General features: G+C 46.1%; 423 protein-coding genes, 1 pseudogene, 3 CRISPR repeat arrays and 1 riboswitch (1 of these 428 running past the window's edge). Of the genes and pseudogenes, 81 read left to right on the forward strand and 343 right to left on the reverse strand.

Features of this window, described 5'->3' with window-relative positions; translation table 11 throughout:
• Window positions 1–52: 52 nt before the first annotated feature.
• The 6 genes from NOM90_RS01820 to pdhA form a co-directional block, all read right to left on the reverse strand.
• Window positions 53–547, reverse strand: a complete 495-nt coding sequence (locus NOM90_RS01820; protein ID WP_255939547.1) for a dihydrofolate reductase — start codon at window positions 545–547, stop codon at window positions 53–55.
• A 9-nt stretch (window positions 548–556) separates the two neighbouring features.
• Window positions 557–1351 carry a thymidylate synthase gene (gene thyA / locus NOM90_RS01825; RefSeq protein WP_255939548.1) on the reverse strand — a complete coding sequence of 265 codons (795 nt, stop codon included), beginning with the start codon at window positions 1349–1351 and terminating at the stop codon, window positions 557–559.
• A gap of 197 nt (window positions 1352–1548) precedes the next feature.
• A complete protein-coding gene (gene lpdA / locus NOM90_RS01830) occupies window positions 1549–2973 on the reverse strand; it encodes a dihydrolipoyl dehydrogenase (RefSeq protein WP_255939549.1) in 1425 nt (474 codons plus the stop codon).
• A 3-nt stretch (window positions 2974–2976) separates the two neighbouring features.
• Window positions 2977–4656 carry a 2-oxo acid dehydrogenase subunit E2 gene (locus tag NOM90_RS01835; protein WP_255939550.1) on the reverse strand — a complete coding sequence of 560 codons (1680 nt, stop codon included), beginning with the start codon at window positions 4654–4656 and terminating at the stop codon, window positions 2977–2979.
• Between the two features lie 30 nt (window positions 4657–4686).
• Window positions 4687–5664: an alpha-ketoacid dehydrogenase subunit beta gene (locus NOM90_RS01840; protein WP_255939551.1), complete on the reverse strand. Its 978-nt coding sequence runs from the start codon at window positions 5662–5664 to the stop codon at window positions 4687–4689.
• 119 nt (window positions 5665–5783) lie between these two features.
• A complete protein-coding gene (pdhA, locus tag NOM90_RS01845; RefSeq protein WP_255939552.1) occupies window positions 5784–6851 on the reverse strand; it encodes a pyruvate dehydrogenase (acetyl-transferring) E1 component subunit alpha in 1068 nt (355 codons plus the stop codon).
• A gap of 277 nt (window positions 6852–7128) precedes the next feature.
• Between pdhA and NOM90_RS01850 the strand changes: the two genes are divergently transcribed.
• The 3 genes from NOM90_RS01850 (at window position 7129) to NOM90_RS01860 (ending at window position 9083) form a co-directional block, all read left to right on the forward strand.
• A complete protein-coding gene (locus NOM90_RS01850; RefSeq protein ID WP_255939554.1) occupies window positions 7129–7854 on the forward strand; it encodes an alpha/beta hydrolase in 726 nt (241 codons plus the stop codon).
• Window positions 7855–7894: 40 nt separating this feature from the next.
• Window positions 7895–8536 carry a thiamine diphosphokinase gene (locus NOM90_RS01855; protein WP_255939556.1) on the forward strand — a complete coding sequence of 214 codons (642 nt, stop codon included), beginning with the start codon at window positions 7895–7897 and terminating at the stop codon, window positions 8534–8536.
• Window positions 8537–8762: 226 nt separating this feature from the next.
• On the forward strand, window positions 8763–9083 hold the full coding sequence (locus NOM90_RS01860; protein WP_255939557.1) for a helix-turn-helix domain-containing protein: 321 nt from the start codon (window positions 8763–8765) through the stop codon (window positions 9081–9083).
• Window positions 9084–9123: 40 nt separating this feature from the next.
• Here the strand turns inward: NOM90_RS01860 and NOM90_RS01865 are convergent, their stop codons facing one another.
• From NOM90_RS01865 to NOM90_RS01960, 20 genes are all read right to left on the reverse strand, one after another.
• A complete protein-coding gene (locus NOM90_RS01865; protein ID WP_255939559.1) occupies window positions 9124–10104 on the reverse strand; it encodes a hypothetical protein in 981 nt (326 codons plus the stop codon).
• The gene (locus NOM90_RS01870; protein WP_255939560.1) at window positions 10091–10642 is read right to left on the reverse strand and encodes a hypothetical protein; all 552 of its coding nucleotides are present in this window, start codon (window positions 10640–10642) and stop codon (window positions 10091–10093) included. Before NOM90_RS01870 ends, NOM90_RS01865 begins: the two co-directional genes overlap by 14 nt.
• Before the next feature lie 3 nt (window positions 10643–10645).
• Window positions 10646–11026 carry a hypothetical protein gene (locus NOM90_RS01875; protein WP_255939561.1) on the reverse strand — a complete coding sequence of 127 codons (381 nt, stop codon included), beginning with the start codon at window positions 11024–11026 and terminating at the stop codon, window positions 10646–10648.
• A 63-nt stretch (window positions 11027–11089) separates the two neighbouring features.
• Window positions 11090–11554, reverse strand: a complete 465-nt coding sequence (locus NOM90_RS01880) for an ABC transporter permease (RefSeq protein WP_255939562.1) — start codon at window positions 11552–11554, stop codon at window positions 11090–11092.
• Window positions 11555–11590: 36 nt separating this feature from the next.
• The gene (locus NOM90_RS01885) at window positions 11591–13669 is read right to left on the reverse strand and encodes a hypothetical protein (protein WP_255939563.1); all 2079 of its coding nucleotides are present in this window, start codon (window positions 13667–13669) and stop codon (window positions 11591–11593) included.
• A complete protein-coding gene (locus tag NOM90_RS01890; protein ID WP_255939565.1) occupies window positions 13666–15558 on the reverse strand; it encodes a P-loop NTPase family protein in 1893 nt (630 codons plus the stop codon). The genes NOM90_RS01885 and NOM90_RS01890 overlap by 4 nt, the downstream gene beginning before the upstream one ends.
• A gap of 3 nt (window positions 15559–15561) precedes the next feature.
• Complete coding sequence (locus tag NOM90_RS01895; RefSeq protein ID WP_255939567.1) at window positions 15562–16407, reverse strand: hypothetical protein; 846 nt, start codon at window positions 16405–16407, stop codon at window positions 15562–15564.
• Window positions 16408–16411: 4 nt separating this feature from the next.
• Window positions 16412–17080, reverse strand: coding sequence for a hypothetical protein (locus NOM90_RS01900; RefSeq protein ID WP_255939569.1), 669 nt, complete (start codon window positions 17078–17080; stop codon window positions 16412–16414).
• 4 nt (window positions 17081–17084) lie between these two features.
• Window positions 17085–18017: an SAF domain-containing protein gene (locus tag NOM90_RS01905; protein WP_255939571.1), complete on the reverse strand. Its 933-nt coding sequence runs from the start codon at window positions 18015–18017 to the stop codon at window positions 17085–17087.
• 36 nt (window positions 18018–18053) lie between these two features.
• Window positions 18054–19514, reverse strand: coding sequence for a serine/threonine protein kinase (locus NOM90_RS01910; protein WP_255939573.1), 1461 nt, complete (start codon window positions 19512–19514; stop codon window positions 18054–18056).
• A 149-nt stretch (window positions 19515–19663) separates the two neighbouring features.
• The gene (locus NOM90_RS01915; RefSeq protein WP_370866550.1) at window positions 19664–20746 is read right to left on the reverse strand and encodes an SAM-dependent methyltransferase; all 1083 of its coding nucleotides are present in this window, start codon (window positions 20744–20746) and stop codon (window positions 19664–19666) included.
• A gap of 88 nt (window positions 20747–20834) precedes the next feature.
• Window positions 20835–21149, reverse strand: a complete 315-nt coding sequence (locus NOM90_RS01920; protein WP_255939575.1) for a thioredoxin family protein — start codon at window positions 21147–21149, stop codon at window positions 20835–20837.
• Window positions 21146–21511, reverse strand: coding sequence for a cyclic-phosphate processing receiver domain-containing protein (locus NOM90_RS01925; protein ID WP_255939577.1), 366 nt, complete (start codon window positions 21509–21511; stop codon window positions 21146–21148). Before NOM90_RS01925 ends, NOM90_RS01920 begins: the two co-directional genes overlap by 4 nt.
• Before the next feature lie 33 nt (window positions 21512–21544).
• Window positions 21545–22372: an Fpg/Nei family DNA glycosylase gene (locus NOM90_RS01930; RefSeq protein WP_255939578.1), complete on the reverse strand. Its 828-nt coding sequence runs from the start codon at window positions 22370–22372 to the stop codon at window positions 21545–21547.
• Between the two features lie 21 nt (window positions 22373–22393).
• The gene (locus tag NOM90_RS01935; RefSeq protein ID WP_255939580.1) at window positions 22394–23200 is read right to left on the reverse strand and encodes an HAD-IIA family hydrolase; all 807 of its coding nucleotides are present in this window, start codon (window positions 23198–23200) and stop codon (window positions 22394–22396) included.
• An 18-nt stretch (window positions 23201–23218) separates the two neighbouring features.
• Entirely contained in the window at window positions 23219–24154 is a 936-nt protein-coding gene (gene rnz, locus NOM90_RS01940) for a ribonuclease Z (protein ID WP_255939582.1), read from the reverse strand.
• Between the two features lie 164 nt (window positions 24155–24318).
• Window positions 24319–25128: an HAD family hydrolase gene (locus NOM90_RS01945; protein ID WP_255939583.1), complete on the reverse strand. Its 810-nt coding sequence runs from the start codon at window positions 25126–25128 to the stop codon at window positions 24319–24321.
• A gap of 47 nt (window positions 25129–25175) precedes the next feature.
• Complete coding sequence (locus tag NOM90_RS01950; RefSeq protein WP_255939585.1) at window positions 25176–25706, reverse strand: hypothetical protein; 531 nt, start codon at window positions 25704–25706, stop codon at window positions 25176–25178.
• 141 nt (window positions 25707–25847) lie between these two features.
• Window positions 25848–26048: a DUF896 domain-containing protein gene (locus NOM90_RS01955; RefSeq protein ID WP_255939586.1), complete on the reverse strand. Its 201-nt coding sequence runs from the start codon at window positions 26046–26048 to the stop codon at window positions 25848–25850.
• 110 nt (window positions 26049–26158) lie between these two features.
• Window positions 26159–26560, reverse strand: coding sequence for a LysM peptidoglycan-binding domain-containing protein (locus NOM90_RS01960; RefSeq protein WP_255939588.1), 402 nt, complete (start codon window positions 26558–26560; stop codon window positions 26159–26161).
• Window positions 26561–26831: 271 nt separating this feature from the next.
• Between NOM90_RS01960 and lexA the strand changes: the two genes are divergently transcribed.
• Window positions 26832–27458: a transcriptional repressor LexA gene (lexA, locus tag NOM90_RS01965; protein ID WP_255939589.1), complete on the forward strand. Its 627-nt coding sequence runs from the start codon at window positions 26832–26834 to the stop codon at window positions 27456–27458.
• A 90-nt stretch (window positions 27459–27548) separates the two neighbouring features.
• Here the strand turns inward: lexA and NOM90_RS01970 are convergent, their stop codons facing one another.
• The 4 genes from NOM90_RS01970 to NOM90_RS01985 all read right to left on the reverse strand — a co-directional run bounded on the left by NOM90_RS01970 (window position 27549) and on the right by NOM90_RS01985 (window position 30425).
• On the reverse strand, window positions 27549–27926 hold the full coding sequence (locus NOM90_RS01970) for a hypothetical protein (protein ID WP_255939590.1): 378 nt from the start codon (window positions 27924–27926) through the stop codon (window positions 27549–27551).
• Window positions 27927–27997: 71 nt separating this feature from the next.
• Window positions 27998–28954 (reverse strand): D-alanyl-D-alanine carboxypeptidase family protein, encoded by a 957-nt coding sequence (locus NOM90_RS01975; RefSeq protein ID WP_255939591.1) that lies wholly within the window; start codon window positions 28952–28954, stop codon window positions 27998–28000.
• Window positions 28955–28984: 30 nt separating this feature from the next.
• Window positions 28985–29908 (reverse strand): type I pantothenate kinase, encoded by a 924-nt coding sequence (gene coaA, locus NOM90_RS01980; RefSeq protein ID WP_255939593.1) that lies wholly within the window; start codon window positions 29906–29908, stop codon window positions 28985–28987.
• 157 nt (window positions 29909–30065) lie between these two features.
• Window positions 30066–30425, reverse strand: coding sequence for a MerR family transcriptional regulator (locus NOM90_RS01985; RefSeq protein ID WP_255939595.1), 360 nt, complete (start codon window positions 30423–30425; stop codon window positions 30066–30068).
• Window positions 30426–30525: 100 nt separating this feature from the next.
• Between NOM90_RS01985 and NOM90_RS01990 the strand changes: the two genes are divergently transcribed.
• Window positions 30526–31236 (forward strand): SDR family NAD(P)-dependent oxidoreductase, encoded by a 711-nt coding sequence (locus NOM90_RS01990; protein WP_255939597.1) that lies wholly within the window; start codon window positions 30526–30528, stop codon window positions 31234–31236.
• 67 nt (window positions 31237–31303) lie between these two features.
• Here NOM90_RS01990 and NOM90_RS01995 read toward each other — a convergent pair whose 3' ends face one another.
• Both NOM90_RS01995 and NOM90_RS02000 read right to left on the reverse strand, forming a co-directional pair.
• On the reverse strand, window positions 31304–31504 hold the full coding sequence (locus NOM90_RS01995) for a hypothetical protein (RefSeq protein ID WP_255939598.1): 201 nt from the start codon (window positions 31502–31504) through the stop codon (window positions 31304–31306).
• Window positions 31505–32032: 528 nt separating this feature from the next.
• Window positions 32033–32656 (reverse strand): hypothetical protein, encoded by a 624-nt coding sequence (locus NOM90_RS02000; RefSeq protein ID WP_255939600.1) that lies wholly within the window; start codon window positions 32654–32656, stop codon window positions 32033–32035.
• Window positions 32657–33116: 460 nt separating this feature from the next.
• Between NOM90_RS02000 and NOM90_RS02005 the strand changes: the two genes are divergently transcribed.
• Window positions 33117–33791: a stalk domain-containing protein gene (locus tag NOM90_RS02005; protein WP_255939601.1), complete on the forward strand. Its 675-nt coding sequence runs from the start codon at window positions 33117–33119 to the stop codon at window positions 33789–33791.
• Between the two features lie 59 nt (window positions 33792–33850).
• The gene (locus NOM90_RS02010) at window positions 33851–35098 is read left to right on the forward strand and encodes a Kelch repeat-containing protein (protein ID WP_255939603.1); all 1248 of its coding nucleotides are present in this window, start codon (window positions 33851–33853) and stop codon (window positions 35096–35098) included.
• A gap of 174 nt (window positions 35099–35272) precedes the next feature.
• On the opposite strand, the gene NOM90_RS02015 is transcribed toward NOM90_RS02010, so the two are convergent.
• The 15 genes from NOM90_RS02015 to NOM90_RS02085 form a co-directional block, all read right to left on the reverse strand.
• The gene (locus tag NOM90_RS02015; RefSeq protein ID WP_255939604.1) at window positions 35273–35704 is read right to left on the reverse strand and encodes a hypothetical protein; all 432 of its coding nucleotides are present in this window, start codon (window positions 35702–35704) and stop codon (window positions 35273–35275) included.
• Window positions 35705–36005: 301 nt separating this feature from the next.
• On the reverse strand, window positions 36006–37334 hold the full coding sequence (gene glnA, locus NOM90_RS02020; protein WP_255939606.1) for a type I glutamate--ammonia ligase: 1329 nt from the start codon (window positions 37332–37334) through the stop codon (window positions 36006–36008).
• A 212-nt stretch (window positions 37335–37546) separates the two neighbouring features.
• Window positions 37547–37960 (reverse strand): MerR family transcriptional regulator, encoded by a 414-nt coding sequence (locus NOM90_RS02025; protein ID WP_018977629.1) that lies wholly within the window; start codon window positions 37958–37960, stop codon window positions 37547–37549.
• A gap of 175 nt (window positions 37961–38135) precedes the next feature.
• Window positions 38136–39389, reverse strand: a complete 1254-nt coding sequence (locus NOM90_RS02030; RefSeq protein ID WP_255939611.1) for a methionine gamma-lyase family protein — start codon at window positions 39387–39389, stop codon at window positions 38136–38138.
• Window positions 39390–39516: 127 nt separating this feature from the next.
• A complete protein-coding gene (gene hflX, locus NOM90_RS02035; protein ID WP_255939613.1) occupies window positions 39517–40800 on the reverse strand; it encodes a GTPase HflX in 1284 nt (427 codons plus the stop codon).
• A 63-nt stretch (window positions 40801–40863) separates the two neighbouring features.
• Window positions 40864–41505 carry a YdcF family protein gene (locus tag NOM90_RS02040; RefSeq protein WP_255939614.1) on the reverse strand — a complete coding sequence of 214 codons (642 nt, stop codon included), beginning with the start codon at window positions 41503–41505 and terminating at the stop codon, window positions 40864–40866.
• 55 nt (window positions 41506–41560) lie between these two features.
• On the reverse strand, window positions 41561–42112 hold the full coding sequence (locus NOM90_RS02045) for a ribonuclease FAU-1 family protein (protein WP_255939615.1): 552 nt from the start codon (window positions 42110–42112) through the stop codon (window positions 41561–41563).
• Window positions 42113–42277: 165 nt separating this feature from the next.
• Complete coding sequence (locus NOM90_RS02050) at window positions 42278–45010, reverse strand: transglycosylase domain-containing protein (protein WP_255939616.1); 2733 nt, start codon at window positions 45008–45010, stop codon at window positions 42278–42280.
• 198 nt (window positions 45011–45208) lie between these two features.
• Entirely contained in the window at window positions 45209–45451 is a 243-nt protein-coding gene (hfq, locus tag NOM90_RS02055; RefSeq protein WP_037288808.1) for an RNA chaperone Hfq, read from the reverse strand.
• Between the two features lie 35 nt (window positions 45452–45486).
• The gene (gene miaA, locus NOM90_RS02060) at window positions 45487–46440 is read right to left on the reverse strand and encodes a tRNA (adenosine(37)-N6)-dimethylallyltransferase MiaA (protein ID WP_255939617.1); all 954 of its coding nucleotides are present in this window, start codon (window positions 46438–46440) and stop codon (window positions 45487–45489) included.
• The gene (locus NOM90_RS02065) at window positions 46430–47212 is read right to left on the reverse strand and encodes a class I SAM-dependent methyltransferase (RefSeq protein ID WP_370866551.1); all 783 of its coding nucleotides are present in this window, start codon (window positions 47210–47212) and stop codon (window positions 46430–46432) included. The genes miaA and NOM90_RS02065 overlap by 11 nt, the downstream gene beginning before the upstream one ends.
• Before the next feature lie 32 nt (window positions 47213–47244).
• Entirely contained in the window at window positions 47245–49371 is a 2127-nt protein-coding gene (gene mutL / locus NOM90_RS02070) for a DNA mismatch repair endonuclease MutL (protein ID WP_255939618.1), read from the reverse strand.
• A gap of 54 nt (window positions 49372–49425) precedes the next feature.
• Entirely contained in the window at window positions 49426–52200 is a 2775-nt protein-coding gene (gene mutS / locus NOM90_RS02075) for a DNA mismatch repair protein MutS (protein WP_255939619.1), read from the reverse strand.
• Between the two features lie 364 nt (window positions 52201–52564).
• The gene (locus tag NOM90_RS02080) at window positions 52565–53518 is read right to left on the reverse strand and encodes an aromatic acid exporter family protein (protein ID WP_255939620.1); all 954 of its coding nucleotides are present in this window, start codon (window positions 53516–53518) and stop codon (window positions 52565–52567) included.
• Window positions 53519–53687: 169 nt separating this feature from the next.
• Window positions 53688–55211 carry a carboxypeptidase M32 gene (locus NOM90_RS02085; RefSeq protein WP_255939621.1) on the reverse strand — a complete coding sequence of 508 codons (1524 nt, stop codon included), beginning with the start codon at window positions 55209–55211 and terminating at the stop codon, window positions 53688–53690.
• 146 nt (window positions 55212–55357) lie between these two features.
• Between NOM90_RS02085 and NOM90_RS02090 the strand changes: the two genes are divergently transcribed.
• From NOM90_RS02090 to NOM90_RS02110, 5 genes are all read left to right on the forward strand, one after another.
• Window positions 55358–55720, forward strand: coding sequence for an iron-sulfur cluster biosynthesis family protein (locus NOM90_RS02090; RefSeq protein WP_255939622.1), 363 nt, complete (start codon window positions 55358–55360; stop codon window positions 55718–55720).
• 102 nt (window positions 55721–55822) lie between these two features.
• On the forward strand, window positions 55823–56392 hold the full coding sequence (locus tag NOM90_RS02095; RefSeq protein WP_255939624.1) for a beta-class carbonic anhydrase: 570 nt from the start codon (window positions 55823–55825) through the stop codon (window positions 56390–56392).
• A gap of 232 nt (window positions 56393–56624) precedes the next feature.
• A complete protein-coding gene (locus NOM90_RS02100; protein WP_255939626.1) occupies window positions 56625–57164 on the forward strand; it encodes a PadR family transcriptional regulator in 540 nt (179 codons plus the stop codon).
• A gap of 105 nt (window positions 57165–57269) precedes the next feature.
• On the forward strand, window positions 57270–57728 hold the full coding sequence (locus NOM90_RS02105) for a hypothetical protein (protein WP_255939627.1): 459 nt from the start codon (window positions 57270–57272) through the stop codon (window positions 57726–57728).
• Between the two features lie 3 nt (window positions 57729–57731).
• Window positions 57732–58010 carry a DUF2653 family protein gene (locus tag NOM90_RS02110; protein ID WP_255939628.1) on the forward strand — a complete coding sequence of 93 codons (279 nt, stop codon included), beginning with the start codon at window positions 57732–57734 and terminating at the stop codon, window positions 58008–58010.
• 76 nt (window positions 58011–58086) lie between these two features.
• Here NOM90_RS02110 and NOM90_RS02115 read toward each other — a convergent pair whose 3' ends face one another.
• Together NOM90_RS02115 and NOM90_RS02120 are read right to left on the reverse strand one after the other, a co-directional pair.
• The gene (locus NOM90_RS02115) at window positions 58087–61248 is read right to left on the reverse strand and encodes an alpha-mannosidase (protein WP_255939630.1); all 3162 of its coding nucleotides are present in this window, start codon (window positions 61246–61248) and stop codon (window positions 58087–58089) included.
• A gap of 24 nt (window positions 61249–61272) precedes the next feature.
• Window positions 61273–62328, reverse strand: a complete 1056-nt coding sequence (locus tag NOM90_RS02120) for a LacI family DNA-binding transcriptional regulator (RefSeq protein ID WP_255939632.1) — start codon at window positions 62326–62328, stop codon at window positions 61273–61275.
• Between the two features lie 125 nt (window positions 62329–62453).
• On the opposite strand from NOM90_RS02120, the gene NOM90_RS02125 reads away from it, so the two are divergent.
• The 4 genes from NOM90_RS02125 (at window position 62454) to uxaC (ending at window position 67932) form a co-directional block, all read left to right on the forward strand.
• Complete coding sequence (locus tag NOM90_RS02125) at window positions 62454–63461, forward strand: LacI family DNA-binding transcriptional regulator (RefSeq protein ID WP_255939634.1); 1008 nt, start codon at window positions 62454–62456, stop codon at window positions 63459–63461.
• A gap of 113 nt (window positions 63462–63574) precedes the next feature.
• Entirely contained in the window at window positions 63575–64996 is a 1422-nt protein-coding gene (locus NOM90_RS02130; protein ID WP_255939635.1) for a tagaturonate reductase, read from the forward strand.
• A gap of 12 nt (window positions 64997–65008) precedes the next feature.
• Window positions 65009–66496: a UxaA family hydrolase gene (locus NOM90_RS02135; protein WP_255939636.1), complete on the forward strand. Its 1488-nt coding sequence runs from the start codon at window positions 65009–65011 to the stop codon at window positions 66494–66496.
• A complete protein-coding gene (gene uxaC / locus NOM90_RS02140; protein ID WP_255939637.1) occupies window positions 66493–67932 on the forward strand; it encodes a glucuronate isomerase in 1440 nt (479 codons plus the stop codon). Before NOM90_RS02135 ends, uxaC begins: the two co-directional genes overlap by 4 nt.
• 95 nt (window positions 67933–68027) lie before the next feature.
• Here the strand turns inward: uxaC and NOM90_RS02145 are convergent, their stop codons facing one another.
• From NOM90_RS02145 to NOM90_RS02160, 4 genes are all read right to left on the reverse strand, one after another.
• A complete protein-coding gene (locus NOM90_RS02145) occupies window positions 68028–69425 on the reverse strand; it encodes an allantoinase (protein ID WP_255939639.1) in 1398 nt (465 codons plus the stop codon).
• A 17-nt stretch (window positions 69426–69442) separates the two neighbouring features.
• Window positions 69443–70849 (reverse strand): NCS1 family transporter, encoded by a 1407-nt coding sequence (locus tag NOM90_RS02150; RefSeq protein WP_255939641.1) that lies wholly within the window; start codon window positions 70847–70849, stop codon window positions 69443–69445.
• A 222-nt stretch (window positions 70850–71071) separates the two neighbouring features.
• Window positions 71072–72403, reverse strand: a complete 1332-nt coding sequence (locus NOM90_RS02155) for a uracil/xanthine transporter (protein ID WP_255939643.1) — start codon at window positions 72401–72403, stop codon at window positions 71072–71074.
• A 115-nt stretch (window positions 72404–72518) separates the two neighbouring features.
• Window positions 72519–73769: a pyridoxal-phosphate-dependent aminotransferase family protein gene (locus NOM90_RS02160; RefSeq protein ID WP_255939645.1), complete on the reverse strand. Its 1251-nt coding sequence runs from the start codon at window positions 73767–73769 to the stop codon at window positions 72519–72521.
• A gap of 212 nt (window positions 73770–73981) precedes the next feature.
• Here NOM90_RS02160 and NOM90_RS02165 point away from each other — a divergent pair, with 212 nt between their 5' ends.
• Complete coding sequence (locus NOM90_RS02165; RefSeq protein ID WP_255939647.1) at window positions 73982–75616, forward strand: PucR family transcriptional regulator; 1635 nt, start codon at window positions 73982–73984, stop codon at window positions 75614–75616.
• A gap of 80 nt (window positions 75617–75696) precedes the next feature.
• Here NOM90_RS02165 and NOM90_RS02170 read toward each other — a convergent pair whose 3' ends face one another.
• Entirely contained in the window at window positions 75697–76167 is a 471-nt protein-coding gene (locus NOM90_RS02170; RefSeq protein ID WP_255939649.1) for an SMI1/KNR4 family protein, read from the reverse strand.
• 175 nt (window positions 76168–76342) lie between these two features.
• Here NOM90_RS02170 and NOM90_RS02175 point away from each other — a divergent pair, with 175 nt between their 5' ends.
• Window positions 76343–76747 carry a CBS domain-containing protein gene (locus NOM90_RS02175; protein WP_255939651.1) on the forward strand — a complete coding sequence of 135 codons (405 nt, stop codon included), beginning with the start codon at window positions 76343–76345 and terminating at the stop codon, window positions 76745–76747.
• An 89-nt stretch (window positions 76748–76836) separates the two neighbouring features.
• On the opposite strand, the gene NOM90_RS02180 is transcribed toward NOM90_RS02175, so the two are convergent.
• The 12 genes from NOM90_RS02180 to NOM90_RS02235 all read right to left on the reverse strand — a co-directional run bounded on the left by NOM90_RS02180 (window position 76837) and on the right by NOM90_RS02235 (window position 89352).
• Window positions 76837–78732, reverse strand: a complete 1896-nt coding sequence (locus tag NOM90_RS02180; protein WP_255939652.1) for a bifunctional homocysteine S-methyltransferase/methylenetetrahydrofolate reductase — start codon at window positions 78730–78732, stop codon at window positions 76837–76839.
• Entirely contained in the window at window positions 78732–81170 is a 2439-nt protein-coding gene (gene metE, locus NOM90_RS02185; protein ID WP_255939654.1) for a 5-methyltetrahydropteroyltriglutamate--homocysteine S-methyltransferase, read from the reverse strand. The genes NOM90_RS02180 and metE overlap by 1 nt, the downstream gene beginning before the upstream one ends.
• Before the next feature lie 440 nt (window positions 81171–81610).
• On the reverse strand, window positions 81611–82516 hold the full coding sequence (locus NOM90_RS02190; RefSeq protein ID WP_255939655.1) for a DUF6612 family protein: 906 nt from the start codon (window positions 82514–82516) through the stop codon (window positions 81611–81613).
• Between the two features lie 115 nt (window positions 82517–82631).
• The gene (locus NOM90_RS02195; RefSeq protein WP_255939656.1) at window positions 82632–83192 is read right to left on the reverse strand and encodes a hypothetical protein; all 561 of its coding nucleotides are present in this window, start codon (window positions 83190–83192) and stop codon (window positions 82632–82634) included.
• A gap of 149 nt (window positions 83193–83341) precedes the next feature.
• On the reverse strand, window positions 83342–83950 hold the full coding sequence (locus NOM90_RS02200; protein WP_255939657.1) for a DUF4241 domain-containing protein: 609 nt from the start codon (window positions 83948–83950) through the stop codon (window positions 83342–83344).
• Between the two features lie 77 nt (window positions 83951–84027).
• Window positions 84028–84915: a cytochrome c oxidase assembly protein gene (locus NOM90_RS02205; RefSeq protein WP_255939659.1), complete on the reverse strand. Its 888-nt coding sequence runs from the start codon at window positions 84913–84915 to the stop codon at window positions 84028–84030.
• Window positions 84908–85330 carry a DUF2243 domain-containing protein gene (locus tag NOM90_RS02210; RefSeq protein ID WP_370866569.1) on the reverse strand — a complete coding sequence of 141 codons (423 nt, stop codon included), beginning with the start codon at window positions 85328–85330 and terminating at the stop codon, window positions 84908–84910. Before NOM90_RS02210 ends, NOM90_RS02205 begins: the two co-directional genes overlap by 8 nt.
• A gap of 272 nt (window positions 85331–85602) precedes the next feature.
• Window positions 85603–86109, reverse strand: a complete 507-nt coding sequence (locus tag NOM90_RS02215) for a MarR family transcriptional regulator (RefSeq protein ID WP_255939660.1) — start codon at window positions 86107–86109, stop codon at window positions 85603–85605.
• 203 nt (window positions 86110–86312) lie between these two features.
• Window positions 86313–87338 (reverse strand): phosphotransferase enzyme family protein, encoded by a 1026-nt coding sequence (locus NOM90_RS02220; protein ID WP_255939661.1) that lies wholly within the window; start codon window positions 87336–87338, stop codon window positions 86313–86315.
• Between the two features lie 56 nt (window positions 87339–87394).
• Window positions 87395–87757, reverse strand: coding sequence for a YhjD family protein (locus tag NOM90_RS02225; RefSeq protein WP_255939662.1), 363 nt, complete (start codon window positions 87755–87757; stop codon window positions 87395–87397).
• A gap of 3 nt (window positions 87758–87760) precedes the next feature.
• The gene (locus NOM90_RS02230; protein WP_255939663.1) at window positions 87761–88108 is read right to left on the reverse strand and encodes a YolD-like family protein; all 348 of its coding nucleotides are present in this window, start codon (window positions 88106–88108) and stop codon (window positions 87761–87763) included.
• Window positions 88105–89352 carry a DNA polymerase IV gene (locus tag NOM90_RS02235; RefSeq protein ID WP_255939664.1) on the reverse strand — a complete coding sequence of 416 codons (1248 nt, stop codon included), beginning with the start codon at window positions 89350–89352 and terminating at the stop codon, window positions 88105–88107. Before NOM90_RS02235 ends, NOM90_RS02230 begins: the two co-directional genes overlap by 4 nt.
• Window positions 89353–89651: 299 nt before the next feature.
• On the opposite strand from NOM90_RS02235, the gene NOM90_RS02240 reads away from it, so the two are divergent.
• Window positions 89652–90452: an SDR family oxidoreductase gene (locus NOM90_RS02240; protein WP_255939665.1), complete on the forward strand. Its 801-nt coding sequence runs from the start codon at window positions 89652–89654 to the stop codon at window positions 90450–90452.
• 79 nt (window positions 90453–90531) lie between these two features.
• Here NOM90_RS02240 and NOM90_RS02245 read toward each other — a convergent pair whose 3' ends face one another.
• Together NOM90_RS02245 and NOM90_RS02250 are read right to left on the reverse strand one after the other, a co-directional pair.
• On the reverse strand, window positions 90532–90975 hold the full coding sequence (locus NOM90_RS02245; protein WP_255939666.1) for a DUF7878 domain-containing protein: 444 nt from the start codon (window positions 90973–90975) through the stop codon (window positions 90532–90534).
• A gap of 86 nt (window positions 90976–91061) precedes the next feature.
• A complete protein-coding gene (locus tag NOM90_RS02250) occupies window positions 91062–91373 on the reverse strand; it encodes a YtxH domain-containing protein (RefSeq protein ID WP_255939667.1) in 312 nt (103 codons plus the stop codon).
• A gap of 239 nt (window positions 91374–91612) precedes the next feature.
• Here NOM90_RS02250 and NOM90_RS02255 point away from each other — a divergent pair, with 239 nt between their 5' ends.
• The 3 genes from NOM90_RS02255 to msrB are packed head-to-tail and all read left to right on the forward strand — an operon-like array spanning window position 91613 to window position 94174.
• Window positions 91613–92326, forward strand: coding sequence for a cytochrome c biogenesis CcdA family protein (locus NOM90_RS02255; RefSeq protein ID WP_255939668.1), 714 nt, complete (start codon window positions 91613–91615; stop codon window positions 92324–92326).
• 31 nt (window positions 92327–92357) lie between these two features.
• On the forward strand, window positions 92358–92897 hold the full coding sequence (locus tag NOM90_RS02260; protein ID WP_370866552.1) for a redoxin family protein: 540 nt from the start codon (window positions 92358–92360) through the stop codon (window positions 92895–92897).
• Between the two features lie 44 nt (window positions 92898–92941).
• Window positions 92942–94174, forward strand: coding sequence for a peptide-methionine (R)-S-oxide reductase MsrB (msrB, locus tag NOM90_RS02265; protein ID WP_255939669.1), 1233 nt, complete (start codon window positions 92942–92944; stop codon window positions 94172–94174).
• 66 nt (window positions 94175–94240) lie between these two features.
• Here msrB and NOM90_RS02270 read toward each other — a convergent pair whose 3' ends face one another.
• Together NOM90_RS02270 and NOM90_RS02275 are read right to left on the reverse strand one after the other, a co-directional pair.
• Window positions 94241–94468: a YuzB family protein gene (locus tag NOM90_RS02270; protein ID WP_255939670.1), complete on the reverse strand. Its 228-nt coding sequence runs from the start codon at window positions 94466–94468 to the stop codon at window positions 94241–94243.
• Entirely contained in the window at window positions 94465–95820 is a 1356-nt protein-coding gene (locus NOM90_RS02275) for an SMI1/KNR4 family protein (RefSeq protein ID WP_255939671.1), read from the reverse strand. The genes NOM90_RS02270 and NOM90_RS02275 overlap by 4 nt, the downstream gene beginning before the upstream one ends.
• Before the next feature lie 133 nt (window positions 95821–95953).
• Between NOM90_RS02275 and NOM90_RS02280 the strand changes: the two genes are divergently transcribed.
• Window positions 95954–97510, forward strand: coding sequence for an ABC-F family ATP-binding cassette domain-containing protein (locus NOM90_RS02280; protein ID WP_255939672.1), 1557 nt, complete (start codon window positions 95954–95956; stop codon window positions 97508–97510).
• 414 nt (window positions 97511–97924) lie between these two features.
• Here NOM90_RS02280 and NOM90_RS02285 read toward each other — a convergent pair whose 3' ends face one another.
• Both NOM90_RS02285 and NOM90_RS02290 read right to left on the reverse strand, forming a co-directional pair.
• Window positions 97925–98812: a fumarylacetoacetate hydrolase family protein gene (locus NOM90_RS02285; RefSeq protein ID WP_255939673.1), complete on the reverse strand. Its 888-nt coding sequence runs from the start codon at window positions 98810–98812 to the stop codon at window positions 97925–97927.
• A 19-nt stretch (window positions 98813–98831) separates the two neighbouring features.
• Window positions 98832–99281, reverse strand: coding sequence for a MerR family transcriptional regulator (locus NOM90_RS02290; RefSeq protein WP_255939675.1), 450 nt, complete (start codon window positions 99279–99281; stop codon window positions 98832–98834).
• A 142-nt stretch (window positions 99282–99423) separates the two neighbouring features.
• Here NOM90_RS02290 and NOM90_RS02295 point away from each other — a divergent pair, with 142 nt between their 5' ends.
• Window positions 99424–100275 (forward strand): aldo/keto reductase, encoded by an 852-nt coding sequence (locus NOM90_RS02295; RefSeq protein ID WP_255939677.1) that lies wholly within the window; start codon window positions 99424–99426, stop codon window positions 100273–100275.
• 65 nt (window positions 100276–100340) lie between these two features.
• Here NOM90_RS02295 and NOM90_RS02300 read toward each other — a convergent pair whose 3' ends face one another.
• The 6 genes from NOM90_RS02300 to NOM90_RS02325 all read right to left on the reverse strand — a co-directional run bounded on the left by NOM90_RS02300 (window position 100341) and on the right by NOM90_RS02325 (window position 106506).
• Entirely contained in the window at window positions 100341–100640 is a 300-nt protein-coding gene (locus tag NOM90_RS02300; RefSeq protein WP_255939679.1) for a hypothetical protein, read from the reverse strand.
• Between the two features lie 185 nt (window positions 100641–100825).
• On the reverse strand, window positions 100826–101794 hold the full coding sequence (locus NOM90_RS02305) for an NAD(+)/NADH kinase (RefSeq protein WP_255940514.1): 969 nt from the start codon (window positions 101792–101794) through the stop codon (window positions 100826–100828).
• 38 nt (window positions 101795–101832) lie between these two features.
• Complete coding sequence (locus NOM90_RS02310) at window positions 101833–102870, reverse strand: SPFH domain-containing protein (RefSeq protein WP_255939680.1); 1038 nt, start codon at window positions 102868–102870, stop codon at window positions 101833–101835.
• 187 nt (window positions 102871–103057) lie between these two features.
• On the reverse strand, window positions 103058–103315 hold the full coding sequence (locus NOM90_RS02315) for a hypothetical protein (protein WP_255939681.1): 258 nt from the start codon (window positions 103313–103315) through the stop codon (window positions 103058–103060).
• Window positions 103316–103385: 70 nt separating this feature from the next.
• On the reverse strand, window positions 103386–104729 hold the full coding sequence (locus NOM90_RS02320; RefSeq protein ID WP_255939682.1) for a HEAT repeat domain-containing protein: 1344 nt from the start codon (window positions 104727–104729) through the stop codon (window positions 103386–103388).
• Window positions 104730–105003: 274 nt separating this feature from the next.
• Window positions 105004–106506: an MDR family MFS transporter gene (locus tag NOM90_RS02325; protein ID WP_255939684.1), complete on the reverse strand. Its 1503-nt coding sequence runs from the start codon at window positions 106504–106506 to the stop codon at window positions 105004–105006.
• Window positions 106507–106698: 192 nt separating this feature from the next.
• On the opposite strand from NOM90_RS02325, the gene NOM90_RS02330 reads away from it, so the two are divergent.
• Window positions 106699–107160, forward strand: coding sequence for a hypothetical protein (locus NOM90_RS02330; RefSeq protein ID WP_255939686.1), 462 nt, complete (start codon window positions 106699–106701; stop codon window positions 107158–107160).
• A 96-nt stretch (window positions 107161–107256) separates the two neighbouring features.
• Here NOM90_RS02330 and NOM90_RS02335 read toward each other — a convergent pair whose 3' ends face one another.
• The 4 genes from NOM90_RS02335 to NOM90_RS02350 all read right to left on the reverse strand — a co-directional run bounded on the left by NOM90_RS02335 (window position 107257) and on the right by NOM90_RS02350 (window position 111024).
• Complete coding sequence (locus tag NOM90_RS02335) at window positions 107257–108162, reverse strand: helix-turn-helix domain-containing protein (RefSeq protein ID WP_255939687.1); 906 nt, start codon at window positions 108160–108162, stop codon at window positions 107257–107259.
• Window position 108163: 1 nt separating this feature from the next.
• Window positions 108164–109063, reverse strand: coding sequence for an oxidoreductase (locus NOM90_RS02340; RefSeq protein WP_255939688.1), 900 nt, complete (start codon window positions 109061–109063; stop codon window positions 108164–108166).
• 224 nt (window positions 109064–109287) lie between these two features.
• The gene (locus NOM90_RS02345) at window positions 109288–110076 is read right to left on the reverse strand and encodes an SDR family oxidoreductase (protein WP_255939689.1); all 789 of its coding nucleotides are present in this window, start codon (window positions 110074–110076) and stop codon (window positions 109288–109290) included.
• 348 nt (window positions 110077–110424) lie between these two features.
• Complete coding sequence (locus tag NOM90_RS02350; protein ID WP_255939690.1) at window positions 110425–111024, reverse strand: DUF3238 domain-containing protein; 600 nt, start codon at window positions 111022–111024, stop codon at window positions 110425–110427.
• A 213-nt stretch (window positions 111025–111237) separates the two neighbouring features.
• On the opposite strand from NOM90_RS02350, the gene NOM90_RS02355 reads away from it, so the two are divergent.
• Window positions 111238–111654 (forward strand): hypothetical protein, encoded by a 417-nt coding sequence (locus NOM90_RS02355; RefSeq protein ID WP_255939691.1) that lies wholly within the window; start codon window positions 111238–111240, stop codon window positions 111652–111654.
• Window positions 111655–111681: 27 nt separating this feature from the next.
• Window positions 111682–112233: a helix-turn-helix domain-containing protein gene (locus NOM90_RS02360; protein WP_255939692.1), complete on the forward strand. Its 552-nt coding sequence runs from the start codon at window positions 111682–111684 to the stop codon at window positions 112231–112233.
• 97 nt (window positions 112234–112330) lie between these two features.
• Here NOM90_RS02360 and NOM90_RS02365 read toward each other — a convergent pair whose 3' ends face one another.
• From NOM90_RS02365 to NOM90_RS02385, 5 genes are all read right to left on the reverse strand, one after another.
• Complete coding sequence (locus tag NOM90_RS02365; protein ID WP_255939693.1) at window positions 112331–113527, reverse strand: DUF418 domain-containing protein; 1197 nt, start codon at window positions 113525–113527, stop codon at window positions 112331–112333.
• Window positions 113528–113918: 391 nt separating this feature from the next.
• Window positions 113919–114185: a hypothetical protein gene (locus NOM90_RS02370; protein ID WP_255939695.1), complete on the reverse strand. Its 267-nt coding sequence runs from the start codon at window positions 114183–114185 to the stop codon at window positions 113919–113921.
• Window positions 114186–114214: 29 nt separating this feature from the next.
• The gene (locus NOM90_RS02375) at window positions 114215–115648 is read right to left on the reverse strand and encodes an NAD-dependent succinate-semialdehyde dehydrogenase (RefSeq protein ID WP_255939697.1); all 1434 of its coding nucleotides are present in this window, start codon (window positions 115646–115648) and stop codon (window positions 114215–114217) included.
• A gap of 121 nt (window positions 115649–115769) precedes the next feature.
• A complete protein-coding gene (locus NOM90_RS02380; RefSeq protein ID WP_255939699.1) occupies window positions 115770–116948 on the reverse strand; it encodes an acetoin utilization protein AcuC in 1179 nt (392 codons plus the stop codon).
• Between the two features lie 27 nt (window positions 116949–116975).
• Window positions 116976–117608 carry a GNAT family N-acetyltransferase gene (locus NOM90_RS02385; protein WP_255939702.1) on the reverse strand — a complete coding sequence of 211 codons (633 nt, stop codon included), beginning with the start codon at window positions 117606–117608 and terminating at the stop codon, window positions 116976–116978.
• A 255-nt stretch (window positions 117609–117863) separates the two neighbouring features.
• Here NOM90_RS02385 and acsA point away from each other — a divergent pair, with 255 nt between their 5' ends.
• A complete protein-coding gene (gene acsA, locus NOM90_RS02390; protein WP_255939704.1) occupies window positions 117864–119645 on the forward strand; it encodes an acetate--CoA ligase in 1782 nt (593 codons plus the stop codon).
• A gap of 70 nt (window positions 119646–119715) precedes the next feature.
• Here acsA and NOM90_RS02395 read toward each other — a convergent pair whose 3' ends face one another.
• The 6 genes from NOM90_RS02395 to NOM90_RS02420 form a co-directional block, all read right to left on the reverse strand.
• Complete coding sequence (locus NOM90_RS02395; protein ID WP_255939706.1) at window positions 119716–120549, reverse strand: endonuclease/exonuclease/phosphatase family protein; 834 nt, start codon at window positions 120547–120549, stop codon at window positions 119716–119718.
• 136 nt (window positions 120550–120685) lie between these two features.
• Window positions 120686–121462: a sugar phosphate isomerase/epimerase family protein gene (locus tag NOM90_RS02400; protein WP_255939710.1), complete on the reverse strand. Its 777-nt coding sequence runs from the start codon at window positions 121460–121462 to the stop codon at window positions 120686–120688.
• A gap of 12 nt (window positions 121463–121474) precedes the next feature.
• Entirely contained in the window at window positions 121475–122305 is an 831-nt protein-coding gene (locus NOM90_RS02405) for an energy-coupling factor transporter transmembrane component T family protein (protein ID WP_255939712.1), read from the reverse strand.
• Entirely contained in the window at window positions 122305–124008 is a 1704-nt protein-coding gene (locus NOM90_RS02410; RefSeq protein ID WP_255939715.1) for an ABC transporter ATP-binding protein, read from the reverse strand. Before NOM90_RS02410 ends, NOM90_RS02405 begins: the two co-directional genes overlap by 1 nt.
• Before the next feature lie 116 nt (window positions 124009–124124).
• Window positions 124125–124712 (reverse strand): ECF-type riboflavin transporter substrate-binding protein, encoded by a 588-nt coding sequence (locus tag NOM90_RS02415; RefSeq protein WP_255939717.1) that lies wholly within the window; start codon window positions 124710–124712, stop codon window positions 124125–124127.
• 129 nt (window positions 124713–124841) lie between these two features.
• Window positions 124842–126269 (reverse strand): amino acid permease, encoded by a 1428-nt coding sequence (locus tag NOM90_RS02420; RefSeq protein ID WP_255939720.1) that lies wholly within the window; start codon window positions 126267–126269, stop codon window positions 124842–124844.
• 140 nt (window positions 126270–126409) lie between these two features.
• Here NOM90_RS02420 and NOM90_RS02425 point away from each other — a divergent pair, with 140 nt between their 5' ends.
• Complete coding sequence (locus NOM90_RS02425) at window positions 126410–126823, forward strand: PH domain-containing protein (RefSeq protein ID WP_255939722.1); 414 nt, start codon at window positions 126410–126412, stop codon at window positions 126821–126823.
• 81 nt (window positions 126824–126904) lie between these two features.
• Here the strand turns inward: NOM90_RS02425 and NOM90_RS02430 are convergent, their stop codons facing one another.
• The 5 genes from NOM90_RS02430 to NOM90_RS02450 form a co-directional block, all read right to left on the reverse strand.
• Window positions 126905–128053: a Gfo/Idh/MocA family protein gene (locus tag NOM90_RS02430; RefSeq protein WP_255940515.1), complete on the reverse strand. Its 1149-nt coding sequence runs from the start codon at window positions 128051–128053 to the stop codon at window positions 126905–126907.
• A gap of 188 nt (window positions 128054–128241) precedes the next feature.
• Complete coding sequence (locus tag NOM90_RS02435) at window positions 128242–129171, reverse strand: LysR family transcriptional regulator (protein WP_255939723.1); 930 nt, start codon at window positions 129169–129171, stop codon at window positions 128242–128244.
• A gap of 110 nt (window positions 129172–129281) precedes the next feature.
• Window positions 129282–129842: a flavin reductase family protein gene (locus NOM90_RS02440; protein WP_255939724.1), complete on the reverse strand. Its 561-nt coding sequence runs from the start codon at window positions 129840–129842 to the stop codon at window positions 129282–129284.
• A gap of 22 nt (window positions 129843–129864) precedes the next feature.
• Window positions 129865–130866, reverse strand: a complete 1002-nt coding sequence (gene uvsE, locus NOM90_RS02445) for a UV DNA damage repair endonuclease UvsE (RefSeq protein ID WP_255939725.1) — start codon at window positions 130864–130866, stop codon at window positions 129865–129867.
• Between the two features lie 171 nt (window positions 130867–131037).
• The gene (locus NOM90_RS02450) at window positions 131038–131739 is read right to left on the reverse strand and encodes a YceI family protein (RefSeq protein ID WP_255939726.1); all 702 of its coding nucleotides are present in this window, start codon (window positions 131737–131739) and stop codon (window positions 131038–131040) included.
• 233 nt (window positions 131740–131972) lie between these two features.
• Between NOM90_RS02450 and NOM90_RS02455 the strand changes: the two genes are divergently transcribed.
• From NOM90_RS02455 to NOM90_RS02465, 3 genes are all read left to right on the forward strand, one after another.
• Window positions 131973–132656 carry a response regulator transcription factor gene (locus tag NOM90_RS02455; protein ID WP_255939727.1) on the forward strand — a complete coding sequence of 228 codons (684 nt, stop codon included), beginning with the start codon at window positions 131973–131975 and terminating at the stop codon, window positions 132654–132656.
• On the forward strand, window positions 132641–134095 hold the full coding sequence (locus tag NOM90_RS02460) for a HAMP domain-containing sensor histidine kinase (RefSeq protein ID WP_255939728.1): 1455 nt from the start codon (window positions 132641–132643) through the stop codon (window positions 134093–134095). The genes NOM90_RS02455 and NOM90_RS02460 overlap by 16 nt, the downstream gene beginning before the upstream one ends.
• Window positions 134096–134408: 313 nt before the next feature.
• Window positions 134409–134726, forward strand: coding sequence for a hypothetical protein (locus NOM90_RS02465; RefSeq protein ID WP_255939729.1), 318 nt, complete (start codon window positions 134409–134411; stop codon window positions 134724–134726).
• A 113-nt stretch (window positions 134727–134839) separates the two neighbouring features.
• Here the strand turns inward: NOM90_RS02465 and NOM90_RS02470 are convergent, their stop codons facing one another.
• From NOM90_RS02470 to NOM90_RS02480, 3 genes are all read right to left on the reverse strand, one after another.
• A complete protein-coding gene (locus NOM90_RS02470) occupies window positions 134840–135895 on the reverse strand; it encodes an LLM class flavin-dependent oxidoreductase (protein ID WP_255939731.1) in 1056 nt (351 codons plus the stop codon).
• A 22-nt stretch (window positions 135896–135917) separates the two neighbouring features.
• Entirely contained in the window at window positions 135918–137267 is a 1350-nt protein-coding gene (locus NOM90_RS02475) for an LLM class flavin-dependent oxidoreductase (protein ID WP_255939733.1), read from the reverse strand.
• Window positions 137268–137540: 273 nt separating this feature from the next.
• Entirely contained in the window at window positions 137541–139385 is a 1845-nt protein-coding gene (locus tag NOM90_RS02480) for a UbiD family decarboxylase (RefSeq protein WP_255939735.1), read from the reverse strand.
• A gap of 208 nt (window positions 139386–139593) precedes the next feature.
• On the opposite strand from NOM90_RS02480, the gene NOM90_RS02485 reads away from it, so the two are divergent.
• Both NOM90_RS02485 and NOM90_RS02490 read left to right on the forward strand, forming a co-directional pair.
• Entirely contained in the window at window positions 139594–139941 is a 348-nt protein-coding gene (locus tag NOM90_RS02485) for a hypothetical protein (RefSeq protein WP_255939737.1), read from the forward strand.
• Window positions 139942–140060: 119 nt separating this feature from the next.
• Entirely contained in the window at window positions 140061–141047 is a 987-nt protein-coding gene (locus NOM90_RS02490) for a 3-oxoacyl-ACP synthase III family protein (RefSeq protein ID WP_255939740.1), read from the forward strand.
• A gap of 263 nt (window positions 141048–141310) precedes the next feature.
• Here NOM90_RS02490 and NOM90_RS02495 read toward each other — a convergent pair whose 3' ends face one another.
• The 3 genes from NOM90_RS02495 to NOM90_RS02505 all read right to left on the reverse strand — a co-directional run bounded on the left by NOM90_RS02495 (window position 141311) and on the right by NOM90_RS02505 (window position 144099).
• Window positions 141311–142768 (reverse strand): catalase, encoded by a 1458-nt coding sequence (locus tag NOM90_RS02495; protein WP_255939743.1) that lies wholly within the window; start codon window positions 142766–142768, stop codon window positions 141311–141313.
• 186 nt (window positions 142769–142954) lie between these two features.
• Window positions 142955–143728 (reverse strand): winged helix family transcriptional regulator, encoded by a 774-nt coding sequence (locus tag NOM90_RS02500; RefSeq protein ID WP_255939746.1) that lies wholly within the window; start codon window positions 143726–143728, stop codon window positions 142955–142957.
• Window positions 143704–144099, reverse strand: a complete 396-nt coding sequence (locus NOM90_RS02505) for a Fur family transcriptional regulator (RefSeq protein ID WP_255939749.1) — start codon at window positions 144097–144099, stop codon at window positions 143704–143706. The genes NOM90_RS02500 and NOM90_RS02505 overlap by 25 nt, the downstream gene beginning before the upstream one ends.
• Window positions 144100–144900: 801 nt before the next feature.
• Here NOM90_RS02505 and NOM90_RS02510 point away from each other — a divergent pair.
• Together NOM90_RS02510 and NOM90_RS02515 are read left to right on the forward strand one after the other, a co-directional pair.
• Window positions 144901–145077 (forward strand): YjfB family protein, encoded by a 177-nt coding sequence (locus NOM90_RS02510; RefSeq protein ID WP_255939752.1) that lies wholly within the window; start codon window positions 144901–144903, stop codon window positions 145075–145077.
• 128 nt (window positions 145078–145205) lie between these two features.
• Window positions 145206–146051: a GNAT family N-acetyltransferase gene (locus NOM90_RS02515; protein ID WP_255939755.1), complete on the forward strand. Its 846-nt coding sequence runs from the start codon at window positions 145206–145208 to the stop codon at window positions 146049–146051.
• Here the strand turns inward: NOM90_RS02515 and NOM90_RS02520 are convergent.
• Both NOM90_RS02520 and NOM90_RS02525 read right to left on the reverse strand, forming a co-directional pair.
• The gene (locus NOM90_RS02520) at window positions 146033–146737 is read right to left on the reverse strand and encodes a hypothetical protein (RefSeq protein WP_255939757.1); all 705 of its coding nucleotides are present in this window, start codon (window positions 146735–146737) and stop codon (window positions 146033–146035) included. The genes NOM90_RS02515 and NOM90_RS02520 overlap by 19 nt on opposite strands.
• Window positions 146734–147183, reverse strand: coding sequence for a flavodoxin (locus NOM90_RS02525; RefSeq protein ID WP_255939760.1), 450 nt, complete (start codon window positions 147181–147183; stop codon window positions 146734–146736). The genes NOM90_RS02520 and NOM90_RS02525 overlap by 4 nt, the downstream gene beginning before the upstream one ends.
• A gap of 214 nt (window positions 147184–147397) precedes the next feature.
• Between NOM90_RS02525 and NOM90_RS02530 the strand changes: the two genes are divergently transcribed.
• Both NOM90_RS02530 and NOM90_RS02535 read left to right on the forward strand, forming a co-directional pair.
• Window positions 147398–148267: a class I SAM-dependent methyltransferase gene (locus NOM90_RS02530; RefSeq protein WP_255939762.1), complete on the forward strand. Its 870-nt coding sequence runs from the start codon at window positions 147398–147400 to the stop codon at window positions 148265–148267.
• Window positions 148267–149019, forward strand: coding sequence for an RluA family pseudouridine synthase (locus NOM90_RS02535; RefSeq protein ID WP_255939764.1), 753 nt, complete (start codon window positions 148267–148269; stop codon window positions 149017–149019). Before NOM90_RS02530 ends, NOM90_RS02535 begins: the two co-directional genes overlap by 1 nt.
• A 157-nt stretch (window positions 149020–149176) precedes the next feature.
• Here the strand turns inward: NOM90_RS02535 and gyrA are convergent, their stop codons facing one another.
• The 14 genes from gyrA to NOM90_RS02605 all read right to left on the reverse strand — a co-directional run bounded on the left by gyrA (window position 149177) and on the right by NOM90_RS02605 (window position 167876).
• A complete protein-coding gene (gyrA, locus tag NOM90_RS02540; protein WP_255939766.1) occupies window positions 149177–151633 on the reverse strand; it encodes a DNA gyrase subunit A in 2457 nt (818 codons plus the stop codon).
• Between the two features lie 24 nt (window positions 151634–151657).
• Window positions 151658–153631 (reverse strand): DNA topoisomerase IV subunit B, encoded by a 1974-nt coding sequence (parE, locus tag NOM90_RS02545; protein WP_255939767.1) that lies wholly within the window; start codon window positions 153629–153631, stop codon window positions 151658–151660.
• A 114-nt stretch (window positions 153632–153745) separates the two neighbouring features.
• Complete coding sequence (locus NOM90_RS02550; RefSeq protein ID WP_370866553.1) at window positions 153746–154735, reverse strand: ABC transporter permease subunit; 990 nt, start codon at window positions 154733–154735, stop codon at window positions 153746–153748.
• On the reverse strand, window positions 154732–155703 hold the full coding sequence (locus NOM90_RS02555) for an ABC transporter ATP-binding protein (protein ID WP_255939768.1): 972 nt from the start codon (window positions 155701–155703) through the stop codon (window positions 154732–154734). Before NOM90_RS02555 ends, NOM90_RS02550 begins: the two co-directional genes overlap by 4 nt.
• A gap of 36 nt (window positions 155704–155739) precedes the next feature.
• Window positions 155740–156555: a GDSL-type esterase/lipase family protein gene (locus NOM90_RS02560; protein WP_255939770.1), complete on the reverse strand. Its 816-nt coding sequence runs from the start codon at window positions 156553–156555 to the stop codon at window positions 155740–155742.
• A 185-nt stretch (window positions 156556–156740) separates the two neighbouring features.
• The gene (locus NOM90_RS02565) at window positions 156741–157307 is read right to left on the reverse strand and encodes a CAP domain-containing protein (protein ID WP_370866554.1); all 567 of its coding nucleotides are present in this window, start codon (window positions 157305–157307) and stop codon (window positions 156741–156743) included.
• A 104-nt stretch (window positions 157308–157411) separates the two neighbouring features.
• Entirely contained in the window at window positions 157412–157873 is a 462-nt protein-coding gene (locus NOM90_RS02570) for a GNAT family N-acetyltransferase (protein ID WP_255939772.1), read from the reverse strand.
• A complete protein-coding gene (purT, locus tag NOM90_RS02575; protein WP_255939775.1) occupies window positions 157863–159053 on the reverse strand; it encodes a formate-dependent phosphoribosylglycinamide formyltransferase in 1191 nt (396 codons plus the stop codon). Before purT ends, NOM90_RS02570 begins: the two co-directional genes overlap by 11 nt.
• Before the next feature lie 182 nt (window positions 159054–159235).
• Complete coding sequence (locus NOM90_RS02580) at window positions 159236–161080, reverse strand: ABC transporter ATP-binding protein (RefSeq protein WP_370866555.1); 1845 nt, start codon at window positions 161078–161080, stop codon at window positions 159236–159238.
• Entirely contained in the window at window positions 161077–162849 is a 1773-nt protein-coding gene (locus NOM90_RS02585; RefSeq protein WP_255939778.1) for an ABC transporter ATP-binding protein, read from the reverse strand. Before NOM90_RS02585 ends, NOM90_RS02580 begins: the two co-directional genes overlap by 4 nt.
• A gap of 451 nt (window positions 162850–163300) precedes the next feature.
• Entirely contained in the window at window positions 163301–164260 is a 960-nt protein-coding gene (locus NOM90_RS02590) for a pectinesterase family protein (RefSeq protein WP_255940518.1), read from the reverse strand.
• A gap of 11 nt (window positions 164261–164271) precedes the next feature.
• Entirely contained in the window at window positions 164272–165408 is a 1137-nt protein-coding gene (locus NOM90_RS02595; RefSeq protein WP_255939780.1) for a glycoside hydrolase family 88/105 protein, read from the reverse strand.
• Window positions 165409–165423: 15 nt separating this feature from the next.
• Window positions 165424–166947, reverse strand: coding sequence for an extracellular solute-binding protein (locus NOM90_RS02600; protein WP_255939783.1), 1524 nt, complete (start codon window positions 166945–166947; stop codon window positions 165424–165426).
• Window positions 166948–167003: 56 nt separating this feature from the next.
• Window positions 167004–167876, reverse strand: a complete 873-nt coding sequence (locus tag NOM90_RS02605) for an ABC transporter permease (RefSeq protein WP_255940519.1) — start codon at window positions 167874–167876, stop codon at window positions 167004–167006.
• A 369-nt stretch (window positions 167877–168245) separates the two neighbouring features.
• On the opposite strand from NOM90_RS02605, the gene NOM90_RS02610 reads away from it, so the two are divergent.
• On the forward strand, window positions 168246–169136 hold the full coding sequence (locus NOM90_RS02610; RefSeq protein WP_255939786.1) for a carbohydrate ABC transporter permease: 891 nt from the start codon (window positions 168246–168248) through the stop codon (window positions 169134–169136).
• 70 nt (window positions 169137–169206) lie between these two features.
• Here the strand turns inward: NOM90_RS02610 and NOM90_RS02615 are convergent, their stop codons facing one another.
• The 11 genes from NOM90_RS02615 to leuC all read right to left on the reverse strand — a co-directional run bounded on the left by NOM90_RS02615 (window position 169207) and on the right by leuC (window position 187471).
• Entirely contained in the window at window positions 169207–171444 is a 2238-nt protein-coding gene (locus tag NOM90_RS02615; RefSeq protein WP_255939788.1) for an AraC family transcriptional regulator, read from the reverse strand.
• A gap of 126 nt (window positions 171445–171570) precedes the next feature.
• On the reverse strand, window positions 171571–172554 hold the full coding sequence (gene msrA, locus NOM90_RS02620) for a peptide-methionine (S)-S-oxide reductase MsrA (RefSeq protein ID WP_255939790.1): 984 nt from the start codon (window positions 172552–172554) through the stop codon (window positions 171571–171573).
• Between the two features lie 290 nt (window positions 172555–172844).
• Window positions 172845–175262 (reverse strand): putative bifunctional diguanylate cyclase/phosphodiesterase, encoded by a 2418-nt coding sequence (locus NOM90_RS02625; RefSeq protein ID WP_255939791.1) that lies wholly within the window; start codon window positions 175260–175262, stop codon window positions 172845–172847.
• Between the two features lie 196 nt (window positions 175263–175458).
• Entirely contained in the window at window positions 175459–179205 is a 3747-nt protein-coding gene (locus NOM90_RS02630) for a dynamin family protein (RefSeq protein ID WP_255939794.1), read from the reverse strand.
• 44 nt (window positions 179206–179249) lie between these two features.
• Window positions 179250–179507, reverse strand: coding sequence for an NAD/NADP transhydrogenase alpha subunit (locus NOM90_RS02635; RefSeq protein ID WP_255940520.1), 258 nt, complete (start codon window positions 179505–179507; stop codon window positions 179250–179252).
• Window positions 179508–179548: 41 nt separating this feature from the next.
• Window positions 179549–180220, reverse strand: coding sequence for an endonuclease III (gene nth / locus NOM90_RS02640; protein WP_255939798.1), 672 nt, complete (start codon window positions 180218–180220; stop codon window positions 179549–179551).
• A 137-nt stretch (window positions 180221–180357) separates the two neighbouring features.
• The gene (locus NOM90_RS02645) at window positions 180358–183081 is read right to left on the reverse strand and encodes an S-layer homology domain-containing protein (protein ID WP_255939801.1); all 2724 of its coding nucleotides are present in this window, start codon (window positions 183079–183081) and stop codon (window positions 180358–180360) included.
• Between the two features lie 134 nt (window positions 183082–183215).
• Window positions 183216–184718: an N-acetylmuramoyl-L-alanine amidase gene (locus tag NOM90_RS02650; protein ID WP_255939803.1), complete on the reverse strand. Its 1503-nt coding sequence runs from the start codon at window positions 184716–184718 to the stop codon at window positions 183216–183218.
• A 126-nt stretch (window positions 184719–184844) separates the two neighbouring features.
• A complete protein-coding gene (locus NOM90_RS02655; RefSeq protein WP_255939805.1) occupies window positions 184845–185255 on the reverse strand; it encodes a DUF6037 family protein in 411 nt (136 codons plus the stop codon).
• A gap of 157 nt (window positions 185256–185412) precedes the next feature.
• Window positions 185413–186015 carry a 3-isopropylmalate dehydratase small subunit gene (leuD, locus tag NOM90_RS02660; protein WP_255939808.1) on the reverse strand — a complete coding sequence of 201 codons (603 nt, stop codon included), beginning with the start codon at window positions 186013–186015 and terminating at the stop codon, window positions 185413–185415.
• Window positions 186016–186049: 34 nt separating this feature from the next.
• Window positions 186050–187471: a 3-isopropylmalate dehydratase large subunit gene (gene leuC, locus NOM90_RS02665; RefSeq protein ID WP_255939810.1), complete on the reverse strand. Its 1422-nt coding sequence runs from the start codon at window positions 187469–187471 to the stop codon at window positions 186050–186052.
• A 175-nt stretch (window positions 187472–187646) separates the two neighbouring features.
• On the opposite strand from leuC, the gene NOM90_RS02670 reads away from it, so the two are divergent.
• The 4 genes from NOM90_RS02670 (at window position 187647) to proC (ending at window position 192344) form a co-directional block, all read left to right on the forward strand.
• Complete coding sequence (locus tag NOM90_RS02670; protein WP_255939812.1) at window positions 187647–188564, forward strand: LysR family transcriptional regulator; 918 nt, start codon at window positions 187647–187649, stop codon at window positions 188562–188564.
• Window positions 188565–189022: 458 nt separating this feature from the next.
• Window positions 189023–190126 carry a glutamate 5-kinase gene (gene proB, locus NOM90_RS02675; protein WP_255939814.1) on the forward strand — a complete coding sequence of 368 codons (1104 nt, stop codon included), beginning with the start codon at window positions 189023–189025 and terminating at the stop codon, window positions 190124–190126.
• Window positions 190127–190168: 42 nt separating this feature from the next.
• The gene (locus tag NOM90_RS02680) at window positions 190169–191425 is read left to right on the forward strand and encodes a glutamate-5-semialdehyde dehydrogenase (RefSeq protein WP_255939816.1); all 1257 of its coding nucleotides are present in this window, start codon (window positions 190169–190171) and stop codon (window positions 191423–191425) included.
• Window positions 191426–191477: 52 nt separating this feature from the next.
• Window positions 191478–192344 (forward strand): pyrroline-5-carboxylate reductase, encoded by an 867-nt coding sequence (gene proC, locus NOM90_RS02685; RefSeq protein ID WP_255939817.1) that lies wholly within the window; start codon window positions 191478–191480, stop codon window positions 192342–192344.
• Between the two features lie 444 nt (window positions 192345–192788).
• On the opposite strand, the gene NOM90_RS02690 is transcribed toward proC, so the two are convergent.
• From NOM90_RS02690 to NOM90_RS02970, 57 genes are all read right to left on the reverse strand, one after another.
• Window positions 192789–193469 carry a DnaD domain protein gene (locus tag NOM90_RS02690; RefSeq protein ID WP_255939818.1) on the reverse strand — a complete coding sequence of 227 codons (681 nt, stop codon included), beginning with the start codon at window positions 193467–193469 and terminating at the stop codon, window positions 192789–192791.
• A 57-nt stretch (window positions 193470–193526) separates the two neighbouring features.
• Window positions 193527–194822, reverse strand: coding sequence for an asparagine--tRNA ligase (gene asnS / locus NOM90_RS02695; protein WP_255939820.1), 1296 nt, complete (start codon window positions 194820–194822; stop codon window positions 193527–193529).
• 24 nt (window positions 194823–194846) lie between these two features.
• Window positions 194847–196055, reverse strand: coding sequence for an acetate/propionate family kinase (locus NOM90_RS02700; protein WP_255939821.1), 1209 nt, complete (start codon window positions 196053–196055; stop codon window positions 194847–194849).
• Window positions 196052–196924 carry a 3-hydroxyacyl-CoA dehydrogenase family protein gene (locus tag NOM90_RS02705; protein ID WP_255939822.1) on the reverse strand — a complete coding sequence of 291 codons (873 nt, stop codon included), beginning with the start codon at window positions 196922–196924 and terminating at the stop codon, window positions 196052–196054. The genes NOM90_RS02700 and NOM90_RS02705 overlap by 4 nt, the downstream gene beginning before the upstream one ends.
• A gap of 296 nt (window positions 196925–197220) precedes the next feature.
• A complete protein-coding gene (locus NOM90_RS02710; protein WP_255939823.1) occupies window positions 197221–198723 on the reverse strand; it encodes an AAA family ATPase in 1503 nt (500 codons plus the stop codon).
• A complete protein-coding gene (locus NOM90_RS02715) occupies window positions 198716–199261 on the reverse strand; it encodes a hypothetical protein (RefSeq protein ID WP_255939824.1) in 546 nt (181 codons plus the stop codon). Before NOM90_RS02715 ends, NOM90_RS02710 begins: the two co-directional genes overlap by 8 nt.
• 351 nt (window positions 199262–199612) lie before the next feature.
• Window positions 199613–200131 carry a DUF5590 domain-containing protein gene (locus tag NOM90_RS02720; protein ID WP_255939825.1) on the reverse strand — a complete coding sequence of 173 codons (519 nt, stop codon included), beginning with the start codon at window positions 200129–200131 and terminating at the stop codon, window positions 199613–199615.
• A 25-nt stretch (window positions 200132–200156) separates the two neighbouring features.
• Entirely contained in the window at window positions 200157–201467 is a 1311-nt protein-coding gene (locus tag NOM90_RS02725) for an amidohydrolase (RefSeq protein ID WP_255939826.1), read from the reverse strand.
• Window positions 201454–202107: a redox-sensing transcriptional repressor Rex gene (locus tag NOM90_RS02730; RefSeq protein ID WP_255939827.1), complete on the reverse strand. Its 654-nt coding sequence runs from the start codon at window positions 202105–202107 to the stop codon at window positions 201454–201456. The genes NOM90_RS02725 and NOM90_RS02730 overlap by 14 nt, the downstream gene beginning before the upstream one ends.
• A 23-nt stretch (window positions 202108–202130) precedes the next feature.
• The gene (gene dinG / locus NOM90_RS02735) at window positions 202131–204995 is read right to left on the reverse strand and encodes an ATP-dependent DNA helicase DinG (protein ID WP_255939828.1); all 2865 of its coding nucleotides are present in this window, start codon (window positions 204993–204995) and stop codon (window positions 202131–202133) included.
• Between the two features lie 214 nt (window positions 204996–205209).
• On the reverse strand, window positions 205210–205593 hold the full coding sequence (gene panD / locus NOM90_RS02740) for an aspartate 1-decarboxylase (protein WP_255939830.1): 384 nt from the start codon (window positions 205591–205593) through the stop codon (window positions 205210–205212).
• Window positions 205586–206500 carry a pantoate--beta-alanine ligase gene (gene panC, locus NOM90_RS02745; protein WP_255939831.1) on the reverse strand — a complete coding sequence of 305 codons (915 nt, stop codon included), beginning with the start codon at window positions 206498–206500 and terminating at the stop codon, window positions 205586–205588. Before panC ends, panD begins: the two co-directional genes overlap by 8 nt.
• On the reverse strand, window positions 206497–207426 hold the full coding sequence (panB, locus tag NOM90_RS02750) for a 3-methyl-2-oxobutanoate hydroxymethyltransferase (RefSeq protein WP_255939833.1): 930 nt from the start codon (window positions 207424–207426) through the stop codon (window positions 206497–206499). Before panB ends, panC begins: the two co-directional genes overlap by 4 nt.
• Before the next feature lie 336 nt (window positions 207427–207762).
• Window positions 207763–208767, reverse strand: coding sequence for a biotin--[acetyl-CoA-carboxylase] ligase (locus NOM90_RS02755; protein WP_370866556.1), 1005 nt, complete (start codon window positions 208765–208767; stop codon window positions 207763–207765).
• 14 nt (window positions 208768–208781) lie between these two features.
• On the reverse strand, window positions 208782–210062 hold the full coding sequence (locus tag NOM90_RS02760) for a CCA tRNA nucleotidyltransferase (RefSeq protein ID WP_255939834.1): 1281 nt from the start codon (window positions 210060–210062) through the stop codon (window positions 208782–208784).
• 6 nt (window positions 210063–210068) lie between these two features.
• Window positions 210069–211202, reverse strand: coding sequence for an N-acetyl-alpha-D-glucosaminyl L-malate synthase BshA (bshA, locus tag NOM90_RS02765; protein ID WP_255939836.1), 1134 nt, complete (start codon window positions 211200–211202; stop codon window positions 210069–210071).
• Window positions 211203–211229: 27 nt separating this feature from the next.
• On the reverse strand, window positions 211230–211928 hold the full coding sequence (gene bshB1, locus NOM90_RS02770; protein WP_255939838.1) for a bacillithiol biosynthesis deacetylase BshB1: 699 nt from the start codon (window positions 211926–211928) through the stop codon (window positions 211230–211232).
• The gene (locus NOM90_RS02775; RefSeq protein WP_255939840.1) at window positions 211921–212346 is read right to left on the reverse strand and encodes a methylglyoxal synthase; all 426 of its coding nucleotides are present in this window, start codon (window positions 212344–212346) and stop codon (window positions 211921–211923) included. Before NOM90_RS02775 ends, bshB1 begins: the two co-directional genes overlap by 8 nt.
• Before the next feature lie 12 nt (window positions 212347–212358).
• Window positions 212359–213159 carry a 4-hydroxy-tetrahydrodipicolinate reductase gene (dapB, locus tag NOM90_RS02780; protein WP_255939841.1) on the reverse strand — a complete coding sequence of 267 codons (801 nt, stop codon included), beginning with the start codon at window positions 213157–213159 and terminating at the stop codon, window positions 212359–212361.
• The gene (locus NOM90_RS02785; RefSeq protein ID WP_255939842.1) at window positions 213156–213509 is read right to left on the reverse strand and encodes a nucleotide pyrophosphohydrolase; all 354 of its coding nucleotides are present in this window, start codon (window positions 213507–213509) and stop codon (window positions 213156–213158) included. The genes dapB and NOM90_RS02785 overlap by 4 nt, the downstream gene beginning before the upstream one ends.
• 87 nt (window positions 213510–213596) lie before the next feature.
• On the reverse strand, window positions 213597–214268 hold the full coding sequence (locus NOM90_RS02790; RefSeq protein WP_255939844.1) for a DUF1405 domain-containing protein: 672 nt from the start codon (window positions 214266–214268) through the stop codon (window positions 213597–213599).
• Between the two features lie 125 nt (window positions 214269–214393).
• Window positions 214394–214612, reverse strand: a complete 219-nt coding sequence (locus tag NOM90_RS02795; protein ID WP_255939845.1) for an IDEAL domain-containing protein — start codon at window positions 214610–214612, stop codon at window positions 214394–214396.
• Between the two features lie 261 nt (window positions 214613–214873).
• A complete protein-coding gene (locus NOM90_RS02800) occupies window positions 214874–215476 on the reverse strand; it encodes a histidine phosphatase family protein (RefSeq protein ID WP_255939847.1) in 603 nt (200 codons plus the stop codon).
• Window positions 215477–215511: 35 nt separating this feature from the next.
• Window positions 215512–216123 (reverse strand): hypothetical protein, encoded by a 612-nt coding sequence (locus NOM90_RS02805; RefSeq protein WP_255939849.1) that lies wholly within the window; start codon window positions 216121–216123, stop codon window positions 215512–215514.
• Window positions 216113–216718: an RNA polymerase sigma factor gene (locus tag NOM90_RS02810; protein WP_255939850.1), complete on the reverse strand. Its 606-nt coding sequence runs from the start codon at window positions 216716–216718 to the stop codon at window positions 216113–216115. Before NOM90_RS02810 ends, NOM90_RS02805 begins: the two co-directional genes overlap by 11 nt.
• 257 nt (window positions 216719–216975) lie before the next feature.
• Window positions 216976–217596: an immunity protein Imm33 domain-containing protein gene (locus tag NOM90_RS02815; protein ID WP_255939852.1), complete on the reverse strand. Its 621-nt coding sequence runs from the start codon at window positions 217594–217596 to the stop codon at window positions 216976–216978.
• Window positions 217597–217614: 18 nt separating this feature from the next.
• Window positions 217615–218058, reverse strand: a complete 444-nt coding sequence (locus NOM90_RS02820) for a hypothetical protein (RefSeq protein WP_255939853.1) — start codon at window positions 218056–218058, stop codon at window positions 217615–217617.
• A 36-nt stretch (window positions 218059–218094) separates the two neighbouring features.
• Window positions 218095–218811, reverse strand: a complete 717-nt coding sequence (locus tag NOM90_RS02825; protein WP_255939854.1) for a DUF4274 domain-containing protein — start codon at window positions 218809–218811, stop codon at window positions 218095–218097.
• A 331-nt stretch (window positions 218812–219142) separates the two neighbouring features.
• On the reverse strand, window positions 219143–220231 hold the full coding sequence (locus tag NOM90_RS02830; protein WP_255939855.1) for a prephenate dehydrogenase: 1089 nt from the start codon (window positions 220229–220231) through the stop codon (window positions 219143–219145).
• A gap of 101 nt (window positions 220232–220332) precedes the next feature.
• Complete coding sequence (gene hisC, locus NOM90_RS02835) at window positions 220333–221430, reverse strand: histidinol-phosphate transaminase (protein ID WP_255940523.1); 1098 nt, start codon at window positions 221428–221430, stop codon at window positions 220333–220335.
• Between the two features lie 162 nt (window positions 221431–221592).
• Window positions 221593–222399 carry a tryptophan synthase subunit alpha gene (gene trpA / locus NOM90_RS02840; protein ID WP_255940525.1) on the reverse strand — a complete coding sequence of 269 codons (807 nt, stop codon included), beginning with the start codon at window positions 222397–222399 and terminating at the stop codon, window positions 221593–221595.
• 11 nt (window positions 222400–222410) lie between these two features.
• Window positions 222411–223610, reverse strand: a complete 1200-nt coding sequence (trpB, locus tag NOM90_RS02845; protein WP_255940527.1) for a tryptophan synthase subunit beta — start codon at window positions 223608–223610, stop codon at window positions 222411–222413.
• Window positions 223611–223615: 5 nt separating this feature from the next.
• Entirely contained in the window at window positions 223616–224299 is a 684-nt protein-coding gene (locus tag NOM90_RS02850) for a phosphoribosylanthranilate isomerase (protein WP_255939856.1), read from the reverse strand.
• Window positions 224296–225087, reverse strand: coding sequence for an indole-3-glycerol phosphate synthase TrpC (trpC, locus tag NOM90_RS02855; protein WP_255939857.1), 792 nt, complete (start codon window positions 225085–225087; stop codon window positions 224296–224298). Before trpC ends, NOM90_RS02850 begins: the two co-directional genes overlap by 4 nt.
• Window positions 225077–226117 carry an anthranilate phosphoribosyltransferase gene (trpD, locus tag NOM90_RS02860; protein ID WP_255940529.1) on the reverse strand — a complete coding sequence of 347 codons (1041 nt, stop codon included), beginning with the start codon at window positions 226115–226117 and terminating at the stop codon, window positions 225077–225079. Before trpD ends, trpC begins: the two co-directional genes overlap by 11 nt.
• A gap of 468 nt (window positions 226118–226585) precedes the next feature.
• On the reverse strand, window positions 226586–226957 hold the full coding sequence (aroH, locus tag NOM90_RS02865; RefSeq protein ID WP_255939858.1) for a chorismate mutase: 372 nt from the start codon (window positions 226955–226957) through the stop codon (window positions 226586–226588).
• Entirely contained in the window at window positions 226957–228072 is a 1116-nt protein-coding gene (gene aroB / locus NOM90_RS02870; RefSeq protein WP_255939859.1) for a 3-dehydroquinate synthase, read from the reverse strand. The genes aroH and aroB overlap by 1 nt, the downstream gene beginning before the upstream one ends.
• Entirely contained in the window at window positions 228072–229241 is a 1170-nt protein-coding gene (aroC, locus tag NOM90_RS02875) for a chorismate synthase (protein ID WP_255939860.1), read from the reverse strand. The genes aroB and aroC overlap by 1 nt, the downstream gene beginning before the upstream one ends.
• 185 nt (window positions 229242–229426) lie before the next feature.
• Window positions 229427–230248, reverse strand: a complete 822-nt coding sequence (locus NOM90_RS02880; protein ID WP_370866557.1) for a CheR family methyltransferase — start codon at window positions 230246–230248, stop codon at window positions 229427–229429.
• Window positions 230239–230682, reverse strand: coding sequence for a nucleoside-diphosphate kinase (gene ndk / locus NOM90_RS02885; RefSeq protein WP_255939861.1), 444 nt, complete (start codon window positions 230680–230682; stop codon window positions 230239–230241). The genes NOM90_RS02880 and ndk overlap by 10 nt, the downstream gene beginning before the upstream one ends.
• Window positions 230683–230892: 210 nt before the next feature.
• Window positions 230893–231867 (reverse strand): polyprenyl synthetase family protein, encoded by a 975-nt coding sequence (locus tag NOM90_RS02890; protein WP_255939862.1) that lies wholly within the window; start codon window positions 231865–231867, stop codon window positions 230893–230895.
• Window positions 231864–232724, reverse strand: coding sequence for a menaquinone biosynthetic enzyme MqnA/MqnD family protein (locus NOM90_RS02895; protein ID WP_255939863.1), 861 nt, complete (start codon window positions 232722–232724; stop codon window positions 231864–231866). The genes NOM90_RS02890 and NOM90_RS02895 overlap by 4 nt, the downstream gene beginning before the upstream one ends.
• Window positions 232721–233338 (reverse strand): UbiX family flavin prenyltransferase, encoded by a 618-nt coding sequence (locus tag NOM90_RS02900; protein ID WP_255939864.1) that lies wholly within the window; start codon window positions 233336–233338, stop codon window positions 232721–232723. Before NOM90_RS02900 ends, NOM90_RS02895 begins: the two co-directional genes overlap by 4 nt.
• On the reverse strand, window positions 233332–234204 hold the full coding sequence (locus NOM90_RS02905) for a UbiA-like polyprenyltransferase (protein WP_255939865.1): 873 nt from the start codon (window positions 234202–234204) through the stop codon (window positions 233332–233334). Before NOM90_RS02905 ends, NOM90_RS02900 begins: the two co-directional genes overlap by 7 nt.
• A gap of 1 nt (window position 234205) precedes the next feature.
• Complete coding sequence (locus NOM90_RS02910) at window positions 234206–234922, reverse strand: demethylmenaquinone methyltransferase (RefSeq protein WP_255939866.1); 717 nt, start codon at window positions 234920–234922, stop codon at window positions 234206–234208.
• The gene (locus tag NOM90_RS02915) at window positions 234922–235713 is read right to left on the reverse strand and encodes a heptaprenyl diphosphate synthase component 1 (protein ID WP_255939867.1); all 792 of its coding nucleotides are present in this window, start codon (window positions 235711–235713) and stop codon (window positions 234922–234924) included. The genes NOM90_RS02910 and NOM90_RS02915 overlap by 1 nt, the downstream gene beginning before the upstream one ends.
• A 95-nt stretch (window positions 235714–235808) precedes the next feature.
• A complete protein-coding gene (gene mtrB, locus NOM90_RS02920; protein ID WP_255939868.1) occupies window positions 235809–236036 on the reverse strand; it encodes a trp RNA-binding attenuation protein MtrB in 228 nt (75 codons plus the stop codon).
• 138 nt (window positions 236037–236174) lie between these two features.
• Window positions 236175–236447 carry an HU family DNA-binding protein gene (locus NOM90_RS02925; RefSeq protein WP_037289272.1) on the reverse strand — a complete coding sequence of 91 codons (273 nt, stop codon included), beginning with the start codon at window positions 236445–236447 and terminating at the stop codon, window positions 236175–236177.
• A 108-nt stretch (window positions 236448–236555) separates the two neighbouring features.
• On the reverse strand, window positions 236556–236915 hold the full coding sequence (locus NOM90_RS02930) for a 2Fe-2S iron-sulfur cluster-binding protein (RefSeq protein WP_255939869.1): 360 nt from the start codon (window positions 236913–236915) through the stop codon (window positions 236556–236558).
• 58 nt (window positions 236916–236973) lie between these two features.
• Window positions 236974–238014 carry an NAD(P)H-dependent glycerol-3-phosphate dehydrogenase gene (locus NOM90_RS02935; RefSeq protein ID WP_255939870.1) on the reverse strand — a complete coding sequence of 347 codons (1041 nt, stop codon included), beginning with the start codon at window positions 238012–238014 and terminating at the stop codon, window positions 236974–236976.
• A complete protein-coding gene (gene plsY / locus NOM90_RS02940; RefSeq protein WP_255939871.1) occupies window positions 238007–238645 on the reverse strand; it encodes a glycerol-3-phosphate 1-O-acyltransferase PlsY in 639 nt (212 codons plus the stop codon). Before plsY ends, NOM90_RS02935 begins: the two co-directional genes overlap by 8 nt.
• A 63-nt stretch (window positions 238646–238708) precedes the next feature.
• Window positions 238709–240034 carry a ribosome biogenesis GTPase Der gene (gene der, locus NOM90_RS02945; protein WP_255939872.1) on the reverse strand — a complete coding sequence of 442 codons (1326 nt, stop codon included), beginning with the start codon at window positions 240032–240034 and terminating at the stop codon, window positions 238709–238711.
• Between the two features lie 206 nt (window positions 240035–240240).
• A complete protein-coding gene (gene rpsA, locus NOM90_RS02950) occupies window positions 240241–241506 on the reverse strand; it encodes a 30S ribosomal protein S1 (RefSeq protein ID WP_255939873.1) in 1266 nt (421 codons plus the stop codon).
• 94 nt (window positions 241507–241600) lie between these two features.
• Window positions 241601–242296: a (d)CMP kinase gene (gene cmk, locus NOM90_RS02955; RefSeq protein WP_255939874.1), complete on the reverse strand. Its 696-nt coding sequence runs from the start codon at window positions 242294–242296 to the stop codon at window positions 241601–241603.
• Window positions 242297–242480: 184 nt separating this feature from the next.
• Window positions 242481–243125 (reverse strand): flagellar brake protein, encoded by a 645-nt coding sequence (locus tag NOM90_RS02960; RefSeq protein ID WP_255939875.1) that lies wholly within the window; start codon window positions 243123–243125, stop codon window positions 242481–242483.
• Window positions 243126–243305: 180 nt separating this feature from the next.
• Window positions 243306–244046, reverse strand: a complete 741-nt coding sequence (prsW, locus tag NOM90_RS02965; protein WP_255939876.1) for a glutamic-type intramembrane protease PrsW — start codon at window positions 244044–244046, stop codon at window positions 243306–243308.
• 103 nt (window positions 244047–244149) lie between these two features.
• Entirely contained in the window at window positions 244150–244761 is a 612-nt protein-coding gene (locus NOM90_RS02970) for a genetic competence negative regulator (RefSeq protein ID WP_255939878.1), read from the reverse strand.
• Window positions 244762–245101: 340 nt separating this feature from the next.
• Between NOM90_RS02970 and NOM90_RS02975 the strand changes: the two genes are divergently transcribed.
• On the forward strand, window positions 245102–246070 hold the full coding sequence (locus NOM90_RS02975) for a polysaccharide deacetylase family protein (RefSeq protein ID WP_255939879.1): 969 nt from the start codon (window positions 245102–245104) through the stop codon (window positions 246068–246070).
• An 87-nt stretch (window positions 246071–246157) separates the two neighbouring features.
• Here NOM90_RS02975 and NOM90_RS02980 read toward each other — a convergent pair whose 3' ends face one another.
• Genes NOM90_RS02980 through NOM90_RS02990 form a run of 3 tightly spaced genes read right to left on the reverse strand, consistent with a single transcriptional unit; the run spans window position 246158 to window position 248033 of the window.
• The gene (locus NOM90_RS02980; RefSeq protein WP_255939880.1) at window positions 246158–247015 is read right to left on the reverse strand and encodes a metallophosphoesterase; all 858 of its coding nucleotides are present in this window, start codon (window positions 247013–247015) and stop codon (window positions 246158–246160) included.
• Entirely contained in the window at window positions 247006–247446 is a 441-nt protein-coding gene (locus NOM90_RS02985) for a hypothetical protein (RefSeq protein WP_255939881.1), read from the reverse strand. The genes NOM90_RS02980 and NOM90_RS02985 overlap by 10 nt, the downstream gene beginning before the upstream one ends.
• A complete protein-coding gene (locus NOM90_RS02990) occupies window positions 247443–248033 on the reverse strand; it encodes a type II CAAX endopeptidase family protein (RefSeq protein WP_255939883.1) in 591 nt (196 codons plus the stop codon). The genes NOM90_RS02985 and NOM90_RS02990 overlap by 4 nt, the downstream gene beginning before the upstream one ends.
• Window positions 248034–248355: 322 nt before the next feature.
• Between NOM90_RS02990 and NOM90_RS02995 the strand changes: the two genes are divergently transcribed.
• On the forward strand, window positions 248356–248544 hold the full coding sequence (locus tag NOM90_RS02995; protein ID WP_255939884.1) for a hypothetical protein: 189 nt from the start codon (window positions 248356–248358) through the stop codon (window positions 248542–248544).
• Window positions 248545–248806: 262 nt separating this feature from the next.
• Window positions 248807–250393, forward strand: a complete 1587-nt coding sequence (serA, locus tag NOM90_RS03000; protein WP_255939885.1) for a phosphoglycerate dehydrogenase — start codon at window positions 248807–248809, stop codon at window positions 250391–250393.
• Window positions 250394–250484: 91 nt separating this feature from the next.
• On the opposite strand, the gene glpK is transcribed toward serA, so the two are convergent.
• From glpK to NOM90_RS03085, 17 genes and pseudogenes are all read right to left on the reverse strand, one after another.
• On the reverse strand, window positions 250485–251987 hold the full coding sequence (glpK, locus tag NOM90_RS03005; RefSeq protein WP_255939886.1) for a glycerol kinase GlpK: 1503 nt from the start codon (window positions 251985–251987) through the stop codon (window positions 250485–250487).
• Window positions 251988–252069: 82 nt separating this feature from the next.
• On the reverse strand, window positions 252070–253545 hold the full coding sequence (locus tag NOM90_RS03010; protein WP_255939887.1) for a HAMP domain-containing sensor histidine kinase: 1476 nt from the start codon (window positions 253543–253545) through the stop codon (window positions 252070–252072).
• 1 nt (window position 253546) lies between these two features.
• Window positions 253547–254263: a response regulator transcription factor gene (locus tag NOM90_RS03015; RefSeq protein WP_255939889.1), complete on the reverse strand. Its 717-nt coding sequence runs from the start codon at window positions 254261–254263 to the stop codon at window positions 253547–253549.
• Between the two features lie 27 nt (window positions 254264–254290).
• A complete protein-coding gene (locus NOM90_RS03020) occupies window positions 254291–255022 on the reverse strand; it encodes a pseudouridine synthase (protein WP_255940533.1) in 732 nt (243 codons plus the stop codon).
• A 193-nt stretch (window positions 255023–255215) separates the two neighbouring features.
• Entirely contained in the window at window positions 255216–255866 is a 651-nt protein-coding gene (scpB, locus tag NOM90_RS03025) for an SMC-Scp complex subunit ScpB (protein WP_255939891.1), read from the reverse strand.
• A complete protein-coding gene (locus NOM90_RS03030; protein WP_255939893.1) occupies window positions 255835–256626 on the reverse strand; it encodes a segregation and condensation protein A in 792 nt (263 codons plus the stop codon). Before NOM90_RS03030 ends, scpB begins: the two co-directional genes overlap by 32 nt.
• A gap of 31 nt (window positions 256627–256657) precedes the next feature.
• Window positions 256658–257128, reverse strand: coding sequence for a 6,7-dimethyl-8-ribityllumazine synthase (ribH, locus tag NOM90_RS03035; RefSeq protein ID WP_255939895.1), 471 nt, complete (start codon window positions 257126–257128; stop codon window positions 256658–256660).
• A gap of 95 nt (window positions 257129–257223) precedes the next feature.
• Window positions 257224–257841, reverse strand: a pseudogene (gene ribB, locus NOM90_RS03040) (3,4-dihydroxy-2-butanone-4-phosphate synthase); the annotation flags it as partial.
• Between the two features lie 48 nt (window positions 257842–257889).
• Window positions 257890–258555, reverse strand: coding sequence for a riboflavin synthase (ribE, locus tag NOM90_RS03045; protein ID WP_255939897.1), 666 nt, complete (start codon window positions 258553–258555; stop codon window positions 257890–257892).
• 249 nt (window positions 258556–258804) lie between these two features.
• Window positions 258805–258977, reverse strand: a riboswitch (FMN riboswitch).
• A gap of 65 nt (window positions 258978–259042) precedes the next feature.
• Window positions 259043–259303, reverse strand: coding sequence for a hypothetical protein (locus NOM90_RS03050; RefSeq protein ID WP_255939898.1), 261 nt, complete (start codon window positions 259301–259303; stop codon window positions 259043–259045).
• A 117-nt stretch (window positions 259304–259420) separates the two neighbouring features.
• Window positions 259421–259747 (reverse strand): DUF3139 domain-containing protein, encoded by a 327-nt coding sequence (locus tag NOM90_RS03055; protein ID WP_255939900.1) that lies wholly within the window; start codon window positions 259745–259747, stop codon window positions 259421–259423.
• Between the two features lie 637 nt (window positions 259748–260384).
• A complete protein-coding gene (locus NOM90_RS03060; RefSeq protein WP_255940534.1) occupies window positions 260385–260819 on the reverse strand; it encodes a peptidylprolyl isomerase in 435 nt (144 codons plus the stop codon).
• A 184-nt stretch (window positions 260820–261003) separates the two neighbouring features.
• Window positions 261004–262338, reverse strand: coding sequence for a diaminopimelate decarboxylase (gene lysA, locus NOM90_RS03065; protein WP_255939901.1), 1335 nt, complete (start codon window positions 262336–262338; stop codon window positions 261004–261006).
• Window positions 262339–262433: 95 nt separating this feature from the next.
• Complete coding sequence (gene xerD / locus NOM90_RS03070; RefSeq protein WP_255939903.1) at window positions 262434–263318, reverse strand: site-specific tyrosine recombinase XerD; 885 nt, start codon at window positions 263316–263318, stop codon at window positions 262434–262436.
• A gap of 202 nt (window positions 263319–263520) precedes the next feature.
• The gene (fur, locus tag NOM90_RS03075; protein ID WP_255939904.1) at window positions 263521–263976 is read right to left on the reverse strand and encodes a ferric iron uptake transcriptional regulator; all 456 of its coding nucleotides are present in this window, start codon (window positions 263974–263976) and stop codon (window positions 263521–263523) included.
• 112 nt (window positions 263977–264088) lie between these two features.
• On the reverse strand, window positions 264089–264652 hold the full coding sequence (locus tag NOM90_RS03080; RefSeq protein ID WP_255939906.1) for an NUDIX domain-containing protein: 564 nt from the start codon (window positions 264650–264652) through the stop codon (window positions 264089–264091).
• Window positions 264653–264697: 45 nt separating this feature from the next.
• On the reverse strand, window positions 264698–265825 hold the full coding sequence (locus NOM90_RS03085) for a M20/M25/M40 family metallo-hydrolase (protein WP_255939907.1): 1128 nt from the start codon (window positions 265823–265825) through the stop codon (window positions 264698–264700).
• A 171-nt stretch (window positions 265826–265996) separates the two neighbouring features.
• Between NOM90_RS03085 and prli42 the strand changes: the two genes are divergently transcribed.
• On the forward strand, window positions 265997–266092 hold the full coding sequence (prli42, locus tag NOM90_RS03090) for a stressosome-associated protein Prli42 (protein ID WP_255939908.1): 96 nt from the start codon (window positions 265997–265999) through the stop codon (window positions 266090–266092).
• A gap of 233 nt (window positions 266093–266325) precedes the next feature.
• Here the strand turns inward: prli42 and NOM90_RS03095 are convergent, their stop codons facing one another.
• The 5 genes from NOM90_RS03095 to NOM90_RS03115 all read right to left on the reverse strand — a co-directional run bounded on the left by NOM90_RS03095 (window position 266326) and on the right by NOM90_RS03115 (window position 271758).
• Entirely contained in the window at window positions 266326–267705 is a 1380-nt protein-coding gene (locus tag NOM90_RS03095) for a dihydrolipoamide acetyltransferase family protein (RefSeq protein WP_255939909.1), read from the reverse strand.
• A 45-nt stretch (window positions 267706–267750) separates the two neighbouring features.
• The gene (locus NOM90_RS03100) at window positions 267751–268734 is read right to left on the reverse strand and encodes an alpha-ketoacid dehydrogenase subunit beta (RefSeq protein WP_255939911.1); all 984 of its coding nucleotides are present in this window, start codon (window positions 268732–268734) and stop codon (window positions 267751–267753) included.
• Between the two features lies 1 nt (window position 268735).
• On the reverse strand, window positions 268736–269773 hold the full coding sequence (locus NOM90_RS03105) for a thiamine pyrophosphate-dependent dehydrogenase E1 component subunit alpha (RefSeq protein WP_255939913.1): 1038 nt from the start codon (window positions 269771–269773) through the stop codon (window positions 268736–268738).
• Window positions 269774–270085: 312 nt separating this feature from the next.
• Complete coding sequence (lpdA, locus tag NOM90_RS03110; protein ID WP_255939915.1) at window positions 270086–271507, reverse strand: dihydrolipoyl dehydrogenase; 1422 nt, start codon at window positions 271505–271507, stop codon at window positions 270086–270088.
• A gap of 38 nt (window positions 271508–271545) precedes the next feature.
• Window positions 271546–271758 carry a Ni2+-binding GTPase gene (locus NOM90_RS03115; protein WP_255939917.1) on the reverse strand — a complete coding sequence of 71 codons (213 nt, stop codon included), beginning with the start codon at window positions 271756–271758 and terminating at the stop codon, window positions 271546–271548.
• Window positions 271759–271920: 162 nt separating this feature from the next.
• Here NOM90_RS03115 and NOM90_RS03120 point away from each other — a divergent pair, with 162 nt between their 5' ends.
• The 9 genes from NOM90_RS03120 to NOM90_RS03160 all read left to right on the forward strand — a co-directional run bounded on the left by NOM90_RS03120 (window position 271921) and on the right by NOM90_RS03160 (window position 280455).
• A complete protein-coding gene (locus NOM90_RS03120) occupies window positions 271921–272328 on the forward strand; it encodes a GntR family transcriptional regulator (RefSeq protein ID WP_255939919.1) in 408 nt (135 codons plus the stop codon).
• Window positions 272325–273425 carry a DUF1648 domain-containing protein gene (locus tag NOM90_RS03125; RefSeq protein ID WP_255939920.1) on the forward strand — a complete coding sequence of 367 codons (1101 nt, stop codon included), beginning with the start codon at window positions 272325–272327 and terminating at the stop codon, window positions 273423–273425. Before NOM90_RS03120 ends, NOM90_RS03125 begins: the two co-directional genes overlap by 4 nt.
• Window positions 273426–273591: 166 nt before the next feature.
• Window positions 273592–274443 (forward strand): STM4015 family protein, encoded by an 852-nt coding sequence (locus NOM90_RS03130; protein ID WP_255939922.1) that lies wholly within the window; start codon window positions 273592–273594, stop codon window positions 274441–274443.
• Window positions 274440–275717, forward strand: a complete 1278-nt coding sequence (locus NOM90_RS03135; protein WP_255939924.1) for an STM4014 family protein — start codon at window positions 274440–274442, stop codon at window positions 275715–275717. Before NOM90_RS03130 ends, NOM90_RS03135 begins: the two co-directional genes overlap by 4 nt.
• Window positions 275710–276513 carry an STM4013/SEN3800 family hydrolase gene (locus tag NOM90_RS03140; RefSeq protein WP_255939926.1) on the forward strand — a complete coding sequence of 268 codons (804 nt, stop codon included), beginning with the start codon at window positions 275710–275712 and terminating at the stop codon, window positions 276511–276513. The genes NOM90_RS03135 and NOM90_RS03140 overlap by 8 nt, the downstream gene beginning before the upstream one ends.
• Window positions 276514–276529: 16 nt before the next feature.
• A complete protein-coding gene (locus NOM90_RS03145; protein ID WP_255939927.1) occupies window positions 276530–277894 on the forward strand; it encodes an STM4012 family radical SAM protein in 1365 nt (454 codons plus the stop codon).
• Window positions 277891–278763 carry an STM4011 family radical SAM protein gene (locus NOM90_RS03150; protein ID WP_255939929.1) on the forward strand — a complete coding sequence of 291 codons (873 nt, stop codon included), beginning with the start codon at window positions 277891–277893 and terminating at the stop codon, window positions 278761–278763. Before NOM90_RS03145 ends, NOM90_RS03150 begins: the two co-directional genes overlap by 4 nt.
• Before the next feature lie 18 nt (window positions 278764–278781).
• Entirely contained in the window at window positions 278782–279315 is a 534-nt protein-coding gene (gene cysC / locus NOM90_RS03155; protein WP_255939931.1) for an adenylyl-sulfate kinase, read from the forward strand.
• Window positions 279316–279348: 33 nt separating this feature from the next.
• Window positions 279349–280455, forward strand: a complete 1107-nt coding sequence (locus tag NOM90_RS03160; protein ID WP_255939932.1) for a DNA alkylation repair protein — start codon at window positions 279349–279351, stop codon at window positions 280453–280455.
• 90 nt (window positions 280456–280545) lie between these two features.
• Here NOM90_RS03160 and NOM90_RS03165 read toward each other — a convergent pair whose 3' ends face one another.
• Together NOM90_RS03165 and NOM90_RS03170 are read right to left on the reverse strand one after the other, a co-directional pair.
• Window positions 280546–280686, reverse strand: a complete 141-nt coding sequence (locus NOM90_RS03165; protein ID WP_255939933.1) for a hypothetical protein — start codon at window positions 280684–280686, stop codon at window positions 280546–280548.
• 170 nt (window positions 280687–280856) lie between these two features.
• Complete coding sequence (locus tag NOM90_RS03170; protein ID WP_255939934.1) at window positions 280857–281777, reverse strand: hypothetical protein; 921 nt, start codon at window positions 281775–281777, stop codon at window positions 280857–280859.
• Window positions 281778–282013: 236 nt separating this feature from the next.
• Here NOM90_RS03170 and NOM90_RS03175 point away from each other — a divergent pair, with 236 nt between their 5' ends.
• Window positions 282014–283999: a copper amine oxidase N-terminal domain-containing protein gene (locus tag NOM90_RS03175; protein WP_255939935.1), complete on the forward strand. Its 1986-nt coding sequence runs from the start codon at window positions 282014–282016 to the stop codon at window positions 283997–283999.
• Window positions 284000–284060: 61 nt separating this feature from the next.
• Here NOM90_RS03175 and NOM90_RS03180 read toward each other — a convergent pair whose 3' ends face one another.
• From NOM90_RS03180 to NOM90_RS03195, 4 genes are all read right to left on the reverse strand, one after another.
• On the reverse strand, window positions 284061–284609 hold the full coding sequence (locus tag NOM90_RS03180; protein WP_255939936.1) for a GNAT family N-acetyltransferase: 549 nt from the start codon (window positions 284607–284609) through the stop codon (window positions 284061–284063).
• 138 nt (window positions 284610–284747) lie between these two features.
• Entirely contained in the window at window positions 284748–285812 is a 1065-nt protein-coding gene (locus NOM90_RS03185) for a GTPase (RefSeq protein WP_255939937.1), read from the reverse strand.
• A gap of 91 nt (window positions 285813–285903) precedes the next feature.
• Window positions 285904–286545 (reverse strand): SDR family oxidoreductase, encoded by a 642-nt coding sequence (locus NOM90_RS03190; protein WP_255939939.1) that lies wholly within the window; start codon window positions 286543–286545, stop codon window positions 285904–285906.
• Window positions 286546–286578: 33 nt separating this feature from the next.
• Window positions 286579–286827 carry a hypothetical protein gene (locus NOM90_RS03195; RefSeq protein WP_255939940.1) on the reverse strand — a complete coding sequence of 83 codons (249 nt, stop codon included), beginning with the start codon at window positions 286825–286827 and terminating at the stop codon, window positions 286579–286581.
• Window positions 286828–286992: 165 nt separating this feature from the next.
• On the opposite strand from NOM90_RS03195, the gene NOM90_RS03200 reads away from it, so the two are divergent.
• The 5 genes from NOM90_RS03200 to NOM90_RS03220 all read left to right on the forward strand — a co-directional run bounded on the left by NOM90_RS03200 (window position 286993) and on the right by NOM90_RS03220 (window position 292269).
• Complete coding sequence (locus tag NOM90_RS03200) at window positions 286993–287970, forward strand: copper amine oxidase N-terminal domain-containing protein (protein ID WP_255939942.1); 978 nt, start codon at window positions 286993–286995, stop codon at window positions 287968–287970.
• A gap of 541 nt (window positions 287971–288511) precedes the next feature.
• Window positions 288512–289558 (forward strand): hypothetical protein, encoded by a 1047-nt coding sequence (locus tag NOM90_RS03205; protein ID WP_255939943.1) that lies wholly within the window; start codon window positions 288512–288514, stop codon window positions 289556–289558.
• A gap of 492 nt (window positions 289559–290050) precedes the next feature.
• The gene (locus tag NOM90_RS03210; RefSeq protein ID WP_255939945.1) at window positions 290051–290722 is read left to right on the forward strand and encodes a nucleotidyl cyclase domain-containing protein; all 672 of its coding nucleotides are present in this window, start codon (window positions 290051–290053) and stop codon (window positions 290720–290722) included.
• Complete coding sequence (locus tag NOM90_RS03215) at window positions 290719–291237, forward strand: Pycsar system effector family protein (protein WP_255939947.1); 519 nt, start codon at window positions 290719–290721, stop codon at window positions 291235–291237. Before NOM90_RS03210 ends, NOM90_RS03215 begins: the two co-directional genes overlap by 4 nt.
• 141 nt (window positions 291238–291378) lie before the next feature.
• Window positions 291379–292269 (forward strand): hypothetical protein, encoded by an 891-nt coding sequence (locus NOM90_RS03220; protein ID WP_255939949.1) that lies wholly within the window; start codon window positions 291379–291381, stop codon window positions 292267–292269.
• 27 nt (window positions 292270–292296) lie between these two features.
• Here the strand turns inward: NOM90_RS03220 and NOM90_RS03225 are convergent, their stop codons facing one another.
• The 29 genes from NOM90_RS03225 to NOM90_RS03365 all read right to left on the reverse strand — a co-directional run bounded on the left by NOM90_RS03225 (window position 292297) and on the right by NOM90_RS03365 (window position 315791).
• Window positions 292297–292734: a hypothetical protein gene (locus NOM90_RS03225; protein ID WP_255939950.1), complete on the reverse strand. Its 438-nt coding sequence runs from the start codon at window positions 292732–292734 to the stop codon at window positions 292297–292299.
• A gap of 45 nt (window positions 292735–292779) precedes the next feature.
• On the reverse strand, window positions 292780–293244 hold the full coding sequence (locus tag NOM90_RS03230) for a hypothetical protein (RefSeq protein ID WP_255939951.1): 465 nt from the start codon (window positions 293242–293244) through the stop codon (window positions 292780–292782).
• 37 nt (window positions 293245–293281) lie between these two features.
• The gene (locus NOM90_RS03235; RefSeq protein WP_255939953.1) at window positions 293282–293794 is read right to left on the reverse strand and encodes a hypothetical protein; all 513 of its coding nucleotides are present in this window, start codon (window positions 293792–293794) and stop codon (window positions 293282–293284) included.
• Between the two features lie 296 nt (window positions 293795–294090).
• Entirely contained in the window at window positions 294091–294351 is a 261-nt protein-coding gene (locus NOM90_RS03240; protein ID WP_255939955.1) for a hypothetical protein, read from the reverse strand.
• Between the two features lie 33 nt (window positions 294352–294384).
• Window positions 294385–294567, reverse strand: coding sequence for a hypothetical protein (locus tag NOM90_RS03245; RefSeq protein ID WP_255939956.1), 183 nt, complete (start codon window positions 294565–294567; stop codon window positions 294385–294387).
• Between the two features lie 31 nt (window positions 294568–294598).
• The gene (locus tag NOM90_RS03250; protein ID WP_255939958.1) at window positions 294599–295054 is read right to left on the reverse strand and encodes a hypothetical protein; all 456 of its coding nucleotides are present in this window, start codon (window positions 295052–295054) and stop codon (window positions 294599–294601) included.
• Window positions 295055–295230: 176 nt separating this feature from the next.
• A complete protein-coding gene (locus tag NOM90_RS03255) occupies window positions 295231–295692 on the reverse strand; it encodes a hypothetical protein (RefSeq protein WP_255939959.1) in 462 nt (153 codons plus the stop codon).
• 36 nt (window positions 295693–295728) lie between these two features.
• Window positions 295729–295944 (reverse strand): hypothetical protein, encoded by a 216-nt coding sequence (locus tag NOM90_RS03260; protein ID WP_255939960.1) that lies wholly within the window; start codon window positions 295942–295944, stop codon window positions 295729–295731.
• Window positions 295945–295948: 4 nt separating this feature from the next.
• Window positions 295949–296368: a hypothetical protein gene (locus NOM90_RS03265; protein WP_255939961.1), complete on the reverse strand. Its 420-nt coding sequence runs from the start codon at window positions 296366–296368 to the stop codon at window positions 295949–295951.
• Between the two features lie 59 nt (window positions 296369–296427).
• Window positions 296428–296823 (reverse strand): hypothetical protein, encoded by a 396-nt coding sequence (locus NOM90_RS03270; RefSeq protein WP_255939962.1) that lies wholly within the window; start codon window positions 296821–296823, stop codon window positions 296428–296430.
• A 242-nt stretch (window positions 296824–297065) separates the two neighbouring features.
• Complete coding sequence (locus NOM90_RS03275) at window positions 297066–297548, reverse strand: stalk domain-containing protein (protein ID WP_255939963.1); 483 nt, start codon at window positions 297546–297548, stop codon at window positions 297066–297068.
• A gap of 194 nt (window positions 297549–297742) precedes the next feature.
• Window positions 297743–298720, reverse strand: a complete 978-nt coding sequence (locus tag NOM90_RS03280) for a tyrosine-type recombinase/integrase (RefSeq protein WP_255939964.1) — start codon at window positions 298718–298720, stop codon at window positions 297743–297745.
• A 160-nt stretch (window positions 298721–298880) separates the two neighbouring features.
• A complete protein-coding gene (spo0A, locus tag NOM90_RS03285; RefSeq protein WP_255939965.1) occupies window positions 298881–299687 on the reverse strand; it encodes a sporulation transcription factor Spo0A in 807 nt (268 codons plus the stop codon).
• 341 nt (window positions 299688–300028) lie between these two features.
• Window positions 300029–301759, reverse strand: a complete 1731-nt coding sequence (recN, locus tag NOM90_RS03290) for a DNA repair protein RecN (RefSeq protein WP_255939966.1) — start codon at window positions 301757–301759, stop codon at window positions 300029–300031.
• 153 nt (window positions 301760–301912) lie between these two features.
• Window positions 301913–302362, reverse strand: a complete 450-nt coding sequence (gene ahrC / locus NOM90_RS03295; protein ID WP_255939967.1) for a transcriptional regulator AhrC/ArgR — start codon at window positions 302360–302362, stop codon at window positions 301913–301915.
• Between the two features lie 66 nt (window positions 302363–302428).
• Window positions 302429–303292, reverse strand: a complete 864-nt coding sequence (locus NOM90_RS03300; RefSeq protein ID WP_255939969.1) for a TlyA family RNA methyltransferase — start codon at window positions 303290–303292, stop codon at window positions 302429–302431.
• A gap of 54 nt (window positions 303293–303346) precedes the next feature.
• Window positions 303347–305251, reverse strand: coding sequence for a 1-deoxy-D-xylulose-5-phosphate synthase (gene dxs, locus NOM90_RS03305; protein WP_255939970.1), 1905 nt, complete (start codon window positions 305249–305251; stop codon window positions 303347–303349).
• A 217-nt stretch (window positions 305252–305468) separates the two neighbouring features.
• Complete coding sequence (locus NOM90_RS03310) at window positions 305469–306344, reverse strand: polyprenyl synthetase family protein (RefSeq protein ID WP_255940536.1); 876 nt, start codon at window positions 306342–306344, stop codon at window positions 305469–305471.
• Between the two features lie 26 nt (window positions 306345–306370).
• Window positions 306371–306631 (reverse strand): exodeoxyribonuclease VII small subunit, encoded by a 261-nt coding sequence (gene xseB / locus NOM90_RS03315; RefSeq protein WP_255939971.1) that lies wholly within the window; start codon window positions 306629–306631, stop codon window positions 306371–306373.
• A complete protein-coding gene (gene xseA, locus NOM90_RS03320) occupies window positions 306621–307982 on the reverse strand; it encodes an exodeoxyribonuclease VII large subunit (RefSeq protein WP_255939973.1) in 1362 nt (453 codons plus the stop codon). Before xseA ends, xseB begins: the two co-directional genes overlap by 11 nt.
• A gap of 3 nt (window positions 307983–307985) precedes the next feature.
• Window positions 307986–308846, reverse strand: coding sequence for a bifunctional methylenetetrahydrofolate dehydrogenase/methenyltetrahydrofolate cyclohydrolase FolD (gene folD, locus NOM90_RS03325; protein ID WP_255939975.1), 861 nt, complete (start codon window positions 308844–308846; stop codon window positions 307986–307988).
• A 27-nt stretch (window positions 308847–308873) separates the two neighbouring features.
• Window positions 308874–309326: a transcription antitermination factor NusB gene (gene nusB, locus NOM90_RS03330; RefSeq protein WP_255939977.1), complete on the reverse strand. Its 453-nt coding sequence runs from the start codon at window positions 309324–309326 to the stop codon at window positions 308874–308876.
• 162 nt (window positions 309327–309488) lie between these two features.
• Entirely contained in the window at window positions 309489–310028 is a 540-nt protein-coding gene (amaP, locus tag NOM90_RS03335; RefSeq protein WP_255939979.1) for an alkaline shock response membrane anchor protein AmaP, read from the reverse strand.
• Window positions 310029–310095: 67 nt separating this feature from the next.
• Window positions 310096–310515: an Asp23/Gls24 family envelope stress response protein gene (locus NOM90_RS03340; protein WP_255939981.1), complete on the reverse strand. Its 420-nt coding sequence runs from the start codon at window positions 310513–310515 to the stop codon at window positions 310096–310098.
• Between the two features lie 83 nt (window positions 310516–310598).
• The gene (gene accC / locus NOM90_RS03345) at window positions 310599–311987 is read right to left on the reverse strand and encodes an acetyl-CoA carboxylase biotin carboxylase subunit (RefSeq protein ID WP_255939982.1); all 1389 of its coding nucleotides are present in this window, start codon (window positions 311985–311987) and stop codon (window positions 310599–310601) included.
• Window positions 311984–312457: an acetyl-CoA carboxylase biotin carboxyl carrier protein gene (gene accB, locus NOM90_RS03350; protein WP_255939984.1), complete on the reverse strand. Its 474-nt coding sequence runs from the start codon at window positions 312455–312457 to the stop codon at window positions 311984–311986. Before accB ends, accC begins: the two co-directional genes overlap by 4 nt.
• Window positions 312458–312635: 178 nt before the next feature.
• Window positions 312636–313889 (reverse strand): aspartate kinase, encoded by a 1254-nt coding sequence (locus NOM90_RS03355; RefSeq protein ID WP_255939985.1) that lies wholly within the window; start codon window positions 313887–313889, stop codon window positions 312636–312638.
• A 198-nt stretch (window positions 313890–314087) separates the two neighbouring features.
• Window positions 314088–314645 (reverse strand): elongation factor P, encoded by a 558-nt coding sequence (gene efp / locus NOM90_RS03360; protein WP_255939987.1) that lies wholly within the window; start codon window positions 314643–314645, stop codon window positions 314088–314090.
• 75 nt (window positions 314646–314720) lie between these two features.
• Window positions 314721–315791 (reverse strand): M24 family metallopeptidase, encoded by a 1071-nt coding sequence (locus NOM90_RS03365; protein ID WP_255939988.1) that lies wholly within the window; start codon window positions 315789–315791, stop codon window positions 314721–314723.
• 218 nt (window positions 315792–316009) lie between these two features.
• On the opposite strand from NOM90_RS03365, the gene NOM90_RS03370 reads away from it, so the two are divergent.
• Together NOM90_RS03370 and NOM90_RS03375 are read left to right on the forward strand one after the other, a co-directional pair.
• Window positions 316010–317011, forward strand: a complete 1002-nt coding sequence (locus NOM90_RS03370; protein ID WP_255939989.1) for a DUF1385 domain-containing protein — start codon at window positions 316010–316012, stop codon at window positions 317009–317011.
• Window positions 317012–317017: 6 nt separating this feature from the next.
• The gene (locus tag NOM90_RS03375; RefSeq protein WP_255939990.1) at window positions 317018–317404 is read left to right on the forward strand and encodes a hypothetical protein; all 387 of its coding nucleotides are present in this window, start codon (window positions 317018–317020) and stop codon (window positions 317402–317404) included.
• A 69-nt stretch (window positions 317405–317473) separates the two neighbouring features.
• Here the strand turns inward: NOM90_RS03375 and NOM90_RS03380 are convergent, their stop codons facing one another.
• From NOM90_RS03380 to adhE, 12 genes are all read right to left on the reverse strand, one after another.
• On the reverse strand, window positions 317474–319060 hold the full coding sequence (locus NOM90_RS03380) for a family 10 glycosylhydrolase (RefSeq protein ID WP_255939992.1): 1587 nt from the start codon (window positions 319058–319060) through the stop codon (window positions 317474–317476).
• Between the two features lie 181 nt (window positions 319061–319241).
• Window positions 319242–319667, reverse strand: coding sequence for a transcriptional regulator MntR (gene mntR, locus NOM90_RS03385; RefSeq protein ID WP_255939994.1), 426 nt, complete (start codon window positions 319665–319667; stop codon window positions 319242–319244).
• Window positions 319668–319894: 227 nt separating this feature from the next.
• Window positions 319895–320698, reverse strand: a complete 804-nt coding sequence (locus NOM90_RS03390) for a metal ABC transporter permease (protein ID WP_255939995.1) — start codon at window positions 320696–320698, stop codon at window positions 319895–319897.
• 12 nt (window positions 320699–320710) lie between these two features.
• Window positions 320711–321487 (reverse strand): metal ABC transporter ATP-binding protein, encoded by a 777-nt coding sequence (locus NOM90_RS03395; RefSeq protein ID WP_255939997.1) that lies wholly within the window; start codon window positions 321485–321487, stop codon window positions 320711–320713.
• A 79-nt stretch (window positions 321488–321566) separates the two neighbouring features.
• Window positions 321567–322598 carry a metal ABC transporter substrate-binding protein gene (locus tag NOM90_RS03400; protein WP_255939998.1) on the reverse strand — a complete coding sequence of 344 codons (1032 nt, stop codon included), beginning with the start codon at window positions 322596–322598 and terminating at the stop codon, window positions 321567–321569.
• A 178-nt stretch (window positions 322599–322776) separates the two neighbouring features.
• A complete protein-coding gene (gene metG / locus NOM90_RS03405; RefSeq protein WP_255940538.1) occupies window positions 322777–324813 on the reverse strand; it encodes a methionine--tRNA ligase in 2037 nt (678 codons plus the stop codon).
• A gap of 401 nt (window positions 324814–325214) precedes the next feature.
• Window positions 325215–325463: a membrane protein insertion efficiency factor YidD gene (gene yidD, locus NOM90_RS03410; protein ID WP_255939999.1), complete on the reverse strand. Its 249-nt coding sequence runs from the start codon at window positions 325461–325463 to the stop codon at window positions 325215–325217.
• Window positions 325463–325924, reverse strand: a complete 462-nt coding sequence (locus tag NOM90_RS03415) for a Fur family transcriptional regulator (RefSeq protein ID WP_255940000.1) — start codon at window positions 325922–325924, stop codon at window positions 325463–325465. The genes yidD and NOM90_RS03415 overlap by 1 nt, the downstream gene beginning before the upstream one ends.
• 177 nt (window positions 325925–326101) lie before the next feature.
• Window positions 326102–328474 (reverse strand): stalk domain-containing protein, encoded by a 2373-nt coding sequence (locus NOM90_RS03420; RefSeq protein WP_255940001.1) that lies wholly within the window; start codon window positions 328472–328474, stop codon window positions 326102–326104.
• Between the two features lie 152 nt (window positions 328475–328626).
• Window positions 328627–329367 (reverse strand): pyruvate formate-lyase-activating protein, encoded by a 741-nt coding sequence (pflA, locus tag NOM90_RS03425; protein ID WP_255940002.1) that lies wholly within the window; start codon window positions 329365–329367, stop codon window positions 328627–328629.
• Window positions 329368–329386: 19 nt separating this feature from the next.
• Window positions 329387–331651 carry a formate C-acetyltransferase gene (pflB, locus tag NOM90_RS03430; RefSeq protein ID WP_305120892.1) on the reverse strand — a complete coding sequence of 755 codons (2265 nt, stop codon included), beginning with the start codon at window positions 331649–331651 and terminating at the stop codon, window positions 329387–329389.
• 190 nt (window positions 331652–331841) lie between these two features.
• Window positions 331842–334454, reverse strand: coding sequence for a bifunctional acetaldehyde-CoA/alcohol dehydrogenase (gene adhE, locus NOM90_RS03435; RefSeq protein WP_255940004.1), 2613 nt, complete (start codon window positions 334452–334454; stop codon window positions 331842–331844).
• Between the two features lie 264 nt (window positions 334455–334718).
• Here adhE and NOM90_RS03440 point away from each other — a divergent pair, with 264 nt between their 5' ends.
• Window positions 334719–335435, forward strand: a complete 717-nt coding sequence (locus NOM90_RS03440) for a Crp/Fnr family transcriptional regulator (RefSeq protein WP_255940006.1) — start codon at window positions 334719–334721, stop codon at window positions 335433–335435.
• Between the two features lie 23 nt (window positions 335436–335458).
• On the opposite strand, the gene NOM90_RS03445 is transcribed toward NOM90_RS03440, so the two are convergent.
• The 8 genes from NOM90_RS03445 to NOM90_RS03480 form a co-directional block, all read right to left on the reverse strand.
• On the reverse strand, window positions 335459–336205 hold the full coding sequence (locus tag NOM90_RS03445; RefSeq protein ID WP_255940008.1) for a hypothetical protein: 747 nt from the start codon (window positions 336203–336205) through the stop codon (window positions 335459–335461).
• Window positions 336206–336366: 161 nt separating this feature from the next.
• Window positions 336367–336699: a winged helix-turn-helix transcriptional regulator gene (locus tag NOM90_RS03450; protein WP_255940010.1), complete on the reverse strand. Its 333-nt coding sequence runs from the start codon at window positions 336697–336699 to the stop codon at window positions 336367–336369.
• A 95-nt stretch (window positions 336700–336794) separates the two neighbouring features.
• Complete coding sequence (locus NOM90_RS03455) at window positions 336795–337478, reverse strand: uracil-DNA glycosylase (RefSeq protein ID WP_255940012.1); 684 nt, start codon at window positions 337476–337478, stop codon at window positions 336795–336797.
• A gap of 150 nt (window positions 337479–337628) precedes the next feature.
• Window positions 337629–338360, reverse strand: a complete 732-nt coding sequence (locus NOM90_RS03460) for a ThuA domain-containing protein (RefSeq protein WP_255940014.1) — start codon at window positions 338358–338360, stop codon at window positions 337629–337631.
• Window positions 338361–338407: 47 nt separating this feature from the next.
• On the reverse strand, window positions 338408–339376 hold the full coding sequence (locus tag NOM90_RS03465) for a sugar phosphate isomerase/epimerase family protein (protein WP_255940016.1): 969 nt from the start codon (window positions 339374–339376) through the stop codon (window positions 338408–338410).
• Between the two features lie 380 nt (window positions 339377–339756).
• Window positions 339757–340839, reverse strand: a complete 1083-nt coding sequence (locus NOM90_RS03470; protein WP_255940018.1) for a Gfo/Idh/MocA family protein — start codon at window positions 340837–340839, stop codon at window positions 339757–339759.
• Entirely contained in the window at window positions 340832–341602 is a 771-nt protein-coding gene (locus NOM90_RS03475) for a sugar phosphate isomerase/epimerase family protein (RefSeq protein WP_255940020.1), read from the reverse strand. The genes NOM90_RS03470 and NOM90_RS03475 overlap by 8 nt, the downstream gene beginning before the upstream one ends.
• A gap of 25 nt (window positions 341603–341627) precedes the next feature.
• Window positions 341628–342719, reverse strand: a complete 1092-nt coding sequence (locus NOM90_RS03480) for a Gfo/Idh/MocA family protein (RefSeq protein ID WP_255940021.1) — start codon at window positions 342717–342719, stop codon at window positions 341628–341630.
• Window positions 342720–342903: 184 nt separating this feature from the next.
• Between NOM90_RS03480 and NOM90_RS03485 the strand changes: the two genes are divergently transcribed.
• Window positions 342904–343728 (forward strand): AraC family transcriptional regulator, encoded by an 825-nt coding sequence (locus tag NOM90_RS03485; RefSeq protein ID WP_255940022.1) that lies wholly within the window; start codon window positions 342904–342906, stop codon window positions 343726–343728.
• Window positions 343729–343800: 72 nt separating this feature from the next.
• Here NOM90_RS03485 and NOM90_RS03490 read toward each other — a convergent pair whose 3' ends face one another.
• Window positions 343801–344064, reverse strand: coding sequence for a hypothetical protein (locus NOM90_RS03490; protein WP_255940542.1), 264 nt, complete (start codon window positions 344062–344064; stop codon window positions 343801–343803).
• A gap of 348 nt (window positions 344065–344412) precedes the next feature.
• Between NOM90_RS03490 and msrA (NOM90_RS03495) the strand changes: the two genes are divergently transcribed.
• Entirely contained in the window at window positions 344413–345387 is a 975-nt protein-coding gene (msrA, locus tag NOM90_RS03495; protein ID WP_255940023.1) for a peptide-methionine (S)-S-oxide reductase MsrA, read from the forward strand.
• A 57-nt stretch (window positions 345388–345444) separates the two neighbouring features.
• Here msrA (NOM90_RS03495) and NOM90_RS03500 read toward each other — a convergent pair whose 3' ends face one another.
• The gene (locus tag NOM90_RS03500; protein ID WP_255940024.1) at window positions 345445–345978 is read right to left on the reverse strand and encodes an NADPH-dependent FMN reductase; all 534 of its coding nucleotides are present in this window, start codon (window positions 345976–345978) and stop codon (window positions 345445–345447) included.
• 147 nt (window positions 345979–346125) lie between these two features.
• On the opposite strand from NOM90_RS03500, the gene NOM90_RS03505 reads away from it, so the two are divergent.
• Complete coding sequence (locus NOM90_RS03505) at window positions 346126–346299, forward strand: DUF2188 domain-containing protein (RefSeq protein ID WP_255940025.1); 174 nt, start codon at window positions 346126–346128, stop codon at window positions 346297–346299.
• Between the two features lie 118 nt (window positions 346300–346417).
• Here NOM90_RS03505 and NOM90_RS03510 read toward each other — a convergent pair whose 3' ends face one another.
• Both NOM90_RS03510 and NOM90_RS03515 read right to left on the reverse strand, forming a co-directional pair.
• The gene (locus NOM90_RS03510) at window positions 346418–347122 is read right to left on the reverse strand and encodes a YitT family protein (protein ID WP_255940026.1); all 705 of its coding nucleotides are present in this window, start codon (window positions 347120–347122) and stop codon (window positions 346418–346420) included.
• 386 nt (window positions 347123–347508) lie between these two features.
• Window positions 347509–348927, reverse strand: a complete 1419-nt coding sequence (locus NOM90_RS03515; protein ID WP_255940028.1) for a serine hydrolase — start codon at window positions 348925–348927, stop codon at window positions 347509–347511.
• Window positions 348928–349210: 283 nt separating this feature from the next.
• Between NOM90_RS03515 and NOM90_RS03520 the strand changes: the two genes are divergently transcribed.
• On the forward strand, window positions 349211–350257 hold the full coding sequence (locus NOM90_RS03520) for an LLM class flavin-dependent oxidoreductase (protein WP_255940030.1): 1047 nt from the start codon (window positions 349211–349213) through the stop codon (window positions 350255–350257).
• 54 nt (window positions 350258–350311) lie between these two features.
• Here NOM90_RS03520 and aspA read toward each other — a convergent pair whose 3' ends face one another.
• The 3 genes from aspA to ald all read right to left on the reverse strand — a co-directional run bounded on the left by aspA (window position 350312) and on the right by ald (window position 353487).
• Window positions 350312–351733: an aspartate ammonia-lyase gene (gene aspA, locus NOM90_RS03525; protein WP_255940032.1), complete on the reverse strand. Its 1422-nt coding sequence runs from the start codon at window positions 351731–351733 to the stop codon at window positions 350312–350314.
• A gap of 165 nt (window positions 351734–351898) precedes the next feature.
• On the reverse strand, window positions 351899–352354 hold the full coding sequence (locus NOM90_RS03530) for an OsmC family protein (protein ID WP_255940034.1): 456 nt from the start codon (window positions 352352–352354) through the stop codon (window positions 351899–351901).
• A gap of 17 nt (window positions 352355–352371) precedes the next feature.
• Window positions 352372–353487 (reverse strand): alanine dehydrogenase, encoded by a 1116-nt coding sequence (gene ald, locus NOM90_RS03535; protein WP_255940035.1) that lies wholly within the window; start codon window positions 353485–353487, stop codon window positions 352372–352374.
• Between the two features lie 270 nt (window positions 353488–353757).
• On the opposite strand from ald, the gene NOM90_RS03540 reads away from it, so the two are divergent.
• Window positions 353758–354837, forward strand: a complete 1080-nt coding sequence (locus tag NOM90_RS03540) for a bifunctional 3-deoxy-7-phosphoheptulonate synthase/chorismate mutase (protein ID WP_255940036.1) — start codon at window positions 353758–353760, stop codon at window positions 354835–354837.
• A gap of 93 nt (window positions 354838–354930) precedes the next feature.
• On the opposite strand, the gene NOM90_RS03545 is transcribed toward NOM90_RS03540, so the two are convergent.
• The 3 genes from NOM90_RS03545 to NOM90_RS03555 all read right to left on the reverse strand — a co-directional run bounded on the left by NOM90_RS03545 (window position 354931) and on the right by NOM90_RS03555 (window position 360739).
• Complete coding sequence (locus NOM90_RS03545; protein ID WP_255940038.1) at window positions 354931–356217, reverse strand: serpin family protein; 1287 nt, start codon at window positions 356215–356217, stop codon at window positions 354931–354933.
• Window positions 356218–356234: 17 nt separating this feature from the next.
• Window positions 356235–357476, reverse strand: coding sequence for a serpin family protein (locus NOM90_RS03550; RefSeq protein WP_255940040.1), 1242 nt, complete (start codon window positions 357474–357476; stop codon window positions 356235–356237).
• A gap of 143 nt (window positions 357477–357619) precedes the next feature.
• Window positions 357620–360739, reverse strand: a complete 3120-nt coding sequence (locus NOM90_RS03555) for a PAS domain S-box protein (RefSeq protein WP_255940041.1) — start codon at window positions 360737–360739, stop codon at window positions 357620–357622.
• A gap of 285 nt (window positions 360740–361024) precedes the next feature.
• On the opposite strand from NOM90_RS03555, the gene NOM90_RS03560 reads away from it, so the two are divergent.
• Window positions 361025–363136 (forward strand): hypothetical protein, encoded by a 2112-nt coding sequence (locus NOM90_RS03560; protein ID WP_255940043.1) that lies wholly within the window; start codon window positions 361025–361027, stop codon window positions 363134–363136.
• A gap of 67 nt (window positions 363137–363203) precedes the next feature.
• On the opposite strand, the gene NOM90_RS03565 is transcribed toward NOM90_RS03560, so the two are convergent.
• The 3 genes from NOM90_RS03565 to NOM90_RS03575 all read right to left on the reverse strand — a co-directional run bounded on the left by NOM90_RS03565 (window position 363204) and on the right by NOM90_RS03575 (window position 367543).
• The gene (locus tag NOM90_RS03565) at window positions 363204–364031 is read right to left on the reverse strand and encodes an AAA family ATPase (protein ID WP_255940044.1); all 828 of its coding nucleotides are present in this window, start codon (window positions 364029–364031) and stop codon (window positions 363204–363206) included.
• A gap of 166 nt (window positions 364032–364197) precedes the next feature.
• The gene (locus tag NOM90_RS03570) at window positions 364198–365817 is read right to left on the reverse strand and encodes an amidohydrolase (RefSeq protein WP_255940045.1); all 1620 of its coding nucleotides are present in this window, start codon (window positions 365815–365817) and stop codon (window positions 364198–364200) included.
• Between the two features lie 31 nt (window positions 365818–365848).
• Window positions 365849–367543, reverse strand: a complete 1695-nt coding sequence (locus NOM90_RS03575; protein WP_255940046.1) for a coiled-coil domain-containing protein — start codon at window positions 367541–367543, stop codon at window positions 365849–365851.
• A 487-nt stretch (window positions 367544–368030) separates the two neighbouring features.
• Here NOM90_RS03575 and thrS point away from each other — a divergent pair, with 487 nt between their 5' ends.
• Window positions 368031–369995, forward strand: coding sequence for a threonine--tRNA ligase (gene thrS / locus NOM90_RS03580; protein WP_255940047.1), 1965 nt, complete (start codon window positions 368031–368033; stop codon window positions 369993–369995).
• Between the two features lie 111 nt (window positions 369996–370106).
• Here the strand turns inward: thrS and NOM90_RS03585 are convergent, their stop codons facing one another.
• The 37 genes from NOM90_RS03585 to NOM90_RS03765 form a co-directional block, all read right to left on the reverse strand.
• Window positions 370107–371342 (reverse strand): hypothetical protein, encoded by a 1236-nt coding sequence (locus NOM90_RS03585; protein WP_255940048.1) that lies wholly within the window; start codon window positions 371340–371342, stop codon window positions 370107–370109.
• 158 nt (window positions 371343–371500) lie between these two features.
• A complete protein-coding gene (locus NOM90_RS03590) occupies window positions 371501–372019 on the reverse strand; it encodes a hypothetical protein (protein ID WP_255940049.1) in 519 nt (172 codons plus the stop codon).
• A gap of 25 nt (window positions 372020–372044) precedes the next feature.
• Window positions 372045–376466, reverse strand: coding sequence for a coiled-coil domain-containing protein (locus tag NOM90_RS03595; protein WP_255940050.1), 4422 nt, complete (start codon window positions 376464–376466; stop codon window positions 372045–372047).
• A complete protein-coding gene (locus NOM90_RS03600; protein ID WP_255940052.1) occupies window positions 376450–377208 on the reverse strand; it encodes a DUF6063 family protein in 759 nt (252 codons plus the stop codon). The genes NOM90_RS03595 and NOM90_RS03600 overlap by 17 nt, the downstream gene beginning before the upstream one ends.
• Entirely contained in the window at window positions 377198–378778 is a 1581-nt protein-coding gene (locus NOM90_RS03605) for a replicative DNA helicase (RefSeq protein ID WP_255940053.1), read from the reverse strand. The genes NOM90_RS03600 and NOM90_RS03605 overlap by 11 nt, the downstream gene beginning before the upstream one ends.
• Window positions 378763–379830, reverse strand: coding sequence for a Wadjet anti-phage system protein JetD domain-containing protein (locus NOM90_RS03610; protein ID WP_255940055.1), 1068 nt, complete (start codon window positions 379828–379830; stop codon window positions 378763–378765). Before NOM90_RS03610 ends, NOM90_RS03605 begins: the two co-directional genes overlap by 16 nt.
• A 382-nt stretch (window positions 379831–380212) precedes the next feature.
• Entirely contained in the window at window positions 380213–381073 is an 861-nt protein-coding gene (locus tag NOM90_RS03615) for a toll/interleukin-1 receptor domain-containing protein (RefSeq protein ID WP_255940056.1), read from the reverse strand.
• A gap of 27 nt (window positions 381074–381100) precedes the next feature.
• On the reverse strand, window positions 381101–381232 hold the full coding sequence (locus tag NOM90_RS03620) for a hypothetical protein (protein ID WP_255940057.1): 132 nt from the start codon (window positions 381230–381232) through the stop codon (window positions 381101–381103).
• 153 nt (window positions 381233–381385) lie between these two features.
• Window positions 381386–382792: a restriction endonuclease subunit S gene (locus NOM90_RS03625; protein ID WP_255940059.1), complete on the reverse strand. Its 1407-nt coding sequence runs from the start codon at window positions 382790–382792 to the stop codon at window positions 381386–381388.
• Window positions 382789–384294 (reverse strand): class I SAM-dependent DNA methyltransferase, encoded by a 1506-nt coding sequence (locus NOM90_RS03630; RefSeq protein ID WP_255940060.1) that lies wholly within the window; start codon window positions 384292–384294, stop codon window positions 382789–382791. The genes NOM90_RS03625 and NOM90_RS03630 overlap by 4 nt, the downstream gene beginning before the upstream one ends.
• Window positions 384295–387540: a type I restriction-modification system endonuclease gene (gene hsdR, locus NOM90_RS03635; RefSeq protein WP_255940062.1), complete on the reverse strand. Its 3246-nt coding sequence runs from the start codon at window positions 387538–387540 to the stop codon at window positions 384295–384297.
• A gap of 134 nt (window positions 387541–387674) precedes the next feature.
• Complete coding sequence (locus NOM90_RS03640) at window positions 387675–388856, reverse strand: DNA-processing protein DprA (RefSeq protein ID WP_255940064.1); 1182 nt, start codon at window positions 388854–388856, stop codon at window positions 387675–387677.
• A gap of 5 nt (window positions 388857–388861) precedes the next feature.
• Window positions 388862–390916 carry a RecQ family ATP-dependent DNA helicase gene (locus NOM90_RS03645; protein ID WP_255940065.1) on the reverse strand — a complete coding sequence of 685 codons (2055 nt, stop codon included), beginning with the start codon at window positions 390914–390916 and terminating at the stop codon, window positions 388862–388864.
• 28 nt (window positions 390917–390944) lie between these two features.
• Window positions 390945–391166, reverse strand: coding sequence for a hypothetical protein (locus tag NOM90_RS03650; RefSeq protein WP_255940066.1), 222 nt, complete (start codon window positions 391164–391166; stop codon window positions 390945–390947).
• A 166-nt stretch (window positions 391167–391332) separates the two neighbouring features.
• Window positions 391333–391773 (reverse strand): hypothetical protein, encoded by a 441-nt coding sequence (locus NOM90_RS03655; protein ID WP_255940068.1) that lies wholly within the window; start codon window positions 391771–391773, stop codon window positions 391333–391335.
• Window positions 391774–391776: 3 nt separating this feature from the next.
• Window positions 391777–391980 carry a helix-turn-helix transcriptional regulator gene (locus NOM90_RS03660; protein ID WP_255940070.1) on the reverse strand — a complete coding sequence of 68 codons (204 nt, stop codon included), beginning with the start codon at window positions 391978–391980 and terminating at the stop codon, window positions 391777–391779.
• A gap of 158 nt (window positions 391981–392138) precedes the next feature.
• The gene (locus NOM90_RS03665) at window positions 392139–392366 is read right to left on the reverse strand and encodes a hypothetical protein (protein WP_255940071.1); all 228 of its coding nucleotides are present in this window, start codon (window positions 392364–392366) and stop codon (window positions 392139–392141) included.
• 179 nt (window positions 392367–392545) lie between these two features.
• The gene (locus tag NOM90_RS03670) at window positions 392546–393931 is read right to left on the reverse strand and encodes a glycoside hydrolase family 30 protein (RefSeq protein WP_255940073.1); all 1386 of its coding nucleotides are present in this window, start codon (window positions 393929–393931) and stop codon (window positions 392546–392548) included.
• An 18-nt stretch (window positions 393932–393949) separates the two neighbouring features.
• Window positions 393950–395590, reverse strand: coding sequence for a type 2 periplasmic-binding domain-containing protein (locus NOM90_RS03675; protein ID WP_255940076.1), 1641 nt, complete (start codon window positions 395588–395590; stop codon window positions 393950–393952).
• Window positions 395591–395632: 42 nt separating this feature from the next.
• Window positions 395633–396535, reverse strand: a complete 903-nt coding sequence (locus NOM90_RS03680; RefSeq protein ID WP_255940078.1) for a carbohydrate ABC transporter permease — start codon at window positions 396533–396535, stop codon at window positions 395633–395635.
• A 13-nt stretch (window positions 396536–396548) separates the two neighbouring features.
• Window positions 396549–397526 (reverse strand): ABC transporter permease, encoded by a 978-nt coding sequence (locus tag NOM90_RS03685; RefSeq protein ID WP_255940079.1) that lies wholly within the window; start codon window positions 397524–397526, stop codon window positions 396549–396551.
• 226 nt (window positions 397527–397752) lie between these two features.
• Window positions 397753–398757, reverse strand: a complete 1005-nt coding sequence (locus NOM90_RS03690; protein WP_255940081.1) for a LacI family DNA-binding transcriptional regulator — start codon at window positions 398755–398757, stop codon at window positions 397753–397755.
• Window positions 398758–398916: 159 nt separating this feature from the next.
• Window positions 398917–400047: a serine hydrolase domain-containing protein gene (locus tag NOM90_RS03695; protein WP_255940083.1), complete on the reverse strand. Its 1131-nt coding sequence runs from the start codon at window positions 400045–400047 to the stop codon at window positions 398917–398919.
• Window positions 400048–400540: 493 nt separating this feature from the next.
• Window positions 400541–401567: direct repeats of the CRISPR family, unit length 32 nt; unit sequence GTCGCTCCCCGTGTGGGAGCGTGGATTGAAAC.
• A 137-nt stretch (window positions 401568–401704) separates the two neighbouring features.
• Entirely contained in the window at window positions 401705–401995 is a 291-nt protein-coding gene (cas2, locus tag NOM90_RS03700) for a CRISPR-associated endonuclease Cas2 (protein WP_255940085.1), read from the reverse strand.
• Window positions 401996–402030: 35 nt separating this feature from the next.
• Window positions 402031–403068 (reverse strand): type I-C CRISPR-associated endonuclease Cas1c, encoded by a 1038-nt coding sequence (gene cas1c, locus NOM90_RS03705; protein WP_255940086.1) that lies wholly within the window; start codon window positions 403066–403068, stop codon window positions 402031–402033.
• A gap of 16 nt (window positions 403069–403084) precedes the next feature.
• A complete protein-coding gene (cas4, locus tag NOM90_RS03710) occupies window positions 403085–403780 on the reverse strand; it encodes a CRISPR-associated protein Cas4 (protein WP_255940090.1) in 696 nt (231 codons plus the stop codon).
• Window positions 403777–404694, reverse strand: a complete 918-nt coding sequence (cas7c, locus tag NOM90_RS03715; protein WP_255940093.1) for a type I-C CRISPR-associated protein Cas7/Csd2 — start codon at window positions 404692–404694, stop codon at window positions 403777–403779. Before cas7c ends, cas4 begins: the two co-directional genes overlap by 4 nt.
• Window positions 404691–406655: a type I-C CRISPR-associated protein Cas8c/Csd1 gene (cas8c, locus tag NOM90_RS03720; protein WP_255940095.1), complete on the reverse strand. Its 1965-nt coding sequence runs from the start codon at window positions 406653–406655 to the stop codon at window positions 404691–404693. Before cas8c ends, cas7c begins: the two co-directional genes overlap by 4 nt.
• Entirely contained in the window at window positions 406652–407323 is a 672-nt protein-coding gene (cas5c, locus tag NOM90_RS03725; RefSeq protein WP_255940097.1) for a type I-C CRISPR-associated protein Cas5c, read from the reverse strand. The genes cas8c and cas5c overlap by 4 nt, the downstream gene beginning before the upstream one ends.
• Window positions 407324–407354: 31 nt before the next feature.
• A complete protein-coding gene (gene cas3 / locus NOM90_RS03730) occupies window positions 407355–409706 on the reverse strand; it encodes a CRISPR-associated helicase Cas3' (protein WP_255940098.1) in 2352 nt (783 codons plus the stop codon).
• Between the two features lie 489 nt (window positions 409707–410195).
• A CRISPR array of direct repeats spans window positions 410196–410489; the repeat unit is 32 nt; unit sequence GTCGCTCCCCGTGCGGGAGCGTGGATTGAAAC.
• A 184-nt stretch (window positions 410490–410673) separates the two neighbouring features.
• Window positions 410674–411564, reverse strand: a complete 891-nt coding sequence (locus NOM90_RS03735) for a DUF4261 domain-containing protein (RefSeq protein WP_255940099.1) — start codon at window positions 411562–411564, stop codon at window positions 410674–410676.
• 96 nt (window positions 411565–411660) lie between these two features.
• A complete protein-coding gene (locus tag NOM90_RS03740) occupies window positions 411661–412413 on the reverse strand; it encodes an esterase family protein (RefSeq protein WP_255940100.1) in 753 nt (250 codons plus the stop codon).
• Window positions 412414–412434: 21 nt separating this feature from the next.
• The gene (locus NOM90_RS03745) at window positions 412435–413604 is read right to left on the reverse strand and encodes an ATP-grasp domain-containing protein (RefSeq protein ID WP_255940101.1); all 1170 of its coding nucleotides are present in this window, start codon (window positions 413602–413604) and stop codon (window positions 412435–412437) included.
• A gap of 206 nt (window positions 413605–413810) precedes the next feature.
• Entirely contained in the window at window positions 413811–414662 is an 852-nt protein-coding gene (locus NOM90_RS03750) for a GNAT family N-acetyltransferase (protein WP_255940102.1), read from the reverse strand.
• A 95-nt stretch (window positions 414663–414757) separates the two neighbouring features.
• Complete coding sequence (locus NOM90_RS03755) at window positions 414758–417157, reverse strand: S-layer homology domain-containing protein (RefSeq protein ID WP_255940103.1); 2400 nt, start codon at window positions 417155–417157, stop codon at window positions 414758–414760.
• A gap of 362 nt (window positions 417158–417519) precedes the next feature.
• On the reverse strand, window positions 417520–419073 hold the full coding sequence (locus tag NOM90_RS03760) for a sensor histidine kinase (RefSeq protein WP_255940105.1): 1554 nt from the start codon (window positions 419071–419073) through the stop codon (window positions 417520–417522).
• Window positions 419070–419756, reverse strand: a complete 687-nt coding sequence (locus NOM90_RS03765) for a response regulator transcription factor (RefSeq protein WP_255940106.1) — start codon at window positions 419754–419756, stop codon at window positions 419070–419072. The genes NOM90_RS03760 and NOM90_RS03765 overlap by 4 nt, the downstream gene beginning before the upstream one ends.
• A 222-nt stretch (window positions 419757–419978) precedes the next feature.
• On the opposite strand from NOM90_RS03765, the gene NOM90_RS03770 reads away from it, so the two are divergent.
• From NOM90_RS03770 to NOM90_RS03805, 8 genes are all read left to right on the forward strand, one after another.
• Complete coding sequence (locus NOM90_RS03770; RefSeq protein ID WP_255940107.1) at window positions 419979–422177, forward strand: glycosyltransferase family 39 protein; 2199 nt, start codon at window positions 419979–419981, stop codon at window positions 422175–422177.
• Between the two features lie 40 nt (window positions 422178–422217).
• Window positions 422218–423489, forward strand: a complete 1272-nt coding sequence (locus NOM90_RS03775) for a glycosyltransferase family 2 protein (RefSeq protein ID WP_370866558.1) — start codon at window positions 422218–422220, stop codon at window positions 423487–423489.
• Window positions 423486–424397, forward strand: coding sequence for a UTP--glucose-1-phosphate uridylyltransferase GalU (gene galU / locus NOM90_RS03780; protein WP_255940108.1), 912 nt, complete (start codon window positions 423486–423488; stop codon window positions 424395–424397). Before NOM90_RS03775 ends, galU begins: the two co-directional genes overlap by 4 nt.
• A 283-nt stretch (window positions 424398–424680) precedes the next feature.
• Window positions 424681–425175: a CRISPR direct-repeat array (repeat unit 32 nt; unit sequence GTCGCTCCCCGTGCGGGAGCGTGGATTGAAAC).
• 206 nt (window positions 425176–425381) lie between these two features.
• Window positions 425382–426572, forward strand: a complete 1191-nt coding sequence (locus tag NOM90_RS03785; RefSeq protein ID WP_255940109.1) for an alanyl-tRNA editing protein — start codon at window positions 425382–425384, stop codon at window positions 426570–426572.
• Window positions 426573–426703: 131 nt separating this feature from the next.
• A complete protein-coding gene (locus tag NOM90_RS03790) occupies window positions 426704–428419 on the forward strand; it encodes an ABC transporter ATP-binding protein (protein ID WP_255940544.1) in 1716 nt (571 codons plus the stop codon).
• Between the two features lie 40 nt (window positions 428420–428459).
• On the forward strand, window positions 428460–428744 hold the full coding sequence (locus NOM90_RS03795) for a YtxH domain-containing protein (protein WP_255940110.1): 285 nt from the start codon (window positions 428460–428462) through the stop codon (window positions 428742–428744).
• Window positions 428745–428867: 123 nt separating this feature from the next.
• Window positions 428868–429485: a YtxH domain-containing protein gene (locus NOM90_RS03800; RefSeq protein ID WP_255940111.1), complete on the forward strand. Its 618-nt coding sequence runs from the start codon at window positions 428868–428870 to the stop codon at window positions 429483–429485.
• Between the two features lie 435 nt (window positions 429486–429920).
• Window positions 429921–430376, forward strand: coding sequence for a hypothetical protein (locus NOM90_RS03805; RefSeq protein WP_255940112.1), 456 nt, complete (start codon window positions 429921–429923; stop codon window positions 430374–430376).
• Window positions 430377–430456: 80 nt separating this feature from the next.
• Here the strand turns inward: NOM90_RS03805 and NOM90_RS03810 are convergent, their stop codons facing one another.
• The 15 genes from NOM90_RS03810 to NOM90_RS03880 form a co-directional block, all read right to left on the reverse strand.
• The gene (locus NOM90_RS03810; protein WP_255940113.1) at window positions 430457–432379 is read right to left on the reverse strand and encodes a PTS fructose transporter subunit IIABC; all 1923 of its coding nucleotides are present in this window, start codon (window positions 432377–432379) and stop codon (window positions 430457–430459) included.
• A gap of 81 nt (window positions 432380–432460) precedes the next feature.
• A complete protein-coding gene (gene pfkB / locus NOM90_RS03815; RefSeq protein WP_255940114.1) occupies window positions 432461–433372 on the reverse strand; it encodes a 1-phosphofructokinase in 912 nt (303 codons plus the stop codon).
• Window positions 433373–433375: 3 nt separating this feature from the next.
• Window positions 433376–434122, reverse strand: coding sequence for a DeoR/GlpR family DNA-binding transcription regulator (locus tag NOM90_RS03820; protein WP_255940115.1), 747 nt, complete (start codon window positions 434120–434122; stop codon window positions 433376–433378).
• A 339-nt stretch (window positions 434123–434461) separates the two neighbouring features.
• Complete coding sequence (locus NOM90_RS03825) at window positions 434462–435538, reverse strand: suppressor of fused domain protein (protein ID WP_255940117.1); 1077 nt, start codon at window positions 435536–435538, stop codon at window positions 434462–434464.
• Between the two features lie 134 nt (window positions 435539–435672).
• Entirely contained in the window at window positions 435673–437649 is a 1977-nt protein-coding gene (locus NOM90_RS03830; protein ID WP_255940118.1) for a methyl-accepting chemotaxis protein, read from the reverse strand.
• 52 nt (window positions 437650–437701) lie between these two features.
• A complete protein-coding gene (locus NOM90_RS03835; protein ID WP_255940120.1) occupies window positions 437702–439681 on the reverse strand; it encodes a methyl-accepting chemotaxis protein in 1980 nt (659 codons plus the stop codon).
• Window positions 439682–439978: 297 nt separating this feature from the next.
• Window positions 439979–440749: a hypothetical protein gene (locus NOM90_RS03840; protein WP_255940121.1), complete on the reverse strand. Its 771-nt coding sequence runs from the start codon at window positions 440747–440749 to the stop codon at window positions 439979–439981.
• Window positions 440742–441620 (reverse strand): ABC transporter ATP-binding protein, encoded by an 879-nt coding sequence (locus tag NOM90_RS03845; protein ID WP_255940123.1) that lies wholly within the window; start codon window positions 441618–441620, stop codon window positions 440742–440744. The genes NOM90_RS03840 and NOM90_RS03845 overlap by 8 nt, the downstream gene beginning before the upstream one ends.
• Window positions 441617–441994 carry a GntR family transcriptional regulator gene (locus tag NOM90_RS03850; protein ID WP_255940124.1) on the reverse strand — a complete coding sequence of 126 codons (378 nt, stop codon included), beginning with the start codon at window positions 441992–441994 and terminating at the stop codon, window positions 441617–441619. The genes NOM90_RS03845 and NOM90_RS03850 overlap by 4 nt, the downstream gene beginning before the upstream one ends.
• Before the next feature lie 126 nt (window positions 441995–442120).
• The gene (locus NOM90_RS03855; RefSeq protein WP_255940125.1) at window positions 442121–443428 is read right to left on the reverse strand and encodes an L-lactate MFS transporter; all 1308 of its coding nucleotides are present in this window, start codon (window positions 443426–443428) and stop codon (window positions 442121–442123) included.
• Window positions 443429–443583: 155 nt separating this feature from the next.
• Entirely contained in the window at window positions 443584–444375 is a 792-nt protein-coding gene (locus NOM90_RS03860; RefSeq protein ID WP_255940126.1) for a LytR/AlgR family response regulator transcription factor, read from the reverse strand.
• The gene (locus NOM90_RS03865) at window positions 444372–446051 is read right to left on the reverse strand and encodes a sensor histidine kinase (protein ID WP_255940127.1); all 1680 of its coding nucleotides are present in this window, start codon (window positions 446049–446051) and stop codon (window positions 444372–444374) included. Before NOM90_RS03865 ends, NOM90_RS03860 begins: the two co-directional genes overlap by 4 nt.
• Before the next feature lie 98 nt (window positions 446052–446149).
• The gene (recG, locus tag NOM90_RS03870; protein ID WP_255940128.1) at window positions 446150–448201 is read right to left on the reverse strand and encodes an ATP-dependent DNA helicase RecG; all 2052 of its coding nucleotides are present in this window, start codon (window positions 448199–448201) and stop codon (window positions 446150–446152) included.
• 11 nt (window positions 448202–448212) lie between these two features.
• Window positions 448213–449076, reverse strand: coding sequence for a DegV family protein (locus tag NOM90_RS03875; RefSeq protein ID WP_255940129.1), 864 nt, complete (start codon window positions 449074–449076; stop codon window positions 448213–448215).
• 46 nt (window positions 449077–449122) lie between these two features.
• Entirely contained in the window at window positions 449123–450886 is a 1764-nt protein-coding gene (locus NOM90_RS03880; protein WP_255940130.1) for a DAK2 domain-containing protein, read from the reverse strand.
• Between the two features lie 387 nt (window positions 450887–451273).
• Here NOM90_RS03880 and rpmB point away from each other — a divergent pair, with 387 nt between their 5' ends.
• The gene (gene rpmB, locus NOM90_RS03885) at window positions 451274–451462 is read left to right on the forward strand and encodes a 50S ribosomal protein L28 (RefSeq protein ID WP_255940131.1); all 189 of its coding nucleotides are present in this window, start codon (window positions 451274–451276) and stop codon (window positions 451460–451462) included.
• A 127-nt stretch (window positions 451463–451589) separates the two neighbouring features.
• Here the strand turns inward: rpmB and NOM90_RS03890 are convergent, their stop codons facing one another.
• The 10 genes from NOM90_RS03890 to priA all read right to left on the reverse strand — a co-directional run.
• Entirely contained in the window at window positions 451590–451844 is a 255-nt protein-coding gene (locus tag NOM90_RS03890; RefSeq protein ID WP_255940132.1) for a hypothetical protein, read from the reverse strand.
• Complete coding sequence (rpe, locus tag NOM90_RS03895; RefSeq protein WP_255940133.1) at window positions 451841–452506, reverse strand: ribulose-phosphate 3-epimerase; 666 nt, start codon at window positions 452504–452506, stop codon at window positions 451841–451843. Before rpe ends, NOM90_RS03890 begins: the two co-directional genes overlap by 4 nt.
• Window positions 452507–452508: 2 nt before the next feature.
• Window positions 452509–453417 (reverse strand): ribosome small subunit-dependent GTPase A, encoded by a 909-nt coding sequence (gene rsgA, locus NOM90_RS03900; protein WP_255940134.1) that lies wholly within the window; start codon window positions 453415–453417, stop codon window positions 452509–452511.
• A gap of 78 nt (window positions 453418–453495) precedes the next feature.
• On the reverse strand, window positions 453496–455742 hold the full coding sequence (gene pknB / locus NOM90_RS03905) for a Stk1 family PASTA domain-containing Ser/Thr kinase (RefSeq protein ID WP_255940135.1): 2247 nt from the start codon (window positions 455740–455742) through the stop codon (window positions 453496–453498).
• Window positions 455739–456518, reverse strand: coding sequence for a Stp1/IreP family PP2C-type Ser/Thr phosphatase (locus NOM90_RS03910; RefSeq protein WP_255940136.1), 780 nt, complete (start codon window positions 456516–456518; stop codon window positions 455739–455741). Before NOM90_RS03910 ends, pknB begins: the two co-directional genes overlap by 4 nt.
• A gap of 5 nt (window positions 456519–456523) precedes the next feature.
• The gene (gene rlmN / locus NOM90_RS03915) at window positions 456524–457582 is read right to left on the reverse strand and encodes a dual-specificity RNA methyltransferase RlmN (protein WP_255940137.1); all 1059 of its coding nucleotides are present in this window, start codon (window positions 457580–457582) and stop codon (window positions 456524–456526) included.
• A gap of 170 nt (window positions 457583–457752) precedes the next feature.
• Window positions 457753–459225 (reverse strand): 16S rRNA (cytosine(967)-C(5))-methyltransferase RsmB, encoded by a 1473-nt coding sequence (rsmB, locus tag NOM90_RS03920; protein ID WP_370866571.1) that lies wholly within the window; start codon window positions 459223–459225, stop codon window positions 457753–457755.
• Between the two features lie 422 nt (window positions 459226–459647).
• The gene (gene fmt / locus NOM90_RS03925; RefSeq protein WP_255940138.1) at window positions 459648–460589 is read right to left on the reverse strand and encodes a methionyl-tRNA formyltransferase; all 942 of its coding nucleotides are present in this window, start codon (window positions 460587–460589) and stop codon (window positions 459648–459650) included.
• A gap of 5 nt (window positions 460590–460594) precedes the next feature.
• The gene (gene def, locus NOM90_RS03930) at window positions 460595–461077 is read right to left on the reverse strand and encodes a peptide deformylase (protein WP_255940139.1); all 483 of its coding nucleotides are present in this window, start codon (window positions 461075–461077) and stop codon (window positions 460595–460597) included.
• A 54-nt stretch (window positions 461078–461131) separates the two neighbouring features.
• A protein-coding gene (priA, locus tag NOM90_RS03935) for a primosomal protein N' (RefSeq protein ID WP_255940140.1) crosses the window boundary here: on the reverse strand, window positions 461132–461373 show its end. 2332 nt of this gene lie beyond the right edge of the window; 242 of the gene's 2574 nt are visible here — the last part of the coding sequence; its start codon lies off the right edge, out of view; it ends in the stop codon at window positions 461132–461134.

Consider the following 461373-nt stretch of genomic DNA (forward strand, 5'->3'; position numbering starts at 1 on the left):
CTATGCGGAAATTAATTTGCATTTTGTGAATATTCATTCGCATTTTTTGCTTTTAATTCACAGAACGCTCGTAAACTTGAAACTCATGTTCATACTTATTTTTTTCGTCGACGATTCCTTTTTCCGAAGACACTAATTTCCAAGCCGACTTATCTAACGATGGGAAAAAGGTATCTCCTTCGAACGTACCTTGCACCTGAGTGACGCGCAATTGATCCGCGATCGGCAGGTAAAGAGCATAAATTTCGGCGCCGCCGATAATCATCACTTCTTCGCTCTCTGCCATCTGTAACGCCTCTTCGATCGAATGAACGACGGTAGCCCCTTCGGCTTGAAAAGCTTTATTTCGTGTAAGCACGATGTTTTGGCGATCTTTAAGCGGCTTGGAACCAAAAGACTCCCAAGTTTTACGCCCCATCACAATAGCTTTACCTACTGTTTGACTTTTAAAATAAGCAAGATCTGCCGGAAGCCGCCATGGCATTGTATTGTTTTTTCCAATCAATTCTTGTTCGTCTTGTGCCCAAATCAATGTAATTACAGACATGTGCTCCTCCTAAATCGCAATCGGAGCTTTGATGCCCGGTTGTGGATGATAATCAACAAATTCGAAATCTTCAAACTGGTAATCGAAAATCGAATCGGGTTTACGCAAAATTTTAAGCTGCGGCAGCTCGCCTGGCTCTCGCTGTAATTGCGTTTTGACTTGTTCGATATGGTTAGAGTAGATATGGACATCCCCGCCCGACCAGATGAATTCGCCCACTTCCAGATCACATTGCTGCGCAATCATATGGGTAAGCAGCGCGTAACTTGCGATATTGAAAGGCAATCCCAGGAACGTATCGACCGAACGCATCGTCAGCATGCAAGACAGCTTGCCGTTCGCGACATAAAATTGGAACAACAAATGACAAGGCGGCAGCTTCATCTGATCGATCTCTGCGACATTCCATGCGCTTACGATATGTCGGCGAGAATCGGGGTTTGTTTTGATCGAATGAATCAGTTGCGAGATTTGGTCGATTTTGCGACCATCCGGTGCTTCCCAAGCCCGCCACTGCGAACCGTATACCGGCCCTAACTCTCCGTTTTCGTCTGCCCATTCATTCCAGATCCGGACTCCGTTTTCTTGCAAATAGCCTACGTTCGTATCGCCTTTAAGGAACCATAACAGTTCATGCACAATTGATTTCAAATGCAGTTTTTTTGTAGTCAGTAATGGAAACCCTTCGTTCAAATCAAAATGCAATTGACGTCCAAATACCGAGACCGTTCCTGTACCCGTACGGTCCCCTCGCTCTGTACCATTATCCAAAACATCTTGCAATAAATCTAAATATTTACGCAAAGCTTCCACCTCTATCCCAAAATATCCAAAACCCTAAAAACAACTTTCAGTACAAAACGTACTTTCAACTTATCGTCTGTTTAGTCTACCATGTAATCTTGTTAACATACATATTTCAATATAGCTTTTTTATAGATTTTCGTAATAAAAAAAGCGGACGCCGCTAGGGCATCCGCTTTTGAAAAAGAACGTTTATTTTAGCGTTTTTTTGGAGCAATTGCGTGGATCGGGTTACCCAGAACCAACTCAGCTGCTTCCATCACGATTTCGCCCAATGTTGGGTGAGCGTGAATAGTCAGAGCCAGATCTTCAAGAGTTGCGCCCATTTCGACAGCAAGACCCATTTCAGCGATCATGTTTGTCGCTTCAAGACCTACGATTTGGCTACCCAAGACAACACCCGTGCTTTCTTCAGCAACGATTTTCACGAAGCCTTCTGGGTGGTTCAAGGATACAGCACGACCGTTACCGCCGTAGCTGAATTTACCTGCTACTACGTTGAAGCCTTTTTCTTTTGCTTCTTTTTCAGTCAGACCTACGCTAGAGCATTCTGGATCCGTGAAGACTACAGCAGGCATACATTTGTAATCGACAACGGACGAATGTCCTGCGATTGCTTCTGCTGCAACTTTACCTTCATACGAAGCTTTGTGCGCCAATGCCAGACCCGGAACGATATCGCCGATTGCGAAGATGTGTGGAATGTTTGTGCGACCTTGTTCGTCGACTTTGATCAGACCACGCTCGTCCAGTTCGATTTCGATCAGATCCAGACCCAGTTCGCCATCGGTATTTGGACGACGTCCAACCGTTACGAGCAAGTAGTCTGCTGTGATTTCTTTATCTTCTCCGCCAACGGAGAATTTCACAGTTACATCTTTATCGGTTTGTGTAGCACTTTCAGCTTTAGCATTTGCATGGATCTCAATGCCGTTTTTCTTCATAGTTTTCGAAACGAGGTTAGTCATGTCTTTGTCGAAGCCTGGAAGAACGGTATCCAGACCTTCGATAATCGTAACTTTCGTTCCGAATTTCGCGTACATTTGACCCAGCTCTGCACCGATATAACCGCCGCCGATTACAACGAGGCTTTTCGGAATTTCTGGCAAGTTCAGAGCTTCTGTCGAAGACAGAATGCGTCCGCCGAATGGGAAAGGCTTAAGTTCGATCGGACGGGAACCTGTAGCGATAATGCAGTTTTTGAAGCGGTAGCGTGGCGATTCGTGATCGTTGAATACGCGTGCTTCGTTTTGGTTGATGAACATGCACTCACCGTTGAAGACTTCAACGTTGTTGCCTTTCAACAATCCGCTTACGCCGTTTGTCATTTTTTTAACAACGCCGTTTTTGAATTCTTGAGTTTTAGCGAAATCAACTTTAACGTCAGTTGCCGTTACGCCGAAAGCATCGCCGTGCAACGCGTTTTCGTAGCTGTGTGCAGCCGAGATCAAAGCTTTAGAAGGGATACAACCACGGTTCAGGCAGACACCACCGAGTTCGGATTTGTCCACGATAAGAACCTTTTGTCCCAATTGAGAAGCGCGGATAGCGGCTACATAGCCACCAGGTCCCGCACCGATTACCAATGTGTCGATATCTAAGGAAGCGTCTCCTACTACCATTGTTTATACCTCCATTACCATCAGCTCGGGATTAGCGAGCAGGGATTTAAGATAGTTCATGCAATTTTGTGCAGTTGCGCCATCGATCAGACGGTGGTCGAAGCTGAGGGAAAGAGCCATCATTGGTGCAGCTACGATTTCGCCATTTCTGACAATCGCTTTTTCACTAATGCGACCTGTTCCGAGAATTGCAACTTCTGGATAGTTGATGATTGGTGTGAAGAACATACCGCCTGCGGAACCGATATTCGTAATAGAGATCGTGCTGCCTCTCATTTCGTTCGGAGCAAGCTTGCCTTCGCGGCCGCGTTTTGCCAAATCGCTGATCGATTCTGCGATCTTGAACACGCTTTTGCGGTCAGCATCTTTGATAACAGGTACGATCAGACCGTTTTCTGTGTCTGTTGCAATACCAATATCATAATGCTTTTTGTATACGATCTCGTTAGCTGCTTCGTCGATCGAAGCGTTCAGAGCTGGGAATTCACGAACCGCAGCAACCAAAGCTTTGACGATGAATGGCAGATACGTCACTTTAACTCCTTTTTTCTCAGCAAGTGGTTTCATACGCGTACGGAAAGCAACCAATTCTGTTACGTCTACTTCGTCCATGATCGTAACGTGCGGTGCTGTGTATGCGGATTTAACCATAGCGTTCGAAATCGCTTTGCGGATACCTTTGAATGGTACGCGCTCTTCGTCTGCTGCCGCAGGAATCGCTGTAGGAGCCGATGCTGCTTTTGCAGGAGCTTCTGTTTTCGCTGCCGGTGCTTCTGTAGGTGCAGCTGCAGGAGTCGAAGCAACAGCTGGTGCTTGACCGCCGTTTTTCTTGAAGTTCTCAACGTCTTCACGCGAGATTTTGCCGTTTTTGCCTGTGCCTTGAACTTGGCTCAAGTCTACGCTTTCTTCGCGAGCGAATTTGCGTACGCTTGGCGTAGCCAATACTTCGCGGCTTGGAGCGCCCGCAGTCGAAGCAGCCGCAGGAGCCGATACTGGAGCTTTTGCTTCAGCAGCAGGAGCGGAATCTTCAACCGTTTCCGAACCTTCTGGCAGTTCGCCTTCAACTTCGATGATTGCTACGATGTCGCCGACATGGTGGGTTTCACCGTCTGCTACACGCACTTCAAGTACTGTACCGTTTACCGGGCAAGGCACTTCAACAACAGCTTTATCATTTTGAACTTCCATGATAATATCGTCGTCTGTTACTTTGTCTCCAGCTTTGATATGCATTTTGACGATTTCGCCTTCATGCAGACCTTCGCCAAGTTCTGGGAACTTGTAAGCGAATTTGTTGCTGCCGGAAGCCGAACCTTGCGATGCCGAAGGATCAGCTGTTGCAGGAGAAGAAGCTGCGCTTGTATCTGCTCCGCCTACTGCTGCGTTTGCTTCTTGAGCTGCATCTGCTTCAGGAGCGCTTTCCGAACCTTCTGGCAGTTCGCCTTCTGCTTCGATAATTGCGATAACGTCGCCAACATGGTGAGTTTCACCGTCTGCTGCGCGAACTTCAAGTACTGTACCGTTTACTGGGCAAGGTACTTCAACAACGGCTTTATCGTTTTGAACTTCCATGATAATGTCGTCGTCTGTTACTTTGTCTCCAGCTTTGATGTGCATTTTGACGATTTCGCCTTCATGCAGACCTTCGCCGAGCTCTGGGAATTTATATTCAAATTTTGCCACGTTGCACTACCTCCTTCTGGTTATTGCAAATTAAAATTCAAGAACTTTTTTAACGCTCGTGATGATACGCTCCGGTGTAGGCAGCCATGCATCCTCGATTTGCGCGAACGCGTAAACCGTATCCGGAGGAGTAACACGCAGGACAGGAGCTTCAAGATGAAGAATTGCTTTTTCATTGATTTGCGCAATCACTTCAGCAGCTACGCCGGAAGTTTTTTGAGCTTCTTGAACCACGATTGCACGGTTCGTTTTTTTGATCGAAGTTACGATCGTGTCGATGTCGAGTGGGTTTAATGTGCGAAGATCGATAACTTCAGCTTGGATGCCGTCTTTTTCGAGTTGTTCAGCAGCTTTAACCGAAGTGTGTACGCACATGCCGTAAGTCAGGATCGTAACGTCCGAACCTTCACGAACTACATTAGCTTTACCCAATTCAACTGTATATTCACCTTCCGGAACTTCAGCGCGGAAAGCATGGTACAAGTTCAAGTGCTCCATGAAGAACACGGGATCGTTATCGCGGATTGCAGAGATCAGCAAGCCTTTTGCATCGTAAGGGTTCGAAGGAACCACAACTTTGATACCCGGGCTTTGTACGAGCAGACCTTCAAGTGCATCAGTGTGCAACTCAGCTGCTTTTACGCCGCCGCCGAAAGGTGTACGGAATACGATCGGCGAGTTGTAACGACCGCCAGAACGGTAACGCATACGTGCCGCTTGTACGATCATTTGGTCGAGAGCTTCGAAGATAAAGCCAACGAACTGAATTTCTGCGATTGGACGGAAGCCTTGTACGCCCAGACCAACAGCCATACCGCCGATTGCGGATTCAGCCAGTGGAGTATCGAATACGCGCTCTTCGCCGAATTCTTTTTGCAGCCCTTCTGTTACACGGAATACGCCACCCACGTTACCTACGTCTTCACCGAAGATCAGAACGTTAGAGTCACGGTTCAGTTCCACGCGCATTGCGTCGCGGATTGCTTCTTTCATATTCATTTGTGCCATTGCTACATTTCCTCCTTAACGTTACGTTCGATGGATAACACTCTATATCGTAAAAATAATATGCATGATTAAAAGGTTCGATTGAGCATCATTCAGATACTCAATCGGAACCGATTATTTTATTGGAAGTCTGCTTTTTGCTCTTCCAGATGTTTAGGTGTATGTTCGAACATCGAATCGATCAAGCCGGAAACAGTCATTTTCTCTGTTTTTTCAGCTTTTTTGATTTGTTCAGCTACAGTTTCTTTCGCTTCAGCGCGAACGCGTTCTGTGTCTTCTGCTGTCCAAAGACCTTTTTTCTCCAGGTATTTCGCAAGACGAGTGATTGGATCTTTCTCACTCCATTGTCCTTCTTCTTCTTTCGTACGATACTTGGAAGTATCATCGGAAAGGGAGTGTGGTTTGAAACGGTAAGTAACAGCTTCGATCAATGTTGCACCTTCGCCATTACGTCCGCGTTCAGCAGCATCTTGTACCGCTTTAATAACCGCGAGAACGTCCATACCGTCGATTTTAACGCCTTTGATTCCTGCTGCAACCGCTTTGTGAGCGATCGACAGAGCAGCGGTTTGCTTCGCGAACGGAGTCGTGATTGCATAACCGTTGTTTTGTACGAAGAAGATTACAGGCAATTTGTACACACCTGCATAGTTCAGACCTTCGTAGAAGTCGCCTTCGGACGAACCGCCGTCACCTGTGTAGGTAATCGCAACTTGTTTTTGTTTTTTCAGTTTGAAGCCCATTGCAATACCCATTGCGTGCAGGATTTGTGCACCGATGATGATTTGCGGCATCAATACGTTTACGCCTTCTGGAATTTGTCCACCATGTTGGTGTCCACGAGAATACAAGAAAGCTTGATACAATGGAAGACCGTGCCATACGAGTTGCGGAATATCGCGATAACCCGGGCAAACGAAATCTTCTTTTTGCAGTGCAAATTCACTACCGATCATCGTAGCTTCTTGACCGGATACCGGTGCGTAGAAACCAAGACGACCTTGACGACCCAAATTAATGGCTCTTTCATCCCAAGTACGGGTAAATACCATACGACGCATAACTTCTTTCAGTTGGTCGTCAGTCAATTCTGGCATTAATGCTTCGTTAACAATTTCGCCTTCTGGCGAAAGAACGGAAAGAGCTTCAACGTCTTCCGTATATACTTCGTAAGGAACCTTGCTCATTATTTTTCACCCCAATAAAAAATTTGAATATCATGTCCCTCTGTTATATCATTATTATACACCTGTTGCATAGCGTAGTCAAAGAAATTGAGCATATTTGTTCATCAATTTCTTATATTGTATATATAACAGGGTAATCATATTATTATAACAAGAAGGATAGTCCGAACATTTCTTGCCTGTTCATCCACAACGTTTTCATCTTACCGCATTCGCGCACGCCATGTAAAGCACGTGCAAAATGAAGCTTTAAAACATATAAAAGGAGAGAGTTCTGATGACCGATTCCCGCTACCTCAAACGCACGATTGTAAAAGAAGTGATTGCCAGTACTTTTTTAGATGAAGAAAGAAGTTTGCGAATCTACTTACCTCCCGGCTACAACGAAGTTTTAAGCTATCCCGTCGTATATTGCCAAGACGGTGAAGAATTTTTCAACTTTGGACGTATTGCTACAACCGCAAATCAACTGATTTTGGATGAAGGCGTAGAACCTTTCATTATAGTAGGAATCGAAGTTGACGTGAAAAAGCGGACGGCTGAATACGCTCCTTTCGGAAATCGCCATGAAGCTTATGTGCGTTGTATCATGGAAGAAATTATTCCTTTTGTTGAACAAAAATATCGCGCGCGTTCGGAAAATCGTTTGCTTGCAGGTGATTCGCTTGGCGGTTCGATGTCTTTGCACCTATCCCTGCTATACCCTGGCGAGTTCCCTCGGATCATCAGTCTTTCCGGCGCTTATTATGAAGAATCTCAAAATATTATTGCTCGCGAATCCGACTTAAGTTGGCTGGATATCTATATGATTGTCGGGCTTCAAGAAGATGCGTACGAGACCGATCACGGCACATTCGATTTTGTTGATTTGAATCAACGTACTCGGGATCTGTTACTACAAAAAGCAGCAACTGTACAATACGCAGAAAAAGACGGCAAACATCTGTGGGGATTTTGGCAAAAGGAACTTCCAGACGCACTCTTATACTTTTTAACCCGTTAACCCTGTTATAACGCTTAATTTGGAGAAAGGAGTGTGTGTCTTGGAAGAAAAACGTGTGGTTATTGTTTCTGGAGGAGATTGGACCGACGATTATTTGAAAGCTATTCAAAAAGACGATTTATTAATAGGAGCCGATCGGGGAGCTTTGCTCTTAATTGAGCATGGTTTACGCCCTCATATCGCAGTCGGCGATTTTGATTCTGTATCAGAAGAAGAAATTCAAAAAATTCGTGAATTTAGCGGTAGAGTCGATTCTTGCGATCCCGTCGATAAAAATTACACGGATACCGAACTGGCTTTTGAATTAGCGTTGCAAGAACGCCCTTCCGAAATTGTGATCCTGGGTGTAACAGGCGGCAGACTCGACCATACGCTTGCGAATATGCAATTATTGATTAAGGGTCTGCATCACCAAGTAGTCTGTAGTATTCAAGATCAGCGGAACCATATCCAACTTACCGGTAGTTCTTTAACTGTAAAAGATCACGGATTTACATATGTCTCTTTTTTGCCAGCTACAATGGAAGTTAGCGGTGTGACGTTAGAAGGATTTGCTTATCCCCTTGAGGATGCCACTCTTCGTCAAGGTCAGTCTCTTGCTGTAAGCAATCGTTTGCTCGGATCAAGTGGTCGTGTTTCAATCAATAGCGGGTTATTATTTGTTATTCAAAGTCGTGATTAAACTTAACAAAAGGCTCTCTTCATCTCATTGAAGAAAGCCTTTTTCGCATTTTATATTCAATTTTCACTTCAATCGCTACGCTTATTCTCTATTTGGAAAAAGAATACGTAGACCTTGCCTGCCTATTCGGTATATATTCTATTTGCGGGCAAGTGATCATCGATGTTACACAGCTTAGAGCAGCCTGTCTATACTTATTTATTTCTGTCAAAGAAAGGCGGACTTTATGGACATCGGAAGTAAACTGCGCTATTTACGCAAATCACGGCATCTCTCTTCGGTCGAACTCGCTCAAAGAGCCAACGTTTCACAATCTTCAATTAGCGATATTGAATGTAATCGCCGCTCACCCAGACTCAATACGCTAACTAGCCTCAGTCGAGCCCTTGGATTACCTCTTTCTGAACTACTACCTATCGATGATTTATTAGAACATCCACTAAAAAGCGAAGAACGCGAACTTCTTGATTTATTCAGTCATATGAACGAAGATCAACAAAAAAATCTGATCGAACTATTAAAAAGCTTCTCGACTTCAAAATTTTAATTGTATTTTTAACTAGCTAGGTAACTTCGCTTTTTTGGTTTTACCGACCTTGCGTAACAGGGAAATACCCGAATCTAGCAGCCTCTTTTTCATTTTCAAAACGTTCTTCGATTCGATAAGGTGCAGTTGGAGCTTCGCGCGAATAATATTTGATGCCGGTAGAGGGGTCTACATAACCGTAGATCGTTTTTTTCTTTTTCAACAATCCGCCTCCGAAAGCATAATGATTGTATTGCCGATCTCCAACTGGAATTCCTTGAATAAAAGCAATCATACCAATATCGTCAATACCATTGTCCCACTCTTCTTGCGAAATTTGCGGCAAAGTAAACACATAATCGACTCCGTAATGTGTAGCATAATGGTTATGACGCTGGATCACATAAGCTAAATCTTGTTGGAGATTTTGAATGATTGTAGAGCGCCTAACTTGTTCAAATGTAGCAGCGTCTTGTAGTAAAGGGATTTTTGTAGCAGCTTGAACTTCTTTACGTTGACCTTGTACCCAACTTGTAGACTGTCGATCATACGTTTTAACGAAATCATCCAGTGAAAACTGAATCATATTATTTTGATTGTCGGAATAAGAATACGGTTTTTTAGGCGACCATACCGGTCTAAGTTGTGTGTGGCCGCTAGCGTCTACAAACTCTTCTGTTGCATAAATGTAATATCCATCGTAATCGATCACAGCGATTGCAGGAATATATCCGGCAATATTTCCTATCGTGATCGCATCTTTGTTCAGATTAAAATTCAAAGTAAGTGTTCGATAAAACGCATCTACCGCTCTTTCTTTATTCGCTCGAAAAAACTTCTTCGATCCATAGCCGGTTTCATATTGCTGATCCACCGTTTCGTTCAACATAAACGCCGCATCTTGAATCGCTGTTTTGGTTAGAATATTATACCGATCCGTTAATTGTAAGGTCTGTTCTAACTGATTAAGATGCATCGATTGGATTTGGAAAAAAGGGTAAAAGATCATTGCAAAAATAATCGCTGCACTAATAATCTTCATACAAAACCATTCCTTCATAATTCATAATCACTGTCGAATTACCTTCTGTATTATCATTCATCAAAAAGTCCCATAATTGCGTAGCGGCTGTACGATTTTTATTTACGATTTCAATCCCGATATAATCCCCGACTTGCAGGGTATACCTTCGATTTGCATGATCTTTGGGCAATGTGATATTTGGAAATAGCACAGCCAAAATTTGTTCATTATAAAATTCCGAATAGTACGTCGTAAAACTATTTTGGAAAGTCGAAGTATTTGCCGGATCGCTGTAATCAGGGCTGGTTAGCTTGTGCATATGCTTGAGTTCAACATCATAGCTATAACCGGTCGCCGCCAGTTGAGCATTAAACTCTTCATACATCGTAGGCGTAATATAGCCTTTCGTACGTGTGCGATCAATAAAATGAGTCGCCGCGCCTTGAATCGTAATATTCGCGAGTTTGTCTTGACTTCTAGCTTGCTCATACAGTGGATACATAAATAACAACAGTACAGCTAGCAAAGCTGCAAATATACCGGTGATGTATTTCATTGTTTAGCCCCTAAATACAATTTTGATTAAAGATCCGGAAGCATCTCTTTGATAGATCGCATGATATGTTTTTTTTAAATCGATAACGCTCGGATCAAACTCTTCGTAATCTTGAGTCTTTGCATAAAGTACACCGTTCACTTCCACATCAACTTCGCTTTCTTTCATGCTTCGAATCGTATGTACGATATTCGCTCCCGTGTACGTTTCTTCCAAAATACCGGTATATACGGTTTTGACTTGTCGATCACGATCCGTATTCAAGTTATAGACAAGTTCAGTTCCGCTTTCGATCGATTCAATCACCGTTACGGTATAGGTACAAGCTCCAATAAATAAAAAGAGAATCGCTGCCAATTCTATAAAACTTCTCGTATTGTTCATCTTGAACTCCCAACCCGGACAGTAGCTCTCCGGATTTACCGAAGAGCTGCTGCACAATTTTGTTTATTTGGATTGAACAAATACAATACCGCGTACCATATTGTTAGCATCACGCACTACAGAAGATTTGAATTTACCCGATGGATTAATAAAGTTGTTGTCCGCTTCGTTAAGCGCAGGGGATAAGGCTGTATTATTCGTATCCCCTGTGATGATGCCAGTCGTTTGATTGAATTGACTGCCATAGTAAGTCGATCCGCCTTTGCCTGTTTGTACATATACGCCGAACTGAGCTTCGTTGTTGTATTGACGAACAGCGTTCATGACTTGGCTACCGGATAAGGTTGTGTTTTCATAAATATTAAAACGAGTTTGCGAGAGCTGCGTCTGAATCGTAGAAAATTGAGTTTGGCCTTCTTTAGCTGCGTCTTGCGAAGAAATAAAGATCACGACAACCGTTGTAATCAAAGCCAATGTTAGAAAAATACCTGCCGCTAATTTCAGACCCGAAGTTGCATTGCTTCCCATGATAAAAATCTCCTTTGTTATCCGTATCGGATATTTTTAAATTTGACCAAGCTGTGTGATTAAGTCTTTCATTTGCATAAATGAGACATACAAGAAAGGAACGATAATATAAGCCCCTAACATAAATATGACTGGAGCAAATCCGATATCACGACCCCAATTCGCTTTATTTTCGATCAGTCGATCCATCGTTTCTTTTTTCTGTTCCCGGTAGTACTCTTGCTCCACTTCCAGATCGTCAAACGCTTCTTGGATCGAAATTCGGTCTAACGCATTTTCCAATCGTTCAATGATGCGGACAAATGCCGGATAAGGCGCTTCGTTTTTCAACTGATGGAGCGCAGCAAGCGGACCTGCATCGTAATCCAACAAACATCGTTGCAGCGCGGGTCTGAATACAATTCCGAAGCGTTCCATCCATTCTAAAATGGTCTGTACGCTGATTCGGTCGAACTGGCTAAGGATCGAGATCAGCATACGGAATTGATCGACTTCGTTTTGCATTTCCATCCCGCGAATCCGGCGTTGAAAACGCATGATGCCAATCGGAACATGATACATACCTACGCTTACCGCAAGAGCTATTAGCAGTTCCCACCATTTTAAATATTCCTGATTGATACTGTTCAGTTTATCGACAATCCGCATCGACATTTCATTGCGCCGTTTATCGCCTGCCGATCCTTCTGCCGCTTGCTCAACCAAAGAACGGACTTGCTCTTCCCAGCCTGTTTGCGTGCGATCGATTTGCTGCATAATCTGCTTATCCAAAAGGGTACGATCTTGCGCGACTTGTCGATCCGCTTCATCTAAACGACCTAGCATCAGACCTCCTTTAAGAAAAGTCGGTGCGTTCCAAATCCGGTCAACTTGATTGATATGTGTCGAAATCAACATGCCGGATATACAAATCATCGTAAAAAGCGATAATAAAATACGGCGCAGCGTCAGCCATTCGATCATGAGCGGCGAATTGGATTCTTTAATCAGCCTTGATAACCGATGATAGGATTGCGTATGCTTTTGAGGAACTAGACGATCAACCACAAATCGCACAGCTTTATATCCGTATAATTTCTTTTCCCAACGAATTCCGCTTGATTTGGGAGTATAACGGGATTGCTCGGTTTCAGCTAATTTACGGATCAATACATAAGCGGTAATCGCAACTCCATACAGTAATAACTTGGCAACCAGACCTATTTTACTTTCATAAAATTCTCCCATGACCGGAAAATACTTTTCTGCCCAGCTCTGTAAAGGAAACGAGAACAAAATCGGTGCTAACGCAATAATCGTCAAACTGTTCAGATGATAATTCAAGCGATTTCGGCGTAATAGATCGAAGTTGATATCTTGTACAAACTTACTGATCGCATTGAGGTATAGAGAACCTTTTGCGGTCGTCTTATCCCCGTATTCCATGATCATGCAAGCGATACCCGTAAAGACTTTCAAGTATCGATTGGGTGCCACTTCGTAATAGGCAGCTAAGCTGCGTTCGGGATCTTTAGCGGTCAAGACTTCATGGATCCGTTCGCCGTGCAGCTTCATATCATGGTTCGATAATTGAGCGGCTTCGTAGATCGCTTCATCCGCCATCCGTACAGCTTGGAATTGATGCCGATTATCTTCCAAAAAATCTCGGAAATCACGAAGCAACCGATTTTCTACGCGATGCACGAACAAATCAATCAACATCCCGTTAAGCACCAAACAGACAACCATCCCCAGCAATAATACCGAAGCACTTTTTCCGATAATCGCGAGTGCTAACAACAACCCTATTACAATCAAAAATACGCTGAACGTAATTTTCATCGTTTCTTTACGAATCGTTAACTCATCGTAGGGACTGATTACAGCAAGACGTTGCCGAATCCGGTGCACTTGACCTCGGAAAATAGGAATTTGCGCCGAACGCACATAAGAACGTTGATAAAAACGATTCAGCTTTGGATTTTCTTGCTTGACGCCGGGTTGACGATTCATCCAATGAATAAAGGCTTGATCCGGTTGCCCATTTTTTTTACGTAGCCGCTTTAAAATAAACCAAATCACAATCGGAACTATATACAAAGATGCCGCTAAACCGATCAACAAAGGCAGGCTCATGCAGACTCACTTCCCCAATAACGATCTAAAAAGGCTCGGAAATCAGCAGCATCTTGTTTGGACATATTGCCTGCCATCGCTTCCACTTTTCGAGCCGTAGGGCGATGAACCGGAATATACATCCCGTCTCGAAACTCGATAATATTCCGCGCTTCGAATGTACGCCCTGTAGCTTGACGATATTGACTCAGTTGAATCCGAGCTAACAGTTGAATCGAAGTAGCCGAGTCCAAGTTTTCATCTAACTGCTGTGCAAGTTCAGCAAACGTGTCTTCGTCAGCATCAAGCGCAATACATTCGGTTACACGCTCAATGTACCGCGTTCCGTCTCGTTCTTTTTCCAGATGCACATCAAAAGCAATGACGCTCGCGACTTGTTCTTCGGCTATGCGTTCGTTTTGAAACGTTCCCGTTTTCAGCAAAGAATTGCGTAGCGACCAGATCAGATCTTTCATCGTTTTGGCATGATGGCTGAACACCGTAAATTTACTGGCAACCTGCGACATCTGAACTGCCCATGCTGCGACCGGGTCTGTTGCGACTTCACCCAGTATATTCACCGTACCGTCTGTCTTTTTTTGAAGATCCAAGCCTTCTTGACCGCTGATATGTTCCGTTTCGCGGAAAGCCAATGTATTGCGTTCTGGATATAACCTGCGTAGATGCAATTCGAATGCAAGTTCCTGGATCCGAAGGTTAAACGTTCCGTAGATCGACTTCACCATTGCCATAAGCAATGTTGTTTTACCTGAACCTTGTTCCCCCGTAACTGCTGTAACCTGTGCGCCTTTCATCAAGTAGTCCAACATTTTCATTGGCAGATCCGCATTTTGAACATGGTCTGCAGCCAGCAGTCTTTCCAGACTTAGATTAGGCAAATCGAATTTTCGAACGAAAAACGCCCAACTTTCCGCAAAAGGAGGTCGAACCACGACAACTCGTGAACCATCTTGCATCTCGTTAACCATGTAGGCTTTCGCTTCCGAAAGCTGCCCAGGGCTACCGAACTTATAAATATTTTGACACACGCGCTTCAGTTCCAACGAACTGCCAAACCCGAGAAAAGCCAGCCGGATCGATTTCCCTCGATAAAAAATCCATACGCTGTCGCAGCCTTTTGGAGCTTGATCCGGCATTGAGCGAACCCAATCCACTTCTTGTTCCATATCTTGCATATCAGCAGGAAGACCCGATACGCCGCCGGATACGCCATCAATCGTCTGATCGCGTAGTTCATCGATTACACCGAAACCTTTGTACTGCTGATAGATCCGCTGCACAACAATTTGAAGTTTGTCTTCAAAGGATAGACGCGGCGCTTCTTCTGCATAGATATGACGAATTTCTTCAGCTGTGATGATATACGATTCGGTTTCTCCATTTTCGATAATCGATTTTAGCTCGGCTAAACGATATTGTTCGATCAATTGCGTAAGCCCTTGCATGCCATGCTCTAAACGATAACAATGAAGCAAAATGTCGAAGCGATCTTGATCCGTCAGCGCATATTCATCTTCAAAAGGCAGGATGCGATCAATATTCCATTGATTCACGATCTCTCCTCGAAGAAGTAAATCCGCTATAAAAGATTTCACATACGTTTTGTCGCTTAAACTTCCGGAGTTGCACATTTTCAGCGAACTCTTAAGCTCTGTGACTACATTTCGTCTTCGCTCGAATTCTTCAGCAGACAAACCCAAATCAAGCAAGTTAGCATTGGTAAACTCATTGATCGACATTGTGACATAAGACTGAAGAGCTTCGATCGTTACCAAGTCTGATTCGGTCTGCTGCGTTTGATTTGCCGGATTTTTACGAAGTAGAAGCAATAACCACACCAGAACGCCGGCAAGGATAATTCCAATCAGCAAAACATTCATCCAGTGCATGCTTTAGGAAGCCCCTTTCGTCGCATCCACATGTTTGAGTCGTGTATTGATGCCGATTTCTTCAAGCAAAGTCTCCGCAGTTCGACGAACCTCTACCATGAATGGATAATTATCGTGACGGCGATGTAATACACGACTTCTGGAAATAAACCCTTTGATATCGCCGTCATTAATCGCATCTCGAAAATCAGAACTGTAAGGAATCGTCAATGGTGATTCGCGTCTGCCGTATTTACGCAAAATATTTGCCGCTTTGTATTTGGATCGAACATCGTAACCTGAAAATAAAAGCAATTGCTTTTTGCCTTCCAGTTCTTCCGGCAAGCCGTGTCGATCAAAATAACGTTCAAGAATATCAGCGTTTTGTGTCAAACAAACGACTACAAGGTCGGCATCGGCAAGCGCTTGAGCGGCAGCCGGGCTATCCATGCCTGATCGAATATCAAGCAAAATACAATCATAATATTGGCGAGCTTGAGCATAAATATTTCCGATGAGCCCTCCAGCATTTTCGAATTGCAATCGGTTCATTCGCTCCGACCCGCTAAGTAAATCCAATCGATCCCGTTCGATTAATAACGCATTGTTTTTGACCGTTTCTCGTTCTAACTTACCGCTGCGCGCAAGGCGCACCAGTGCATCCAGCCCTGTTCCTGCATCTGTTGTTAAATCGCGGCTGTATGTATTGATTGAACGAGCAAAACCGCGTTCCAACGTATTTTCTTCGCCTTGTGGCTGAGAAACCAAAGTTCGAATCCGGTATTCGCTACCAATAATCGAGGCGATCGCGGCAACCGAAGAGGTAACGCCTGTTCCATGTCCGACACTCCAAAAAGCAATTTGTCCCATGCGCTTAGCTCCTTTCAGCTTTTTTCCATAGTTTTTTTGTTTCTCGAAGATCTTGTTCCAAAAGAGTCGCAACGATACCTTGTACCGTTTTTTTTAGATCCGTCGATAGTTTTTTGAGTTTAAGTGTATTGGCGTATTGATTGTTGATTTTCACTGCGACATCCCGTTCATCCGGATAATAAACGAACGTTTCTTTCCAATCGATTGGAAAGACTTCGAATTGCTCCGATATATAATCTTCTCCGGGCTCTTGCGAACCTTCGATCCAAATTTTTCGAAACGCGTACAGTTCGGACATCGGACGTGTAGCGAAAAATTGATCCAACAAGCGAACGTTACGTCGAATCGAAGTTTGTTCGCATCCTACAACTAAAAATCGATAATCGACATCAGGAATCTTGTTAACCTGTTCCAAGTCATCCGTGTCGTATAAAACGACATCATAAGCCGTCAAAAGATCAGAATGACTATGTTCGCTCATTCTCCAAACATCGAATGTATCGTACTCATGCGGCTCGCCAGAAACTTCTAACGCCGGATAAGAAAATTCATAGGTCGACAATGTTGTAGCATCGACGATCAATACTTTCAAATTAGCTTGTGCTAACGTTTTGGCTGTATAAAAAAGCAGATCTGTTTTGTCGCGATCTCCTATAAAAATAGCTGTTTTCACCTTTTTATCCTCCTTCGTTTCCAGTCTGATTATCGAAATCGGATGGAGTATTGGATTCATTCGACGACTCGAATAACGGATTGTCTTGGTTACTCGGATTAATCGGGTTAAGGGTCGCTTTGTTATTCAAATACTTTTGAATATCTTCCGGTGTCAACAAATCGAGTCCGCTTTCGAGTTTGCTACGCATACGGCGTTCCAATTCTGTTTTGGCTTTTTCCACAATATTTGGATTGTTTTCGATCAAATCCAACACTGCGGTATTTGAAGGATAGGTGACTTTTGCCGCTTGTTGTAATCCCGGCTCTACATAAGACACGGCATAGATCGAAGCATCATTTAAGTAGGCATCGACGATCGAAGACGACATGGTCAAAATCTCACGTTCGTTCATCTGGATCCAAAGCGTCCCTGCCGATAAATTTTCAGTACGTTTTTTGGATAATACGATAAAGTCTTCTCCGGTCGGAAACTTCACTCGAATATCGACAAACTCTCCAATTTGCAAACGACTTGGCAACTCGATCAAACGAAATTCTTGGTTACGCAGATCGTTCGGTGTAACTTCGCCGTCATAAAGTAACGACTCGCTTACCGGCGTATTTTGAGGCAGATCCACTTTGGCATAACGACCGATTGCGTCTGTAGAAGAAAGCATATTATCGGGTACTGTGGCTTTGATCACTTGTACTTGGATCAAATCATCTTCTCCAATCTCTTCTCCAGCTTGAATGTTTCGCGTCAAAGCAAATACTGAAGTTCGCTCAGCATCCATATTCGCAATTTGTTGTTCGTAACCACTGCGATCGACCTCGTAGTTTTTTTCGATATGATAGATATAAGGAATTCCTGCTGCTGCGCACACCACTAAAGCTGCTACAGCTCCCGCCCCCGCAGTCAACAGACGCTGACGCTGACGAAATCTGATTCTAGACATGTTGCTTCTCCTTTCGGTTTCCATAATGCGATAGTCTTAACGAAATCCAAATTTCAAAAAAGAACGACGTTCTTTTCGTACGTACAATGAATGTAACAAGGGTTCCAATTCTTCACGTAAGTTTCCGTCAAAAGGTGAATCAAGCGGCGGAACCGCATAAACGTTTTTACTTCGTAATGTTCGGCGCATTTCTTTGACCGCTTCTTCGGTAGCAAAGGGAAGTAAATACGTCCATTTCGGACTGGAGCGCAGCGTCTCGCGATGAACGAACGATACCAATTCTTTGCTTCGCCATTCACTCCCCGAACCGACAATAATCGGAAGATCCGCTCGTAAAAATTCTTCGAAATCTCGGGATTCTTTGCATACGCCAAGATCAAGCACGATATACCGATAACCTTTGCCAAACAGATCATGCAATCGCTCTTTTTCGGTCGCACACCAGTAATCCACACCTTGGACCGTAAAACTACGTCGTCCATTAAGCGATTCGCCTTCCCATTCAAGGGCGATCTTTTCAAAAGTATGAGCCCGGCGGCCTAACTCAACGATTGCTGTTTTGCCTCCTTCGCGAGACAATGTATGAGCGACTGCGATCGCAGTATGTGTAGCTCCGCAGCCTGCAAAATTCCCCAGAATCGCAATGGTAGTCGTTCCTACGATAGAGGATGATGTAAATTGTTCATCGTTACGATGATCTGTACGATGTCTAGGTTGGATCTGTTCTTTTGCATCGGTGATGCTGGCATAACGATCTTGACGACGATGACTAAGCATTTTACGCATAACGGGTATACATCCAGCAGGAAGATCACTTCGAAGATGACGTTCCGCTTCGGATGTCCATTCGCTGAATCGTCCGCCAGTAGATAAGTAAAGCAGCAACCCGCCTAACGCGTACTGATCGCTGGAAGGGTCGCTCTGCCCTTCGTATTGTTCGGGTGCCGCAAATCCAATCGTTCCAAGCTTGACCGTGTCTGCATTTTTATCGGGGTTCATATCTCTTGCAATACCAAAATCGATCAACCTAATTTGATTGTCTTTGCCGATCATAATATTGCCGGGCTTCAAATCTCGAAAAACAATCGGCGGCTTCTGGGCATGTAAATACTCAAGGGTTTCGCAGATGGATATGAATAGTTCCAATACGAAAGGAATATCTAAATTCCCTCCACTACGGCGCATCACTTCTCCTAAATTTTCGCCTTCGATATATTCCATGACCAAAAATACGCGGCCTTCAGCATCGGGTGCAAAAAAATCAGCAACTTGCGGTAAGCTGGCATGTCTTAGTTTGATCAGCATCTTGGCTTCGTTTTCGATACGTTCGTAATCCGCAGTATGTGCAATCGTTTCTTTGACCGCCCACCATTTGCCGGGGAGTTTAGCATCGGATGTTAGATACACCCGACCCATTCCGCCGCTCCCGAGTACGCGCTCTACCCGATATCGATCTCCTATTATGGCTCCTCGCTCCAACTTTGGCGGGTACGACATGAATTCCACTCCTTTCCGAACAAAAAAAGAAAGCACCCCTCGAAAAATAGATCGTAAGACCTAGATTAGGAGGGATGCTTTCCCTGTCCGCGCATATGATTTTGAAATCATTATAAGCTTATTGCTTGCTAAGTGTAAAGACCTATTTTCTAATATTTAATCATATAAAGCGTAATTTCTTCTCGATTATGGAATAACTGTTTAGCCCGTTGTACTTGCAAACGCGAATTTTCGAACGAAGAAATTACGTCTTTGATCAACGCCATAGGCTTTTTGTGCATGAGTTTAATGGTAATAATTGCTGTACCGCCCGGGCTTAAAGCATGGAGCAAATCGGTAACCATCTGCACCATAAGTTTAGGGCTCCAACTCATATCGCATACCAGCAAATCGAACTCATTTTCACGGAATTTGACTTCATTTGCATTTTTGCGAACATAGGTCAAATTAGGCATCTTGAGTAAGGAAGGGTGTAATTTTGCAGGGTCTACTGCCGTTACTTTCAGACCACGCTCCAGCAAGAACGATGTCCAGCCTCCTGGCGCAGCTCCAATATCAACGGCGCTCCGGTACGCTGAAAAATCCAGACCGAATTCGCGTTCTGCTTCAAGCAACTTGAATTTGGCACGCGACAATTGGCCTTCTTCTCGGCGGAACCGAATTGCGCCGCCGCTCCAATCCGACAAATTGTCTTCTGGACGCGAAATTCCCGCATAAATATCAGTAGCAGTCACATATACAGAAACAATCCAATCGGAACCTGAGGCTACCCATTCCGCTTCCGAATCACGTAATGATTCTTCTAGCCATTCTTTTAACTGTGCTGCACTTTCACCACCGGCATCAGCACTTTTGCGAACTTGCAAAGCTACTTTAACACCGGCTCCGATCTGATTATTGCTTTGAATAAAAGAAGCTACTTCAGTCAGCGATTCGCCGATATTTTCACCTGAACGTTGAAATTGAACCGGTTGAATATGACGCAAAAAGATCGGACGACTCTCCGTAATCTTTTGTACGACTTGAGCTTGACCTTCATTCAGTGTAACTAACAAGACTTCGCGATCGCTTAATACACTGCTTTTGACCGAACCGAACAATCGACGTAATTCTTCTTGCGCATAAGCGGCAAAATCGTGATTGGCTGTGCAAATAAATAGACTTTCTTGTCCTTCAGGCGTTGATCCTTCTTCCGAATCTTGATGCTGGGTTGTCAATTCTTGCTCATTCAAAATACGTTAACCTCCACAGAACTTACGTTTCAAAAGATACTTGATCTTTACGTCCGTTCTTTTTTGTTCATTATACTTGCAAATCTACTTAATGTTGAGCGATAAAATCAAGCAGATACGGCACAGACTGAATCGCATATACCGTATTCGGATTTCCTTTGGAAGCAGGGTCGAAAATACTGAGCGAAGGCGTACTGCGAATCCGGTAGGTCTGAATAAATTCATGGGCGAAATTCAGATCCAGCGCATAAATTTCGATTTCATGATTCATCTGTTCGACCACATCCAGCATTCTGCGTGCCGCTTTGCAAGTTCCGCAAAAAGGCGTATGCCCAAAAACGATCACGCGTCGCTCTCCCGCTTCAATCCAACCGGCGAGTTCGCGTTGCGTTATTTCTCTCATCGGCTCGATTCATTCGCAACGCGTCTGCGAACCTCTTCCGGCATTGAACCTTGATGCAAAACGACATGATCCGGTTTGGATGCGTACAAAATTCCATACATGCTACGACGTCCATATTCACTGGAAGTATGCAAATAAATTTCGCGCGGGAACGTGCCATTCGCTACAATACGCGCCGCTACTTCACTCCCACTCAGTTCGCCGGGGCCCATCTCATGATCGAGCGACAAAATGCCGACTTCGCAAACTTTAAGCATTTCCAGACATTCTTCGCCTGTACGTGCCAACGCAAAACCTTCCGGGCAAGGACGCCAATCGTCCATATACAAATCGATTTTCGGTTTGCTTTCTATCGAATTCATAGGTTCACTCCTTCCGTATAGATAGATTTGGGTTCAGGAAAACACAGGAGTCTGTTCGTACTGGCACTGCGGGCAATAGTAAGCTTTTTTGCCGGACACATCCATCTTTTCGACTTTTGCTCCCTCTTCTGTACAAGCTTCGCCTTCACGCTCATAGACTTTACATTGCGACAAATATCCGCCTGTCACGGTATCGCCTGCATACAAAGGAGTTTGAAGCGAACCGCCTGCTTCGATCGCCGCGCCCAATACATTTTCGATCGCTTCATATAGACGAGCTGCACTTTCCCCGTTGAGGTCTTGCACTTTAACCGAAGGTAACAATCCTGCTTCAAAAGCAATCTCGTCTGCATAACGTGGACCGATTCCTGCCACTAATTTTTGTCCGGTCAACAAACTACGCAGCGCGCCGCGACGTTTTTTCAATTGCGTCACAAACAATTCTGGAGTGAGTTGACGTGAAAATGGATCAGGCCCAAGCGTTTTCACGACTTCGTCCAGACCGCGTACGGTCATTAGGCGAAGTACACTCGCTTTTCCCGCAATATATAACGTTTTTTCACCAAAACCAATCTCGGCTTGCGCGTTAAAAGGTGGTTGTTCCTCGCCGTCTCCGCAATAGAGCGCTCCGTCTTTCGCTAAAGCGATCAACAAACGATGACCGTTATCCAGATGGAAAATCAAAAAAGTACCTCGACGTTCTAAAAACAATAAGGTTCGTCCTTCTAAAGCTCCGGCAAATTCTTCAGGTGTTACATCGGTACTGCGCTCATTGACAAGAAGTACACGCTCAATCGGACGATCCAAAATCCATTCGCCCAGCTGTCTGCGATAGTGTTCGATTTCAGGTAATTCAGTCATTGGTTATCGTTCCTTTCGTTTTCAATGTAAAGTTAGCACCCATTGCTCGATCTCTTGTAAATTATGCTTGATCAGATCCGGTTTACTCTCTGCAAGTTTCTGGTGAATCTCTATATTTTGCGGCGTTGTGACGCCTTCGTCTGTGAGCAAAAGTAATGAACGACAACCAGATTGAGTACCCGCTTTGATATCGGTCATCATATTGTCGCCAATAATCGTCACTTCAGAAGCTTGAGTATTCAATAATGTAAAAGCGAAATTCATCAAAATCGCGGACGGCTTACCGATTACGATTGGCTCAGTGCCCGTCATCGCTTTTAATGCCGACCCCAATGTTCCGGCTCCGGGCATCAAACCTCCAGCTCCAGGCAATAAAAGATCCGGATTAGTCGAAATAAAAGTCGCACCCGCCAATATCAAACGACCTGCCTCAGCAAGCTTTTGATAAGAGAACTCTCGGTCTATACCTTGCACCACATAATCGGGAATAGCATCTACGCTGTCAACAATAGTAAGACCTGCTTCTGTTATCGCACTGCGTAATCCGTGTTCTCCAAAAACAGCAACAGTCGCGTCCGCCTTATGTTCGGCAATATAAGCGGCTGTAGCCATAGAAGACGTGCAGACTTGCTGAGGGGTAGCCGGTATGCCCATTTTGTTCAATCTTGCTGAGACATCTTGAGGCGTTGCCGATGAATTATTGGTTAAAAATAAAAACGGAATCCCTTGTTCGTTTAACGTTGTAATCAATGTATCGGCACCAGGCACCATACGTTCCCCATGATACAACGTTCCATCCAAATCAATTAGCAGACAGTTTTGCGCCATCTCGTTTTCATCCTTTTTTCAATTCATACTCGAACGGGCACAAATAGGGTACGACTGATGTTCGATCGCAAGCTCAGTATTCGAAAATATAGCTTGAGCTTCGTGCAGTAAAGGCTGCAATTGTTCTACGTCTTTATACCTTGAACTGAAATGCGTCAAAATCAACTGCCCGACTTGAGCTTGCGATGCCGCTTCTGCCGCTTGAACCGCTGTACTGTGATAATATTTATGCGCCAGATCGGCAAATTCTTCGGTGAAGGTTGCTTCATGAACCAATACATCTGCTCCAACCGCTAAAGGATGAATACCCGGGCATGGACGTGTATCGCCGAGAATCGTGACAATTCGCCCTCGCTTGGGTTGACCAAGTACTTCCTCCGGTTGTATGGTGCGTCCATTCACCGAAATACATTCTCCATTCTTAAGCTTACCGTATTCCGGTCCCGGACGCACGCCCCATTCTTGCAGAAGTTCCATATTCAAGCTGCCGGGACGATCTTTTTCCGTAATCCGATAGCCGTAACTTTCAATCCGATGCTCTAACGCTTGAGCTTCGACTTTGATTTGTTCGTCTTCGAAAATCAATCCGCCTGAATGTTCCACAATATCCAGACCAAATTCGATTCGACTTTGCGTCGCACGAAGTGTCGATTCCAGAAAATCTTTAAGCCCATGAGGGCCGTAAATCGTCAGTGCAGGCGCTCCTTCATGTGAAGAACGACTAGATAATAATCCGGGTAAGCCAAAAATATGATCCCCGTGCATATGCGTAATAAAAATCTTTTCCAACTTGCTCAATTTGATCGGCGAACGTAACACTTGATGTTGCGTTGCTTCTCCGCAATCGAACAGCCATGTGCTTCGCCGTTCCTCCAACAATTGGAGCGCGACGGACGTCACATTACGTTGTGTGGTCGGCAAACCTGCATTCGTGCCGAGAAAATAAAGTTCCACAGCCGCACTCCTCCTTTTAGACGTTAAATTATACCTTAAATGCTTATTTAATACCCGAGTGTGTCATTTCATAATCGTAATGAGTGGTTGGATCAAAAGCTTAAAGTGAAAAAAAAGCCCGTCCGCCACAGCGGACGGACGGCATATCGATTATGGAGTGGATCTTAAGAGACCGGCACACCTGCAATTTCAGGCAAAGCACGCAGAGAATCGATTTTGTAGACAGGTACAATACCGGAATGAGGTGGACGCTCCGGGCGATTGATCCACACCGAAGGAATTCCTGTATCCAATGCGCCGCGAATATCGGTACTTTGCTTGTCTCCGACCATTAATGCTTCTTCAGGCGATACATCAAGCAAACTCAACGCATGGTGGAAAATGGAAGTGTCTGGTTTCCCTTTGCCAAAAGCTCCCGAAATGACGATATGATCAAAATAGGAAACAAGCTTTGGAACCCCATCCAACTTTTCTTGTTGCAACGACGGGCAGCCGTTTGTAAGTAGAAGTAGCTTCACTTGTCCTTGCAGTTGATTCAAGACTTCATACGTTTCGTCATAGACATAGGCACGTTTACGACGCTCTACGCCAAACATCGAAGACAACTCCAATGCCAGCTCTTCGTCTTCAACACCCAGTTCGGCAAGTCCGAGTCGCCAAGCTTCTTTTCGATAAGTTGGCGCGATTTCTTGCAGTTTACGGAACTCGGGTTGCTCGCCTTTATCGAAGTTCCCCCATAACGCTTCGAACGGATTGATACCGATCATTTGCGTAAATGGGTACGTCTCATAAGTTGCGTACAATTGCCGAGCTTGATTTTTTACCGCCGTTTGCAATTCGGTAGCATTAACGCCTGTGCGATGTGCTGCTTCTTCCGCAGTGACTTCAAAAGCCTCCGCTACACTACGCTCATCCCATAACAGTGTATCGTCCAGATCGAAAATTACTGCTTTTACCGTTTGCCCTTCAGTCATACGCAGTCCCTCACTCTTCTATAGATAATCGTTGACTATCGAATCTGCTATTTCTTTTCGACTGGAATTTGGTGTTGTTCAGCGAAAAGGATCATACGCTCTGCAATCTCATCAGTTTTGAACATTTTAAGGAAGCGCGAGAAAATCCAGTTCCCGCTTTTGCCTTTGGTTTCGATCGTCACATAACCTTTTTCAACGCGGAATTTAGCGATATCGCCTGCAAGCAACGTCCGTTCGCGGTTAAAACGAATTGTCGATACACGGTCTTTGCCCACTCGCAAATAAGGACGGCGTAAAAACATAATGACTGCCAATACCAGGTACATTACGATAATGAACCAGTACGAACTACCGGAAGCTTCTTTAACTCCAGACATTTGCGCACCGATTGTAATGACAGCAAGGAAAATCGCAATAATGAGCAAGAACGAAGGGAACATATAATTGCGTCCTTTGAACGTCTCGTAATTTTGACTCACAGCTGCTGATGTACCAATTCGTTCTTGACCTGTTTTTTGACGCATGGTGTTGGCTTTTTGCTGATTTTTACGGATCTGTCTTTCCCATGAACGGGACATTTCTTTTCCCCCTTAGTCATCTATCCAAGATCTATCTCTATCAGAAAAGCCCGCCGGCACGCGGCACTCCCTGTCCGCGAACCGGCGAGCCATTTCCGTTTCGATTTCTTTTTTGCTGTAGACATTTGAAGTCAATGGTGATTAATTCAACTTCGTATTGTTTTTCGGATCTTCATCCACCCATTTGATGGAATCCAACTCTTGACGGAAGTTACGTTTGACATTGCCTAGATAGATTTCGCGAAGTTTCGTACGCTCTTGCGTTTCTTCTTCGTTCAGCCCTTCGGCTTTATGTTTACGAGCCAGCTCGTTAATTCGATTTACCAACGCATCAATATCCATATACACCCTCCTCGTACCCATACTTCCTTATACTTTCACATGAAAAAAAGAGCTTGTCAAGGTCATTGCCCTGTAAGCTCTTGATAACTCTCTATTACGCTCGATAACTGTTAGAAATTTGGCAAAATCAACTCTTCGCCTGCATAAATGATACTATCGTCCAAGTTGTTTTTTTGCTTGATTCCCGAAACAAAAATTCGCGTATCCGCATCTTGAGGTTTGTGGTTTTCAGCAATCGACCATAGGGTATCTCCAGGCGATACAACCACTGTTCGTACTTCAACAGGCTCTGCATGATTCTGAAAAGCATGCACGACACCGGTTCCTGCAAACAGTCCAATCACTACGAATACCAACAATCGCATTCTAGCAGCGCCGGCTTTGTTCCACTTATATTTTGGTAAAGAATGACTATGTAAAAAAGAAGAAAGTGAAAACCGAACAGAATTACGCTCTTCTTTGTTCACTGTAGCTGATTCATAAATACTTTTATACGATGTATACTTTGGCATTTTCAACACTCTCCCAAACGTTTGTTCTGCCTTCTGGAAATCATATTATCACGAACATACGTTCATAGCAATAGTTTTTGGAACGTTTGTTCGGGAAAATTTGTTCGTATATTTATCTTTATTTAGATAAGTTCTCAGAACTTACGTTTGTACGAACGGAAGTTCTATGATATAATCGTGCCATATCGCATACTAGAATCAAATTTGATTGTTAGCATGCTTTTATAATGACTTTTCATTACTAAACGATAAATGGATGGGGTTGATAATAATGTCGAAGATTTCTATACGCCAGCAGGCTATTTTGGAATTTATCCGTACCGAGGTCAAATCTAAAGGTTATCCGCCGTCCGTTCGCGAGATCGGTGAAGCAGTAGGTCTAGCTTCTAGCTCTACGGTTCACGGACATTTGGATCGCTTAGAGAAAAAAGGTTTAATCCGTCGTGACCCTACGAAGCCACGCGCAATCGAATTACTCGGCTTGGACGAGACGGAGAGCAGCAATTTGTTCGCATCGACGATCCGCCGCGTACCTGTAGTAGGTAAAGTAACCGCAGGCGTTCCGATTACGGCAACGGAAAATATTGAAGATTACTTCCCTCTTCCTCAGACGATGGTCGGCGAAGATCAAGTCTTTATGCTTTCGGTTATCGGAGATAGCATGATCGAAGCTGGCATTAACAGCGGAGACTACGTGGTCGTTCGTCAACAACAGACTGCTAACAACGGCGATATCGTTGTCGCGATGACAGAAGAAGACGAAGCAACAGTCAAAACGTTCTACAAAGAAAAAGACCATATTCGTCTGCAACCCGAAAATCCGACATACGAGCCGCTACGGTTAACGCATGTGACGATTCTCGGTAAAGTAGTAGGTTTGTTCCGTAACTTCCATTGAGAAGTGAAGATGTAATTAAGCTTCTATTACGCCCGCACTAAAAAACTCCCCCGGAAAACGGAGGAGTTTTTTTCATGTTTTTACTCTGTATTAATCTACTTTTTTGGCTCTAATCGATTGGGAGACTTGACTGGAACGGTTTTTAACGCGAAGATTTCGTTCTTTTTGAACTTGAGTTTCGATAGAAGTCGTGAAATGAAGGTTTGAACGGTTTTTTTGTGGACGACGATAAAAATAAGGAAATAGTAGTTTGATTCCGTAAGCTTTACGAAGTACGGTAATGCGTTTCAATGAAGATTTGTCACGCCAACCGATATACCCGCCTTGCTCTAGATTGATTAAAGCAATCGTTACTTCTCTAAATGCGCTTTTGCTTCCGCGAATCGTGCCTGCCATCGACAACAAACGAAATCCTAACCAGCGATGACGACGCAATATACCGAGAATTTTTCGCTCCAAACGATTCATATGTGCAAACACACCTTTCCGATCTCGAACGTATGTTTGTATTATAAACGAACGCAGGTTCTTTTTCTAGCTTAATTTTTTACTTTTCCATAGACCTTTAATGCATCTTGAATATGGTAAGGCGGCGTCCACGGATTACCTTTGGCATTGGCGGTCACTAGCATATATTCTTTACCATTAATCGACGCGATTGAAGCCAGACACAGACCGGCTGCAGAAGTATATCCCGTTTTACCGCCGAGAATTTTGCCGCCTTTGAACTGCAAAGTCGATGCGCTCTCAGACAATGTGCTTTTTACCGTCATTCCTTTGGGATGCAGATTAGTTGGGGACATCGAATAGGTGTGAGTCGTAATCAACTTACGGAAAGTCGTATTTTTGAGCGCCGCCTTCATTAATATCGACATATCTTTAACCGTCGTATAGTGCTGAGGGTCAGGTAGACCCGTTACGTTCGTAAAATGAGTATGCTTCATTCCGAGTTGTTTGGCTTTTTGATTCATCTTTTTGACAAAGGCGGCTTGTGAACCGGCTGCTGCATACGTTAATCCAACCGAAGCATCCGCTCCTGAAGGCAACATCGAACCATATAGCAAATCGATCGCTTTGACTTTCTCGCCCCGTTTGAATCCTGCCATCGACGCTCCTTGTTTTTCTAAAGGCGCAAACATACTTGCAGGTAAGGTCGTTTTTGCTTGTAGATTCGAGATATTTTCAAGCGCGACTAACGCAGTCATCATTTTCGTCATGGAAGCTGGATAGACTCTTTGATTGATATTTTTGGTCATAAGTATTTGCCCGTCACTCATTCGAATCAAAATCGCATTAGAGCTATACAGTCCAGAAGACAGCGAAGCAGATGTCGATGCCAAAGGTAGCGATTCGTAAGTAGAGATTTGAGCCGCTTGAATAGGTGCAGCGAATAAACTTCCAGATAGGGTCAAAACAGATGCAACTGTAATCGCTACAATTTTCTTGCCGAATTTTTTTACCGGACGATAGATTGCACTCGCTTTAAAAGTTGTCATAAGATCCCCCTTTTGCGTTATTTTCACAGATTAGATCTCCCGCAAATATACTTCATGAATAATATGATCGCGACCTTTTTTCAAAATCAAATCGGCTCGTTGGCGCGTTGGCAAAATATTATCGTTTAAGTTCAACAAATTGATACTTTCCCAAATTTGCGAAGCTCGATCCACAGCCTCCGACCGCGTTAAATCGGCAAAACGATGGAAATAAGATAAAGGCTCGCGGAACGCGGTCTGTTGAAGAAGCAGAAAACGATCGATATACCAGCTTCGAATATCATCGGTGTCCGCATCAATATACAAAGAAAAGTCGAAATAATCGCTCACAAATACAGGCTGACGCTTACTTACCTGCAAGACGTTAATCCCTTCTACAATCAAAATATCCGGCTGATCGATCACTTCATACTCATCCGGCAAAATATCATACGTGATATGCGAGTACAGCGGTGCTTTTACATTCCGCTCTCCGTCTCTTACACTGCTTAAAAAATCGATTAACTGCTTCGTATCGTAACTTTCCGGAAAACCTTTTCGAGCCATCAGCCCTTTTTCCTCAAGAACAGCAGTCGGATACAAAAAACCGTCCGTCGTAACGAGATCAACTTTGGGATGATGTTCCCAACGCGATAACAATGTTTTGAGAAGACGTGCAACCGTGCTTTTACCTACCGCTACACTGCCTGCAATCCCGATAATAAAAGGTTGATTCACCGGCTCGCATCCTAAAAAAGCTCCGGTCACTTCTCGTAAATATTGCGCGGCTCTAACTTTGAGATTAATAAGACGAGTCAGCGGTATATAAATATCTTCCACTTCGCGAAGCGAAATTTTGTCATTCAAACCTTTAATATTTTCTAGCTCTTGTTCGGATAGCAGCAGCGGAGTTCGACTACGAAGTGCCGCCCATCTTGCTCGATCGAATTCTGTAAAATTCCCATACGCATTCATTTTCAGCCGATCCCTCACTCTGACATAGTACCTTTAGTCTAGCAAATTAGTTTCGGTTTGAACACAACGGAATCTTTCCCCTACTTCTATCGTGCACGACTTCCTCAACGATTACCGCGTTTTCACTAGAAATTTTAATCAAAAAAGATATAGACATTTAATAGTTTTCTCCGCGATAATAACGTTCTAACTTCTCATCCAAACGAATCAGCTGCCGCTTCTTTTCCTCAATATCGGCTAAAAGCTTCATGCGCTGCGTCTGCACTAGCTCTGTTCGCTCCGGTATAGTCGTTACTCCTTCTTTGAACAGTTCGTAATACCGCTGAATCTCCTCCACACTCATTCCCGTCTCGCGCAAGCAACGAATAAATAGCAACCAGTTGACGTCGTGGTCGCTGTAGACTCGGTTATTGTTAGCATCTCGCTCTACGGTATCCAAAAGGCCTTTACGTTCGTAAAACCGAATTGCTCCGATATTAATGCCTACTTTTTCAGCCGTTTGTCCGATTGTGAACATTTTCTTCGTCTCCTTCATTTTCCTTATTGCCCTACACTAAGTGTAGCATAGTACCCTAGAAAAGTAGCCACATATTCAACTGACGAAAAGGAGATTGAACATGGAAAAGATCGCATTTGTAACAGGAGCAAACAAAGGAATCGGACTTGAAGTTGCACGTCAGCTTGGAGATCAGGGTTGGAGAGTTGTTGTAGGCGCAAGAGATGCGGAAAAAGGTTTGGCGGCTGTCTCTGAGTTAAACGAACAGAAGATAGATGCTTCATTTGTGCAGATCGATATGACGGATGCTGCCAGTATCGAACAAGCGGCGAACCAGATTCGTAATGAGTATCCGGGACTATCGCTGCTGATTAACAACGCAGGAATGCCGGGTGCTTTCTCTTCTTCATTTAGTGCGACGAAGGAGCAAGATTTGAGAAATGCTTTTGAAGTCAACTTCTTTGGGACGTTTCGACTGAATCAACAACTCCTACCTCTGATCAAAGAGAACAGCGGTACGATTATCAATGTTTCTACCGATATGGCTTCCTTAAACTTTATGCAAAATTCTCCGTTCGTCTTGAACTGCTTCGATTATAATGCTTCCAAAACCGCGAGCAGTGCGATGACCGTAGCGATGAGTATTGAGTTGAGAGATAGCGAAGCGCAAGTGTTTGCAGTCACGCCGGGCTTCACTAAGACTGATCTGAATGGAAATGCAGAAGGCGGACAATCCAAAGAAGACGGCGCGAAAGTAATCGTTCGTTATGCGACAGACGGATTACGCCATAATGGAGAGCTGCTGGATGTGAATGGGATATATGCGTGGTAAAACGATTTTAAAATAAAAGATCAAATAAAAAACAGCTTCCAAGCCCTAGGCTCGGAGGCTGTTGATTTTAATGTGAGACTTTGAACACATGCTTGTGACGTGGGTAACTGACGCCTTTGATCCAAACGGTGAAATCCGTATACTTCTGCACCGTCCCGCCTTCATCCACTTCCGATTCATCAATCGCATCAATGACAAAGATCGGAATCTGCATCAAAGCCGCGGCAAAAAACTCTTCATTACTAATTAGTTCTCGATAAGTTTTCATCAAAAAATTCTCCTTAAGCTAAAAACCAGCTCGCATATCTAAAAGAAAGCCTCATCGCTTCCGCAAGCCGTCCATTGAGTTGTTCTTATTCTAGCAAGAGAGGAAATAAACGTCCACTTGTAAAAAGTTAGGGATGTCGACGTTATTCGTAGATAAGGCGGTGTCTCGGTAATAGAAATTGCGTATACAAAAAGCTAATGAACAGACTTGCGATTAAGCTGATCGTTATAAATCCGCTTAAGAAGCTTAAGTCAGTGATCGCTTTTGCGTATAGATCGTTTAGAAATAATATCGGGGCTATACCGGATGCTTTCCAACTTTGATTAAACACGGCGATGATGATGAACGACAAAGGTAAGGTTAGCATAGCGGCTAGTGCTGCGTATTCCGAATTAAGGCTTGCTTGGTACGGTTTTTTAGGCATGATTTGGCTACCGAAGTATAAGAATATGCCGGGTAGAAAAAGTAGCGTGATAGGTAGAAGTAGGTTCATGGGTTCCTACTGTTTCTATGTTGGATTAATCGTAATTAGTTGCTTTGTTGGTTGAAAAACTTTTGAACGGTTTTGGTAACTGCTGCGTTCTCTTGTACCATCGCTAATTCTTGATTGCTACTCTGCTCCATTTCTGCTCCATAGATCGGCGTAGTCAGAATTTCAATAAATACCCCCGGAGCACTCAACGAATTGATCGCGATATCTATTAATGTAGTTCCTTCTGGTAAATGAGAGTCTTTTGTTTCTGTGCCATAGATTCGATTGGTATTCAAATACGTTTTTTCCGTTAGTTCTGGAGCATAGGTTAATACAATTTGTGTATACAATCCACTTTCTGCATGGATGAGTTCATATTTGTGCTTTAGAGGTCGACTGGTATCTGTGCCTTCCATCAAATCCATATTCCCCTCTGCCCAGTCTCCTCCTTCATTAGCCGAATAACCGGTTGCACTTACATATGTAGGTTGTAGGATGTTGCTGTATTTCTTGCTTAAAAGAGTTTCGAATTCTTCGTTCAACGCGACAAACGACTCGTAACTTGCTGTTGCGGCTTCAGAGGGTGAAGCTTCGACTGTCGAGGAATGTTGTTGTTTATAAAATGAGACGATAAGAATTGTTGCGATTAAAAAGCTAATGAGATAAATACGTTTTTTCATTAGACAGCCTCCGTTTTTGAATTACAAGTTACTAGGGATCATTGAAAGTTGCACACAGATGAGACTTAGAATGAAGAAGAAAATCATAATAAGGATCGATGATAGAAGGCTTACGAGTATTCGGTTTTTCTGAGACATTTTGACTGTGACTGAGCGTAAAAGGATGTGAACCATGAAGAAATTGATGATAGCAGCAAATAGACTTACGATTGCACTTGTTTCCATTGGCATAAAACTCCTTGCTTTAGACTAAATCTATTTATTTACTGTTTTTAGTATACCATTTTAAAAGGAATTTATTAATAATCCCAATCCCATTTTCTATCTTTATATTCCATATAGTTCTTAAGAACCTTTTTCTAGTGTAGTTCTTTAATATTACTTTTTGCTTGCTTGGTTGTTATCTATAACTTATAATTCATTTTATGTTACAAAATTTAGCTTTAGGGGGATTTTTATCATGAAAAAGAGTAATAAGAAAATTGTAATTGCGATGAGCGCGATGCTATTGGTAGGCGCACCCGCTACTTACGCAGCATCGGCACAAGTAGTAAAAGGAACCGTATTAGCATACAACTACATTGTTAATAACGTTACATCAACAGGTAGCGCATCAAATTCCAAGCCGATCGTAGTGAACGGAAAAACTTATTTGCCGGTAGATATGGTCAAAGAAGGAACAAAAGTGAATGTTACTGTGGATTCGAAGAGTAAAACGGTTCGTTTTGGGGAAAAGAATGGGAAGACTCCTTTTAAGTCGCTTATTTCGAGTTATGATGATTACGAGATCACAAAAAAGAAAGCTTATACAAAAATTGGAGAATCGACCTTTGATGAAGTTTTGGTTTCTAATGATAGAATTAGTCGTATGATTTCATTACAACTAAAAAAAGGCTATCAAACTTTGCATCTTGAAATAGCAGCACTTCCATACGATAAATCTCAAGAAAGAAAATCTGTAAGTTTTAAAGTTAAGAACATGGATAACTTTAAAGAAATTTATTCTTTTTCTGTAAATGTAGATGATCGTATACAATCTTTTGATATTGACGTTGCTAATGTAAACGATCTCTATATCACTTCTTCCTCTCAATCCCCAACTAGCGTTATCTTACCTACATCATATTTCAAATAATTCATGATTCTTATACACATAGTAATGAATATTCATCATATTTCATGAGGAGGATCAAAATGAAAAAATGGTTTTTGTTTTTATTAGCTTCGGTAGTTTTATTATGTAATTTCAGCTCAAACGTATTCGCTGCTGAAAAAGAGTGGAAAGAAATGAGTCCATTGCCGGAAGCTAGGTCTGCTGCTGCTGTAGTAACTGTAAATGGAAAAATTTATACGATCGGAGGTTCTGCAGGAGGAAGTGAATCTGCTAAAGGCGTAAAAAAAGATACTACATATGTATACGATCCTATCCAAAATTCGTGGAGTATTAAAGCTCCTATGCCTACTGCACGTGCAGCTGTTACTGCTGCGGTATACAATGATGAAATCTATGTTATCGGCGGCTATTATGGCACTAACAACACTAGAACGAATAAGGTAGAAGTTTACAATACGAAAAATGATACATGGAGAACAATTTCTCCTATGTCCTCTGCTCGCTCTTGGGCTTCTGCAGTGACTGTAGGAAATAAAATTTATGTTATTGGAGGACACGATAGCTCTAAGCTTTTAAATACGGTAGAGAGCTTTGATATTGCGACACAAACATGGAAGCAACAAAACAACTTCCCAACAGCATCTCAAGCGAAGTCGGTTATCTACTATGATGGAAACATCTACGCAATGGGTGGAGCCTATCAGATTGAGCGCGACAACGGAGTATACAAGCTTGACTTGGAAAAAGATACTTGGTCAAAAATATCCGTAATGCCTCAAACTCGAAATGGTAGCGGAGCTTTTTTGTACCAGAACCAAATCTATATTGTGGGCGGGACCACTGGAAGCAAAGATAATGACGTAGATAATGCTTTAGATGACATTTTAGTCTATAACCCTAAAAACAATGAGTTCTCTCTTTTTGAGAAAATCCCTTTCGCAAGAGGGCAAGTTTCTTCGTTAGTGATCGACGAAGAAATTTATTTAGTTGGGGGAGTAACGCAAAGTGGAATAATAAATACGGTTGAGAAACTTGCTCTAAAAGATGAGTCACCCTCTCCCAATCAGCCAGATAACCCATCGGAAAAAAGCAATCGTGCCTTCTTAGTTATTACCATGCTTAACGGATTGGAAAAAGAATATGATCTACCGATGTCCGATATTCAAAATTTCGTTAGCTGGTATGATACTAAGGATGGAGGAGTAGGACCTTCACGTTTCACAATCGATAAATATTCTAATAACAAAGGACCTTTCACAAAACGAACTGATTCTGTGATCTTTAGCAGTATTCTCACATTTGAAGTAAACGAGTATGCTGATAACTAATTTTCAATGGGTATATTTATAAACAAAAAATTAGACAGATGATACAGCTTTCTTTTAAAAATATGAGTCATTTTTAGCTTGAAATTTTTTGATAAAAAACATTGAGGATTGATTAGTAAGGATCAAATAAAAGTCCACTTCAATTATATTGAAGTGGACTTTTATTTATAAACTCTATTCAACTTTCACTTTTATACCGTAAACCGCGGAACCTTCTCTCCAGTCTCCTGACACTCCATATACATACTCACCCGGTTTTTCAGGCACTCTAAAAGTATTTCCATCCTCTTCTAACTCGACAAACTTCGAAGAACTAATATGTTGTCTCACATTTAATTCTTCAGGCTCTTCCTCAAAAATCAGATTGACAATAGCATTTGGTTGAACGGTTATGGAATCTTTATTTTTTGCAATATCCCAAGGACCTCCATAAGTCATTTCACCGTTCCAATTATACGTAACAACTCTTGCTATTTGATTCTGTTCGGTTTGTCCATTGGCTTCAATCTCTAATAAAGGCGGATATTCAAGTTTCTCATATGGCACACAAGCGGTAATGGACACCAGTGCAATCAATATACATAAACAAAATATGGTTTTTTTCATACGAAACCTCCCTCTTTCAACTTATAAGAATTAGTCACATTGCAAAATAAATTTTACAAGTCGTTAAATAAACGATTACAAGATAGAATTAGTTTATATCTTATAATTTTCGGAAAACTTTTTATTTTCAAATTTAGATTAGAACTGAAAATTATAACACTAAAATTTCTATTGCTAATGTGTATAAATAACAAATTCCGTGGTCATAACGTGGTCACGAGCTTAAATGTGATAACAACAAAAAGCCATAGCAGGGCTGTGCAATATGCACAATCCCTTGCTATGGCTGGATTTGTAAGTCCTAGTAAAGCGTCATGTACTGGTCTCTCTCCCATTGATGAACTTGTGTTCTGTACATATCCCACTCAATCTCTTTCAACTCATAGAAGTGAGTAAGCGCGTGCTCGCCCATCGCTTGCACAACAACTTCATCGCGAATCATTTCGCTCAAAGCTTCTTTCAGATCCGCTGGAAGGCTTGGGATGCCTTCTTCGATGCGCTCTTCTTCCGACATCACATAGATGTTACGGTCGATCGGAGCTGGGAGCTTCAGTTGTCTGCGGATGCCGTCCAGACCGGACTTGAGCATCACAGCAAGAGCCAGATATGGGTTCGCAGCCGGGTCTGGGTTACGGACTTCGATACGCGTGCTCATACCGCGCGATGCCGGGATACGGATCATCGGACTGCGGTTACTTGCCGACCAAGCTACGTAGCAAGGAGCTTCATAACCCGGTACCAAACGCTTGTACGAGTTAACCGTCGGGTTCGTGATTGCAGCAAAAGCGCGTGCGTGCTTCAGTACGCCAGCCATATAATAACGAGCGGTATCACTCAGACCGAGTGTGTCGCTTTCGTCATAGAACGCATTTTCGTTACCACGGAACAGCGATTGGTGACAGTGCATACCGGAACCGTTCATGCCGAACAATGGTTTTGGCATAAATGTCGCATGCAGTCCGTGTTGACGAGCGATCGTTTTTACAACCAGTTTGAACGTTTGGATCTGATCGGCAGCTTTCATCGCATTCTCGTATTTGAAGTCGATCTCGTGTTGACCCGGTGCGACTTCGTGGTGAGACGCTTCGATCTCAAAGCCCATTTCTTCGAGTGTGATTACGATTTCGCGGCGGCAGTTTTCACCAAGGTCCATAGGCGCCAGATCGAAATAACCACCTTGGTCATTCAATTCGTCGGTAGGATTGCCTCTTTCGTCTGTACGGAACAAGAAGAATTCAGGTTCAGGGCCTACGTTCATTGCACTGAAGCCCATTTCTTCCGCTTCTTCAAGTGCGCGACGCAATACCGCACGCGGGTCACCTGCGAAAGGACTACCATCCGGCATATAAATATCGCAGATCAGACGAGCGACGCGGTTTTCAGTTACCCAAGGGAAGATAACCCAAGTGTCCAAATCCGGGTACAGGTACATATCGGATTCTTCAATCCGTACATAACCTTCGATCGAAGAACCGTCGAACATCATTTTGTTGTCGAGTGCTTTAACCAACTGACTCACTGGAATTTCAACGTTTTTAATCGATCCAAGCAAATCGGTAAACTGAAGACGAATAAAACGAACGTTTTCTTCTTTCGCAATACGCAAAATATCCTCTTTAGTGTAACTCAAGATACCCTCTCCTCTTCATGTCTGTTCTATATCTTCAAAGCTTATATACTTCGAAGAGTTCACCCTTGTACTCTATTCGCTTGGAGCAAGAAAATCCCTGCCCTTTTTTCGAAAAAGAATCCAAGTGGATTTAAGCAAAATGTAGTGTACATCGTTGTCGTATAAAAGCTGACTTATCGATGCGACTTTTTATAAGTAACGCAATTTCTTTTTTACTTGCGATTGAAGAAACGCGACAATTCGCCTTGAATCAACGATACTTGACCCGGTTTTTTGCCAGATACAAGCTGTTGCTTAAGCATACGGTGAAGCTGCGAATCGGAAAGCTCTTTGCGCTTTTCTTCGGTCGCGGCATTCAGTACGGTCGCTTCTTCGGATTCTTTCGTGACAGGATTCATCACTTGCTTGATCCCTGCAATGTTGACACCTTTTTCGATCAGAGCCTTGATCTCAAGCAAACGCTCTACATCGTTAAACGAAAACAAACGCTGATTCCCCGATGTACGTGCCGGAACGATCAAACTGTGTTGCTCATAATAGCGGATTTGCCGCGCGGATAAATCCGTTAATTTCATTACAATGCCTATCGGGAACAAGGCCATATTTCTGCGAATGTCGTCGCCCATAGATTCATCAACCTTCCAATGTACTATTCTGGGTTTCGTCTTAGACTTTCTCTGATCCCGACTGGCTAGGTCATACAAACCCTGTCATTCGGTGTTGTGGTTTTGGGACGAAACCTTAATCTCTATCTTATTGTACATATGCTGATAGGAAGTGTCAATGACGTGTTAGATTAACTTACAGTAAATTACGATCGAATAAAGTTTGCAACGCATGAAGTACCCCGTATTTCACATGAGAATATGTTAATCCGCCTTGCATATAGCCAATATAGGGTTCACGGATCGGTGCGTCGGCAGATAACTCCAAGCTTCCGCCTTGTATAAAGGTTCCCGCCGCCATGATAACTGGATGTTCGTATCCCGGCATATCCCACGGCTCCGGCACCACATGGCTATCTACTGCCGCTGCAAGCTGAATTCCTTGTACAAAAGCAATAAGCTGCTCCGAACGGTCAAAAGCTATCGCTTGTATAAGGTCGGTTCGTGGTGCATCCCAAGCAGGGCTGCTTTTGAATCCAGCGACTTCAAACATTGCAGCTGCGAAAATACTTCCTTTTACCGCTTGTCCTACAATCGTCGGTGCCATGTACAGACCTTGATAGATTCCGCGCGTCGTTCCTAACATTGCACCTACTTCCGCTCCGATTCCCGGTGCTGTTAAGCGATAAGCGGCAAGTTCCACCAGATCTTGACGTCCGCAGATATAACCTCCTGTTTCCGCAAGCCCTCCACCCGGATTTTTAATCAGCGAACCTGCCATCAAGTCTACACCAACATGTGTGGGTTCGATCTTTTCTGTAAATTCTCCGTAACAGTTATCGACAAATACAATAACATCTGGATTCAGTTGCTTAACACGCTTGGTCATAGCTTCAATCTCTTGCACGGTAAACGACGCACGCCATGAATAACCCCGTGAACGTTGAATTCCGATCATACGCGTATTCGGTTTCAATTGACGTTCTACTTTGTCCCAATCGATGCCTCCGTCTTCTTGCAACGCTACTTCGCTATATCCGATTCCGAAATCAGCGAGCGAACCTGTTCCATCGCCTTTTTTCCCAATGACTTTATGTAACGTATCGTAAGGCGTACCTGTGATATATAGCAGTTCGTCTCCCGGTCGTAACACGCCAAATAGCGCCGTCGCAATCGTATGCGTCCCAGAAGCAAAATGCGGACGTACCAAAGCCGCTTCCGCTCCAAACACTTGAGCGTATAGTTCATCCAAGACTTCGCGTCCCCGGTCGTTATACGCATAGCCTGTAGAGGGGTTAAAATGAAAATCACTCACTTTACACGTTCGAAAAGCTTCAATGACTCTCCATTGGTTATACTCTACGATCTCATCGATCTGTTCAAAACTAGGGCGCACAGTCTGTTCGGCTTGTACTTTCCATTGTTCGATCTGTGTAGCAAATGCTTTCATGTGTTCACGTCCACCTTTATTCAATATTCATTTAATCGCCTGTAAACTTACAGAGGGCGAACCTGCTTCCCCTCTATGATTCACAGGGTTGCAAAGTTCGCCTCATTCATGCAAAAACAATATGATGTTAGACTTTATAATCTTCTAGCAAATACGCGTATTTTTCCGACTCGCCTTTGTGTAAACGAACTTCCGAGACGATATATTCTTCATCGAAATCTTGCGAAATCACTTCGCCCATTTTGTACAATTGAGCCGAAAGATCGCCTCGCGCCGCAGGAATACGGTATTTCACCGTTCCGCCTGTCAGTTCTTCTTGCAATCGATGAAGCAATTTATCCATGTCTTTTTCGTCATACGCACTGACTCGAAGATTCCACTCATTTTCCGGTAATAATTGTAGCTGCTCCGGTGTGCACAAATCTTTTTTATTGTAAATCTGGATTTGCGGCTTATCGACAGCCCCTAATTCTTCCAACAATTGATTAACGACTTTCATCTGATCATTCAACATGGCAGAAGACGCATCCACCACATGCAGTACCAAATTTGCTTGATTCACTTCTTCGAGCGTTGCCCGGAAAGCAGCAATCAAATGGTGAGGCAAGTTTTGAATAAAACCAACCGTGTCTGTCAGGACGATTTCCCGTCCGCCCGGCAGCTCTAAAGTACGGGATGTCGGATCAAGGGTTGCGAAAAGTTGATTTTGCACGTATACATCTGCATCCGTCAATTGACGAAGCAGCGTCGATTTACCTGCATTTGTATACCCGACTAAAGCCACTTGGACAGTTCCGCTTTTTTGACGACGTTGACGTTGCTGGACGCGGTTCTTCTCCACTTCTGCAATCTGGCGTTTCAATTCGTCTATACGTCCGCGAATATGACGTCGATCCGTTTCGAGCTTACTCTCACCCGGTCCGCGCGAACCGATCCCGCCGCCGAGTCTGGATAGATTGCGTCCTTGACCGGCTAGACGCGGCAATAGATAACTAAGCTGCGCTAATTCGACTTGGATAATCCCTTCGCGCGTTTTGGCACGTTGAGCGAAAATATCCAGAATCAATTGCGTCCGGTCGATAATTTTCAGATCTAACTCTTCTTCCAAATTCCGTACTTGCGCACCAGACAATTCTTGGTCGAAGATCGCGGTATTGGCTCCAAGTTCATCGGCAATCAATTTAAGTTCTTGTACTTTACCTTTACCGATAAAAAGTCGCGTGTCTTTTTTCTCCCGATTTTGCGATAAGGTTGTCAGAACTTCGACGCCTGCTGTTTCCGCCAAAGCGACCAATTCCTCAAGTGAGTAGACCGGATCAATACCGGAACGTTTCACTTCATCGGTAACCAGACTGACAAGGACCGCACGCGAACTTTCTTCGGGCGTTGTATCATAAGTTGTCGATTGCATACTTGTGTTCTCCTTTTATGCCTATAAAATCTACTCATAAACCCGGCATTCTATTATCCCTGATTATGAGGGTTCTGGCAATCGCGACTTATCTAGCAGCCACTTCGTATATGCCAAGGTCTCGCGTCCGCGAGTTTGCCAAATATTTTGCGCTTTAACTTCAGCTAATAAAAACTGGGGTTGATCATAATGCAAAAATGCCGCAATATCGCGTGCTCTAGATCCATGGAACTGATGCGTCACGATCGTTGCTGTTTTCCATCCTTTTTGCTTCATAATTTGCTCGCTGAACAACAAATTTTCATACGTGCTTGTTGCTTGGTTTTCAAGAATGATTGCACTTTCGGGTATACCCCGTTGTTCTAGATACGTCGCCATGCCTTCCGCTTCAGTGAAACGCATTTCAGGCGAATCTAGACCTCCGCTGACAATCAGAACGGGGTACTTCCCGCTTTCGTACCCTTCGTATGCCATATCCAAGCGTTCTTTCAAAGCCGGGCTAGGTTCGTCATTCCATAGTCGTGCTCCAAGTACGATACCGACATCCGTTGGTTGCGTAGAAGTCAAATCCATACCCTGCCCGATTTTAATCTGGATAAAAAGAACCCATAGTGCGAATAAAAGAATCCCTGATGCCAAAATGATACTTAATCTTTTGATCCAACGTTTGTTAGACTTACCAAACGTGGATTTCTGTTGTGACATGAGCTAAAAAATTCCCCTTTCGAATCTAAACCCATTGCATTTAACCCTTGATCGTTTACACCTTAAGAGCGGAAGCTGGGAACAATCTTCTGCGATGTTCGATCGAAAGCCGGAAATACGGAAACGCATGAGCATCGATCATTCGCAATAATCCATGCGCCGTTTTCGTAGCTAGCGCATAATCCGCTTCTGAAATGACACCACGCCGAAGCGCATCGTCCAATTCATCTTCATCCAGTAAAAAAACGGTTCCATCTCCCATAACGACAATATCCAGATACAGATCGTCAAACCACGGTACACCTTGATCCGTAACCCCTTGGGTTTTGCAAATATCGATGTACCATTCGACGACTTCTCTTTTCTCGTTAAACATCGTGGTTACAATAAAATGTGCATCTTTCGGAAAGTATTGCAGCCAAGAATAACCTTTGTCGGCAACGCAAAACGTAAGTCCCCCATACGTTTTCATTAGCGGTTCTTTCAGTTTGAGCATGTTGTACAAGGTTACGTAGCCTGTAAAGCGGCGGCTGTCGATATACCGGCACAAGAATCTCCGGTCGGTTACGCGCCGCCAGTTGGCTCTGTCAGCAAATTTACGTTTCATAGGGAACCGACCCTTTCTCTATTCCATTTGAATCAAGCTTATCACATTCTCAGGTCACTTCACAAAAGAAGTGACTTGCTCATGATGCTTTATTACCCGTTTTCAGCAAAAATGTACAAAAAAACTCCGGAACGCCATTTTGGCGTTCCGGAGTTTGCTCATACGTTAAGGCTGAACTGCTGCGCCATCTGTCGTTCCAGCTGGTGGTTCTACTGTACCCGGGTCAGTCGGTTGTGCATTTGGATCGACTGTCGGATCGGTCGGCTCAGGATCAGTTGGCTGTGGATCAGCCGGTGCATCAGGAGGTGTTGTGCTTGGCGCACCGTTATCTCCGCCACTTGGCGGTTCAACCGTACCCGGATCTACATTTCCTGATCCTCCGTTGTTCCCATTTCCATTGTTTCCATTGTTTCCATTATTGCCATTACCGTTATTTCCGTTGTTGCCTTGATTTCCGTTGTTCCCGTTGTTCTCAGCAGGCGGAGGCGGCGTTGTTTGTTCACCTTGATCTGTTTCCGGTTCTTCTTCTTGCGTGTCGTCTGGCGGAAGGACTTCTTCTGGAACTTCTTCCAGATTGTCGTCAGCCGGAACCGTCAAGCTAATCGTATTGGACGAAGCCGATTCAACAATCGGCTCTTCTCCGGCACGATAAGCTGTCACCGCGTAACTATAGGTCAGACCCGCAAGCGCTCCGGTATCTTCTGCCGAGGTGCTTGTCAGTCCATCTGCAAGCATTGAAGGCTGTGCCTCAGAAGATTCTTGGCGATATAGGCGATACACAACGTTATCTCCCGCTACAGGTTGCCACGATAAAACGACTTTTTGATTATCAACGTCATAAGAAGCGACAAGCCCGGTTGGTGCACCAACCGGTTCATTGTTCTCAGGTTCTTCCTGAGCCGGAGGTTGCTGAACTTCTTGCGCCGGTGCATCAGGTGCTTTGAAATCGCTAACCGGCATTCCATCCATCGCTTGCTTCATGATGCGTGCAAACATCGATGCCGCCAGACCGCTACTGTTTTTCAGCATATGCTGAGCATCCGGTTTGTCGTAGCCCATCCAGACCGCACCTGTCCATTCCGGCGTATATCCGACGAACCATACGTCTCGGTTGGCACTGTTGCCATCGATACCACTTTGCGTTGTACCTGTTTTACCGGCAAGGGGACGACCAATATCGGCTTTGCGCCCTGTCCCGTCGGTTACTACGCTTCGCATCATATTCGTCATTTCATAAGCGGTAGTCGCGCTCATGACCGATTTTGAATTTTCAATCCGGCTATAGATTTCGATCTCGTTGGAATCGCGAATCGACTTAATGGCGTAAGCTTTCATAAATTTACCGCCGTTAGCAAACGAATTATAGGCTTGAGCCATTTCCAGCGTATTCGTACCTTTGCTCAGACCGCCCAATGCAATACTCAAGTTATGGTCATTTTCAGTAAGCGGTATACCTACGGATTCTGCAAATCGGAACCCTGTATCGACGCCGATCTGATTGAGCAACCAGACTGCTGGAATATTGATCGATTCCGCGAGCGCTTCTTTCATCGACACCGTTTTGCTGTAACCATGCAAGTTTTTCGGGCTATAGTTGCCAAAGCTTTGTTGCTCATTGCTCAGCGGCGTATTGATATCAAAGCCGCTTTCGAGTGCTGGAGCATACGAGGCGATCGGCTTGAATGCCGAACCGGGTTGTCTACGGCTATTCACCGCACGGTTAAAGTCGCCTTTATGATAATTACGCGCACCCAAGATCGCAATAATGCTGCCATTTTGGTTATTCGTAATCGTCATCGATGCTTGAACCGGTTGATCATCAGGGCTTTGCTCGAACAATGAATCGTCTTTAAACGCATCTTCCAGGCTTTGCTGCGCTTTGCCGTCCATTGTCGTGTAAATCTTGTATCCACCACGGTTAAGATCGTCTTCGGTCAACGCCGTTGCGTCTTCCGCTTCTTGAAGCACATAGTCGACAAAGGCTTGATAATGCGTTTCTTTCGTTTCCGGCGGCGTATACGCATAATCGACCGCTGCCGCTTTGTCTTTTTCGGCTTCAGTAATATAGCCTTGCTCGTACATCAGTTGAAGAACGACAGCGCGGCGTTCTTTGGATTTATCTGGATTGGCAATCGGGTTATAGCGAGTTGGTGCTTTTGGCATCGCTGCCAGAGTCGCCATTTCCCAGATTTCCAGCTTATTCAGATCGCTTTTGCCAAAATAACGCTCGGAAGCGGCTTTGATCCCGTAATATTGACCGCCGAACGAAATTCGGTTCAAATACATCGCCAAAATATCTTCTTTGGAGTATTGACGCTCTAGCGCCAAAGCGATCGAGACCTCAGTCGCTTTACGGAAAAATGTTTTGTCGGCGGACAAGAAGATGTTTTTCGCCAACTGCTGCGTGATCGTACTTCCGCCTTCGGCAGCGGAACGTGCGATAATATCGCGCACCGCAGCTCGTCCGATCGAGCGCAGATCGACGCCCGAATGTTCGAAGAACCGTTTGTCTTCGGTCGCCACAAAAGCATCTTGCAGCAGCTTCGGTATATCGGCGGATTCGACTTCTTCGCCGCGCTGAATCTTGATCTCACCGATCTGCACGCCGGTACGGTCGTAAATGACAGTCGGCGCTTTGATATCAATCTTATCTTTATTTTCCGCCAAAATCTTTTCACCGCTTACCGTAATAAACAGATAACCGCCTAATGCACAAAACACGGCAAAAGCAGCTGTGAAAAACAATGTCCAAAATACGCGTTTCCCCGTGATTCTTTTCTTTTTTTTCGGGGATGTTTTCTTGGTTGCGGTTGTCGGAGGCTTTTTCCCTCCGCCATTTCCTCCGCTGCCGCTTCCTCCGCTACTGCGGTTCGAGCGACTCAGTTGTGGGTTAGGCATGATGTGTTTTGACACCCCTTTTGCTTTCTTTGCGCCTAACGAAAAGAACAACCTATGTAGGTTGCTCTCCGTTATAGCTATGAGTTTAGACGTTGGAACATCAGAAAAGTTTCAAAAATACCGATGACATCTTTGTCATCCATCCGTCACTTTTCGGCTAAATTCAATCTTGATCGAGGCGAGCTCAATCCCTTGCTTTTATTCTCCGGATGTCGTTTCTTGTTGGGTTAGGGATACGTTGCGCTGTGGCATGAAGGTCGAAATTGCGTGCTTATAGACCATTTGCTGACGTCCGTCACTATCGATGACGATGGTGAAATTGTCGAAAGCTTTGATCGTGCCTCGAATTTGAAATCCGTTAGTCAGATAGACTGTAGCCGGGATATTCTCTTTGCGCAGTTGGTTCAGGAACGTGTCTTGAATATTGATGGATTTGTTCATAACCGGTACCCCCAATTGTCATTTTACTGTTACTTTCATTGAAAATCGGAACTAAAACTTCCCGTAATCATACCATGAATCTTTTCGTAATTTGCAGAAAAGTTTTCCGGCCCGGAAACGTCTACCCATTGGATATCGTGCATATGCCGGAACCAAGAAAGCTGACGTTTAGCGAAATGCCGGGTATCGCGCTTGAGCAGATACACCGTTTCTTCGAGCGTAGCCGCTTCATTCAGATACGGCCAGATTTCTTTATAACCTAATCCTTGCATCGAAACCATATCCGGTGTGTAGCCTTGAGCCTGAAGTTTCTGAACTTCTTCAATCAGCCCTTGCTCCATCATATGGTCAATCCGCTCTTCAATACGGTTATATAGCATTTGGCGGTCCATTGTCAAACCGATCAAACATAGGTCATACGGCGTTGTCTTTTTCTGGCGTGACAGTTGCTGCGATAATGTCTCACCGGTCAGCTTGTGAATCTCAAGTGCCCGAATGACGCGGCGTGTATCGTTAGGATGTAACCGTTGTGCAGATTCTGGATCGATTATCCGCAATTTGTCATGGAGCGCTTCGTTACCGAACTCTGTTGCAAAAGCAGCTTGTTCCAAACGAAATTCTTCGTCCGATCCGCTTTCTGCAAATTCATATTGGTAACACAAAGATTCGACGTATAACCCGGTTCCTCCAACGATAAAAGGCAAGTTCCCTCTCGCCGTGATCTCTGGAATCAATTGAGTGCAACGTTCTTGAAATTCAGATACAGAAAACGGTTCATCAGGTTCATGAATATCAATCAAATGATGAGGAACGCCTTCCATTTCTGCCTTTGAGATTTTTGCCGTACCAATATTCATACCGCGATAGACCTGCATCGAATCGCCAGAAATGATTTCGCAAGAAAAAGCTTTCGCCAATTCAATGCTAAGTTTGGTTTTTCCGACGGCTGTCGGCCCGATCAGAACGAGTAATTTGGGCTTATCTGTCAACAGTAATCACTCCATACGTAATTTTGGCATGAACGCGACCTTCTGAGTTAAAGCCGAGACGTTCCATTTCACCGCTACCTTTTTTTTCTTTCAATACAACTGTTTTACGAGCGACCCGAATCGCTTCTTGAATCGACTCTTGCTGTAGCGCACGCGAATCGGCATATAGCCGAAGTGGTGAAATCGCAGAAGAATCATAGACAGGTTTGCGAAACATCGGATCGAAATACACGACATCAAAGCTTCGATCCGGCAAAGATTTCAAATACGCCAAATGATCGGTATTCAACACTTCGATTCGCCGCATCGCTTGGGTCACCAAAGGCTTTTCAACCTCGTAACTCGCCAGCCCTTCGCGAAGCAAAATCGACAGTTCGGGCGACGCTTCCAAGCAACGAACAAGACCATTCTCGCCGACCGCGACAGCAAACACGAGCGAATCGGTTCCTAAACCTGCTGTACAATCCAGCACCGAATCGCCGGGCTGGATTTGAGCCGTCTCGATCATCGGATCAGATTCGTTTTTGAGCAGACGCTTCGCGCGAACATAGCCCATGCTCGGATGATATTCCAGTACAGGTTGATCCGCTCGGAACAGACGCACTTTGCCTTGTGTAACAATCAACACCGCTTCCGCTTGATATTTTGAAAATAAATTCGGAATCGAAGTGCGACCTCTGGGCATAAAAGGAATCTGCTGCTCGTTTGCGATCTTTTTGGCGCGCTCAAGCTCGGTTTCGGCAGGTTGAATACCGGTTGTAACGATCATCATGAACAATGTTCTCCTTCGGAAAAATCAAAAAATTAAACGCGTTTAAACAACTTCTCTAAATCGTACGAGGAAAAAGAAACGACGATCGGTCTTCCGTGCGGGCAGGTATACGGTTGTTTACATCTACCTAGACGTTCGATCAAGGTCTGGGCTTGTCGATCACTCAAACGCTGATTCGCTTTGATCGAAGCTTTGCAAGAACAGAGCGTCGAAGCTTTTTCACGTAATTTGGCAAGGTCAATCGCTCGTTCGCTCAGCACCCATTCTGCCATTTCTTCGATAATCGACGATTCTTCTCCGGCTGGAAACCAATGCGGATACGCGGTAACGCGGAACGTCTGACCTCCGAACGGTTCCATATAGACGCCGGCTTGCTCGAACCAACCTAATCGATCTCGAATTTTATTGCTTTCAGCAGATGTAAATTCCAATGTGATGGGCAGAAGCAGCTCTTGCGAAGCTTCTTCCGGTTGCCCGAACTTCTCATAATAATATTCGTAGTTAATCCGTTCGTGCGCCGCATGCTGGTCAATCAAGTATAGACCTTGCTCATTTTGGGCAATCAGATACGTGCCATGATGCTGACCGATTAATGTCATATCGGGAAACGTCGGACGCTTCGGCACTTCTCCGCGCGTATATAGTTCCGCTGCGCGAGCAAGCGCCGCAGGATTTTGCGTTGGAGCAGGCGGAGGAGTCTGACTTTGGCGTCCATTGGACGTCCCCGATGATTGAGCTTTGGGTTTTCCTGAATAGCCTAGTCCATGCCCCGGTTCTTTCACTTGAGGTGAACGCGAATTCACTTGATCTCCTGCATTTGGATACGTGAAAGGCGCTTGTGATTCCGGCGGCGGGACAAGAGAATCGGCAAAAGAACTTTTGCTCTCAGCTTGAACGGCTGATGCTAGTCTGGATGCCTTAGTCGAAGTTCCCGGTATGGCTTTTGCCGCAGGATTGTCTATGATTTTCGGTTGAAAAGCTTGAGTCTCAGCCTTTTCAACTGTTGCAGGCTCTGCTTTTGGAACATCTGGTGAAGCTAAATTATTTTGTTCTTGCGGTAATGCTGCATTTAATTCGCTGACCAGCTCGTCACGCTTCGGAAAATGGAACTGTTCTTGCACGATACTATCATTTTTGCCAATTCGCTGATTGATTGCTTTCGGAATCAGGACTTCTTGCGATAACGCGGCGCGAATTTGTTCTTCGACAAAAGCGATTAGCTCGGCTTCTTTACTGAATCGCACTTCTAGCTTGGCAGGATGCACATTCACATCGACCAGCGACGGGTGCATATTCAGGCTCAATACAACCAACGGATGGCGTCCAACCGGAAGCAACGTATGGTAGGCACGCATAATCGCTTGGTTCAACACATGGCTGCGAATATAACGACCGTTGACGACTGTCGTGATCGCGCTACGATTCGAACGGGTAAAGTCCGGCAAGCTCACAAATCCAGATACCGCAAAATCCAGACTTTCACTGCTCAAAGGAATCATCGCTTTGGCACTCGTCGTTCCATAGACTGCCGCAATGACTTGGAGCAGATCTCCACCGCCTAGAGTCTGAAGCAGCGAGTTCCCGTTATGACGCAGCGTAAAAGCAACTTCGGGATGGGATAACGCCATCCGGTACATATAATCGGAGATATGCCCGAGTTCGGTCTGAACCGTCTTCATGTATTTTAATCGCGCCGGCGTATTATAAAATAACTCTTTCACTCGAAAATCGGTTCCGCGCGAAGCTGGGGCATCATCGTTGCTACGAAGCGTCCCGCCTTCGATGACTAGACGTCGCCCTGCTCCGTCTTCTCCGCAAGACGTAAGAAGTTCGACTTTCGCTACGGAAGCGATACTTGGCAAAGCTTCTCCGCGAAACCCTAGGCTCGTAATTTGAAAAAGATCGCGTCCTCCCGAAATCTTGCTGGTCGCATGACGGTAGAAGGCTGTCTCGCAATCTTCCGGGTCGATCCCCGAACCGTTATCCGTGACACGAATCGACGATAATCCGCCTTCTTCTGTCCAGACATCGATTTTGGTCGCTCCGGCATCGATCGCATTTTCCACTAATTCTTTGACAACCGAAGCAGGTCTTTCGACCACTTCTCCGGCTGCGATCTGATTGGCAATATGTTCGTCCAACACTTTGATCTTCGCCATATTATTTCTCCTTTCTACGCTTATTTAAAAGAAGACAGATCACACAATTAAAAGTTATAACCGCTGCGCGGTAAGTTTCAATTCATTCAAGACTTGCATGGCTTCAAGCGGCGTCATATTCATTACATCGATTTCACGCACGCGTTGAAGCATCTTTTTCACTTGAGGATCTTCTTTTTGCGAAATCACAGTTGCAACCGGTGCAGAAGGAGTACGTTCATCGTCTCCGAAAATAGACAATTGCACGACTTCGTCGGCACGCACGTTTTGTTGTGACGTGACTGCGTCGGTTGAAGTCACGACTTCTTCTTTTTTTGCAAATGGCTGTTCACGAATAACATCGGGTTCACGTTCAGGCGCAGTATATTCAACCTCGGATTTTTCTATAGGAGCTGTAGCAAGCGGCTCTACATCGCTATGACCGACTGCGACTTCCGCAGCAGCTTGTTCGAAGCCTTGCAACAACCCATAAGCCCGATCAATGATACTGCCCGGTAATCCGGCAAGGCGCGCACAGTAGATACCGTAGCTTGTACTAGCCGCTCCTGCGACCAACTTGCGTAAAAATGCCACTTGATCGCCGCTTTCGCGAACTGCCATACAGTAATTGCGAAGACGCGGCAAACTTTCTTCTAAATGCGCGAGTTCATGGAAATGCGTAGACACGAGCGCTTTACAGCCAATCGATTCGTGCACATGCTCGATGACGGCTTGTGCAATCGCCATACCTTCACTGGTCGAAGTGCCTCGTCCAAGTTCGTCGATGATAATCAGACTGTTCGCAGTCGCTTGCTGGGTCATGACTTGAATATCTGCCATTTCGACCATAAACGTACTTTGCCCGCCGACTAAGTCGTCTGCTGCGCCGATTCGAGTAAAGATTCGGTCTAGCAAAGGAACTTTTGCTTGATCCGCTGGCACAAAACAACCAATTTGCGCCATGATCGAAATGAGCGCGACTTGACGCATATACGTACTTTTACCTGCCATATTCGGTCCGGTAATCAGCATAATATTCGCGCCTTCTTGCGTTAGATCGGTCGCATTGGCAACGAATGTTCCGCCTTCCATCACGGCTTCGACTACGGGGTGTCTACCGTTGTCTACATTCAGGTCATAACCATCATGCAGGCTTGGACGAACAAACGACTTTTCGGCACTCGCTTCCGCAAACGCTTGATAAACGTCGATTTCCGCGACGCGTTCGGCAAGCGATTTGAGCCTTGGGATTCGTTCTGCGACTTGTTCGCGAAGTTCCAAAAACAGCCCGTATTCCAAATCCGCCATTTTTTCTTCGGCTTCGAGAATCAACGATTCTTTTTCTTTCAGTTCAGGCGTAATATAACGCTCTGCATTGGACATCGTTTGTTTGCGTTCATACCGACCTTCGGGAAGCTGCGCCAGATTGGCACGCGTCACTTCGATATAATAGCCGAATACTTTGTTATATCCGACTTTCAAAGAACGGATTCCCGTCACGCGACGTTCTTCGGCTTCAAGCTCCGCGATCCAACGTTTTCCGTTGACACTCGCTTCGCGTAATTGATCCAGATGTTCGTGGTAGCCTTTTCGAATCAGCCCGCCGTCTCGCACGGACACCGGAGGTTCGTCAGTAATCGCACTCGCAATCGCTTCAGCCAAATCTCTGCATTCGTCCATACGCTGCGCCGTTGCTCGGAGCGTCTGCGAACCGGAGTCCAAGCAGACGGCTTTGAGTGCCGGGATTTGAACCAACGAATCTCGCAGCGCAATCAGATCGCGTCCGTTCGCACTGCCAAAAGCAACCCGTCCGACAAGACGTTCCAAATCGTAGATTTCTTTTAACGCTTCTTTCACGTCGCCGCGTAAAATCAGATCGCGATGCAAATATTCGACCGCTTCTAGCCGATCTTCGATCGCGCTTCGTTGCAGCAATGGCTTGTCGATCCAACGACGAAGCGTACGCGCGCCCATCGATGTCTGTGTTCGATCCAACAGCCATAATAACGAACCTTTTTTGGATCGTTCGCGTACCGTCTCGGTCAGTTCCAAGTTACGACGGGTAAAAGGGTCTAAGATCATATAATGATTCGGTTCGTACACCGAAATTTTAGTCAATTGTCCAAGCGCTCTTTTTTGCGTTTCCGCCAAATAAGCGAATAAGCGAGAAATGCAGACGCGGCGTTCTTCGTCTAATCTTGCCCAAGAAGCTTCGCCAAATTGCTCACGAGCGCCGTCTTCTTTGGATTTTTCCCACGGCGTAGATACCAATCTTCGTTCCATAGGAGCCGTCTGGCTTTCGAGCATTTCTAACAAATCAGCGTCACCGATTACTTCAACCGGTTGATAAACGCCGAATTCGCCTTTAAGCCATTCTTCGCTTTCCGGTGCAGAAGTGACATGTAGATCGCCCGTCGACAGGTCACAAGCGGCGATTGCCATCATATTGTTAGAGCGTGTCACACATACCAGATAATTGTTCGACTTTTCGCCAAGCGCGCGGCTTTCCATCAGTGTACCTGGCGTTACGACGCGAACGATCTCGCGGCGCATCATCCCTTTGGATTCGCCCGGCGATTCCACTTGTTCGCAAATCGCGACTTTATAACCTTTTTCAATCAGACGCTGTACATAACCTTCGGCGGAATGGTAAGGAACGCCGCACATCGGCGCTTTTTCTTCCAATCCCGCATTTCGACCGGTCAGCGTAATCTCTAATTCACGCGAAGCGGTAATCGCATCGTCGAAAAAAATCTCGTAAAAGTCGCCCAGACGGAAAAAAAGAATCGCGTCTTTGGCTTCTTGTTTGATCTTCATATACTGTTGCATCATCGGCGTTAACGTTGCCATGATTTCCCTCCAATTTCCCTACTTTCTTCTCTTCTTTAGTATAACAGACTTTTTCTAAAAAGCGCGCCAACACGAACATATGTTCATTACAAACAAAAAATGCCGCAACTCTCACCGCCAATCCCTTCTTTTTAAAAGGATATAAGCGCCGACCATCGCAACATTTCTCTACTTAGCTTATGATTCTTTTCCTTATACCCACACCTATATCTTCGCAAGGGGCGAAGGGAGTATTTCTGTAGGAGTGAAACGTTCGCCTTTGAAAAGGGAAAATCCCCATATCTAACCCCATTCAAATTTTCCCTTTTCAACACGCGACCGAAAGAAATACTCCCGCAGCCCCCAGGCACCGAACACCCCCTCCTCACATGATATGAGGAGCCTTATCTTTTTTCGACATACCCAAATACCGAGTCAACTCCCGGCATAATTGCAAAATCGCCGAGCGAACTTCAAACTCTTCACGTGTATCAGGAAGCGGCATTTCTTTGAAGCGTTCTTCCAATTCTTTGAGCATCTCAGCCGCTTTGCCGGTATAATGTTCGCTTTTCACATCTTGTTCCAATCGATCAAACAATTCGGCGGTAAGCTCCGCTTGCGAAATCTGACGGTACACTTGCGAGACCAATTGAGCCATCGTTTGAATCGATTCCAATTGCTGCTTACGCATCACGAAATATACACCCCAAAATCCGTCGGACTTCAACACCTGATTTTCTCTAGAACGTCTGGCGAGTTCCAGCCCTTCGGCAACTTTTCGATCAGCCGCGATCAGTTCTTTACCGTCCCAGACGTAATCCGGGTGCCGCAATGTGCGGGCAAACTGCGCGAAAATCAGCGAAAAACATTCGTCGGCTTCGCTCCGAATTTTGGACAACTTTTCTTCGGGGTTGGGCATATAAATCAGATTCACCAACATCGCCGAACCTAAGCCAATCACCAATAATTGAACTTCTGTCCATATCACCGGCACGCTGATCACACCTGCGTTGAACACATGGAAGACCACGACCGCATTCGTTACAATACCGCCTTTAAACGTCGCTTTGACGATCAGAGGAAACGCAATCAGGATATACAGCGGGATTACCCAATAGTGGAACCCCAAAATACCGAACAATATACAAGCGACGATTAAACCGACGATGGAAGCGAAAAATCGGTCAACGACCGTTTTGACACTCCGCTTGATCGTTGTATCCAATCCCAAAATCGCAAGCAAACCTGCCGATGTCGCAGAAGGGATCCCGACAACATGGGCAATCATAACCGCAGCGAATGCCGCAAACGCCGTTTTGATGACGCGAAAACCAAACATGCGTGTGATCGCATCCTTTCTTCATGTTTCAGAAATATTCTACACTTTCAAAAAACTCCAAACTTCTTACATTTTTTGACGGAGACAAAAATCCTGTCGCTCCGCAAAAGGAACACACAGGATTAAAGTCAAACTACTTGTTGCTGCCAAATCCTGTACCAAACCCAGGCTACAGCTTTAGATTATACAGACTTGTGTACTTTTGTTCTAGGTAATCGGCAAGATAATCCGGATTCAATTCTTCGCCCGTTACATCGAAAATGATTTCGGAAGGTTTTTTCGCTGAACCAAAGACATAGACTTTTTCCGTCAGCCATTCTTTGATCGGCAGCAAATTGCCTTGTGCAATCAACTCATCCAGATTCGGCATTTCTTTACGCATCGTACGCATCATTTGCGCCGCATACATGTTGCCAAGCGAGTACGAAGCAAAGTACCCGAAAGCACCGCCAGACCAATGCACATCTTGCAGTACACCTTCTGAATGGTTAGGAGGCGTAATGCCTAAGTAACTTTCGTATTTGGAGTTCCACACTTCCGGTAATTTTTTCACGTCGAGATTTTCATTGAACAACATTTTCTCGATCTCGTAACGAATAATGATATGCAGGTTATAGGTCAGCTCATCGGCTTCGATCCGAATCAATGAATTTTCTACACGGTTCGCCGCAAAATGGAATTTCTCTGGCGTCACGCCGGTCAATTGATCCGGGAATTGCTTTTGAAGTTCGCCAAAGTAACGTTCCCAGAATGGCAAGCTGCGCCCGATCATATTTTCCCAAAAGCGCGACTGCGATTCATGAATCCCCATCGATGTACCTTGCGCAAGCGGAGTCCCCGTCAACTTCGGATCGATATTTTGTTCGTACAACGCGTGCCCGCCTTCATGCAGCGAACTAAATGCCGCACTTAGCACATCATTTTCATGATAATGGGTGGTGATGCGAACATCGCCGGGATTCAGCCCTGTTGCAAAAGGATGCACTGCTTCGTCCAGACGTCCTGCTTCAAAATCATAGCCCATTTCTTTCAAAATAAAATGGCTGAACGCTTCTTGCCCTTCTTTTGGATAAGTCGCGTCCAAAAATGGCAGATGCGCCACGATTTCAGAAGCCGCAATCGCTTCGGCAAGCGGGACAAGACGCTTTTTGAGTCGATCGAATACATCATCCAGACGCTCAACCGTCATATCCGGTTCATACATATCGAGCAGCGTGTCGTAAGGTGTGTCTTTGACGCCCCAGTAGCCGACAAATTTGCGTAATGTGCCAACGATTTCGGTTAAATAAGGTTCAAACGATTCAAAATCGCCGCTGTCTTTGGCTTCTTCCCACTGCGTTTCGGATTTCGAAGTCAAAACCGTATAATCTTTGAATTCTTTTTCCGGAATTTTGCGGTTCTGATCGTAACTTTTTTGTACATTTTCAAGCAGTCTACGATCCAAGTCTTCCAGTTGTGCTAGATTTTCTTCTTGAGCGAAAAGTTGCAGATATGTACCCATTTCATCCGATGTTTCCAGCTTGAATGCTTCTGTAGAAAGCAAACCGATTGTCTCAGCGCGAGTCGATGAACCTTTACGCGGAGCGCCTGTGCGCAGATCCCAATACATGAGATTGACCGCTTCGTGATAACTTCCGATCTTCGCGACCAATTCGCGGAATCCGTTCCATTGTTCCTGTAATTTTTGTTCCATCTGTAAGATTCACCTCGTTTGTTTGATCGTCCCCTGAAAATGGTAAAAATGATTATTCACCTCTTGATCATACGTTTAGAAGCGTCTATAATCAATATTAGAAAAAGGTTTTGCAAAATATAATTTTAGGAAAGAGGTTTTGAATCATGTCGATGTCTTTGACAATGAAAGTCTCACCGGAAGCGCAAACCTTACTGAACGGAAAATTTGGTGATCAACCTGGTTACTTGCGCGTTGCTTATGACAATGAAGGCTGTGGATGTTCACTTAGCGGCGCGATTGCTTTGTGGTTAGTCGACGAAAAAAAATCATCGGATTTGTCAATCTCGTCAGAAAGTCAAACTTCGTTTATTATCGATCAAAACGATGCGGTTTATCTGGATCAAAATTTATCGCTAACGATCAGCAAATTTGGCCCAACTTCCCTTCGCCTTGCGAGCGACGGTCAATCTTATGGCTCCAGTATTGCGATTGAAGATCGTCGATCTACTGCCGAAGTGCACGATTGAACCGCTTTCGTCACATTTCGCCAAAATTCGGGCTTGAATTTTCCTTATCGGATTATGTAAAATTTCTGATAACGCTCTAAGGCGAAAAAGGAGGAAGCAGCTTTGACTCAAATTAACGAAATTTTGGATCATAATAAAGCATTTGTCGAAAACAAAGAGTACGAATCGTTTATCAGCGGCAAATTTCCAGAAAAAAAAGTGGTTGTGCTGACTTGCATGGATACTCGGCTAACTGAGTTGCTTCCGCGCGCGATGAATCTGCGTAACGGCGACGCTAAAATTTTGAAAACGGCAGGTGCTGTTATTTCTTCGCCATTCGGCAGTATTATGCGCAGCATTTTGGTTGCTTTGTATGAGTTGCAAGCGGAAGAAGTCATCGTAGTGGGTCACCATGAATGCGGGATGGCTTCGCTCAATGCCGACCGGATCATGAGCAAAATGCGCGATCGCGGTGTTTCGGAAGAAGTACTCGCTACACTGGATCATTCCGGCGTGCAATTGGGTCAATGGTTCAAAGGCGTAGAAAACGAAACCGAAGGCGTGATGCACAGTGTGAATATGATCGTCAATCACCCGCTGATGCCTTCAGGCGTTCCGGTGCATGGGATGTTGATTGATCCGAAAACTGGCGCGCTTGAATTGATTTCCAACGGCTACGAGTCGATGAAATAAAGCTTGTATCGTCAATTTTCACTTTTTGAACACATTTTCAAATAGATAGCTACAGATCAAGCACAGTTCTGCAATCCGAACTGTGCTTTTTTGCGATTTCTCCTTTTTTTCAAGCTTCCAGCTTCGTTCTTGTTTTCCTATCGGTTGCCGAGGCTTCTTTTTGTGTGTACACTTGGAAAGAGAGCGCTAACCATCCGGTAAAGTGCCTTGAATACAGAGAACGGGTGATTTGATGAATATACTTTCTTACGGCCTGCTCGCTCTAGTTTCACGTAAAGAAGCTTCGGGCTATGATTTAATGCTTAAGATTCAGCCATTCTGGCAAGCGAAACATAGCCAGATCTATCCATTGCTCGGCAGTATGGAAGAAAAAGGACTCCTTAGCGCGATCTGGATTCAACAAGCGGACAAACCAGACAAAAAGTTGTATTCCATTACGCCTGAAGGTACGAAGAAGCTACATGAATGGCTGCTTGAAGAAACGGCTGCTCCAGTCATGCGTGACGAGTTTAATTTAAAATGTTTTTGTATTCATCTTGCTGAACCTGCGGAAGTACGCCGGATGTTCGACGATCGTCGTGCTTTTCATCTGGATCGCATTCAGTATTACAAAAATATTCAAGACAATATTCCGACCGAACACCGTAATCCCGGTCATATCGGTTTCGAAGACTACATTTTGCTGCAAAAAGCGATTATGCGTACTCAAGCAAGTGTAGACTGGATCGATTGGGTCGAAAAAGAATATGGTCAATGGAAAGTCGAAATTTAAATTTTTTTGAAACGTTTACGAAATTCCTTCGTATAAGGTCAAAGAAGGACGAAGTCTGCACTTCGTACCTTGCCAACACACCTTATTAGGAGGAATTTTTTTATTATGAGTCGATCCAAAAAAATCTTTTCCATTCTTTTGTCTTTCCTGATCATCTTCGGTGCTTCCGCGATCGTACCGGATCAAGCCGATGCACGTCGAGGCGGATTTAGTTCAGGCCCTAGATCGTACCAAAGCACACCGAATAAGTCGCAAAATACAGACAGCTACAATTCAAGCAATCGTTCAAATACGCAATCCAATAGCACAGTGAACCGGAATAACCGTAACAATACGAACAACCGCGGCGGATTCGGCGGCGCATTGTTCCGCGGTATCTTGTTCGGCGGTATCGCTGGTCTGTTATTCGGCAGCCTATTCGCTAACATGGGGGCGCTTGGGGGTATCCTCGGATTAATCGTCAACGTTCTGGTGCTCTATATGCTGTTTGTGGTAATCCGCGCTGTCTATCGTTCGGTGAAAGAAAACCGTCGCCGTTCGCGCGAACGTGAAGGACGTTACTAAAAAATGCAGCTGACGATGGACGAAATTATCAATGCCGTATGCCTGAATATTGCGGAAAGACGCGTGATTAAGCCCACTGAAGTGATGGTTGAACTACTTTGGGACGAAGATCTCGGATATAGCGCTCATATTACCGTGCAGGGACGCGATTGGTATATTAACGAAGGTTCGCTTATTGAAGCGATCACTCGTTATGTCGATCGAGAATACGGGATTCGCGCTTTTCAAGATCAGATTCAGTTGGATTTGACGGACGAAATTATTGCACATATCGCCGTATAAATAAAAAAGCTGCTCGGAACGCTGCATTAGCGCCGAGCGGCTTTTTTGTTCTTCTTTTTTGAATAGGATAAATAGATTAACCCATCTTCACTTGAAGCGTAATGATCTCATACGGTTTGAAGAATTGCGTATACTCCGACCCAGTCACTTCTTTTTCCAAAGGACGCTCAAGCAGATCGCATAGTTGCCACGAAGATACGTCATAGTCGCTAGACAACTTCACTTCGACGCGGCGACCCGTGTATTCATGCAAACGGATGATCCAAGTATCCCCTTGCTCCGAGCGCTTGATCGCATCGATCGCGATACCAGCCGTGTCCATACGCAGTAGCGAACGATTGACTCCAGCTTCGTAGGCTCCTTTTACAATCTGAGGTTGATCATTGAGTGCCCAAGCTTTCTCCGCCGTGCCTCCGGCTACCCAATCTCCCGCATGCGGAAGAAGTGCATAGTTGAACGTATGAATACCTTGATCGGCACTCCAGTCTGGATCCGTCGCAGATTTAATTAAGGTAAGACGCATCACATGGTCTTTAATATCGTAGCCATATTTGCAATCATTGAGCAAGCTGACGCCGTAATCGCGTTCGGACAAATCCGCCCATTGATGCCCTACTGTCTCGAATCGTGCATAATCCCAGCTTGTATTCCAATGCGTCGGTCTTTTTACATTGCCGAATTGAATATCGTAAGTCGCTTCGGTCGAACGGATCGATACCGGGAACGCGACTTTAAGCAGCTGATGTTGTTCATGCCAATCGACCGTCGTATCAAATTCAATCTGACGCTGCGAAGCGTATAAGGTCATCGACTGCGTTACCGTAGAGTCCATGTACTTCCATTTAATTTGCACCGTTGTGGACAATTCACCGTTTTGGATGACTTCTGTCGAAATCAGATCGGTGATGTAGCGGCTTTTCTCTAAGTATTCAATATCGATATTCCAAGCATCGTATTCCATCGGTTTATCTTCGAACACTTGCAAGACGTTGCCGGGCTCGCCTTCTTTTAACACTTCGCGCTTGGCTTCACGGTCGAAAATCCGTTGCAATTGCCCCGAAGCATTCCATTCCAGAATATAAAAAGGCGTCGTTAATTGATTCTCTTTCCATACGAATGGCGATTGAGCTTCTACGGGCTGCGTAGCGGGAGTCGCATAAATCACTGTCGCACCAAGCGAAGTCAATTCGGGAACTTCAACCAACCACTCTTGCTCCGACAAACGTTGAGCACGCAGAGGTTGTCCTTGATAGTCGCTCCAAGATTGATTCTCCGCCGTATCCGTTCGGATCTGTACAAGCCCTTCATAAGTGAAAAAGGCTCCGCTAAACAACGTGTATGCCTGCGCATTTTGAGCGTGTACCCCCTGATTAGAAGCAGAACCAGGAATTAATGCGGCTGCGGCTTCTTCTATAACGGAGTCTACGATCTGCTTCGCTTCTTCATATTCCAAACGAGAATCTTCGTACACTTCACGAATGCCCGATCCCGGAATAATATCGTGGAACTGATTGCGAAGGACGATTTTCCAGCCTTCAAGCAGACGTTCTGCCGGGTAATCGTTCAGGCTGCCTTTTTCTGCTGCCGCTAAAATTTGCAACCACTCAGCTGTCCGGTAATCCAGTTCCAATTTGCGATTCATTTTTTTGTTATGTGCTTGGCTCGTGTATGTCCCTCGGTGCGTTTCTAAGTACAATTCGCCGTCCCATGTATGCACGTATTCTTCGGTATTGGAGATCGTTTCGTTCAAGCGACCGAAGTAATCGTCAGCACGTCCCGGCTTCACACTCGGAATGCCTGGCAGGTTATCGAGACGTCTACGCATTTCGAGCATATCGCGATTGACCCCGCCGCCCCCGTCGCCGTAGCCATAAGCCAGCAGCAATTCTTGGTTCAGGTTCTTATCGAGATACAGATCCCAAATTCCTTGCACGGAGAACGCCTCGATCACGCCATTGTATGTAATTCCTTGAGATAGTGGCTTCGCTCTTGTCGTAATAAAGTGCGTCAACACTTCACTACCATCGATCCCTCTCCAATAAAACGTATCATGCGGCATTTTGTTATATTGGTTCCAACCTAATTTGGTCGTCATAAAAGTCTCAATACCGGATTTACGCAAAATTTGCGGCAATGCCCAACTATATCCGAATACGTCCGGTAACCATAAGTGCTTGCACTCGACGCCGAATTCTTCACGGAAAAATTGCGTGCCGTACAAGATTTGCCGTACTAAAGATTCGCCGCTCGTCAGGTTACAGTCCGCTTCAAGCCACATCGCACCGCCCGCTTCCCAGCGCCCTTCTTGTACTTTTTCTGCGATTTGCGTGTATAGTTCCGGGTAATCTTGCTTGATATAATCGTAAAGCTGAGGTTGGGTCTGCAAAAATACATATTCCGGGAACTGACGCATCAAGCGCAGTACCGTAGAGAAAGAACGTGCCGCTTTTTCGCGAGTATGCGTTAGTCGCCACATCCATGCCACGTCGATATGCGTATGCCCGACTGCTGTAACCTGCACGGGGTGCGGATGACGTTCAAGCTGACTGATTCGTTGCTCCAGATCACGATCCGCCTCTTGAGCACTTTCATAAAAAGCAGCACTTCCCGGTTTCGACCAATCCACCAAACGAATCGACTTATCAAGCATTGCCAATAGTTGCGGCTTTAACGCATGATTGTCCGGCAACTCCCGGTAAACGCCAAGCACCGCACGCGCCGTATAATACAGATTGTCTGCCGACTCATCAAGCCATGTCAGTTTTGCGAATCCAATCACATGTTCTTGCAGCTTCGGCAGGCCGCCGCCTTCTAATCCCGACCATAGACGAAAAGAAAAATCAAACGTCCGTCCTACCGCATCGGCTTCCAAAAACACTTCCAAATGATTGGAATCTACGCCTTGATACGGATGCCCGTCGATGAACAGCAACGATTCAAATCCGCTATTGTAAAAGTCTCCGGTACGACCGAAATCAAACAACCCAACGATCCGCCGACCTGTCCATTCTGCCGGAATATCGATACTTCGCTGTAACCACAAATACCGATCCCTTCCGCTCCAATGGTCGCCCACGTTGTAGGTTCGACCTGTTTTGAAAGAAGCAGGCGGATAAGCTCCATTTGCTCCTTCTTCGTCTTCCAACCCTGCCCATTCATTAAGCTCGATACTATCGCGGTACCGATAAGGTTCTAATTCCGTGATTCGCTTTGCCAATTTTTCTTCTGTCGAAAACATCTATGCCACCTCTTCTTTTTGGAGTTAAGCACTTTCGCCCGGTTTTAAGATCGCGGGAAGCCATACTTTAGAAGGTGCTATTTCGGGTTCACGTACTTGCTTCAATACTTGCCGCACAGCGGCTTCGCCCATTTCGATATAAGGGATTTCTACACAGCTCAAAGTCGGTACGCTAAGCACATCGCCCTGGATCGTATTGTCCGCTGCCATTACAAGCAAATCTTGACCTAACCGCAATCCAAATGAGTGTGCTGCACGCTGAAGATTAGGAACTGCGCTTGACCAGTTAACTAACACCGGTGCCGCGGACTGCTGAGCTATTCGGTCTTGACACCATTCGTGCCAATCGACTTTTCCTTCTTCTTGTTTATGCCGAGAAATATTAGGGGTTAATCCTTTTTCGCTGCACCATTCTTCATAACCTAACCGGCGCTGCTGTTCTGCCCAGTTGACGATGCCTTCATGCGACAAGCTGAACACTTCCGCATATTCGGGAGCGGTATGAGTGAAGCTAACAGGATTCCATAAGTATTCCAGCGCCGCTTGAATACTTTCGCGGTAATTGGCATGAACCGAGTGCACCCTTTCATCTTCGGCATAACCTTCGACCGAGACATACGCAGCGCCGCTATTTTTTACTTTTGCTGCCCAATCTGTATCGGCATAGCTGGTATCATCTAAAGTAACGATCCCGTCGATTCGCCGCTGCTGATACAATTCCAATAATTCTTCTCGTGATTCGCCTGCTGGACCACGGCTCGGAGAACTGAGCAATAGATGATACCCTTCTTGTTCGCTCGCACGCTGCATCCCCTCTAGCATCCGCATAAAAAGAGGATGAGAAGTGTCGCCAAACGCCGCAAGTGTCATACTCCGTCCCGTTTTCATCCCGCGTGCTCTGGAATCTACGTGATAATCCAATTCTTGAATCGCCGCCAATACCTTATCTCTCGTCTGCTGACTGACTCCGATCCCCGGCGTGCCATTCAACACCGCCGATACGACGCTACGAGAAACCCCGGCGCGTTTGGCTACGTCTTGACTGGTTGTTCGTTTGGGACTGCTTGATCTTTTGTTCATAGGTACACCTCGAATCGAATATAACACGTGTTATACAAGCTGTATAGTCTTTTCTGTACATTGACAAAAAGCATCTCTCCTTTTATGATGAAAACGTTAACATTTGAAGTCAGGAGCGAATACGGATGATTACGATCAAAGACATCGCAAAAGTTGCTGGCGTCTCGCATACTACGGTTTCCAGAGCTTTAAACGGTAGCCCGTTAATCAAGCCAGATACACGCGAACGAATCGCCAAGATCGCTTCGGATATGAATTATATGCCTAATTACAGCGCCAAAAATTTGGTTACGCGTAAATCGAATACAATCGGATTGTTTTTTTCAAGTATCGAGCAAGGCACTTCTTCCAGTTTTCTAGCCGATGCGCTTAAAGGAATCCGCAAACAACTAGGCAACATGTATATGTTGACGGTGAGCGGCATTGATGATTCCAGCAGCATGGATTATATCGACCCTCGGCGTTACGATGGGATTTTGGTGATGAGTCAAAGCGAATGGGATAATCGTTTTATCTATCATGTACAATCTGCCGGCATTCCGCTCGTTGTGTTGAATCGTCAATTAGAAGATCCTTCGATTTGTAACGTAGCTTCGGATGATCGTGTAGGCGGCAAAGCCGCAGCCGATTACGCTTTTGAATGCGGGCACCGATTAGTCGCGATGATCGAAGGAAAAGCCGGATTCAAATCCTCTTCCGAGCGTAAACTTGGATATATGGATAGCCTGATGGCTCATGGGTTAACGCCGAATCCGACTTATTTTGTGCAAGGCGATTATAGTATTGAGAGCGGCTATACCGCCATGAATCAGCTGCTTGATTTGCAAGAACGTCCGACCGCTGTTTTTTGCGGGAATGACGATATGGCAATTGGTGCGATGAATGCGTGTTTTGATCGGGGCGTACAGATTCCTAATGAAATTTCGTTGATCGGATTTGATGATATGACGTTCGCTTCCTATACCAATCCTCCGCTGACTACGATTCATAAATCGGTATCCGAGATTGCAGAAGAAGGTACGAGATTGTTGTTGGAACGACTTCAATATCCGCAAACCTTGCCTGTGCAACGTTTACTAGGAAGCACACTTGTGCAGCGCCGATCGGTCTCTAAGCTTGCTGAACATCGATAATCGACTTTAACTAGATTTCAGTCTCACTTTCACCTTCGGGTGAATCTCTTTTTACACAAAATGTTCACGTGTGCAATTAGATATAAAAATCCACTATCAAAGGAGCTTTCCGCATGACTCCTGTACCTCAACTTTCTGCTGCTCTATTCCCAGACTTAACTCGTTATCCGGAAAAAGTTATTCAATTCGGCGGCGGTAACTTTATGCGCGCTTTCGTTGACTGGCAGCTGCAACAAATGAATGATCAAGGTCTTTTTCAAGGCAGTGCCGTTCTCGTGCAAGCTTTCTCCAAAAAAATAGATCCGACTTTTGCAGAGCAAGATCATTTATTCACCGTGTTACTGAATGGCATTGAAAATGGACAATCGGTTAATAAAGTTGAGCTAGTCTCAAGCTTGAGCCGTCTGCTCAATCCAGCATTGGATTATGAAGCATACCTCAAGCTCGCGGAAGACGAACAACTATCGGTTATCGTATCCAATACAACAGAAGCCGGGATCGTTTATCAACCGGAACCTATGCCGACAACAGAAGCTCCCGACTACTTCCCGGCAAAATTAGCTGCGCTGCTCTATCGACGTTATACGCTAAAAAAACCGGGATTTACGATCATTCCTTGCGAGTTAATCGATCGAAATGGCGAAAAATTGCTTGAGATTGTACAGAAGCATGCGGAAGATTGGCAATTAGGCTCCGAATTTATTTCATGGTTGAATACCGATAATACATTTTGTTGCAGTATGGTTGACCGAATTGTACCGGGTTATCCGAATCAATCGGAAACGGAATTACAGCAACGGCTAAACTATTCGGACAAATTGGCTGTCAGCGCTGAACCATATATGCTCTGGGTCATCGAAGGTCCACAAGAAGTATCGCAACAATTGCCGCTGATTCAAGCTGGATTGAATGTGATAATCGTACCGGATATGACGCCGTACCGGGAACGCAAAGTCCATCTGCTGAACGGGCCGCATACCGCGATGGTTCCGCTGGGGCTACTGTCTGGGCTAGACACAGTAGAAGAAGTCGTGAACGATCACACATTGTCGGCATTTTTGCAAGACATGATTCAACATGAATTGATTCCGATGCTCGACCTTCCGGCTGATGAACTTCGCGATTATGCCAAAGACGTCTGGGATCGATTCCGCAATCCGTATATCCGTCATGAACTACGTTCGATTTCGCTAAACAGTATTTCCAAATTCAAAGCTCGTCTGCTTCCGATTTTGCTCTCTTTTGCTCAAAAACGTAGCGAACTTCCGGCACGAATCACTTTTGCTTTTGCCGCGTTGCTGCATAGTTATCAATCTAATCCAAGTCAGCGCCAAGACGAAGCTGCTGTATTGGAAATTTTCGACCGAGCTACGTCTGATGGAGATTCCTCTTCGTTTGTTTCTTCGATTTTAAGCGAGACTGCTTTGTGGGGATTGGACTTAAATACGGTACCCGGTCTTGCTGAGCGATTGCGGCATCATCTAAAAGAGTTAGAATCTTCGTCGCCTATCCATCTGCTGAACGTATCTAATTAGGAGGAATCTTATATGCGTACTTTGATGAAAATGAATCCGCGTGATAATGTCGCTGTCGCTTTGCGTCCTTTGGCAACAGGTGAATCGCTGCATATCGATCAAACTAAATTAATCAGTATTCACGATGTCCCTCAAGGTCACAAAATTGCATTGGCGCCTATTCCGGCTGGTGAAATCGTTATGAAATACGGTGCACCGATCGGATATGCCGCCGAAGACATTCAGATCGGCGAATGGATTCATACTCACAATATCAAGACGACACTTGCCGGTGAAGAAGAGTATCAATACGAGCCTGAGTTACATCCGATTTTTTACGCGCAGCGAGATCTGACATTCGACGGATATCGCCGCAGCAATGGTAAAGTCGGGATCCGTAACGATCTGTTCCTCGTTCCGACAGTTGGATGTGTCAACGGAATCGCGGAACAGATGGTGTCGGCTTTTAAAGCGATGCACGCCGATTCTAGCGTGTTCGACAATATCACTGTGCTGAAGCATCCGTATGGCTGTTCGCAACTTGGCGATGATCACCGAATGACACGCGATATTTTGATGGATGCGGTGCATCATCCGAATGCAGGCGGCGTCTTGGTATTTGGGCTCGGTTGCGAAAACAATATTGTCGCCGAATTCAAGCAGATGTTAGGTGAATTCGACGAATCTCGCGTGAAGTTTTTGGTGGCTCAAGATGTCGGCGACGAACTCGAAGCAGGGTTAGAGTTACTGGAAGAACTATACGAAGCCGCAATTGATGACAGACGCGAACCTGTACCCCTCAGCGAACTCAATATCGGTTTGAAATGTGGCGGTTCCGACGGTTTTTCGGGTATTACCGCAAATCCGCTGCTCGGTGCATTTTCTGACTTCCTGATCGGTCAAGGCGGCAGTACCATCCTTACCGAGGTACCCGAAATGTTTGGCGCAGAAAAAATGCTGATGGCACGTGCAGAAAACAAAGAAGTATTCACCGATATTGTCTGGCTTATTAACGACTTCAAGCAATATTTTTTGTCGCATGGCGAAGTCGTCTACGAAAATCCTTCACCGGGTAATAAAGCAGGCGGGATCAGTACCTTGGAAGATAAATCACTGGGATGTACGCAAAAAGCAGGGAGTTCTCCTGTTGTCGATGTCTTGAAATACGGTCAAAAATTACGTAAAAAAGGGCTGAGTTTGTTGCAGGCACCGGGTAATGATCTGGTTGCATCATCCGCATTGGCGGCGTCCGATTGCCAGATGGTTCTTTTCACGACAGGTCGCGGTACACCGTTCGGCAGCTTTGTTCCAACCGTGAAAATTGCGACGAACAACGAACTTTTTGCTAAAAAAGGACATTGGATGGATTTCAACGCGGGCCCTTTGCTGGAGCAACCGATGGAAGAAGTGTTAGAACAGTTCATTACGTACCTGATCGAAGTCGCAAGCGGACGCAAAACACGCAACGAAGAAAATCAGGTCCGCGAACTGGCGATCTTCAAAACGGGGGTAACATTATGAGTACACAAACGCCGCGTGGAAAAAGCGGTTTTCTCAACGATAACTTTCTGCTTTCTACCGATACCGCTGTGACTCTGTTTCATGATTATGCCAAAAATATGCCGATCATCGATTACCATTGTCATCTTGATCCACAAGAAATCTATGAAGACCGTCCTTTTGCCGATCTGACCGAGGCTTGGTTAAAAGGTGACCATTACAAATGGCGTCTAATGCGCGCAAACGGAATCGACGAAGAACGAATTACGGGCGAAGCTTCCAGTTATGATCGATTTTTCGCTTGGGCAGAGACTGTTCCTCAGACTGTAGGGAATCCGTTATACAGTTGGACACATCTGGAACTGCGTCGCTTTTTCGATATTCATTCAACGTTGAATACCCATACGGCTCCTGAAATCTGGGAACAAGCCAAAAACAAATTACAGCAAGCCGATTTTACTCGCCGAGGTCTGATTGTAAGTTCCGGGGTCAAAATCGTATGCACGACCGATGATCCTGCCGACGATCTGCGATATCACCAACAGCTTGCGAAAGAAGAAGATCGCTTCTCGGTCTATCCGACTTTCCGTCCGGATCAAGCCCTCAATATCCATGCAGCAGGGTTTGAAAATTGGTTAAGCCGACTTGCGGATGTATGCGGGCGTACAGCGTCTTCGTTTGTTGAACTCGTCGAGTTATTAAGTGAACGGGTCGAATTTTTCCACGCTCATGGCGGAAGATTATCCGATCATGCGTTGGACACGTTGCATTATGAAGCGGCTACTATCGAAGAAGTTGAAAACATCTATAGTAAGCGATTAAACGGTGAGACGTTAAGCGAGCTTGAAATTGCGGCTTATCGTACTGAACTGTTGGTGCGATTAATCGGGATGTATCAGAAGCAAGGTTGGACGATGCAGCTGCACATCCATGCTTATCGCAACCGAAATACGCCAATGTTCCAAAAACTCGGTCCAGATACGGGATACGATTCGATCAATGATCGACCGATTGCGCAAGCTTTATCATCTCTACTGGATCGTGCCCAGCAATCTTCCGGCTTGCCGAAAACCATTCTCTACTCGCTGAATCCCGGCGATTATCCGGCATTACTTGCGCTAATGGGATGTTATCAGCAAGATACGCCTGGCAAAATGCAGCTGGGTTCCGGTTGGTGGTATAACGATACGCGTGATGGCATGCGTCATCAATTGACGCTGCTTGCCAACAATAGTCTGCTTCCGCGATTTGTCGGAATGTTGACGGATTCGCGCAGCTTCCTTTCTTATACGCGTCACGAATATTTCCGGCGCGTGCTATGCGAATGGATCGGTGAGTTGGCTGAGCGCGGCGAAGCTCCTGACGATCTACAAGAGTTAGGTGCGATCGTGCAAAATATTGCGTACCGTAATGCCACGGACTATTTCGGATTCGAGCGTCAGCCTGAATCGATCTAACTTTTCAAATGTATCGCTTGTCTATAAAAAAGCCCGATTCTCCGCAAGTGTGGAGAATCGGGCTTTACCTCATTTTCTTCAAAACTTCCTATACTCTATGACTGAGCCGATAGTTGCTCTGTAGCCGACTCAAGCCCAGCTGGTTTTTGCCAGCTGCCTTCAGCAGCAATCGTTGCAACCTCGCCGTTACGTACCACAATATGACCGCGAACGACCGTTCCAATTACACTACATGGGAAAGTATGACCGATATACAGACTTTCTTTATGCTTCGCGTAATAGTTTTCTGGTGTAACGGTGAACGATTTAGTCAAATCAACAATAGCCAGATCGGCATCCATTCCGATTGCAATCGTTCCTTTGCGGTCAGCTAGATCAAAACGCTCTGCGGGATTGGAAGATGTCCAAGCCGCAATCTTTTCAAGCGGAATCTCATGGGCAAGCGCCAGTTCCAAAGCGGCAAGAAGCGTGAATTGTCCGCCACTGATCCCACCCCAAGCTTGGAAAAGATTAAAGTCTTTAGGATCTTTCATATCATACGGACAAGGCGAATGATCCGAAGTCAGCATATCGAACTTGCCGTCGGCAAGCAAAGCAATCAGCCGCTTCTGCTCCTCTGCTTCGCGAAGCGGAGGCGCGCATTTCGCAATCGCTCCTTTTTCACGCAGATCATCATGATTGAACAATAAGTAATGCGCACAAGTCTCTACGGTCACATTCATACCGCGAGCTTTTGCCGCTTCAATCTTCGCTACGGCTTGTGCCGAGCTGATATGCACGAAATGTAACGCACAGCCTGTAATTTCTGAATAATACAACGCACGCTCTACCGCTTCCACTTCGGCAATAATCGGACGCGTCTCCAGGTAATCGTCAGCACTGAATAATCCAGCCGCTTCTTTTTCAGCTTTGAGCCAATTCGTAATCGCTGCACTTTCGGAATGGAGCGCCAAAATTTTGCCGAGTGCCGCGATTTTTTTCATACCGGTCAGCAGTGTCATTTCGTCTACCGCTTCAAATTCTTTATTGCCTGTAGTTGACAAAAAGGCTTTAAACCCGATCACTCCGCCTTCCGCCAACGGTGCCAGATCGTCTTCGTTGCCCGGAACGAGTCCGCCCCACAGTCCAAAATCGACAAGCGATTTTTCATTGCCCAAACGAGCTTTGTCGAGCAAAGCGTCTTCGGTAACTGTCGAAGGAATCCCGTTAAGCGGCATATCGAAAAAGGTCGTACATCCGCCTGCTGCCATCATGGAAGATCCAGTCGTAAAGCCTTCCCAATGTTCACGTCCTGGCTCACTGAAATGTACGTGTACATCAATCATACCCGGCAGTACATGTTGCCCTGCCGCATCCCATTGTTCGGCGGCTTCGCCTTCCAGATGATCGGCAATCGCTGCAATCTTTCCGTTCACGATGCCAATATCTGCTTGCGCAACGCCAGTCGGCAGTACAACACTGCCGCCGCGTACGATCAGATCAAACTTTTGCATATCGGTCACTCCTTTAGTTATTTTGCTGAAGAATCATAGATGGTTCCTTTTTTGAACGAAGATGTCTTAAACGCATATTTGCTCAGCAATACGTAAGCAATCGAAGCGGCAACGAATCCGATAATCCAGCCAATATCAACGAGAACAAACGCAGCGCCTGCTCCGATCAACATCGCTAGGATCGCACTCAGATTGTATCCTTTGAACGCACCATTTTCTTCGTAAAGCTCGGCTGTATCTACTTTTTGTTTGCGAAGCACATAATAATCAACCAGTAAGATCGCTACGATTGGACCAAGGAAAGCCGAATAGATCAAGATAAACGTATTCAGACCTTGCGCCGACGAATCTTGTACCAAGACCCATGGGAATGAACATAATGCTAGCAAGCCAGTGATCACAACCGAAGCTTTGTACTTCAATTTTGTTACGAGCGAGATGACGTAAGCGGGAGGTACGATATTTGCGACCATGTTTACAGCAACAGCACCAATGACGATAAAGGCCGATACCGCTACCGTGATATAAGGATTATCCACAATAACCGCAAAAGCTTTAACTGGATTCGAAATGCCTGTTGCCGCTGCCATCATCGCGCCGATTGTCAATACGAAGCCATACGCGATCACGATCGGAACAAAGTACAAAGCGCTGCGTTTTTTATCGCTAATCCCTGATTTCAATTCTCGGGAGTAATCCGCCGCGCTCAGGAAGATTGCCGCATAGTTGCCGAGGAATACCATGATGAAAGCGAAGAACGGAAGCCCCCATGTGCCTTTTGCGTTCACCCATACATCCGTGATTGCTGCGCTATGCGAATTGAGCAATACGCCGAATACGTAGACGAGAGCCAACATAATCACGACCGAAGCGAGTGTCTCTACCCATTTGATCGCATGGAAACCATATAAGGAAAGAACGATCTGGAGCGCTTGTAACACGACGAAACAGATAGGAACGCTGTCGAACGCGCCGCCGCTAAGCACTTTGGCGATTTCGTTTAAAGCCGTACCGCCGACCCAACTCTGGAACCCGTACCAGACGATTGCCGGCACGCCGCGAAGGAAAGAAGAAATGATCGAACCTTTGATCCCGAAAGACATCCGAAGCTGAACGACATACGGAATACCCGTACGATAACCGAAACGGTCATTCAGTGCAAAAACAACTGAAATAATACCGATTGCCAAGATCGCCGCGACGAACGTCTGAAACGCATTCAATGTGGCAACACCAACTGCGATCAGGCTTGCCCCCAACGTCATATTCCCCAAATTGACGCCGTCGCCGATCCACATAAACATATAAGCGATTGGACCGACGTTGCGGTCTTGATCTGGTTTCGGTCGCAGCGATTCATCTACAGTCGTTGCCCCTTGTACTTGTGGTTCCTCCGTTACTTTCCCCGCCAAATTCGTCGACATATTCGCTCCACTCCCTCTTTTTGGTTGCTTTCCTTCATCCAGATCGGATACCGATCAGACTCGCAGTTAGATTATGTCTTCGCCAGATGTTATATTATCTAACTCAATACTTTGTATTTCTTATTGTATCAGCTTGATTTCGCATTTCATTAGCAAAAACGTAAATTATGAAACACTTCTCTGTTGATAATGAACAAAAATAGATAACATGACTCTGACAAGTTAGCGGGTATCCGACCTTCGTTCACGCGTGCCAAATCGCAACCGATCTAAAATCAAAGCGAGTAAAATCCCGTCCAATAATCCATTGCCGAAAAGCGGTCGCAACAAAGGCGGCAACGAAGCGAAATAGGTAGAAGGAAACCCCATAATAATCACTCCGCCAAAAAGCGGCGCCGCAGTTCGGTATAGATTTGCCGTGTTCATCTTGATCTGTCCAAAGTAATGCAAAGAAGATCCCAGCAGTCGCATATAAGTAACGAATAAGACCGCACTTCCGATACTTAGAGGCAAATGCGTTAATACGCCACTCACAGACGGAATCACGCCAATTAGCGCAAACAACAATCCCCCTATAATGAAAGGCAATCGTTCCCGAATCCGAGTCTGTTCCAAAAATCCGATCGAAGATACATACGGCGCGTACGGAACCATCCCCAAAGGGCCAGACAATACGGTTAACGCGCCACTGATCGTAAACGAACGCCGATATTGCCGAGGCGAAGCTTCTTGCCCGTAGATCAGATCTGTACCTTTCAAAGCACCGAATGTATTGGACGTATTAATAAGCCCAGCGATTACCGCAATAATGACAACCCCGGCATCTAACCCGTTTTGCGCGCCTCCAAAAGGAAAAAGCCCGATCTCCATCGTTTCTCCGACCGAAGACTTCGCGACTGCCGCAGCATTCCATCCGAAAAACAACACATGCAGACCCCATCCTCCGAGCGTTCCGATCAATAAGGCGTATTGTGCAATCGCAGGTCTAGCTTTGACCGATAATACCGCGACAAAAATAGCGACCGTTGCCGCTAAGCCGAATACTTCAGGACGGATCTGCGCGGTGGCTGCCGAAGGCCCTGCCGAGATTCCGAACATCCCCTGCAAAAAAATAATATTCAACCGGCACCCTAGCAAAAACATAAACACTGCCATAACGCCGGGGCTGAACAATTTTGCCAACATTCCCGATAATCCGAATAGTCCGATCAAAATCGTTAAGATCCCGGAAATCATAATTCCGACAGCCAAACTCCATCCCAGTTGAGACAAAGAAATGCCAAGCGACGGCGCGGATGCGCACAAACTTAAAATCACGCCCCACCATAAACCGGACTGCCCTTCCATGATCGCTCGATGGTGTCCGAATAGAGATTGAAAGACACAAGCCAATCCCGTCAGAACAAACGAACATTGAAGTAAAAACTGAATATTATCTTGCGGAAGCCCAAAAGCGACGCCTACGGTAAGAGGAATAATCATCGTGTTCGTAAAAAGAAAAAATAACCATTGAAGCCCTGCCAACCCTGATTTTAACGTTAACGTATCTCGCATGGCTTCACCTTCCGTTTAGAACTTCTCCGCATCGTCGTAGCAAAGCGAGAAGTTACAAAAAATACGACTTGCGCAAAAGGATTCCGTATTGCTCGGAATCCTCGCTTAGTCTTAATTAAGATGAAGTCAAAACGCCGGCTTCAACCTCTTCATACACATCAAGCGCTCCTTGAACGCCGCGTCCGACGACGATCGGTGCGCGGTGGCGAATCAATACCGCTTCAAGTGCAGCCAGTACAAATAACACGTTTTCTTTGCGGCAACTGTAACCCATCGTGCCAATCCGCCAAATTTGACCATGCAGCGGTCCGAACGAACTTGCGATCTCGATCCCGAATTGATTAAGCAGCATACTGCGAACCGATTCACCGTCGATGCCTGCCGGAATTTTCACACAAGTAACAACCGGAAGTTTCCAAGCGAAGTCATTAAATAATTCCAGACCCATCTCGCGAATTCCTGCCATTAACGCTTTTTCGTGAAGTTTGTGTCGCTCAAAACGTTCTTCCAATCCTTCTTCCAACATAATACGCAGACCTTCACGCAGTGCATAGAGCATCGAAGTCGCTTCGGTATGGTGATTCAATCGGCGAGGTCCCCAGTAATCTTGCAATTGGCTCAAGTCGAAGTAGTTGCTTCGAATCGGATGAGCAACTTCTCGAATATCGCTTTCTTGCGCGACGCCACGTTCTACTTTTTTGCGACTTTGCAAAATGCGTTCTACGCGTTCGTTGTACGTGACAGGCGCCATGCCGGAAGGAACCGAAATGCATTTTTGCGTGCCCCCGATTACAGCATCGAGCTGCCATTCGTCGACTTTGACCGGAGCACCGCCTATCGAAGCTACAGCGTCCACGACTGTCAATACGCCGAGTTCGCGGCAAGCCGGGCCGATCCGATCCAGCGGTTGCATACATCCGGTCGAAGTCTCTCCGTGCACGATTGCCAAAATCTTCGGTTGAATCCGTTTCACTTCGTCGATAACCGCTTGCTGATCGAACACTTCTCCCCATGTACATTGCATGAAATGCACTTCAGCACCATTACGCTCGGAAATTTCGGTCAGCAGATGTCCAAATCGACCAAAGATCGGAATCAATACTTTGTCTCCAGGCTCGATCAGGCTGCATAATACTGCTTCAAGCCCGGAACGCGATGTCCCGTCTACAGGAAAAGCCCATTGGTTGCTCGTCTGGAACGTCTCGCGCAGCATTTCCATCGTCTCATTCATCATGCGCGTGAACTCTGGATCGAATTGTCCAAGAATCGGCGTCGACATTGCTCGAAGCACTCTAGGGTCAGCTTCTACCGGTCCTGGAGTCATAATCGTTCTCAAAGGTGCATGAATTTCGCGATACTTCGTCATCTTTTAACGCCTCCTCAAATGATTTCCGTCTATCCCTCTTGCCGCAATTTTCTAACGATATCGTGTGATTCGCTTTTCGACCAATGTTAGTTTAAATGACTTGGCAAATACGATTGATTAATTGTAGAATAAAACAACCTTGAAATCATTCACGGAATTGTAGAAGAATTGAAAGACTCATTGTACATGTTAACCAAAGGGGCACGAAAATAATGAAACTTAACGAGCTGTTAAAACTCCCCGTATTTGACGAAACGGTCATTGTAGCCGGAGAACAAGGGTTAAATTGCGAAGTCTATACGGTCAATATGATGGATGCTCCGGATATTATGCCTTATTTAAAATCAAACGAGCTGCTGATTACAACCGCTTTTCATTTAAAAGACGATCTTTCGAGCCTACTCGACTTGATTCGCGGGATGAGCGCTCAAGGATGTGCGGCACTCGGAATCAAAAGCAAACGATACTTGGGCAGTATCCCGCCTTCAGCGGTGCAGCTTGCCAACAAGTTGAATCTGCCACTGCTTGAACTTCCTCCCAATACTTCACTTGGTGATATTGTCAACAAATCGCTGAGTCATATCCTTGATATGCGGACAACCGAACTTCATAATGCGATGCAGACTCACCGGCAATTCACCCAGCAAATTATGAGCGGACAAGGGATTCCTAAATTATTGGATCAATTATCGACATTGCTGCATCTTCCGGTTTTACTTCTAGGCCCTTACCTACAGCCGATCTCGGGGCAATTTACACATTCTTCGACCGCAGCAAAATTAGAAGCGTTACTGTCCGAAGGCGGACAGTTTTTAGCTTCTTCTTCGATCTGCTCGGCTTTTACAATGCGCGACGGCGAAAAAGAAACGTTGACGCTGTTCCCTGTATACACACATCGGCAACTTCATTATTTATGTATCGAAGGGTTAATTCCGTTCTCCGAAAGTTCGGTAATTTTGACTGTGGAACAAGCAACGAATGTGATCGCTTTTGAATTAATGAAAGAAAATGCGCTCAAGCAAAATCGTCGCCGGATCAAAAATGACTTTTTCGCCAATTTTATTGGAGGTGCTTTTTCCGGTAGTGAAGAGATTGCCAGCCGTGGTCGAGAGTTCGGACTATCCGGCGATCAACGTTATATTTGTGCCGTGGCAAAAGTCGATGGGATCGATAAAACTACTTCTTTCGTTCAGTACAAAGCGGAACAAGATCGAATCGCGGAACATCTCGAAGCTGAATTGATGAATTTCCGCCACCCGCTGCATCTGTTCACGCATGACCGCGCTTATGTACTGCTGATGCCGTTAACCGAAGATTGGAAAACGGTCGAGCCGACATTTATGTCTCTGCTAGAAAGACTACAACGCAAAATCGCGACGCATTACGGTTCGGATCTTTCTCTTGGATTTAGCAGTTATGCGCAGCCGCTTGCCCATGTGCCGATTTCGTATAAAGAAGCGAACGAAGCTCTTTATTTTGGAGGCATCGCAGGCAAAAAGCGATTTATCGAAATGTATCAACCCAAAGAAGTTCCCGAAATTTTGCGGATGATTCCGTTTGAACATTTGCGTAAATTTTATACCGATACGATGCAAGGATTTACCGACGAGACCCTCAAAGACCATCAGATGCTCCTTCAGACGTTATCCGTCTATATGGAAACGCATTGCCAGCTTGCCGAGACTGCGAAGCGGCTGTATATCCACCGAAACACAGTGATCTATCGATTAGACAAATGCGAAGAAATTATCGGCAGAAGTCTCAAAGACCCGGAAGAAACGTTGCGTCTGCGTATGGCTTTTCGGATCAAAGCTTTGCTGCCGGAAGACGCTTTGTCGAAAAATTAATTCAATTGCCCACTTTAGCTTCTATACCAAAGATCGCCACCGAATCGATTAGGTTCGGGGCGATCTTTTGGGTATAGGAATCAATGTCCGCGCTCTTGCAGCAACCGTTCCAAAAAACTTGCAAAACTATCCGCATATATTTCTTCATCCGCTCCAAAAGGAGTGAATAACATAATCGGATATTCAACAGGAACATCGGATTCGCGAATAGGCTGAGACACATCAAAATAAAACTCTTCATCGGCATCGGGCTTGAAAATATACAAACGATGTTCGGGAACCCAATCTTGCTCCGTATCCAGTCGATGTTGAATGATCAAATCATCGTGAGCCATTTCTTTGAATTCAGGCGGCGCAAGCGTGAAAATTTCGGTTCCGCCGATCCGTAGCATTCCGAAATGTTGAAGCCACCATCGGTACGAATCCGGAAGACGATACCCTAACTCGGCTTCGGCTTCGGTAATCCATTCGGTTTGAATCGGATTTTCAGTTTCGGTTAGACGTTTGCTTCCCGCAAATCCGTCTAATCTTTTGCTTAATTCTTCATACACAAGAGATTCACCCTTTCAAAACTACACTTTTGCCTTCGTCTTCTAAAAAACGGTTTTTGCACACAAATAGTTACGCTTTTGTCGTATAACTCGCTAAACATTCAAAAAAGCCTTCAACTATGTTTTAATAGAAATAAGGGTTTGCATATTTGAACGTGAAGGAGTGTATACATACATGGAAGTGTCTCGTTTTCTTTTCCCAAAAGATAAGGTCAAGTATATCCCTTCTTCGGCAACGATGAGAGAAGCTATGGATCTGCTGGAAAAAGATCATTATTCGGCTGTTCCGATCATTGATGAAGAAGGTCGTTATGTCGGCACACTGTCTGAAGGCGATCTGCTGTGGAAACTCAAAAACACCTTCGACTTTAATCTCGATATGATGTCGACGATCTCGTTAAACAGTATTAAACGTTACCGCCATAACGAATCCGTCATGATCGATGCCGATATGGAAGATATGTTAACGCTTGCCGCGGATCAGAACTTCGTTCCGGTTACGGATCATGATGGGATTTTCCTCGGCATTATTCGTCGTCGCGATATCATTAACTATTACAACGACGGAATCATGGATTAATTGATTTTGAATGTAGATGTCAAAAAAGCTTTCCATCACGTTTGCTTAAGCGAACGCGTGGAAAGCTTTTTTCTTTTTAATGAAGATAATCAACTGAGCAGACGACTTTGACTTTTACGTTTGGCGGCTGCTTCATGCACGTAACGCGTCAATTCCGCCGATTGTTCATAACGCAGGAACGGAGTCATAATATAAACGCCGCCGAAATATTCCAAAATGACATCGATTAACGAGCGCGAAATATTCATGCCTTCTTCCATCGCGGCATCTTTGTCATGTTCGTAACGCTGCATCCGGTTCAGAATTTCGTCCGTCAAGCGGATCCCAGGAACTTCGTTGTGCAAAAAGGCTGCATTTTGTGCGCTAATCAGCGGCATTACGCCAATAAAAATTTGTTGCTTAATATGTTTGGTCGCATGATATAGCTCTTCGATTCGCTTTTCGTCGTAGACCGGTTGAGTCATAAAATAATCGGCTCCTGCCGCGATCTTTTTCTCCAACCGCTGTACGCCTTTGTCCAAATGACGTCCGTTTGGATCAAAAGCAGCACCAACCGAAAAGTTAGCCCGTAGACCCAGCGATCGTCCAGACGGTAATTTTCCTTCATTAAATTGTTTCGTTAATTTAATCAGATCAAATGAATTATAATCATAGACCGAAGTAGCACCCGGTACGTCTCCGACTTTCGACGGATCGCCCGTGATCGCAATCATCTGATTGATTCCCGATGCGGCAAGCCCCATCAAATGAGATTGCAAGCCGATCATATTCCGATCTCGGCACGCGACATGCACGAGCGGTTTGACGCCGTATTTGCTTTTGATCACTGAGGCTAACGATTCATTGGCAATACGCGGGCTTGCCAAAGAGTTATCTGCCAGCGTGATCGCATCGATGCCTGCTGCTTTGAGCGCTTGAACCCCTTTGAAAAAACCTTCGGTACGCAGTGTGCGCGGAGGGTCTAACTCCACAATGACGGAATGGTCTTTTGCCGCTGTCAATTCGTGAAAACGAGGTTCAGCCGGCGGTTCATCATTGGCTCCCGATAATTCAGCAGAAATCTCGCGGACTTCGATCCTCTGCGCTTCCGTTTCGGGATTGATTTCTATAGCTTTTTCGATAATAGGCGCTGCGCCTTTGACCGCTTCGACCATCGCCGCAACATGCTCCGGCGTCGTTCCGCAGCATCCACCGATCAGGCGAACGCCTTCGGCTCTTAGATCAAGCGCACTTTTGCCAAAATAATCAGCTCCCGAACGATAGCGCAGACGTCCTTCATTATATTCAGGCAGACCGGCATTCGGATACGCAGACATAAACGCATGTTTCGGCAGCGGCACTTGCTTTAAATACCGGGTCATATGGAACGGGCCTAACCGGCAGTTCAATCCGACAACGTCAGCACCCAAATTTTCTAAGATCGCAAACATCTCCGCAATCGTACTTCCGTCTTGCAAATACCCGGAATCTTGCGTAGACACTTGCGCCACGATGGGCAAATCTGTTTTTTGACGGGCTAAGGTCAGTGTCGCGCGCAATTCTTCGGGATCATAAAACGTTTCAAGCAGCAGACCGTCTACGCCTTCGGAAAGAAGCGCTTCGATCTGACGTTCGTTGCTTTGCTTGATTTCGCCCAGCGAAATTTCGCCAGGCTTCGTGCTGCGGATGCCGCCGATTGTCCCCAGTACGTACGCACCGGTTCCTTCTGCCGCCGAACGAGCCAACCGTGCTCCCGCACGGTTGATCGATTCCAACTCGTATTCCAGATTATAACGTCTGAGCTTCGGATCATTCGCCGCATACGTATTTGTCTGGATCACTTCGGCTCCCGCTCCGAGATACGCCCGGTGAATCTGGCGCACTTGCTCAGGACGGGTCAAGTTTAGCTCTTCGAAGCAGCGGTCGATACCGTTCAGATACAGTAGCGTACCCATTGCACCATCGGCGACGAGGACTCTGGTTCGCAGTTCGTCGAGCAGCCCCATTAAATGCGGTCGCCGGTCGCTCCGGCGCCTCCTGCCGCTCCTACTTTTGCGAACTCTTCACGCAGAGCGATAGCTGCCGCAACCATTGTTTTCAAAGAAGGAATAACTTCTTCTTCACGGCGTGTTTTCAATCCGCAGTCTGGGTTAATCCAGAATTGAGCCGGATCCAGCACTTCCAGTGCGCGCTCCGCAATCGCTTCGATCTCCGATTGATCAGGCAGGCGCGGGCTATGAATATCGAATACGCCAAGACCGATACCTTTGTCATACGTATCTTCTTCAAATGCCGAGACCAAGTTGCCATGACTCCGTGCAGCTTCGATCGAAATCACGTCTGCATCCAGATCAGAGATGGCTTGAATAATATCGCCAAATTCGGCATAGCACATATGGGTATGGATTTGCGTCTCGTCTTGGACACTTGTAGTCGAAGCGCGGAACGCATAGACCGCATCGTCCAAGTAGGCTTGCCAATCTTCACGTTTCAGCGGCAATCCTTCGCGAAGCGCAGGCTCATCGACTTGAATCATGCCGATTCCCGCTTCTTCCAACGCGCTTACTTCGGAGCGAAGTGCCAAAGCGATCTGATTTTGCACCACAGCGCGGGAAAGATCATCACGGACAAACGACCAATTGTAGATCGTAATCGGCCCTGTCAACATGCCTTTTACCGGCTTGTCTGTAAGCGACTGCGCATACGCGCTTTCTGTAACGGTCATCGGGCTGAGCAGTTTCACGTCTCCGTACAGAATCGGCGGTTTTACGCAGCGCGAACCATACGATTGTACCCAAGCGAACGAGGAAGTCGTAAATCCTGCCAACTGCTCGCCGAAGTATTCGACCATGTCGTTACGTTCAAATTCACCGTGTACCAATACATCGATCCCGATTTCTTCTTGAATCCGAATCCAGCGTTCGGTTTCCGCATGCAGGAAGTCTACATATTGTTCTTCGTTCCATTCGCCTTTTTTCCATTTGCTGCGCGCTTGACGAACTTCGGTTGTTTGCGGCAAACTTCCGATCGTCGTCGTCGGTAACAACGGAAGCGGACGGTGCTTCGCTTGAACATCACGGCGTACTGCATACGGCGATAGACGTTCAGGGCGACGCGAATCCAATTGACTCAGGGCATCGCGTACCGATTCGTCATTACGTTCCGGCGATGCGTTCAGTGCCGCGACTGCATGAACACTTTCGTTAATTTCAGCAGAAGCCGCTGCTTCGCCTTCGTTCAGCGCTTTTACGAGCACCGCAATCTCCGTCAATTTTTCATCTGCGAAACTCAGGCCGTTTTTGATTTTTGCTTCTAATTTTTCTTCGCTGCGCGTCGTTACCGGTACATGAAGCAGACTTGAAGAAGGTTGAACGAATAACGATTTAGCATTTGCGGCTTGTTGAATCTTTTTGAGCAATTCTAATTTCACGCTAAGATCGGAGCGCCAAATGTTACGACCATCGATAATGCCGACGCCCAAAATTTTATCTTGCGGGAATCCGAATTTTTCGACAGCTTCCAAATTACGACCACGGTCATAGACAAAGTCCAAGCCGATTGCTTGTACCGGAAGTTTCACTACGTCTTCATAACGCGATACCGATTCGAAATACGTTTGCAGCAAGATATTGAGGTTCGGCGTCGCTTCATTGAAAGCTTGATAGATTTTGTTCAGACGCGCTACGTCCTCGTCGCTGCTCTCAAGAACCAGAATCGGCTCGTCGATCTGTACCCACTGTGCGCCCGCTTCGCTAAGTTCAGTCAGCACTTGGACATAGAGCGGAATCAATTCATCCAATAAGGAATCAAAACGGCCTTCTTCAATGCCGCGAGCCAACTTCAGCAAAGTCAGTGGACCTACGATCACCGGTTTCCCTTCGATGCCGAGTTCTTGCTTCGCTTCTAAGTAAAAAGCAAGTGGGCGATTTACCGTGAGTTTCGGCGTCAAGCCTTGCAGCTCAGGCACGATATAGTGATAGTTGGTATCGAACCATTTCGTCATTGGCGAAGCCGCGAATGCTTTTGTACCGCGTGCTACGGCGAAGTAAGCATCCAACCCGTAAGCGCCTTTTTCATCAGGAGCAAAATAAGCTTTGCCTGCATCTGTCGATGTTACGGGTTCTTCATCATGTGCTCCTGTCGCGCAGTTGCAATTCTCGTCATGCGAAGCGGTATTGGCACCACCTGTGAAACGTTGTGGAACCAGACCGAACGTAAATGCCGTATCGAGAATATGATCGTATAAGGAGAAGTCGCCGACTGGAATCAATTCGGCTTTAAGCTCGCGTTGCTTTTTCAAATAATCCAAACGAAGTTTTTTCGTTTCGCTTTCCAGTTCTGCTGCGTCAATCTTGCCCGACCAATGTGCTTCCAGTAACTTTTTCCATTCCCGCTTTTCACCGATTCTTGGGTATCCTAAGTTTGAGCTTTTTGCTTGTGTCATGATTAATCTTCCTCTCGTCGTAAGGTGGTGTATGCCGGCTTGTCTGCGGCTCGGCTTGGACTTTGAGTATGATATTAGGCGTGACAGAAGCAAGTGTCAACGAATACAAAACCCTTGAAATCAAGCGTTATAGCCAAATTCCATGTTCAGCCCTCGGAATTCCTGATAACAGATTTAACAAACAGAATAGACGTAAATTAGGCAATCCCTTGTTGGATGCGGGCTTGTAACGATAATCCAATCTGAGTACTCGAAGTCTTGTTCAATCGTCTATATGCTCAGACTATGACTTACTATAGCAAACACGCATAAGGCGTTATTCATCAAATAGCGTCTTCGATCTCATACACATCGATATTTTTGGATAAAGACGCAAAAAAGCCGACTACACCAGGTAGTCGGCTTTAACTTAATTCTGATTCGTTTTCGATCAAACAAGCTTATTTCGCGCTATCGACAACGTCTTTAGGCACTTCGATGTCTTTGATTTCATTGTGTTTCGAAATCGTGCTGTCCATGATCATGTGCATTTCCATGCTTGTCTTCTGTTCGCCTTCGCCAGACTCCATCGACATTGTCATATCGACCAAAGACTTGGTAGGGAACGAAGTTTCTTTGTTGATCGCATAAGTGAGTTTCATTTCTTCAATATTCATTTGGTCCAGAGCCGCTGCGGATTGCTCATCTGTTGTCGAGCCCAACATTTCAGCCGCCATCGATTTGATCTGGTCACCCGAAAGCGAAGCGTTCAACACGTAATCGTCGCCTTCTTCAGTAACTGTTATTTCTTTCGCTACCGATTTGAATTGGTCAAAAGAGTTTTCCAAATTCGAAGCACTTTCAAGCGTACTCATCACTTGCGAACGTTGTTCTTCTGGAAGCTTCGTCCATTGTCCGCCTACTTCCATATAGATCGCATCCGCAGTAATATACTGCTTGATGTCGGTATCAGTCCCCGATGCCTGTGCTTTGATTTCTTGGTAAGCACTGATTGGGTCAAGTACGATATCGGTATTCATTGTTGTTTTCGATGTGTTCTCTTCGCCGTTCAAAGTCATGCTTTGATCGACATCCGCTACCATATTGTAGCTTTTCAGATCTTTTGTTGCCGCTTCGGCTTTATTCAGCAATTCTTCGGCGCTCATCGAGGAAGCTTCAGCTGCTGCCGGTTCTTCCGGAGTCGTCGTTTCTGTTGCTTCTGTAGCTGGAGTCTCTGTTGCCGTCTCCGCAGGAGCCGTCGTACCGGTTGCCGCCGGAGTCTCCGTTGCCGTCTCGTTATTGTTTCCGCAAGCTGTAATACTAACCACCAAAGCAGCCGAACATAGTGTCATCCAAAGTTTTTTCATATGTACCCTCCTAGGTTTAATAAATTTATCTCTCTGGCTTATTAAACCAAATTACCTTAAAGTTAACGCCAATTCGGCAATTTATGCTTTAGTAAATAAGAATACCTTTTTTTGGTTATTTCAAAAATGTCGGAAATTGTTCGAGTTTACGGACTAATTGTTCAGGTAATGGTTCTTCAATAAGACGCTCGATCGCTTGTTGATCGGCGCCATGTTGATTCAAATAGTGTGCCAATAACTCCGCTTTCTCATGACGTCCCATCAATGTGTAAGCTGTCCACCAGACTTCCGGGCTTGCGATTGGAAGACCTTCTCGAACGCCTCCGCTTAGTGCCGGCATCTTGCAGACCTGACCTTCTGCATAAAGGCTAAAGCCGATAATGATTTCAACTTCAGGAACGGTATGTTGAATTTGCAGCTTGCAGCCGCTTGCGTAAAGTTCGCTACGTTCACGGTCTACGGTAAAAGCTACGCCAGCAAGCGCCTCGCTCACCTCAGATTCCGCTGCATCCGTCATCAGATCCCAGTCGCGTATATCGTTTGTCAATTGAAGACCAAGCAGCATTCCGCTACCTCCGACCACATAATCAATACCAGCTGCATTGAGCAAATCGGTAATGTGCGCAAGCGTTTTTCTTTTTTTCAATAAACTTAATGGTTCCGTATGTAAATCCATAACTGGCTTCATCCCTTCATGGTTGCTTAGGCTTACCGCCTTTTTGTGCATTGTATCATGAAGATGACGTATGCTTATAAAAAAAGCACCAAGACACACATAATGTGCCCCGATGCTTACGTTCAACACTTGATCGTCTTTTAGGAAGGTTACTGTACCACTTGAAAATCAGTCAACAACGACACGACTTCATCATTTTCATCAATACCCCAATACGAAGCGTAAAATCCGTCGCCGAATCCCGAAGTGAACATGACGACATTCACGCCAGTTTCTTCGTCCGACGTCAGATTCCCCCATACTCCATCATGTTCGTCTAAAATGTCCGCCACTAAATCATCGTACATGCTGATGTATTCATCCCCAAGTTCTTCTTGCAACTTCTGATCCAATGCTTCCATCGAAGAAATCGCTTCTTGATCTGCAAAACTTCCGATTCCTGCATCGACAGGATAACCGAACAATTCGTCTTCTTTCAGTGTACTCGCATCTTGGCCTGGGCGAACAGCAAGTTCCCAACGTACCGGCTTATTATCGGATAAACGCAATTCAGCGCCTGCAATAGCTCCAGCTTGTTCGCTATGCCACGCGTATACCGGATATGTACCGGGTTGAATCGTATATTCAAAAGCTTCCAATGTAGACGTTAACGGATCGCAAGCCACGATTTTTCCGGAAATCACTTTTAGCGGATCAAGCGGTTGCGGACGTAGCGACCCATTCGCAGGCTCCAGTAAATCTTGCAAAAATTTCGACATATTCTCTCTTCCTCTCTGTATTCAAAATAAACGGGCATGTACATGTTTTTCATTTTTAACCTGGATTCTATCGCGCTTCACCTATGTATACCCTTTTTTACCGTTTTCCGAACGAAGATTGGCGAAGAAGATGTTTCTTTTCCTGCCGAGCGATACCATCTGTATCCCAACAAAATGATCAAAATCAGATCTACAGCATCGCCGCCGTAATACATAAGCTGCGCGCCAAACTGCGCTTCTTCATTCGGAACACCAGCAGGCGGGAACGCATAGATCGTTTTGCTTAATATCCCGTGCGCGGCAAAAGCCATAATCATGACTGCCACTCGAATATTTAGCTTCACCTTATGCGGCGCGGGATCTACAGGTAACAGGGATGCGGTAAACAGATAGCCGGCTGCAAAAACATGAATATGAATCAGTACATACAATGCGTTCGAACGGTGCATCAAGGTAAACAAATCGGTATGGTACAACACCCACAATCCGCCTACATTCAAAATTGCCGCACTTACCGGATGGGCGATGAACATGACAATGCGGCTACGTAAAATTTTGCTTAAAAAACGTGAAGATTGGCGCGGTAACGTACGAAGTAGCAAAGTCATCGGCGCAGCATAAACCAACAGCAGGGGTCCTAACATTCCAAGTAATAGATGACCTAACATATGCGCCGAAAAGCTATGATGAGCCGCTTGCGCAAGAGGTCCAGTGACGGCTGCGGCGCATACCGCAATACCTGCGCAAGCGAGTAAACACCGTGCTTTTGACCAGCTTCTGTATGTTTTCGATGTCCAATAAGCAGCGCCTATGTACACTAACATGAGCGGAATAGCTACTGCGATCAAAGGCAGCCATAACATGAACTGGCTTGCAGTTTGATCTGCCGAGTTCATACCGGAATGGTTTATATGCGTGTGTGTATACATAGCGACAGACGCAAGACTTATGCTTACACTATTCATCCTTAAACGCCTTTTGCTCAGCGGACGAAGAATGACGACCGCTTGCAAACAAACCGACAACACCCGCAATTAACAGTAGTGCACCGGCAATATTCCAGCTCCAATCGTAGATCGTCAGATCGACCCCGTACCGAATCTGGTGAATTTGCATCAGCTTATGGTGCACGATACCGTCATACAATTGAAAAAATCCAGCGCCAATCAAAAGACCACTAACCCAGCGTTTGATTGCCCAAGATTTTTTGCGTCTTAAATCTGCGAGTAGAAACAGTGACGCGACCGAAGCAAACCAACTAAAAGCATGAAGTAACCCGTCCGATACCAACCCCGCAGATGTCGTAGAACGATCGTAAAAATGATGCCAATGCAGCAATTGATGAAAAACTACTTCATCGATAAAAGCGATACATCCCATTCCAAACAATATGCCGGACCATAAACTTCGCCGCTGTCCGTTCCAAGCTTTGCGTGCAGTTTGTTCATCTGCGGCATTTGAAATCGAATTCACCCTTTCACCTCCCTATAATAAAAAGCCCCTCCCATCTATACCCTTGTTTTTCCATCTCGAATTGTAACCGACTATATACACTCCAATTTTATGTAAAAAAACAGCGACTACAGAACGTTAACGTTCTGTAGTCGCTGTACAATCAGACCTTTGCTATTTTTATTGTTTTGAAGTTGAGTTTATTTGCTGGAAGGCTGACGTTCGAATTCGGCTCCAGCATGACGCAAAAATTCACCGACAAAAGCCAATTGCTCTCCGCTATACGATCCCAAAAAAGTACGGAAACGTTCTTCTTCTCGTTCATGCAATTCGCAATGTGTATCGAACACTTCGCGTCCCGCTGGTGTCAGGCGATAATAAATCTCTTTGCGGTTATGGCGCATCCGTTCGCGTTTCACTAGACCTTCCCGTACAAGACGCGTTCCGATCTTCGTCACGCCTGCGCGTGACAATCCAACTTTCTCGGCAATAGTCGTTCCGTTGATCGGTTCATGACGACCAATGCACTGAATCGTATTCACGACAGTCAGGTTACCGACGCGGCTACCTGTTTCTTCGTCTTCGATCATCGCGCGAAGCCGTGAAGGCTCAGTCTGACGATGACTTTCGTACCGATGCAAAAAGTCTAAAATCTGTCCGTAAAGTTCCGTTGGCGCTGTATGTTGACGGTAAACGCTTGCTTCCATAGCATTCACTCCTTCAGGATTATGTAAAATTGTTTTCGCAGTAGATTCAGCCGTTGAGAACAATATATCCTAATTGAGAATGATAATCAACAAGTATTTTAAAAAAGATTTTATCTTTATCGAAAATAAAAATGCGCTAAAACCGGACAAATCAAAGAAAACCGGTAGCTTCTTTACTCGAAGCTCCGGTTTTCTATTCTCAATTAGCCCAAAATTTCAGTTAAAATTTGCTTAAGCTCTACTTCTTGTTCTCGCATCTGCTTCAGTTCTGACGATACCGCCTGAGCTTGATGTTCCACGACGGAGTAATCATCGACCTTTTCCCAGTAACGAGTTAAAAAATGCAAAAAGATATCGATTTTACGCAAACGCATCAGCAGCGGAATCACTTCGATCTCTGCCGGGCTAAACGAAACATGGGGATGAAAACCTTCGGCAAAACGTCTCATCGCTTCTTCCCCAGCCGGAAGCCCGGATAAAATGACCGCAGCATCCATCACTCGCAGATCATAGGTACAGAATTCAAAATCAAGTAACGCCGCTATCCGATCAGGTTCATCTGGATCGACAAGCATATTCGACGCATTCAAATCTCCGTGAATCAACTGATGCGGCAACTGCCGAAGGTGATCCAGCTCCAATAAAATTTCGGTATATACGTCGGATAAAGTCGCTAGAGAAGACGCAACTGCTGAAAATTCAGACGGAGGATTCAAGCAAAATTCGGTAACTCGCTGCGATGTACATAGCGGATAAGCTTCTCCTAGCTCGTAATACGGACGATATGCCGGTTTCTCGGTGAGTTGAATCTTTCTCAAAGCGACAGATAATTCGCCGGCAGAAGCTCCAAATTCATATAGCGGTCGCAAATCGTCATCTGCCGGGCGAGCCCCTTCAATATAAGCGAATAAGCAAGCATAACGTCCGCTGCCGTCCGTTAGGCGCACCAAAGTTTGTTGGTCGATCGTAAGCATAGGCTGCGGAACTTGAAAGGTTAACTCCAAAGACGATAATGCCAGTAAAACCGCATGTTCATATTGAAATTTGGATACGTCTTGATGCGTTTCGTAGACACGAAGCACATAACGTTTTCCTTCATGGTCGATAAAGCGAGTCGTATTGTTCCATCCTTTTGCACCCGGCTGAGGAATACCGGTATAACGAGGTAGATACATCCGAACCGCTTTTTCCAACACCTCTTGCGTAGCTTGCCCTGCTGTTCCTGACATCGCAGTCTCTCCTGTCCGCTGATTATGTATGTTTATATTATAGCGAACATAAGCCGTTAGGATAAAGACTTCATTGCGCCTAGACGCACTTCGACCATTTCTTCGATATCGCATTTGACCCGGCTCCACATAAGCGCCATCCGGTCGTGATACCCACGGCATATATATTCCGCAACCAACTTGTCTTCGAGCGAAGTCTGCTTCAAAATTTTGATCTGACGCGAACGCAGTTTGCCTCTTACCTCTCGCATCTCGTACTGCACGTCTTGACGCAGATCATCCAATTGCTTGAGCAAAGCCAAACGTGTACGTAGCGAAGATTTATCGATCAGTTTCATATCTGCATCCAATACCCGAATCAGATAAGGAAGCTCCACCATCGTTCGGATCAAAGCAAAATCTTGCTCGGTCGCTTTCATCGCTTAAAATCCTGATTCTACATCATCGACACCTACAACATCGGAATACGCCATTTTTTGTATACCAAATTGATCTTGCAGACGAATGACTTTTTGTATCGGGCTGACATCTATTACAATCCCTTCGACGCTTTTGATCCTGCCGTCTTGTTGTAGCTGCAATCTGATCGGTGAAGAAAGCGTAAGCGAAAGTTTGACAGCTTGTGCGATACGTTCGCGTTCATCGGGATGAAGAATCACTTGCGAGTTGCGATCCCGATCCGAAGAAGCTTGGATGATCCGTTCTCGATATTGCGGCAAAATCATCCGACTTGATTCCCATATGCCGTTGCCTTCTAATTTTTTCGTCATTGGTAATGACCTCCAATCTTATCTGCGCGATTTTTAGCTTGACCCGCCGCTGTGAACGAATATCCACGTACGATAGCTGTCTCTCCAAATCGATCTTTGATAGAGTCAATTGTTCGATCAAGCAAACGTTGCTTTTCCCGATCTGCAAATAATGAAAGTTGATAGGTATCCGAGTCGACAAGCCCGGATAACGAGACATGCAACCGTTTGATCGGCAAGCCGTTCCAACCTTTTCTGAAAAGTTGTAGCGCTTCTTGATACAATTCCGCCGTAATATCGGTAGGATCAGGCAACCTACTACGCTGATGAAATCGTTCGCTTTTGTGATAGCCGCCTTCGCCGCTTCCTCCGATCGACAACAAATCGCCCATACGGTACATTTTTCTCGCGCGGCGTCCGACTTCTGTACAAAGTTCCAACAATACGATTTCGATCTCATGCGATTCTTGATAGAGCCGAGGCAACGTAATCGTCGTCCCGATCTGCTTTTGCTGCTGGGGTGTCCACGGCGTTACCGGGGAATCGTCAAGCCCATTCGCTACGCGCCATAACACCTCGCCATTAACTCCCCAACGCTTTTGCAACTTAGATAACGGGGTCTGTGCGAGTTCTCCGATGGTCAAAATACGCAGCGCCAACAAATGTTTTTCCATTCGATGCCCGATGCCCCACATCTTTCGAATCGGATACTGCCAGATCAAATTTTCCCATTGCGCTTTACTTTGAATATGTATGATACCTTGCGGTGTTTTCTTCGCTACTAAGTCGCAAGCAAGCTTCGCCTGAGCTTTATTACTGCCGATTCCGATACGTGCACGTACCCCAGTTTCGACTGTGATTCGAGTCTGGATCAAATGCGCGAGTTGCTGCGGGTCTCCGCCGTATAAACGTAGTGAAGCCGTAACATCCATAAACATCTCATCGATTGAATAAGGTTCAACCAAATCGGTATAGGCTTCAAGAATACCCGCAATCAGTGTAGAAATTTCAATATATTCGCGCATGTGCGGACGAATAGCAATTAGATCTGGGCATTTGGTCAAAGCCACGCTTAACTTTTCTCCCGTGCGCACTCCATACCTTTTGGCAATAGGGCAAGCGGCAAGCACTGCACTTGAAGGTATAGAAGGCTCTCCGACCACCGCTAATGGAGAATCCCGGTACTGCGGGTACTTCGACTTTTCGATCCCTGCATAAAAGCTCTCCATATCCACCAACATGACGACTTTCTCGGTAATCGGCAAGTTCAGCCCTCCTCACCTTTTTCACACTTGTACATGAAGTTTGTTAGTTAGCTTTTTGGCTTCCCTTTAATTATAACTATTATACACCGAACACTTGTTCTGTAAACATACTTTTTTATATTTTTGAAAATGAGGTTCATGCAATGAAATCCCTACGCGATCAAGGTTTAGCAAATTTGGAATATTCCTTAAGCTAGCGACCTGCTGCCGATCTGTTGATTACGACCGCAGTTTCTCGGGTAAATCCACAAAAGCATGAACGATTCGATTAACTCAATACTTCAGAGGAGGAAGACAACATGGCGATTTTTTCGAATAAAAAAACAATCTTCATCACAGGTGCAGGTAGCGGCTTAGGAAAAGGGACAGCGATTGGGCTGGCACGTGCCGGGCATCATGTGATCGCGACTGTCGAGACGATCTCTCAAGTTCCTGATTTCCGTGAATATGCCAAATCCGAAGGGTTGGATATTGAAGTATTCAAACTCGATATCAACAATCCGCTCGACCGTGCCCAAGTCGAAGAACACGATTTCGATATTTTCGTAAACAATGCGGCGATCGGTCATACCGGCCCTTTTGCCGAAGTTCCGGTCGATAATGTACGCCAAGTGTTCGAAACGAACTTTTTCAGTACGATTGAACTTTCACAACTTGTAGCGCGAAAATTCGTTGCCAAAAAGAAAGGTAAGATCGTATTCACCAGTTCGATCGCCGGTCTGAGCGTTAATCCGTTCCTCGGTCCTTACTGCGCTTCTAAGCATGCGCTCGAAGCTTTTGCCCAAGCGTTGCAGCAAGAACTGGAACCGTATGGTGTCCAAGTCGCGACAATCAATCCAGGGCCTTTCAAAACCGGATTTAACGATATGATGTTCGAAGAAAAAGAAAAATGGTACGACGAAAAAACCAACTTCACCAAACGCGCGGATCTGCTCAAAGGCGAGAAAATGCTAGCGCAGCAATTCGACCCGCAAGACATGATCGACAAAATGGTCGAAGTCATCCCGCAAGACAAGCATGCGTTCCGTACGGTATTCCCCGAAGCTTCGGAGCAGCAGGTTAAAGAGTATCAAAGCAAGTTGTGGGAGCAGAAGATTTAACGGATTGAATATAAGGATAAAAAAGACTGTTACATTCCGAGACTTGGGATGTACGGTCTTTTTTCTATAATTGATTTTCTTATCTAGTCATATCCAATTGAAGTTCATAATTCTTCTTTAGACTTTTATTTAGTTCGTTTAGAAAAATTCGAATTGCTTTTAACAAAATCGAATGTGAAAGATAAATATGTTTCTCGAAATTTCCCCAATCGGAAGCGACTTCCCATCCACTGTCAACATAACGAAACTCCATAATCGGCTCTTCATTTTCTATCGAATGATAAATGAAATCTATTTTTTCGCCGCGATCGATTTTGGTAATCCATTCATTCAGCAGTATTCCAAACTCTAATAAAAGAAACTCTTCCTCATCAAAATAAATCTGTTGATTGATATAAATTTGAAAGTTCCCGTCTACATCATGCAACGTTTTACCTTTTGGTTGCTTTTGTAACATCTTCTTATCGAGTTTTGCATTCAAACGAAAATTGAACGTAATTTCATTAGATAAATGAATCATCATGTTCTCTCCTCACGCAAAAAACTGCCCGCTATGCCTAAGCATATTCGCGGACAGTCTGGATTTATCCTTTTCGCAGCTCTGATTAATTACGATTTGAAGCTTTTAACTTCCTGCTTGATATCCGAAGCCGCCGAAGTTGCTTCTTCTTTGAATTCTTTTACGACTTCCATCGACTCGTTCAACAGACCTTTGATTTCTTGACCTTTGGCTTGAAGATCGCCGCTTTGTTCTTTGAGACGTTGACCTTGCGTTTTGAGCAGATCGACGGTATTCATAAATTTATCGCGCAGCGTTGCTCCTTCTTGTGCCGCAACGAGTACAGCTAGACCCGCTCCGATTAAAGCTCCGGCTACCGCGCCGACGATGATTGCATTATTTTCCGAATTTGAATTTGCCATGATGTGTGGCTCCTCTCAGCTTTTGAAGTTGACTTGCTACATCGCTCTCTTTTAGCTATTACCCACTCTGCGTGCTTTTGCTGTCGCTTCTTGAAAGCAATTTCAGATTTTTGTCGCAGGCATATCTGTTAATCCATTGAAAAGTTTCTTCAAAACTAATCCAAAGTCTATTATTTTGCGTACAATAGATGTAGAGGAAGTTTGGAACCTTGTATTTTATAACCGGAGGTGACGCTTGAGTGCCTGCTGAATCTTTGTATATCGGAAGTGTGCTGGCTGCGGGCGTTTTATCTTTTTTCTCGCCTTGCATCTTCCCGATGCTGCCTGTATATTTCGCATTTCTTGGCGGATCGGAAGCGGGTCTTCCTCGTGAAGAATCGACTTCCCGTTTTCGGATTAATCCTAGGCTGATTGGTCGAACGTTGTTGTTTATTCTCGGATTATCTATGGTATTTTTGCTACTTGGCTTTGGTGCCGGAGCACTGGGCGGAGTAATTAACAGCTCTTGGTTTATGATCGTGTGCGGGATTGCGGTCATTTTGTTCGGGATTCACCAGACCGGTGTTCTGAATCTGATGTTTTTGCAAAAAGAAAAACGTCTGACCTACGATTCAACGAAGCAAAAAGGTTGGCTGGGCGCGTTCCTGCTCGGTTTGACGTTTAGCTTCGGCTGGACACCGTGCATAGGGCCTGTACTTGCAGCCGTATTAGGTGTAGCGGCAGGTGGCGGTTCCGCAGGATATGGCGTATGGATGATGTTTATTTATACGATCGGGATGGCGGTTCCTTTTCTGATTCTCGCGATTTTCTCCGACTTTCTGCTCCGCCGCCTCAAAAACCTGTACAAACATATGGGCAAGATCAAAGTCTTTTCCGGCATTGTTTTGATTGCGATGGGGATCTTGCTGATGACGAACAACTTGGCGGTACTGACTTCGGCTTTGCAATTTTAAGAACTTTTGAATGATGAAGGAGATGACCGATTTGCGATTAAGAAAAACAAAATGGCTTTCGATGTTAATGCTGGTATCGGCGGTAGTGCTTCTGTCGGCTTGCGGACAAAATAATTCAGCAACTTCGGCGTCTGGCGCATCTACAGCAAGTGCTGCTCCAGCGCCGCAATTCGATCTGAAAGACCTCAGCGGCAAAGAAGTCAAACTAGCAGATTTCAATGGCGAAAAAGTCTATATCAAATATTGGGCTTCGTGGTGCTCGATCTGCCTCGCGGGGATGGAAGAATTAAATACGCTTGCCGGGCAAGATAACGACTTCAAAGTCATTACGATTGTGGCTCCGAATTTCAAAGGCGAAAAGTCCGAAGCGGATTTCAAAAAATGGTTCGCAGGCATGGATGAGAAAAATATGACGGTACTGCTGGATCAAGATGGCAAGTATGCGCAGCAATTAGGCGTTCGTGCTTATCCAACCTCGTTCTACGTGGACTCTAAAGGCGGTCTTGCCAAAACGGTTCCCGGTCATAATGCCAACGACGTGATCGCGACGAACTTTAACAGTATTCCTTAAATAGTGACAACGTATAAATTCTAACTTTACAGGAGGTTGCGTCTATGAAAAAAAGAACCCGGCATACTGCCTGGCTCTCTATCGTTTCAGTGATGATGTTTAGTTTGCTTATATCGGCTTGTTCGAACGCAAGCTTCGGCGGAATGAATGTATCCGGCGCCGGCGCTTCATCTTCGGGCCCAGTGACAGCGGCGAGTATTCCGAACCCGAATGCAGACGTCGATTATTCCAAATCCGATCTCAAAAAGATCTACCTTGCAGGCGGTTGCTTCTGGGGCGTCGAAGCTTATATGGCACGGATTTATGGCGTTCAAGACGCGGTATCCGGTTATGCCAACGGCACAGGAGAAAATCCGACTTACGAAGACGTGATCAAAGGTAACCGTGGTTTCGCGGAAACGGTCGAAGTCACTTATGATCCAAAGCGTGTGCCGCTCGATAAGTTACTCAAAGAATTTTTCAAAGTCGTTGATCCGACTAGCGTGAACAAACAAGGCAATGACCGCGGGATTCAGTATCGTTCCGGCGTCTTTTATACCGATGAAAGCGAAAAATCCGTGATCGATTCGGTGATTGCCAAAGAACAAGAACGTTATAACGAGAAGATCGTAACCGAAGTATTGCCGCTGGAAAACTTCTATATGGCGGAAGAATATCACCAAGATTATTTGGAAAAAAATCCGAACGGCTATTGCCATATCGATATGGGCATCTTGAACGAACAAGAAATCCCGGCTGACGGTACGGATAACGCTGCGGCAGCAGGCGTTACTTCGACCGGAGAAAAATCAGCGGCGGCAACTAAAGCTGCGGGTAAAATCGTCGTTGACCCTGCAGATTATCCAAAACGCAGCGCTGAAGAATTGAAAACGTTGCTGACGGATATTCAGTATAAAGTCGCAGTCGAACAAGATACGGAACACCCTTATTCCAATGAATATTGGGATACGTACGAAAAAGGCATCTACGTTGACGTCTCGACTGGCGAGCCGCTGTTCGCAAGCGAAGATAAATACGATTCGCAATGCGGATGGCCAAGTTTCGTTAAGCCGATCACGCCTGACGTCGTAACGTACGACGAAGATACAGCTTACAATATGGTTCGCACCGAAGTCCGCAGCCGCGCGGGCGATATTCACCTCGGTCACGTCTTCGATGACGGCCCTGCCGACCGCGGCGGCAAACGGTACTGCATCAACAGCGCTTCGATCAAATTCGTACCGCTGGCAGATATGGATGCGCAAGGATATGGCTATTTGATTAGTGTCGCGAAATAAATAAAGGTATGACAAAAAGGAAAGGCTCGAACTAACCGGGTCTTTCCTTTTTTATAGGGTTTAGTTTTATTTGTTTTTCGCAATGCGCTTCTCTAACTTTTTCACCAACTTCTTCGGCGTCTCTGCTTTCACCACTTCGCCTTTCACCATCGCAAAAGGCTCTGTCCGGCACAACCGGCATTCTTTGAGGCATGAGTCCTTTTTCACTTTAACGTCGTCATATTCGCCTTTGAGCGCTTTGTAAGCCGATTTCGAGAAACGGTCTAAGTTTTTTTGGCAAAATTCGATTTTCATGTTCGTTTCTCCTTCCGCGATTTGAACTCTTTGAGCCGATGACCGACATGGGTTCGGATCGAATATTCGTCATTGGGATAACGTTGAAGCAAATATTCGTAGATCGGCAATAAGATTGGATCGGTAACGCCGCCGAGCGATTGAAGTGCGGTCACTTGTATGCTCGGTTCGGAATCATCCCATAGAATCGGAATAAAAGCGTCCACATAATCTGCTTTTCGCGATGATTTACCTGCTTCCCAGATTGCGCTGTTACGAATTTGCCTATTGGAATTTTGAAAAGCAGGCAACATGACAGGAAGCGGATCTACTTCGGCGCTGTCGAGAATATAGCCGAGAAACCGGAACGTTTCCGGGTCGGTTTCGCGTGCAATCAACGGCTGAATCTCTTCTACGAACAAAGTCACGTCCTTTTTACGGTACCAACAAATTAACTGTGCCGCATGGCGCCGTTCTATCGTCTGCCGACTTCGCAACCCTTGTATCAATCTTGGATCAGCCAGATGCGGAGCATGTGCGGCAAGCAGCGTCAATGCCCAGTAACGCACCTGCTCCGCCGCATCTTGCAGACCATGATTCGCAACTTGTATCGCGGTATCATGCAAATAAGGGAAACGCAGCAAAGCTTTTAACGCTTGAGCACGAATTCCGGCTTTTTCTGGCAGCCTTGCAAGTTCGGTTAATTGTTGCTGGCTTCCACCAAGCGTCGTGCCAAACCAATGAATTTTAAATCCGGCAATAATCTCGTCCAACCAACGTTCATACCAATCCAGGAAATGATTTTCGTAAGTGAAAAAAGGACGATAGAATTCACTATCCCAATACAGAATCCGACCTTCATGTTCACCGCTTACAATCAATAGAATCTCATAGCTGGATCCCATCGTTCCGATCTCGACCGTACCGCTTAAAAGATTGGCTGCAGCTTCTTCATAGGCTTCATCGTCCAAATCTTCGTCTATAAGCGCAAAATCATTCTCCGATTGCCAATCTTGAGTCTCCAAATTGACTTTCAACACAGAAGGTATACCGATTCCAGTACGATCTGGCTTCATCTGCTGCACGTTGTATATGCCATAATAAGGCCCTGCGCCGCCGTTGCCTACAAGCGTTATAAAAGCAGCGAAAGCTTCCGGCAGCTTAACTCCCCAATCTTTTTCCAAATCGTTCAGTTCAGTCATAGTGATTGGTGCATGTAGTTGATAGTGATGGCTGCTGGCTCCAAATACATGCTCTGCTCCCGGCGTTTCGATAACTTGCGGGATCTTTTGGCGAATACGTTCAATTTGCTTGGCGTATTTGGCAAAAGGTAAAGCGTCTTGTTGATGTCTGTCCGATTGCGATGGTTCCATGCTCTCCCTCTCCTTTTCACATGAAAACTTTCCATTGTTTTTCAGGTTTTCATTGAGTTGTGAGCTATTACCTTTTATAATAAAACGGAAAAAGTTTTAATCGAAATCTAACAGAAAAAGGTGTCTTTCATTAATGAGTATACTAAATGTAGAACGACTCAGCCACGGCTTCGGCGACCGGGCTATTTTTAAAGATGTTTCTTTCCGTTTGCTAAAAGGCGAACATATCGGTCTGATCGGCGCCAATGGCGAAGGCAAATCGACGTTTATGAATATCGTAACAGGCAAGCTCCAACCGGACGAAGGCAAAGTCGAATGGTCGAAACGCGTTCGCGTCGGTTACCTCGATCAACATGCCGTATTGGAAAAAGGGCAAACGATCCGCGATGTGCTCAAAGGCGCTTTCCAATACTTGCTCGATATGGAACAAGAAATGAACGATATGTACGGTCGTATGGGCGAAGTGACGCCTGAAGAATTAGAAGAATTGCTGGAGCAAGTGGGTACGATTCAAGACACGCTCACCGCGCAAGACTTTTACCTGATCGATGCCAAAATCGACGAGACCGCTCGCGGTCTGGGTCTGACGGATGTCGGTCTGGATAAAGACGTAAACGATCTGTCCGGCGGACAACGTACCAAAGTCCTGCTCACCAAGCTTCTGCTTGAAAAACCGGATATCCTTCTCCTCGATGAGCCTACCAACTATCTGGACGAAGTGCATATCAACTGGTTGACGCGCTATCTGCAAGAATACGAAAATGCGTTTATCTTGATCTCTCACGATATTCCGTTCTTGAATAGCGTCGTGAATATCATCTACCATATGGAAAATCAAGAATTGAACCGTTACGTGGGCGATTACGATTATTTCCAAGAAGTCTACGCGATGAAAAAGCAACAATTGGAGTCGGCGTTCAAACGTCAACAACAAGAAATTTCGCAGCTTAAAGACTTCGTAGCACGGAACAAAGCCAGCGTGGCAACACGGAATATGGCGATGTCACGTCAGAAAAAGCTGGATAAGATGGACGTCATCGAACTTGCGCAAGAACGTCCGAAGCCGCAATTCAACTTCAAAGTAGGACGTACCGCAGGCAAGCTGATTTTCGAAACGAAAAATCTAGTCATCGGTTATAACGAACCGCTATCGCGTCCTCTCGACCTCAAAATGGAACGCGGGCAAAAAATCGCTCTTGTCGGCGCGAACGGTATCGGTAAAACGACGCTGCTGCGTAGTATCCTCGGCGAGATTCAAGCGATTTCCGGTACGGTTGAGCGCGGCGAACACCAGCAGATCGGCTATTTCGAACAAGAAATGAAAGGCGACGGTTCCAACACGTGTATCGAAGAAATTTGGAACGAGTTCCCTTCGCTTAGCCAATTCGAAGTTCGCGCGGCACTTGCCAAATGCGGTCTGACGACTAAGCATATCGAAAGCAAAATCACGGTGCTCAGCGGCGGCGAAAAAGCGAAAGTCCGTCTTTGCAAACTGATCAACCGCGAAACGAATATTCTCGTACTCGACGAGCCGACGAACCACTTGGACGTTGATGCGAAAGACGAATTGAAGCGTGCGCTGCAAGCTTACAAAGGTACGATTCTTATGATTTCTCACGAACCTGAATTCTATCGCGATATCGTGACGGAGACTTGGAACTGCGAATCGTGGACGACGAAAGTATTTTAAACAGTTCTGATTATGGATATAGGAAAGGCTCCTTCTTGTCAGGAGCCTTTTTTTGTTGGGCTGGTGAGGGGAAGCGAGGATACTGCGAGAGAAATTCGTTAGCGTATGCTTACGATGTGTCTTTCTTCGAAAGCCTTTAGGTCGCTTGTTGAACTCGGGAAAAGTGATTAGATTTTTATTGGTATTTTCCCGAGTAGCGATGCAAATTCGACAGTTATCTTTTGGAGAATTTGCATCACAAAGGCGAACATTCCCAGCATATGCTTCCGAAGTGCATTTCTGCGAAATGCTTAACCTACACTGAATTTCTCTCTCCGTCTCCTCGCTTCCCAGTTACGTTAGTTTTTATCAACACTTTAAAGACTCCTTATGATTAGGAGTCTTTTTACCCTATCGAATCTATAAAAAGACATCTCATTTACCTACGATATTCGTCAAAGTTCCTAACCCTTCGATAGAAATCTTCATTTCGTCACCGGGACGTAGCCATACGCGCTGATTTTCGGGTTGACCGAGGATTACGCCTTCGGGTGTGCCTGTCAGGATTACATCGCCGGGGCGTAGTGTGAAGTGCTTAGATACATAGGCGATGATTTCTCGGCAAGAGAAGATCATATCGGATGTATTGGAATTTTGAACGGTTTTGCCATTGATTTGAGCAGAAATATGTAGATGATTGGGATCGGGAACTTCATCTGCGGTGACTAGATAAGGCCCGATCGGCGCAAAGCCTTCTCCCGTTTTGCCAAGCAGCCATTGCCCGGAGAGCATTTGTAGATCACGCGCAGATAGATCATTGGCACAGCTGTAGCCAAATACATAATCTAAAGCTTCGGCTTCGCTTACGTTAGATGCCGTGCGCCCGATTACAATCGCAAGTTCCGCTTCGTAATCCAATTGCTTCGATTGTTTGGGATACGGGATAGAACCGTGATGAGCCGCGACGGAATCGGAAAATTTGCTGAATACGACGGGTTGCTTGGGCAATGGCATGTTCGTCTCTTCTGCGTGCTTTTTGTAATTTAATCCGATACAAATGAGTTTGCCCGGATTCAATACGGAAGGAAGCCAATTCACATTCTCTAGGGAACTCCATGCAAGCTTTGAACGTTCTACGTCTAGCTTCTGCCATAACGCTAAAATCTTCTCAACGATTTGTGGCGATTGCAGCAATTGATCTGTGCTGATTGGGAGCTTCTCTTCGCCTAACCACGGTTGTAACTCGTCCAAACGTACATAGTTGTCTTCTTCAACGATTGCAACGGTCGATTTTCCTTCATGCTGAATATTCGCAAACTTCATGAAATCGCTCCTTTTTAGTTTAAGTTGTTGGTGAAGTCGCCTTATAAAACACATCTCCGTGCATAACTTGCATCTCTTCCCAATTCCCCGGGTTCATCGTATCTGGCTGACGTCCTGCGGAGATTTCTTCGTAGAGCTTCACTTTTTCTTCTAAATGCCTCACATGACGCTTCGCTTCTTCCAATTGAGCACGTGCAAATTCTCCGTGTTGTCGCATGATCTCGCTACGCTCAAATAGCGTCGCTTCTCCTTGCAGACACAAATCAATATACCTTTTGATCGATTCGATCGGCATCCCCGATTGTTTCAAGCAACGAACGCCGTGCAACCAATTAATCGACATTTCATCGAACAGACGCACATTATGTTCGTTTCTCTTTATAGTAGGCACTAATCCTTTGTCGGTATAAAAACGAATCGCATGTTCCGTAAGCCCTGTGATCGAAGAAGCTTCTTTGACTGTGTACATGATTTCACTTCCTTTTTTCAAAAAAATCAAAAAAGCGCTTGCCTTCGTGTTACACGAAGGTCTTACGCTTAGTGTATAGCAAATCGATCGACAATAACATCCAAAAGATCGAATCGCTCATCTATCACTAGGAGGTTTTATCATGTCAACCGTTACGTTAAATAATGGAATTCAAATGCCGCTTCTTGGCTTCGGCGTGTACCAAATTCCGGACCCTCAGCAATGCGAAGATGCCGTATACGAAGCCCTACAAGCCGGGTATCGTCTGATCGATACGGCAGCGGGCTATATGAACGAAGAAGCTGTAGGTCGTGCGATCAAGCGTAGCGGAATTCCTCGCGAAGAATTGTTTATTACGACGAAAGTATGGATTCAAGATGCCGGTCATGAAAGTACGAAACTCGCGTTTGCCAAATCTTTGGCTAAGTTGCAATTGGATTATTTGGATCTGTATCTTGTTCACCAGCCATTCGGCGATTATTACGGGGCTTGGCGCGCAATGGAAGAACTTCATCTGGAAGGCAAAATCAGAGCGATTGGTGTCAGCAACTTTACGCCGGATCGATTAATGGATCTGATCGTGCATAATCAGATTGTTCCGGCGGTGAATCAGATTGAGACGCATCCGTTTTATCACCAAAACGAGAGTGCCGCCTTTATGTCTGAACAAGGCGTACAACATCAATCTTGGGCTCCTTTTGCCGAAGGATTGAATGGGATGTTCGAGAACGAAGTTCTTCAAAAAATAGCCGATTCTCATCAAAAATCGGTAGCACAAGTCATTTTGCGTTGGTTGATAGAGCGCAAGATCGTCGCGATTCCGAAATCTGTGAACAAAGAACGGATTATTGAAAACTTCGATATTTTCGACTTCGAACTAAGCGCCGCAGAACTGGAGCAAATCGCAGCGTTAGACCGAAATCAGACACTATTCATGTCTGTACACGATCCGAAATTCGTGAAAATGTTAGGCACGCTAACTGTCGAATTATAAACAAAAAATAAGCATCCGCGCTGCTTCATGCAGACGGATGCTTTTACTATTTAGGCGCAAAGCGCTTATTCGGTTCTGGTCTCGTAAGAATTTTCCCGATATTTGGACGTACTCTCACGATTCGGCTGCGGAGTGGATTCATTCGATTCGATAGACTCTGACTCGGTCGGCTGAAAATCAGAATGCCAAGCTTCGACTTTCTTTTTGCGCTTGCGTTGAAACCAACGCTCCAACCGATTCGCCGACTTCCGCTCATCTAGCGTCTTCTTCAAGCCTTTCATCAACAACTTGGAACGATCCTCGTCATTACGTTCTAACTCGTGGAGGTCCTTCAGAAATTCATTGTTCATATTATGCATCTCCATGTACAAGGTCTCCTCTCAGTATATCGAACATACGTTCTTTTGTCGAGTTCTTTATCACTTTATCTCTTATGATCTTGTTTATGATTTCTTTCTCGATTCTGCTCTTCTAATGAAGGAGTACCTTCTATTACCCACATCAAAAAATAAAAAACTCTCCTGGTAAGAGAGTTTGAGAACTTAACAACTTACACTGCCAATAAACCTCTTCGCTCCGCCAAACTAATCGAAGCTTCCACTCCCGACCCGAACTCCAAATAATCATTTTCTACGCCATCGCTAAAGATCACGCCGCTTTCCGGCATTTGCGAAATGATCCGCAGCGGCTGACGTTCGTCGATTTTCCCGAAGACTAGATTCGCCGACGTGGTGCGGCTCGGATAAGGTTCGCGCACACTATAATACAGATAAGGCGAATCCCAGCCAAACGAAGGATCAGGCGCCAAAGCTCCTCTTGACGATTGCCCCGCTGCACTCGAAGCAATCCCTGCCGCGCCTGCCAATACGCTGCGTAGCCATCCTGTCGAACCCATTCCTGTCGATACGATAATTCCGCTCGACGATTGCTGCTCCGCATGCTCGTTGATTCGGAGCTCATATCTTGCCGATACATGCGTACGTCGCCCGATAAACAAATCATTCACCGCGTATAACGTCTGCCCGTCGTTTAACTGAGCTTGAGCCAATCTGACTTCTTTGAGCGGACGCTTATTTTGCATCAGATCGCGTACTACAGCCGGTAACTCCCTTGTCGTAAAAGGTAGAAGTGCTCCATCCCACCGTTTGGGATCAGGATTCACTCCGATTAACGGCTGTTGTCCCGCATATTTGAGCGTATTTGCCACTAGACCGTCTTGTCCTAGGACGACGACTATATCTTTCGCCCCAAAAATAAAGTTCGACACATGCTCTCGGTCCACTTGCTGGACACGTCCAATCACGCTAAGATATTCTGTCGCCTGAACAAGGGCTTCGCGGTATACTTGGTCTTCTACCAAATAATCTCCAAAGTCCGCGCCTAGACGCTCAACATAAAATTGCGCTTGCTGAATCGTATTGTATCGCACCACCAACTCTTCCAGGCGCGTCCGGCGCTTCACGAGCACGATCTTCGCTTCTGTTTCCGGTGCTCCGGCTTCCCTTGTACCTGCAGACATCTGTCCTTGTCGATGACTTTCTTTTTTTCCGAAAAAACTCATCGCTGAGCCGCCCCTCTCGTAGCCTCTCCGCTCATCAAGCTTTGCAGCAGATCCGGCGAAATATTGAGTTGACCGATCTTCTCGGCATTGCCGGCAATTTCCTGGAATGCGATCGCGATCAATTTATCCGGCTTCATATCCATATTCGTCATCGCTTGCAGCACATTCGGATTTACACTTTCCAGCGATTTCATAACGGCTGTCAACTCGTAGGCTTTCGCATCGGCAGCTGTTTTCCGATTCGTTGTTTCCAAGCCGATCAGGTCTTGTCTGCGTTCTTCCATTCCGATGTCAAAGCTGAGCTGTTCTTGCTCCATTTCATGCCGCTTTTGCTTCACGGCTTGTTCAGCATTCAATTGAGTTTCGCGGATTTGGCGCTTTTTCGTTTCGACCGCGATTTCGGTATTCAATTCATTTTCTTTCACTTGGCGTTCTTGCTGAATCGAAGCATTTCGGCGACGATATAACGCTTCATCCGCATCTTGTAAAATTTCTTCCCGAGCTTTGGCTTCGAGTGCCCGCATCGTATCTTTATTTGGCAAAATAGCTAGAATCGACAGTCCCATCAGTTCAACGCCGAGTGCCGCCAATTCTTCATCGCCTGCAAGTTCTCGGCGCATATTTTGAGCCAGAGTTTCGCTAGCTTGAATCGCTTCCCGCAGCGGCATCCGAGCAAGCCCACGTTTGATACGTACTTTGACAATATTGACGACACGTTGACTAAGCAGCGCCGGATCATCCGAGAGGTACCGGTGTCTTTTCAGATCATACGTGTAATTCAAGACTTCGGTCATACGGCGATACTCGGCGATTCGATAAATTAATTGTCCTTGTACCGTAATTTTCTGATAATCGCTTGTCATTTCATCGAACATAAATGGAACATCGATCGAAGATACCGGAACAACCACTACCGACGTCGTAGGTGCATAGTAGTGAAAAGCAAGACCGACGCCTTCTTTGACGACTTTACCGTTTTTGATTTTCATGACATATTCACTCGGTTGAAATTTAGCAAATCGGAATCCGAACATAAGAAGTTCCCCGCTTTCGTTATTTGATTTGTTATTGTCGTTTCGACTTTAACAACACAATAGCATAATAAATCGATATTATCAATATGATATTTACAAAAAGTTACGAACAAATTAAAAAAAGCTTTATCCTAATTGAGGACAAAGCTTAGATCGATTTTCTATTCTATATTTTCACGTCATTAATTTAATGCGATAACCGCCAGAACAAAACAAACGTATAAAACACCGCCGCCAAAATGAGCTGAATACGATAACCGTTTTTCTCTTGCGGATCTGCCTGAATATAGATGGCAATATTTGCGAGCAGATTAGGGATATAAACAGCTCCAAGTAATAATAATCCTGTCGAATAGCTAACTAATTGCAAATCTCCACCAATATAACCGAGTACAAGAAAACCCAAAACAAAAAAGACCAGCGTGATAATATGCCATCTGTCCATCTTTTTCCTATCTATGTTTTTAATCCATCGAATTATGGTTTTTCACCTCATTTACACGAATATTGCGATTCTACAACATCATTTGATATTGCCGCAATAAATGTCTGGCTTCTTCCCGAATCTCTGCATCGGAATCCGTAGATGCTTGTTCCAAAAAGCTGTACGCTTGTTTGCCATATTCGCTAAGTCTACTCAAAACCGCTTTGCGAAGAGTGACACCGGATGAAGGCAAAGCGATAAGTTTCCCATACTTGGCTAGCAAAGACGGTAAAGGCACTCCTTCTAACGCACACACCGCTGTTTCTTGCACAATCTGATTCGTATCATCTAAAGCCTCACCCAACTGCGTCGCATAGACTTCTTTACCTGGCAGCCGCCCTGCGTGGAAGATGGCTTCTCGGCGCAGTTCAGGATCAGGATGCGTAAAGAAAGGAATCAAGGCATTTAACGGATTAGCAGATCCACGCTCCAAGATTCGAATCAGTTGACAAAAAAGCTCCGGGTCTTCTTCTTGCATCAACTTTTGTTGAATTAAAGAGGTTAACTCGCCGCCTCCCGGTTCGCCATACATATCGATTTGGCGAGCCGCGTTCAACCGTTCTTCGATCAATGGACCAGATAGGGCTTGCCGCAAAAAAGGAATCGCTTGCTCATAGTTTTTTTGCGCCAAAATTTCTATAGCTGCATTCCGAACTATTTTCGAAGAATCGGTACATTGCTCGAACAAAAAAGATAACGTTTCTGTTTTGAGCTTGGGCAGCTTGTACATGCCTTGAATTGCACTGACCTTCACTTGTTCTTCCAAGCTACTTAAATACAAATCGATCAAGACCATATCATCGCCCGCAGGCTTTGTCGCAAACCATCCAAGATCGTAGCCGCCAATCACTTCATCCAACCAACGTTCGTACCATTCCAGAAAATTAGCCTCGTATGTAAAAAAAGGAATTTGCTCATTATGATCGATATAGACGACGCGCCCGCGATAAGGTCCATTTAAGACAAGCATCATTTCAAAAGTCCAGCCCATTGATCCGATTCCGAGCATTCCGCCGTAAAGTTCAAGTTTGTGATCTTGAGAGTAAGCAATCAGAGCTTGCCAATGCTTTCGTGTCATCTTCGGGCTCAACAAACAATCTTGTTGCAAAAGTTCCGGCGAACTCTCTAAATCCAATTCACGTATTCCGTGATAAGGCCCCGCTCCGCCGTTCCCGACACCTTTTAAAAATTCGGCAAATTCTTGGGGCAAAGTGACTTGGGTTTGAGCTTCGAATATTTCGATTTGTTCTTGTTCCAACGGTAGATAGCTTTCGTAGCGATGCCGCTTGGCACCAAATTCCTTAAAATTCGGATCACGCTTTGTTGCCATCTTTAATTTCCAAAGTATTCGCTCCAATTGCGCTTGCTTATTCACGTCATGTTCCTCCTCGAAAAATAAAGCCGAGCTGCAAGCATCAGCCTTTTGTATTCATTTTTCAATTAACGTCTATGTTATAATTTCAATTTGTAATCATAAACAAGAAATTTTTTACTACTGTGCTTGATTGTAACGGGTTGGAGAGTTTTGTGCAAAATTCCAAATTACCTATTTTACTGATTTTTATAATACGTTTGCATACAAAAAAGCGGCTTCCGCTTCGTTTATCGAAGGGAACCGCTTTTTTTCTATTTAAAACAGATAAAACGACTTAATGCGATTCTCCCGAACCTGCTTTGGCATTGCCCATAAAAGCAATCGCGACGGCTGCAAGCGCAATCGGAATCAAGGCAAACAAGAACATCGAAGTAATCGAATCCGACATAGCATTCACGATTTTCGTCAAAATATCCGGTGGAATCTGCGCGCGAACATCCGATTGGAACACGCTACGAAGATCACCGCCCGCAAATCCAGAAGCTGCATTTTCTTGCCCTGCGAAAGCGTCTTTGAGACGACTTGCCAAAACACTACTTTGGATCGCGCCGAAGATCGTAATGCCTAACGTCATACCGAACGAACGCAAAAACGAATTCGTTGAATTGGCTGTTCCTCGATACTGCGGCTCCAAATTATGAATCGAAGCGGTTGGCAGCATGGAGAACGAGAATCCGACACCGAATCCGGCAAGAACCATATAGATGGTCAGCAGCACACGAGACGTATCCGGTGACATAAACGCAAGTAATGCCATTCCGGCGAAAAATGAAATGACCGAGATCGTCATCAGGCGACGGAACGGAACTTTCGCTTGAAATACACCGCCGATGCCGCTACCCGCTACAGAACCAAGCATCATTGGAGTTAAAATTAAACCTGCGTTGGTTGCCGATCCGCCGTAGACAGCTTGAACAAACAACGGAATATACACTGTCAGAATAATAAAAGTCGCTCCGTACAAAAAAGCCAAGACTTGCGCCGAAGCGAACAACCGACGTTTAAACAACCAAAAAGGCAAAATCGGATCTGCCGCTTTGCGCTCCGCAAATACGAAAGCGATAAAAAAGACAGCAAACGCTGCAAATAAGGATAAAATCGGTACTGAATTCCATCCATAACCATCCGACCCACCAAGCTCTAATGCAAACATCAAAGCCACGATGGAAGTGACCAGCGTGATCGCACCGATCCAATCGATCTGTTGTTTGCGATGTACAGCTGATTCTTTGTAGAAAGTCATGATCAAGATCAATGCGACAATCCCGATCGGAACGTTCACATAAAATACCCAGTGCCAACCGATACCTTCGGTAATATATGCACCAAGCAGAGGACCGAGTACACTTGAAATACCGAATACCGCGCCAAGCAATCCTGTCATTTTACCGCGTTTTTCCGGTGGAAACGTATCAAAAATGATCGTGAATGCAATCGGCATCAACGCACCGCCACCGATTCCTTGAATCGCGCGGAACAAGCTAAGCTGCGTCATCGTTTGCGCTAATCCGCAAAGCGCAGAACCGATCAAAAATACAATTAAACCAAAAACGAAAAAGCGTTTGCGTCCGTACATATCGGACAATTTACCGAAGATCGGCATCCCTGCCATCGTCGCGACCATATAAGCGGATGTTACCCAGACAAATTGATCCAGTCCGCCCAGATCTGCAACAATCGTTCCCATCGCAGTAGCAACAATGGTATTATCCATCGCCGCCATCAAAATGCTGAGCAGTAACCCTGCTACAATCCATTTTGTATTGACTTGATTCATGACTTTTTCACCCAACCTTTACGTACTTTAATTTGTTTAAATCGTAAATGACCAGTGGGTCATTGTCAAGAATCTTTTATGTCTAATTAGCCATAACCCAATTCAAATGAATTTAAACTTCCTTTCCCCTACTTATGTTGTATAATAAATCCAGAAGCAACTCAGCCACCTATTGCGAAAGGAGTTTTATTTTTGGGTCAATTCGATTGGGAACAAGAAAGAGCCGAATCTGCGAAACGTTCTTCTTCCCCTCTTAGTTCTGATGAGTATGATAGACAAAATCCTTACAACAATCCTCCTTATCCAGATCCTTATCATCAACAGCGTTTTGCTCCGCCGCGTCCTGATCGCTTCGGGATGGCAATGACGGGGTTTATCCTTGGACTATTCAGTTTTGCGGTTCCTCTGCAAATTTTAATGCTTATCTTTTGGGTACCCGATTCAAATAGTAGCAGCGATCTAGGTGCCATGCTGCTTATCCTACTTCTACTTACACCTTTTACCGCTGTAGTAGGTATCATTTTATCGATTATAGCCGTACGCAGTTCTCGCGGAGCCAAACTTGCCATTGCAGGCATTTGGTTTAGCGCTTTATCGATGATTGTAATCAGCGCTTTAGTATTATTAATTTTTATCGGTCTGGCGTTCTCGTAAATCATCCAAAAAACAAAAAAGCCTTCAATCTTTAAAGAGTATCCCATCCGGTACCTTTTAAAGATTGAAGGCTTTTTGCAAACGATTATACTACATTTAATATTTTCTAAACTGATTCGGCGACATCCCTGTTCTTGATTTAAAAAACTTAGAGAAGTTAGCCGGATATTCGAACCCTAGATGATAAGCAATCGTGGAGATCGGCTCTGAAGTTCCAGAGAGCAGATTTTTGGCAAGGTCGGTAATCTGATAATGAATATGCTCTTGTGTATTTTTGCCGGTTTCTTTTTTTAACAAATCACTTAAGTAGTTCGTGGAATAACCCATCTCTTTAGCGAGTTCCTTGACACTGGGAATCCCGGTTTCTTGTAAACGCTGCACCGTAAAACTGTCTTTTACCAATTTTTCGAAGCGATCCACGACATCATGATTAGCCGTTTTTCGAGTAATAAATTGCCTGCCGTAAAAGCGTTGGGCATAATTGAGCAGTAGTTCAAGATTGGAGATGATTAAGTCCAAAGAATAGATATCGATATTTTGATTAAATTCTTCGGTGAGGATTTGCACGATTTGCGTCACTACAGCTTTTTCTTTTTCAGATAAATGAAGCGCTTCATGAAGGGAATAGGAGAAGAACGAATATTCGTCCATTTTGCTGCCCAGCGAACTTTTGCGAATCAAGTCCGGGTGAAAACACAACATCCAACCTTCTGTAGCTTCATAATGAGGATCAAAGTCTACCACAAGCCGCTGTTCCGGTGCCATAAAAATCATGCTGCCTTCGTTAAAGTCATAAGAGCGTCGTCCGTATTGCATATTAAAATTCGTACCCTTTTTCAAAGAAATCGTATAAAAAGCGTTTACAAACTGAATATTGTTATACGTCTGATCCGGTTTAAACTTATTTAATTCGATACAAGTGATTAGCGGATGTTTAGGTTTTTCATATCCCAAAAGCTCATGCAGCATAGATATGGAGTCAATTCTAATGATTTCGTTCATCTCAAAATATGACTCCTGTCATTTCTTCTGAACGGTTCCACAATTGTTTGGCGTTTTTTTCATCATGAGAAGATTTGCTGGACGGATGCACGATTGGGTAGCCTTTGATATTCATCATTCCTGAAGGCCCGTAAAAATCGCCTGATTTCGCTTCTTCATCAAAAGCCGCCCTAAGCGTAGGCAAAGCCCCCATACTCGCATGTTGCGAAATCAATTTAGTGATGCCTCTCAAAAACGCGCTATGTCTTTGTAAATCTGTCGCCGCGATTCCGGGATGGGCAGCTACGACTTTAGGATGGCCGCCTTCTGAATTCAATTTGCGCACAAGCTCATAAGTAAAATAAAGATTCGCTAACTTGCTATCGGCATAAGCTTGATTCGTGCTGTATTTTCTTTTTTCCCAATTCAAATCGTCAAAATTGATCTTGCCCATCATATGAGCCGAACTTGAAAGGACGACGATTCTGGAGCGGGCTGTTTTTTTCAGTGCAGGCATCAGTAAACCGGTTAGCGCAAAATGCCCTAAATGATTAGTGCCCAATTGATTTTCGAATCCATCGGCGGTTTGGGAATAAGGCGTATACATAATACCCGCGTTGTTAATCAAAATATCCAAGTAGTCGTAATCTTCTAAAAATGAATGGGCAAAAGCTTTAACCGAATCTAAATCCGCTACGTCTAATTTTCGAACATCAATATTCGCTTGCGGAAATTCTTTTTTGATTTCGATTGCTGCTTCTTTTCCTTTATCAACATTACGTACAGCCATTATGACTTTTGCACGTTTGGATGAAATGACTTTTACCGCTTCTTTTCCGATTCCGCTTGAAGAACCGGTTACGATCATCACTCTTCCTTGTTGATCTGCTATCTCCGCTCCATCCCATTGTCGTTTACTCATCGCCTTCTCCTGCCCTTCTCACCTTTGGATTGAATATATATGTTCAGTACGTCTGCTTTTGTTAACCTCATCATACGATCAATCCAAAGTTTGGTATATATACGCATCCTCTGTAGACTTATCCGAATCCCGGTACTCTCTAAATCAATCATTTAAACTACGCAAAAAAAACCTACAAGAGGACTTTTCTTAAAGTGTCCATCTTGTAGGTTAATGTAGATGAATCAAAGACTTTTAACCGCGCCCCCGTCGACTAGCAAGGCTTGCCCTGTTATATACGTATTAGCGAAGGAACCGTAGAAGGCTACAATTTTCCCAAACTCGTCAGGCTGACCGAGACGTCCTAAAGGAATCGCACGTTCATTTTCTTTACGCACTTCTTCTTCTGTACGTCCCGATTTCTCGGCTTGCGCAGCATCCAGTTCCAAAATCCGATCCGTTTCGATCCGTCCGGGTGCGACTGTGTTAATTAAGATGTGATCCGGCGCAAGCTCAGTTGCTAATGATTTCGTCAGTGCATATACACCAGCTCGGAACACATTCGATAAAATTAATCCGTCGATCGGCTGCTTGATCGAAGTCGAAGTCAGATTGACGATACGACCGCCTAAAGCTTGGCGCATATACGGCAATGCTTCTCGAATCAGACGAATCGTACCCAGCAGATTCAACTCATACGCATGTTGCCAATCTTCATCTGACATATCCGCGAAATGACCGCCTTTTGGACCACCCGCATTGCAGACCAAGACGTCTAATCCGCCGAACTTTTCAGCTGACTTTGCGATTGCATCGCGTACCTCGTCTTCTTTGCCTACATCCATCGTCACCGTAAAGACTTCGACGCCCGTATGCTCCGCAATATAAGCTTTAGCTTCTGCTAAACTTTTTTCGCTTCGACTGGAGATGGTGACATTCGCGCCTTCTCTAGCAAATTCGAGTGCCGACGCACGCCCTAACCCTTTACTCGCTGCCGCAACAAACACCGATTTTCCTTTTAAGCCTAAATCCATTTGTGATGCCTCCTTCATGATTCTTTTAATTTTTGTCCTACATTAAATGAGCTGCTCTTTGTTCCGTGTTTTTAGCATTCTTTCTACATATAAAACGGCAAACTCGATTCGAAACCAATCTTATGTATAACCCGGTTTATTATTTGAATAGCATTTTATATTTCACAATATTCATTTTCTTTCTCTTAATAAGCTGAATTGTAAATTGATAAAGAGGTTTAAAGGATTTTTCCTTTTGGACCTCTTTATCAACAGCACGGAATATTAATTAGACTTTAAACATTCAGACGTATCTCCATTCATTTTTTTATTTCAAGCCACTTTTAAATAAGAGACTTTTAAAAAAATTCAGAAAAGATTTAAAGTTTTATTTACGTTAATTTCTTCTGGTGGAGCGAGACTAGCAATAGTCTGTTGACTAAACTGATGAAGAGTCTTCCAAGAACCACTATTTAATCGGACGTAAGCTTCGTAGGAAGGAAAGCCATCTTGAGTACCGTTAATAGAAACAACACCATTTTTATAAACAGTAACTGTGAACGTGTAATTGATTGCAGGAGCAAAAGGCTCAAAAGGATTTCGCGAATCACAAATACATTTTATTTGAATACGGTCATCAGCGGCTCCCGTCATTTTTGAACTAGAAGCTACTAAAGAATGAGTAATTGTATTGGGATTTTGTTTCAGAGTATCACTCCAAATAATAGCATCTCCCGGTCGAACTACAGAACGATGAGTCTGACCCGTGTCAGTAAATCCTTGCCATGAAGCTCCATTGTTATCAAAATTAAAAGTCAAATATTGTTTAGTACGGTAACTAGCATTTTCAGAAGTAGAAAACCCTCGGTTATCACCACTGTAATAGACAATCGCATTACCAGTAGGTACTCCAAAAACAACGGGTTCTACAATAAAAGTTTGAAGTTTAAGTGCAACGCTAAATGCCATATTATTGGCCTCCTAATAAGTTTTCAAAAGAAACTTTATGAAGATGCATCTTTTAGACTCATCTCCTAGTCTAAAAGATTTTTATAAAATTCCTCTTGTATCTTTAAAGGAGAAATAAAAAGCATAATTACAAGTACTTTTTAAAAATATGATAATATTATTAAGCATGATATAATTAACTTGTAATTTATAAGGTCTTTAGGAGGTAACACAGTGTTTAAAGGAGCCATAATTCTACTTAGTTTACTATCTTATTCTTCTGGCTTTTTAAGTTACATTTATTCCTTGCAATTGATTTTTGGTCAATCGCTCAAATCAGACTTTGGATTTGTTTTATTCACAACTCTTTTAGGTTTTCTTCTTGTTGCATGCCCTTTGTATATCGGAATGGTTTACTTAGTAGATAAAATATTCAAAAGTTCTAAAATATTTCTCTATCCATTAGTTTGTGTAATGATTTTCTTTGTACCTACACTTTTAGTATTGCTCATTTGGGGTGGTGTTAGCCCTTTTTCTTCAGAAGCACAGGTTTTTTATTTTTTCTATTTATCTTCAGGTATAGTTTTTGGAGTCGGATATCGAATCATTCAATATATGAAATTAGGCAGCTTTTACAAATCTGCTAATTAGGATAAGGGCACGAAAGGAGCGATGACGATGGAACTCGGCTCCAATATCCGCGCCATACGTAAACGCAAAGGAATCACGATCGCTGCGATCTGCGCGGCAACCGGCTTGTCGCAAGGGTTTATGAGCCAAGTCGAAAACGATAAAACTTCGCCTTCTATCGCTACACTCGAACAAATCGCGATAGCACTCGATGTATCGGTCGCGTATTTACTGCTCAAAAAAGAAGAACGCATGGAAGTGATTCGCAAAAGCGAACGGCAACAGCTCTCCGGCGGAAAACCGCAGATCAATCTTGCTCACGTGGGGCGTACGCCTCATCTACGTATGACATTGATTGAACTTGCACCTGGATCAGCTTCCGGGGATGAACCTCATGCCCATGAAGGTGAAGAAATCCATATGATTGTCAGCGGATCGGTCACTGCAAAACAAGGCGAAGATCAGTTTACTTTGTATGAAGGCGACACGTTCAGTTGGAATGCTTCCGTGCCGCATCGGGTTTGGAACGATGGCGATACTCCTGCAGTCGTGCTTATTGCCGTTTATACCGAGACTGAGCGGAATGTCGAACCGATCTAAATAGTCTCTATTTGCTGTACACAAAAAGTCGCGTGGACCGAAATGTTTTCGGCTCACGCGACTTTTTATATACATTAGATATTCGAGATTGTATTTTTCACTGCCCGGTTTCCGTAACAACTTGCTTTTTTCTAAATGGAGGAAGCTCCAGATTTGTTCCGGCACGCCATAACCACTCGAAAGGTCCATACAAGAAATAACGAAGCCAATAATGACTGACAATCATCTGTAGAATGAAAAAAGCAATCCCAATCGGCACGACAATCGTCATCGACAGACTTCCGATAAGACCGATCGAAGCAAAAATGCCTTCTCCAGGTTCTTTGAACAACGATACGAATATAAGAGATTGCATCAGATAATTGGTGAACGCCATCCGCCCCACAGCTCGGAAAGGCTCGAGTACGCGTGCATGTCCATGACCGGCAAGTCCAATGACCACCAATACCGCTCCAATCGTAACGGCAAAGCAAGCGACAGGATGAAATGAAGAAATCCATACATTATTCATCGGGCTGCTATACAAATATTTACCAAGCCAACCTGCCAGCAAAAGAATAATTCCGATCGTAGATGCCCAAATCGGATGTTTCGGCAACCGTGTAAACAATCCGCTTCGATACGCATACATACCGAATAAGAAAAAGGTCAAATGCTCAACCGCCAAGATCAACTCTCCAAATGCTGTAGACAAATAAGGATTGGAGAAAAACAGATCGGGATTAGGCAAACGCAATACTCCGCTATAAATAAGTGAAGAAGGAGATAAAAGCTGTAACCATTCGGTCATCTGTGGACTCATGGCGCTCTGAATTTCGTAAGAAGTCACGACAAATAATACGACGCCCGCAATCAACAGTAGCCATCTCGGCATCCATAGAAAGAGCAACAGCAAAAATCCATCGAGCGCATACATGAACAAAATATCGCCGTTCCATACCGCGAAAACATGCAGCGCGCCGAACAGTAGCAACATGCACATACGACGCAGAAGCATCGGATACGGACGTCGTCCTTTACGCACCGAAGCATCAAAGATCAGCATCATACTGATTCCGAACATAAAAGAAAATAACGGACGGGCGCTATTCCCGAATAAGACATCGATCGCGTTCCACAAAAATACGCCGATTTTATCTGTTTCGTTAAGCGAAGCGCCTGTCAGATGCGTTAAATTGCATAGAAAAATAGCAAATAAAGCGATCCCCCGAAGTTGATCCAGAACGTGAATCCGTCCTTCTGGCGTTCCTTTTGCCGCTTTTACGCGCAGCGGTAATGTAGTTTCGTGACTCATGCGAAAATCAGACCTTTCTTTGTCCAAGACCTTTAAGCGGTCTATATCAGTATGTAGAAATCCTGTTCTTATTCTAGCCGCGGCAAGCGAGCAACTCTTCCTTTGGAAAATACAATTGAGTGACAAGTTTGTTACGAAGTGAGGGGACGCTACTTGGCTGCTTTTGAGGTAGGGGTGTGGCGGGGAGGCGCTACGAGAGAAATTCGTTTCGGTCGCTTGTTGAAATCAAGAAAATTTGATTAAACTTGGATTAGGTTTTTCTCGATTTCAAAGGCGAACATTCCATTCCTCCACTGAATTTCTCTCTCCGCTTTGTTCGCACGCGCAAGTAGCGTTTTGGGGACAGGATAGCCGCTTCCTTTTTGGGAAGCGGCAATTACCAGTCTTGGGTTTATTTAAGTTCTTTAAGTTCTTTAAGTTCTTTAAGTTCTTTGAAGCTTCGTTTTTTGTATACATACAAAAAAGAACAAGATAAAAAAGCCACTCCCCAATAAGAGAGTGGCTTTAAATTTTTACAACACCCACCGTAACTGGAAGTAAGGAGACGAAGAGGTGAATTCAGTGCAGGAGAGTTAGCGTTCGCCTTTGAAATTGGAAAAAACCAAATAAAAACTTCAATCTCTTTTCCAATTTCAACAAGCGACCGAAACGAATTCACCTCGAAGTCTCCTTACTTCCCCCACACACTCACATCAAGCCCAAAGAAATATACTTAACCTCCAAGTATTCCTCGATCCCATAATGTCCGCCTTCTCTGCCTAAGCCGCTTTCTTTAAATCCGCCAAAAGGAGCCTGAGCGGTAGAAGGCAAAGGATCGTTCAATCCGACGATGCCGAATTGTAGACGTTCCGCGATTTGGATCGCTTCGGTGATCTTTTCAGTGAACACATAAGCGGCAAGTCCGTAAGGGCTGTGATTCGCGCGTTCAATCGCTTCATCCACCGTTTGGAATGTCGTAACCGGAGCCAAAGGCCCGAAAGTTTCCTCGTTCATACAAACCATATCGTCGGTGACGTTCGTGATTAAGGTCGGCTCTACGAAATGACCGTTAGGAAGTCCTTCGACGCGCGAACCTCCGACAAGGACTTTGGCGCCTTTGCCAACTGCGTCTTCGATCTGCGCCAATACTTTATCCACGGCGGCTTTATTAATCAGCGGGCCGATCTCTACGCCTTCGTCCAGACCGTTGCCGACTTTAAGCTCAGATACTTTTTCCGCGGCAAGCTTCGAAAAGGACTCGGCGATACTTTCATGTACGTAAATCCGGTTGGTGCAGACGCAAGTCTGACCGCCGTTACGGAATTTAGACGAGATCATGCCTTCGACCGCTTTTTGTAGATCGGCATGTTCGGTCACGATAAACGGAGCATGTCCGCCAAGTTCGAGCGATACTTTTTTCATCGTGTCAGCGGCGCCTTTCATCAGCTCTTTACCGATTTTCGTCGATCCCGTGAAGGACAATTTGCGCACGCGAGCATCTTCTTGCCATACGCCGCCGATCTCGCTTGGAACGCCTGTCACGATATTGATCACGCCAGCCGGAATTCCGGCTTCTTGCGCGAGTTCGACCAATCGCAGCGCGGTAAACGGCGTTTCTTCCGAAGGCTTTATCACAACGGTACAACCCGCTGCCAATGCTGGAGCGGCTTTACGCGTAATCATCGAAGCCGGGAAATTCCACGGTGTGATTAGAGCGGCTACGCCAACCGGTTGCTTGGTCACCCAGATTCGTTTTTCCGAAGATGAAGCCGGAATCGTCTCTCCGTAGACCCGCTTTCCTTCTTCGGCATACCATTGGATAAAGCTATTCGCATAATCGATCTCGCCTGCTGCTTCGGCAAGCGGTTTGCCTTGCTCAAGCGTCATGATTTTGGCAAGCTCTTCTCGGTGCTCCGCGATCAACTGATACCACTTGGTCAATAGTTCGCTCCGCTGCATGGCAGCAAGCGCCGACCAAGCTGGAAAAGCATCATATGCGGCATCCACAGCCGCTTTGGCGTCTTCTTTCGTTGCTTTTGCCACGTTGCCGACAAGTTCTCCATTCGCCGGATTGCGGACTTCAATCTTTTCGGATGTGTTTTTCCATGTGTCTCCGATTAACAATCGACCTTCTTGATTCATGACTCATCCATCCTTCCATGCGCTATCGCAAATGATTCTATGGCGACAAGTCACCTATTTCTTCTCTATTCATATACCCGAAGTACAGATTCTACTAAACGATTGTCGCTTGGATCAACACCTAACGTAAATACATGGAAGCTAATTCGACCGAGCGACGATTTGCCGCTTCGATCTCGGCACGTCTCGGCATCGGTGTCCACTCCGAAATATCATCGAGCCAAGTTTGCGGTAACTCTTCCGGGCTTTGAGGGCTCCAACGATCTAACCACGCTTCGGGCAAACGCAAAAAAGGATCGGCATCAATCTGTTGCAATAACGGATGACCGCTCATTTCCATCCATAACAGCGACCATGCTCTGGGTACGACGCGCCAAATATCGTAACCGCCCCCACCCAGAGCTACCCAACGTCCATCGCAATAATGATGTGCCGCTTCGTGCAAAATTCTCGGCATTTCTCGGTAGATCCGCATGGAGCAATGGAGATGAGACAATGGATCCAGCGCATGAGCGTCGCAACCGTGCTGACTGATGATGATATCCGGCTTGGCTTTTTGCAATACGTCTTCTAGCACGTTTTTAAAAGACTCCAACCATGAATCGTCTTCAGTATAAGGTTCCATCGGCAGATTGATCGTGCAGCCAAACCCTTCGCCTTCTCCGCGTTGTTCGATTTGCCCTGTTCCGGGAAACAAATATTTGCCTGTCTCATGAATCGAGTATGTATAGACTTCAGGATCGCTGTAAAAAGACATCTCGACCCCATCGCCATGATGAGCATCCGTATCGACATAAAGCACTTTCGCTCCATATTGTTTGCGTATAAAAGAAATCGCGATCGAAGCGTCATTGTACACACAAAATCCCGAACCTCGCTGCGGCATCGCGTGATGGAGCCCGCCCGCTAGATTGATTGCATGACGCGTTTTTCCATCCATTACAAGTTTCGCCGCTTCGACCGATGCTGCCGCGATCATCTGCGCACTTTGGTGCATTCCCGGGAAAAATGGTGTATCTTCCGTGTTCAGCCCATACTTTTGCGCTTGATGAATCTTTGCTCCGAGTGGATGCGCCGCACTCAAAGCTTTCACGCTTTCGATATACTCGGGAACATGTACGGCTTGCAGCCATTCTTCATCAAGTTGATCGACCGATACGATTTCCGAGTCGCTCGGAAAAGCATTCGCGGCACGCAGCAAATCGCGCGTCAACGTAATCCGATGCTGATCGAACGGATGGTCTTGGTCGAATTTGTAGTTTAGAAAATGCGGGTGAAATAAATAGACGGCATCTTTCATGCTGCGCCTCCTTTGCACATGCTTTTTTTAATACATAAATCGTTGCCGAAACCTCAGTCGATCAAAAGCTTCTACCGAAGATTGCGGAACATTACGACCGACTCGAACCATCAGACAATTTGCTGGATGGCTACAAATTTCAGGATCATCGGTAGCGAACCAGACCATATCGACGTTTTTCATTAACTTTTCCATCATCTTGCGATAATCCCAGACGTTAAGCCCGGTATGTTCGAGATCCCAATGCCAATAATATTCAGTCGTGAACACAATGACGTGATCTAACTGCCCCCCGCGAAAAGAAAGTTCCAGTAACTTTTTGCTTATTCCTTTTCCGCGATAATCGTTGGCAACTTCGATCGCTCCAAGTTCAACCAGATCCTCCATATTGCCTTCCGCCCAAAGTTCATATTCATCCGGATAATGAAAAGTCACATAACCGACGATGACCTGCCCTTCGAACGCGGCAATGATCCGTCCTTCCGGCAACTCCGCAATCTCAACCAAAGCTTCATGTTGCTCTTGCGGGCGACGAAAAGCGTCAAGCTGCGCATGTAACGTCATTTGCTTCAACTGATCAGGCGATAGAGGGCCTTGCACGACAATCTGCCCAGATGCGCCGTCTATCACTTCACTATGTTGCTTTTTAAAATGTTCCATGCAGCCTCCTTTGATTGCTCCGGCTTGCTAAACATATATCTATTTCTACCTGCTTGTATCATAGCCTTTCTTATAAGTAAACGCTATCATGGCTATATATCCGAAAAATCGACTTTCATTCTAATTGTGGTATACTACAGAAAATTCGCTTTTATTTCTTCAATACGATCTTTTTTGTAAGCGTTAACTTTGTAAAGATTGTCAATGTTTTGGACAGATCGATTCTTTTATGTTTTCACTCGACGGGAGGCTCTTATGGATAAACAGACCGATCCACACGCAGTAGAAACGCTTAAAGCAATCACGGACTCTTCTAATCTGGGCAACTACGAAGAAGCTAGGGAAAGTTTCGATTGGAGCAACGAAGAAAAGCAGTTCAGTTGGTACGAAAGCGGTCAACTTAATTTGGCTTACGAAGCGATTGACCGACATGCGAATAGTCATCTCGCCGACAAAATCGCTTTGCTATATAGCGATCCGGAGCGTGAAGAATCATATACGTTCGAGCAGATGCGGCAGTATTCGAACCGTGCGGCAAATATGCTGCGCAGTCTCGGCATCGGCAAAGGAGATCGCGTGTTTATTTTTATGCCGCGAACGCCTGAATTGTATTTCACTTTGCTCGGTATTATTAAAATCGGTGCAATCGCTGGGCCCCTGTTCGAAGCGTTTATGGAAACGGCGGTACGCGATCGGCTTCAAGACAGCGGCGCGGTTGCAATCGTGACAACGCCCAAACTTGCGGAACGTGTGCCTGCACACGAGTTACCGGAGTTGAAGCATGTCATTCTAGTCGATCCTTCTAAGCCACTAGATCTCCAATCTGACCATGCTTCTGATCCCGAACTATTGCCGCCCGATTCGCCTTTTGCCGATTTTCATCAATTGATGCGTGAAGCTTCGACAGAAGCGGAGATCGAATGGCTCGATCACGAAGACGGATTAATCTTGCATTACACTTCAGGTTCAACCGGTAAACCGAAAGGCGTCTATCACGTACACGACGCGATGGTTCAACACGCGTATACGGGACGCATCGTACTGGATCTGCAAGTCGACGATGTTTATTGGTGTACCGCCGATCCGGGTTGGGTGACAGGGACTTCGTATGGTATTTTCGCTCCGTGGCTAAATGGCGTTACGAACGTGATACGCGGCGGTCGATTTAGCCCGCAAGACTGGTACGAGACGATTCAGCGTTACAAAGTCACGGTATGGTACAGCGCTCCGACCGCTTTTCGGATGTTAATGGGTGCTGGCGATGAAGCGGTGAAGCAATATGATCTGTCTTCGTTGCGGCATGTACTCAGCGTAGGCGAACCGCTAAACCCCGAAGTGATTCGTTGGGGCGCACGCGTCTATAACCGCCGGATTCATGATACATGGTGGATGACCGAGACAGGCGCACAGTTAATCTGCAATTATCCGTCAATGGATATACGACCGGGTTCGATGGGTAAGCCGATTCCGGGCGTCGAAGCGGCGATTGTCGACGATCAAGGTCAAGTCTTGCCGCCGCTGCGTATGGGTAACCTTGCGATTCGTACGCCGTGGCCTTCGATGATGCGTAAAATTTGGAATAACCCAACCAAGTTCGAAGAATATGTACGGTTGCCCGGCTGGTATATTTCAGGCGACTCCGCGTATATGGACGAAGACGGTTATTTCTGGTTTCAAGGACGGATCGATGACGTCATTAATACATCGGGAGAACGTGTCGGTCCATTTGAAGTCGAAAGTAAACTGGTCGAACATCCGGCTGTCGCGGAAGCAGGTGTAATCGGTAAGCCTGATCCGGTACGTGGCGAAGTGATCAAAGCTTTCATCTCGCTTCGCGAAGGATACGAAGCAACCGATGAACTCAAAGCCGAGATTACGAAATTTGTCAAAGAAGGCTTATCCGCTCACGCGGCGCCGCGCGAGATCGAATTTAAAGACAAATTGCCCAAAACGCGAAGCGGTAAAATCATGCGCCGCGTACTCAAAGCTTGGGAGTTGAAACTTCCGGCAGGCGATTTGTCGACGATCGAAGATTGATTGAATGATTGACTCAAAAATAAAAGAAGCCAACGACCCTAAGCAGGGTTGTTGGCTTCTTTTCCACTCTTTAGTTCTCAAGCAGTTGGATCGTCGCAATCAGCGGATAATGATCGGATGGATATTTTCCGTCAAACTCACGTCGATCAATGACAGCCGATTTCAATTGGCAATGCTGACCCGCAAAAATATAATCGATAGGTTCTCCTTCTACTCCACCCTGAAAATCATGAAACGTTCGACCTAAATTATGTTCCAGAACGGTATAGGCATCTTGCAATGCAGGAACCTCTCCTTGCTCCGGTGCTTCTCCGCGTAGATAACGTAGCGGTAAATCTGACGGTACTCCGTTCATATCTCCCATCAGGATTGCCGCATCTTGCGGATAAGTCTTAGACTGTTCAGCCATATAAGCTGCGACTAGCTTCGCGCCTTCGATTCGAGCTGCTGCTCCGATATGATCGAAATGTGTATTGTACACAGAGAGCGTTCTCCCTGAAGCGATATGCCGGAATCTCCCCCATGTGCAAATTCGCGGATAATCGCTATCCCACCCGAGCGATCCTATTGTATGGGGCGTCCCGGACAACCAGAATTGTCCGTGATCCAGCACTTCGAATTCGGCATGCCGATAAAAAATCGCACAATGCTCGTCTTGATCGCCGCCTTGTCTACCTTCCCCAATCCAACGATAATCCGTTAATCCTTGCTGCAAATCATTTAACATCAATACATACGCTTCTTGTACCCCTACGATTGATGGAGCATGATCGGCTATCGTCTTCACTGCCCACGGTGCACGTTGTACCCATTCATTTCCTAGATCATTTGCGGTATGCGTCCGTAGATTGAAAGTCATAATATTCAGCGAAGCTACGCCCTGCGACTCTGTAGATGAATTCATTATTCAATCCCTCTCCTTTTATCGAAACGTTTCTATATTTTTATGATAAACGCTTTCATCTTTTTTTGCGAGTTTTTTGGATAATAAAAAGCTCCGATTCTTCATTTAAGAACCGGAGCGAATGAGTCTTTAACTTTTAGATCGAAGCGTAAAAAGCAGCACTTTCAATCATCGGCGTACAATCCACATGATCGCCGCTTAGATTGATCTCGAATACAAAATCTTGATCGTCCACCCAAGGCTTGACGCGACTCCAATCGATCAATCCTTTGCCAAGAGGAAGCGAATCATGGTATTGCCCCATACTATCTACCAGATGATAATAACGCGCATATGGTTTTGTCCGTTTTAGTACGTCGTATAATTTGTCGTTATCTCCGCGAAAGCCGATAAACGTATGGCTCACATCGACGTTAATCGGAAGATTGAGCGGTACGATCAGATCATCGATCAAATACGGATTGCTAAAACAAAACAACCCTTCTGTGGAATCTTCCCATAATAACCGTCCGCTATCGTAACCCGGAATAGCCGCAATGACTTCACGAAGCAGAATCGTCGATTTCCGATCAATTTTCTGATTGTCCATCCCTACGTAATGCGCGTGAATCACACATTTTGCATCTTCTTCTTCGCAGATCTTCAATAATTCAGCCGTCGATGCTCGGTAAAAGGCATACATCTGAGGATCGTCGCTCAAAATATTCAGATAAGCGCCGCGATATTTGGACGGATGGTGCATATAGGCTTTAATTCCACGCTCTCGAAGTTGACGGATACGTTGACGAATCAAGGAAGTACGCTCCATATCTTGATCGGTCAAAAAAAGTTCCACGATCTCCGGATCGTAACTTAAGCGGTTGTTGAAGCTTTTTTCATCGATCCCGCCTTTTAGACGTAGACCTTGCTGCATGCCGAGTCCCCCTTACACAAAAGGATTATAAAATCTTGCCCCGTCCCAGAATGTAATCACAAGTACCGCCACCGCAATAAGCACAGCCCCTGCAATTACAAATCCGTCTGTTTTCGTGAGCGGACGACTTTTGTACCAAGTGCGTTTACGTTTACGACCAAAGCCGCGAAGTTCAAGTGCTGCACTGACTTTTTCGATCCGCTCAAGTGTTGCTAGCACAAGAGGGAGCAAAATACCTGCCATATTTTTCAGACGTCGCCCCAGCTTTTCTTTTCTCGACATATCTAGCCCGCGAGCTTGAGCCGCTATCGAAATATTCACATACTCTTGCTGTACATCCGGAATATAACGCATCGTAATCGAGATTGCATACGCAATTTTGTAACTGACTCCGATCCGGTTTAGCGAAGACGCAAATTCACTCGGTTCTGTCGCGAGCAAAAACAATAAAGCCGGAGGCACAATCACTGCAAATTTGAGTAAGATATTGAACTGGTAAAACAATTGTTCTGAAGTGATTGAATATCGTCCGAATACATGCAATAACTCATGCCGAGTCCCGTAAATCTGCACGCCTTGTTCAGGAGCAAACAAAAAGATTGCCAATTGATTGATAGCCGCAAAAATCAGGATCAGATAGAGAACGAAAGAATATTGCTTAAACGGAACTTTGGACACGTAAAAAACGACAAGCGACAAGATCAGCATCGCAAGCAAACAACGCGTATCGTAACTTATCATGCCTGCAATCGAAAAAAGCAAAAAAGCAAGCAGCTTCGTCACTCCACTCAGTCGATGTACGGGCGAGTCGATATTGGAATAAGATAGCAATCTAGGCGCCATCAGTTCACCCTCCTCCGATCGGACTGAATAAACTGAGACACGATCTTTTCTTCCGGCTCGATGCCTAACCGCCGCGCCAAAATATGCAAAGACGTCTCATGCAGATGAGCTTGCTCTACAATTGCAGCATCACCGAGAATACGCGCAGGCGTATCGTCCGCGATTTTGCGACCTTCGGATAAAACAATCGTGCGCTGCCCGTATTCCAACATCAAGTGCATATCGTGTGTAATCATAATCAACGTCATGCCTTGAGCGTTAAGTTCCATCAAGAAGGTCATCATCTCATGATAATGGCGATAGTCTTGTCCAGCCGTTGGCTCGTCTAAAATCAAAATTTCCGGGCGTAATACCAAGATTGAAGCAATCGTCGCCCGCTTTTTTTGCCCATAGCTGAGTGCTGCGATTGGCCAACTGCGAAAAGGATACAATCCACATACACGAAGTGTCTCATGTACACGTTCACGAATTTCGTTTTCTGGAACCCCACGATGTACCAATCCCGAAGCTACTTCATCGTAGAGAAGCGGCTTGGATAACATATGATTCGGATTTTGCATCACAAAACCAATAACATCTGCACGCTCGCGAATACTATCGCCTGATAAATCACGTCCATTTAAGGTAATCGAACCAGAGGAAGGTTTGTGAAATCCGCAAATCAAGCGAGAAATGGTCGATTTACCTGCTCCGTTACGTCCTGCGATACATAACACTTCACCTTGGCTCACTTGAAACGATATTTCTTGTAGCACTGGATGAGTAGAATCATAACCAAACGTTATATTTTCGAGTTCCAGCAGCGGCTTTGATGTCGAAATTGGTGACTCGATCATCGGAGTCTCACTCCACTGGATTAACGAATCTCGGTAAGGCTCTAAATTCATTCGCTCTACATACTGAAGATTCATCTCCTGCGATAGGGAGCCACCCGCATAACGGATTGCAGACAGATGCAAAGGTTCACGGATTCCTTTTTCACGGAGCAGACCGGAAGCAATCAACTCATCCGGCGGCAAATCGGCGATAATACGTCCTTCATCGACAACGATAATGCGATCGACAGCGCGGTGCAGCATTTCTTCGAGCCGATGTTCGATAATGACGATCGTACGCGCCGAATTTTGATGCAGTCGATCAATCAGCTCTACCGTAGCGCGACCCGAATATGGATCAAGACTCGCTAATGGTTCGTCGAAAAGTAAAATCGGCGCTCCGCCGACCAATCCGCCTGCTAGCGTCGTCTTCTGCTTTTGCCCGCCTGATAATTCTTGAGGCGAAGCTGCTAAAAAGTCAGCAAATTCAACTTCTTCAGCAGCTTCTTGGACACGGCGGATCATTTCTGCTTGCACAATACCTTCATTTTCCAATTTAAATGCAATATCTTCCGCGACGGTTAACCCGACAAATTGACCATCCGGGTCTTGCATCACGGTACCGATCAGATCAGATAATTCAGCAATCCCCATCTTCTTGCTGTCGACTCCGCCGATTTTAAGCACACCCGAACATTCGCCGGGATAAAAATGTGGTGCCAGACCATTCATGCAATGTGCTAATGTACTTTTTCCTGAGCCGGAAGGCCCTACGATCAATACTTTTTCGCCTTCATAGATGGTAAGCTGAATATCGCGCAACGTCGGTTCGCTTTGCGCGCGATATTGAAATGTAAATTGATCGAATTCGATCATTGGTTTTCTCATAGCGTTCCTTTCTCGTTACCGATCTATTGCCTATCAAAATATTAGGCAAGGCAAACGAAAAAGCCGGATGAATGCCCCGGCTTTTCTACGTTTGCTTCTTTTTTAATTTTCACATGCTACTCTTCTCTCGTCAAGCTACCTTGCTTCGTACGCGTTTTGGAATACGCGATTGCGATCAGTGTACCGAGCACCGCTACCGTTGCGATATTTGCACCGGTTGCCAAAACGCCTTGCGTAAATACTTTGTTCGCCGGTTCCGCATAAATCAGAATATCGAGCACAGGTGCTACGACCAACCACGATAACACATTGGCAATGATCTGAATAATATTGAATAAAACAATTCCTTTAAGACCAAATTCGCCATCTTGAATACGGATCAAGCTATATTGACCTTTTTGAATACGAAGCTTTCGAGCGAGCAGCCCTACGATCAGACCGAATACGCCGGAAGCGATAATCCAACTGAACCACGGGTTACCGTAAGAGATCAAATCTGTTACCGTATGCCCGATCAAGCCGATCAATAGACCGGCAAGCGGCCCATACAACACCGCGAATAACGCCAAAATTGCGTAATTCGTTTGGATGTTCGTATTCGGAATCGGCGACGGAATCGAACCGAAACGCGCTAACACGACAAACAAAGCCGCGCCAATCCCGATTGCGACAACCGTTTTTACCGAAAAACTTTTGGATTGCATGTATTCCCCTCTTTTCTTTGTATAAGCATCCTATTTCTTTGCGTTGATTATACCGAGAATCAACTTACAAAGCTACCGTTAAATTGCAATAAAAAACGCTTCGAATTATTTATTCGAAGCGTTTTGTTTTTATCTTTTTTGCTCAACGATTTTAGACTCTTTCAGCTGCTTACGCAAAAGCGGATAAAAAACAATCCCGCTTACTAACAGCAGCACGCCAAATAAGAATGTCTGCCAATCTCCCATACCTGCGTATACGACCCATACCGAATAGATTGTAGCCAATACTGCGATAATTCCGTCTATGCGGCGTTCGCGCTTGACCGTATATCCTTCTCCGGTCAACGTCAGCTTCAGTTGGTATACCGAAGCGATCAGATACGGAACCAGATACGCAAGCGTCGCGACGACGATAATAAAATCAAATGCTTGTGAGATCGAACCGGAAATCGTCGAGAAAATCAGCAGTTGACCGAGTGCATTCGAAATCCATAACGAATACTTCGGCATTCCTTTTTCATTTTCTTGGCGAAACGGCTGTAAAAATACTTTTTGTTTTGCCGCTTCGTAAGGCACTTCTGCGCTAAGAAGCACCCAGCCGATCGTTGAACCGATCAAGCTGATCAGCCCTAGTGCTGCTAACAAGTAACCGCCGTAAGGTCCCAGCACCGCGCTCATCGCATCGACTAACGGATTTTGCGATTGGATCAATTGTTCTTTCGGCAAAAGTCCCATCGTCAAAATACTGATTCCGACATATAAGATGATCGCGATCAATAACCCGGCAAACGTCGCTCGGCTAACGTCTTTTTTCTTTTTGGCACGCGCTGCGAATACAGTCGCCGACTCAACTCCGATAAATGCCCACAACGTCACAACCGCTGCCGCATTAATCTGGGATAGGAGCGACGCCGAACGTCCTTCCGCATCAATATGAGCTGCCGCAAATTGTCCCATCGTTGAGGATTGAAAAGCAAATAAAGCAATAATGATAAACAAAGCAAATCCGATCACTTTAGTCGCGGTCGCAATCAAATTAAGACGCCCAGCACCTTCGATCCCGCGCAGTGCCAAAAAGTGAGTGCCCCATAATAGCAACGAGCAAACGATAAAATTCAGCAGATGCCCGGTTGTCAATTCAAAACTCCCTGCTGTAAATAATACCGCGCTGCTATTCATCACAGGAAAGAAAGTCGATAGGTAACTCGCGAATGTCGTAATAACCGCGACAAATCCTGCGATATTACCGATCCAGTAGCCCCAGCTCGACATAAATCCCGAAAGTAGCGATAAAGCGGGGCGATTCGGAAATAGCTCTTTCGCATAAATTTGAGGCCCGCCGTTAAGTTCTGGCTTACGCAATGCCAAATTTCCGAAGACCAGCGCTAACATCAATACTCCAAAGCCAGTCACGCCCCAAGCCAATACCGTTCCCGCAGGGCTTGCGGCTTCCGCAAGCGAACGCGGCAACATAAAGATACCGGATCCGACCATATTGCCAACGACCAAAGCCGTTAAAACCCAAAATCCTAAAGTCTTTCCCTTACTCAACGCCATTACCCCTTTTCCATCTATACTTCACAGACTTTTGATTATACACTTTTCTATGGTAAAGCGAAAGAGTGGAATACATTCCAATTGTACGAATCCATATCACTCCTGTACAATAAAAGGAACTTTACGATTCGGAGGCAGATATGAATAATCGATACAAAAGCGAAAAAGACGTTTTTTTCTTCACGTTAAACTGGGCAATCATCATTGTTTTGCTCATTTTGGTCTGGATGGGATTATCCATCGGCGGATCGCTGATCTTTATTCCGGTATGGCTCGTAATCTTGATGTTTGTCGTCTCCACTTGGTATATCACCAGTTATGAGATCGCAAACGAACATTTGCGTGTACGCTCAGGCCCATTGAACTGGAATATCCCAATCGATCGGATCGAGAAAATCCAACGCAAACGCAGCATGAGCTCCGGCCCTGCCCATTCCCGCAATCGTCTGGAAATCGTTCATAACGGCGGCAGCATCCTGATCTCCCCCGTGCGCGAAGAAGAATTTTTACAACAACTTAAAAAGATTAACAAAAAAATCGTAATCAACGTCTAATGCACTCCACTCTTTTAAAAAAGAACTACAAAAAAACCTTTCCCAAAACTAGGAAAGGTTTTTTGATTTCTTTAGAAACTCCTACTCGCCATCGACCTCACTCAACTTCACCCACCGCTTCTCCGAAGCCGACAGCTCCACCGCCTCCAGCACCGCCTGGCACTTCACGCCGTCTACAAAGTTCGGCACCGGCTGCCGGTCTTCCGCAATCGCACTCATCAGTTCATGAACTTCATGCGTCACCGTATGCTCGTAGCCGATCGTATGCCCTGCCGGCCACCAAGCGTGCATATAATCGTGGGCCGCATCGGTCGCAAGAACACGCCGGAATCCTTGCACGTCTTCGGCATCCTCAGAGAAGAACACTTCCAGTTCATTCATGCGTTCAAAGTCAAACCTTACGCTGCCTTTGCTCCCGTTGATTTCAAAAAAGTTCGTACTGCGATGCCCGTTCGCAAAACGCGTTGCTTCGAATGTACCGACCGCTCCATTATCGAACTTCGCCATAAACATTGCAGCATCATCGACCGTCACTTCTCCGCGCGGCCCTTCCGAATTGCCTTTTGCCGTAAGCCCCGTCATTTCCGTTGGCATGGGACGTTCTTTGATAAAGGTCTCTGCCATCCCCACCACTTCATCGAACTCCCCGACCAAATAACGTGCCAAATCAATCGTATGCGCGCCCAGATCGCCAAGCGAGCCGGAACCGGCTACTTCTTTTTGCAATCGCCAGACGAGCGGGAAGTCCGGGTCCATGATCCAATCTTGCAAAAACAGACCCCGGAAATGATAAATTTTGCCCAGCCGTCCGTCTTCGATCAACTTTTTAGCCAGACGTACAGCCGGAGCGAAGCGGTAATTGAAGCCTACCATATGTTTAACGCCTGCTTTGTCCGCGGCTGCAAGCATTTCTTTGGCATCCGCAAGGTTCAGTGCAAGCGGTTTTTCGCAAAAAATATGTTTACCTGCCGCCGCCGCCGCTAAAGCGATTTCTTTATGGGCGTCGCTTGGAGCATTGATATCGATCAGATCCAGATCGTCCCGAGCCAATAGTTCGCGCCAATCCGTCTCTACGCTTTCCCACCCGAATTGTTCGCTTGCGGCTTGTACCGCTTGTGCATCTCGCCCGCAAATGGCTTTCATACGAGGTTTTGGAACATCCGGTAAAAACATGGGGAGCGCCCGGTACGCATTACTGTGTGCTTTGCCCATAAATTTATAACCGATCATGCCTACGTTCACGAAATTATTCAAAAAGTTCTCCACCCTTTCGGCATTCGCCACTCTTTGGTATCGCTTTCATCTTTATTGTAACGAAAAGTCTTTGGTAAAGAAAGGAAAGACTATTTCAAATCCTCAAAAAAAGACCTCCCCATTAGGAAAGGTCTATATCCGTCATATATCCAACTTTTCAAACTTCATTTGGCTAATGCAGTCGAATCGGTTAAAGGCGAAGCGTCCAGCGCTCGATCATGTACCAAATCTTCGAAGATCGATGCGAGTTCCGTAATCATCGACGATTCATTTTGCAGCAAAGTCACCAAGCTAGTTTGAAGTGTAAATTCAGTCAATTCGCGTACGCGTACAGGCGTTAACCGTCCTTCTCGCACTTCTTCACGCGCGCATACCGCAGGAAGAAATCCGATACCCGCGCCCCGCAAAATCAACTTTTTCGCCGTTTCGGAATTATCGACATGAAAAGCGATATTCGGCGGCGAGCTTAACGCTTCGAACGCTCGGTGAATTCGTAACCAATCTAACGTTCCGCATTCGAAAAAGACGAATTTCCGATCTTGTAGTTCTTCCGCCGAGACCGATTCCGCTTTGGCAAACGAATGATCGGAGCGCACGTATAGGTGGATCGGATCTTCATAGAAAGCAACGGTGCGCAAAGAAGGATGGATCATTTTACGGATAAAAGCAACATCGACTTCTCCCGCAAGCAGCCGTTTGACTTGTTCATCGGTGCCGCCTGTCGTCAGTTTCACATGAATATCGGAGCAGTGATCGTGTAGACGAGGCAATAATTCAGGAATCAAATAATTGGATACCGAAATGGTGCTTCCGATTCGAAATTCTTGCGGAAGCTTTTCCGTGTTGCGAATATGCTGGCGACCTTTTTGCAACGTCTTCAGCATTTCTTGAGCATACGGCAAAAATTTGCGTCCTGCTTCCGTCAACACGACCTGCTTGCCAACTCGATCAAATAATCGGCAACCCAGCTCCCGCTCTAAGGTCTGAATGCGTGCAGTGACCGAAGGCTGAGACAGGAATAACGCTTCAGCCGTTTTATTGAAACTCCCATAATGATTGATATACACGAAAGACTCGATATTTTCGATATTCACTGGATCCCCTACTTTCACCAAAAATATTCCGATTAATTAACTAGGTTTAATGTATCATAGTTTTATCGGACATTTCTGTCAATAGCTTTCGCAGAGGAACACAGCCTTTGTTAGCGAAGCGGATAATAAGGTCTTTGCTCTGTTTTTTTATCCAGAACGGCATAAGTTGCGCGTCCCATGTATAAAGGAATATGAAGTTTGTTTAAGTCCGGCAATCCATTTTCTCCAAAAGCTTCGTCGTCGCGATAAGCTTGCACAATCTGTCCAACAATCCAATAATGATCGCCTCGCAGCTGCATATCTTGAACTTCACATTCGTAAGAGACATACGCTTCATTCAGTACAGGGACACCCGTCTTGATTCCATCTTCATATTGTAACTTCAACTGACTCAGTTTATCGACGTCCCTGCCGCTCAATGTCCCGCTAAGCTGAATCTGCTCACTGCAAGTCGCAGGCAAAAAGTTCACGCCAAATACGCCGGATTGTTTGATCAAGCCATAGCTGTGCGTCGCTTCTCGTAAAGAAATTCCGTACATCGCGGGACCTGAGCCCATATACGAATGCCAGCCTGCTGCCATGACATTACGTTCTTGCTCTAATCGAGACGTGACTACAGCAACCATGCCGGGATACGCATAAGTAATTTCGCCTTCTATCGCTTTTTTCATAATAGGATTGGCTCCTTTTTATTTAAGGTTGAACTTCTATTTTGGCTCCGCTTAATTTCGTCACACCTTCGTTTTTATACATTTCAAAATCTCGCATCAATTGAAACAAAGCGTGATCTTTATGTTTCGCTTCCAACATGACATCGATATGCGAAGACGTTTTTGCCGCTTCGCGCAAAAAGTCGAGCAAAGGCTTCACTTCGACCCCGTCTGCGTGACTACGACGATCGGTTTCGCTTTTTGGACTGGAAGCATGGATTTTCGGCGGTAAATGTTCCCCGTCCGGCACATCGGTTCGCGCAAGCGGAGATTCCCACGTTGCCGCGACTTCTTGCCACCAATCGGATGCCGGTTCGCCTTCGCTATTGGTCCAATGATGATGAATATCGAGTACCATCGGCAAACCTGTACGCTGCGCAACGGCTAACGTCTCCCCTGTAGTAAACGTTTTATCGTCATTTTCTAAAGTGATCCGGCTTTGAATATCGAAATCCAGTTCCGCAAAATGCTCGACGAACCGATCCGCAGAAGCGGGTTTATTTCCGTAAGCTCCGCCGATATGGATATTATTTTTGGCTCGCGCATCAAGCCCCATCGCTTGCAACATATTCACATGGTGACGCAGATCTCGCACGGACGATACGAGAACTTCGGGTCTTGGCGTACTCATGACCGTATAATGATCCGGGTGGAAAGAAACACGAAGATTATGCTTGCGAACCAATGCTCCGATTTCCGCAAAAGGTTCAGCTAGCGCAATAAAAGGATTCCAATCCGCTAGATCGGTATGGGTCGCGAGCGGGATCAGTTTAGAAGAAAACCGGTACACTTCGATGCCTTCAGCAATATTGTGTCTCAATAATCGTAATGTATTATGCAAATTGATACTAGCGATACGTTCTAACTCCCGCAGACCGCTTTCTCGATCCGGTAGTCTGGCAAAACGAGCCATCGTCATCGTTTTTGAAGGAGAACTATCTTGAATTTCTAAAGACATGGCAACATAACCGAAACGAACAATCATAACCAACTTCCTTTCTGGCAACTACGAGTTTTCGGTCATTGAACCGTATTAACAACATAACGCAAAGCCGCTTATCGGAATCAATTCCTTTGTATTTTGCTTGCTCCGCTTATATTTTCGCATTAAAAAGCCCTACCGTATAGACGGTAAGGCTTTTAAGGTTATTTTCTATTATTTTTCAAGAGTCAGTTCCAACTGTACATCAATATCGTTTTGTGTGCTGACGACTACAGAGTGTGGATTTTCCAGACCGAAATCTTCAAAAGTTACGACTGTTGTACCGGACAGCAACAATTTGCCATCTTGATACGAAGCTTTAGCATCGAAAGTCACGGGTTTTTCGATTCCTTTTACATTCAATGTGCCTTCCAATTTGAAGTCATGGACTTCGCCTTCATTCCATTCTGTAGGCAGCCCTTCAAAAGCAGTTGCAGTAAATGTTGCTTGTGGGTACTTGCTCATTTGGAAAAAGTCATCGGATTTGATATGTTCGTCGCGCTGAGCGTTCCCCGAATCAATAGCGTCAATCTCAATCGCACCTTGACCTTTCATTTGCGTAGCATCGTCCAAATTCACGTCCCATGTTCCGCTTACTTTATCGTCTACAAAGTTCACTTTTTCTTGCGAGGTCGTGACCGAGAAATACACTTTCGACGCATCCGAGATGTTCCAAGTTCCGTTCAAGTCTTCTTTGGATACAGTTGTTCCTGTTGTTGCCGCTTCTGCTGTATTTCCTGCCGCTTGCGCCGGAAGTACACTTTCGATTTCGACTTTATTCCCCAAGTAATTATTCATAAATGCGTATGCGCCTGCACCGCCAACGACCAACACCGCTACTACTGCGATAATCCAATTTCTCGTTTTCTTATTCATGGTTTTTCCTCCTGAGCAAGCTCTTTTTGTATTTCTTTTTCGGTATCTTATCAGGGGAATGTGTCAAGAAAATGTCAAACGTGCTTTTCAAAAAAATTAGATCCAAAATCGTAAACTTGTTGTCAAAACCCCTTGCTCTACTAAGTTTTGTTTGTAAAATAGAATCCATAGATGTCTAAAGCCTTTTATGAAAAATAAGCAAAAAGGGCTGTTTGTGAAAGGAGGGAATGGTCTTGCAGACTATTTTAATTATCGAAGATCAGGAACCGATTGCTCGTGTACTCGCCGCTTATTTGAAAAAAGCAGGCTTCGGCATCGAGCGTGTATCGGACGGGAAATTGGCGATTGAACAATTTGAACAAACCAAGCCTGCTTTGGTTTTGCTCGATATCATGCTTCCAGGAATCGATGGTTGGGAGCTACTTGAAGAAATCCGTAAACGCGGCTCTTGTCCTGTCATTATGCTTACCGCTCTTGGAGATATTGATTACCGGTTAAACGGACTAAATGGCGGAGCCGACGATTATATGACGAAGCCTTTCGTACCCGAAGAAGTTGTAGCACGCGTCCATGCGGTTTTGCGTAGAAGACCGATGTATAACAGCGCGGATTCCACTCAAAGCTTCGGTGAATTGATGATCGATTCCAGTGCTCAACGTGTACTCATTAACGGTGCCGAGGTTCCGCTAACTCCGCGTGATATGTCTTTACTAATCTTTTTATCCGAGCGCCCGAATCAGATTTTTACCCGGGAACAACTGATTGAACATGTGTGGGGAATCGATTATGACGGAAGTGATCGCGCTGTCGATTTGTCGATTAAACGATTGCGTCAAGCTCTTTCCCACTGGAACCCTGAAAACGGGGAGATTCGCACTTTACGAGGAACGGGGTATCAATTTTGGATCGCCGACTAACATCAATCGCGAAGAAGCTCGGGCTTCGCAAAAAAGATCGGGTTCATACAAAAGGAACTTCGATTCTTATCTACTGGACGCTACGTTATTTTCTGATTTTGTTTATTGCTTTGGGACTGGTTGCCGGAATTGCCATTTATGGAATACGCGAAACGGCACTGGATAATCGGTACCGGACTGCCGGTATGCTTGGACAAGAAGTTGCCGATCGTGTGAAAACAGAAAATGGCTCGATTTCGATTCCGACTAATTTAAATACGATTTTGGATGAACGGATGCGCTTGTTTAATCTGAATTTGGATGTTTGCCTGCTTATAACGGATGCGCAAGGGAATGCGTTGTTCAGCCGTCCTGAGATGAGCGATTGGCAAATTGAGCAAAAACTCAATCCGAATCCACGTTCTAAAGAACCGGAATATCAATTGATTGATACGCCGATTATGTCTGGCGGCAAAGAAATCGGCGGTGTCTATATTAGCCAGTACCGCAAAACCTCGGCTTACAATTCGGAAGAGTTGATATTGTTCGCAAGCTTATTCGGTGTAATTGTATTGTCGGGATGGCTAACGATCTATTTTCTTTCACGCAAATTATCCCGTCCAATCCGCCGCGTAGCCGAAAGTGCAAGACAAATTCGTAATGGTCAATATGATATTCAATTAGAAGTGAAATCAGGTGAACGGGAACTGCTCGATTTGGTTGATTCTTTCCGAGGAATGGCAGGTCGTCTGCACCAATTGGAAGAATGGCGCGAACTGTCCCTAGCAGGAGTAACCCATGAATTGAAAACTCCCGTTACTTCGATCAAAGGATTAATTTCAGCGGTTCGCGATGATATTGTCACCGACGAAGAAGCTAAAGAATTTTTGGATATTGCGCTTCAAGAATCGAATCGGATGGAACGAATGGTCGCTGATCTGCTCGACTATAATGCTTTTTCATCCGGTAACGTCGAAGTTCGTGCAGATCGACTTGATCTAAAATTACTGATATCGGAAATTGTGTATCAGTGGAAATTGCCTCATGAATCCGATTTGATCGAGATCGATTACGATTTCCCGAATGAGATGGTCTATACAACAGGTGACGCTTTGCGTATCCAACAAATTATCGTTAATCTACTCAATAACGGCAAACAAGCCACGCACCCTGATCGCCCTTTATGTTTGCATATCGCAATTCGGGAATCCGACGGTCGAATCAAAGTCGAAATCACCGACAATGGCGCCGGCATCGTCGAATCCGATCAAGATTATATCTTCGACCGCTTTTTCCGTAGCGAACAGAAAAAAAGACAAACTCGCGGGCTTGGTCTAGGCTTAACCTATAGTCGACTTCTGGCGCGTGCACAAGGCGGTGAATTGCAACTTACATCAAGTAGCCCTTCAGGAACGACATTTGCCCTTCAACTTCCATTACGAGAGTTCCAATCAATATAATATGGTAATTTTGAAAGGTCTAATCTTCGATTAGACCTTTTTTCTTACGAGAACAGGGACTTATTTACCATTAAATAATTCTCAATATGTTTAAGTCGGGTAATTCTAGTTTTAAATACGGTAAAAGCTTAAAAACAAGACGAATATAGGTCTTGTGAACTGAGTCTTTAGGTAGTATTATGAGTCTACAAGTTATCGACCATACTATTAAATTGAGGTGATCCAGATGACGCTTTTAGTCGATTATTGCCCAGGCTGTGGAACCATTTTTCAAAAAAATCTTCGAAACCTTTGTACGTCGTGCGCTAGTCAGATGGATCGTCAATTGAATAGCTGTTTGGATCATCTTTGGACGCGCCCTCGAAGTACGACTAACGAACTACAACAAGCTACAGGAGTCGCGCTAACTCAACTTCACGATTTTATCAAATCCGGACGGCTGTCCGCTTCTTCTTATAGCAATCTGACTTACCCTTGTGAATCTTGCGGACAAGACACGCGCAGCGGTCGATTGTGCCACTCCTGTCTGGGTGTATTCCGCGAAGCGGGAAAAGCAACAGCTCCTGTACCTGTACGTCAGGTTATGGTCAAAACCGCTTCAAAAACGATGTATACGTCTCGTAATCGTTGATCAACGATCTACTTTTGATTGTTCAAATGACTTTTATAAGCAAGTCAAACCCCCCAACGACTTTGGTCGCTGGGGGTTTGTTTGTTCTTTTGCACAACCATCATCAATAAGGACTACACGACTTCGGCAGAAACAGCAGTAGGAACACTGATCAATTGCGGCTTAGCATCGAAATAACTTTTCAATAACGTGAATGAATGAATACGTTTGGCAACATCGCGAATCGGGCTAGTCACAACCAATTCATGGACTCCAGTATGCTGTGCCGCTTGAAGCAAATATTTTCCTACCGTATCGACAGATCCTTTTACTAGCGGAGAAGGCAAATGTTCAATGATATATCCTTCACCCGATTGCTTGCCGAACTCTTCTGCTTTTTCTCGATTTCCTATCGTAATTTTGCGTCCACTATCAAGAATCGTACGGAAAATATCTTGCTCGATCGCAATCCCTTCGGCTTCTTCGTCGGTGTCCGCTACTGCTGCCGACAATGATAATATCGATTGCGGCTTCGAACCATTGACCGATACGAATCGATCCCGATAACGTCGCAAAGCCGCCTCGGCTTGATTCAGATCACCGTTAATAAAAAGAGAAAACACATAAGGTAACCCTAGTGTAGCCGCCAAATCTGCACTATCCGCACTCGCTCCTAGTACATAGAGTTCAGCTGGTTTTTGAGGAACAGGTTCGGCTCGCAGCCCTTCCAAAGAAGTGCCTTCTCCCGCTTCAATCCCGCTCAGATACTTGCGTAACTGTTCCAATTTATCGGTAAGTGAAGTTTCTTCTTGAGCCGCTCCTCCGCGGAGAGCAAGAGTAGAACGCGGCAGCCCGCCCGGTGCTCGCCCTATGCCCAGATCAACACGATCCGGTTCCAAATTCGCGAGCACGTTAAAACTTTCTGCCACTTTGTATGGGCTATAATGCTGCAACATCACGCCGCCCGAACCGACTCGAATACGCTTGGTTGCCGCCAATAGATAAGCAATCAATACTTCGGGAGATGAACCTGCCACGGTATTGGTGTCATGATGTTCAGATACCCAGAATCGATGATAACCCAAGTCATCCGCTACTTTTGCAAGTTCGACGGTATGACGCAATGTATCCTCTGTCATATTGCCTTCAAATACAAGAGATTGATCCAAAATACTTAATTTCACGCTCATATGTTAGCCCCCTTTTTTCTATTTATACCGAAGCTTCTACCGTACTCGGCTGTTGCCGCTGAGCCGTATAGCGATTTTCCGGAATAGGTACTCCTAGATTTCCGCGTAGCGTATCCGATTCATAGTCAAGACGGTATAATCCGCGCTCCTGCAAAATCGGAACGACATGATCCACAAAGCTTCGCAGACCGCTCGGAAGATCTGTATGAACGATAAAACCATCTGCCGCTTCTGCTTCGAACCACTCCTGAATTCGGTCTGCTACATCTTCTGCGGTTCCGATAAAAGCTGTTTTTGGCGTTGCCGAACGAAGCGCGACTTGGCGTAGCGTGAGTCCTTGTTCTTTTGCGTCTTGCTTGATTTTATCTGTACCGCTTTTAAAAGAATTACTGCCTATATCTCCTAAATCCGGGAACGGTGCGTCTAATTCGTACTGCGAAAAGTCATGATGGTCGAAAAACCGTCCGAGATACTCTAGCGCTTTTTCAATCGTCATCAGCGAAGCGATTTCTTGATATTTGGCTTCTGCTTCTTCTCGCGTTGCTCCGACAATCGGATTGATTCCCGGCAGGATCGCAATGTCTTGAGCTTGCCGCCCATTCGCGATCGCACGCTGCTTTACATCCCGGTAAAAAGCTTGTGCATCTTCCAAACGTTCATGTCCGGTAAACACCGTATCCGCCGAGCGAGCCGCCAAGCTTTTGCCTGCTTCAGAAGAACCGGCTTGAAACACAACAGGCTGCCCTTGCTTCGAGCGATCAATATTCAAAGGCCCTTCCACCGAAAAATAACGTCCTGTATGATTCAGCGTATGTAGCTTATCGGGATCGAAAAAGACACCCGACTCTTTATCGCGGACAAAAGCATCGTCTTCCCACGAATCCCATAATCCGCGTACCACATCCAAATGTTCCTCCGCGATTTCATACCGATCGGCATGTGCAGGATGATTGCGAATATTGTGGTTACGCGCGCTGCCTTCAAGCGGAGAAGTCACGACATTCCACCCTGCGCGTCCGCCGCTGATTTTATCGAGTGAAGCAAATTGACGAGCAACGGTAAAAGGTTCGCTGTATGAAGTAGACAAGGTGCCGACCAGACCGATATGACTCGTTACAGCAGCCAGCGCAGACAAAATCGTCAACGGTTCAAAACGGTTTAAAAAATGCGGGATCGATTTTTCATTGATATACAGACCGTCTGCGATAAACACCAGATCGAACTTGCCTTCTTCTGCGGTCAACGCTTGGCGTTTGTAAAAGTCTAGGTTAACACTCGCATCGCTCAATACTTTGGGATGTCTCCAACCTGTAATGCTTCCGCCTACTCCGTGAATAATGGCTCCGAATTTCAATTTACGCGAATCTGTCATGTGTTCTCCGCCTCTCTATAATTGAGCTAAACCATTTAATTCCGATAGACTTTGTTAGGATTAGTGTTGAAAAGAAGCTTATCATCGTCTTCCCGGAGGGTCAATCTTTTCGCTCATAGACATTTTCTATATAGATATAGAAGAAAATGATACGATCTTTTTCGATAAACGATACACAAAGAAACCCGCGCCCAACACCGATCTCGATCGTCGGCAGAACGCAGGTACATTTTTGAAAAAAGGATAGATTCGAAAATTCAGATCATTATTCGATTATGGACGTAACGTTCTTAAAATCCCCAGACTTCCGCTAGGTTCGAACAACCGCTCGATACGTTGAACAACATCTGGATCTTGGATCAGCGGCGGGGCTTGATGCGGCTTCGTCCGGGCGTCAATGATGAGCGTGTCGCACCCCCAATGTTTGTGCGTATACCCCGCCCCTATACCGTGAATGTCATGAGACGGATTGCTTCGTGTAAAAGTTGCCCATAAGAAATTATCGAAAGCAGCACTCATAAACGCTGTATCGTCGCATAAAACGATCATCGGACAATCCTCCAATGAACCGCGTGCCGAAATTTCATCCGTTAGCGCTTGAATCTGTACATCTACAGTATCGTAGTCAACAAAAGCAGGCCCTTGCAATAGCGCAACCCCTGGCATCGCCATAGCAGCATGTCCAAATTCTCCTGATAAATCTTGCAAAAGTTTAGGCACGGTAGGACTCAATTGACGAATTGGCTTACCTACAGCCGCGAAAACCACTTTACTGCCGCTATTCAGCCCTGTACCCGAATAATCCAAAGTATCGATTGTGGTGTTCGTTTGAAAATGTAAATCGCGCTTCAAATCAATCCGCTGCAAAATATGCGCGAACAAAGCTTGAATATCGTGCGCATTGACCGGAACATCGTCTTCAGCAGCAATCCATAAATATTTAGCCAGACTTAATTGCCCGGTTCCCAAAATCCGGTTCGCAATGGTCAAAAGTTCTGCCGGACGCTGAACTGGCTGATAAGGCGTATACCGTTCGCTACCTACAGCCAGAAGCAGTGGATGAACACCAGCAGCATCGACAGCATGGACTTCTTTGACGCCCGGAATTTCTTGCTGGATCGCTCCGCCTGTCAATTCATGGATTAACGCGCCAAACGCCGTATCTTCCTGAGGCGGGCGACCGACTACCGTAAACGGATAAACCGCATTTTTTTTCGCAAATACTTTATGAACGCGCATCACCGGGAATTCATGCACAAGGCTGTAATACCCCAAATGATCGCCAAACGGCCCTTCCGGCTTCGTTTCGTCGGGATAAATCTCTCCAGTGATCACAAAGTCGGCATCATGGCTCACGCAATACCCATCTACATAGCTATACCGAAAATGCCGACCTGATAACAATCCGGCAAAAGTTAATTCGCTCAACCCTTCGGGAAGTGGCATCACAGCAGACAACGTATGCGCCGGAGGCCCACCGATAAAGCAACTGACTTTGAGCGGTTCTCCCCGCTTAGCGGCTTTGGACTGATGCACGCCGATCCCGCGATGGATCTGATAATGCACACCGATTTCACGGTCTTGTTCATATTCGTTGCCGCTCAGCTGTATCCGGTACATCCCAAGATTGGCATTCATCACACCCGGTTTATCTGGATCTTCGCTATAGACTTGCGGCAATGTAACAAAAGCTCCTCCGTCGTTCGGCCAGCTTTTGATCATCGGCAGATCGGATATCCGAATTTCTTCGAAATCGGCAGGTAAACTCGACTTTTTGATCGGCAACGCTTTGCGTGCTGCAAACCCTGTTCCCGCGTAATGGTGCGGCTGTTTGAGCGCCTTCATCGGATCATTACGCAGAGCAATTACTTCTTGCGTCGACTCCCACGTATCGCGGAATATATATTTGCTGCGCTCGATCGTGCCGAATAAATTAGAAATCGCGCCGTATTTCGAACCTTTTACCTTTTCAAAATACAAAGCCGGCCCACCGGATTCAAAAGCTTTTAAATGAATAGCCGCCATCTCTAAATTCGGATCGACTTCTTCGGTAATTCGGATCAAATGTCCGGCATTTTCCATATCCGTAATACACTCTTGCATGCTGCGATAGGTCATAGAATTCAAAGGCTCCTTATTTCCGTTATCGTGATCTTTTTATTTTACCTTACGCCAAGAAAGTTCGCCAATTCACGAACGACACTGATCTCTTTAGAGATATTTTAAATAAAAAAACCTCTATTTTTGTCGAAAATCTTAAGTCCCATAAGTTGAAGCCGATATAAAAGAAGGTGTAGAGAAAAATAGAGAGATAGGAGAAATCAATATGACACAACCGTATACCATTTCTATTCAACAATCTTCAAAAAAGGTCGAGATGCAAGTCACAGGTACATTCACTTTGGAAGACTACCAAAACTTTGTTCGTGATTATGCAAAAATGGCGGCTTCGATCGATGCCAAATCGTTTACCCTTGAAGTCGATTGCCGGGGTATGGATCTGCTGTCGACGGAAGAAGTCGATAAGCTCAAAGGATCTTTCACGAGCTACAAAGAAACAGGATTCGAAAAAGTAATCTTTATTATCAGCCCTTCGCAAACAATTATCAAAATGCAATTGGGACGCGTCGCACGCGAAGCGGGTCTGAGCAATCACGAAATCATTACGAAATAATTGAGTCGATCGATTTGGATTGAGGCTCCTACTCGGATAAAACAGTCCGGGTATGGAGCTTTATTTTTCATACCGGATACACTTTTTAATCGAATACCGAAACCGAAGGAGAATACAAAATGAGCTCTGTGCATATTAAAGCTGTAGATATTTATCACCCGCAAAATGCAGTCGGAAACGATTTTTACTTCGATCATTTTGATCGCAAAAACAACGATATTCGCCGCTTCATGGAACATATGGGACGGGAGTCTCGTTACGTGATCGATAATGACGAAGAAAATAGTCTAACGATGGGAATCGAAGCTGCCAAAAAAGTGTTGGCAAAAGCAAATCTGCAAGGAACAGATATCGATATGGTCGTTTTTTCGACTCAGGTTCCTGAAACGACTTTCCCGGTCAACGCCCTTTATATTCATGCAGCGATTGGAGCAGATTCGAATGCAATGGTGCTTGATTCCAATGCTAACTGTGCAGGTATGGTCGTCGCGGTCGATCATGCCAGTCGTTATATGCTGACAAGCCCGCATATTCGCCGTGCTCTAATCGTCGGTTCGGATTATAATACGCTGATCAGCGATCCGGAAGATGCGGTGACGTACGCGAATTACGGCGATGCCGCGGCGGCGGTTATTTTGGAACGTAGCGAAGCCAAAGGTGGATTTATCGATTCGATCTACCATACCGATCCGGTCAACCGGGACTTTATTCGTTATCCGGCTGAAGGTTTGGCGAAAACGGTCAAACACGGCTCGGACAACAAACATATTTTGTGGTTGCCCTTTGAAGCTCATGCTGCGATGCCGCCGACTTTCGAGATGATGGAAAGCTTGCTGGCTCGTCATGGGCTGACACCGCAAGAGGTCGGTAGTTATTGTCTGTCACAATTTTCGCTCGAAAATGTGCGTAAGATTCAAAGTCAATTCGAACTGAATGATCAACAGATGATCTATGTGGGAGACCGGTTTGGATATACAGGGACAAGTAGCCCGTTTATCGCGCTGTATGAAGCGGTGGAAACTGGACGTGTGAAGCGTGGGGATTATGTGTTGTTTTGGTCGATTGGATCGGGATTTCAGCTCGTGGCGATGTTGTTTCGGTATTGAGAATAGCGCTTTGGAGGCGGCTGCGGGGGAAGTTTCGTTACGGTCGCGTGTTGAACTTGGGAAGCTGGATTGAAATGTTATTGGAAGCTTCCCAAGTTCAACGGCGAACGCTGACGCTCCTTCACTGAAACTTCCCCCTTCGCCTACTGCGCGGTTCTCCATACTTGTAGGAGTAGAGGGTTGGGGATTAAAAAAAGGCTGTTGTACACTTTTGGGTGTACAACAGCTTTTTTGGTACTTGAAATGCGGTTGGCATAGGGCGTTTAGCGACCGCCCATGAAAGACGAAATATCGACGTTCAGGGCTTCTGCAAGACGCATGCCGTAGTGACGGTCGGCGCGGATAAAGTTGCAGATTGCGCGAAGCTTTGTGTCTTCGCTGACTTGATTGAGATCGTTGACGATATTGGCGATCAGGTTGTTTTGTTCTTCGGCGGTATAAGAGCGATATTGGGCGCCGGCTTGAGAAAAATCGTCGGTTTTGAATATTTTTTGACGCGTGACATGTCCTTCGAGAGCCGGTTCGGATTCGCGGTAAGATGGATCTTCAACCGGGCTATCGGCTTCGCCGTTCGGTTCATAGTTTACTCTTGGCGAAGCAGGGTGCATATTCATCGCGCCGTCTTGTTGATGATTGCGTACAGGTGCGTACGGGCAATTCACCGGAATTTGCAGATAGTTGGCACCCAGACGATAACGTTGTGTATCCGGATAAGAGAATAAACGTCCTTGAAGGAGTTTATCTTCGGACGGTTCGATGCCCGGTACTAACGCGCTAGGTGAAAACGCAGCTTGCTCGACTTCGGAGAAAAAGTTTTGCGGATTTCGATTAAGCGTCATTGTTCCGACCGTTGTAAACGGGAATTGTTCTTCCGGCCATACCTTCGTCGGATCAAGCGGATCAAATTCGTAATTGTCTACCTGTTCAGCCGGAATCATCTGAACTTTAAGCGTCCATTCCGGGAAGTTTCCTTCTTCGATCCGGTCGAACAAATCGCGAGTCGCATGACTGAAATCTTCGCCTTGTACTTCTTTCGCTTGAGCGGCACTCAACGTACGAACGCCTTGTTTGGATTCCCATTTATATTTAATATATGTGACGTTCCCCGCTTCATTGACCCATTTGAACGCATGAACGCCAAATCCGTCCATCTCGCGATAATTTGCAGGTGTACCGTGATCGGACAACAACCAAGTCATCATATGCGTGGATTCCGGAGTACGCGTCATAAAGTCCCAGTAGCGCGAAGGTTCTTGACGATTCGATTGCGGATCAGGCTTAAGCGAATGAACCATATCCGGGAATTTCATCGCATCGCGAATAAAAAAGACCGGTAAGTGGTTGCCCACGATATCGTAATTTCCTTCTTGCGTATACAGTTTTACAGCAAAACCGCGCGGATCACGCGCTGTTTCCGGCGAACCGGTTCCGTGAATAACGGTAGAGAATCGAACGAATACAGGCGTTTCCAATCCTTCTTCATTCAAAAAAGCAGCGCGCGTATATGCCGACATGTTTTGCTCGGTTTTGAATACGCCGTATGCCCCTGCTCCGCGTGCATGCACGACCCGTTCTGGAATACGTTCACGATCGAAATGCGCCAGTTTTTCGAGCAGATGATAATCTTCCAACAATGCGGGACCACGAACTCCTGCTGTTCTTGAATTTTGGTTGTCGCCTACGGGTGCGCCTTGATTAGTCGTCAGTTTTGAATGTGTCATTGTATAATCTTCCTTTCCGAATTGAAAGTAATAAGCACATTTTAGAATTAGTTTTAGACCTTTTCTAAATTTATATCTGCATCTTATCATCTCATCCGGTTAGCGATCATGAGGGAATTTTAAGCTTTTGATGAAGATTATATGAAGGCATTACCTAAAAGTGTTTTTAGGTAATGCCTGACTTAATTAATCAGCTAGACGATACCCGACGCCGCGTACTGTGGCCACATACAGCGATTGACCGACGCGGTCGCCAAGCTTTTTACGTAGACTTTTTACATGCACGTCTACGACGTTGCTCCCGCCGAAATATTGGGTTCCCCAGATTCGATTCAGCATATCTTCGCGTGTCTGCACGGTACCTTGTCCTTCAATCAATTGAAGCAACAGCTCATATTCGGTCTTGGTAAGGTCGATTCGAGCACCGCTGCGGTATACCGTCATACGACGGCGATCGATACGCAAATCTTTGAAAATAAGTTGATCACGTAGGTGCTCGATATTCGTGGAAGCTTCAATATCCGAAGTACGTACAGCTTCACTGCGCAAAATGCGACGAACGTGATGTAAGCCTTCTTGCGGACGAGCCGGCCATACAAGCAATTCTTCGTGAGCAGCAATACTGCCGTCTGTACCCAACATTTGTTCATCTACCAAAAACAATGTCGGAACTGCTGCATGTACGGGGTGCATATTTTCACGGAACGCGCCAACCGGATCTTCATCTTGCGAGCCGCTCACATCGAAAATAAGCAGATCCGCTTGTAGCGCCCCGGCTTCGGAATGTTCCCAGCGATGAAAGACAAGTACGTCGAAGCAAGCTTCCATCAACGTTCGCATTAACTCGTGCATCCGTCCGGGGAAAGGGCTGACAATAATAATTCGTCTTGTCATTTCGCAGACTTCCGGCATTGGCGACGACATATCAAATACGGTCATTTCTTGCGCTTGCTTTTGCATTCTGCACACACCCCTTCGACTACGATATGAGCACCTGCCACTTCGTATCCGGTTTCTTCAGCAACTTGAGTCATCCATGATTCCGGGATAGCTGTCATCACTTCATCTACGCGTCCGCATACTTCACATACAATATGCTGATGATCATCGGTGCGCGCATCGTAACGGCTTGCCGTTTCGCCAAGCTTAAGTTCACGAATTAAGTCTTTATCAGTCAAATAGCGTAGCGAATTATAGACCGTTCCATACGCAAAGCTATGACCGCGTTCTACCAATCGATTCATCACATCGGCTGCCGTCGGGTGATCTTCCGCAGTACGCACGATATCGTAAACGGCTTGGCGCTGCGTTGTTAAGTTGATTGTTTTCATTAGGGCATTCCTCTTTTATGTGTAATTTTAATAGTTGGATAAGGATGAATTTCATTCTCATTCATTTCAATTTAGAATAAGTATAAATCTATTTTAAAAAGGAATCAAGGTTCAACTAGGAAATTAGACACAAAATCATTCTATTAAAATAAAAAAAGCCGACCCTAAGGTCGACTCTTTATCGAAGAAATCGTGTAGGGTAGATCATTTCCTACCCGCACGCTCTTCTCTAGCGGTCTTGTTGTACGTAATAGCTGTACGTACTGCCGCTATTCACTTGAATAACCGATGAAACCTCTTACCGCTTCGCCGAAATTAAAATCCGGCACTCTTACTAAAATTCAACGATTTCGCTTCGCGAAACCGACTCCCATGGATGAATCGTTTCCTAAAAACTTCGAACTTGCTCACTGCGCTTAACTACGACCGCCAGATCGTAGGCGCTATATGGCGAAACCGTGCATGTTATATTCCTGAGTTGTCACTCTACGGTGAGAGACTTCGTTACTTGAAACCTAAAACAACGAAAGCCCTACCTCTCTTCCATCCTTGCGGCTCCGAAGACCGCGCCAGTGTGATCCGGCTATCAAAGCATATGCTGCATCTGCATAAATTCGTTATCCAAGTGTCCACAACGATCTAAGTATACCGCATTTTGTTAGATAAAGTCAAATGTATATCGTTGCTTGATAAATGGCATCGTTAGTCCTATCGTCAATGCCTATCTGTTAACCGATAACAACTTTAGGCTTATGCTTAAAAGACCTTTCGAGTAAAAAAGCCAGAAAGGAGGATATGAGCATGGATATTGCAGCACTTTCAATGGTTATGAGTCAAACCTCTGTTGCTCAGCAAGCTTCGATTCAAGTGATGAACATTTCGGTCGATCAAGCGAAGCAGCAAAGCGAACAATTGGCGAAAATGATGGAAACCAGCGTTACTCCTCATTTAGGCGGTTCGGTCGATTTCCGAGCGTAACGGTCGCTAAAAAACCCTGAGAACATATTGTTCTCAGGGTTTTCGGTGTAACTATATGACTATCATGCTATACTGATATCGCATATTTGCACTCAGTTTACATATTTTATTCATCTCAGGAGGTTCATTTGCTGAACGAACAACAATTGCAAGATATCAAATCTTTACAACGAATCTGCGAAACGCAAGATGATATTTGTCTTAAGCTCAATGACGATATGTTGCAGATGGATTCAAGAAAGACCAATATGGACTATTTTTATTACGAAAATGACGTTCTGATCGGATTTTTAGCGTTATACGGTTTTGGTGGACAGGTCGAAGTCTGCGGCATGGTTCATCCGAATTACCGAAAACAAGGCGTGTTCACTTCATTATGGAATCAAGCTTTATCTTCTGGACGCATACATGAAGCCTCTACCGTGCTTTTAAATGCTCCGCAAGCGTCTTTGGCAGCAGCAGACTGGTTGAAGAAAATCGGAGCGAGCTATTCTTTTTCCGAGTATGAAATGGCTTGGCAAAAAGATCTTATGCCCGAATTCCCTGCCGCTTCGGTCGCGACTTCTGCTTCCTATCGTCCTTACGAAGATGCCGATCTCGAACTTGTTCTTCGGTTGTACAACGAAGGATTTGGCTCAAATGATGCGGATACGCTAGAAACGCTGCAAGAAGAAGATCGCAATCCTAGACGTGTTCGCAGTATGGTTGTGTATCGGCAGCAAACCATTGGCACGCTTGTAATGGATTACGATACGCCGCTTCAAGCAGGAATCTTTGGATTCGTAATCGATGCTGCGTACCGAGGTCAAGGCATTGGTCGCAGTATCTTGATGCAAATGATCCGCCGCGAAGTAGAAGCTGGGCTTCAGCCTCATATCGGAGTCGAAACCCAAAACGCCAATGCACTTAAACTTTACGAAAACTGCGGATTCCGCTCGTATGCGGTGCAAGACTATTATGAACTAAGCGTATAACCGTTACTTTCTTCGATACTTTGATACGCCAATTTTAAATAATCGAGCGATTGTTCATACGAAATGTCACCAAGCGATAGCTCAGTGATCTTCCCTTCTAATACATGGAACACCTCAAGCTTGATCGGATCAGCGCCGAACGCATGACGACAAAACACGCGTGCCACATGGCGGTATCCGTCCAAGACTTGAGGTTTATCTTCTACGACAAACTTTTGCAGATGAATGCCCAGCGTCTTTGGACATTGCCATGCCACTTGCGCAATCATCGATAAATCAAGACCTAGCTCCGCTACATGCGTATGCAATTGTTCATACAGTAAGATCGGGCGATCTTCGGTGTACGGATTATTTTGGAAAAAAGTATTTAAGTTCACTATGACCTGATCTTTAAGTTCCCAGTACTTTTTTTCCGAATCAAATCCGTCGAGTCTTTGAGGCCAGCGATAATCTACCAACTCTCCGCTATTTGTATGTATCCGAAATTTAGGTTCCGCCGAGTAATATCGATTGACGGCATGACCGACCGCATATTGTACACGCTGTGTCCAACTATACTTCTCCGAGCGCAGCGACTCTAAAGACGGCGATAAATGAGCAGAAGCCAACCATTTTTCTAACTGATAATCTTGTAGCCTCGGAGGTTCTTCCACTTGAAATGTATACTGCTCTTTAGACGAACTCATACATTCACCGTACTCCCTACAAAGTTTCGACCGAATGCACGGCAGTTTTCACGCTCATCGCCGGATGGATTTAATTCTAGCTTCATCGGCTCTAAGATCATACTGGCACCACGTTCAACCAATTTGTCCTGCAACAAATCGACCGCTTTTGCAAATTGCTCATACACCGTATCTCCGCTTCCGAATACAGCCGCTTTTTTGCCTTGCAGATTCAATTCGTCCATATCTTCGTAAAAGTCGAGAAATTCATCCGGCAGTTCGCCGTCGCCCCATGTATAAGCGCCCAGCATAATTCCATCGTAATCTTGCAAAAGATCGGCATCACAATCTTCGACTAGCTTCACCGTGACGTCGCCGCCTGCTTCTTGAATTCCGCTAACAATAAGCTCCGACATTTCTTCAGTGTTCCCTGTCATACTTGCATATATCAAAATGAGTTTGCTCATGTTTAGACCTCCAGAATTTTATCTTACATTCACAATCCACTAACAGATGACGTTCAATACGCATTATCATAATGATAATGATTATCAATGTCAAATAGTTTTGAAATTCTGGATTTTTACTGGCTCCTCGGGTACAATGGAGTTCTGAGAATTCCAACATGGTTATGAAGGAAATTCGGGGAACAACGATAAAATTAAGGGTGGTTCAATCACAATGTACATGGCTCAAAATTGGAAAGATTATGAACTGATCGATACAGGCGCAGGAGATAAATTGGAACGTTGGGGCGATGTCATCTTACGACGTCCCGATCCGCAAATCATTTGGCCGATCGCAGACGAAAGTGGTCCGTGGCGCGAGACAGTTGGTCATTATCACCGTAGTTCGTCAGGCGGCGGTGCTTGGACATGGAAAAAGCAATTGCCGGAACGTTGGACAATCAATTATGATGACAAATTAAAATTTTATATTAAACCGACTAGCTTCAAACATACCGGTCTGTTCCCTGAACAAGCGACCAACTGGAGCTGGATGATCGACAAAATCCAAAATGCGGGACGTCCGATTCAAGTATTGAATCTGTTCGCGTATACAGGCGGCGCAACCGTAGCTTCGGCTTACGCTGGAGCAAGCGTGGTTCACGTCGATGCGGCAAAAGGCATGGTTCAATGGGCGAAAGAAAATATCCAATTGTCCGGTCTGAGCGATCGCCCTGTGCGTTTTATTACCGACGATGTATTTAAGTTTGTTCAACGCGAACAACGTCGTGGAAATAAATACGATGCGATCATTATGGATCCTCCTTCTTACGGTCGCGGTCCAAATGGCGAGACTTGGAAATTGGAATCGAGTCTGTATCCGTTCTTGGAATCATGTATGCAAATTTTGTCTGACGATCCGCTCTTTATGCTCATCAATTCGTATACGACAGGTATTTCGTCAACTGTATTGTCCAATATGTTGGAAATGACGATGAAGCCGCGTTATGGTGGACAAATCAGTGCAGGCGAGATTGGTCTTCCGATCTCACGTTCGGGTCTGAATCTGCCTTGCGGGATTCTTGGACGCTGGGAGTCAAACTAATGAGTCAGTCTGGCGAACACAGCGTGGAAGGATTGTCCGGTATTTCGGTATTGCTGGAAGATAATCATCTGCTGGGAATCGTCAAACCGGTCAATATCCCTGTGCAAGAAGATGCAAGCGGCGATGCCGATATGCTGACTTTGCTTAAAAACGATCTGAAAATCCGTCACCAAAAACCGGGCAATGTGTTCCTTGGGCTCGTGCATCGGTTAGATCGCCCCGTAGGCGGCGCGATGATTTTTGCCAAAACGTCTAAAGCCGCTTCTCGCTTGTCTGATTCGGTACGTACCCATTCGATTCGCAAAACGTATGTCGCCGTCACCAATGGTGTTCCCAAACAAACTGAAGGTCGCCTTGTACATTATTTGCTTAAAAATGAGCGTACGAATATTGTGACTGTAGTGTCCAAAGGTACTGCGGGAGCGAAAGAAGCGATCTTGGATTATAAAGTGCTTGCGGAAGACGGAAATCGCGCGCTTGTGTGCGTAGAATTACACACTGGACGTTCCCATCAGATTCGCGTACAAATGAGTCAGATCGGATGCCCGCTCTATGGCGATCAAAAATACGGAGCTTCTTTTACAAAACCAGGCGAACAAATCGCCCTATGGTCGGTTCGTTTGAGATTTCCGCATCCGGTTACGAAAGAATCAACCTTGTTGATTTCACTTCCACCAGATACGGCGCCGTGGACGCAGTGGTCGGATCACGTCTATCAATTGCTTCGAAATGAATTGGAATACGGCGAATAAAAATAAAAGCAACAAAAAAAGACGTTGGCGAAAGCTGCTCAGGCAGCCGATCCTTCGTCTTTTTGTTTTACCTACGGAAGCCTTAGCAAACGCATAAAAACCGTCTACCTTGTCGATTATGACAAAGTAGACGGTTTTTTGTGACTTCAACTATCGTTTAGACCGTAGGTGCTTTCTCAAACGAAGGTAACAAATCGAGGATCGTATCCGGTTTGTCTACCGAAATCAGTGGTTTACCAATATGTTTGCGTTCAGTTAATGGAGCTTTACCTGCCGGGAATTCCAGTCTTTCTCCGCTTGATAATACAGCGAAGAACGGAAGAACCTGCCGCGTATTGTAAGCGCCAATGAGTCGATTACCGTTTGGCTTAACTCGTTTGCCTTCTTTGAATTCAAACGTAATCATGCCTTTGCCGCCCCGGCTTTGCGAAGGGTATTCCAGTAACATCGAACGCTTGGCATGACCAAGATCGGTTACAACCAATACTTCGCCTTCATCGCCTTTCACGAACAATGCTGCCGCAACTTCGTCGCCATCTTTCAACTGAATACCGCGAACGCCTGCCGATACTCGTCCCATAGGCGAGACTTCTTGCTCTCCAAAACGGATACTCATGCCTTGCGCCGTCACGATCAAGATATCTTGATCGCCTTCGCTCAAGTTTACCTGAATCACTTCGTCGCCGTTTCCAAGTTTGCAAGCGACTACGCCTCCGCTTCTTTTGGTCGCATACTCCCGAAGCGCGGTTCGCTTCACTTGACCTTTACGCGTGACGAATACTAGAGATTGCTCCGATTCTTCCAACTCTTTCACTGGAATGATCGAGACAATCTTTTCTTCTTTGTCTAACGGAATAATATTAACGATCGCTGTACCGTTATCTTTCCATTTGAACTCTGGAATCTGATGTACCGGAAGTAAATAAAATTGTCCGCGCTGCGTGAACACTAACAGTCGATCCAGCGTACTGACGTCTAACAGATGACGAATATAATCGCCTTCGCGAACACCAGAAGCTTGGCGATCGCTGCCGGAACGGGTGAAAGAAGCCATACCGGAACGCTTGATATATCCTTCTTGCGAAAGCGACACAATTACTTCTTCTTGAGGAATCATCACTTCGAGATTAAGCTTAATTTCTTCGACTTCGCTTTGCAGATCGGATCTGCGATCAATCCCGAATTTGTCGCGGATTTCAGTCAATTCTTTGCGAATAACGTTGTGCAATTTGCGATTACTCGACAAGATACCTTCCAGTACCGCAATGCGTTTCTCCAAGTCTGCATGTTCTTTTTCAAGTTGCGTGATCTCCAAGTTCGTCAAACGGTACAGTTGCAACGTTAAGATCGAATCCGCTTGACGCTCTGTGAATCCGAACATCCATTGCAGATTGTTTTGCGCGTCTTGACGGTTTTTGGAAGCACGAATCGCCGCAACGACATCATCTAGAATGTTCAGCGCTTTAACCAGACCTTCCAGAACATGTGAACGATCTTTCGCTTTTTCTAATTCGTGCGAAGTACGTTTGGTAATGACTTCACGCTGGTGATTGATATAAGCTTCCAAAATCGCTTTCACGCCAAGTTGTTGTGGAGCTTTATTCACGATCGCGACCATATTGAAGTTATAGCTGACTTGAAGATCTGTTTTTTTGAGCAAATATGCCAAAATACCGTTCGCATCTGCATCTTTTTTCAGCTCGACAACAATCCGCATCCCTTCGCGTCCGCTTTCGTCTCGTACTTCCGCGATCCCTTCGACCTTTTTTTCAAGCCGAATATTTTCCATCGCAGTGACCAAACGTGCTTTGACGACTTGATACGGTATTTGCGTAATAACGATTTGTTGCTTTCCGCCGCGAAGCGTCTCAATTTCCGTACGCGAACGAATCTGAATTTTACCGCGTCCTGTCGAATAGGCTTCACGAATTCCCGCTTCGCCCATGACTGTACCCCCGGTCGGGAAATCCGGCCCTTGAATATGCTGCATGATGCCGTCCAGATCAATCTCTGGATTGTCCATCACCGCGATACACCCATCGATAACTTCACGCAGATTATGTGTTGGAATTTCAGTAGCAAAACCTGCCGAAATCCCGCTGACGCCGTTGACCAATAGATTGGGGTAACGCGCCGGTAGCACTACCGGTTCTTTTGCCGTGTTATCGAAGTTATCTTTGAACTGAACGGTACGTTTATCGATATCGCGTAACATCTCCATCGCAATCGTCGATAAACGTGCTTCCGTATAACGCATAGCTGCTGCCGGGTCATCATCGATCGAACCCCAGTTTCCGTGCCCGTCAACTAGCGTATGCGCCATTTTCCACGGCTGCGCCATACGTACCATACCTTCGTAAATCGAAGAGTCACCGTGCGGGTGATAGTTACCCATCACGTCGCCGACTGTTTTTGCCGATTTACGATAACCTTTTTCCGGCGTATTTCCCGACTCGTACATCGCATACAAAATCCGACGTTGCACAGGCTTTAGCCCGTCGCGCACGTCGGGAATCGCACGATCTTGAATAATATATTTAGAATACCGACCGAAGCGGTCACCGACCACTTCTTCAAGAAATGCCGGTTTGAATTGTTCTTCCGGTACACTCATCAGTTAAAAATCCCCTTTTGTCGCTTATTGTTCGACTTCCGTAAAGTCTACATTTTCGACGATCCAACGTTTGCGAGGATCGACTTTATCGCCCATCAGCGTAGATACGCGGCGCTCTGCTTTTGCTGCATCTTCGACCTGAACCTGAAGCAATGTACGTGTGGTCGGGTCCATCGTCGTTTCCCACAGTTGATCCGGATTCATTTCGCCGAGTCCTTTGTAACGTTGAAGCTCGAAGTTTTTGTTGCTTTTGCTTACTTTTTCGAGTTCTTCATCGCTCCACGCGTATACCACTTCATTTTTACGTGAACCTTTACGCGTAATTTTGTATAACGGCGGTTGCGCGATATAGACACGACCTTGGTCGATCATCGGCTTCATATAGCGGTAGAAGAAGGTCAGCAGTAAGACTTGAATATGAGCACCATCGGTATCCGCATCGGTCATAATGACGATCTTCGAGAAATTACTGTCTTCGATCGCAAACTCCGGACCAATTCCTGCGCCGATTGCCGATACGATCGCTCGATACTCTTCGTTTTTCAATATTTCAGCTAACTTCGCTTTTTCCGGGTTCAGTGGTTTACCTTTGAGCGGTAAAATCGCTTGAATTTTGGAGTCGCGTCCTTGCTTTGCCGATCCGCCTGCCGAATCACCTTCGACGATAAACAGTTCGGTTTTGGTAAAGTCTTTCGATTGCGCAGGTGTCAGCTTGCCATTCAAGTTCGAACTTTCGCTCCGTTTTTTGCCGGTACGCATTTCGTCACGTGCTTTGCGTGCTGCTTCTCTAGCGCGAGCGGCTTGTACCGCTTTGCGTGTCAGCACTTGAGCCGCTTGCGGATTTTCTTCGAGGAATTGTGCCGTTTTGTCCGATACAATCGAATCTACGGCACTGCGCGCCGAAGCACTCCCCAGCTGATCTTTCGTTTGACCCACGAATTCGACATCGCCCATCTTGATACTGATGACCGCCATCATGCCCTCGCGCAAGTCGCCGCCTTCAAGATTTTTATCTTTTTCTTTTAGCAAACCGGTTTTGCGAGCATATTCATTCAAAATACGCGTGTACGCGGTTTTGAAGCCTGTTTCGTGCGTCCCCCCGCCCCGAGTTGGGATCGAGTTAACGAATGAAGCGATCGTCTCGGTATATCCTGCGTTATATTGGAAAGCCACTTCGACTTCGATCTCGTCTTTTTCCGCATAAAAACGTACGACGTCGTGCAGCACTTCTTTGCCTTCATTCAAAAACTCGACGAATTGTTTGGCTCCGCCTTCGTAATAAAATTCTTCTGCCGTATCGGTGCGATGATCGGTCAAAACGATACGTAGACCCGAATTTAAAAATGCAAGCTCTTGCAGTCTTTCGGCAAGCGTATTGTACGTGAGCGAAATACCGTTTTTGAACACTTTAATATCCGGCTTGAACGTAACTTTGGTACCCGTCTGTCTGGTGTTGCCCAATACTTCAAGACCCGTTACCGGTTCGCCGACATGTTCCACGCCTTTTTTGTCTACGTGATATTCAAACCGTTGGCGGTGAATTTTACCGTCGCGGTAAATCTCGACTTCCAACCATTCCGACAATGCGTTCGTGACCGATGCGCCTACCCCGTGTAGACCCCCGGACTTTTTGTATCCGCCGCCGCCAAATTTGCCTCCTGCGTGCAACACGGTGTATACGACTTGCGGCGTTGGAACGCCACTTTTGTGCATACCGGTCGGAATGCCTCGTCCATTATCTCGAACGGTAACCGAACCGTCTTTATTTAAAGTAACGTCGATCCGGTCGCAATATTTTGCCAAATGCTCATCGACCGCGTTGTCGACGATTTCCCATACCAGATGGTGCAGACCCGAAGAACTCGTACTCCCGATATACATACCAGGTCGTTTGCGAACAGCGACAAGGCCTTCTAATACCTGTATATCGTCCGCATCGTACCCCTGAACGACCTGCGGCGCCGTCGTCTGTTCTGCCGATTCGATCTGTTCCGCCATGATTTCTCCCTCTTTCTTTCTCTGCACTCGCTTTTTGTTCGTTCTTGCTTCTTGAACAAAAAGGCAAACAAGTGTTTTCATTTTTGGTCTTTTCATTCTAAGTCAAAGCTGAATTTAAGTCAAAACATCTCTTTTGATAAATACGAAAAAAGAGACGAATATCGATACCGCTCCCCAAGCGGCAAGTACAGCAATCGAAAATCCCAACGTCATCCCGTCAATAGGCGCAGGGTTTCCAGCCAAATAATCAGTCAATCCCAAATTCACCATGAATAAATATTTGGCGCTTGTCCATGATGAAGCCATATTGACCAAGATCGACCCCGAAATAAGCGTAGCCATCATCACAACGATACTCGCTGCCGTACTTCGAATCAATACGGATACCATAAAAGCAAGTAAAGCGACAACAATGCCTACAAACCAGACGAGTCCAGCTTGGATCAATAAATATTGCCATTGCGGCGTCGCTTGAACATAAGTCAGATCGACATCTGAACCGTTCAGTACAAATCCGGTAAAGATCGGAATACTCCATCCGGAATAACCGAAAAACACACCGGAAATCAGATAACAGACCAGATACGCACTGACGACGATCAGCGAGACGAACATCAATAAAGCCGTTAGCTTGCTCAATAACACTTTCCAGCGTCGTACCGGTCTTGTCAACAACATTTTTATGGTGCCGCCGGTTCGTTCAGATGAAACCAGGTCGGAAGCGATCGTTAAAATCATAAGCGGAATAAACAAAGTCGCAGAGTTATTAATAAATTCGCGAGTGAACGTAACACCACCGGGTTCGTTTGGATTTACGTCATGATCGAGGTAATACTGCATTTGTTGAATATAGATTTGCCGATATACTTTCCACTCTTGCGGCACTCGGTCGCTGCTCAGCGAATTTTGATTATCGGTAATCGCTTGTTGCACTTCCAATCGCCAATCGCTACCGTAACTTTCTTGACGCTCCAGCGATTGCCGCATCTGCGCATAACTGAAGATCGGGACGAGTATAGCTAGAATCAACAAGACGATATAAAAACGCTTTTTTTTGATAATCTTCACGACTTCGTTTTGTACCATAGCCCAAAAGCGTTTCACTCGATGCCCTCTCCTTCCGTCATTTCCAAAAATAGACGTTCTAACGTAGGCGCTACACGGTGAATTCCACGGACAGATACACCTTCGCTTACCATACGGTTTAGCGTGTCCGCGATCCGATCTTCCGGCGTCTTCGTAACAATGCTACGTTCATTTAATAGCGCTGCTGCCGTATCTTCCAAAGTATCGGTCTCTTCTTCATCCAGAATCGTAATGGCAGGGTCTGAGCGTAGCACACGCAGCGCTATCGATTTCGGCTCGGCGTCCCATATCACCATATCTGTCGCAGCGCCCATCAATTCATCGACGGATCCAACGGCAAGCTCTCTTCCGCCTCCGATAATCGCAACCCGGTCACACAGCAATTGAATTTCGCTTAGCAAATGACTCGATACAAAAACAGCTAATCCAGCCGCAGCCAATTCGCGAATAAAAGCACGCATTTCTTTGATGCCTTTCGGATCAAGACCATTCGTAGGTTCATCCAGGATCAATACTTTTGGACGTGCCAATAGCGCTTGAGCGATCCCTAGACGCTGGCGCATCCCGAGTGAATACGTACTGACTTTTTCATGAATACGTCCACCCAAATGAACGAGCTGGGTTACTTCCCGAATCCGGGCTTCATCGATTCCTTCTTGCATCCGGGCAAAGTGCATCAAGTTTTCCCATCCAGTCAAATACGGATACATCTCTGGATTTTCGACGATCGATCCTACATATTTCAGCGCTTCTTCCGGCTGTTTTTGCACATCGTACCCGCAGATCTCGACATGACCTGAAGTTGGCTTAATTAGCCCAACAAGCATCCGAATCGTTGTCGTTTTGCCTGCACCGTTGGGTCCCAGAAAACCAAAAATCTCGCCCGGTCTAATATCGAAACTGATACTGTGAATAATCGTTTTGCGTTTGATTTTTTTATTCAAATCTCGCACACGCATTACATATTCATCGGTCGGTTGCTGCATATGAAGTTCATCCTTTCTTCCACTCTAGATCGTCTTTTAACGGAGTGCTTGAACGATTCGCTCGGCAATCCGTTCATATCCGGCTGAATTTGGATGAAAATGGTCAGAAGACAAGTAAGCAACAGGATCACGTTGAAATAAATCAAAAGTCGGAGTGAAAAACATCTGATCGTCCGTAAGCAGGCGTGCAGCTATAGTAGTATTCCATGTCGTAACGCCTTGATTCGCTTCTTGACGCAATGACGGAATATCGCCAAATGGATTATACAATCCAATGTATACGATACGTGCGGAAGGATTGATCTCTCTTAATTCATCCAGCACTTGACCTAACCGGTTTGCGGCTTCGGGTAATACTTTATTCCAAGTAGCGGTATTCGGTGAGCCTCCGGAAGTCTGTAGCGCGGCACCTCCTTGAAAAAGGTCGTTCGCGCCAATCGACAGCAAAATAAGATTCGCTTCTTTTAATACATAGCGAACTCCAGGTTGCTTCAATTCTTCTAACAGCTCCGTCGTGGTCATTCCGTTAATTCCAAGGTTGTTCAAAAATTGGACGTCTCGATTTCCATCTTGTTCAAGCAATGCTGCACTACGCCGGGCAAATCCTTGCCCTGTCAGATCCCCTGTTCCTTTTGCCAAAGAATCGCCAATTGCGACAATTCGATCACGGTCTTCTTCAGTCGAAGGAGCACGTTCAGTAAGCGGCGCAGGAGAGACACTTTCTGCACTAACGAGACTAGGTGTAGGAAACATCAGTTTACGAATTCCATATCCAAAACCAATCATGAGCAAAAGAGCAGCGATAACGGAAAAAATGGCAGTCGTTCGCCAGATCCATTTCCACGAGTTCATTCGGTTCCTCCTTATCAAGACAGCTGTCGAGCGTATCATTTATGTTTTACCATAAGTGCAAACTATCTCTTTTGCAAATACTAGGTCTGAATTTAGGATGAAACGTCGCACTTTCTTCAATGAAGAACCCCAACCTATTACAGGTCGGGGTTCTTTGAAACAATAGCTGCTGACTCTCTTTTCGTTTATCCGATAAACAACTGCACCCAATAGCCGTTATAATACGCCACACCAATAGAAGTAAAGTTCGGATTCAAAATGTTTTTGCGGTGCCCTTCGCTATTCATCCAATCCTGCATCACTTTCTCCGGTGAACGTTGTCCTTGAGCAATATTTTCACCCGCGGTTCGATACGAAACCTTTTGTAACTTTAACAAATTAAATGGAGAACCATAAGTCGGCGAGGTATGATCAAAATAATTCTTTTTCGACATATCGATCGCTTTTAAGCGCGAAGCTTTGGCAGTAGCCGCATGGATATTTAAAGGCTTCAACCCCGCTTTTCGCCGCTCCGAATTAACTAAATACACAACTTTTGCGGTAAACTTCGATTTGTCTGTCGTCACTTTGGCATAAGCGGCTTCGTAAGAGGTCTGTGCATAAGAATGATCCGTAGGAGCTACACTGTAGACTCCTCCTACTGCTAGTATGGAAGCTAAAGCAAACGTACCGACTTTCTTTTTCCATTGTACCGAACTTTTGCGTATAGGTTGCTGCTTACGTTCTGTAAAGTTGCTTTGGAATAGGTTCATCGTCGTTCCTCCTCCATATTGATTTAAGATTTAATTTGCCCGTGAACAAAAAGGTTCCGCTTATAAAAAACGGAACCTTTCGGACATATGCCATTTAAATAGATCTATTGAGGTAAAGACTTAATAAATTTGTACCCGAATTTCTCAAAGCCGACACGTTCGTAGAACTCATGCGCGCCCAGACGATCTTCACGGTTCATACCGGTCAAAAATAGAACTCTACAGCCGGATTCAACTGCCCAAGCTTCCGCTTGTTCGACAAGCAAACGACCGATTCCGTATCCGCGGCAATCTTCGTTAACGATCAGTCCCGCGATTTGTGCCATTCGTTCTTCTCTTCCGCGCTGAGGAATAATGTAAAGTGCGATCATGCCTACAGCTTTGCCGTCTTGCTCTGCCAAATAAGTCTGATAGTTCGGATTGTGCTCACGCGACTCCAATTGTTCTTTCATTACACTAGGCGTTGTAGGATAAGAAAGTTTCCGCATTAATTCGGTCAGCACCATCGCATCGCTGCAAGAAGCTGTGCGTAAGTCCGCTGTTTTTTCCAATACGTTAGTTGTCATCCGAATACTCCTCTTTTAGCAGACCGGCCGCTTCACAGGCACGACTGCGCGCAGTTTCCACATCTTCCGCTGCGCTAAGCGCAACGGCCATTCTACGTCCCGGACTACTATTCGGTTTACCAAATATCCGAACCTGCGTACGCGGGACACTCAAGGCTTCCGTCAGACCGCCGACTTTGAAATTTTTGCTTGTTCTAGTCGCTTTTAGCGTCGCTGAAGCTCCCGGTGTCAGAAGCTCAGCGCCGCTAACCGGAAGTCCAAGAATCGCTCGAACATGTAAAGCAAACTCCGATAAATCTTGCGTAACCATCGTCACCATACCCGTATCGTGCGGACGCGGAGAAACTTCGCTGAACACGACGCCGTCTGATGTCAAAAATAATTCAACGCCAAACAATCCATAACCGCCGAGTTCGTCGGTAATTGTTTTGGCGATTTTTTGAGCTTGCTCAAGTTTGGCTGCATCCATCGGATGCGGCTGCCACGATTCAACGTAATCCCCGTCTTTTTGAATATGCCCGATAGGCGGACAAAAAGACGTTCCAGACACGCTTCGCACGGTCAACAACGTAATTTCGCTTTCAAAAGGAACAAACGCTTCGACAATGATTCGAGTGTTATTTTTCGCTCTTGCCCCTTCCAGAGCGAATTGCCAACACTTTTCGGCATCTTCCGGCGTTTTAAGTACGCTTTGACCTTTGCCGGACGAGCTCATAAGCGGCTTAATCACGCAAGGCGTACCTAACTCAGCCACAGCTTCTTTCAACTCATCCAAGGTGTTCGCAAAACGATAAGCAGCTGTCGGCAATTCTAACTTCTCCGCAGCCAAACGCCGAATTCCTTCGCGATCCATCGTCAATCTAGCAGCGGTTGCCGTCGGAATGACACGGAATCCTTCTTGCTCCAACTTCTCTAGCATATGTGTCGCAATCGCTTCAATCTCCGGTACGATAAAGTCTGGTTGTTCCGACAAAATCAAAGTTCGAAGCGCTTCGGCATCCAACATATCGATCACATGACTGCGATGAGCGACCTGCATGGCAGGCGCACCTTCGTAGCGATCAACCGCAATACATTCGATACCCAAACGTTGCGCTTCGATGACGACTTCCTTGCCCAGTTCACCGCTTCCGAGAAGCATTATTTTCTTCGCGTCTACGGATAATGGAGCCCCCCACATCGTTTGACCAACTCCTACGCTTTTTGGTGTGTCTATCTCTATTTTGTCTGCTCAAACTCCGAATTGCAACCCCGGATACCCAAATTTTTATGAAAAAATAGCGAAAACTCGCGAAAATTGTCGGAGAAATGTAACGTTCTTTTTCGCGAGTTCAGCTATTTTTTAAAATCGATTTTTAGCCATTACAGGAAACGGAATTGAGCTTCAACCAGTCCGTTATAGATACCCCCGTGTCTGATCAACTCGGCATGCGTGCCTTGTTCTTTGATCTCGCCGTGATCGAGCACGATGATTTTGTCCGCATGGCGAATGGTGGATAGACGGTGGGCAACGATAAACGAAGTCCGTCCTTCAAGCAGCACTTTCAGCGCTTCTTGAATTCTCAGCTCGGTCTCGGTATCGATACTTGCAGTCGCTTCATCCAAGATCAGAATACGCGGATCAGCAAGTAGTGCCCGTGCGAATGATAACAATTGCCGCTGCCCCATCGAAAGCGCGTTACCGCGTTCTTCGACTTCGGTATCGTAACCGGCAGGCAACGCTTCGATAAATTCATGGGCTTTGACCGCTTTGGTAACCGCTTCGATTTCTTCGTCAGTCGCATCTAATCTGCCGAAACGGATATTTTCGCGAATGGTTCCCGAGAAAATAAACGTATCTTGCAACACGATTCCGATTTGGGCACGCAAGCTTTCAAGTTTGGCATCTCTTACGTCGATTCCGTCGATCTTAACCGAACCATCTGTAACATCGTAAAAGCGACTGAGCAGATTGATGATCGTCGATTTACCCGAACCGGTATGACCGACCAAAGCGATCGATTGCCCGGCTTGTGCTTCGATATCAATACCTTTGAGCGCTTGACGACCTGGCTCATATTCGAAAACGACTTTCTCCAACTTCACATCACCGCGAATTTTCGGCAATGTCTGTGCATTTGGCTTATCGTCAATACTCGGCTTTTCATCCAAAAATTCAAATATCCGTTCGGACGACGCCATCGCAACCAGAAGTTGGTTATACATCTGACCCAGACGGTTAATCGGGTCCCAGAAGTTACCGACATAGTTGGCAAAGGTGACAAGGAGCCCTATCGTAACTTCGCCTTGTTGAATCAAAAATGCGCCATACCAGAACAAGATCATAGAGCCGACCCCGCCTGTAATTTCGATCAATGGACCAAAACCTTGGTTCATCGTCGAAGCACGGTTCCACGATTTTCGGCTATCGGTGTTCATTCCATCGAAAAATTTCATGTTTTCTTTTTCTTGCGTATATGCTTGTGTCACTCGGATGCCTTGAATCGCTTCGTTCAAATGTGAATTAATCCGAGAATTTTTCACGCGAACATCTTGCCAAGCTAGCCGAATTTTTTGGCGCAGCTTGGTCGAAATAAAGAACATGATTGGAACTGTAATCATAACCGCAAGTCCCAGTTTCCAGTTGATCAACAGTAAAATAATCATAATGCCCGCCAACTGAACGCAATCGATCATCGCATTGACTGCACCGTTCGTAAACAAATCTTGCAAGGAATTGACATCATTCGTGACACGCACCAACACCGAACCTGCCGGACGTTTGTCAAAAAAGTTAAACGAAAGCTTCTGAATATGTGTGAATAAAGAAGAACGAATATCATAGATCACGCGTTGTCCAATCAAATTCGTATACTTGATCCGAAAAACGTTCGCAATCCATTGAACCAGGTACAACCCCAGCACCGATGCTGTAACGGTATAGAGCAACGGCAGATTCCCCGGCTTGATCGCATGATCGATCGCCAGCACACCTGTCAAATAAGGAACAGCAAGCTTCGTAACGGTTCCCAAAATCGTCATGAGAATGATAAGCGGCAGCATCTGTTTCGCGTAAGGACGCATATACGAAAATAATCGGCCAAATTGTTTCCAGTTAAAGGCTTTGTCGATCTCGTCGTCGTCTTTGTATACGAAACGTCCTCGGTTGGGATCGCTTTGCACGTTTTTGCCAAGCTTAGGATTAAACTTTTCGCTTTGGGTACTCACAGTCGATCCCCTCCTTCTTGTTGCTCTTGCTGCTGCGCAATATGATCGGCATATTGAATTTCGTACACTTCCTGGTAAGGACCAGGCTGTGCAATCAATTCTTCATGTCGTCCTCGCTGCACGATACGCCCTTCATTCATCACAAGAATTTCATCCGCATGACGCAAAGAAGAAATCCGGTGCGCAATGATAAAAGTCGTCCGTCCTTTCATCACTTCTTGGAAACCGGCTTGAATCTCATGCTCCGTCTCCATATCGACTGCGCTTGTCGCATCGTCGAGAATCAGTATTTTCGGATTTTTGAGCAGTGCACGCGCAATCGCGATCCGTTGCTTTTGCCCGCCCGACAATCCCATACCTCGTTCGCCAACAACGGTATCGTAGCCGTCTTTCATCTCCATAATGAAATCGTGGGCTTTGGCTAATTTAGCAACGCGAATGATCTCTTCGATCGGAACGTCTCCGATGCCATAGCCGATATTGCCTTTAATGGTAGAAGAGAATAAAAATGTTTCTTGGAACACGGTTGCAATCTGATTTCGCAAATCTTCGACGCGAAGCTTGCGGATATCGGTTCCGTCGAATGTAATTGAACCTTCCGTTACATCATAAGCACGCATCAACAATTGAATAATCGTCGACTTACCTGCTCCTGTCCCGCCGAGTAGTCCGATGACTTTGCCGGCTGGAGCATCAAAACTAATATTGTGCACGGCTCGCAATTTATTTCCGTAAGCGAATCCGACTTTGTTAAACGTGACATGACCGTTTGTTTTCGCTGGATCTAACGCAATCGCATCTTGATCATTACGCACTTCGATTTGTTGATTTAAAATCTGTAAGACACGCTCGCCGGAAGCTTCGGATTGCGTGTAGTTGTTAATATGGAAACCAAGTCCCCACATCGGTCCGATAATGTACCAGATCAGACTGAAAAAGGCGACCAATTCACCGATTGTCAACGTCCCGCGAATTACCATCGTACCGCCGACGCCAAGCAGAAGAACAGCACATGTCGAAGCGAGTAGCTCCATCACCGGGAAATAACGGCTCCATAATCCGGAAGCATGAAGTTGATTCGTTTTGTAGCGATCATTGCGGAGCGAGAATTTGCCGACTTCGTGCGGTTCCCGCGCAAAAGCTTTGACCGTACGTACGCCCGTCACATTTTCTTGAACAGCTGTTGTAAGCGAACTAAGCGCCAGCCGCATTTCCTGGAAAGCCGGATGAATCCGAGATTCAAAACGTAAAGCTACCGCAACCAAAGGCGGAATCGTAATCAGAGTGAAAAGAGTCAATTGCCAGTTGATCGAGAGCATCATCGCTGCCCCAAAACCGACCATAAGAAACAGATTGAGGATTTGTGCGAAGCCGAAACCGATAAACAAACGAATCGCTTCAAGGTCGCCGGTCAACCGGGACATCAAATCGCCCGTTCTAGCGGTATCGTAATAGCGGAAAGACAGGGATTGAAGTTTTTCGTAACAAGCGTTACGCAGTCGGTACGCCAAAAAGTTACCGAGACGCGCGCCGAAAAATCCATGCAAAAATTGCATGATCGCTTTGAGCGTCACAACACCCACTACCGCCAAAGCCAGTTGAGGAACAAGAGTAAAGTTACGCGGTGTAATGACATCATCAATCAAGACTTGAAGCAGTTTCGGGTAAACCAGACCTAATGCCGTGGCGATGGCCAGAAAAAGAATCGAAACGAACATATAGCTCTTTTTCTCCCAATAATAGTCTTGCAGTCGCCTGAGAACGTTCATGTGTTTCCTCCTCGTTTTCGGGGTCGATTATAGATCGATTCCCCAATTTCCGTGTACGGGTTCAATGCTTAAGCATAATGCAGTTTATCACCATGTCTTTATCCCGGCAAAGCGAGTAAAAAAGCGTATTTCGTCAAGGAAGCGGCTCTACATTCGATTGGTGAACCTAGCGAGAGTATGGATACCAAATGATCTCTAATTCTCGTTTATTCGACGATTTTGAAGGATTTTGAATTTTAGAGCTATAAAAAACGGAAAACGCTTTATTTTTTTTGGATAATTTGTTTTCAGATGATTCCAAAAACGCTTTCGGTTTCTTTTTTCTATTCATTTTAAAGACATTAAAACTTCAATATTGCGACATCGATCTTTTTTATAAAAAAGACCGCTTCGCCTCATCGATTTGCTTCGTAAAAAGCTGTCGACGATTAGCGAAACGGTATATGATTTTTCACCAAAAAGGAAGGTCTGCGAAAATCGACTCTTTCTCCCATAAAGAATAATCGGCTAACGATTCGCAGATCGTCCAAGCCGCTCGTTCAAAGGCATAATGTCGTGCACTTTCGTCATACTCCCGGTAATCGACCGTTTGTTCAGCAGCATCTTTTCCCCAATTGTGCCAACCAGCCGGATGAATATGTTTGCCCCTTTTGCAATTGATAAATACGGTCTGAGCATATTCTCGCCACGGACGGCCCAAATAAACAGAAGCCGGAGCAACGTCCGAACACGCGGTGAGTAGACAATCTCGAAAGATATAGCCAAACGATTGTGATTGCGGAGTAGAAGCAGCGGTCATATAGCCGACTGTCTCTTCCCCTGTACGAGCCAAACTATGAAGTTCGCAACCTTCGAAATAAGCGTTCGCTCCACCAAAAATATAATCGACGGTTCCTTCAATTCGGCAATGCAGATACAGTTGTCGATATTGTTGATGAGGATGCGTTGCCTTAATTCCGGTAAAAGGTCGACCTTTCTTCGTCGAAGGCGGCAATGGACCTGTAAATAACGTGTCTTGAAATCCGGTAAACGTACAAGAGCGAAAAACAGCAAGATCGCAATAAGCGCTGAGCGCGATCGCTTGACCCACATGTTCCCCTTGCCCTGCCGTATTCGCTATCGTTACATTCTCCACAACCAAACGACTACCACCGAGAAATAACGTAGGCGTGGCAAATGTGCCGATCTCTGAACCATCATCTGCTTTTTCTCTGGCGTATCGATTCATTGTAAGTCTCACCTGTCCGATTCCGATGATCCGAAGATAAGAGCGATGGATCTGAATCTGTTCGGCGTAAGTCCCGGAGCAAATGTATAGCGTTTCCGGTACTATGGGATTCTGTCGCTCTAATACTTCTACCGCTTCTCCGATTGTGGCATAGTCGCAAAATGATTCTTTACCGACCCAGATCGGCAAGAAATTCAGCTCCTTTCTGACATCGACTCGTATTCAACGCAAGCTTGCAAAAAGGCGCCTACGCCTTTGGGATCATTCGCGATAATCGGCTCGCTCATATAATACGCAAATGTTCCATCGCGTTGATCGGCTCCGCCTAATCCGGCAACCTGACAATTTTTGTTCAGATTCACCCAACCTTCTTTGGTCTTGAGCACAAATTCTTGAACCAACCCGGTAAATGCCTGATCCAAGGTTGTTCGCCAAGTCTGATCTAACACGCCCAGCCGAAGTCCTTTTGCGATCGCATACGTAATCATCGAAGTCGCCGAAGCTTCTAAATAATTGCCTTTGCGACTGCCTTGATCGACGACCTGGTACCAGACGCCGGATGCTTGATCCTGATAACGGCGAAGCGCCGTCAACGTATCGTTTAGCATCCGTTCAAGTTCCGGTCGATCAGGCTGTTCCATAGGCAACTGCTCAAGCACATCGACAAGCGCCATCACGAACCAACCGAGCGAACGTCCCCAAAAGCTCGGAGAAAGCCCGGTTTGTGGATCACACCACGGTTGGACTTTTTTTTCATCCCATGCGTGGTAGAGCAGCCCGGTTTTCGGATCTTTTGTATGCTTTTCGCAGATCAAAAATTGTTTCGTAATATCTTCGAGCCCTTCTGCCCCAGCGTATTCGATCTGGTATTGCAGATAGAAAGGCGCACCCATATACAGTCCATCCAGCCAAATCTGATACGGATAAATTTCTTTATGCCAGAAGGCGCCTTCCGATGTTCGAGGATGCTGCCTTAATTGTTCTCGCAATAGATCCGCAGCGAGCCGATATTTGTTTTGCCCGGTTTCCCGGTGCAAAACAAACAGCAATTTGCCGTTATTGATATGGTCGATATTGTACTCATCCAGACGATATCCTCGAATCTGACCCTCTTCTTGCACAAAATCGTCCATTTGTTGCTGGATATATCGAAAATATCGCTCGTCGCCGGTATGACGCCATAGTGCTTCGAATCCTTTAAGAATGACGCCGTGATCGTAAGACCATTTGCCTTTATAGATCGGGCCTGCATGAAGAATCGGATGACGTTCCATGATCGTTTCGGCTGTTTGGATCGCCCAAGACTGCTTTTGCAACGTTGTATTATTCATAAAAAGCTCCTTTCCTTAAGATTGGGTTTCTTGGTAAGCGGCTTCGTATTCAGAAATCATATTGCTGCCTCCGGCTTTTTTCCAACTTTCTACCGCAGCTTCAAAACCATCTTGATCGATTTCACCCAAAATGTATTTGTACGTGGCGTCCGTGATCGTTTTTTGCAGTTCCGAACCTTGTGTGCTGAAAGTCTCCGATTCCAGCGCATAAGCGGGATTCAACACAGCATACTTCGCATTTTCAGCAATCAGTTTGTCCGATTCTTTTTTGAGTGGATCAGCGTCATGAATCTTGTACCCGCTTTCTTTCGGACGGCTAGAAGCAAACGGTTGAACTTCTTGTTGCCACAAATCACTATTCGTAATTGTCGCTGCGTCTTGATCGTCTACCGTATAATGAGTTCCTTCAATCCCGTAAGTCATCAGCGCATACGACTCTTCGTCTAGCAAATCGTTCACGAATTTGAGTACGCGTTTCAATTCCGCTTCGTCTTTTACTTCCGATCTTGGGAACGAAAGCAAGCCGCCGATGCCGTTGTTTGCTGCCCAAATCGCCCGATCGCTTTCATTGCCTGTAGACGTAATATCGTTTACCAGTACAAGTTCCATTCCGTCTTGCAGACCTTTTGCCATATTCAATAAGTTTTTACTATCAAATAATGCGCCTACATAGATGCCTGCGCGTCCTTGTGCGAACTTTTGCTGTTGATCGGTTTTTGCCGTCACGGCGAAGTCTTGGTTGATATACCCGCCTTGATACAGCTCTTTCATGTAATCCATCGTATCCATGTAACCTTGCGTCATAAATTCAGGAGTCATTTTGCCGTCTTCGCTCACTTCCCAGACATTGGGCGTTCCGAAGTAAGAACTGAGTGTTTTGAACGCTCCATAGATCAGATCGCTGCGATCGACAAACCCTGTCGTGTCCTTCTTGCCGTTGCCGTCTGGATCATTTTCGGTGAAAGCTTTTGCCACTTCCATTAATTCTTCAGTTGTGCGCGGCGTTTCCAAACCCAGCTTATCCAACCAATCTTTGCGGATCGTCACGCCATTTCTCGCCAAATCTTTTTGGAAAGGAATCCCGTATAGTGTCCCGCCAATCGAAGCCGAGCGGCGTGTATCTTCCGTGATTTTCGCAAGGTTCGGATATTCATTTAAGTAAGGCCCTACATCCCAAAACAGCCCGGATTTTAGCGAATTACGTACCGAAGAATTGTCCAGCATCGTCAGTGTTACAATATCGGCTAGCGAATCGGAAGCCAATGACGTATTGATCCGTTCTTCTTTGGAAGCATCGGGAATCCAAGAAAACTCGATATCGGCATTCGTTTTTTCTTCGAGTTTATTCAAAATGGTATCGGTCGGCGGCGAAGCGGTATGCAGGATGTTCAACCAGCTGATGTTGGCTTTCGCATTTTCGTCATAAGGTTGATTCGACGCGGCTTGATTTGCTCCGCCTCCGCATGCCGTCAATAAAGCAATCGTGGTACACAGCAGCAGAGCACCCGTTGTACGAACTTTTTTGGCTACGTTTTTCATAGGAATTACCCCTTCTTTTTAGGAAATAGGATTCAATAAGAATGAACAATAGGACATCAATAAACGCCGTCTTCTCCCATCTTTTTCGCAAGACGGTTGGACAACATGACGAGAATCAATCCAACTACGCCTTTGAACAATCCAACGGTTGTACTGTAACTAAGCTGACCGTTTCGAAGCCCTGCTGTGTAGATGTACGTATCGAAAATCTCTGCTACTTCGCGGTTGAGCGAATTCAATAATAGATACATATGTTCAAAGCCTAGATCCAGCGTACTGCCGATTTTGAGAATAAGTAATGTGATAATGACAGGGCGGATCGCCGGAAGCGTGACGTGCCAAGTCTTACGTAATCGATTCGCTCCGTCCATTTCGGCGGCTTCATAAAGCTGCGTATCCACAACTGTAATCGCCGCTAAGTAAATGATGGTCGACCAGCCGAGTTCTTTCCATATAATCTGTCCGATATAGACGGTTCGTAGCCATTCCGACGAGGTTAAAAAGCTAATTTTTGGAAGCCCGACCGCCGCAAGCAGTTCATTGACAACCCCGCCGTCCACGGTCAGAAACACATAGGTAATCGACACAATAATCACCCAAGACATAAAATGCGGGATATAGATGATCGTCTGAATCGAATTTTTGAAAAACTTGTGCCGGACTTCATTGAGCATCAGAGCCAAAATGATCGGTAACGGGAAAAAGAAAATAATGTTGAGCGCGAATAAAACCAATGTGTTACGTAACAACATAAAGAAGGTAGGTTCCGTAAATAGCCGAATAAAATGTTTGAAGCCGACCCATTCACTTCCCATGATTCCTCGATACGGTTGATAGTCCTGAAACGCAATGATGAGTCCACCCATCGGAAAATACTTGAATACCACGAAATAAAGAAAACCTGGCAGGATCATCAAGTACAGCAGCATATGCTTGCGAATATTGAATCCGCGCTTACGCACCTTTTGACGATCAAGCTTCAGCAGGGACGCATCGGACACGCTCACCGGCTTCGCCATCGTTAACCGACCTCACTTTCGTTTTGAATTCCGATTGCTTCCTCAGCTTAAACTCAGCCTCACATTCCGTATATAATCTTCAAATGATAACGCTTACAAAAGCTTGTGGTTGCGCCTTTCTTTCTGAAGCGAACGCTTATAATGATCATCATAAGAGCTGATGATTATACCGGAAAAGAGCCGAATGCAACCCTTTCTCTTAGGCGCGGATTATATACGGAATACAGCCTCACTGGTATCGTTGAGATAGGTATTCCAGTTCATGAGGAGGTTCAATCTATGGAGCATCATTCATCTTCTAAACGCAAACAGTCGCTTGGCAGCCACCTTTTTAACTTCTTTAATTACACGGCTTTGATTCTGATTGCTCTGATCTGCTTGGTTCCTTTTCTTAATGTAATCGCAAGTTCGTTCGCTTCGACGCAAGAAGTCTTATCGAAAAAATTCATTTTGTTTCCGACGACCTTTTCGTTAGATGCTTATCGGTACATTTTATCGACCCCGACCATTTTTAAAGGATTAGGCGTTTCGATCGGCGTCACGGTCATCGGTACAGCTGTCAGTATGGCAATGACTGCTCTGATGGCTTATGGATTGTCGCGCAAGTATTTACGAGGACGTAACTTTATCAACTTTATTGTCGTCTTCTCTATTTTGTTTAGCGGCGGCATGATTCCTACTTTCCTTGTGGTCAAAGGGGTAGGTCTGATCGATTCGTACTGGTCTTTGATTCTGCCTGTCGCGGTCAACGCGTTTAACCTCATCATTATGCGGAACTTTTTCCAAGCACTGCCGGATGAACTGGAAGAATCGGCAAAGATCGACGGCAGCAACGACTTCGGTATCTTTTTCAAAATTATGCTGCCGCTCGCTTTACCTTCGATTGCTACGATTTCTTTATTTTATGCCGTCACGTATTGGAATACGTATATGACCGCTATTTTGTACTTAACAGACTCGGCAAAATGGCCGATCCAAGTATTACTCCGACAGATCGTAATTGTATCCAGCGGCATGCAAGCCGAAGGAACCTCCGTCGATGTCATCCCGCCTGCGCAAACGATCAAGATGGCAGTTATCGTCGTCGCGACAGTTCCAATGTTGGTCGCCTATCCTTTTGTGCAAAAGCATTTCACCAAAGGTGCTTTACTCGGCGCGGTCAAAGGCTAAGTTGCAAAAACCCCGTTCTTCTGTGTGATCACAGGAGCGCGGGGCTTTTCTTTTGTACAGAGTAGAAGACTTACATCGGTTGCCGAAGCTTTCGATACATGCCCGGCGTGACTTGCTCTTTTTTACGGAACGAACGAATAAAGTTTTGCGGATTATGGTATTGCAGGCGTTCTGCGATTTCTTTGACGGTCTGGTCGGTCTCGATCAACCAGGTTTTCGCCATATCGAGCCGGTAGCTCATCAAATAGTCGCTAAATGTAATGCCGAATTGTTTTTTGAAAATGCTGCTGAGATAGTTCGGATTATAATGCAGACGTTCTCCGATCATCTCCAAAGACAATTCGCGGTCATATTCTTCTTGAACAATATCCGCAATTGTCTGCGACAAGCTGCTAAATTGTTCGCTTGTCTTTTTGGCTACACTCCGTACCATCGGGAAAATGACTTGCTCCACCAAAACCCGTTCGACTTCTTCCGGATTTCGGATACGGAGCAAACGATGATACAGCGCATGATGATCCCGAGTGAGCAGCACTTCAATGCCTAACAATTGTTCCAATTGAATCAAGTTATTCACCAAACGAATCAGCATGACTTCAAGATTCATCGAATTGCGGCTTTGCTTCATAAATTCCGCCAAAAGCGGATAAAGCGCCGCCGAGACTTGTTCTTCGTCCCCTAACCGAATGGCATCGAATAACTTGGATTCCAATTGTACCGGATATTGCAGCACAGAACCGGCAAGCATACTTTCAATATCTTCGTAGAAGATGATCGATTCTTTACCTAAATTCAAGCGCTGATGAAGAGCTTGCTTACTCATTTCGCACGCCGCTCGGCTTTGCAATAAATCATCGTAAGCACGACTGATCCCTACACTCACCGACAGCTTCAGATAATCTTTGACCGCACGGATGATCTGCTTCGCATATTCCAATGTCTGACGTTGAATGTCTTGTTCATTGTAGTCGTCAAACATTAGAATAGTCGCTTGCGTGTCATCGTTCAAAATCACAGGCAACATCCGATGGTGAACAGGAATCAACTCTTCGGCGATTTTGTTCACAGCAAGTAACAGCACATCCCGATCCGGTGTATTGCGCTTGCCAAAGTTATCAAGCTGGACAAGCATCGTCATATAACTTCGCGAAGAGCGGTGTTCATAACCGATCCGCCGAAGCTGAGGTTCCAATTCATGCGCTGAAATTCGGCTTCGGAACAGATTCAATACGAATTGCGTCTCCAATTGAGGCTGCTGGGCTTCAACTAACGTCTCCAAACTTTGTTTTTCGCTAAGCAAACGATTGATTGAAGACAATATCCAATCGACTTCGTTGGGATGCGGAGAAGACGAATTTCCCGAAAGACTATTCGTAATCTGATAAATAGGTTTGGTAAAACGAGCCGCGATCAGATAAGAAACAATAGCAATCAGCAAAATCAAAATCAGCTCCATACCGATCAATCCGTATCTCGTCGTTTTTAACGCGCCTGCGACTTCTTTTTGATCAAGTACGGTAAAATACGTCCAGTTATTGTAGTTGGAACGTGAATAGATCAGCTCGCTTGCACCGCTATCAGTCGGATTCCAATTGATTCTGCCACGCAGTTCGCCTTCTGTTGTCGTTTGTGTGAGATAGGAGCGCTGAGCCGTATCCAATGGTGAATTTGACTGCGTATCGTACATCAGATCACCTTGCTTGTTCAGAATAAAAACTCGCGCATCACTGTCGCTACGCAGCGTACGATCGAGCGTAGCTTCTGAAATATCGGATAAAGCAATCGCTTCTTTCGTTGGAGAAAAAGCAGGCAATGTATTTACAAATCGTATCCCTTGATCTGTTTTGATCCAAAACAATCCTTTTTCCCGATTTTGAATGTATTGTTGGAATAATTGCTCTTTCTCTTGATCATCAATCTGCGACAAAGTGCCTTTCGCGATTTTCCAATCTTGTTTTAAACTAATCAATGTATATTCGGCGCCGTCGAGCCCCATTGTGGCAATATAATTCAATTGTGTATTGACTTCGCGGTAAGCCGCAAAATCACGTTCGGTAATCGGATTATCGACTACCTGATCAAAAGATCGTGTCGTGCTATATGTATTGAAAGCGTATTCAATTGTGCGTATTTTTTGTTCCAAATTATTTTTAACTTGCGTGATTGAATTTTGCTTTTCTTCCGCAACGCTGCCGATCACGGAGCGAACCGTCTGAATATACGTATAGATCCCAAAACTAACCGCCAAAGCGACGCCCAACAAAAGAATCGGAATAAACGTTTTATAAAACATTTTTCCTTTTTTCATCAAATTCCCCCAGCGTTTCTAATATCGAAAAGTCAGATCAATTATAACGCTTTTATCAGCAGGTTCGTAACCCTAAATTTGACTTCTATACGTAAAACCACGTCTTTTTTGATCTAGATTTAGGGATTATATAGGTTCAGGCTCGCTCGGGATAAAACGAAGCGCCGCCGAATTCACGCGATAATGCAGATGTTCTTCTCCGGAACCGTCATGCAGCAAATACCCAAGCCGTATCCCTGTTAGACGGCTTACCAGAGCTGTACGGACTTCATTATCGACTACCACGCCCTGACGTTTGACCAAATGATCATCGTAAGGTTTGGAAAACGCGCACCAGCCATCTCCGGCATCGTATTGATCCTCTGAATGGAACAACACATCTCCGCTGAGCACATCGACATAGACTCCTTCTGTTTGTTGATTCCAAAAAGCATTTTCAAAAGGAGGCTCCATCTCTCCGTGCACCATGACGTTGTATTGCAATTCGGTTAACTTTTCACGAAGAATAGCTCGATCGCGATCGGTGTCCCAATGAGAATGAATAAAAGTATCTCGACCTGAATGCTGACGATACAATCGGTAATGCCCGAAACTTCGTTTGTAATAGTCTTGATGTTCTTCTTCTGCCACATAAAATGGGCTCGCGTTCACGATTTCTGTCACGATTTTTTGTTTAAAACGACCGCTTTTTTGCAACGCCTGTTTGGAAGCTTCGGCTTCTCTGCGTTGCTGCTCCGTCGTCACAAAAATTGCGGTTCGATACGATGTGCCTCGATCTTGAAATTGTCCGCCTGCATCTGTAGGATCGATCTGCTGCCAGAACAGTTCGAGTAAACGCGAATACGGAAACTGCTTGGGATCAAAAAGAATCTGTACCGCTTCTGCATGTCCAGTCGTTTCGCTGGCAACGTCTTCGTACGTAGGATTTTCAGTATGCCCACCGGTACAACCCGAGACAATCGATATAATGCCAGGCAGTTCGTCAAACGGCGACACCATGCACCAAAAACATCCGCCTGCAAAAATCGCGGTTTCCACAGGGGAATCGGAATATTCAGGCAGTTTCGGTTGATGTTGAAATCGTCCAAATAATCGTTTACCGATTCTCATCGTATTGCCTCCTTGTTAGATATTAAGACCTCTGAGTCATATAGACGGTGGAAGTGAGACAACTGCGAGAAAAATTTGTACTTTATCGGTATTTAATCTATTTTTATTTTACACGATCTTGAAATGGTTTTTGTATTTGGATCGGTCTTCCCTTTTTTCTGATTTTGGGTTTGATCTTATTTTGTTTTTACTATTATGAATTTTTCATTACCTTAATTTTTATTTTATGGGTAGATAAAAAGCTCAAACTCCGCAAATCGCGAAGTTCGAGCTAGGTTCAGGTTGTGAATTTAGGAAACATAGGTACGATCAATTTGTTCCGGCGTCAGTGGACGGCTATAGTAGAAGCCCTGTACGTTGTAACATTGCAGCTCTTGAAGTAACGCCACCTGCTCAATCGTCTCTACACCTTCAGCAATGATTTTCAGATCAAGCTGCTTCGCCATCGAAATAATCATTTCGGCAATCGCTTTGCTATCTTTATCTGTGGTGATTTTACGGATAAACGATCGGTCGATTTTCAGGCAATTGATTGGCAAGCTGTGCAAATAACTGAGCGAACTATATCCGGTACCGAAGTCGTCCATCGATACGGAGATTCCGGTTGCTTTGAGCTTATCGAGGATTTCGATGACGTGTTCTTCATTGTGCATCATCGCGCTTTCGGTAATCTCAAGTTCCAGCAGATGCGGATTAAACTGTATTTCTTCAAGTGTCTCCATAATCGATTCATAAATATCCGGTTTCATAAGATGAACCTGAGATACATTGACTGCAATCGGAAGCGACGTGTCGTTTTTATCTTGCCAAATCTTAGCTTGCTTACAAGCCGTTCGGAGCACCCATTGTTCGATAGGAACAATCATGCCGCTTTTTTCTGCCAATGGAATAAATCGTAGTGGAGAAATTTCACCATGCACCGGATGATCCCAACGCAGCAATGCTTCATAGCCGATAATAACACCGCTACGAATATCGAATTTGGGTTGATACAATAGTCGCAATTGATTGCGTTCGATCGCAAACTCCAGCTCTTGTTCCAACCAGATCTCTTCTTGACTGCTCCGATCGCTGGCTGCATCGTAAAATTGATATTGCGAACTTCCGTTTTCTTTGGCAACATACATCGCGGCATCCGCATATTTGGTCAGTAGCTCGCTGGATAGCCCGTCTTCTGGATAACACGCGATTCCGACAGAAGCTGATAACTTAACGGTATGTTTCCCGATTTCAAAAGGTTCGCTAAATTTATCCACGATCTGCCCTGCCCACTTTTCCATTTCTGCGCGGCGAGATACGCCTGGCAAAATGACCGTAAATTCATCGCCGCCCATACGAGCCAGAAACGCACTGGATGGAATACTTTGTTTGATCAATTTCCCCGCGTGCTTGATGACTAAATCGCCAAACGCATGACCGAAGAAATCATTGACCCTTTTGAAACGATCCAAATCTACAAATAACAGCGTAAACGGCTCGGGTTTTCCTCCGCCGTAATTCGCATAACGCTCTAACGTGTTTTCAAAAGAACGACGGTTCGACAGCCCGGTCAGTTCATCATGATAAGCCAAATGACGGATCGTTTCTTGATCTCGTTTACGCTTCGTGATATTTTTCGTCATGCTGTAAGCCCCTACGATCTGACGATCCACGAAAATCGGTAGCGAGGTCAAGGCATACGATTGCATTAGACCGTCGGCTCCCCGGACGTCAATCTCGGCAGTTCCTGTGCGTCCGCTGAGCACGAGTTTCACATGCTCCGCTACAATTCGGCGTTGTTCGCCTGTAAACAAATCGCTGAAACGAACACCGATGACTTTTTTATCAAGTTTTTTCGCTAAACTTTCCGCCTGTTGGTTCATCCCCATCACGACGCCTTGCCGATCAAATTCAAATACACCGTCCGGGTTGTGCTCGTATAACGAAATATAATGTTGTTCGCGCTCTAACATTTTACGAGTTTGCAGCTTTTCCCGAACTTGCAAAAAATCGTCCGGAATCGCGACCAAAAAGCAGACAATTGCCAGCATGATCAGATACGGAAGTAAAAAGGCGCGTTGTTCTCCAATTTCTCCTAACTGATTGTACACATCCAAAGGCAATACGGACAACACACATAAGATCGGAATTCCAAACAAAGCAATCGCACACAATACGATACCTGGCAACGTCCAGCGTGAATTCAGACCATGTTCGCGGTTGCGATTAGATAACGCGAGCAGCCGGATCACAGCAAAACTTGCACACATCGTCAATCCTACCGTGAATGCAACAAGATCCGGATTCCAGACTGCTATTTTTCCAAACAACAAAATAACGTTCACGTAATCGAAAATCAAAATCGTGACCGCCATAATCAATCCGGTTAAAAAGAAGCGTGACGAACTTTTCGAAGGTCTAATTGCGTAGCGTGTTGCCATCGTTGTCGCTGCCAAACACCCAATAATCGTAAATAGAAAATGGACTACATAAAACTGTTTGTTAACGGGAAGAGTCAAAGAAAGAAGTGCAATAATATGATCAACACTAAATGCCAATGCAGCTAATAAAATGACGTTCCTTTGCCTTTTTTTTACACGCTTCGTACGAAGTTCTGAACGCTCCCATGCCGCTCCGTACGTAATCAACACACATGCCACAATTGATCCTAGCGCTGCAATGATGAAGTAAATTCCGTTTAGTGATAGGATTCGTAAAATGTCATCCATGTTATTCGCTCCCGCCTGCTTAACTTAAAAACTTGATTCTAAAAATTGAACCTTCGTGACTAGAGTCATGAGTCTTTATTCTTATGAGTTACCCAGCAAATTGAGACTCGAAACCCATTTTCGATAATAAAAAGGCAAGTAAGTGACAGAATATTCCTGCCCTTACTTGCCTAAAGCTTAGTTTAGATCATCTAACTTATATATGAATTTCTTCTTGTGTATCTACAAGATGTTTCAAATTCTGTTGAATATTCGTCCATGTATCGGTATCTGGTGTTCCAGAAAGCGATAAACGATGACCTTCAGCCGCTTCTTCAGCATCACGAAGCAATGTTTGCGACCGTTCTTGCAACCTAGTCGCCAACTGTTGACCGTAAAAATCTTCGAATTTAGGCAGAGTCGTATCCGTGATTTGTTGCAACGCTTCGCGGAACTTCGCCAAAGCTTCTTCGCGCACATGTTCCCGTCCCCGTTGCTCGAAGAACACTTTAGGGCTTTTGAATAAATGCCATAAAGTTCCCCAATCCAAAGCTCCGCCAAGCTGAACTTCTTGAATCTCCGGCGTATCCCAAGTCGCATCCGCAGTTTGTCCAGGCAAATCGAACGGTGTTCCAAGTTCCGCCAGACGCTCTCTTGCATCGTCTATGCCGGCTTGTAGCATTCGCTGACCCGCACGCTCGATCCGAAGCCCTGTTGCCAACAGTTCATTTTCGACTTCGCGCGCAACCATCCGAGAAAGTTCACGTCCGCAAGCCAGAAAAGCAGATTTCAAATCACGACTTCCTACATGCAAAATTGCCGGATTAAAACTTTCTGCAAACCAATTGTTAAATCGCAATTCGATACGTTGCCGGACATGGAACAGCAATTCGCGAATTTCGCGCGATAACTCCGGCATTTTATCCGCGTTCCCCGCATTTTCGATCATCTGCTTGGCTTGAATCGAAGCTTCGTCCAATCGGATCAAGCGTGCATGTCGCTCTGCTTCGCCTTGCGTTGCTTCTTCAATCCATCCACCGATTCTTTCACTTGCCGCTTGAATTTCCCGATCCGCCGCTGCGGCTGCAAGCCCTGCAAGTTCTTCTGCCGCAAAGTGCATCAGTTCTTGTTCAAAATCAACAAATCGATCAATCGAACTTTCTTCAGAAGATTCTATAGCTGTCCAAGAAGATTGCGGCGACGCCTGCTTGCTTTTGAGCGCATTCAAGCTCGACACCGGATAAATTCTCGGCTGCAAAATTCCTTCTGCACGCAACCGTTCTTCCAAATGCGCGGTCACACCCGCACATTCGTCTTCGGAATCGGCAAGATCGGCTGCATTTACGATGAAAAACGTTTTATCGACGCTATCGCTACCTTTTACTCGACCAAGCTGCGCTAAAAATTGTCGATCAGCCCGCGAAAACGCATGATTGTAATACGTGACGAATACGAGTGCATCGGCATTTTTCATATAATCGAATGTGACTCCGGTATGCCGAGCATGTACGGAATCAGCTCCCGGTGTATCGACCAATACGATTCCTTGACGTGTCCATTCCGAATCGATATAGAGATCTATCCGTTTGACAAAGCAAGCTCGGCTTTCATCAGCCGCGTACAGACGAAACTCTTCCGAATCGGCTAGTATTTCACTACCGAGGAGCGATTCCGCTTGATCGAATCCAACATCCGCAGCGCGCAAAAAGCTATAATGCGCCCGGCCCGATGGATGAATACGATCTGGCGTTAAAGCTCGTACTTCGCTACGCCATTTACCGAGCTTCGGATCTTTCAACCCTAACAATTCGCAAGCGTCCGCAAGGTCACCCATCAATTCATCGTGTGTTTTCATCACAATTAATGCTTTACCGTTATCGGTTGGCTGTTCAGGCGCCATAATCCGATTGATCGCCGCTGTTGTCGGATGCGGAGACACCGGCAAAAAGTTGTCGCCTAACAGCGCATTCGCAAACGAAGATTTACCGGCACTGAAAGCTCCGAATAACGCTAACGTGAATTTGCCGCTTCGCAGCGAAGTTTCGCGTTCTCGCATTGCTCGCACACCCGAAGCAAAAGCCGGTAACGGCTCAAGCAAAGTGACGGCTTGATCCAATCGATCTGCCGCCGCTTGCAAGATGCTCAAGCGACCCGAGCTTTCCAAGGTCGGCTCGGTTGTCGTTACAGCATCATTGGCTACGATGCTTGGCAGATCTTGCTGCGTTGCCTCAACGTGATCGGCAACCTTCCCCGCGTGCGTCGCCGGTTCAGCGACGACATCGAGTTCGATCTTCTTCGGCGGAAGATCGCTTCCAAGTGCTTCGCCCCATATCGCAAGTTGCGATGCGGGCAACTTGTCGGCTTCGCCGATCAGCTGCGTCAACTCCGTCTGACGCAGCTCCATCGTTTCGCGAATCTCGCGGCGCAGGCGCGCTCCATCAGCCGAAACGGAAGTGACCGCAATCTGCCGATCCAGCTCGGCAAGCTTTTCTTGTTCCAACGGCTTCCGGCTCTCCAGCAGCCGATCCGCAAATTCAAGCGCCGCCCTGCGGAAGCGGCTTAAAGCTTCGCCGCGTACCTCGCCGGTGAAGTTCATGACGTACTCCGCCGATAACCGGACGTCCGTCTTGACTAACTTCGAAATCCAGTCGCTTGAGGTTCGCGGCAACGCCTGCTCAAGCAAAGTTTCGCGCTCGGCATCCCATACGCCAATATCGCGCCCAAAAGCACGAAGCCGTTCGCGTACATGCACATCAAGCCCCGCTTCAACCCGTCCTGCAAAATCTGTAGTGACCGTCTGCAGACGGTCTATACGTTCTTGCTCCGTTTTTTTCTTCGAACCAAATAATCCGCCTACCTTGAATCCCGATGCTGTCGATTCCAGATAAAGCTGAATTAAATCACGTAGCGAAGCAGGCATGATCGGAGCGTTATCCAGAATACGTCCGATATCCGCCATCAACTGATCGCGCATTAAGGTTCCGCTGCTCAGCAATTGTTCGCGTTCAGACTGAAGCGTTTGCAAAGCTTGCTCAGCATTAACTTCTTCTTCCGCTTCTTGCGGAACTTCCAGCAAACGAACTTCACGTTCTCGATCAATATGCCGTTCGATCAAATCTTTCGCTGCCAAATGAATACCGCGATCCAGCAATTGTTCACGACCGGATAACAAATGTTCGATCAATGACACCAAGCGGTGCCAATCGCTCAAAGGATGCTGGGGCTTTTTGACCGAGACATATAAAATTCCCGCCGATTCGATCTGCCAGTCTTCGAAGGTACGTTCTACCGTTTCTTGATAATGCGTAAAGGTCAACTCGGTTTCGCGGTGCTTGTCGACCTGATTGACGATCAATACGAGAGGTTTCCCCAAATCGGACAAACTTTTGGCAAAAGCCAAATTCGTTTCCGATTGCACATGATTGTAGTCCATCACATAAAAAACGACATCCGCCAAATGCAGCGCAGCATCGGTTGCCGAAGCATGTGCCGCATCGGTCGAATCTACACCCGGTGTATCCAAAAAAGCTCCGCCTTGATTCAGTAACGGAATATCGCCCCAGATCTCGACGCTTGCGTATGTTTCCCCGTCTTTGCAATATAGGGCAAGCGCTTCTGCCATTTCTTCCGGCGCCAAAACCAACTTTTGAGTCCCATTCGCTTGCTTGGCTTGTTGCAAAGTAATTTCCGCTCGGCGTTCGCCGTTACGAATAACTGCCGCATTCGCAGTCGTCGGAAGCGGGCCTGACGGAAGCAACGGCCCTCCGCATAACGCATTGATCAGACTGGATTTACCCGCTGAAAAGTGCCCGAGAAAAGCAAGTGTCAATTCTTGTTGATCCCATTTTTGTTCAAGTTGACCCATTTTAGCTGCAATTTCGGGATCTTCATATGAAATTAGAGCGGCACGCAGCCGCTCTAATTTCTTGTGCAGATCCCCGGACTTCATTGTCGTTTCCGCCATATGCTCCTCCAGGTTCAGCGCCGTTCTACAGGCTTGTATTAAATTTAAACAGTCGGGATAAAGATTTCGAAGATTTTGCCGTGTTGCAGAATCATGATATTGCGTTTTTTGTCGCGCATTACGACAACTTCAGGCTTGATACGCATTTGTTCGATATACTCTTCTGGAATATCCGTAACCAGACCTACCGTTACGCCTTCCACTTCGGTATCTTCGCTCTCCGAAATTTCGCTGATCAAAATTTGTTCAAAGATATCCGAAAACTTTTCAAAATCGTTCGTATACACCGTTACACATTTCATATCATTCATGCTGTCCATCCTCTTTTTGTGTGATTTAGTTGTTAACTTGATTTCCGCGTTCGACGTACCGTTGATGTTTTCATCCGCTTTTTGCCTTCTTTGCATACATCGAGCAGCGGACAAACTTGGCAGTTCGGCGATTGCGCTTTGCAGTGATAACGTCCGAAAAAGATCAACCGGTGATGCGTAAGCGTCCACTCGTCTTTCGGCACTTTTTTCATCAACTTTTTCTCGACTTCAAGTACGGAATCTCCTTCTGCTGCAAGCCCAAGCCGTTTCGATACTCGTTCCACATGCGTGTCTACGGCAATAGCAGGGACATCAAAAGCATTCGATACGACGACGTTAGCGGTCTTTCTGCCTACACCCGGAAGTTTCACCAATTCATCGTGAATACTCGGAACTTCCCCTCCGTATTGTTCGATCAATAAATGACAAAGACTTTGGATATGTTTGGCTTTGTTGCGGTACAATCCAATACGCCGAATATCTTGTTCCAATTCTTCACGCGGCACCTGAATATAATCGGCAGGCGCGTGATATTTTTGAAACAAATCTTTCGTGACTTTATTGACTGTAACATCTGTACACTGTGCCGACAATAAGACCGCAATTGTCAGCTCAAACGCATTGCTGTAATCCAATTCGCAGCGGGCGTCAGGATACATGCCGGCAATCGTATCCAGAATATGTCTGACTTTCGCGTTTGTCATGGCTCAATCCTTTGTCTACATCGTGTGCTTCGCACTTCATCCTGAGCCAAAGCCTGTTTGCAAACATAAACCGGCTGATGCGAACAGGAAGTTCGCACCCAGCCGGTCGGCTACACCTGACTTTAGCAAGCAGGAATCTATTGCTTTACAAGCTCATACACGACGTTGTTATTCAGATACAATACAATTTTATCATCTCCAGCGAGTGATTGCACGCTGATATTCGCACTTCCTTGATGAATCCAAGCATCCGGTGCCAATTTGAAGGTATTCCGTTCATTTGTTCCCGGTGTGATCTTGACGTATACCGTCTGTGTTAACGAATCGTATTTCCAGAAACTTTTGCTCAGCGCGCTCAAAACGGTAAAGGAAGTGCTTCCGTCCGGCTGAACCACGGCTTGTACATGCTGGCCTGTCGATAACGAACCGATCCCCGAAATAACCGTTCCGTTTTGATTCACGCTCAATGCAGAATTTGCTGCCGAATAAGTCCGAATCGCACCGTTCGAGGTAGAAACTGTCACGGTACGTGTCGCATTATCGATACTTTGTATCGAACCGATTACGCTGTCGGAGACGCGTACTTTCGACACCTCTTGCCCACTGAATGTCACATCAACCAGACCACCTGTAACTAATCCCGCGTAGCCGATCTGCGTTCCTTGTGCATTTTGGATTGATTTATTATCAACAACGATACTTGTCGCGACTCCATTTTGCTCTACGGTCAGACGATTATTGCTTGGGTTCACCGAAGTCACCCGGAATTGCTTCGTCGTTTGCAAAGCTACCGATTGCAGCGCTACACGGTCGCTATATAACGAAGCCACCACGCGATCGCCTACTTTTAAGTTCGACATATTCGCATTGTTTATACCATAAGCTTGAACAACCGTGCTGACTGCACCATAAGGTAATTTAACAATCGTTCCGCTATCCAGCTTCAGCTCTAAAGCAGAGTTTCCATTATTGACTTGCTGAATAACCCCTTCGTAGCGATCTACGATTTCAATCGAAAGCAGGCGACTGCCAACTGCCGTCACATTTACGCCACGCCCTTTGACAAGAAGCGGCTCGATGCCTTTTAACGTTGGCGTCGGTGCGTTGTAAGTCAGTTTCGTATTCGCGTTCAATGTGAACGCATAAGGCTTACCCGTCGAATCGATCACGGCAAGAACGCCAGTCGCGGAATCGTAAGAGCTCACCGATGCAAAAGTAAGCTGCGTTGCTTCACGATTTTGCACAACGATTTGCGTCACTTCGCCCGAACCGTTCAATGTCAACGAAACACGGTCGCCTTGCGTTTTGTCTGCGATCAAATCACTTAATTGCGCTGTTTTGCCATCGATCGTCACTAACACGTTCGCCGCTACCAATTTTACTTCCAGCGCGCCCGAATCGGTTTTGTACGTCAATGTCGATCCGTCTGTCGATGTTTGGTACAAAGAAGCTGTGATCGTACGTTCTACGCTTTGCGTGACTTCGATGGTACGGATGATATTGTTTTCGATCGTATAGCTTACTTTACTACCTGCTTTGAGGTCTGCAGCACTCAAGATTTCATTTTGATAACGGATAATGGTCGAAGCATCCCATTTGTACGATTCCGACAACCCAGTCGATGCCGCGAACGTTACCGTACCTGTAGCCGAATCAACCGAAGTAATGGTCCCTGTATCTTTTTTACTCACGTTGCCCGAGGTCACTTGAATCGTCAAGATCCGACCTGCACCCGAATACGTTTCGCGGAGAAGTGAGATTGTGCTGCCTGCGCTGATACTTTTCGCTTCGATTTTATTGCCGTTCTGATCTAAAAATGCGGTACTTGGATCGTATTCGTATTTCGGATAATCATTTTCGGTACGCAAGAATAAAGTATTCGTACCTGTAATACGATCAAATTGCCCGGTAATCGTCTCGACCTGAGCTTTCGGATCGACAATTTCAACGTATGCTGCTTTGCCGCCTGTTCCAGCCGCCATAACCCGCGTATATAATTGTAGCGACGAAGCTTGAACTTGTTTGTCGGAATCGGCAGTGAAATAAGCAGTCTTGGTATCTAACGCATACGTCGTACTGGTTCCATCCGCAAGCAAGGTCAACGAACTGTCTGTCAGCCCCGTTACGATCCCCGTCGTTGCCCCTGCATATGTAGGTGTGATATAAGCTTCAGCACGGCTGAAGAAAGTCGCCATTTGTGCGCGCGTTACTGCACCTGTCGGATTGAATTTATTATTTTCCACACCTTGGGCAATACCTAATTTTACGGCTGTGCTCACGTATCCCACATTGTCTTTGGCGATATTTGCGTTATCCGCAAACGATGTCGGTGTCGAAGAAGCTACAGCTTCGGATTCTTTGCCGATCGCACGCACCAAAATTTTGGTTACCCATTCTCGGCTTGCAGGTTGTGTACCCCACGATTTGCCGTCAACGTCTTTTTCTTCGGCCGATTTGATAATGCCTTGTTTGATCGCAAGATCAACATAAGGTTTGAAATAGTTATTCACGGTTAATCCGGTCGGCAACGTTGCCGCTTCGATACTTCCGAGTTCACGATCTGCGCCGGCAAAACGAATCGCCATCGTAATCGCTTCCTGACGCGTAATATTGTTACCCGGTTTGAATTGTCCGTTTTGACCCAAAACAATACCTTGTGCAGCAAGTTTATAAATATGTTTTTCCGCCCAATAGCCGGATTTTACATCGCTGAATGTAGAGACAGAACTAGATGCTACAGGTGAAGTCGTTTCTGCGGCTAACGCTGAAGCTCCTCCGCTTGCTGTGATCATGACTGCCAATATCGCTGGAACGACCTTTTTCATTTGGAATGTTTCCCCTTTTTGTTCAAAGCGCTTCATGCGTTCGATCCCCTCTCGTTTCCTCATTAGCTAAGAAGTCTGCAACCTAAAACATTCGCCGTCGGGGCTGTTGTTCCTGCCGACGGCGAATGTATGAATAAATCGTAACTTTTTTAGTTTTGATTGTATAGGGCTCAGACGCCCATATACTCTAGCAATCCTTTGGCAATTGCTTCAGCCACGCGTTGTTGGAACGCATCGTTTTTGAGTTGCGACGCGTCTCCAGCATTACTTACGAAGCCGATTTCCAGCAATGCCGCTGGCATATCCGTTTCGCGAATAACGTGGAAGTTCCCATATTGAACCTTGCGGTCTTTAAAGCCTGTTGCCGCAAGAATGTACTTATGCAGCGTAGTCGCAAGCGTTTTACTGCTATCGCGTTGATAATAGGTTTCTGTCCCGCTAGCCGCGGCAGAACCGCTATTATTGTGGATCGAGATAAAGACATCTGCTTTGACGTTTTTCGCAACACGTACACGTTCTTTCAGTTCCAAGAATGTATCGTCGCTACGACTCATGACCACATCGACTTTCGGATTCTTTTTCATGATCGCTTCGACTTTAAGTGCGATCGCCAAGTTAATGTCTTTTTCACGAATTCCGTTACCGACTGCGCCAGGGTCATGAGCACCATGCCCTGCGTCGATTACCAATACCTTTTTGCCGTTGCCACCGACGTTTGTGTTCGGAGCCGCTACTTTGTCCAGCGATACGAATACGGATGTACCTTCTTTAGAAAGTTTATACGTATTGGCGCTTTTCAAATCAATGACGACTTGCACGACATTCGGGTTCGATTTCGGAACGAAATAACGAACTTGCGAAATGTTACTTGCCGAATCTGTAGAAATCGTGCCGACATCGCCTACGGCTAAGCCGTTACCGAGTGCCGGACCAAAACCTGTGTTGGACAGTTCAAGCAAAATACGGTTAGGGCCTGTAAGTACAGAATCTTTTACCGTAACCAATTTGTCAGTCGTCACCATCAGGCGATTATCGCTGAAACTGATTGCTTGCAGCTGCGCTTTGTCGCCTACAGGTGTCACGATTGGAGTTAGATTTCCTCCATCCGACGGAACCGAAGGCGTTGCACCGATTTGCCCTGCATTAGGGTTGCCCGCTGTGAACAAAAATACATTTTTCGCTGCGTTGTCCCACTTCACCTGAAGCCCCATTTGCGCGCTTACGAATCGCAAAGGCACATAGGTCGTTTGTTTGCTTGCCATAGCAGGTTCCGTTAAAGAAACCAGCGCTCCGTTTACAGAAGCCATACGTTGGTTAATGGTGAGTACTACAGTGTTCGCACCGCTGCCAATCGTAACTTGACCTGCGGCTTGATTCCATTTGACCGAATAACCGAGTTGCTCAGAAACCACTCGAATCGGAACCATAGTCGTTTGATTGACTGTGAGTACATCTGCGTTTGCTAATTTCTGATTGTCCAACGTAATTGTCGTGCCAGACGAAGCTGCTTGTCCCGTATGCGGGAGCAAGAACATCAGCATCAGGACTGCCATGACGGTTGATAATACATACTTTTTCATTCGTCCACCTCTAACTTCTTCGCTTTTTTCGTCGAAATTCCGACCGTATCCGCTTGCTCCCAAACGAATTGCCAGAATCCGAACTATTGACATCCCAACAGTTGCCTACGTTCACTTAGACGCGAACTTTTTTTGAAAGTTGCGGTAATGATCTCATTTTTGTTACCTATTTCTTATCGGCAATTTTTTGCGATCATACATAGATTTTGATAAAAAACCTTAACTTTTTTTGATTTGCTCGCTAGATTGCAGCACTTTTTGTTCGATTTCGGATTTGTCCTTATGTACAGAAACCGGAATAGATGCTGCAAAACATTCGTATAAATCTCGAAAGACTTCGCCTAGATTTTCACTATACGGAATCTGAAAATAATCGCGAAGCATCCGTGCATCGGCTACAAACTGCCATTTGGTCGCCGGAACCGTAAACCGCTCTTTCAACCTGTTTACTCGTACAAATTCAACTTTCATCAAAGCATCACTCTGTTTGTCTTCGCCGGCTGCATACGGTCTAACCAATACAATATAGTTTTGCTTGTTATACGCAAACATAAAACTATCGATCAAGCATTGTTTTTTCTTCATGTCTTTTTTTAGTTTGTGCAAGTTTTGAAATAAAAAAGAACCCATATCCATCTCCTTCGCTGCATGTCCGTCAACCACCCTTTCGTATTATAAAAGAAGACAGATACACATCCAACCTTTTTTCGATTTCAAAACAAAAAAGCGCCGCTTCCTCAAGGAAACGACGCTTGAACGTTATTACCGAATTTGCCGTAATTTAGACTTAAGCGTAAGCTCGTTGCGAGCGTGATTCTTCATAAGCCGAAATCTCGTCTTCATGCTGAAGCGTCAAGCCGATATCGTCCAGACCTTGAAGCAAAAATTGACGGCGGTGTTCATCCAGATCGAATTCGATACGCAGACCATACTCATCCGTCAACACTTTGTTTTCCAGATCGACGTTCAGACTATAACCTTCATGCTCCGCTGTACGGCTAAACAAATCTTGGACTTGTTCTTCCGACAGTTTGATTGGCAAAATCCCGTTTTTGAAGCAGTTGTTATAGAAGATATCCGCAAAAGACGGCGCAATCACGCAGCGGAATCCATAATCCATAATCGCCCACGGTGCGTGTTCACGAGAAGATCCGCAACCGAAGTTGGCACGGGAAATCAATACTTCTGCGCCTTGATAACGCGGCTTGTTCATTTCGAACGAAGGATTCACTTCTCCCGCTTCGTCAAAACGCCATTCGAAAAAGAGAAATTGACCAAATCCTGTGCGTTCAATCCGTTTCAAAAATTGCTTCGGAATGATCGCGTCCGTATCGACATTGACCCGATCGACTGGAGCAACCAGTCCGTTTAGTTGTTTGAATGCGTCCATATAAGCCCCTTCTTTCCGAAAAGTTTATCCGTAATTAGCTAACGACTTCTGTTTTGAATTTCCAATCGCGTACATCTGTGAAATGACCTTCGATCGCAGCAGCGGCAGCCATTGCCGGCGATACCAGATGCGTACGTCCTCCGCGGCCTTGACGACCTTCGAAGTTACGGTTGGATGTCGAAGCACAACGTTGTCCCGGTTGCAGGACGTCAGGGTTCATTGCCAAGCACATACTGCACCCTGCTTCGCGCCATTCGAATCCGGCTTCGCGGAATACAACGTCCAGACCTTCTTGTTCCGCTTGCAGCTTCACGCGTCCCGAACCCGGAACGACGATTGCTGTTACGTTTTGCGCAACCGTGTAGCCTTTGGCAATCTCGGCAGCCGCTCTCAAATCTTCAATCCGTCCGTTTGTGCACGAACCGATAAAGACATAGTCAACTGGGATTTCAGACATTTTCGTACCTGGAACCAGATCCATGTACTCCAATGCTTTTTCAGCCGCGCGGCGCTCATTCTCTGTCGTGAAGTCGGCTGGATTCGGAACAACCGAATCGATGTTCGTTCCCATACCCGGGCTTGTACCCCAAGTCACCTGAGGAATCAGTGTATCGACATCGAATTCTACGATATGGTCATACGTTGCGCCTTCGTCCGTCACAAGATTTTTCCAATCTTCGACAGCAGCCTCGAAAGCGGCACCTTGCGGCGCATATTCGCGACCTTGAATATAATTGAATGTCGTTTCGTCCGGTGCAATCAGACCCGCTCTTGCTCCACCTTCGATCGACATATTGCAGACGGTCATCCGTTCTTCCATCGTCAATTTGCGAATCGATTCGCCTGTGTATTCCAGTACGTAACCTGTTGCAAAGTCTGTACCATACTTAGCAATAACGCCAAGAATCATATCTTTTGCCGTAACGCCCGGTTTGCGATTGCCGATAAAACGAACTTCCATCGTTTTGGATTTCGCTTGCTGCAGACATTGCGTCGCCAGGACGTGTTCCACTTCGCTCGTACCAATACCGAACGACAAAGCGCCGAATGCACCGTGCGTAGACGTATGGCTATCGCCGCATACGATTGTTTTGCCCGGATAAGTCAGTCCCAGCTCCGGTCCCATAACGTGCACAACGCCTTGATCGATCGTATCGAGGTCAAACAATTTGACGCCGAAGTCTTTACAGTTTTGGCTCAACGTATCGATTTGTTGCTTCGAGATCGGATCTTTGATATTAAAACGATCCGTAGTCGGTACGTTATGATCCATCGTAGCGAATGTGCGTTCAGGACGACGAACTTTACGATTGCTCAGACGCAGACCTTCGAATGCCTGTGGCGACGTCACTTCATGGACCAGATGCAAATCGATATAAAGGATAGACGGCTTGCCTTCTTCTTGATGAATCACGTGATTTTCCCAAATTTTCTCATACATCGTTTTTTTACTCATCTGTTTCACCCCGCTACTGGATTTAAAACCGCCGACTTTTTGCAGCTGGTTTTGTTAGTAGGTTAAATATAACATGGTCATGTCTCATTGTTCCAAGATATAATAACTATAATCCTAATAGGTTATGCCTATAGAGCGATCTTGATCTTTTTATTAAAAAGGAGCCTGAACAGTCATGGAATTGAGACAACTTCAATACGCGCTTATGATTGCCGCCGAACACAACTTCTCCCGAGCCGCGGAAAAGCTGCATATTGCCCAACCTTCATTAAGCCAACAATTGTCGAAGTTAGAAAAAGAACTCGGCGTTCTGTTATTTCAGCGCAATACAAGTACAGTAGAACTCACGCACGCCGGACGCGAATTTATGAAACGCGCACAACGCATCATTGATGAAATGGATCTGCTTCGCGTCGAAATGGAAGATATTTCGCAACTACGCAAAGGGCATATTACGGTCGGCAGTATGCCGATTACCGGCTCGCATCTGCTCCCTCATGTTCTTCCGACTTTTCGTAGCGGCTATCCGGGCGTTGCCGTCACCCTATTAGAAGACACTTCGCTTCATCTGGAACGGTTGACGGCAAATGGGAAGACCGATATCAGCCTTCTTTCTCTCCCTCTCACAGAGCCGACGCTTGATTACGAACGGATTACCGACGAGCCGATCGATCTTGCTGTTCCGCCAGGTCACCGTTTAGCCCTACATGCCGATTCCACTTCTATAACAGGTATCGATATCAAAGAACTGGAACATGAACCTTTTATCATTTTGAAGCAAGGGCAAGGTTTTCGGAAAATGGTCCTCGATCTATGCCGGGAAGCGGGTTTTGAACCTCAAGTCGTGTTTGAAAGCAGCAATATGGAGACCCTCCAATCGTTGGTCGCTGCCGGAATGGGCGTGACGCTCGTTCCTCGTTTCGTTGCTCGCTCCAAACACAGTTCGCTTCTGCCTGTATATATCCCTTTGGCAGAGCCGGTTCCTTATCGGACATTAGTGATCGCTTACCGCAAAGGCAGGTCGCTTTCTCAGGCTGCTCAAGCTTTTATCGATACGCTGCGCGTAACAATGAGCGGAATCTCGCGTTCTTAGCGCACCATGATCCAGCTTCATGCTCCGATTCGGAAAAGCGTCGCTGCGATATTTCGTTGCTTCATTAAAATTACGGCTTTTACAAAAAGCGTTCGCCGTGCTATTCTAGGAAAAATGAAATGTAACGTCGCAATGACGGGACCAGTAAGAAAGTGTCTCCCTTCCAGAGAGTAGATTCCGGTACGATTGTCTACGCAAACTTCGGTGTTTGTCCAGAAAATCGTCGGCTGTGAGAATTTACGGGCAAGATCTTTCCGAAGCCTATCCCCGAGCAATCCGAATGTCCAAATTCGGACGGTTCCTCTCCGTTAACGGAGGTTGAAGTGGGACGGGCAAAACCCGTCAATCAAGGTGGTACCGCGGAAGCTCTTATTCGGCTTTCGTCCTTCGTGTAGCTTAAGCTATGCGTGAGGACGAAAGCCTTTTTATTTTGCTGTAGACAGAAAGAAGGAGATTGAATGTCCAAACGTATCGTTGTCAAAATCGGCAGCAGTTCGTTAACCGGCGATCAAGGCGGGCTGAATCGTGAAGCGATTGCCTACTTCGCAAGCGAACTTGCCGGGCTTTATAAATTAGGTTATCAGCCTTTACTCGTGACTTCCGGGGCTGTTGCTGCCGGGTTCCGTGCGATCGGATATACGGAACGTCCCAAAAAACTGCACGAGAAACAAGCTTCGGCAGCAGTGGGACAAGCTTTATTGATGCAAGCTTATCAAGAAGCTTTAGCTCGTGATCAAAGAGTCGCCGCACAAATTTTGCTAACCCGTACCGACTTTCATAGTCGCAAACGGATCGGAAGTGCTGTGATGACCATCGAAGAGTTGTTGGAACGCGGAATTTTACCGATTTTTAATGAAAATGATACGGTATCCGTCGATGAATTAAAATTCGGCGATAACGATACCCTCTCTGCTCTGGTCGCCAATCTGGTCAAAGCTGATCGATTGATCATCTTGACCGATACCGACGGACTGTATAGCGCTGATCCGCGTCATGATCCTTCGGCGTTCAAATACGAAGTCATCGACGAAATCGACGATGACATTTACCGCATGGCTGGCGGCTCTGGCAGCAGTGTCGGAACCGGCGGGATGCGTTCGAAGCTAGATGCCGCTCGTATCGCGACTCGCGGCGGTGTTCCGGTATTTGTCGGCCGTGCCAACGAGTTAGGCGATTTGAAGCAAGCTGCCGAAGGCGGCGGCAAAGGCACGCATTTTACAACCAAACTCGCTGCAATGCCGGTCAAAAAGCAGTGGCTCGGTTATCTATCGCGTCCGTTAGGCGCACTGGTTGTCGATGCCGGAGCGCAGCGCGCGCTGATCGAAGAAGGTCGTAGCTTGCTTCCCGTAGGGATCGTGTCTGTAGAAGGGCAATTCCACGCCGGAGACGTCGTCGAAGTTCGTGGAGCCGGTGGCGATATGATCGGACGCGGCGTCGTGAATTACGATATAGAAGATTTGCAGAAAGTCTGCGGTCTATCTGGCACTCAAGTATTGGAGACGTTAACTGTCGTAAACCGACTTGAAGCGATCCACCGAGACGAGTGGGTATTACTGCGATAAATCTTGATTGCTAAAGATTGTATGATCAAAGGAGGACTATTCATGAATCAGTCAAGTGAAGTCGTATTGAAAGCAACACGTGCCGGCGAGGCTGCCAGAGGTCTTGCGACATTATCTACGCAGCAAAAAAACACAGCTTTGCTTGCAATGGCAGATAGGTTGGTTGCCGAAGGAGCTTCGCTGATCGAAGCGAACCGCGAAGACTTGGAGCGTGGACGCGCGAACGGAACGAGCGAATCACTACTAGATCGACTCATGCTTAATGAAGATCGGATCGGAAGCATCGCCGATGCACTGCGTCTTGTCGCTGAGTTACCTGATCCAACGGGTCAAGTCCTAGAGCAGATTGAACGTCCAAATGGACTTCGAATCGAAAAAGTCACTGTACCGCTTGGGGTAATCGGAATCATCTATGAAGCTCGTCCGAACGTTACCGTCGATGCTGCAGCGCTTTGTTTGAAAACAGGGAATGCGGTCGTGCTGCGCGGCGGTTCCGCGGCTCTATCGACGAACAAAAAGATTGCCGAAGTGCTACGCAGTGCGTTGTCGGAAACCGATGTGCCTTTTGAAGCGCTGCAAGTGATCGAAGACTCTTCTCGATCTTCGGTTGATGAGATGCTCAAATTAAACGGTCTATTGGATGTAATCATTCCACGCGGCGGTCGTTCACTGATCGATAACGTCGTACAGAACGCTACAGTCCCGGTCATCGAGACCGGCGCAGGTGTTTGTCACACGTACATCGATGCTTCTGCTGATGTGGATATGGCGACGCAGATCGCGATCAATGCCAAAGTACAGCGTCCTTCCGTCTGCAACTCGATGGAGACGCTCATTATTCATCAAGACTTCGCGCAGAAGCATTTGCGGAGTCTGGCGAATCAATTCTTAGAGCAACATGTAGAATTACGCGGCGACGAATCGACTTGCTACATCGTACCGGAAGCAAAGCTTGCGACCGAAGAAGATTATGCAACCGAATATAACGACTATATTCTTAATCTTAAGATCGTCTCGGATCTGGATGAAGCCGCTGCGCATATCGCGAAGTTCGGCACGAAACATTCCGAATGTATCGTAACTGAAAATGATGAACATGCAGTCCGCTTCTTGAATGAAATCGATGCCGCAGCTGTCTATCATAATGCGTCGACTCGATTCACGGATGGATTCGAATTCGGATTTGGCGCCGAAATCGGAATCAGTACGCAAAAATTGCATGCCAGAGGTCCTATGGGATTGCCAGCGTTAACTTCGTCGCAATACCGGATTTACGGAAACGGACAGATTCGCAACTGATCCCTATTCAAATAAACATTCAAATCAATAAATTGAAAGGAACGGTGATTATATGACTTCACCTTCTACACAAATTCAAGAACGTATTTGCTTTTTCGGAGCAGGTTCGATGGCGGAAGCTGTCGCGCGAGGTCTAGTTGAAGGTTCCGTCGTTTCGCCGGAGTCGATCACTTTTTTGAACCGCAGCGATCAAGCTAAGCTTGACGGTCTCAAGCAACGTTACGGTACGCCGGGTACCAATGATCCTGCCGAAAAAGAACAAGTCTTGCGGGACTCTTCGATCGTCATTTTGGCAATGAAACCGAAAGACGCTGCTGAAGCGCTCAATCAGCTCGGTACGCTGATCCAGCCTCAAACGGTCGTAGTATCGATGATTGCGGGTCTATCGATTGCAACGTTACGCGGATTGCTTGGACAGCCTCAGCAACCGATTGTGCGTACGATGCCGAATACGTCAAGCGGAATCGGTCTTGGTGTAACCGGGATGAGCTATTCCGAAGGATTATCATCGGAGCAAAAGCAGACTTCGCGCTTGTTGTTCGAAGCTGTCGGAATCGTCGTCGAAACCGAAGAATCGAAGATCGACGCTCTGACCGGGATTTCAGGTAGCGGCCCAGCTTATGTGTACTACATGATGGAAGCTTTGATCGAAGCGGCAAAACTCGGAGGCATGACCGCTGAGCAAGCTCGCGATATGACGATTCAGACCGTGCTGGGCGCCGCTGAAATGGTTCGTCAGACAGGTGAGGAACCTGCTGAACTTCGCCGAAAAGTCACTTCGCCGAACGGCGCGACTCAAGCCGCGATAGCGAAGCTTGACGAGAGCGACTTCTACGGGGCTGTCGTTCGCGCGGCGGCACGTTGCTCGGAACGTTCCGCAGAAATGGGACAGGACTTAGAGAAGCAAGTCAAAGCATAAAATCGTTGACGAGAGAAAAACTTTGTAGCTGAGATTTGTTCGGCGATCTTAGTCGCTGCGGGCGGGATTGGTTTCGGTCGCTTATTGCATAGGGGAAGCCCGATTGGAATTTTTAAGGAGGCTTCCCCTATGCAAAGGCGATCGCTGTCGCTCCTTCACTCAATCCCGCCCTTCGCTTACGTTGGAGGGTTCGCTTTTCTTCTTTAAGGGGAGAGTGAGGGAATATAAGAGAGAAAAAAGAGCCGTTCTCCACATTAAGGGGAGAACGGCTCTTTTTTTATTTTTAAAGCTCTAAGTTTGCGAAGGGCTAGCGAAGTATGGGAGGGCGAAATTCAGTGAAAGACGCCTTTGAACTTGGCAAATACAAATAAAAACTTCGATCTATTTTCCGAGTGAGACAGCGACTTGAACGAATTTCGCCCGAAGCGTCTTCTACCGCTCCCGCTAACGTTGCCCGCGGAATTTCTGAGAATACGCCCGGACATCTTCAGGAGTACGGACGCGGTTGCGGCTCCACTCAAGAAGGATCCGGTCGATATAACGGAAATGCAGTTTGCCTGCAAAAACCGCTTCTTTGAGAGCTAGTAAGATTAGTTCTTCTGGATAGCGATCTTGATCGATCCAGACGGAGATCGTTTCACATTCCATCGGAGACAGCGGACGGGCAAATTCTTGTTCAAAAATACGGAACAAGTTATCGACCGTCTCTGCTTCTTCTTCGGCAACGACCGGACGTTCGGCGCGGCGCTGATTACGGCGCTCCTCTGCCAAACATTCGGCAAGGCGTTCATATAGACCCACCAAGTTATACCGTTCGTAGCGAATACCGGAAGGTGTTTCTTCGTCTTCATGAATCGCAAGAAAACCTTCTTTGATCAGACGTTGCAGTTTGCCTGCAATATCGCCTGTTCCAAGCCCTGTTCGCTCTTCCAATTCTTCGAGGGTTGGGAAATCATTTAACTCCGCTTGTCGGAATCCAATAAGCTGAATCAGCAACATCGTATCTTCCAAACTGAGTTCCATCTTACGGTAAAAACGCAACAGGGCGTGAGGAAGATGAACCTGCGGCGATTCCATCGCATGAGAGACACCCATTGCCCAAGTCTTCCAAGCTTCGTCATTCACCCGCTTGTTCCTCCTTCCGCCTGCATATTCAACTTTTCGCAGCATGCGTAAAGCGCCTTACGGATACAGGCGATACAACATGCGCGGGAACGGAATCGTTTCGCGAACATGATCCAGACCGCAGATCCAAGCTACTGTACGTTCCAGACCCAGACCGAATCCGGAGTGAGGAACCGAACCGTATTTGCGCAAGTCCATATACCATTTGTACGCGTCGGACGTCAGATTATGCTGAGCAAAACGTTCTTCCATCAACGCTGGATCGTCGATCCGTTGCGAACCGCCGATGATCTCGCCGTATCCTTCTGGTGCGATCATGTCTGCGCACAGTACCACTTCTGGACGGTTTGGATCAGGCTTCATATAGAAAGCTTTGATCTCAGCCGGATAGTGGGTGATAAAGACCGGTTTGTCGTAATGGTTCGCGATTGCGGTCTCATGAGGCGCGCCAAAGTCTTCGCCCCACGGAACTTCGAATCCATTGTTGTTCAAGAATTCGATCGCTTCATCGTAAGTGATACGCGGGAACGCGCCCGTCACTTGCTCAAGCTTCGTTACATCGCGCTCCAACGTTTCGAGTTCTGCTTTGCAGTTCGTTAATACGGACTGCACCACATGGCTTACGAATTGTTCTTGGATTTCCAGACTTTCATTCAGATCAACAAACGCCATTTCCGGCTCGATCATCCAGAACTCGATCAAGTGACGACGAGTTTTCGATTTTTCTGCGCGGAATGTTGGACCAAACGAATAGACTTTGCCAAGCGCCATTGCAGCAGCTTCCATATAAAGCTGACCACTTTGCGTTAGATACGCATCTTCGTCAAAGTACTTAATATGGAACAATTCGGTTGTTCCTTCTGCGGAAGATGGCGTAAGGATCGGAGGATCCATCAGCGTAAAGCCGCGCGTATCGAAAAATTCACGAACCGCACGCACGATTTGTGCACGCACGATCATGACTGCACGCTGCTTAGGTGAACGGAGCCACAGATGGCGATGATCCATCAAGAAATCGACGCCATGCTCTTTTGGAGTAATCGGATAATCTTCAGTGAGATGCAAGATTTCGATTCCGGTAACGGTCATTTCAAAGCCGGATTTACTGCGCGGCTCTTCACGAATAATACCTGTTATATACAGCGAACTTTCTTGCGTCAGACTTTTAGCATCATTCCAGATTTCTTCCGAAACTTCGCTTTTTACAACAACGCCTTGGATATAACCGGTTCCGTCACGGAGTTGTAAAAATTGGATTTTACCGCTAGAGCGTTTGTTATTGACCCAGCAGCCGATTCGAACCGTCTCGCCCACATGGGCGCTGACGCCGCGAATGTCTGTTTTGTTCGACATGAAAGTCAGTCCTCTCCTGATAAGTTACGCTTTGTTTTCTTCCACGATACGGAATGTATCGCGAGCGATCACAAGCTCTTCGTTCGTCGGAACGACGAGTACTTCCACTTTAGAATTCGGTGTGGAAATACGACGTGCGTCGCCAGAACGGATTTTGTTCAACTCTTCATCGATTTCGATGCCGAGGTACGATAAGTTTTCGCAGACCACTTTACGCACGATTGCCGAGTTTTCGCCGACACCCGCTGTAAAGATCAATACGTCTACGCCGTTCATCGCTGCGGCATACGAACCGATATATTTACGCAGACGGTATTCGTACATTTCGAATGCAAGCGTCGCATTAGCGTCGCCTTTTTCCCATCCGTCCGTAATATCGCGCATATCGCTGCTCACGCCGGAAATTGCAAGCAATCCGCTGTGTTTGTTCAACATCGAATTCACTTCGCTTACGCTCAGTTCTTCTTTATTCATCACATACGGTACGATCGCTGGATCGAGGTCGCCTGAACGTGTGCCCATCATCAGACCTTCAAGCGGAGTCATGCCCATCGAAGTATCGACAGAAACGCCGCCTTGAATCGCTGTCAAGCTACCACCGTTACCGATATGCGCCGTAATCATTTTCAGATCTTCGATCGGCTTATTCAAGAATTCGGCAGCCGCAAGACTTACATAATAATGCGAAGTGCCGTGGAATCCATAACGACGCACTTTATATTTGCTGTACAAGACGCGAGGAATCGCGTACAGATACGATTTTTCAGGCATTGTTTGGTGGAACGCCGTATCGAATACGACAACCTGTGGAACGCCTGGCATATTGATTTCCGAAGCTTCGATCCCCATTACAGCCGCAGGGTTATGCAGCGGAGCCAGATCGATCAGCGCACGGATATTTTTTTTCGCTTCTTTGTCCACCAGTGCGGATTCGTTGAAGAACTCGCCGCCGTGTACGACGCGGTGTCCGACTGCATTGATTTCATCGACGCTCGACAAAACACCGTGTACGCCGTCTGTCAGTTTGTCGATAACTTTACGAATCGCTGTGTTGTGCTCCAAAATTTCGCTAACTTCAACGACTTCGTCTTTGCCGGTTGGTTTATGCGTCAAAATCGAAGAATCCATCCCGATTCGTTCAACCAGACCTTTTGCCAACACAGATTCATCTGTCATGTCATACAATTGGTATTTCAGCGAGGAACTCCCCGAATTGATTACGAGAACTTTCATAGTCTGTCACCGTCCTTGTCGTACTTGAAGAAACCTTCACCTGTTTTTGTACCTAGCTGCCCTGCGCGTACCATCTTTTTCAAAATGATCGCCGGACGATATTTGATATCGCCGTACTCGCGGAACATCCCTTCGAGTGCCGCTTGTACCGAATCCAGACCGAAACGGTCGCACATTTCAAGCGGACCGCGGTTGAATTGATATCCGATACGCATTGCATCATCAATATCGTCTGCGGAAGCTACGCCTTCTTCAAGTACATGCAAAGCTTCATTAATAAGAGTGCAGATCAGACGAGTCGTTACGAATCCTGGAGACTCATATACCGTTACGCCTTTTTTATCCAATGTTTCTTCCACAAAATGTTTCGTCGATTCGAAAGTAGCATCTGACGTTTTCAGACCACGAATCATTTCGACCAGATTGATCGAAGCTACCGGATAAATAAAGTGCATGCCAATAACGCGCTCTGGATGCAGTGTAGAACTGCCGATTTCAGTCAAGCTGAGCGCGGATGTGTTACTAGCAAGTGTGATATGACTTGGGCATACTTGGTCAAGCTGAGCGAATACCGCTTTTTTCGCTTCCAAATCTTCCGAGATCGTCTCGATAACCAGATCGCAAGAACCTAGCTCCGCGAAGTGAGTCACTTTCGAAATTCTCGACAATGTCAGTTTTTTCTCCGCAGGCGTAATGCCCCATTTTTCTAACTTTTTATCCAGGCTCGTTTCGATCATGCTGTATGAGTAATCCAGCTTGTCGTTATTTTTTTCTACGAGCAGGACATCCAGTCCTCTGGACGCAAGCATCTCTGCGATGCCTTGTCCCATAACGCCGCCACCGACGACGCCTATTTTTTTAAAATTCATCTCGTATTCATCCTTTCTGGTCTCTCGTGCAAGATTGTCCACTCCTACAGTCGACATGAGTATCTTGCTTTCCCAACATCTAATCATATCTTAGCATAACCGAAATGTAAAAAAGAAATTGCAATTTAAAAATATTCGAAAATTCCGAACAAATCGTGAACCTTGACGAAATTCGCATTGTCGACTGTACACGGACACTTCTTTTTACCCATTTCGCAAGCTTGTACACGACAAAAAGAGAACTCCTGACGTGCAGGAGCCCTCGATCTTGATCACTTTCACTTGCCTTCAATCATTTAAGCCGGCAATTGAGTCAATTCACGAAATTGTGCGCGGAATTGTTCACCAGAAAGCACTTCTTCATGCATCAAAATATCGAGTGAACCATCAAAGACTTGACGGTAACGTTCCAGTTCATTTCGGGTTGTTTCCGTTAGAGCACGCAAAATTTTATCGTTATGCTTCATCAATTCTTCTTGCGTCAGCATTTTGAGACTCACAATACCCAGATCGGTCAGACCGGATACGATCATATTTTCAACCAAATCAAGCGCTTGTTCGAAGTCTCCTCGCGAGCCTGTGCTGCGACCGCCGTAATACAATTCTTCAGCTGCCGAACCTGCAAGTGCGATCATAATCTGTTCTTCAAGGAACTGCTTCGTATACAAGTATTGTTCTTTTTGCGGGTTATGACGCACGTAACCGAGCGCTTGTCCGCGTGGGCTAAGCGCGACCTGGCTTACGCTTCCCGGGCGCAAAACTTCTGCCATAATCGCATGTCCAAGTTCGTGAATCGCAACGCGGCGTTTTTCGTCTGCACTCGTTTCGCGGTCTGTTTTTTCACCCAACATCACTTTGTCGATCGCACGCGATAAATGCTGCTGGTTGATCACCGCTTCTTTTTCGCGCATCGCATAGATTGCCGCTTCATTCATGACGCTCTCAAGCTGTGCGCCGGAAAACCCATAAGCTTCTTCTGCAATACGATCCAGATCCGCTTCGGTCGATACAGGACGGCTTGTCGCATGTAGTTCCAAAATATGTTTGCGTCCTTTTTTATCAGGCAGATCGACTTGAATATGACGGTCAAAACGTCCCGGACGAAGCAGCGCCGCATCCAACATTTCTTTGCGGTTAGTAGCAGCAATTACCAAAATGCGCGGCTCGTCGTTGTTATAGATACCGTCCATTTCAGTCAGCAGTTGGTTGAGCGTCTGATCATACTCGCGCTGCTGTCCGCCTTCGCGCTTACCGCCGATAACATCAATTTCATCGATAAAAATAATCGCGCTTTGCTTTTTTTCTTGCGCTGCACGGTTACGGGCATCTTTGAACAAATCGCGAATCCGCCCGGCTCCGACACCGACATACATTTCGACAAAGTCACTGCCTGATGCGGCAACAAAGACCGAATCGGTATAATGCGCAGCAGCTTTTGCCATCAACGTCTTACCTGTTCCCGGAGGCCCTGTGAGCAAAATGCCTTTAAGTGGACGAATGCCGAGCTTTTTGATTTCTTCATGTTTGATCAAAAAATCCAAAGCTTCTCGAAGTTCTTGCTTGGAATTGTCTTGACCGCCGATTTGTTCGAACGTGAACTTCTCCGGCTTTTGATTTTTGCGTTTACGGTCTTGAGCTGCACCGACTGCCAAACCTCCACGCATTTTGAAAATAGCGAAAACGCCGACTCCGATCAATGCGATGATTGCGATTGGCATAATATTGACTCCGATTATGCCGAGAAAAATGATGAGTGCCGCTACAAAACCGATTGCAATTTCCAACGTCCATTTAGGCATTCGATTGTCCTCCCGTTCCGATCGCCGCAGTCAGCGGCAAAACAATATATTTGTTCGCTTTTTTGTCTGAAGAAGAACTTAAAGTCACGTATATATAGCGGTCATCCATATCGCTAGAAAGGGTATAGCCATTATTTTCATTTTGAATTTTCGATAACGTATTTGGAATTAACGTGTATTTTTTATTTGCCATCGCTTCAGCGACCGAGAACGAAGCTTGATTCCACAAATCTTCAATCTCTGGGGTAGAGTGATCGGCAATATCAAGTTTAATGCTTCGATTTTCGAATAAATTGCCTTGTTCTTTCGAAAGTTGAGCCATTAATCCACGAATATCAACATTTGATTCCAAATCAAGTTTCAATACCGCTTGCTTCTGGGTAATATGAGCTTGGGCGCTAGTGACGCCCGGGTAATTCACCAATATTTTTTCTACAGGACGTTCAAGCGCCATATGGCGATACATAAACCATCCTCCAAGCAGAAGGACCAGCGACAAGGTCGCGGTAATGACAGTAGGCAATATACGAATTTTCAATGGGCATTTCTCCTTTTCTTGCGGGTTGTGTAGACGTGAAGTAGAGTATGGCATCCATCTGTTATGAAATTTTTCAGCATTTTCCTTTGAAAATGCTTTTTGGCTTTTCTAAAATCTTAGGAATTTCAAGCGACCCGTTGTTGCTATTCTTTCAATTTAAACGTTTATTGCATTTAAGTATATCACACCCTTTTCTCATTTTCTAATTCGCAGCTTCTTTTTGAAATGCTTGCTCGGCACGGTTTTGAAAATAAATGCGCACGTCAAAATCTAAAAAAAAGCCTCTCCCTATAGGCGGGAAAGGCTTTTTTTGTATTACTTTTCAGGTATGAATCGATGAAAGTCGACTTCCTACCATTTTGGTAAAGCCGAAGGTTGTCCGACCGCACTACCGTCTTTCAAATTATAAAATCGGTAATACCGCGTATCATTTTGTTCGTAAAAAATTTGCCACGTATATTGATTGAGATATACGCCAGGCAGCATACGAATCAATTTAGCTTCTGGAAGCTCAGCTGCAAATCGATCTTGCATCTGCTCTCGCGTAACCGTTCCTTCTACAGGAAGTGTACGCACCGCATTATTGCCTTTGGCAGGCGTACCGTCAGAATTGTACTTTAGCCATACATATTCTTGTTTGCCGTCAGCCATCGTACCCATGACGACCCAAAAAATCGAATTTTCTCCCCATACCCATTTATCGGCTCGCTCTACTTCCACGAGCTTAGCCTGCGTTTGGGCGGCTGCAATCGCTGTATTACGTTCTTTCATTCGTCCTTGCATCGAGATCGTGTAATACAGATACACGCCCGCAATCAAGATCAAAACGATCAGAATCGCCAGCAAAATTATTTTTGCGCGCTTACTCACGTAGTCGTTCCTCCCGGTATTCGGTTTATCGAGTTAAAAGCCCTTCAAAAGCAGCTTGTGACTCAAACCGGATTTTTTCTTCGTCCAGGAACAGACATTCACGGTTTTTGACGATTTGACGACCGTCGACCCAGACGTGACGAACATCTTGCCCTGCCGCCGAATAAACAATATGCGATACATAATCGGTACGTGGCAAGAAATGAGCTTGCTCGGTATCAAGCGCAATAAAGTCCGCTTTCATTCCGGCAGCTAGTGTACCTAAATTTTCGATATACAGCGACTGAGCACCATACAGCGTGCCCATACGCAAAGCTTCCAGTGCAGGAACAGCCGTTGGATCGCCGGATACGCCTTTGTGGATCAACGCTGCGAGGCGAACTTCTTCGAACATGTCCAAGTTATTGTTGCTTGCTGCACTGTCTGTACCGAGCGATACGACGATACCGGATTTGAGCATTTGCGGAACTTTGGCTACACCACTCGCTAATTTCAAGTTGCTTCCCGGATTATGAGACACCGCAACTTTGTTCGCTGCGAGAATTTCGATTTCTTCATCGGTCAAATGAACCGCGTGCGCCAACATCGATGGACGCGAGAAAAATCCGAGCTTTTCCAAATGAATCGCTGGACGAACTCCATAATCACGCACATTTTGCTCGACTTCCGCTGCGGTCTCCGACATATGCGTATGCAAAGGCAGATCCAGATCATGTGCCGCTTGTACGAAACGTTCAATAAAATCAGGCGGGCACGTATACGGAGCGTGAGGAGACATCATGACTGTGATACGTCCGTCTGCTCCGCCATGCCAATTTTTAGCAAACGCAATCGCTTCGTTCAACTTGCGATCTTGTTCTTCAGCCGAACAAAGCCCGATTACGCCTCGTGCCAACGAAGCTCGAATTCCCGATTTTTCAACCACTTCCGCGACTCGATCCATATGGTCGTACATATCGAGGAATGTGGTTGTCCCGCTTTTTAACATTTCAACAACGGATAACGAACTGCCCCAATACACATCGTCTGACGTGAATTTCGCTTCCATCGGCCACATCTTCGTTTGTAGCCACTCTTGAAGTACCATATCATCGCCATAACCACGCAGCAGCGACATTCCGGTATGACCGTGGCTATTGACCAAACCCGGCATGAACAGCAAGCCTTTACCGTCTACCGCCGGCAGATCGCGCGCATCTTCGGGTTCATTCGGTCCGATATAAGAAATTACGCCGTTATCGATCACCATGCAGCCATTGATTACGCCACCTTCTTCTCCTGTCGCAAATACACCATTTCGAATGATCCATTTACTTGGATGATTAGTCGTTGTCATGGGATTCGGTCTCCTTTTCATTTTCGAGATAATAAGCCAAACTCAGCAAGTCCGTCGTGAAATCGGCGGTATGAATCCGAACTTCATTGGGGACTTTAAGTACGGTTGGCGCAAAGTTCAAAATCGCTTCGATTCCCGCTGCAACTAGTTGATCAGCAACACGCTGTGCTTCCGAGTCGGGAACTGTAATGATGCCAACGCGTATATTTTTTTCGATCACTGTACCTTTAAGTTCTTCGATCGGTTGTACCGTCAACATATTGATTTTGCTGCCGATTTTGGGTGTGTAGGAATCGAATACGGCTACAATCTTCATGCTTTCTTTTAAATACATATTGTAGTTGGACAGCGCATGTCCCAGATTACCGGCTCCGATCAGAGCTACATTAATCTGACGATCCAATTTGAGAATATGGCGAATTTGTTCGATCAAATAAGAAACGTCATAGCCGATCCCTTTGCGACCAAAATCACCGAAGTAAGCAAGATCTTTGCGGATTTGCGCGGGATTCAGATCCAACTTTTGTCCCAGTTCTTGCGACGATACGGTCAACACTTCTCTTTTATGCAATTCAGTCAAATGACGTAGATAAACGGGAAGTCTGCGAACGACGGCTTCCGAAATTTTTTCCGCTTTCATCCAAATTTCCTCCCAGGGAAAAATTAATCTCTTTTTTGTTCCGGCTCTAGCCACTGCTCTACTCTCGGCACAATCTGATCAAGAGCCATATGTTCCATTTTAGGACCCGGAAGCGAATATAAAAAGTACTTACCGTAATAAGATTCAATGACGCGCGTATCGTATACGATAACAATCCCGCGGTCGCGCCGGGTACGGACTAGACGACCAAATCCTTGCTTGAAACGAATAACGGCTTGAGGAACCGACAACTTGATAAAAGGATTCAAATTTTGTCGTTTCAGCAATTCGCTTTTGGCTTCAAGCAGCGGATGACTAGGTGGTTGGAACGGCAAACGTACGATTGCCAAGCAAGTTAACGCATCGCCCGGAATATCGACCCCTTCCCAAAAACTGCTCGTACCCAGTAACACAGATTGCGAACTTTCAACGAAACGCCGCGTCAAGCGGCTTCGGCTTCCGCTGTCTACCCCTTGCCCAATAAGCGAAATGCTCGATGAAGCCAGCAATTCTTTTAACGGTTCGTATACTTGGCGGAGCATCCGGTAAGACGTAAACAACACTAACATCCGTCCTTGCGTCGCAATCGCCGTTCGCGCAAGCGAATCGGTGAGCGCCGCCAAAAATGCCGCGTCGGCTGTTTGCCCTTTTACGCTTGGGAAATCTCTTGGAACGATCAATAAGGCTTGCTCCCGGTAATTAAACGGCGACGGTAACACTTCGGTTAACAGCCGTTTTTGCGAAGATGCTTCGCGAAGACCGAGTTGATCGATCATATAATCGAACTTTTTGTCTACCGCGAGCGTCGCCGACGTTAGCACGATACTTTTCTTTTTATCGAAAAAGTGCTTCTGAAGCTGCGCGCTAACATCGATCGGCACGGCATACATCTGGAGCGATTTGCTTTTGAACTGCGAACTGCCTTCTAGCCAATACACCGTACTTCCGTCATCTAGCCGCATGAAGAATCGCAGCGACTCTCTCGCTTCGGACAAGTCTTTGAACAAGCCGGAAATATCGGTCGCCAAGCCTTCCGCCGTATAATCGCCGCTATCTTCTTTCACCGAAGAAGCCAGTCGTTCGCCTCGGCGAATCACTTCGCCAAGCCCCACATAGACCTGATCTTCCAGTGTTGATAACGTATCCCAACCTTTTGGATATTCGCCGGCGGTTAACCGCAGCGTATGCTGCCCCGCTTCCGGTGCGGATGGATCAACTTTTTGCGGAAGTAGCGTGTAGAGCAGTTCGGTCAGCTTGTCCCAGCTTTCTTTGGCATCGATCAATTCAGGAATAATCTCATCAATCGAACGGGTCCAATCGTTTTTCTTCTCATGACCGATCCTTCCAAGCAACTGGCGCAGCGCCGATAATTGCCCGTTTTTCGAATCTTTGTACAGACGCGTCATGGAATGAACAAACGAAAAGTATTTCAAGTTCAGACCCAGATGCTTGCCTGCCACATCTTCAAGATGATGCGCTTCGTCAATGACCAATCGATCATATGCCGGTAGCAATTGATCGTCGGCTTTGACATCGGAGAACAATTTGGAGTGGTTCGTTACGACGACGTCCGCCATGGTCGCTTCGTGTTTGGCACGGTAATAGAAGCAACTGCGGAACCATGGGCAAGCGCGTCCAAGGCAAGAATCAGTCTCACTGGCAACCGTATCCCAAAAGTCTTGTCCACGTCCGATCCCCAAGTTTAACTCTTCGTCATCACCGCTTTGCGTACGTGTTAGCCAGACGATAAGCTGGGCAGAGGTCATCGCATCGTCGGCAGGATGGACAAATTCGCGTCGATCGATTTTTTGTTCTAATTTTCGCATACACAAATAATGCTGACGACCTTTGAACACGGATGCCCGAAACTCAAAAGGAACTACGCGTGTCAAAAGCGGAACATCGCGTTCGCGTAATTGTTCTTGCAAGTTGATCGTATGCGTACTGATCATGACTTTGCGATCATGACGAACACTCTCGTAAATAGACGGAATCAAATAACCGAGCGACTTGCCTGTGCCGGTTCCTGCCTCGATCAGCAGATGCTTATCGCTACCGAATGCTTCTTCCACTTTTTCGAACATGATATTTTGCGATTCACGTTCTTCATAGCCGGGAAGCTCTTCGCGCAAATTATGCTGCACTTGTTCCAGGAAATCGGCAAACGAAAGATCTTCAAGCGGATTGCCGTCTCGAAGTTCCCGTGCAGGAGGCACTTCTGCCCATTCGCCTGCTTTTAAAGCAAATTGACGATAAAACTTGAATTCTCCGCCATCGGGAAGCGGTTCAAGTTCTTTTTCTTCGACCAACGTCTGAAAGAACCAACCCAGATCGCTATCGCCTTGTAGCAATTCGGCAACTCGTTGAAGCGTAATGAGCGGAAGCGACCTTGCTTCTTCCAAACACTCCAAAAAAACGTGCGCGGTCGCTAACGCATCGCTATCGGCTTGATGCGGTCGCTCATGCGGAACGCCAAATTGCGAAGCAACAGCACCCAATTGGTAACTTGTAATCGAAGGGTATAAAATACGCAACAAGTCGATCGTATCCAAAATACGCCCGGTAAAAGGCAAATATCCGGTCTGATCGAGTGCACGCTGTAAAAATCCAAAATCGAACGCTACATTATGTCCGATCAGAACGGCATCATCAAGTAGCGGAATCATTCCGAGAATCGCTTCATCCAACCCGGGAGCTTCGCCGAGCTGCGCTTCTTCAATTCCTGTTAATTCGGAAATAAACGAAGGAAGCGGGACGCCGGGATTCACTAAAGATTGGTACGTCTCGACGATCTCAAGATCGTGATCGATTACGCTGAGTCCAATCTGAATGATCGCATCCGTTGCTTGAGTGCCTGTCGTTTCAAAATCCAGCACGGCAAATTTCATGGTGTCGATAAATCCTTTCAATCGGTTTTCCTTACCAGCATACCAGAGAAATCGTAGTTTGGGAAATTCTTCACCACTTCCAAGTTCGTAGAGAAAGTGCCTTGTCACCCACCGTTAGCGAACACAAACGGCGACTTCCAAGCCATCCTCGAAAGCAAGGATTGCCGGAGCCGCCGCTTGGGCGATCTTCAGTATAATCAGATGATTTCAGTCTTTAACGAATCGTTGCGTGGACTTCTTTTGCCGCCGTCTCGACCGCACGGTTGCCAGCATCAACGAATACGACTCTTGGTTCATGCGTCAATGCCTCTTCATTCGACATCGAAGCGTATGAAATAATAATAACCGTATCACCTGGTTGTACCTTACGCGCTGCTGCGCCGTTCAAGCAGATTACACCGCTACCGCGTTCGCCCGGAATGACATAAGTCTCCAAGCGTTCGCCGTTATTGTTATCCACGATCTGAACTTTTTCGTTCTCCAGCAGATCCGCCGCATCCATCAAATCACGGTCGATGGTAATACTGCCTACGTAATTCAGATTGGCTTCCGTTACGGTCGCACGGTGAATTTTGGATTTCATCATCGTTCTATACATGCAAAGGAACCTCCTTTAACTTCATAATATGATTATCGATCAAGCGAGTTGAACCGAATTTTACGGCTACTGCCAAAATAATCGATTGTTCCGACAAACGCAAAGATTTCATCGTTTGATCATCATCAAGCGGCTTTAAATTCGGAAACGTCAGCAATTCAACATAGTCGATCACAGCAAGAGGCGAAGCTTCAATCGTAGCTGTCACTTCCGAGACGATCTCAGCTGGGGTCGCGTCTGCCTCCTGCTGAATTTTAGCTTCTGCCGTTTGAAGTGAACGTGACAATACCAAAGCTTCACGGCGCTCGTCCTCACTCAAATATACGTTTCGCGAGCTAAGCGCCAGCCCGTCTTCTTCCCGCACGATTGGACAAGGGACGATCTTCACGTCCATATTCAGATCATTCACCATTTTTTGCAGTACCGCAACCTGCTGGGCGTCTTTGGCGCCAAAAAAAGCTTGATCCGGCTTAACGATATTGAACAGTTTTGAGACAACCGTCGCCACTCCATCAAAATGCCCGGGACGCGAAGCGCCGCATAAACGCTCGGTAACACCGGTCACCGTTACTGTCGTTTTTCGTTCTTCCGGATACATTTCATCGACAGAAGGCATAAATACAAGATCGACACCTTCGCGCTCCGCAAGCTGTAGATCCGCTTCTTCGCTACGCGGGTAGCGATCCAAATCTTCGTTGGCTCCAAATTGAATCGGATTGACGAAGATACTCAGTACGGAAATGCCGCTTTCTTGCCGGGAACGGCGCAGCAAACTTGCATGACCTTCATGCAGATAGCCCATTGTCGGAACGAATCCGATTTTAGGGTCTGCACCTAGATTACGACGTTCTTCTTTTAGTTGAGCGATCCATGTGCGTGCTTCCGTGATTGTTTTTGCAATTTTCATGACTTCGCGCCTACCTTTTGTTCATCGGCAGCTTGTAATTGATTTTGCTGTGTAGCTGGTTCGGAAGTTCCTCCGCCGTATAACGAATCAAGAGATTCGCTTACGCCGTCGTCCGCTTTAAATATATGGGATTCAGCAGGGAAAGCACCGCTTTTGACTTCATTGACGTAATCTTGAATACCGCCGCGAATTTGTTCGCCGATATTGGCAAATGTTTTGACGAAGCGTTTTTCCATATAAGGCGAAGCGTACTTCACCACATCATGGAATACCAGCACTTGACCGTCGCATTGTCGACCTGCACCGATGCCAATCGTCGGAATCGATAGTTCGCGCGAAATGATAGCAGCCGTTTCTTCTGCCACTAACTCCAGTACAACCGCGAATGCGCCTGCGGCTTCGAGAGCTTTGGCTTCTTCCATCAGACGCTTCGCATCTGCGGCGTCTTTGCCTTGTACGCGGTAACCGCCAATCGTATTGACCGATTGAGGCGTCAAGCCGATATGTCCCAAGACCGGAACGCCCGATTGGACAATACGTTTGACCGCGTCGGCGATTTCAAGTCCGCCTTCCATTTTGACCGCGTGAGCATGACCTTCTTGCATCAAACGGCGTACGCCTTTGAGCGTCTCATCGATACTTCCGTGGTAGGTCATAAAAGGCATGTCCGCTACAATAAAAGTCTGCGTGGCTCCGCGTGCGGTTGCTCTGGAGTGATAGACCATATCGTCTAATGTCACGGGAATCGTCGAATCGTATCCGAGTACGACATTGCCCAGTGAATCGCCGACCAAGATCATATCGATACCGGCTTCTTCTGCAAGTTTTGCCGATGGATAATCATAAGCGGTAATCATCGTAAGCGGTTCTTTTTGCTGCTTCATTTTTCGAATTTTCACTACGTTTAACGGTTTCTTGACTGTCATTGAGGTTGGCTCCTTTTTGGGAATAGTGGAGGCATTTTGCAAAGAACTTACAACTTCATCCAACGCAAAAAGCCTTTTGCTGTCACCAAAAGGGCCGAAAGGTAAAGAAGAAACGGGATATAAGGATTCGCTTCTCCCTTCTGTCTCGGTCCTTGATAGGCTCAGAGCAGAACTACAGGGCGTACTTAGGCGACATTTCGCCTGATCAAACTATTATCGTGCCTAACTTATCCTTAATGGGTAGTGCAGTTCGGTCATAATGCCGATACCGCCTCCACATCGTCAGTATATCAAATGTGTAGAGTGAAATCACGTCTAAGCGTTATTCTCTACTCTTTATCTTTTATGATTCGGATCAAATTCGACTTCGCCTGAATAGACAGGAATCTCTTGCCCATCTTCGGTCTTGATCATCAGCTCGCCTTGCTGACCTAGACCTTGCGCAATACCTCGGCGTTCACCGCGTACATCACGTACCACAATTTCGCGTCCCAAAGTGACGCTAAGCGATTCCCATAATAGACGAATGGGTTCAAAACCTTCTTCGTTATAGAGCTTGTATAACATTTCAAATTCGTTCATTACAGCCGCGATCAAAAGCGAACGATCGGTATCAACGCCGGACTCACGCCGGATCGAGGTGACTTTACTGCGTAATTCTTCGGGATAATCGGTTTCTTCCAGGTTGGCATCGATCCCGATGCCCATAATGCAGTGTCTTACGCGTCCGTCTTCAACGACGGCTTCCAGCAAAATACCACATAGCTTTCGACCGTCTATCAGCAAATCGTTCGGCCATTTAATGCCTGCTTCTACACCGGTCACACCGCGAATCGCGCGGCATACCGCAACTGCCGTGAGTAACGTAAGCTGCGGAACAGCTGTTAGCGGACCTTCCGGACGCAGTACCGCGCTCATCCATATTCCAAGCCCCGGCGGAGAATGCCAAACGCGACCTTGCCGCCCACGACCGGACGATTGTTCTTCCGCGATAATGAGCGTGCCTTCCAGCGCACCTTCTCGCGCTTTTTTCTCGGCTTCGGTCTGCGTAGAGTCAGTCTTTGCCAAAACGGTCAGTTGCCGTCCAAACACAGTCGTCGTTAATGCGGATTCGATACGCTGCGCATGAAGCGCGGCATGAGACGCCATAAGCCGATAGCCGAGTTTGGGCGAAGCTTCAAACCGGTACCCGGCTTCTTTTAGCCGCCCGATCTGCTTCCATACAGCGGTGCGGCTGACGCCAAGCACGCGGCTGATTTCTTCGCCGGATACGTAGTCTCCGTCAGCAGCTTCAAACATCGATAAAAGCGGATGTTTGGGTTCCTTTTGAGAATCCGTCATGTGTCTTCGCCTCCTTATCGGCTATCGTCTTTTGCAAAGTTTGCGTCAATTTCTTCGAGTGCCTTCAACAAATCCGCTCGTTCGTTTTGTACATGACCGAGTGCCACCGATTCCAACAATCGACGAATATAGATCCCCAGCCATGCGCCGGGTTTACGCTTAAGTGCAGCGACAATATCGTTACCACTGAGCGCAAGATCGCGCGGCGTATCTACCGGAATCCATTTAAGCCAAGTACTTGCTTGCCGAATCAGATCAGCGGAGTCATCGGTTGTCGCTTGCAGATGATCGCGATATTGAATCCAAAGCTTGACCGATTCACGTCCATGATCCAGAACACAGCGAACCAGAGTCAAACGAAGTTGTGCATCGTCGCTCTCATTAACCTTATTCATCGCTTCGTCGATTCGTATCAATACCGAGACTGATTTGGCAAAACTCCCAGAAAACGTCCAACTTTTCATCAACGCTTCGGCTTGTTCACCGGGAACTCCAAATGCTTGAAGCAGCGCTGCCCAGCGGAGTTCCGCAGGTTGAGCCGGCAATCTATCCAAGAGTTGCATCATTGGATGTTGCAACTGCGTTGTTGTCCAATTGATTTTCGATGTCGCTAACAGATTACTGTCTGCAAGCATCTTGATTCCAAAAGTCGGCTGAGCGCCCGCTATCATTTTTTCCAATTCGACGCGGATCCGCTCGGCTGCGATATACGCCATATTGCCTCGTAGCTCTAACAACGCTTCCCATGTGCTCTTTTCCCATTCAAAAGCAAATACAGACGCAAAACGAACGCCGCGCAGCATACGCAGCGCGTCTTCCCGAAATCGCTCTCGGGCGTCACCGACCGAACGAATCTTTTTGCGCTGTAGATCGACTTGTCCTTCATAAGGATCAACCAATGATCCATCAGACAATCGGGCAATCGCGTTAATCGTAAAATCGCGACGTTGTAAATCCTCATCCAATGATCGAACAAACGTCACTTCTTCCGGACGGCGAAAGTCTTTATATTCGCTTTCCGTGCGAAAAGTCGTCACTTCAAAAGGAATTTTGTCGATCACGACCGTGATCGTGCCATGTTCGATCCCTGTCGGAACCGTTCGTTCGAATAACTTTTCGACTTCTTGCGGCGTCGCCGACGTTGCAATATCCATATCATGAACAGGGCGACCGATTAATTCATCGCGGACGCAGCCGCCTACCCAACAAGCGGTATATCCACCTGCTTCGAGCGTCAGCAAAATATGTTCACTGAGCTGAGCTTGCTTGAAGTCCGCATGTTTCCACTGCGTCACATCGTTTCACTCCGTTTCAAGTACCCGATAATAAATCTCTTCATACTCGCGCATAATTTTTTGATCGCAAAATTGCGTATGTGCGCGATCCAGGCAAGCTTCACGCATTTCAGCTTTTTTCGCCGGGTCGCTAAGTAGCGAAATCGCATAAGACGCCATCGCTTCAGTGTCGCCGATTGGAGCCAAGTACCCGGTTATGCCGTGTTGCACAAGCTCCGGAATACCGCCCGCTTCTGAGCCGACCGTCGGAACGCCGCACGCCATCGCTTCCAAAGCTACGAGTCCAAAACTTTCTTTTTCCGAAGGCAATAACAAAATATCCGCAAGCGAAATGACTTGAGCGATCTCATCTTGTTTGCCCAAAAAATGAACCCGGTCTTCCAGCCCTAATTCCCGAATTTTGCTTTGGACTTTAGGCATATCCGGCCCTTCGCCCACAAGCAGCAACTTCGAAGGCATTTCGCGGTTCACTTTATCGAACACTTCGATCACGTCAGGTACGCGTTTGACGGGACGGAAATTCGAGATGTGCATTAAAATCTTTTCTTCAGGTGCCGCAAATTCACTGCGCAACGTCGAGACTTCGCGCGGGTAATACACTCTTTTATCGATAAAGTTATACGTCAGATCAATATCGCGCGTGATATCCAAAGCTTGCCGAGTCTGACCGATCAGATCTGCCGATACCGCCGTAACGGCATCGCTTCGATTGATCGCAAGCGCGATCAGATCTTTGAGCGTCTCGTCTTGTCCAAGCACCGTAATATCGGTACCGTGCAGCGTCGTGACGATCTTCAAATCTTCTCCGACCATTTGCTTCGCCAGATACGCGCATACCGCGTGAGGAACGGCATAATGCACATGCAAAATATCGAGTTTTTCGCGTTTGACCACTTGAGCCATTTTGGATGCCAACGATAAATCATAAGGCGGATACCGGAATACGTAATAATCGCTGACTTCCACTTCGTGGTAATGAATATTTTTATGAAAAGCACCTAGCCGGAACGGGATGCTATGCGTAATAAAATGGACTTCGTGCCCTTTTTCCGCCAACAATTTGCCCAATTCCGTCGCTACTACGCCCGAACCCCCAAGCGAAGGGTAGCAAGTGATGCCTATTTTGAGTACGTCTTTCATGAATGCCGGAACCCCTTTCTCGCTGCGTTAAAAAAGATGAACGGTATGTGGCAATCGGGATGCAAAACCTTCTGCATAACCGAAGCCGCATTTTTGACCGAGCAGCGAATCTCGTGCTTTGACCCGTTCCACATACTGTGCGGTCAGCGGGGTAGCCACAGCATCCGAGTTTGGCGCCGGAGCGGTGAACTGCGACGCGTAACAGCGTAACGAAGCTTCTTTTTCTGAATATACGTCCGTGACGTCTACCGTAAGATCGGCAGGCCCCATGTCATTGATAAAATAAAAATAAGAACGGCTTACCGTCACTGGAGCAATCTCGGGCATGTAACGGCGAAGCTTTGCATTAAAAATGGCTTCCTCGATCAGTTGGCTGCATGCAATATGGTCGGGATGACGATCTTCCCAATACGGTGCGAAAATCATGCGCGGCGCCCATTTGCGAATTTCCGCTACAATCGCCTGAATATGCGCATCGGTACGGGTCAGCCCGCGATCAGGCAGACCTAAATTGCTGCGCATGGAGAGGCCGAGTACGGCGGATGCCGACTCGGCTTCTTGTTGGCGCAGCTCTACCGTTCCGTTCGAAGACATCTCGGCAAAAGTCAGATCGCATATCCCGACGCGATAACCTGCACGTGTATGCTTCACGATCGTACCTGCCATCCCAATCTCCGCATCGTCGGCATGAGCGCCGAATACGAGGATATCAAGCGGCTCATTCATTGTCATCTAGCCCCGGCTTATATTTATCGACCAATTCTCGCCAACCGAAGTCGCCGCGCATCAAAGCTTGCACCAAGATTTCGGCAGTCGCTACATTCGTTGCAACCGGAATACCTTGTACATCGCAAATTCGCAGCAATGCTGTAATATCCGGTTCATGCGGCTGCGCCATCAAAGGATCACGCAAAAAGATAATCAAATCGAGTTCGTTTTGTGCAACCAATGCACCAATTTGTTGGTCACCGCCAAGAGGGCCAGACATAAAACGATGAATCACTAGCGATGTCGCTTCCATAATCCGTTGCCCTGTCGTACCGGTTGAATACAATTCGCAGTCGACAAAAGCTTGTTCGTAAGCCGTCACGAAATTGACCATTTCGTCTTTTTTGCGATCGTGCGCGATAAATGCCACTTTCATGTTAAGCGCCCCCTACATCAAATGTTCGAATCCGTATACCATTCCCGTATAATCCATGACTTTTTTGACTCCGATATTCACGCCTGGCATATAGCCGGCACGCTCATACGAATCATGACGAATTTTCAAGCTTTGCCCATAACCGCCAAACACGACTTCTTGCTGAGCGAATACTCCCGGCAAACGCAAACTATGAATCCGGAATCCATCATATTCGCCGCCGCGCGCGCCCGGCAAAATTTCTTCTTCGTTCGGATTGCCTTGCTTCAACTTTTCGCGTCCTTGCGAAATCAGCTCAGCAGTTTTGATCGCTGTACCCGACGGCGCATCTAACTTCTGATCGCCGTGTGTTTCGATGATTTCGACATGCGGCAAATATTCAGCAGCTTTTGCCGCGAATTGCATCATCAAAATGGCTCCGATCGAAAAGTTCGGCGCAATCAGTCCGCCGATGTTAGCTTCTCGGCAAAGGTCATCCAACTCTTTGATTTGTTCCGGTGTAAAACCTGTCGCACCCACCACAGGACGAACTCCATGTTTGATGGCGAGGACGGTATTGTTATAGACAACCGAAGGAACCGTGAAATCGACTAATACATCGGCTTGAGTCTCTGAAAAGGCTTGTTCCAACTCGGCAACGGCGATAACTCCGCATGGCTTCATGCCAGCAAATTCGGCTGCGTCTTGACCCGCTCCCGAACGGCTCGTCGCGGCAACTAGTTCAAGTGCTTCGTCTTCGAGTACCATTTTGACAACTTCGCGTCCCATGCGCCCTGCGGCTCCGGCAACAGCAACTTTGATTTTTTCGCTCATTCGAATTTCTCCTCCTGCTGCGGTTCGGCATCGATTTTCGTCCAACGATCTTTGTCTCGCGTATTAAATTTATGCATAACCCGATCATGGGCTTCGGTCAGATCGATATTCAGCGAATTGGCAAAACACAGCGTAATAAACAAAATATCGCCGAGTTCCAACTCGATTGAATTTTCATCTTCTCCCGCTTTTTTCGGTTTTTCACCGTAGCTATGGTTGACTTCCCGCGCTAATTCGCCCACTTCTTCCGACATCCGAGCGAGCATCGACAACGGACTGAAATAACCTTCTTTGAACTGCGAGATGTAGCGATCTACTTCGCGCTGCATCTCCGCCAGGCTTTTCTCCATGACGGTATTCGCCTCCTTTTTGAATATGAAGCATGTACATTCTTTCCTATGTTATCGCAAAGGGATTTTGAAGACAATGGTTGACGATTATCTCTTTGAGGATCGTCTAGGCTTCAAGGGTTCAACGGAGTATCGTCCACGCCCTGCTCCAACAATAGCGAGCCAAGCGGCGCATAGACTAGACACGGTCAATCCGAATGTGAAATTACGGACTTGATTCAGACGGGCAAGATGCTCAAGAGACAAATAAGGGAACACGCCATATGTATAATCCACAATATCGTTACTGAATGTCCAGATTGCCGCAGGGATCAACCATAATGTGCCAAGGCTGAAAAAGCGAACATACAACAGAGCTTCGATTGCCATGATGCCATGCGAAGCAACCAACATCCAGCTGAGTGGCTGAATTTCGTATCCTAGACCCGCGTCCCAGAAAATAATCGAAATCGCCCATACGCCATATTTGACGGATGTTACGATCGCTAAAGCTTCGATCAGCCGTACAATCCCTTTCATCCAACGTGAAGATGGAGGAAACAATAATCCCAGCAGCGCCAATGTAAAAAACAGACTGGCAGTTGGGCTATCTGGTACAAATACAATCTGCCAAGCTGGATGCGTTGCCCAGACTTGCGCCAACTGTTTTCCGTACCAAAAATAACCGTACGCTGTGCCGATCAGATTACTGACAAATAATAACCATAAAATTCGGCGATCGGTTAACAAAGCGCGGCTCCATAACCACGATATCCACATACTATGCCCCCTGGCTCAAATTAAACACGCTTTTTTATCTAAGCTGCGTTTTTTCTTCATAAAAAGCCTGACCGCGTTAGCAGTCAGGCTTTTTATGAACCCATTTTATTTTAACGTTGTCCTCTTTAAGTTGGCAAGCTTGAGGATTCTATCGAAATCATTTCTTTCTCCAACATTTTAAGTTCGTTTGTCAACGCCAGAAAAGCAAGTTCGTCGCCGCTGCACAGAGCTGCGTCTATATCTTGCTGTAACATCTCACAACGACGTTTACGTAACGATTCATCCCAGACCATCTCGGCGGCCAGACCCAACATCACTTCGTAAGCAGCTTTCATCTTGTCCAAAGGACGCACCTCCCGAGTTTCATAGATTTAACGACTTTGCTTCATTTTGTGAGCGCACTCATTTTTTCAAATTCAAAGATAACAAGGACACGTGAAGCGAGATCCTTTCTATTCTTTTAACCAAAGCTTTTCTTTTTGCACCACTAAAACGAAAATTTTCCCTCTTATTTGGTAATTATCTAAATCAATCGTTCAAATAAAAAAGCCTTCCATCCATAAGGGATAGAAGGCTTCGTCTTTGATCTACACAAAAAAGTTCATTTATCTCGAAGTCTGATGTGTGTCTTCAACAATCAAATGCTTCGAACAATTGTAAATTAGAGATTCCCAAAGCTCACCGCGCTTTTCAAGTACGCTTAGAGACAAATTTCCGATTTTCTCGACAGGACGATCTTTATAAAGCGCCGTATACAGTTGAGCAAGCAGACCGCCATGCGTGACAATCAGTATATTTTGCTGTGGATATTTGACTTCCAAATCTGCGATAAAAGCAAGCGTACGCTCTTCTACAGCTTGTAGCGATTCTTGACCATTGTCTTGAATTTTCCAATCGTCGCCGTATTGCGCAATCAAATCAGAAATCTGCATGCCTTCCATCGGTCCAAAACCTCGTTCACTCAAACGAATATCGGCTTCAAGCAAAGGAATTTGCAGTTTGCTGGCGATAATCTCTGCGGTTTCTTGCGCGCGAAGCAATCCACTTGAAATCGCAAAATCCCATGTAAAAGGCTCATCGACTAGACGATGAGCCAACTTTGAAGCTTGAGCACGACCTTCATCGTTCAATGGAATATCGCTTTTACCTTGAATCCGTCCTGCGGCATTCCAATCTGTCAGCCCGTGTCTAATTAATCCGATCCGCATCAAAGTCTCTCCAATCTTTTCTTGCCTATTCTTTATTATTTTCGCTTCGCTGCGATACGCGTTAACGACAATAGAGCCAGTCCCATACCTGTCAACGATAAAAACATCCAATATTGAGGATGCGTGGGACCGATCTGAGCCACCAAAGGTTCAATGATGCCACGCCCCGGCGTCTGCTTATCCGCTACGAAGTCTACGGTCTCTGCACCTCCGGCTTGCACCGTTAACGGCTGAGAAATTACGCCAGCAGGTACATCTTGCGCAATATTAGTCTCACGTTCCGGAATTCCAAAACCGACGAGATAAATAAAGCTAACCACGAAAACCGCCAGCAGCGAACCAATCCAGATCGCCGCTCTGCTCCGAAACCAATGCTGCGAAGCAAAAGTCTTCGATTCGCCGGGAAGTACCCAAGGAGATTCTTCGTAAATCCGATCCATGACGGTACGGTTCATACGTTCCGCATCCATCTGAGGAAGATCTAACGAAGTTTCTTGAATCAACTCATCCAAATCGGCAAAATCGCTCAAATCGAAATCGTCGTCGCGATCTTCCGGACGAAGTGTTGCGTTTTTTTTATGATGTACACGCTGATCTTCCGGGTTCCAACGTAACCCTGTCCGGTGGTCGCTTTCTTTACCCTTCATTCGATCTCATCCCCTTGTACAGCTCTTCTTCGTAAACCGGCCCATAATAATAAGGTTCTAACTGATTTTTGATACTGAGCCGCGCACGAAATAACAAGGATTTGACCGAACTGATACTTTGACCTAAAATTCGTGCGATTTCTTGATAATCCATCTGATCGTATTCGCGTAAAATAAGCGCAGCGCGCTGTTTTTCAGGCAAATTTTCGATCGCTGAACGAACCATTCCCACTTGCTCGTTACGAAGCAACGCTTGCTCCGGTGCCGCTTCTGTAGACGAGTCGCTAATCAGTTCGCCATCTTCAAGCGGAACATTTGTAGCCCGATGTTTACGCAGCTCGCTTAATGCTGTATTTCTTGCAATCGTATATAACCATGTCGAAAAAGAAGCTTCAACTTCACGGAATGATTGCAGACTTTTGAAAGCTTTATAAAAAGTTTCAGAACTCACGTCCTCAGCAAGATGACCAAGCCCTGCGCTTTTTAACATATAATACGTAAACGCTAAAATTTTACGCTGATAGCGTCGCATAAGAACGGAGTAAAGTTCGACATTCCCTGCTTTAATTTCCCGAATCAACTGGGAATCTTCCATCGAAAACGCGCCCCTCCCTCAATCGCCGCAAACAAACTTACAGCTCATTTTATCACGAAGCCCGTTTTTTGTAAAAAACCCGGGTTGTCGACTTATAGACGGATAAGGTTACAAAAAAGTTGCAATAACTTATCGAATTTTTAATTTTTTTATGTATAACCCTTATTTGGTTTGATTCACCAGGCGGCACAAGCTTTGAAACATCAAAAATCCTATAGATCTTCTCTATAGGATTTTCCAGTCTTATTTCGCTCTAATCACAGGGTCGATCTCCAAACATTTCGATCTTCCGGGTCCAATACGGCTTCGACCTTTTCGCCATCCAGAACTGCGATATAACCTTTAGGCAGAGCGAGCACTTGCAAAATTTCCGGTCTGGTATTGAACAATTGAAACACGTAATAACGTCGCAATTCTTCTTGTTCCACTTGACCTTCCGCAGGCCCTAAATACCAACCGGAAATTCCACCTTGCCGATGCTCCGTACGTTCCAGATACACTCGATCCGCGTTTAACGCTTTTTCCGAAGCGATTAGCGTATCTTGAAACAAAGTCGCTTCTCCTGTCGTCCCTGTTCCTTTTAACACGTTATTTTGAGCCAATTGAACCGATAACGTAACCGATAAATCATCTATTGTCCGCGAAAAAGGATCTGACTTATAATCCGGCGCTAAAATCTGTACATGCCCTTCTTCTTTTTCATGGACAAATAAAATACTCCAACCGACCTGAATTTTCATGCCGTCTTCGAGAAATCCGGCTTTCGCTTCCGTATCTTCAAACAAGTTGAGCAAAAATTCGCCTTGCGTTTCCAAAATTTCTTCACAGGTGACTGAAAAAAGGCGAGAACCGATTGTTTTTGTTTTCGTGACCAGCAATTTTACACCTCCTCAAGTCTAAGACCGGGTATTTTTGCGAATCCGTTCTTGCTCATTCACATATTCATTATACGTCCAAAAAGCTTCTTCTTGACCGCCGCCTTCAAGCAGCGTCGTGATCGCATACGATAGCATATCAACCCAATCTGCCATCTGCTGAAGGTTTTCATCTTCGATCAATTCATTGCTACGCAGCATCCCGTTCGGCTCTACCGCCCAAGCTCTGGCATACTGACAAATACTCCAAAAGCATGAGAGGATCGTTCGATCCAACTTTTCTTGTTCAAACTCATCGCTTAGAATATTCAAAATCTCCATCAATTCATGAAAATTGGATTCATCCAATACATTTTGATAAGGACGCAGCATTCCAAGAAAGCCTTGCTTTACCTTATCCTGTTCCAAATCTTCGTGTAAAAAAGCGTGCATTTTCAATAATTCGATCGCTTGCTCTTTATTCAAAACAAACCCTCCATCAGATAAAACTTTGTATATTGGTTATTCTTTCATCGAAGCTTCAAGCCTTGCTCGCAAACTTTCCGCCAATTTACGGAAAGCGGTTCGATGCGCGTCATCTTCGTACTCTTCTTTGCGAAGTTCCAGCCAATAATCGCCATCAGCAAGATCGTACATATCGAGCAGCGTAATTTCGGCGCACGCCGAATTTTCCATTACGGCGACCATCAATTCCGCTCCATCATCCCAATTGTAGGCATTGACGAACGCATGGAGCAATACAGCAGAATCCAGACTTTGCACAGCTTCTAGCGCTTTATGGCGGTCTTCTTCATTCAATAATTGGTCTAAAAGGTTCTGCTCGTCTTCCGTCAGTGTCAGCCGAATAGCGCCGCGAGTTTCCATCAGCAGATCGGCTACGGCACGATCTCCGCGTGACGCAGCAGCGTTCCACGGCGTTGTCCGAATTCCGCGCGGGGAGTCAAGTCTTGCTCCGTATTTGAGCAACAACTTGACGGCTCCTTCTTGTTGAAACTTGATCGCTTTGAGCAAGGCGGTTTCGCCCATTTTATCGGTCACTTCGATTTCGGCACCTTTTTCAAGCAAAATCTCAACCGCTTCTGTCGGCAATTTATAGGTCATAAACAACATCAAAGGGGTACGTCCCCGTGAATCCCGTTCGTTTACATCTAATTCTCCAGCAGCAGTTCGTACCGCATGCACGTTTTTGGTTCTTGCGATTTCCGCCCAGTTTGTCATTCTCCGGCTCCTTTACAGCGTACTTCTTATAGGAAAGACCTCTTCGCACATTGTTCCTTATCCTACAGTATCCTACGAGCTTGCTTTCAGTTCAAGGGCAAACGTATGTAATTCACTGAAAAGTTAAATAGATCAACAAAAAAAGGCCGCTCACAGTGAGCGACCTGCATACTACAAGGAGTACGCGATATAGGAGTGGAGAGAAACCATACTGTAGTTTTATTATATGTATACGCTTCCATTTTGTCAACGCTTTCTTTTCCTTTTTTGTTTGTAAAATGATTTGTCGCTTAATCGTATGTGATGTTAACGAAAAAGCGACAAATCCATTTTAGACATACACGTCGAACTCTAATCCTTCCAATGCTTCTTTGCCTCGATTCATATTTCTTTCATCGCGGAAAGAAAGTCTCATCAGCCCCGGTACATCTTCGCGGCTTTCGATGATTTGAAGATTGCTTAAGTTGATTCCGCGTGAACCCAACTCTGTCGTAATCCGCCCAATAATACCTGGGTGATCGGGGACGTCGAGATAAAGATCATACGTTTTGGCGATAACCCCTTTGCGGCGTTCCGGCAATTCATTTCGGAAATCGCCAGCTCCTTGAAAACGTGCCGATATTCCTTCGCCGTCTTCGCGCTCCAGTTGATCGATAAAGCCTTCGACTTGGGTGTTCCAGTCGCGTAGAAGCTTTAAAAGGTTAAAGCGGTTATTCAGTAAAATATCGCGCCAGACGACCGGGTCGCTGGATGCAATACGAGTAATATCACGGAAACCACCCGCAGCAAGCGTCCGATATAGCGGATTGCTTTCATGATACCCACTGATTTGGTTGACGAGCGCAACGGCGATAATATGCGGCAAATGACTGATTGCTCCTACGATTTCGTCATGTTCGCTCGGCTCCATACAAATCACTTTTGCTCGCGTCAACGCAAGCAATTCGGTTAAAGCTTCAGTCGCTTGCGGGTTTGTACCAGGTTCTGGTGTTAACACGTAATACGCATTTTCAAACAGAAGCGACGTTGCCGCTTGTACGCCAGAACGTTCCGAGCCTGCCATCGGATGACCGCCGATAAAGTACGCCTCGCCCCAATCCAGTTCTCTCGCTCTGGCTGCGATAGAAGCTTTGGTACTACCCACATCTGTGACGATACAGCCCTTTTTGAGAGGTAGTTGATGAATTTGTTCCAAATACGTCTCCAATAATCCTACCGGTGTCGAAAGAAACACAAAGTCGGCATCTCGCACGGCTTCTTCCAATGATAAAGTTGCCGTATCTACGACTCCACGCTCTACGCTCAGATCGGCGAGATCTTGCCGGTGAGAAAATCCGATGAGCTGAACATCCGGCTTCCCGCGAAAACATAAAGCTAGCGAGCCGCCAATCAGCCCGACACCGATCACAGCTATTTTCATATTCAGTCCGCCTCGATTCATTAAAGTTCATGCTAAATTTGTTGCTATGAAAAAGGAACACGCCTGCGCAGATTGAAATCTGCACCGACGTGTATAAAAATTTAAACCGTTGCTTCTTGCTCGTTTAACGCTTCTTCAAAAGTACGGATAAAAATTTCGTTTTCTCGTGGAGAACCTACGGTTACTCGCAGATGATTTGGATAAATTTTGAAGCCTGCACGTGCAATCACACCTTTTTGCAGCATACGTTGGAATAGCGCAACAGCGGATTGTTTCGTATCAATCATGATGAAATTGCCGTTTGCCGGGAAATACGAAAGTCCCAATCGTTCAAGTTCGCTTTTCAAGAACGTAAGCCCTTCCGCGTTTTTGTCACGGCAAGACTTTACGAAATCTTGGTCAGCAAGAGCTGCTTTGGCTGCGGCTTGCGCAATACGCGTCGTATTGAACGGTTCACGCACTTGGTTAATCGAACGAATGACAGACGCTTGTCCAACGCCGTATCCAATTCGCAGTGCAGCCAGTCCATAAATTTTGGAGAAGGTACGAAGTACCACCACGTTAGCATAATCGCTCAGCAGCTTCGTTCCATCTGGATATTCCGCATCGGTTACATATTCAAAGTATGCTTCATCCAACACGACCATAACCGACGACGGCACTTGATCCAAAAAGCTTCTTAGTTCGTTTTCGCTAACGATCGTTCCTGTCGGATTGTTCGGGTTACACACCCAAATAATTTTCGTGCGATCTGTAACCGCTGCAAGCATTGCATCCAGATCATGTTTACCTTCTTGCAAAGGGATTTCAATACTTGTTGCTTTCTCAATATCGGCGTTGCTTTTGTACACAGAAAAAGTAGCGTCCGCCATAATATTTTCATCGCCTTCCGATAAAAAGGCGCGTGTAATCAATGCAATCACTTCATCTGAACCGCAACCAAAAAGAATCTGATCCGGATTAACAGACAAATGTTCAGCTACAGCAGCAGTTAACTCGACTGCACCGCCGTCTGGATATAAATTAAATTTCGTCAATTCTTCTTCGATTGCAGCTTTGACACGTGGAGAAAATCCGTACGGATTTTCATTCGAAGCCAATTTTACCACTTCGCTTAATCCGTATTCTTTTTGAACTTCTTCGATCGGCTTGCCAGGCTGGTAGACCGGAAGATCGACAATATGTGCTTTAGGTTGCATCATTTTTCCCTACTTTCCTGATTTGGCGTGTTGCAGTGCGACAGTGTCGGGCTGCAAACAAGCGCAAAAAGTATATGTTTAGCCCGAAAAAAGCAAGTCTCGCGCAGGATACCGAAAAATCGGTGAAGTTCTGCGCGATTTGCTTGTATTCGGATTACACAATTATACTTTTAATTCTGCCACAAATTTGCGAATTTGCAAGAGCGCATCTTCACGTCTGTTTGCATTCATCAGATCAGGGATCAAAGATTCGATCGTACGCACGATCGCACTCCCTACGACGACTCCATCACAAAACTCAGAAAAACGCTCAACTTGCTCTCGGCTTGAAATTCCGAATCCAACCGCAACCGGCAAGCTCGTACGCGATTTCACGTCTTGGATAAAAGCATCAACGCCTTCGTGGAACGAAGCACGTTCGCCTGTAACGCCGAGCGAAGACACGCAATATACGAATCCTCTGCCGTTATTCAAAATCCGCTCAATCCGTTCGCTGGAAGTCGGTGCAACAAGCGGAAGCAACGCAATTCCTGCTGCATCCGCACGCTCAAGTAGTTCGCTCGATTCTTCGTGCGGAACATCGGGAATGATCAGACCGCCTATGCCACTCTCCTTTGCTTGTTCGAAAAATTGATCAAGCCCCATTTGCAGGACTGGATTGTAGTACGTAAACAATACGAAAGGCATCTGTACGCCATTTTCTCTGGACTGCTTTGCGACATCCAGACAAGTGCGTACCGTAACCAACTGTTCCAACGCACGTGCAGAAGCTCGCTGAATAACAGGGCCGTCTGCCAAAGGATCAGAGTAAGGAACGCCTAGTTCCAAAATATCCGCTCCGGCTTGTTCCAATTGCTGAATGATTTCAAGCGTTGTTTCTTTATCCGGATCGCCGACTGTCAAAAAAGGAATCAATGCAGTTCCACCTTCTTGGCTGATGCGATTAAACGTTTCTTCGATAGAGTGCAAAGTCGTATTCATTAAGCTTCGCCTCCTTGATTTTCATACGCCATAATCGATTCGACGTCTTTATCGCCGCGGCCTGACAAGCAGACCACAAGCAATTGATCGGAAGACATTTCCGGTGCAATCTTGCCTGCTTGCGCAAGCGCATGTGCCGATTCCAAAGCCGGAATGATCCCTTCGGTGCGGCAAAGAAGCTTGAGTGCATCCAGCGCTTCATCGTCCGTGATCGGTACATATTTCGCGCGTCCTGTATCTTTTAAATACGAATGTTCGGGTCCTACGCCCGGATAATCCAGACCTGCCGAGATTGAATGTGCAGGTTGTACTTGCCCGTATTCATCTTGCAGCAAATAACTCATCGATCCTTGGAACACGCCTTTGGTGCCCAATGTCATCGTCGCTGCATGGAGCGGCGTATCAATCCCTTTACCTGCGGCTTCTACGCCGACAAACTTCACATCTTCGTCTTTCATAAAAGGATAGAACATGCCGATCGCATTACTTCCCCCGCCTACAGCGGCTACGATCGTATCGGGAAGACGTCCTTCTGTCTCCAAAATCTGACGACGTGTTTCGTCCCCGATCACGCGCTGGAAATTACGCACCATCAACGGATACGGATGCGGCCCTACAGCTGAACCTAAAATATAAAACGTATCGCTAACATTGCTGACCCAGTAGCGGAGTGCTTCGTTACCTGCGTCTTTTAACGTCTTCGTGCCGGACACTACAGGAATGACTTCAGCGCCAAGCAGCCGCATCCGAAATACGTTCAATTGTTGACGCTGCATATCTTCTTCGCCCATAAACACTTTACATTCAAGCCCAAACAGTGCAGCCACCGTAGCTGTAGCAACGCCGTGTTGACCTGCTCCTGTTTCCGCAATGACTTTCTTTTTGCCCATACGTACCGCAAGTAAGCCTTGACCTAGAGCATTGTTGATTTTGTGCGCGCCTGTATGATTGAGATCTTCGCGTTTCAAATAAATTTTTGCGCCGCCGTAATGTTCAGTCAGTCTTTTCGCATAATACAGCGAGGTTTCTCGCCCCGAATATTGCTTCAGTAAATCGTTTAACTCTGCATTAAACTCTTCGTCTGCCGCATATTTGAGATACGATTCTTCCAATTCGATCAACGCGTTCATCAACGTCTCGGGAACGAAACGTCCTCCAAAATCGCCGTAACGTCCTTTTGTATCCGGTACTTGTCCAATCATGATTAAAACGCCCTTTCTACGAATGTAGTCATTTTTGCTATATCTTTATGCCCGTCGGTTTCTACGCCACTAGAGACGTCGATTCCGTCCAGTTCGTAATTTCCTACTAATTCCTGCACATTGTCTGGATTCAGCCCTCCGGCTACAAATAACTGCAACCCATACTTTTGGGCAGCTTTTTGATAGAACGGAATCACGTCCCAATTGAAAGTTCGACCCGAACCGCCGCCGTACTCAGGATCATGCGTGTCGATCAGAAGAGCTTGCACGACTCCCTCATAAGCTTTTGCAACTTTTTCAGCTCGATCTACATGACTTTCGCTGTGGTCTTCTCCAATAATCGGTACAGATTTGAAGATCGGTCGTTGAAAATTATCGCCAATCTGTTGGCATAATTCTGGGCTTTCTTGTCCGTGCAGTTGCAAAATGTCCAGCGGCGCTACCGTCAATACCTTTTTCAATTCCGAAACTGTCGGATTCACGAATACTCCGGCCGTTTGTAAATTCGAATGTTGAGGCAGTGCTTGAATCAATGTTGCCGCTTGCTCTGGGCTGACTTGACGTTTGCTTGGAGCAAAAACAAAGCCGACATAATTAATGTTCAATTGAGCCGCTTTTAGCAACGCTTCTGGCGTTCGAATCCCGCAGATTTTGATCTGGGGAACTTGGTTAGACGATACTGTCATACTTTTGTGCCCATGACTTGCTGTACGGCTTGCTTAATATCGGGCTGACGCATAAACGTTTCACCGATCAATACGCCGCTTGCCCCGTGCGAAGCCACATAATCAATGTCTTCAGCTGTTCGAATCGCACTTTCGCTAATCAGCAAAGCCTGTTTCGGAACCCGCTTCGCTAAATCCGCTGTTGTGCTCAAGCTTGTCTCGAATGTATGCAAATTCCGGTTATTCACGCCGATCAGTCCGCGATCCGTAATTTGAAGAACACGTTGCAACTCTTCTTCGTTATGCACTTCGATCAATACATCCAGCCCGATAGATTCCGCGGTTTGTTTGAGAGCTTGCAGACGATCGGTCGGCAAAATAGCAGCAATCAATAGCACGGCGTCTGCTCCGATCAAGCGAGCTTCGTAAATCTGTAATTCGTCGATCACAAAGTCTTTGCGCAGCAGCGGAATATGGACGGCTTCACGAATTTGCGTCAAATATTCAGGGCTACCTTGAAAATAATCCACATCTGTCAATACAGACAAACAATCCGCTCCCGCTTCTTCATAAGAAAGCGCCAATTCTACAGGGTCGAAATCTTCTCGAATCAGCCCTTTGGAAGGCGAAGCTTTTTTCACTTCTGCGATTAACGCGATTTGCGGACGTTTCGGCTGACGCAGTGCGGCTTCGAATCCAAGAGTCGGAGGCAAAGCTTCGATACGACGCCTGGCTTCATCCAAATCCAGACGTTCTTTTAAAAGACGAACTTCGTTTTTTTTCGTTTCGACGATTTTATCAAGATACATATCCGTATTCCTCCGTTGTGCGAATCAGTTGTTGTAATTTATCCAAAGCCAGGCCTGAGTCTACAATCTCTGCCGCTTTGCGTACGCCTTCGGCAAGATCTTGCGCAGCTCCGGCTGTATAGATACAAGCACCTGCATTTGCTAATACAATATCACGTTTGGCTCCGCGTTCACCAGACAGCACGTCTTGTACGATGCGAGCATTATCGGCAGCATCTCCACCTAAAATACCGAGCAGCGGATGACGTTCCAACCCTAATTGCTCTGGCGTAATCTCGTAAGTATGCACAATACCATTACGAAGTTCCGATACCCGCGTCGGACCCGATACACTAATTTCGTCAAGACCGTCAAGCCCGGCAACGACCATCGCGCGCTTCACGCCCAAGTTCCCAAGTACAGTTGCGATTTGTTCAGTGCGCTCTGCATCGTATATCCCCAGCAATTGACGATCGGCTCCAGCCGGATTTGTCAAAGGGCCTAGTAAATTAAATACAGTTCGAACTCCAAGTTCACGGCGCGGCGCCGCGGCATACTTCATGGAAGGATGGTACGTTTGCGCGAACAAAAAGCAAATGCCGATCCGATCCAGACATTCCGCAGCTTGCACCCCGTCGATTCCGATATTAACTCCGAGCGCTTCCAACACATCTGCGCTACCTGCTTTACCGCTCGCTGAACGATTGCCGTGTTTCGCTACGCGAACCGAAGCCGAAGCCGCAATCAAAGCCGAAGCGGTGGAAATATTAAATTTATGAATCCCCGAACCTCCGGTTCCGCAAGTATCCAGTAATTGCTCGCGTACCGTACCTACCGTTCCGGCAAACTTTCTCATCGTTTCGGCAAAACCGGTAATTTCTTCAACTGTTTCGCCTTTCATGCGCAGCGCCAGCAAAAACCCACCGATTTGCGCAGGCGTTGCCGCTCCTGTCATAATATTTTCCATGGCGGCTCTGGCTTGTTCGCGACTCAGCGAAATCCCTTCCGATACTAAAGCTAAAGCCTCTTGGACGGTTAAATTCGTTTGAATCGATTTAGGGTTAAGCGCGGATGGTTGCATACAAGTTCTCTCCTTTAATTTGGAATGAGCTTGAGTAGGTATTGGGCTGGATTCGGTTTTCCGCTTCCCTAGTGCGACCTTACGGTTATAAAAAAAGACCCCCGCTCAGTCGCAGAGGTCTTCGGTTCGAATAGGTTATACCACAAATTACGCAGTATAATATTCGTATTCCGATGGATCGCATTCGTAGATGTATAGCCTGAAAAATTCGCCGTCTATTCGTCGAATCTTAATCTCTATACGTTCACTCTGCTCAGCCTAACTCTGCTCGGTCTGACGGACAATGCCGCCTCGGTTCCTTCGAACCTCACGATTTCCCAGTCCCACCCAAAAACACTCCTGCTTTCAGCGTAGAACTGTAAATCCTTTATGTTGGTTCATACTATACCCGATCTGCAAGACGATAGCAAGTATACAGGGTAAGCATGCTCTATTTTTTTACTTTTGGTTGGCAAGATCCGGTCGAAGCACCGTCGCGCCTTGTTGGTAGACATGGCGTATATCACGCTGACTTTTCTCCGTATTGACTTGAATCATTAGACGAATACAACGCGGCAAGCTGCCTTCTACCGGAACTTCCAATGCGCACATCAGCGGGACAAAATCCCAACCCGACCGACGACGCACGGCAACCGCCGGAAACGCCGCATTCAAGTCATGTGTCACAGTAATCCATACATTGCTGACCGTCTCTGGATCAATATCGTTACGCTCAATCATTTCCGTAACCAACGCTTCGGTTGCGTCGTAGATCTCTTCACGATCATTGTGTTCGACCGTTGTCGCTCCGCGAATTCCCCGATTGTACATTACGATGGTTGTTCACTCCTTTTCAAACGTTCGATAATACGCCTCACAGCGTCTGCTTCTATATCACTGCTTATTTCTACGCTTCCGATTGAGGTCGGCACGATAAAGACCATCTTGCCTTCGCGGAATTTTTTATCGCGCTGCATCGCAGACATCAGCTTTTCGGTATCCATATCTTCAGGCAATGTGATCGGAAGCTCCAAAGCTTGCAGCATCGAGATCGTCTCGGCATACAATCCTTGTGCGCCGCGTTCTTCGCCCAGCATCGCCGCAGCCGCCATTCCGATTGCAATCGCTTCGCCATGCAAAAATTGTCCGTAACCGGCTACGGCTTCAATCGCATGACCCAGCGTATGACCTAGGTTCAAAATCGCACGCAGGTCATTTTCTCGTTCGTCACGCGAAACGATCTGCGCTTTGATTCCGCAACCTTTTTCCAGTCCCATAATCAAAGCTTCAGGATCTAAAGCCAGAAGACGCTGGGCATGTTCCAAACACCAATAGGCAAAAGGTTTATCCCAGATCAGACCGTGCTTCACCATTTCTGCCAAGCCTGCTCGCACTTCGCGCGGAGGCAAAGTCTTCAACGTATCCACGTCATAGAGAACAAGCTCCGGCTGGTGAAACACACCGATCATATTTTTTGCCAAGGGATGATTGACTGCCACTTTGCCGCCTACGCTGCTGTCATGCGCCAAAATCGTCGTCGGCACTTGGATAAAAGCAATGCCGCGCATATACGTTCCGGCTACGTAACCGGCAAGATCGCCGACCACGCCGCCGCCCAATGCCACGATTGCCGACGAACGATCCAATCCAGCTTCAATCGCTTGCGTAATCAGATCGTTGTAGATATCGAGCGATTTACTGGCTTCTCCAGCAGGCACGATTGTGCTAACGACATGATAACCGCCTAAACGAAGCGTCGATTCTAACTGCTCCAGATATAGCGGCGCTACATTGTCGTCCGTTACGATCATGACAGGGCTTTTATTTGGAATACCGACTTTACGAAAATGTTCCGCGGCTTGGGCAAGCAATCCGCTTCCGATCTCGATTGGATACGAACGGTCGCCCAGCTCGACTGTTAAGGTCGTGCTTGTGCCGCTATTCATTAGTAATTCTCCAGTTGGCGCATGTAATTATCATAGTTCGCACGAATTTCTTCCATCGAGTCGCCGCCGAATTTTTCCAAAAAGGCTTTTGCCACTTCCCAAGCGACTACGCTTTCCAGTACAACACTTGCTGCCGGTACGGCGCAAGCATCGGAACGTTCAACTTGAGCGTTGAAAGCTTCGCGAGTATCGATATCAACGCTTCGAAGCGGCTTGTAGAGCGTTGGGATCGGCTTCATTACGCCTCGAACGACGATCGGCATACCGTTCGTCATGCCACCTTCAAATCCGCCGAGGCGATTCGAAGCGCGTGTGTAGCCCGTTTCTTCGCTGTACAAAATTTCGTCGTGAACTTGCGAACCGCGCAGTTGACCTGCTTCAAACCCGATTCCGATCTCTACGCCTTTGAACGCATTGATCGAGACAACGGCTTGCGCGATACGCGCATCCAGCTTGCGATCGTATTGAACGTGGCTACCGAGTCCGATCGGTACGCCTTCTACGATACATTCGACGACGCCTCCTACAGAGTCGCCTTCTTTTTTGATCATATCGATATAAGCTTCCATCTTCTTCTCGGTTTCTTCGTCTACCACGCGAACCGAAGAAGCTTCTGTACGCTCCACCAGCTCAGCTAATGGCAAATGATTTGCCGGAGCTTCAATCTCACCGATTCGCAGAACTTGACCGCCAATACGGATACCGAATGCTTCGAGCAATTGACGAGCAACCGCTCCGACGGCAACGCGTACCGCTGTTTCGCGGGCACTGGAGCGTTCCAGTACATTACGCAAGTCTTTGAGATCGTATTTGAGCCCGCCATTTAGATCGGCGTGACCCGGACGCGGACGATGGACACGACGCTTTTCTTCGTCTGTTCCTTCGATCGGCTCAATATTCATAATCTTCGTCCAATGTTTCCAGTCATTATTTGCGACGATCAGAGCAATAGGTGCTCCTGTCGTTTGTCCATGACGAACGCCACCTGCAATGTCTGCGGTATCCCGTTCGATTTGCATGCGTCGGCCTCTGCCGTATCCTTTTTGTCTGCGCAGCAGTTGAAAGTTCAAAGCTTCAAAATCGATGCGCAGATTACTTGGCATCCCTTCAACAATCGCAGTCAACTGTGGTCCGTGGGTCTCCCCTGCGGTCAAATAACGTAAACTCATGACGCGTTCCCCCTTTTAAACTTTTAAACTGTAAACGGCTAAAATCCGTAAATGTCTTTGCCCATTATAACATCTGCTTGCTACTTCTCCAACCCACCTTTACATTTTGCGTGAGGTGCATGCAGACCTAACAAAAAGCCGCCTTTCTGCTAAGTAGCAAGAAAGGCGGCTTTTGAATAAAAGCTTTAGATTTTTTTGTAGAAGAACGTATCGCACGGTTCCAGCCCGTACTGAGCCGGCGAAAATATCTGCTCTGTGCTTCCGACAAACAGTACGCCGCCTTTACGCAAACTTGCTGCAAATTTATGATACAGCGCTGATTTCGCTTCTTCCGTGAAGTAAATCATAACGTTCCGGCATACGATCAGATCATATCCGTCTTCAAATTTATCCGTCAATAAATTCAGCTTATGGAAATTAACCGCTCGCTTCAATTTATCATCGACTTTGTACATCATGCCTTCGGCTTTGAAATACTTTTGAGCAACTTGCGCCGGAACATCTTTGAGCGAACGCTCCAGATACTGACCGTTTTTCGCTTTCGCCAAAGCGCCTTCGTCCAAATCTGCAGCATTCAGCTTCGAATCGCCAAGAATACCGTGCCCATCCAAAATCATCGCGATCGTATACGGTTCTTCGCCTGTCGAACAAGCAGCACTCCAGACTTTCAGCCCTTTTTTGCCTCCAGCACGAAGTTCCGGAATAATCGTATCGCGCAGGACTTCCCATCGATTCGGGTTACGCCAAAATTCCGATACGTTAATCGTCATTCGGTCAAGAAACTCGAAAAATAGATTTTTATCTTTTTTCATCGCATCAAAAAAATCGGCAAATGTAGAATATCCGTGTTTACTGCGCAATGTCGTCAGACGACGTTTCATCTGTGCTTCTTTGTATTGAGACAAGTCAATGCCTGTACTTGAATTTACACTTTTGATAAAACCACTGTAATCCGGATCATTCGATACCGTCACGTCTTCGCGTCCTGTTCCTTTAATTACATCCACCTTGCCACCGCCTTATCATAATCAAGCTGCTGCGCTTCGGTGAAGAAATTCGCAATTTCCCGCTTTGCACTTTCCGGGCTATCCGATCCATGAATAAGATTAAACGGCGTATGCGACGCAAAATCTCCGCGGATCGTACCTGGTAATGCTTCTGTGACTTGAGTCTTCCCCATTACGATTCGAGATAGAGCGATCACATCATCGCCTTCCCAAACCATCGCGAATACCGGACCTGACGTAATGAAATTTACCAAGTTTTCAAAAAACGGCTTGCCTTCATGCTCTGCATAATGGCGTTTCGCCTGTTCTTCGGAAACCTGCATAAATTGCCCCGCAACCAACTTGAATCCTTTGTCTTCAAATCGGCTTACGATTCGTCCTACCAGCCCACGTTGTACTCCATCGGGTTTGACCATCAAAAAAGTGCGTTCCATCGTTAATCTCCCACTTTCGGCTATGATTTATTATCGGCTAAGACGCTTGCTTTTTAATAGAGTTATACGTTTTACTTCGATAATCCTGCCTGATGATGTGAAAAAAGGGAGATTCTTAAGAATTCGTTTGGCTTAGCGAGAACGTTCCTGTGTATACAGAAGCTACTCCGCTGCTCAAACAAAATCGTGAATCTCCCTTGAATACTCAAGTTAATAAGTACGTCGTGATACAAAGTGTGCAATATCCCGCAGATGGCGACGAGCACGGATATCCGGCAGACGATCCAAAGCATCCAATGCTTTTTGCGTGTAACGATCCGCTAGAACTTCGGCTTGCGCAATTCCTGAGCTATTGCGAATCATATTCACAGCAGCCGTCACATCCGTACGACCGTTCGCTTCGTGAATACGTCCAATCTCGCCGAGCAACGGGCTACGCAATTCTTCTTGTTGCAAAGCATATAACACGGGAATCGTAATATTGCCTTGACGAATATCGCTGCCCGGCGGTTTGCCGATTTGCTTTTCGGTTCCGCATAGATCCAGCAAATCGTCGCGAATTTGGAACGCCATGCCTACATTGTAACCGTAGTTATACAGTTCGCGTGCGATTTCAATCGAAGCTCCGGCAGCCAAAGCACCCAATTGACAGCTTACCGCGATCAACAATGCCGTTTTGCGGCGGATACGAAGCAGGTAACGGCGAATACTTTGTCCGGAATTGAAAAAATCGCGAATCTGCTCCATTTCGCCAATCGACATTTCGACCATCGCTTTCGCCAAAATACGATGAATACGTGGATCATCTAACCCTGCTACGATTTCTAACGCTTTGGCATAAATATAATCGCCGGTGTACATCGCGATTCGGTTGTCCCATTTGGCTTTAACCGTCAATTGTCCGCGGCGTGTCTGAGCATTGTCGATGACATCATCGTGGACGAGCGAAGCCATGTGAATCAATTCCAGCGGAACTGCGATCCGTTGCAACCGATCCAGATCATATGTACCGAACTTTCCGCCCAGTAATACAAAAGCCGGACGAAGTCTTTTGCCCCCCGCTTTGAGCAAGTGCATCGCAGCTTCGCCAAGCGCTTCGCTTTCGACTTCAATACTTTGGTACAGCACACGTTCTACGGCATCCATGTCTTTTTTTAAGGTTCCAAAAATCTCCATTCGTTTCATTCATTCACCCGTATCCGCGTATTGTCGCTCCAAATTCTTATTTCTGCTTGCTGTGGCAGTAAACCCATCTCCCAAACGTACTGGAAATACAAGTTCAGACCTTCCAGTCGCTCCGGAGTCAAGTCATAATTCAGATTCGCAAAATACCCTTGCCAGTAAGAAAGTTCGCCGCCTACTTGCTGCTGAGCTTGAATCGCAACCGGCGTCATATCCTCCATACTCTGACGTTTGCTAGCCGCAAAAGCCGCAGCCAATTCGCCGATTTCATCCGAATAACGCTTCGCAGCCTCTACAGAAACCGTCCATACCGCAAACGTCATACTTTTCCCTGTCCAATTTTTCCATTCGGCTCCGAGATCCGTTACGATATATTCGGTATTTGTCCAATCGGCTCTGATCGCGTGATCGCCAATCAACAATGCCACATCGGCTTGATCTAACATGTCTTCCACATTCGGTTCACACGTCATGTACTCTGGCTTAGCTCCATACGCTTTTTCCGCAATGATTTTCAACAAGTTGACTGAAGTCGCAGATGTATTGGTCAGCGCAATCCGTCCGTGAACCGCCTCTGCAAAAGGTTTTCGTGAAAAGCAGAGAATCGATTGCACCGGACCGTCCGCGCTCACCGACAAATCCGGCAGCAGCAAAAAGTCGTTTGATGCTGTTGCATAAGCAAAAGAAGACACAGGGCTCATATCCAATTTTCCTTCGAGCAACAATCGATTCAGCACTGCCGGAACCTCTGTTTGCGTAGTCGATGGAAAGCTAAGCGAAGACGGATCAAAGCCATGGTAGACCGGCCAAACATTCGTATATAAGATACGCCCTAAACGCATAGGCTCCCGATCACTCATGACTCCTCCCCCCATCTTTTAAACAAATTATGTGGTATTCCAACACTATCCAGTATTTTACCGACTAGAAAATCAACGATTTCCTCCAAAGTACGCGGGCGATGGTAAAAAGCGGGCATAGCCGGAATCATTTTGACACCGAGTCGTGATAACTTGAGCATATTTTCCAAATGGATCGCATGAAGCGGTGTTTCTCTGGGCACGATGACGAGCGGATGCCCTTCTTTGAGCATGACGTCGGCAGCCCGGGTCATCAGGTTATCTGACGAACCGTGTGCAATCGACGACAATGTGCCCATCGAACAAGGAGCGACGATCATTCCTTCTACCCGGAAAGAACCGCTTGCGATCGAAGCTCCGATATCTCCGACCGGATGATAAACGAACTGCCCGGCGCGACCTCCGAAAAGGCGCTCAAGCTCAGCTTCCCGACTCGAAGCGTCAAGATCCAACTCTTCTTTGAGCACGCGCCAACCTGCATTGGAAATCACCAAATGCACGGTAAATCCTTGATCCAGCATTTCTTCCGCTAATCGTACGCCATAAATGCTGCCGCTCGCACCCGTGATACCCAGTACCCAGTGCTTGCCAGCGCCTAGAAGTTCATTTACCAAAATTTCACCACCAAATCAATCAAAGTGAATACGAACACGATACTGCTCAGCCAACTGTTCATTGTGAAAAAGGCAGTCTGTACGCGGCTAAGATCGCTTGGTTTGACGATAAGGTGTTGATAGAACAAGATCGAACAAGCGATGATTACACCTACCACATACCACCAACCGAGCGGTGTAATAAAAGCAAGCGAGATCAAGCCGATTGCGGTAATCACATGAAACCCTTGCGCGATTTTAAGTGCTTTTTCTAATCCAAAACGACTTGGAATCGAATAGATGCCTTCTTTGCGGTCAAATTCAATATCGTCACACGCATAAATCACATCAAATCCAGCCGTCCAAAAAGAAACCGCAATATAAAACACAAGCGATGACCAGCTAAAACTATCGGTAACCGCTGCCCAGCCGCCAAGCGGAGCAAGCGCGATGGTCGCTCCCAACACGACATGGCATAACCAAGTGAAGCGCTTCGTATACGAATACAGCACAATCAAAACAAGGGCGATCGGGAATAAGGTCAGCGCAAAACGTGACAATTCAAACGTCGCCCACAAAAACAGCGCCAAAAAGATCACGACAAAAATCGCGACTTCACTCGTTTTGAGTAATCCTGCCGGAAGAGCACGCTTTTCCGTACGTGGATTTTTGGCATCGATATAACGGTCAATCAATCGATTCATGCCCATTGCTGCGCTTCGAGCTCCGATCATCGCCAGCAAAATCCAACCGGCTTGTGCCCAGGAAGGCAAATGCCCGTTAATGACGACCGAGCCCAACATCATGCCCATAAAAGCAAAAGGCAAAGCAAACAACGTATGTTCTATCTTAATCATTTCTAAAAAAACACGGATTTTCCCGAACATTCTATTTCTCCTTAATTCCGATATGCAGTGCCGCGACTCCGCCTGTTAATGGATAATCTTCCACTTGCTTCAGACCCACATCGCGGAACGTTTGTGCTAATTCTTTGCGTCCGGGAAACGGCTTGAGCGATTCCGGCAACCACTTGTATTGCTCATAGCTTTTCGCAAAAACTTTACCGAACAATGGCAAAATTCGATCAAAATAAAAATAGTATAGCCCTTTGAAAGGTTGCTTTGTCGGTTTGGACACTTCCAGACAGACTACCATACCGCCCGGTTTTACCACGCGGCGCATTTCTTGCAACACTTGTACCAAATCCGGTACGTTGCGCAGACCGAAACCGATCGTTGCATAGTCAAACGAATTGTCTTCAAAAGGAAGCTGCATCGCATTGCCTTGAATCAGCTTAATCTGATCGCCGTAAGGGGCAACTGCGATTTTTTGGCGCCCGACATCCAGCATCGCCTGACTGAAATCAAGCCCGGTGATCGGTCCACTTTTGCTGGCTTCTGCCAAACTTAATGTCCAATCGCAAGTCCCGCAGCACAAATCGATCGCACTGTCGCCTGGAGAAACCGCCATTTTGCGCATCGCAAATTTCCGCCATGTTTTATGGCGATTGAAGCTGATAATATTGTTCATCCGATCGTACTTCGGTGCAATCTGCTGGAAGACGTCGTGAACGTGTTCTTCTTTCGGTTTCGACGAATCCGCCATTATCCGATCACCGTTCCTTTCGTTTCTGCCAACGTTTGAAAATAATCAACGATCGGCTGAAGTTCTTCCCGATCAATAGATGCTGGAAGCTGCGAAATGCCGTTTTGCAATTGTTCGATAAACTGACGAAGAAGAGTCGTAAGCTCCGCAGAATCGTGAGCATCAGCAGAAGCCGAACTTCCGCTCAATCGGAAGCTGAACACATCTTGATCTTGTCCGCTAAGCGCGATCAATTCGTCTGTAACGGCTTCGCAGCGTCCTACCGCGAACAACAATTGACGCCAATGCGGAAGCAAAGACTCTTGCAACACATCGTCAAAGCCCTCGAATAGGCGCACCTTAATCCCGGCCACCTGATCGAAATATTCGCTGGATTGAATCATTTCTCCGTTTTCAATCCGCATATAAAGTTCCATTTTTGCGCGGTTCATATCCGCGATTGCACGGCTAAGTTTGGCAATCATCGATACTTCGCCTGCTGCTGCCAATAATTCGTAAAAGCGGCTGCTGTAATAATCGCCCGCCAATACTTTAAGCTGGCGAGTCCGCATCGCCTGCTCTTCTTCGCTATCGTCTCCCGGTGCAACTCGGTCATGAATATCCAGACCGTTTTGCAAAAGAGCCGTCGCAATTTCGTACACTTCGCTTAAATGGGCAGATTCCGAATGTTCCAGGAATACATGCAATAAACGAAGGCGAGCGTCCGGCAGCGCAGGGGTTGGCGTATGTTTGCGGATCATATCATATCCGGCATATTTCTCGGTTTTCTCCGGTACGCAGTAAGGTTTCATCAATAGGCCTCCGACTTTTTACAACGTTCAACGCTATTTTTGTCACAATCTTTTCTAGTATAGCATACGCTTCTTCAAACAACTAACGCAAACGTTTAAGATTCAGTCTCGATATTGCCGTGTTTCGTAAAGACTGTCGCTTTGCCGCGGACTTTGATTGCCGACGTATGATCAGTAAATTGAGCGATCAAAACTTCGCCTTTGTCCAACTTTTCGGTATGATGAAAACGAGTATCTTGTCCGCGCGTCAATCCAATTACATGTACGCCATTTTCGTGGGCTTTGATTACAACGTAATCTGCTTTTTCCGAATGTTCTTCCATCTTTAACCCTCCTGTCGATTGGATGAAGCTTGTATATAAATGGTTATTTCGAAGCATATAAAGAAAAAGGCCGTGAATGTGTATTCACGGCTTTCTTCCATGTTCAAAATCTTCAATCCCTAAAGGATTATGTAGATTTTATTTAATTCCGTCTTTCAGGGCTTTGCCCGGTTTGAAAGCAGGAATCTTGCTTGCCGGAATTTCGATCTCTTCACCCGTTTGCGGGTTACGTCCTTTACGAGCAGAACGTTCGCGAATTTCGAAGTTACCGAATCCAACGAGTTGTACTTTTTCACCATTTTGCAGAGCTGTAGCGATCGCTTCGAAAACAGCGTCAACCGCTTTGGTTGCTTCTTTTTTCCCAAGCTCCGATGCTTCTGCAACGTGACTGATCAGATCAGATTTGTTCATGCGTTTCACCTCCCGTTACATTCATAGCCGGCTGCCCAGAACCTGCGTTCTGTAGGCAACAAACCTATAGTAATACACCAGGCTTATAATTTCAAGCATTTACACTGTTCAATTCCAAAAGTCTTCGTCCGACTCTTTTTGCCGCTCCAACTGTAAACGCACCGCACGTTTCAAAGGATCTTCCGGAAGAGTGACGGATACATCTGCACATACTTTCGCTTGACAACCTAATCGCACACCATTTTCCAAACTCGTGCCCAATTTGCGACGTTCATTTTCAAGTGGTGGTAAAACACCTTCACCGTTCTCGATCACGACTTTGCACATCAAGCAGCCCATACGTCCTTCACAGCGAACCGGAATATGGATTCCGGCAGTTCGAGCTGCTGCAAGTAATGTGGTTCCTGAACGAACTTGTATATGTTTCCGGTGAGGTAAAAACAGCACATTGTGACGTTCTAGCGACATCTCTGTTCCTCCTTATGCCAAAAGCAGCCGGCATACGGCGCAGATTCAGTGCTCTAACTTACGTATGCCACTGCTGCCATGTTTCTTGCGACATGATTTCCATTTCTGTTTTCGGACCGCGTCCCATTAAGGTTTCGACAGCTGTTTTTGGATCAAGCCCTTCAAATAGAACATGATACAATTGCTCCGCAATCGGCATTTGGACTTGGTATTTTTGAGAAATAAAATGTGCCGCTTCTGTTGTTCGAATCCCTTCAACAACCATCCCCATCGAATCGAGCACTTCTTGAAGAGGCTTGCCTTGACCCAGCATATAACCCGCTCGCCAGTTCCGGCTATGTTTGCTTGTCGCGGTTACAACCAGATCGCCTACGCCAGCAAGACCCGAAAATGTAAGCGGATTCGCTCCCATTTCGGTTCCGATTCGCGTGATCTCGGCAAGTCCGCGCGTAAGCAATGCTGCTTTGGCGTTATCGCCATTATTCAGCCCGTCAGACATCCCTGCGCCAAGCGCAATAATGTTTTTGAACGCACCGGCAAGCTCTGCTCCTACGACGTCACGGTTGGTGTATACACGGAAGTAAGCGTTCATAAACAGATATTGAGCACGCTGAGCAGCTTCTTCATTAGAGCAAGCCACGGCAATCGTCGTCGGCAATCGTCTTGCTACTTCTTCCGCATGACTAGGCCCGCAAATGACTCCAATTTTCGATTCTTCACAGCCTAATTCTTCAGCGATCACGGTAGACATCCGCTTCAATGTCCCGACTTCCATCCCTTTTGTGGCATGAACACATAACATTTCTTCGTGCCAGAATGGCTTCAAAGCTTTAGTGACTTCACGCATTGCTTTGGACGGAGACGCAATCACGACTGCATCTGCGCCGCGAACCGCTTTTTCCATATCGCTTGTCGCTCGAAGCGAAGACGGTAGTTGAACACCCGGTAAAAATCGCGAGTTCTCATGTTGCCCGTTGATTTCAGCAACATGCTCCTCGTTACGTGCCCATAGCCAAACATCGTGACCGTTATCAGCAAGTACCATTGCTAAAGCCGTTCCCCAACTGCCTGCCACCAATACGCACACCTTTTTAGCCACGGTTGTTCCCCTTCCCGCCGGATTTCGAACCCAGCTTGTTCTCTGTTCCGTTTTTCAACTTGACCAGATTGCTGCGATGACGCCATACGGCAAGTGCCCAAATCGCGATTGCAATTACAAGTACGCTTATCCCGTAATCATGCCAACCCACAAGGTTGTACACGATCAATACGATAGGAGTCAGTGTTACGAATAACAATGAGCCGAGCGAAACGTAGCGGGTCAGCACAATAGCTAAAATACCGAACACTCCGGCAATCAACGAAGGGACAAAACATAAAGTTGCCAATACCCCGATCGTTGTCGCAATTCCTTTGCCGCCTTTGAAATGGAAGTATAACGGCCAGTTGTGACCAATTACAGCTGCAAGCCCTGCAAGTGCAGGCGTCCAATCGAAATCTGGAGCCAGCCAGCGTCCCAACCAGACTGCAAGAACACCTTTCGCGATATCCAGAACAAGTACCAAAATAGCGGGCCCTTTTCCCAGTACCCGAAGTGTGTTGGTCGCTCCGGCATTTCCGCTTCCGTGATTACGAATATCAATGCCTTTAAACAATCGGGCAAATAATACGCTGAAACTGACCGAGCCGAGCAAATACGCCGCCACGACCGCGATTATCGAAAATATCATGGTTCGCTCCCTTTCGTGCAACTCAACTTTTACATGACTTCACGATGCCAAAATAAAAATGGATCAGTCTTTGTTATCTTCGGATTTACGTCTGGTAAAGATTCGAATCGGCGTACCTTCGAAATCGAAAGCAGCACGGATTTTATTTTCCAGATATCGTTCGTACGAAAAGTGCATCAATTCCGGTGCGTTAACAAACACGACGATCGTTGGCGGTTTAACAGCAACTTGAGTGGCATAGTTAATCCGCATCCGGCGTCCTTTGTCTGTAGGGGGCGGGTTAATCGCTACTGCGTCAGAAATTACATCGTTCAACAATCCTGTAGCAATACGACGCGAATGTTGTTCTGCCGCTTGATTCACGACAGGAAGCAATTTTTGTACACGTTGCCCTGTTAATGCAGACAAGAATACGACTGGCGCATAAGTCATGAACAAGAAATGGTCACGAATACTTTTTTCGAAATGCTGCATCGTTTTGTCGTCTTTTTGTACAACGTCCCATTTATTTACGACGAATACGGAAGCTTTACCTGCTTCAAGCGCATATCCAGCAATATGCTTATCTTGCTCGATAATGCCTTCTTCGCCATTGATTACGATAGCTACAACATCGGCACGCTCAATCGCGCGCATCGCGCGCATGACGCTATATTTTTCCAGGTTTTCATACACTTTGCCGCGCTTACGCATACCGGCTGTATCGATCAACGTATAACGTTGTCCGTCGCGTTCGAATTCGGTATCGATCGCGTCGCGAGTCGTTCCCGCTACATCGCTGACGATTACGCGTTGTTCGCCCAGTAGAGCGTTCACAAGCGAAGATTTACCTACGTTAGGGCGACCAATCAATGCAATACGGATAATATCTTCGTCATGCTCCTCATCAACGGCTTCGGGTAGATGCTCAACAACCGCGTCAAGCAAATCGCCGACGCCGCTACCGTGAGCGCCAGATACGCCGATTGGTTCTCCCAGACCTAGATTGTAGAACTCATAGGTATCGTCCATCCGACTCATATTATCGACTTTATTGACTGCCAAAACGATCGGCTTTTTGGAACGATAAAGCATTTCTGCAACTTCCGAATCTGATTGGGTCAGACCCGACTTCGCATCGCACATCAATACGATAACATCCGCTTCTTCGATCGCAAGTTCGGCTTGAGCTTTGATCGATTTGAGGATTTGTTCGTCGTTCAGTTCGATACCTCCGGTATCGATAATGCTGAACGATCTTCCGTTCCAGTCACCTACACCATAAATACGGTCGCGTGTGACGCCCGGTTTATCTTCGACGATCGACAAACGATCGCCAATAATTCGATTGAAAATCGTAGATTTGCCTACGTTAGGACGACCTACAATTGCAACTACGGGTCTTGCCATTTGTGCATTCCTCCTTGTCAGCATCTGCTGATTTTTCCCGTTACACGACAAGAAACGGCTAAACCAATCCATTGACGGATTAGCCCCCGTTTCCCATCGGTAGATTCGGTGCAAAAAGTTCTTTTTTACCGATCTATCCGTATATTGCACAAACGGCGAACCCGCAGCGGGTTCGCCGTTTGCTCGTTACTATGCGAATTCCTGAATTATTCTTCCGATTGACCCAGTTTTTCTTTGAGTGCAGCAAGGTCAAAACGCTCGCCCAGCGAAACGTTCATGCTTTGGTTGCTCAAGGAAACGTTAGGGTTGTCGATTTTCTCAACGCGAGGTCCTTTATCACGGCCTCTTCCGCCGCCCGATCTTTCTGGACGATCTGTGCGTTCTGGACGCTCAGCGCGAGCTTCACCAGCAGGAGCTTCTTCGGTTTCTTTGATGCTCAGGCTAATGCGTTTTTCCGAAGGGTTAACATCCAAGACTTTAACTTGAACGCTTTGTCCTTCTTGCAGAACTTCCTGAGGCGTACCGATGTGCTTGTGGGAAATTTGCGAGATGTGAACCAGACCTTCTACACCAGGAGCGATTTCTACGAATGCACCGAAAGGTACAAGACGTTTTACTTCGCCTGTGATGATTTCGCCTTGGTTGAACTTCTCGGAAGCTGTTTCCCATGGACCTGGAGTAGCAGCTTTGATACTCAGGCTGATTTTGCCTTTTTCCGGATCAACTTTAAGGACTTTTACCTTAACGCTGTCGCCTTCGGATACTGCATCAGATGGTTTGTCAACATGGTGCCAAGCCATTTCAGATACGTGAACCAGACCGTCAACGCCGCCAACATCGACAAATGCGCCGAATTGAGTCAGACGTTGTACTTTACCTTCGATCACTTGTCCTTCTTGAAGGTCAGCCATCACTTTCACTTTGTTTGCTTCGAATTCTTCTTCAAGAACGTCTTTAGCAGACAAAATGACTTTGTTGTTTTCGCGATCCAATTCTTTTACGCGAACACGGATTGTGCGGCCTTTATATTCGCTGAAATCTTCAACGAAATGACGCTCAACCATCGAAGCTGGGATGAAAGCGCGCAGACCTACGTCTGTTACGATTCCGCCTTTAACTACGTCAGTGATCGTAACTTCGAAGATTTCTTTGCTAGCCAATTTTTCTTCGAGTTGATCCCAAGCTTTTGCACCTGCGATCGCACGTTTGGACAGAACCATTTGCTCTTTGTTGTCGTTCAAGCTAACAACTTTAGCTTCAACTTCTTGTCCGACTTCAGCGCCTTCTTCAAGCTCGCTAGTTGCGATAACGCCGTCGTATTTATAACCGATACTAACATACGCTTGATCAGCATCCAATTTTACGATTGTACCTGTAACAGTGTCACCTTTTTTCACGGTAACTACTTGCTCCAGTTGATCTTGCGTAGCTGTTTCTTCGTTTACTGCTTCATTTTTCGTTTCTTCCGACATGTTAAATACCCTCCTCGATTCAAAACCCTCATATTTAAACCCGCGGTGCGCAGAGTTCAAAACTTAATTCCTGTACACATGAATCTGATCTGCATCAAACCCATTGCAAGTGTGCTTGGCGCACGATCGCATCGACAACTTCATCAATCGTCATCTCTGTCGTATCCAGCACCGTCGCATCATCCGCACAAACCAACGGAGATACTTCGCGATTACGATCTAATTCATCGCGCTGTGAAATTTCATTTTCGAGCTGTTCAAGCGTAATCGTTTCTTCGGAATCCGGCAATTCCCGGAAGCGTCTTTCGGCACGTTCCCTAACGGTCGCGGTCATAAAGATTTTCACTTCTGCATCGGGAAGTACAGTTGTTCCAATATCGCGTCCATCCATCACAACACCTTTGCGTAACGCCAGTTGTCGCTGTACGGCTGCTAATTTTAATCGCAAGCCTTCGATTTTTGCGTAGTGTGAAACATTCCGATTCACGGCAAGGGATCGAATATGATCCGTTACATCTTGCCCGGAAAGCCAAACTTGTTGACCTTCTTCTCCAGGTACTAACTCGATATTCAAATGATTCATTCGTTCGAGAACCGAAGCCTCGTCCGAAGCATCAATATCCTGGTTCAGCATATCCCATGTTACAGCACGGTACATTGCGCCCGTATCGACATATACATAAGAAAGCTTAGCAGCGACTTGACGCGCGACCGTACTTTTTCCTGCTCCCGCAGGACCGTCGATCGCAATGTTGATTCTGAATTCCCGTTCCCCGCTCAAACTGGACAAGGGGCCATTCCTCCTCAAAATCGTCTATCTGCGCAAACAGATAGGCTTCTCAATCAATAAAAAAGCAGGCTGGGCCTGCGACATTAAAAATTATAGCACAAGCCTTTTGATTTTGCAAAACGTCCACAAACAAAAAACGAAAATTGTCAACGCTTATATTTTATATAGAAAACCTTTGAAATCATTAACGATTCCGAAAATCAAGTTGACGTTCAAAACAATACCGAATGACTTTTTGACGTTCTGTGTCCAAAATTTGATTAAAGTGTAAGCTAACCGTGTTTCGACCTGTTCCCGGTTCTTTTACGCGCAATACTTCTCCTCCGAAAGGAACATGGTCGATGCTTCCACTTTTGTAACCCAGCAAAATCCATCCATTCATGTTTTGATTCGCTTGAATATCGTATTCCGCAGGTGAAGTGAATGACAATCCGCCTCCACTTAAATCCGAAGTTATCGCTGTAAAACGGAACTGCGGATCAACGATCGCAATTTCTACTTTTGCTGGCACTCGTAAATAATGTCTACGTTGAATTTTGGAAATATCTTCAGGTAGAGGTTTGCTAATCCGCATTAAAGGTATAGAGTCGTCGTTGTCGTAACCCAATACATGCGAAGTGAAATAATATTTAACGCCGTCTTCTGTCATATGATAAATAGACAATTCTTCGCCCAGAGGAAGCCGGTGCATACGCCCTCCACGCATCGGAATTTCTACTTTTAGAAATTGATCGGTCATTTCCGATATTCGCGAACGGTGTTCGTTTTCTATTTTGGCTTCCATAGATACGGGCTGCATAAACAGCATATCATTCGTTTTTGGATACATTTTCGATCGCCCGCCTTTAATAAATTTGCTTTTAGCATCGGCAATCTCAGTATAGCATGGACCTTTAGGGTTGTAAGCCTATTCTCCTAAAAAACGCAAAGAAAGCCTATTCTTAAGCTTCTAATGAGTTAGAAACAGACGATAGACTTCTTTTCACACTTATAAATTAGGTCTTTGGAATCACCGTGAATCTTTGTCCGATAATGACTTTGAAGACGGGTTAGAACCCGATATGAAAGGATCTTCTTTTTTTAAAAAACGAAAAGGAGAACGGTTATTGGCTTTCATCACTTTGTCCATTCCTCCATACCACATGAGCGCCATGAACGGAATGATATACCAGAGCCAATAATGACCGGACATATTCAAAATCATATCGTAAATACCGTGCCACAAAAACGGCATAACTAAAGATAAAGCAAGGAATTTTTTGCGTTTGGAAATATGCGCGAATTTAGCTCTGCCCATATAATAGCCCATGACGACGCCAAACATCGCATGACCGGATACCGGAAGTAAGCCTCGAATCAGAAGTGCGCCAAAAGAAGCTTTAAGATAAAACGCATATAAGATATTTTCTAGCGTTGCAAATCCAAGCGCGACCGCAACCGCATATAAGATACCGTCGTAAGGCTCGTCAAATTCAGTATGGTTATAAATAAAATGATACAAAACGAACCATTTGAATGCTTCTTCGACACCTGACGAGATCCCGAATGCAAATAAATAAGGATTATCGCCAAAAGCTCGCAAAAGGCCTTGTTGCACGATCGAGATCGGAAGCACGACCAAAAAGCCGAGCAAAAACATCCGTATGACCATATGTAAAGGCTCGGCATCATATTTGTCTTTTAGATAAAAATAAAATAGCAGCGCAACGCCCGGTGTAATTGCAGCAACGATGATCGATAAAGCAAACAATGCCTACTCCTTTCTCGCATATCAAAAGCGAATTTATGAATATAATCACGTCAAAACAGAAACCGCCGCCTCGGCAAGCGAGGCGGCAGTATTTCTTACGAAGTCAGGCGCGGCGATCGAAGTGTGTGCAAATTTGAGCAACAGCTTGATCTGCCATAACCGTCTTACCGTATTCCTGAAGCACGGCCGGTGTAACCGAAGAAGAACTACCGAACTCAGCAAGCACCGCTACAAGAGAGGCATGTACTGAATCTTCCATATCTTCTGTAGAAAAATGCAGGAAATAAGCATTGTTATAATGGTAAAGCGCACCGTTTTCGGTCACGCGTTCACGCAATACGTGAGCCGCTTCGATCAAAGGATCGATATCGTGGAAGGAGTAAACAACGGTATCGTTTGCCTCCATGGTCACTTCCATTTCATACACTTCATCCGGCATTTCTTCGTCTCCCGGTTCCGAATGGAGCGGATCGTATTTCCCTTTGGTGACGACAACTACCATACCTTGGGCAGGAAGGGCAAACACTTCAACCGCTAAAGGACCTGTCGCATCAAAGCCTAATTCCGTATAAGCTTGATCCATCATCTCGGTAAACAGTTCATGGACCCTCGGAATCTCCTGCCACATGTCTTCACGCTGAATACCTCGTTCGTTCAGATCATCGGAAGTGAGGAAAATGCGAATTTTATCCTGACTTAATCGTTCAATTTTCATGACAGGACCCTCCTTTTGGAGTCGATTTTTTGTCAAAGGCATCCCATTGATCGACATGTTTTTGTGACGTTCGCAAAAGGTTTGAAAACAAATCTCAAAAACAAGCCTTATGGTCTTGTTTTATATATAACCACATATTTATGTTATCACTTCTTTCCGCTAATTGCACGCTTGGAAATTGGAATTCATGAAAGGTTTCAGAGTGGAATGTAAAGGTTACAATCTCGTGATGTGCTGTAAACGTCTTTGCAATTGTGCTAAACTTTGAAAGAGTTACATAAGTTTTGGCTAAATTCTAGGCAAAGCATAAATGGATGACAGAAAGCGAGTTGGATAATTAATGTGGAAAAAAACGGCCATGTTCTGGCTAGCAGCCGGCATTGTACTTGGCGCTTGCGGGAGCACTGCCGACGAACCAAAAGCGGCAAATTCTGAGCAAACCCAAGAATCACAACCTGCGACGTCTGGAGAGACATCTACAGATCCGCAAGCCGCTTCACCAAGCGAGGCGTCATCGACAGAAGAAACGAATGAGCCAGCGGCTCAAAACCCAGAAACAGCGGCTGCGCCGGACTCGACTCCTGCCACTTCTTCCGAGACGGTAGACGAGACTACGCCAACAGATCAAGAAGCTGACGACTCTGGCGATACCGCCGAAGCTGCTGAAGTTCCGATCGAATATCATATGAATGCGAATTATGATATTGTTCCAAACGAAGATAGCGATGCACCGAAAAAAGTGGTGTTATTAACTTTTGACGATGGCCCCAAAGAAGCGGAAATGATCGACGGGCTTTTCGACACGCTGGACAAACACAATGCTAAAGCCATCTTTTTTGTGAATGGATACCGCGTCAAGCAGCATCCCGAACTTTTGAAACTGATTCAAGAGCGCGGCGGCATTATCGGGAACCATAGTTACGATCATATTTATTTGAATAAACAAACAGACGCTGAAATCAAAAAGCAAATCGAAAGCGTGCAAACGATCGTTGAAGATACGATCGGCGAAGCGCCACAATTTTTCCGCCCGCCTAATGCGGCAGGTAATGACTATGCCCATCAAGTTGCGAAAGAAAACGGTCTGCTTTATATGACATGGTCGGTAGGCTCGCTCGATTGGGTGAACCAAAACGATCCGAAAGCGGTTGTCGACAATGTATTTGATCAACTTCATGCGGGTAGCAATATTTTGATGCACGAATTGCCGTGGACTGTCGAAGCACTCGACGATCTGCTTACCAAGCTTGAAGCAAAAGGGTACGGATTTGTAGACCCTCGCGCGATCGATACAACCAAACAACCTTAATACCTGTTATCATATCGCAAAAAGCCCTCCTTTTTCAAAAAAGGAGGGCTTTTATATATCCCTGAAGCAGGATTTATAACGACCGCTTTACTCTACCGTTTGAACATTTCCAGTTTCAGGCGGCGGCGAACTGCGGAGCGTTAACAAATGCGTTTCCGCGGGTGAACCGAGTCGAAGCGGGAAATGACTGGTGCCGATTCCTCGTGTAATCCGCAGCCCTGTCATTCCGCCATCCTCTGCATCAATAAAGTGTGTACCGTCCAGGTATCTTTTATAAAAAGGTTTGGAAGCTGCGGGGCCTACAACAGGCAAACTGATCTGTCCACCGTGCGTATGACCGGCAAACGCATAATTAGCCGAGATCCGACGAAGCGCAACCACCCATTTGGGATCGTGCATCAACACCAGTACACAATCTTCTCGCCGAATACGCGGATCTCCTCTCCACATTCCAGCTGGGCCCAAATCATCGATACCGGCAAGCCAGATTGTACTGCCTCCTCGGTGGATCGGAACATTTTTGCTCCCGAGCGGCTTTACGCCAGCTTCCTCCAATAAACGATCCAATTTTTCCATATGCGGCATATAAGCTTCGTAATCGTGATTGCCATATACGGCGTAAGCAGGGCCTATTGTACGGAGCATCCGCATATTCGCAAGTGTCCGTTCTGGCGGAACGCCGCGATCTGTCAAGTCTCCCGCAATCCATACCATATCTGCTTTACCTTGAAGCGCAGCGATTTCTGCTTCTGGCAGCGAACGACGATGAATATCCGCGATGAAATATACCCGATAGCCGTCAAAAGCTTCTGGCAATCTCGGGATATGCACGTCTTCGTGCACCACTCGAAAAGCCATCGCTTCTTTAACCATATGCACGCCTAGACCTGCTGCCGCGCCTGCTGCCGCCGCAAGAGCTTGCTTCCAACCGATTTTTATTGCCACGGTAACTTCACTCCTGTCGTTTGGGTTCCCCACCAGAGCAAAGTCCCTAGCAGCATAATAAAGAGCAAAATTAACGTATCATAGAACCATTTTGCCAACCGAATCCGTCCTGAAGGATATACCACGCTGCGCGGAGGAAGTTCTTCTTCTACCTCTTGCTCTTGCACAGGTTCTTGAGTCCATACTTTCTTTTCTTCGAATACCGAACGTTCTGTTCTCGGGGTCGTTTCAGGTCTTTGTAACACAGAAGCCGATTGCGTTAGTGCCGGTTCGGCTAACACGCTTCGATTCTCCGGAATCGATAACCTCAATACCGTAGTATCGGAAAGTTTACGCTGATTTTCTTGCCATTCTTGCTTGAACGAAGGACGTTTACGACGCTTCTTTCTTGTACTTGGGTGCCGATCCATGCGGCTCAAATGTTCGCTCATTGTTCGCTCATTTCCTTTCGTTTAATCATGATGCCTGAGATAAAATCTATCAAAAAATGACAAACAATCGGTGCCCATAACGTATCTGATTGAATATAAATCCATCCGAGTCCGTAACTGCTTGCGAATACCCACGCTGTAGGCAGCCAATGCTTCAAATATCGAATATGAATCAAAGCAAAAACGATACTGGTCCAGTACGGCCCTAGATGATACTGAATCGCTCCGCGAAACAACAACTCTTCACAGATCGAGACGATCGCGGCGATCAAAAAGATATGCCATAACGGACGTTTTGCAAATAACATCGCATTAATTCCGCCGTCATCCATATCTTCTTCGCGTCCCCAAATCGTCATCAAAAAGTCGATACCGAACATCACGATTGCCAACCCGATTCCCCAATATAAAAAGTGCCAATTTGGCGGAAGCTCCAATAATTCGAACGGCGTTCTTCCTTGCAGAAAAATCCACACCGTCCCTACTAATAACGTCAAACCTTGAGTCAAATATAAGTTGATTAACAATAATCGATCTGTCAGTTGGACTTGTCCTTTTTTGCGATTGCGCTTGTTGTTATTTTCCATAAATTCATTCCTTAGACGGACTGCATAGGTTCTGCAATTTAGAAAGCGAGTTTCTACTCAAATGATAACGAAATTAAAAGTTCTAATCAAGTTACCCTCTATGTATTCAACCTCTTGAGCGACTTTCAAAATACGTACAGATCAGAAACATTCAGAGCAAATAATTCGGAATTAGCTTCTGAATTCATTTAATAAAAGTATTATCTTTTTACTTTTTTGTTGAAAACCGAATTTACGTTATCTGTTGACACTCTGTGTAACCTTGTGTTAAAGTATGAAAAAATTAACCTGAGCGAAACGCTTTGAAGGAGAATAAACGGGCTTGTCCATCATCAGAGAATCGGTGGTTGGTGTGAACCGATATGGCAATCCGTTTCTGAGCACTCCCGAGCGTCTGTCCGATTCCGCATCTTTATCGCGGCGTAGGCGCAGCCGGTGTCACGCCGTTACCGTGAAGGGTTGGAAGTTCCAACCCGCTAAGGTCGATGTCTGCAAAGAATCGACGAATTAGGGTGGCACCGCGAGACTCTCGTCCCTTTACCGTACTATCGGTATGAGGATGGGAGTCTTTTTATGTGGAAGAATACATGAGCTGCCTTTTTTCTCTCTTTCACTCTCTGCTACAGCAACGCGTCTTTCCATTATTGCAATATCGCTTTTGAGTAATTGAACCCAGGTTTGCCGGAAGTTCCGCAGGCGCGGTAGATTTCCTTGAACATATTAGGTTGAGTGACCCTTTTACAGCGTACCGAAATAAAGGAGGAAAAATGACGATGTTTAAAGTATTGGTATCCGATCCGATCAGTGATTTAGGAATTCAGCAATTGGTGGAAGCTACAGATGTACAGGTTGATAAAAAAACAGGGCTTTCGGAAGCAGAATTGGTCGAAATTATCGGCGATTACGATGCACTGCTTGTACGTAGTCAGACTAAAGTAACCGAAAATGTGATGAACGCCGGCAAAAACCTCAAAGTCGTAGGACGTGCGGGAGTTGGCGTCGATAATATCGATCTTCCGGCAGCTACAGGACGCGGGATTATCGTGATCAATGCACCGGATGGCAATACGATCACGACGTGCGAACATGCTTTTGCAATGATGATGGCGTTAGCGCGTCATATTCCTCAAGCTTATGCCAAAACCGTAAGCGGGCAATGGGATCGTAAATTCCTCGGCGTCGAGCTACGTAACAAAAAACTGGGCGTGCTCGGTATGGGCCGTATCGGCAGCGAAGTAGCGAAGCGTGCCAAAGCATTCGGGATGGACATTTTAGGTTATGATCCGTTCTTGACCGAAGATCGTGCCGAGAAAATGGGAGTCAAACTTTCCAGTGTCGATGACATCGTCAAAAATGCCGACTTCATTACCGTTCATACCCCATTAACACCGGAAACGAAACATATGATCTCTTCGGACCAATTTGCAGTGATGAAAAAAGGAATGCGAATCATCAACTGTGCACGCGGCGGGGTTATTGATGAAATTGCACTCGTTGAAGCAATCAACCAAGGGATTGTAGAAGGTGCTGCTTTCGACGTATTCGAACACGAACCGCCGGCTCCAGATCACCCGTTCCTGAATCATCCTAAAGTGATCGTAACGCCTCACTTGGGTGCTTCGACAGTCGAAGCTCAAGAAAATGTCGCGATCGACGTATCCGAACAAGTACTGCACATCCTGCGCGATGAGCCTTTCAAAAACGCTGTAAACATGCCTCCTGTTGCCAGCAGCGTCATGAACAAGCTTCAACCGTACTTCTCGATCGGCGAAAAACTCGGCAGCTTCGCTTCTCAATTAACCAGCGCGGCTGTAAAATCGATTAAAATCGATTATGCGGGTGAATTATCGGAAGTCGATACGCAACCGCTAAATCGTTATATCATCAAAGGGATTTTGGCTCGCCATCTGGGCGGTGAAGTCAATATCGTCAACTCGCTGCATTTGGCGAAAATTCGCGATTTGAATATTCAAATCAGCAGCTCGTCGGCAACCAAAGGCTTTACGAACCTGATTACGGTCACATTGGTCGAACAAGACGACAAACAACGTTCGGTGTCGGGTACTCTGTTATACGGATATGGCGAACGGATCGTTCAAGTTAACGAGTTCCCGATCGACTCTGCTCCGGATAGCCATCTTCTGCTTATTTCGCATAATGACCAACCGGGTATTATTGGTAGCATGGGTACGCTGCTTGGTCGTAACGAAGTCAATATCGCGACGATGCAAGTAGGTCGTAAAGTAGTAGGCGGCGAAGCCGTGATGCTGCTGAGTGTCGACAAAGAAGTTCCAAAACAAGTATTGACCGAACTCGTTGGACTTCCAGCGATCAATTCGGCGCAAGAAATTACGTTGTAATTCAAAAAAGGTACGTGGCAAATTGCCGCGTACCTTTTTATATATTCATTAGCTGCTCGCTATTGACTTCCTATTTTACGTATCATACATGTCAGATGTCCGGCGTTTCCCAACCTTGGGTCCGCTGAACCGCATTTTGCCAGCGAAGATAAGTTCGTTCGCGCTGCTCTGCTTCCATAGTCGGTTCAAAATGCGCAGCTGGTGGATTAAAGGAACGGAACTGTTCCATTTTCCATATCCTGCTTTGCAAGCCTGCCAACATCGCAGCGCCGAGCGCGGTGGTCTCCGCTTGTTCAGTACGTACGACTTCCAAACCCAAAATATCGGCTTGAAATTGCATCAAGATCTTATTATGTACAGCTCCGCCGTCGACTCGTAACTCACGAAAAGGAATCCCCGAATCTTTTTCCATCGCATCCATGACATCACGTGTTTGCAAAGCCAACGATTCCAAAGTCGCTCGAACAATATGACCCGGCTGAGTTCCTCGCGTTAATCCAAAGATCGCGCCGCGCGCGTACATATCCCAATACGGTGCTCCTAAACCTGTAAAAGCCGGTACAATGACAACGCCGCCCGAATCTTCCACTGATGCTGCCAGTGTTTCTGATTCGCGAGGGTCTTGAATTAACTGCAGCCCGTCTTTGAGCCATTCTACGGCAGCTCCCGCGACAAACACACTGCCTTCTAATGCGTAATGAACTTGCCCTTGCCATCCCCAAGCAATTGTTGATAGCAAGCCATGTGTTGAAATCACACGTTCTTGACCCGTATTCAGCAAAATGAAGCAGCCTGTTCCGTATGTGTTTTTGGCATGACCCGCTTCTACGCAAGCATGACCGAACAACGCGGCTTGTTGATCGCCAAGCACGGAAGCAATCGGAATCTCCGCCCCGTCAAACCATTCTGGGCTAGTCTTTCCGAAATCAGCACCGGACATCAATACTTCAGGAAGGATACATTTTGGAATATTCAACTCGTTAAGAAGTTTCTCATCCCATTGTAGTTGACCGATATCAAATAACATCGTGCGAGAAGCGTTCGTGACGTCTGTCACATAAGAGTTGCCGCCGGTTAACTTCCAGATCAACCAAGTATCCACGGTTCCTGCTAGCAATTCTCCCGCTTCTGCTCGCTCTCTTGCACCGGGAATATGGTCGAGCATCCATGCTATTTTAGTCGCTGAAAAATACGCATCTACAACAAGACCCGTAGTTTCGCGAATATAGGTTTCAAGCCCTTTTTTCTTCAAAACTTCGCACAGCGGAGCTGTACGCCGATCTTGCCATACAATGGCGGGGCCAATCGGTTCCCCGGTTGCCCGATCCCACATCAATGTCGTTTCACGCTGATTGGTAATGCCTATTGCAGCAATCTGCGTAGGTGAAATGCCCGAGAACGAAATCGCTTCGCGAGCGGCTTCAAGTTGACTGTTCCAAATCTCTTTGGGATCGTGTTCAACCTCGCCCGGATTCGGAAAATATTGCGCAAAGTTTCGTTGACCTACTGCAATCGGTTGAGCTTCTTGATCAAAAAGAATTGCCCGAGAACTTGTCGTTCCCTGATCTAAAGCCAAGATATACGTGCCATCCATCCTGCTCATTCCTTTCCTTTATCTATAAAAGAAAACATGCCGGAGTAGGCTCCAGCATGTTGATGATCGAGCTTTTTCCATTCTAATTTGTTGCAACGGTATTCGAAATTCCACGTCCGTTTTTAGGAAGTATCACTCGGAACTTCGTTCCTTCTCCGACGACACTATCGACATGGATTTTACCGCCATGCGCATCGACGATATTTTTGACGATGGCAAGACCTAGCCCTGTTCCACTGGAAGTCGCTCTGGTTCTGGCTTTATCGGCTTTGTAAAAACGTTCAAAAATATAAGGCACGTCTTCCGCAGGAATCCCATGACCTTCATCCGAGACGTAAATCGTCAGCGCTTCGCCATTGGACACCGTAGGTTTGACCGAAATTTTCACTTTGCGACCTGACGGAGTATGACGAAAAGCATTGTCGAGCAAATTCGTCACGACTTGCTCTAGACGATCTTCATCCGCTTGATCCAGCACCAACGGTTCTTCCGCACGTTCCATACTAAATTCCAATTGATCTTCTTTGGCGCGTACCGCAAATTTGCGATATACGCGTTCAACCAATTCGCCAATATCGACGCGTTCGCGAGCGATATCTGCATGCCCGGCTTCCATTCGCGCCAAGTCCAGCAGATCTTTCACCAAGCGTCCCATGCGTAGCGATTCGTCATGAATCACATGCAGCAGTTCACTTTGCTCTTCCGGTGAATTTGCAAATCCGTCGAGCAGCGCTTCGCTATACCCTTGCATCATCGAAAGCGGCGTCCGAATCTCATGCGAAACGTTAGCCACGAAATCTTTACGCATTTTTTCCATATTCACGGCTTCTGTCACATCTCGAAGAACCGCGACCGCTCCGCGAACCTCGTTATCGAGAAATAAAGGCGCCATATTAACCGCCCATACGCTTCGTCTAACGAGCACGTTCGCACTGTGATCTTCTAACGTAGTACGAACTTCATCCAATAATGGGGACAATGGTTCGGGAATACGCCTTTCCGTTGCTGAAAGTTCTTGCGCATTTTCGTCCCAACGGATTTCTGCCCAATCTTCAAGCAGCTTTTCTCCCGCCGGATTCGTCAATTGAACGGTACCTTCGCGATCAAACGTAATCATCGCATCGCTCATACTTCGAAGGACGCCTGCCAATTGTTCTTTTTCAATACTCAAATCCCGAATATTTTCTTCGAGCCTCGCTGCCATTAGGTTAAAGGTACTCGCTAGTTCGCCAATTTCATCATAAGCTTCAACATCGACTCGCGCGGTATAATCGCCTCGACGAATCGAATCTGCCGCATCAATCAGTTGGCGCATCGGTTGCGTGATTTTTTTGAGTAAAAAAAGAGCAAAGACCGTCGTCATCAAAAATCCGGCGATTCCCACATAGATCAACATCCGCTTGACTGCATCCGAATTGGCGAAAGTCAGATCGACGTAAGGAAGCAGGAAAAAGCCAAGAGTCAGCAATACGCAAGCGACAAGCGCAATGATCGTCAACCATAGTTTGCCGACCAGCGTCCGCCACAATGTGCCGACTCGTTCTCTCCATCCCACCATCTTATTTCGGAACCTCAAGTTTGTATCCTACACCCCACACCGTTGTAATCATCGATGCGGAATCAGGCGAAACTTTATTCAACTTTTCACGCAGACGTTTGACATGCGTATCGACGGTACGCAGATCACCGAAAAACTCATAGTTCCAGACGTCTTTAAGCAGTTCTTCACGCGAGAACACTTTATCCGGCGATACGGCTAGATAATGAAGCAACTCGTATTCTTTCGGCGTTAACCCAACTTCATGACCTCCAGCAAGTACGCGATGCGCATCGTGTTCAATAGTCAGATGTGGGAATACAATATTGTTGCTTGTACCGCTTTCTTTCGTCAAATAAGCGGTTGCTGAAGAACGACGCAAGATCGCTTTGACCCGATAAATGACTTCGCGAGGGCTGAATGGCTTCACTACGTAATCATCGGCTCCGACTTCGAAGCCTTGAACGCGGTTAACTTCTTCGCCTTTGGCGGTCAACATCAGTACCGGTGTCGATTTCACTTGACGAAGACGTGCGCAGACTTCGACGCCGTCGATTCCCGGTAACATGACATCCAAAATGACGAGCGTATAATCGCCTTCTGTCGCTTTTTGCAGCGCACTTTCTCCATCTTCGGCTTCGTCAATCTCATAGCCTTCTTTTTCTAGGTACATACGAAGCAAGCGCCGAATACGTTCTTCGTCGTCTACTACGAGAATTCGCTCTATTTGATCTGCCACGCTGCAACAATCCTTTCCAGCAAGTTCTTAATCGTTCTTTTTGTCCAGAAGTTGTCTTAGCTCATTGATTTCACTTTTCGTCAAAGGACGGTGCATGCCTCGTTTAAGGTTTTGCAAATACAGATTCCCCATTGAAATCCGTTTTAGACGCTTCACCGGGTGCGAGATCGCATCGAACATACGGCGAACTTGACGGTTTTTACCCTCGTAGATCGTAATCCGAATCGTCGCTTGCTTTTTCACCTGATCCACGTCGTAATATTCAAGATCAGCTGGAGCCGTCATGCCGTCTTCAAGCTTGATTCCTTTGCGTAATTTTTCTAACGAATCGCCGTGCGGTACACCTTCGACGGTTGCCAGATACGTTTTCGGTACATGGTGACTCGGGTGAGTCAACAATTGTGCCAATTCGCCGTCATTCGTCAAAAGCAGCAGCCCTTCCGAATCATAATCCAGACGACCTACCGGATAGACGCGTTCTTTGACGCCTTTGATATAGTCGGTTACAACTTTGCGACCTTCGGGATCTGTCGCACTTGTAATTACGCCTTTTGGTTTGTTCAGCATCAGATATAGCTTTTGTTGCGCTTTGATTGCGCGTCCGCTCACTGTAATCTCGTCCGTATCCGGATCGACTTTTGTGCCGAGCGTTGTTACCAGTTCGCCGTTAACCTCGACTTTGCCGGCAAGAATAAGTTCCTCACATTTCCGTCTCGAAGCTACCCCTGCCTGGGCTAAAATTTTCTGTAATCGTTCCATAGTCATCCAGTCACCTCATCTTTCATCATACCGACACCTACCTAAAATCACAAGCGTAAGCCTTGCCGGTTTTCGTACATGTACAACGTGTTCTTTCCATATAAATGAATGTAGGCTCTCCTCCTAAATAGGGAGAAGAGCCTTCACTCTTATCTGAGTTCCTTTGTATTCTTGACGCTACTTTTATAAAAAATCACTCGGGAAGCTCAGAATCTGAAATTTCGGTCCACTCTTCTTCGCTAGGTTGCTGCACTTGAGGAGCTGCTTTTCCTGCCAAGTCATTCGATCCAAATAACAACGTTTCTTCTTCCTCCGAACCAATCATCGCTTCAAAAGCCGAAGCATCCGGAAGTTCTTCTAATCCGCCTAGACCGAAGTGATCCAGAAAAGCCTTTGTCGTACCGTACAAAATCGGTCTTCCGATCGCATCTGCACGTCCCGTCTCGACGATTAAACTTTTGTTCGTCAGCGTATGAATCGCCCGTTCGGACTTTACGCCTCGAATTTCTTCGATCTCGATTCGGGTAATCGGTTGACGATACGCGACAATCGCGAGCGTCTCAAGCGCTGCTTGCGACAACGTGGCACGCGACGGCGAATACGCCAAACGTTCGTAATACGTCGAATGCTCCGGCAACGTTGTCAAATGATACGCTCCTGCAAGCTTAGTCACTCGCACGCCTCGAAGAGACTTGCGCATATCGCGCTGAAGACTTTCGACCGCTTTTTGCGCTTCGCTCGGTTTGCTTTCCGTAATTTCGGCAATCTGCCTGACGGTTAGCCCTTCGTCTCCTACTAAAAACAGAAGACCTTCAATAATCGATTTCAACGTCTGCAAATCCATTTGACGCCGTTTCCCCTCTCCACTCCATTACGATGTCGTCGAACAGTTGATCCTGATAGCAGCTTACCTGCTTCATCTTCATCAGTTCAAGTACGGCAAGGAATGTAACGACGATCTCTTGTCTATACATCCGCTCGTTCAACACGCTAGAAAATAAAATACGTCCGCCGGGTCCTGCATTTCGCAGTGCGGCTTCCAATTGCCCGATACGATCTCTGACCGAGATCTCATCGCGGCGAATGGTACTGACGACCGGCTTGTGATCGACTCTTGCCAGCGCACGCTGGAATGCCGACACCAGATCGTCCATATGCAGCCCTTCCAGCGGATTACTTGATTCCTCTGGTAAAAAAGGTGCCAGATCTTCGGGTTCACGGATATAAATACGACCGCGCTCATGTTCTTTTTCGTGCAGTAGACCCGCGATACTTTTATATTTCCGATACTCCGTCAGCCTTCGGATCAGATCTTCCCTAGGATCAAGTTCTTCTTCTTCGTAAAAATCATACTCATCCATTTCCATGATCGGAGGTTTTGGAAGCAACAATTTGCTTTTGATCGAAAGCAATGTCGCTGCCATTACTAAAAATTCGCTCGTCACTTCCAGCTCAAGTTCTTGCATACTTTGCAAATACGTCATATATTGCTCCGTAATTTCGCTGATCGAAATTTGCTGAATATCAATTTCTGCTTTGTCGATCAGATGCAATAACAAGTCAAGCGGCCCTTCGAACGTTTCCAGTTTGTAAAGTACAGTCAAGCTTGTTCCCCTCCGCCTGTATTGAAAACGATTAGCCTTTGAATTGGTGGCTTAGGCTAGCCATTTCCAGCGCAGCAAGCGCCGAATCCCAGCCTTTGTTACCGGCTTTGGTTCCTGCACGCTCAATCGCTTGTTCAATATTTTCGGTGGTGACAACGCCGAAGATCGTCGGAACGCCCGTTTTCAGATTGATCGCGGATACGCCTTTTGCGACTTCGTTGCAAACATAATCGTAATGCGTTGTTGAACCGCGAATTACCGTTCCAAGTGTAATCACCGCATCATATTTTCCGCTTGCCGCCATTTTTTGTGCGATTAACGGGATTTCAAATGCACCCGGAACCCACGCGACGTCGATCTCATGATCTTCGGCGCCGTGGCGTTTCAATGCGTCCAATGCTCCACTAAGTAACTTCGATGTGATAAATTCGTTAAACCGTCCAACTACGATTCCAAACTTATATCCTTTTGATACCAAGTGTCCTTCAAATACATTTGCCATTTGTCATCAACCATCCTTTGTCTATTGTATACCAGATTGACTGGTTTGTAGTCTTCGTTTTACAAATTTCTTGATTCGATTTTAACCTTTTATGACTGGCGTTCACGTCGATACTGAATCAGATCCTGAATGCTAATGAGCTTCATCTGCCATTTGGACGCAAGTTCGACAAGATCCGGCAGACGCGCCATCGTTCCATCTTCATTAATCACTTCGCAAATCACACCGGCTGGCTGCGCGCCGCTCAGTATTGCCAAATCGACTGCGGCTTCGGTATGCCCAGCACGGCTAAGCACTCCACCGGGATTCGCGATCAACGGAAACAAATGTCCGGGGCGACGCAAGTCGTCGGCTACAGTCTCTGGTTTCGCCAGCGATTGAGCGGTCAATGCACGTTCGTGTGCCGATATCCCGGTTGTCGTCGCAATATGATCCACGGAAATCGTAAAAGCTGTGCCATGAAAATCGGTATTACGTGTCGTCATCGGCTCCAATTCAAGGCGCGTCGCTTGCTCTTGGCTAATCGGAACGCACACTAGCCCACGACCTTGCGTAATCATGAAATTGATACTTTCAGGAGTAATACGGTCGGCGAGTGCGATCAAATCGCCTTCGTTTTCCCGATCTTCGTCGTCAACGACGAGTACCATTTTACCGGCTTTGAGTTCGCTTAACGCCTCATCGATCGTATCGAATACGATACGTGTATCCATCTTGGTTCCTCCTATCTTTTGCTGCATCTTGCTTCTGAGTGACTTGCTTTACATAAATCCGTTACGTGATAAAAAGTGTTCGTTGATCGTAGAAGAAGCCTGATTACGCTTAGAATCCGACTTACCGAAATTCAGCAGATGCTCGACGTATTTGCCCAAAATATCGCACTCGATATTGACTGAGCTGCCGACTTTTTTGTGCTGGAGAGCGGTGTCATTGAGCGTAAGCGGGATAATCGATACACTGAAATGATCGCCGTCCGCTTCTGTCACGGTTAGGCTGATTCCGTCTATGGCGATCGATCCTTTGCCGATGATATAGCGCATCATATGCGGATCGTCTGCACTGAGCGTGAACCATACTGCGTTCTGATCCCGCTGAATCGACTGAATATAAGCTGTACCGTCTACATGCCCTTGCACGATATGCCCACCAAACCGTCCATTGGCGACTAACGCTCGTTCCAAATTGACAAAGCTTCCGCTAGTGAGACCGCTAAGATTACTGCTTCGATAAGTCTGAGGCATGACATCTGCGGTAAAAAAATCTTGTCCATAACTCGTTACCGTCAGACATACTCCGTTGACCGCGATACTATCTCCAATCGATACATGTTCTAGCACTTTTTTGGCTCCAAGTGTCAGTACCATCGCTTCGCCGCGTCGATCGGTACGCCTTAAAGTTCCGATTTCTTCGATCAATCCGGTAAACATCTGCATCCCTCCTTTTCTTGATTTTTATCAAACCTACCGTAGTCGGCACTCTATTTTGGGTATAGAAAAGCCCCGCATTCGGACGAACGTCCAAAGCGGGGCTTGAGATTGAAAAACGAAAAAAGGCAGATTTGCCGAAAATTCGCAGCACAAATTAAACGTAGCTACGTTTTTCTATAGCGTATACGCAAAAAACCGAATGTTTATCGGCATTTTGACAAAATACGCATAGCAAATAAAACAGTTCGTTTTCTCTTTCTCCCATCCAGACTTTAACTGTCGGTCTCGGAATTACACCGAGTCAGCCGAACGTTTCTGATTACTTACAGAAGACGTTCGGGTCACGGACTTCGATCAACACTCTGAATAAGAGCACGATCGTCACCGCCGGTGGGGAATTTCGCCCCGCCCCGAAAGAGTATGACATATTGAGTTACCGAAGAACGGTATTGGTTACGATGGTAGCACGGCGAAAGCAAAAAATCAATTATCGCTTCTTTTTTCGCTGCGCATTTTTGGAAGGCGGTGCTGAGTTTCGTTTGACAGGCGTGCGATTTGGCACATTGGGCGTAGCAGGTCCGGCACCTCGTCTACCTTTTTTGCCCGAGTACCAAAATCCCCAAGCACAAATGACCAAGATCATAAACGGATACATTGCAGTGCCATTCGGCCACGGCAATACAAGTAACATCAGCAGCGCAATCGCAAAAAATAGTCCATAACCGATTTGAAAAATACGGTGCATCATCGAGCAAAACCCCTTTTTCAGACTTGATAGGCAAGTAAAATGTAGTTGAATTTACTATACACGATGTAGACCGAAAACGGTTAACTTTGAAAAAGACATAAAGCGCAGTGTGAAAATTTATTCTGCCTCTTCTGTTTTTTTCAATTTTCTAGGTAGCTTTGGATCAAGCTGATACCACTTGTACAATCCGATATCACGATTAGTAAAAATAAACTGGGTACTAGGATCATCAGCAAAAGTAACATAGACAGGATATTTAGGCAGTACGCTTAATTTAGCTTTAACATTTAGGATATCGCTCTCTTTATATCCTTCTTCTACAATCAGATATTCTTTCAGTTGTTTTTCAAGAGAATTAAATCGATACTGGAAAAACAAAAAAACTGAGCCAGCGATTGCAATAAGAATGACAAGAGTTGTAAGCCAAAATTTCTTTTTTCGCATATCGTCTTCCTCCTTACCTTCAATTCATTTATAACTCATTATAAGTTGTACTTTTGAAATGAATAAAGAATATAAAGTAAACCATCTATTACAAATTAAATGAGAGTTGCTAAAAGCAACTCTCATTTAATTTTACTGTAATTTGAAGTTATATTATTTACAAAAACTCCAAGTTCATTCAGCAAAGTCGTATCGTTCATTGGATTTTTAGCCGCTTTTGTAGGTTTCGAAAAAACGATTAACTATACAAATAAAACAGATATTAAGTTTCGTGCTCCAGCAACGTCGTACCGATCTCGCTAAGCATCTTATCATCTCTGCAAAGAGCATAAACGTCCGTATACTTGCTTACAAAGTCCATCCCTCTGCGTATATTAAGTTTATGAATCTCCGATATAGATTCTTCAAATGGCAGATGACTGGTTTGAGCTAAGCTGACGATGTGTTCGATATGTAGGGTTGTGTATCCTATACGCTTAAGATCTTCTGGGGTCATTTTGATTCCGCCTTTACTTTCCCGTCATCGGGTTTATTGAAGCTGCTAAAAGATTCCTATCATACATAATAATCTTATTTTACATGAAAGCAACACAAAAAGCCTGTATGTGATGTACAGGCTTTTTGTGTTGTTTTTCGATTATTCCGTTACGACTTTAACTTCTTTCATCTTGTCGCCTTGTTGCACGCCATCGATGAATTCCATACCGCTGATAACTTTACCGAAGACTGTGTGAACACCGTCCAAGTGCGGTTGTGGGCCGTAGCAGATGAAGAACTGGCTTCCGCCTGTGTTTTTGCCTGCGTGTGCCATCGACAATACGCCTTTAGCGTGTTTGGTTACATTTGTCGAAGTTTCGCAGTCGATTTGCCAACCTGGACCGCCTGTACCGTTACCGTTAGGGTCTCCGCCTTGAGCGACGAAACCCGGGATTACACGGTGGAAAGACAATCCGTTGTAGAAACCGGAGTTTGCCAATTTTTCAAAGTTTGCTACAGTGTTCGGTGCTTCTTCTGGCAAAAATTCGATCTCAACGTTGCCGCCGTTTTCAAGCTCGATATATCCTTTTTTCATCATCTTCATCTCCTTTAAATTCGTAAATCTTTTCTCTTCTGCCGAAAAACTCTGTTCAAACTCTATTTCGGCAACCTTTATCAGTTTACCTGAAAAAGAGAAACAAAGCAAAGGATGAACGTCAATCCAATCAGCAAAAAAAGAGCAGCTTTCGCTACTCTTTCCTTATGTTGAGATAAAAAGATTACTTCGCTTCTACCGCCTGTTTTGCCAAACGTGCCGGAATAACATCGTTACCTGTGATGTTTTCCAGACTTTCGCGGCGTACCACGATATCGCTTTGACCGTCTTTAACAAAGACAACAGCTGGACGACGAATCCGGTTGTAGTTGCTTGCCATCGCGTAGTTGTAAGCGCCTGTGCAAGCAACAGCCAGCAGATCTCCAGGGTTCGGAGTCGGTAATTCCAAGTCCCAGATCAACATATCGCCGCTTTCGCAGCATTTTCCGGCAATCGATACCGTTTCTTCGTTCGCGTCACCCGCACGGTTTGCGAGCATCGCTTCATACTGGGATTCATACAAAGCTGGACGTGGGTTATCGGTCATCCCGCCGTCTACCGCCACGTATTTACGTACGCCCGGAATATCTTTGCTTGTGCCTACCGTATACAGCGTCGTTCCTGCATCGCCTACGATGCTGCGACCCGGTTCGACCCAAATTTGCGGAAGCTGCGAACCGATCCCCGCAAAATGCTTTTTCACGGCATCTGTGATCGATTTAACGTATTCCGACACTTCCAGCGGCGTATCGCCTTCTGTATAACGGATACCGAAGCCGCCGCCTAAGTTCACGACTTTGCATTCTACGCCCAGTTGCTCTTGAATTTGACGGGCAAAACCAGCCACGCGCTCTACCGCCATTTCAAAACCGTCTGTTTCGAAAATTTGCGAACCGATATGCGAGTGCAGACCGAGCAAGTTCAAATTCGCTAGAGACGCCGCTGTTTTGACCGCTTCGATCGCCGTACCGTTTTGAATATCGAAACCGAATTTCGAATCGGTCTGTCCGGTCGAAATATATTCGTGCGTATGAGCTTCGACGCCAGGCGTTACACGCAAAAGAACATTCACTTGCACGCCGCGCTCTGCCGCGATCGCTTGCAACATTTGAAGTTCGGTAAAGTTATCTGCAACGAAACAGCCGATTTGAGCATCTAGCGCCATTTCGATCTCGTCAGGCGTTTTGTTATTGCCGTGGAAATGAATCCGCTGCGCAGGGAAACCGGCTTGCAATGCGGTATGAAGCTCGCCGTCGGATACGATGTCCAGCGACATGCCTTCTTCGTCTGCAATTCGGCACATGGCAAGCGTACTGAACGCTTTGCTCGCATACGCGACTTGGAAAGTCAGACCCGACGCTTCAAAAGCTTGACGGTACTCTCGTGCACGGCGGCGAATCAATTCTTCATCCATGATATAAAGCGGAGTGCCATACGTCTGTTTCAGCTCAACGACGTCGCATCCTCCGATTTCCAAATGCCCTGCGGCATTGATTTTACTTGTTCCGTGCATATACATAATAAATTCCTCCGATGTGTTCCGGGATTTGTTCCCAGTATAACAGACCTTGAAGTTTGCACTGAATGGATTAAACCGCAGTTGTTTTGTATTTTTTAAGCACGCGGATGATGTAATTCATACACTTCTTTCATGTTCCGCTTCATCACATGCGTATAAATTTGCGTCGTTGAAATATCCGAATGTCCCAGCATTTCTTGCACCGAACGCAAATCCGCTCCATTTTCAAGCAGATGCGCGGCAAACGAATGACGAAGCGTATGCGGCGTTATATCGGTCTGGATTTGCGTCGTTGCCGCGTACTTTTTGATAATCTTCCAGAATCCTTGACGCGTTAGCCTTGTACCCAATTGATTTAAAAATAGTGCATGTTCGTCTTCTTGCTTCAGCAGCTGATCTCGCATCGAGTGCAAATAGCTTGCAACCGCTTCGGCAGTCATTCGTCCGATTGGCACAATACGCTCTTTGCCTGCTGCGCCGCAGCGCAAATATTTGAGCTCCAAATCAATATCGCCGAGGTTCAATGCAATCAGCTCCGATACGCGAATCCCGGTCGCATAGAGTACTTCCAGCATCGCTTTATCCCGAACGCCTTGTGCTGTCGAAAGATCAGGCGCTTCAAGCAATCGCTCCACCTCGGCAACCGTCAACACAACAGGTAATTTTTTCTCTGCTTTGGGTGTATCCAAATCCATTGAAGGATCTTGCGAGACAATGGATGAACGAATCAGATGGTGAAAAAAGGAACGGATCGATACGGAAGCACGAATCACGGTAGAAGATGCTTTTCCCGAACGTTTCATTTCATTCAAATAAGCCGCGATATGCGATTTACGCACGTCTTGTACTTCTGTAATACCCCGGCTTTCCGCAAACTCTATGAACTGGGCCAAATCTCGCCGATACGATTCCAATGTACTTGCAGAACGTCCTTTTTCTTCAGACATATACGTAATAAACGCATCCAAATGCGTATTCAATACAGGACCTCCTCTACACTTTGCTTAAGGAACACCGCTTGCTGCCGTTTCAGGCGAACCGTCAAATCCTTGTTGAAGATAAAGATTCCACGTCAAAAAGAAATCTCCTGCTTCTAAAAAATTCGATTTGAAAAATTCACTACAAAAAGCCCCGACAGATCGATGAGGATCTATCGGAGCTATGGGTATACGTATAAGTAACTTAACTTTTATCGTCTTCTTTATCACGGCAACGATAGCATATGCCTTGAAAATCAAGTCGGTGATCCAACACGGTAAACCGATATTCGCTTTCCAGTCGTTCTTCCAGCGGTAATAACCAGTCTTCGCGAATCTCATCCATACTGCCGCATTGCACACAGATCAAGTGATGATGATGGTGCTTATTGGATTCGCCTCTTAGATCATAGCGCGATACCCCGTCCCCAAAGTTCAGCTTTTCGACAACGTGCATTTCACTGAGTAATTCCAATGTCCGATACACGGTAGCCAGCCCGATTTCTGGTGCTTTTTGTTTAACCAGCATGAACACATCTTCCGCGCTCAGATGGTCTTCTTCGTTTTCCAGCAACACGCGAACGGTAGCTTCTCGCTGGGGCGTCAATTTGTATCCCTTGGATTGCAGTTGTTGTTTGATTTTATCGATCCGCGTTTCCATAGCTTCTCCTCCCCCTCGGAGCATGCCCGTTCTTGCCGGCCGTTCTCCAGTCAAACTCACGTTCCCTATTATAAAAGTTACAGGGGTTTAAAGTCAAACATTTAGCGACCGATTATAGCGGCCATTTGCCAGTTAGTTGACGAATTTGCCAAGCATACAAAGCCATGATCGTTTTGGCATCGCTGATTTTACCGGAACGCATATGTTCAAAAGCTTCATCCAACGTAATTTCTGTCAATTCCAAAAATTCATCTTCATCCGGCTGCAGCGTGCCTACCGTTAGTTCTTCCGCTACATAAAAATGAATAATTTCGTCCGCAAACCCAGGCGATGTATAAAAAGAAGACAAATGAATCAGCTCTGGTGCTTTGTAGCCCGTTTCTTCTTCTAACTCACGAGCCGCCGCTTCACGAGGATCTTCGCCCGGTTCAAGCTTCCCTGCCGGAATCTCGATTTCGGTACGCCCGAGTGGCTGACGAAATTGCTCGACGACCAGAAGTTTGTCGTCTTTGATCGCCAATACGGCAACCGCACCCGGATGTTTGACGATCTCGCGGCTTGCTGTTGTCCCGTCAGACAATTCTACGGTATCGACTTGAACTTTAATCACTTTGCCGTCAAAAATCGGAGTGGTTCCGACTGTTTTTTCCCACAACTTTTCTTTACCTGCTTCCATATCCATAACCCACCTCTCTGAATTAAAAAAGATCAAAAACCGAACTTAATTGCGTACGGATTGACGTACAATTTCAACCACAAATTCAGCCAAGCGACTTAGATCGTCTACTTTAATTTTTTCGTTGGTCGTGTGGATATTCTCATAGCCTACAGACAAGTTGACAGTCGGCACGCCAAAACCATTAAATACATTGGCATCGCTGCCTCCGCCGGATTGGAACGTTCGACCGCTTAAGCCGAGTACGCCCGCTGCTTGTTGAGCCAACTGAACGACTTCGGAATCTTCGGTGTGATTGAAAGATGGGTAGATCACTTGGCTTTCAAAAACAGCTTCGGCTCCAAACTCCGCACATGCCGACTCTAGCGCTTCTTTCATCGAAGACACTTGCGCATCGACTTTTGCTTGAACCGTACTACGGGCTTCAGCAATAAGCTGTGCGTAGTCGATCACGACGTTGGTTGCACCGCTACCGGAAAAGCTCCCAATATTCGCGGTCGTATCGTTGTCGATCCGTCCTAATTTCATACGGGAAATCGCTTTGCCCGCAACTTGGATCGCACTGATTCCGTCTTCCGGATTCACGCCGGCATGCGCCGATTTTCCGTGTACTTCCATCATGATTTTGACTTGAGCAGGTGCAGATACGGCGATTTCGCCGATTTGACCGTTCGAATCGACCGCAAAGCCGAGATCGGCATCCAGCAGTGAAGCGTCCATAGCGCGTGCGCCCATCAGACCCGATTCTTCGCCAGCTGTAATGATAAACTGAATCTGTCCGTGCGGAATCTGTTGTTCGCGAAGCACGCGGATCAATTCGAACAATGTCGCAACGCCTGCTTTGTCATCTGCGCCTAGAATCGTATCGCCGGAACTTGTAATCCAGCCGTCTTCATGGACAACCGGCTTCACGCCGACTCCCGGAAGCACCGTATCCATATGGCAAGTGAAAAATAGTTTCGGTGCGTCTACGCCTTCGGTAGCTGGAAGCAACGCGATCAAATTACCTGCTCCGTGCCCGGAACGTGAAGCCGAATCATCTTCGACCACTTCAAGACCATGCAATTTAAATTTGTTAATGAGAACGTCGGCGATTAACCGTTCGTTTTTTGTTTCGCTATCGATCTGTACCAATTCCAAAAATTCATGTAACAATCGCTGCGTATCGATCATAAAACTTCCCTCCGCTTTCTTGATGCGTTAAAATAGATACCATGACGGTTATCGCGCGCCTGCTCTGGATGACGGACGGCAAAACCGATGCTATGGTCTATCTTACTCGTAATTCTGTGAAATTCCAAAAATGCACGTTATTATATTGACGAAAAGAGGTTTGACGGTTTCATGCAAAATAAAAGATGGTTTAAAATGTTTATTTGGCTCATGATTATCGCGATGGTAGGCTCGGTGTTCCTCGGGCTTGTGCAAGTGTTCTTTTAAGTGGATTCGTGTGTGGAAGCGAAAAGGCTACAAGAGGGATTCGTTGCGGTCGCGTGTTGAAATTAAGAAAATAGATTTAACTTTTATTATGAGTTTTCTCAATTTCAAAGGCGAACATTTCATTCCTTACTGAATCCCTCTTTCCGCCTTTTCGCTTCTAGTTACTTCAAACTTTTACAAACATCAAAAGCGCCCGAACGATTTATGTTCGGGCGCTTTTTTGTTGCATTGGCTTAATATAATTTTGTATCGGCGGAGTAGCCTTCTAGGTTTTCTTTGACGCGTTGCAGGAAGCGACCGCAGATCAAGCCGTCAAGGATACGGTGATCGAGGGACAAACAGAAGTTTGCCATCGAGCGAACGCCAACCATATCGTTGATCACGACTGGGCGTTTGACGATCGATTCGAATGTTAATTGAGCCGCTTGCGGGTAATTGATGATCGGCTGAGACAAGATCGAACCGAACGACCCGGTATTGTTCACGGTGAATGTACCGCCTTGCATATCGTCGAGCTTCAATGTGCGTTCGCGTGTACGACGAGCGAGATCTTCGATCTCCATCGCCAGACCCGCGATATTTTTTTGATCCGCTTTTTTGATGACCGGCGTTAATACCGAATCTTCGGTACCTACCGCAAGCGAAATATTGATATCGCGTTTGACGATGATTTTGTCCACTGCCCATACGGAGTTCATGATTGGGTAGTCTTTGATCGCGTTCACTACCGCTTTGATCACAAAAGCAGGGTAGGTCAAGTTGACGCCTTCTTTGCGTTTGAACTCTTCTTTATGTGTATTGCGAAGTTTGACCAGATTGGTCATATCGACTTCGATCATCATCCAGCCGTGCGGAATCTCGGAGACACTTTGACGCATACGCGTCGCGATCGTATTTCGAATCGGCGTGATGTCGATATACGTTTCGTTGCTGCCGCGTCCACCGTCTTCGATCTCGATCTTCGGAAGCGGAGGATTTTCGCTTAAGTGTAGCCCGGAATGACGGACTTCGTTTTGCGGCGCCGGTGCCGCAAATCTAGGCGGCTGCGGCGTTCCCGAAGAAACGACGACCGGCTCTGCCGAAGGAGCAGATGCTGCGGAAGCTTGCGCCGCTCCGCCTTGTGCGACGTATTGAAGCACGTCTTTGCGCGTAACGCGTCCGCCCATCCCAGTACCTGTGAGGGTAGAAGGATCTAGGTTATGTTGCGCAGCGAGAGCTTGTACGGCTGGCGAGTAGCGAGCCATTCCTGCCGAGCTTCCGACCGAAGCTGCTGGACGCGCAGCTGGAGTGGATTGCGGCGAAGTCGACGCCGAAACTTCGGACGTTGCTGGCGCGGAAGAACCTGCGCCTTCTTCGCTATGGGTTACAATGCGGCAGATCACTTCGCCTACTGCGATCTCTTGGCCTTCTGCGGCGAGTAGTTCGCCCATCACGCCTTCTTCGGTAGACGGAATCTCAGCATTGACTTTATCGGTAATGACTTCGCAGATCGGCTCGTAAAGATCGATCGTATCTCCCGGACGTTTGAGCCATTTGGCGATTGTCGCAGAGACGAGCGATTCGGCGAGTTGCGGCATCGTGATATCTTTTTGCGTAGAATTTGATGTACTCATTACATTCACTCCTCTTTGATCAAGCGACTTGATCCTTTATCGGTTCTAGTATAGAGCCAGCTCGCGCATCGCATGAAGCAGCTTGTCTTTGCTCAGCATAAAGAATTTCTCTTGCGGCGGGTTGATCGGCATAGCCGGTGCATCCGGTCCGCACAGGCGACGAATCGGCGCGTCCAGATCATACAGACATTCTTCGGCAATGATTGCCGCGACTTCGGCTCCAACGCCGCCGGTTTTGTTATCTTCATGGACGATCAGCACTTTACCTGTACGGCGAACCGCTTCGATAATCGCATCGCGATCCAGAGGTTGAATCGTGCGCAGATCCAAGATATGGCTCGTGATCCCTTCTTGCTCCAGTTCTTCCGCAGCTTGCATCGCAAAATGCAGCGGCAGGCTATAGCTGATCACGGTAATATCTTCGCCTTCGCGCAGCAGATTCGCTTTACCGATCGGTACGATATAATCGTCGTCCGGTACGTCTTCTTTGATCAATTTATAACATTTTTTATTTTCGAAAAAGAGAACGGGATCAGGGTCGCGGATTGCGGCTTTCAGCAAACCTTTGGCATCGTATGCCGAATAAGGCGCGATGATTTTAAGCCCTGGCGTTCCGAAAAAGATCGATTCTGGGCACTGCGAATGATACAGACCGCCGAAGATCCCGCCGCCGATCGGCGCGCGTACGACAATCGGGCAATCCCAATCGTTATTGGAACGATACCGGATTTTCGCCGCTTCGCTAATAATCTGGTTCGTTGCCGGAAGCATAAAGTCCGAATACTGCATTTCCGCGATCGGCTTCATGCCGACCATCGCCGCTCCGATTGCAACACCTGCAATTGCGGATTCGGCAAGCGGGGTATCGATCACGCGATCTTCGCCGAATTGATCTTGCAGACCTTTGGTCGTAGTGAACACGCCGCCTTTAACGCCTACGTCTTCACCTAATACGAACACCGAAGAGTCATTTTCCATCTCTTCTTTCATTGCCAAGCGTATCGCGTCGATATATTCCATCATCGGCATATCAGTGATTCCCTCCTTGTCCGTCTGCGTCGCCTGCGTATACGTGCAGCAATGTATCTTCTGCTCTCGGATACGGCGCTTTGTCTGCATAATCGGTCGCTTCCTTCAATTCTTGCGCGACTTCTTTCAAATACACTTCTTCTTGTTCTTCGCTCCAAAGACCCGCTTCAATCAAATATTGCTTGTAACGAGGAATCCCGTCTTTTTTCCAATTTTCATCGACTTCTTCTTTCGTACGGTACGCCAGATCGTTATCGGATGTGGAATGGGGCGACAGACGGTACATCATCGCTTCGATCAAAGTCGGCCCTTCGCCGTTTACGCCGCGCTCGCGAGCTTCCCTTACAACGCGGAACATCTCCAGCGCATCGTTACCGTCTACTTGCATACCCGGGAAACCGTAACCAAGCGCACGGTCGCTGACTTTGCCGGCAAGCTGTTTGGCAATCGGTACGGAGATCGCGTATTGGTTATTTTCGCACATCATAATGACCGGAAGCTTTTGTACGCCCGCGAAGTTAGCACCTTCATGGAAATCGCCTTGGTTGCTTGATCCTTCGCCAAAAGTGACGAACGATACCGCGCCTTCGCCGCGCATTTTCGAAGCCAGCGCTGCGCCCACTGCATGCGGAACTTGCGTGGTAACCGGGCTAGATCCCGTCAATACGCGCAGTCTTTTGCTACCGAAGTGACCTGGCATTTGACGGCCGCCGCTGTTTGGGTCTTCCGCTTTGGCGAATGCGGACAACATCAATTCACGCGGCGTCATGCCGACAGCCAGCATAAATCCGTAATCGCGGTAATACGGTAAAAAGTAATCTTTTTGCGTGTCCAAGGCGAAAGCAGCCGCGACTTGCGCCGTTTCTTGACCTACACCCGATACGTGGAAATTGATTTTACCTGCTCGTTGGAGCAGCAAACAACGCTCGTCGAATTTACGAGCGAGTAACATATATTTGTACATGTCGACGGCGCGGCGGTCATCCAGACCCGCTGCCTCATGCAGCGTTTGCGGTACAGTCGTTCCTTTTTGGCTCATTACGGGAACCCCCTTAAATGTGTCACGAAATAGTTACGTTCAGCTTCTAACATGAAGTCTTAAAACCTGGTACTAATTCTTGATCTGAGTTCATTATAAAGCTTTTGCCGTAGAAAAGAAACTCGCCGCTTTAACGTAACGGAGCATCGCTCTAATTTCTTAAGTTTTTTAACTCTATGACATCTGACTGAACACACACCTACTGCGACGTTTCTTTGCCTTCTATTGTCTACTTTTCTGGCTCAAGACGCAAATAGACCTGCCCCGCTTCATACGGCGACAGGTCTATTTCAATTCCGATAAGCCCTTTTTTTATACGTTGATCGCCTGACCATCGATAGCCAGCATCGCTTCCCCGAGTGCTTCCGACAATGTCGGATGAGCGTGGATCGAGTTGCCGACTTCCCACGGCGTCGCATTCAGCACCGTCGCAAGCGTCGCTTCCGCAATTAACTCGGTTGCATGAGGACCAACGATTTGCACGCCGACCAGATCTCCGTTTTCGGTATCGACCACGACTTTTGCAAATCCTTCCGTATGACCTTCAACCAAAGCTTTGCCGATTGCGGAGAAAGGAACTTTTGCCGACTTCACACTGCGTCCCAGTTCTTTGGCACGAGCTTCGCTTAAGCCTACACTCGCGACTTCCGGCTGGGAATAGACGCAACGCGGGATAAACGCCTGATCGTACACATGCCCTTTTTCGCCCGCCAAGTGCATTGCCGCTGCAATTCCTTCGTGACTTGCCGCATGTGCTAATTGCAGGCCGCCGATACAATCGCCGATCGCATAGATATGAGATTCGCCTGTTTGAAAGTGAGCATTGACCGCGATATTGCCATTCACAACTCGAATATCTGTATTTTCTAATCCAATGCCTTCGACATTCGCTGCTCTACCAATTGATACCAACATTTGGGAAGCTTCTAGCACTTGCTCGTTTCCTTGATGCAACGCTGTAATCGACACGCCGTTTTCACCAGTTGCATACGTATCGGTCTGAAGTTGAACACCGGTTAAGATCTTCACACCACGGCGTTCTAACGATTTGGCAAGTTCTTTTGCCACTTCTGCATCTTCGCCCGGCAAAATCTGCTCGGCAACTTCGGCTACCGTAACTTGAACGCCAAAATCAACGAACATCGATGCCCATTCAATCCCGATTACGCCGCCGCCGACGATCAAGATGGATTCTGGCAATTTCTCCAGCTCCAACGCTTCGTCACTGCTTAAAATATATTGACCGTCTGGTTCTAATCCCGGCAATACACGAGGACGAGAACCGGTTGCTATAATCAGATTATTCGGTACGATCGTCTCCATTTCTCCATCGGGAAATTCTACAGCAACCGCGCCGCTTCTTGGCGAAAAGATCGAAGGCCCGATTACCCGTCCACTGCCTTCGATTACTCGGATTTTATTTTTACGCATCAAATATTGCACACCTTCATACAGCTTATCGACGATTCCGCGTTTACGTTCTTGAACATTCGGGAACACTAGGCGATGCCCTGCGCTTTCTACCCCGTATTGTTCCGATTGTTGAAGCAGCGAATAGACTTCGGCGCTACGCAATAAAGATTTGGTCGGGATACAGCCTTTATGTAGACAAGTCCCGCCTAATTTCGCTCGTTCAATAATGATGACGTCTTTACCGAGTTGTGCCGCTTTGATCGCTGCTACGTAACCGCCGGTTCCTCCGCCCAATACCGCAACATCGCATGTAATAGTCATGTTGTTCCTCCATCTATATCAAAAATTTAATCCAGCATTTATTCGTACAAAGCATCGCGTAGCTTCGTGGACTTATTCGGTTTGCGTCCATTTGCTTTGAGCAATGCTTCGCGTAATCGCTTGTTTTGTGCTTCGGTCTCTTTCAGACGATGTAACAATTCTTCGATCCATTTGGAATCTTCAGCATTTAATACGCCGGATTGTTGCAACCGCTGAAAGTGTTCTGCGTCACTGACAGTAGGTTCGTTCATAAAATGTCATCCTTTCATTTCTATACGCCAAAATCGGCTCATAAATCTAGCATACCACGATACGAGTAATTGGCGCATTTTTCTTCGCTCGCTATCTATTGACCAATAGTTCTATCTGTTATACTATAAATATAACAAGTAAATATAGAAAGGAGTCTGCTTATGTTTATCGAACTCAATTTACAATCGGATATTCCGATCTATAAGCAGTTGACCGACCAGTTAGTTGAAGGAATCGCGTCCGGTATTTTAAAAGCAGGTCAGCCGCTTCCTTCGGTTCGCACGCTTGCTGCTGATTTGGGAATCAATCTCCATACCGTCAACAAAGCTTATCAATTGTTAAAACAAGACGGCTTTCTCGAAATCCACCGCAAACAAGGTGTTATTGTACAGCCCGGTAATCTTCCGCCTTCCGACCAAGCTTTTTTAGACAAGCTGGAGCGCGATCTGCGTCCACTTGCCGCCGAAGCCATCGCACGGGGTACATCGCAACAAGAATTGGAACAAATTATCGCTTCATTGTATGAACGTATTCAAAATCCCCCATCTCAAGGAGGCGCTTCTTCATGAATCCATCTGTATTATTCCCCTTACTTATTGCTGTAATCGATCTGGTATGGTTGTTGGTTCTGATCGGTATTCCGCTGCTCACGCCTTCTTTCTTATTCGGTGTCTATGTTCCGCAAGAAGATCGCAAGCTTCCGCAAGTTGCGCGGATACGTCGAATATTTATTTTGTTAAGCGTAGCCGTGGCACTGATCGGGATAATCTTCGCATTCGCTTTTTACGCTTGGAGTAGTGGATCGGCAAATCTTGCTTTACTCGGACTTCTTATCCCTCAAATCGTAGGCATGATTGTCGTATGGAACGTCTGCCGTCGCCAAGCTTTGTCCCTGAAATCTGTGCAGAATTGGAAAGCTCCAGATGTCTCCAAACGAACGGCTTATATCGGTAGCGATCGCGAATCAGTAAAAGCCGGAGCTTCCACTTGGCTGTATGGGCTGCATCTCGCAATCATTGCGTTAACTGTGATCTTGGTCGCGATCAACTGGGAACGTATTCCGAATCCGATTCCTGTTCATTTCGATATGGCAGGTCTGCCTGACCGTTATGCGGAAAAAACATTTTCTGGCGTCTATATGCTCACGATGATTCAGCTATTGTTTACTGCAATATGTCTGGGCACGCATCTTATGATTCGTCGCATGCGGCAAAATCTTAATCCGTCTACCCCTCAAGCTTCGCTTAATAAACAAATCCAGCTTCGCTCTATAAACACTTGGATGTTGTTCTCTATTTCGTTGATTGTGACGGTGATGCTAAGTTGGATTCAAATCCGCAGTACATCCAGTTTCACGGGCACCCTTCCAATTGGCTTCGCCGCTGCTTTCTTGCTTTTATTGCTAATCCCGATCGTAGCTTTCTTGGTTGTACTACGCCGCCGCGGTCTGCAAGAAGAAGGAATCAATCGCTACCATAGCGAAGATCAATTTTGGCGAGGCGGCGTATTTTACTTCAATCCGCAAGATCCGTACTTGTTCACTGAAAAACGCGCAGGCTTAGGCTGGACATTCAACTTTGCCCGTCCGCTTGGCTGGTTATTGATGGCGGCGATCATCTTGCTACCTTTGACCGCAATTGTGACAACCATGATGTTGCAAAGTTAACTCAAAATGAATAAAAATTTAGACCGGGAAGCTTTCTTTCCCGGTCTTTTTTATCTCCAAAAAAATAAGAACATAAGTTCCTTTTATTTACTTGACTCCCTTCTGCTACGGTGTTAGTTTGTGTGTAGGTTGTAACGTATTCTACATAGGCTAAGGAGGATGTAAGATGACAGAAATCAAACTTGAGATCGGTTATGAAGAGTACGAAGACGGACAGAAAATGAGCGTGTTGATTGAAGAATTGGCACAAAAGCCGGAAGCCAGCACTTTGTCGAGTCTGGTCATTGGCAATTGGGGCGGTGCTTATGAAGACTCTTCGCAAGCGCTAGTCGATATGTTGATTCAATACAAAGACCACTTCCCTGCGCTTCGCAAATTGTTTATCGGAGATATGGAATCCGAAGAATGCGAAGTCTCTTGGATTATGCACGGCAATCTAAATGGGTTGTTTGCCGCTTTCCCGGCGCTTCAATCGTTAACGATCAAAGGCAGCAGCGGGCTGGAGCTTGGAGAAATTCGGCATGAACGCTTGGAAGAACTGATTATTATTTGCGGAGGTCTTCCTGCAAACGTATTGGCTTCAATCGCGGAAGCTCAACTTCCGGCTCTCCAAAAACTCGAATTATACATAGGCGTAGAAGATTACGGATTCGACGGAACTCTCGAAGACGTAATGTCCGTTGCCAAACCGGGACTATTCCCGAACTTAACTTATCTGGGTCTCAAAAATAGCGAAATTCAAGACGAGATCGCAGCTGCAATTGCAGATTCTGAATTGTTAGAAAGTCTGGAGACATTGGATTTGTCCGACGGTACATTAAGCGATGTCGGAGCAGAAGCTTTGCTTGCCAGCGACCGGATTCGCAAATTACCGAAGCTTGATCTGCAATATCATTATCTATCCGAAGAGATGATGCGCCGCGTGGCAACCGAACTTCCGAATGCTGATATCAGTGACCGTCAAGAAACGGATCATTATGACGGCGAAGAGTATCGCTATCCGGCATTGACGGAATGATGTCTTCAAGTGGGAGTCTGCATGATTCATTAGCTGAAGCTCATCGTACACCGATGCTTTTGATTGCTCATGCGGACAACGAGCGCACGACAGGGATTTCTCAAGCTTTGCGTTCTCTGGATTTGCCGGCTCCTGTTATCGTCACTTACGAACAGCTGTTAAGCGGTGTTTCTTTGCAGGAAGCTGCCCTTCAGGCTGGTTTGCCCGCAGGCGTAACACCGCTGATTCGTATCGATGCACCCGGCGAACATTTTGGCGTTGAACGCTCATTGATTGCTTTGGGTGCACCGGATCATGATCAAAACGATCTTTTGCTACCCTTGCGTGACCGCAAAGATCCGTATCGTCTAAGCGCCCGCGACGCTTATGCGTTGGAAGAACATCCCGTGCGCTTGCTGCATCCTTCGCAGTGGTTTCGCGGATTTTGCCGTTTACTCCAACGTATTGAGACGGAAGCTTACGAAGCTTGGCGGAATGTACGCTTTTGGAACGATCCGGCAGAAATTGCGATCATGTTCGATAAACGAGTATGCCATACGCGGCTAAGCCAAGCTGGTGTAAATGTGCCAACGTTGCTTGCCGAACCGCATCTATTGACCGGTTACGAAGCGTTACGCGAACAGATGCGGCAAAAACGGATGTACCGGGTATTTCTCAAACTTGCTTTTGGTTCGGGTGCCTCAGGCATTATCGCGTATCAGATTAATCCGAGAACGGGTGCCGAGATCGCGATCACGACTCTAAATGCCGAAGTCTACGTGCAGCGTCCCGGTGTTTTTTACAATTCTAAAAAAGTCCGTACGCTGACCGATTCCGAAAATATTCGAACGTTAATCGGATATTTGTGCGGGCACGGGATACATGCGGAGCGTTGGATTCCCAAACCTTCTATAGAAGGACGTCCTCTCGATCTTCGGCAATTGGTCGCTTTTGAAGCTACGGGGCATACCGTCGTCCGCGCCGGAGAAAGCCCGATTACGAATCTTCATCTGCGCAGCCAGAGGCTTTCTCCGCATGAGTCGGGTTTAAGCGAAGATATTTTGAACGCTGCAAAACATGAAGCATTAGCCGCAATGTGTGCTTTTCCAAACAGTGCTTCGGCAGGTATCGATGTTCTAACGGATCGGCATAGCGGGCGCGCTTATATCGCGGACGTGAATCCGTTTGGCGATCTGATTCGGCGCGTGCAGCACGAAAATTTGGACCCCTATACTTGGGAAATCAAACGCTGGTTGAACCATGGAATACATGCAAGGAGGAGTCAAAATGTCTAACCCCCGCGATTCTATCGATATGAACCAAGTCGTCGGAACGCATGATTTACTTATGATTACACTGGATACGCTCCGTTTCGACGCTGCGGTATTGGAGCAAGAAAACTGTCCGAATCTATGCGGAGATGGAGTATGGGAAAAACGGCATTCACCGGGTAGCTTTACCTATGCGGCGCATCACGCGTTTTTCGGCGGCTTTTTGCCGACTCCAGCGAACACCGATAAAGCTTCGCATGTCCGTTTGTTTCATTCTCGCGGAACTGGGCTCAAAACACATCCGAAGACTTGGTTGTTCGATACACCCGATATCGTATCGGGGCTAGCCGCTGAAGGGTATCGAACGTTATGTATCGGCGGCGTAATCTTTTTCAGCAAAAAGGTTCCGCTGGCGCGCGTATTGCCGAATTATTTTCAGCGCAGCTTTTGGCGAATGAATTTCAGCGTTACGAATCCGCAGTCTACGAAAAACCAAGTCGATCATGCGATCAAATTACTTGCCGATATTCCGCTGAACGAACGTTTCTTTTTATTTATCAATGTGTCTGCGATTCATGGGCCTAATCATATCTTTTCTCCCGGTGCCAAACACGATTCTGTCGAAACCCAGCGAGCGGCTCTGCGTTATGTAGACGCTGAACTCGGTCGATTGTTTGAAGTCATCCGAGCACGCCGCAATCCGGCATTTTGCATGGCTTTTTCCGATCATGGTACGGCGTATGGCGAAGACGGGTATCAAGGTCATCGCTTAGCGCACGACACCGTCTGGAACGTCCCTTACCGAGAATTCATGTTATAAAAAAGGAGCGATCCCTATGACCCATACGTTCGTCGACCTTAACGAGCAGGCTAAAGCTTGGAAACAAGAGCTGGAAGCCGCTCCTTACCGTTCGTATCTCTACTCTTATCCACACAAGACAGCTTATCAGACATTTGATCAACCTAAGTCTTTAGCCGAGCTATGGAAAAATGAACCTGCCGAGACTTTTTTTCTGTACATGCATATCCCGTTTTGCGGGGCGCGTTGCGGATTTTGTAATCTATTCACATTGCCTGACAAGCGTCAAGACGTACACGAACGTTATATCGATGCTTTAGAAAGACAAGCCAAACAATGGGCGCCGTTGGCTTCCCGTCCTTTTGCACGTTTTGCGATCGGCGGCGGTACGCCCACTCTGTTGCAACCTCATCTGTTGACACGCTTATTCGATATCGCGGAGCAAACGATGGGGCTTGATCCGTCTGTCGCTTCGATCTCTGTGGAGACATCGCCTGAGACGGTCGATCCCGAACGGTTACAGATTCTCAAACAACGTGGAACAGATCGAATCAGTATGGGAATTCAAAGTTTTATCGAAAGCGAAGCCGCCGCAATCTACCGTCCGCAAAAACCGGATGAAGTACGCCGCGCTTTGGAATTACTTAAACGTTTTGATTTTCCGTTATTGAATCTGGATTTGATCTATGGCTTACCGGGGCAAACGCTCGAGACTTGGTTGTATTCCTTGGAGCAAGCACTTAGCTACGAGCCGGGCGAGATCTTTTTATATCCGCTGTATACCCGAGAACACACCATTCTCAAGCCGGGCGATGTTCAAGGTGGCGGCGAAGACGATCTACGGATGACGTTTTATTTGGCGGCTTGCCAAGTGCTCGAAGAACGCGGATATGAACAATTTTCAATGCGGCGTTTTGCTCGGAAAAACAGTACAGGATTTCATGCTTCCAAGCGTCCGCTCCACTATGGCTGTCAAGAAGAAGGCATGATGGGTCTTGGATGCGGGGCTCGTTCCTATACGCAGCATGTGCATTACGCTTCGCGCTATGGAGTGAGCCGAAAAGCAACGGAAAGTATTATTGCCGATTATGTCGCGGCGGAAAAATACGATGCTGCCGACTATGGCTATGAGCTGAGCACCGACGAACGCAAACGGCGGTTTGTATTAAAAGGAATATTGCACCGCGAAGGACTATCAATTGCTGAGTACACCGAACGTTTCGGAACCGAAATGTTGCAGGATCTGCCGCAGCTTGCTTTATTAACGCAATCGGGGCTGGCGACGAACGATAATGGCATTTTGCGAATGGGTCGTGAAGGTCTAGGTTATTCCGATGCGATCGGGGATTGGTTAATCTCGGATAACGTACGTCATCAGATGCAGACCTTTATATTGCCATGAACATAACGCTGTATTTTCGCGGATCGTTGTCGTCTTGCAATTATTCATGCCCGTATTGTCCGTTCAGCAAAAATAAAGATAGCGCCGAGACTTTAGCGAAAGATCGACAACAAGTCGAGACTTTCGTGAACTGGGTTGCCGCGCAGCAATCGTCAGGTCATCGCTTCTCGATTTTTTTCAATCCTTACGGCGAAGGTCTGGTTCATGCTTGGTATCGCGAAGCGATGATCACGCTCTCTCATACGCCGCATATCGATCGTGTCGCGATTCAAACGAATTTGTCTGCGAAGCTAGATTGGACAGATTCACTGAATCCGAACACTGCTGCTTTTTGGGCAACGTATCACCCCGGAGAAACGGAAGAAAAACGCTTTTTATCCCGCTGCTTCGATCTGATTGAACGTCAAATTTCACTCAGCGTAGGTAGCGTTGGGGTACGCAGCGCTTTTGAGCGAATCGAATCGATTCGACGAGAACTGCCTGAAGATGTATATGTCTGGGTGAATGCGTTCAAAGATCGCAAAAATTATTATCAACCTCACGAGATCGAGCGTCTTCGCGCAATCGATCCTTTGTTCGAACTGAATCTGCCGGATTACGAAAGTCTCAACCATCCTTGCCGTACCGGAGAAACGGTCTTTTTTGTCCAAGGTTCCGGCATCGTTAAGCGTTGTTATAGCGACCGGCGTGTGATTGGTCATCTTTACCGGGACGGATTAGAAGGGTTGTCGAAAACTCGCCCTTGTCAAATGAAAAGTTGCGGCTGTTATATTGGTTACGTGCATATGCCGGAGCTTGAAATGGAACGTCATTACGGTGAAGGCTTGCTGGAACGGCAACGTTTGAAAGAAACGTATATGAACCGATAATGTAGGAGGATAAGGAACGTGAGGAATACCGCAAATGATGCTTCGATCGGTCGCACGATCTGGTTGACGGGATTGCCGTGTTCAGGCAAAACGACAACGGCGATCGCGCTACAAGCCGAATTATCCGCGCAAGGAGTCTCTGCCCAAGTGCTTGATGGAGATGAACTCCGTCGTCAGATTGGCAACGAGCTAGGATTTAGCCGCGAAGATCGGTTCGAGAATGTTCGCCGCGCTGTCTATGTGTCCGGGCTACTTAATAAACATGGCGTCACCACAATCGTATCGCTCATTAGCCCGTATATTGCGATGCGCGATTATGCTCGCTCACAACTTCCTCATTTTGTGGAAGTTCATATCGATTGTTCACTACAAGAATGTGAACGACGGGATGTGAAAGGCATGTATGCCAAAGCTCGTCTTGGTGAGATTACGTCTTTTACCGGAGTCTCGGATGTGTATGAAATCCCGCCTTCTCCCGATCTGACTTTGCATACCGATCAGTATTCATTACAAGAAAATATAGCCCGCTTGTTAAAAGCGCTTGATGGTTAAAGATTTTATAAAGTTGACGTCAGGAGGACGAGTATGGCAGAACCTTTGAAATTGATGTACAATCAGACGTTTTTGCAAAACTTTGCGACAAAAATTCAATCGGTCTATCCGCCTTTTGACGGAAAAACTTTTATCCGACAAATCTTGAATGAGGAATGGGAAAGCCTTGAACTAAAAGCTAGAATGCGCCGTATCTCGACTATTCTCGGTACATTTTTACCTTCAAATTTTATAGAAGCTCTACATATTTTATACAAAATCAATCATGATTGCGTCGGCTTTCCGTATTTGATTTTTCCGGATTTTGTAGAAGTGTATGGACAGCATGCAGATGATTACGAAGCGGCTATCGATGCTTTAGAGCGGTTCACTTCCAAATCTTCGTCCGAGTTTGCGATTCGAAGTTTTTTGCTGCGTGAACCGGAACGTACGATGACCCATATGCGTCAGTGGGCGATCAGTGAAGATGAACATGTACGCAGACTTGCCAGTGAAGGATGTCGCCCGCGACTGCCATGGGGTCAAGCGCTACCGATGTTCAAAGCCGACCCTGCTCCTGTACTTGAAATTTTAGAGCAGTTAAAAGCTGATCCTTCGTTATATGTACGCAAGAGCGTCGCTAACAACCTCAATGATATTGCCAAAGACCATCCAGAGATCGTCAAACAAATCGCGAGCGATTGGTATGGTTCTCATCCCTTCACCGACTGGATCGTGCTGAGAGGTTGCCGGAGTCTAATGAAAAAAGCAGATCCTGATATGCTCCAATTATTTGGCTATACCTCTTTGGAGCTTGGAACAGATACAGATTCAATCCAACAAGCAGAGCTTCATATTGAGCCGAAACAGATCGCTATTGGAGAATCGGTCGATTTGGAATATCGTTTTGTCACACGTCCGGGCGAGACGATGCGAGTTCGGATTGAGTATGCAATCGATTTTGTAAAAGCTTCTGGAAAAGCCTCACGAAAAATATTCAGATTAACCGATCGTGTACTCGAAGGCGGAACTTCGTTGACCGGAACAAAAAAACATCGTTTTGCCGATCTTACGACCCGTCGTCATTATCCCGGCGAACATCGCATATTGCTCATGATTAATGGTCAACCTTATGCCGAAGATTTGTTGGTTGTCCACTAAAAAAGATCGCTCCCCTTCAAATAAAAAATGAGGGAAGCGATCTTTTTAATTATAAAAATCTATGGAAGTACCAAAAATTAATAAAATGTGTTAACGAAGTACAACTTCTGCTTGTTGCTCCTGCTGATGGTCGAGTTCTTCTTCGGGCTTACCTTGTTTCGAACCGTAAAGAATAAAATTCACTTCTTCCAGTACGTCCGAAAATTGCTGCCCATTATTGTTCATTTGCATGGTTGTTCTCACCTTACTCCATTCTGTTGGGTCTTGTCCGCCACTTATATTTTAACCAAATCCCTCGATTTGAAACGCATTCAAGGTAGCGGTTACAGACAAGATTCCCCATATATAGAGTAGCCGCCTTTATACTTATCGGCAGTGCACATCCATTCCATAATATCCCTTTATTTCTTTTTTTGTTGATATCGTTGTTTTTGCTGATTTTGTTGATTCTTTTTCTCCGCAGCACGCCGCAGCCGGCGTTTTTCCAATTCCATTTCTCGTTGCAGATATAACTCCATCGTATTCTCCGGGTTTTCGGCTGCAAATAACATGAACTTTTTCAAATGCTCGTTATACTTATCTTTGCCAAACATACGTCCTTTTTCATTCAAAAAAGACTCTAACATACGATGTGGATCGCCTGTGCTTTTAAGCGACTCTGCTTCTTGCAATGCGCCCAAAATACGTAGCGAAATTCGTTCCGAGCGTTCTTTTACAAGGTCATTTTCCGACTTCGACTGAGCAGGATACGCATGAGACAAAATCAGAAAAATACCGCTTAATCCGTACAAAGCCAGCATATCAGCCATATCGATCGAATTTGCACTTACTCGGCTTGTCCATTCTAACGAAGCCCGATCCGGATGCGTGAAAATATTCAAAAATCCATATACATCCGTAAGCTCAAACGAAATATGTTCATAAGCATATTTCATGACGCCAAGATTGCTGCCCATAACTTCTTGCGTTGCATCTTTATCGATCGTCTCGGGAGCCGCGCGATGCTGAAACAAACGAGCCGAATGTTCAAAAGCAACACGGATTTGTACAGGCGCTTCTACGACTAGCTCGCTTTCACGCAATAAGACTGCCGCTGTCAAAGAATTTGCCATACGTTGAAGCAAGGCTCCGGCATAAGAATCATCTTCTCGATCCGCATAATCACGAGTAATTTCAATCAATTCGTGCATATATTCTAGCATCTCGTCACGGACTGAAGCTGAATGTTCAGAAACTTCGGGCAAAGACGCTGATTGATCGTCTTTCGCCTTCTTGGCGTTCATCTGTAGGTGTTGTTCTAATTGTTGATCTTTTCGCCCCATCGGTTTATCCTCCTGTCCTAACTTCTCTATTGTACCGGGTGTTTCCTATCGGTTTCAACTTTGAAAAGATGAGATTTTGATGACAAAATCCTCATTATTCTGAGTATGGACAAAAAAGGAATTTAAGAGAGCAAGGTCGAATACAGTTAAGGAACGTCGTATTCTTTTCGATCTTAGATCGAGAAGTTGTTTGTTACGATCCGTTACTTATATACAGACAGGGGTCTAAAGGGAACATGAAAGGAAATCCAATTATCAAATCAGCGCTTGCAGTCACCATTTTGGCAGGAACCGTGATTTCGGTACCGCAAATTTGGGACAGTAGCGCTTATGCACAATCGTCAGCTGATGCTTCGATTAGACAAGGGCTGGACAATATGAATTATATTTTAGAAGACGGCTCCCTGCGTGCGGAAGGTCATACGATTGGATCATCGCAAGAGCCTTCTCCTTTCATCGGCATAGCGCGTAATTCACAGACGGATGAACGTTATGCGTGGACCAAAAACGGTCATGTCTATGAATGGCGCAATTTAGGATTGACCGGTGCACCCAAGCTGCTGACTGGGCTTCCGGCAATTGCTCAAGTGTCCCATGACGTGATGCTCACTCAAAATGGCGACGTTGTTGACTATACCGATATAGGTCTACCCGGCGCTATTCAAATTTCCGCGCATTCGTCTGGATTTGCATTACTGACGGCAAACGGCGAAGTCTGGCGCTACCGTTCCGATTATTCGACGAACAAAGTCAAAAAATTAGCGACCTTACCAGGTACAAAAGATATTCAAGCGACTAGCAGCTATGTAGCTGTACTTCAAGCCGATGGCACGGTGACGAGACTGGATGCAGAGACCGATTCCAAACCTGAGACAATCACGACCAATGCCGTCTCGATCGCTTGGGTCAAAGAAGAAGCCAGCAATGACCTTTATATCGCGAAATCGGACGGCAGCCTGTGGAAATACGAATACGGAAATCCCAAAGCAGGCGAAATGATTTCGGCTGTACGCGGAGCAGCTTTTGTAAGCCCGGCAGAAGAAGGTCTTTTCGTTCGGTTAAAAGATGGCACATCCGGCTTATACAGTCATAATAAATGGACCGAGATCGCGCCAGCTTCTTTGAAGTCGGCTGTTTTGACACTGTCTAAAACTTCCGCAGGACAAGGTGAGAACGTAAAAGTCACGGTCGAAGAAAAGTTCACCGACGGCTCTAAAAGTAAAAGAAGCCCGGTAGCGGGCGAACTCCGTGTATCGAATACGAAAGTCGCGACTGTACAAGCTGACGGCAGCCTGAAAACGAACGGGCTAGGTTCGACTTCTGTCACTTTCAATTCCGGCGGTGTCTCAGCAACGTCAACATTGATCGTCAAACAAGAAGGCGCTTTAACCGGAGCAGGGTTTGTTAGCGGCAGCGCCTACCTTCCGGTTCGTCCTGTATTCGCGGCTCTTGGCGCAAGCGTGACGACTTCCGGAAATCTATGGAATATTCAATACGGAGACACGAAGATCCAACTTCAAAAAGGCAGCACGAAAGCTAGCGTAAACGGCAAAACAGTATCTTTAAAAGGCAAAGTCCAAACATTAGACGGTCAAACGGTATTCCCAGCTAGCTTCTTGTCGAATGCAATCCCCGGTTCTTCGGTTAAATGGGATAGCAAACTTCAACAAGCGGTCGTGTCTCTGGGTTCCGCAAAGCTTGAAGTCGAGTCTAAAGCCACCGCTTTACTTAAGAAAAAGCAGCAGCTCGGAAGTCTTGCCAAATATCTCGGTAAATCTTATTGGGTTAATCATTATGAAGGCGTAGGCATCCGATTCAGTAAATTGACGATTGCCGACATTATAGTTACAGAAGAAGATTATGGACGCGGATATACAATTGTATTCAAAAATGCTGCGGGCAGCACGTTCAAATCTGGAGATTGGTATGCGAACGCGGTCGGCGAAGTACTGAATGATGCAGACAACTTCTTCTCGTTCGATCCTCGTGTACGTTTTGGCGGCAGCGATGCGATCTGGAATTATATTCGTGGAAACTACGTGGCTCCAGGCATGAATAAACAACATGTCCTATTATCATGGGGTGAACCTTCTTATAAAGGCGTAGAAAAAAATCCTAGAGGCCCTGTGGAAGTGTGGATCTATTATAGACAAACGATGGATTGGCAAGCTGTAGCATTCTTGAACGGCTATGTGGATTCGACTTACGACAGCCCTCAATAAATCATTGAAAAAGAGATGCACCTGCACGTAAACATACGTCAGGGCATCTCTTTTTTTGTACCTATAGCTTCGCTTCCCAATCTTCGATCGTAATCCCGAAAAGCACATGGTCTTCCCAAACTCCGTTGATCTTCAAGTAACGCTCCGCCAATCCTTCTTTTCGAAAACCTGCTTTTTCCAACACGCGTAACGAAGGTGTATTACGTGGCATCACTCCCGCTTGAACACGGTGCAGGTTATGCTGAGTAAACGCAAGCTTCAAGACGCCGCGTACCGCTTCTGTCATATATCCTTTGCCATTGTGAGCTTCATCCAAAAAGTAGCCTAAATTCGAATTTTGAAAAGGCCCTCTAGCGATCCCGGTTAATGCCGCGCGTCCGATAAGCTGTCCGTTTTCTTGCAAAAAGATGCCGTAAATATAACCTTGATCCCGAATCCGTCCTTGTTCGCTTTGCAAAATTTCGGTTTGTTGTCCCGCAAGTGTGAGGTAGCTGTCGGATCGAATCGGTTCAAGCGGCTCTAAAAAAGCTTGATTTTTGATTCGAAGTGCTAATAACTCTTCTGCATGTTCGGGTGTAAACGATTTTAATTCTAAACGTTCGGTTAACATGGATATCCTTCTTTCCTTCCTAGCGTATCTGAGTTTGAATGGTTCATCGGTGAAGCTCTTGTTTGATTATAACAAAGTTATTTAGAAACGTGATTTAGAGTTATACGCAAAAAAGCTCCGCCTGAGCGGAGCTAGTCCTTATTCTTCACCAGGCAACTTTTTGCCTTTGTTTTTACGATCCCGGAAGTTTTTGTAAAGTTTCGTTACCGTGTCCGGCGTGACATCGATTCCGCGCTCATACGCGTATTTAACCGAATAGCCAAGTGCTAGCGTGACGCTTCCGGCTACGCCTGCTGCCGCGACACTGCCTGCGCCGGGGAATAATTTAATGACTTGGGAGAATATCGTGCGCCCTAAATTGCCAACGATCGCGGTAATTACAATTTCTTTTGCCGCTTCTCGGCTTATCGGACGTTCGTATAGCGTCGCTAATCGAGTTAATAGACCGATTTGCAAAGCCGTTAAAGGAACGATGTCTGCACCCGGTAAAGGTACGGCTCCGATCGCTCCTGCCGATGTGGACGCGGCAATAATCCATTTGTTCGCAATCGACGATTTTTCTTTGATCGTACGTGCGAACAAAATGTCTTTATTGTTTTTTTTTAATAACTCCAGAATGGCATCGCGCAATTGATCGATATTTTCGCCGGTGCGTGAAGAGATCGGGAGTACATCGTATTTATGTCCCGTTTCTTTGCGCACTCTAGCAACCAATCGATCCACTTCGTCAGCCGCATCGATTTTGTTCAAAACGATCAAGATATTCGGATTCGCTTTTTCGACGATACGGAATGAACGCTGTTCACTTTCCGAAAACACGGTACCTGCCGCGTTCAAAAAGAACAATACGACATCCGTTTTGCGGAAATAATCGAGCGTTGTAGCTGAGTTTTCTTTATTCACGTCATTTAGACCGGGAGTATCGATAAAAAAGATTTTGTCTTTGTACGCATGAGGATGAATGGTCGTCGTTTCTCCCGGTTCAGCTCCCACGCCTGCGACTTCTTCGCCTACGATGCGGTTGATCGTGGACGATTTGCCGGCATTTACATCCCCGACTAACGCAATTAAGATTTCTTTTTGCAATTGTCCGTTGATCTCTGCCATTTCTTGATCGAAGGCTTCGTCAGCGGCGTGTCGGATTTGACGTTTCATCTCGCTTTTTTGCGCTTCTGTATAGGTGCCTTTACCAATTGCTTTCATCTGGCAGCCGCCCTTTCCGTATATCTTTCGACTTCTTGTTGCCTATACGGTGCCTTGAACTGGAAAGTTTCATTGCTGAAACGAAAAGCAGTTAATTTTTAAACACAGCTTCGATCTCTTGGTCTCCGGCAATTAAATCAAAGCCGCGGCGATACGTATTCGTATCTTCCAATACAGCCGCAAGGACTGCCGCCACATCGTCACGCGAAATCGAACCCGCTTCCAAGTTTTCCGCAGCCGACACTTTTCCTGTACCCGGATCATTCGTCAATGCGCCTGGACGCACAATCGTATAATCCAGATTTGTTGTTTGTAACATACGATCTGCGTAATGCTTGGCTGCATAATAAGGTTTCATCGATTCTTGCCAACGTTCGCGGTTGTGTGCTTGCATCGCACTCACGATCACGTAACGTTTTGTTCCGGCTTGTTCAGCGGCTTCCATCGTTTTTACAGCGCCGTCCAGATCGATTAGCAGTGTTTTGTCTAACCCTGTCGATCCGCCTGATCCTGCCGCAAATACCACAGCATCGCTACCTTTGATTGCTTCGGCAAGCGTATCGACCGAATCTTCAAGATTCGCAAGAACCGGCTCTACACCATCTGCTTTTAAAGAATCCGCTTGTTCTTGCTTACGCACCATTGCTTGTACTTCATGCTTCCCTTCTTGCTGTAGCAGCTTAATCAAGCGTCCTCCGATTTGTCCGTTAGCTCCGATCACTAATACTTTCATGAGTGTAATTCCTCCTTATGGTTAGGTCTGAGATTAGCGAATACTGAATCGGATTTCTGATACTTTTGCCAGATTCACACTGATATCATGACCTTCACTTTCAAAATTCATACATCCTTCGCCAGTCGGGCGCTCGCCGCGAAAAGCCGGGATGACATACGCTTCTTTCAATTCTCTGACCGCGATTTCCAACTCTGCTGGCGTCAGTTCGTCGCTGGAGTCTAGCATATACTCTTTTTCAATTCCGTTATCGTACAAAATCCGAATGTAAATCCCTCTCATCTGCGTGTCTCTCCTTTTGTCTCTACGAGGTTGCTAACCCCTCTATGTATTATTTCAAACGAAATCAGACAAACCAAATCAGAAACCTTACACTATACAGAAATTAACAGATCATTTATGATTGTATTATTCTTTTTGCCTTTACAAATAGAGGGGGTTTTGTTTTTGTACAAACGAATATTATGGAGCGCGTCTCTTGCTGTTTTGCTATACGGCTCATGCGTTTCACACACCAGTGCGGCATCGATGCAGGTGTCGGTAGATGGTCAAGCGGTCTCCTTTCATACCCAACCAACGGTTAGGCAAAATGTAACGATGGTACAATTCGCTCCTATTTTCCGTAGCTTAGGAATCGATTTTAAGTGGAACGGAAAAAAGCAGCAGATCACGGCAACTAAGTCGGGATTGAACATGATTTTGACCGTAGGCAGCAAAACCGCTTATGTTAATGGCAAAGCTGTTAAGCTGCAACAAGCTCCGGTATCGATTAACGGCAATATTTTCGTCCCGCTGCGTTTTGTGAGCGAAGCTACAGGCGCGACAGTCTCTTTATCCGGCAACCGGATTTTGATTGAAAGCGCAAATAACGAAACGATAGTCACTCCTGTCGTTCAACCTTCGCCGCAAAAACCGACTACTGGCACAACAAATACTCCTTCGTCTTCGGCTGTTGCTTCAGAAGAAGCGATAACGGATTATTTATACGAGAATTACGATGTCCTCGCTGCCGAAGATGTCGAGTATGAAGTCGGGTATGTAGCGCTTCAAGACGACGACGGCGTATATACGATTAATATATTTGTCGATGGTTATGAAGCAACTGGAGATTTATATGCCAAAGTTAATGCTGATCCTGAGAATTTATATGATCTCACCGAAGATTTTGCTTTTGATCTTGCCGATATATTTGGATTGGAACAGCTTAATGTTCATATTTTTCTAGCCTTATCGCTCGAGGGTCAAGATGAAGAAATCATTAGCGACCTACCGGAAGAACAAATCCTTGAATTTGAAGATGGCTCCACAGCATTGATCGAATCTCTTTTCGCAGGAAGTTACGATTTTTTGGAACAATATTCGGAGTTTTATGCGTTTTTGAAAGATGATGCGATGGAGTTGTGGGTTTCGAAGGAATGGGAATGAAATAGCGAAGAATGATAAAGAAGATGAATGTATAATTTAAAAACGCCCTATACCTCAGATGTAAATGCAAACAAATTATTCGATGACATTCAATATAACTTAGAAATATTATTTTATAATATGCAAGAAAGTGCCGACCTTCTGAAGCAAAGTATTGAAACGAAGGACCTTAGAATTTTGAGCTAAATAGTACAGAATAGAAAAAAACATGTTTGCTACTATGGAGAAAATTCAAGGATATATGAATTCATTTTCTTCCCTATCAAATGAATAAAGAAATCGAATATAAAAAGCCGCCTCAGTAGGCGGCTCTTATTTTATACCAAAAACGTTTGCACTCTACCTATACTATTTATTTCAGAAGTGAAATTGACGATATATATCGAGCCGTATCCTTAAAAGAAATCAACCTTCCTAAACTACTTTAAAAGGAGTTTAACATGCCTTATAAAATAAATACTCTATTAAGTACAAGTTTATTACTATTGCTACTTCCTGTTCAAGCGAAGCAGAGTCTGTAGAAGCTTCTCAAACACCTACAGTGCCTTTAGAACAAACTGTACCTCTAATCACTAAAACAGAACGTATTGATGTACAATTAACCGTCACAGAGGAGCTAAACGAGGAGAATAAGCTTCAAATATCAGGAGAAACAAATCTTCCTGATGGCATGGAACTGATGCTTACAGTAAAAAATGATAATGGCTATAGCGCACAGGATAAAGTGGCTATTCAAAGTGGTGAGTTTACAAGTGGATGGTTTTCTCAGAACGGTTCTTCGTTAAGCGGAGACTATGCCGTAAAAGTAACATCTCCAACAGCTAATGTGCAGCCTATAGAAGTACAGCAAGTTATCGGTGAAAACGGTATACACTTATATGGCGATCAGGTGAAAAAAGATAATGTATGGGGTAACATGATTGAGTTTAAAAAACAGATTAATATTCCTTCTATAACTTCTGATGTAGAAAAACAAAATTCGGCTGTAAGAAATCAAATAAATCCACCTTCTATAGATATCGAACTCTGGAATAAAATCGATACCGCTTTTGACAATGGAGAGTTCAATATTGTGAAAGAAATTGTGGAAGAAGTCCTAAATCCAGATGAAGAACTTTTAGCTGTTTATCATTACTCCCTTTATCATTATTATGGTCAAGGTGGAGAGGACGATAAATCTCAGGAATTCTTAAACATGATTCCCTTAGACTATTCGGGAAAACATGCTGAATCGATTGCCTATACAAGATATCAGAATGAACATTATCAAGATGAGAATTATGAATCCATCTCATTAGAAGAGTTTGTAGAAGAACATTATAATCCTTCAGTAAAAATCGAAGAATTACCAACGAAAGAAATACCTCGTAGTACTTATACAAAAGAAGAATTACAAAATGATCCATTGGCCCCTTCTACTGATCCTCGCGACGATAATTCTAACAGCGAGTATGTGCCACATGATGGTCCATCAAGCAATCCAACAGATTATGATTTTAATGGGAATTATCGTCCAACAGATGAAATGACTCAAACAGAAATTCAAGCAGAATTAGAATCAATGTTGGATAGATCAATTGGAAAATAGTTGATTTAGTCACCTTTACAGGTGACTTTTTTCTTTGCGATACAATGTTCAAAAACTTAGCATTAGATATGAAAGAAATATATGGTGTAAACAAAACGAGGTTGCTTGATTCTCAACGGCTCTAAAGCCTCTGACGTTAATTTTGATAGCTTCATTAGGTAATTGGAGCTTAAAAACAAGAGTGCTGCTTGCTATGGGGATTATAACGCTAGTTTTGAATACATCTCTTGATAAGAAAAAATCCTCTTAATAGAGGTAGAGGCTTCAACATAGTTAATCGTAATTTGAATTTAAATATTGTCTTCATGAAATCAGCATTTTATTGCATTACCACATATAGAATTCTTTTAATTTGCATAGATTGATCTTTTATTTTAATAAAAATAGCAATGAAATATTTAGAAACGGAAAGTATAATTAGTTTGCTAGCTTAAAAAAGGAACTGAGAAGATTGAAAAACTGAATTTAAAAAAATCATTAGATGTGCTTGATTTGCGTACCATTATGGAACAAAGAAGCTTTACTGATCCTAAAGTTATTAATCATTTTGATATCAAAGACATTCCTGCAAATCGTTTTTTGAAAGACGTATATTTAGACATTCCCGGCATTACAATGGTGTTTGATTTAGAAGGGTCTTCTGCAAGCATACGACAACGAGGAGCAAGAGATTTTGTAGACGTTCATACAGAAGTCTTTAATAATCTTACTACCATTATTTATAAGAGGGAAGGAATAATCGAAAAGTTCCCAGGCGATGGCATTAGCGCTCACTTTCTTGCTCCTCCTACACCGGGAGACAACATAGAAGACGGCCTCGCATTGGCAAGAGCTTTTGCTGTAGATGCCCTGCTTGAGATAAGAAGATATATGATCATGCAAAATCAATCCATCTCTTACCGCGTGGTTCTGTGGAGTGGTAAAGATACAATTGCTACTCAAATAGGTAATGACTTTCATACAGAAGTCATTAGTGTTGGCGACGGAGTTAATACCGCTCATAAACTTGAGAAAGAAGTCAAAAATCGTGGTTGCCGGTTTGGAATGGATTCCTTTCTAAAAGACTCTTATCTTAAGCGATCTCCTTCTACCGCTTTCGTACCTCATCGGTTGCCATCGGATCTACGAACAGAAGAAAATTCCTTCTGGTATGGTATAGAATGATGAGTAGATTCGAACCCAATGAACAATACGATTACTACAAACATCAATCCGTGTACATATCGGATTATATCAAGGTTGCCGACAATAAGACCGGTTTGACTCTTGGTGTCACAGGTGTGTTCTTCGCTTTTATGGTCAATGAAATGAAGGATTTATGGAAAGGCGGATTCAACGAATCTGTCTACAAGGATTGGCTTTTTTACGTATTTTCAGCCGCTTTAATTATTCTGCTTATCGGTATATTCTTTTTAGCAAAAGTGATTTGGCCTAACTATCCGACTAGCACTGCCGACTACCACTCATGGGGAGGTATTGGTAGTTTCCCTCGCTCATCCGCCTATGCGGTATTTTTGAGAGGAGCTTTCAATGATAAAGAAGAGTTTCTTAAGGAGATGGCGGAGCAAAATCACTCCCTTGCATCTGTGTGTCTGAAGAAATTCAAACGCCTTAAGCTTTCCTATAGATTTCTAGCAGTTGGAGCCGTTCTTGTCATGTTTCCTTGGTTTGCATCCTAAATAAAGAATCTACTCTCCTAAAGCTGAGAGTAGGTTCTTTATTTATTCAATTAGTCGCCATATATCCGCCATGTTGTTAGTTCAAAATAAGGTGTAAACTAGCCAAGTCAGCTTCTATTACGATGGAAAAGGAGATGCCTTATGCTACCCTATAATTTCAAAGTGAACATAGATCTTATCTCTGACTGGAACAGCTATTTAGGAAATAAATTATCCGAATTTAATCTTCTGAGCGAAAACGACATTCGTAGGATTCCTGAGCGAGACGTAGCTTGGTCTTTTTTTGAGCTTTCTCATAAATTAATCGAACCTAACATTAGAAGGATTCATTTCTCTAGGGATTTCAATTGCGATCCCACGCTTCAAAGCGGACTTGATAATTTAGTAAAAAAGATCGAACGCGGAGAAAATTTGACACCTCATTTATCTCGTGGTATTAAACGGCTAAACACTCCAGATGACTTGCTGAATGATTGGGGCATTTATCACCTTCATTTAGGTATAACTGTTGAAAGTGATGGGTTTGTTGAACGAGGCGGACCTCTTCTTTACGCTTTTTTTAGTGATTCTGACGCGTATCTTATCGACATTATGGATCATTATTCTTTTGCGACAAAAAGGCTGCTGACTATAATACATGAAAACTGGCCCGAAGTCATACAGCAGTATAGAATAAACGCTACGATGGAACCGAGAATTGAATATACAGATGATCAAATAAAATGCTTAAGGAAGGCTGGAATAGTGACTTTCACACAAGTAGAAGAAGGGGTAGCTTATGCCCCGCCTGGTGGAGGACAAACTTCGGCAAGAACTAGTGGGAGCGCGCGCATTAGTGCAAATCGATTCCATAACATCCTTGTCGGACTCGAACTTTATATAAAACAGAATCTATATGAATTCATTAATAAAGTGAAAGCTCGATTGGGAAAAATGCCTCCAGAGTTAACTTTTAGATTGGGAGTAGGGGTTAAGGGTGAGTTTTATGCAATAGAAACGAATTCTATGATTTCCTTTTTGATAAGAGAGTAGAGAGATGGACGTCTCTCTACTCTCTTATCAAATGTTCATTTTATCAACTTCACTAACAATCCGGTTATAGCTGCTGATCAATTCAACGGGGAAATACTCTGAAATTTTTCTAATTATTTTCGGTTCGTACCATTCGTAGAAGGGATGATCTTTGCTTACTACAACTCTTTTATTTACCCCTTCGAATTGATCGGCGGTGATATCAACTTTATAACCTTCCGCTTCTATCCACGCATGGGTTTGCATCTCTTTCCCTTCTATCAAACAAGAAGCAGCTATATAGGAGCAATCAATATTAAAATGATCATAAAGATATTTGCCTAGCAACATACTCGAATCTCCGCAAGCAGCAAAAGGATAAGAATGATGGAGCTGGCACGTCACAGAAAATTCGTTTGAAGGTATTGATTCGATAACTTTTCTGAATTCTTCAGCCTCGCTTGTAAGAAGTTCTCGCACTTCCACGCTTCTCCTCCCTTCGCATGAAAGTAAACTTTCACAAAGATTAAATTATTTAATTTTGGGAATACTTCTTGTCGATACCTTATATCTTATTACCTTGTCTTCTTTGCTAAGCACCTTGTTGCCACTCTTTTTCCAGGTTGTATTTTTTCGTAACCCATAAGAGCATATTTCATCATAGGTAAAATCGAATATACTTTTTAGCATTAAATCATTATCGAGAATTACAACAATCAATCGATCCCAATGACCATTCAATTTTACATGTGTCGACTGATCGGAATTTTCCTGAGTTATTGTTTTTACTGAACATTTATCGCCATTAACAATCATGTCATAGACTTCATTGTTTTTCTTTGCCCAAGTTAACTTCAAGCCTAACCCGTCAAAGTACCTCTTTGCATAATACTCGCCTATACGTCCAATTTTGTTGTCGTTGCTAGGGACTTCAAATTGATCTATATAAGCATCAATATCTTTTCTCGCCTTTGCATAATCCATTAATGAAATCACTACACAGACCTCTTTTCGTGTTGAAATTTACGATTTATCAAATTAATTTGATCTTTTGCAAAAACTTATATCGATCCTTATCTGCTTCATCTAACAACTTTAATAATTCTTTTTCTTCAATCGAATCATCGCAATTCATATAATTTGTGCAAGCAGCGAAATAATTCTTTTCCTTCTCATCGAGAAGCTCTTGTTGTTTTTCTGTTAGTTTGCTTATGTCCACGATTAAAGAAAGAGTTGCTTTAATCTCTTCAATGCCTTCTGTTTTACAAAAGTAGGCACGGTGATTACCCTCTCCGCTAACAACTAGTTTTTTATTAGGTAGCTTCCATAACAGAATGGTCTGCGGTCCTTTATCAATCCAGCCCTCTTCTTTGACGCGTTCGCGCAATCTTTCCAATTTTTCATCATCTAAGCTTCTAGAGAGAGCAATAATTTCTTGAGGATTGACTTTTTGAATACCAAGATCAATTTTATAGTATTTCTCCTCTTTATTATCAATATATTTCTTTTGAATCTTCTCTGAGCACTTCCATTCAAAATCGCTCATAATCTCCTCCTAAAAGTAAGTAAGACAATTGACTTTTTTAAGTTTCGCGCTCCAGCAACGTGGTGCCGATCTCGCTAAGCATCTTATCATCTCTGCAAAGAGCATAAACATCCGTATACTTGCTTACAAAGTCCATCCCTCTGCGTAATGTCAATTTATGGATTTCCCAAACGGACGTCTCAAATGGTAGATGACTTGTGTTAGCCAAACTAGTAATATGATCAATGTGTATTTCTGAGTACCCCACTCGTTGAAGATCTTGTGGTGTCATTTTAACTCCGCCTTTGTTTCTTTATTTAATCTTTTAATTCAACTAGCTCTTTTTCATCCCATACTAATACGGGCTTAGAGATAGCTTCAGAAATTCTACTTAACACATTGACAATATTGTCAACCGATTCCTGATTCAAAGGATTTTTATCTTTTATAAAACTATGAGGCTTATCATCTGTATAATAAACCTCGCACACTTCAAAAACATCTTCAACAAACTCGCCTTCACCTGCTTGGTATTTTACTACTCGATAATTCCAATACGATCTCATTGATTGTTTCATTTCTTATTAAATTCATATTTGATCCAATTATATTTATGGATAGTCTCTACGATTAACTTTTGTAAGGCATGTCACACAAGGCTTAACCACTCTTTTTTGCATATCTATGAGTAGACCTTTTTTATCTAATTCCTCTTCTGTATAGTCGTCATCCAGCTCTACTACTTCTTCTTCTTCACAAGCGGGGCATACAACAACCCAATTTTTCTTTTTCACAGTTTATTCACCTCTTATGATCTTAGTAAATTTATATTTTCTCAATCTCTTTCTGCAAAAAAATATTCCCACTATTTTCAGAACGTTGATATCCATTTCTAAGCAAAGTTCTACTTATGGATTCTAGATATGGGTTTGTTTTTTTAACTATAGCTAATATTAATGTAGCTTTTGTGTAATTACTCTCTACCAAATCACTCATTTGTTCCATTAAGGAGTTCAATATCCCTTTGCTCCGAAACTCTCTTCTAATGCAGAATGAAATTTCCGCAATTTCTCCTTGATCCTTATAGAGCAATTCGTCTTCTTCGCACATTATCCATAAAAGACCGGCAACCTCATTATTGCTTTTTAAATACCACCAGTCCCCTCCTAATTGAGAATTTTCTTGAGCAATAATTTTCTCAAAAATGCCATCCTCTACATCGTTCAAAATACTTTTTATCTCTCCTGACCACGCCGGACTATTTACTTTTTCAATATCCATATTATTCACCCGCCTAAAATATTTATTAACAAAAGATTGGTTTTATTAGATATACCTAAAACTGTATAGTACGATGTTCCACTTCGAAGATAGATATAATGGGTGTCGCGGACTCTTACCATCCAAATCTTCATATATAAAAATAAAGCATTGAGAAAGTCTCTTCATTGCTAACGTTAACTAATTCGATTATGCGAAAAATTAAATTTAGGCTTCATTTTAATAATAAGTTCCTTTTCTAAGTCGGCAATCTCTATTGCACTTAAATCTCCATAGCTTTCAAACGCTATCATGTAATGTTTCTTTAAGTACTGAACAGAATCATTTCCGGCCAATAATGAATATTTTCTTGCTACACTCTTTCTAAATGCTGATTTATCAATCCCAATTTTATCATTATGAATGACTGGATTATTCACCTGGAAAGCATCTTTGCTTGTGAACTTATTTTTCCTACATTCTAAGTACAATGGATTTAAGTGTTGAGACCATATCCTTCTTCTTAGTCCGCCGCTTCCCGTTGCCTTGCCTATATAAATTAGTTCTTCGTCAACTTTTGAAAACCAAGCGTACAGCCCCACATCTATAGGAATGTCATTACGAACTATTAAGTTTACATCATGCTTTTTATCCCACATAATTTTCCCCCAAGAGATGATGAAAGGCTAAATTCATCAGTCTATCATAATCTCAAAACGCCTAATTGCTTCTTCTGGATTTTGACTTTGTTGAACACAATCAATGTATGTGTCTCTAAATTCATCATCTTCACTAATTCCCAACATTTCAAACCAATCCTCAATTACGTTCTCATGTACAGTCGCCTTTGCTCTGTATTCAGCAGCCTTCTTGATAGCCACCCGAATACTTTTTGGAACCTTTGTTTTCATTGTTCTAATCATTCTTCTTGCGTAGAATATGGTCTCCTTGTTCCAAACCTAAGCTATTAACAGATCCGTAGGGTGAGAAATTTGACTCTACCGTTGACCCATCTTCAAAATCAATTTCGCCTTGCCATGATCCATATAACGATGCCACTCTGTTCAAATTTATTATTGCTTCAACGCCCCTATCTTTGGTGTTCAGTCGAGGTGCGTGTATTGAGGTTCCGTTCAATTCGGTTTTATTAAATTGGAAGGGTCGCAAAAGCTCACAGACTTCTTCATAGTTATTGGTAGTCACTGTGAATTTCTTGGTCATTTGAACAACTGCTCTACCTTCATAATTAAAGATATAATTGATTAACCCAACAGCAATCAAACTTTTAACTTTAGTTTCTCCAAATAATTCTTCAATCTCCAAAAACCTCGCCATTCTAATCTCTCCTCATAAAGAATTGTTTTATTTAAAGACTAGCCGCACTCAAATTCAGTTCATTTTTCTCCCATGAGTTTTTCATACTCTTCTCTGTGTCTTCGCATTCTTTTTGCGAGTGTCGAAGACACATCTTCTTTTCTAACATGAAAGAAGTGCTCGTGAAGATTGCCGCCAATATCGCACCTTAATTTTTCGTCGAGCAAATGATTTTCTGGATAATAGTTAAAACCTCTTTCTATATTGAATTGTTTATCCTCGTGATGAGGACGAGGAGCAACAATGAATTGAGGTATACCATCGGCATCTCCATCTAAAGCGACCAAAATAGAAAATGCTAAGCCATTAAGCTTTTCTAAAGAGGTTTTATCGGTCATTTCCCAAGTACAAATCGCACCTCTAATATGCTCAATAAGCTCTGCAACAATTTCATCACTAACTTTTTCTCTACTCATCTCTTATTCTCTCCTCTTTATAAAAGCATTATTTCTTTAGAACCACTTCAAAAACTTCTCCACACTTCAGAAAATCTCTATCTGTCTCTACGACAAATCCTCTTAATTCACCTTTAACTCTAACAATACGATTCACATCGATCATGATTCTGCTTGATACAGACTTTTTATTCAAGATTCTATCTAGCATAAAAAAAGTCCCTCATTAAGATGGACAGTTACGTAAATATTCTATCTGTGACTTAAAACATGGATGTTATTTTTCCAGTCGTTTTATTCACATGATACCAACCGTATGTTGCGGTATGTCCTGTTTCTTCATCATCCATGACTACTTCATATACATGAACTACATAGTTGTTATCTTCCATATGATCTACTTCGACATAAATAGACGAACTATCATATCCATACTTAGCTTTGACGAGCTTGACGGCTTGTTCTTTAGTAATTGAAGTATTCTTAGGTTGCCTACCAATGTAGAGGCCACCATTTTTCAACGTTACTTCTTGTCCGATTGCAGAACTTACTGCACGTACTGGTACATATGTAGTTCCGTTATAATTAATAGTTTTATTGGTGGTTTTTTTTTCGAGATTGAAGTAAAGTGACATGTTTGTGATAGTGACTTGGATAGCTTGCGTATTAGCAGCTAAAGCTGCTGATCCTGTAATCATTGTACCAATTAGAAGGCCTGCAACTAATCCTTTTAATTTGTCTTTCATTCGTTAACCTCCTTTTTTGATTTATCCTTTCCAATTATATTTCTTTCTTTTACCATAAGGAAGTGGCTTTTTAAATCTATTATTAGGTTCTATCTTGCATGGTTTTATTCTATTTAATTTAGTATCCATCTACCTTTATATCTTATGAAAAAAGCTGCCTTTATAAAGGGCAGCTATAAACTGATTTGATCAACTTAATAATCATCTAAAAAGTTTAAGGGGCTATGTTTTTGATACTTACGTGCAATTTCATTATCTGAAAAGTCTAAATACGCTTTCTGGGTTACTTCGACTGAAGAATGTCCTAAAATCCTACACAACGAGAACCAGTCTCCACCATTCAAAATATAGTATTTAGCAAAATTATTCCTAAGTTGATGTGGATGTACAGCTACTCTTACCCGTTCTCCTGCTTCCCTTAGAGCTCTTTCGTAGTTGCGTATTTCTAATTGAGTCCCTCTCGTAGTAGGAAATAGAAATGGACTGTCTGAGTACCTATCTCGATAACGTAACCATTGCTTTAGCTCATTAGCAGACTTATACGAAAAATAAACGAATCGTTCCTGTTTATTCTTTGCATTCATGATATGAATGCTCTTATGCTGGAAATCAATGTGCTCAGGTAAAATGCTCAAACATTCTCCAATACGCATTCCTGTATCTATCAGTAGACGGGTAATCACTCTATTTCTATAACCATGAAAAGTACTTGTGTTAAATTGATTAAACACTTTCTTTAATTGTTCTGGAGTAAGTGTTTTCTTCATCTTCCGTTCCACTTTTGGATTCTCAACACTATCTGCTGGATTCTTGGAAATCTCTTTTTCCACACGATAGAGGTAGTTAAAAAATACTTTAATGTTGCGGACATAGTTGGCAATAGTCGTCTTTGAAATTTCTTTGTTGTAATCCTTTCGATTTTGAGGATGATTAATCCCTTTTGACTCTTCTCGATTGACTACAGTGTACTTTCCTCGTTCGTTCAAATACTTGATGTATTGACGTAAATGTCCTGATTGAATTTTATCGACTTCAGTAATAGAAAAGTCATTTTGCAGATACGTTGCAAACAATTTAAGAGTTTGCTCGTAGCTGCTGAGAGTCTTACGTGAAAGATTTTTTGAGGAACAATAAATCATAAAATTCTCAAGATGAAATTCAAAATTAGTCATTAAAAATACCGCCCCTTATTAGATTTTTGCAAACCCAATAAACAACGGTATAAGTTGGTACAATACATAGAAGTTTGTCGGCTTAAAATAGCGAATTCCCGATATTTATAGCCAAACTTGTTTTAGCTCAAAATGTCTTAAGTCCGCTCTCTTAAGCGCTTCAGCTCACCTTATGCTCGATCCGCAGCTTGTCCGCGATCATCGCGATAAATTCGCTGTTCGTCGGCTTCGACTTATTGATGCTCACCGTATAACCGAACAACTCGCTCATATTTTGCACGGAGCCGCGTGCCCATGCTAATTCAATCGCATGACGAATTGCGCGTTCGACGCGGGATGAAGTCGTGCCGTACTTTTCTGCGATCGAAGGGTATAGCGTTTTCGTGATCGAACCCAGAATTTCGATGTTATGATAGACCATCGTAATTGCTTCGCGCAAATATTTGTACCCTCGTACATGCACCGGAATACCAATCTCATTGATGATCGATGTAATGCTGGCATCCAGCGTTTTGCCTTTCGCCAGTGTTCCGATACTTGGCTTAGGCGTCGGCGCTGGTTGCGAAGGTGCGATCGGAGAAGTTGAAATATTGAGCATTTGCCGAACACGGCTTACCAATACTTCAATATCGAACGGCTTAAGAATGTAATAGGCGGCGCCCAACTCTACAGCTCGCTGCGTAATGTTCTCTTGACCGAACGCAGTCAACATGATCACTTTCGGGCGTGGATTCAAGTCCATACTTTGAAGTTTTTCCAATACGCCTAATCCATCCAAATGAGGCATAATAATATCCAAAATTAAAATATCCGGTGCGCGCTCCGCATCACGAAGTAAACTTAATACTTCTTCCCCATTAAAAGCAACCCCTGTTACGGTCATATCTTCTTGAGAAGAAATGTGTTCTTGAAGCATATGAACGAAATCCCGATTGTCGTCCGCAAGCATAACTTCGATGTTTGGCAAAACGTGTTCCTCCTTATCATCCGGTGGTTAGACCGAATCCTCTGTAATTCACAGAACTGTTTCTGTCTTTCTGGAGCAGAATTCTCATGCAGATTCCATACTGTAAAATTCGACACACTTCGAAGAATTCCTTCTTATCGCGTCAAATCTACACTCTCTTCTAGTATATCGGGTTATCTGATGAATTAAAACAGAAAATTCCAAAACCGTAAATTAACAAAGCGAACTTATTCATTTTGTCGTTTTTTCTTACAATAAAGTGCCTAAAAATAAGCAAAGCGAAGCCCTGCGGCTTCGCTAAGATATTAAGTAATATTAATTCGCATTCATTTTGATCTTTTTCAAGAAGCATGTTGGCTTTTGCTCTCTTCAGCAAGTTTCAACATTTCTTGAGCATGGTGCAACGTTTTTTCTGTAATTTCGACACCGCCGAGCATACGCGCTAATTCAGTGACTCGACCTTGTTCATTGAGCGACTCGACCCGAGTCATCGTGCGCTCGCCTTCGACCCGTTTCTCAATTAAATATTGATGATCGGACATACAAGCGACTTGCGGAAGGTGAGTGATCGAGAACACCTGACAATCGCGAGAAAGCTTCACCAGCTTTTCCGCAATCGATTGCGCAGCTCTACCGCTGACGCCTGTATCCACTTCGTCAAAAATCAGAACCGGCACTTTGTCGTGACGGGCGAAAATGCTTTTAAGTGCCAGCATAATCCGCGAAAGCTCACCGCCAGAAGCGATCTTGCCAAGCGGTCGCAGTGGTTCACCCGGGTTCGGCGAGATCAAAAACTCTGCGCTATCCACGCCTTGACGCGTCAAGCGTACGCGGCGACCTTCAAATTCGAATCCGCGTGCATCTTGAATCGGTTCCAGACGGACTTCGATCGAAGTCCGCTGCATTTGCAAATCTTTCAATTCGCCTTCGATCTGACGCGCTAGCTCACGAGAACATTCGCGGCGTAGCGTGCTGAGTTCACGAGCCAAGACTAACGTCTTCTCAAGCTGCTTATCGCGCTTAGACGTAAGCAGATCGAGGCGTTCGTCTTTATTTTCAAGCATATCGGTCTCACGATGAATCCGATTGTAATACTCAAGAATTTGCTCGACGCTATCTCCGTACTTGCGGCGAAGCCCGGATAGCAGATTCAACCGGTCTTCGACTTCTTCCAGACGTCCTGGATTGAATTCGATATTTTCACGGTAGTCTCGAAGCTGGAAAGCCGCGTCTTCCAATTGATAAAAAGCACTCCGAAGTTGCTCCAGAATCGGCTGCATCGCTTTGGCATCGTAATTCTCGACATCTTCCAGACTCGAAATCGCCGAGTTGATCGAAGCAATCCCACGTTCGCCATACAGCGAGTCATAACCTTCGGATACCGACTCCATAAGCTTTTCGCTGTAGGCAAGCTTAGAGCGCTCATCAGCAAGTTCTACGTCTTCGCCGACTTTGAGCTTAGCGGCTTCAATTTCTTCCAACTGGAACCGGTACATATCCAGCATCTGCAACGATTTTTGACTGGTTTCCCGCAGATCTTTCAATTCGCGTTCCAATTTCGCCAACGTTGAATATTCTTGTTGATACGCAGCTTTGGCAGGCGCGATGGTATCTCCGCCGTAAGCATCCAATAATCCTAAATGACTTTCCGGACGCAAAAGCGATTGGTGCTCATGCTGACCATGAATATTAATAAGCTGTTCGCCGACTTCGCGTAACATCGTTAAATTAACCAACTGCCCGTTGATCCGGGAAGTGCTTTTTCCTTGCGTATTCACTTCTCTTCGAATGACCAAATGCTCTTCCGAAGAAGCGGATATCCCAAGTTGTTCAAGCGTTTTCCAGACCGGGTGCTCGTCTTGAAGTTCAAATAAAGCTTCCATTTCCGCTTTGTCAGCGCCGTAACGAATCAAGTCCGAAGAACTTCTTCCGCCGGAAATCAATCCTAATGCGTCGATGATAATCGATTTACCTGCGCCTGTTTCGCCGGACAAGACATGGAATCCATGATAAAAATGGACGTCGACGGCTTCGACGACGGCGAGATTGCGAATGGACAATGCAACTAGCATGCACTCACCTCGTAGATAGTCTACTCCGCTTACTACTCGCCTTAGGCGAGAGTAAAGGATACTCTTCCATTATATTCATGCGAACACTTGTTTGAACAGTGCTAATTTCAATAATCTTTAAAAAAGATGCTTTTTTCGAACAAAAATCGAAAATTACGAAATAAAACTCATAATATGAGCAATCACTTTTTCACTATGTTCCGGTTCTCTGCAAATTAGCAAAATCGTATCGTCTCCAGAGATGGTCCCCATCACTTCATGCCATTCCGTGTTATCCAGCAGAGCAGCGATCGAGTTCGCCGTACCCGGCAAACATTTCATCACGACCAAATTCGCGGAATGATCGATATTCACAAAATTATCGACAAGCGCTCTTTTTAATTTCTGAACCGGATTATATCGTTGATCGGTCGGCATCGAATATTTGTAACGACCGTCGTCGAGCGGAATTTTGATTAACAACAATTCTTTGATATCGCGCGATACGGTAGCCTGAGTCACTTGAAATCCAGAAGAACGAAGCGCGCTGACCAGTTCATCTTGCGTTTCAATATCCCGGCTTGTAATAATTTCTCTGATCTTGATATGTCGTTGTCCTTTCATACGACTCCCCCTAAAATGCGTAATCGATCCATCTATATTCTATAAACGTCTTCAACGCAAAGAAACTCACCGTTCGGCGGATGAGTTTCTTTGGAAATTTCGAGCGGCTTCCGCCGCGGTATTCGACGCCAACTCACGAATAACTTCTTCGCCAAGCGGCTGCGTTTCTCCTTCCAAAAGCTTCAAATAGACGAGAAATTCGATATTCCCTTCCCCGCCTGTGATTGGAGAAAACGTCAGGCCGCCAATTTGAAAACCAAGTGCATTCGCAAAACCAAGCACTTCGTTCAGCACGTCTTCATGAACTTTGCGATCGCGGACGACGCCTGATTTGCCGACTTTATCACGCCCTGCTTCGAATTGCGGCTTAATTAAAGCGACTACTTCTGCCGGACGCTGCAATAATTGTACGAGAGGAGGCAAAATCAGCCGAAGCGAAATAAACGATACGTCAATGCTCGCAAAATTCGGCCGCTGACCCGTCAAATCTTCAGGTGTCAGATAACGGAAATTCGTACGTTCCATCACACATACACGCTCATCGTTACGTAATGACCAATCTAGCTGATTGTACCCAACATCGATCGCGTATACGTAAGAAGCACCATTTTGAAGCGCGCAATCTGTAAATCCACCTGTCGAAGAGCCGATATCCAGCATGACTCGCTCCGGCATTTGAATGCCAAAGGTATGCAGTGCCTTTTCCAATTTCAACCCGCCGCGGCTGACATAAGGATGTACGGCTCCTTTAACGTGCAAAGCAGCTTCACGAGACACTTTCATTCCTGGCTTTTCAATCCGTTCTTGATCCGCAAAAACGAGGCCAGCCATAATGGCGGCCTTCGCTTTTTCACGGCTTGGATAATACGCTTGCTCGACAAGCAAAACGTCAATACGTTCTTTTGTTACTTTTTCTTTAGGTTCCGCCATGAGGTGGCTCTCTTTCTATATAAAATGTGAATCTAGGCTATGGATCGATTCACGTTAAGATGTTAATCCTGATTTCAATGCAGCTAATCGACTTCCGTTTACCGCCTCACGTACCAGATCTGCTGCATGTTCTGCGGTCAGACCAGACTCTTGCTGCTGTTCTTTGATGCTGCCATGCTCGATAAAGCAATCCGGCACACCCAAAATCCGAACTTCAGCATGAATTCCGCGCGAAGCATAAAACTCCAATACAGCGCCGCCTAAGCCGCCTGCTTGAGAAGCTTCTTCCATCACCAGCATTTTCACGCCGCGTTCTGCAAGGTCGGTTAGCATCTTCTCATCCAAAGGTTTCAAGAAACGCGCATTGACGACTGTCGCTTGAATACCGGAAGACTTGAGTAATTCTGCTGCTGCCATTGCAGTCTGAACCATCGTACCTACTGCCAAGATGGCACAATTATCGCCTTCGCGAATTGTTTCCCAGCTTCCGATCGGAATATTTTTCAATTCCGTATCCAGCGGAACACCCAGACCATTGACACGAGGATAACGGAAACCAATCGGCCCTTGATCGTAGTCGAGCGAAGTCTTCATCATATGACGCAATTCATTCTCGTCTTTCGGCATCATCAAGACCATATTCGGGATATGACGCAAGAATGCAATGTCGTATACGCCTTGATGCGTCTCGCCGTCTGCGCCGACAAAGCCTGCACGGTCGATTGCGAAAATAACATTGGCGTTATGTCTGCAAATATCATGTACGATCTGATCGTATGCACGCTGCATAAAGGTCGAATACACGGCAAAGACCGGCTTCATCCCTTCCATCGCCATCGCGGCACATAAGGTCGCCGCATGTTGCTCCGCGATACCGACGTCGATCATTCGTTTAGGGAAACGCTCGGCAAATGCCATTAATCCTGATCCGCCTGGCATTGCCGGAGTGACCGCTACGATTCGCTCGTCTTGCTCGGCAAGTTCGATCAGCGTACTGCCAAACACTTCGGTATACATCGGGTTGCCAGCCGCTTTGAACGTCTGACCAGACTCGATCTTATACGGCGAAATGCCATGCCATTTGTGGGAATCAGCTTCGGCTGGTTTGTACCCTTTGCCTTTTGTCGTCACGACATGAACCAGTACAGGGCCTTCGATGTTGTCAGACTGACGGAACGTTTCCATCAATTTCGGTAGATCGTGCCCATCGACAGGTCCGATATATTTGAAGCCCAGTTCTTCGAACAAGACACCTGGAACCATCATGTATTTCAAGCTATCTTTCACTTTTTCCGCTGTACGCGCAAGCGTACCGCCGATTGCCGGAATCTTTTTGATCAGCGACTCGACATCGTCTTTTGCACGCAAATAGTGGCGATCCGAACGAACTCGGCTTAGATAATTGTGCATTGCGCCTACGTTTGGAGCGATCGACATTTCATTATCGTTCAGTACGACAAGCAGATTTTTCTGCTCGTGACCGATATGATTGAGTGCTTCAAACGCCATACCGCCAGTCAATGCGCCATCGCCGATAATTGCCACGACTTTATTGTCTTCGCCTTTCAGATCGCGTGCCATCGCCATACCCATCGCTGCGGACAACGACGTACTACTATGACCGGCTTCCCATACGTCATGTTCACTTTCGTTGCGCTTAACGAAACCACAAAGCCCTTTGTATTTCCGTAAGGTATCGAATCGATCTTGACGCCCGGTTAAAATTTTATGCACATAGGCTTGATGACCTACGTCAAAAATAAACTTATCCTGTGGGCTGTTATAGCAATAATGCAAAGCAAGCGTGAGTTCAACAACGCCTAAGTTCGAAGCTAAATGTCCTCCGGTCGTGGATAACTTTTCAATTAAAAATTGACGAATTTCCTGAGCCAAAGGAACCAACTGCTCGGCAGGCAGACTTTTCAGATCGCCGGGTTGCTTGATTTGTGGAAGGAGCATCTGTCATTCCCCGCTTTCCTTCATTTTCCTATTTTTTGAGCGCTAACGATTTTTCGAGTGAGACAACCCCTACGCAACAAGCGTTCGGGTGTATGTCATAGTATCGATTATTATATCGTTTTTGGGGAAACAAAGCCAATTTTTACGATTGCTATCCCTCTTTGAGCTTCAAAATTGTTATCTTGTTCAATACCCAAGCAAGCGAGCAACGAAACTTTTATCGATCTCGTTCCACCAAATAATCGGCAATCGCAAATAAGATTTCAGTCGATTGCAATTGAGCTTGATCTACCGCTGATTTGGCTTCTTCCGTCAATCGACGAACTTCTTCACGCGATGCGTCGAGTCCGATCAAAAAAGGATAAGTCACTTTTTCCATCTTCACATCGCTTTGCGTCTTTTTGCCTAACTTGCTTTCGTCGCCGACCAGATCCAAAATATCGTCTTGAATTTGGAAAGCAAGCCCGATTCCGTGTCCGAACGTTCGAAGCGCTTCAAGTTGATGGGTAGAAGCTCCAGCCGTACGTCCGCCCGCAATTAACGAAAACATAATCAGATCGCTTGTTTTATGCAAATGAATATATTCGAGCCTTGCCCGGTCTGTCGTGCCTTGTTCGCCTTCCATATCCGCTACCTGTCCGCCGACCATCCCCCGAGGACCTGAATACTCCGATAAATCCGATACAATGGCAATCGCATCTTCGGCAGCAATCAATCCGTCTTTTGCCAATGACGCTACGACATAAAAAGCATGGGTCAGCAGAGCGTCGCCCGCAAGAATCGCCATCGCTTCGCCGTATACTTTGTGGTTAGTCGGTCTACCGCGACGAAGATCGTCATCATCCATTGCCGGAAGATCGTCATGGACGAGCGAATACGTATGTAACATTTCTACGGCTGCTGCGACGCGAATCGCGGCTTCTCGGTTTCCTCCAAGACTTTCGCAAGCAGCTACTACAAGAAGTGGCCGCAGACGTTTACCGCCGGCATCCAGCGAATATCTCATTGATTCCAGCAAAGCGGGCGGCATATCCCAATGTTTGGGGAAGGCGACATCAAAATAAGTTTCTAAATCTAACGATACTTGCTTGATATACGATTCTAACTCAAAAGCATCATTCAAAACTTATCCCCTCCGTCTACTTCTTCTGCGAAGTTTCGGCGTCTTAGCTGCCCGTCTTCTTCGACGATCGTTTCGATTTTGCGTTCGACTTGCTCTAACTTCTGACCGCATAACTGTGACAACTGCATTCCTCGTTGAAACAAATCGATCGCTTTTTCCAAAGGAACATCACCTTGCTCAAGCTCGCCTACGATATTCTCTAATTGCTCCATCGCTTGCTCAAAGTTCAACTCGGCAGACTCTGCATTATGATCCACTTTGATCGCCCTCCTCTGTCGTTTGAATAACTTGGCAGTCCAAACTTCCGTCGTTGATTCGAACTATAATTCGATCTCCTGCATTTACTTCGCGAGCCGATTTAATCAGCTTTTTTTCCTGTTCATCGTAGACAAGGCCGTAACCCCGCGCCATAACTTTGAGCGGGCTTAGCGCATCAAGTTGCCGCATATTGCCTAGCAGTTGTTGACGACGGTCTTTAACAGACATATTCATCGCTTGATTCAGACGATTATCCAACCCGGCAAGTTGACGAACCGCTGACTGTAATTGCGCGCCTGGATAAAAGCGTGCAAGGCGACTATGCAAACGACTATGTTTGTCCCGACTTAGAGAAAGCTTCGCTTCGCTTCTGGACGTCAAACGACGCGTTAGACCGTCCAAACGCTGCGCATGCGGCTGAAGCGCGCGCTGCGGCTGCGTTAACACTGCTGAACGTTGCAAACGCATAAGACGTTCGCGTTCTTGCGCCGAGCGGCGAAGCAAAGCTCCACGCAACCGCTGCTCAAGCTGTATCACACGCTGCTGAAGTTCGCGCCGATCCGGTACAGCAAGTTCGGAGGCAGCCGTCGGAGTTGCAGCGCGTAGATCGGCAACAAAATCAGAAATCGTAAAATCGGTCTCATGCCCTACCGCCGAAATAACCGGAATCGCTGAATCGTAGATCGCTCGTGCGACGATCTCCTCGTTAAAAGCCCATAGTTCTTCTAGCGAACCGCCGCCTCGACCGATGATCAATACTTCGGCTTCGCCTAATCGATTCAAAATCCGTATCCCTCGAACGATAGAAGCCGCTGCTTCTTTACCTTGTACAAGAGCCGGATAGACCATAACCGGAATACCTGGGAAACGGCGTCCTAAGGTGATCAAAATATCTCGGACAGCTGCACCTGTTGGCGAAGTGATTACACCAATCGCAGACGGCAAAGTTGGAATTTTGCGTTTGCCGCTCTCATCGAACAACCCTTCGCTTTCCAACTTTTTTTTCAATTGTTCATATGCCAAATACAGACTGCCTACTCCGTCAGGCTGCATTTCGGTAATATACAACTGGTATTGACCGTCGCGTTCGAATACGGATACGCTTCCTTGCGCCACAACCCGTGTACCTTCACGTGGAACAAACGGCAGCCGTTTATTGTGCGAAGCGAACATAATCGCCCGCACACGGCTGCCGGTGTCTTTTAACGTAAAATACATATGCCCGCTTGAATGATGCGTAAAGTTCGAAATTTCACCGCGCACCCATACTTCCGGCAGCAACGGGTCCGCTTCGAACTGCTGGCGGATATACCGGTTTAGCTCCTGAATTGACAGTATGCGCTTTTCCATAAATTAAGACAGACCGTGCGCGCGTTTTGCCGCAACCAATGTATTTTTCATCAGCATCGTAATCGTCATCGGACCTACGCCGCCCGGTACAGGTGTAATGGGTCCCGATACCGCACTTGCCGATTCAAAATCCACGTCGCCTGCAAGTTTGCCGGTTTCCAAACGGTTGATGCCGACATCAATCACGACAGCGCCGGGTTTGATGAACGAAGCATCGACAAAGTTCGCACGTCCAACCGCCACAACCAGAATATCGGCTTGACGCGTCAAGTCGGTCATATTCGCAGTGCGCGAATGACACATGGTAACCGTTGCATTTTCGCGTTGCAGTAGCAAAGATACCGGTTTGCCGACAATATTACTGCGACCGATTACGACAGCATGTTTGCCTGCGATTTCGATCCCGGTATGTTTAATCAATTCGATAACTCCAGCTGGTGTACAAGGAAGCAAACTATCATCACCGATCACCAAGTTGCCCACATTGACCGGATGGAATCCATCGACGTCTTTTTCTGGTGCGATCGCATTGATAATTGCTTTTTCTTCAATATGACCAGGCAGCGGAAGCTGCACTAAAATCCCGTTAATATTTTTTTGCTCATTCAACGTATGGACAAGCTTAAGCAAGTCTTCTTGCGAAGTATCTGCTTCCAAACGATGAACTTCAGAGTAAAATCCAAGTTCTTCACAAGCTTTTGCTTTATTGCGTACATAAACTTGAGATGCCGGGTCTTCCCCGATCAAAACAACAGCAAGTCCCGGTACACAGTCTTTTGCTGCAAGGGCTTCAACTTCGGTTTTCAGGTTTTGGCGAATTTCGTCCGATACTTGTTTTCCGCTGATAATTTGGGCTGTCGTCATGATTGGATCTCTCCTTTAGGGATATGATTAGTTGAACTTGCTTTTCAGTTCATCCGCGTCTTGAATCATTTTGCCGAGTACGCCGTTAACGAATTTACCCGACTCGTCTGTGCCAAAATGTTTCGACAGTTCAATCGCTTCGTTGATTGCAACTTTAGCCGGTACGTCTTCCGCAAAAATCATTTCATAAGCAGCCAGACGCAAAATTTGACGATCGACACGCGAAAGACGGCTGATCTGCCAACCTTTGAGGTAGCTACCGAGCAAGTCATCCAGCGCTACTTTATGGTTCCATACTCCGTTGACCAAAGATAGCACATATTCTGCCAAACGATCTTCGTCTTCGAGTTTCACTTCGCCTTCGTTGTCGTTAGCGGCCTCCGAAATCAGCATCGATACAGCATCGAATGCAGCGACCTCGTTCATTTCCATCTGATACAAACTTTGTACGGCAAGTTCTCTTCCCAATCTTCTTTTCATGGGTACCTCCTGTAATCTATTGTTCATTTGTTGGATATTCATTTTCACTCGGGATAACCATGCAAAAACCTGTGAAACGCTTCTCCCGGTCTTTTAAAAAATGCAACCAGTCCGGCGTAAAAACGTCTCACAGGCTTTCGCTGAATTGCTTGGTTAAAAATTCTATTGTACACGACTTCTGATCATTTGCGTTTGTTCGACTCCAGCCACATAGACAGAGACCGAAGCGACAGGAATCCCCGTGATGTCTTGAATAAAGTCTTTGACCCCATGTTGGACTTCTTCGATCAGCCCGGCAATTGGGTATTCACCGTCAATCACGATACGAAGTTGGATTTCAAGCCCCGGTTCGGTCATTTTAATCCGCGTATGCGGTTCTTTGACGCCTTTGACGCGGGAAGCGGCTTTCAAACACAAATTCTCAATCGTTTCTACAGAAACTTGAATCACTCCAAGGTCTGTACGTTGATCGATTGCATGTAAATGCCCACGACTACGGCGCAAAGATACATACAACATCCGCAAACTAATCAAAATAAGTACAGCCAACACACCAATTACAATTGAAAGTGTAGGCAGATCAAAACGGAAATCGACCGGAACCGAAATCGAACGACTCAGCAGGAGGATGGCGAGAACGCTCAAAATCAAAATCGTTACACTATATAGAAACAACAGCAGACGGTCTACAATTTTCGCCACGTACAGCCAAGCCCCCTCAAAACGGTAGTAAACCCCGACTTTGCAGGTCGGGGGTTAGAAAAAATCGTTATTTCACCCGAGGCGTACCGAGATCAAACTCCTCGGTTCGTGCTTCGACAGCTTTCGCTCTGAGCTGAACATCGTGTACATGTACGTTGACTTCGATTACGGATAAACCGGTCATCATTTCAATCGAACGTTTCACGTTGCGCTGCACAGCTCCGGCAACTTCAGGTAAACGGGAACCATATTCCACGATTACCGATACGTCGACGGCTGCTTCGCGCTGACCGACTTCCACTTTTACGCCTTTGGAAAGGTTTTTGCGTCCAAGCAATTCGGCGATCCCGCCAGCAAAGCCACCGCTCATTCCCGCGATACCTTCAACTTCGATCGTCGCCAAACCTGCAATCACTTCAATCACTTCGGGAGCAATTTGGATTTCGCCAATATCGGTGCGTTCAAATTCTGTAGGTAAGCTGCTCATATTCGATACCATCCACCTTATGGATTATTTATTCCTTAAATATATCATTTGAGGTCTCTTGTGACAAACGATGTTTGCCTGATTTAGACTTCGTTTTCTTCAAGGAATTTAATGTCGAAATCACCACGGATAAACGTCTCATGATTTAACAGACGTTGATGGAACGGAATCGTTGTCGCTACACCTTCAACTGCGAATTCGGCTAACGCTCTTTTCATTTTTGCAATCGCTTCAGGGCGAGTAGGTGCCCATACGATCAACTTGGCAACCATCGAATCGTAAAACGGCGGGATATTGTAGCCTTGATAAGCTGCACTATCTACACGAACGCCTAGACCGCCTGGAGGCAGATAAAAGCTGATTTTACCCGGAGATGGCATAAAGTTGCGATCTGGATCTTCCGCATTGATTCGGCATTCGATCGACCATCCGTTGATTTTGATATCGGATTGTGTAAACGAAAGCGGGTTGCCTTCGGCTACCGAAATCATTTCCTGAATCAAATCGACGTTCGTCACCATTTCGGTAACGGGATGTTCTACTTGAATACGCGTGTTCATTTCCATGAAGTAGAAGTTATCGTCCGGACCCAGCAAGAATTCAAGTGTTCCCGCTCCCGAATAATTAACAGCGTGCGCCGCGCGAACGGCTGCTTCGCCCATTGCGGTGCGAACTTCTTCCGACAATACCGAACAAGGAGCTTCTTCGACCAATTTTTGACGACGGCGTTGCACCGAGCAATCGCGTTCACCCAGATGCACAGCGTTGCCGTGTTTATCTGCAATGATCTGGATTTCAACGTGCTTCATACCTGTCAAAAACTTCTCAAGATAAACGCCGGAATTACCGAAAGCTTTCTCCGCTTCTTGCTGCGCGGCAACGATTTGCTGACGCAATGTATCTTCGTCTTCCGCCAATCGAATCCCTTTGCCGCCGCCACCTGCTGTAGCTTTGATAATAACGGGATAACCGATTCCGCGAGCCAATTCCACAGCTTCTTCCAAATCCTCGACCAGACCGTCAGAACCCGGAATAACCGGAACTCCTGCTTCTTGCATCGTCAATTTGGCTACCGCTTTATCGCCCATTTTGGTGATGGCTTCTGGCGAAGGGCCGATAAACGTAATATTGCATGATCCGCAAATTTCTGCGAAGTCTGCATTTTCAGCCAAAAATCCATAACCCGGATGAACGGCATCGCACTCGGTAAGCGTTGCGACGCTCATTAGATTCGTGAAGTTCAAATAGCTGTCTTTTGACGCTGTCGGTCCGATGCAATAGGCTTCGTCCGCCAGACGTACATGCAGCGAGTCGCGATCTGCTTCCGAATATACCGCTACGGTAGAAATCCCAAGCTCGCGGCACGCACGAATAATCCGCACAGCGATTTCACCGCGGTTGGCAATTAAAATTTTGTTGAATTTTGTAATATCCAATTCGATACGTCCTCCTTCCGCTACGAAGTCGCTCATTCCGCTCTAACCAAGAACAGGGGTTGTCCATATTCGACCAACTGTCCGTTCTCGACGAGCACTTCAACGACTTCACCTTTCACTTCTGCAAGAAGTTCGTTCATGAGTTTCATAGCTTCAATGATGCACACAACCGACTTCTCGTTCACACGGCTACCTGCGCTTACATAAGCATCTGCATCCGGCGACGGCGAAGCATAAAATGTACCAACCATTGGAGAGACGATTTTATGTAAAGATTCGTCTGGTGTCGAAACTGCCGGTGCAGCAGTTGGCGCCACTTCTGTATGGGATACAGGCTGAGCTTGAACTTGTGGTTGTTGTACCCACACAGGGGCTTGGGCATTGGCATCAACGCGTCCGCCTTTGCGAATGACGACACGTGCGCCTTCTTCTTCAAGTTCCAATTCTTGAACCGATGTACGATCCAATAATTCAATGAGTTCTTTAATTTCGCTTATTTTAAACATTCAGGCACGCTCCTTAACATTTTCAGGCTTGTACGGGGATTTAATCCGCTTTTTTGTAAAATGCACGGTAAGCCGTTTACTAACGTTATGTATTATATCACAACACGGTAAAATAAAAAGAGCGGTCTCCAAAGGAGTTTTCCGCTCTTTTTATCCAAACTTTCGCTTGATTTAACAATTAACGACGATCTTGCGGGCCACCAACGAAAGCTTGCTCTTGCGTATCCAAGTTATAAGCGGTATGTAGCGCCGCGATAATGTCTTTGACTTTTTCGCCTTCGATTACGCAAGAAACTTTAATTTCCGACGTACTCACCATTTTGATGCTCACGCCTTGATCCGAGATGACGCGGAACATTTGTGCCGCCACGCCTGGATGGCTGACCATACCTGCACCGACGATCGAGACTTTGACCAGATCCGTCTCCGAAGTCAGCTCGCGGTAAGCGACTTGTTCGCGAGTACTTTCGATCACTTGCAGCGCACGATCGACTTCGCCGCCGTTTACCGTAAACGAAAAGTCTGCTTTGCCGTCTTGCGAACCGCTTTGTACGATAATGTCAACGTCCACGCGTTGTTCTGCCAAAGCGCCGAAGATACCCGCCAATACGCCCGGTACATCCGACACGCCCAAAATACTGATTCTTGCTACATTTTTATCATAAGCAATCCCGCTCACTACTACGCCTTGCTCCATGCTCGATTCCTCCTCGACTACGGTTCCTTCATTATAATTAAAGCTCGAACGAACAACTAAGCGCACCGAATTATGTTTGGCATATTCCACAGCGCGTGGATGCAGGACAGCAGCGCCCAGATTGGCAAGTTCCAGCATCTCGTCGTACGAGATTGACGGTAATTTTCGTGCACACTTCACGATACGCGGATCTGTTGAATAGATACCGTCAACGTCTGTATAAATCTCGCAAGCGTCCGCTTTGATCGCTGCTGCCAAAGCAACCGCTGTCGTATCGGAACCGCCGCGTCCAAGCGTCGTAATTTCGCCTTCTTCGCTCATGCCTTGGAATCCCGCTACAATAACGATTTTACCGGCATCCAAAGCTTTGATGACACGATCTGGACGAATATTCGTAATTCTAGCACTTCCGTGATTAGACTCCGTCTCGAATCCGGCTTGCCAACCTGTAAAGGAAATCGCTTCATGACCAATCGCTTGAATCGCAATCGATAACAGCGAAATCGAAATCTGTTCGCCGGTCGTCATCAGCATATCCATTTCACGAGCCGGAAGATGGTCACTCAGACGTTTTGCGGAATCAATCAGATCGTCTGTCGTGTCTCCCATTGCCGATACGACGACGACGCATTGATGCCCTTCTTCTTTTTTCTCGGCGACTCGCTTCGCAACGCGCTGCATCCGCTCGGTATCGCCGACGGAACTCCCGCCGAACTTCATGACGAATAATGACAAAACGTGTTCACTCCCCCGCATAATTTCGAAACTCATTTTTCCAAACGGCTTCGGTCTTTTTTATCGCTTTAAATGAGTATAATACGAAATCGATGGCTTCTTCCATTGTTTTTTCGGAAAATTATTTACACTTTCCTGCATCTATTTGCACAAAAAAGCTCCTTACCGTCTTGGACGATAAGGAGCTTAGATTCCTGACTATGCGCGGGAAATGTATTTGCCTTCGCGTGTGTCGATCAGCAATACGTCATCTTCGTTGATGAACAACGGAACTTGAACGTTATGACCTGTTTCGAGTTTCGCGTTTTTGGAAGCGCCTGTTGCTGTGTTGCCTTTGATACCCGGCTCTGTTTCTACAACTTTAAGCTCTACGCTTGTTGGCAAGTTAATACCGAGGATTTCGCCTTTGTAGCTGATGATGTGCACGTTCATGTTTTCGCGCAGGAATTTAAGTTCCCACTCCAATTGCTCGCTTGTCAGCGAGAATTGATCGTAAGTTTCGTTATCCATGAAAGTGTGCTCTTGACCGCTTGCATACAGGTATTGTACGCCACGGTTTTCGATTTGTGCGCGGCCGATTGTTTCGCCAGCACGGAAAGTACGCTCTACCGTGTTACCGTTACGCAAGTTTTTGAGCTTGGAGCGCACGAATGCCGCACCTTTACCTGGTTTTACGTGTTGGAATTCGATTACGGTGAAGATGTCGCCGTCCACTTCGACGGTAAGGCCTGTTTTAAAATCGTTAACTGAGATCATTGAGGATTCCTCCTTGGAATGGTTGCCTTGCTGAATGATGATACAGGTTAAAACGTATTTCTTGTTAAAGCGGTCCTATGCCATTGGCAGAAGGGTCAACTCTTTTTTCGAAGATGTAATAATTTCAATTCCGGTTTCGGTAATGACAATATCATCTTCGATCCGCACACCGCCAAAGCCCGGAATATAAATACCCGGTTCTACGGTCACGACCATACCTGGCTTCAAGATATCGTCGCTAAGCTTGGATAAACGAGGGCTTTCATGCACTTCCATACCCAAGCCATGCCCTGTGCTATGACCGTACTGCTCGCCATATCCATAGGAAGAAATGATATCGCGAGTCAACGCGTCGGCTTCACGCCCTGTCATGCCTGGACGAATCTTATCCAGTGCATTCAGCTGCGCTTCAAGCACAATGCCGTAGACTTCGCGGTGGCGATCACTAGCTTCGCCAAGCACAACGGTACGCGTCAAGTCGGAGCAATAGCCGTTCAGCAAAGCACCGAAGTCAAACGTAATGAATTCGTTTCCTTGCAAAACGCGCGAACTTGCTACGCCATGCGGCAGTGCCGAACGTTCGCCGGAAGCCACAATGGTATCGAACGACGACGAAGTCGCTCCGTTTTCGCGCATAAACATTTCCATCTGCAAATCCAATTCGCGTTCGGTCACGCCTGGACGAATCTTCGGCAAAATATAGCTAAACGTACGATCTGCCAATACAGCAGCTTCGCGCATGATCGCAAGTTCGCCTTCGTCTTTAAAGAGGCGCAGCCCTTCAACCAGACCGGATACCGGAACCAGCTCAATACCTGCTAACGCTTCTTTGTAACTTTGATACGTTGCAAATGTTACATGTTCTTGCTCGAAACCAAGTTTCGCTGAAGAACCGAGCAATGCTTTAACCGTTTCCATGACTTTCGGTGCATGCTCAACTACTTTGAAGTCTTTAGCCTGCTGAGGCGCCTGCTCCATATAGCGGAAATCAGTCAGCAAATAACTTTCCGTTTCCGTAACAAGCACATATCCGGCAGAACCCGTAAATCCTGTCAGGTAACGACGATTAATGTCACTGGCGACAAACATTGCGCTAACGCCTTGAAGCGACATCGCTTCACGCAATTTGTGTACACGCTGCTGCATATTTTCTCCTCTTTCCCGGTGAACCTACTCAGTTCGTATTTTCCAGAGCTTCAAGCGAAATTACCACATTACATTCTATCATACGCTAGTACCCTCTGAGAAGCCTTTTTACGCACAAGCTAGATTGCTTAGGGAGCTATAGGTTCGCTGGTATTTGCCTGTCAAATCCGATACAATAAAAAGAAATGTCTTTAAAAACGTTTAGGAAGGTGAAGGTTTTGTCTGAAAAATCTGCTCCCGTCGCCTACGGCGGACAAGCCGTAATCGAAGGAGTTATGTTCGGCGGCAAGCACGTCAACGTCACCGCGGTGCGCCGCAAGAGCGGAGAAATCACGTTCCTTGAAGTGCCTCGCGAAGAAAAAAGCTGGGTTCGTTCGTTACGTAAAATCCCGCTGTTACGCGGTCTGGTTAGCCTGATCGATTCTAGTGTAAAAGGTTCTAAGCATCTCAATTACTCGTTCGACGCTTATGCCGACGATGAGATGACCCCTGAAGAACGCGAAGAATTGAAAGCGAAAAACAAAAAAGGCGAAGCTAAATTGAGTTTGGGCGCGATGATCGGTGTAACCGCCGCGGCAATCGTATCGTTTATCGTGGGTAAAGTGGTATTTACGTTAGTTCCTGTGTTTGTGGAAGACTTTTTGTTCAAAGGTTCGTTCAGTCATCAAATTTATCACAACCTGACTGAAGGCGGAATCAAGTTAGTGCTGCTCCTTCTGTATCTATATTTGATCTCGCTTACACCTATCGTCAAACGGTTGTTCCAATATCACGGAGCCGAACACAAGGTGATTACCGCTTTTGAAGCCGGCGAAGAATTGACGCCAAAAAACGTACAAAAGTATACCCGCCTGCATTACCGCTGCGGAAGTAGCTTTATTATGTTGACCGTCATTATCGGCATTCTGATCTACTCGGTATTTACTTGGGATTCGTTATTGGAACGCGTCGTTCAACGTCTGCTTCTGCTGCCTGTCGTTCTAGGCGTTTCGTTTGAATTTTTGAAATTCACGAACGCGCTGCGCGATATACCGGTTCTTCGTTTCCTCGGTTATCCGGGATTATGGTTGCAGCTTTTGACAACCAAAGAACCAACGGACGAACAAGTCGAAGTTTCGATCGCTTCGTTCAATCGGATGCGTGAACTTGATGCCGCTTATCAGAAACAAGGTGTTCCCGCTTCGGCGCCGAATCCTATACTCGATCCTCTGGAGGGTTGATATACCATGAGAAAACCAGGAGTTGCAGGTTGGATTATTCTAGCGTTGGCGGCATTGGGGCTTGTACAGATGTTGCTTAATCCGTCGCTCACTTGGCTGATTCCGATCGGAATCGTGATCATTCTTATCGCTCTGTATTTTATTTTGCCGAACAATGGACGCTCTGGAGGATACCGTACCCCAAGCGGAAAAAGACCCAAGATCAAACCTTCGGCGCGTACTCAAGAAAAGTTGGCTCGGATGTCTTCTTCCGCCTCGTCCAAACCACAAGCTGCACGTGTAGATAAAAATGCGGCTCCTGTAAAAGCGACGAAGAAAAAGAAAAACTATCCGTTCCAAGTGATCGAAGGACGCAAAAGCAAAGATGATGAAGATTTGCCAAAGTTTCATTAAAAAGAAGGTTGCGAATATTCGCAACCTTCTTTTTTGTATCCATTCGATCATGCACATGCAAGCAACCGATTAATTGCCCCAATATTGCTGCAATACACTTTTAACTTTAGGCGATAAAATATGTGCGGCACGGAAAAAGATATTGCCATCTACATGCTCACGGCCCAGTGTAGATTTGAGATGATCCGTAAGTTCGGTAGCATTACTCCATCCCGCTTCGCTCGTTCCCACTTTATAAGCGGCTTCGCCGATATACAGATCTACATTCGTACCGGCTACGACATTTTCCCACCAATCGACCACTTTTGCGTAATTAGCAGCGGTATTGGCATTACTCCAATACACTTGCGGAGCGACGTAATCGACCCATTCGTTTTTGACCCAAGTCCGTGCATCGGCATACGTCGTATCATACGCGGTTACGCCTGCGCGCGTATCGGAGCCGAGTGGCTCTGTCGATGCGTTGCGCCATACGCCGAACGGGCTTACACCGTAACTGACTGCTGGTTTGACCGCATCAATCGTTTGTCCCAACTTTTTAACGAAATCATTGATATTCGCTCGGCGCCAATCGCCTTTGTTTGCGATCGATGTCGTATTGTATTGCTTGTACGTCGCATCGTCGTTGAATTTCTTCGCTGCCGATTCGCCGTATGGATAGAAATAATCGTCCAAATGAACGCCGTCAATCTTATAGTTGTTCACAACTTCCATGACTTCATCGATAACGGCTTGACGAGCATTTGGAATTCCCGGATTGATATACAACTTGCTATCGAAATTAATGATCCAATCCGGATGAGATTTGGCTACATGGTTGGCAGCAAGCCCTGCGGTCGATGAACCGGTACTTGCACGGAACGGATTAAACCAAGCGTGGAATTCCATCCCCCGTTTATGTGCTTCTTCAATCATAAAAGCAAGCGGGTCATAACCCGGATCTTTTCCTTGCGTTCCCGTCAATACATTCGACCACGGCACAAGCTTGGACGGATATAACGCATCTGCGCTTGGACGCACCTGCACGAACACGGCGTTAATGCCGGTTTCCTGAAGCTGATCCAACATCGTCGTATATTGCGACTTTTGCTTGGTCGCGTCTTTGGACGACGGCCAATCCAGACTCGATACCGTAGCGACCCATGCACCGCGAAGCGCTGTCAGATTTCCTTGATTATCCGGTACGCCGGGTGTCGGAACACCAATAGGACCGTCTGGCGTTGTCAGCGTAATCGTTTGGGTACTTTGATTCCAATTCACGTTCAAACCGAGACCTTGTCCGACAAAACGAAGCGGAACCATAATACGTCCGTTCACACTTGCAACCGAAGCTTCTAATTCTACTGCATTTCCGTTCACAAAAGCGGTTTTTGAACCTAACGGAATCGACAGTAAGGTTCCGCCTTGATTGATCGTAACGACTTTTTCGCTTTGCGACCATTGAATTTGTGCGCCGAGACTTGTACTGATTAGACGCATAGGAACCAATGTCGTATTCGATACGATATAAGGATCTGCATCACCTTGAATCCGTTGTCCATCCAACATAATCTGAATAACCGATGCCGCGCGTGCTTGATGCGTTCCAGACACGCTCCATACTGAAAACAACAGCATTGCAGCCAGCAAAACCATAATCTTTTGAAGCCATTTCATGATTGCTACTCCCTCGTTTCCCCTTAGATGTCTTTCTAGACGGTAAAACTGCCTACTTTGTTTCACACCTCCCGAGTGTTCTATCTGTTATACGCAAAAAACATACCGATTGTAGCGCTATAATCGACGCTTTTTTTGCATACAAAAAAACATCTGTGCCGAAAGGTCACAGACGCCTTTTTTAATTTTCGTTCAATCCTTCATTTTGGATCGCCCGAAGTTCTTCGATTCTTTTGGGATCGCGATTGAAATACTCCACCAATGACTCGATTTGTGTGATTGAATTCCAGCTTAAATGATGTTCAATACCTTCGACATCGGTGTAAATATGACTTTCCTCTACGCCGATCTGACGCAAAAATTGTTCTAACAATTGATGACGATCCACCAAGCGTTTACCGATTTTTTTGCCTTTGCTCGTTAGAATAAGCCCCCGGTACTTTTCGTACACCAAGTATTCGTCTTTATCGAGCTTCTGAATCATTTTCGTGACCGAAGAAGGATGAACTTCCAGCCCTTCGGCGATATCCGATACCCGGGCGTAACCTTTTTCTTCAATTAGCAGGTAGATACGCTCCAAATAATCTTCCATACTGGGCGTTGGCATCCGCTTCCCTCATTTCCTTAACGTAAGTACCTTGAATCTGTTAGATCGTGGCGCCGATGAATGTCTGTATCGCAAGATGATTGTCCAATCGATCGAACATCGGCAAGCTTACTCTTCATGATGCGCCGGCACAATCATAGCTCAGTTCTATCAAAAACGACTCTTACTATGATACCTTTATTGGCTGTGTATTGGCAAGTTGAAGTCATAAAAAAAGAGAATACCCGTTAGACGGTGTATCCTCTTCGCGCGACCAAAGTCAGCAGCAACATCAAAATCAGCAGTAAGACGATTGTAGCACCTGGCGCAAAGTTCCATACGCCCGCAACAATCAGACCCACGATCACGGCGATCTCCGCAATTGCCACCGATAACACGATCGACATTCGGAAACTTTTTGCCAAAAACAGACTACAAGCGACCGGAATCGTAAGCAACGCGGACACGAGCAACGCCCCTACGATTTTAATTGCGGTACTGATGACAAGCGCAGCCAACACGGTAATGAGCATATTGAGCAATTTGACCGGAAGCCCGCTTACGGCAGCCGCATCTTCTTCGAACGTCAGCAAAAAGAGTTCTTTGTAGAAAAAGACTACAACCGCGACCACGATAACCGTAACGCCGCCGACCAGATACAAATCCGTTGTACCCAGCGTGTAAATACTACCGAACAAATAACTCGTTACATCCGTGTTATAGCCTTGTCCGAGCGTAAATAAGAATGATGCCATCGCGACGCCACCAGACATAATGACCGCAATGGATAATTCGGCGTATCCTTTGTACGCTCGGCGCAGTTTTTCGATCGCAAAAGACGAAATGACCGCAAAAACGAGTCCGACTACAAGCGGATAGACATTAATCAAAAATCCTAGCGCAACGCCAGCGATCGTAACATGGGCAAGCGTATCCCCAATCATCGACAAGCGCCGTAACACAAGAAAGATTCCGATCAGCGGTGCCGTAAGCCCGATCAGAAGCCCTCCAAGTAAAGCCCGTTGAAAAAAGTCACTGAACAAAATTTCCAAGTTACCGTCTCCTTACTGCTGCGATGCCGATCCGACGAGCGGAATCGAATGATTCAGATCCGTTTCAACGCAGTCCAGATCGTCGTGCGAATGACGCACGAAAAATTTGATTTTGCCATTTTGTTGCCGGGGTTCTTTGCCTAGATAGTCTTCCATACGATCCACATCATGCGAGACCATCAAAAACGTAATATTATGATGGCGGTGCATATGCCGAATCAATTCGAAAAAGCTATCTTGCGTTTCCGCGTCGACACCGACTGTCGGTTCGTCGAGTACGAGCAGGTCTGGGCGATTAATCATCGCTCTTGCCAAAAATACGCGTTGCTGCTGACCGCCGGATAGCCGTCCGATCCGCTTGTCTGCAATATCTTCGATCCGCATCACTTGCAGAGCATCTTCAAGCTTCGCTTTGGCTTCTTTCGTCAAGCGGCGAAACAGACTTTTATTCGTATAAAGCCCGGACATCACGACTTCACGAACCGTAGCAGGGAATAACATATTCAGCGCGTTTTTTTGCGGAACGTATCCGATACGCTCCCAATCTCGAAAACTGCGGATCGATTCGCCGAACAACTTAATCTCTCCGCTTGTCGGCGGCATCAATCCAACCAACATTTTGAGCAAAGTCGTTTTGCCGGCACCGTTCGAACCGACGATTCCGACAAAGTCTCGCTCTTTGATACTAAAGCTTAAATCTTTCATGACATGCTGGTCTTTATAGGAAAAGGACACGTCGCGTAGCTCGATCATCGGCTGATGACAATCTACTATCGGAATAGCGGACATGAGATTTCCTCCTTTTTTATCGGCGTTCAATCAAACGCGCGGTTCGGCAAGATCGCCGAAACCGCGCGTTTGTCTCTTCTTATTGTAAAGCGAGTAGCAGATTTTGCAAATTCTTTTGCATCAAACTGAAATAATCTTCGCCGTCTTTGGACTGTTGCTCGGTCAAGCCTTCAACCGGATTCAGTACCAAGGTATCGACGCCCGCTTCGCTAGCCAGTGTTTTTGCCAGTTTATCGGACACCAGTTCTTCGAAGAAAATGTAACGGATACCTTCTTCTTTTACCATTTTCGCTAGGTTCAGCATATCTTGAGCGCGTGGTTCCGCATCCGGGGAAAGCCCCATGATCGAATGTTGGGTCAATCCGTAATCACGTGCCAGATAACCGAAAGCTTGGTGCGAGACGACGATTTCTTTATTTGTTAAAGGAGTTAGCTTATCTGTAAATTCTGTATCTAAATCTTTAAGCTTTTTCGCGAGTGCTTCGTACCGTTCGTCATAACCGGCTTTGTGTTCAGGATCGGCTTCAACCAGACTGTCTCGAATATTTCCCGCCATGATAAGAGCCGATTTCGGGCTTACCCAAGTGTGCGGGTCGGTATGTTTGGCATCGGCAGATTCTTCATGATGCCCGTCTTCTTCATGGTGTTCATCTTCTCCATGTTCTTCGCCTTCGTGGTCGTGATCTGCTTCCGTTCCGCCGTGGTTATGACCATCATCTTCATCGGTCAAGATCAGATCCACACCTTTACTGACTTCCACTGGCTTAACCTCAGAATCTGAATTCAATCCTTTTAGAAAATCGGGTACCCAACCTTCAAGACCTGCTCCGTTATAGAAAAAGAGTTGAGCTTTTGATGTACTGACAATATCTTGACCGCGCGGCGTCCAATCATGAGGTTCAACGCCCGTAGGCAGCAAGTTAATGACATTTGCATCTTCGCCGCCGATGGTGGAAGCAAATTCATAAATCGGATAAAAAGTCGTCACTACGTTCACTTTTCCTTCAACGATCTTACCTGATGCGTTTTGTCCGCAAGCGGACAATACCATCATCGTTGCCAAAGCCAAAACCATCAGTACGCGCCCGGCATACTTTTTATTACGCTGCATATTAAAGACACACTCCGTTTCTGTTCAAAATCCGATTCCGAGCTTTTCACTCTAATCGTAACCATACCGATTATAGGAGTCTCTTTAAAAGTTGTCAACCTTTTTCGGTATATTTACGATTAAGAAAAAACAAAAAAAGAGACAGAGCTTTCGATGTAAGAAAGCTCTGTCTTCTATTTTATTTCACAAGTGCACCATTTGGCATCGAATCCGGTACAGTTGCAAGCGTCAGTTGATCGCCATGCGAAGCTGCCAAAATCATACCGCGCGATTCTTCGCCGCGAAGTTTAACCGGCTTCAGATTCGTTATGCAAATGACTTTGCGTCCAATCAATTCTTCCGGTGTATAGAATTTCGCAATACCGGATACGACTTGACGTTGTTCAAATCCAAGATCGAGTTGAAGTTTTAGCAGTTTATCTGCTTTTTTAACAGGTTCACACGCGATAACTTGGGCAACGCGAAGTTCGACTTTACCAAAGTCTTCAATGCCGATCTCTTCTTTGAGTTCCGGTGCTTCCACCGGCGCAGAAGCTTCGGCACTCGGCGCTTCCGTTGATTTCACTGGCGTACCGCCGCTCATCGATTCTACGATATTCCCAACTTCGACTTCCACGTCCAGACGCGGGAAGATCGGATCGCCTTTTTGCAATTTCGTACCTGCTGCGATTACGCCGAATTGCTTGAGCGTATCCCAAGTTCTCCAAGCTGACGCTTCGTCGCCCGCTATGCCGAGTTGCGTCCAAATCAGCTTAGGTGCACGCGTCAAGAAAGGTTGCAGTAACAGCGACGCGATACGCAGGCTTTCGATCAGGTGCAGCATTACGGAATCCAGCTCCGCTTTGCGACTTTCGTCTTTGGCAATAACCCACGGCTGCGTTTCGTCGATGTATTTGTTCGTACGGCTGACAAATTGACTGATCGCAGTCAGTGCGACCGAAAACTCCATATTGTCCATCGCTTGCTCGACTTTATCAGCGGCTGCGATTGCCGCTTCTTGCAGCGACGCATCAAACGGCGTCACTTGTCCGTGATAAGCGGGCACCTCGCCGCCTACATATTTGTCGACCATCGCAACTGTACGATTGAGCAAATTGCCCAGATCGTTAGCTAGATCCGAGTTGATCCGTTCAACAAAGCTTTCCGGCGTGAATTGTCCATCCGAACCGAACGGTACTTCACGCAGAACATAATAACGCAGTGCATCCAAGCCGTAGCGATCGATCAGTTTCACCGGATCGATGACGTTACCTTTGGATTTGGACATTTTGCCTTCACGAGTCAAGAACCATCCGTGTCCGAATACTTTTTTCGGCAATGGAAGATCCAGCGCCATCAACATGATCGGCCAATAGATGGTATGGAAACGCAAAATATCTTTACCTACCAGATGCACGTCCGCAGGCCAGTATTTCTCGAAATTCGACGGATCGTCGGAACCGTAACCAAGAGCTGTAATATAGTTGGACAACGCATCGATCCACACATAGACGACGTGCTTCGGATCGCTTTTAACCGGAACGCCCCATTTGAATGTCGTACGCGATACCGCCAAATCTTCTAATCCCGGCTTGATAAAGTTATTCACCATCTCGTTTTTACGCGATTCCGGTTGAATAAATTCTGGATTATCTTCGTAATATTTGAGCAGACGATCCGCGTAATTGCTCATTCTGAAGAAATAACATTCTTCTTTTACGAGTTCGACCGGGTGACCGCTTTCCGGGCTTTTGCCACCGATGACTTTGTTGTCCGCATCGCGCACGACGTCAGCCAATTGCGATTCTGTGTAATACGTTTCGTCTGGAATACTGTACCAGCCTTCGTATTCGCCTTTGTAAATATCGCCTTGCTTGAGCAAACGCTCGAAAATATCTTGCACGACATCGATATGACGCTTTTCGGTAGTGCGGATAAAGTCATCATACGAAATATCGAGTTTATCCCACAGGCTGCGGATTCCTTCTACGATTCCATCAATAAACTGAATCGGCGTTTGCCCGGCTTCTGCTGCTTTTTGCTCAATCTTTTGTCCATGCTCGTCTGTACCCGTTAAAAAGCGTACATCGTAACCGCGAAGGCGCTTGTACCGAGACATTGCATCTGCCGCTACAGTCGTATACGTATGCCCGATATGTAGCTTACCGCTTGGATAATAGATCGGCGTTGTGATATAAAAACTTTTTTTCTCTGTCATCTGTTTTCTCTCCTTCATCAAGTTAGATACGGAGCGGAACATATCAAAAAGACTCCCGCCCCAAAATGGGACGAGAGCCGTAAGCTCGCGCGGTACCACCCACATTCCCTTCGTTCTCACAAATCGAAGGCTCTGCCGGTCACATTCGACCGTCCATTAACGCTGGAACACGCTTTGCACTTATCGGACCGATTCACGACTTGTACAAAGTTCCTCCCGGACCATATTCGAAGGGATCTCCAGACCGGCTTGCAGCGTCTTGCCCGGTTCTCTGTCACAGGTTGTTCCTTCTACTCATCCATTCTTCGGAATTCATTTTAACATTCAAATTGTATATCTAACACGCATACAATATAGAAAATATACCGAAAAAAAGCCCGAGGTGTCAAGCTTACTGAGCAAGCGATTTCTAAGCTTACTTAAGCCGGGTCGCCGTGAACTTTGGAGTTTGGCGGTACGGGATCAAAGCCACCTTCATGAAAAGGATGACATTTGCTGATCCTTTTCGCGGCAAGCCAGCTTCCTTTTGCAGCTCCATGGACTTCAATCGCTTCTAGCGCGTACGCCGAGCAGGTCGGAACGAACCGACAGCTTGGCGGCGTCAAAGGCGAAATGAACTTTCGATAAAAACGGATCGTGCCTTGCACGGTGCGGCGAGCGATCTTCATTACGCTTCACGCTTCCCGGCAATTGCGCTCACAGGTTGTTGCGCCGCTTCTTCGCGGCAATCTTTGCAATAACCAAACACTTCGAATTTATGCTTCACCACTTGGAAATCATCTGGCGATTCGGTCAACTGCATCGGGCAAAACGTAATCGGATACGTCTTCTCGCACTGCAAACAAATCATATGATGATGGTGATGGTCTTCGCTACAATGCAGCTTGAACTTCACGCCTTCTTCGAACACGATCTGCTCCAACACGCTCAGTTCTTGCATCACGCGTAAGTTGCGGTACACAGTATCAAAACTTAGACCTTTGTATTTTTGTCCCATATATTCATAAACGTCTTTTGCGGACAGATAACCCGGCGCTTCGGCAAATAACTTTGCCAATGTTTTGCGCTGATCCGTAATCCGCAGCCCTTGCTCCGCCATAATCTCGATAATACGTTCCGTTGAAAGCATCGGTGATCCTCGCCTCCTGCCATTCTTCGCTTTTTCATTAACTTCTTATTCGTAATACCCTTTATTTATAATGCCCCAAATGACAGGTAGAGTCAATCGGACACCTTTCGGTAGACGTATACGAAAAAGCCGATTCCGTCTATCTGGAATCGGCTTTTTGATCTTTAATCTTGCTTATTATTGCTTGACTTGTGGCATTTGGCTAAAGATCAAGTTAACTGCCAAGTTACTGCCTGGAGCTGGTGTGAACTCAAGTTCTACACTTTCAGCGACATTGCCTGTACGATACAATACGCCAGCTTCATTCGATGTATTCAGTGCCGCGCCTACAAGACCCAGACCTGGTGCAGCCAATTCAACGATTTGACCGTTTACTACGATCCAGCCGGCATACTTACCTCCGCGTCCGTTGAACGTAATCAACGTGTTTGGAGCTACATAATCAAGTTTGACTTTGTAAAGCACGCCGAAGTTACCCAAGTTCGATTCCGGCATATTGTTTGGAGCATCTACACCGACAAGGTTAAGATCGTCGTTATTGTCTCCGATTAGAAGCTTGGTTGGCGTAGCTCCGCCTACAGCATCAAATACATTGATGATTTTGGTTGCCAATGGATACGTACCCCGGTTATGAACCCCATCACGTTTTGCAGTTGGCAATACGTTTGCAGCTTCGATCGGATCATCACCTGTTGGAATCATCAACGTGCTGTATTTGATCGGCTGCGTTGAATCTACATCAGCAAGAAGCGAGATTACCGTTTTGTTTGCCATCGGGATTGCATTCAGTTCGGTCAAAATCACTTTGCTTTCGCCTGGTTGAAGCGTCACACTCGAACGTTTTGTTCCTTGAATGATCGCTTGGTGATAACGTTGCACCGATACTTTGCCCGCTGCTGTCGCATAAGGGCTTGGTCCACCAAATCCGCTATCAAGCGTACGGATCGTAGTCGGAGTTGCATTGTTATTGGTCGCGACGACATACATCGTTACACGCTTGCCTGTATAGTTCGCATGGTGCACCATGAAGCGTACTTTACCGGAAATCGTATCTTCGTATACTTTACCTGTCTCATAAACAGATTCCGGGCTGTTACTGCGATACAAAGTTACGTCTTCGAACGAATCATAACGATTGACTTTCTTCATCGCTGGGACACTGCCGCCGTCGAATAAGAATTTTGTTCCGATCGGAATAAAGAGTGCATTGTATTCATCTTGCGTATACAGCACTTCGTCCGTAATCGTGATTGTTTTCGTAAACGTATCTGTCGCTCCATCTTCGTCAGTAACGGTCAACGTAATATTTTGAGGACCGGCAGTGAAGTAAGCGCCTTTTTGGTTTTCCCATGTACGGCTATTCGCTTCTGGCAACACACCGTCTGGATCATAACTTTGATCCGTGAATGTCACCGGTTCGCCTTGACGGTAAGTGTCTTTGTCTGTGGCGAATTGCGCAACTGGCGGTTGGTTTGGCGCTTCGACTTTAATTTGTTGCGTGAAAGGATCACTCCATTGTCCTTGAGAATCTTGTACCGAATAAGAAACGGTATACGTTCCCGGATCGGTGAAGATGTCTTGACGTCCTTCCCAGCGCTCATTCACAATCGCATAACCCGAAGGTGACGACGATTTGGTTTGATACGTGACATTCGTTTCACCCGCAATAATCGTTTGCGGTTGCACGGTAAACGATGCCGTAGGCTTCGACGAAATCGTCAAAGAGATCGTTTGCGTTTTGTAATCGATTTTGTACGGAATCGCCAGCGCCTTCGTGATCGACGTCAACGGAACCATAAACGTATTTTTTTCTTGATACGAAGTGCCTTTCATCTTCGTTGGAACGCCGTTCACGGTATACGTGTCGGTTCCTAATTTGAAGCGAAGTTCATCGGTACCTTTTTTGATAACCGTTTCTTTTGTTTTCGCGTCGTATGTAAGTTTGAGACCTACGCGGTCAACGAACGAACGAGCTGCGATATAAGAGACTCCATTCTTTGCAGCCATCGGTTGAGCCGCTGTATAGGTTTGACCGTTTTGATACATTTTGTTTCCGTTGATCGTCAACACCAATTGATCCGTTCCAAGCGTCGATGCTGCATCAAACGCTGGAGTTGCTGGTTTATTGGTTGTAGGCGTTTGGGATGGTGTATTGTTTGTGCTTGGTACATTTGCCGGAGTATTCGTCGTTGGATCAGGCGTACCTTGTGCAGGAATTTCTGGCGTTGCTGGTGTTTCTGTAGAATTCGGCGTAATCGTTGTTTCTTCATCAGTCGGCGCCGCGTCGTCTGCTGGGACTTCTTCAGCGACCGGAGCATTTTGCTGCGTATTGGCTGGTGCGTTAGCCGCCGGTTGCTCTGCCGATGTTGGAGCGGCAAGCTTTTCCGAATATGTTTTCGAAGTTCCGTCAGGTTGTACCACTTCTCCTTGTACAACAACCGGTTTATCTTCCGATGTCGAAACTGCTTGCGCCGATGCTGCTGCCGGCAATACAGCCGCCGCTTGCACGACAACGAGCAATGCGATAATCGTGATTTTCTTTAAATTCATTTTACGACTCCCTTTATATCTGAATTTGGTCATTCTCTCACTAAACACATACATGTAGACGCAGAAATCGGTTAAAAGTTTCTATGAATTCATAAAAAAAACGACTCTCCTGTAAAAGGAAAAGCCGCTTTTTGTAAACGTTATGCAAGTATTTACTGAAGGTTAGCAACAAGGCGACCGGATTCAACCATTCGATACGCCCACTCGACTTGTTGCTCTGTTGGTGAAGGAACGTTTTCTAATGGGTATGCTCGACCTAATTCTTTCCATTTGTAAATGCCCATCTGGTGATACGGAAGAATTTCGAATTTTTCGACGCCATGCAAGGTTCCAATAAATTTCCCCAAATTTCGCAAATGATTTTCGTCATCGTGAATACCCGGTACGAACACATGCCGAACCCACATCTTTTTGCCATGTTCCGATAGCCATTTTGCGGTATGCAGGGTCTGCTCGTTACTTACGCCAGTCAGCACTCGATGCTCATGATCATCAATATGCTTCAGATCAAGCAAGACAAGATCCGTGACATCCATTAGTTCGTGTAACTTCTCCGCGTTGTTAAATCCGTTGCTATCGAGCGTGGTATGCAGTCCCCAGCGGGCTTTCACTTCACGGAACACTTCTGTTACGAATCCGGCTTGCAACGTCGGCTCTCCGCCCGAGATGGTCAGCCCACCGCCCGACGACCGATAATAATGGATATACGGCTCGATTTCAGCCAACACCTCTTCGACCGTCACTTCACGCCCTCCGTCAAAATGCCAAGTATCCGGGTTGTGGCAATACTTGCATTTCATCAGGCAGCCTTGCATAAATAACACAAAGCGAATTCCAGGCCCGTCGACCGTTCCGAACGTTTCCAGTGAATGTATCCGCCCTTTGCGACTCATGACTTTTCACCCTTTCTTTTTACATATTGGAGTGGAAAGTACGATGAATCACATCCAATTGTTGTTCGCGCGTCAACTTGATGAAATTCACCGCATACCCAGAAACCCGAATCGTCAATTGCGGATAATTTTCAGGATGATCCATCGCATCCATCAATTGTTCGCGGTCGAAAACGTTCACGTTCAAGTGATGCCCATGACTGCCGAAATATCCGTCCAACATCGCAACCAGATTGCTTTTACGCGTATCTTCTTCTTTGCCCAAAGCTTTCGGTACGATCGAGAACGTATTCGAAATACCGTCAAGGCTTTGTTCGTAAGGAAGCTTCGCAACCGAACTCAGTGACGCTAACGCGCCTTTTTTGTCGCGTCCGTGCATCGGGTTTGCGCCCGGTGCAAACGGCTCGCCCGCTTTGCGTCCGTCTGGCGTATTCCCGGTTTTTTTTCCGTATACGACATTTGATGTGATCGTAAGTACCGATTGCGTCGCAACCGAATCCCGGTACGTTTTGTGTTTGCGAATCATACCCATGAAGTCCTCGACGAGCTGTACCGCAATCTGGTCGACCCGATCGTCGTTGTTGCCGTAGCATGGATAGTCGCCTTCGATTTCAAAATCGACTGCAATCCCTTGCTCGTTACGAATCGGTTTTACTTTGGCATATTTGATCGCACTTAACGAATCCGCCGCAACCGATAGCCCCGCAATCCCGCAAGCCATCGTCCGTAGAATGTCACGGTCGTGCAGCGCCATCTCAATACGTTCGTAGCTATATTTGTCGTGCATATAATGGATAATATTCAGCGCATTCAGATACACTTCCGACAGCCATTCCATCATCGGCGTATAGCGCTGCATCACTTCGTCATAGTCCAAATATTCGGAAGTGATCGCCGGAAACTCCGGCCCGATCTGTTCACCGGACTTTTCATCTTTACCGCCGTTGATTGCATACAGTAACGTTTTGGCTAAGTTAGCTCGTGCCCCGAAAAATTGCATTTGTTTCCCGATCCGCATCGCCGATACACAGCACGCAATCCCGTAATCGTCACCGTAGATTGGACGCATGAGATCATCGTTTTCGTACTGAATCGAACTGGTTTCAATCGAGACTTTCGCGCAATATTTTTTGAACGCATCCGGCATTTGTTCCGACCATAATACGGTTAAGTTAGGTTCTGGTGCAGGGCCTAGATTATATAAAGTGTGCAAAAAGCGGAAACTGTTTTGCGTCACTCGAGTCGTGCCGTCTTCAGCCATGCCGCCGATCGATTCCGTTACCCATGTTGGGTCGCCGCTGAACAATTCGTTATAATCCGGTGTGCGCAAAAATTTGACGATACGCAGCTTCATCACGAAATGATCGACCAATTCTTGCGCTTGTTCTTCCGTTAACGTTCCTTCGGCAAGATCGCGCTGAATATAAATATCGAGGAAGGAAGACACGCGTCCAAGTGACATCGCCGCTCCGTTTTGTTCTTTGACCGCAGCCAGATAGCCGAAGTACACCCATTGGAACGCTTCTTTTGCCGTCGTTGCAGGTTGGGAAATATCGATTTCGTGCATGTTCGCCATTTGTTTCAATTCACCCAGTGCGCGGTATTGCTCCGAAATTTCTTCACGCAATCGAATCGTCGCTTCGTCCATCCCTTCTCCGACGGTTTCGTTATGTTCATGTTGTTTTTGTTTCATCAAAAAATCGACGCCATACAATGCCACGCGGCGATAATCGCCGATGATCCGTCCGCGACCATAAGCATCCGGCAGCCCCGTTACGATACCCGATTTTCTAGCGGCACGAATTTCCGGCGTATAGGCGTCAAACACTCCTTGATTATGCGTTTTGCGAATATTCGTGAAAATATCAATGATCGATTGAGGCACTTCAAAACCGTAAGCTTTACAAGCGTCGATCACCATCCGAATACCACCGTAAGGTTGAATTAAACGTTTAAACGGTTCATCTGTCTGCACGCCTACAATTTGTTCTTTGGTTTTGTCCAAATAACCTGCGTGATGCGACGTAATCGATCCCGGCGTGTTTACATCAACGTCCCAGACGCCGCCGCGTTCCCGTTCTTCTTTCGACAATTGAGATACGATCTTCCATAGTTCTTGTGTAGCTGTAGTCGCGCCAACCAAAAATTGTTCGTTTCCGGTATAAGGCGTAATATTTTCATCGATGAAGTTTTTGGTGTCAACATAAGTCATCCATTTGCCCGGTTTGAATGTTCTCCAAGCTTCGCGATGTAGATCGGTCATTTCTTTTTCTATAATCGACATGAGATAACCTCCATTTAATATAGATTAGGTGAAAAATATCACATTCGTTGTTGCGGAAAAGAATCAAGCATCTTTCATGTCTTTATTATGCCTCTATTGCAGTTTGGAAGATGTGAGATTTATCACACCTGCGTCTATGGGAAAGAAAAAGCGACGTCATCTACTAAAGTAGATACGCCGCTTCTTTTTGTTATTCGAATCGACCGTAAAACGCATCCCGGTACACTTCGGCAAGCTCGGTCACTAAAGGCAACTTTGGATTTGCTGTGGTGCATTGGTCTTCAAACGCACGGTCTGCCAAGTAATCGACGCGAGATTCGAACTGTTTGGAATCAAAGCCTAGTTCTTGGAACGTCGCAGGAATCCCCAACTTTTCATTCAATTCACGAATCGCTTGAATCAGACTGTTCACGCCTTCTTCTGTCGTTTTCGCAGGCAGCCCCAAGATACGCGCAATCTCTGCATAGCGTTCATCCGCAACAAAGTGCGAATATTTCGGGAACGAAGCGAATTTGGTCGGTTTTTTCGCGTTGTAGCGAATCACGTGCGGCATCAAGATCGCATTGGTGCGACCGTGAGCCGTATGATATTCGCCGCCCCATTTGTGCGCCAGACTGTGATTGATCCCAAGGAACGCGTTGGCAAATGCCATACCGGCTAACGTCGAAGCATTGTGCATTTTTTCGCGCGCTAGCGGATCTGCGGTTGATGCCGATTTTTCCAAGTTCGCAAACACGAGTTGAATCGCTTTGATCGCCAGCCCGTCGCTAAAATCACTTGCCATAACGGAGACATAAGCTTCAATCGCGTGAGTCAGTACATCCATACCGGTATCTGCTACCGCAACTTTAGGCAACGTGTATACAAAGACCGGATCGATAATCGCTACGTCAGGAGTCAGTTCGTAATCCGCTAAAGGATATTTAGTGTTGCCTTTTTCTTTATCTGTAATAACTGCAAAAGATGTGACTTCCGAACCTGTGCCCGACGTTGTTGGAATCGCGACGAATTTCGCTTTTCGACCCAGGCGCGGGTATTTGTAGATCCGTTTGCGAATATCCATAAACTTTTGCTTCAAATCGTCGAACTGCGTATCCGGGTATTCGTAAAATAGCCACATTCCTTTTGCCGCATCCATGGGTGAGCCGCCGCCAAGCGCAATAATGCAGTCCGGTTGGAAACGTTCCATCATCGCGCGCCCACGTTCGACCGTTGCTGTAGATGGATCTGGCTCGACTTCGGAGAACACTTCGATCGCAACCGGCATTTGGCGTTGGCGCAGATAATGTTCAACACGTTCTACATAACCGAGTTGTACCATCATCGGATCGGTCACGATAGCGACGCGTGTAATATCCGGCATTTTGCTCAAGTATTGCGTCGAATTTTTTTCAAAATAGATTTTGTCCGGAATTTTGAACCACTGCATATTCACCGTACGCCGCGCCACCCTTTTCACATTGATTAAGTTGACTGCCGATACATTCGAAGACGTAGAATTTCGTCCGTAAGAGCCGCAACCGAGTGTCAGCGAAGGCAAGTTGGTATTGTAAATATCACCGATTGCACCATGCGTCGAAGGCGAGTTTACGATAATGCGTCCGGTTTGCAGACGATCTGCGAAGCGCTGAATAACAGCATCGTCATTGGAATGAATCGCGGACGAGTGTCCCATCCCGCCAAATTCGACGATCTCTGCGGCGCGAGCGATACCTTCGTCTGCTGTTTTCACTTTGTAACAAGCAAGGATCGGGCTTAACTTTTCTGCCGATAATGGATATTTGGTTCCGACGCCTTCAATCTCAGCAACTAAAATTTGCGTATTTGCCGGAACTTTGATGCCTGCCATCTCTGCGATCTTTACTGCCGATTGACCGACAATCGCTGGATTGACCGCACATTTTTCGATATTCATAACGCTTGGAGTAAGTTTGGCGATTTCGTCTTTGCTTAAAAAGTAGCAGTTACTTGCGATCATTTTCTTTTTGACCTTTTCGAAAATCGGTTCTTCGATAATGACCGCTTGCTCAGATGCGCAGATCATGCCGTTATCAAAAGATTTAGACAAGACTAAATCCGTAACCGCTTGATCGATATCGGCTGTTTTTTCAATAAAAGCAGGAACGTTGCCGGGACCTACGCCAAGCGCCGGTTTGCCGCAGCTGTATGCCGCACGAACCATCGCACCGCCTCCTGTCGCCAAAATCAGTGCGACATCCCGGTGATTCATCAGCAGATTCGTTTTGTCCATCGACGGATTTTCAATCCATTGGATACACCCTTCCGGCGCTCCAGCCGCTACCGCAGCATCATGCAAAATACGTGCCGCTTCTGAGCTGCACAATTGAGCCGACGGATGAAATCCGAAAATGATCGGGTTCCGCGTTTTGATGGCAATCAAAGCTTTGAACATGGTCGTTGACGTCGGGTTCGTAACCGGAGTGATCCCCATAATGATGCCGACAGGCTCGGCAATTTTCTGGAACTGATCGTATTCGTTGTCTTCAATGACGCCGACGGTTTTATCGTTTTTGATATTATGATAAATACTTTCGGTCGCGAATAAATTTTTGGTGATTTTATCTTCATATACACCGCGTTTTGTTTCTTCGATTGCCATCTTGGCAAGTCTCATATGTTGATCCAGACCCGCCAAAGCCATTGCTTGTACGACGGTATCGATTTGCTGCTGATCCATCTGCATAAAAGAGTGCTGCGCTGCATTTGCGGTATTAATTAATTGTTGAATTTCTTGTTCAGCGGTCGGTGTCACAGTACGGGCGGCTTCGTTTTTCACTGCCATGTCCCTCATCCTCCTCAAGATGCGTAAGTGGTTGTCTCTACACCACGAATCGTATCACAAGGCTTTTGAGTATAATGTGAAAAAAATCACATATAAATCTTTTTAAATAATTATTTTTGAAAGTCCCAAATTTTTTACAAAAATCATGCTTTGATCAATTGACAAAATGCGTATTTTGCGTCATGATACAACTATAAAGTGAAAAAAGTCACAATGTTGACGGATGTTTAACCAATTTGCGTTTACGCCAAGGAGATGTAGATCATGGGCTTATACCACCAGGCTACCGACTACCGAGGAAACACCGGAAGTTTTTCTGAGACCAATATGAAGCATTTAAAAGATATCATGAAAGATCGGATGTTTGAGGAAGGTTCGCATTTGTTTTGGGAAAGCGATGTTGCCGACAAGCTTTTTTATATCAAAAAAGGCAGAGTCAAATTAACCAAATCGACTGACGAAGGCAAAGAAATGATTCTGTATATGTATCAGACCGATGATATGCTGGGACAAGCCGATCTTTTTTCTAGCGCTCAACATAGCTTCACTGCCGAAGTGATCGAAGATACCGAAGTTGGCGTTATCGAACATAAAGACTTGGAGATGCTGATCTGTCAGCATGGTGATTTTGCGATCGATTTTATGAAATGGATGGGTATTCATCACCGATTAACGCAAACGAAATTTCGTGATCTTATGATGTACGGCAAACCGGGTGCGCTCTGCTCGACGCTGATTCGATTGGGCAATACATATGGCGAGCCACATGCTCAAGGCACACTGATTCAAAAAAAGATCACGCATACCGACCTATCGAACATGATTGGAGCGACGCGTGAAAGTGTAAACCGGATGTTAAGCGATCTTCGTAAAAAAGGCGCGGTCGATTACGAAAACGGTTTGATTATTATTACGAACCTTACGATCCTGCAAGAAATTTGCCACTGCGAGCATTGCCCTAATGAAATATGCCGGATCTAAACGGTCCGGCAGTGTCACTTTATTCATCTACGTTCCAATGTCAGCTCTACATAATCCCCCGGCTGCAAAGGCATATCCAATCCTCGACTCCGATTTAATTCTTTTCCGTTCACTTTGAGTACCCAAATTTCTCGCGGTTTCGCCATATACCCTTCTTCGGTATCGGGATTGGCTTTCACTAATCGAATCGCGCGATCATTATCGGACATCGTGACCAGACCGCTTGCTTTGAGCACATCGCGTACCATCGTTCCTTCTTTGTAAGGATGGGCATAAGAACCATTTAGCGAAGCGTTAAGCTCTCCCCCACTGATCAACAAGGTGTTAACGGGCTCTCCGTCTTCCCCTGGTGCTTCGACGTACAATAAAATCTCGTCTCCGGCAGCAACCCGCGTACTGAATTGATCTCTCGGAATTTCTTTGCCATTTTGCTTCACAGCCCAGAATAGCTCAGAATGCAGCTCCGTGTCGTCAACCGACGTAATTTGTCCTTCATTATCAAATTGAACAATCCCGCTTCGCTCTAGCGCATCACGGATTGTATCTTCTGTTCGGTACGAACTCACTAGCGATCGGTTCTCATTTGGCATATAAATGCCTCCATCGACCACCAATCTAAAATTTTCGCCGCTGCTAACTTCGGCTTCCGCTTTTTTTCCCGCTGAAGGTTGACGAAGAAATACGGCTGTTACGGCTACTGCAATAATAAGTAACACGGCAAGCACAAACAGCAAAATTCGCTGATCGGGCAGCTTGATTTTTGTCCGCATAGGCTCCCGTTCCTTTCTGTAAAACATCGACTGGGTTAAATCCACCCATTTATTTTATTGTAACAAAACCGCGACTGTTTTCTCAAACGATTGAGATGAAAATCTTTTATTCCATAAAAAAAGAACCTCTTCGTTTCCAAAGAAGTTCTTGCAATGATTCTTTATTCAACCCACGATTCCGCCCATGATTGAATTTGCTGCATGACCGGTTGTAAAGCGCGACCTTTTTCGGTCAGTTCGTATTCGATGCGTACCGGAGTTTCCGGATACACGTGGCGCACCAAAATTCCTTCGAGTTCCAAATCTTTCATCCGCTCTGACAACATTTTGTCGCTCATCATCGGAATTTGATTGGAAATATCTTTGAAGCGTTTTGGACCACTCATCAACGTTTGAATAATTAGACCGTTCCAACGTTTGCCTAGAAACGAAAATGCAGTCTCGAATCTTGGACACATCGGCGGTATCGAAACTTGATTTTTTTGTTCGATCATAGATGTTCACCTCTTAGAAGATTCCCTCTGAAGAGAAGCTTACGATTTGTTAGTTTATTTCATAATAACACATTTCCAAGAAAAAGAAAATGCTTTTAGCTATTATTTTTTGCCTGTAATACATCTTTTAACGCTTTCAAGTCCTGTTCAATCACGGATTCCAGCGAACGTTTGTAGATAATCGCTGCCGGATGATAAAGCGGAAAAATCCGATAATCCTTTTTGCTAAATTGGTATGGAGAGTCTGGATCTTGCCAATCTTCCACGTGTTGAATCGGGCTTTGAATCTCTTTTCCATGTACGTTCGAGATTGTACTTTGATTTCCGATCAATCGTTGCAGACCGATATTCCCCATCGGAACGATGACTTGAGGTTGCACATATTGAATTTCAAAATCCAGAATCGGTGCATGTGCCCGGATTTCTTTTTTGGTCGGTGTACGATTAGAACGACTCATGCGCGGAGCACTGTCGGTAGATTTTGTTTGGATAATCTTGTCTTTGAATGGGCGACTGCGTACTGCACTTGAAATATAAATATCTTGACGGGTTAAGCCGAGCTGCTCCAAATAATGTTCCAACACTTTGCCGGCTTGCCCGGTAAACGGACGACCTTCTACGATCTCTGTCGCACCTGGCGCTTCTCCAACAAACATAATTTGAGCAGGCATCGCCCCTTGACCGAGTAAAAAGCCTTCTAAATCATAATTCTCCGATCGACGCAGACATGCTTCAATAATAGCCTCACTTACAGGCGCACTTCCGAATTGTTTCGACATCATGGTTCTCCTTACTGATCAATAAAAAAGAACAGCCGCTTTCTCTGCATCCAGAGAAAACGGCTTGTTTCTATTGAGTGATGATTTACCTTCGAATCTGATTAGCTTATACCTTCGTTTCCCGAATTCATTTCGATCCGCAGAGATCAATTAAACGAGTTCAGGAGCATTCAATGGACGAACCGGTTGTGCATTTCCATAGACAGGCTTCGCTGCTGTGGTCGGATACGCCCAACGTACGGAATTCGAAATGACGCGGATGATATCCGGGTTGTAATACGTCGGATACGTCTCATGACCCGGACGGAAGTAGAAGATTTTGCCGGAACCGCGGCGGAACGTGCATCCGCTGCGGAATACTTCGCCACCGGAGAAATTGCTGATAAATACAATTTCATCGGGAGTCGGAATATCGAAAAATTCACCGTACATTTCTTCGTGTTCCAAAATGATGTTTTCGCCAATGCCTTCGGCAATCGGGTGAGACGGATTAACCACCCACAAAATTTCTTGTTCACCCGCTTCACGCCATTTCAAGTCACATCCCGTGCCCATGAGCTTTTTGAAAGGTTTGGAAAAGTGACCGGAATGCAAGACGATCAGACCCATACCTTCGCGCACGCGCTGCGCCACAGCTTCGGCAATCGAATCGTCGACCAGATCGTGAGCCATATGGCCCCACCAGATCATGACATCGGTAGAGTCCAGCACTTCACGAGTCAGACCGTGATCGTCTTCTTCAAGCGTGCAAGTCCGAACCGCAAATCCTTCCGGAGTCAAAGCGCGTTCCAATTGTTTGTGGATGCCGTCTGGATATACAGCTTTTACATCTTCATCTCTGCGTTCGTGTACGAATTCGTTCCAGATGGTTACATTAATCATCGTAGGTATCCCCTTAGTTGTTCCTATAGTTTAAAAGACCGGTAAGCTTAAACCCACCACATCTCTCCTGCAGGTTCTTCGATCAAAATTTGTTGAAGATTTCGGACAGCTTTGCCGAAGCCTTCGTCAACGGACATCAATCCATCTTCGTGTTCAATGCTCACGACATAGTCATAATTTTGCAAACGCAGTTCGCTCATCATGTCTGACCAGACTTTAAGGTCGTGACCGTAACCGACGCTGCGGAAATTCCAAGCTCGTTCTTGCATCAACGTGTACGATTGCATATCGGTCAGACCGTGCATATTCACGTTGTTTTGATCGATCGTAATGTCTTTGGCGTGGAAGTGGTGAATCGCTCCGGCGCGTCCGAGAATTCGAATCGCTTGGACCGGATCAATGCCTTGCCACCACATATGACTTGGATCGAGATTGGCGCCGATTGCTTCGCATGTCGCTTCTCTTAAGCGAAGCATCGTAGCTGGCGAATGTACCGAGAAACCGCCATGCAGTTCAAGACCGACTTTAACGCCGTGGTCTTGCGCAAACTTTCCGGCTTCTTTCCAATACGGGATGACTTTTTCTTCCCATTGCCATTTCAAAATTTCTTGGTAATCGTTAGGCCACGGTGCTACCGGCCAGTTCGGATATTTGGCTTCTTCATGATCTCCAGGGCATCCAGAGAACGTATTTACGACTTCTACACCCAGACGCTGCGCCAATTCGATACTTTTGTAAAAAGAGTCGTGATCAGCTTGGGCAAGCGCTTTTTGCGGATGTAGCGGATTGCCGTGGCAACTGAGCGCACTGATCGTTAACCCGCGAGCGTCTACTGCTTTTTTGAACGCGTCTAATTTCGATTTGTCGGCGAGCAGTTCTTCCGGGTTACAGTGAACGTTACCAGGGTGTCCTCCGGTCGCAATCTCTACCGCTTTGAGCCCTTTTTCAGCAATATAATCGAGAGATTCTTCAAATCCTCGTTCGTTGAACAGTACCATGAATACTCCAAGTTTCACGTTCCGAACCTCCTTGATGTATTATATCCGTTTTTAAAAATGATTCTAAATAGGAAAGAGGTGCGAAAAAGCCCTTTTTTCCGACAAAATGATGAACTAGATAAAGGTACCAGTTGGGTGCGCGAGAAGGCTGCGGGAGAAGTTCGTTTCGGTCGCGTGTTGAACGCTACGCTCCTGCACGGACCTCTCCTTTCGCCGCGTGACTGCGTAGCGGGTACCGCTTAAGGATGGAACATGAGACTTTTTATAAAAAGCCCTTACACTTATAGAACGTAAAAACCTTTAAGAAGGATTACTTTTTGGTAGATTTTTTCCTTTTTCGTCCGAAAAAATCTATGAAAAATCTTCTTGAAGACTACTTCGTTCGAATTCAATAAAAATTAATCGAAATAAACGGCTTTGCCGGTTTTAGCGGATTCGTAAAGAGCTTCAAGAATTTGCGTCACAACCAGAGCTTGTTCCGGCTTAACGACAGGCTCTTTATCTTCAAGGATCGCTTCGAGCCATTGACGCGCTTCACGGTCTTCGGCATTTTCGGAACCGCCGTCATAGAACGCTACGCCGCCGGAACCGAAGTCAACTTTGGTTTCGACCAAGCGGCTGCGGTTTTCGCCGTTGATATGCAGGCCGTCGGACATATCGGCTCCGCCTTCGGTACCGCAGAGCAACGTTTGGGCTTCGCCGAATTTACGGACGTTGAGTGCCCAGCTTGATTCGAGCATGATCGTTGCGCCGTTTTGCATTTTGATGAATCCGAATGCGGAATCTTCGACTTTGAATTGTTCCGGGTCCCAAGGACCGAATGCGTTGGCTGCATTTTCGCGGCTGCCGAGTTTGTGGAAGGTCGACCCCATGACGCTTTGCGGCTTATAGTTGTCCATCAGCCAGAGAGTCAGGTCAAGCGCGTGAGTCCCGATGTCGATCAACGGGCCGCCGCCTTGTTTTTCTTCATCAAGGAATACGCCCCAAGTCGGAACGGCGCGGCGACGAAGCGCGATCGCTTTACCGAAGTAGATATCGCCCAGTTCGCCTTTTTCGCACATGTCTTTCAAGTGCAGGCTGTCGTCACGGAAACGGTTTTGGTACGCGATCGACAATTTTTTGCCGGTACGCTCTGCTGCTTCGATCATGCTGCGTGCTTCTTCGGTTGTTTTTGCCATCGGTTTTTCGCAAAGCACATGCTTGCCCGCTTCCAATGCGGCAATCGTGATCTCCGCATGCGAATCGTTTGGCGTGCAGACATGAACCACTTCGATGCTTGTATCTTTCAGAAGTTCCGTGTAATCGGTATACACTTTTGCGCCTTCGGCGCCGTATTGATCCGCTGCTTCTTGGGCACGCGATTCCACAAGATCGCAGAACGCGACAAGAACTGCTTTATTTTGACGGGACAAAGCTGGAAGGTGCTTGCCGCTGGCAATACCTCCGCATCCGATTACGGCTACATTTAACGTTTTAGACATTCAATTTGGCTCCTTCTGCTGCATATTTTTTGACCCATTCCATACTTGTTGCAATACTTTCGAGCGGCTTGCCGCCTGCGCAGTAATCTTGCTCGACGACGATCCATTCAACGCCCGCTTCAATCGCGGCATCGGCAATCGCAGTCAGATTCACTTCGCCTACGCCAAGCTCTGCGGTAATCGCTTTGCCGTCCGCATCGCGCGTCATATCTTTCAGGTGAATGATCGGCAGACGACCGGTGTAGCGCTGAATGTATTCGACCGGATCGTATCCGCCGTAATGCACCCAACACGTGTCCATTTCGACTTGCAGATCTTCAGCGGATACGGCTTCGTACATCGCGTCAAATACCGGCTTGCCGTCCACTTGTTCAGTCATTTCGAAATCATGGTTATGGTAAGCCAGCACAGCACCTTGCTGACGAGTACGCTCACCCAGGTCTTTCAAGTTTGCAAATACTTCATCCCATTTACGATCTTCTTCAAGCAAGTAAGGTACGATCAGAGTCGTGTTCCCGATTTGCTTATTGTAAGCAATCTCTGCATCCAGATGCTCAAGCAATTGCGTATATGCGGTATGTGTACCGAGCGCGGTCAGACCCAGTTCATCAAGGAGCGATTTCACTTCGTCTGCACTGCGACCGAAAAATGTATGGAATTCAACGCCTTTATATCCGAGAGATGCTACTTTTTCAAGCGTACCGCGAAAATCTTTTTCCATTTCTTCACGTACGGTATACAGTTGCAATCCGACTTGCGTCATTGTGTATTCCACCTTTTTTGAAATATTAGAGTTTAGAATGATCAGATCTTGCTTCTGGAACTTGGTAAGAACTTTCAAGCGTTACATGACGGCTTTCGGCAGAAGAGCGAATAAACGCGTGCATCGCTTCCAGTACATGGTAAGCCAGTTCTCCGCTTGCGCGGTGACGCCGGTTTTCGACGATACTTTTGACCATATCTTCGACACCGATCCCGCGTTCGTTATGCGAACTTTCGAAAACAGGTTCCACCGTTTCCCATTCTTCCGAACCTGCGCGGCGCAATCGAACGTCTCCGCCGAAAAAGTTCGGATCAGGCAACGATAAAGTTCCTTCCGTTCCGTGAATTTCGATGCGTGGCAACTCGGTACCGCCGCGAACATCGAAACTCATAATCATCGTGACGATCGGACCGCCAACGAAATCCAAAGTTCCCGCAAGATGCGTAGGCGTCTGAACCGAGATTGGAGTTCCAGCTTTCGGACCCGAACCGATCACGCGATCTTGAATTTGAATCCCTGTTGATGATGAAATCCGCTGGATCGGACCCAGCAAATGAACCAATGCCGACAAATAGTACGGACCCATATCGAACATTGGCCCGCCGCCATATTCATAGAAAAATTCAGGATCGACATGCCAGCTTTCAGGCCCGCCGCCCAGCATAAACGCGGTTCCCGCAACAGGTCGTCCGATTAATCCTTGTTCGATTGCATGTCTAGCCGTGCTCATTCCGCTACCCAAAAACGTATCGGGTGCGCAGCCTACCGTAAGATTGTGCTTTACGGCTTCGTCAAGGATCAACCTTGCATCTTCGAGCGATACCGCAAGCGGCTTCTCTCCGTATACATGCTTACCTGCTTCAAGTGCGGCAAGATGTACGGCTGCGTGACTAGCAGGAATCGTGAGGTTGATAATCAGCTCAATCGATTCGTCTTCCATCAACTCGTCTACCGTGCAAGCGTTTGCAATGCCGAACTCAGCGGCACGTTCTTGCGCCTTAGCGGGGAAACGGTCAGCGAGCGCCACCACTTCAATCCATTCGCTCGCGGCTAAATTTTGTAGGTATATTGCACTGATGTTGCCGCAACCCACGATTCCGGTCTTCATACGTGTCAAAAAGAACACCATCCCTTCATGTCAGACCTGCATAAGATGCAAATTCTGTACATGGTTGTTTTTGTGATTCGTGGTTGGTTCGCTTTCATGGTATTGTATATCGTTTTGTATTAAAATGAAGAATATAATCGAAACATGAACAATCTGGTCATTATTTTATTTTCTTTTGCAAGGAGCAGCCGATATGCAGACGACTCACCTTCCCTGTCAAATTTTCACCGCAGGATTTTCTTTTCATCGCACCCCTTTTCATGTTCACCGGACAGAAGGTTTAGGCAGTTATTTATTGCGCCTTCAAACGGATGGCACGTCAGAAGCACTGGTCGACGGCAAAATGCAACGGATTGAAGCAGGCGATCTACTTCTTTATGGTCCCAACGATACGTATGAACTGAAAATTTTCCCGCCTTCCCCTTCAGGTGATGAAGAACAATTGATGGAAAGCGGCGATTACCACATCTTTTTCGGCGGTGAATGGATCGATCGTTGGTGGAATGAACGCAAACGTCCGACCAAGATCAATATTCCGCTAAGTGAAGGATTATTAGGTCTTTTTCGTCAAATTGTGATTGAGCAGCGACGTATTTCGAATCCCGATCCGCGTATTTCGGATTATTATTTACGGATTTTGTGTCTGGAGACAGATCGTTTGCTAAATGAACAACCGATCTCGTCAGGCAAAACATTTTTGGCATACCGGATTAAGCAATATATCGAAGAAAACGCGTCTTCGTTGTTCAAGTTGGAAGATGTGTCGGCAGAAGTCGATACAAGCGTATCGCGCTGCGTGCATCTGTTCAAAGAAACGTTCGGCATCAGTATTATGCAATATGCGCTCGAAGTTCGGCTTGATATGGCAAAAGAACGAATCGTGTTTAGCCCAATGCCGCTTGAGCAAGTCGCGGAAACGTCAGGTTTTGCCAACTACACGTATTTCCACCGCGTATTTCGTAGCAAATTCGGCATGTCCCCCAAAGAATTCAGGCATACCCGGCAAGAAAAAATGTAGATACACCAAAAAACCGTCCAAGCGCTGTAGAGCGTCTAGACGGTTTTTTGATTAATAGGGATAGGGAATCGTTCAACCTTTTGCGTTGCGTTTTTCTTTGTTCATTCGTTCGATTTCTTCGCTGACAACCATCCCTAAATCTTCGTTGCCAAACATCGTCAATACGCCAAGCAGCGTCTCATTCGTAATATCGCCGGCTTCTTCTTTGGATACCGTCAACTCTAGCCCGCGGGCTAAGCGTTCATTGGCTTGTTGCTCTGGATAAGCTTTGGTGTAAAGCTCGGCAGGATCAAGATCGTTGTTAATACACCACTGCGCGTACACGAGAATCATCATATCTTCTTCTTGACGATACACTTCGACGATTTTTTCCTGGGTTTCTTTTTCTATCGACCGGCGTCCTTCGCTACTTTCGTAACGGTCGTAATCATGATCTTTATTCGGATCGTAATCGCTCATTTGTTCATGTCCCCTTTTGCAATCCACTTTTCTTTTCGAGTATACCTGCAACACTTTCGATTGGCAAAACTGATTCGCGTTACCGCTTCCCGTTTATCTAGCCTTGTAGGCGCAAAGCCGTTCACCGACTTGCGAAACAGCCAAAAAGAGTTATAATTTAAAGTACAAGTTCAAATTAATTGTGCATCAAAAAATTGATTCAAATCAAAATACGGAGGGATCAACATGTCCGATTATTCATCTTCTAGTGTCGAAAAAGCAACGTTCGCGGGAGGCTGCTTCTGGTGTATGGTCACCCCGTTCGAAGATTTGCCAGGTATTATTAAAGTCGTATCTGGATATACAGGTGGGCATACGGAAAACCCGACTTATAAAGAAGTGTGTTCCGAAACAACAGGGCACGTCGAAGCTGTTCAAATTACGTACAACCCTGAAATTTTCCCGTATGACAAATTGCTTGAGTTGTTTTGGCAACAAATTGATCCAACCGATGCAGGGGGTCAATTCCATGACAGAGGAACTTCATACGGCACAGCGATTTTCTACCACAACGAAGAACAACGTGTCAAAGCTGAAGCTTCCAAAAAAGCATTAGGCGAAAGCGGACGCTTCAATCAACCGATTGTGACTCCGATTCGTCCGGCAGAAACATTCTACGAAGCAGAAGAATATCACCAGGATTATCATAAAAAAAATCCAGCTCATTATAACCGGTACAAAAAAGCATCCGGTCGCGAAGCGTTTATCGAAGATCATTGGAAAAAAAGCGTCGATAAAAATGATCTGAAACAACGTCTAAGCGAAATGCAATACAATGTTACGCAAAAAAACGGCACGGAGCCGGCTTTCCATAATGAATTCTGGGATCATCACGGCGAAGGCATCTACGTAGATATCGTCTCGGGCGAGCCGCTGTTCAGCTCCCAAGACAAATACGATTCCGGCTGCGGCTGGCCGAGCTTCACACGTCCGATCCGCGATTATCATGTGAAAGAAAAAGTCGATCTGACTCATTTCATGATTCGCACCGAAGTTCGAAGCAAAGAAGCCGATTCGCATCTGGGTCACGTCTTCGATGACGGCCCGGGCCCGGACGGTCTGCGTTATTGCATCAACTCGGCGGCACTTCGTTTTGTTGCACTCGACAAACTTGAAGAAGAAGGTTACGGCGAATACCGCGCCTTGTTCGCTCAAGCGTAAAAAAGTTAAGGAGCCTATCATGGATAGGCTCCTTTTGTTATTCCCAGTTCTTTTTAATTACGCGTGAACACGGTGGATTAAATGTACGAACGTATCGACCGCTTTGCGAATACGCAGCTCTGTCGCTTGATCAGATGGCGTGCCATCTGCTTCGAATTTACGTTGGTCGCCGCCAATCGAGATCCACTCTGGGCAATTCAAGCCATGTAGATTACGAATGATCGCTTGCAAAGTTCCTAATGACGATACGCCTACAGCGCCGCCTGCGGAGCTTGCGGATAAAACCGGCTTGCCTTCGAAATATTCACTATTCAAGAAATCTAGCGCATTTTTCAATACGCCTGAGATCGAAGAATGATATTCCGGCGTCGAGATGACGACTGCGCCTGCTGATTTGACCGCTTGTGCCAACTTCAGTACTTCTTCGTGACCGTAAGCTTCGCCCGGTCCGTATAACGGAAGTTGATGCTCATACAAGCTGAAAATTTCCGTCTCGATCTTTTGTTCTTGCAACAATTTCGCAATATAACGAATCAATAAGGTACTGCTTGCTTCTTCGCGGTTACTCCCCGCAATCAATGTAACTTTCATTCTACATCTCCTCCCGTATTTTTTTATCATAGCAGGAAGTTCTAAATTTGAACAAGGTTTGTCTAATTCTTGCTTGGATGTTGATTGATTTCAAAGTTCTAAGGGTAGTTAAATCCATATGATTTCATAAAAGAAAGGAGATTTTTTATGCCGTGGAACAAAAATGATTATCCGCAATCGATGAAAAATTTGGACGAACGCGTCCGCAATAAAGCAATCGAGATTGCAAATGCTTTATTGGACGAAGGATATGAAGAAGGTAAAGCGATTGCCATCGCGACTTCGAAAGCCGAAGAATGGGACGAAAATCATCCTAAATGAGCATACAAAAAAACCGTTTCGGCTTTCTCCATCGCGGGAGAAAATCGGAACGGTTTTTTCTTAAAACCAATGGGGAAAGTTTGCGGCTACAGGTCTTCCCTTGCACCTTTGAATCTTTTTACACTCTATTCAAACCTTTAACTTCAGGTGTGACTGGAGTCGTATGACTTTTTGGTGCTGTAACAAAGATGCGTGTGATTGAAGTAAGCGCGCTCCGCAAGATTTGCGGTTCCACTGTCCAAGTAATCACTTTGCCTCCGATACATACCGCAGCGACCGTGTACAATGTCTCGGCAAGCGGCAAATACAGTAACGATAGCAACAATACCGAAGCATCCATGATAATAAACACCGTGCCGATCTTGAGCCCTGTTTTTTCATGCAGCCAGATTGCTGCGCAATCGTCTCCGCCTGTAGCTCCGCCTGAGCGAAGAACCAGACCGCCACCGATCCCGGTCAATATACCCGATAACAATGCGGCAAGCCACAACTGTCCGTGTAGATCGAAATTCAGTGTAGAGAAATGCTCGATGCCAGCGTAGAATGCTGTGAACGAACCTGCGGCAAGTACAGCAGGTCCCATGTTTCTCCACCCTTTTTTGAGAGCGAATAATAACATGAACGGGATATCAAGAATCAAAATCGTTAATGCTGGCGAAAGCCCAAAAGCATATTCACCGAGTAACGAAAGTCCGACGAACCCACCTTCTGAAAGATGGTTTTGAAAATTAATGTGATAAAACGCGAATGCCATAACGAACGTGCCTGTTAAGATCGCGGTCGCCTGCGCGAACCGCTTCATCCTTTTCCCTTTTGCCTTCATACGATGATCTCCTCATTTTCGCAGTATTTGTCTGATTGACAATACGCTGCGAGCCAGAGGGGAAAACCGTAAGGCGTTCATCCTTCGCATGGATGTCCCTTCCCTTCGCAGTGTTTGTCAACAACGATGATCCGACAAACTTTCTACGAGGGACGCTAAGTATAGGAGAGATCGTAACGTTTCCAGATTGTCCTTTGGGGAATACTCCTTCGGGGACTCATGGTATCCTGATCCTTTCTGTGTTTGGATGTGAAGTCTGAGCATTATTTACCCAGCTCTATCACCTTTCTAACCTATTTTAGCACAAAGATGTTTCAGAAGCGATCCAGTGGATAGCGATTTCTGTAAATTTCATGTAAAAAGTAGCAAAAATGCTGTAGTTTTATTTACTTGCCGAACGCTAATTGTCGAACGACTCTTGTCATTTCATTCGTATCCAATCCGCCGCGATTGCTTAATAAAATAACGACGGTTCCGTCACCAAGACCTCGGCGGATCCCTGTCGTATAGCCATCGCCGCCTCCGCTATGATACGCGACTCGGTTCGAACCCATACCATCGACATGCCAGCCGAATCCATAATTTTTGTACGGGCTTACGGTGTACATACGCTCCATCGTTTCTTCCGACAATACTTTTCCGGCGCTTAACGCTTGCGCCCAGATCAATAGATCGTCAGGCGTAGAATATAGACTACCTGTACCGGAAGGAGAGAAATAAAAGTCTTTGACGGCTTCCCACTGATTGGTGCCCCAATCAAACGCATAGCCAGTCGGAACTTTGGTCTGAGGAGTCGCCGTGCCGCTATGCTTCATACCGAGTGGGTTCAAAATTTCGGTCTGTACATAATCGGCATATTTCATACCCGATGTTTCTTCGATGATATAAGCAAGCAGCACAAATCCGCTATTGCTGTACATATAATCGGTTCCCGGGACAAATTTCAGTTTGCTTTTTTTGATTTCTTCGACGGTCTCCGATAATGGAGTTCCTGCTTCGCGGCTAAAGTTCAATGCAATCCCCGATGTATGCGACAGCAGCATCGCCAGCGTGATTTCATCGCCGCGCGGATAATCCGGAATATGCTGCGCCAATGTATCGTCGACGCTCAGCTTTCCTTCTTCCGCAAGCTTCAAGATCGATGCAGCCGTAAAAGCTTTCGTCAATGAGCCGAGGCGCATTTGATCGGTTGGATGAACGCGCGTTGAATCGGAAGAAAGTCCGTATGCTTTTCTCATCAAGACATCTCCATCTTCTGCAATCAAGACACTACCGGAAAAAGACTGAGCTTTAAGATAGTCGTTTACTGCGCTCAAGTTGGCATCGAATTTGGTTTGGGTATCTGTTTTGAGGGATAGATTAAGCGCGCCATTACGAGTAACAGGGCTTACGCTGGACTCCAAAGGTTCGGTTAACCCACGTACAGGAACGGTCAGAATCCCATTTACATATCGGGTCGTTCCCGGCATTTTCAACTCATATCCATTAACGGATACTGTTGTTGAATCGGGTCGATATAAGAGCTCATCTCCGTTTAACGTGACGACAGCCGCACGCTGCGTTTTGTCCCATTTGACGTTGGCTCCAAGCGATACCGCGCCTTCTCGAACCGGAACGTAAGTTAGCGAACGATAAATATAGACGTTGTCGCCCCACTGTGCAGGTTGACCGTTGATTTCAGCGGTAATTGATGTCACTTGCGCCGAAGATGTTGCCGGAAGTGCGGTTGCGGTAACACTCAAAGCTAGACCGAGACTTAATAGCACCCGGCTCCAGCTTTTTTTTGTATTTTTTTGTTTAAGCATAATGATGTTAGCTCCCCCTGTTAAGTAACTTGTTCAAATACTCGGCCTTCAATGACCGATATGTGCATCTGTCTCTTTATAGTGTATACGACAATGGTTTGAATTAGTTGTGTCTATTGGAGGGTCATCGTAATTTGTTTGGACTTCATTTAACTATATTTTTTATAGTAAGTAATATTTTGATTATTGTTTACGAATATGATATAATAGTACTCTACTAGATTTGATACAACTTTCTTATGATTTCGATCATTTATTATATTTTCGAGAGGGGAACTTATAGATGTTAAAAAAAATCGGTATTCTCGATCAATCCAGTATTACGGAAGGTTCGGGTCCACGCGAAGCACTTCAGACGACAACGAAGCTGGCAATAGAAGCCGATCGTCTCGGGTATCATCGCTTCTGGGTGTCGGAACATCACAGTTCCAAAGCTCTAGCGCATTCCAGCCCGGAAGTATTGCTTGCTCACTTGGGAGCTAACACTTCCAAAATCCGTCTTGGTTCCGGCGGTATTATGCTGCCGCACTATAGCGCTTATAAAGTCGCAGAAAACTTCATGCTGCTTGAAGCTTTGTACCCGGATCGTATTGATCTGGGCGTAGGTCGCGCTCCAGGTGGACGTCCGCTTTCTACACGTGCCCTGCAAGAAGGTCGTTACAACAGCTCCGATCCTTATCCGCAGCAAATTGTCGATCTTATCGCATATCTGAATGATGCTGTTCCTTCCGATCACCGTTTCGCGGGTCTTAGCGTCTCCCCTTCGGTCGATACGGTACCGGAATTATGGCTGTTGGGTTCCAGCGGGGGTACAGCGCGTCTTGCCGCACAAGCGGGTGCTTCTTATGCGTTCGCCCAATTCTTCGGTACGCCGGGCGGTGCGGAAGCAACCGAATTCTATCATGACAACTTCGAGCCTTCGCTCATGTCGCCGACTTCTAAATCTTTGGCGGCGATTACGGTTGTTTGTGCCGATACACAAGAAGAAGCCGAACGCCTTGCTTCTAGTTCCGATCTCTTTTTCTTGGCGATGTACAAAGGGATGGAAATGCCTTATCTTCCTTCGGTGAAGACGGCAACCGAATATCCGTACACGCCTTATGACCGTGAACAGATTGCTGCGACTCGCGCTTATCGTGTAATCGGTACGCCTGATCAAGTCAAAGCTCGTCTGATCGAATTGGCAGACGAATATAACACGGACGAGTTGATGATCGTCTCCTCGATTCATGATCTCGATGCTCGATTAAAATCGATCCGACTTGTAGCGGAAGCATTCGGTCTTGGCAATGAACAAGCCGAACCTGCCGAAGCTCAAGTCCAATCTTAATCTCGAATCAAAAAAGGTCGTATGAGCGAATCCCTCATACGACCTTTTTTGATTCTATTCTCTTGTCAATTGCGACGAACCCGCGATCCCGGGCTTGGTCATCTCGAATGGATTCAAAATGATATCCAATTCTTCTTCGCTCAGTACATTGTGCATCAGACACAAATCCCGTACCGAACGTCCGGTCGTCATCGCTTCGCGAGCAATACGAGCGCAAATCTCGTAACCCAAGTACGGGCTGAGCGCCGTAATAACGCCTACGCTGCGCTCGACGTACTCCGCGCAATTTTCTTCGTTCGCTTCGATTCCATCGACACAATGCGTACGGAAGACCGTCAACGCTTGATTCATAATGCTGATCGATTGCAGCAGATTGAATACCAATACAGGCTCCATCACATTCAGTTCTAATTGTCCGGCTTCGGAAGCCAGCGAAATCGTATGGTCGTTACCGATGACTTGGAATGCCGTCTGATTCACGACTTCACACATAACGGGATTGACTTTGCCCGGCATGATCGACGAACCCGGTTGACGCTCCGGCAGTTTCAATTCGGCAAGCCCTGCGCGAGGCCCGGAAGCCAGCAACCGAATATCATTAGCTACTTTGGACAGGTTAATCATACAGATTTTGAGCGCACCCGATAGTTCGGTGTATGCATCTGTATTTTGCGTCGCATCAACCAAATCTTCAGCGTGACGAAGCGGCATACCGCTGATCTCAGCCAGTTTCACGACAACAGCGTCCATATATTTCACATCTGCGTTCAATCCGGTTCCGATCGCCGTCGCGCCCATATTGATTTCATGCAATAACTCTTTGGAGCGACGTACACGGTGCAGGTCACGCCCCAGTACACGGGCATATGCGGCAAATTCTTGCCCCAAACGAATCGGCACTGCGTCTTGCAAATGGGTACGACCCATTTTGATAATATGATCGAACTCGCGTGCTTTATTTTCGAATGAACGTTGAAGACGTTCCATCGTATCTTCCAAATGTTCAACTAACGACAACGCCGCGATATGGATCGCAGTCGGGAATACATCGTTGGTCGATTGCGCCATATTGACATGGACATTCGGATTGAGGTGGAAATAATCGCCTTTTGCTTTGCCCATCAATTCTAATGCACGATTGGCAATGACTTCGTTGGCGTTCATATTGATTGACGTTCCTGCACCGCCTTGAATCGGATCGACGATAAATTGAGCGTCCCATGTCCCATCCATCACTTCACCTGCGGCTTCTACGATCGGTGCACCCAGATGCGGCTGCAACCGTCCAACTTCAATATTGGCGAGCGCCGCCGCTTTTTTCACGATTCCCAACGCACGAATCATCGATCCGTGAATCCGGTAGCCGGTAATCGGGAAATTTTCAATCGCTCTCATCGTTTGTACGCCGTAATAAGCTTCCGAAGGCACTTCTTTGGTTCCCAAAAAATCTTTTTCTATCCGAAACTGCGGTTGCATGGTTATTCCGTCCTCTCAGCATGGAATGAGACTGATCTCGCTTAATAAAAAATAAGTCTCAGGCTGTGTATTTGTGAAGGTTATCTTGATCAAGTAGCTTTACTCTAACGTTCTTTACCTATATCGGGTATTCCCTTGTCGACTTTTAGCTTTTTGCCACTTCGCTTAGTCGGCTTGTTCCGCAATCAAAATCGTCGGTTCTGCCGATACAATCACATTGCCTTGGAGTGCACGCGTAATCATGCAGGAACTTTCGGCTTTGTGCGAAATACGTTCGGCTTTAATTTGTACGTCTTCCGATTGACCTGCGGTCAATACGAGCAGTGGACGATGCGTAATCGTCTTGTACGTAAAGATATTGTTCGTTACATCGACGACGCCGTCGGATTCTAGGGTCAGACTTTGCACCTCGATTGACGAACGTTCCAACATCGCCGCGAGCGTAATGATATAACAAGTCGATGCCGCGCCTAGCAACATTTCATCTGGATTCGTTCCGATTCCCGGGCCGCCCATCGGTTCTGGAATCGAAATCGCGGTACGAAGTTCGCCGCTTTCGATACTGCCGGAGCTGTTGCGTCCTCCGCTCCATTCTGCCGTGAGCCGAAATACATGTTCCATGCAATCGCCGCTCCTTTTCAATTTAAAAGTTCTTCTATTTCAGTATACGCCAAACCGTGTGCTTCCGCGACCGCAAGATACGTCACCTGACCTCGACACGTATTAATCCCTTTTGCGATTGCTGGATTATCTTTTGCCGCTTGCCGGAATCCTTTGCGCGCGATTTGCAACCCATACGGCGTCGTCACCATCGTTAGCGCAAATGTCGAAGTACGTGCGACCGCTCCCGGCATATTCGCAACCGCATAATGGAGCACGCCATGCTTTTCATACACCGGATTGTCATGCGTCGTGATTCGATCAATCGTCTCAATCGACCCGCCTTGATCGATGGCAACATCGACGATGACCGAACCTGCCTCCATCTGCTGTACCATCTGCTCTGTGACTAATTTGGGAGCACGCGCACCTGGAATGAGTACAGCACCGACCAGCAAATCCGCACGCTCCACAGCTTTTTCCAAGTTATGTGGATCTGACATCAACGTTTTCAATCGTCCACCAAATTGATCGTCGAGTTGGCGCAATCGGTCTGCGCTAATATCCAGTAAGGTCACATCGGCGCCAAGCCCAATCGCCATTTTTGCCGCGTTCGTCCCGACGATCCCGCCGCCAATAATCGTAACATGCCCCGGTTCTACGCCAGGCACCCCGCCAAGCAATACCCCTTTACCGCCAAACGGCTTTTCCAAAAAGTGCGCCCCGATCTGAATCGACATACGCCCAGCCACTTCACTCATCGGCATCAGCAGCGGCAAGCTTCGATCAGGCAGCTGGATCGTCTCGTAAGCGATAGCCGTCACTCCTTTTTCGACAAGAGCACGGGTCAATTCAGGTTCTGGAGCGAGATGCAAATACGTATATAAAATTAAATCTTCACGGAAAAACGAATATTCGGCTTGCAGCGGTTCTTTGATCTTTACGACCATTTCAGCCGCCCAAGCTTCTTCTGCACTACCCACGATCGTCGCACCTACAGCCACATAATCATCGTCCGAAAATCCAATACCAAGACCAGCACCCGATTGTATCCAAACTTCGTGCCCTTCAGTTAAGTAAGCTTTAGCGGTTGCAGGCGTCATACCCACTCGATTCTCATTGTTTTTGATTTCTTTCGGTACGCCGATTTTCATAGTTATTTCCCTCCGAAGATCGCATTGGTTAAAGTTCCCAATTCTATTTTAACATGGGACTCGGAAAAAGAAATCGATGTTTTTCTCGTCTTTTTTGACCGAAAAAGCTTTCACGTCTTGCTATGTATACGCTACCCAGATTAGAATGTGAGAAATACACTTTTTAACCCTGTTCCGAAACAACGCGGTAAAGTGAGAAGAGTATTGACGCTCTTTGGCTTTAATTTAGCACACGAACAAGGTAATCGCTCAAAGGAGACTATGCAGAATATGAATGAAACATTGGAACAACTGCGCACTAGCGTCGATGGGATCGACTCTCAACTTCTGGAATTGCTTAGCCAACGCGCCGAATTGGTACACCAAATCGGACAAGTGAAAGAAAACCAAGGTGTCCCTAAATTCGAACCTGAACGCGAAAAAGAAATTCTGGATCGCGTAACCGGCATGAACAAAGGGCCTTTCTCGGACAGCACGCTCAAACATCTGTTCAAAGAAATCTTCAAAGCTTCGCTGAATATTCAGCAAGAAGATCACAAACGCCAATTGCTCGTTAGCCGTAAAAAACGTCCTGAAGACACGATCGTTAAATTCGGCGGCGTCGAAGTTGGCGGCCCAAGCCCGATTCTGGTAGCGGGTCCTTGCTCGATCGAATCGCGCGATCAACTTCGCACCGTAGCTAAAGCACTGAAAGAATCCGGCATCAAAGTAATGCGCGGCGGTGCATTCAAACCTAGAACATCGCCTTATGATTTCCAAGGTCTGGGTCTTGACGGTCTGAAATTGCTCAAAGAAGTAGCTGACGAATTCGGTCTGGCTACTATCAGCGAGATCGTACACCCTTCGCATATCGAGATCGCTGCCGATTATATCGACGTGATTCAGATCGGTGCGCGCAACATGCACAACTTCGAATTGCTCAAAGAAGTAGGCGGAGCTAAAATTCCGGTCTTGCTCAAACGCGGTCTGTCCGCGACATTGGATGAATTCATCCATGCAGCTGAATACATCATGGTAAGCGGCAACGAACAAATCATGCTGATCGAGCGCGGTATCCGTACGTACGAGACAGCAACGCGTAACACGCTTGATATTTCGGCTGTACCGCTGCTCAAACAAGAAACGCACTTGCCGGTTATGGTTGACGTGACGCACTCTACAGGTCGCAAAGACATCATGCTTCCTTGTGCAAAAGCGGCTCTTGCTGCTGGCGCAGACGGCATCATGGTCGAAGTTCACCCTGATCCGCAAACGGCACTGTCCGATGCTGGTCAACAATTCGATATTCCTCAGTTCGGCGCTTTCTGGGATGGCCTTAAAAATTCCGGCCTGTTCGGACCTCGTTCTTAAGATTAGATAGTTAAAAGACGGTATAGAAAAAGCAGCTTTGCGTGATCGATTGCGCAAAGCTGCTTTTTTGTGCTTATTCGCTGTAAAATAGGATCAATGTTCCACTGGATTGCCGACTTCACCCATAAATACAATCGAATCCGTTGTTCGATCGGTAATTACGAAAAAGAATGGACGATCGAGCTTCATTTCAAAAGGTATTTGCTCGACTGGAGCAGAAGTGCCTACGGCGCCAATCACTGTGACCGCCGCCGCTTCGGTTCCTTGTTCGTTCACCTCGATAAAGGTATTGTGTTTGACGAAGTCAATATATACTGCTCCAGGCTTTATATCCTCCACAAACAAACCGCCAAGTTCTGCTTTTTCGCTACTGAACGCATCGACCATTCCGAGTGCAGCTAACGCATCGTTTAATACCAAATCATCTGCTAATTGAAACTTCGGAAGTTCGATACTTCCTTCGCGCTGGGAAAGCTCTTGGCTCCATCGATTGAATTTAGGCAATTGTTGCTTTTTGAATGTAGACAACGAACTATTTTCATGCGGCAAAATCAAGGTCATACCGAAATTTTTCGATTCTCCGTAAGGCAAACGAACCGCTTGAAAATCGTCATGTTCTAGATAACCATAATCGCTGCTCTGACGCATCGTAGGCACAACCACTTCTTGACCGTCTTGAGTAGTGAACGGCAAATCTTTTGTTTGATCTTTTTCAAAAGGTTCGGTCCAGTCGCCTTTGAAATACATTGCATTCATAAGTAACAGAACTAAATTGGGATCTATCGGATTCCTGATGACCTCCTGAATCTTTCCAGCGGTATGGCCGGACGCCCATTGGTTGATTTTCCCCGCGGCTTGACCCGAAGTGAAATCGATCGCTTGAATTTGGGCTTCGTAACTTTTTTCCATTCTACTTATAAAATCAGGATTCATTTCGGTCCCTTCCGCGCTCCATAACGAATTGGCGATACGCATATCTACAGCAGGATCGGAACCACGAAGCAGATCGCTCAAAATCATTTGGCTTTCCGCAAGGACTTCAGGGTCCATGCCGTTTAGCCGAAGCATTTTATCCATTTGACGCTCGGTGTTTCCTTCGGTCCCGTCTTTTAGCATAGATAAAGCGATTGCGATTCCAGCAGGCGAAATCATGCGGTTGGGTCCTCGATCATCTTCACCCGGATGCTCTTCAAGCTTGCTATATAAATTAAGCGCAAACTGATTCATCGCGACCGACAACTTTGGGTTAGCATCTTCAGCTTTGTAGACCGAGGTGTATTTAGGCGGTGAAGATGATGGTGAAACGGATGATCCATTGGAGCAGCCCGCGAGAACGGCAATCAGCGTAATCCCTATAATCTTTTTAGTCCACTGAGCCATGCTTGTCCCCTCCTTTTTTATGATTCTAATGGATTGCCGACTTCGCCCATAAACACGATCAGCCCCGTCGTTCGATCCGTAATCGCAAAAAAGAACGGACGATTAAACTTCATTTCGAACGGAGAATCTTTCGGCGGAGCTCCGCCTGCGACAAACACCGTCGTTACGGCTGCCGCTTCGGTTCCTTGTTCATTGACTTCGATAAACGTATCTTGCTTCACCAAGCTGACAAACACTCTGCCGGATTGAGCACTACTTTCAAGCAACCCACCGAATTTTGCTTTTTCGCCGCTGAACGTATCCGGCATCCCGAGCGCTATTAACATATCGTTTAACGTAAACCGATTGGCAATTTGAAAACGCGGCAGTTCAATGCTCCCTCTACGTTCGGTTAACGGTTGACTCCATTGCTCGAAGTTTATAAGATGCTGCTGGTTGAACTGTTTCAACGACGTATCTTTATCAGGCAAGATCAGTGTCATTCCAAATTTTTCGGATTCTCCATACGGCAGACGAACGACTTGAAACCCTTGTTCTTCTCCATATTCGTAAGTCCCTGCTTGCTTCATCATCGGAACTTGAATAGATTGTCCGTCTTTCGTGCGAAATGCCGAATCTTGAGTGAGCTCGGCTTCAAAAGGCGTACTCCATTGTCCATTGAAATACATCGCGTTCATCAGCAGCAAAACCACTTCTGCCCCCGGCGGATCTTGCAAAACTTTTGGGATTTTTTCGTTCGTATGATCGGATGCCCATTGATTGATGATTTTGACGGATTTCTCGACACTCAAATCTAACGCTTCAATCTGAGCGTCGTAATGCTTTTGCATATTTTGCACATAATCCGTATTCAACTGGGTACTGCTGCCACTCCATAATGAATGGGCAATCTCAAGCTTCACCGAAGAGTCGGAATGACGCAGTAAATCCTGCGCGACAGTCTGTGCTTGATTCCAAGCCTCAGGCGTCATTGCATCTGTATGTAAGACCTCATCCAATTGCTCCGCGGTCTTCCCTTGCGCTGCATTTCTTAGCATAGATAACGTGAACGCAAGACCTATAGGCGAAAAGATACGATTTGATTCAGCCGCTCGATCTGAGAGTTCTGTATCCAATTGGGTATAAGATTCGACAGCAAAGTTATTGAGTGCAACCGATAGTTTCGGATCAAGATCGGCAACCTGGTATTTGGGTGAAACTCGAGCTGCTTGGCTATTGCCAAGATTAGAGAAATTGGCTGATTGATCAGAGATAGACATCGGGACGTCTCCTTTCCGGTACTCTTTTTATATCGACGTAAAGAGCTAACAAGATGTTGCTACATTTGGAAAAAAGAAACGCTTATGCAGAGCAAAAAGCCGTATCTTGATCAACAGATCAAGATGCGGCTTGCTCGTTATATTTAAAGTTGAGACAGACGCATGCGTACTCGTTCTAATATGCGCTCAACTTCGGAAGCTTCGACAGGCTTGGCAATAAAGTCGTCCATACCGCCGTTCAGACATCTTGCAATATCTTCTTCGCGTACAAACGAACTTACGCCAACGATCAAAGGCATGCGGTCTGGCGGGACATGAGTACGGATATAGGAAGCTGCTTCAACGCCATCTACGCCCGGCATACGGACATCCATCAAAATCAGATCGTAATGACTGGATAAAGCTTGACGCATCGCACGTTCTCCATCTTCGACGATATGCACATCACAATCGAAACGAACCAACATCGCTTCTAACACTTTTCGATTAACCGGATGATCTTCGGCGATTAAGACTTGCAGCTTTTGACGATCTTGGGTCACTAAAGTATTCGAAACCGGCGTTTCAATCTCTTCATTTGTAGAAAGAGTCTGTAACTCGGTATCCATCATTCCGATAAACGTCGAATCAATCGATTCCGGGATAACAAAACGCAGCAAGAAGCGGAATGTCGAACCTTCGCCTTCTTCGCTTTCAACCGAGATCATCCCGCCCATCAACTCGACCAATTTCCGACTGATTGACAGCCCTAAGCCTGTACCGCCGTATTTGCGATTCAATGTAGGATGCAACTGAGAAAACGGCTGGAATAACAGACTTTGCTTATCGCGCGCGATCCCGATTCCGGTATCTTTGACCGAAAATTCGATCCAGATCTCGTTAGGCGCACGAAAAGCTTTTGGCGCAATATGAAGTTCGACGCTGCCATGATCGGTAAATTTAATAGCGTTTCCGACCAGATTAATTAAGATCTGACGCAATCGTTCTCCGTCTGCGATTAAGACAGAAGGCACGCGCTGCACCTCTTCATCGACTGCGAATTTAAGCGCCAAGCCTTTCTCTGTAGCACGCGGCAAAAATAGTTGGATCACGCTGACCAGCAAATCTTGCAGCTCTACAGGCTCCGGTTCAATCTCCATACGACCGGCTTCGATTTTACTGATATCCAAAATTTCATTCAAAATCTTAAGCAACGAACGACTGCTCTCGGAAATAATATCGGCATATTGCCGCTGCTCGGATTGAAGATCGGTTTCTTTGAGCAAATCGGTCATCCCGATAATTCCGTTCATCGGCGTTCGCAGCTCATGACTAACGGTAGATAAAAATTCGGATTTGGCTTGATCGGCGCGCTCTGCGGTTTCTTTGGCTCGGATAATTTCTTTTTCCCCGGTCACGTCGCGGAATACCAATACAGCACCCCGGTGTTGGTCGCGATCCATAATCGGAGTGATCTGATACGAAGCCAAAAAGCTCGAACCGTCTTTTCGCCAAAACACGGCTTCGGTCTGGGTATGCGCGACACCTGATTTCAACGCATCCAGCAGCTCTGTACCGACAGACTGATACGATCCTTCTTGCGTTTGCGATTGCTGCATCATTTCGGTATACGACCATCCGATCGCTTCGCCGCCTTCGTACCCGAACATTGCTGCCGCCGCAGGATTTGTGAACATGATCTGTCCATTCGGATCGAATCCGATAATGCCTTCGGAGACGGTATTCAGCAGTAGCGAATGTTGATAACTCAACGCTTCGATCTGCGAAATATATTGTTTGCGTTCGGTAATATCGGTAATGATCGCATACACGCCGGACTGGTCTTTTTTCGAACCGATCGGAACGTAAGCCACATTAATATCCCGGAACTGACCGTCGCGACGATGGAACGAAGTTTCGAATACGCGAGATTCTCCGACCCGAGCCGCTTGGAAATGTTTACGCGACAGATCAATATACTTTTTCGGCTGAAGCATGCTGATGCGAAGACGTTGAAGTTGTTCACGGTCGTAACCGCTCAGAGCTTCCATCGCCGGATTAACGGTCAAAATACGACCTTTCATATCCAGCGACATGATACCGGAATTATGATTCATGAATAACGAGCGGTATTTGCTTTCACTGCTACGCAATTTTTCTTCAATCCGCACTCTTGCCGTGACGTCTTGGACAATTCCTATCACTTGTAGCGGCTCACCTGTTGTGCTATCTCTGGATACTTCCCAAATATCGTAAATCGTTTTCTCTGTTCCGTCTGGAAGCTTGATCCGATACGTAACGGCGCCATCTCGACCTTGTTTGAGCAGATCACGAATCGCTTGTTCGACTCGAACCGCATCATCGGGATGTACGATTTGCAAAAGGGATCGCGAGCCAGATTCGACCGCATTCACGGTATAATCAAAAATCTCGCGCATTTCGCGCGAAAAATAAAGACGCATCTGGACTAAATCCCAATGCCATGAGCCGATATTCGCAAGTTTTTGAGCTTTTGCCAATACAATATCGTTCATTTTACGTTCCGTAATATCGCGTGCGATAACGAGTACGCGACTGACTTCGCCTTTGGAATCGCGTATTAGCCGAAATGAAGTATCGACCCAGCGTACACTTCCGTTTTTATGTAAGACACGCCGTTCAAAGTTTTGATTTTCGGCATACAAAGTACCGTCAAGCTTCATTTTGGTTGCATCGCCGGAATGATAAAATCCAGTCCGGTTGCGTCCGATCATTTCTTCTGCCGTGTAACCCAATGTTCGCTCTACCGAAGGAGATACATATAATAAAGTGCCATCCGGTTTACTAAACGAGATCATATCCGGCGTATTTTGTGTAATTAATCGATAAATCTCGCGGGTTCGATCACCTTGATCCGTTACCGCACATTCACGATGTGTCATATCTTCGATATAGACAATAATAAAAGGTGATTCATTAGGATCACAAAGCTCACATTCTACTTCAACCCAAATCACATCTTCCGAGCTGCGTGCAAGGCGGATTTCGATCGGTCCGAACGGTCTTTTGTTTTGTTTCCACTCCGTAAACGAATCCAATAAATCTAATGTGCTATCCGCTTCAGCTCGAAGAACTTGCAAATAACCGTCGTCTAATAGTTGATCTATAGATAGACCTAGAATTCGGCTTGCCGCAGGATTGGCACTGACACATTTCGCTTCGGAGTCAAGAAGTAACACGCCAGTAGATATTTTGTTGTACATCCGAGCATATATCGATACATTTGGAATATAAGGCGCGGTCACGTTCATTCTCCTTTTAAAAAAAGCTATTCATGATATTTACCCAAATCAACCCTGTTTATATCTAAATTGATCATGTATGCAGAAAAATTCATAATAACTTTCCATTATAGAAGCAACTTTGGAATGGAGCCACCTTTTCTATTAAAAAATTAAGAACTTATCGTCGAATGTTGTCGAAATTCCTTACAAACGCTATGAGGATGTTACAAAGTCCGGTATAGTGTATACAAGTAGAAAATCCTGATGATCGGAGTTACTTTTCGAATCGTCTTGAAGGAGGAGCTTATGAAACGGATCAAACCTTCCGCTTTAACTAAAAATAATCGAACCCCATCTGCATCGACGCAGCAATCGGAAGAATACATACTTAGCGAAGAAATAATTTCAAGCTTACCGCTTTCTTTCCTATCTCCATTTTTACGTGAACTTAACGATTCCGCAAAACGAAAACTCGCTCAATTTTTGGAATTCCCTTTTGCACGCCGAAATTCGAACTTATTCCCGGATACATTATTTTCCAAATCGATGCTGGATCTATCAACCAAAGCTCGTAGTAACCGAGAAATCAGACGCAAACTCGCCGAAGGCATTTTGGCACAAGTCTTGCCGATTCTAAAATTTTCTGAACCTTTTACGGTACAAAACTTCGATGAACATCAATCAGAATGGATTCAGCGCTACGGAAAATGGCATTGTTATTGGGCACTTTACTTGTCTCCGGCTGCCGATCTTCATGATGAATCTGAGCAGTTACGACTTCAACGTCTAGCTGAAGAACCTGCTGCTACGATTGAACTATCCAGTATTTCTGCGGCTTCTACCGATACCGATTTAAAACCCTCGTCTTCTTCTGTTGCGCCAACATCCGCTCGCAATGAAGCTGCCGAACAACGTCGGATCGACAAGTTGAATCGGCGGATCGAGCAGCTTGAAGAACGTGCAAAACGCGAAGAAGAACGTGCCCGTCGTGCCGAAAAAGAAGCGAATGACAGCAAGCGTGAGGCGACGCAGCTTCAAGCTCAAATCAAGCAAGAACAACAAGAACGAGAAGCTCAGCGCAAACAAATCACTTTTTTGACCGAAGAACGACAAGGATTTGCCGGACGTGTAGCCGAAGCCAAGCGGGTGTATAAGCAAGAACGAATTCGGTTGGAAGACGAATATAACCAAACGAAGAAATTGGCTGAAACTTTGGAGAAACGTCTTCAAGCTGCGCAAGAGCAATTAAGTATACGAAAAAATGCCATTGAAAATATATCCATAGCACATGAATTCGAATTTTTTGTACGGGAAGATCTACGAAAGTCCGGTTCTTCAATACTTGAAAGCAATCAACCGGGTGATACGGAACTTCGCACACATATGCGCCGTACGCTGGATTTGTTGGATGCTTTGGATGCGTATACAGCAGGCCGTCGCTTAATCGAAAGTTCGGATCAGGAACTCCCTCTTCAGCAAACGATATTAGCGCCTTCTGTAGCCGAATCGAAGTCTGAAGCTACATCTACCGAACCGGTTCCGGTCTCTGATCCTGAGTCGCCAGAATTAGACGAAGTTGGGCAAGAAGAAGGGCAAGCCGGTACGTTCTATCGTCGCGACCATGGCGGTTATATCGTCTGCGAAGACGGCGAAAGCTTTAATATTACGGAATCTATGGTGTATAAGCATCAGCTTCAACATGAAGCCGAAGTATGGTGTGTACCCCATCCTGATGGGCATGGCGGAACGCAATATGAATTATCGTTGTTATTCCAAGGAGACGATACGTTCTCTCCAGTGCGGCAATATAAAGGATATGCGGAGCAAGATGAGCAAGGAAATTGGTATGCTGTAGATATGAATGATTCAGATCGACGTTATCCGATTCATACGCGAGATCTGGATATTCAGCGTCCCGTTGATGGAGCGCCGTGTATTTTCAACGTAGGCGAAGAAGAAACGCTCGCTCGCCTAGCTCGCGTCTATCGGGATTTCTCGGCTCCCGATTCTATGCCCAAACGCGACACCTCTCTGCCTCGCCCTACGACTTCAGGCGCAGGGAAAACGAAGCGTGAAGGTCGCAAAAGCAAACCGGAACCGTTTTTGCCGGGTTGCACGATCGTGGTTATGGGTGGGCAACGCAAATGGTTCGAAGATGTCGTGGTCGAGAGCGGCGCTGAATACGTGCATGAAAATGGGCTGCGTCCCGATTTGGTCGCTTCCGATTTGCGCCGTGCCCAAGCGCTATTCTTACTGATTACCTCGACGTCGCACCGCGCTTCATGGGAAAGTGTCGAAGCCGCAAAAGCGGCAGAAATTCCGTATTTTATTATTCAAGGTTCCAAATCGAATTTGCGTAATTTATTATGGGAAAATCGCGAAATTATCCTTGCGGCTAATCGCGGAACCGAAGCTTAACTCAAACCTAAAAATCCCGTTCACAGATGAAATTTCGTCTGTAAACGGGATTTTTCATAAGCTTTGTTTATTGCAAAACAGGCAACCGATTTTGCGGCGCTGGCGCATATTCGTCATAAGATAATCGAATATGCGAAGTGCTTAAAGGTTGCCGTTCAATGATGGCTTTGCGCTTGGCTTTAAGAACGATTTGTTCCATATCGGCAAAGCTGCAACCACAAAGCAACCGACAAGCTTCGGCTTCAGCCCCTTTTTCACATTCAAAATCGCTAATTAACAAACGAATATAGGTCTGGCGATCTTGTTCATCCGGTAAAGCGTAAGTCATGCGCGTATCGAAGCGTCGCCAGATTGCCGGATCGAGTTCCGTTTCCAAATTCGTTGCCGCCATAAAGATACTGCGATCTCCAAATTCGTCCAAACATTGCAAAAGCGTATTCACGGCTCTTGCCATTTCTTTCACTTCATCGCCGCTTTCGCGTGTTCGGGCTACCGCATCGAATTCATCCAGAAATAATACGCAAGGCACGATCGAAGCGTAATCGAAAATTTTGCGGATATTACTTCCTGTCTCGCCTAAATGACTATGGATCAGCGCATCCAATCGAACAACGATCAGCGGGATATCCAGTGAAGCCGCCACATGAAAAGCAGTGAGCGTTTTGCCGGTTCCGGGTGGGCCGTACATCACGACTTTATTAGGAATCGGAACTCCGTGTTGATTGAATTCTTCGGCTCGACTTAAGATCGTCATAAACTCTTCAACAATCCGCTGATTCCGTTCAGGTAATACCAAATATTTCACTTTGCGTTTGCAGTCTTTGGCTTCGTAAGTGGTTGCCATGTCTGTGCCTTTGGATCGTGGCAGACGCATCGATGTTGAAGCTTTTGCCATACTGATTCCTGCCTTTCTATTAATCGTAATTATTACTATTAGATCATGAGTATTTTCTATTGTCAAACGCAATTGGCAAAACAAAAAAAGTGCGAAGTACAAGAATCAGTTCTTGTACTTCGCACTTTTGCAATTTGAATCTTGTAAATCTTATAGGGATGAACAGTTACGCTTGATACGCCACACGTCCGTTGACGACCGTCATGACAGCTTTCGCATCCAATAATGACTGTTCACTCTCTGCTATATTCCGGTCAAACACCGTGAAATCAGCGGCATATCCTTCTTCAAACTTGCCTCGTTCATGCGACTCCGCAGCGGCTAACGCACTGCCTTCTGTAAACAACCACAACGATTGTTCCAAGCTGAGCCGCTCATTCGGCAAATATCCATCGGTAGGCTCTAACGAATCTAGCCTACGGCGCGTCATCGCGGCATGAATACCGAGCAGCGGGTTCAGTGGCTCGATCGGCGCATCGCTGCCGCCCGCGCAGATCACACCGGATTCCATAATCGTTTTCCACGCATATAAATATTGAGTCCGATCCGGCCCTACCCGATCCAGTACCCACGGGAAATCACTTGCTACAAATCTGGGCTGAATATCGGCGATTAGTTGTAATCGGGTCATACGCTCTAGCAACTTCTGATCCAACACTTGCGCATGGATAAACCGATCCGGAAGCGATGTGATTCCGGTAAGCGGATATTGCTCCATCGCACGCAGCGTCAGATCTGCCGCCCCGTCGCCAATCGCGTGAACGGCAATCGGGAATCCTAACGAACGAGTACGTTTCGTCAATTCATACAAACGCTCAAGCGAATGAATCGCCATGCCGCTTGTATGCGGAGCGTCATGATACGGCGCATTGAGTAGCGCCGTTCGCCCTCCGATCGCGCCATCCGAGAAGATTTTAACGGCTCCAAGCCGTAGCCACTCATCGCCTTCTCCTGCGGTCAGACCCAGACTTTGAATTTCATCCAAATAATCATGGAACAAAAGCTGATGCGAACGCAAATATATACCTTCTTCGCGTAATTCGCGATGAATCCTCCGCATGACGTCGATCCCGCCTAAATAACGCAGATCTTCGGTATGCACAGCCGTTAAGCCCAATTCCAACGCATACTTCGCAGCTGCGCGAATGGTCGCTTTTTTAGCTGAATAATCATCTTCCGGCTGTACGGCGATCAGGGGTTTGCATGCTTCTTCGTAAATCCAGCCATTCAACGCCCCGTTAGAGTCGCGACCAAAAGCACCCGAAGGTGGATCAGGCGTATCTGCTGTAATCTGCGCGCGGTCAAAAGCTTGGGTATTTGCCAAAAACGCATGAAAACAAGTCCGGGTCAAATATAACGGGTGATTGCCGGCAACTTCGTTTAACTCTTCCAGACTTGGCGCTTCAGCAGGAGAAAATTGATTTTCGTTCCAGTTGAGCCCGAAAATCCATTGACCTTCTGGCGTCTGCTGTGCACGTTCGCGGATTTGTTGCAGCATTTTACTTTTCGATCTTGTTTCTGAAAAGTCTAACGCAGACAGCTTCATGCCTTGCATCGATAAGTGCATATGCGAATCGACCAAGCCTGTGTGCACATAAGCTCCGTTCCAATCAACGGTTTGGTAAGAACGCCCCGAAAGTTGGAGCTGTAACTCATGTGCAGTGCCGATTTGACGGATGATGCCATTTTCCACATACACAGCATTCGCCGTTTCCGCAGAATTTGAAGATTTTAAGATGCCGTTTTTGAATAAAATCCCTTCAGAAACAGGAGAACGATCAGTCATTGAAGTTTGTCCTTTCTAGGTTCACCTCTAATTATTCATGCTCCAAATCCGCAAGACCATACACTTGTTTTTCCAACTTTTTCTGATCTTGTTCGAGCCATTTACTTTGCTGCTCAGAAGTCCGTAATTTTTCTCGGTATTCGGCTTGAAGCTTATCTAATCGCGAAATTTCAACATCCAACGCATTGATACGTTCTTGCTCAGCGGCAACCACATATCGTTCGCCTTGCCCCCACTCGCCATCGCTTCGGAGCGCTTCTTCTGCCATCTTTTCCAGCAGTCGATCTTGTTTGCGGCGAAGATCAATCAACGTCACACTGGATGCCGCGTAGTTCAGCGTATATTTCACCAGACCGGCAAAACCTTGTGTTCGTTCTTGTCTGGATGCTTCGGCATCTCCCATTCGACGATGATTATCCGCATATTCATGCAGCAATTGATCGAAGAAAGCGGATATATGAGGAAGCTGCATACTGCTCACCCGAAGCTTGTCTACTAACGAAGAACGAATCTCGGCAATACGCTGCTTGGACGAAGCTCGGTCGTTTTTTGCCGCTTCCAATTGCTCGGCGCAACTTGCCGCCTCGCGCGTATAATAATCAATCTGCGTCTGTTCTTCGGCAATTTCGGCTTGGAAGCGAGCATGTTCCGCTGCATGGGAACGCCATAGCGCAAGAAGCGGCTCAACATCCGCTTCTTGTGCATCTTCCGAGACCAATTCCGGTAAAAAGAGTTGCGTAAGCAAAATCGGAAGACGTCTACGCTGCGGATTGAGATTTCGGTACATCGAAAGCGTCGCATTTTTGCCTCCGTTTGGCAGGACTTGTAGAAATGCCGGGCTTGCCGAGACATGCAAAAAGGCGATTCTGCTGCCGTTTAATTGCGACACTTGACCGATACCCATCAGACCTTCTGCCGCGGCGAGAAGGGTCATTGCAGCTTCGTAATAGGCAAAGCCTTGTTGCTGCTCAAGCACTTGAAGCAATATTTTCGCACCACTCGGACGCGTTGGAATTGTAGGCTCTTCTGCATTTGACTCTGGTTCTGATTCCGGGTCGTTAGAAGTCATCGGCTCAGGAGTAATTTCGCCTAATTCCTGCTCTCGAAAAGCCGCTTCCGGCGATTCGGCAATCGCTTGTTGCGATACTTCTTCAAATACGGAATCCATAGGTTCAGATCTTTCTGATTGCGTAGCTTCTTGCATCTGCCAGACCTCGGATCGATCGGGCAAAATGGACGAAATCCGTTGCATATACCGTTCCCAATCTTCTTGCGAAGCGGTATCTAGCAACCGTCCCAAAGACTGCATCCACTGGACAATCTGGTAATCGATTAACGCTTCCAATTCACTGACATCGGGGTGTTCTTCACGATATGCCAAATAGCTGCGATCTTCTTCGGAGACACCGATTTCGATCTGCTCTACAATCCCTCCTGCGAATTGTTCCAACTCCGAAGCAGTCGATAACGGCATCCCTACTAACTTGGCTCGTTTGGACAATTCCAGTAGAATTCCCAGACGCAAATCATCGTCGTTCGATTGTCGATAAAAGACCACTTTTTCTTCTAATTTCTTTGCAAAACGTTCCGGTTCCCGTTTGATCCAATCTCGAATTTTGGAAACCAAAAGCTCTTGAACCGCCGTGTCGCAGCAAAGCACGTACATCAGTCGTAATTCATCGCCTTCCAATTTGTTAAGCGCTTGCGCAAAAGTATGCCCGTACATGATCCCACTCCTTTGATCATTATCTCTTCGTACTGTTAGTTTAACCGCTTCCGGTAGCTTCGTTCAAATTTTCTTCTTGACCTTTCGAAGATTGCTCTCTATAATCCAATATCAACGAAACATTCGGCTTTGACCGAAGACAATATTCCTTGAGCGCACCGTCCAGAGAAAGAAGCGATTGCTGAGAGCTTCTTCGGAAAGCGACCCGGAATTACCCCTTCGCAGCCGCGAAAGCGAACACCATGTCCGCTGCCGATCCTGAGTGGATTTGTACGATGGTCTTTAGCTTCCGCCGCTTAATCCTCGTTAACGGATTCCAAGTAAGGGTCATGACGATTGATCGAAGCATCTGCTTTCGAATGTCATGGCTGAATGAGGGTGGAACCACGAGCTGAGCGCACTCGTCCCTTTCCGGGAGAGTGTGCTTTTTGCGTTTTCCGGAAGATCGTCTGCGCTCGCCACCCTATTACACTTGGAGGAATGCAGCATGTCTCAACTATCCAATCTCAACGTCAATTCGTATTCGAACGATCGCGAACGAATTGATATGACTTTTCCCAATGGCGATGTACGCCAAGTCTTACCCGGTACTTCGATTCTCGAAATCGCACGCTCTGTCGGAACTTCACTCGGTAAAAATGCAGTCGCTGCCCGCTTGAACGGACGAATCGTCGATTTATCGGAATCTGTACAGGAATCCGCTTCACTCGAAATTTTACTTCCGGCGGACGCAGACAGCCTTCCGGTCTTTCGCCGAAGCGCGGCAGCCCTGCTCGCTCATGCCGTAAAACGATTATACGGTGTTGATTCCGCCGTTCGACTTGGAGACAGCCAAATCGTGAAAGACGGCTTTTATTACGAATTCGATTTGCCTTCTGCTCTTTCTGCCGAAGATCTGCCTATAATCGAACGCGAAATGCGAAAAATCGCCGAAGAAAATGTACCGCTGCGTAGCCGTAAAATCAGCCGTGAAGAAGCTTTATCCTTGTTCCAAGGTCGTAACGAGCTTTACAAAGTTGAACGGATTAAAGAATCATCAGACAACGCAGAGCTTCGAATTTATGAGCAAGGCGAATTTGTAGATCTGTGCGATGAACCATTGCTGCCTTCGCTTCATCGGCTCAAAGCTTTTAAACTACTGAGCGTCGCCGGAGCTTACTGGAAAGGCGATTCGGAGCGTCCGGTGCTCCAGCGAATTCAAGGCTCGGCATTTCCGCGAAAAGAGCAACTTGACGAACACCTGCAACTGCTGGAAGAAGCGAAAAAGCGAGATCACCGCAAGCTGGGACGCGAGCTAAAACTATTTATGTTCTCGGACGAAGCACCGGGCATGCCGTTCTTCTTGCCGAACGGGATGAAGCTGCGTACAGAACTTGAAGACTTTTCCCGTCGTATCCAGCTACGTAGCGGGTACGACGAAGTCCGATCCCCGTTTATGATGAACCGTCGTCTATGGGAAGAATCCGGACACTGGGATCATTACAAAGACAATATGTATTTTTCAGAGGTCGATGACGAAGCTTTCGCGCTCAAGCCGATGAACTGTCCCGGGCACATGCTGATGTATAAAAACGAACTACGCTCTTATCGCGATCTGCCGATCCGTATGATGGAGTTCGGTCAAGTCCATCGTCATGAATACTCCGGTGCGCTGAATGGGCTGATGCGGGTGCGGACTTTTTGCCAAGACGATGCACATCTGTTCGTATTGCCAAATCAGATCGAAGACGAGATCGGAAAAGTCATGGATCTGATTGACCGGATGTACCTCGTGTTCGGATTCGACTACCGAATCGAACTGTCTACTCGTCCCGAAGATTCTATGGGTTCGGAAGAATTATGGGACGAGGCTGAAAACGCACTGCGCCATGTGTTAGAAGATCGCGGCGTAGCGTATGTGCTGAACGAAGGCGATGGTGCTTTTTACGGACCTAAGATTGATTATCATGTACTGGACGCGCTTGGACGTAGTTGGCAGTGCGGCACAATCCAGCTTGATTTCCAAATGCCGGAGAAGTTCGATCTGTCGTATGTAGGCGAAGACGGCGGAAAACATCGACCGGTCGTTATTCATCGCGCGATCTACGGATCGATTGACCGATTTATCGGGATCTTGATCGAACATTATGCAGGTGCTTTCCCACTGTGGCTGGCTCCGATTCAGGTTCGTGTGCTACCGGTATCTGCTCATTATGACGATTATGCGTTCGAAGTGCGAAAAATCCTGCGAGATGCCGGGATTCGCGTGGAAGCAGACGTCAGCGGAAATAAGCTCGGTTATAAGATGCGAGCCGCGCAGCAGGACAAAGTGCCTTATGTGTTCGTAGTCGGGGAAAAAGAACGGGAATCCGGTAGTGTAAACGTACGGCGATATAACGGCGATGAACAGGTTCTGATGTCATTGGATGAAGCCGTTGGGGCATTATTAGCGGAGCAACAAATTAACGTATAATTAAGCGTATGCTGTACATGTGCAAAATAAAAAGGAGGGAATGCACAGGCTGATGCCGATGCTCCCTCCTTTTTACTTTTTCACTTCTGACTCACTCATAAAGATTTAACCTTACGAATTGCGGCTGCTTTTAAATACAGAGACTGCTGCTTCGAACTCTGAACGTGCTTCTTTTACCTGCTGCGCTGTGGTCGATGTCTCTAGCGCACGTTCGGCTTTGCCGATCGCTCTTTTGAGTGTACCGATCGATGAAGCACCGTATTGACCTTTTTCTTTACCCACCGGTGAATCAAGCAAAGGCTCGGCTGACTTCATATCGGTTGCTAATGTCAGACCTTCGCTTAATGCGGCATACGTATTCTCGACACCGGATTGCGCGGCATCCAGTTCGTTTTTTCCAGAAGCGCGACCTAAAATAGCTTGAAGAGCCGTGGAAGAAGTATCGTATGCACTGCGTAAATGTTCGACTACATCTTCGTCAATGTTCTCGGTGCGTGCTTCGATATTAGCTTCGTACTGCTTGAGCACCGAAGTATAGTCGGATGCGCGGAAAGTTGTACGATCATTCGCTTCCGACTCTCGTAGTAAGAATTGCTTGTATGCAGAAAGCGCACCGTCTTTTGTCGAATCTGCGGATAGCTTGTTTTGGGCTTCGGCGATACCTTGAAGAACGATTGCACCGACTTGGTCGTTGGTCGTGTTGCTTTTCGTTTTCGCTAACATCGTCTTCACTTCATTCGCATTGCTGATCGCTTCGCCGTTATAACGGTCAAGCGCTTCTTCCAATTTGCGCGAAGTCGAATAGATTCGATCGGCAGGCGCATCAGGATCAGCCAATACTTCAACGGCGCGATTCAGCGTGTCAGAAAGTTGAACCGAAGCTTTTTCTGATGTGGGAAGCGAAAAGTGCTGGGTCGTTTGGAGCGCCATCACTTCGAGATCGATCAGTGCCGAACGTGTAGCCGCGAGCGAAGAATTTTTCGGATTTACCGAAAGTGCAGGCGTGATCACTTCTGCATCGCCTACTAGAGTTACAGACTTCGTGTTCGATCCAGAAGCAGTCATTGCCGGAGTTGTAGAGGTCTGAGTTACCTTTTCCGCGACTTCGGGCGTTACAGAAGGTTCAGATTCAGACTTCGGCGAGACGGAATCTGTATCTTTAATGTAATCAGACGAATCAGATGATTCGTTGAATGTCGTGGTCGTTTGAGAATCAGATGAATTGGACCAAAGATGCGGAATCGCGTAAGCGCCCCCGACTACGACTACACCGGCTAATACGGTGAGCGGTAACTTTTTTCTGGACTTTGGCTTTTCTTGTCTACGATCTGAACGTTTGTTTTCCATAGGAATGCCTCCTCTTAAGATGTGCAAGTGATTATGTACGGCGATTCGTCAGGGGATATGGTTCTTTCTCCTTTAAACCAATAAAGCCCCCCCGAATCGAAAAAAAGCCCTTCTTCATGTCGAAGAAAGACTTTTAACCCGTTTATTTTTAGCTCCTTTTAATCGATTGCGACCAACTGCCATTGATCATCAGCATCTTTTTCGAAATAATAATAGTTCCCTCCGCTTTGAATCTCATCGCTTCCTGGCATCAGCACATCATGATCTACTTTCACCAGAACTTTGCCGTGGTCTTCTCTGACATCCGATACTTTTTTGAAGTCATATTGATTTTGAAGTATATAATCGAACGCACCGTTAGAATCAGGAATAATTTCTTCATTTAACTTCTTGTCATCTTGCTCCGCGATCGCGTTAAGCGTTGCTTTCAACTTATTTTCGATGTCTTCATTCCATAGAGGGCTGTTCACCGCATCCCAATCGACATGCACACCGGTATGAATCGTAGGTTCTTTTTTCGGTTCTTCGCTTGCAGGTGCAGCTTCTTGAGTAGACGCAGGTTCTTGAGCTTGAGCCGCAACAACTTCTTGAGACTCAGGCTCCGATTTATTCTCGCAAGCGACTAAGACACTGATCGCTAATAGTGTAATAATGATCATAGAAATAATTTTTTTCATATTAAATTCCTTTCATATTAGATATTCAAAAAAGTTCAATCTGCTTCGTCTCGCCTAAATAGGCTATCACTTCCGGTTCAAGATCGCGGAAATAAGCCTGATTCATATTTTGCCGAATATCCACAATCTGTTTACTCGAATCTCCTGACGCACTTCTCAATCGGCAGCTATATAAGACCGGAAAATAATCGTGCAGAAACTTGCCTTCGGCATGCGCCGTCAACGCAATGATCTGGAAGCCCAATTGCTCGGCAATATAAAAAACGGGACTCAGTACATGTTCGCTGGAAGCTTTGCCGAACGGATTATCGAGAATGACGGACCGGTGTCTGGCCATTTTGCTTTGAATCGGCTGACGCTTCTCGGCTACATAGTTGAGCAAACCCAGGAAAAGCGCCATGTTTTTGCTCCATCGTTCCCCGCCGGACCAGGAGTTCGATGTTTCCCAACTGTAAGATGCCGAAGTGACCCGATTATCGTTCCCAACCTTACGACATTGAATCCGAACAGCGTTCTCGCCCAGCACTTTGAGCAGTAGCTGCCGGGAATCAAGCCATCTTTCCAGATCTTTTCGCACGATTGCATCTTGGGCTTCTCCGCTCTCATCTACGTATTTGGCTCCATCCAATTGACGTCCGATCCAATCGATATGATTTTGAATATTTTCACGTGCAAGCTTTTCGTCCCATTGAGGGATGCGAAACGCATAAATTTCTTTGCTGCCTTCGCTTGTTTTGACTCGGGTCTTTTTCGGAATTTCACCAAGTTCTTGCGTAAGCTGTTTGATATGATCGTGAATATGCGTGATATAATGCTGGAGCTTTTTATCTTCGGCTTGCATATGCGTCTCAGCTACTTGATTGGCACGCAGCAGGTTTTGTTTAAGCAGGTGTTCGAATTCCCGGAGTTCGGTATATTCTTGCTTTTCGGCGATTCCGTTCTTGGCCATCTGACTTTGTTTGAGGTCTGGGACATGTCGATCGCAGAAATCGACAAAGCGTTTTTGACTTGTGGTTACTTTGCGCTTTTCTTCGTCCACTTTTTGCTTTTGCGCCTCAAGTTGGCTCACCGTTTGCTCGCTGCGCTCGCGCATCGCATACAACCAATCATTTTGTTCAGACAGCGTTAGCGGAGTATAGTCGATTTTCAACGCTGGATCTTGAAGCTGATGCACAACCAGATAGCGCAGCCATACTTCACGGGCTTTTTCCAACCCTTTGTATTGCTTCCGAGCCGCCTGCATCAACTCTTCCAGCCGCTGTTCTTCTTTTGTCAGGCGTTTGTTCTCTTCTTCGACCCGCTCGGCGATCCGGCTTAATGATTCGAGGAACTTTATTGGCGGCTCTCCGTCGAATTGCTTCGCATACCGACTTTGCTCCCCATTCAATAACCCGACCTGCTGCTGATACTCTTCGTTTCTCCGATTTTTCTCCAGATTCAGTTTACTTAACTTGGACTTCAACATATCCATATCGATCCATAACGTTTCCAGACGTTCAGCCGCACGAGAAGGAAGGTCAAACATCCGATCCAAGTTCGGATATTGTTGAAGTATCTGCTTCATGGCCTGATCCGCTTCTGCCCGATTCGTTCGGCAACGCTCAATCTCCCGCTCCAACTCACTACGCGAAGAAGCGATATGGTCACGCCGTCGTCCCAGCTCTTGCCGAACGGCTTTCAGCGTCTCCAACGTGAACTCGTTTTGCAGCGGTTGTTCGGCGATGACCGCGATATACAGGTCTTCTTCCCGCCAATGCTTCAGCTCATGAGTTACGCTGTTTACTCGCCGTTCGGCTTCTCTTTGCTCGTCTTGCCGCTCCAAGATGCGACGACGCGTTTCTTCCAATGCCTGCTCCTGCTGCTTCAGCTTAACCGATAATTCCCTTCGTTCCTGTTCAGCTTCGACCGTTTTACCTTTAAGCGTCACATACTGGGCTCCCTGATCCATTCGGTATTCCAGGTCTTTCGTTTGTTGTCTGGACAGCTCCTGCCGGATTTGCAGTTCTTTTTGTTCGTGTTCATTTTGACTTTCATCGCGTGTTTGTGCAGCAATCCGGTCCGTCAATTTTTGTTGACGGTCTGCGAGCTCGCTGCGACGCAGCTCGGAAGCATGACGCGCTTCGGCTGGGTAACGATGCAACAGCACGTTTAATTGACGCTCGGCTTCGTTCCATAGCTGAAGCTCCCGTTCTTTGGATATGCGTGCTCGCTCTGCGTAAGCTGCTTGCTCGGCCGCTTCATTTTTCCATGCCTCAAAAGCTGTAGGGTCTTCGATTGAATGCCATAGAGAAGGCTCTATCCAGTGTTCATCTTGCAAATTGCCTACTCCACGGTGCAAATCTCGGGCTTCATCGGTGCTCAGCACACGAATCGGGAATTGAAGATGATCTGCCGCCTGCCGGACTTTGTTTTGCAGCTTCTCACGTTCGGCTTCCGTCGTGATTAACGTCAGTGCCCAAAGACGGTCAAACTCAATGCTCCCGTGCTGCTGGACATAATCGACACCGGACTGAAGTAACGAGAACTGTCCGCTCCATCTGTGCAGCAGTTGCGCCGCATACGGATCAGCGAAGAATGTCTCCTGCTCGCCGTAATCGTCGATATGGCGCCGGGCCAACCGTTCTTGTCGATACAAGTCGGCTTTTTCTGCTTCTTTGATCGGGATCTCTTGCGAAATCCGTTGCCGAATCGACTGCTCTTTTTCCGGAATTGAGATCAATCTCGCCCATTGCGGACGAAGTTCGGCTAAACGAAGACGCACATCATCATGGTCTTGTTCATACCGTTGATATTCGGAGCGCAGAAGGGCGAGTTCCTCTTTAGTCTCGCCGAGTTCGGTTCGCCCGTCTTCCAACAATCTGCGCAACCGTTCTTTACGCTGCTCCAGCTCGGCCATCTTCGCGTGAGCGGTCAACAATGCCTGTTCCAACCGATGATGCTCTTCGCGCCAGATCGGCAATCGATCTTCAACAGATTCGGTCATAGGATTATCCAAAATCGCACGGGACAGTTCATGAAGGCGGAGGCGGAAATTTTTAATATTTTCTTCTAGCCGCGCATCCTCTTGTTTCCATGTACCCAAGATTTGATTTTGTTCAGTAGACTCCTGATTCGTTCGGTGAAGCTGAAGCTTGATCTGCTCCAATTCTTCTTGTTCGCGCTGCTGCTGTTCGATAAGTCGCTGTTCTCCACTGCCCCATACAAACTTCAATTGACGACTGTTTTCGATCCAGGACTGTTCAAGTTCCACTTCGTCTTCCGTCAGGTCGATCCGGGCCAATGCCGATTCCGCAAAAGCCTGTTTCTGCTCGGCTTCACGCCCTTTTTCCCGACTCTGTGCATATAGAATGGAAGCCTGCTCGCTTTCGCGAATAGCCAGACGTTCCTGCTGCTGCTCGATCTCTTCTTCCACTTCTGACAAAACGGTGCGTAATGCTTCTGACTTTTCTTGCTCGAGTGCGATTTGAAGAGACTGACGTTCACGCTCCAAAGACTCTTTTTCTGCACCCAACTTTGTCTGATGACGCTCCAGCTCGTTCATTCGCTCCCGATGATTCGCTTCGGCTTGTTGGACATATGTCCACGCAGCAAACGCTGATTTTCGCAATTGGAGATAGATCTTTTTCTGCTCGTTGTACATCGCGAAGTCCTGCACATAACGTTCCAACTGCTCGATAATCCGCTCATTCGTCTCGATTTTCAACTTTAATTCCCGGTACTGCTTAAAGCCGTCGCGCTGCGCCTGAAATAAATTCGCAAACCCTTTCTGATCATACCCCTGCATCGAAGTTTCAATTGTCGGAATGAGCAGTCGATCTACCAAATGAGACGTCGTTTTGCATTCTTCAAAAAAAGCTTCCACGCCGCCTTCGTTCGAATTGATCTTGACGACCGCTTCCCATTCCGTGGCGACAATCTGAAGCTGATGCTCCAAATAATGCCGATACTCACCGATCTTGTCGAACTGCTGAGCCTGGGTCTTGAAGCGCTGAACCATCGACTGGTAATAGTCTTGCATTTCGCCTTTGTCGCTTGCGCGAATGCCTCTCTCCGTCGTTTGGATAAAAGGCAGATTCTCAATGCCGTGTTCGTCTTGATCGCCATATTCATACACATACCGATAAGAATCCAGACTGCCCGAGTTCATAAAAAGAGTCACACAAGTCACGGCATAACGGCGGCGCGGCTTATCAGCGAGCAACCATTCAATTGCAATATGCGCCGGACCATTTTCAAGCTGAAGCGTCTCGCGCATTTTACGTCCGGCCAGATCGGTGTGCGGAATGACCGCTTGCAGCGCCGCCTGAATGAATACGGTTTTGCCGCCTCCATTTTCCAATACGATCGCACTGTTATGTCCGTCGAAGAAAAAGGTTGAATCGTTATAACGCTTGGCTCCTGCCTCATATACCACGTTGGTGAAGCGTATTTTAGAAATTGCTGGCATCGCTGTCTTCCTCCTGTGCGCTCGGGGCGGCATAGCCGTACAAAAACTCCAAAATGCCCCGGTTGTATTCCGTCTCCATAAAGTAACGCTGAACCACGATTTTCGTTTTTTCAGTCAATCCCAGCTCGTTCACGCCGACTTCCAAAGCCAGCTCCTGATCCAGCAAAAATCGGCGCACGCTGTCTAGAAAACTTAATCGGCTATTCGTTTGTCCGCTCTGACGCTTGGCGCCTTCCTTGATATCGTCGATGGCGTCCCAGCGCTTGACGATCTCGTTCCACCGATACCCGTAATCCTGGCTCTGCTGCTCCAATTGCTCTTCGCCGCGTTCCTTGATGCCTTCCATCTTGTCGCGCATCAGATTCAACCATTCGTCAATCGGCAAAAAACGTCGAATCGGCTCAGGCATCTGATAGCTATCGTAAAAAGCTCCGATCCAGACGATCACCGCCACATACAGCAGATACAGATCGGCGTTCAGCGCACCGGCTTTCAAGTATTTTCGTTTCAACGTATCGTTGCTGATATGAAAAGGCGAAAGCCGGGCGAGCGGAATCAGCATCAAGCGTTCGCCCGCCGCAATCACCGTACATTCCGATTCTGCCGCATACTGATCCACCAATCCGCGAATCCGGTCATCGTTTTCGTACAGCTTCAAATGTTCCCCTTCGGTACGTCCCGATCTGGCGAGCTCCACATAAATGCGAAATGCCTTCATAATCTCTTGTTCGTCAAACTGCATCTTCGTCCTCCGTTCGTTCGATCCGCATATTCTGGATTTCGTAGCGAGGCGTCACGCGTATCACCTTCCCGATTTCCGTCACGTTCAACGCCCGCCCTTGAAGTTCTTCTGCGATCGCTTCTTGAAGTCCTCCCGTTCCACGATTTTCGCCGCCTGAATCGCTCCAACCCGTATGCGAGATCGGACTACGTTGATGCAGGATCAGCCAGCATTCATAGAATCCCCGGCTGCTCAGCAATTCCGCTTCTCCCTTCTCGCGCAGCCATTCGATAAAGGATTCCAACTCTACTTGTTCACGATTCTTTTCATCGAAAAAGTTCATCAGATGACGGATGATCATGGTGATTTCCGTTCGACGCTGCTTGGCAAAAGCCTGCTCCTCCGCTTCGTCCATCTCCATAAAAGTCTGCTGTGCACCGAATTCTTCGCCACGTCCAGATACCTGCTGCTGAGCAAACACGGTGAGCGGCGACCATAGTTCTGCCTGCTCCAATCCGATGAACGGCGCAATAACACCCTCCATACTGTCAGGCGGGAGCAGTTTACCGAAGATAAATGCGCCAACTTCATGCTCGAAGCTAAAAGCATTCATTCCGGTGTAATACATCGATTCTTTGGCTGCTCGAAGCGCCTGGTTGCCCAGTTCGTAACTCTGTTGAAGCAATCGGGTATGTTCGTGATGGACGCCTTCCAACTCAACCGCGATCCGCACAATCAACTCGTACGCTTTCTGATGACGCGGCAGTTCGCGATCCGCATAAATGCGCTCTCTCGTTTCTCTGACAAACTCCAACAGTTCTTTAAATTCTTCGCTTTCCCGGTTCAGGCGCAGATCGATATCTTCCAGCAAATTTTTGTACCGTTGAAACGTGTCTTCGGATACGATACTTCGCTTAATCTCGCTCTCAATGCGGGTTATGCGCTCGCGCAACGTATCTACATCGATATGCATCTCGTCGATCTGGCGCAGCGCACCTTGAAATTCGCCTTTCTCCAATTGTTTGCGCAGCAGAAGCTGATGGATCGAAAGCTGGAATTCCAGATAAAATTCTTTGGTCGCAAAAACAAGTTCCAAACCGTCTTCGTCCAGCGTGTAATACTGCGTAACCGTCTGAGAGTCGTGGCCGTCGGCTTTGAGAATAGAAGTGCGCGCCGTGCGCGTCTCTCCGGTACTCAGATCAAAAAAAGCAAACTGATGCCCCAGTCCATCTGCCGGGCGGAATACGCGGATGATGAGATTCACGATGTCTTTGACATCCGTAGCTTCCAGACGATAAAGTCCTTGAGTCGCTTCGGTCAGAAACTGTTCATGTTCCCTGGCGCTGGTCTTACGACTGCGCAGCAGCTTTTTTTCGAAAAAAAATAAAAGCGTCAGCAAACCGAGCTCCATCATGGCAATCGGCTTGCCATCGAGATCGGTTTTGCGCTGACGTCCCAGCTCAAACAACGGGTCGAACAAGGCGAGCTTGTCCATCCGCATTGGAAAATCGGCCAGCACTGCGTTAACATCGACGTCCGCCGCGATCCGTTCCCGCTGCGAGGTCGATTCCGGTTCTATATTTCGTTCCATACCGACATCCTTCCTATGCGATGCAGTTCTTCCGAGGATAGCACTTCCTGCGGGATATAACAGCCTTGATTCAGCAGATCATTCAGCTTTCGGGCGGCTTGCTCAGGCAGATGCTGCAAAAAAATGCTTAATGCAATCGGGTTCTGGCGTTGGTTAGTTTTGCCGGATACCGCTTCGTGTTCTAATGCCGCTATGTAAAAAGGAACCGCAGGCCTAATATTGTTATATCGCTCGTTCAAGCTATGCCAGATCCGAATCCCTTCCCAATCGAGATCGCCAAAATAATAAAAAGTGTGGGAGGAATTCGGCAGCGGGACCTGTTTATCGAACATCTGCAAATTGCCGATGATCTTGCTGCCGGAGCCGTAGATTAGAGTGGAAAAAGGTAGCCGCTCTATGCCGCTTAGCAGCGCATGGAAGGTTGCTTTATTTTCTACGATGAGATGCCTTGCGGTGGGTGAACGATCTTCGCAAGCGAACGGATCGCTAAAAAGACTCGGGTGGATCGCCAGCATTAGCGGGTCACTTGCCGAGATGATTCGCATAGATGCCCATAGTCCAAGTTTCTCCAGCAGTTCCCGCCCGCCTTGTTCGTCGATCCACTTCTCGTCTCCGGTCAACACGAAGCTGCGCTCGGGAGCGGTGATCTCCGTTTCCGGCAGACCTTGTTCGCTGAGATAGCGGTCGATCTGGCGGATTCGGGGCAGGTCGGTCTCCCATTCCGCTGGGGTTCGTTTATAGTAAACATCCAGTTTAATCGCCGAATGTAAGGTATGCGCGGCAGCCTGGATGACCGCTACCTGATCGCGCCGAAGCTTCTGCCGGTCGATTCGATAGCGGTAAGCAAGCGACGGCGTGCGTCCATTGCGTCCGTGCGATTGGACCGGGACTAAAAGGCCGATTTGTTCCAGTTGGAGCAAAGCTTCGGCGAAAGAGGCATAGTCGATAGGTTGGCCTGCGATAGCAGACTGCAATTCGGTTAGGTCGATGTTGGATTTGCGGTGGGTGTCGATGGTGGTGAGTAGGTATGTAATGGTGTCGGGTTGTAACATGGGACCTCCTGGGAAGGGTGGAGCTTATGTTGATGATATCTGGCTATAGGTATTATATAATAGATCAAACATTAGGGAATACCAGGAGGGAATGAAGCATGATACGAAGATCAAAAAATCGTAATCTCATAAAGTTGGACAGCTGGTGTTCTCAAAAAAAGAGGATGCTTCGTGTGCATGTACGCTTGGGAAAAGTGAAATTCTCGCAGCCGGTTCGGCATAAATCCAAGCTGCTTTATCAAAAGCCGACAGAGTATAAAACGCCTGGTTTTTTGAAGGGTTTATTGGAAGCCAAGTAATGTGTATGTAATCGACTATTTTTATGTATAAACGCGTCTAAGTGCCCGATCTGGCTGCTGGACGCGTTTTTTGATTCGGAATTTTAATCACCTAAAACTTCTTCCAATTGGTTAGCAATTTCTACAATTGTCATATCAGTTGTGTTCGCTGCTTTTTTGCCAGCCAATAGCGGGCTTTGTTTCATCACTTCGTCTTTCGAGATTTTATGCCAGATTGGGAGAATCACCTTTGAACCTTCCATTTCACGGCTCACCAACCCATCCAATTCAAACTGAGTCCAATTCTTTTTGAAAAACCATGGGGAAAGTACTACAATACCGTATTTCGCATTTGCTAATCCTCGATCGATCATCTGTCGTAAACTGTCTCCAAGCTTTATGGTATGCGCATCATACCAGACTTCGAATCCTCGTTTTTTTAATTCATAAACTAAAGGCTTTACAAATTCTTCTTTGTCTTCACTGGCGTGCGAAATAAAGAAATCGTACTGTTTCTCTATAAATGAATCTGTATCACTTTGCGTCAATGTGACATTTCGCTCTTCTTTCATAGATTGGATCTCTTCATGTAATCTTTCACGAAGCTGATCACTCTCCTGGTCTCTACGCTGCTGTAGTCGGTCGAGCTTTTTTTCTTCACGTTCTTTTTCTTTATTCATATCATTCTGGTATTTATACAAAGACGTCATTTTTACCGAAAGTCTCTTTTGCAGATCAGCTACACTTGCGCTTGCTTTAGCTGCTTTCTCTTCTTGCTTGGCAATCTGTGACTGTTTATTTTTTAAGGAACTCTCGCTAATATTTTTACCGATTGATTTGCGGATGCTCACAATTTTGGATTGAGCATCCGCTTCTTTCTTTTTGTGCTCGCCTATCTTCTTGTTTAAATCTGTGATGTTGTTCTGAATGCGGTTGATGTTTAAACTGATTGTGCGAAGCGACATTGTTAGTTCTCCTTTTGAACAGTCAGATTACTTGGATTGAGATAAAACAGATCCAGCTAAAGATTTTGCTTTTTTGCTGGAAGACTTGCTTTGCAGGACTTTGGAAGCCAGTTTCGACATTTTCGGGGAAGAAACTTTGCTGCTACTTTTTTTCGCCATCTTTTTCACCTCCCAAGTAAGTTATAACCATATATAGACGAAAAGAAACGTATGTTCCCTTTAATTTTTCTATATATAGTTTTATTGTCGAATTCCAAAAATAAAAGCGGAAAAGAGAAGTTTCCTCTTTCCGCTTTTTGTATCCATACTTATTTAGTTAAGCTGATTGTTCAAGTTTTCTTTTAAAAGTTCGATTGCCGATTCTTCGGTAGGATCGTTAGTGCCTAACTCTCCACGGAAAGCTTTTTGGAGGATAGATTGTCTGAGGTTATCGATTTCTTCACCTATTTGTTGAAGTAGTTCACTTTCTTGCTGCATAGACTCAAAGCTATTTCTAAGCAAGTTTACAATCACAAGTTGTTCTGAAATAGGAGGTAAGTAAATTTTCATCTTTTTAAAGGAGTCCAAGCTGATTTTCTGTTGAGCTACACCTTTACTTTTCTCTCTTATTTGTTTTTGAAAGAAAGGCGACCGAATGGCGTATAAGACAAATTCATTAATGATTACTTCTTCATCAACTTTCAATTTAATGCAATCTGATGTAATAATTGCTTTAGGTAAGCCTACTGGGTATATGTCAGCATCTCCAGGAGGATCACCCATTTTAGTTATCAATATATCGTTAGATTCTATAATATGAGGAAGCAAAGTTTCCGCTTTTTCTATCGACACAAACTTTTGATCGAGATCATATTTAAAACTCCGAATATTTCTAACAAATACAAGGGGAACGCCTGAGGAACTATAATCTGTAACTTTCAAGTTACTTCCAAATGGACCGATCGCCACAGAATACTTTTCCTTTTTTGCTATTGATTCAATATCAACCATTTTCCATGGTAGCGAAGCAGTATTGTTTGGTTTTCGTTGAAAATCAGATTCTACATTGGCATGTTTTTGATGCCAATCTCGTGTCAGTTCCCCCCGAAAAGCCTTATCCAAAATAGCCGCCTGCCGAAGTTCGAAAGATTCTTTAGCTTCCTCGATCAGTTGCTTGGCTTCGTCAATTTTGGCAAAGAGAGATTCGATTTTATTGGCGATTCTTTTTTGTTCAGTGAGCGGCGGCAATGGAATCGGTATCTCTGACATTTTTTTTTGAGTAAGTTTTAACCTAGTTGATCCACTAACATATCCATTAAAATTGAATTGATTTAAATAATGAAGCATATATATATTACCTAAACTACCATAGTTAGACTTCAAAATATGTGCATGATTGTTAACCCAAGATTTTCCCTGAATCAAATAAGCTTTCGATTTTAAAGGATCAAAAAAGGGTGCCCCATCTTCTCCTAACAACACCAGTTCTTCGTCAGTAAGATAATCATCAATCCAGCCCACTTGACCTGTTGCCCCATAGTAAGGAACTATTCCTATTCTTGAAGCTCTTTCAGATGAATTGATAGGCTTTCTATACTTATCTAAGCATAAACTATAACCAGGCGATAACTTCACCCAAACCCAATTCCCCGGCACCTCATAGGGCTGCTCCTCCACAGGAACCAATGCCTCTTCCAATAGTTCCTCCAAACTCTTCCCTTTCTTCTTCACTTTATTCATTTCAAATATCCCTCGCCGCTCTCCGCTACTCTCAGCAGCTCGGGTTCTTGTTCAGTCGTCTCATAAACAAGCCCTTCTTCCACTTCCACAACACCTTCCGCCGCTTTCAACTCGCCAATCACTTCATTCAGCAGCAGAATCGCTTGTTCCAGCTTACCGACCGCTTCTTCCGCCGACTCGATCGGGTCCGGTAGATTATCGTAGATCGACAACGATTCATCCGCGATCAAACCGATATCCAGACTGTCGTTTTTCTTCAATATCTCTTCACGCGTAAACACATTCCATCGCTCATCTTGCACGGCTTGCCGATCTTCCGCCTCATATGCCGCAATGAACCCATCAAAATAAGCCTCGGTAAAAGGAGTCCTTTTGCCGAACGAAGGCATATTGGTTCGCATATCGTAGACCCAGACTTCTTTCGTACTTCCGATATCACTCTTCTCTCGCGTAAAGAACAACACATTCGTTTTTACACCCTGCGCATAAAAAATGCCGGTAGGCAAACGCAAAATCGTATGCAGATTGCACTTGTCCATCAGGTCACGCCGAATCTGTGCGCCTACTCCACCTTCGAACAAAACGTTATCCGGCAGCACAACAGCGGCTCGCGCTTTACCGTTTGCTTTCAAACCACGGTAGATATGTTGCAGGAAGTTAAGCTGCTTATTAGATGTCGTAAAAGTGAAATCAGTACGCGTAATTCGCTCGCCGCCTTTTTTTGTGCCGAACGGTGGATTCGTGATAATGACATCGTAATCGCGCATATGTTCACCCAAAGTGGATAGCGTATCGCCAAGTAGCAACTCGCCGTGAATATCATGCAGCAGCGAATTCATGATCGCCAGTCGATGGGTATCTTTTACCAGTTCCACTCCGGAAAAGGCTTGGTACTTTTGGAATTTCACATCCACCTCAGGCAGATCCGTATACTCGTCCGTTTGGCTTTTGACATATTGATCCGCCGCAATCATGAAGCCGAACGTTCCGGCTGCCGGATCATGGACGCGCTCGCCCGCCTGCGGCTTGATTAATTTGACAATGATATCAATCAGGACACGAGGCGTGAAGTATTGCCCCGCTCCCGATTTCAATTCACTCGCATTTTTCTCAAGCAAACCTTCATACAGATCGCCCAACCCTTCCTGCTTGGCACTGTACCAATCCAGCGCATCGATCGACTTTACGATCTTCTCCAGATTTTTCGGCTCGCTGATATAAGTGGTCGCATCCGTATAAATTTCTTTGAGCAATTCGTTCTCTGCTTGGCCTAATTCGAGCAGAAGCAATTTATAAAAGTTCTTCAACTCGATACCGTCCTTGGCAACAAGCTGTTCCCAACGGTATTTTTCCGGCACAATATAATCCGAACCTGTTTCTTTCATCATTTTCAAAAACAGCAGGTAAGTCAATTCCGTTACATACTGATGATACGTGATGCCGTCGTCCCGAAGAACATGGCAAAGATTCCAAAGTTTTTGTACGATTTCGCGGTTATTCATTTAAGCTTGCTCCTTCTTCGTATAGCTGTATAGATTCTTGTTGATTGCTTTGACGATCTCCGGCAATTGTCCGCTGAAGATCTTGTCCAACTGTTTGGCGCCGCCATGACTCGTAAACGGTTCATATTGGAATGCCTGCTCGATATTCGGTCCGAGTACCGGCTCAAATAGGAGCTGTTTTTCAATCCGTTCCAACCATTTTTTCTGCATAGGCGGCCATACTTTCATGGCATACACTTTCTGCATCGCGCGCTGAACTCGCTCCTGTTGACTGACCAGCGGATCGCCCAATGCCTGCTGACGAATAAACGCAATGATATCGGCTGCGATATCTTCGTTTTTCGTTTCTCTCCAGGCTGTTTGCAGACTTTTCTCCTTATAGCCTGCTTGATCCAATTCCAGACGTAACTTGCGCAATTCTTCCCGTGTCAAGTCGGAAGGTCGTTCGCAAATCAGCATAAGAGCCGGAATTTTATTCAGATTATCACGGATAAACGTACTGAAACCGTTCAGATAGTCTTCCGGTTTCTCGGCATTGCCATACCCCCGAGTAACTTCCAACATTTCATCCGGTGCGTGGGAGATCATTAGCTTGTTCTCTCCGTCTTTGTTCTCATCCAAGTACTTGAACAAGGAAGCGTAAGGTTTCAGCTCGCGGGCCAGATCTTGAGGAGCAATGCTGTCTACCCATTCCGCAAACTCCTTGACACTCCGTCCATCCGATAGTGCTTCGAAGTTCTGTTCGCGAGTCAACGTAAAGTGCCGCTTTTTCCGTTGCAGCTTGGCCAGAATCTGTTCTTTATGTTTGTTCAAATGCTCATCGGTTGTCAGGCGTTCCAGCTCGTCTACTAACTGCGTGACCGTTGTCGATGGGTTAGCGGCTACCGGTTTCATATCCGTGTAATCTTTCAATGCTTCGTAAATGCCGACCGCGTCGAAGATATTGAAATGATCTTTACCGATCCGATCGCACTGCCGGGTCGCCCGACCGAGCATCTGTTCGAATAGTATACGCGATTTCACCCGGCGCAGGAAGACCAGATTCGTAATTTCCGGCACGTCGATCCCGGTGGTGAGCAGATCTACCGTAACGGCGATCACCGGCAACCGCTCATTTTTAAAGCGTCTGATCGCATCCATCGGATCTTTGATGGAACCTGTAATTTTCATGATCGCATTGTCTTCGACACTACCGTACAACTCGTCGAATTTCTTTTTTAGCATATCGACGACTTTATCCGCATGATCGTCTGTAGCAGCAAAAATCAGAGTTTTACCATCGTCGTCGGGCGAGATATAGTTGACCAGTTCGTCGATCACAACTTGGTTGAAGCTGTCAGTGACCACCTTCGTATTGAATTTTGCCACTTCGATATTTACTTCATCTTCCATCATTTCGTGGGAAAGCGTTCGGGATACTGTATCGTAGACTTCGACTTCTTTTCCTTTTTCAAACTTAATGCCATTTTGCTTAAGCTTGGTCTCAAACTGGTAAGGCGGTTCGTGATCGATCAAATACCCTTCAATGACTGCTTCTGTGTACGTATACGTATAAACAGCCCGTCCGAAGATTTCTGTCGTATGTAGCGCAGGCGTCGCCGTAAGACCGATCTTGACGGCATCAAAATATTCGATGACTTGGCGATATTTGCTTACGTAATCGTTTTGATCCCGGATCTCCAGTTCCAAATCGCTCATTTCTTTGTCTAACGTATAGCCGCGATGCGCTTCGTCGACAATGATGCAGTCATACTGATCGACGGTAGGACGATCACCATCCGAACTTCCGAAAAATAGTCTTTTCATCATGCCCTGTACAGTCGCGATTTGCACCTTTGTTTCGGAGTTCGGTTTCTTGTCCTTAAGAGACTTCAATTCATAAATTTCTGTAAAAGTATGTTGGCTCTCAAGCTTGCTGTCTTTGAACGCTGCTTCCGCCTGTTCACCCAGCGCTTCTCGGTCGACAAGGAATAAAATACGATTGAAACGCTTGGACTTGATCAATCGGTAGATCAATCCGATTGCCATACGCGTCTTGCCTGTTCCGGTGGCCATCGTGACCAGCACGTTGCGCTGATCCTCTGCAATTGCTTCTTCGACTCGCTGTATAGCTGTCTGCTGATAAGGACGAAGACGCAGATAGTCGAAATTTTCATCTTTTAGCGCCTGCTCTGCCTGTTCGATGTTCTGTTCCAAACGCTGTGTCAATCCATCTGGACTGATCCATCCTTGCAAAGCTTGCGGGTGATTGGTCGATTTGCGAGCATCAAGGAACCAAATTCCCGATTTCTGTTTCAGTTGCTTGAGGTACGGACGACCGTTAGTTGAAAAAAGAAACGGAACGAAGTAATCGCCCCACGGCTCCATAATTTGTTCGTCGCCCCGTTGAACAACCAGTCTTGCATACTGCTTGGCCTGTTCGATATCCGACGGAATATCTTTGCTTACCTTTTTCGCTTCGACTAAGCCTATTAACTTCAACCCTACAAATAAAGCATAATCAGCATTTCCTTTTTTCAAAGGCCACTCCGCAATCGCCAGATTTTCTCCTTTTTTCGGTCTGCTTCCATGCGCATAACGCAATCGTTCCGTATCCGCTTCCCAACCTGCGTCTCGAAGCTGCTCGTCGATAAGCACGCGGGTTTCCCGTTCAGTCAGTTGCAAATTGCTTCCGATCCGTTGACCTATACGTCTTCTGCGGTCTTTATCCGTACTGCTCACTTCAACTTGCGCTGCACGAACAAGTTCCAGTTCACGCTCCATTTGCAGCAGTTTATCTTCGTAACTTTGCGTAATCTGCTCTAATTCAAATTCGGTAATTATCGAATCTCGCGCTGGCTCTATATACGCAGGAGCTTTGAAATGGTAGTCTCCGTAAACTTCCATAAACCACACTGCAATTCGAAAAGCCATTTGAAGAAGAGTCGTCGCTTCTCTATCGGTGCCGTAATCAGGATTATGTGTAGCACTGTTGCCTTTAGATCTTATCGTATGAAACAGATTGATCATTTCAAAAGGAACAATCTGTTCATTTTTCAATTTTCGAAGCCGTTCGTTCTGATTGACGACACCGACTTCTTGAATTTGTTCAAAAGCCGTTATGTATTTGGCAATCGTTTCTGCAAAAGTGCGGATTTTCGAAATTGCTGTATTCGGATCATGATAAACATTGCGTTCCGCCGCTTCGGCGACTTTATCGAGTACTTCCCATTGCGCTGCAAGAAAATTAAAGTTCTGAGACGCCATTTTGCATCCGCTCCTATTTTGGGTGAGTTTTGCCAATCGTCTAGGTTAAGTGTAACCATAGAGGCAAAGAAATGTCTATAAAAACAAGAGCTGAACCCATTGGGTCCAGCTCGGCTTTATTTTCGTTCTTTTTCTCAAAACAAACTCGGCTGTTCTAGCAATCTTTCTTCATCATCTGCCACTTTCTGATTGCCTCGCTCTAACCAAGACTCCAATTGACTAGGAAGAATATTAAGGATTTGGCATAATTCCGAGAACGAGTAATTCTGTTTTGTTAAAGTTTGAATGGTGGGCCAAACTGTATAAAATAAATCCATATCTTTTTTCGGTGCTTGTTTGACCTGCATTTTGGTCTCAACTGTGGTCGAATTTTTTAACAGATCAATGATCGAATGATGACTCTCATCCGAGTAAGGAATAACTAATCTATTGAAAGCTCCCATTTCAAGCAACTTCCTATTCCCCTCGGGTATATTCTCACTGTCACGAACGATAAGAGGAACCCAAGAGTGCTTGAGATTTTCGTTGGCCCCCTCCCAAGTTCCTCCTTTTGTTCCTGAAGCTGCAACGACCGTTCCTCGGGAATGCGTGTAAATATATTTGTTGCGAGCCATTGCATTAAATCCTTTGAATGTTGCGGATGGATGTACTGCCGACAACAGTACCAACTGACCCTCCACAATACTCTTACGCATTTCTTTTTTTCGAAGAAGTATATCCAGCTCCGAATGTACAAAAGCCACGACTTTACCACCATAAGATAAGGCTTCGTTCTGAGAAGTAAGATCGATGCCTTTTGCTCCGCCGGATACGATTGAAGCTCCTTCATCGATCACTTTGCGAACCGTACGTTTTGTGAATTCTATACTTTTGGAATCTGCGTCTCTGGAGCCTACGAAGCCAACTGCACTTGAACGCAAAACTTCTCCGTCCCCCGCTCCATAAAAGAAAGGCGGCGACTGTTCTTTCAGCAATTGCTTGACTCTTTGCGGATAATTCCGATCACCGCGAGTCGCAATCCAGATTCCCATACCTGAAAGCTTTTCGACTTCGATTGCCATAACAGCCGCGTATTTCATTAATGTGCAGACTCGCTTAGCAAGAGGCTTGGAGATTAACAATTCTTTAATCAAATCGTCTTCATTCTTATCGTAAAGCGAGCCTGGAGTAGCATAAGAAGAATTTCTAAGTAAGGAAGCGAATTTATTCCATTCACTTGGCGTAAACGGTTTTTGTTCCTTGTCCTTGGTTTTTCGATATAACAGGTCAGAGGTCAGAAGCAGAATAGATAGGCTCTCATCTGACAGTTTTTCCAACGAAGTCACCCACTTTCTGATGTCGAAGATAAAGCAAAAGGCAGAATTCGTCCATATCCGGATTCTCGCAATAAAAAGCCTGCCACCGTGAATGTCCATCTTGAATCCACCATATCATCAATTAATATTACACTATATCCCTGATAATTGCTCGGTTTCAAGCTAAGCGAATCCCGTACATTTTGTTCTTGAAGTTGACTGTTATTCATTTTCTTTTGTTCGGGACGCAAACTGGTCTGAGTCAGCAGTTCAACGTAAGGCAGAGCTAGTTGATGAGCTACTTTTTCAGCAAAGTCTCTGACCAAATGCGGACGACGTAAGGAAGGCATAGAAGAAATCATCCATTGGTCTTTGCCCGCGTTTTTAGACAGCCAATCTTTCAAAGCATTTGTAGAAGCATCGACCAATCGATCATCGAACCGGTTGTCTCGGTACTTGCCGCTACGTACCAAATGCCCCCAGCCACTATCGCTATAACGACTTAGAGCAAACCCAGGCTCGCATTGAAGATGTTTGGGAATTGCGGCTCTCGTTGGCCATTGCTTTCTTTGATCAAAATAGAAATAACTATGTTGCAGGAAAATTTCAGCTTTGATCGTTTTTTCTTCTTCAACCATAGAATTCACAAAACTTCCTGCACAGTTTGAGCAAACCCCACAGTCGCCTGACGCAGGATCATCCAGTTCTCGGATCACAAATCGCATTAAACATTCTGTTGTCGTTACAAAAGACTTCATCCGTTCAAGTTCATACTTTTTATTATTTACAACATTGGAAATGCGTGCGTCCTGAAGCGCAAAAGGATTTAGCGTTCTAAAATATTTTCTTCCATCTTTCACTACCAAGTTATCAATTCCTAGCAACTTCAGACACTTTTGGATTGTGGAATCCGACAAATTTAGTCCAGCCGCAATCTCCGTATCCGTGAGCACATCCTCATTTTCCAGCAGATTTGCAATCGCCAACATATCTTCAGGTGCAGGAAAAGATTTTCGTATAAAATAGTGTTGGATCGATTCATCTTCTTCTCCATGCAGCAGTACAATATAAGCTTCATCCAGCTTCCGACCTGCCCGACCAATCTGCTGATAATAAGTCAACAACGAATTGGGTATTTGAAAATGAACGACGAAACCAACATCTTCTTTATCGAAGCCCATTCCTAGTGCTACATTGGCAACAAGAACTTTAATTTCATTGTTAAGCAGCAACTCTTCTCGATGAATTCTTTCGTTTGTAGACAATTGTCCCGTATAATGTTCTGCCGGTATTCCTTCGTTACGTAACCAACGCGCTACAAGCTCGCAATCGCTAACTGTCGAACAATAGACGATTCCGCTACCAGGAAATTGATTCAGATTATTTGCCAACCATGCGAGTCTCTCTGCTTTTTTGGGCATCACTATTGTTTGGATACGTAGCGATTTTCTGGTCAGAGGTCCGCGAACAACTGTCATTGCACCCAACTGCTCTTGTATGTCCTTGACCACACGATTGTTTGCGGTTGCCGTTGTCGCTAAAATTGGTAAATTGGATGGTAAGACTCTTACGATTCTAGAAATCAGACGATAATCCGGGCGGAAGTCATGTCCCCAATCCGAAACGCAGTGAGCTTCGTCTATAACCAACATTCCGATACCATCTCGAATTGAAGGCAGGGTTTGTTCTAAAAAGGCTTCTTTCGATAATTGCTCAGGAGTTAAAAAAAGAATATCAATATCTCCTTGAGTCAACCTGCGTTTGACCTCTTTTACTTCTTGGGCATCCAATGAACTATTCATCAAAGCAGAACGTAAACCAAGACGAGCGGCAGAGTCTACCTGATTTCGCATGAGAGACATTAAAGGGCTAATAACTACTGTCGGTCCTGAACCGGAATCCCTCAAAATTTTCGTTGATAGAAAATACACCAAACTTTTTCCCCAGCCGGTCTTCTGAACAACAAGCGTTCTTTTTCTCTGTAATACAGACTCTATGGATTCCCACTGTCCCTCTTTAAATGTAGCTTTTTCATCAAGCATATTGCGAAGATATTGATTTGCTAAAGACTCAGTGTTCATGATAAATCACCCTCTTTTTAGAAAGTTTTTAAATCCCCAAATAAATCTCCCGATCTGTCTCTTCTTCTAAATACAACTTCAATCGCTCTACCTCATGCCTACAGTTCTTGAACCACTCCTGCGACCAGATCCGGTAGATCTTCCAGCCCAAGCCCTCCAAGACTTGCTGGCGTAGCCGAAATCCGAACTGTTCTTCCAAAACATGATTGATAAACGGATTGATGATCAGTCCCTGTTCGTAAATATTCATTGTAAAAGGAGAATCTTCAGAGGATTTCTCACACTAATAATTTCCATTATAACCCTCCTTTAGTCATTGGTCACTTGCTATTTTAACGTTTATAAATCTTTTTAAACTTAAAATTTAAAAAAGCGTAAATTCCTTTTTATAAAGGCATTTACGCTTTTTGTATTAATCAAATCTGCTTCGCAAAATATCCCCAAGCTCCATAAAACAAAAACATCGTCCCAAGCAATACCGCGAGCAACGTAAAGAAAATGACTGCATTCATAAATCCGGCAATGACCGTCGCAATGCCCAGTAGTGCAAACAAAATCCAAATTGTAGTCGTCGCGGTTTTTTGGATAATCAGACCTACTCGTTCGTCTGTTTCTTGAATGTGCATCTTTTTGAGCGTTTCTTCGCTACGCAAACTCCGAATATTGGTCACAAGGAATCCGATTAATACCAGTTCAAGCCCAATGAAAATTCCGTAATGAAATCCTTTGGCAAAACTATTTAAGATCGGCAGTTCCGAGCGGTACATCATAAAAGCGATATACACCAAAGTAACAACGACAATCAATACGGTCAATAGGCTGATCCGTGCTTTGACTTTTTTTCTTAAGTTCTCCATGATCTATTCCTCCACTTCGCTAAAGTCGAATACTTCTTCGATCGAGAGATCGAAATACCGAGCAATTTTATACGCCAAAATCAGTGAAGCGGTATACTTGCCAACTTCGAGTGACGTGATGGTTTGTCTAGTGACCCCTACAGCTAGTCCAAGTTCTTCTTGTGACAGCTTGCGTTGTTTGCGTAATTCCGGGATTTTTGTTTTCACTGTAAGCCTCCTTTATAATTGCAATGCTTACTTTGCATTTTTAGTATAGTTAACTTTGCAAAAAAGTGTCAAGCAGACTTTGCATAAAGTTATATTGAATCGGTTAAAACACAAAAGCGAGCCGACGGAAAAGTTCCGTAGCTCGCTTTCTCACATCTTTACAACTGAATCAAACCATTTATAAGCAAAACCAATCCGAATAAGGCGCAGCATACACCGCCAAAAGTCTTGATTCCACTCCGATGACGATCATACTGTTTCGGCACGATGATATAAATCCCAAAAGCCAGCAACAATAATCCCATGCCTAAGCTAAAATAATGCATCACACCGGTTATCGCTTCTGCACCTTGTCTGATCGCCTGATCGCGCGGGGATTCTTCCATAAGCAAGCTCTCCTTTATTGCCGATTTTCATAAGTTTCACTTATGTATACGCCTTCATGATTGGGTATAGTATATCAAATTGTTTGAGAGTTGTGTGGAAGTAAGAAGGCTACGAGTTATATTCGTTTGTTCATCATTAGAAGCCGCCCTCGATTTCAAAGGGCGGCTTCTTTAAGTTCTTAAATTTTGTGAAGTAGAGATAATGCGCTTTTGGGTGGTAAGTTGAACGGTTTTAAGTGACTGGCTTCGCTTAGATTGGGTATGGATAATTCAATTTGACGAGGTTCGTCGTCGTCGTTGAATAATACGATAGCAAGGGAGTTGTCTTCGTTCTCGAAAGCAACGGAAAAGATTTGAGCGTCTTCGCAATCCGATTGGAGCCTTGTTGCGCCGGGGCGAATGATTTTGCTGAAATGTGCCAGAGCATAATAATCTAGCGTGTAGGTCAGCTTTTGGTCCGACTGATTGATTTGTACGATTCCTCGGCATGTGCTTTTGCCAAAGCCGGGTACGGTAGGGCCGTTGTGTTCGTCGAGTGCCATATTCCAAAGTACGAAAGATTGGCTGTGGTTGCGTAAAATTTCGATACCCGTACGCATCACATTGGAGAACGCTTGCTCGAAAGGTGGAATCCATTCGCCGCCGGAGCCTTCGGTGAAATGCACTTCTTTGCTGGGAAAAGCATTTTTCACTGTCGATTGAGCGCTCGGTGCACCGCCGTACCAGTGCCAAGCCACCCCATCGACGGCGTCTTCTGCTCCTTCCAATACTTCCAGCGGATACTCCGGTTTATCCCAGTTGTGGTCGTAGCACAAAATTTTCGCAGAGATTCCTGCACGCTGGAAAGCCGGCTTTAAGTAATCGCGAATCCAGAGCATTTGTACATCCGCAGCCATTAACATACTTGGGTAATGCAGCGGTTCGTACAGCGCTTCGTTTTGCGGGGTTACCGCATAGATTGGCAAGTTGTGCTGCTGATAGCCTTGAATATACCGCACAAAATATTGAGCGAATGCTTCGTAATACTCCGGCTTTAAGCTTCCGCCTAACATTGAAGCGCTGGTTTTCATCCATCCCGGTGCGCTCCACGGCGAAGCCATGAGTTTCACTTGCGGATTCAACTTTACTGCTTCTTGAAGTAACGGGATAATGTCTTCTTCGTCATGGGCGATCGAGAATCGATCCAGCGCTGGATCTGCTTCGCCTTCCGGTAGATCGTGGTAGCTGTAGATGCTGCGTGCGTAATCCGACGCTCCCATCGGGTTACGCAATACAGACAATCCGATACCTTCGTGCGGATCAAATAATCGAATCATCAATTCTTCTCGCTCGGCTTGCGGCAATACTCGGTGAATGAGATAGGCGGACGAATCGGTGAATGAAGCGCCGAATCCGTCCATCTTTTGCCCCCGTTGCTTGGGATCGATTTTAACTGTAGCTACACGTACCGCTTCATACTGTGATTCTGATTTCTTTGACTGCGTACCCTGCGTCAACTCGTTTTCGCTCAATTCCCGAAACTGCTCTTGTTCATTGAGCGAGCGGTAGATCGTCCACTTGGACACGGTATCCCTCCGTTCTTTTTATTGGATATTCAATTTTTCTTTGTTGGCTGCCATTTTCTCGCTGCGGACTTTCACGATATCCGCCCAGTTGTTTTGTTCTTGGAACGCTTTGTATTCATTAAGTACGGCATCGAACGTCGCTTCGTCTTTGGCGCGGATCATACTGACTAACGTTGTATTCCACTTGGTATTGATTGCCGTAAGCGAACGCGCTTGCGCTGTGCCTTGATCCGGGTTGATATTTTCCAAAATAAAGTGCGGAACCAACTTGCCTTCGCCCCACTTTTGCATTTGTTTCACCGATTCCGGGAACGCATCTTCGCTTAACGCTTTGTGCCGGTCATGACCGAAGAACATAAACTCGCCCATGCGATAGTCTTTTTTGTAGCGATCGGCATCGTCTTTTTGCATTTTTTTGATCTCGGGCATCAGTTCGACTTTACCGTCAGCTGTCTTCGTATACGTCTCGCCTTCGATCCCGTAGTTCATCAACATCTGACCTTCTTCACTCAGCAAATACGTATAGATCTGAATCGCTTTGGCAGGATCAGGTACATTTTTCGTCACATACGTCACCATCCAGCCTGTGATACCGGATTGGTTCAATGTTGGAGAATGCCCTTCGTTACTTTGCGGGCCGTCGATTGCGATATACGCTTTGTCCGGATTCGCTGTCATGAAGATTTGCAGGTTGCCGCTTTGTTGAGGAGTGCCGTCAAGCAGCATCGTTGCGTACTTACCGACTTTTACTTTTTCTTCAAAAGCTGTTCCGTCGTCGGCAAAACTATCGTCGCTTAAGCTTCCCGCGCGGTACGCTTCGTTCAACGTTTTGAGCCAAGTCAGGTAGTCTTCATCCAAATTCCGATCATAAAATTGTCCATCTTCCGTTTGGAGCGGTACGCCGATAAAGTCTTGCAGCGTATCGCCAAGCGAACCGGTTCCTTCGCCAATCGAGTTAAATCCGAACGGTATGAGTTCAGGGAACTTTTGCTTAATGTCACTCATTGCTTTTACGAATTGCTCAGGCGTACCGATGTCCGGCTTGCCAATTGCTTCATACACGTCTTGCCGAATCACAAAGGCTGTTTTTGCCGGGATTTCACCGCTATCGTAATCGGCTTGCGTATTGGAATAGTTAGGATAACCGTAGGTTTTGCCGTCTTTCAATTGGAACCAGTTGAGCGTATCGGCAGCGGCTACTTTGTTAAAATACGGGTCGTATTGTTCGGCTAGATCATTCAGCGGAAGCGCCCAAGTAGCGGCTTTCTGTGCCACCGCCGAGTTCGAATCAAAGACCGTAATCAGATCCGGCATATCTCCACCTGCGAAAAAGGTATTAAGCTTCGTATCGTCGCCGGTAATAAACTTGATATCCACATTGAGATCTTCTTTGATTTTTTTCGTAACAAGGTCTTTGCCAAAATCCGTGTTCCACCAATCTGCATTGACGTACCAAGTCAGTTCGGTCGGTTCGGCTTTTTTATCGGATTGCCAAGCCGGCTTTTCTGGATCAAGCGTATAACGACCTTCCAGCGAGATCGGTTCAGTCGCTTTTTGATCGCCACCACCGCCGCAACCTGTCAGCATCAATGCTGTCGCAAGTGCGGTAACGCCCCATTTCCAGCCGTGTTTTTTAAAAACGTTTTTATTTTGACCCATATTGTTAACCTCCCAGTATTGGTGATTCTATAATCTGATTTTTTACTCTTTGACTGCGCCTAACATCATGCCGGAAATAAAGTAACGTTGCAGCAGCGGGTAAATAGCCAAGATCGGCAGCGTGGTGATTACAATCGTCGCTAACTGTACGCCTTTGGTCGTCGTTTCGATTACCGCAGAGCCGCCGATATTTTGCATCGATTGGGTCTGAGATTGAACGATAATTTCGTACAACATCATCTGGAGCGGATATAGCGATTGATCGGTAATATAGAGCTTGGTCGTCATAAAGTCATTCCATTGCCCTACCCCGTTGAACAAAGCGATTGTTGCCAGTGCGGGCATAGAAAGCGGGATAAACAGACTCAAAAATATACGCCAATCGCCTGCTCCGTCGATCTTCGCCGATTCTTCCAAAGCATCCGGTACATTACGGAAAAAGTTCATTAAAATCACGACGTCATAATAGCTGAACAACGCAGGAATGATATATACCCAGAAACTATTGAGCAATCCAAGCGACTTGATCAGTAAGTAAGTAGGAATCATGCCGCCCGAGAAAAACATCGTAATAACGCCCATCGCGACGTATAATCTGCGACCTCTTAAGTATTTTTTGCTCAGCCCGTAAGCGACCATCGCGCAAAAGAATACGTGCGTGGATACGCCGACAATCGTTTTGGATACGGAGATAAAAAAAGCTTGCCAGATGCCGTCGTCCCGGAAAACGGCGCGATAATTTTCCAGCGATAATTCGGTCGGCCAGAACACAAATCCGCCTTGCGCCAACGATTGACCGGAACTAAACGACGATACGAGCACGTTCCATAGCGGCACTACAATCGCAACCGTAAACAACAGCAGCAGCGTGATATTGACGGTGTCGAAAACGCGGTTGTCTAAGCCTCCTTTGATTTTGGTTGACTTGGTAGTAAGTAAGCCCATATTCCATCCCTCCTTACAGTACAGATTGATTGTCGTTCATTTTGCTGGTGACTTTGTTTGCGGTAAGTAGCAAGATCACGGATACGATCGATACGCCCAGACCTACTGCTGTTGCATACGAGAAATCGCCTTGCGCCAAGCCCATGCGGTATACGTACGAATTGATGACTTCGGCTTTTTCGCGGTTTTGCGAGTTCATTAAGACCAATGTCTGATCCAGATTCGAACCCAGCAGCCCGCTGATCGTCAGAATCAAATTCAAGCTAATGATCATTTTCATATTCGGCAACGTGATATTCCAGATCTGACGCAAACGACCTGCTCCGTCAATCTTCGCCGCTTCGTAATACGTCGGATCGATCTTCGCCATAATAGCCAGATACAAAATCGTGCCCCAGCCTGATTCTTTCCAAATATCCGATAAGGTCGCGATCCACCAATACTTATTGGCATCGAGCAAAATGTTTTGTGCATTCGAGATTAAGCCGAGATCCAATAAGAGTTGATTGAATAGTCCCGTTGTCGAAAACCATGTAATCATCATGCCTCCAAGGACGATCCACGATAAAAAGTGCGGCAAATACGATACGGTCTGCACGAACTTTTTGAATCGGTTGTAACGGACTTCATAGATCATAATCGCAAGCACAATCGGTAACACAAATCCGATCGCCAATTTCAAAAAGCTGATTGCCAGCGTATTGACGACAGAGTCCCAAAAGTACCGGTCAGACAAAATGATACGGAAGTTTTCCAACCCTACCCACGGAGCGCTGTCGAGCGTATCGATCACCGTGTAGCTTTTGAATGCAATCGTTAATCCGTAGATCGGAACAAAACAGAATACAATCATAAAAAGGATGCCCGGAATGACCATCGTTTGCAGTTCCCATTGGCGGAAATAATCGATTGTAAAACTTTTCATCCGCTGCGGAATCGAAGGTTTGTCGCTGGAAGAATGGTCGGACGAGCTTAAAGCGGATTTTGCCATCGAAATCGCTCCTTTCTAATTCAAATTTAAAATTAAAACGTTTTTATTTTGGAGTGTGAAAAGTGCGTTTGTTATGTATAAAATTGATCTTGCCTCCTCCGATCTTTGAAAGATAACGCTTACGTTTTAATGCGAGCGTTTACATTTTATTTATGATGAAACACCGGAATTAAGGGTTTAGAAGTTCCACAATCCCGGTTCAATTCGTGTTCTTCTTCGTTGTCTGTTAATCATTCGGAATATGGCTCGAACCTCGTACAATCAGCTCGCCAGTTAAGGTCTGGCTTTGACCTTGTTCTTTTTCCTGAATCAAACGCACCAGATGATCAACAGTCAAAATCGCTTGCCGTGCAATCGGATTGCGAATGGTCGTGAGCGGCGGCGAAAAATATTGCGCGATATCCACATCATCGAAACCGACAACGCTAACCTCGCTTGGAACCTCGTATCCATGTGCTTTTAACGCTTGAATACAGCCCATCGCGCTCAGATCGTTACCCGCCAAAAAAGCGCTCGGCAACTTGTTTGCGTACATTCGAATAAAAGCTTTGATCGCATTAAACGTACTGTCTTCTTCAAAGTAACCTTGCACGATATAATCGGGATCGATCGGCAGATCGTATTCGCGCAGTGCGGCTAGATAGCCTTCTCGGCGCTGCACGCTATCGGACATCGTATCGACGCCGGAAATGTACGCGATCCTTTTGTGCCCAAGCCCGATCAGGTATTTGGTTGCTTCATACCCCGCTGTATACGAATCGAAAGTTACGCTGCCCATCGTGTCGTTACTGAACGGACGATCCAAAAATACCGCTTTGATCTTGTCTTTCTGCATCACCTCGATATCGTGTTCGTCAATCTTAAGTTCCTCGTAAATAATTACGCCATCGACGCGCCGACCGAGGATATTGCTCATAATGACCTGCTTGTCTTTCGTGACAAATACATTCAGTCCGTAACCATGCCGTTCGCATTGTCTGGACATCGTCTCGATCAACTTATAAAAGTATGGTCCAGACACGCTCGTCGTGAAAAAGCCTAACATCATCGTTTTGCCGGATTTCAGCATTTTGCCGTTGAGATTCGGCACGTAATTGAGTCGTTCCGCCACTTGAAGAACATGCTGCTTCGTCGCCGGATTCAATACGTCTACGTCGTTCAGCGCGTTGGACACCGTAGAGATCGAAACTCCGGCTTCTTTTGCGACATCTCGGATCGTAATTTTTGCCATAATCCATTCCTTTTTTATAAAAACGTTTTTATGAATTTTAAAATAGCATAGTCGTTTGTGATGAGCAAGCTTTATTTTACACAGTGATGTTAGAAATGAAAAAAGACTGCGATAGTGCGTCGCAGTCTCGGGTAAAAACGTATTCTTCAGTGTTTGAAGTTACGGCGCAAAAACCTGTTCTCCAATAAGATTAGCGACTTGATCGGTACTCAGTTCGCCCACACCAAACATCTGCTTGATCGCGCCCATCGTACTCACTCCGCGATTGGACAAAACAACGAAACCGGATTGCAGATCGCGGTTAAAAGCAGCGAAGCTACTGGCTCCGTAAGTCGCTCCGTTGTGCCAATGCGTGACCGTACCGTCTTGACGCATCGAACGCATCCAAGCGTAGCCGATTCCCACGCCTTTGGACGGCGCGACCGACGCTTGCTCATGCTGACAAGACAGTAAAGCCGATTCCAGGTTTGCCGCAGCCGGATGTTGACCTAGCTGAGCTTCGATATACGTGAGCATATCCGGCATTGTGGAGCGTACGGCTCCGGCGCCTGCCATCGCTGTTGTAAAGTCCCAATTTGGCATCGAGTGACCGTTTGGCGCAAAGCCCGGGATCGTAGAAGACGGGTTGTTTTTCTTTTGTTTTTTAGTGGCTTTGGTTTTGGTTTGGGACTTATCGGTCGTTACGGTTGGCATCGACGTCTCGTTCATTTGTAGCGGATGAAACAAAAGTTGCTGTAACGCTTGAGCCGTATCGATGCCGGAAGATTTGCCCATCGCCCAACTGAGTAGCCCGTATCCGTAATTGGAATATAGATGTTTGGGTTCTGTAGGAAGCTTCTGTTGTTGCAGAGCTTCGATTAACAGCGCTTCGTCGTAAGCGGCGTATGGATTATATTTTTCTGCTTTGATCGATGTGCTGCTTATATTTTTCGGCAGACGCGGCAGACCGGACGTGTGCGTCGCGAGTTGCCGAAGTGTCACTTGATGCGCGAGTTGAATGTGTTCTAACTCTGGAAGCAGCTTTGCCAACGAATCGGAAGCTTGCCACAATCCGTCTTGTTCGCCTTGGGCGAAGCGGAGAGCGACCATCGTTTTGGTGATTGAAGCGATCTCGTATAGCGATTGATTTTGTTTGTTGGTGAGCGATTCGTGACTGATCAGACCGCTGTTTGGCGTCCAGTAGCCTTTTTCTCCGCGTACGATCCAAGCGATGGACGGCTGATGATGCGGAAGTGCCGCCCAGCGCACAAGTTTTTTGTGATGATTTAAAAGAGAATGGATAGCATCCATGATTGTAGCCCTCCTATAATATCGAGCGTCTTGGGTGTAAGTTAGGGGGCAAAAGTGCGGTAAACCGATTTTCCGTTATTGATTTCAATAAGCGTAGTATCCGTTGCCTATTCCAGTTCCGATTGTTAGCTTCTTTGTTCGTTCCCCAATTATCCGTTTGACGTTCTGATTGATGGTGCTGTATGAATTGCGGTTAGGTGATTTTGTAGATGTTTGGAAGGTAGGTGTGATCGACCGCGATTACCTTCTATATTCATGGTAAAGTAACGCAGGGACGTTTGCAATTTTGGAGGGATTTGTAGGGGATCGGAATGAGGGTGAAAAAGTGCGAACCTTAAGTGAACATGAAACTCCCGGGAGGTTCGCACCCCTTGCTACGTAAGGGATTATGCGATTTTTGTTGTGTTTTTGTCAGCTTTTCGTTAGTCTGAATTTGAGGTTCGCACTTTTGGGCTCTTGGAGCCTTGCGTAGCAAGGGCTGAAAGTGAGTGCAGTCGCTCCCCGTGTGGGAGCGTGGATTGAAACATTTCTTGTGCTGCGGTAAAACTCGTCCGCTGCTGGTCGCTCCCCGTGTGGGAGCGTGGATTGAAACCAGAAACTGCGCCGGGATCGACGCCGCCGTGACCGTCGCTCCCCGTGTGGGAGCGTGGATTGAAACGAACAACAGAAAAGGGTAACGGAAAAACCAGTTAGTCGCTCCCCGTGTGGGAGCGTGGATTGAAACGCGTACTCGACGTTTTGCTTTGCGGTTGCAAGCGTGTCGCTCCCCGTGTGGGAGCGTGGATTGAAACCGGCTTTGCTGACCTTGATCGTATGACAGCCGGGGTCGCTCCCCGTGTGGGAGCGTGGATTGAAACTGCCGCGAACGCTTAATGTGCATCTGCGGCAACCGTCGCTCCCCGTGTGGGAGCGTGAATTGAAACTCGCCATCCCTCCTTTGCCCGACCGGAGCCGGGCGGTCGCTCCCCATGCGGGAGCGTGGATTGAAACATGTACACAACAGACCAAACGGACACCTATCCGAGTCGCTCCCCATGCGGGAGCGTGGATTGAAACCCTGAAATTGATGATAGACACTACGCATTTGTGATGTCGCTCCCCATGCGGGAGCGTGGATTGAAACAGATCGGTCGTATACCGGGACGGATTATTGTCGCGTCGCTCCCCATGCGGGAGCGTGGATTGAAACTTTTCAGCAGTCAAACGATCACTCGTTGACATAGTCGCTCCCCATGCGGGAGCGTGGATTGAAACCGCTTTGGCGCGATTACTATCGTCAATCCGTTGAGTCGCTCCCCATGCGGGAGCGTGGATTGAAACTAAAAAAGATGCTCAAAACCTCAGTATTGGAAGCGTCGCTCCCCGTGTGGGAGCGTGGATTGAAACGGTTTGATGCTTTCGTTGGTTTCACGCTATACCTCGTCGCTCCCCGTGTGGGAGCGTGGATTGAAACGCGACTCGGTCGGCTTCGATTAATCGAACGCGAAGGTCGCTCCCCGTGTGGGAGCGTGGATTGAAACTTGAGCTGTGGCGCGGCAATCGCCGTCTGCTTCCGTCGCTCCTCGCGCGCACCCCTGAATCAAAACCATACAAAAGAAGCCATCGAGATTTTTATCTCGATGGCTTCTTTTCCATACCATAACCTTCCAAGTTCTCCCTACAAAAACAACAACCCTTCCGGGTCGTAACTCTCTTTCGCCCCGACATGCTCGACTTTCCGTTTCCAATTTGCGCCGAGCATATAATACCGCAGGCTATCTTCGCTAGGATTCATCACGGTTTCCAATTGGGTTTTGAGCTGTTTGAACTGAACCGGATCGACGACACATTCAAAAACAGAATTTTGCACGCGTTGTCCATAGTTTTGGCAAATCTTCGAAATCACTCTTAGACGTTTGGCTCCATCTGGCGCAGTGGTTTTCACATCATACGTAATGAGTACCATCATTGTGGACGTTCCCCTTTCCTACATATTCCTTTTTCTCATTTCCATAAAAAAGGCGGGTAATCATCCAAATCTCCGCGAATGTGCCGAGCCAGCAGCAGAGCTTGAGCGTAAGGCAATAACCCAATCGGAATCTTTTCTCCCAAAAAAGGATGAGTGATTTCTTCTTGCTTACGCTTTTGCCATGCCGCCAATACTTCTTTGCGTGCATCGTCTTTAAGTAGAATAGCTCCATTTTCTTTAACGATAAAAGACTTTGCCGACAGCTGACGCCGATTCACAAGCGACAACACCAGTCGATCTGCAAGATACGGACGCAATTCTTCCATTAAATCCAAAGCAAGACTTGCCCGTCCTGGGCGATCACGATGTAAAAATCCGACAGCCGGATCAAGTCCAACCGTCTCTAGAGCAGATTGTACGTCTATTCGCAGCATCGTATACAAAAAAGATAACATTGCATTAAGCGGATCAAGCGGTGGACGACGATTACGTGTTTTCATATAAAAAAGTTCCCGATCGCCTAAAATCAACTCGTTAAAAGCTCCAAAATAAATACGGGCTGCTTCCCCTTCCACACCGCGAATCGTATCGCCGCTCGGCATTTTGGTTACAGATAACGCTAATCGTTTGAGTGCTTGCGCAGATTCCGTCACTTTACCCACATTAATCTCTGCTCCATGATCTCGAATCGCACGCCTTAGCACATTCCGCGAATTAATGATCTTAGCTTGAATGAATCGACCGGATAGATTTACGCCTTCCGCTCCATCTGCAATTCGATATTGTTTGCGCCGCAGCAGTACATTTCCATTTACCTTGCCTTGAATCCGAGCTTGGAAACCTCCATATTCATTTAAAAAAGTCAGCCCGACTCCGCGCTCCGTACATAATTGGAACAGAGCCGGGCTTCCGCCTGTATAACCAAATGTCACGATCTGCTCCAAGTTATGCACAGGAATCCGAAACTTTTCGCGTTGTTCTTTTTCACCCATTAGCACCAGTACATTTTCGCCATCGCGAGCGAGATAACTATCTGCCGCTGTGACATATAACGTATTTAGCAGCTTTCGCATCATTATCCGCCTTTCTTCAATCATCTGTTTCCCATTCCATATACGTATTGAAGTAATGATCCACACTGCTCGTTTTCATACGCGGTAAACAAATATCGATTAAAGAGCAGGACTTACATCCAGATCGATAACGTGCTGCTGGTGTTTCTCCGCGTTCAAACCACTCTCTCATGCCGCTTAGATAAGCTAAGACGCGTGAACGTAAGCTTTCGGTAAATAGCACTTCGACGCGGCGTTCCTTTTCCCCGTAAAATAAAGCTCCTTCGGCAATCGTTACATCCAGCATTTCTTCGAGACAGATCGCTTGGGCACAAAGTTGGACTTCATCCCAATCGTCAGGCTTTGGTTTGCCACGCTTGTACTCGACCGGAAAAGGAACCCACATTCCACGTCTACCGGCTAGTCTTGTACAATAACCGTGCGGTGTTGACTCATCTGCTGCGTGAAATTCAACGACATCCGATTTTCCGCTCAGTCCTAACCGTCTAGATACCAGAGGCATAGCGCGGGAAATGAGGAGCGAACCCCTCTTTTCGGTCAACCCCGGATTGTCCGCACGTTTATGCAACAGTTGACCTTCGTAGGTTTTGATATTTTCTTCCCATTGTTGTTCGATATGAATTAATGCCCATTGACGCGAACAAAACGAGTAATGCTGTAACCCCGATAACATCAGCAGTTCATCGTCTTCGTACAGTCGGCTCTCGTTCATCGTTCAATCATCGTCACACCTTCTGGAAGATCGCGGTCGTCTAATGAAATTTCGTAGTCGTGATAAGAACGTGCAGGCGTGTCCACGATTTTCTTCGTTTCGATTCGTTCAAACAATCGATGTGCGGGTGCATTGCCAAGTTTCGATGCGTGTTCGAACACGATCAATTTACGCAACGCCATTTGTCCACGAGAAGCGGAACGGTCATGTTCGAACATATTCACTAGCGATTCCCAAAGCAGTTCAAGATCTTCGGGTCCAAAATGTGTTTTTTCCGCCAGATGACCCGATACATAACCATCCATGCGGTAAAGCGCGTAAGGCACGATATGTTTGCGACCCATTTCCCGATCTTTTTCTGCACCTTCTTGCGTTACCGCTTGACGGGTAATCGTCGTTTCTTGTGAAAAGATTGGATCGATACTACGTGCAAAAGTGAATTGGATCGGTCCGCGAACTTGTCCGCAATTGACTTTGGTCGTCATTACGGCTCCGAATGCACGAACGTCATAGAAGTTATCACACATCCAGTGAGTCAGTTGCGTGGCTTCGGCGCGGTCTTTAGGCTTTAATTCTTTGAGTTTGGACACATCTTCTTCACGGATACTACGGTAAGCTTTGCGGTGTTGCTCGTTCAGTACCGCACCTTCAGTTACATAAATCCGATGTCCCTCGCCTTGTTCGCGTGTAATTTCAACATAGTTACGCACCTTTCGCTTGAGGCAGACATCCGTTACAATTCCGTGCCCGGTCTCTGGATCGATTCGCGGCATATTGCCCATATCAGGATCTCCATTAGGATTGCCATTTTGTACATCGAAAAAGATCGTAAATTCGTGTCGATTGATAGTAGGCACTTTGCTTTCTGTGGCTTGTTGTTCGACATTCATTTCTTTGGTTTGAATGGTTGTCATTGTGGAACCTCCGTTTCAGTAGTCACTTCTGATAAGTTTTCCGTAGCTGTTTGTTCTTTTGCGGGAGCACGGTAAGCAGTCTGATGATAGTACCCAAGCATGAATAATCCTTGTTGCTTCAAATCAAGATGATTCGGGAAAGCCTCTACGCCTTTTAAAATGCTGGTAATTTCGCTATCTCGGAATCTGCCATATTCAGCTTTTGCCATATGATGCTGTGCCAGACGAAGCAAGATCGGAAATACAGCAGCCGGCGTAGCCGAAGCGGAACCGAAATAGCGATCTTTGATCGTGGTATTCAGACGACCTGGACCGCCTGCCGCATCGGTCTGAGCACGTTCCAATACAGAGAATAGACGTCCAAGCCGGTACGCAACGGATTGTGCTTCTTCATTTAACATAGGCGTTAAAGCCTCCTTCATTTCTTGTTGGTGATGAATACGCGCATAACGAGTCAAATAGGCTTTGATGACAGAAGCTCGAATCCACGCGTTACGTGCATGTTCTCCGTAAGGAGACATTTGTCCGTCGACTCTGGCACGGCTCACGATTGCAGAGAATACGGAATACGGAAGCGTGCCGCCGCTTAGCATCGCGCGAAACCATTCACTTTCCATCGAGCCGGAAATATTTTTGCGCATTTTAGAGATTTCGCCAGTTTGCCGTACTGTTTGTAACATAATTTGAAATAGCGTTGGCAGATCGGATTTACGATTTCCCGGTGGCTGCATTTCCATATCGGACGCGTATTGACTGAGTTTACGGAATAATTCTTCGAATGAACTTTGCCAGAAAAACCGTACAGCCAGACGAGCATTATTGCCCGACATCCCAAGCACGTAAAAAGAAGCGTCTTTACTTGGCAACATGTTCGCTTCGACGGTTTCTGCATTTTTGACGCGCTCTAGCAAATCTTCCACATGCCGCGTTAATTGGGTATCTTCTTGGCGAGGTGCAGTCTTTGAAGCTTTGACAGATTCTTTTTCGGAGGATTCTGCTTTTGCTTCGTCCGAGTCTGTGGCACCAAATATTCCGTCAAAGAATCCACTGAATAATCCTTCTTGCGTTGTCCAGTCTTCTTGAGGTTCATTCGGTAAACGCTCTGCCCAGAACACGACCGTCATATCCCCCATTCGGCGCAATCGGTTATGTTCGGATAAAATGAGGTGGTTCAGTGCTTTGGCATAGCCGATTGAAGCTGCTTCGCTGAACGGTGCATTGTAGCTTTTTTCTTTTCCATACGACTCAGAAGCTTTGAAATTAAAAGAGACTAAGCTTGCGCCTGCTTGCTGTGCATTAAGTACGCCTTTGATATTGACTTTATGCACTTGAGCAAGAGGTTGATTTTCTAGCCCCGTCACCAAACAAGTTCCAAGCTTTGCATCGCTATCGACTTGTGCTTCCATAACGGCACGGTCCCATTCCTTCAATACTTCCGAAGTGTCGTGAATATAAAGTCGTTTTCCGCTTAACTGAAAAATCAGATTGTTATCCGTTGTACTTACAACTTTAAGAAGATCGTGATACAAAGGAAAATCACTTCGAATCACTTGCTCCGGGTTCCAATGTTCATAAAACGAGATCACAGACTTCGCTTCATCTGAATGAGAGGTCTGCAACAATCGTTTATGAAGTTCGGCGCTACTCGTAAATTTGGGCAAAGAAGTTTGAATGCCGCCCGCTTTATCTGTAACGATTCCTAAAATATATTCGGCTTTATCGGATAGAAAAAAAGGCTTGATTCCGCTTGTTCGTACTGGATGCTCCGGCACCATCTTTCGAACGGGAACCTGCTTCTTTCCACTCGCTACACGAATATCCATAATACTTAGCAATTCGCCGTTGCGATCAATTTCAAGCACGAACGATACTTTGTCGGAACTGTATCCGGGCTTTGACATCCCTGAATCTGGATCTTGCAGTAACTGTTCATATCGTTCGTATAGCGACTGTACAATCATGTGTGTACCTCCTTTTGAAGCAGGTTCGGCACATCGATCACGCCTTCACGCATGACCGCACGGAAAAACTTCGGCGAAATTTCTTCTCCATATTCCATATCCCATAACATCCATTGCAAGTCACGCTCCGTGACATGACGATACGACGATTCAGGTAGCGGGGCATCCGGCTCTAACCATTCAAAGTTCACCGGAAATTCTCGACATCCAAAATAAGGCTGGTGATAAAACTGACCTCCTCTTGCACGTCTAGAAAAAATACTATAATGCTTCTCAGGATTATCCGTTTCTCCTGCGCTAGACGTCATTTCGAAATGGGCTTCGATCACATAAGCAACATCTCGAAGCATGACAGTCATTCGCTGTTGGCGCTCTTCTGATGAAGCTAGATTAAGTACAGCATCTTTACCGTTCATCACGGATTTAATGTTCGAAGCGGAAATCTTGGACTCCACTTCATTACGCCGCACGGAGTCGAATGAAATTTCATTCAGCACATGAATCCGATCGACGACCCAACGAATCGCCGGTTTCCAGTGAATCGCTTCGAGAATTCCGCGCGCCGCCGAAGGGGTCATAACGTCGTAACTGACTCGTTCAGCTTTCATTTCTGGCCTTGTAAAGCACGCCCGATCTCCCCATACATGAAGTCTAATACCGTAAGCCATAAAGTTACTCCTTCCTGACGTTTCAAAAAAGCTAGATTAGCAAAAGCTCTTTACCCGCACTATCTTGCGAATATGGTTTTACACCTGTTTTAAGATCGTACCAAGCATAAGGTCTAGCTAAGGCAAATACCCCTTCACGAATCTGATTTAACTCTCCATTTCGTTGGTATTCATTAAATTCATGCGGATATAACTGAACGGTATACGGTTGAAGCGCACGCATGATCGTTCGCGTCGATAACACTTCTGTTTTTAATTTATCCAGCAATTGAGCAGCATGTCCTCGATAATAAGGAGCATCAGGATCTTCGCCTTTTTCCAAAGCTTCTCTACCTTCTTCTTCATCTACATAAGGAATCAATACCGTCTGCATCTGTGAATCGATCAATTGAAATTCTTTCGCAACGGTTTTGAAAGGAAACTGCATCTCTTTTGCATTTTCTTCTATCATTTTTAAAATACCTTTGGTGTCGGTCGGATCATGATTCTCATGTTGACTGTAGAAGAAAAGGTCTTCGAAATATTCATGCACCGCTTCGATAGATAACGGGCTTTGACCCCTCTCTTCGAATTTGACTAGCAGCTTGCGAGCGACCGAACCCGAAAGACTCATCCAACCGTCCGGCAAGCCTTTTTCTGTCTCAAATACGGTAACGACGCCAAGAATCGCTTCGCCATCTCGCATCAATCGACCGTTTCGATTACAACGTCCTGCGGCTTGGGCAATTGAGTCTATTCCTGCAAGCTCGCGGTATACGGTCGGAAAATCGATATCTACGCCGGCTTCGATTAGTTGCGTACTTACCAACACACAAGGCAACCCTTCTTCCAGACGACTTTTAACGATTTTCAAAATATCTTTGCGATGCTTCGGACACATCCTTGCGCTCAAATGATACAATTGATTTTCGTCGTAGCGTTCGGCAAGCGTCTCATACAGCAATCTCGCATTCCCTCGCGTATTCACAATACACAACGCTTGACTCCCGCTATCTTCGATCTGATCCGTTAACGATTCCCAATCTAAAATTCCCGCAAACCGAACGTTTACACGCTCAAACTGATCGTATCTATACTGCGGATTTTGTACGGTTTCTTGAATTGTAGAATGTAGTAGCAATTTAGATATAGGTGGCTGAGTCGCTGTACAAAACACGACGGAACATCCGTAATTGCGAACTAACTCCTCCAGCGCGTATAGACAAGGTCGAAAAAATCCGCCATTCATCATCTGAGCTTCATCCAAGACAATGACACTACCCGCGATATTATGTAACTTACGAGCAGGCGAGCGTCTAGCTGCAAATAACGATTCGAAAAATTGAACATTCGTTGTGACCACTATAGGCAATTCCCAATTCTCTTCAGCGAGCTTTTGGCGTTCTGTTGTTTCGTAAGCTTCGGATTTGGATTCATGTGTTTGATGTTGAAAATTCGAATGATGTTCCAACACATGCTTGTCTCCGAGAATATTTCGGAACTCTTGTGCATTTTGTTCAATGATGGAGGTATACGGAATCACATAAATGATGCGCCTCATCTGATGGGTTACAACATGTTCTAAGGCAAAGCCTAGTGAAACCTGAGTTTTTCCGCTTCCTGTCGGTAACGTCAGACTAAACATTCCTCTTGGGTCGCCAGCACGGAGCATCACTTCATCGAAAATTTCAGTACGCCAACGATCAATATTTCCGCGCGGAGTATGAAAATTTTGCGTACGGTAGAGATAAAAACGATCTTGGAGCTTTTTAAAAAGTTCTTCGTTTCGTTTATGATGAATTTCTTCGCGCTTGCGTAAAAGGTGTTGATCGGGATTGTCAAAACTTTCGGTATTGAGCGAATCGGCATCGACTAGACAGGAAAATAACATGCGGATAAAAAAGGAAAATTGAAGTCCATGTGTATCTGAAGTGGGTCCAGATTTTAAAGGAAAAGAGGTAGGAACCGCCGGTATTTGAATCTCGTTGTAAGCGGCTTGATAATTTTCGATATGATCGGTATTCGATAATCTTCTGCGTAACGTTGCATTGCCGTCGGCTTCTGACGTTCCATAGTCAGGCAGACCTGCATGATGACCGGCAATGATGTAGGCGAGAATTAAAGCAGCTACTTTCTCCGAACGGTTACTTGACCATCGTTCGACCAAAGCTAGCGCTCCAGCCGTCGCATGATCCACAGGTTTCGAAGAACCATCAAGACGATTTTGAAAAGCAATTGAATATTTGCCTAGATCATGCAACCGCCCTGCAATCTGCGCCCACTGCTGTGCATCAAAAGCACTTGCTAATTCTCCAGACAATCGCTCAACTTCAGTCAAATGCGTGTGAAGCAATTGCCATGTTGACTTATCGCTCGAATCGGTCGAGTGAGCGAAATAACGCAATATCTTCACCTCCGGCAGAATTAGAAATAGCAGAACATTTAGTTGCTTAATTGCCTAGATATACTAGTTCGTTTTTTAGGATATAATTTCCTTCTTGTACAAAAAGTTTTTTTGAGAGAATGAGTTTACATTTTTACGAATGAAAATTAGAATACAGATTAGAAATCTATTTTCTAGTTTACCGTTTGACTGGCTGATTGATTTCTACAAGACACTCTTTCCTGGCTACCATCTTGCTGGGCTGGATTGTCTTTTTTATTGCTCACTTGTATGCTATACCATTTCTTCATACCTAATACTATTAATTCTTGTATGTAAAAAGTGCGAACCTCAAGTGAACATGAAATCCCTGGGAGGTTCGCACCCCGCACTACATAAGGGATTGCGCATTTTTTGTTGTGTTTTTGTCCACTTTTCGATAGTCTGAATTTGAGGTTCGCACTTTTGGGCTCTTAAAGCCTTGCCTAGCAAGGGCTGAAAGTGGGTGCAGTCGCTCCCCGCGTGGGAGCGTGGATTGAAACCTGTAAGTCCCAACCGGGAAATGTAATTTTTGTGTCGCTCCCCGCGTGGGAGCGTGGATTGAAACAATTGGGACACGGCTAAGGTCAGGGGAGAGCTTTGGGTCGCTCCCCGCGTGGGAGCGTGGATTGAAACCCTGTGTCATAAAACACATCTGTGCATTTCGGTCGCTCCCCGTGCGGGAGCGTGGATTGAAACTCTAGGAACACTATTTTCTTTTGCCTTTGCTTCAGTCGCTCCCCGTGCGGGAGCGTGGATTGAAACGAGGGACTTGAACTGGTTACAACCTACGCCATTCGTTTGTAAAGCTTTTGAACGATCAACACAAAAGCAAAAATCAAGACCCTTAGCTCAGTCGGTTAGAGCTACCGCTTAACCAAGTCCATTCCAAAAACCAAAAAAGCATCAACCGACTCCCATCGGTTGATGCTTCTCCACATCCCAAACCCTAACCTTCCTCCACCTTCACCGTAACCCCTTCAAGCGCCACGCCAGCCGACTTCAAGAGCTTCAACTCCCGCTCCGCGCCAAGCTGCATCGTCTCGCCGCCCGCGACTTTCATGTTCCGCGATACCATGCGATGCACGACCGCGAACATCACTTCCAACACCTCTTGATCCGAACGCTGCGAATTAAGCAACTCCAGTTCATCCAAGCCAAAGTCGACCATCCCGTGCGTGTACGCCGCTCCACTGCTTGCTGATCGATATAGTCCCACGAATACCCACAAATTCACAGGCACCTCTTGTTGCTCTTGCAGCAATTCGGCACTTGCCAAATAATCCGCTCGGCTTATAAGTAGCGGCGCCGAGTACACGGCAAGCGTATTCAATTCTCCATCCAGCAATGCGGCGATCGTCTGTGTCAGGAACCGGTGTCCGCTCAGACCATTCGGCGCATTTCTCAATGTGACGACCATTTGCGCGGCATAGCCGCTGATTTCTTGCTCGGCTGTTGGCCATAGGCGATTGTATCGGCTATTTTCTTCCGCTTCCTGATTCGGCAGCGGCGACGGAACATATTCTGCTGTCGCTGTCATTCCGCGATAATGCACGATCACTTGCCCATTCGCTACGCCGCCTTCGGCATCTACACCTTGAAGACGAAGCTTCGGAAGCACCGAATCCAATTGCGGCTCTTGCGCATTTTTCAGCAAAATATAACGAGTTAACGTGACCGTATCCGCTCGGTGTTCAGGAATAACGCGCCATTCTTGATCTCGCCCGCTCGACGGTGAAGCGATTCGCTCCCCGGCATCTTGCGAAGTCGAAGTTCCAGATACCGTTGTTTCCTCATCTTCTTCCGTAAACTTTTTAAACCATTTTGTAAAAAAACTCATCGTTGTCAGACTCCTCTCCGTTTTTCGGCGGTTCGCGAATACCAAGACCCGCTCAGTATCCGCACCGTTACTCCGAAATTCGTCCGCTAGCTTCTTTTACAACAAATCTTTCATATAATAACGAATTTGCTTTCTCCACCATTGCCAATCGTGATTTACATCGTGACCCCAGAATTCGACGCGCGCCGGAATCGACTTATTGTACAACACTTCTTGCAGACGCGACGTCTCCGCCCGCATCTCGTCTTCCCATTCGCCTTGACCGCAGCAGATCACGATCCGGCTTCGGCGGTATTCTTCCAAGAGCGCATGGTCGTTAATCTCAGGCACATAATCCAGCGGCGAATTGTAATAAATCGCTCCGTCGCGGTACCCTCCGAAAAAGTGATTGACCGAATACACGCCGCTCAGCGCAAGCAGGGTATCGAAAAATTGCGGATGACGGAAAAAGAAATTCCCGCTATAATAAGCGCCCATCGAGCAACCGCTAATCAGAATCTTCTGGTCATGCCCGCTATTATTCGCTTTACTCTCATGCAAAATGCTTGGGATCAGTTCGTCGACGATATAATGATTATATTGTTCGTGGCGTCCGATCCGGTCTTGCATATTCCAATAGGAAGAGAAGAACGTTTCTTCGTCGATCGTATCGCACGCCCAGACTTGCAATTTACCTGCGTCGATCCACTCCGACAATTCATCGATCATCCCTGAATCTTCATATTGATAAAATCGTCCAAGCGACGTCGGGAACACCAACATCGGCTTGCCGCGATCTCCATATACTTTATATTCCATGTCGCGACCGAGCGCCGGACTATATTCTTTTCGATACTGAACCGTCACCATATAATACGCTTCCGCCCTTTCTTATTCCCACTCCGCATGAATGTAGTTGGCAATCTCACGTACACGATCCAGCGAATCGCCGCGGAATTGATAAGCACGGTCTCCGCTGGCACGGCTGAAGATCGCATCAATCTCATCATAACGCACAATTACATCGCCCAAATCGCGCATGATGTCTTCATGGCTATGCACATAATGTTTGCGGTCTTTGCGGCTCGCGTAACCTGTGAAATAACGACCTTCCGGCGGCGCTCCGCTTCCTCCGTGTACGACCGTTTTCGCCCATAGCGAATAGACGTCGACTTCATACGAATAATTGATGGCATCCGTCATCCAAGCGCCTGGTGGACGCATATTGACTTCAAGCGCGATTAGGCGCCCGTTTTTGTTGGACTTGAACAGTTCGATATGGAAAAACCGTTCCCGAATCCCGAAAGCTTCCAAGATACTGCGTCCCGCTTTTTCCACTTCAGGATCAACATTTTTCAAGCAGAAGTAACGAAGATGATCGTCATCGCTTACCACTTTCATAATGCTTTGTTCAAACCGATGGCTCGCTTGGAAACGTACAATCCCTTCGTGATCGATAATCCCGTCATACGTCAAAATGATCCCGTCGATAAATTCTTCCATAATAAACGCCGTATCGTCAGGGCGTGTATGTAAAAAGTAATCCAATTCTTCCTGATTGCTCAGCTTGTACGTATGACTTGCACCCGATCCCAAATCCGGTTTTACCACGACAGGGAATCCGTTTTCTTCTATAAAAGCCGCCGCGCTAATGGAATCCGGGTTTTTGAGGAAACGAACCGTATCTACGCCGCTTTTACGGAAAAAGTCTTTCATCTTCGATTTTTGCTTTAAATTATCGACAAAGTCTGCTTTCGTTCCATCGATATTAAAATCGGTGCGCATCTGTGCGTCGCTTTCTAACCAATATTCATTCATCGACTCAAAACGATCGATCTTGCCGTATTTATGAGTGAAAAATCCGACAGCTCGAAGCGTCTCTTCTTGATTCTCCATATTGTCGATGCGGTAATATTCCGTTAGCGCATCGCGCAATCTTTGAGGTAGGTCGTCATAGTTGGCATCGCCGATACCCAGTACCGTCGCACCCTCCTCATGCAAACGAATTGCAAATTCGCTACTACTCCCGGGGAAATGAGGAGAGAAAAACACAAAATTCATAATCGGACCGCCTCCATCGCAAGATTGTACTTAATTTATCAGTCTACAGGATTTTCGTCAATTTGAAGCAAAGAATTTGTAGGCTGATATGTAAAAACGCCACCGGACTGTTGCCCGGCGGCGAAGTTCGTCGCATCATTCGCGACTTTTACGGGGATGCACGAGTCAGTCGGCAAAGTCGCCTTCTTCCCCGATCGAGCCCGCTTCTACAACCTTTTTTCCAACCGTACTACCGATTTGATATGCGCCGCGTGAGGCGCTAGCCTACGATCTGCCAATCGGAGCATATTTGAGTTGTCTCCGTTTACGTTCAGCATCTGATACGCAAATCGATCCAGCATGCCCGTTTTACGATGGATTTCTACAAACATCGCAATTCCACTTGTATGCAGACGAAATTTCGGATGAACATACATCGAACGAACCATCAACAAATTCGAAGCCAATTGTTGGATCCCGATCCAGCCTGCAATTTCGCCGTTCACCTTCAAAAACATACTAAATTCCGCGTGCAATACTCGCTCTTCTTGAAAAGGCGAGATATCCGGTTCTAAGCTAGCCGCCATTTGTTCCAGCTTTGCTCGTTCTTCTACCGAAGCAGACATCAGCGGCTTGAGTTCGAAAAATTTAGGCAAGGTCAACCTTTGTAACAATTCATCTTTTTTTACGCTACCGGAACGCAGCATGTAACTTCGATATAATAATTGCTCATTGTCGTAGCCACGTTTGCGAAAAAAATCAAGCTCTGGCGTCGACCGATCTTTGCGTAGCGTCAGCGTTACCCGGCTAAGCATACAGCCCAACTCCAGTAGATGTCTTTCCGCTTCTTGCAGCATTCGGCTCCCCACACCCAAATTACGAAATAACTCAGGCGTATGAAGGACGCTGATACTGCCTATTTGCGAAGAAGGATGAGCGATCACCAATGCCGTTCCGGCAAAAAGCCCATCGATATCCGCTACAAGCCCGATAGCTCCAGAAGGTAATGGATCGCTTAGATTCGGCAAGTAAGTTTGGAATCGGTGCACATCAGCAGGTGAGACCTTGACGGTAATCATAGCAAACTCCTTTCTAATCCTTTTGCAACGTAGATGTATCTATCCATGATGACGATTTTGCAAGATTCCTAGTAGAGCTTGCTATGATTGCAATCTTACAAATAAAAGAGTGAATCTGTAGATTCGTTATAAGCAACTTCGTCCGGGGTTGGCGTTGGATTCGAGTCACCAGCTGGCGGATTCGTACTTTGGCTGTTATCTCCTGTAGAGTCTGACTCCGTTGCAGGCGGTGTAGACAAAGGCAGGTTTGGTGATGTTGGAGCCGGGTTCGGATCAGGTGTAGTTGGAATCGGTGGTGTAGGTAACGTTGGATATAATTGACTGTTTTTGTTCTTGTGATAAGCAATAGCACCGTCCAAAGCTGCTTTTTGAATATCCACTGCACCTTGGTAAAGAGGCGTTTGCTTGAGCAAGTCCTTCGATTTTGTGATCGCGTTACTCAAGGAGTTTGCGCTGTCTGGACTACCTTGAAAATCAATTAACGCTTGTTCAGCAGCTTGGATCGTAGCTTCCAAACTTGCAGTGTCCCAAGCAATCCGATGTTGATCAACTAAGGAACGCAATGAATTTAAACTCATAAGCAGCGAATATTCCAGCGTCGGATCAATTTCAAACAAGTTAGGCGATTGATTCGCAATATTCGTTACACCTTGATTAAATTCATCATAGAATTCTTGAGGGATCTGATATGGATTTGTACCCGGCTCAAGATCACTGTATTCGAAACTGACACTAAGCAAAGCTCTGGCAATCTGCGTGAAGTTTTTGGATTCTCGAAGACTTTGCGTTGTATTCGTCAGCGCAGAAGTCAATTGATCCGTTTCTTGCTGATTCATCTTTGTATCTTCAAATAGAATTTGCGCTTCTTTTAACAAGTTCTCAGCCGTTTGATAGATCCATTTTGGATAATCTTGACCGACTACATCGCCGATTTTCGCTTCAGTCAATGCCAATTTTGCATCTTCGATTGCAGCTTTCAGTGCCTTTTTATCTACTTCTACAACCGGGGTCGGCGTTGGGGTAGGGTTAGTCGGCGCAGGGCTTGGAGTCGGCGTTGTATCGAACACAGGCGCAGGGGTCATAGGCGTAATGAACGAACTTGTCAGTTGACCGTTCACCTGATTAATTTTACTGGATACAGCTGCAAAATTTTCGATCAATGAAGACGGTGTAACGTTTTGCGGTAGTTTCAATGTTTGAATCTGAGCATTGTTTCCTAACGAAATTTTTGAAGCTCCTGTAAGTTCCAGTGCTTTGATTTTCACGTCAATATTCAGCTTGGCAACTTTTGAATCCACCGTAACTATATCGATTTGCGAAACGTTGTCCCCAGTCAGATTCATATTGCTTTGAGTCGTTAAATTCGCCACTGTCGTTTCTTTCAATTCGACGTGTACGTTTTCTTTGTCTACTTTTACCGTACCGAGAGTTGCTTTGGCGAAAACAACCGTATTTTCATCGCCGCCTTGCACATTCGTGGTTCCTTTAATCGAAAGACTTTCACTGTAAAAGTCATGCTGAACTTTATTGCTAATATTTAAATCTCCGTCAATATTAAGATTGTTCAGTGTAAAGAAGTCGCCATTGACTGTAACATTCCCTTGAATTTTGGCTCCGTCGCCGTTCAACGCTACATTTCCGCTGAATTCGTTTTTGCCTGTAGCCGGTTCTTTCCCGGCAGCATTCAATTCCAGATTGCGCACCGACTGAATCACTCCGCCGGAGATGTTCACGTTTAATTTGGCTCCGATTAATGCAGATGCGTTATCCGTTGTGAACAGACCTGCGACTTCAGGTGCTGCGCTATACGTAACGCCGCCGAGCTTCACCATTCCGTTTGCCACGGATTCGATCGATTGCGTCTGCAAATTCGATGCGGCAAGCATCGCCGAAGCAGCTTCTCCGCGAAGCACAGGTTGACCCGGCTTGATTCCGCCTGCATAGATACTCAGTAAACCTGCCGAAGCACTTTGCTGTAACGCTTGTCTCGACCAAGTGCTTGCCGATTTCAAATCACTCTCGGAAATTACCGTTCCATCAAGTTGCAGAGGTGTCGTAGACAGATCCAAAGCTTTAGCCAGCACAACAGCCATCTGCTCTTGCGTGACTGGAGCATCCGGTAAAAAGGCATTCCCGCTACCATTCATCCAACCTTTGGCTTTCAAAGCTTCTACAGAAGCCGATGCCCATGACGAAGCTTTCACATCTTTATATGAAGACTTTGTACTTTTTGACGTATCCAAACCAAAAGTACGAGCAACAAGAACCGCAAATTCGGCACGTGTCAAAACACGCTTTTCAGCAAAATTGCCTTTGCTGTCGCCTTGAATCAAACCACGTAATGCAGCACGTTCAACGTCATTGCTTTGCAGAGTTAAAGAGTCAGAAGATGAAGATGCGGCTTGAGCAGCAAAAGGTGAAACGAGGGTACTTACAGCGATCACCGAAGCCGTAGCACTTTTTGCGGAGAATAATTTCGAGGCTGACTTTTTCATAAATAGCTCCTTATGACCTGTCATGAACAGACAAGTCTTCTAATGTTGTGATCTAATCATAGTTTAAATTGATGCAAAAGCAAGAGAAGAAATCGAAGAATTAAAAATTTTAATGAGTATACAAAAAGTGCAAAAAATCGAAACGTTTATAATCCCATAAAACAATCAAAAAAAGCTTATTAATCCCTTTTTCATTCACGAAAAAGGTACGGAAAACCCTTTGATTTTTGGATTTGTATATGGATATATTGTTCAAATTATAAATTTGCCTCCTCGTTCGATATAGGGTAATCAAAAAAGACCGAAATCCTCACGCTTCCGCGAGAAATCCCGATCTTTTTTTAATCTGGATATTTGCTTATTTACTCTGTTCGATAAATAGGAAGCACTAACGTAAACGTACTTCCTTCCCCCGGCATACTCGCAAGTTCCAGACTTCCTCCATGAGCCTGAGCAAGCGCGAGCGAAATCGAAAGCCCAAGCCCGGCTCCCCCGCTTCGACGTGATCTCGATTGGTCGCTACGGTAGAAGCGCTCGAAGATTTTGCTCTGAAGTTCCGGTGGAATCCCTGAACCGTTGTCTTGCACTTTAAGCCATAATTGATCACCGTGTACCGATAGATCAATCTGAATTTTCCCTTCCAAAGGATGTGTATGTTGCACCGCATTATTGAACAAATTGAGCACAATCTGCTTAATTTGATCCGCATCCCCTTGTACTTGAATTGTTTTCCCGCCTGCGGTATTGATCTGCACAATCCGATCGCCGGCAAGGATTTGTAAATGCGATTCTAACTCTTCTACTAGAGGGGCAGGTCTGATCGCCGTAAACTGTTTTTCAGGATTACGCTCTAACTTAACCAATGCCAGTAAATCTTCAACGAGCTTCGTCATTCGCTCCGATTCACTATGCATACTGCGCAGCGCCGAATGTAGTTGCTGTTCGCTAATCACATTCCCTCGAAGCAAGACTTCCAAAAAACCTCGGATCGAAGTTAGCGGCGTTCGCAGTTCGTGCGAAGCATCGGCAATAAATTGACGCATCCGCTCTTGGGATTCTTTTTCAGCGGCAAAAGCATGTTCAAGTCGTTCCAACATTCCGTTAAACGAAAGCGATAACCGATCAATCTCGGCTTGTCCTTGCTGATCCGGCAATCGCTCATTTAGCCTTCCGGCATCGATATCTTTGACTGTATTCACCATACGCGATAACGGGACAAGAGATTTACGCAATACCGGGCGGTAAAGTGCAACTCCGCCTGCCAAAGCCGCTACAGACAGAGCCGCGAAAATGCCTAGTTGACGCCATAAAATCGCTTTGATCGGTTCAGTCGGAATGCCAATCTGTAAGATCGGCATCCTCGCGTCTGCTGCCCGAAGGACAACCAACTGTTCATTTCCATTAGCATCGTTAGCCAATACATAACTCAGATTGCGACTCGGACGCGTCATACTTTCTGCCAAAGAACGTTGCTGGCTTGTACTCAATATCGGCGCGGGTACTCCGTACTGCGCGTTCAAATCATCGACCTCGCCATTGGGATGAATAGCCGCAAGTGACAATCCGCTGAGCAAAAATTCCCGTTGCCCCGGAGGAAGCGGCGGCTCCATTTCAGAACTGCCAAGCTCGTCGGTATTCGCATCAGAGCTTACTGTATTTGCTTGTTGTCTAGCGCCGGTCTTCTGAATAGCTTCATAAGAAATGGCTGCACGTTTTTGCGTATCGGCACGCCATTCTTCGATTAATAACGGCGGAACCGAACGAAACTGAGCTTCCAACGTCTCCGCTTGATTTTGATACAAAAAACCGCGCATCAAAAAATATTGCAGACTGCCGATCAAGATCAATAGTGCCGCAAGAACAATCAACGAACGTGCCAGCAGTTGCCCGTATAGCGTTCGGCTAGACCCTTTCACGATAAATCCATCCGATAACCGGCGCCGCGTAGTGTGCGAATAAGCTTGTGTTCTTTGTCGCCTAATTTCTCGCGCAGAGCACGAATATACACTTCGACGATATTTTCTTCCCCACCGAATTGATAGCCCCAGACATGATCCAAAATTTTGGCTTTGCTCAGCACACTGCCATGATTTAAAACCATAAATTTAAGCAGACTGTATTCTGTCGGTGACAACGTCAAAGGTTGGCCTTTGTACAAAATTTCGCCTCCACGCTCATCGATACGGAAAGGTCCCATTTCGACATTACCGATCAAATTCGGAAACTGATTACGCAACCGTGCATGAATCCGCGCCAGCAATTCTTCGAAACTAAAAGGCTTCACGACATAATCGTCTGCTCCAAGTGTCAGCCCGGTAATCCGATCATCCACCGCATCTTTGGCTGTCAGCATGATGACCGCAACCGGTTCGCTTTTCGCTTTTAACCTTCGACATACATCAAATCCATTTAGCTCCGGCATCATGATATCCAAAATCGCGATATGCGGCTTAAATGCTTCTGCTTTTTCCATCGCTTCGCTTCCATTCTCGGCTGTACATACTTCATAACCCTCTCCCGCTAATCCCAATTCCAAAAACTGTAGAATATGCGGCTCATCGTCGGCTAATAAAATTTTTATGCCTTTTTCGCTGCTCAAGGTTTATCCTCCGTTCATGTCCAAGCCTATTGCCCGGATGATTTCTATCGCCCATTATGCCTTATCCCTAAGCCTTTCAGCAAACATTCAGTTGGTTCTCAGGATGGTTTCAGGTAGAGGTGCCACAATAAAAAGCAATAAGGCTCGCAGCTGGAGACTCCGCGCAGACAATGATCATCGCATCTTGCGGCTTTAACGATACTTAAGGAGTGACTTGACTAAATGAAATCCCAAGCGAAATTTCGCCCGGACTTCTGGCTGCTCGCTACGGCACTGATTGCCCTGTTTTTGAATGGATGGAATATCTGGGAAGAAAATTATTCCAACACGTATTACACCGTCGCAGTGGCGAGCATGATGGAGAACGTACATAACTTCTTTTATGCTTCGCTCGATTCCGCTGGGTCGGTTACGGTCGACAAACCACCGGTCGCATTCTGGATTCAGACGATCAGCGCATTAATTTTCGGATTGCATGGTTGGAGCGTGGTTTTACCGCAAGCTTTGGCAGGCGTAGGCTCCGTGATTCTGGTGTATCTGCTCGTCAAGCCTTCTTTCGGCGTCTGGGCTGCTCGATTAGCCGCAATCGGAGCCGCGTTCACGCCAGTAGCGGTTGCGGTTAGCCGCACGAATAATATCGACAGCTTGTTGGTATTCACGCTGATGCTTGCGAGCTGGTTGTTGTTCCGGGCGGTGCGAAAAGGCGGAATGTGGAGCCTGCTCGGCGCGTTTGCCGTGATTGGTATCGGATTCAATATGAAAATGCTTCAAGCGTATATGGTACTCCCTGCTTTCTATCTGTTTTATCTATTAGCTGCTAAGTACGGTTGGAAAAAGAAAGTGATGTCTTTGATTGCGGCTACCGCGGTCGTAGCTGTTGTCTCCGTCTCGTGGGCAGTTATCGTTGATTCTGTACCCGCGAGCGAGCGACCGTTTATCGGCAGTAGCGGAACGAACTCTGTGCTCAATCTGGCTTTCGGTTATAACGGGGTATCTCGCTTGACCGGCGACCGCAGTACAGGTGCGGCAAGCGGTTCGGATCAAGGCTTTGGAGGTCAGATGCCGAACTTCGGAGGACAATCCCCTGCCGATGACGGTGGCGGACGCGGCAACTTCGAAGGATTCGGAGGACAAGGCGGAATGCCTGACGGTCAAAACGGCGGAGTCGGCGGGATGAACGGTGGAGGAATGTTCAACACCGGCGAAGCAGGCCCGTTGCGTTTATTCCAAGCCGAACTTTCCGGGCAAGCAAGTTGGCTGATTCCTCTGGGTCTGATCGGCGCATTCGCTATACTGGCAAGCTGGCGTCGACGAAATTTCACCGATAAGCACAAAGAAATTATTTTCTGGTTAGCTTGGCTTGTTCCTGTCGCAGGATTCTTTAGCATCGCAGGCTTTTTCCATCAGTACTATCTCATTATGCTAGCCCCGCCAGTCTCGGCATTAGCGGGTGCGGCAATTACAGAAATGTGGGATGCCTATCGGAACCGGGAAGGATTTGTTTCATGGTTATTACCTATATCCATCCTTGTAACAGCCGGATTCTCTTGGTTTATCCTTCATCCATACGACGACACGATCGGCAGCTTCTGGTCAATCGGCGTATTGATTCTGGGCATCGCTGCTGCCGGATCGCTAATCGCATTCCAGCGCAGAGATTATAGTCGCTTGAGGCAAGCTTCATTGATCGCAGGGCTTGCCGCTATGTTGATCGGTCCGATTTATTGGTCATTCACACCGATCGTCTATGGCCAAAATGCGCAACTTCCGGCAGCCGGACCAGACGGTGGAAGTGCAGCATTCGGTGGAGGCAGGCGCGGAAACTTCCCAGCTTCGGCTCAATTCGAAGGAGGAATGCCGGGCGGTAATCCTTCAGCGACAACGGGTGATAACGCGGCAACTGACCCATCCGGTGCTGACAGTGACTCAACGCTTAACCCTACGGAAAATGCTCCATCAGGATTAAGTAGCGCAATGCCAAGCGGATTCCCTGGACTGAATGAGTCTGAATCGGCTAATCCAAAATTGCTCGCTTACCTGCGTGAACATAACACAGGCGAACCTTATCTGATGGCAGTCACCAATTATACGACAGCTGCGCCTTACATGATCGACGAAGGCGAAAGCTTGGTTATCCTGAATGGCTTCAATGCCTCTGACCAAGTCTATACGCCTGAGACACTCGAAGCTCTTGTACGTAGCGGCAAAGTCAAATATTTCTTGCTCGGCGGCGGAATGGGCGGAGGTCGAGGCGGCAATTCCGAGGTCACGGCTTGGATCACCGAACAGGGTACCGAAATTCCGACATCTGAATGGCAAGATAACGCAGACGCAAATCCCAACACTTCGACTGCCGATACCCAAAATCCGTTCGGAGTCAGCAATACCCTGACTTTATATGAAGTAACGTTACCGGAATAACGATTCCGACGAATTCCCATTTTTCAAGGAGGCGAATACGATGAATAACCAAGCGAAAATTTCCGTTATTATCCCGATGTACAATGAAGAAGCGGTAATCGCCGAGACGTACCGCCGTTTGTCGGACGTGATGCGCCGAACTGGAGAAAGCTACGAATTGCTATTCATTAACGATGGAGGCGTAGATCGCTCGCCAGATATCATCCGTGAGCTAGCGCTTCGCGACGAATCGGTCAAGCTGATCGACTTCTCCCGCAACTTCGGTCATCAGATCGCAGTTACCGCAGGCATGGATTACGCTTCCGGCGATGCCGTTGTGATCATTGACGCGGATCTGCAAGATCCTCCGGAACTCATACTCGATATGCTGGACAAATGGCGTGAGGGATACGAAGTGGTCTATGCCAAACGTTCCAAACGAAAAGGCGAATCTTTGTTCAAAAAGTGGTCGGCATCTCTCTTCTATCGTATTTTGCATGCTTCGACCGAGGTGCCGATTCCTGTCGATACCGGTGATTTCCGACTGATCGACCGCAAAGTCTGCGACGAGATGAATCGTCTCGGCGAACGCAATCCTTTTGTACGCGGATTAGTGAGCTGGACCGGATTCCGTCAGACTGCGATCGAATACGAACGCGATGAACGGCTAGCGGGCGAAACGAAATATCCGCTCAAAAAGATGATTAAACTTTCGCTAGACGGTCTAACTTCCTTCTCCCATAAACCGCTTAAAATGGCAGGTTACGCCGGAGCCATCATGTCGGCGGGTGGATTTATCTATATGCTGTACGTCATAGCGGTCGCACTGTTCACGGACAGCACGATGCGCGGCTGGGCTTCTACCATCTGCCTAATGCTGATTTTTAACGGATTCACGTTAATCATGCTTGGCGTAATCGGCGAATACATCGGACGGATTTATGATGAAGTCAAAGGCCGCCCACTCTACATCGTGCGCGAAACGCAAAATATGCAGCGGACGCCTTCGCGTGAGATTAATGTTCGAACTCGTTTTGCGTCAGATTCGTATGACCATACGCCTGTTGCCGCATCTTTCACCGTAAATCGCGAAATGAAGGCTGACCTATATGCCGCTCGTTCTGAGGGATATCCGAGTGAAACTTCGCAACCTGTCGCGCCGCGTTCGGGAAATCAAGTACCGAATGACGGACGTATTGGCGCCGTTCCTGTACATCATGCCAACATAAGCGACTCTGCTCCTTTCCGGGATCACGCCCATTATCCGACCGGAAAAAGATCGACTTCGAACCCTATTGCTCACCATAGTACAGGAAGAGGCGATCACCGATGAAGATCCGCAAAGCCGTGATTCCTGCCGCAGGTCTAGGCACCCGCTTTCTTCCGGCTACCAAAGCTCAACCGAAAGAAATGCTTCCGATTGTCGACAAACCGGCGATTCAATATATCGTGGAGGAAGCGGTCGCGGCTGGAATTGAAAGCATCATTATCGTAACAGGTCGAAATAAGAAATCGATCGAAGATCATTTTGACAAATCAGTCGAGCTGGAGCAGCAGCTTGAAGCCAAGAGCAAACTGGACTTATTGGAAAGTGTGCGCTCAATTAGTTCGATGGCGATGATCCATTATATCCGCCAACGCGAACCTTTAGGCTTAGGTCATGCTATTTTATGTGCAAAACAGTTCATTGGGGATGAACCTTTTGCCGTATTGCTCGGCGACGACATTATGGTCGCTGATCCACCCGCGCTTCGGCAAATGACTCATTTATATGAAGAAAGCGGTCAGCATATCGTAGGCGTACAACCTGTCCCGTATACCGAAGTTAATAAATACGGGATTCTGGTGCCCGGCACCTCGCAAGGTCGGATGCATATAGCGGCAGGTCTGGTCGAAAAACCAGCACCTCAAGATGCCCCTTCCAATATGGCGGTTATGGGGCGTTATATTCTTAACCCTTCGATTTTTGAGATTCTCGAATCGATTCCTCCCGGTGCAGGAGGCGAATATCAATTAACGGATGCGCTACATGCTGCCTGCGCCGAAGAAGGGTTGCTTGCTCTGGAACTTGAAGGCGACCGTTACGATATTGGCAATAAATTTGGTTATATGAAAGCCATCTTGGAAATCGGTCTGCGCCGCAAAGAGCTGTCTCCGATGTTGCTAGAGTATCTGCATGAATTGGTTTCTCGTCCGGAATATGCGGTGAAAACCGCTTCTAGCGTTCAGGATATTGGGTAATCGGGGGATTGAAGGAATAGATTTCAAGTTCTAACGGACTTTTTACTTAGATTAGGTATAAGGCTTGGTTCGCTGAATTGACGGCGAACTAAGCCTTTATTTGATAGAGAGAAAAGTGCGAACCCCAAGCTCCCATGAAATCCCTGGGAGGTTCGCACCCCGTGCTACGTAAGGGATTACGTAGTTTTTGTTGTGTTTTTGTCCACTTTTCGATAGTCTGAATTTGAGGTTCGCACTTTTGGGCTCTTGAAGCCTTGCGCAGTAAGGGCTGAAAGTGGGTGCAGTCGCTCCCCGTGCGGGAGCGTGGATTGAAACATTTTGACCGAACCCGCGGTACCGACGCCTTTGGTCGCTCCCCGTGCGGGAGCGTGGATTGAAACCGTATCGACATCCAGCAGGTACAAGAACCTCTGGTCGCTCCCCGTGCGGGAGCGTGGATTGAAACATCTCGTTCATCACGTTCGTTAAAAACGTGTCATTGTCGCTCCCCGTGCGGGAGCGTGGATTGAAACTCCGGTTGACTCAATGACCTCAACATCACCTGTTGGTCGCTCCCCGTGCGGGAGCGTGGATTGAAACGTTGTGCATCGTTTGGACTTCCGACATTAGCCGCGTGTCGCTCCCCGTGCGGGAGCGTGGATTGAAACGGGCGAGGCGACTGAGATCATTGCCAAAGTTGCCGTCGCTCCCCGTGCGGGAGCGTGGATTGAAACCCTATCACATTTAGCAATGGTTGCTATTGCCTTGTCGCTCCCCGTGCGGGAGCGTGGATTGAAACTCTTGCTTAAGCAGATCCAGATATTCTTTAGACGAGTAGCTCCCCATGGGGGAGCTTTTTTAAATTCCTTAATCCTCACCAAACTCCCTCCTTCATCCTCCAAACCGTTGCCCAAGAAGCAGATATGGGATACGATGCAAACAGACTCTTCCGCGGCTAAGCAGTAGGAATATTACGCCGGATCGGAAACAAAAAAGGAGAACCTCATGACGCATAAACGCTACTACGATTCTGCTTATTTACAAGAATGGACAACTGTTATTCAAGAGGTCATTTCAGATCCAAAAGGAATCTGTGTCCGCTTGGATGAGACAGCTTTTTATCCTGAAGGTGGCGGGCAACCCGGCGATTCCGGATGGATCGGAGAAGTTCGTGTCTTGGATACATGGAGCCAAAATGGCGAAGTCCTGCATCTCGTTGAAGCTTCGCCTGGCGAGCCGGGAAGCGAAGTCTTTTGCAAATTAAACTGGGAACGCCGCTTCGATCATATGGAGCAGCATAGCGGACAACATCTATTATCGGCTACCATCTTGGGACTGATGCAGGCTGCCACGTTGAGCTTCCATCTCGGCGCCGATTACGCCACGATCGACGTTGAGCGTTCCGAATGGACGCAGGAAGAATTGCATGCGGTTGAGCGAGAAGTCAATATCCGAATTGTGCGTAATCTGCCGATTCGCAGTTATTTCGTCAGCAGCGAAGAAGCTGCACGCTTACCTCTCGTCAAAGCCCCTTCTGTCGAAGGCGAAGTACGAATCGTCGAGATTGAAAGCATCGAATATAACGCTTGCGGTGGAACACACGTGAGTACTACAGGAGAACTCGGTATCCTCAAGTTACTACGTGCCGAGAAACAAAAAGGACATCTTCGCTTAACTTTCAAGACGGGACTACGTGCGCTGGATGAGTTCGTCACACAGACAAAAGTACTGTCCACTCTCTCCTCCAAGCTCAGTACGCCCAAAGACGAACTGATCGAACGATTGGATAAACTGGTCGAAGAAGATCGCCGGAAGCAAAGCGAATTGAACACTTTACAGCAACGACTAGATCAATATATCGCGGACGAATTACTGAATGAAGCTTTACGCTCAGAAGGCATTGTTGCTGAACTATTCAGCGATCGGAATGCAAAAGAACTACAAAGTCTTGCAACAACGATTGCCGCAAAAAACGCCGGGGTTCCAATCTTGCTTGGTTCATTAACTGAATTCAAATTCATTCTTGCCCACGGCGGCGAAGCCGATTTTTCTTGCGGTGCCCTGTTCAAAGAAACGCTATCGACTTTCGGAGGTCGCGGCGGAGGAAACGATCGATTGGCTCAAGCCGGCTTTCCATCGGCATCCGAATTCACGAATTTTTATGATATGTTAAAGCAACGTCTGAGTAACTTGTAAACAAAAAACTTGTGCAATTTTTTGATGTTTGACCTTGCCGTTTTGCTCACATACAAGCTACAATAGAGAATGATTCTCAATAACTATGGATCTAATCGTTAAATAGAGAGAAAAGAGGGATTGGCATCAACATTTTGAAACGTTTCTTTGCTTTTTACAGACCTTATAAAGGGCTATTCATTTTGGATTTCTGTTGTGCGGTCTTCGCGGGTCTGCTTGAGCTTGCTTTTCCGATCGCCGTCAATACGTTCATCGATGATTTGCTTCCCGGCGGAAACTGGGCTTTCATTTTGTGGGCTTGTATTGGATTGCTGGCAATCTACGCGCTAAATACTGCGATGCAGTATGTCGTGACTTATTGGGGACATATGCTCGGGATCAATATCGAGACGGACATGCGCAAAAACCTTTTCGCTAAATTACAAAAGTTGTCGTTCCGTTTTTATGACAATCACAAAACCGGTCATTTGATCGGTCGGGTCACGAACGATTTGAACGATATTGGCGAACTTGCTCACCACGGGCCGGAAGATGTGTTTATCGCGGTCATGACTTTAGTCGGTTCCTTTATTTTGATGTACAGCATCAGCCCGGAACTTGCCATTATTACGTTTATCGTGATTCCCGTGATGGCTTGGATGATTATTTTCTTCGGTCGCCGCATGACTCGTACCTATAGTCGTCTGTTCGGCAATGTCGGGAATTTCAATGCGCGAATCGAAGATAATATCGGCGGGATCCGCGTCGTACAATCTTTTGCCAACGAAAAACATGAAAGCCAGCTATTCGATGTCGAAAATCAAGATTTCCGTAAAACAAAGCTTCTTGCCTACAAAACGATGGCAGGCAGTATCTCTGTCAACTATATGATGATGCGCTTGATTAGCGTACTTGTGCTGATCTTTGGCGCTTGGTACTTTATACGCGGCGAAATTCAGATTGGCGAATTCGTTGCTTTCCAATTGCTGGCGAATGTCTTTTTCCGTCCAATCGAAAAGATCAATGCGGTTATCGAAAGTTATCCAAAAGGCATCGCGGGCTTCCGTCGTTATCTTGAAATTATGGATACCGAACCCGATATTCAAGATCGTCCTAACGCCAAATCTGTCGACTCTTTGCAAGGCGAAATTCATTTTAACAACGTGTCGTTCGGATATGAACAAGATCGTCCGATTTTGGATCAGATTAGTCTACAAATTCATCCCGGTGAAACGGTTGCTTTTGTCGGCCCTTCGGGTGCGGGTAAAACGACGATCTGTAGCTTGTTGCCACGCTTTTATGAAGTTCAAAGTGGCGCGATTACGGTAGATGGTCTGGATATTCGAGACATGACGCTGGAATCGCTACGTAAGCAGATCGGGATCGTGCAGCAAGATGTCTTCTTGTTCTCGGGTACGATTCGTGAAAATATTGCGTATGGCAAGCTGGATGCTTCGATCGATGAAATTTGGCAAGCTGCCGAACGTGCGCATATGGCAGATGTCATCAAAGCTATGCCGGAAGGCATGGATACTGTAATTGGCGAGCGCGGCGTGAAGTTATCTGGAGGACAAAAACAACGTATGGCGATTGCTCGGATGTTTTTGAAAAATCCACCGATTCTCATCTTGGACGAAGCAACATCGGCACTCGATACAGAAACCGAACTTGCGATTCAAAAGTCTCTTGCCGAACTGTCGGTGGGTCGCACGACGCTTGTTATCGCTCACCGTCTGGCTACCATCAAGAATGCAGATCGCATTATTGTCGTCAATAAAGATGGGATCGCCGAAGAAGGCAAACACCACGAGTTGATTGAATCCGGCGGTATTTATAGTCGTCTGCACGAAGCACAGTTTGGCAATTGAATAGATCTGGGTAATCTTCGATAAGGAGATGATACATCCGATGAATAAATCGACAAACAAACGCACAGCAGCTATTGTGATCGGTACATTGGTTGGAGCGAGTATCGCCTGGTTTTTCACTTCGAATCGGAGTGCCGGAACCAGAGGTCGAATTGCCGAAATCGCTGTTCAAACGAAAGAACGTAGCGTCGAACTCAGTCATGAAACGGTCGAAAAAACAAAAGATTTGATCGCTCTTAGCCGTGAAGTGAATAGCGACGAGGATTGGATCCAAGCGATTGAGCATGTCGAACTCGATGCAGAGAAATCGACGATTCAAAATTAGTATGTATGATTTGAAAAGCGCCCTTCTCGGCGCTTTTTTTTATTCTTTTGCCCGCTGGCTCTGTTCATCCCCGCTTCTCTGGGTAATACTAAAGAAGAAACCTTTTGGACTGGAGGCTTACCTATGTCGAACTCAACATTAAAATTAATTGCCGGGATTGCTGCCGGAGCTGCTATCGGTGGAGTGACTGCTTTACTTTTTGCTCCGCAACGCGGTGTAGAAACGCGCCGCGCGATCGCGGATAGCGCTACAGATTTGAAAGACAAAGGTCTGGAGCTTACAGACCGCGGCGTCGTAGTCGCTATGGATCTGAAAGACAAAGGCGTACATGCAGCTTTGGATTTGAAAGATAAAAGCGTATCCGTTGCTACCGATCTGAAAGATCGTAGTGTCGATACCGCGAATGTCATTCGCGACAAAGCGCAAGCTTCGCTGCAAACGGCTAAAGACAAAAGCCAAAGCGCTGTCGCTACGCTACGCGAAAAAGGCCAAGCTGCGGCAGAAATCAGCCGAGAATGGATCGCGTTCGGCAAAGAAGTCGGCGAAGTGGCAATGGAGTGGAAAGTTGAGATTGAAGCGGCTGTCCGCGATCTCAAAGTAGAGCTGGAACGTTTCCAACGTGAACAGGAAAATGATACGCAGTTGCAAGATGATATTGCAAAGCTGAAAAAGCAAACCGAAGAAACGGCTGCTGTCGTGAAAAATGCGCAGGAGCGGATTACGAATTCGATGGCTCGATAGATTGAAGCTTAGATAGGCTTGGTGAGTTTAGTGCTGGGAGACGCTGCGAGAGAAATTTGTTTCGGTCGCTTGTTGAAATCGAGAAAATTGGATTGGAATTAGATATGGGTTTTCTCGATTTCAAAGGCGAACACTATTGTTCCTGCACTAAATTTCTCTCTTCGCTCGGTCAGCTTACAATCGATCGTTGGGTTTGGCGAGTTATAAAAGAAGCGGCTCCCTTGTCGGGGAGCCGCTTCTTTTTGTTTACGGATCAAGTTCTTGGAAATTTTTATTCACATGAAATTTCAGGTAAAATAGAATATAAATTTTTTAAAATACTACTCTTTGCTTATTAATAAATTAAATATTATATATTATATTGAAAATATGGATTTTATACGGTATAAAAAGAATTGTATTTCTTTTTAAAAAAGCTTCAAGGAGGAATTCAGAATGAAAAGAACATTTAACAACACAGGGAAAAAGGTCGTTTTGTCTTTAGCCGCTAGTATGTTGGTGTTCGGTAGTGGGTTTACCGCTTCTGAGACTTTCGCCGCTTCTTCGTATGCCACTGCTGTTCCGGAAAATCCAACAACTCCTAAATTCAAAGAACCTCAACATTGGACGATCAACAAACATTTTACTTTAGCGGAAGCTAGACAAATTGTAGAAAGTGGCAAAAAGATATCGGATGTTAGTGAATTCGCTTCTGTTTTCGCTGCATTCAAAGCTCAAGGGTTAGTTCCATTTTTATTCATTTACGGAAAAACAGTCGAAGCCCAAATGACACCGTTCAAAACAGCGATTGCGAACAATTCAGGCGTTACTTTTAAATACGATTACGTCCTTCCTGCTGGCGTGTCCGGAGGCAGCGGAAATATTGAAAATAGATCGGTCACTTACGAATGATATAGATCCTTTTTAAGACATTCGATTATAAAAACAAAAAGACGCCGGCATTTTGCCGGCGTCTTTTTTAACGATTAAGCTTAAGGTTGAGTGACCAGTTTCTTTTTCCAAAGACCCAAGATCAGACCCGAGATTACAGCGCCGATAATGACAGCAGCCATAAACAGTACCGCGTGGTTCGCCAACAGAGCGACGAAGATACCACCGTGAGGAGCTGGAACGTTGATATGCCACAATTGAGTCAGTCCACCTGCAACCGCAGAACCGATAATACACGAAGTCAGTACGCGAAGTGGATCAGCTGCTGCGAATGGAATCGCACCTTCGGTAATAAAGCTGAATCCGAGAATATAGTTTGTGATACCCGATTTGCGCTCTTGCTCGTTGAATTTGTTTTTGAAGAATGTAGTCGCGAAAGCTGTTGCCAACGGAGGAACCATACCGCCCGCCATAACGGCTGCCATCATCAATCCGTTGGTGTTCCCACTCGAAGTGAAGACGCCAATCGCAAACGCATACGCGGCTTTGTTGAATGGTCCACCCATGTCGATCGCCATCATGCCGCCTAACAGCAGACCGAGTAATACAGCGTTACCTGTGCCTAGATTCGTCAAGACATTGTTCAGACCTGTGTTGATTGTACTGAAGAATGGATCGAACAGATAGTACATTACCGTTCCGGTAAGCAACAATCCAAACACTGGATACAGTAAGATTGGTTTTAAGCCGTCCAAAGTCTTAGGTAAGCCTTTGAACACTTTACGTAATCCAAGAATAATATAACCTGCCAAGAAACCAGCAGCCAGACCGCCCAAGAAGCCGGCATGCGAAGTATCTGCCATATAACCTGCAACCATACCCGGCATCAGAGCGGGACGATCACCGATACTCATTGCGATATAACCTGCCAGAATCGCAATCAGGAAGTGGAATGCGCCTGATCCGCCGATCGTATTCAGCAGTTGGAAGATCGCATTGTCTTCGCCGTAAATTTGTTCGAACAAGAACGAGATTGCGATCAAAATACCGCCGCCGACAACGAACGGAAGCATATGCGAGATACCGTTCATCAAATCTTTGTAGATCTTGCCGCCTACGCTGATTTTGGCTCCTTGATCGCTTTCGCTTGAAGCAGAAGCTCCGCCTTCATGACGGTAGATTGGAGCATCACCCGTAGAAGCTTTGCGAATCAATTCTTCCGATTTACGGATTCCGTCGCTAACCGGACGTTGCAGAACTGGCTTGCCGTCGAAACGTGCCATTTCTACGTTTTTGTCTGCTGCTACGATAACGCCGCTTGCGCGAGCGATCTCGTCAGCTGTCAATTTGTTGCCGATTCCTTCGGAACCATTCGTTTCTACGCGAATATTAATGCCCATTTCTTTGGCTTTTTTCTTCAACGCGTCTTCTGCCATAAATGTGTGCGCGATGCCTGTCGGGCAAGCGGTTACCGCTACGACAAATTTATCGGAATCCGGATTGCCTACGATGGTATTCGAAGACGTTGCCGTTGGAGCAGCCGAAGTAGCGGCTTGAGCGCCTTCCGATTCAGCCTGAGCTGCGTTGAACAAAGCAGTTACTTCAGCAGGTGTGTTCACTGTGCGTAATTTACCGAGGAAATCCGCATCCAGCAACATCCGAGACAGGACTTTCAATGCTTGCAAGTGCAGATTCGATTCGCCTTCTGGAACCGCAATCATAAAGAAGAAATGTGCGGGCTGTTCGTCGAGCGATTCGTATTCGACGCCTGCAGAACTTTTACCGAATACGATAGTTGGTTCGTTAACCGCGCTCGTCTTCGCGTGCGGCATCGCAATACCTTCGCCGATTCCTGTACTGGATTGAGCTTCACGAGCCAAAATCGCTTGTCTGAAAGCTGCTGCATCGTTGATTCTGCCGCTTTTATTCAAAGATGCGATCAACTCGTCGATCACCGCTTCTTTTGTGATCGATCGCAAATCCAAGATCATCACCGGTTCGATCATCAGATCTGTAATTCTCATTCTTTTCCACTCCTCTGGAGGTGTTATCGACATACGGTGTCCGCACGTCGTGTTGTACGGGTCTTGCTATAGATTGAAAGGTTATACCGGGTTTACTTGAACTTGCGACAGCAATTCATCGATCTTGGCGCGTTCTGCCAAATCGTCCGAAAATGCGGTAGCACTTCCTGAAGCCGTACCTGTACGTAGTGCTTCCAGTACGTTGCCCGATTGAGATAGAGTACCTACGAATCCGGCAATCATGGAATCGCCTGCGCCGACCGAGTTGCGAACTTTACCTTTCGGTACATTCGCGTGATAAACTTGATCTTTCGTCACCAGAAGCGCTCCGTCTCCTGCCATCGAGATCAACACATTTTGTGCGCCCATCTCAAGGAGCTTGCGACCGTATTGGATCAGATCATCTTGACCTTGGATCTCAACATGGAATAGCTCGGCAAGTTCGTGATGGTTCGGCTTCACAAGAAGAGGTCCGTGAGGCAGTGCTTGCAGCAACGCTTCTCCTGTTGTATCGATCACAAATTGTGCGCCGCGTTCATGAATGACTGTAATTAACCGTTCATAAAAATGACTGCCTAATGAAGGAGGAATACTTCCGGACAAAACGACGATGTCTTGTTCTGTAAGCGTTCTCAGCTTCTCCACCAAGGCTTCGGCTTCGCTCTCTCCGATTTGAGGGCCTTGACCGTTGATCTCGGTCTCGCTACCATGCTTCAACTTGATGTTGATCCGTGTATCGTCTTTCACACCAACGAAATCGGTCTTGATCGATTCGGATTTGAGAATATCGTCGATAAAGCGACCTGTGAATCCACCTAGAAAACCAAGCGCTGTATTTTCGATATTCAGACGACTTAAAATTCTTGAAACGTTGATGCCTTTTCCTCCCGGAAGCTTCAAATCGCGCTTCATCCGGTTCAGAGCATCCAATTGTAAATCTTCAACTTCCACGATGTAATCGATAGAAGGATTGAGCGTTACCGTGTAAATCATGATTTATCCCTCGATTATTTTGGTTTTCTCAAGAATTGATTTTCTCCACCGTTCTGGAACCGAATCGGTAATGATCGTCGCTTCTTTGAGATCGAATAACTTGGCAAAAGCCACTTCTCCGAATTTGCTTGCATCTGCCAATACATAAGAACGTTCCGCCAATTGTCTCGCCCGGCGCTTGATAAGCGCTTCTTCCGGGTCAGGTGTCGTAAAACCAAATTCAGCATTGACTCCATTTGTTCCGATAAAGGCTTTGTCGAATCTGAAATTATCCATATTTTGAAGAGCGATACTTCCGATCACAGCTTTCGTATGACTTTTCATCATTCCGCCCAGCAGATAAGCTCGAATATTTTTACTGACCAGAGCTTCAACATGAGATAATCCGTTCGTTACGACGGTTACATCTTGTGCTTCGATAAAAGAGATCATAGCAAGTGTCGTTGTACCGGCATCGAGATAGATACATTCGCCATCTCGAAGCTGCTGCGCTGCTGCACGACCAACGGTATGTTTTTGCTGGACATTTTTAAACGATTTTTCTTCCATGCCGGGTTCTTCGCTTCGACGATGAAGCAAGGAAGCGCCGCCATGTACACGCTTGAGTAAATGCTGCGATTCCAAATCGATTAAATCTCGACGTACCGTTGATTCGGAGGTTCCTAGCAGTTCCACTAATTCCTGAAGCTTTACAATCCCAGAAATTTGTAAGCGCTGTAGTATCATGCGGTATCTTTCTTCTGTCAACATAGTGTATTCCTCCATCTGCCATTCATTGTAACCTATGTTTTTTCAAAAAACAATCACTTTTCTTCAAAAACATTCAAAAAAGTTCAGTTTTAATTTGAAGCTTCAAATCTTCGTATTATTTGCTACATCAGCTTTGGTATCGCTTTCCTTTTTGAAGTTTTACCTGCCAAGTCATGATCAATCCTTCATATTTTTTATCTTTCCGGCTTTCGATTTGAATGAATGTTACGTGTTTTTCAAAAGAATGGAATTGACTCCTATCCACACAAATAAACGTGCTGACCGAAATCATTCGATCAACACGTTTTGAGAATAAAATAATCAGAACCTTTGAAAAACTTACCCGATCGTCTCGACGATATTCCCATCTGGATCACGCATAAACGTTTTGACAATCTTGATCGTAAGACTGCTCATCGTATCGAGTACGAACTCGCCTTCTTTTGGCACCAGACGCTTCGACAACTCTGCTACAGCGTCTGCATTCAAATAAAGTTGTAATCCGTTATCCAGTTCAGTCACACGGTTTTGTACATCTGGGATCATCACGACTTGGGTATGCGGGCCCATCAACGTCAGGTCGCGATCATGAAGCAGCCGCCCTGATAAGATCCGCGCCAAAGATTGGGTTTGCTTGGCTCCGAGTTCCAAAACATACGAATTTCCTTTGAACAGATTTCTTTTTTCTGCCCAGTTCAGACTTTCCAGATACAACACACCCGTACTTGAACCTTCCGAACGTACGCCTAATTCCGCTGCCGCGCGAAGTTCAGCGTCTTCCAATAACGAAGCCCGCGTCAGATCAGTTAGATATAACGGTAACTTTTGCTCCGCTAATTGGAGAAAACTTTCGCTATTCCATACTTTGATCAGATCCAGTTCATCCGCTGTAATCCCGACTACTTGCAAAAATTCAAAAGCACCAAAAGGCGACGCCGCACTTTGAAGCTCTGGATCTTGAACAAACGCGATCGCTGTGAGTGCTGTATCTCGCTCTGCTTCAATCGGCCCATTCGCATCCAAATAATGCCCTGCTCGAAATCCGTTGCCACTGCTGAACACGTAGCGAGCGAGGTTTTGAAGAAAATTAACTGCCCATACCGGAGGTTGTTCTTCTCCTTCTCGCTTGAGACGTAACGTTAACTCAAATCCATGTCCACTGTACTCCGTACTTTCTGATTCTTTTTCATAAAGTTCAGTGAAGCCGTACGTGACATAATGCCAATAAGGTACGGGATCTTCGCAAGCATAGACGCGCACTCCATCCAAAGGATCAGGTCCGCCCAGTCGATACGAAATCATCGTTCCATAATAAAAAGGTTCAACATCCGCATAATGCCGATCCAATATCGTATCGATTGCTTGTTGCCCCGGTGCTTGATCTCCAGTTGAATGTAACGGTTGATCTTCGTTCATCTTGCGCACTTCCTTTCTACTCTTCTTCTATCAAATTACCCGAAGCAAGACTTTTTTAAAAACGAACGCACGAAAAAACGCTCTCTCGGCGTCTACCGTGCTAAGAGAGCGTCTGATCTTAGATCAAACTTACATTATTGAATTTTAAATTTAGCAATTCGGACGCGCAATTCATCTGCACTCACGGACACTTCGCCTGACAAATTCGAGATGCTGGAGATCGCTTGCGCTTGTTCTTGCGTCGACGAAGCTGCTTCTTCTGTACTTGCTGCACTTTGTTCCGCAACTGCCGCAATATCCGTCATAATCGATGATACATGGTCGGCACTGTGCTTGAGTTCATCTGATGCCAACGAGACTTCGCGAATTCGGCTTGTGATTCCATCCACTGAATCTCGAATCGCATCAAAAGCTCCGCGCGTCGATGCCGCCGCTTCAATCTGCTTCTCCACAGTCGACTGGAACTCGTGGATTTCATCGATACTTTGACGGCCTGCTTCCTGTACGCCGGCAAGCAGTGTATCAATATCTGCTGCCGAAGAACGCGTTTGCTCGGCTAGCTTGCGAACTTCGTCGGCAACGACGCTGAATCCTTTGCCGTGTTCGCCTGCACGCGCCGCTTCGATTGCCGCATTCAGCGCCAGCAAATTCGTTTGCTTCGCAACGGTATTGATCAAGCTGACCGCTTCGCCAATCTTAATCGTCTGGTCACCGAGTCGACGGTTTGCTTCTTCGACGCGCTCCGCCGATGTCCGGCTCGCTTCGGTCAACTCTCCTTGCGAAGCTACAGCGGCAAGACCTTCCGCCATCGCGGATGTGGCTTGTTCGGCACTTGAAGTCGCTAATCCGGCGCTACTTGCGATCGCCGTAATCGATTCATTCATATCGCCCAACTGCTCGACGCCGGTCTGGATCGAAGATGCTTGATCCGTTGCGCCTTTTGCCAATTCTTCAATCACGACCGCGATCTGATCCGAGATATGTTTGGCTCCATTCGCTTGATCATTCATATATTTCGCAGAATGTTCGACCCCTTCCGCTGAACCCGCCGCAGCATGGATCAAGTCGCGAAGACTTGCTGACATTTCATTGAAAGCTGTACCGAGTTTGCCGATTTCGTCTTTGCCTTTGACATCCACGGATACGGTTAAATCGCCTTCAGCCATACGCTGTGCACTCTTTTGCAGCAAAATCAGAGGTTTGATCAGACGTGCTGCCGCGAATACAGCCACTACAGTCAGGAGAATGATCAGGAGAATGATACCGCCGATAAATAGATTTCTCATTTGCGTATAATCAGCAAACGCATATTTTTCGGAAATCGAAGTTGCAATCAGCCAGCCCGTACCAGCAACTTTAGTATAGTACAGCAATTGCGGTTCACCTTTGTACGTGTAAGTGAGACTGCCGGAATCGCCTTGCAACATCGTATCGGTGATGCCTGCATAATCCGGATCGTCTTTGAGCGGTTTATTCACATCTTCTTCGTTTGGATGTGCGAGTACCATGCCCGTCTTATCCGTCATCAATGCAAATCCACCAGGAATATCGATATTGTTGATCGTATCGGTCAACGTCTGTAGACGCATATCCCCAGCAACGACACCTACAAAATTCCCTGAAGCATCTTGAAGCGGATAACCGATCGACACCGAGTAGTTATTGATCGCGGGATCCAAATACGGATTACTAAAGTTCAAAGCATTTGCCGCTTTGGCTTCGATAAACCACGGTCTTGCTTTGACATCGTAGCCGGCTGGCGGTTGCCAGCCTAGCCCGTCAATCATCGTTCCATCTTCAAGCCCAATATACATATCGCCTAATTTATCTTTATTCGAATCGATTGTAAAAGCTTGAAGATGTTTGATCGTGATCTGATCAAAAGGAACGGTGGCTTGAAGATTGACAGCTGTTGTCTCAACGACTTTAGCATTGCCGTTGATCCAACCGCCAATTTCTTCAGCTGTATTCGTAGCGGTCGCTTTCAAACTTTCGCTTACTGATTCCTGAGCTTCTTTTTTCATATTATTTAAAGCGGCAAAGCTAATGCTTCCTGTGCCTACCACCGTAACAATGACAAGTAAAACAGCTAACTTCATTTTCAAATTCATTCGAGGAACACCTCACTTGTCCTATTGGAAATCAAAACCTTCGTTCAAAGATTTATTCCGTTTTGAATTTAGCAATGCGAACTCGAAGTTCGTCTGCACTCACGGACACTTCGCTCGACAAATCCGAAATGCTGGAGATGGCTTGGGCTTGTTCTTGCGTCGAGGACGCAGCTTGTTGAGTGCTTGCTGCACTTTGTTCCGCGACTGCTGCAATATCGGTCATGATCGACGATACGTGGTCAGCGCTATGCTTGAGTTCATTCGATGCAAGCGAAACTTCGCGAATACGGGTTGTAATGCCGTCAACAGAACCTCGAATGACGTCAAATGCTCCGCGCGTCGATGCCGCTGCTTCAATCTGCTTGTCTACCGTCGATTGGAATTCACGAATTTCATCGATACTTTGACGACCTGCTTCCTGTACGCCGGCAAGAAGTGTATCAATATCAGCAGCCGAAGAACGTGTTTGCTCGGCTAGCTTGCGGACTTCGTCGGCAACGACGCTAAAGCCTTTGCCGTGTTCGCCTGCGCGCGCCGCTTCAATTGCCGCGTTGAGTGCCAGCAAGTTCGTTTGCTTCGCAACGGTATGAATCAGACTTACGGCTTCGCCGATCTTCACCGTCTGATCGCCAAGGCGACGATTCGCTTCTTCGACGCGCTCCGCCGACGTGCGGCTCGCTTCGGTCAATTCACCTTGCGAAGCTACAGCAGCAAGACCTTCCGCCATTGCGGATGTGGCTTGGTCAGCACTTGAAGTCGCTAATCCGGCGCTGCTTGTGATCGCTGTGATCGATTCATTCATATCGCCCAACTGTTCAACGCCGGTCTGGATCGAAGACGCTTGATCCGTTGCGCCTTTTGCCAATTCTTCGATAACAACCGCGATCTGATCAGAGATATGCTTAGCACCTTCGGCTTGACCATTCATATACTTCGCAGAACTTTCTACTCCGCCCGCGGAACCTGCCGCAGCATGGATCAACTCGCGAAGACTTGCTGACATTTCATTGAAAGCCGTGCCGAGTTTGCCGATTTCGTCTTTGCCTTTGACATCGACGGATACGGTCAAATCGCCTTCTGCCATACGTTGTGCACTCTTTTGCAGCAAAATCAATGGCTTGATCAGACGCGCTGCCGCGAATACAGCCACAACCGCCAAGATTATAGCAAGACCGATGATGCCGCCGATAAACAGGTTACGCATTTGTGCGTACTCCGCAAACGCGTATTTTTTCGATACGGATGCCGCCACGATCCAATCTGTGCCTTCTACACGTTCGTAGTACAGCAGTTGAGGCTCGCCTTTGTACGTATATTCCAAGCTGCCTGATGTTTCGGTTTGCAACATTTGATCTGCGATTGCTGCGTAATCCGGAATATCTTTCAGCGGTTTATTCACATCGTCTGCATCGGCATGCGCCAATACAACACCCGTTTTATCCGTCATAAAGCCGAATCCGCCGCCGATTTTGATATTGTTAATCATTTCTGTCAATTTCGAAAGCTTCATATCACCAGCGACTACTCCTGCAAACGAACCATCAGGTTCATGAAGCGGATATGTCATCGCTACCGCGTAATCGCCGCTAGTTAAATCCAGATAAGGGTTACTGAAGTTCATCGCATTTGCCGCTTTACCTTCGGTATACCATGGACGTACAGTGACATCGTATCCTGCATCGGGTACCCAGCCGCCGCCATCGATCATACGACCGTCTGCCATACCGAGGTAAATATCCGAGATGTTGTTTTTGTTAGAGTCCGAAGTAAACGCTTGAAGCTGACTTTGTTTAAGTTGATCTAGCGGAACCGAAGATTGAAGAACCAGCGCTGTCGTCTCCACTACTTTTGCATTTTTACCGACCCATCCCCCGACTTCTTCGGCTGTAATCGTAGCTGTACTTTTCAGACTGTCGTTAATCGAATCTTCCGCTTCTTTCTTCATATTACCTAGAGCTGCAATACTGATACTCCCTGTCCCCAGCAACGTCACAACCACCAACAAAATAGCCAACTTCATTTTTAAATTCATTTTCCATGCCCCCTTGATTATGACTGTCTGCTGAAGTTACGCTTGTGCTGTTATTCTCAGTTGCCCTCTCTAAGCAGTAACTCTGTACCTTTGTTTCCTTCTAATTCAAAGCACAAGTATTCTCAAATTGCTGAATAGTAGAAGTAAAACTGCTTTCGATATTTATCGACATAATTAGCAGAAAATTTAGCATAAATACATGTCAAACAAAGAAAAAAAGCAAAAGCATAAGCTTTTGCTAGAGGAAGGTGTTTTTGGCGGATATACGGTCAGATTGCGTCTTTTTTCACATTTCTTTTAGAAAGTACGATGTCTTGTAAACAACCAAGCCCCTACGATCAGGATCAAGCTTAGACCCAGATTCAGACCCATGCCCAATACTAACGAGTCATTGAATAGTAAAGCGATAAAAAATTCAGCAACGTAGTGCCGCAAGTAGGCAATCGATGTACCGACTGGAATCGCCGCGATCAATACTGCCCAGATGATCCAAGTCACAGGTGATTTAGGTCGAGCGAACAAGAAATTAAAGAGCGTGAGGACAAAGAAATAAAAGCAGACTTGATAGAAGAAAATGCCGATTGCCCCAAATTGATTCCATCCAAACACTTCGATAATATTGTACGTCTGAACATATTCACGAATCCCACTTTTATCTAATGGAAACCATAGGCTATTGAATAACGCCAACAGAACAGCGACAAATCCGTAAATCATCAGTAACCGAACGAAATAGTGACGACGTGAATCCCCGAAGTTCATCATCGGACGGAACGTTTTGAGAGGTAAAGCGATCCCGAGTATCGGAAGTAACAAAAGAAGCAGATTGGCAGGCGATACATTTACATTTTCCACATCCGCAGGAATTTGAATCTCTAATTGGTTGTTCCCCGTCACTTCCCGCAATTCTCCAACCGCTTCGGCGATATCTTGCTGAGGGTTACTGACAAACATCTGATTAATGGTGAAGTCTGCTACAAAAGATACGACAATCAATCCAAGTACGATCCAGATCGTCATTTTCGTTCGAAGCCATGATACTTGCAATTGCGCTGTAAATTTATTCATGAGTCTGCCCCTCCTCGATTAGATAAGCAAAAAACTTTTGCAAAGGTACGCCTTCAATCATTAATCCGTGTTGTTCGGCTTGGCTACGTTCTGACTCTGTTATGCCGTGATACACAATCGCCATGCCTGCATTGCCGTACCCTTCTCGATGCAGCACTTTTTTGCCGGCTACGAATTCATCCAATGCCGAATTTAAGCCGCTGACCAGATGCGCATATTCCCGGATATGTTCGACGTCTTCTTCCATCAACAGGCTGCCGGATTCGATAATAAATACTTTTTCGACAACGGTCGCAATCTCATCGATCAAATGCGTAGACAGCAAAATCGTACGTGGATATTCGGCGTAATCTTCAATCAAAGCCCGGTAAAAACGTTCACGCATCAGCACATCAAGCCCTAGCACCGGTTCATCGAATATCGTTAAAGGTGCCCGGCTAGCAAGCCCGATCATATTGCCGACCATCGATTCCATACCTCGCGACAGTTGACGCATTTTTTTCCTCGGATTCAATTTGAATATGCCCAGTAACTGTGAAGCTAACTTCGCGTCCCAATTCGGATAAAAGACCGCCGCCATTTGCAGGACATCGCGAACGCGTGCGTTTTTGGGATAATGGTTATTTTCGCGAACATAGCAACATTGCGTAGGGACGTCTCCTTTGTTAAGTCGTTTGCCGTGTACGGTGATTTCTCCGCTATCCGGGAAAATCCCACCTGCGATCATATGTAAAAGAGTGGTTTTCCCTGCACCGTTGCGACCTAGCAATCCATAAATCGTATGCTCGGCAAGGTCTAGACTCAGACTGTTTACCGCATCAACCCGTCCGTACATTTTACTGACGTTTTTGACTTCCAACACTGTATTCATTGATCCAATTTCTCCTTTTCTCTTGTAATCATAGCGACCACATCTTCCGTGCTCATTCCAAGTTTTTTGGCTTCATCGAGCAGGTTTACGACCAAATCATTATAAAAACGTTCACGGCGTTTGTTCATAATCTTCTCCTTTGCTCCAACGGTCACGTACATCCCCAACCCCCGTTTTTTATAAATAATTTCTTCATTCACCAACAAGCCGAAGCCTTTGACAATCGTAGCCGGATTAATCTGAAATAAACGTGCAAACTGAGTCGTTGAAATAATCTGATCTTCTTCCGCATAAGTCCCATTTAAAATGTCATCTTCGATCCGTTCGGCAATTTGCTGAAAAATCGGTCGACTCTCGTCAAATGGAGTCAACATCTTCATCACCTCTTTGGTTTGTTAGTCATGTAACTAACCATAAAGGTTAAGTATTATTTTGTCAACAAAAAAAGCTCAAACGCAATATGCGTCTGAGCTTTTTTATCAATATCGGTTGATCGACGATTAAATTCCTTTCGTTTGAGGATTTAAACGTAGACCTTTGCCTTCTTTATTTTGCGTTTCTTTACTGCGTGATTCTTCTTCCGAAGATTCCGATTTGCCGGATGTGCCAACCGTTGGTGCTTTGATCCACAATGCAATCAACAGCGAGATGATGCACAGAACGCCGATCACGAGGAAGGTAGGCTTAAATCCGCCAAGCAGTGCTGCGATAAACGAAGCGGACAATGCACCAAGACCAAATCCTTGATAAATTACGCCGTAGTTTTTACCCTGGTTTTTGAGACCGAAGAAATCACTGACGATTGCCGGGAACACCGTAATATTGCCACCGAAGCAAAACGCAATTGCCGCTACGCTTGCGAAAAATAGCGGATACGTCAATGTTGCGAAACTCAAGACCATCACCGCTGCAAAAGTCACAAGAAGCGCGCCGGATACCACTCTGAGGCGTCCTACTTTATCCGAAAGCGGTCCGAGAATCAATCGTCCAGCCGTATTGAATACCGCGATCATCGCGACCGCGTTTGCCGCAGTTGCCACATCCAGTCCAGCCAACCGTACGCCGATATCTTTGACGCTGCCGATTAGATATAGACCGCTCATGCACGCTGTGAAAAAGACGACGAACAGCAGATAAGCTTGTTTCGTACGCAGCATTTCTTTGACCGTAAAATCTTTTACGCGTACACCTTGCGCCGAAGCCGGGGTCGCCGTTACGACTGCTTCACGAATCAAGAATGACCCGATTACGACCATAGTCAGTACGATAATGCCCCAGATCAAGAACGCTTGGGAGACGCCGCGCGATTCGATCACCGCACCGTTGATATATTTGAAGATCAGACTGCCTGTACCGTAAGCCCCTACCGAGACACCGGACATCAGCCCTTTATGTTTGGGGAACCATTTGATCAGATTCGATAATGACGTCATATACGCCGTACCGTCTGCATAACCGACCAATACACCCGCTACCAAATACAGCAGACCGAGCGAGGTGACTTGAGAAGAAAGCATCAAACCAAGACCGAGTACGATCCCTGATGCCGCGATCAGTTTTCGAATTCCGAATTTGTCTTGAAGTTTACCGGAAAACAAAGTGGCAAAAGCAAGCGCAAAACTCGTAATCGAAAAAGTCATCGCCGTTTTGCCGAGTTCCCAACCGAACAAATCAACAAGCGGTTGGTTGAACAAACTCCATGTATAAATGGTACCTAGACCCATTTGTACGATAATCGTACCGATCACAATCCATAACCGATTTACTTTTGGGGAAGCTGCCTGTTCAGAAGATGAAATGGCTTTCATATCAATTCCTTCTCTCATTCGTTTTACATTTCTTTGAACAACTCTTATAGCTAAATTATAAGCTTGAGCGTGCAAATGAAAGCGGTTTTGGAATGAGATGCCGGAAATTCGGAATGAAATGCACAAGAGTGACCGTGAATGTCAGCTACCTTGAATCAGATTCGCATCAATTGACGGAATTCTTTCACTTTACTGCGACTGACCGGAACTTCGGCTTGGATATCACGCAACCTCAGCAGATACGTATTATTAAACCACGGCACAATCTCACGGATTTTAGATAGATTCACAATATACGAGCGATGGCACCGGAAAAAGGAATCTTGCGGGATCTGTTCTTGAAAATCAGAAATACTCATCGGCATCGTATATTCTTCTTTTCGCGTATAGACCAGCGTTGTTTTTTCTTGAGCAACCGCGTAATAAATATCGTCGGCATCCACCACGATAATCTTGTCGTCTTTGTATAAATTCACACGAAGGTTAGGCGAAGCTTGGGTCGCAACTTCGTGATTCGAAGTAGATCCTTCTGCAACTCCTTGGTCATTTTTTAACGTAGATGCCCCTTCTTCACGCTGCTTCTTTTCTGCAAAAGCTGCTTCGAGTTTACTTAGCATCGCCGCTATACGCGGTTCATGGTACGGCTTCAAAATATAATCGAAAGCTTCAATTTCAAAAGCTTCTGCCGCATGTTCTTTGTACGCCGTTGTGAAGACGATATAAGGACGATGCGCGAATTTATGAATACTTTTGGCAAGTAGTACGCCATCTAGCGACGGGATATTGATATCGAGAAAAATCACATCAACATCAGACGTCTGCAAAAATTTCAGCACATCGATTCCATCTTCAAACTTCCCTACGATCTCGACTGTACTATTTTTTCCAATCAAATATTGAAGTTCTTCCATCGCTAGAAATTCATCTTCGACAATGATTCCTCTCATGTCTGTTTCACCTGCCCTTTTTCAACGGTAAACGCAATTACGGTTCCTTTATCTGCTCGGCGAATCGTTAACCCTGCTCCGTAAATCAGTTTTAATCGTTCATGCACATTCGATAATCCGATTTTGCTAGACGGCATATTGCCGCTTTTGATCTGTTCAATGATACTTGGTTCGATGCCGATCCCGGTATCCGAAATTTCAAAATAGATTCGAGTATCCGCATTTTTGACCCGAATCGTCACGGTTCCTTTGCCTTTGTCTTTCAAAATCCCATGTACAATCGCGTTCTCGACCAGAGGCTGAATAATCAAACTCGGAATTTTCACGTCAATCTCATCGTCGATATCGTATTGAACTTGCAGTCGATTCCCAAAACGGGCTTTCTCGATCTCAACATAATCTTGCACTTGTTGCAATTCTCGGTGAACGTCGATCAATTCATCGTTCAGCTCCAGATTATAACGTAGATAGCCGGACAAATTAATGATCAATTCACGAGCTTTATCGGGGTTAAGCCGAATCGAAGATGCAATCGCGTTGAGCGCATTGAATAAAAAGTGAGGGCTGATCTTCGTCTGAAGGGCTTTGATTTCGGCTTTATCCGCCATCGCTTTGATCTGCTCCACGCGAGAGACTTCCATCAACGTCGAGATAATCTGCGACAATCCGACCGCAAGTTCGCGCAGCGAATACGTAATCTGGTGAGCATGACGATAATAAATTTTGAGCGCCCCGGTGATGACTCCTTTTTCTTTCAGCGGAATAATAATCATCGACTTGATCCAATCGTTGCGCTGATCGGCATCGTTATTACGAATCGTAATACTGCCGCTGCGAATACTCTGCTTCGTTTCTTCGGTCATGATCTCATGCCCGATATTATAACGTTCTTGTCCGAAGCCGGAATACGCCAAAATATGATTCGTATCCGTAATCGCGACTGCATCGGCGCCGATTTTCTGCTCAATAATTTTACAAATCCGCAGCAGCGAAAGGCTATCTACTTTACGAAAATAAGGTAGCGTCTCATTCGCAATATCAAGCGCAAGCTTGGCTTGCTTCGCCGCTACGTTTTCTTTCTCGTCTTCGACGCTTTGCACCAGCATGACGATTAATCCGATCATCACTTGAGCCAAAATCATGGGAGCCGCAATTTTGGAGACGATATCCAGTCCCAATTCGTAAGGCTGTGCCATGAGTAAAATCAACAGCATCGTTAACACTTCGCAAAGCATCCCTGCCAAAATACCGTACAGCCAGCGTTTTCGCTTCGCGACGCGCAGATGAATGATACCCGAGACTGCTCCGGCAACGATACTCGTAATCAGACAAGGTAGCGCCGTGACGCCTCCTATATCGATCGCGTAACGATGTACCCCAGCGACAATCCCGGTCACTAAGCCGACCCACGGACCGAATAACAGCCCGCCTGACATAATCGCGACAATCCGTACGTTCACTAATGATCCTTCCACGCTAATGCCCATGTATGTCCCGAAAATCGCAAAAAGACCGAATATAGCGGTAACCGTTACTAAGTCTTGCGGACGGTATTCTTCTTTTTGAAATAAAGCTTTAAATCTTGGAATACGCGTTAGTACAAATAAACACATCAACAATAACGATCCACGTTCAAATAATTGTAAAAATATAGCGAGTGGATGCTTAGGGTCCATTTCTCTGCTCCCTCCTTGTTCACTTCATTCAATAGAATCAATAGCAAAACCGCCGGCTGAATCGCCGACGGTTAGAGATACTACGCTTTGACTTCATCCTAATCAATCAATTCGCCGCTGAATTTGTCCGCTTTCTCCAAATGCTTGCGCAAGTTCTCATAAGCCGGCGATGTCCAGAAAAACGAATCTTCAACCAACTTCGCCGCATCGTCGCGCGCTTGTTCCAACACTTTGAAATCGGCAACCATATCCGCGACTTTGAATTCCGGCAATCCGCTTTGCTTCGTACCGAAAAAGTCACCGGGACCTCGCAGTTCCAAATCTCGCCGCGACACTTCGAATCCGTCATTCGTATCGGTCATCACGCCCATACGCTGACGACCCATTTCGGACTTGGGATCCGCAATCAACACACAATACGAAGCATGTTCGCCCCTGCCGACACGTCCGCGAAGCTGGTGCAATTGCGACAACCCAAAACGATCGGCGTCCATAATAACCATCAATGTCGCATTCGGTACATCGACACCGACCTCGACAACCGTGGTCGAGACAAGAAGCTGCGTTTCGCCGGCATAAAACTGACGCATACATTCTTCTTTTTCAGCGGCGCTCATCCGTCCGTGGAGCAGACCTACCTGATACTCCGGCAACGCCTCATTCATCTGCGTATGCAGATCGATCGCGTTTTGGACATCCAACTTCTCGGATTCTTCGATCAGCGGACAAATCATATACGCTTGCCGTCCTTGTTCGACTTCGCGGCGAATAAAGCCAAGTACCCGCTCCATCATCTCGTGCTTCACCCAATACGTCTCGATCGGTACTCTGCCTTTCGGTCGCTCCGAGATCGTCGATACATCCATATCGCCAAAAGCGGTAATCGCAAGCGTACGCGGAATAGGTGTCGCTGTCATCGTGAGCACATCGGGATTATAGCCTTTACGACGCAAAACGCTTCGCTGGTTTACGCCAAAGCGATGCTGCTCGTCGGTAACGACTAGACCGAGCGAACGGAAATTGACTTCTTCTTGAATCAGCGCATGTGTGCCGACCAAAATATCGATCATTCCCATTTGCAGCCCCGCCAGCAAGTCTTTGCGTTTGCGCCCGGTCACACTGCTTGTCAAAAGCCCGACCGTGATACCGAACGGTTCGAACATTTTTTGCAGCGAGCGTGTATGTTGTTCCGCCAAAATCTCGGTCGGCACCATCAACGCTCCTTGATAACCAGAACGCACGGTAGTGAAAAGCCCAATCGCAGCAACAGCCGTTTTGCCGGAACCTACATCGCCTTGCAGCAATCGGTTCATGCAATACTCGGAACGCATATCTTTTAAAATTTCTAATTCGACGTTTTTTTGCGCATCGGTCAGCTCGAATGGAAGACTTCGCACGAATTCACGAATAACAGCGTTCGGCGTCGTATGCACCACCCCGTCTCGCCGTTCCCGATTCAGCGAACGATACGCTTGTAGTTTAAGTTGGAACAAAAATAATTCCTCGTAGACCATCCGTTTGCGCGCTTCTTGCCCTTCGGCAAGGTCTCCCGGCTGATGCAGCAAACGGATCGCTTGCGGACGAGGCATTAATTCATAATTTTGCACGAATTCTTCGGGAAGCACTTCTTCCAGTTGGTCGCCGTATTGATCCAGCGCATTCGCAATCATTTTACGGAGCGTATTTTGCGTCAGATCGCCGCCAATCGAGTAGACGGGTTGCAATGAACCGCTACGGATCACGCCGCGGTCCGGAAATTCGGATTGGCTTACGTTCATTTGCAGCCTGCGCCCATCCCATTTTCCGGTCAAAATAATCTCGCGATCCAATTGCAGCTGGTCTTTAAGATAATTACGGTTGAACCATACAGCGGTAAACATCGAATAATCGGCAAGCACTTTGCAGCTTAACTTCGTTGTTTTGCCAAAACGCTGCACGACAGGCAACCCGACGATCTTCGCTTGTACGGTCGCTTTGTCTCCGTCTTTCACATCGCCGAGCGACTTTTGCCGGTAATCTTCGTAACGAAACGGAAAATATTCGATCAGGTCTTTGACGGTAAAAATGCCAACGGCGTGAAGCTCCTCTACTTTGCGAGCACCCACACCGTTGACTTCTTTCACCGGGATTTGGTCCAGGTGTATATTCATTATGTTCTCCCTTAGTTAACGGAAGGCCAGATATAGATCGCGTTGCAACCAGGTCCAACGTGAGTACCGACTACAGAGCCAATATGCGAATACACGACATTGCCGACTTCGAAATGCTGACGCAGCAATTCAAGAATTTCGTCGGCAGATTCCGGTTGAACCGTATGCCCAATCGCAAGATCGACTCTGCCTACGTCTCCAAGTTCCTGCTTGAACAACTCGATTACCCGAGCCAACGCTTTTTTGCGTCCTCTAGCTTTCTCTACCGCGTAAATCACACCTTCTTTGTCAATCGACAAAATAGGCTTGATGTTCAATAACGTTCCGAGCATGGCTGCCGCACGACCGATTCTGCCGCCTTTTTGCAAATACTCCAACGTATCGACCAAAAAGTATAAACTGCGAGCCATACGAAGACGTTCGATCTCGGCTCCAATTTCTTGTGGGGAAGATCCATTTTGCGCCATCTCTGCTGCCCGTACGACCATCAGACCGAAGCCGTATGAAGCAGAGCGCGAATCGACCAACGTAATATCGGCAGATTCATTTTCGAGCATCGACTTGCCCAGTGTAGCGGATTGAAATGTGCCGCTCATTCCTGTCGAAATATGAATCGAAACAATCGGCGTGCCCGGATGTTGATCCAACACCCGTTGATACGCTTCTGTAAACTCAACCGGCGAAGGCTGAGACGTCGTTGGCAGCTTGTCGGAAGCGACCAGACGCTTATAAAATTCTTCGGCTTTGATATCGACGCCGTCGAGTAAAGCTTGATCGCCAAACATGACTTTGAGCGGAACCACGACAATCCCAAGCTTCTCAATCAGTTCTTCGGGAATATCGGATGTACTATCGGTTACGATAATCGGATTCATGAAGTCACCGTCCTTTAAATTAAGGGTCGTAGCGATACGGCTACACTTACGCTTCTACCGAGAACATGTAATCGTAGACCGGTTGACCGCCTGTATGGAATTCGACTTCGGCATCTGGATACTGCTCAGTCAACCACTCGGCAAGTTTCGCCGTTTCCGCTTCCGAAGCACTTTCTCCGGTCAGCAGCGTGATGACTTCGTCGCCGCTTTCGACCATCGCTGCAAGCAGCTGTTTACTTGTCGTCAAACGATTTGCGGCTGTCGCAACAATTTTGGAATTGAAGATTCCGATATAATTGCCAGCTTTGATATCCAGACCATCGAATGTCGTATCGCGTACCGCATACGTAATCTGACCTGTTTTGACATGCTGGATGGCTTCAGTCATCTGCTCGGTATTTGCTTCTGGGCTATCGTCTTCTTGGAAAGCCAGCGCAGCCGAGATCCCTTGCGGAATACTTTTACACGGAATAACGGTCACTTGACGCTCGTCTTCAAGCAAATCGCGCGCTTGTTGAGCCGCAAGTACGATATTGGAGTTGTTAGGCAGCAAAAAGACATGCTGCGCGGACAACTTCCCGATCGCGTTCACAAAATCTTCTGTACTCGGATTCATCGTTTGTCCGCCGGACAATACAATATCAACGCCGAGGCTTTTGAAAATTTCTTCGATTCCTGCGCCGCTTGCGACCGCGATAAATCCGTAAGGAGCGATCTCGTCCGCTGGAAAAGCCGAAAGTTCTTCCGGTGCTTGTTCCGGCGCTGGCATATCTGCGAAGAGTTCAGGCGGCGCGGTGCCGTCCATACCTGCATGCAGCAGATCGCGATGCTGTTCACGCATATTTAAAATATGAATTTGTGTAATTTCTCCGTAGCGCAGCGCAAGAGTCATCACTTCGCCCGGTGTTTTGGAATGCACATGGACTTTGACGATATCGTCGTCGGCAATAATGATAATCGAATCGCCATTGACCGCTAAAGCTTGACGGAAAGCTTCTTCATCAAAACGATCATGAGGTTCTTGTCCCAGACCCAGATTGATGAAAAACTCCATATCGTACAAGAACTCGATATTTTCAGTCTCCAATTGCGCTTGTGCAGAAGTCTGAATATGCGATGCCGCATTTGTTGCAGAAGGTTTTGCTGTTGGCGTAGTCGCATTTGAAGACGAATGATGGGAAGAAGCCGAAGTGCCCTTTTCCAAATATTCTAAAAACCCTTCGTAGATATAAACCAATCCTTGACCCCCGGAGTCAACCACGCCAACTTGTTTCAACACGGGAAGTTGCTCGGGCGTACGGTCCAGCGCAATTTGTGCTTTTGCCAACACTTCGCGCATTAACTCGACCACATCGGTCGTACGACGCGCATACGTAGACGCATGTTTTGCCGCTTCTTTGGCTACAGTCAAAATCGTTCCTTCAACCGGCTTGACCACGGCTTTGTAAGCTGTCTCTACACCGACTTGAAGTGCCGCTGCGAATTGAATCGCATTCAATTCTTCATGCGACGCCGCATAACGACCGAAGCCTCGGAATAACTGCGACAAAATAACGCCTGAGTTCCCGCGAGCCCCCATCAATAGACCTTTTGACAACACGGTAGCCGATTGACCGATCGAAGCTGAACTTCGCTCTCTCAGATCCGTAACCCCTGCTGTCATCGTCAAATTCATGTTTGTTCCCGTATCGCCATCCGGTACCGGAAACACGTTCAACGCATTCACATGTTCCGCTTGACGTGAAAGTTTTTCCGCACCTGCCAATACCATGCCTGTAAAATCAGTTCCGTTAATCGAACGCCTACTCAATGAAAAATCCCCTTCCTACACCTACTGGATACGCCAACGCTCAATGTTCAACAAGCGTTCGCTTTGCTCTATAACTGGTTAGATTGCTTTTATCATTATCTCTTAGGCTTGCTTGACCCTGCTTTAGGATACAAACAGGAAACCAGGTTTCCTTTTTACAAGGTACATACGGGCAAGTCGGCTTAAGGTTCTATATACCATGAGCCTTTTGCAAAATCTAAGCAATGTTCCAAGCAGATTTTGCAAAAGGCTCCACCTAATATTGTACTATAAGCTCACGTAGAAATAAATAAAGTTTTTAGAACCGTTGACGGAGCTTTTTTCATTGTGTTATGATGTTTGGAGTGTTGCTTATGTATGTTTGATCGAAGCAAGGAGGTGTCATTCATGGCTCGCAGATGTTTTGTATCGGGTAAAAAACCAAGCTCCGGAAACAACGTTTCCCACGCTAACAACCGTAACCGTCGTACTTGGGGAGTTAACGTCCAAAAGGTTCGCATCCTCGTAAACGGCAAACCGAAACGCGTATACGTTAGTACCCGCGCTCTTAAATCGGGTAAAGTAACTCGCGTTTAGTCCAGATATACACGAGAAAGCACCTTCTTGCAGAAGGTGTTTTTTAGTTTTAGTCCGGTTTACCGTATAAAATAAGCCGCAGTGCTTCTCGATTTCGAGAGCCGCTGCGGCTTATTTTAGTTCTGTTTTAGATCAATCCCATTCCGTACCGCACCGAAGTAATCAATACGGTAAAGAACAAGAAGTAAATGACAACGAATACGATAAACAAAATCTTCTGCCCTCGTTCTTCCAACTTACGAAAATACCAGACGACCAATCCCGCAGCAAGCAATCCGACCAATGCGTTAAAAGGCACCGGGAGGAAAGCAAAGATCGCGACCAAGAGTCCGACAAACGAGGTAATCAACGCTAGCATTAGCGTAGATTTGAAGTTGTTCATAGAGATTGCTCCGCACCTTCACGGATCAGACGAATCGCTTCTGCGCGATCCTTTTCGCCATATACAGCGCTACCGGCTACCAGTACGTCTGCACCGGCTGCCACAACTTTACCGACAGTCTCAGGTGCAATCCCGCCATCTACTTCGATATGCAAGTTGCTCATCCCGAGCGAATTTGCAAGATCACGTGTTTCGCGAATTTTATGCACAGTACGCTCGATAAAAGCTTGCCCGCCAAATCCAGGGTTGACCGTCATGATCAGTACCAGATCCAAGTCTTCTATCACTTCGCGGATCGCAGATACCGGAGTTCCCGGATTAAGCGCAACTCCTACTTTTACACCTTGTTCTTTGATCAAATGTACGACTCGGTGCAAATGCACGCAAGCTTCCGCATGAACGGTAATGACCGAGGCGCCTGCTTTTGCAAACTCCGCCACATAATTTTCTGGATTTTGGATCATCAAATGAACATCCAGCGGAAGTTTTGTCAAAGGCGCAATGGAACGCAAGATCGGAGCCCCAAACGAAATATTCGGTACAAAATTCCCATCCATAACGTCAACATGCAGCCAATCCGCACCGCCAACTTCCACTTCTTTCACATCGGCTCCCAATTGGGAGAAGTCCGCAGACAAGATCGAAGGAGCAATCAATACCATATTCAATACCTCCGTTTTTTATCTTTCATTTCTTGGTAAAAAGCAGCGTAATGTTTGTATCGGCTTTCAGCAACTTCATGGTTCTCTAACGCTTCGCGTACTTTGCAACCGGGTTCATGCAAATGCGTGCAACCTCGGAATTTGCAACCGTCCGCGAGTTCGGCAAATTCTCGGAAGCAACTGCCTAACTCGTCAACGCCTAATTCCAAAAAGTCCAATTGACTGAATCCGGGCGTATCCGCGATATACCCGCCATTTCCTAATTCAACGAGTTCAACGTGCCGAGTCGTATGGCGACCGCGACCCAGACGCATACTGATCTCGCTGGTAAGCAGATTCAATTCGGGGAACATCGCATTAAGCAGCGAAGATTTGCCAACGCCGGACTGACCGGAAAAGACGCTGATTTCGCCTTGCAGACGTTCACGCAACCGATCTGCGCCCAACCCTTGCGGTGAACTGGTTTCCAGCACTTCGTAGCCGATCGACGTGTACAGATTTTTTGCATTCTCAACGGCTTGGCGCACTTCAATCTCGTCTTCACCGATCAAATCCATTTTCGTGAAACAAATTAGAGCGTCCAAGCCTTCGTGCTCGATATGTACCAAAAATTTGTCGAGCAAATTCAAACTCAAATCGGGTTCTTTCACGGAAAATACCAGTACCGCAAGATCAACGTTAGCCACTGGTGGACGAATCAGTTCGGTGGATCGTTCTTCGATCTCCGTCACGGTTCCTTCTCCATTTTCGGTCAGTGCATAGGTCACTCGATCGCCGACTAACGGAGATTTCCCCTTAATTCGAAATACCCCTCGTGCTCGGCATTGGATCGTAGAATCGCCCGAAGATGCTTCTTCATCTTTAACATAGTAGTACCCGCTTAATGCTTTTACAATTAGACCTTTCGGCATGCTTCACCGTCCTTTGTGTAGAAGCGAAAGCGGGTCGGACTTGCGTCCGACCTCGCTGGCTTCTTAATAAATTGTTCTTTATTTGCCTTTATGCCCTGGAGGTTGTTCTCGGGTTAACCCCACTGCAACACCTTTGCCTTTACCCATAGGAGCAAATGCAGCAGGATCGGCTGTATCGCTGCCCGGTTCGCCTTCTTCTCCGCCAGATTCATTGTTTTCCGGAGGTGCTTGATTGTCTACATCACCTTCGGGATTACCTTCTTCGCCAGTATTGTCTTGCGGATTATTCGACGGATCGTCGGTCGAAGAATCTGCTGGATCTTGCTCCGGCGGCGGAGTTTCTTCCGTTTGCTGCTGCGGGAACTGTGGTTGCATATAAGTTCCGTTTTTGGCATCGGAATAATTAACCGTATACGAATCTACGAATTGCCCGTCCCGATACACGGAGACGGCTCCGTTTCGATTCGGTGCAAGCACAAGCGATACAGGGAAAATTCGACGCGATGAGATCGTATCGGTTCCCCATTCGATTCGGTCGCCGCGTGCATCGCTATACTCCAATCGAATTTTCGTCGCCGTTCCTTCATTTGAAGGTTCTACAGGAACTTGTACGATAAAGTTGATCGCATCTGCCGGAATACCGGAACTTACAACAAACTTCACCGTTTCTCCCGGTTTCAATTTGGCTCCAGCTTCTGGGCTTTGACTGATTACGTTGCCTTGGCTTACCGTAAAACTCGCTTCCTCGGTGGAAGAAGGAGCCAACGCTTGACCGTTAATGAGATCAAGGGCTTGTTGCCGCGTTTTCCCGGACAGATCAGGAACCGTTTTTTCTTCAACGCCCATACTCACCGTAAGCGTGACGGTAGCTTGATCAGGATCAAAGTCTTCCGATTCTTGAGGCGATTGCTCAAGAACCGTCTCCGGATCAGAATCGTCGAACGTTTCTTTTCGCACGATTCGGTCTTCGCTCACGCCAAGCGCAATCAGATCTTTGGACGCTTCTTCATAACTGGAGCCCGTTAACTTGGGCATCTCAGTAAGCGGCTTTTCCGAGCCCACGGTCAGTAGCAATGTAGCGCCTTCTCTGACTTGCAGGCCTTCTGGCTTGCTCTGACGGAATACGATTCCAGCTTCTGTAGACGGATCGTACTCGTATTTAACGCCTTCGACTTCTAGATTTTTCACAGCTAAAGCTTCTCTCGCCGCGTCTTCGGTCATTCCGATCACATTCGGAACGGTCGTTTCCGCTACGATAAACTGTGCGCGTACGTACAAGACGACCATCAAAACGATTGCTAAAAATAATAGCGTAGAACCGATAATGATCGCAGGTTTTTTCCATTTTTTCTGTGGGTTACCTATCGGCTTCTTTTTATCGGTCTTGGTTTCTTTGGCGCCATCGGCAGCTTGCGGTTCATATGAAGTGTTGCGAATTGCAGGTACGACTAATGTGCGATCCGCGTCTTCTTCTTCATTAAACTGTACTTTTTGTTCTTCGCGTCTTGAAGGTAGCAAGCAAGTATCCAGGTCGCTTTGCATCTCGGATGCCGAGGCATAACGTTCTGCCGGATTTTTGCGCATGGCACGGACGATAATATTTTCGACGCTTTGCGGAATCGTTGGATTCAGCTTGCGTGGTTCCTCGTATTCATCTTGCAGATGCTTAAGCGCTACACTGATCGGGCTTTCGCCTTCATAAGGAAGCGCCCCGGTTAACATTTGATACAGCACGATGCCGAGCGAATACAAGTCCGATTTTTCTCCTGCCGTCACGCCTTTGGCATGTTCGGGAGAAAAATAATGAACGGAACCCACTACGGAACCGGTCTGTGTAATCGTCGTCGAAGTCACGGCGCGTGCGATTCCGAAGTCGGTTACTTTGATCCGTCCGTTACGACCGATTAAAATATTGTGCGGCTTAATATCGCGGTGAATAATTTGGTTATTATGGGCGTGATCCAGTGCATCGCAAATCTGTGAAGCAATTCGAACCGCTTCTTCAACAGGAAGCGGCGCTCTTTCTTTAATCAGCTCATCCAAATCTCGACCTTCGATATACTCCATCACGATATATTGAACTTCGCCGTCTTGACCGACATCGTAAATACTTACGATATTCGGATGAGAGAGCGAAGCCGCCGATTGCGCTTCACGCCGAAAACGACGAATAAATTCTTCGTCGTGCATAAATTGCTGACGTAATACTTTGACCGCAACGTAACGGTTCAGCAGTAAATCCAGCGCTTTGTAGACAAGCGCCATTCCTCCCCCGCCCACACGTTCTACGATCTCATAACGGCCGCTAAATACTTGACCGATCATTGTACCCACTCCTTCGTCGCCGCATCCTGACCTACGCGTCCGTTTTCAAACAGAGCTACGGTGATGTTATCGTCGCCTCCAGAATTAAGCGCCATACGAACCAATTTATGTGCACGATCGTCAAGCGCAACTCCCGGCTTCGATACCGTGCGAAGCATTTCTGCTTCAGCGACAAAGTTGCTTAACCCGTCACTGCAAAGCATCAATCCTTCGCCCGGTTTTAACATAATTCGGCGTACATCCATTTTCACTTCCGCGTCGGTGCCCAGTGCACGTGTCAATACATTGCGTCTTGGATGCGCACTGGCTTCTTTTGGAGTGATTTGACCACTTTTCAGCAATTCATTCACTAACGTATGATCATCTGTGAGACGTTCAATTCCTGAAGACGTAATATGATAAGCTCGGCTATCGCCAATATGCGCAACGATTCCTTGTTCGCCGCTTAATAATACCGCGACAACCGTCGTACCCATATTGTGATATTGAATCTCCGATCCGCCTTTGCGATGCACAATCTCATTGGCATGCAAAATAGCATCGCTAAGCGCCGCTTCGCAAGCTTCCAATGAAAGGCCCGCTTCCAGACCACTCAGATCGGCAACAATCGTCTCGACCGTTAAGCGGCTGGCTGTATCTCCAGCCAAATGCCCACCCATTCCGTCTGCCACGATTCCTAGCGTATAACCGCCGGGCTTAATTCGACCGACCCAAGACAAATCTTCATTGACGTTGCGCACATTCCCGATATGCGTTGCATGAACGGTATGAATCACCTATGTCACCTCGCAGCCTTTTCCTGTCCTTTTTCCATATGCTTGGCACGCAATTGACCGCAAGCCGCTGCAATATCATGACCTTGTTCACGACGAATCGTCGCGTTGATGCCATTATCGATCAAAATCCGTTGGAAATTGAAAATATCGCTACGCGAAGTACGCACATATTTACGTTCAGGCACGTGGTTGACCGGAATCAAGTTGACGTGTGCCATACGGGTTTTCAGTACGTCTGCGAGTTCTTGTGCATGTTCAGCTTGATCGTTCACGCCGCCAATCAATGCGTATTCGAACGTCAGACGACGACCTGTTTTTTCGAAATAATAATCGAGCGAAGCCATGACGTCGTCGAACGGGAAACGGCGGTTAACCGGCATCAGCTTCGAACGCAATTTGTCGTTTGGCGCGTGGATCGAGATCGCCAAGTTGATTTGCGTATCTTCATCCGCGAATTTATAAATATTCGGTACGATACCGCTGGTGGAAACCGTGATATGACGTTGACCGATATTCAAACCTTTTTCATGAATCATGATGCGTAAAAACGTCATCGTCGCTTCATAGTTCTCGAACGGTTCGCCCGAACCCATGATTACGATACTGCTGACGCGTTCGCCTTCTTTGTCCAGCATTTTTTGAGCTTCAACGACTTGAGCCACGATCTCGCCCGCTGTCAAGTTACGCTTCAGACCGCCTAGTGTGGAAGCACAAAACGTACATCCGATTCGGCAACCGACTTGCGTCGTTACGCATACGCTATTGCCGTAGTTGTGATTCATAATAACGGTCTCGATCGCATGTTCGTCATGCAGACCGAACAAGAACTTCACCGTGCCGTCTTTGGATTGGAATTTGGTGATTTCGTTCAATGTCACGAAAGCAAAATGCTCGTCCAATTTTTGACGAAGCGTTTTGGACAAGTTGGTCATTTCTTCAAAGCTGGATACGCGCTTGACGTAAAGCCAGTCAAAAATCTGGTCGGCGCGGAAAGTCGCTTCGCCGCTGGCTTTAACCCATTCGCGCAGCTCGTCGAGATTGTAGTCGTATATGAAAGGTTTCATGTGATTAATTATCCCCTGTTCGTTGATTTTATAGATTGTGTTGCCTTTATCGGTTTCCATCTTATCTATAGTAGCACAAAACGTGTTCATGCTAAAGAGGAACCCTTATCGACCTCAAGCAGGTTACGATTCGGATTCCTCTTTGTTATCGGTTAAGCGAACGTTGCTTTTTAGCCGCGGCGACGCAAACGAGCAATATAAAACCCGTCCGAACCGAATTGATTCGGCAAGATTTGAACGCCTGCTCCGCCGACCTGCGGCTGTTGCTCCAGAGCCGGAACTTCGAACGGTTCCGCGATAAACTCGGCATGATCGCGAAGGAATTCCGCGACGGCCCGTTGATTTTCTTCTCGTTCAATCGTGCAAGTGCTATAGACAAGCAGACCGCCCGGTTTGACCAATTCCGCTACAGAACTTAGCATTTGGCGTTGCAGACGAGCAATAGCTGCCGCATCGTCAGGCGTTTTCGCCCAGCGAAGATCAGGTTTGCGGCGGATTACGCCAAAACCGGAGCAAGGAGCATCCAAAAGCACGCGATCGAATGAAGCCGGCTCGAATTGCTGATTCAACGCCATAGCGTCGCCAACGCTGCTTTCGATACAAGTCAAGCCGAGACGTTCGGCTTGCTCGACGATCAATCTCTGCTTGTGTTCATGCAGATCATTGGCAACGATACGTCCTTTGTTGCCCATTTTCTCGGCGATATGCGCGGTTTTACCACCTGGGGCTGCGCAGCAATCGAGTACGCTCATTCCAGGTTCAGCCGATAAAGCTTCCGCAACCAGCATCGAACTTTCATCCTGAATACTGAATCGACCGTCGCGGTATAGATGATCATTCGCCATATTGCCGCCGCTTTCGACGATGATACCGGAAGCCGACAACGGAGAAGCGGTTACGATATGCCCTTCTTGTTCCAGCTCACGCATCAGTTCGTCGCGGTCCGCTCGCAATGTATTTACGCGAATACTTACTTTCGGCGGTTGGTTGTTGGCTACGCATACCGCTTCCGCTGTTTCTTCGCCGTATTGCGTCATCCAGCGTTCTACCAACCACTGAGGATGCGAATGTTGCAGAGCAATGCGTTCTGCCGTAGGTAAATCTTCCGGAATGCTCAGATTATCGCCTTCTCGAAGAATGCTGCGAAGGACGCCGTTAATCATTGAAGCTATCCCTTGATGACCGCGTTTTTTCGCGATTTCTACCGCTTCATTCACCGCGGCATGAGCAGGAATCCGATCCAGATAACGAATCTGATACAGCGACATGCGTGCCAGACTACGTACCCAAGGGTTCAGACGTTTAACTTCACTTTTGATAAATTGATTCAAGAAATAATCGAGCGTTGCTTGCCGCGCGATCGTTCCGTATACCAATTCTGTAGCAAGCCCTGCATCCGCCGGACTCAGCTCGGCTTGTTGAAGCGTACGGTTCAGCAAGAGATTGCTATATGCCGCATTTTCTTCTACGCCCGTTAATACGTTTAACGCGGCTTCACGCGCCGTAAGCTGCACTTTGCGTCGACGCGGAGCCTGTTCTGCATTTGCGCTTTTGGCATCTCTCGATGAAGGCGCAGTACGGTTTGGTGTAGAGGAAGCAACCGGCTTATTCACGTTGGCTTTTGCCGAAGATTGAGGCTTCATGCTGGGCGCAGGCTGAGTTTTCGGCGTACTTGTACGTACAGCCGCGGAATTCGTAGGCGATTTGGCTACCGAATTTCGGCTAGGCTTGGCATTCGAATTTGGATCGAAACTTGATTTCGGCTTTGAAGTCGAACTTGGTTTAGATGCGAAGCTTGGTTTTGCACCGGCTTTGCTTTTTCCGGCAGCTTTCGCTTCGATCCGTTTGGCTGCACCCGAAGCATTGCTGCGGCTAAACGAACTTTTGCCTGTGAAACTTTTTTTGCGGGAGTCCGATGCTTGATTGCTACTTGATTTTTTGGCAGCGTTACCGGATTTAGGCTTTGGTTTAGCTGCTGCGTTCGGATCAAATCCACCCGAAGGTTTGGAAGACGAACCAAACATTCGCACGCCTTTTTTTTCATTATCTTTTTCGTTTTTCTCGCTCATCCTAACACCGTCCCTGCTTGCATCGCTGTACCCCGAGCAAACTCGGATACGGGCATTGCTTTTTTACCTGCGGGTTGTACTTTTTTCAAAGCGACTGCTCCGTCGCCGCATGCGACGACAATCGCTTGGCTACTTACATCAAGCACCGTTCCCGGCGCGGCTCCTGCTTCTGGGCCATTTTCTTCGGGGCGCTCGATTTCCCAGACTTTGAATACTTCGTCATTCCACAACGTATACCCGCCGGAAAAAGGGGATAAGCCGCGAACTTGGTTGAAAATAGACCGTGCCGAAGACGTCCAATCGATCTTTTCATCTTCGCGTGTCAAATTCGGCGCATACGTCGCTAGCGACTCGTCTTGAGGCTGCGCTTCGACTCGGCTTTGCAGCAAACGCGGCAATTCGCGCTTCAGCAATTCAGCTCCTGCTACGCTCATTTTTTCGAACAACGTTCCTGATGTATCTTCGTCCGTGATTTCAACTTCTTGCACCGCGATCATATCGCCAGTGTCCAGACCTTCTGCCATGTACATCAGCGTGATTCCGGTCTTCGTCTCACCATTGATGATCGAACGTTGAATCGGAGCCCCGCCTCGGTAAGCAGGCAATAACGAACCGTGCACGTTGACGCAACCGAGCTCCGGTACATGAAGTAGCGATTTCGGAAGAATTTGCCCGTAAGCCGCAGTCACGATCAGATCTGGATGAAAAGATGCCAGTTCTTCGACAGCTTCCGGATTACGCATCCGCTCCGGTTGTAAAACCGGCAGATGATGCTTCAACGCTGCTTCTTTAACCGGAGAAGGCGTCAGTACTTTTTTGCGACCTTGCGGACGATCCGGCTGCGTGACGACCGCTACGATATTACATTCCGATTCCAGCAACGCTTCCAAGCAGGATACCGCAAACGCTGGCGTGCCCATAAATACGATTCTTTTCATTCCGCTCACTCCTTTGCCGCGTTATCACGGATCGGTTCATATACGCTCTCCGCAATATCCGTGAATAATACTCCATCCAAATGGTCGATCTCATGTTGAAAAGCTCGCGCTAACAATCCGCTTGCTTGTACGGTAAATTCTTCGCCTTCTCGGTTCAAGCCTTTCACCGTTACGTTCATCGCTCGGCGTACGTCTCCGTTCAGCCCGGGAATACTCAGGCAACCTTCGACGCCGAATTGCTCACCGTTTTTTTCAATAATTTCAGGGTTCACCATCGCGATCAGACCGTTCTCATCGCCGACATCAACCACAATAATGCGTTTTAAAATGCCGACCTGCGGCGCTGCAAGACCGACACCGTCCGCGTCGTACATCGTTTCCGCCATATCGGTCATTAATTTTTGTACATTCGGCGTCATTTTGGTGACTTCTTTTGCCCGTTTATGCAAGACTTCATCAGGCTCTTTTACGATTAATCGAATTGCCATGTTCAAGCACCTTCCTTACTTCTGTATTCATAGAAAAAGACGCGGAAAACCGCGTTACATCATGACCTGTGGGTCCACGTCGATACTGATGAGCAAATCTTGCTCTTTCGCCGTATCTTCCAGTTCATCTGCGATTTCCCGCGCCAGCAAAGCAGCGTCCATTTCTCCACGCCATTTTATCATACATTGAAATCGGTATCTATTTTTAATCCGCGGAATCGGTGAAGCAATCGGACCCAATAAGTCCAATACATTCGGCGCTAACTTATCCATTTGCGCAAGCCAACCGCGTGCAC

This window comes from Saccharibacillus sp. JS10 (assembly GCF_024436065.1).
GTDB lineage: Bacteria > Bacillota > Bacilli > Paenibacillales > Paenibacillaceae > Saccharibacillus.

Coding starts and splice junctions, on each gene's coding strand:
- yidD (WP_255939999.1), bottom strand. CDS start 325,463: ATGAAGATCGCTCGCCGCACCGTGCAAGGCACGATCCGTTTTTATCGA.
- NOM90_RS03450 (WP_255940010.1), bottom strand. CDS start 336,699: ATGATCGAACAAAAAAATCAAGTTTCGATACCGCCGATGTGTCCAAGA.
- NOM90_RS02155 (WP_255939643.1), bottom strand. CDS start 72,403: ATGCGAGATACGTTAACGTTAAAATCAGGGTTGGCAGGGCTTCAATGG.
- NOM90_RS03795 (WP_255940110.1), top strand. CDS start 428,460: ATGAATAAATCGACAAACAAACGCACAGCAGCTATTGTGATCGGTACA.
- plsY (WP_255939871.1), bottom strand. CDS start 238,645: ATGATATTTTCGATAATCGCGGTCGTGGCGGCGTATTTGCTCGGCTCG.
- NOM90_RS03820 (WP_255940115.1), bottom strand. CDS start 434,122: ATGTTGACAGAAGAAAGATACCGCATGATACTACAGCGCTTACAAATT.
- proC (WP_255939817.1), top strand. CDS start 191,478: ATGACTTCACCTTCTACACAAATTCAAGAACGTATTTGCTTTTTCGGA.
- NOM90_RS02275 (WP_255939671.1), bottom strand. CDS start 95,820: ATGGAACCATCGCAATCGGACAGACATCAACAAGACGCTTTACCTTTT.
- cas4 (WP_255940090.1), bottom strand. CDS start 403,780: ATGAACGAGAGCCGACTGTACGAAGACGATGAACTGCTGATGTTATCG.
- glpK (WP_255939886.1), bottom strand. CDS start 251,987: ATGGATGGCACGTATATCTTGGCTTTAGATCAGGGAACGACAAGTTCT.
- NOM90_RS02015 (WP_255939604.1), bottom strand. CDS start 35,704: ATGAAAAAAACCATATTTTGTTTATGTATATTGATTGCACTGGTGTCC.
- hfq (WP_037288808.1), bottom strand. CDS start 45,451: ATGAACAAATCCATCAATATTCAAGACACGTTCCTGAACCAACTGCGC.
- NOM90_RS02030 (WP_255939611.1), bottom strand. CDS start 39,389: ATGAAAGCATTTGCTACACAGATCGAACAATGGAAAGTACAAGCCGAA.
- NOM90_RS03125 (WP_255939920.1), top strand. CDS start 272,325: ATGAATCCATCTGTATTATTCCCCTTACTTATTGCTGTAATCGATCTG.
- rsgA (WP_255940134.1), bottom strand. CDS start 453,417: ATGCCGAAAGGTCTAATTGTAAAAGCATTAAGCGGGTACTACTATGTT.
- NOM90_RS02500 (WP_255939746.1), bottom strand. CDS start 143,728: ATGCAAAAGCAAGCGCAAGAAATGACCGTATTTGATATGTCGTCGCCA.
- ahrC (WP_255939967.1), bottom strand. CDS start 302,362: ATGAAAGGACAACGACATATCAAGATCAGAGAAATTATTACAAGCCGG.
- NOM90_RS02090 (WP_255939622.1), top strand. CDS start 55,358: ATGTCGATGTCTTTGACAATGAAAGTCTCACCGGAAGCGCAAACCTTA.
- lpdA (WP_255939915.1), bottom strand. CDS start 271,507: ATGACTATTACATGCGATGTTGCGGTATTGGGCGGAGGAACCGGCGGT.
- NOM90_RS03250 (WP_255939958.1), bottom strand. CDS start 295,054: ATGGATATTGAAAAAGTAAATAGTCCGGCGTGGTCAGGAGAGATAAAA.
- NOM90_RS03475 (WP_255940020.1), bottom strand. CDS start 341,602: ATGACGCAAGTCGGATTGCAACTGTATACCGTACGTGAAGAAATGGAA.
- galU (WP_255940108.1), top strand. CDS start 423,486: ATGAAGATCCGCAAAGCCGTGATTCCTGCCGCAGGTCTAGGCACCCGC.
- NOM90_RS03220 (WP_255939949.1), top strand. CDS start 291,379: ATGCTACCCTATAATTTCAAAGTGAACATAGATCTTATCTCTGACTGG.
- NOM90_RS03140 (WP_255939926.1), top strand. CDS start 275,710: ATGTCTAACCCCCGCGATTCTATCGATATGAACCAAGTCGTCGGAACG.
- mutS (WP_255939619.1), bottom strand. CDS start 52,200: ATGGCAACGTTAACGCCGATGATGCAACAGTATATGAAGATCAAACAA.
- panD (WP_255939830.1), bottom strand. CDS start 205,593: ATGTATAGAACGATGATGAAATCCAAAATTCACCGTGCGACCGTAACG.
- NOM90_RS03365 (WP_255939988.1), bottom strand. CDS start 315,791: ATGCAGCAGCGTGTACACAAATTGCGTGAAGCGATGTCGCTTCAAGGC.
- NOM90_RS02565 (WP_370866554.1), bottom strand. CDS start 157,307: ATGAACCTATTCCAAAGCAACTTTACAGAACGTAAGCAGCAACCTATA.
- NOM90_RS03520 (WP_255940030.1), top strand. CDS start 349,211: ATGTTAAAAAAAATCGGTATTCTCGATCAATCCAGTATTACGGAAGGT.
- NOM90_RS03575 (WP_255940046.1), bottom strand. CDS start 367,543: ATGTACGGGCATACTTTTGCGCAAGCGCTTAACAAATTGGAAGGCGAT.
- serA (WP_255939885.1), top strand. CDS start 248,807: ATGTTTAAAGTATTGGTATCCGATCCGATCAGTGATTTAGGAATTCAG.
- NOM90_RS01925 (WP_255939577.1), bottom strand. CDS start 21,511: ATGAATTCGATAGAAAGCAAACCGAAAATCGATTTGTATATGGACGAT.
- dapB (WP_255939841.1), bottom strand. CDS start 213,159: ATGAGCGAAAAAATCAAAGTTGCTGTTGCCGGAGCCGCAGGGCGCATG.
- recG (WP_255940128.1), bottom strand. CDS start 448,201: ATGAATATACACCTGGACCAAATCCCGGTGAAAGAAGTCAACGGTGTG.
- parE (WP_255939767.1), bottom strand. CDS start 153,631: ATGGCGGAACAGATCGAATCGGCAGAACAGACGACGGCGCCGCAGGTC.
- NOM90_RS03620 (WP_255940057.1), bottom strand. CDS start 381,232: ATGGCGAAAAAAAGTAGCAGCAAAGTTTCTTCCCCGAAAATGTCGAAA.
- NOM90_RS03235 (WP_255939953.1), bottom strand. CDS start 293,794: ATGAGCGATTTTGAATGGAAGTGCTCAGAGAAGATTCAAAAGAAATAT.
- proB (WP_255939814.1), top strand. CDS start 189,023: ATGTCCAAACGTATCGTTGTCAAAATCGGCAGCAGTTCGTTAACCGGC.
- NOM90_RS03890 (WP_255940132.1), bottom strand. CDS start 451,844: ATGAACAACTTCAAATCTACGCTAATGCTAGCGTTGATTACCTCGTTT.
- NOM90_RS03665 (WP_255940071.1), bottom strand. CDS start 392,366: ATGGAAGAATCCCCGCGCGATCAGGCGATCAGACAAGGTGCAGAAGCG.
- NOM90_RS02025 (WP_018977629.1), bottom strand. CDS start 37,960: ATGGGCGACGACATTCGCAGAAATATGGCCTTGTTCCCGATAGGCATT.
- NOM90_RS02790 (WP_255939844.1), bottom strand. CDS start 214,268: ATGTGGATATCGTGGTTATGGAGCCGCGCTTTGTTAACCGATCGCCGA.
- NOM90_RS02045 (WP_255939615.1), bottom strand. CDS start 42,112: ATGAAACGTAAATTTGCTGACAGAGCCAACTGGCGGCGCGTAACCGAC.
- NOM90_RS02585 (WP_255939778.1), bottom strand. CDS start 162,849: ATGAACGTTCTCAGGCGACTGCAAGACTATTATTGGGAGAAAAAGAGC.
- NOM90_RS03510 (WP_255940026.1), bottom strand. CDS start 347,122: ATGAAGGCAAAAGGGAAAAGGATGAAGCGGTTCGCGCAGGCGACCGCG.
- NOM90_RS03500 (WP_255940024.1), bottom strand. CDS start 345,978: ATGAAAGTTACATTGATTGCGGGGAGTAACCGCGAAGAAGCAAGCAGT.
- NOM90_RS03685 (WP_255940079.1), bottom strand. CDS start 397,526: ATGGCAAAATCCGCTTTAAGCTCGTCCGACCATTCTTCCAGCGACAAA.
- NOM90_RS03265 (WP_255939961.1), bottom strand. CDS start 296,368: ATGGCGAGGTTTTTGGAGATTGAAGAATTATTTGGAGAAACTAAAGTT.
- ndk (WP_255939861.1), bottom strand. CDS start 230,682: ATGGAACGCACTTTTTTGATGGTCAAACCCGATGGAGTACAACGTGGG.
- NOM90_RS02805 (WP_255939849.1), bottom strand. CDS start 216,123: ATGAAGGGTAAAGAAAGCGACCACCGGACAGGGTTACGTTGGAACCCG.
- dinG (WP_255939828.1), bottom strand. CDS start 204,995: ATGAAATTTGCCGTGCTGGATTTTGAAACGACAGGCACTCAAGCAACG.
- NOM90_RS03115 (WP_255939917.1), bottom strand. CDS start 271,758: ATGAACGAACCTACTGTCAGTGACGCAGAACACTTTCAGCGGTTGCAA.
- NOM90_RS02645 (WP_255939801.1), bottom strand. CDS start 183,081: ATGAAGCGCTTTGAACAAAAAGGGGAAACATTCCAAATGAAAAAGGTC.
- NOM90_RS02850 (WP_255939856.1), bottom strand. CDS start 224,299: ATGACAGTATCGTCTAACCAAGTTCCCCAGATCAAAATCTGCGGGATT.
- NOM90_RS02830 (WP_255939855.1), bottom strand. CDS start 220,231: ATGAAAATAGCTGTGATCGGTGTCGGGCTGATTGGCGGCTCGCTAGCT.
- NOM90_RS02450 (WP_255939726.1), bottom strand. CDS start 131,739: ATGAATAAGAAAACGAGAAATTGGATTATCGCAGTAGTAGCGGTGTTG.
- NOM90_RS02470 (WP_255939731.1), bottom strand. CDS start 135,895: ATGAGCGTGAAATTAAGTATTTTGGATCAATCTCTTGTATTTGAAGGC.
- NOM90_RS02270 (WP_255939670.1), bottom strand. CDS start 94,468: ATGAAAATCGAATTTTGCCAAAAAAACTTAGACCGTTTCTCGAAATCG.
- NOM90_RS02650 (WP_255939803.1), bottom strand. CDS start 184,718: ATGTCAATAGTTCGGATTCTGGCAATTCGTTTGGGAGCAAGCGGATAC.
- NOM90_RS03105 (WP_255939913.1), bottom strand. CDS start 269,773: ATGAGCCAAAAAGGAACGACTGTACCGCAAACGCTGCATGAGGCAGCG.
- msrB (WP_255939669.1), top strand. CDS start 92,942: ATGAAAAAAAGAACCCGGCATACTGCCTGGCTCTCTATCGTTTCAGTG.
- NOM90_RS01885 (WP_255939563.1), bottom strand. CDS start 13,669: ATGAGCCTGCCTTTGTTGATCGGTTTAGCGGCATCTTTGTATATAGTT.
- aroB (WP_255939859.1), bottom strand. CDS start 228,072: ATGAATAGCGGCACAAGCACGACCTTAACAGTCGAGCTGGGCGACCGT.
- NOM90_RS02925 (WP_037289272.1), bottom strand. CDS start 236,447: ATGAACAAATCTGATCTGATCAGTCACGTTGCAGAAGCATCGGAGCTT.
- NOM90_RS01910 (WP_255939573.1), bottom strand. CDS start 19,514: ATGTCGTACCCGCCAAAGTTGGAGCGAGGAGCCATAATAGGAGATCGA.
- NOM90_RS03190 (WP_255939939.1), bottom strand. CDS start 286,545: ATGAAAGTATTAGTGATCGGAGCTAACGGACAAATCGGAGGACGCTTG.
- NOM90_RS02110 (WP_255939628.1), top strand. CDS start 57,732: ATGCAGCTGACGATGGACGAAATTATCAATGCCGTATGCCTGAATATT.
- NOM90_RS02340 (WP_255939688.1), bottom strand. CDS start 109,063: ATGAGTAAACGACAATGGGATGGAGCGGAGATAGCAGATCAACAAGGA.
- NOM90_RS03630 (WP_255940060.1), bottom strand. CDS start 384,294: ATGAATAACCGCGAAATCGTACAAAAACTTTGGAATCTTTGCCATGTT.
- accB (WP_255939984.1), bottom strand. CDS start 312,457: ATGTTTAAAATAAGCGAAATTAAAGAACTCATTGAATTATTGGATCGT.
- NOM90_RS02710 (WP_255939823.1), bottom strand. CDS start 198,723: ATGCCTAAATGGACGTTGGAAATTGCAATCGGTTTTGTAGCGGCACTC.
- ald (WP_255940035.1), bottom strand. CDS start 353,487: ATGAAAATCGGCGTACCGAAAGAAATCAAAAACAATGAGAATCGAGTG.
- bshA (WP_255939836.1), bottom strand. CDS start 211,202: ATGAAAGACGTACTCAAAATAGGCATCACTTGCTACCCTTCGCTTGGG.
- NOM90_RS02905 (WP_255939865.1), bottom strand. CDS start 234,204: ATGTTCGGGAAAATCCGTGTTTTTTTAGAAATGATTAAGATAGAACAT.
- NOM90_RS03770 (WP_255940107.1), top strand. CDS start 419,979: ATGAAATCCCAAGCGAAATTTCGCCCGGACTTCTGGCTGCTCGCTACG.
- NOM90_RS01995 (WP_255939598.1), bottom strand. CDS start 31,504: ATGAAAACTTATCGAGAACTAATTAGTAATGAAGAGTTTTTTGCCGCG.
- NOM90_RS02065 (WP_370866551.1), bottom strand. CDS start 47,212: ATGATGATCGTTACAACCGGTATTCAACCTGCCGAAACCGAGCTTGAG.
- NOM90_RS02570 (WP_255939772.1), bottom strand. CDS start 157,873: ATGACAACTAACGTATTGGAAAAAACAGCGGACTTACGCACAGCTTCT.
- NOM90_RS02895 (WP_255939863.1), bottom strand. CDS start 232,724: ATGAGTGATCGGGAGCCTATGCGTTTAGGGCGTATCTTATATACGAAT.
- NOM90_RS03690 (WP_255940081.1), bottom strand. CDS start 398,757: ATGGCAAAAATTACGATCCGAGATGTCGCAAAAGAAGCCGGAGTTTCG.
- dxs (WP_255939970.1), bottom strand. CDS start 305,251: ATGCTCCTTCCACAAATCAAGCAACCCGGCGATCTGAAAAGTCTGCCT.
- NOM90_RS02085 (WP_255939621.1), bottom strand. CDS start 55,211: ATGGAACAAAAATTACAGGAACAATGGAACGGATTCCGCGAATTGGTC.
- mutL (WP_255939618.1), bottom strand. CDS start 49,371: ATGGCGAAGATCAAAGTGTTGGACGAACATATTGCCAATCAGATCGCA.
- NOM90_RS03505 (WP_255940025.1), top strand. CDS start 346,126: ATGCCGTGGAACAAAAATGATTATCCGCAATCGATGAAAAATTTGGAC.
- NOM90_RS03565 (WP_255940044.1), bottom strand. CDS start 364,031: ATGGCAAAAGCTTCAACATCGATGCGTCTGCCACGATCCAAAGGCACA.
- NOM90_RS03695 (WP_255940083.1), bottom strand. CDS start 400,047: ATGGATGCTATCCATTCTCTTTTAAATCATCACAAAAAACTTGTGCGC.
- NOM90_RS02220 (WP_255939661.1), bottom strand. CDS start 87,338: ATGTCAGGAACAGCAGGGCAAGCTACGCAAGAGGTGTTGGAAAAAGCG.
- NOM90_RS02210 (WP_370866569.1), bottom strand. CDS start 85,330: ATGGGATGTATCGCTTTTATCGATGAAGTAGTTTTTCATCAATTGCTG.
- NOM90_RS02990 (WP_255939883.1), bottom strand. CDS start 248,033: ATGGAAAATAACAACAAGCGCAATCGCAAAAAAGGACAAGTCCAACTG.
- NOM90_RS02160 (WP_255939645.1), bottom strand. CDS start 73,769: ATGACGAAGTATCGCGAAATTCATGCACCTTTGAGAACGATTATGACT.
- NOM90_RS03515 (WP_255940028.1), bottom strand. CDS start 348,927: ATGCTTAAACAAAAAAATACAAAAAAAAGCTGGAGCCGGGTGCTATTA.
- NOM90_RS03530 (WP_255940034.1), bottom strand. CDS start 352,354: ATGGAACATGTATTTCGGCTCACGGCAGAATGGAGCGGAGGACGCAAC.
- NOM90_RS02810 (WP_255939850.1), bottom strand. CDS start 216,718: ATGGAAGATTCCCAGTTGATTCGGGAAATTAAAGCAGGGAATGTCGAA.
- NOM90_RS02425 (WP_255939722.1), top strand. CDS start 126,410: ATGAATAATCGATACAAAAGCGAAAAAGACGTTTTTTTCTTCACGTTA.
- NOM90_RS03830 (WP_255940118.1), bottom strand. CDS start 437,649: ATGAATTTGAAAATGAAGTTAGCTGTTTTACTTGTCATTGTTACGGTG.
- NOM90_RS02975 (WP_255939879.1), top strand. CDS start 245,102: ATGTGGAAAAAAACGGCCATGTTCTGGCTAGCAGCCGGCATTGTACTT.
- scpB (WP_255939891.1), bottom strand. CDS start 255,866: ATGGATTTGCAGACGTTGAAATCGATTATTGAAGGTCTTCTGTTTTTA.
- NOM90_RS02180 (WP_255939652.1), bottom strand. CDS start 78,732: ATGGGGCTGCTCGACGAACTGCGAACCAGAGTCCTCGTCGCCGATGGT.
- NOM90_RS02125 (WP_255939634.1), top strand. CDS start 62,454: ATGATTACGATCAAAGACATCGCAAAAGTTGCTGGCGTCTCGCATACT.
- NOM90_RS01960 (WP_255939588.1), bottom strand. CDS start 26,560: ATGCCAAAGTATACATCGTATAAAAGTATTTATGAATCAGCTACAGTG.
- NOM90_RS02230 (WP_255939663.1), bottom strand. CDS start 88,108: ATGACGAAAAAATTAGAAGGCAACGGCATATGGGAATCAAGTCGGATG.
- NOM90_RS02610 (WP_255939786.1), top strand. CDS start 168,246: ATGGAGCATCATTCATCTTCTAAACGCAAACAGTCGCTTGGCAGCCAC.
- NOM90_RS01945 (WP_255939583.1), bottom strand. CDS start 25,128: ATGACTGAAGGGCAAACGGTAAAAGCAGTAATTTTCGATCTGGACGAT.
- rpsA (WP_255939873.1), bottom strand. CDS start 241,506: ATGTCGGAAGAAACGAAAAATGAAGCAGTAAACGAAGAAACAGCTACG.
- NOM90_RS02240 (WP_255939665.1), top strand. CDS start 89,652: ATGGCGATTTTTTCGAATAAAAAAACAATCTTCATCACAGGTGCAGGT.
- NOM90_RS02310 (WP_255939680.1), bottom strand. CDS start 102,870: ATGTTCGGATTCCGATTTGCTAAATTTCAACCGAGTGAATATGTCATG.
- NOM90_RS03655 (WP_255940068.1), bottom strand. CDS start 391,773: ATGGAGAACTTAAGAAAAAAAGTCAAAGCACGGATCAGCCTATTGACC.
- NOM90_RS03160 (WP_255939932.1), top strand. CDS start 279,349: ATGGCAGAACCTTTGAAATTGATGTACAATCAGACGTTTTTGCAAAAC.
- NOM90_RS02600 (WP_255939783.1), bottom strand. CDS start 166,947: ATGAAAAACGTAGCCAAAAAAGTTCGTACAACGGGTGCTCTGCTGCTG.
- NOM90_RS02630 (WP_255939794.1), bottom strand. CDS start 179,205: ATGGCGGAAACGACAATGAAGTCCGGGGATCTGCACAAGAAATTAGAG.
- NOM90_RS03835 (WP_255940120.1), bottom strand. CDS start 439,681: ATGAATTTAAAAATGAAGTTGGCTATTTTGTTGGTGGTTGTGACGTTG.
- metG (WP_255940538.1), bottom strand. CDS start 324,813: ATGAAGGAGAGAAAACAGATGACAGAGAAAAAAAGTTTTTATATCACA.
- uxaC (WP_255939637.1), top strand. CDS start 66,493: ATGAGTACACAAACGCCGCGTGGAAAAAGCGGTTTTCTCAACGATAAC.
- NOM90_RS03850 (WP_255940124.1), bottom strand. CDS start 441,994: ATGTTGACTCCATTTGACGAGAGTCGACCGATTTTTCAGCAAATTGCC.
- NOM90_RS01875 (WP_255939561.1), bottom strand. CDS start 11,026: ATGAACAATACGAGAAGTTTTATAGAATTGGCAGCGATTCTCTTTTTA.
- NOM90_RS02400 (WP_255939710.1), bottom strand. CDS start 121,462: ATGCAGCAAGGTCTACGTCTAAAAGGCGGGATCGATGAAAAAAGCTTC.
- NOM90_RS02825 (WP_255939854.1), bottom strand. CDS start 218,811: ATGACAAACTGGGCGGAAATCGCAAGAACCAAAAACGTGCATGCGGTA.
- NOM90_RS03485 (WP_255940022.1), top strand. CDS start 342,904: ATGCAGACGACTCACCTTCCCTGTCAAATTTTCACCGCAGGATTTTCT.
- NOM90_RS03585 (WP_255940048.1), bottom strand. CDS start 371,342: ATGGAAAACAAACGTTCAGATCGTAGACAAGAAAAGCCAAAGTCCAGA.
- uvsE (WP_255939725.1), bottom strand. CDS start 130,866: ATGATTGTTCGTTTCGGTTATGTTGCCATGTCTTTAGAAATTCAAGAT.
- NOM90_RS02200 (WP_255939657.1), bottom strand. CDS start 83,950: ATGTCGAAATTTTTGCAAGATTTACTGGAGCCTGCGAATGGGTCGCTA.
- NOM90_RS03080 (WP_255939906.1), bottom strand. CDS start 264,652: ATGGAAGCAGGTAAAGAAAAGTTGTGGGAAAAAACAGTCGGAACCACT.
- pdhA (WP_255939552.1), bottom strand. CDS start 6,851: ATGAGCAAGGTTCCTTACGAAGTATATACGGAAGACGTTGAAGCTCTT.
- NOM90_RS02225 (WP_255939662.1), bottom strand. CDS start 87,757: ATGAAAGCGACCGAGCAAGATTTTGCTTTGATCCGAACGATGGTGGAG.
- NOM90_RS02040 (WP_255939614.1), bottom strand. CDS start 41,505: ATGTCACAACAGAAATCCACGTTTGGTAAGTCTAACAAACGTTGGATC.
- NOM90_RS03615 (WP_255940056.1), bottom strand. CDS start 381,073: ATGTCGCTTCGCACAATCAGTTTAAACATCAACCGCATTCAGAACAAC.
- NOM90_RS03865 (WP_255940127.1), bottom strand. CDS start 446,051: ATGGACCCTAAGCATCCACTCGCTATATTTTTACAATTATTTGAACGT.
- NOM90_RS02785 (WP_255939842.1), bottom strand. CDS start 213,509: ATGGAGAAAAGCCTGGCGGAGATGCAGCGCGAAGTAGATCGCTACATC.
- NOM90_RS02010 (WP_255939603.1), top strand. CDS start 33,851: ATGAAAAAATGGTTTTTGTTTTTATTAGCTTCGGTAGTTTTATTATGT.
- NOM90_RS02560 (WP_255939770.1), bottom strand. CDS start 156,555: ATGAACTCGTGGAAATGGATCTGGCGAACGACTGCCATTTTTTCCGTT.
- NOM90_RS01820 (WP_255939547.1), bottom strand. CDS start 547: ATGTCTGTAATTACATTGATTTGGGCACAAGACGAACAAGAATTGATT.
- panC (WP_255939831.1), bottom strand. CDS start 206,500: ATGAAAATTGCAAAAACAATCACGGAAGCACGCACATGGATCGCTCAA.
- NOM90_RS02325 (WP_255939684.1), bottom strand. CDS start 106,506: ATGAATCAAGTCAATACAAAATGGATTGTAGCAGGGTTACTGCTCAGC.
- NOM90_RS03855 (WP_255940125.1), bottom strand. CDS start 443,428: ATGAAAGCCATTTCATCTTCTGAACAGGCAGCTTCCCCAAAAGTAAAT.
- NOM90_RS03180 (WP_255939936.1), bottom strand. CDS start 284,609: ATGTTAACCGAACGTTTAGAATTAAAATCGTTTACACCCGAACATGCA.
- NOM90_RS03100 (WP_255939911.1), bottom strand. CDS start 268,734: ATGCCGATGATGGAATATATCGACGCGATACGCTTGGCAATGAAAGAA.
- NOM90_RS02530 (WP_255939762.1), top strand. CDS start 147,398: ATGTACATGGCTCAAAATTGGAAAGATTATGAACTGATCGATACAGGC.
- NOM90_RS03340 (WP_255939981.1), bottom strand. CDS start 310,515: ATGAGCAGCTTACCTACAGAATTTGAACGCACCGATATTGGCGAAATC.
- NOM90_RS02960 (WP_255939875.1), bottom strand. CDS start 243,125: ATGTATCCAAAAACGAATGATATGCTGTTTATGCAGCCCGTATCTATG.
- NOM90_RS02420 (WP_255939720.1), bottom strand. CDS start 126,269: ATGGCGTTGAGTAAGGGAAAGACTTTAGGATTTTGGGTTTTAACGGCT.
- NOM90_RS02305 (WP_255940514.1), bottom strand. CDS start 101,794: ATGTCTGCAGGTACAAGGGAAGCCGGAGCACCGGAAACAGAAGCGAAG.
- NOM90_RS03280 (WP_255939964.1), bottom strand. CDS start 298,720: ATGACTAATTTTGAATTTCATCTTGAGAATTTTATGATTTATTGTTCC.
- NOM90_RS03610 (WP_255940055.1), bottom strand. CDS start 379,830: ATGTTACAACCCGACACCATTACATACCTACTCACCACCATCGACACC.
- NOM90_RS03590 (WP_255940049.1), bottom strand. CDS start 372,019: ATGAAAAAAATTATTTCTATGATCATTATTACACTATTAGCGATCAGT.
- prli42 (WP_255939908.1), top strand. CDS start 265,997: ATGCAAAATAAAAGATGGTTTAAAATGTTTATTTGGCTCATGATTATC.
- NOM90_RS02730 (WP_255939827.1), bottom strand. CDS start 202,107: ATGAAAGCGGAAAAAATTTCGGAAGCCGTCGTTCGCAGACTTCCCGTT.
- NOM90_RS02635 (WP_255940520.1), bottom strand. CDS start 179,507: ATGAAATGTGTAACGGTGTATACGAACGATTTTGAAAAGTTTTCGGAT.
- NOM90_RS01860 (WP_255939557.1), top strand. CDS start 8,763: ATGGACATCGGAAGTAAACTGCGCTATTTACGCAAATCACGGCATCTC.
- NOM90_RS02130 (WP_255939635.1), top strand. CDS start 63,575: ATGACTCCTGTACCTCAACTTTCTGCTGCTCTATTCCCAGACTTAACT.
- efp (WP_255939987.1), bottom strand. CDS start 314,645: ATGATCTCAGTTAACGATTTTAAAACAGGCCTTACCGTCGAAGTGGAC.
- NOM90_RS03625 (WP_255940059.1), bottom strand. CDS start 382,792: ATGAATAAAGTGAAGAAGAAAGGGAAGAGTTTGGAGGAACTATTGGAA.
- NOM90_RS02680 (WP_255939816.1), top strand. CDS start 190,169: ATGAATCAGTCAAGTGAAGTCGTATTGAAAGCAACACGTGCCGGCGAG.
- NOM90_RS02205 (WP_255939659.1), bottom strand. CDS start 84,915: ATGAATAGTGTAAGCATAAGTCTTGCGTCTGTCGCTATGTATACACAC.
- NOM90_RS03785 (WP_255940109.1), top strand. CDS start 425,382: ATGACGCATAAACGCTACTACGATTCTGCTTATTTACAAGAATGGACA.
- NOM90_RS03135 (WP_255939924.1), top strand. CDS start 274,440: ATGATGTCTTCAAGTGGGAGTCTGCATGATTCATTAGCTGAAGCTCAT.
- NOM90_RS02050 (WP_255939616.1), bottom strand. CDS start 45,010: ATGCCTAACCCACAACTGAGTCGCTCGAACCGCAGTAGCGGAGGAAGC.
- msrA (WP_255940023.1), top strand. CDS start 344,413: ATGTCCGATTATTCATCTTCTAGTGTCGAAAAAGCAACGTTCGCGGGA.
- NOM90_RS03185 (WP_255939937.1), bottom strand. CDS start 285,812: ATGAAAGCAATTGGTAAAGGCACCTATACAGAAGCGCAAAAAAGCGAG.
- pflB (WP_305120892.1), bottom strand. CDS start 331,651: ATGTCGATTATAGAAAAAGAAATGACCGATCTACATCGCGAAGCTTGG.
- NOM90_RS02495 (WP_255939743.1), bottom strand. CDS start 142,768: ATGACACATTCAAAACTGACGACTAATCAAGGCGCACCCGTAGGCGAC.
- NOM90_RS03755 (WP_255940103.1), bottom strand. CDS start 417,157: ATGAAAAAGTCAGCCTCGAAATTATTCTCCGCAAAAAGTGCTACGGCT.
- NOM90_RS03165 (WP_255939933.1), bottom strand. CDS start 280,686: ATGCAAATGAACAATAATGGGCAGCAATTTTCGGACGTACTGGAAGAA.
- coaA (WP_255939593.1), bottom strand. CDS start 29,908: ATGAATGCGTATGGGAATTTTACAGAATTCGATCGAGCAAGATGGGCG.
- NOM90_RS02535 (WP_255939764.1), top strand. CDS start 148,267: ATGAGTCAGTCTGGCGAACACAGCGTGGAAGGATTGTCCGGTATTTCG.
- NOM90_RS03195 (WP_255939940.1), bottom strand. CDS start 286,827: ATGAGAGGGATTTACATTCGGATTTTGTACGATAACGGAATTGAAAAA.
- NOM90_RS03560 (WP_255940043.1), top strand. CDS start 361,025: ATGAAACGGATCAAACCTTCCGCTTTAACTAAAAATAATCGAACCCCA.
- lysA (WP_255939901.1), bottom strand. CDS start 262,338: ATGTATATGCACGGAACAAGTAAAATCAATGCCGCAGGGCATTTGGAA.
- NOM90_RS03170 (WP_255939934.1), bottom strand. CDS start 281,777: ATGGGGCGAAAAGATCAACAATTAGAACAACACCTACAGATGAACGCC.
- pfkB (WP_255940114.1), bottom strand. CDS start 433,372: ATGATTTACACGGTAACGCTCAATCCTTCTATCGATTACATCGTGGAA.
- NOM90_RS02360 (WP_255939692.1), top strand. CDS start 111,682: ATGGAACTCGGCTCCAATATCCGCGCCATACGTAAACGCAAAGGAATC.
- NOM90_RS02480 (WP_255939735.1), bottom strand. CDS start 139,385: ATGACCTATCGCAGCATGCAAGAGTGTATTACGGATATGGAAAATGCC.
- NOM90_RS02625 (WP_255939791.1), bottom strand. CDS start 175,262: ATGGATGACATTTTACGAATCCTATCACTAAACGGAATTTACTTCATC.
- NOM90_RS02080 (WP_255939620.1), bottom strand. CDS start 53,518: ATGTTTGGTTTTCGCGTCATCAAAACGGCGTTTGCGGCATTCGCTGCG.
- NOM90_RS02190 (WP_255939655.1), bottom strand. CDS start 82,516: ATGAAAAAACTTTGGATGACACTATGTTCGGCTGCTTTGGTGGTTAGT.
- NOM90_RS02295 (WP_255939677.1), top strand. CDS start 99,424: ATGTCAACCGTTACGTTAAATAATGGAATTCAAATGCCGCTTCTTGGC.
- rpe (WP_255940133.1), bottom strand. CDS start 452,506: ATGGTATTGATTGCTCCTTCGATCTTGTCTGCGGACTTCTCCCAATTG.
- NOM90_RS03645 (WP_255940065.1), bottom strand. CDS start 390,916: ATGAACACTGAGTCTTTAGCAAATCAATATCTTCGCAATATGCTTGAT.
- NOM90_RS03550 (WP_255940040.1), bottom strand. CDS start 357,476: ATGTCTATCTCTGATCAATCAGCCAATTTCTCTAATCTTGGCAATAGC.
- NOM90_RS03270 (WP_255939962.1), bottom strand. CDS start 296,823: ATGAGTAGAGAAAAAGTTAGTGATGAAATTGTTGCAGAGCTTATTGAG.
- rsmB (WP_370866571.1), bottom strand. CDS start 459,225: ATGAAGCCTCAATCTTCGGCAAAAGCCAACGTGAATAAGCCGGTTGCT.
- NOM90_RS01950 (WP_255939585.1), bottom strand. CDS start 25,706: ATGTCCCGTTCATGGGAAAGACAGATCCGTAAAAATCAGCAAAAAGCC.
- NOM90_RS03605 (WP_255940053.1), bottom strand. CDS start 378,778: ATGGAACGAAATATAGAACCGGAATCGACCTCGCAGCGGGAACGGATC.
- NOM90_RS03775 (WP_370866558.1), top strand. CDS start 422,218: ATGAATAACCAAGCGAAAATTTCCGTTATTATCCCGATGTACAATGAA.
- NOM90_RS02605 (WP_255940519.1), bottom strand. CDS start 167,876: ATGCTGCTGTACTTGATGATCCTGCCAGGTTTTCTTTATTTCGTGGTA.
- NOM90_RS02915 (WP_255939867.1), bottom strand. CDS start 235,713: ATGAAACCTTACTGCGTACCGGAGAAAACCGAGAAATATGCCGGATAT.
- bshB1 (WP_255939838.1), bottom strand. CDS start 211,928: ATGAATGAGCCGCTTGATATCCTCGTATTCGGCGCTCATGCCGACGAT.
- NOM90_RS03400 (WP_255939998.1), bottom strand. CDS start 322,598: ATGCAGCGTAATAAAAAGTATGCCGGGCGCGTACTGATGGTTTTGGCT.
- adhE (WP_255940004.1), bottom strand. CDS start 334,454: ATGGCAGTGAAAAACGAAGCCGCCCGTACTGTGACACCGACCGCTGAA.
- NOM90_RS02970 (WP_255939878.1), bottom strand. CDS start 244,761: ATGAAAATTGAACGATTAAGTCAGGATAAAATTCGCATTTTCCTCACT.
- NOM90_RS03675 (WP_255940076.1), bottom strand. CDS start 395,590: ATGGGTCAAAATAAAAACGTTTTTAAAAAACACGGCTGGAAATGGGGC.
- NOM90_RS03300 (WP_255939969.1), bottom strand. CDS start 303,292: ATGGCGGAACCTAAAGAAAAAGTAACAAAAGAACGTATTGACGTTTTG.
- NOM90_RS02890 (WP_255939862.1), bottom strand. CDS start 231,867: ATGAAACGAATGGAGATTTTTGGAACCTTAAAAAAAGACATGGATGCC.
- NOM90_RS03445 (WP_255940008.1), bottom strand. CDS start 336,205: ATGCGGACAAAAATCAAGCTGCCCGATCAGCGAATTTTGCTGTTTGTG.
- NOM90_RS03215 (WP_255939947.1), top strand. CDS start 290,719: ATGATGAGTAGATTCGAACCCAATGAACAATACGATTACTACAAACAT.
- thrS (WP_255940047.1), top strand. CDS start 368,031: ATGTCTCAACTATCCAATCTCAACGTCAATTCGTATTCGAACGATCGC.
- NOM90_RS03490 (WP_255940542.1), bottom strand. CDS start 344,064: ATGATGATTCTCGTGTACGCGCAGTGGTGTATTAACAACGATCTTGAT.
- NOM90_RS03735 (WP_255940099.1), bottom strand. CDS start 411,564: ATGAGTTTTTTTACAAAATGGTTTAAAAAGTTTACGGAAGAAGATGAG.
- fur (WP_255939904.1), bottom strand. CDS start 263,976: ATGGAAACGCGGATCGATAAAATCAAACAACAACTGCAATCCAAGGGA.
- pflA (WP_255940002.1), bottom strand. CDS start 329,367: ATGAGTCGCAAAGGGCGGATACATTCACTGGAAACGTTCGGAACGGTC.
- NOM90_RS01880 (WP_255939562.1), bottom strand. CDS start 11,554: ATGGGAAGCAATGCAACTTCGGGTCTGAAATTAGCGGCAGGTATTTTT.
- NOM90_RS03680 (WP_255940078.1), bottom strand. CDS start 396,535: ATGGGCTTACTTACTACCAAGTCAACCAAAATCAAAGGAGGCTTAGAC.
- NOM90_RS03875 (WP_255940129.1), bottom strand. CDS start 449,076: ATGAATCCGATTATCGTAACCGATAGTACATCCGATATTCCCGAAGAA.
- fmt (WP_255940138.1), bottom strand. CDS start 460,589: ATGAAAAGAATCGTATTTATGGGCACGCCAGCGTTTGCGGTATCCTGC.
- aspA (WP_255940032.1), bottom strand. CDS start 351,733: ATGCAACCGCAGTTTCGGATAGAAAAAGATTTTTTGGGAACCAAAGAA.
- NOM90_RS02520 (WP_255939757.1), bottom strand. CDS start 146,737: ATGAGTTCGTCTAAAGAGCAGTATACATTTCAAGTGGAAGAACCTCCG.
- accC (WP_255939982.1), bottom strand. CDS start 311,987: ATGAGCGACTTCGTAGCGGAAGGAGGACGTATCGAATTGGATATTACA.
- NOM90_RS02215 (WP_255939660.1), bottom strand. CDS start 86,109: ATGGAAGCAAGCGTTTACCGTCAACATACAGCGCCAACGGAACTTTAC.
- NOM90_RS02345 (WP_255939689.1), bottom strand. CDS start 110,076: ATGGATTTAGGCTTAAAAGGAAAATCGGTGTTTGTTGCGGCAGCGAGT.
- NOM90_RS02800 (WP_255939847.1), bottom strand. CDS start 215,476: ATGCGGATCGGATTAATTAGACACGGGCTGACAGATTGGAATGCCGCA.
- purT (WP_255939775.1), bottom strand. CDS start 159,053: ATGTGGGGGGCTCCATTATCCGTAGACGCGAAGAAAATAATGCTTCTC.
- lpdA (WP_255939549.1), bottom strand. CDS start 2,973: ATGGTAGTAGGAGACGCTTCCTTAGATATCGACACATTGGTAATCGGT.
- NOM90_RS02150 (WP_255939641.1), bottom strand. CDS start 70,849: ATGTCGACGAATTTGGCGGGGAAAGTAACGGAGGAACCACAAGTACAA.
- NOM90_RS03240 (WP_255939955.1), bottom strand. CDS start 294,351: ATGAAACAATCAATGAGATCGTATTGGAATTATCGAGTAGTAAAATAC.
- asnS (WP_255939820.1), bottom strand. CDS start 194,822: ATGTCGAACAAAACAGACATTCGCGGCGTCAGCGCCCATGTGGGCGAG.
- lexA (WP_255939589.1), top strand. CDS start 26,832: ATGTCGAAGATTTCTATACGCCAGCAGGCTATTTTGGAATTTATCCGT.
- NOM90_RS02380 (WP_255939699.1), bottom strand. CDS start 116,948: ATGAAAGATGCCGTCTATTTATTTCACCCGCATTTTCTAAACTACAAA.
- NOM90_RS03050 (WP_255939898.1), bottom strand. CDS start 259,303: ATGATGCACCGTATTTTTCAAATCGGTTATGGACTATTTTTTGCGATT.
- NOM90_RS01935 (WP_255939580.1), bottom strand. CDS start 23,200: ATGGCGCAAAACTGTCTGCTAATTGATTTGGATGGAACGTTGTATCAT.
- NOM90_RS03145 (WP_255939927.1), top strand. CDS start 276,530: ATGACCCATACGTTCGTCGACCTTAACGAGCAGGCTAAAGCTTGGAAA.
- gyrA (WP_255939766.1), bottom strand. CDS start 151,633: ATGAGTGTACCGGAAGAACAATTCAAACCGGCATTTCTTGAAGAAGTG.
- NOM90_RS02300 (WP_255939679.1), bottom strand. CDS start 100,640: ATGGAGATGCATAATATGAACAATGAATTTCTGAAGGACCTCCACGAG.
- mntR (WP_255939994.1), bottom strand. CDS start 319,667: ATGCCAACGCCCAGTATGGAAGATTATTTGGAGCGTATCTACCTGCTA.
- NOM90_RS03840 (WP_255940121.1), bottom strand. CDS start 440,749: ATGAATAAATTTACAGCGCAATTGCAAGTATCATGGCTTCGAACGAAA.
- NOM90_RS02365 (WP_255939693.1), bottom strand. CDS start 113,527: ATGAGTCACGAAACTACATTACCGCTGCGCGTAAAAGCGGCAAAAGGA.
- NOM90_RS02595 (WP_255939780.1), bottom strand. CDS start 165,408: ATGAATAATACAACGTTGCAAAAGCAGTCTTGGGCGATCCAAACAGCC.
- NOM90_RS02430 (WP_255940515.1), bottom strand. CDS start 128,053: ATGATCGGTTATAAATTTATGGGCAAAGCACACAGTAATGCGTACCGG.
- leuC (WP_255939810.1), bottom strand. CDS start 187,471: ATGAGTAAAAAAACGATGTATGAGAAAATTTGGGAAAATCACGTGATT.
- NOM90_RS02120 (WP_255939632.1), bottom strand. CDS start 62,328: ATGAACAAAAGATCAAGCAGTCCCAAACGAACAACCAGTCAAGACGTA.
- NOM90_RS02285 (WP_255939673.1), bottom strand. CDS start 98,812: ATGAAGTTTGCGAATATTCAGCATGAAGGAAAATCGACCGTTGCAATC.
- NOM90_RS02000 (WP_255939600.1), bottom strand. CDS start 32,656: ATGAAAAAACGTATTTATCTCATTAGCTTTTTAATCGCAACAATTCTT.
- NOM90_RS02005 (WP_255939601.1), top strand. CDS start 33,117: ATGAAAAAGAGTAATAAGAAAATTGTAATTGCGATGAGCGCGATGCTA.
- NOM90_RS02145 (WP_255939639.1), bottom strand. CDS start 69,425: ATGCAAAAGTTTGATCTGATCGTACGCGGCGGCAGTGTTGTACTGCCG.
- NOM90_RS03175 (WP_255939935.1), top strand. CDS start 282,014: ATGAAAGGAAATCCAATTATCAAATCAGCGCTTGCAGTCACCATTTTG.
- NOM90_RS02775 (WP_255939840.1), bottom strand. CDS start 212,346: ATGAAAGTGGCATTTATCGCGCACGATCGCAAAAAAGACGAAATGGTC.
- NOM90_RS03740 (WP_255940100.1), bottom strand. CDS start 412,413: ATGGTGACGGTTCAGTATCGAAAAGAATATAGTCCGGCGCTCGGTCGC.
- aroH (WP_255939858.1), bottom strand. CDS start 226,957: ATGTACAATCGGGGAATTCGCGGAGCGACAACGGTCGAACACAATGAT.
- NOM90_RS02910 (WP_255939866.1), bottom strand. CDS start 234,922: ATGGCGGATTCGTCGAAACCGAAAGAAGAACACGTTCACGACGTCTTC.
- NOM90_RS02465 (WP_255939729.1), top strand. CDS start 134,409: ATGGATCGTCAATTGAATAGCTGTTTGGATCATCTTTGGACGCGCCCT.
- recN (WP_255939966.1), bottom strand. CDS start 301,759: ATGCTAGTTGCATTGTCCATTCGCAATCTCGCCGTCGTCGAAGCCGTC.
- NOM90_RS03540 (WP_255940036.1), top strand. CDS start 353,758: ATGAATGAAACATTGGAACAACTGCGCACTAGCGTCGATGGGATCGAC.
- NOM90_RS02510 (WP_255939752.1), top strand. CDS start 144,901: ATGGATATTGCAGCACTTTCAATGGTTATGAGTCAAACCTCTGTTGCT.
- leuD (WP_255939808.1), bottom strand. CDS start 186,015: ATGGACGCATTCAAACAACTAAACGGACTGGTTGCTCCAGTCGATCGG.
- NOM90_RS03650 (WP_255940066.1), bottom strand. CDS start 391,166: ATGAATATTTACGAACAGGGACTGATCATCAATCCGTTTATCAATCAT.
- def (WP_255940139.1), bottom strand. CDS start 461,077: ATGGCAATTCGATTAATCGTAAAAGAGCCTGATGAAGTCTTGCATAAA.
- NOM90_RS02105 (WP_255939627.1), top strand. CDS start 57,270: ATGAGTCGATCCAAAAAAATCTTTTCCATTCTTTTGTCTTTCCTGATC.
- NOM90_RS01905 (WP_255939571.1), bottom strand. CDS start 18,017: ATGTCTAGAATCAGATTTCGTCAGCGTCAGCGTCTGTTGACTGCGGGG.
- NOM90_RS01865 (WP_255939559.1), bottom strand. CDS start 10,104: ATGAAGATTATTAGTGCAGCGATTATTTTTGCAATGATCTTTTACCCT.
- NOM90_RS02290 (WP_255939675.1), bottom strand. CDS start 99,281: ATGTACACAGTCAAAGAAGCTTCTTCGATCACAGGGCTTACGGAACAT.
- metE (WP_255939654.1), bottom strand. CDS start 81,170: ATGACACAAGCAAAAAGCTCAAACTTAGGATACCCAAGAATCGGTGAA.
- NOM90_RS02175 (WP_255939651.1), top strand. CDS start 76,343: ATGGAAGTGTCTCGTTTTCTTTTCCCAAAAGATAAGGTCAAGTATATC.
- msrA (WP_255939790.1), bottom strand. CDS start 172,554: ATGAGAATCGGTAAACGATTATTTGGACGATTTCAACATCAACCGAAA.
- NOM90_RS02195 (WP_255939656.1), bottom strand. CDS start 83,192: ATGGATTTACATACGGAACCATTAAGTTTATTGAAAAAAAGAAAAACG.
- der (WP_255939872.1), bottom strand. CDS start 240,034: ATGGCAAGACCCGTAGTTGCAATTGTAGGTCGTCCTAACGTAGGCAAA.
- NOM90_RS02100 (WP_255939626.1), top strand. CDS start 56,625: ATGAATATACTTTCTTACGGCCTGCTCGCTCTAGTTTCACGTAAAGAA.
- NOM90_RS02655 (WP_255939805.1), bottom strand. CDS start 185,255: ATGGGTTCTTTTTTATTTCAAAACTTGCACAAACTAAAAAAAGACATG.
- NOM90_RS03600 (WP_255940052.1), bottom strand. CDS start 377,208: ATGCAGTTTGACGAACAAGAGATTATGAAGGCATTTCGCATTTATGTG.
- pknB (WP_255940135.1), bottom strand. CDS start 455,742: ATGATCGGTCAAGTATTTAGCGGCCGTTATGAGATCGTAGAACGTGTG.
- NOM90_RS01990 (WP_255939597.1), top strand. CDS start 30,526: ATGGAAAAGATCGCATTTGTAACAGGAGCAAACAAAGGAATCGGACTT.
- NOM90_RS03460 (WP_255940014.1), bottom strand. CDS start 338,360: ATGATTAATGTAACCATCTGGAACGAATTCGTACACGAACGCAGAGAT.
- NOM90_RS02505 (WP_255939749.1), bottom strand. CDS start 144,099: ATGAAAACAATCAACTTAACAACGCAGCGCCAAGCCGTTTACGATATC.
- NOM90_RS03570 (WP_255940045.1), bottom strand. CDS start 365,817: ATGACTGATCGTTCTCCTGTTTCTGAAGGGATTTTATTCAAAAACGGC.
- NOM90_RS01955 (WP_255939586.1), bottom strand. CDS start 26,048: ATGGATATTGATGCGTTGGTAAATCGAATTAACGAGCTGGCTCGTAAA.
- NOM90_RS02440 (WP_255939724.1), bottom strand. CDS start 129,842: ATGAAAAAAGCGATAGAAGGCGAAATTACTTATGCGTATCCCGGCATG.
- nusB (WP_255939977.1), bottom strand. CDS start 309,326: ATGAAAAGAAGATTGGGAAGAGAACTTGCCGTACAAAGTTTGTATCAG.
- NOM90_RS03380 (WP_255939992.1), bottom strand. CDS start 319,060: ATGAAATGGCTTCAAAAGATTATGGTTTTGCTGGCTGCAATGCTGTTG.
- NOM90_RS03055 (WP_255939900.1), bottom strand. CDS start 259,747: ATGCGAAAAAAGAAATTTTGGCTTACAACTCTTGTCATTCTTATTGCA.
- NOM90_RS03800 (WP_255940111.1), top strand. CDS start 428,868: ATGTCGAACTCAACATTAAAATTAATTGCCGGGATTGCTGCCGGAGCT.
- NOM90_RS02525 (WP_255939760.1), bottom strand. CDS start 147,183: ATGAGCAAACTCATTTTGATATATGCAAGTATGACAGGGAACACTGAA.
- aroC (WP_255939860.1), bottom strand. CDS start 229,241: ATGAGTTTACGTTATTTGACCGCAGGGGAGACCCACGGACCACAGTTG.
- NOM90_RS02700 (WP_255939821.1), bottom strand. CDS start 196,055: ATGAAAGTTCTCGTAATCAATTCGGGGAGTTCCTCGCTGAAATACCAA.
- NOM90_RS02725 (WP_255939826.1), bottom strand. CDS start 201,467: ATGACAACGACTAATCATCCAAGTAAATGGATCATTCGAAATGGTGTA.
- NOM90_RS03595 (WP_255940050.1), bottom strand. CDS start 376,466: ATGCCAGCAATTTCTAAAATACGCTTCACCAACGTGGTATATGAGGCA.
- NOM90_RS02405 (WP_255939712.1), bottom strand. CDS start 122,305: ATGGCGCCTAGATTGCTATCTTATTCCAATATCGACTCGCCCGTACAT.
- NOM90_RS02115 (WP_255939630.1), bottom strand. CDS start 61,248: ATGTTTTCGACAGAAGAAAAATTGGCAAAGCGAATCACGGAATTAGAA.
- NOM90_RS01975 (WP_255939591.1), bottom strand. CDS start 28,954: ATGACAACTTTTAAAGCGAGTGCAATCTATCGTCCGGTAAAAAAATTC.
- NOM90_RS03130 (WP_255939922.1), top strand. CDS start 273,592: ATGACAGAAATCAAACTTGAGATCGGTTATGAAGAGTACGAAGACGGA.
- NOM90_RS02670 (WP_255939812.1), top strand. CDS start 187,647: ATGGAATTGAGACAACTTCAATACGCGCTTATGATTGCCGCCGAACAC.
- NOM90_RS02280 (WP_255939672.1), top strand. CDS start 95,954: ATGAGTATACTAAATGTAGAACGACTCAGCCACGGCTTCGGCGACCGG.
- cas1c (WP_255940086.1), bottom strand. CDS start 403,068: ATGCGAAAGCTGCTAAATACGTTATATGTCACAGCGGCAGATAGTTAT.
- xseA (WP_255939973.1), bottom strand. CDS start 307,982: ATGGAAAAGCGCATACTGTCAATTCAGGAGCTAAACCGGTATATCCGC.
- NOM90_RS03395 (WP_255939997.1), bottom strand. CDS start 321,487: ATGTCCGCTATTCCGATAGTAGATTGTCATCAGCCGATGATCGAGCTA.
- NOM90_RS02930 (WP_255939869.1), bottom strand. CDS start 236,915: ATGTCGCTAGAACGTCACAATGTGCTGTTTTTACCTCACCGGAAACAT.
- panB (WP_255939833.1), bottom strand. CDS start 207,426: ATGACAGTCAAGAAACCGTTAAACGTAGTGAAAATTCGAAAAATGAAG.
- hsdR (WP_255940062.1), bottom strand. CDS start 387,540: ATGGCGTCTCAGAACTTTAATTTTCTTGCAGCGCAATGGGAAGTACTC.
- NOM90_RS03440 (WP_255940006.1), top strand. CDS start 334,719: ATGGGCTTATACCACCAGGCTACCGACTACCGAGGAAACACCGGAAGT.
- NOM90_RS03545 (WP_255940038.1), bottom strand. CDS start 356,217: ATGGCTCAGTGGACTAAAAAGATTATAGGGATTACGCTGATTGCCGTT.
- cas2 (WP_255940085.1), bottom strand. CDS start 401,995: ATGATGGTACTCATTACGTATGATGTGAAAACCACTGCGCCAGATGGA.
- NOM90_RS03020 (WP_255940533.1), bottom strand. CDS start 255,022: ATGGAACGATTACAGAAAATTTTAGCCCAGGCAGGGGTAGCTTCGAGA.
- NOM90_RS03010 (WP_255939887.1), bottom strand. CDS start 253,545: ATGGTGGGATGGAGAGAACGAGTCGGCACATTGTGGCGGACGCTGGTC.
- NOM90_RS03120 (WP_255939919.1), top strand. CDS start 271,921: ATGTTTATCGAACTCAATTTACAATCGGATATTCCGATCTATAAGCAG.
- NOM90_RS03095 (WP_255939909.1), bottom strand. CDS start 267,705: ATGAGTACATCAAATTCTACGCAAAAAGATATCACGATGCCGCAACTC.
- NOM90_RS01895 (WP_255939567.1), bottom strand. CDS start 16,407: ATGGGACAAATTGCTTTTTGGAGTGTCGGACATGGAACAGGCGTTACC.
- ribH (WP_255939895.1), bottom strand. CDS start 257,128: ATGGCAAATGTATTTGAAGGACACTTGGTATCAAAAGGATATAAGTTT.
- NOM90_RS03455 (WP_255940012.1), bottom strand. CDS start 337,478: ATGTCGAAACAATTCGGAAGTGCGCCTGTAAGTGAGGCTATTATTGAA.
- NOM90_RS02135 (WP_255939636.1), top strand. CDS start 65,009: ATGCGTACTTTGATGAAAATGAATCCGCGTGATAATGTCGCTGTCGCT.
- NOM90_RS02395 (WP_255939706.1), bottom strand. CDS start 120,549: ATGAATTCATCTACAGAGTCGCAGGGCGTAGCTTCGCTGAATATTATG.
- hflX (WP_255939613.1), bottom strand. CDS start 40,800: ATGCAATCGACAACTTATGATACAACGCCCGAAGAAAGTTCGCGTGCG.
- ribE (WP_255939897.1), bottom strand. CDS start 258,555: ATGTTTACCGGATTGATCGAAGAAATCGGAACTTTAAGGCGTACCGAT.
- NOM90_RS01985 (WP_255939595.1), bottom strand. CDS start 30,425: ATGTTCACAATCGGACAAACGGCTGAAAAAGTAGGCATTAATATCGGA.
- NOM90_RS02350 (WP_255939690.1), bottom strand. CDS start 111,024: ATGGCATTTAGCGTTGCACTTAAACTTCAAACTTTTATTGTAGAACCC.
- NOM90_RS02985 (WP_255939881.1), bottom strand. CDS start 247,446: ATGAGCGAACATTTGAGCCGCATGGATCGGCACCCAAGTACAAGAAAG.
- NOM90_RS02245 (WP_255939666.1), bottom strand. CDS start 90,975: ATGATGATTCATTTATCTAATGAAATTACGTTCAATTTTCGTTTGAAT.
- NOM90_RS02165 (WP_255939647.1), top strand. CDS start 73,982: ATGAAACTTAACGAGCTGTTAAAACTCCCCGTATTTGACGAAACGGTC.
- NOM90_RS03825 (WP_255940117.1), bottom strand. CDS start 435,538: ATGAACGAAGATCAACCGTTACATTCAACTGGAGATCAAGCACCGGGG.
- NOM90_RS01870 (WP_255939560.1), bottom strand. CDS start 10,642: ATGAAATACATCACCGGTATATTTGCAGCTTTGCTAGCTGTACTGTTG.
- NOM90_RS02485 (WP_255939737.1), top strand. CDS start 139,594: ATGACACAACCGTATACCATTTCTATTCAACAATCTTCAAAAAAGGTC.
- NOM90_RS03260 (WP_255939960.1), bottom strand. CDS start 295,944: ATGAAAACAAAGGTTCCAAAAAGTATTCGGGTGGCTATCAAGAAGGCT.
- NOM90_RS02415 (WP_255939717.1), bottom strand. CDS start 124,712: ATGCAATCCAAAAGTTTTTCGGTAAAAACGGTTGTCGCAATCGGGATT.
- cas8c (WP_255940095.1), bottom strand. CDS start 406,655: ATGATTGTACAGTCGCTATACGAACGATATGAACAGTTACTGCAAGAT.
- NOM90_RS03805 (WP_255940112.1), top strand. CDS start 429,921: ATGAAAAGAACATTTAACAACACAGGGAAAAAGGTCGTTTTGTCTTTA.
- acsA (WP_255939704.1), top strand. CDS start 117,864: ATGGATAAACAGACCGATCCACACGCAGTAGAAACGCTTAAAGCAATC.
- NOM90_RS02705 (WP_255939822.1), bottom strand. CDS start 196,924: ATGAATTTTAAAAAAATAGGCGTCGTCGGTGGCGGCGTTATGGGACAA.
- NOM90_RS02315 (WP_255939681.1), bottom strand. CDS start 103,315: ATGGACAGATGGCATATTATCACGCTGGTCTTTTTTGTTTTGGGTTTT.
- NOM90_RS03470 (WP_255940018.1), bottom strand. CDS start 340,839: ATGTCTAAAACGTTAAATGTAGCCGTAATCGGATGCGGAGGTATTGCC.
- NOM90_RS01840 (WP_255939551.1), bottom strand. CDS start 5,664: ATGGCACAAATGAATATGAAAGAAGCAATCCGCGACGCAATGCGCGTG.
- NOM90_RS03060 (WP_255940534.1), bottom strand. CDS start 260,819: ATGAAAAAAGGATATATCGAGCTTGAAAACGGCGGCAACGTTGAGATC.
- NOM90_RS02555 (WP_255939768.1), bottom strand. CDS start 155,703: ATGCAGCAACCGACCGATGAATATGTAATGCGTGTGCGAGATTTGAAT.
- NOM90_RS03415 (WP_255940000.1), bottom strand. CDS start 325,924: ATGCTTTCAACGGAACGTATTATCGAGATTATGGCGGAGCAAGGGCTG.
- folD (WP_255939975.1), bottom strand. CDS start 308,846: ATGACGACAGCCCAAATTATCAGCGGAAAACAAGTATCGGACGAAATT.
- NOM90_RS01850 (WP_255939554.1), top strand. CDS start 7,129: ATGACCGATTCCCGCTACCTCAAACGCACGATTGTAAAAGAAGTGATT.
- NOM90_RS03750 (WP_255940102.1), bottom strand. CDS start 414,662: ATGATTACCGTCAAGGTCTCACCTGCTGATGTGCACCGATTCCAAACT.
- NOM90_RS01930 (WP_255939578.1), bottom strand. CDS start 22,372: ATGACTGAATTACCTGAAATCGAACACTATCGCAGACAGCTGGGCGAA.
- NOM90_RS02335 (WP_255939687.1), bottom strand. CDS start 108,162: ATGAACGAAATCATTAGAATTGACTCCATATCTATGCTGCATGAGCTT.
- NOM90_RS02250 (WP_255939667.1), bottom strand. CDS start 91,373: ATGGCAAATTCAAATTCGGAAAATAATGCAATCATCGTCGGCGCGGTA.
- NOM90_RS02385 (WP_255939702.1), bottom strand. CDS start 117,608: ATGGAACATTTTAAAAAGCAACATAGTGAAGTGATAGACGGCGCATCT.
- NOM90_RS02410 (WP_255939715.1), bottom strand. CDS start 124,008: ATGAGAAAACCAATGATCGAATTCGATCAATTTACATTTCAATATCGC.
- NOM90_RS03860 (WP_255940126.1), bottom strand. CDS start 444,375: ATGAGAGGAATCATTGTCGAAGATGAATTTCTAGCGATGGAAGAACTT.
- NOM90_RS03255 (WP_255939959.1), bottom strand. CDS start 295,692: ATGTGGGATAAAAAGCATGATGTAAACTTAATAGTTCGTAATGACATT.
- NOM90_RS03810 (WP_255940113.1), bottom strand. CDS start 432,379: ATGAGAATTACAGATCTGATGATCGAACCGGTGATGATCTTGGATTTG.
- NOM90_RS03150 (WP_255939929.1), top strand. CDS start 277,891: ATGAACATAACGCTGTATTTTCGCGGATCGTTGTCGTCTTGCAATTAT.
- NOM90_RS02615 (WP_255939788.1), bottom strand. CDS start 171,444: ATGAAAAAAGGAAAAATGTTTTATAAAACGTTTATTCCGATTCTTTTG.
- NOM90_RS03275 (WP_255939963.1), bottom strand. CDS start 297,548: ATGAAAGACAAATTAAAAGGATTAGTTGCAGGCCTTCTAATTGGTACA.
- NOM90_RS03375 (WP_255939990.1), top strand. CDS start 317,018: ATGAGAAAACCAGGAGTTGCAGGTTGGATTATTCTAGCGTTGGCGGCA.
- mtrB (WP_255939868.1), bottom strand. CDS start 236,036: ATGGAAGAACATTCGGAAAAAGCAGATTACGTTGTAATCAAAGCCCAC.
- rpmB (WP_255940131.1), top strand. CDS start 451,274: ATGGCTCGCAGATGTTTTGTATCGGGTAAAAAACCAAGCTCCGGAAAC.
- cas7c (WP_255940093.1), bottom strand. CDS start 404,694: ATGACAACCATTCAAACCAAAGAAATGAATGTCGAACAACAAGCCACA.
- hisC (WP_255940523.1), bottom strand. CDS start 221,430: ATGCAACCTAAAGCACATATTGTCGATCTTCCGGTCTACCAGCCTGGC.
- NOM90_RS03085 (WP_255939907.1), bottom strand. CDS start 265,825: ATGATCGATACGCAGCGATTGTTACATGAATTTTTGGAATTGGTACAG.
- NOM90_RS01920 (WP_255939575.1), bottom strand. CDS start 21,149: ATGAGAGAAATAACGCAACGCGAACTCGCCGGTTGGATTGAAGCGGGA.
- NOM90_RS02475 (WP_255939733.1), bottom strand. CDS start 137,267: ATGACAGATTCGCGTAAATTGAAATTCGGAGCCATTATTCACGGAGTA.
- NOM90_RS01890 (WP_255939565.1), bottom strand. CDS start 15,558: ATGCACTGGATGAATGTTTTGCTGATTGGAATTATCCTTGCCGGCGTT.
- NOM90_RS02490 (WP_255939740.1), top strand. CDS start 140,061: ATGAGCTCTGTGCATATTAAAGCTGTAGATATTTATCACCCGCAAAAT.
- NOM90_RS03420 (WP_255940001.1), bottom strand. CDS start 328,474: ATGAATTTAAAGAAAATCACGATTATCGCATTGCTCGTTGTCGTGCAA.
- trpC (WP_255939857.1), bottom strand. CDS start 225,087: ATGTATCTTGATAAAATCGTCGAAACGAAAAAAAACGAAGTTCGTCTT.
- nth (WP_255939798.1), bottom strand. CDS start 180,220: ATGACAAACGCGAAAGTCAGACATATTCTGGATACGATTGCCGGCATG.
- NOM90_RS01970 (WP_255939590.1), bottom strand. CDS start 27,926: ATGAATCGTTTGGAGCGAAAAATTCTCGGTATATTGCGTCGTCATCGC.
- NOM90_RS03845 (WP_255940123.1), bottom strand. CDS start 441,620: ATGAATACAGTGTTGGAAGTCAAAAACGTCAGTAAAATGTACGGACGG.
- rlmN (WP_255940137.1), bottom strand. CDS start 457,582: ATGAAACCTTTCATATACGACTACAATCTCGACGAGCTGCGCGAATGG.
- NOM90_RS02755 (WP_370866556.1), bottom strand. CDS start 208,767: ATGACGGATTCTCAAAAGGAACCCAAACATCCGCTTTTATCGATGTTT.
- NOM90_RS03745 (WP_255940101.1), bottom strand. CDS start 413,604: ATGAATTTTGTGTTTTTCTCTCCTCATTTCCCCGGGAGTAGTAGCGAA.
- NOM90_RS02375 (WP_255939697.1), bottom strand. CDS start 115,648: ATGAATCAAGAAGGTCGATTGTTAATCGGAGACACATGGAAAAACACA.
- cas5c (WP_255940097.1), bottom strand. CDS start 407,323: ATGGCTTACGGTATTAGACTTCATGTATGGGGAGATCGGGCGTGCTTT.